Genomic DNA, 458,002 nt, shown 5'->3' on the forward strand with positions numbered 1-458,002 from the left:
CGACATCGACCGTCTTCGTGCCGGCCGGGATGGTGACGGCGCCGCGGCGGCCGATCGCCTTGATGCGATTGTCCTCGATCAGCACGACCGCGTCCTCGATCACGCCGCCATCGTCGCTCGACATGGTGACGACCTTGGCCCCGGTGAGCGCGAGCACGCCCTGCGGCTTGTCGGCACGGACCGGCATCGCCAGCGAGACTCCGGTCTTGGGCGGCGTGTAGGCGGTGCCGGGCGTCAGCCGCAGCACGGAGGCGGTGTCGACCGAATAAAGCGTCGGCCCGAGGCTCCAGGCGAGGGTGGCGCCGTTTCGCGCCCAGTGAACATATTGGCCGCCGTCGCCGCTCGCCCGGGTGATCGGCAGCTGGCCGCCCTTGGCGCCCACATCGATCGTCTTGGCGCCGGCGAAGAACGGCATCACGAACGCGCCGTAATTCTCGCGGAAGGCGAGATAGTCGCCGGTCGGCGAGACTTCGTAGCCGACGATCATCTCGCCCTGGGCGTGGGTGCGGGAATCCTTGCCGTTCCAGTCGACACTGATCAGCTTGACCTTGTTGTCGGCCGACGTCTCCATGAAGATGCGGTCGCTTGCCGCGCCGAAATGCGGGTTGGAACCGCTGGTCGTCAGCCGCACCGCCTCGCCGCCCGCCGCCGCGACCCGGAACACGCCGGGATTCTCGGACCATGAATCCGACGTCAGATAGCCGCCGCCGCCGCGCTCGAACACGATCGTCTGCCCGTCGGGCGAGAAGCGCGGCCGGCGGTAATGGCCGGGCACGTTGGTGACCGTCTTCAGCCCCGATCCGTCGGCGGCGACCGTGCGGATTTCACCGAGCCGCTGGTCGTTCCAGCTGACGAAGACGATCGAACGGCCGTCGCGCGACCAGCTCGGGAAGAGCTGGAAATCGCTGTCGTCGGCGGTGAGCTTGCGCGGTGCGCCGCTGCCCGCCGAGTCCTTCAGATAGAGGCGGCCGAGGCTTTCGAACACCACCTGGCGCCCGTCCGGCGACAGGCTGGCGAAGCGCGGCATCTTGGTCGTGAACGTGTCGCTGTAGACGTCCACCGTCGGGCGCGGGGGATCGACCACCTCGCGGCTGTCGGTGACCTGGAACGGGATTTCGGCAACACCGCTGCCGTCGGCGTTGATCCGGCGGATCTTGCCGCCCGCCCAGAAGACGATCGAGCGGCTGTCGGGAGTCCAGTCCATGTTCGGGTAGACGCCGGTCACCGCCCAGGTCTCCTGCATGTCCTGATCGAGCGCGTCATGGATCTTGCGTTCCTCACCCGAGCGCAGATCCTTCAGGTACAATTTCGATTTGGCGCGCTCGCGGCGGACGAAGGCGAGGTAGCGGCCGTCGGGCGACGGGGTCGGGCGCACCGAGCCGCCGGGGCCGGACGCAACCGTGCTGCGCTCGCCGGTCTTGAGATCGTACTTTTCGATGTCGAACAATTGCTCGTTCGAATTCTGGGCATATTGGAAAATCGGCCCCGACGTGGTGTCCCGGCTGAAATAGACGGCGTCGCCGGTGGGCGTGAAGGTCGGCTCGCCCAGCTCCTTTTGATGCTGCGGATTGGGGCGCTCGACCAAGGCGACGCCGCCGCCGCCGGCGACATGGTAGAGCCAGATCTCGCCGGTGCCGAGCGAGCGGCCGGTGGTGAAATGCTTCCGCGCGGCGATATATTTGCCGTCGGCGCTCCACGACGGATTGTTGAGGAGGGTGAAGGTCTCCTTGGTGAGCTGGCGCTTGTTCGAACCGTCGAGGTTCATCAGCCAGATATTGTCGCCGCCGCCGCGATCGGAGGTGAAGGCGATCTGGGTGCCGTCGGGCGAGAAACGGGGCTGCACTTCATAGGGCATGCCGGACGCGATGCGGGTGGCACGGCCGCCGGCGATCGGGATGGTATAGATGTCGCCGAGCAGATCGAAGGCGATGGTGCGGCCGTCCGGGCTGACGTCGAGGTTCATCCAGGTGCCTTCGGAGACGTCAATCGGAATCGACCTGGTCTTCACCGGCGGTGCCGCGACGTCCCACTTCTTGGGATCTGTCTTGGCCTCGCTCTTGCCCTGCGCCAGGGCAGTCGAAGACAGAAGGAGGAGGGCGGCCGCGGCAATGCCTTTTTGCATGGAGACTCCGACAAGCAAATGGAGCGTGCGCACGGGTCCGTGCGCAGCATGGCGATTGGGTGCCCGATCGCAGGCGGCGCTTCAATAGGGCGAGGCGCGCTGCCGGGCAGGCGATGCAATCGCGCAACACCCGCCGCGCTCAAGCCTGCAGGCCTGCCCAGTCGAGTCCGAAGCGGTGGAGATATTTTCGCAGCCGGTCCGCATCGTTCGACGAGGCGCGGCGGGCGCGCGAAGCGCTGAACAGCGTCCGCCCCGCCTCCGACAGCGAGCGGCTGCGCCGGCAGATGCGGACCACTTCAGCAAGTTGGACGCGGTCGAACGGATCGATCGACTCCAGCGTCTCGCCGTCCAGCAAGGCCTCAAGCGTATCGGGGACGCGGGCGCCGCCGCCCCAGAAACGCTTGAGCCGTGCTTTCTCCGCCTCGACCGTGGCGACGTCGATCCGGCCGGCGGGCGCGAAGGTCGCCATCCGGGTGACGGTGGCGGCGAGATCGCGGAAATTGCCGCTCCACAGCGCGTCCGGTGCGGTCGCAAAGCTCAGAAAGGCGCGGCGTGCCTCCTTGTTGAAGCTGACTCGAACGCCCTCCCGCTCCGCAAAGCGATCGAGCTCATAATCGAGGTTCGGCTCGATATCCTCGATCCGCTCGCGCAGCGCCGGCAGCTCGAACGTCCAGAGGTTTAGACGGGCGAACAGATCGTCGCGGAACATGCCGCCCGCCACCGCGTCGCCGAGCTCGGCATTGGTGCCGGCGATCAGCTGGAATTCCGATGAGGCCTCCTTGTCGGAGCCGACCGGAAGGAATCTCTTCTCCTCGATCGCGCGCAGGATCATCGCCTGCTCGTCGAGGCCGAGCTCGCCGATCTCATCGAGGAACAGGATGCCCTTGTCGGCGGCGCGGAGCAGCCCCGGCCGGTCGGCCGCGGCGCCGGTGAACGCGCCCTTCTTGTGCCCGAACAGGGCGGACATCGCGCTGTCGCCCTTTAGGGTCGCGCAATTGACCTCGACGAACGCCCCCGTCACCTGGTGTTTCAGTCGCTTGAGCTCGAACACGCGTCTGGCGAGCTGCGACTTGCCGGCTCCGGTCGGGCCCATCAGCAGGATCGGCGCGCGCGAACGCACCGCCACCTGCTCAATCTCGTCGATCATTCGGTTGAAGGCGGGGTTCCGCGTGTCGATACCCGATTTGAGGAACGAGCTGCCCTCGGCAGCCGCGACTGCGAAGCGGGTGGCGATGCTGTCGTAGCGCGAGAGATCGAGATCGATCACGCTCCACAGGCCCACGCCATCGGGTGCCTGCCCCCGCGACGGGTTGGTCTGCAGCAGACGCCCCGGCAGATATCGCGCCTCGGTGAGCAGGAAGAGGCAGATCTGCGCCACGTGCGTGCCGGTGGTGATGTGGATCAGATAGTCTTCCGCGTCCGGATCGAACGGGTAAGCGCGGGCGAAATCGAGCAGCTTCCCGTAGACTTCCTCGAAATCCCAAGGGTTGGTGAAATCGAGCTGCCGGAGCCGGACCTCAGTTTCCGGCGAGACGCTGCCAATGTCGGACTGCACATAGCGCGCCAGACCTTCGTGCACCCCGCCATGGATCAGCTCCAGCCGGTCTACCCTGAGATCCTCGTGCATGCACAGGCCGACCGTCGGCCGCCACTTGTGCCAGCGCGAAGGGCCCATCTTGCTGGCATCGAGCGTGGATCCAACAAATCCGATCACAACCGTCGGTCTCATCTTTATACAATGAGATAAATCTTGATCTCTGTCGATAGGGATATTCCAACCCGGGAATGGGTGTGGTGAGCGTGAAGTTGATACGCACATGAATTTTCCAGGCGAATTCAATTGCTTGTTATTTTTCCGGCTCAAGCCGGCCCGACTTGGCACGGCCGCTGCACAGTCGTGTTCGTCGGACGAAGCCTCACGCGGACTTCGACAGCAGGTGGGGCGGCTGGAATGGGCCAGTCGCCCCGACGTCAGGGTGTAGCTCAGCAGGTAGAGCACCGGCCTTGGATGCCGGCGGATGATCGGGTCGCCGCGCCTCCCAGGCGCGGCTGGAGATTGCCGGGGGCAATCCCCACCCGATCATGGTTCGATCCCAGTTGCCCTGACCAACATTGGAGGGAAGACGCCATGGCCAACAAGGGCCTTTTTGCTTCCGCCATCGCCCGGCTCCTGCCGGCGGCGGACAGTGTCAATCGGGAGCAGGCGCCGGCTTATGCTTATGGGCCGGAGCACAAGCTTGCTCAGCTCGCCGCGACCGGCACCCTCCAGGACAATTTCTATGCGGGTGCGGAGGCGCAGCTTGCCGACGTGCTGGCAACCGCCCAGGCCGTCGACCCGATGTTCGTCGCCAAGGCGGCCGTCTACGCCCGCAGCCGCGGCGCGATGAAGGACATGCCGGCCTTGCTGGCCGCGTGGCTGACCGTCGTCGAGCCGGATCTGGCGGTGACCGTCTTCGGACGGGTGATCGACAATGGCCGCATGCTGCGCAATTTCGTGCAGATCATGCGCTCGGGCGCGGTCGGGCGGACGTCGCTCGGCACGCGTCCGAAGCGGCTGGTCCAGCAGTGGCTGGAGCGGGCGTCGATGCGAACCTTGATGCAGGCGGCGACCGGCAACGATCCGTCGCTGGCAGACGTCGTCCGCATGGTCCACCCGAAGCCGGCGGATGAAGGCCGCAGGGCCTTCTACGCCTGGCTGATCGGCAAGCCGTATGACGTCGATCAGCTGCCGGCGGAGATCGCCGCGTTCGAAGCGTGGAAGCGCAGCCCGGACGGGCCATTGCCGGACGTGCCGTTCGAATGGCTGACCGCCTTCGAGCTTGGCGCCGAGCAATGGGCGGAGCTTGCCGGCCGGATCGGCTGGCAGGGGCTGCGCATGAACCTCAACACGCTCGCGCGCAAAGGCGCGTTCGCGGTCGAGGGATGTGCGGAGCAGGTTGCCGCCCGTCTGTCCGATGCCGAGGCGATCGCCAAGGCGCGGGTGCTGCCCTACCAGTTGATGGTGGCGCTCGGCACGGTCGGCGAGGGCGTACCCCTGGTCGTCCAGGCCGCGCTGGAGCAGGCGCTGGAAGCATCGCTGTCGACCCTGCCGGCGCTGCCCGGCCGTGTCGCAATCTGCCCGGACGTGTCCGGATCGATGAGCGCGCCGGTCACCGGCTACCGCAAGGGCGCTTCGTCCAAGGTGCGGTGCATCGACGTCGCGGCGCTGGTCGCGGCAGCGGTGCTGCGCCGGAACCGGGAGGCGGTGTTGCTGCCGTTCGAGAATAAGGTCGTGCCGATGACGCTCGATCCGTTTGCCCGGGTGGCGGTCAACGCCGCCGCTCTGGCAGCGATCGGCGGGGGCGGAACCAATGTCTCGGCGCCGCTGGCGCTGCTCAACCGCCAGCAGGCGGAGGCGGATCTGGTGGTGATCGTGTCGGACAATGAAAGCTGGGTCGATGCCGGGCGTCATGGTGCGACGGCGACGATGCGGGAGTGGGAGGTGCTGAAGAAAAGGTGCCCGGGCGCGAAGCTCGTCTGCATCGATCTCCAGCCCTACGGCACCACGCAGGCACAAAGCCGCACAGACATACTCAATGTCGGAGGCTTCTCCGACGCGGTGTTCGAGACGCTTGCCCGCTTCGCCTCCGGCGGAGCGGAGAGCGACTGGGTCGCCGAGGTCAACGAAACGGAGGTTTGAACAAGGCCGTGGCGAATGCCGGCGGGACTACATCCACCGCCAAAGGTCCGACGAGTAAAGCGCCCGGGCAACCGGGAGATGCGAGTTCGAGTCTCGCCGAATGGGTCGTAGCTTAAGGACCGTGTCTCGCCATTTCTCGTCGCCACGGCCGACGAACAACACGCGGCGAATGCCGGAAGGACTACATCGTCTGATAAACGCCAGGTCGCGGGTTCGAGTCCCGCCGGATTCCTCGGGATCCGTAGCTCAGGGGTAGAGCGGGAGCGTCCTTCCAAAACTTCGTCGCCGCGAACCGTGGGAGCCGCAGGAGGCGGCGGGAATGCGGACGAGGATTACACCTGCGACGTGCACGATCCTCGTCCACTCTCGTTCCGTCGCTCGAATCGGCGCCGGCGAATGCTGATGGGAATACATCTGGTTGTGGGCTTCGGCCTGCGGTTCAACTCCGCGCTTCTCATCGATCCTCGTCGCCGGTTCTCACGGATGGAAATCAAGGCCCGTCATACTGGCGAAGCCCGGTATCTCAGGTCGGAAAGTCACTGCGCTCGTCAAATGCGCTTGCGCGAACTCTCCACGAGATACCGGCCTTCGCCGGTATGACGGGGGAGGGTAACAAAGATAAGGTAAGGGAGGGCCACATGGCCGAGCAGAATTTCGAAGTGATGGCGGTCGAAGGCGGCGCGCCGGTCAAGATGTGGACCAAGGGCGTGTCGGTCGATCCGAAGGCGCGCGACCAGCTGTCGCGGGCAGCGCAGATGCCGTTCATCTTCAAGCATGTCGCCGCCATGCCCGACGTCCATGTCGGCATCGGTGCCACGGTCGGGTCGGTGATTCCGACCAGAGGCGCGGTGATTCCGGCGGCGGTCGGCGTCGACATCGGCTGCGGCATGATGGCGGCGCGCACGTCGCTCCATGCCGCGGATCTGCCGGACAGCCTCGATGGCATCCGCAGCGCGATCGAGCAGGCGGTGCCGCACGGCCGCGCCGTCGGCCGCGGCAAGCGCGACAAGGGCAGCTGGGGCGATCCGCCGCCGGAGATCGCCGCCGCCTGGGCGACGCTCGCCGAACGGTTCAAGCGGATCGTCGAAAAATATCCGAAGCTCGAGAAGACGAACAATCTCGTCCATCTCGGCACGCTCGGCACCGGCAACCACTTCATCGAGCTGTGCCTCGACGAGGCCGACCAGGTGTGGGTGATGCTCCATTCGGGGTCGCGCGGCGTCGGCAACGCCATCGGCAGCTTCTTCATCGAGCTGGCGAAGGAGGACATGCGGCGCTGGTTCGTCAATCTGCCGGACGAGAATCTCGCTTACTTCCCGGAAGGGACCGAGCATTTCGACGATTATGTCGAGGCGGTCGGCTGGGCGCAGGATTTCGCGGCCTTGAACCGGCGGATGATGATGACCAACGTCGTCCGCGCGATCCGTACGATCATCGCCAAGCCGTTCGAGGCGGAGCTCGAGGCGATCAACTGCCATCACAATTATGTGCGGCGGGAAAATCACTTCGGCGAGAACGTGCTGGTCACCCGCAAGGGGGCGGTGCGCGCGGCCGAGGGCGTGATGGGGATCATCCCCGGATCGATGGGCGCCAAGAGCTTCATCGTCCGCGGCCGCGGCAACAAGCAGGCGTTCGACAGCTGCAGCCACGGCGCCGGACGGCTGATGTCGCGGACCGAGGCGAAGAAGCGCTTCACCCTCGACGATCATATCCTCGCGACCGAAGGCGTCGAATGCCGGAAGGACGAGGGCGTGATCGACGAAACCCCGGCAGCCTACAAGCCGATCGAGGCGGTGATGGCGGCGCAGGCCGATCTCGTCGAGATCGTCCACACCTTGAAGCAGGTGGTGTGCGTGAAGGGTTGAGGCCCTTCACGCCATCGCTGTTCCACGCGACGGAGAGCTGGTCCGATGGTCTGGAAGAATGTCATCGAGCCGGAGCGGCCCGGCGTCCGCTACGCCTGCCCGTGCTGCAAGCAGCTGACGTTGGGCTCCCGTGGCCAATTCGAGATCTGCGACGTGTGCTTCTGGGAGGATGATGGTCAGGACGAACACGATGCCGAGATCGTCCGGGGTGGCCCGAACCACGACCTCAGCCTGCGGCGGGCACAGCTGAATTACCGCAGCCTGGGCGCCATCCAGGCGCGATTTCTCAAATCTGTTCGGCCGCCTCGGCCGGACGAAATTCCGGAGACGGGAAGATGATGATCATCGACGGCGCGGCAGGCGAGGGCGGCGGGCAGGTGCTGCGCACCGCGCTTTCGCTCGCGCTGGTGACCGGCAAGGCATTCCGGATCGAGAATATCCGCGCCAACCGGTCGCGCCCCGGCGTGATGCGGCAGCATGCGACCGCGGTCGAGGCTGCGTGCGCGATCGGCGGGGCGGAGTGCGAGGAGCTTGCGGTCGGTGCCTCGGCGCTGACCTTCGTGCCGGGCAAGGTGCAGGCGGGCGAGCATGTCTTCGCGGTCGGCACTGCCGGCAGTACCGGCCTGGTGCTGCAGACGATCCTGCCGCCGCTGATGCTTGCGGACGGTCCATCGCGTCTCGTGCTCGAGGGCGGAACGCACAATATCTACGCGCCGCCCTTCGACTTCCTCGAGCGGGTGTTCCTGCCGATCGTCAACCTTATGGGGCCGACCGTGTCGGCACGTCTCGTCCGCCACGGTTTCTATCCGGCCGGCGGCGGACGGATCGAGGTGGACATCGTTCCGGCGGCGGCGCTGACGCCGATCGATTTCGTCGAACGGGGCGAACGCGTCTCGGTCGAGGCGCGGGCGATCGTGGCCGCTCTGCCGGGTGACATCGCCGTGCGGGAGCTTGCAGCGGTGGAGAAGGTGCTTGGCTGGCCCGACGCGGCACGCCGCATCACGCAGCTCCCCGATCGCTGCGGCCCGGGTAATATCCTGATGCTCGAAGCGGTGTTCGAGCACGTCACCGAGCTGGTCAGCGGCTTCGGGAAGCTCGGCGTCCCGGCACAGGTGGTGGGCGAGAAGGCGGCCAAGCGTATGGCCGGCTATCTCGCGTCGTCAGCGGTAGCGGGCCCCTACCTCGCCGACCAGTTGCTGCTGCCCTTCGCGCTCGCCGGCGGCGGTTGCTTCACCACCGTGAAGCCGTCGCAGCACAGCCGGACCGCAGCCGAGGTGATCGCCCGCTTCCTCGACGTGCGGATCGCGTTCGAGGAACGCGAAGGGGGCGAGCATCTGGTGAAGGTGATCCCGGCTTAATCGCAGCCGGCCGCGTTCGCCTTCCGCTCGACGCCGAAGCGAAAGCTGGTGGTCGAGCGGAAGGTCTCGCCGGGGCGGAGCAGGGTCGACGGGAATTCCGGACGGTTGGGGCTGTCGGGGAAATGCTGGGTCTCGAGCGCGTAGCCGTCGCCCTGGCGGATGGTGCGCCCGCCCGCGCCGACCAGAGTGCCGTCGAAGCTGTTGGCGGTATAGACCTGGAGCGAGGGTTCGGTGGTGCTGAGCTCCAGCGTCCGCCCGCTTGCCGGATCGACCGCGCGGGCGGCGAGGCGGAGACCGCTGCCGTCGATCGCGAAACCGTGATCGAAGCCGCGGGCGAGCAGCATCAGGGGATGGGTCGAACCGATGCGGTCGCCGATTCGCGCGGGCGTGCGCAGATCGAACGGCGTGCCGTCGACGGGCAGCAGCGCGCCGGTGGGGATGCGCTTGGCATCGAGCTCCGCGATCCGCGCGGCGTGGATCTGCAGCCGCTGGTCGTCGGCGCTGCCGGAGCTGCCGCCGGCGAGATTGAAGTAAGCGTGGTGGGTGAGGTTGAGCACGGTCGGTCGGCTCGTCGTCGCGACATAATCGAGCCGCAGCGTGTCGTCGGCCGTGAGCGTGTAGGTGACGGCGACCTCGAGCTTGCCCGGGAAGCCGTTCTCGCCATCGGGGCTGGTGTAGCGCAGCGTCACCGCGCTGCATCCCGGCGTGTCGCAGGCCTCGACACGCCAGATCTTGGCGGCGAAGTTCGGCACGCCGCCATGAGAGACGATCGCGTCCGGATCCGGCGACAGGGGGAAACGCGTGCCGTCGATCGAGAAGCCGCCGTGCGAGATCCGGCCGGCATAGCGGCCGACGAGGCTGCCGAAATTGGGCTTGGCTTCGTAGGCGGCGAGATCGGGCAGAGCGAGCACGACATTGGTGCGGCGGCCGGCTCGATCGGGGACTGCAATCTCGTCGATGATCCCGCCCAATGTGAGGATGCCGACCCGCATGCCGCTTTTGTTGGTGAGCACGATCCGCTCGACGGCGACGCCGCCCCTGGTTGTCCCATAAGGCGCGCGGGCGATGCCCGGAGTCGCGGCGGCGGCGGTGGCGGCGGCAAGGAGGCTCATCATGGCCGCATCGTTGCGCGAGGACCGCCGCCGAGGCAAGCGCCGCGGTGACCCGCGGAACATCGCATCACGCTTATTCCGCAGGCTGCGGTGTGGGGAGCGCCGGCCGCTTGTGGGTGAGGAGACGTCCGACCTTCGGCGCGAGCCATTGTTCGAAGCTGTCGGCGAGGCTGAAGCCGGCCGGCACGATCACCAGGGTCAGGATGGTCGACAGGATCAGCCCGCCGATCACGACGATGCCCATCGGCGAGCGCCAGCTGCCGTCGCCGGAGATCGAGATCGCGGTCGGCAGCATCCCGGCGACCATCGCGACGGTGGTCATCACGATCGGCTGGGCGCGCTTGTGGCCGGCGTCGGCGATCGCCTCGTCCTTGGCGACGCCCTTGCCCATCTCCTCGATCGCGAAGTCGATCAGCAGGATCGAATTCTTGGCGACGATGCCGAGCAGCATCAGGATTCCGATCAGCACGGGCAGCGACAAAGCGTTGCCGGTGATGTGCAGCGCGATCGCACCGCCGAGCGGGGCGAGCAGCAGCGAACCGAGATTGACGAAGGGCGGGACGATCCTTTTGTAGAGCAGGACCAGCACTGCAAAGACCAGGAAGATGCCGGCGATCACTGCCATTCCGAAATTCTCGATCAGTTCGGCCTGCATCTTCGCCTCGCCCTGGTTGGCGAGCTTCACGCCAGGCGGCAGGCTGAGCATCGTCGGTGTCTGGTTGACCTTGCTCATCGCTTCGACGACGCCGGGCGCGAGATCGGCTCCGACGACGATCCGCCGTTCCTGGTTGAAGCGCTGGATCTGCGTCGGCCCGCGCCCGAAGCCGATATCGGCGACGACCTTGAGCGGCACCGAACCGCCGCTGGCGGTCGGCACCGGCAGATTCTCGATGGTCGCAAGGTTGCGGCGCGAATCCTCGGTGAGCGAGACTCGGATCGGGATCTGGCGGTCGGACAGCGAGAATTTCGCGCTGTTCTGATCGATCTCGCCCTGGGTCGCGATGCGGATGGTCTGGCTGAGCGCGGCGGTGGTGACTCCCATGTCGGCGGCGAGATCGAAGCGCGGCCTGATCATGATCTCGGGCCGGCGGAGATCGCCTTCGATTCGGGGCGCGCGAATCTCCGGCAGTTTGCGCATATCCTCGACGAGGGCGGACGCCGCGCGCTCGAGTTTCTCCGGATCGTCGCCGGCCAGCATCACCGAGACCGCGCGGTTGCCGAAGCCCTGCTGAGACCGGAAGTAGACTCGGGCATCGGCGATGTCGCGCAGCTTGGGGGCGACGTCGCGCTCGAATTCGATGCTGGTGCGCTCGCGCTCCTTGTTGAGCGTGATGTAGATATTGGCATTGTCGACCCCGACCGAGGCGAAGGCCGCCTGGACGTCCGGCTCGGCGCGGATGAGATCGGCAGCCTGGCCGGCGACCTGCTGGGTCTGGCGCAATGTCGAACCCGGCGCCATCTCGATCGCCACCGAGCTATAGTCGCTGTTGGCGTTGGGCTGGAAGGTGAACGGCAGGGTCGCGAAGGCGAAGATCGTCGCGATGAAGGACGCGAGGCCGAGCAGCATCGTCTTCCAGCGATGGCGGAGCGACCAACGCAGCAGGGCGACGTAGCGGTCCATCACCCAGCCTTCGCCGTGGCTGGCATGGCCTTTCGCCTGCAGGAAATAGGCGGCCATCAGCGGCGTGATCAATCGCGCTACCGCCAGCGAGATCAGCACGGCGACGACGATGGTCAGCCCGAAGCTCTTGAAATATTGGCCGATCAGGCTGCCCATCATGCCCACCGGCAGGAACACCGCAACGATCGCGAAGGTCGTCGCGACGACGGCGAGGCCGATCTCGTCCGCGGCCTCGATCGACGCCTGATAGGCCGATTTGCCCATCCGCATGTGGCGAACGATATTCTCGATCTCGACGATGGCATCGTCGACCAGCACACCGGCGACGAGGCTGAGCGCGAGCAGGGTCACTCCGTTCAGCGAAAAGCCCATCAGGTCCATCAGCCAGAAGGTCGGGATCGCCGACAGCGGGATGGCCAGCGCCGAGATCAGGGTCGCCCGCCAATCGCGCAGGAATACCAGCACCACCAGCACGGCCAGGACGGCGCCTTCGACCAGAGCCTCCATCGCGCTTTTGTACTGGCCCTTGGTGTAGTCCACGGTGGTGAACAGCTGGACGAACCGGATCCGGCCTTCGCTCTCGGCCTCGAGCGCGCGCAGCTCCGCCTCCGCGGCCTTGTAGACGGTGACGTCCGACGCGCCCTTGGCTTTCTCGATCGAAAAGCTCAGCACCTGCTTGCCGTTCATCAGCGCGACGTGGCGCTGCTCGGCGTAGAGATCGCGGACGGTGGCGAGATCGGCGAGCTTGACGTTGCGGCCGCTGCCTATCCAGATCTTCTTCTCGCCGAGATCGCGGGCGTTGCGCGCGTTGCCGAGCACGCGCACCGACTGTTCGGACCCGGCGATCTCCGCGCGGCCGCCGGCGGCATTGAGGTTGATCTGGCGGAGCTGCTGGTTAAGCTGCGAGGCGGTGATGCCATGGGATTGCAGCTTGGCGGGATCGACGATCACCCGGATTTCGCGGCTGACCCCGCCGCTGCGGCCGACATTGGCCATGCCGGGGATGGCGAGCAGGCGCCGCGAGACGTTGTTGTCGACGTACCAGCTCAGTTCCTCGAGGCTCATCGCCGTCGACTCCGCGGCGACATAGGCGATCGGCCCGCCTTCGACCTCGACCCGCTCGACCTGCGGCTCCAATATGCCCTCAGGGAGATCGCCGCGAATCTTGGCGACGGCATCGCGGACATCGTTGACCGCGCGATCGACCGGCGTGCCGATGTCGAACTGGACGAAGGTGCTGCTATAGCCTTCGCGGGCGGTGGAAGAGATCTCGTCGACGCCGTTGATGCTCCGCACCGCCGCTTCGACTCGCTGCGTCACCTGGGTTTCGAGTTCGGTCGGTGCCGCACCCGGCTGCGATATCGTGACCGACGCCGCCGGAAAGCTGATGTCCGGCATGTTGTTGACGTCCATGCGCAGAAAACTGACCACGCCGAGCAAGGTCAAGGTCGCGAACAGCACCAGCGGAAACACGGGATTGCGAATAGCCCAGCTCGAGATGTTCCGCATGTTCCCCTCCATCCGGCACAGGAAGGATTTCGCGTCGCCAGACTTGTCCCTGGTCGTGCCGCCCACCGATCGATGGCCAAAGACTACGCCTTCAGGCGCGGTCCGTCACGTCGACTCTTCGTCGGGATCGGATGTTTCTCGAAGCGGCATGGCCGGGTTTTTACCGTTCGTTTGCAGATTTGCGGCTACCCAGCTGTCTGAAAGAGGTCCTCATGCTCCAGATCGTCTACATCAGCACTGCCCAGCCCGGTTTTGCCCAAAGCGACCTGCGCGAGGTGCTCGAAGCCTCGCGCCGCAACAATGCGGCCGTCGACGTCACCGGATTGCTCGTCGCGGGCGGCCGCCGTTTCCTCCAGGTACTCGAAGGTCCCGAGGCGGCGGTCGAGGCCACGCTCGCCCGGATCAAGGCCGACCCCCGGCACCGCGCGCTGGTCAATTTGTCCAGCAAGCAGGTCGATGCCCGCCAGTTCGGCGACTGGTCGATGGGCTTCGAGCTCGGCGGCGTTCCCGGCGCCGGCGATCTGAACGCGGTGGTTGCGAATCTCGTCGCGAAGCTCAGCGACCGCAATCTTGCGGCGCAGTTTCTCGGCTTCGCCGAGATCCACGCCCGCGCTGCCTGACCTCCTTCGGGAGCGGCAATGCAACGCGCAGGCGTCGGCGGCGTTCTCTCGGCCCCTGTGGTTTGAGAGCATCTCTGCCGAATGTCGAAGATCGTAAACGGCTCCAGCCTGCAGCCGCTGTCCGGCAGCAAGCCTAAGCAGATCGTCCTCCTGCTCCACGGCTACGGGTCAAGCGGCGCGGACCTGATCGCGCTGGCGCCCCATTGGCGCCAGGCGCTGCCTGACGCCTTGTTCCTCGCCCCCAATGCGCCGCAGCGCAGCCACGGTGCCGGCTATCAATGGTGGCCGCTCGCCGCCTTCACGCCGCAGGCCCTGGCCGCCGGCGCCGCCTCGGCGGCCCCTGCGATCGATGCCTTCGTCGATCGCAAGCTCAAGCAGTATGACCTGACCGAGGCAGACGTCGCGATCGTCGGGTTCAGTCAGGGGACGATGATGGCGCTGCATGTCGGGCTCCGCCGCGCTCAGGCGGTGGCCGGGATCGTCGGCTATTCCGGCATGCTCACCGGCGCGCCGGAACTCGCCCATGCGAAAATCACCAGGCCGCCCGTGCTTCTGATCCACGGCGCGGCGGATCCGATCGTCCCGGTTGCGGCGCTGCACGCCGCGAAGGCGGAGTTGCAGAAGCTCGGGATCGAGGTCAGCGACCATGTCTCGCCCGGTGTCGGCCACAGCGTCGATCCCGAAGGCCTGCGCCGCGGCGGTGCGTTCGTCGTCGAAGCGTTGACCCCGCGGCGTTGAGCGGGCGCGCTTCCCTCGCGTCGAAGGCCCGCCCTCGCCGCCCTTGACGGGAACAGCCGACGCGCAGCGCCGTTCGGCGGAGCGAGTCACCACGATCAGGACCCGTTTCATGGCATCACAGCATTTCACCCCGCCGGGCCCGCTCGGCTTCGGCGGCGCCCCGCTCGGCAACATGTTCGACGAAGTCAGCGACGCGCAGGCCGAAGCCGCTCTGGTCGCCGCCTGGGAGACCGGCGTCCGCCACTTCGACACCGCGCCGCATTACGGAAACGGCGTTTCCGAGCACCGCTTCGGGAACGTGCTCCGCAACTATCCGCGCGAGGAGTTCACCCTGTCGACCAAGGTCGGCCGGATCCTCAAGGCCGATCCGAGCGTCCGCGACAATCCGCCGTTCGTGCGTGCGCTGCCGTTCCGGTCCGAATATGATTATTCCTACGACGCGACCATGCGCTCGATCGAGGACAGTCATCAGCGGCTCGGCCTCGCCCAGATCGACATCGCCTACATCCACGATCTCGCGGCGGACCATCATGGCGATGCCTGGGAGGATCTCTTCGAGATCGCGATGAACGGCGCCGCCAAGGCGCTGATCCGGCTCCGCGAAGAGGGCGTGATCAAGGGGTGGGGCTTTGGCGTCAACCTCACCGAGCCTTGCGAGCGGGCGCTCGAGGAGTCTGATCCCGATATCTTCCTGCTCGCAGGGCGCTATAGCCTGCTCAACCAGCCGGCGCTCGATCGTCTGTTTCCGATGTGCGCAGATCGCGGCGTGCATGTCGTCGTCGGCGGCCCCTACAATAGCGGGTTGCTCGCGGGTGGCCGGACCTTCGAATATCAGGAAGCGCCGCCGCAGCTCGTCGCGCGGCGGGACAGGCTGGCCGAGATCTGCGGCCGCCACGGCGTCGATCTTCGCTCCGCCGCACTTCATTTCTGCGCGGCCCATCCGGTGGTCGCAGCGATCATTCCCGGGGCCAAGCATGCGGACCGCGTTCGCGAAAATGCACGGCTTATGGCTGCGGAAATCCCCACCGCTCTGTGGGACGAGCTTCGCGCCGAAGGCTTGATCCCAGAGGGCGCGCCGACTCCGGGACGGCACGGGTGAGGCATCATCCGGCCATCGTGCGCGGCAAGGTCGCGGTTGTGACCGGCGCCGCAAGCGGGATCGGCCGTGCGGCCGCCGCAAAGCTGGGCCACGCCGGCATGGGCGTGGTACTGGCCGACGTCGACGAGGTCGGGCTTGCCGAGGCGGCCGAGGATCTCACGCGAGACGGGGTCGCCGTGCGCACGATCGGGGCGGACGTCAGCGATCCTGCCTCGCTCGCCTACCTGAGAGAGGCAGCCCACCAGCTCGGACCGGTCTCGCTGCTGATGAACAATGCGGGGCGGGAAGGGGGCGGCGGCATTCTCGCCGGCGCCGACATCTGGCAGCAGACGATCGCGACCAATTTGATGGGTCCGCTCTACGGCATCCAAGCCTTTCTTCCCGATCTGCTTGCCGCCGACTGGCCCTGCGCGATCGTCAACACCGGCTCCAAGCAGGGGATCACCCTGCCGCCCGGCGACACCGCCTACAATGTCAGCAAGGCGGCGTTGAAGGCACTGACCGAATCTTTGGCCCACCATCTGCGCGCCGCGGGCGATCGGATCACCGCCCATCTGCTGATTCCCGGTTTCACCTTCACCGGGCTGACTCGGGCACGCGGCGTAACCGAGAAGCCGCCCGGCGCCTGGACAGCGGAGCAGGTCGTCGACTTCATGCTGGCGGCGATGGCGAGAGGCGATTTCTACATCCTCTGCCCCGACAACGAGGTGACTCGCCCGTTGGACGAAAAGCGGATCGCCTGGAGCGCTGGCGACATCATCGAAAATCGCTCGGCTTTGTCACGCTGGGATCCGCGCTACGAGGACGCGTTCAGGGCGTTCATGGAAGGGAAGAGCGAATGAGGATCGGCTTCGTCGGCCTTGGCCAAATGGGCAGCGCGATGGCGCGCAACCTACTCGCCGCCGGGCACCAGCTGACGGTTTGGAATCGCTCGGCCGGCAAGGCGGACGGGCTGGGTGCGGAAGGCGCCCGCGCGGCGGCAAGTCCGGCCGAAGCGGCCGATGGCGCGGACATCGTGGTGACGATGCTCGCCGACGACAAGGCGGTCGAGGAGGTCGTGTTCGGCGATCAGGGCCTCCTGTCCGGGACCAGGCTCCATGTCTCGATGAGCACGATAAGCGTCGCGCTGGCCGAGCGGCTCACTGCCGCCCATGCCGAGGCCGGCGGAGTGCTCGTCTCGGCGCCCGTCTTCGGACGTCCGGCGGCAGCCGAGGCGGCGAAGCTGTTCATCGCGGCTGCGGGCCCGGCCGATGCACGCGCCGCCTGTACGCCGCTGTTCGATGCGGTGGGCCAGCGCGTGTTCGCGGTCGGCGACACGCCGTCCCAGGCGAATCTGGTCAAGCTCTCCGGCAATTTCATGATCATGTCGGCGATCGAGGCGATGGCCGAGGCGATGACCCTGGCCGAGAAAGGCGGAGTCGCCCGCGAGACGTTGCTCGAAGTGCTGACCGGCACCCTGTTCGGATCGCCCGTCTACCAGATCTATGGCGACATCCTCGTCAACGATCGGTTCCGCCCGGCCGGCTTCGCGGCGCCGCTCGGCCTCAAGGACATGCGGCTGGTCGGCGCGGCGGCGGAGGCGGCACGGGTGCCGATGCCGCTGCTCGGCGTGGTGCGCGATCACCTGCTTGCGGCGCTCGCCCAGGAGGGCGAGGAGATCGACTGGTCGGCGATTGCTCTGCCGATCCGACACGGGGCCGGGCTCGGCTGAGTCAGACGCGCCGGCGGGGGAAGGCGGCTCCGCCAGGCCGCGCGCCGAGCTTCGCCTCAAGGCCCTGAATGGCCCGTCCGATTTCGGCCGGGATTCGGCTTTCGACGCCCGAGGTCATGCCTGTCCAGATCACCGCTCCGTCCGCGGCCTGGGCCGACATCATCACCATCGGCGCACCGTTCCACAGGATGAGACGGGTCCGCAGGGTAATGGCATCGGAGTGATCCTCAGCGCCACGAAACACCTGGACCCCGCGCATTCTCTGTGCGCTGGCCGTGATCAGTTCGTCGCAGGCGCGGGCCAGCGACCGGTAGCGCGGTGCGCCGGTCGCGTCTTCGACCGCTTTGACGACCAGCGGCCTCGCCGCCGGGCCGGGGCGCAGAACGAACCAGGACGCCAGACCGGCGAAGATCAGCACCGCCGCCAATAGGGTGGCCAGAAGGCGCTTCCGCCGCTGCGGCCGTGGGCGGGACATCACAAGTGTTTCAGGCGCTACCGCCTCCGGGGCTGTAACCTCCGGCAGCAGGCGGTAACCGCGCTTCGCAACAGTCTCGATGAAGCGCGGCTCGCGGGCGTCGTCGCCGAGCGCCTTGCGAATGTCCCTGAGCACGACCGGCACGCTGTTCGCACTGATCACCCGTCCGCTCCAGACCTCGGCCAGGATCTCCTCATGGGAGACAACTTGGCCGCGGCGGCGGCAGAGCAGTTCCAGCGTGCGCGCCGCCCGGTGTTCCAGCCGCCGCCGCTCGTCGCCCCGCCACAGTTCGTTGGCCGCCGGCGAGAAGGTCCATCCGCCGATGGTGCAGTCTCCCTCGGACGTTTCCGCTACTGGCAAGATTCGTCTCCCTGATCCGGCTCGGGCAAGAGAACGCAGGGAGGCTCGCGTTGCAAGGGCAGACCGGCCAAGACCCGCACTTCAGGACATCTTCAGCTTTTCCTTATTCGACTTGCCCGCCGATCATTGGCCTTTCTTGCCGCTCAGCCTCGGGGCTCGCAACGCCCCCGGCATTTCACGCCAGGAGAGTGTCGATGCGTATTGAACAGCGGATCCGCGCAGCGGAGCAGCGTGACCTCGGAAAGTGGATCCTCGGCATCGCGACCATCGGTTTCGGTGCAGCGTGCTTCCTCCAGCGGGACTTCACCAGCTTCTGGCAGCCGGTGCCCCAAAGCCTGCCGCTGCGACAGCCACTCGCCTTCCTCTCAGCGGGACTGCTTGTTCTTTCCGGCGCCGGGCTGTTCTTTCGGCGGACGATGGGGCCCGCCGCTCTGATCCAAATCCTGCTGTTCCTTGGCTATGTCGCCGCGTGGCTTTCGCATATCGCCGACCGACCCGGCACGATCTGGCTCGGTGTGTGCGAGAACCTGGCGGTCGCGGTTGGTGCCGCGACGATCTGGATGCGGACGCCGCCGCGCTCGCCTGCGCCGCTCGGAGTCGCCGCCGTGCGGATAACTTACGGGATCTGCTCCGTGGTCTTCGGAGTGGCCCACTTCATCGCAATCGACGGGACCGCGAGCATGGTGCCGAACTGGCTGCCCGGCAGCGGCCGATTTTGGGCGGCGTTCACCGGACTTTGTCACCTTGCCGCCGGCGCCGCCCTGTTCGCCAACCGCCTCGCGCTTCCTGCGACGCGGCTTGCGGGGTTGATGTATCTGGGCTTCGCGACCCTGTGCTGGCTGCCGGGCGCGATCACCCATCCCGACCAATGGCTGCGCTGGGCGGGAATTGCGATCAGTCTGGCGATGATGGGCGCAGTCTGGCTGGTGGGGGACCTTCTCCGCCGGACGCGAGGCGGGTTTTCCACAAACACGGCGAGGTCGCGCGAAGCGATCCTTTATGGCGGTGCCTGAGCGCTTCCCGAAAACGGCGTGTGAAGAGTGACCGACGCGAAGTGCCGATCACTCCTCCGCGCGAACCAGTTTGATGTCCCTGTCGGCGGCCCAGAGATGCACGTCCTCGCGGCGGAGCGCGGTCGCCATCAGGTCGGGAAATTGATCGGGCGTGCAGGCGAAGACCGGGATGCCGAGCACGGCGACTCTGGCCGAGAGCTGCGGGTCGTAGGAAGGACGGCCGGTGTCGGTGAGCGCGAGCAGGACGATCACGTTGACTCCGGCGACCGTCAGCCGTGCAAGGCGATCGAGCAGGGAAGCCGCGTTGCCGCCTTCGTACATGTCGGAAATGAGGATGAGATGCGCCTTGCCGGGGCGCTCGATCCGCTCCTCGCAATAGCCGATCGCACGATCGATGTCGGTGCCGCCGCCGAGCTGTACGCCGAACAGCACTTCCACCGGGTCGGCGAGCTCCTCGGTGAGATCGAGGATGGCGGTGTCGAAGCAGACGAGCTTGGTCGCGACCACCGGCAGCGAGGCCATCACCGCCGCGAAGATCGAGGCGTAGACCACCGAGCTTGCCATCGACCCGGACTGGTCGACGCACAGGACCACCTCGTCGAGATCGACGATGCGGCGCTGCTGCCGCATGAAGCCGACCAGCGTTTCCGGAACGATGGTGCGCTGCGCAACCTGATAATGGCGCAGATTCCTGTGGATGGTGCGCGGCCAGTCGATGTCGCCGAAGCGTGGGCGGCGGGTACGGCGCGAGCGATCGAGCGCGCCGCGGATGGCGTCCGCCGTGCGGCGTTCCAGCCGTTCCATCAATTGCGCGACGACCTTGCAGATCACCGCGCGTGCCGTCTCCTTGGTCTTGTCGGGCATCGCACCGCGAAGGGCGACGAGATCGGCGACGAGGTTCACGTCGGCCTCGATGTTCGCCAGCAATTCCGGCTCGAGCAGCATCTGGCGCAGGCCCTTGCGCTCGAATGCATCCTTCTGGATCACCTGAACGATCGGCGCCGGGAAGAATTCGCGGATGTCGCCCAGCCATTTCGCCACCCGGGGCGCCGACGCGCCAAGGCCGCCGCGGCCCTTCTTCTCGCTCTCGCCGTCGCCGTAGAGCGCGGTCAAGGCCGCCGACATGCGCTGATCCGACGGCGAAAGGCCGGATTCGTCCTCGTCGACGCCAAGGGCGAGCGTCCAGCGCCGGGCGCGTTCCTCGTCGCTCATGATCGTGCCCCCTCCCTCAACAATGCGGTCACACGGGCGAAATGCGCCGGCCACGCCTCGTCGGCTCCCGGCAGGAGGCGATAGCCGCCGCCATCGCGTTCCCGCCGCGCGAGCAGGGCATCGATCAGGCGCCGCCGCTCCATCCGATCCAGGGCGGAGAAGACGCGCCGGAACAGGGGGAGATTGGTGACGAACGCCTCTTCGTCGAGGCCGAGCAGCCAGACATCGACTGCGCTCCGCAACCCGTCGTCGTGGATCAGGCGCTGACCGGCACCGGCAAGGAAGCCTTCGAAGAAGCCCGCCGCCTGCGCGATCGGCGTGCCCGGCGACAGCATCCGTCCGAGCAGGCGCACCGCCTCGTCCGCCGGCAGACGTTCCGCTTCGTAGAGCAAGCGCGCCGCGGCGCCGGCGACGAGCCGGGTCGCCTGATCGTCGTCCAGCAAGCGGGACAGCCCGCCATACCAGGTCTCGACCACGTCGCCTTCGAGCGCGGCAAGCTGAACCGCGCGCTCGGCGTCGAGGATCGCGGTCCGCATCGCCTCCGCCGCATCGGCGTCGAGGTTGCGGGCCGCGTAGGGCAGGGCGAAGGCCGCTTCGGTGACGATCCGCGGCATCAGCAGCGCCAGATGTTCGGCGGGGCCGGATCGCGCCTCGCCATAGCGCAGGATGTCGGCCATCGGCGGCAGTGCCGCCAGCAGCGCGCGGCAATCGCTGGTCAGCGCCGCCTTGTGCTCCAGCGCGGCTATGCCGATCGCGACCGCACGCGGCAGATCGGCGATCATCGCGGCGCGAACACGGGCGGCGAGGGCCCCGAGATCGGCGTCCGCCTCGATCTGCTCGACGATGCGCGCGGAGGCTGCGTCGGCGATGGTCGAGCCATAGACGAGGTGCTCGACCAGACGCACCGCAAATTCCGGTTGCCAGCAGAGCTTCCAATTCTCCCGGAAGGTGCCGCGGCTTCGGCCGGCATCGGCAAGCCGGCCCCAGGGTATGTCAAGAATTGTCAGGCGATGGAGCAGGGTCGAACGGGCAAGGCCGCTATCGCTGCGCAGGTCGACCGAAAGATCGCGTTCCAGCGCTTCGGGCTTGAGCCGGGTCGCCTTCTGCTGGCGCTGCAGATCCTCGAGCAACGGCGCCAGCGGGGTCGAAGGCGGGATCGACCCCACGCCGGAGCCGACCAGCAGCTCGGCCGCGATCTCCTCCCAAAGCACCGGATTGCCGAAGCACAGGCAGGCGATCGCCGCTTCGCGCAACTCCTCGAAGCCCGGGGCGGGGCGTCCGCGCAGGGCGGCGAGGCCGGTGCCGAGCCGCTGCGCCTCGATCACCGACGCGGTCGAGACGAAATGTCCCTTGTCACGGAGCAGTCCGGCGATCCGGGTCAACCAGATCGTGTCGCGGTCCGCCATGTCCCGGGTCTGCCAGAGATGGGCGCACCAGCCGGGCGCCGCGACCCCGGCGCCATAGCCGCTGGCCCGCGCCAGGCGCGGCGTCGTCCAGGGCGCCCAGGTGGCTTTCACCTTCGTCTTCGGCCGGCCCCTGAGCAGAGCCCGATCCTCAGTAAGGCTGGTCTTGCGTGCCAGCGCCGGCACGTGCCAGGCGCCGCAGACGATCGCCAGCGGTCCGTCGACCTCCTTGGCGGCGCGGGCGATTTCCAGCCGCATGGTCGCCTCGCGGGCCGCCTCGTCGGAGTCGATCGCACCGGCTTCCGCGCGCAGCGCACCCATGGCATCGGCAACGGCCGCGAAGACGGGGCCCGGATGGGGATTCTCCTCGATCACGTCGGACCACCATGACTCGCCGTCGGCATAGCCCGCCGCGGCGGCAAGGATGCCGATCGGATCGCGGCTGATCGGGTCCTCCTGTTGGGCCATGTCGTCAGTCGCCTCGTCGTCGCCCTGAACGGGCGGCGCGCAGCGGGCAAGCCGATCGGCTGCGGGAAGATCGATGAAGCGGAGCAGGGCGCCGTGGCGCACGGCCCAGAGCGCCGCCTGATATTCGGGGGAATATTCGGCAAACGGGAAGAAGGTGGCGTTGGCCGCGTCGTCCTCTGCATAAGCGAGCAGCGACACCGGCAGGACCATCTCCGGATCAGCGAGCATCGGCAGCAGATCGGACGCGTCGCTCGGCCCTTCGATCAACACCGCCGACGGCTGCAGAGAGTCCAGCGCCTCGATCAGTCGCCGCGCGGAGCCGGGACCGTGGTGGCGAATGCCGAAAAGCGAGACGGGCGCCGGCATCGGCTCAGATGCGATCGGTCAAAGCGGCATAATAGCCTTCGAAGCCCTGGCGCTTCTTCAGCACCGTCTCGAGATATTCGCCGAGAACCGCCCGGTCCTGCACCGGATCCTTGATCACGGCGCCGATCATGTTGCTGGCGAGGGCGTCGGGAGTCAGACGGCCATCGTTGAAGAACGTGGCTTCGCTGATCCCGCCGACCATCACGCCGATCGCCTCGGCGGTGGACAGGCCGCCGGTCGGAGTCTTGAGCGCGATCTTGCCGTCCTCGGTCGAGCCGGAGCGCAGCTCCCGGAAGATCGAGACGATCCTCGCGACTTCGTCGGCGACGTTCTTGGGTGCGGGAAGATCGAGATTGGCGGCCATCTCGCCGACCCGCTTGACGATGATTGCCACTTCCTCAGATGCGGTGTCCGGCAACGGGAGGACGACGACGTTGAAGCGCCGCTTGAGTGCCGAGGAGAGTTCGTTGACGCCCTTGTCACGATTGTTCGCAGTCGCGATGATGTTGAAGCCGCGCGCCGCATAAACGGAGGTGTTGAGCTCCGGAACCGGCATCATCTTTTCCGACAGCACCGTGATCAAGGTGTCCTGAACGTCACTTCCCATCCGGGTCAGCTCTTCGAAGCGGCACAGCTTGCCGCTTTCCATCGCACGCATCAGCGGAGTCGCGACCAGGGCTTCGCGGCTGGGACCATGGGCAAGCAATTGGGCGTAGTTCCAGCCATAGCGGATCTGGTTTTCGTCGGTGCCGGCGGTACACTGGATCACCAGAGTGGAATCGCCGGCAATGGCTGCGGCGAGATGCTCGGAAACCCAGGATTTAGCGGTCCCGGGTACACCGAGCAGCAGCAAAGCGCGATCGGTCGCGAGGGTCGCGACCGCGGTCTCGATCAGCCGGCGGTCACCGACATACTTGGGCGTGACGACGCTTCCGTCCGGCGCCGTCCCACCCATCAGATAGGTGACCACCGCACGCGGGGACAGTGCCCAGCCGGCCGGCTTGCGTTCGCCGTCGCCGCCCGCAAGCGCGGCGAGCTCCGCGCCATAGGTCTCCTCGGCGGGACGCCGCAGCTTCTCGGTCATGATGTCTCTCCTGTGTCGTCGAGCGCAGCATTCAGCCGCAGCATGTCGAGCCGGGGATCGGCGGCGAGCATGCCCGTTTGCCCGAGTCTTTCGATCGCACGCCGGGCACCTTCGCGCGATGCGACGAGGCCCAACGCCTGCAGCTCGGCGGCCGCAGCGGCGCTCTTGCCGGCCTCATCCGCGATGAGCAGAGTGAGTAGGGCCGCGCCGGCAGGCACGCGCATCGGGTCGGCAATCCGGCAGAGGCCGGCACCGATCGAAGCGGCATCCGCGAAGCTGACGCCGCGGGTGCGAAGCAAGGCTTCGGCGACCTCCCGGCGTTCGGGTTCGGTGAGGCGCGGCAGAAGCAAGGCAAGGTTGGCGGCACTTTCGGCGCCGCGGTTGCGCAGCGTCTCGACGGCGGTTTGCACCACCGCGTCGGGCGCCGACGCCGCGATCATGGCCGCAATGCCTTCGTCCGCCTGGTAATCCGCCCCCCAGCTCCACATCGCAGCGGCGCCGAGGGGATCGACCTCGAGAGCAGCGGCAAAGGCGGGATAGTCGATCCGGGTGAGCAGCTCCTGACGCCGCTGGCGCTGCGCCGGCGTCTTGAGCGTTCGCGGCACGATGATCCTGGTCCGACGGAGCAGGCCCCTGGTCTCGACCGTGAAGAAGCCGGCGAGCTCCGCGGCATCCTTGCCAAGCTCCCCGCGATGGCCGAGGCGGGCCAGCAAGGTTGCCGCGAGCGCCTTCACCTTGGGCGCGCGATCGCTCAGCAGCGTTTCGAGGAACGACCGGTCCTGATCGGAGAGACGAGCGCCGAGCGCCGTCGCGAGACGCAGGCGGGAGTCGGCCGGCTCTCCGCCGATACGCGCTTCGAGCAGGCGCCGCGCCGCCTCCGGATCGTCGCCGCGCAGGCGGACCAGCGCCGCCGCGCGACCCGCGGGGCCGAAGTCGTTCCAGCTCTCCTCGGAAAGCAACTCGCCCGGTAGGGCCGCCGTATCGCCCGTGGCCAGTGCGGCCCAGTCGCGCCAGGGGGCGTAGACATCGGGGATATCTTCGTCATTCGCTTCCGGCATCCAGTCGCCGGGATGCATCGTCCAGCCGCGCGCGGCGAGGAAATCGAGCAGGCTTCGCCGCTGTCCGCCGCCGCGCGTGGCGGCGACGAGCCGGCGTGCGAGCGGTCGCACCAGCTCCGGAACGGGCGGCAACGGCAAAGCCGGAAAATCCGGCAGCGGGCCGAGATCGTCGGTCGGCTGCGCCACGGTCATCGCGCCGAGCAACTGGCCCGCGAGGGCGAGCAAGGCCAGTTCGGCATCGGCGCCGCTGCTGCCGATCGCGGCCCGCCACTCTTCCGGCGCCGCCTGGGCCGCCATGCCGCCCGTCGTCCACCGGGTCAGAACCGGCCCGAGTGCCGATTGGAGATCGTCAAGCATCGGCACCGAGCCTCCCCCACGGCGTCGATGCGGCGAGGAAAGTCAGCCGGCTGTTCGACCACAAGGCGGCGGAGGCCGCGAGCGAGGTTCCGAGGAGCGCACGCGGCACGTCGGCGGCGACCGGCAGGCTGATCCCGTCCTCCGCCGCCTGCCACCAAAGTTTACCCGCCGGATCCGCGGCGAGCCGGCCCGGCGGCAGCAGAACCGGGATTTCGAGCGCCCACGGCGCATCGAGAAAGGGCGCGGCGAGCAAGGCGGAAAGATCCTCGCCGGGCTCCGGCCAGGAGTCGGTCTGCCCGGCCGCCGGCCGATCGCTGCGCGCGGCCAGGATCGCGCGCAGCGGCCGCCGCCCCGGATAGAAGACCAGCTCTCCGGAAAGGCGTTCGCCCGCCGAAAAGACGGACCCGCGCCGGCCGGCGGTCGCCGGATGGAAATCGAGCAGCATCGCGAAACGCGGCTCGCTTTCGCCGAGATTGAGCAGCCATGTCGTTTGCGAGACAAGCCCGTCTCGGCGTGTCTCGACGATCTCGGCAAGCACCTCCCAGGTGCCGGTCACCCGCAGGGAGGACGGGTCGGCGAGCAGGGTTTCGCGCGTTTCGGAGGCCGCAACGGCGCGACGGATTTCGGGATCCCGCGGCGCGGCGCGGAAGGCGCGCGCCAGCATCACCAGCTTGCCGAGCTCGACCACGGCGCCGCGGACACGATCGCCCGGCGGGAGGGAAAGCAAGCGGGCAGGGAGCTCGTCCAGTCGGCCGGCCAGGGTCGCGGCCTTGCCATCGACCATGCGCGCGGCGATCCGGCGGCAGCGCGCGGTGGCATCGTCGATGAAGGTGCCGAGCCCGAGGCGAAGCTGGTCGGTCACCCAGGTGTCGAGCGCGTCGAGCGCGTCCGTAATCGCGCGTTCCGTGTCTTCGGCCCGCTTCGCCGCGGCGGCTTCACGGCGGGCTGCGCCCTGCGGATCGTCGGCCTCGGGTTCGAGGGCGCGCGCCGCCGTCGCATCCTTGGGCGCGGCGGCATCGCCGACCGGCACGGTGCGCGCGGGACCGCCGCCCCGGCGGCGGCCGAGCCAGTCGCTCACCCAGTCCGGCGTGTCGGCGACCGCGAAGGGCAGGATCGCTTCGGCGTCGAGCCACAGCAAGGCAAGGACGTGCTTGCACGGAAATTTGCGCGACGGGCAGGTGCATTTGTTGCCGAGATCGCGGCGGTCGGCCATCACCCGATAGGGGTTGGCACCCGATCCGGCACATTGTCCCCAGATCAGGACGCCGTCCTCGCTCATCCCGACGCCGGACCATTTGGCAGCCTTGGCGAGGCCCGACGCGGCCTTGAGCGACGCCTGGTCGGTCGCCAGCTGCTCGATGGCCCTGAGATCGATGCCCACGCTGATTTGCCCCTGTCCCGCGCGGCAGCTTACGGGAATGGTGCCAAAGCTCAATGGGGCATCAGGCGTAGTGCGCGGAAGCGGGGGACGGTCATGCCGGCCGCTTTCCTGCGCGGCAGAGGCTCTGCTAGGCGACTGCGATGCGTGCACCTGTATTTCAGATCGATGCTTTCACGACCCGGAGGTTCGCCGGCAATCCCGCGGCGGTGATGCTGCTGGACGATTTCCCTCCGGATGCAATTCTGCAGGCGCTCGCGGCCGAGAATAACCTTCCCGAGACTGCGTTCCTGGTGCCGGACGGGCAAATCTATCGCCTGCGCTGGTTTACCCCGACGGTGGAGGTGCCGCTCTGCGGCCATGCCACTTTGGCGAGCGCCGCGGCGGTGATGGAGCGCCTCGAACCGCGACGCGACAGCGTGGTCTTCGAAACGGCGAGCGGGCCGTTGACCGTGGAACGCGAGGGCGCGCGCTACCGGATGGATTTTCCGGCGCGCGCCTGCACGGCGGTCGCGCCTCCGGTCGGACTTGCGGCCGCGATCGGGGCCGAGCCCATCGAAGTAGAGTGGGACGGCTTCAACTTCCTCGTGCGGCTGGGGACTTCCGACGAGGTGCGGACGCTAATCCCCGATCTCCCGTCCGTACGGCAGCTGGCCTGCGCCGGCGTGATCGTGACGGCCGCAGATGGCGGCGATTTCGATTTCGTCAGCCGCTACTTTGCCCCGGCGAAGGGCATCGACGAGGATCCGGTAACCGGCGGCGCCCATTGCGCGCTGGCGCCGTTCTGGGCCGAACGGCTCGGCAGGACCGATTTCCGCGCCTTCCAGGCTTCACGCCGCGGCGGCGAGATCGTCTGCCGCCTGCGCGGTGACCGGGTCGAACTCGAAGGTTCCTGCGTCTTCTACCTGGAGGGCGAGGCGATCTTCTGAACGGGGCTCTGGATCCGTATCGGTGATGCGAGCCGGGTTCAGAAGCAGGCAACCGGCCCGCCGGCGAGTCCCTTAGATTTGGCGCAGAGGAGGATCGGTTCCGTCTCGATCAGCCGCAGCGATCGCACCATCTTCTCCGTAGAGAGCTTGTAGTGCACGAAATGCGGCGCCTTGATGTGCGCCTCGTACGCCGCCCGGCTCGCATAGACTTCGAGCAGGTGGATGCGGGTGGGCTCGTCGGCGATCGCCACCGAGTGAAGCATGATCACCCCCGGCTCGAGCCGCACGGACGCTTCCTGTTCTTCAGCCAGCAGCGCCTTGTAGGCATCGAGCTGCGCGGGATCGATCTCCAGCTCGGCGATGCGGACCATCGGCTTCTCCGCGGCAGCTGCGGCATCGGCCCTGCCTACGCAGAGCGCGAGGATTGCGGCAGCGATCGCCAATGTGATTGCCTTGCCCATTGCCGTCTTCATCGATCCTCCTCCATCAGCGTAGGGTTCCACCTGAGCGACGAAGGCCGGCGCCAACTGTCGGATGCAGCCCCGTCGCGGACCTCACGACCCGGCATTGCGGCGGCCCTTGGCGTAATCCTCATCCGTGACCTTCTCCATCCAGGTCACTGCCTTGCCGTCCTTGGCTTCCTGGATGGCGATGTGGGTCATCGCGGTCCCGGGCGCGGCGCCGTGCCAATGTTTGACGTCCGGCGGACACCAGAGGACGTCGCCGGGGCGGAGCTCCTCGATCGGGCCGCCTTCCATTTGGGTCCAGCCAAGCCCCGCGGTGACGACCAGCCTCTGGCCGAGCGGATGGGTGTGCCACGCCGATCGCGCGCCGGGCTCGAAGGTCACGATCGCGGCCGTAGCCCGAGCCGGCGCAACCGCGTCGAAAAGCGGATCGATGCTGACCGCTCCGGTGAAATAGTCTGCCGGCCCCCTGGCGGAGGGGCGGCTGCCGTTGCGGCTGATCTCCATCGTGGTTCTCCCGTCGGATTCGCCGGTCGCGGCGGGCATGAGCATCGCGCCGACGATCAGAATCGTGGCCATCATCAGCATGTCTCCCTTGCGTCGTCGGATCGGTCGCGCCGACATCTGGCTTCGACCGACACGTAGACGCTACGGCGACGAAGGATCAGCCAGGAAAGAGTCGATGGAGCGGTGAGCGGAATTCACCACCGTCCGCGCGCCGACCTCATCGGGCCGGGAAAAGCAGATGAAAGGTCGTCTCTTCGCCCGGCTCCAGCGTCAGCGCGCCGCCATGGGCGAGCGCGATCTGGCGGGCGAGGCTGAGGCCGATCCCGGTGCCGTCGGGTTTGTCCGAATGGAAGGGGCGGAAGATGTCGCGCGCGGTCCCGGGCGGGATGCCGCGGCCATTGTCCCGCACCCGGATCGACAATCCCCCCTCGGTCTGCGTGATGGTCACCAGGATGCGGCCGGCTCCGGTGCCGGGCATCGCCTCGGCGGCGTTCTGGAGCAGGGCCCACAAGGCCTGGCTCACCTGGTCGCGGTCGATCGACCAGGTGAGATCGTCCGCCGCCTCGATCTCGAGCACAAGGTCGGGCCAGCGGCCGCTGAACAGGCGCGCGAGATCGGCGGCGAGCTCGCCGATCCGCACCGGCCGCGGCACCGGCTCCGGCAGACGGGCCAAAGCGCGGTAGGCGGTGGTGAAGCGTTGCAGCCCTTCGGCGCGGCGTGCCAATGTTCCGAGGATGTCCGCGAGCAACGCCGGATCGCCGTCCGGCATGACGGCGGCGGCCGCACCGCTCTCTGCAAGCGAGGCGATCGGCGCGAGACCGTTCAACAGTTCGTGGCCCAAGATCTGAATCATCTCGGCCGTCGCCCGCGCCTCTGCCGTGCGCTCCTCCTGCTCGATGTCGATCAATGCCGCCACGGTCCGGCCGGCGCCGGCACCTCTTGCGATCTCGACACGATCCACCCGCCAGCGGCGGCCCTCGTACCCAAGATAGTGCGCGCCCGGGTCGAGCAGGTCGGCAGGGGGCGGCACCACCCGATCGTCGGTTGCGAACAGCGTCCGCGCGGCACGGTTCAGGGCGTGGACGATGCCGCCCTCGATCGCGACTAGCGGCGTCGGCGCGGCGTCGAGCAGCGGTGCGGGCGCACCGTCATCGCCGCTGGCCGGCGGCGCCGAGGCGCGAGCGAATTCGGCGCGCGGTCGCACCAGACCCCACCAGATGAGCGTGGCGATCCAGGCCGTGATGAGGAGTGCGCCGGTCAGCAAACCCCAGAGGCCGCGTTGCCAGGCGGCCAGCGCGATCGCTCCACACAAGACCAGCGCAAACGGGGCGAGGATGGCGTGGCTGCTCTGCCTAAAGGCCATAACGCGCCATGCGGCGGTACAAGGCGCCGCGGCTCAGTCCGAGCGCGGTCGCGGCGCGGGTTACGTTGTGCCGATATTCGCGAAGTGCCGCCCCGATCACCGCACGTTCCGCGTCGTCGAGGTCGAAGCTCGCGTCTTGTGCGACCGCAGCGTCGGCAGCCGGCGTTGGAAGCGCAAGCGCCGCCGCGTCGATCCGCCCGTCCTCGCTGAGCAGCACCGCGCGCTCGATCCCAAGCGCAAGTCCGCGTACCTCGTCCGGCCAGATCGCGGTGCGGATCGCCGCCTCGGCAGCCCCGGTCAGGGTTGCGGGAGGCCGGCCAAAGCGTTGCGCGGCATCGTCGGCGAAATGCCTCGCCAGCAGCAGGGAATCGTCTCCGCGCGCGGCCAGTGGGGGCACCGGCACTTCGACGATCGCGATCCGCCGCCGCAGGGCAGGGGAGAGGGGTGCGACTGTGTCCGCCACCGCAAGGCATCGGAGGCCGGGCGGCAGGCGCTCGACTAGACGCGCCTGGGTCAATGTGTCGAGCTGGTCCGGGTAGCGCAGGAGCACGGTACCGGTTGCGCCGCGGAGCTGCCGCCAGGCGGCTTGGTCGCGCAGGTCGACGCGTAGCAAAGGCGTCCCGGCGTCGGCCGACGCCGCGTGAATCGCCATCGCAGCGAGGGTTCGGCCCGCTCCGGAGGGTCCGGTGACGATGATCCCTGCGGAGCTCGGCGCGACGCGCCGGATCAGCGCGCGGAGCGTCTGCATGGCAGCACTCTCGCCGAGCAGACGCGGCGCGCCGGTCGCCCGGTACGTCGGAGCCGGAGTGGCCGCGGAGCCGGTGCGCGCGATCGCCGCCTCGACCTTGCCGACGAGCTCGGCATTGCGCCACGGCTTCATCGCGAAGTCGCGTGCGCCCGCCTGCATCGCGGCGACGGCGATGCGGATGCCGCTATGGGCGGTGATGACGACCACGCACGCCGCCGGATCGTCGGCAAGGATGCGGGCGAGGCAGGCGAGGCCCTCCGCCCCATCCGATTTGCCGGGGCCGAAGTTCATGTCGAGCAGGATGGCGTCATAGTGTTCGCGTGCGAGACGGGAGAATGCCTCTTGCGGACTCGCCGCGATCTCGGTGCGATGGCCGGCGAGGCGCAAGGCGATCTCGATCGCCCTTGCGACGATCGGATCGTCGTCGACGAGCAGAATCGCCGAGCCGCTTGACCGGCCGTCCGGCCGTCCATCTTCGGACGCACTGTCCACCAATGGACGGTCCAAGTCCGGTGTTTCTCGGGAAAGTCTTTCATTCATAAGCGTTTAGGTTTTTCCCGGATCGTCGGCGACATTGTATCCATGATGACCGATCGATCCGTACACGCAACCGTCTCTTCCGAGCATGGTGACGTACACGCAAAATCCGCACCGTCGGGGGCTCCGATGATCCGTCTCGAACAAGTCGAGCGCCGCTATCTCTCCGAGGAAATTGAGACGATGGCGCTCCGCGACGTCGATCTCGAGGTGGACGCCGGAGAGTTCGTCGCGATCATGGGCCCGTCGGGCTGCGGCAAATCGACCTTGCTCAACATGCTCGGCACGGTCGATCGGCCGAGTGCGGGCCGCTATCTGTTCGAAGATCGCGATCTGGCGGCGCTCGACGAGAAGCAACTGGCCAGGTTCAGGGGCGACCGGCTTGGCTTCGTCTTCCAGAGCTTCAACCTGATCGACGAGCTCACCGTCGAAGAGAATGTCGCGCTCGGTCTCGCCTATCGCGGCGAAGCCGGCAACCGTCGGGTTCGCGTCGCCGCGGCGATGGACAAGGTCGGGATCGCGCACCGCGGCCGCCATTTCCCACATCAGCTTTCGGGCGGGCAGCAGCAGCGCGCCGCCATCGCCCGCGCGATCGTCGGCAACCCGGTTCTGATCCTCGTCGACGAACCCACCGGCAATCTCGACAGCGACAATGGCCGGCAGGTGATGAACATCCTCGCCGGCCTCAACGAGGAAGGGGCGACGATCGTGATGGTCACCCACTCGCCGAGCCATGCCGATCAGGCGAACCGCCGCATCGACATGCTCGATGGCCGGATCGTCGCCTCCGCCCGTCTGCTCTGAAGGACGGATCGATGAACCGCTACGCATGGCTCGCCCTCTATCGCTCGCTCACCCGACACAAGCTCTACGCTGCGCTCAACATCGGCGGACTGGCGGTCGGCATCGCCGTATTTCTCGTCCTCGCTCTCTACGTGCGATTCGAGACCAGTTTCGAGACCTGGCTGCCGAGGCATGACGAACTGTACCAGGTGCAGACCGATCTGCAGATGCCGGGAAGTCCGTTCAACGGCGCCTATCCCTTTACGATGTCGGGGCTCCTCGAGCAGATGCGGGAGGATTTTCCGGGCATTGCCGGTGCCCGCCTGCGCGGCGGCGAGAATGGCGGCAGCGTCGTTCGAGACGGCCTTGCGGCCAGCGAGGACGTCGCGCAGGTCGATCCTTCCTTCTTCGATTTGTTCGCTCTGCCGATGGTCCGGGGCGATGCGCGGCGTGCCTTTGCCGATCCCGCTGCGGCGCTGATCAGCCGCTCGGCCGCACGCAAATATTTCGGCGGCGCGGATCCGGTCGGCCAGACGATGACGATCGCGGTGGACGCGCCGGCGAGCTACCGCATCGCCGGCATCTTCGAGGATCTGCCCGAGAACACCGACCTTCGCTTCTCTGTCCTGATCCCGATGCCGACCACGCCGCCGCCAACGCAGTGGATGTGGCATCGCTGGGGCTCGGCGTCCCTCAAGACCTGGCTGCGCTTCGACACGCCTGCGGACGCACGCCGCTTCGAGCAGACTTTGCCCGCCTTCGTCGACCGCCGCGCGACCAAGGACGTGGGGCCGAACGCCTCGAAATTCCTCAACCTGTCGCTACTGCCGATTGCGCGCGCGCACCTCGAGCCGCTCGGCGCCGAAGCCGCCAGCCGCAAGCTTACGGTCGCGACGCTCGGCCTGGTCGGCCTGCTGACTCTGCTCATCGCGATCGTCAATTACGTCAATCTCGCCACTGCGCGCGCCGGCCTTCGCGGCCGCGAAGTCGCGATGCGCAAGGTGCTCGGGGCCGATCGCGGTGCGCTGATCCGCCAGTTCCTGGGAGAGGCGATCGTCACCGTGGCGCTCGCGGCGCTGCTCGGCCTGATCCTCGTCGAACTGAGCCTGCCGTGGGTGAATGCCGCCGGCGGCCTGTCCCTGTCTATCCCCTACGGCTGGGCCGTGCCGGTGCTGCTGGCCTTGACGCTGTTGATCGGGCTTGCCGCGGGGTTCTACCCGGCGCTGCTGCTGTCGCGCTTCCCGGCCGCCGCAGTGCTCGCCTCCGCGCGCGCGCCGGGCGGTGGGCGAGCGGGCGCGCGCCTGCGCGAAGTGCTCGTGGTTCTTCAATTCGGGCTGGTCATCGCCTTCATCGCGAGCACGATCGTGATCGCCGCCCAAATGCGCCATCTCCGCCAGGCCGATCTCGGGTTCCGGCGGGAGGGGCTGATTACCGTGCCCTCGCTCGCCGACATCACCCTGGGCTGGGGCCAGGCGCGGGAACTGATCGCCGCCTTCCGGACCTTGCCCGGCGTCGTCTCAGTCGGTGCCGCCGACGTGGCGCCGGGGGGCGCGGGCGGCGGCAATATCGACGTCGTCGAAATGCCGGGACAGTCGCCGAATGCGCCCATGCTGCGCATGTTCAGCGTCGGTCCGGACTTCTTCCGAACCTATGGGCCGCGCCTCCTCGCCGGGCGCCTGTTCGACGATGCGCATGGCGCCGACGATTCGAGCGACTGGCGCAAATGGGATCAGGGCCGCAACATCGTCATCAATCGAGGGGCCGTGACGACGCTCGGCTTCCGATCGCCCGCGGACGCGATCGGCAAGACGGTCGGCGGACCGCGCCCGCGCACGATCATCGGAGTCATCGACGAACTGCGCTTCTTCTCGCCGCGCACGCCGGAAGGTGCGGCTTATTATATCTATATTCGGGACCACCCGGCCCAGCCAATCGCGGCGATCCGCTTCACCGGCGATCCGCAGCCGATGCTCGAGGCGGTGCAGACGACATGGCGGCGGATCGCGCCGCAGGTGCCGTTCAAGGCGGACACGGCCGACCGGCAGCTTGCGGACTTTTACGAAGCCGACGAGCGCGCCTTGCATCTCCTCGCGGTCGGCGCGGGGCTCGCGGTGCTGGTCGGCTGCGTCGGTCTTTGGGGGCTGGCCTCGTTCAACACGGCGCGGCGGGTGAAGGAGATCGGCATTCGCAAGACGCTCGGTGCTTCTTCCGCGGACATCGTCAGGCTGCTCATCGGGCAGTTCCTCCGGCCGGTGCTGCTCGCCAACCTGCTCGCCTGGCCGCTTGCCTACTTCGCCGCGCGGACTTGGCTCGCCGGCTTCAACGACCGGATCCCGCTGTCGCCGCTCTTCTTCGGCGCCGCGAGCCTGATTGCGCTCTCCATCGCCGTGCTGACCGTGCTCGGCCAATCGCTTCGCGCGAGCCGCGCCGCCCCGGGCTGGGCCCTGCGCCATGAATGACGCGGAACGATGACAAGCCCGGTCGGCGACCAGGGGCAGTGTCGCCGGTCTATCGAGGTCAGCGCCCGTGCAAGCGGGCGAGTGCAATCCCGGCGAGGTTCTGGGTTCGCTTGATGTGACGCACGCGCGGGTATGCAGGCCCGGCGAGCGAACGGAAACGCTCGAGATGACCGCGGCCTGCCTCACGACACGGCAATGTTCCATTCGCCTTGGCGATCACGTTGGCAGCGTCGCCCAGCAGAACGAAGTCCGGCCTGCCCAGCGAGCGGGCGATCGTGAGGGCGTGGATCAGAGCGAGCCATTCCGCATCTTCGCTCGTGCCATGGCCGAGATCCCGCGCAAAGATCGTTTTTCCGCCGGCGACGACGGCGGTCTCCATGGCGCCCGGATTGGGGCGGCAGCCGCCGTCGAAGAAGATCTTCACGCTCCGCGGCACAGGCTTTCCGCCACCTTCTCGGCGACCTTGATCCCGTCCACCGAGGCGGAGAGGATGCCGCCGGCATAGCCTGCACCTTCGCCGGCGGGGAACAGCCCGGCGGTGTTGAGGCTCTGGAAGTCGTCGCCGCGGGTGAACCGCACCGGCGAGGACGTCCGAGTCTCGACGCCCGTCATGACAACGTCGGGATGATCGTAGCCCGGGATCTGGCGGCCGAAGACGGGCAGCGCCTCGCGCATTGCCTCGACCGCGAAATCGGGGAGGCATTGCGCCAGGTCGGTCGGCTGCACGCCCGGCCGATAGGACGGAACGACCGAGCCGAGGCTCGTCGACGGGCGCCCGGCCAGGAAATCGCCGAGCCGCTGGGCGGGCGCCTCGTAGCTGGAGCCGCCGGCGACGAAGGCCAGCGATTCCAAGCGGCGCTGGAGCGCGATCCCGGCGAGGGGATCGCCGGGATAATCGCGCTCCGGGTCGATGGCGACGACCAGGCCGGAATTGGCGTTGCGCTCGTTGCGCGAATATTGGCTCATGCCGTTGGTGGCGACGCGCCCTTCCTCCGACGTAGCAGCGACCACCGTTCCGCCGGGGCACATGCAGAAGCTGTAGACGGTGCGGCCGTTCCGGCAATGGTGCGAGATATGATATTCGGCGGCGCCGAGGATCGGATTGCCGGCGTCGGTGCCGAATCGAGCCCGGTCGATCCACGATTGCGGATGCTCGATCCTCACTCCGACCGCGAACGGCTTGGCCTCGACATGCACCCCCGCCGCCTGCAGCATCGCGAACGTGTCGCGCGCGCTGTGGCCGATCGCCATCACCACATGATCGGCTTCGAGATAGCTGCCGTCGTGGAGATGGAGGCCGCGCAGCCGGCGATTGCCCGCGCCATCGGTTTGGATGTCGAGCCCGTCGACGCGGGTGGAGAAACGATATTCGCCGCCCAGCCCCTCGATCGTCTCGCGCATGCTCTCGACCATCGTCACCAGCCGGAAGGTGCCGATATGCGGATGCGCCTCGGTGAGGATCTCGGGCGGCGCGCCCGCCTTGACGAACTCGGTCAGCACCTTGCGATCGAGATTGCGGCTGTCCTTGATCCGGCTGTAGAGCTTGCCGTCGGAGAAGGTGCCCGCGCCGCCTTCGCCGAACTGGACGTTGCTCTCCGGGTTCAGCACGCTGCGCCGCCAAAGCCCCCACGTGTCCTTGGTCCGTTCGCGCACCACCTTGCCGCGATCGACGATGATCGGGCGGAACCCCATCTGTGCGAGGATCAGGCCGGCGAACAATCCGCACGGGCCTGCGCCGATCACCACTGGACGCCGGGCGACGCCCCCTTCGGGCGCTTTCGCCACGAACTGGTAGCGTGTGTCGGGAGTCGGCTGGACGTTGCGGTCCTTCGCGAAGCGGGCAAGGATCGCCGGCTCGTTCCTGACGTTCACGTCGACCGAGTAAACGAGCTGAATGTCGGTCTTGTCACGGGCGTCGCTGGCGCGGCGGGCGACCACGTGGCGGACCAGCTCGCGCGGCGTGATCCGCAGCCGCCTGCAGATCGCGGCCGGCAGCGCCTCCTCCGGATGGTGGAGCGGCAGCCTCAATTCGGTGATGCGCAACATGCGCGCGCCTGTAGCCGGTGGCGGGCCCGAGCGCCAAGCGTGACCATGATTCGGCCGCTACCGGTGTCACAACGGGCTTTCACCGCTGCCGAATGTGGCTAAGCTGTGCCGGATCGTATGCGCGAGACGTGCGGAGGAGAGACAGGAATGCGGATCACGCGCCGTGACGTGACGGTGGCGCTGGGAGCGATGCTCTGCACCTGCGCAGCGGCGGGTCTGGGACAGGCGCAGCAGGCCGTGCTCGGCTCTGCCGTGTGGGACTGGAACGCGCTCTCCGTCAGCAAGACCGATGTGGGCGCGATCCGCGACGTCGTTCGCCGGCCGACCGCGACCCTGGACGAGCTGGAGATGCACATCACCACGCTCAATCCCGGCCTCAGCTCGCACCCGCCGCATAGCCATCCCAACGAGGAACTGGTGATCGTCCGTCAGGGCATTGTCGAAGTTCTCTCCGGGGGGAGCTGGAAGCGGCTCGGACCCGGATCGGTGATCTTCAATGCGTCGAATGCGCCGCACGCGCTGCGCAATGTCGGCGGAACGCCCGCAACCTACCACGTCATCAACTGGAAGAGTGCGGCAACGCCAAAGACCTAGGAGAGGCCGAACATGGACCCGATCGACCGCCGCGACATGCTGACCGGCGCAGGGCTGGCGGGGCTTGCGGGCCTCGCCGGCACCGCGAGCACGGCCTTCGCGCAATCGACCGCGCAGGGAAACGCGGTTTCGACATCGGAGGCGCCCACCGGGCCGGAGCCGGGGGCGAGGCACCGCATAAACTTCGGCGTGATCGGTCTCGACCACGCCCATATCTACGGCATGACCGACGCGATGATCCGGGGCGGCGGCACGCCGGTCGCTTTCTTTGCCGAGGATCCGGCGCAGATCGCGACCTTCCGGAAGCGCTACGGCAACGGGGTCAAGCTGGCGCGCAGCGAGGCGGAGGTACTGGAGGACAAGAGGATCCAGCTCATCCTCGGCGCTCCGATACCTGATCTGCGCGCGCCGCTCGGCATCCGGGCGATGCAGGCCGGCAAGGACTATCTCGGCGACAAGCCGGCGATCACCAGCCTGGCGCAGCTCGCCGACGTACGCCAGGCGGTGAAGGACACCGGCCGCAAGTTCGCGATCATGTATTCCGAGCGGCTCGAGGTGCGCGCCGCCGTCCATGCCGGGCACCTGGTCGAGCAGGGGCGGATCGGCAAGGTCGTGCAGACCGTCAACCTTGCGCCCCACCGGGTCAACGCACCGAGCCGGCCGGACTGGTTCTTCGACAAGGCGCGCTACGGCGGGATCCTCACCGACATCGGCAGCCACCAGGCCGAGCAGTTCCTATTCTACACCCGCTCGACCCGGGCCCAAGTCGTCGCGGCGCAGACCGGAAATCTTCACTGGCCGGCCAAGCCGAAGTTCGAGGATTTCGGCGACATGATGGTCACCGGCAATGGCGGCACCGGCTATGTGCGGGTCGACTGGTACACGCCCGACGGACTTCCGACCTGGGGCGACGGCCGCCTGTTCCTGCTCGGCACCGACGGCTATATCGAGCTGCGCAAATATATCGACGTCGCGGGCCGGCCCGGCGGCAACCACCTGATCGTCGCCGACAGGAAGGGGGTCGAATATATCGACTGCTCCCGCGTCCCGCTGCCGTTCGGTCCGCAATTCGTCACCGACATTGTCGAGCGCAGCAGCATCGCCCAGGATCAGGCGCAGGCCCTGCTCGCCGCCGAGCTGGTGCTCACCGCCCAGAAGAACGCCACCCGGCCGATCACGGCCTGAGCGGAGAGGGACATATGCAGCTTTCCAGACGCGGTCTCGTCAAGGCCGTCGCGACGCTCGGCGCGCCGATGATCGTACCCGCCAGCGTGTTCGGCCAGAATGCGCCCTCCAACCGGATCGTGGTCGGTGCGATCGGTGCCGGGCGGATCGGCCGCAGCCACGACATCAAGGAGGTGCTGAAGCACGACGACGCCCACATCGTCGCGGTGTGCGACGTCGACACCAAGCGGCTCGGCGCGGGCATGCAGCTGGTCGACGATCTTAAGGCCCAGAAGACCGGCAAGAGTTATTCGGGGACCAAAGGCTATTCCGATTATCGGGCGCTGCTCGCCGACAAGGACATCGATGCGGTCCTGATCTCGACGCCCGATCACCAGCATGCCCCGCTGGCGGTGCATGCTGTCAGGGCGGGCAAGCACGTCTATCTGCAGAAGCCGGCGTCACTGACCATCGCCGAGGGCCGGGCGATGGCCGACGCGGTGAAGGCGACCGGGCGCAAGCTCCAGATCGGCTCGCAGCAGCGCGGCCAGGATCCCTGGCCGCAATTCCACAAGGCGGCCGAACTGGTGCGCAACGGGCGGATCGGCAGGCTGAAACATGTCGAGGTCGGGCTTCCCGGCGATCCTTCGGGGCCCGAGGCGCCGCCGATGCCGATCCCGTCCAATCTCGATTACGATGCCTGGCTCGGGACCACGCCCGAAATCTATTATACTGAGATGCGCGTCCACCCGCAGGACAGCTTCGAGGCGCGGCCGGGCTGGCTGCGCTGCGAGCAGTTCGGCGCGGGCATGATCACCGGCTGGGGCTCGCACCATGTCGACATCGCCCACTGGGGCATGGACATGGAGCATAGCGGACCCGTCGAGGTGTGGGGCAAGGCCGAATTCCCGGCCAGCGGCCTGTGGGACGTGCATGGCCCGTTCGAGACCCACGCGCGCTACGCCAACGGCGTCACCATGACGATCTCCGGCGCGCTGCCCAACGGCATCAAGTTCATCGGCGATCGCGGCTGGATCTTCGTCACGAGGAGCGGCGCGGTGACGGCGAGCGATCCCGCCGGCCCGCAGATCGTGCCGCTGCAGGCGAGCGACCCGAAGATCCTCGGCAGCGTGATCGGCCCGAACGAAATCCATCTGCTGAAAGCGCCCGAGCAGCACCGCAACTGGCTGGATGCGATCAAGACCGGCGCTCCGCTCAGCGCACCGGCCGAGATCGGCCACCGCGCCTGCTCGACCTGCCTCCTCCACCATATTGCGATGAAGACCGGGCGGCGCCTGCGCTGGGACCCCAAAGCGGAGCGCTTCCTCGGCGACGACGCGGCGAATGCGATGCTGAGCCGACCGCAGCGGGCGAAATATGCAGTGTGAGGCTTCCGATTGCGTCAGCATGAGTGAGACGTGCATCGGGCGCGACGCGCCTCCGGTTCAGCGTGGCGTCAGGGGTCGGCTTTCACGGGATCGCTGATGAAAACTGCCATTCTTCTCCTCGCCTCCGGCCTGCTCGCCGGGTGCGCCACCACGCCGGATCCGCACGGCATCGAAGGTCCGGTGGCGCTTGGGCAGATCGCCTATGTCGGTGGACCGCGGGTACGGCCGGATCGCGTGATCGAGGACAGCCGCTGCCCGGTCGACACGCTCTGCGTGTGGGCGGGACGCGTCGTCCTGCGCGCCACGGTGATCGGCGGCAGCTGGTCGAAACAGATGGATCTGACGCTCGGCACGCCGGTGCAGGTCGCGGACGGCGCGTTGACACTCGTCGCGGTCACGCCCGGTCGCACTGCCGGCGCGCCCCCTGCGCCGAAGCAACTTCGCTTCACCTTCGAGTTCAGCGGCGGCCTGTGAACCGCCGCGAACGGCCGGTTTGCCGAGCCTGACTTCGGGAAACGTGCGGCGTCAGATCGCCAGGTCCGAAAGCCAGCGGACGTGTGTCTTCAGCCACGCCTTGATCAGATCCAATTCTTTCTCGACGACCGCGTCGACGGGATTGAAGTCGGTGCCGTCGAAATAGCGCGGCACCGTGCCTGGCCCGTCCGGGCTGCCATGGCCGGTGTCGATCGAATGGCGCCATTTCTCGGCATGGGCCTTCCATTCGGCCTGATCGACGATCGTCGGCGCGTCGACCCAGACGTTCCAGGTCAGGATATTGCCCGGCTGCAGCAGATTGCCCGACCCCAGATTGAAGATGTCCATGATCATCGCGTTGAATTCATCGACCATGGGATTGTGGCGAGGCTGGATCGGGCCGATCTGGACCGCCACGTTGGCGACCGCCCACGCCTCGTCCTCGTGGGTCGCGAAATGGGGGTTGGGGAAAGCGGAATTGACGCCCGACCGGATCGAAATGATCGGCTGATCCGGATCGCCGACCCGGTGCAACGTCACCTCAATGGCATTGGCCTTGTCGTCGGGGAATGGCAGCTTCTCGGCCTCCAGGATCAGCTTGAGCAGCTTGTAGACTCGCTTGTCCCGCGCCGCCGGCCCGAACCAGATCTTGCCGGTCACGGTCATGTCGGCGGCGACGAGATCATAGTCCAGGTTGGTCGCGGTCTCGTCGACCCAGCCGCGCTGGGTGGTGACGGTCACCTCGATGTTGAGATCGCCCAGGGTCTTCGAATAGCTGCCCTGCTGCGGGCAGATGATCGAATAGACCCGTCCGGTCCTGTCATAGCCGGCGCGCGAGATGTCGGGAGCGAACATCTGGTAGCAGCGCGACTCGGGGTCGCCGATCACGGTTTCCCAGCTGAACTCCGGCCACAACACGTCGAGTTGACGATCGAGCAATCGGATGTTCGCCATGTTGTCGAGCATCGGCAGCGACGAAAGATCGGGATCGGGATAGGCAAAGGCCGGCTTGGACGAGGAGAATCCCCCGACCCATCCAGGTGCCGGCGTCTTCGACGGCTCGATCGGGCAAGATGCCATGATGTCTCCGATGTCGCCGATCCCAAGGCCATGCCCCGATTGGCGTGGCTGCTGGAGGCGTGCCTGGAAGTATAAGGGTGCCGCTTTCTGCAAGTCGATTCGATCGGAGCAGGATTGATCCAGTTCGGTGCCAACACTTGCTCGTTTGAGCGCTGCAACGATTTTGGGTGGGCGTTGTCGCCGAAGCGAATACGTACTGCTCGCGACAAGGCTTGCGGGCGGCGGGATGGAGCAAAGCTTCGTCCCTGAGCGCCGGTCAACCGAAGGTCTCGACGAGTTCGGCGATCTCGAACTCGTAGTGCTCCCAACCGCGCTGCCGCGCCGCCTCCCTGGTCGCCGCCTGTTTGCTGCTCGCCTCCTTCAGCGACCTGGCGTGCCCCCAGAAGACCTCGGTTCGGCCGGCGCCGAGATGCGCGACGATCCGCCAATAGTGGGTGAAGGGCGCCGCCGTCGGGCCGATCGTCTTGACATAGCCGTCAGCCATGGTGGCGGTGAGATACCGTTTCTTCTTCGCCATGTGCAGCCTGTAGCTTTAGGCACGCAGCCGGGGTGAGATTCTTTTGAAGACCTCGGACGGGCATCATGTTCGGCCGTCTTCCGCCGTGCCACCCGGCGGTGGTGATCGGCCAATGCCGATCAGCGCCGGTTGTCCCGAAACAGCAAATTCTGGCGCGCCCGACAGGATTTGCCTCGCTGCGCTCGCTCGTCTCGGCTTCGCCTCGACTTCGAAAAGGTTCGATCCTGGGGCACCCCATCCATTAAAGGGCACCCCTGCGGGATGCCCTTTAATGGATGGCGCGCCCGACAGGATTCGAACCTGTGACCCCAAGCTTAGAAGGCTCGTGCTCTATCCAACTGAGCTACGGGCGCGCGACTGGGCCGCTCTAGCGACTTTCTGCCGAGGAGGAAACGGGCGCCTTTGGCCGCAGCGGGCCTGGCGGTGGCATCGTTTCGATAGGTGAGCGTGCGACTGGAGAAACAAATAGTGAACATCTCCTGTACTCATGCTATGTCTTGGCGCAGGCGAGAAGGAGAGTGGTGATGCGGTCATCGTTTCTGTTCGCGTTTGCGTTACTGGCGGGGGGGCGAGGCGGTGGCCCGCGAAGCGCCTTATCCCGGAGAAAGCACGCGTTTCACCTGGCGGCCGGTCGAGTTGGCGGCTGAGCGGAGTGTCTTCCTGGGCGACGTGCGGCGGTGCGGGGTGCCGCCACCTTCGTGATCATGGTGGTCTAACCGTTGCCGATGAGCGAAGGCGGACAGAGTCACGACGCCTTCGCCCAGGCGGCGCGGGCCGATTGCACCACCCGGCAGGTCTGGCTCGATCCGCCCGCTCGTGCGCTCGGCGGCATGCCGCTGCCGCCGCCGATCGTGCGCGCGCCGCCGCCGGAGCAGGCCGGCGATACCATCATCCCGCCGCCCGAAGCGGGGACGATCGCCTTCCGGCTGGTCCAGGCTGCGTGCGGAGAAGCCGCGCCGGGGGCGGGTCCGTGAAGGATCCCTATCGTTGGGCGCGAGAGTGCTATGGGCTGGGGACTCCGCCGCCGCGATGACGGAGGGGAGGCCGATATCCAGGGAAGGCTCAGGCACGAAACCATGGCAAAGGGGCCGGGGTGGCAACGATCTCGCGCGCCCCTTGTCGCGATGCCGCCCGCCGCGCTAGGTCCGCTCCATGACCGGGGGATCACCGCAAAGCGTCGACGGCGCCGCGCTCAGGAGCGCGCAATTCCGTTACTTCGATTTGGTGATGGCGGCGTTCGTCACCATCCTGCTGCTGTCGAACGTGCTCGGCGCCGGCAAGCGCGCCGAGGTCGATCTGCCGGGCATCGGCATCTGGCCGTTCGGCGCGGGCATCCTGTTCTTCCCCTTGTCCTACGTGCTCGGCGACGTGCTCACCGAAGTCTATGGCTACGCCCGGGCGCGCCGCTGCATCTGGGCGGGGTTCGTCGCAACCCTGTTCATGGCGGCGATGAGCTGGGTGGTGGTGGTGCTGCCGCCCGCCTCCGACTGGCCGGGGCAGGGGGCGTATGAAAGCGTCTTCGGCCAAGTGCCGCGCATCGTCTTCGCCTCGGTGATCGCCTTCTGGCTCGGCGAGTTCGCAAACAGCTACGTGCTCGCCCGGATGAAGATCCTCACCCGGGGCCGCCATCTCTGGAGCCGGACGATCGGTTCGACGATCGTCGGCCAGGGGATCGACAGCCTGGTCTTCTACCCGCTGGCATTCTACGGTGCACCCGGCTGGCCGGTCGAGGCGATGCTGTGGGTGATGCTCAGCCAGTTCCTGCTCAAGGTGTCGTGGGAAGTGCTGCTGACGCCGGTCACTTACGCCGTAGTGGGCTTCCTCAAGCGTCGCGAAGGCGTGGACGTCTACGACAGCGGCACGGATTTCACCCCATTCCGGACGATGCTCTGAGATGACCAGCTTTCAGCATTCCAAATTGTGGCTGGTGCAGATGACCGGCCTACCCAAGGACACGCTCCACGTCTATGTTGGAATGACCCTGTTCCTGGTTGCCGCCATCGTGTCCCGGCGCTCGCTCAAATCGATGCTGCCGATCGGGATCGTGGTCGCTGCGGCTCTGGCGGGCGAGATCTGGGACGTTCTCGACACCCATATGGCGGGGCGTCGGATCCGCTGGGCGCTCAATTTCCACGATCTCTGGAACACCTGCTTCTGGCCGGCGATCCTGTTCCTCCTCGCCCGCTTCACCCGGGTGCTGAAGAAATAGGCACTTTGCCGAAGAGTTCGTCGTCCTGGAGAGAGGAAGACCCTGCGCCGCGTGGTGATGATCCCGGCCTCGGGCGGACGGCGCCGCTCATCTTCGTCCAGATGATCCCTTGCGCACCGTCGTTGCGGGGTACCGAAGCTGACGAGCCTTCTTCTCGGATCTTATGTGTCCGGGCCCGCTCCCTTCGAAGCCGCCTGTGCTGTGATCGCAGACAGCCGGAGATCTTAGCGCCGCAAGTCGATTCCGGCTTACGGACTTGCATGAATCCTCTGGACGTATTCCCGCCTCTGTCGTTAGTCTTGGGTGTTCACCGCAGGAGTCGCCGGGATGCGTTATTTTGCCGTTGTGGGAGCTGCCTTCCTCTTTGCGCTATCGGCGCTTCCTGCCGATGCGGCCGAGCCGGCCGCCCAGGATCCGGATCAGGTGGCCTGCGTGCCGCTTCGCGACAAGCACAACCGGCCGACCGGAACGGAGGTCTGCAAGACGGCCAAGCAGTGGCAACGCCTTCTTGATCGCCACGCGGCGCTGCTTCGCGCTCCCGCTCAGCCGATCCGGCCATTCAATTGAATCGGGAATCAGGGTTCCGCTCGGAGCCGCGAGCCCACCGCTGAAGCATTTCCGCGCCGGCCGCACGTGGCTAACCTGAGCATCGCCCAAAAGAGGAACCGGGCCTTCGGTGACCATGCGGCACCATGGCCACCGATCCATGAGCGACGCGTCGGCGCTCAGCCGACCGCTTCGAGCAATCCTTCGAACAGCCGGCGGCCCTCCTGGTTGCCGTGCGCCGGTTCGACCGCGCGCTCCGGGTGAGGCATCATGCCGAGCACGTTGCCGCGATCGCTGACGATCCCGGCGATGTCGCGGGCCGAGCCGTTGCACTCGCCGGCATAGCGGAAGGCGATGCGGCCTTCGCCTTCGAGCCGATCGAGCGTCTCCTGATCGGCCTGAAAATTGCCGTCATGATGCGCGACGGGAATCACGATCTCCTCGCCGCTGCGATAGCCGGCGGTGAACGGCGAGCGTGCTTCGCCGACGGTCAGCGCGACGTCGCCGCAGACGAAGCGGATGCCCGCATTGCGCATCAGCGCGCCGGGCAGCATCCCCGCTTCGGTGAGGATCTGGAAGCCGTTGCACACGCCGAGCACCGGCACGCCGCGATCGGCGGCGTCCTTGACCGCCCGCATCACGGGCGAATTGGCCGCCATCGCGCCCGAGCGCAGATAGTCGCCGTAGGAAAAACCGCCCGGCACGGCGATGAGATCGACGCTGTCGGGCAAAGCGGTCTCGCGATGCCAGACCCTGGTCGGCGCCCGTCCGGTGACCGCTTCCAGCGCGGTCAACATGTCCCGGTCGCAATTGGAGCCGGGGAAGATGATGACCGCGCTGTTCATGCGACCTGATCCGCCGCGCTGTCGGCATGCGCCGCCCGCTCGATCCGGAAATTCTCGATCACGGTGTTGGCGAGCAGCTTGCGGCACATCGCCTCGACATCCTCGTCGGAGACGGTGTCGGCGAGATCGAGCTCGATCAGCTTGCCGGCGCGGACGTCGTTGACGCCGGAAAAGCCGAGGCCATCGAGGGCGTGGTGGATGGCCTTGCCCTGCGGATCGAGGACGCCGTTCTTCAAGGTCACGTAGACGCGGGTTTTCATCAGTCTCGCTCGCGGCTGGAGTTCGCGCGTCCTATGGAGCCGTGCGCCGGATCGCACAAGCGTCGCGTGCCGCGTGCGGGCGCGGGCGCCGCGCTTGTGGGAAGGCGGCGAGGTCCCTATCTTTGCGGCATGACCCAGGTTCCCGAGATCGCCCTTAGTCCGTCCGCTGCCGCCCGCGTGGCGGTGATCGCCCAGAGAACGGGGAAGCCCGCAATCTTGCGGCTGGCGGTCGAGGGCGGCGGCTGCGCCGGATTCTCCTATCGCTTCGGCCTTGCCGACGAAGTGGAGGCCGAGGATCTCGCCACCGAGCGCGACGGCGTCACCCTGGTGGTCGACGAGATGACGCATGATCTGGTGCGCGGCGGCGAGGTGGATTTCGTGGAGAGCCTCGGCGGCGCGGCTTTCCAGGTCCGCAATCCCAACGCCGCGTCGGGCTGCGGCTGCGGATCGAGCTTCAGCGTCTGAGCCGCTCGGGAACGGTCACCCGCCTCGGCTGGTGACGGGTTTCGCTGGTGACGGGCGCGCCGCATATGGTTAAGCCACGGGCGCATGAAGATCGTCAGCTACAATCTCAACGGCATCCGCGCGCGGTTGCCCCGGCTCGTCGAATATCTCGAGGAGCAGAAGCCCGATGCGCTCTGTCTGCAGGAGATCAAGTGCGCCGACGACGCCTTCCCGATCGAGGACGTCCGCGCCGCCGGCTATGACGGGCACTGGCACGGCCAGAAGGGCTTCAACGGCGTCGCCATCCTCACCCCTGTCGCTGCCGGTTCGCCGACCCTGCGGCGGGTCGGCCTGCCCGGCGACCCCGACGACATCCACAGCCGCTATATCGAGGCGGAGGTGAACGGGGTGATCGTCGCGTCCATCTACCTGCCCAACGGCAACCCTGTTCCCGGCGAGAAGTTCGACTACAAGCTCGCCTGGATGGAGCGCCTTCGTGCCCATGCGCGCGAACTGCTCGGCGAGGAGCGGCCGGTGGTGCTCGCCGGCGACTGGAACGTCATTCCCACCGACGAGGACGTCTTTTCGCCCAAGGCGATGGCGCGCGATGCGCTGATGCAGCCCGAAAGCCGGGCCGCCTTCCGCACGATCGTCAACCAGGGCTGGACCGACGCGATCCGCGCCCGTCATCCCGAAGGTCCGGTGTGGACCTTCTGGGATTATACCGCCGGTGCCTGGCAGCGCGACGCGGGCTTCCGCATCGATCACCTCCTGCTGTCGCCCCAGGCTGCCGATCGGCTGCTCGATGCCGGGGTCGACAAGGACTATCGCGGTCGCGAGAAGGCCAGCGACCATGCGCCGACCTGGGTCGAGATCGAGGACTGAGGAGCTCTCTCCTCTCCCGGTCTCCGCTGGGCGGTAGAGCCACCAAGCTTCGGTAATCCCTCTCCTTGCCGGCCCCCATCAAGTAGTCCGTTAATGGGGGCGCTAGCGAAGGGGCAGGTCACTGCTCGATAAATCCACAGGAAAGCGCTGAGCCGTCACGCTTTTTTCTTGGCTTGGAGCCTGCGTCTTTCTTATGCTCCGGAGATGGCGCGTCCCTGTTTCAAGCTCGAGAAAGTCCATCCGGATCCGGTCTGCGGCGTCGACGAGGCCGGTTGCGCGCCGCTCGCCGGGCCGGTGGTCGCTGCCGCGGTCGTGCTCGATCGCGAGCGTTTCCCGCGCGGCATCGACGATTCCAAGGCCTTGCCCGCCAAGACCCGCGAGGCGATCTGCGCCAAGCTTCACCAAGTGGCGCGCGTCGGCGTCGGTATTGCCACGGTCGAGGAGATCGACCGTCTCAACATCTATTGGGCGCGCATGCTGGCGATGAGCCGCGCGGTCGACGCGCTCGGCTTCGATCCTGCGATGGTCCTGGTGGACGGCAACCGCACGCCCAAATGGGAACGGCCGTCGGTCGCGATCGTCGCCGGCGACGCGAAATGCCGCTCGATCGCGGCGGCCTCGATCGTCGCCAAGGTCACCCGCGACGGCATGATGGCCGAATATGCCCGGCAGCATCCCGGTTATGGCTGGGAGACCAACCAGGGCTATCCGACGCCCGAGCACCGTCGTGCGCTGCACGCGCTCGGGCCGACGCCGCTGCATCGCCGCAGCTTCGCCCCGGTTCGCCAATATATCATGGATCTGTGAGCCTTTCTGGCCACACCACTTCATGTTGAGTCTGAAGAGCGGCGGCGGACCCTATTCCTAGCGCAGGACTCCTTTCGTTCCGGTGATGGTAAACGAGGGTTGAGCCACTCGGTCCAAATCCTTGATCTTGACCGCTGAGTCGGTCTGACTCACTGTGCGCTTCGTGAGTTTCAACGGGGGCGGATGGCAATGACCGTATTGACGCGTGTGGGTTCTGGCGTTCGGCGCGCGAAGAAAGCCGAGCCGGCGCACGATCTGCCGCTCGGCCAGATTCTCGTAGAGGATTGCATCGCCGCCATGTCGAAGCTGCCGACTGCCTCGGTCGACATGATCTTCGCCGATCCGCCCTACAATCTGCAGCTTGGCGGCGATCTGTTCCGGCCCGAGGGCAGCCGCGTCGATGCTGTCGACGACGATTGGGACAAGTTCGAGACGTTCGGCGCCTATGATGCGTTCACGCGCGCCTGGCTGAAGGAAGCCCGCCGGATCCTGAAGCCGAACGGCACCCTTTGGGTGATCGGCAGCTACCACAATATCTTCCGGGTCGGCTCCGCATTGCAGGATGCGGGCTACTGGATCCTCAACGACATCGTCTGGCGCAAGGCCAATCCGATGCCGAACTTCCGGGGCACCCGCTTCACCAATGCCCATGAGACGCTGATCTGGGCCTCGCACAGCGAGGACAGCCGCTACACGTTCAACTATCGCGCGATGAAGGCGCTGAACGACGAACTGCAAATGCGATCCGACTGGCTGCTGCCGATCTGCTCGGGCGGCGAGCGTGTGAAGGGCGAGGGCGGCCACAAGGCGCACCCGACCCAGAAGCCGGAAAGCCTGCTCTACCGGGTGCTGCTCGCCTGCACCAACAAGGGCGACGTCGTCCTCGATCCCTTCTTCGGCACCGGCACCACCGGTGCGGTGGCGCGGCGCCTCGGCCGGAACTGGATCGGGATCGAGCGTGAGAAGCGTTATGTGAAGGTCGCCCGCGAGCGGATCGATTCCACGCTTGAGCTCGACGAAAGCGCCATGCGGACCATGGCGTCAAAGCGATCGCAGCCCAAGGTGCCGTTCGGCGCGATCGTCGAAACCGGCATGCTGAAGCCCGGAACATTGCTCACCGATTCGAAGCGCCGCTGGGAGGCCAGCGTCTGCGCCGACGCATCGATCGAGCATAAAGGGGAGCAGGGCTCGATCCACCGCATCGGCGCGGCTGCCCAAGGGGCGTCGGCGTGCAACGGGTGGACCTTCTGGCATTATGAGGAAGCCGGCGTGCTCACGCCGATCGACGCCTTGCGCCAACGTTATCTGCTGATGATGGACTAAGCCTCGTCGAGCTTCGACGATTCGCGATCGGGGCGGGGAGCACAGGCTTTCCCGCCCGCTTCGTTTCAGGTGCCGCCGACTTTGCTCCATTTCGGACCGATTCCGCTCCGCAACGGACATACGCGTGTGAATTTCACCCCGCTGGAGCAAGGAAGCTGCTCGACACGCCTCCGAAATGGAGTAATATTGCGGCTGGCGACCGTCCCTTCACGCCTCATCGCTCGCACGCCTTTGACCACGGGAGGTCTGCGGGAGCCCCTTTGGGTGTTGAAGCGGCACGGATCACAGTCATGCCCACCATGACGATTCGTGCCTATGGAGACTCAGTTACCCTGCTGGCCTTCGTTCAAGAGGCGGTCGCCAACCTCCACTCGTGCGCCTTCTGCGTCCCGAGTCACGGTGCTAGTATAACGTCGCCGATCACAGGCTGGATAACATAGATCAGTTCGGTTGCATCGCAAGACGAAATCTCCGTCATGCGGCGCGGCCGGGCTCATTCCGCGACGTCGATCTGCCAGGCTGGACATGCGGGCGGAGACGCGGGAGGATCGGTGATGCCCTTGCGTCACTATCTCCGCCCCGTCGCCTTCGTCGATGCGCCCTTCGACCTCGACGAGCAGGTCGCCCGCCTCGCCGGCGGCATGCTTTGGTTCTCGGCCGTCGAGATTTCGTCATCGGAGCACGGGCGCTGCACCTTGGAACTGGTGCCCGTTCGCGCGATCGATGCGGCGCTCGATCGGCTCGGAGACGATGCCCGCCGCGCCTGGGCTAACATCCTGTCGCCGCGGCCGCCGCTGCACCTCGGCGCCCGGGTTATCCGCCTCGATCAGCCGCAAGTAATGGGCATCCTCAACGTCACACCCGACAGCTTCTCTGACGGCGGTCGCTTCGAGGCGCCGGACGCCGCCGTGGATACCGGCTTCGCGATGGCGGCGGCGGGAGCGGCCCTGATCGACGTCGGCGGCGAATCGACGAGACCCGGCGCGCAGCCCGTCTGGGAGCAGGACGAAGCAGCGCGGGTCGAACCGGTGGTGCGTCAGCTCGCCGCGTCCGGCACGGCCGTCTCGATCGACAGCCGCAAGGCGCTGGTGATGGAGACGGCACTCGCCGCGGGGGCAGGGCTCGTCAACGACGTTGCCGCGTTGACCTTCGATCCCCGTGCCGCCGACGTGGTCGCGCGTGCCGGATGCCCGATCGTGTTGATGCACCATCAGGGCACGCCCGAGACGATGCAGGAGGCGCCGCGCTACGACGGCCCGGTGGCGTTCGCCGTCTATGACTGGCTTGAGGCGCGGATCGACGCCGCCGTCGAGGCGGGGATCGCGCGCGAACGAATCCTCGTCGATCCCGGCATCGGCTTCGGAAAGACCATCCAGCACAACCTTGCCGTGATGAACCATCTCAGCCTTTATCACGGGCTCGGCTGTCCGATCGTGCTCGGCGCCAGCCGCAAGCGGATGATCGGTGCGCTCTCCGGCGAGGCGCCTGCCGACCAGCGCCTGCCCGGCTCGCTCGCGCTTGCGCTCAAGGCGGTTGAGCAAGGCGTTCAGATCGTCCGGGTCCACGACGTTCCCGAGACGGTGCAGGCCCTCCGAGTCTGGCGCGGCCTCCGCGACGCGGCGCTGACTCCGTCCTGAGCCTGGGCCTCGAGGGGGGCGAAAATCATCATCATCCACGCTGTTCGGGGACACTCGAAAGCGACGCCACCCCACTCCGTTCGGGCTGAGCCTGTCGACGCCCCCCTGCCTCACCAGGTTGAGAGACAAAAAGAGGAGTTCGACAGGCTCAGTCCGAACGGAGACAGATGGGACAGACAGGGAGGATTGGGAGAGGCCCTTGAACTTCGCTGAGGAGAGCCTCATCCCGAACGAACCGGGCGATGAGCGAGGTCACCCCAGGCTGACGTCGAGGAACATCATCATCCCGAGGCCGACCATCAGCCCGACATTGGCGAGCGGACGCAATTCCAGCCTGCTATGGGTCTGAGGGATGATTTCGGAGGCGACGACATAGATCATCGCCCCGGCCGCGAAGCCGAGGCCCCAGGGCAGCAGCGGCGCGGACAGGAAGACGAGCGTGACTCCGAACAGTCCGGCGATCGGTTCGACGAGGCCGGAGGCGAGCGCGGCGAGCACGCCTGCGCGCGCGGAATAGCCGATCGTGGTCAGCGCCGCTGCGACGGCCAAGCCTTCAGGGATGTTCTGCAGGCCGATGCCGAGCGCGGTCGCGGTTCCGGCGGCCATGTCGCCGCCGCCGAAGCTGACGCCGACGGCAAGCCCCTCCGGGAAATTGTGGAGGGTGATGGCGGCGACGAACAGCCACACCCGCCGGAAGGTCGCTTCGGCGATCCCGGTCGGTCCGACCCCGATCGTGTCGAGCGGCGGCACGAAGCGGTTGATCTGCGAAATGGTGAAGGCGCCGAGCAGAACGGCGGCGACCACGATCGCAGCGGCCTGCGCCTTTCCGGCGCCCTGCTGCTGCGCCTGCTCGATCCCGGGAATGATCAGCGAGAAGAAAGACGCCGCCAGCATCACGCCGGCGGCGAATCCCAGGAACACATTCTGCTGCTTCTCGGTGGGCTTGCCGATGCTGAGGATCGGCAGCGCTCCGAGAACGGTCGCAAGGCCGGCAATGAGACTTGCGAGGAATCCGGTGAAAATGATGCTTTGCGTCACGCCGTGCCGTTCACTTTCTATCCTGTGCTGCGAACGGCACGGCCTTGATCGGGTTCCAAGTCAAGCATTTCCGACCGGGAAGCCGCACATCGTTCACGCTTCTTCGGTTACGTCCTTGGTCCGGCCAGCGCCAGGGCCGGCGCCGAGATCGGTGCCGGTGGTCGGATTGCGGGTCGGATCCGAGATCGTGCGGACCGCTGTCGCTGTGAGATCCTTTTTCTCCCGACTGCTGAGACCGTGCACCGAGGCGGTGCCGTCGCCGCCGCCGAGCGGGATCGCGCTGACGATGTCGTCGACGCGGTCCCATTCCTCGCCGCTGTTCCAAGGCCCCTGCAGATCGCCTTCACCCTGCGACGTATTGACGTAGAGGCTTGAATAATCGGGGTGGCCCGGCAGCTTGCCCGAGGGGAAGTTGTTCTCGATCGAATAGAGCGCCTTCTCGAACGACTTCTGATGGGCCACTTCGCGGGTCATCAGGAAGGTGAGCGCGTCCTTGATGCCGGGATCGTCGGTGATGTTGATCAGCCGCTCGTAGACGATTTTGGCGCGGGCTTCGGCGGCGATGTTCGAGCGCAGATCGACGGTCGGCTCGCCGCGCGAATCGACATAGGCGCCGCTGAACGGAACGCCGGCGGAGTTGGTGAGCGAGGGGCCGCCGCCATAAACGATCTGCTGGGTCGGCGTGCTCGCCGACTTGGCGATGTCCATGTAGAGCTCGGCCTCGCTCATCGTACCCTCGGACATCTTGCCCTTGGCGCCCTTGTTGAGCATCGCGACGATCGACCCGATGATTTCCAGATGGCTGAGCTCCTCGGTGGCGATGTCGAGCAGCATGTCCTTGCGGCCGGGATCGTCCTCGGCGAGCCCTTGCGTGAAATAGCGCATGGCGGCGGCGAGCTCGCCGTCGGGGCCACCGAATTGTTCGAGCATGAACGTGCCGAGGACGGGGTTCGGCTCGGCGACACGAACCGTATATTGCAGCTTCTTGTTGTGGATGAACATGGGCGGGGCTCCCTTAGCCATGTGAGATCAACGGAACAGGCGGAGGGGTGCCCCCGTTCCGTCGTCCGCCAAAAAAGCCAGCCCGTTCATCCATTTGGACGGTTAATGTCGCAGCACGAAGCGGGGCGCCGGAGCGCCCCGCCTTTACGCGGCGATCAGGAGAGGCTGTCCTTGACCGCTTCGGCCGCCTTGTGGAGGAGGCCGCCGCCATTGTCGCTGGCGGCCATCTGCTGGGTCTGGGCGCCACCGCCCGGGCGCGGCGGCGCAAGATTCGGCTCGCCGCCCAATGGTTCCATCGGACGCGAGGTGAATTCGCCCTTGCCGTCCGGGCTTGGACCGGCGGACCAGCGTCCCTGCGGCGGCGGCGAACCGTCGCGATTGAAACCGAGCTGCTGGTAGCTGAATTCCTGGAGTTCCGCTTCCGGAGGGATGCTGTTGGGCACGGGGAGATTGGCCTGGAGGCCGCCGAGCTCGTCGACGACAGCCATGAACTGGTTCTGATGGAAGGTGTCGCGGGCGATCAGATAGGACAGCATCTCCTTCATCCCGGGATCGTCCGTCATGTTCCACAGCGAGAAAGCGAGCTTGCGGCCGGTCGCCTCGGCGGTGATGTTGGCGAACATGTCGGCGGCAAGGTTGCCGCTCGCATAGACGTGGCTGCAGTCGAACGGCACGCCATTGGCGTCGGTCGGAAGCGCCGCCAGGCTGGTGGAGAGAACATGGCGCATGTCCATTCCGTTCAGCACCGATCCGCCGGCAGCGTCGGCGGCGACATCCTCCTTGAGGCTGAGCGGCGCATTCTCGAGGTTCAGCGCGACCGCAGTGGCGAGCATCTCGATATGGGCGATTTCCTCGGTCGCGGTGTTGAGCAGCAGATCGCGATATTTGGAATCGCCGCGGGCGCCCCAGCCTTGGAAGAAATATTGCAGACAGACCCGGATCTCTCCTTCCACGCCGCCGATCGCCTGCTGGAGCGCCTTGGCAAAGATAGGACTGGGCTTTTCGACGCGGACGGGGAACTGAAGAAGTTTGTCAGTATAATACATGTTATGGTCTCCAGATCTCAGCGCTAATCCGTCTCGGCAACAATAACGCCGGCGGCGGTGTTGCTGATCACGCTTGCGAGGTGCCGGCTCAATTACCTGGCTGCTGGATGGTTCCTGGTTTTACCAAGTCATCGACCGGGCGACATCTAGGGAGGATATTGTGAGTGCGAAACCTTTTCGCTCGATCACGGTAATCGATCAGCTCGATTGGAAACTTCCCACGCCGCGGCCGTTCGGAAGGGACGCCAAGGGAGACTTCGCAGTGAACCACGTTGTCGACAATCCGGAGCAGAGCCGGTTCGAGCTGATCGTCGATGGAATCACCGCTTTTGCTGGCTATCGATTGGAGGGAGGCCGGATCGCCTTCACCCACACCGAGGTGCCACCGGAACTGGAAGGGCAGGGGGTCGGCAGTGCGCTTATCAAAGGGGCGCTCGACGAGGTGCGGACGCGACGGCTCAGGGTCGATCCGCTCTGCTCGTTCGTCCGCCACTATGTGGAGACGCATGCCGCGGTGCAGGATCTCGTCGCCTGAACTGGATCAGCGGCGGCTGACCACGATCATCGGCCCCAAAGCCGAGTAGGGATCCTCCCGGCCCGCGGCCGGATCCCACAAGCTCGACACACTGCCGTCGAGAAACAGGGCGTTGCGACAGCCGAGCGCATCCCGGAACAAGCGCGCGAAGCGGCCGAACGACACGCCTTCCTCGCTGATCGCGAAATAGCCCCGGCGGCCGTCGATCACGCCGACGCCGTTGCGGACGAGCCGGGAAGGTCCGTCCGCATCGAAGCGCGGGTGGAGCTTGCCGTCGATCACCAGCATCGGGCCGGATTGCGTCGCCCACAACGGCTTCCCGACCGTCTTCCTGAACCGGGCCGACGGCGTCACCGAAACCTGCCCGGCGGCGTCGACCGCGAACACGCCGTTGGGCAGCAGGTGGAAATTGCCCGGACCCGCGCGCAGGTTCAGCGGTTTTACGGTCCTGCCCGCGGCGACGAACAGGCCGACCGGCCCGCCATCCTCGTCATACATGCCGCCGTTGATCGCGAAGCGCACCTGCGCCGCGGCCGTCGGGCCGAGGTCCTCGCGGAGCGCGGCCAGGCTGCGCAGCGGGCTCCCGTCGGCGCCGCGCAAGGCGATGACGATCCGATCCTGCCGCGTATCGAACGGGCAGATCGTGAATGCCGTGCCTTCGAAGGTGCGGCTGTCGCAGGCCGGCGGCGCGGCGAGCGTTGCCGGATCAAAACCGTTATCCGCCTGGGTGTCGGCTACGGCGCCGCCGCGTGGAGTGTCGGTGCCGCAACTCGCCGTCAGCAGGGCCAGCGCGATTGCGCTAAAGCGAATAGCCGCCATCGCTCACTAGGCACGATCCGGTGACGAAGGCGGCCTTGTCGGAGAGCAGGAACGCGATCTGTTCGCCGATCTCCTCGGCACGAGCGAAGCGGCCCATCGGAGTCGCCGATCCGCCGAGCACCTGGAAGGCGGCGTCTTCCGATCCGGTCTTCTCGACCAGGGTCTGAAAGAAGGGGACTTCCGACCAGATCGCGGTCTCCACCCCGCCCGGTGCGATCGCGTTGACCCGGATCTTCGAGGGCGCGCCCTCCTTCGCAGCGACCTTGGCGAGATGGATCACCGCGGCCTTGGAGGCGGCATAAGCGGCGATCCCCGGCTCCGCCTTGAGTCCGGCGACCGAGGCGGTGAGCACAATCGATCCGCCATTGCCCTTCATCGCCCGCATCGCCGCCTGCAGGGTCAGGAACGCGCCGTCGAGATTGATCGAGAGCACGCGCCGCCACTCCTCGAATCTCAGGGTTTCGATCGGCTCGCCGGCGCCGACCCCGGCATTGACCACCGCATGGGTGATCCCGGTGAGGTCGGCATTGCCCCACATCGCCTGGTCGGTGACGTCGCCGATGATCACCTGCCGCTCGCAGGGCAGGGAGAAAGCGAAATCGCGCAGCCGGTCTTCCTGCTGGTCGACGAGGATCAGCTTGCGGGCGCCGCGGGCGGCGAGGATCGTTGCGGTCGCCGCGCCGATTCCGGAGGCGGCGCCGGTAATCAGCGCCACCGCATTTTCAAAGTCGGTCATTGCGCCTGTGTAACCCACCGGCGGCGGCGGTCAAAGCGTGTGCGGCCTCAGGCCGCCGCTTCGCTGATGCCGAGCTCGCCGAGCTTGCGATACAAGGTCGAGCGGCCGATGCCGAGCCGGCGTGCGACCTCGGTCATCCGCCCGCGATAATGGCCGATCGCAAGCCGGATCACGTCCGCCTCGATCTCGTCCAGCGAGCGCATGTTGCCGTCGTCGCCGTAGAGGGTGATTCCGGCACCGTTGTTGAGCGCGGCGCTTTGCGAAGCCCCGTTCAAGGCGCGGCCATGATAATCGTCGGAGCGGCGGCTCAGCGTCGATTCCTGGCGGATCTGCGGAAAATCGGCGGCGCTCAGTGCATTGCCCTCGCACAGAACGGCGGCCCGGAAGAGGGCGTTCTGGAGCTGGCGGACATTGCCCGGCCAGCCGTAGCGCATCAGCACCGCGAGCGCGTCGTCGGTGATCGACAGCCGGCGCATGCCGGGCTGCTCGGCGATCCGGGCGAGCAGGTGGCGAGCGAGCGGCGGAATGTCGCTCGCACGGGCGCGCAGCGGCGGGATGTCGACGTGCACGACGTTCAGCCGGTAATAGAGATCCTCGCGGAAGCGGCCGCGGGCGATCTCGTCGACCAGGCGGCGGTTGGTCGCGGCGATGATGCGGACGTCGACCATCTGGATCGAACGGCCGCCGATGCGCTGGATCTCGCCGGTCTCGAGCGCGCGCAGCAATTTCACCTGCGTGTCGAGCGGCAGCTCGCCGACCTCGTCGAGGAACAGGGTCGATCCGTCGGCATCCTCGAAACGGCCGATGTGGCGGTCGAATGCGCCGGTGAAGGCACCTTTTTCATGCCCGAACAGCACCGATTCGACGAGGTTGGCGGGGATGGCGCCGCAATTCACCGTGATCATCGGCTTGCGGCCGCGCGGGGACGCGGTGTGGATCGCCTGGGCGATCACTTCCTTGCCCGATCCGCTCTCGCCCTCGATCAGCACCGACACGCGGGCGCGGGCGGCCTTGGCGGCAATCGCCATGGCGGCGCGGAATTGCGGGGCCGATCCGACGATCTCGTCGAAGGCGAGCGGCTGCGAAATCTTTTCTGACAGCGGGCGGAGCTCGCCGTTGCGCTGACGGCGGTCGGTCGCGGCGTTCAATGCGGTCAGCAGCCGATCGGGCGCGATCGGCTTGACCAGGAAATCGTTGGCACCGGCGCGCATCGCTTCGACCGCGGTCGCGACCGACGTCTGTGCGGTCATCACCAGCAGCGGCAATTCGGGCTTGAGCGCGCGAATCTGTTCGATCAGCGCGGTGCCTTCATCGCCTGGCAGCCAATGGTCGAGCAGGATCGCATCGACCGGCGGACCTTCGGTCTCGGCGAGGATGGCGGCAGCGCCTTCGACATCACCGGCGCCGCGCACCGACCAGCCCGCGCGGGCGCCGATGGCGGTGACCAGTCGGCGCTGGGCCGGCTCGTCGTCGATAAGCAACAGGCAGCGCGTAGGCTCGGGCCGCATCCAAACTCCCCTTCTCGAAGTCAGACAGGCTCTACCCCAAGGTGGTAAAGGTCGGCTTAATTCGGGGCTTGGGAAGCCCGCACTCTCTTGTTAGAGAAGCGCCGACCCATCGTTGCAGAAAAAGAGGATCGAACATGGCTGCCGAGCTGGACCTGGAGAAGGAAACCCAAATCCACGAAAAGGGCTATGCCGGCTTCGTTTCCCTTTTCAAATGGGGCACGATCATTTCGGCGGTGATCGCCGCGCTCGTCGTTCTGATCATCGCGAACTGATCGATGAAGATCGCCGTCCTCAAGGAAACTGAAGACGGCGAACTGAGGGTCGCCGCCACCCCGGAGACCGCCAAGAAGTTCATTGCGCTCGGCGCGACCGTCGCGGTCGAAGCGGGTGCGGGACTCTCGGCGTCGATTGCGGACGAGGATTATGCGGCCGTCGGCGCCAGTGTCGGCCCGCGCGAGCAAATCGTCGCCGGCGCCGACATCCTGCTTGGCGTGCAGGGGCCGGATCCCGCCTCTGTCCAGGGCGCCGCATCCGGTGCGTTCGTCGCCGCCGCGCTCGATCCGTTCCGCCGCCGCGAGCGGGTCGATGCCTATGCCGCCGCCGGACTGGAGGCGCTGGCGATGGAGTTCATGCCGCGCATCACCCGCGCCCAATCGATGGACATCCTCTCCTCCCAGTCCAACCTGTCCGGCTACAAGGCCGTGCTGGACGCCGCGTCCGAATATGGCCGCGCTTTCCCGATGATGATGACGGCGGCGGGCACGATCTCCGCCGCGCGCGTGTTCATCATGGGTGTCGGCGTCGCCGGCCTGCAGGCGATCGCCACCGCGCGCCGGCTTGGCGCGATCGTTTCGGCGACCGACGTTCGCGCCGCGACCCGCGAGCAGATCGAAAGCCTCGGCGCCAAGGCCGTGTTCGTCGAGAACGTCCAGGGCATCGAAGGCGAGGGCAGTGGCGGCTACGCCACCGAGATGTCGGACGAATACAAAGCGGCGCAGGCGGAGCTGGTGTCGTCGCACATCGCCAGGCAGGACGTGGTGATCACCACTGCGCTGATCCCGGGCCGCCCGGCCCCGCGACTGATCAGCGATGCTCAGCTGGCGACGATGCGCCCCGGCAGCGTCGTCGTCGATCTCGCGGTCGAGCAGGGCGGCAATGTCGAAGGCGCGGTGGCCGGTGCGGTGGTCGAGCGCCACGGGGTGCGGATCGTCGGCCACCGCAACGTGCCGAGCCGCCTCGCCGCCGACGCATCGGCGCTCTACGCCCGCAATCTGTACAATTTCCTGTCCGCTTTCTGGGACAAGGATGCCGGCAAGATCGTGCTGCCCGACGACGACGAGATCGTGAAGGGCGTGCGGCTCACGCAAGGTGGCAAGGTGGTCAACGAACGGCTGCTGGGGTGAGAAGCGCGCCAATCCGGAGAGACGCACGACGCGGCTGACTCGAGATCCTCCCCTGGAAGGGGAGGGGGACCATGCGCAGCATGGTGGAGGGGGTTCGTCGCCTCGTCAGCGCCCGGCGGTTTATGCGGCGCGAAAGCTCCGGAAGGAAATGAGCCTCGCGGAGGTGCTGTTGTGGCAGGAGCTGCGGAAGCGTCCAGGCGGACTCAAGTTTCGGCGGCAACACGCGATCGCGCCGTACATCGTGGACTTCTACTGCAGCTCAGCGGCGCTGATCATTGAGGTCGATGGTGCTGCGCACAATGGCGCCGGAGCGGAGCGGGATGCCAAGCGCGACGAAATCCTGAGATCACGGGGGCTGACCCTGATTCGCATTCCGGCGTCGGAAGTGCTCGCCGATCCTGGCGGTGTCTCAATCTCGATCGTCAACGAGGCGAAGAACCCCCTCCACCACCCTTCGGGCGGTCCCCCTCCCCACAAGTGGGGAGGATTCTAGGAAGCCGCTGGCAGCCTAGGCCGCGACGCTTTCCTGGTCGTCGGCCGCGACCCAGGCTTCGAACGCGTCGACGTCCATCGGCCGTGCCAGCAGATAGCCCTGGGCTTCGTCGCAGCCGATCGCTTTCAGCAGGGTCATCGCCTGCGCGGTCTCGACCCCTTCCGCGACCACCCGGTAGCCAAGGCCGCGGGAGAGGGCGACCATCGAGGCGACGAGCGCGGCGGCGCGCTGATTGTCCTCGATGCCGCGGACGAAGCTCTGGTCGATCTTGACGGTGTCGGCGGGCAGCGACTGGAGGTAGGCGAGGCTGCTGTAGCCGGTGCCGAAATCGTCGATGGCGATGCCGATACCCGCTTCGGCGAGTATCGCGAGCTGGGCCATGCTGCGATCGGTGTCGGCGATCGCCGCGCTTTCGGTGAGCTCGAGCTCGAGCGACCCGGCGGCGACATGATGCCGCTTGAGGCTCGACTGGACGAGATCGGCGAAATCGGGCTCGTCGAGATTGGCGGCGAAGATGTTGACCGACAGCTTGAGCGCGAGCCCGGCGCGCTGCCATGTCGCAAGATGCGTGGCGGCGGTCTCGATCACCCAGCGCGTCAAGGTCGCGGCCAGGGCGCTATGCTCGACGATCGGGATGAACTCCGCCGGCGAGACATCGCCGAGGGTCGGATGGCGCCAGCGGAGCAGGGCCTCGCCGCCCACGCAGCGGCCGCTGGCGACGTCGATCCGCGGCTGCACGGCGAGGCGGAGCTGGCCCGGGCGGGTGAGCGCGGTCTCGAAATCGTGGAGCAGCCGATAGCGCCGCTGGTGGGCGTCGTCTTCGGCCGCCGAATAGACCGCGAACGGCAGCTTGCGCGCGCGGGCGTCGAGCGCCGCGCCGTAGGCGCCGCGGAGGATGTCGGCCGCCGCGCCTTCGCCGATCGCGAACGGCGCCGCGCCGATGCTGATCGACGCCGCGAGATGGCGCTCGTGCCGGCTGTTGCCGGCGGCGAGATGCCGATGGATGGCGGCGAGACAGGCGTGCGGATCGGCACCGGCCGGGGCGAGGAGCGCGAATTGGGTCGCGGAGACGTGGTAGACCCGCGTGCCTGCCGGCACGGCGCCGCGGATCAGCCGCGCGGCATGCTCGACCATCGTGTCGACGTAGGACGGGCCGAGCACGCGCAGGCCGCTGTTGAGCTGCTCGGCGCGGGCGAGATCGATCAGGACCATCAGCCGCTCGGCACCGGCATCGTCGCGGGCGAGATCGTCGAGATCCTCGCGAAGCTGGACCCGGTTGGGCAGGCCGCTCGCCGCATCGATACGGCCGAATGCATGCTGGAGCTCGATCTGGGACATCACCATCGCGGCGAGGTCCGACAGCGCCGCCATCTCGGCCTCGGTAACCTCGCGCGGTTCGGTACCGAGCACGCACAAGGCGCCGAGACCATGGCCATCGCTGGTGATCAGCGGCGCGCCTGCGTAGAAGCGCACGCCTTGGCCGGCGAGCACGCTGGTCGCGTAGCATTCGTCCTCGAGCAGATCGGGCAGGACCAGAGTCTGCCGCGTCAGCGCAACCTCGGCGCACGGCGCCGTCTCGCGCGGGATCGACCAATGGTCGATACCGACCCGCGACTTGAACCATTGGCGATCGTGGTCGGTCAGCGAGACTGCGGCGACCGGCAGGCCGAACACTTGCGCCGCCATGCGGGTGATCCGGTCGAAGCTTTCGCTGGGCGGCGTATCGAGCAGGTTGAGCTGGCGCAGCACGTCGAGCCGAGCCGCTTCAGCCGCCATGTCGATCTGCATTCCAGGATCCCCGTCTCTCATCATCGGTCATTATAGGGGCGAAATCCCGGGCCGACCCGCTTCGGCGCAAATCCTTGGCGCAAGGGGCAGACATCGCCGGGCCGGGCCATCGCTGGGGCAAAGCATCGCCGGTGCCCGGCACCCCGGCTGGTGCGCTGAGCTCCGAGGCATGGCCTGCATCATCGCTTTGGCTGCGGCACGAGTCTTTCCCAATGCCGCCTCTCGACATCCTCCCGATCACTCGCCAAGGTGCTGGCTCCTGAAGGAGGGGTCGCCTGCATGGACTTCATCACGATCCTGTCGATCTTCGTTCTGGCCTGCTTCGTCGGCTATTACGTCGTCTGGTCGGTCACGCCCGCCCTGCACACGCCGCTGATGGCGGTGACCAATGCGATTTCGTCGGTCATCATCGTCGGTGCGCTGATCGCCGCGGCCGCGGCGGGTGTTCCGGGTGCCAAGTGGCTCGGCCTCACCGGCGTGGTGCTCGCCAGCATCAACATCTTCGGCGGCTTTGCGGTCACTGCGCGGATGCTGGCGATGTACAAGAAGAAACCGTCCTCCGCTCAGAGGGAGCATCGCTGATGCATGGTGCCGCTCTCCCGTCGTGGGTCGCGCTCGCGTATCTGATCGCGGGGGTGTGCTTCATCCTGGCGCTGCGCGGGCTGTCGAGCCCGGTCAGCAGCCAGCGCGGAAATCGCTTCGGGATCGCCGGCATGGCGATCGCGCTGGTTACCACCCTCGTACATTATGCCCCGCGGCTGGCGATCGACGACGATTTCCTCGGCAGCGAAGCCCGCGACGTCGGCTCGACGTTCGACTGGCTGACGCTCGGCGAGATCGCGGCCGCGATCGCGATCGGCGCGGTGATCGGCCTGGTCACCGCCCGGCGGATCGCAATGACGGCGATGCCGCAGCTCGTCGCCGCCTTCCACAGCCTGGTCGGCCTCGCCGCGGTGCTCGTCGCTGCCGCCGCCTATCTCAATCCCGAGGCGTTCGGGATCGCCGCCGGCGGCGTCATCAACCCGGTCAGCCGGGTCGAGATGGGGCTCGGGGCCGCGATCGGCGCGATCACCTTCTCGGGTTCGGTGATCGCCTTCCTGAAACTGAACGGCAATATGTCCGGCAAGCCGATCCTGCTGCCGGGCCGCCACGTCATCAATCTCGGCGTGCTGGCGCTGATCGTCGGGCTCGTCGCCTATTTCACCCAGGATCAGAGCCCGTGGGTGTTCTGGAGCGCGGTCGCCCTGTCCTTCGCGATCGGCTTCCTGCTGATCGTGCCGATCGGCGGCGCCGACATGCCGGTGGTGGTGTCGATGCTCAATTCCTATTCGGGCTGGGCGGCGGCGGCGATGGGCTTCACTCTGCAGAACAGCGCGATGATCATCACCGGTGCGCTGGTCGGCTCGTCGGGCGCGATCCTGTCCTACATCATGTGCCGGGCGATGAACCGCAGCTTCATCTCGGTGATCGCCGGCGGCTTCGGCGGCGATGCGGCGGCGGCGGGCGGTGCCGGCGGCGCCATCGACCGGCCCTACAAGCGCGGCTCGGCCGAAGATGCCGCCTTCCTGATGAAGCAGGCCGAGCAGGTGATCATCGTCCCCGGCTACGGCATGGCGGTCGCCCAGGCGCAGCATGCGCTGCGGGAAATGGGCGATCTCCTCAAGAAGGAGGGGGTCAGCGTCAAATATGCGATCCACCCGGTCGCCGGCCGCATGCCGGGCCACATGAACGTGCTGCTCGCCGAAGCCAATGTGCCCTATGACGAGGTGTTCGAGCTGGAGGACATCAACTCCGAGTTCGCCCGCACCGACGTCGCCTTCGTGATCGGCGCCAACGACGTCACCAACCCGGCTGCCAAGACGGACAGATCGTCGCCGATCTACGGCATGCCGGTGCTCGACGTCGAAAAGGCCAAGACCGTGTTGTTCATCAAGCGCTCGATGGGGGGTGTCGGCTATGCCGGTGTCGACAACGAGCTCTTCTACCGCGACAACACGATGATGCTGCTCGCCGACGCCAAGAAGATGGTCGAGGATATCGTGAAGTCGCTCGGCTAGTGCGTAGGCCGGCGCGGAGCAGCCGGTGCCATGTCACGCTTGAAGCCCTCGGATGCCGCGAAGCGGGCGGCCGCCCACTCGTCGCCCCTCGGTCCCCGTCTTTACAATCCGCCCTAAGCTCGTCGATAGATTGGCGTCACGACAGAAGGGGGATCGGATGCTGACCGCGGGAACGATGATCGAGGGCGCTTTCGGGCTGGTTCGGGAGCGACCGCGCGCGGTGGCGCTCTGGGGCGTGCTGTACATGATCGCCACGATCATCATGGCCCTCGCGATGCGTCCGATGCTCGAGGCGCAGATGGCGGCGATGGCCGGCGACCCGCAAGCGGCGCTGGGCACGATGGGCTCGATGATGGGCAGGATGTTCATGCTGCAGTTCGGCTTCCTCTTGCTGTTCGTGATCCTGATGACGGCGGCGCAGCGTGCGGTCCTGCGTCCTGCAGAGCAGGCCTCTGCCTACATCCGTCTGGGCGGCGACGAAGCGCGGATCTTCGGCCTCACGCTCCTCTTCGCCATCGGCTTCTATCTCGCCCTGGTGCTTCTCGGGATCGTCGCGGCGCTGTTCGCCGCAGGCGCAGGCGCAGCGATGGGGCCCTGGGCGGCGGGCGCGGTCGGCGTGATCCTGTTCATCGCGGTGTTCGCGGTGGTGGTCTGGCTGCAGGTACGGCTCTCGCTCGCTTTCCCGCTGACGGTGCTGCGGCGCAAGTTCGTCATCGGGGAATCCTGGCGCCGCACCCGCGGGCATTTCTGGAGCCTGTTCGGCGGCTACGTCGTGATCTTCGTGATCGTGCTGGTGATGCTGATCATCGCCGGGCTGGTGACGAGCGGCTCCTATTTCGGTTCGCTGATCGCCAACGCCAACAATCCCGCCGGCATGCAGCAGGCGATGATGACCCAGATGGAACAGCAATATGGCAGCATCTCGGCCATGACGATCGTCGGCTGGGTGGTCAGCGCCGCCGCCGGCGCGATCATGATCGCGCTGTTCGGCGGCTCCGCCGCGAGCGCGGCCAAGGCCCTGGTCGCCGAGGAATCGGTCGCCGAGACCTTTGCCTGAGCGCATCGCTGTGCCCGCAATCCGCACCGGATCGGAGCGAACTCGGCGCCGCACCATCGGAGGGCGCAAGCGGCTATGCCTGCATCAGGCGCAGGAATGCCTCTTTCTCAAGGCCTTGGACCTCGCGCCTCGGGCTCGATCCGATTCGTCGGCATGCCGCGCGCACCCGCGCCCTCTCGGCAACACGTTGCCGCGAAACGACAATCCCTACTTCCTTCGTGCAGGCGAGAGGGTTAATCGCCGTGCGTCCTCCCCGCGTTCGCGCAGGGGCGGGACGACAGGGATGATCGGAATTCGGGTATGCGTAAGCTGGGGCTGATCGGCGGGATGAGCTGGGTCTCGACGGCCATGTATTATGAGCAGATCAACAAGGGCATCGCCAAGAGGCTTGGCGGCCTCGCCTCTGCGCCGTTGCTTCTCGAGAGCCTCGATTTCGCACCGGTCGCCGCGCTGCAGGCGGAAGGCGCGTGGGAGCAGCTGGCGGACCTGATGGTGGTGACGGCGAAGCGGCTCGAAGCGGCCGGGGCCGAGGGGCTGCTGTTGTGCAGCAACACGATGCACAAGCCCTATGAGCAGATCGCCGCCGCAGTGTCGGTGCCGATCCTCCATATCGGCGAGGTCACCGCCGAGAAGCTGCTCGCCGACGGCGTCAAGCGCGCCGGCCTGATCGGCACCCGCTTCACGATGAGCGAGAGCTTTTACCGCGATCGGCTGGAGGCCAGCGGCATCGCCGTCTCCACCCCCGATCCGGTCACCGCGCAGGAGATCGACCGGATCATCTACGAGGAACTCGCCAAGGGCCAGGTCTCCCGCCAATCCGAGCGGCGGCTCAAGACCTGCCTCACCGAAATGGGCAAGGCCCGCCAGCAGGCGGTGATCCTCGGCTGCACCGAACTCGTCCTGCTCGTCGACCCGGTCGCCAACGTGCTCCCTGTCTACGACACCACCGCGCTGCATGCGAAGGCGGCGGTCGAATGGATTCTGGCGGATGAGGTGGGGGCGTAAGCCAGCGCCGGCGTACGACTGGCACCCCGGTGCGGCCCCGGCCTCCGCCCTTCTGGGGGGAGGGTGTCAGCGTGCCGAGAGGTGCCGTAGGCGTGCGATGATCGCGCGGATCGACCCGGTCTCCGCCGCATCGGCATTTTGGTCGGCGCGCAGCACGAACCGTTCGGTCCCGCCATTGCGCTCCACCTCGATCGCATAGCTTGCGAGGTCCGCGCCGACGGACGGAGGCGGGCTGGCGGCGGCGGCCAGTCGGGTCAGCTCTCCTGCGGCATTTGCGATCGCGTCCGCATCTGAAGCAGGAAGGTCGTGGCCGTCGACATCGATCAGCGGGATGGTACCGGCGAACCCACCCTGCTGAACGATCCGGATTCGGAACCCTGTCTCGGCCACGTACCTCTCCTCGATGTATGCCGCGCCTATTCTGCCGCTTCGGCTTGCGTGCCGCCTGCCGTCGCCTTGCGCCCGCCCAGACCGTCGGCCAAGGCTTTGACCTCCCCCGCAAAGGCGCGATCGGCGGCGCTATATTCGCGAAGGCGCAGGGTTCCGCAACAGCCGGAACGGTCCTGCAGCCCGTTTGCTTTGACGCCCAGATGCGCGTGGCGGACCGATGCGATGGAGGCGCCCTTCTTGTTCCCGGCCGCCGCCTTGACGTCGATCACCTCGCGCCGCGCGAACTGATTGAGGATCGCGCGCCGATAACCCGGGCCCTGCCCCTCCTTGGGGCACAACGCGGCCATCCCGGAGACGACGTCGGCGAAGCTGGCATTGCGTTCGGGTGCAGAGCGGAACGCCTCCAGCACCAAGGAGAAGATCGTTTGGCTGACCCGCATGAGGGTTTGCGCCTCGGTGTCGCGACCGAGGCCCCGCTCCAGCTCGAACGCGTCGGCCAGGACATCGTAAATGCCGCCGGTGAACACCTGACTGAGATCGTGGACCTCACTGCTCACTTCGCTCATTCTCTTGTCATTGTCGGCATTCCTCAGGCCGTTGTCCCGACCAAGGGCGAGGCCGAACTCCTCGGCAAGGTCGGAGAGGAAGGTCTTGTTGTGCAGGTCGCCCTTCGTCTGGACGATCAGCGCCTCAACCTGATCCGATTGCGAAAGCGCGAGGAAAATCGCGATAAGGTCGCCGAACGCCTCATGGAGGGCTCCGCATTGCGGGTCGGCGTCCGCATCGAGCCAGTCCGGCTGAAGCGAGTCGAGGATCGCGTGACCCGCCTCGTGCGCGACGATATCAAAAGAGCGGCAGGTGAAGACGGTCGCCGGCGTCGGGCCCGGAGCCTCGAAGAAGAAGAACTTCAGGCACTGCTCGTCGCGGCTGTAGAAGGCGTTCATCGTCTCGCCAGCCCGCGGAAAGACCTCGATCGGGGTCGAGTCCCCGCCGCCGTTCCACTGCCACCTGATCGGCTTGCCGAGCGTCCGCTGACACATTGCAAGCGCCTCGTGGACGATCGAGAAGGTGTGGACCGTGTCGAAGCCTTCAGTGCCGGGCGCCTGGATGAAGTCGTTCATCGCGTTCGGCGCCACCGGCGAGACGCCGCGAACCTCGATTCGCGCGCTTCGCGGCCCTTCTTGGAAGGCGCCATTGAGCAGGATCTTGCGAATGCCGATCTCCTCGACCGTCGGATCCTGCTTGTAGATCAGCGCGCGCGATGCGAACCGCGGCGGCTCCGTTCCGGGGGGCGGCGCGGCCGGCGCGGCATCGTCCCGATCCGTCGAGCGCACGAGCTTGAGTGCGGGAAGCGTCGATTGCCGATTGGACTGCCGCTGGTCGAACGCGCGGTTGAATTGCCGGGTGGGTGTCGGCACGAGGCTGATGGGAAGAGGGTGGTTGTCGCGCATGATGGCTCTCCTCTGTCTGGCACGGCGCGCATCCAGTGACCGGCCGGCCGAGCGGGTGATGGCATGTTGCCTGGCCGGCGTCCGTGACGGCGGTCACGTCGCTCCGAATTCCGGGTTGTGCCGAGCGACGGTAACATAGGGGCTTGTGGTAGTGGACGCGCATTGCCGCTGCCCGAGCGACCCAGGGCTGCCGGAAGGATGGGCGAGCAGCGCGGGATCGTTTGTGGCGTCACCGGCGTGTTTGCCTGTCGGTTTACGCCCCGGGGCGGCGCGCAGCATCTTTCGCGCCGGACGGGGCGCCGTGCTCAGCCTCTCTTTTCTGCCGACCAGTGGGCGATGCCACCCCGGCGGCCTACGTTAGGCTCAGATCTCAGTGGCGGCGGCTTGATTCCTCGGCTTGAGATGCCGTCGCAGCACGCCTGTAATGGTCAGGGTGACGAGCGACCTCACGAGCTACCCTATCAGTTCGTAGGCGGCTCGGGCGAAGATCCATACGAGTCAGCGATCATGGTCGTCTTTCGGGATTCGATGCCTGATTGTGCATCGCCGCTCCGGAACGCGATCGATCAGCGGAAGGAACAGGTCGATTGCGTGGAGCTAGCTGCTCGGTGTCGATATCGCCTCGGCTTGGCGCGGCATAGATCGTGTTGGGGCTCGTTCACCGGCTCCGCGGAAGCGTTCAATGCCTGGGACACGCTTGACTTCCGAACAGGCGGAGCGATAGCTCGGAACCTCGAACAACGTCCCAGCTTGCCCCGCCTGTGTCCATGCTCCAATGCGCCGTCGCTGCGCATTATCAATCAGGCAGCACACGCCCTCCGGATTGCTGGGCAGCATGATTCTGATTTCGCCCGGGCTGGCAGGTTTGAGGCACCACGGTTGCAGCCATCCACAACAGCAGCAAGCCGCCTCCGAACAGCGCCAGCCAGGTCGGGGCCGTGCTCAATGCCTGAATGAAGCTTTTGATAGCGTCTAGAATGGCCGTCGGGCCAGGAGCGGCTCCTCTCGGCAATACTGCCGGTGCAGGTTGCCGCCAAGCGGATACGACGGCCGCTGCCGCGAGCAAGATGCCGAGCAGAATGGACAGGATCAATGTCCACTTTCCGGCGTTGAACAGGAAGTCCGAATAACCGTCGCAAAACTTACCGACCTTCGCGGTTGCAGTGGCGGCGCTTGCCGCCAGCATGACACTCAGGTTCATCTCTCGTCTCCTTCGAGAATGCTCGCCTTTCCTCCCGGCAATCCGCTACGTTCCGCCCTCCGCGAAGACGTGCGGCTGCCGGGACTCGGCGAGAGGCGATCGCGGCCTTTCCGCGTCAGACCACGACGGTGATCGTGTCGCCGAGCGGCACGCCATTCGCGCCGGCATCTTCGGCGGCACCCGTTAGGGCCGGTGCCCGCGCGCGTGAAGGCCGTCGTAGCGGCGCACGGGAGTCTTCGATCGTGAAAGGCCGCTGCGCGTCGTAGGCGGGGTTGAGGCGCCCAAAGACGTTATGTTGCGGAGTCTGCCGCCGGTTGACGTGCCGGATGATCTCCTGATGGAAGGCGGAATACTCGCCGCGGAACCGACCGAAATTCCAAGCCGTCAGCAGCCCGGCTGTGAACGCACCATTTTCCTCGCCGTCATATGCGAGCTCTCGGTCAAGGCAGCCGGCCAGGGTTCTCACCGTGCAGCCGAGCGGTGCCGCCCGCGCCAATCCGGCACGGGCAGACGCCTGAAGATCCTGATAGAATCCCTGATTGGCCAAATAGACCTGTCGCTCAATCCGGCCCGGCATGTTGCGGGTTCGACTTGCGGGAAGCAGGCCGCCGGCGGCTGCCCTCGGCGGCAGCGCCCGTGCCATCGACTCGGAATGGCAGGTGTCGGAGATGAACAGGACACGGACGCCATCCTGGAACTTGTGCCAGAGCAGCTCGAGCTCGTCGTCGATCAGCTCTCCATCGAAGAGGCACCAAGTCTCGTCGAGCCCGTCGGGTTCGGCATCTCCGCCTACCGCATTGGGGATCTGCCCCCCATGACTGGAGCAGGAGACGAGGAAGATGTCGCCGGCCACGAGCGCATCTGCGGCGGCCTCGATCTCGCCGATGACCGCGGCACGGGTCGCTTGATCACGGATCAGCGTTCTCACCTCGTAACCTTCTGCGCGAGCCAGTGCCGCCATGTCCTGGGCGTCATTCTCGCACGCGATCAACGCGCCGTTCCATCCCTGATAATGCGCGGGATCGACATAGTTGAGACCGATGTTCAGCGAGTATCCTTTGGCTGTCATGAGGCTTCTCCTTGGTGGAAGGTCGATCTTGCATCAGTGGGAGCCCGCTGACGCGTGATGTCCGTCACGCGTGAATCGAGATCTGGGCTGTCGGAGAGTGCATGCCGGACGGTCAGACTCTACATCCTTGGTCGCTCCGACGGTTATCACTTCAAGCGAAAACAACGCTTGGCGGTGTAACTATGCGGGGATGGCTCAAGGTGAGAGGGCCCCAATGCCCGTAACACTATCCGTCGATCCGACGGCGGCAATCGCTCATGGGAGCTGCAATCATCGTCTCAGAAGAGGACGCCAAAGGAGAGTTCTAGTCTGTCTTCGTGCTCAAGCGATTTTTCGTCTTCGCCTCGAGCGTAGTTCAGTCCAACATCCACCGCAAAGGTCGGGGAAGCGAAGATCCGATAGCCGGCAAATATATCAAGCCTCTTGATCGAAGGAGCGGTTCCGGCAAGGCGGAATTCTCTCCTGTATGCGACGCGAGCAGCCGGTCCATCATTGTCGTACGGGAACAATTCCCATTTTCCTTGCCCACCGGCCAAAAGAAATTCGCTATTCTTGCCGAACTCGGCCGAGCCATTGTCAAGCACATGGTTGGCCTGGGCCGTCAACGTGATCGAACAGCGGGTAGCGAATCGCCAGCCCGCTACGTGGTGGATCGAGCCTCGGCCGAGGGCGCAGACCCCTAAATCCGCTGAGGTGAAGGCAAGCAGCAGGTCAGCACGCGCCTTGAGCCTTTCCGAATGGCGGTTGAGGTCGGTAACCAAGGCGCCAGCGAGGGTCAGCTGATGGAATCCGGGAAGGAAGAAGCCGGCGCCCAATCCACCTTCCAGCACATCAAGGTCAGCATCACTTTGGTCCTGTCCTGTGGGCAGAACCGGCTCAGGCCGGGTGCGCGCGTGCTGACGCTTATAGCTCGCGTAAACAAACTTCGGCAGCGGCGAGCGCTCAGATCCCAGCATCAGGCCAAGGGTTGCGTCGACCGTCCAGGTGCTATCGGTTTTGGTGGTTCCGTTTTCGAGGCGGCTGCGGACACGCGTGTAACCGAATTTTGCTGAACCCGCCTTTTTGAACTCGGAAGCGGTGAGGTCCTCGACACTGTTTCGGAGCATCAGCCTGGGATGCAGTCGCGCCGACTCCGTTGAGTCTTTCCGTTCCTTTCCGACCTCGCAGCGAAGAACGGCATTACGGTCGTCCGTGAAGAGCCAGGGGCGTTTAGAGTCGGGAAATGGCGCACCGATGCGAGTGGATCGAGGATCTTTGCTCATTTCCAGTTCCAGCTGTTGTACGAAGAAGTTGATGTGCTTCTGTGCGGGCGTGGGAGCGGCCACAGATCGCTGATCATAGCTGTGGTAGGCGCGCATGATTTCATTTCGCATCAGCTCCCCGGCCGCGGCTCCCGTTTCCCCTTGCGTCACTTCAGTAACCCGCAGGCCGGCATCCGCGAGGATGAACTCGGCGAGAACAGCCCTGGGAATTTCCTGGGCCCCGGCGGTGGCGCCTGAACACGCTCGCTCCACCACGGGTTTTGTATTGATCCGCGCATGGGCGGGCATCGCATGGCTGAGCGCGATTGCTGCCGTGGCAATGCCAAATTGCGCTCTCATCGCCGGCCACCGGACGCTTCGACCGCCTTGTCGGCAAGCAGTTCCTGAAACCAGAGGAGTTCCTCTTCTCCCGATTGCGCGAGCTCCGCGTCACTCAAGCTCACGCTTTCCGGATCGATCGCTGAGTTGAAGCTTTCCTCGATCATGCTGGCCACGCGCATCCAAGAGGGTAATTCGAACAGCCAACCGTCCGGGGGGCCAGCCATCGGAGTTATGGTCGGCCAGTCGTCGCCTTCAGGAACCTCGGGATCCAGCGCCCGGATTACCGCTTCGATGGCGTCGCCAGCAGCGGTCATATAGTTGATCATGCCGACCTCCGTTGCAGAGCGACGACCCTAAGTGGCCGAGATCCGTCAGACGCGTGACGCCCATCACGCCCCGCCAAAAACCCGCCTTGCCATCCACACCCGTGCACCCCATCTCGCCCGGTGGAGCAGCGCCGCGCGCCGGCTCTTGAACCCTGAGAACAAATCTGGAACAAGACGGTCCATGCTGACTCATCTTTCGGTGCGCGGTGCGCGCGAGCACAATTTGAAGGGCGTGGACGTCGACATCCCACGCGAAAGCCTCACCGTGATCACCGGCCTGTCGGGCTCGGGCAAATCTTCGCTCGCCTTCGACACCATCTATGCCGAGGGGCAGCGCCGCTACGTCGAGAGCCTGAGCGCCTATGCGCGCCAGTTCCTCGAGATGATGCAGAAGCCGGACGTCGATCATATCGAGGGCCTGTCGCCGGCAATCTCGATCGAGCAGAAGACGACCTCGCGCAACCCGCGCTCGACGGTCGCGACCGTGACCGAGATCTACGATTATATGCGCCTGCTCTGGGCGCGCGTCGGGGTGCCCTACAGCCCCACGACCGGCCTGCCGATCTCCGCCCAGACGGTCAGCCAGATGGTCGACCGGGTGATGGCCTTGCCCGAGGGCACGCGCCTCTATCTGCTCGCGCCGGTCGTCCGTGGCCGCAAGGGCGAGTATCGCAAGGAGCTCGCGGAATGGCAGAAATCCGGCTTCAGCCGGGTGCGCATCGACGGCCAATTCTACGAGATCGAAGACGCGCCTGCGCTCGACAAGAAGTACAAGCACGACATCGAGGTGGTGGTCGACCGCCTGGTGGTGCGAGAAGGCATCGAGACCCGGCTGGCGGAATCGCTGGAGACGGCGCTGAAGCTCGCCGAGGGGCTTGTCTACATGGATCCGGCGGATCCGCCGAAGGCCGATTCAGAGTCGTCCGATGGGCCTGAGGCTGTTGCCGGCGATGTTCCTGCTGCGGCGAAGGGCAAGGGGAAGGCTTCGACAGGCTCAGCCCGAACGGATGCGGGGGACCGGGGTGTCTTGATGGACAATGCCCCTCCGGGGCGCATCGTCTTCTCCGAGAAATTCGCCTGCCCGGTGTCCGGCTTCACCATTGCCGAGATCGAGCCGCGTCTGTTCTCGTTCAACGCGCCGCAGGGGGCGTGCCCGGCCTGCGACGGGCTCGGCGAGAAATTGCTGTTCGATCCGGAGCTCGTCGTTCCCAACGAGAATTTGTCGATCAAGAGGGGCGCGGTGGTGCCCTGGGCAAAATCGAACCCACCGAGCCCTTATTACATGCAGGTGCTCGGCAGCCTTGCGCGCGAATTCGGCTTCAGCCTGGAAACGCCGTGGAACGAGCTGCCGGAAGCGGTCCACAAGACCATCCTGTTCGGCACCGAAGGCAAGCCCGTCACCCTGACCTTCGTCGACGGCCGCAAGAGCTACGACGTCAAGAAGCCGTTCGAGGGCGTGATCGGCAATCTCAATCGCCGCATGCTGCAGACCGAGAGCGCCTGGATGCGCGAGGAACTGTCCAAGTATCAGGCCTCGGCGCCGTGCGAGACCTGCAAGGGCGCGCGCCTCCGCCCCGAGGCGCTTTCGGTCAAGATCGCCGGCGAGGACATTTCGATGTCGACCCGCCGCGCCGTCCGCCACGCCCTCGATTTCTTTTCGACGCTCGAGGAGAAACTCAATCCGCAGCAGCGCGAGATCGCTCGGGCGATCCTGAAAGAGATCAACGAGCGGCTCGGCTTCCTCAACAATGTCGGCCTCGAATATCTCAACCTCGATCGTACCTCCGGCACCCTGTCGGGCGGCGAGAGCCAGCGCATCCGCCTCGCGTCGCAGATCGGCTCGGGGCTGTCGGGCGTGCTCTACGTGCTCGACGAGCCGTCGATCGGCCTCCACCAGCGCGACAATGATCGGCTCCTGGTGACCCTGAAGCGCCTGCGCGATCTCGGCAATACCGTGCTCGTCGTCGAGCATGACGAGGATGCGATCCGCACCGCCGATTACGTCATCGACATGGGCCCGGGCGCCGGCGTCCATGGCGGCACCGTCGTCGCCGCCGGCACGCTGGACGAAGTGCTCGCCAACGAGGACAGCCTCACCGCCGACTATCTCACCGGCCGCCGCGCGGTCGCGGTCCCGGCCAGGCGCCGCCGCGGCAACGGCAAGAAGCTGACGGTGAAGGGCGCACGGGCGAACAATCTCAAGGACGTCACCGCCGCGATCCCGCTCGGCACCTTCACCTGCATCACCGGCGTGTCGGGCTCGGGCAAATCGAGCTTCACCATCGACACCCTCTATGCCGGTGCGGCGCGGACGCTGAACGGCGCCCGGGTGGTCTGCGGCCCGTGCGAGAAGATCAGCGGCCTCGAATATCTCGACAAGGTGATCGACATCGACCAGTCGCCGATCGGCCGCACCCCGCGATCCAACCCGGCGACCTATACCGGCGCCTTCACCCAGATCCGCGACTGGTTCGCCGGCCTGCCGGAGGCGCAGGCGCGTGGGTATAAACCGGGGCGTTTCTCGTTCAACGTCAAGGGCGGTCGCTGCGAGGCGTGCACCGGCGATGGCCTGATCAAGATCGAGATGCACTTCCTGCCCGACGTCTACGTCACCTGCGATGTCTGCCACGGCCAGCGCTACAATCGCGAGACGCTGGAGGTGAAGTTCAAGGGCAAGTCGATCGCCGACGTGCTCGACATGAATGTCGAGGATGCGGTCGAATTCTTCAAGGCGGTGCCGCCGATCCGCGACAAGATGGCGATGCTCGCCGAAGTCGGCCTGGGCTACGTCAAGGTCGGCCAGCAGGCGACCACCTTGAGCGGCGGCGAGGCCCAGCGCGTCAAGCTCGCCAAGGAGCTGTCACGCCGCGCGACCGGGCAGACTTTGTACATCCTCGACGAGCCGACCACGGGGCTGCATTTCGAGGACGTGCGCAAATTGCTCGAGGTGCTGCATGCTTTGGTCGAGCAGGGCAATACGGTGGTGGTGATCGAGCACAATCTCGAGGTGATCAAGACCGCCGACTGGGTGCTCGATCTCGGCCCCGAGGGCGGCGACAAGGGCGGCGAAGTCGTCGCCGAGGGCACGCCCGAGCAGGTTGCCGAAGAGCCGCGGTCGTACACGGCGCATTATCTGAAGCCGCTGCTTCAGACCGGCGCCGCGGCGCAACCCGCCGCTGCGGCACCACCCGCGAAAAAGCCGCGCAAGAAGAAAGTCTCGGCGGCGGAAGCGGAGCGCGAAGCCGCCGAGTGAATATCCCCCTCTCCCCTTCAGGGGAGAGGGCCGGGGAGAGGGGGAGTCCGGCGCGCGTGCTGCCTGCCATTGTCGGGGCGCAAGACGTCGGGGTGTCTTCTTGGGGCTAGGCCGGGCGCGGAGGCCGCTTCTCCGCACGAGGCCACGACGAAGAAGGAATGCCGAACCCCCTTCCGTCTCCTGAATAGCGGGTCTCGACTTCGGATAGTCCGAAAGACGGTAGGGCTCCCGGATCTACGTCGCGTCTCGGAGATGCTGGTGCGGGCGTTTGCGTCGTGGGCGCATATCCGATAGCGTCAAGCAACCTGCTCGGACGGAGATACCCGCCGCGACGGCATGACGGCGTCGAGCCCCCGATGCACTTGAACCACGCACCAGTTTGCGACACGATTGACGCACCGCAGATGCTCAGGCCTGTCGCATGGAACGTTCGGATGCCCCCAGCGGTAGGATGACGCAGCTGAACCGGCAGCGGCATGGCCCGATAGCGGGCAGGAGGCAGAATGACCCACCTCGTGTCCAACCAGCCCTGGGGAGTGATCGATTTCGACACGCAGACGGGCCAGGTGGTGGTGCGCGAAGACTGGTTTTACCATTGGGCGTTGTGGCCCGGTACGCGGGCGCAGTGGACCTATGCCGAGAAGCGAGCCACGCACAATCGCATTGATCGTTCAATCTGGGCGGTATGGAGCCACCGCGTTCCGATCAGCGTGCGGCCCAAGGCGGGTAACCGCCCCCCGCCTTTCGGCGCCCAGGCGCGCGTGAGCTTCGACGTGCGGTGGGCGCTCCGCCGCGGCCACTGGAACGTTACTGTGTGGAAGATGCCGCCGGGCACCGATCCGACGGGGCTGCACCGCTCGTTCGTCAATGAAGCCCGTCACGTCATCGAACTCAATACCGCTGACCTCGCGCCGCGCGGTGCGGGGAACGATGCGGGCGCCTCGACCAACAATTTCGTCACGCCACCGCACGAATATGGGCATACGATGAGCAACCCGGACGAATATAATCTGGGCAGTCCATTCCTTCGCGATAGCGCGAGCCTGATCAACATCGGCCGTCAGGTGCGTGGGCGCCACCTGCACCTGGTGGTAGACGCCCTTGGGCGCCTGGCTCCGCAGTGGACGTTCAGCACGTGATCGCCGGCTTGATCGCGCTCGTCGTTCCGCTCGTTGCCGCTTTGTCGGCGCCGGCGCAGGCGCCGCTCGCTCCGGCGCCTGCAACGACGTGTTCGCTCGATGGGCGCGCCTGTGTCTCTCGAGACCCCGGCGGGCGCGCAGCGTCCGTCTGGCGCCGCGGCCCGCGCGGGGCACGCATGTCGGTGTGGCGCGCTTCGATCACCAGTCCGCGCCTGGCGGTGGCGGACGACGGGCGATCGCTGGTGGAGATCTATCCCGGTCTCAACTTGCTCAACCCCGGTGCGGGTCCGGATACGGTGGTATTCGTGTTTCACCGGCCCGGCACCCGGCCAGTGTCGGTCCGGCTCCGCGAGGTGATCGCCGACGTCGATCGACTGCCTGCGGCAAGCGGATCGCATCGCCAATGGGCGCGCGCTTATGGTTACGACGGGCGCGGCAGCTTCGTCCTCCTGACCGCCGAGGGCCGCAACGTGCGCTTCGATCCTGCAACCGGCCGCCGGCGGTAAGCGCCGGCCTCGCCCGGTACGCTTGCCTCACGACGGCACATCTGAGAGCGTCGGCCAACCTGGCGAGAGGGGGATCGGTGCGAATGGGCGGCTTGTTCGGGGAGGTCTCGTCGGCGGGGCTGGCGATCGCCGCATCGGTGGTGCTTGCGTTGCTTGTCGCCGCCGTCCTTGCCATTCGCCGGCAAGATCGAGCCAGCACCGCGGATCATGAGTCCCATCTCAGCGCCGCTCCACCAACGCGCATGCAGATCCCGATCCGCAACAGCAGCAGCGCGCCCCTGACCCTGTTCATCGAGCCCATTTGTGATCAGTACGAGATTCCTGTCGGCGGGGAGGCAATCGTCACGCTGAGGATGGACGCGGACCATATGCTCGACTGGCATGAGGAGAATTGGCTCTCGCTCTGGGACGGCGGAGTCATCTCCTGCCCGGCGCAGGTGAAGGTGGCCAAAGACCGGCCGTGGGTCGGGCGCGAATAGGATCATGGATCGGCAGGTCCGGAGCCCCGAACGGGATCGGCGCGACCATCGGCGCAAGCAGCAGCGCTAGCCGCAGCCGGACTTGGCCCGAAGTCGGAATGCTCGTCTGCCGCCCGCCTGTGTCGGCGAGGATCCCGGCGCCGGGTTCTCGCGCCGGATCTGGTGCGCCAGTCTGGCGCCGGCGATCAGCAGGCCGAGCAGCAGCCACAGATAACGCGCATCCTCGTAGGAGCCGGTGAGGCCCTGATAGGCGAAGGCATTCAGCCAGGCGAGGCCGAGGCCGAGCGGCACGACAGTTTCGGCACTGAGGCGTAGCGGGCCGGTCTCGCGGGCGACCCCGACCATCAGCAGCAGCAGCGCGCCGAGCCCGACCAGCCCGCATTGCGCGGCCATGTTGAGGTAGACATTGTGGGCATCGGTCTGCCGGTGATGTGCGCCACTCGGGCCGATGTAGAAGACGTCGGCCGCAGGGCTGCCATTGCCCAGCCCGAGCAGCGGATGGGCGAGGACATTCCGGGCGGCGTCGATCCAGGTCAGCATGCGGACCGAGGGCGCGAGCTGCATCGGGCTGGCGGGAACGTCGATCAGGAACGGCGCCGTCGGATGCAGGATCGGAGTCACCGACGCGGCGGCCAGGAACAGCAAGGCGGCGGTGACGCCCCCCGTGATCGCAAGCGCCGCGATTGGTCGAGACCGCTCCCCAAAGACGAGCCAGAGCCACAGCCCGATCGCAAGCAGGAAGCCGCCAAGACCGGGGGTGAGCGAGAAGATGGCGGTGACGGCGATCGCGGCGAGCAGCGCGACGAAATTGCGGCTGCCGATCCAGCCGAGGCGGTGCGAAACCAGCAGCACGGCCAAGGACACAGTCAGGTAATTGCACAGCAAGGCGGGATATTCGAAGGTCGCTTCGATCCGCGGATAGCTGCCGGGGCGCAAGGTGCCATATTCGTGCAGGGCGAAGCGAAGCAGCGGGCCGCCGATCCCTGCGACGAACAGAAGCACGGTAAGGGTGCCGACAACGGCGGTGATCGCGGTCGCGGCAAGCCACCATCGAAAGATGCGGCGAAGGTCGTCGGCGGTGTCGACCAGCTGGTAGGCAAGCACCGGCAGGCTGAGCAGATAGGCCTGCGACGCCAGCTTCACCAAGGCCCGGCCAGGCTGCGGCGACACCCAGGTGCAGACAGACATGGCGAGGAAATAGACGATCAGGATCGCGAACAGGCGGTGCCACCGCAACCTCGTCCGGCCGGTCAGCAGCGCCAACGCCAGTGAAGCGGCAGTCAGCAGGAAGAGGAGATCGGTCGCTTTCGCCTCCAGCCCGCCCACCTCGACCGACGGCTTCATCAGCGGCAGCGACAGGACGAGCAGCAGGAAGAAGAATTTCGCGGCGCCGATCATCGCAAAGGTAGAGCCGAGCCTCATTTCATTGTCCAGACCGGTGGAGCTCGCGTGGCTTGCCAGGAGTCCGAGCGTGCGGGGAATTGTGCTCGAAAGGAAAGTCCCTTTGGGGGTGTAATCGCCGGAGCAATGCGCCAGGCGGGATGGGCCACGCTCCGAGTGGGCGGCGCGCGAGGAGAATGCGGGCTCCGCCGCTTTGCGATCCGCGTACGTAGCTTACACGAATGGTGGCGGGGACAGGATTGCCATAGGCCCGTCGCATTGTGGTCGAGAGGCGCTGAGATGATTTGGCTTCTGTTGATGTCCGGCGTCGCCGCCCTGGCGATCGTGCGGGATGAACTGCGGGATCGCGCCCGCTTCTGAGCTTCTTCGTACGCGTGCCAATAGCGCGGCTACCCTCGCCCACTGGGAGTAAGGGAGCGTGCCGTAAGTGCACGTATCAATGAGCTTGATCGCCTGACCGGCAAACTCCGGGCGTCGCCTGCTGCCCCTACTTGCGGGCACGATAACATCTGCCTCCTAAGTTGCACTGGTGCGCTTGCCGTGGCCATGTGCGCCCATCATGGCGGCGGCCACTTCGCGTCTTTGCGGCTTTGCGTCATCGCCTTTCCTGCTTCGCTTTCGTCTCGCTGAGCGAAAGGAAGAATTGCCCACGCGAAGCCGCAAAGACGTGAAGGGTTTCGTGCTGAGCCCGACAATGCGCGGGCGCGACGTCTTCCGCGGTGGCTGCGGAGTCCGACCTGGAAGACGGCCTCCATGTGCGCCGGTGCGAAGCCTCTTCGAGATCCCGGCCGTCGCCGGGATGACGCGGGGGACGGGGGCGACGGGGCGGCGAGGCTGACGCGGCGGCGAGGGTGACGGGGCGGGGAATTATCAGGAAGCGGGGCATGAGGAGGCGGCTGGGATAAGGTGGGCGAGGTGACGAAGGACGGGGATGGTGAGGAGTGCGGGATAACGATGGAGCCGGGTCAACTCGGACCGGGATGACGCCGGAGCGAGGAGAAGCAGATTGTTGTCGGCCGCTGGAGGCGGTAGCACGCGATCAGGAAAGCAGAACCATAGGAGCAGGGATGTCGACCGGACGAGTTGCAGCAGTGGCGCTGATGGCATCCGCGCTGGCCTTGTCGGCGTGCGGCGAGGGCCAGGCGCCCGCTGCGCAGAATGATGCCGCCGTCGTCGCGCCGGCTGCCGCCGGCGTCACACGTCAGGAAGTCGTGCCGCCGGAGGCCCCGGTCGCGCCGATGCCGGCGCAGACGGTGATCCAGAGTCAGCCGGGGCCGGACGGATCGCAGGTCGATCTTCTGAAGGTCGCCGTGACCGGTGACATCCTGACGGTGACGATGCGCTGTTCCAGCGAGCAGCGGATCAACACCGAAAGCTTCGGTCTCGAGGGGATCAGCGTCATCGATGACGCAACCGCACAGCGTATCGGCGTTCTCAAGGACAACGAGGGCAAATGGCTGGCGTCGAATGCCAGCGGCAACAGCATCCAGGTCGGATGCGAGGCCAAGCCGGGGATCCTCTGGGCGAAATTCCCGGCGCCGCCGGCGACCAGCAAGACGGTGTCGATCAACCTGCCCGAAACTGCACCCTTCGACGGCGTGCCGGTGACGCGGTGACACGCTTCGGCGCGTTGCTGGGCCTCGCAGCGACGCTTGCCGCCTGCTCCGGTCAGCCCGACGCGCCGGGCAATGCGGTGGCCGGTGTCGGTGACGGCGCCGCAAACGCGATCGGCGGCAGCGATGCGGCGCCTGCGGCGCCGGCCAGCGGCGCGCCCGCTCCTGCGGCCGGGGGCCTCAGCGCAGAAGTCAGCGCCCTTACCGGCGACGTCAGCGATCTCAACGTGCGGGTGACGGACCTCGGCACGGTGGTCGATCTGCCTTCCGATGCGCTGTTCGAGTTCGACAAAGCGGAGCTGACGCCGGACGCGACGACCGCGCTGCGCAAGGCCGCCGAGCTCATCCGCCGCGGTGGCCTCGGGCCGGTCCAGGTCGTCGGACATACCGACAGCAAGGGCGACGATGCCTACAATCAGCGCCTGTCGGAAGCGCGGGCACGAAGCGTCGCCGCCTGGTTCGGCCAGGAAGTCGGCGTTCGACAGCGGTCCTTCCCCGTCACCGGCAAGGGGGAGACGGCGCCGATCGCCGCGAACGCCAGGCCGGACGGCAGCGACGATCCCGAAGGCCGCGCGCGCAATCGCCGGGTCGAAGTCGTGATACCGCGTGCCGCCCAGGGCTGAGGCGATGCCTCTGCGGACCGTTGCACGCTGCCAGAATATCAGGAGACACTTTGAGACAGACGAGATTCGCGACCGCCATTGTGCTGACGATGCTTGCCGCTTCCTATCCGGCTTACGGCCTGGTCCGTTCGGCGGACGATAGCGCGGCCAGGCTTTCGCGCACTGCGAGCGCAGTGGAGAATTCCTGGCTTGGGACCTACCGCGGCAAGTTCGAAGGCGCTGACGGAGAGATCGAGATCGCGCCGGCCGGATCGGACCGGCTCGCCATCCGGATCATCGTCGGTGCGCCCGAATGCTCCGGGTCGATCGATTTCGAGGCGCCGGTGCCGACCGCGGATCGCCTTGTGCTGACCAGCACGGACGAGATGACGGAAGGGCTGTGCACGATCACGCTCGCACGCCGGGGCCGGACGATCAGGAGCCTCGAGGAGGGGTGCGCGGCGTCTCACGGCAGGCTCTGCACGTTCACGGGCAAGGCGAAGCGGCGCGATTAGCGGCCGGATCTCCGGCTGTTGAACTGCCGAAGCGCACAGAGGGCCTGATCCGTCGTGCGCCGCGAGAGGTCACCTCGACACGCGCGCTGATCCGGATGCCCAGCCTTCTTCGCGGCTTTGCGGCTTTCCGTGATGTCCCTTTCTGCTTCTCTCTCACCATGCCGAGTGGAAGAAGGATAGGTCACGCAGGCCGCAAAGACGCGAAGGGTAGGGGAGGGCGGACCGACGCGCACGGCGGCATTCTCGGCGTGTGCCGGCGCTTCCGGAGCGCGAGAACCGCCTCCATCTGCGCTGGTGCGAAGCCTCTGGGGCTGACGCGTGAGGGCGCGCCGATGCGTGCGCGGGGAAGGCAGGTCACGCATGTCGGAGATATGCTGCGGATCACGCCCTGGTGAGCCGGCTGGGCGACGAGAGTCGCAGGTAGTCAGCGAGCGGACCTGGCGAAGGCGCTTTCCGCCTGGCTGCCCGCTCAGTCTGCGACCGGGCACTTCATCAGGAAAAAGCCCTTGGTCACCTTGGCTCTGCCGAGCGCCGTACCGAGCGGGCCGCTGAGGAACAGGGCGTCCCACATCAAGGTGTCGATCCAGATGTCCGGGCCTGCGAGTGCGGCACGGGAGACGACGAGATCGCCCTCGTGGAGGATCTTCGAGAAGATGTAGCGTCCTTGTCCCCCAGGCTCAATGTTCTTCGATTGCGCGGGCAGCAGCGCCTGCTTGGCGTTGCCGAAATCGATGCAAAAATAGTCGCCCTCGACCGGTGTCGCGCGATCCTTCTGCAGGAATTCGATCCGTTGCAGCCGTCCTCCGCCGAGATCGAAGTCGCGCAGGACAGCGGCTGCGGCGCCCGACACGAACCAGCAGCCCCCGGCCTTGAATAGATGGGGAGGGCGATAGGTGTGATCCTTGGCAGAAATGCCGCCGAACACCTGGCGCGGAACATCGTCGGGGTCGAGCGGCACGCCGTTGCGGATCCGGGCGCTGGCGGCGATCACGCGATCGACGTCGTCTGCGCTGACGTCGGTGCGCAACGGGCGCATGTTGCTCGGATGCGGCATGGCGTCGCTGTACCAGACGAATTCGTTCACTTCGGCTCCCCTTTGACGGTCCGCGGCGCGTGCACCCACGGACAGGGAATAAGCGAGACCAGTTAAGGCCGAGTGGATCGGCGCAGAGCGCCCTTTCGCCTGCCAGCGAGTTGTCCTGACCCGGGTGTGACGGCCGCGGTCGTCAGGACACGCGCGCTTGTGCTGCCAAGGGCTCCTTCGCAACTTTGCGGCTTTGCGTTAATATCCATTCTGTTTCTCGCATGCGCGGAGCTCAGGAAAAGGAAGGTTGGTTCACGCGAAGCCGCAAAGACGCAAAGGGGCCGTGCGACGGGCGGACCTTGGCGCGTGCGGGCGTGTGCAGGGTGAGGCGGATCTCGGTGCGGAAGAGGCGCCCCGGTCTGCCTTTGCGCCGGTGCTAACCTTCGTCGGGATCCCGGCCTTCGCCGGGATGACGAGGGGGCAGTGGGGACGTCTCAGGCCGCCGATGCGCGACCTTGCGGTCTTCAGACCGGCGGCGCCGCGTCGTCGACGCGGCGCGCGGGCTGTTTACTTGCGCGCCTTGCGGGCGGCGTAGCGGGCGTCGCGGGCGGCCTTGCGCTCGGCTTCGGTCTGGAACTTCGGCAAGGCGGCCTTGCGGGCTTCCTCGGCGGCTTCGGCGGCGGCGATCGCATCGGCCTTGGCCTGCTCGGCGGCTTCGCGCGCAGCCTGCTCGGCGGCCTGCTTGGCGGCGATCTTCTCGGCGGCCGCGGCTTCGCGGCGCTGGTGGGCTGCCTGGCGATCGGCGAGCACCTGGGGGTCGATCGGCGGCTTGTTGCGCAGCTTCTCGAGCGCCTTGTTTTTCGCCTCGATGGCGCGGGCGGCGCGATCCTGGAAAGTTTCGTTGAACGACATTCGTGTACTGATCCCGATGTGCAAAGAGGGTAACGGCGACGCGGGAATTCGGTTTCCGACGCGCGCACCTTGCCGGCTCCTTGCCCGAAAACGCCGTTTCGATCCATCGCTTTGTCGTTCCCTGTTCGGGGCAGCTGCATCGCATCGGGAAAATCGGCGGGTCGCAGTGGAAAAAGGCTGGCGGTGTATTACATCGATACGGCACAAGAGCGCGACGGCGCAGGATGGGGGAGACGCGGGAATTGCATTGTCCGGAATGTGCCGCCGAGGTGCCTGCCTATCGGGAATTCTGCCCGAAATGCGGAGCGCCCATCCATCGCAGCCGGCGCGAACGGCTGAGCGCGCAGCCAAGTGCGCGATCGGAGGAGGAGCTGAAGCGCAACCGGCGCAAGGTGCTGGTGATCGGCGCCGCGATCCTGCTGGCGATGGGCATTGCCGGCAAGGTGTCGTGGGTCGGCGGGTCGATCGAGCACGAACGCGAGGATCGGCCGCGCGGCCCGGCGGTGGTGCAGGCGCAGCAGCTTTTCGAGGCCTATCGGGACGATGCGCGTGCCGCCGACAAGCTCTACCGCCGCCGCGAGATGGTGGTCACCGGCCAGTTCGTGCGGATCGCGCCGGACGGCCGCGGCGATCCCGATCTGCGCCTCGCGACCTCCGATCCGCAGGCGCCGCTCGGCATCGATCTGATCCGGGCCTCGCACGAACAGGCCACGCAGCTGCGGCCGGGGCAGACGATCACGGTCAGCTGCGAGCGCGTCGACCGGACGGGTGACGAGCGCTGGCTGCGCAATTGCGCGATCCAGACGGTGAAAGAGGGGGAGTCAGCGGCACCGGTGCCGGCGTCAGTGCCCGCGCCGGCGACTCAGGCGGACAGGAATAGCGGCTGATCATTGTCGTGCGACGCGTCTGGAGTGACGCGCGGATACACACCAGTGACGGGGCGACTCTCCACCAGCACGGTCACGAGCCCGGCCAGCCCTGCAACAAAGAACAGGATCTGTGCTGCCCAGAAGAGCTGGATCGATCCCTTGTAAATGGTTGGTCCTTTGACCGGCGGGCGCTCGAGTGTGCCAGCCAGGCTGAACAGAGCGAAGATGCCGCAACCGATGCTGAACACCATTAGAGAGAGAGACTTGACAGAACAAGGCATCGATTGCCACCGAACAGAACGCCCGGGGTATCTGGATTGCCAAGGAGTGCGATAGCTCCACCGAGCGTAGCTGTGGCAAGCGTGAGAACCTGTTTCAAGGATTCTTCGGCAAAAATCGAATGCCTTCAATCGTTTTTGCCTTGCGTTACCCGAATGGCCCCTTCGGGTGCGGATCCGTGGCATTCCAACGTCCGCCAATGCTGAAGAAGGTCGCCTCCGCATGATCGGGTCAGCAGATGGGGGGAGGCAGGGACAGAAAAAGTCCCGGAGTATCGCCCCGACTTCTCGGACCGACACGAGAGCGCTCCGGGTGATAGTCTGCGAGAAGTTGCGGCAGCACCCGCTAAACTGCCATCTCTGCCTCGTATCTGAGCTGATCGCTTACTTCGGGTTCTCGCGGCAATCCACGCTGCCTGCGTTCCTCGGTGAAATCCCGCTCCATATTCCGGAGGAAATCGAACGCGGTATCTTCCAGGTCCATTTCGTGCTCACGCATGCGCGCTCGCAGCATGGAGGCAAAGAAGCCATCTTCAGGATCTGCGGGCATACTCTTCCCCTTCTGTCGCTTGGGTGCGACGCAGAGAATGTGGGCGCGATCTCGACCATCGACCGGGCAAGGAGCGGTGCCGAGCATCCGCGCCGTACCGCCGACAAAGCGCTGGCTTGCCGACAGCACTCCGTCGAAGGCGCGAGGCGTTTCCCCGCAACCCTGCGACATGATCGCGGCATCCGACATTATGGCGTCGGCATCCTAGACGGCGGCCCCTTCGAGTTGGCGATCACGCCTCGGCTGGCCGACAATGACATCACGGGGCCGGCACGAGAATACCTGCAAGCGCCCCGACCGCAGCGGTGGCCAACGGCAGGAGCAAGGATGCCATATCCAGATCCTTGATAAACACTGCAGCGATTGGAATGAAGACGGCCAGGCCGAGAGCGATCACGACGATACGATAGACCCAAGTGTCGGGCACGGCGCGCGCGTGATCGATGTCCTGCTTGAGCTTCTCTTTCTCAGCTAACGGGAGATTGCTGCCGTCGATTGCGGTGCGCACCGCCGCCAGATCGAGTCGTGACATGTTTCGTCTCCTTCCCTTCCAATTCACCGATCCCGGAGCGGGATCGTTGGGCATCGCCACGTGGAGCCGCTTCGAGCAGCGCATTGCTGAAGCTCTCGGCGCCAGTTCAGCGACTGCGAATCATAGGCATGGCGCCCCGGCGGCGCGCGTGACGGCCGTCACACGCCGCGCCGATGCCGGATGGGGGTGACCCTCGGGAGTTTCCTCAAGGCCGCCGGTGACAGGCCGTTCGCTTCGAAAGAAGGCGCGCCCTATAAGCATTTGATCGGTGAAAGGGGATGTCAGGGCGGTGGCGAAGGCGCGATCTTCTGGTGACGTGGCGTGTTTGCGCGATTACGATTCCGGCGGTGGTCCCTGGCCGGAGGTAAAGAATGCGCCGAGCGAAGTTTCTGGCCGTCTTCGTCGCTGCCCTGGGGCTGTCGAGCTGCCAGCCTCCGGAATATGAGCTCAGGCCCTTCTTCAAGACGGGCTTCCTGTACCTCGATCTTGAATTCGAGGGCATGTGGCCGTTCAAGTGGGACGATTCGGAGGCGGAGGCGCGTTATCTCGAGGTCGTGACCTCCGACACCGTCCTGTGGGCGATCGAGGCGAGCGATGCGCCCGGCTGCACGACGCCGACGGCGAACCCTGCGTACCGGGAGCGTACGAGCCTCCGCTTCCCCCTGAGGTTCGGGGAGGCGCCGCGTTGCTTCAATACGCTCGCGGCTCCGAGACCGTTGCCGAGAGATCGTGACATCCTCGTTCGCAGCACCGGATCCGTGACGGACGGATCAGGCGCGTTCAGGATCGAGAGCGGGACGTTGGTGCCCGCACGCGACGCACAAGCGCTCTGGACACACGCTCCGTCGCGAAGCGGCCTGTGGCAGGCTCCCGAAACGCAAGTGCCCGGCGACGCGAATGCGGTCGGCGACACGGAAGCAGGCGACGGGACGGACTCGAACCAGGCGCAGGGATTCTGACGCGGGGTCCCCAATCTTCGGCGCGGTGCTGGTGGGGATCAGGAGCCTGAACGGTCCCTTGGAGGTTTGCGCGTAAAGGCAGGCCTCGACGTCGGATTGAGCGTCGTCAATTTGCCGGTGGTTCGATCGTGCGCGCTGTAGCTGTTGAGATCGTTGCCGCCGCCATAGGCCGTGCCGTAGATGGGGTGCCGCCAGATGCCGCCGCCCATGGTGCTCACGCCACCCGCCTCATGCCCCGATGGCGCGCGCATCGCAGGTCATTTGCTGATTACGTTGAGGTTTAGGTTCCCTCCGGCATTGCGCCGTTCATTCGTCCTTTCAAGAGCCTTTCTCCAGCAGTCTTCGGCATGGCCGCCCCCGCAACGTAACCTTCGAGTATGCATCCGTCCCCTCGGCTTTGTCAGGACCAGGTAAGCCCGAATCGACTTGGACGATCGGCATGTCGGTCTGCTGCATCCGGAGCTGCATCAGCCGGGCGGGACGTCGCCCAGGCGCAGGCCCGCGATCTCCTGGCGACGTGGCGTCTCCGATCTAGGACGGCGGGGCAGCAGACTTCACGGCAGCGATGACACCGCTCTGAACCTGTCGGCCAACCCCTTGCGAAAGAACATAGCCGGCGAGGCCACCCAAAAGGGTGCCAAGCGCTTCTTCGTTCAGGCGATCCGCTAAGCCTAGGGCCAGGATGATCCCGAGCAGGATGAGGATCGTGACGAACTGCACGATCTGTCCGGAGGAGACCAGTTCAAGTTGTATCTCGTCCGAAAACATCTTCAATCCGCCGAGTACGATCGCACCAACGCCGAATATGATCAGCATCAGAACGGGAATGTTCTTGGCTACACGCGCCGCCGCGGTGCCCTCGCTCATCTCCGCTAGAACGTTCTGGCGGCGCTCCTGCAGGTCCTTCAGTTCACGTTCGAGCCCGGTTTTCCGACCTGCCAGATTTCCGAATTCATGGCTTAGCTGGTCGATCCCTCTGCCAATCCGATCCAGGTAATTGTCAATGCCAATCGAACATATCTCGTCCAAATCAGGTGGTCCCTCTTCCCAGACATAGCTCGATTCGGACTTCCTGCTATAGGTCGCAAGCCCGCTAAGGAGAGCGTTGAGTTCGGGCGGCAAGGTCGTCGCGCCCGATCTGTTGCCTCTGCAAAGAGAAGTCTTATTCACTGCGCCTCGGATCGATTGCAGCGTCGTTCTTGCCGTTCGCAGGTCGACTGCTCCGGCCAGATCGTTGAGTGACCTTAGTTCATTGTTCACGCGGAAGATTTCGCGTTCGATTCTGGAGAGCTCGCTTACAAATGCGTCTTGTCCAGCATTCGGTTTGATCGGATGCGACGATGACGTTTGAGGCACAGCGGCGACGTTGGTCTGAGCTGCGGCGGACGCACCCGCTGCGGACACCAGTAGGACGATCGAGACCCTCAGCAAGCGCGTCAATAACCAGTTCATGTCGTGCCCTTCCTCTGGCTTTCCCCCCATTCCGATGGGGTCTTGCGAGCGAGGAACCTTAGTGCACGTCGTTGGAGCGCTTCGTGATGGCGGTCACGGCTTGCAGTTTCCGGAAGTGGGAATCCGATGTGTCTGATCGTCGCCGAAGCGTGGGCGAGACTCAGCCCACGCTTGCCTGGGCGGCGAGCGCTCAGTCGCCCCGTGCCGGTTGCTTGCGCCGGAACGGGTAGAGCGCCTGCGCCCGGTAGCCCTGCGGCACCTCCTCGGGGACGCCATAGCCGCTCGGCCATTGGCCCGGCGGCAGCAAATGGGTGCCGAACAGGCGGTCGAGCCAGGGGAAGTGGATCGCGAAATTCTTGTCCACCGCTTCGGGCTCGATGGCGTGGTGCCAATGGTGGAATCGCGGCGTCACCAGGAAGCGCCCCAGCCAGTCGAAATTTCCGCTGACATTGGCGTGGACCAGCGACGAATAGACGTAGACGAAGCCGACATAGGCCTGAAGCACCGACGGGGCGAAGCCGATGGTGAGCAAGGGCAGCGAGGTGATGCCGCGCAGCGCGATGATTTCGATGAAGTGCATCCGCGCGCCGGCCAGCCAGTCCATCCGCTTCGCCGAATGATGGACGGCGTGGAAGCCCCACAGGAAGGGGACGCGATGGAAGGCGCGGTGGAACCAATATTGGGCGAGATCGGTGAGCAGCATCGCTTCGAGGAACTGCAGAGCCCAGGGCTGGGCGGCGACCATAGAGCGGAAATCGGCAAGGCCGCCGGTGCGTGCCATTACCAGGGTGGACGGGGCCATGGCGAGGAAGGTGATCAACTGCACCATCATCGAGCTGACCAGATAATAGAACAGGTCCTCGCGCCATTCCTGGCGAAACAGCCGCTGATCCGCGCGGTGCGGGAAGATCCGTTCCAGCGGCGCGAACATCAGGCCGGTGACGATCATGTTAATCGCGAAGAAATCGACTCCGAAGAAGATCCCCCAATCGTGCAGCGCGCGCGGCTGCACGTTGGCGCCGCCGAGCAGGGTCGCTGCGAGCGCGACCAGCAAGGCAGTGGCGCCGAGCACCTTGCGCGGGCGCAGCATCAGGCTGAGCAGGGCAAGGCCGTAGGCGGCGAGCAGGACGAGGTGAACGAAGCCGCGCAATCCCGGCCAGTCGCGCACCGCTTCGAGCTCGGGCGTGCCGAACAGTCCCGACCAGCGCAGCGACACGACCAGGCTGAGGCCGAGCAACGCGAGCAGCAGCGCGAAGAAGCCGGCGAACCAGCCGCTGCCGAACCGCCGCGCCGCCACAGGCGCCTCCAGATCCTGCCCTAATTTCCTTGCCCACGCGCGCATCGGCCGCTCCCCTGTTCGGAGACGTTCTGGCCTGGGTGGGGAGCGACATCAAGCGCCTGTGCAAGAGCCCGGCGCGAGCGTCTCGAACATGTCGGCATTCAAAGGCGTGCCGTGTTCCTATTTCCGAGAGCCGGCGAAAGGCGGCCCCCGGTGAAGGGCCGATGCCGTCGTTAACCTCGTCTTAGCCTTGCTGCGTCACGAGTGCGGAACGGCAGGGAGGCGCGCATGAAGGGCTTGGTTTTCACCACATTTTTCGGTTTTTGCGAGGCGCGTCATGGCGCCGACATGCTCGAGGATGTGATCGAGTCCGCGAACCTGCCGCATGGCGGCGCCTATACCAGCGTCGGCACCTATCCGTTCGAGGAGATGGTCGCGCTGATCACCGCGGCGGTGCAGGCGACCGGATCGACGATGCCGGCGATGCTCGAGGAATTCGGCGCCTATTGCTTCGCCAGCTGGGTCAAGAAGTTCCCGCATCTGTTCGACGGCAAGGATCTGTTCGACGTGCTCGCCGGAATCGACGGCTTTCACGAGACCGAGGTCCGCAAACTCTATCCCGATGCCGAATTGCCGTCCTTCGTGGTGGTGGCACGCGATGCCGATTGTCTTGTGCTTCATTATGCCAGCTGCAAGCCGCTCGCCGATCTCGCCGTCGGGGTGATCCGCGGCGCCGCCGATTATCTCGGTGCGTCGGTCGAGATCGGCTATCGCCAGGAGCGCGACGCCGTGCGCTTCGAAATCCGCCGCGCGCGTAACCTGCTCGCCGCCTGAGCCCGTGTCCGAGCCCTCCCTCGATCGCCTGCAGAAGCGGCTCGACCGCGAGCGCATGGCGCGCGAGCAGGCGGAAGCCTTGCTCGAGCAGAAAAGCCGGGAGCTGTTCGACGCCAACCAGCGGCTGACCGAGACGAACGCTGCGCTGGAGGCGCGGATCGCGGACGCGCTGGCGTTCCAGAACGATCTTCATACGCAGAAGGCGGCGCTCGAGCATACGATGCGCAATCTCGCCGAGGTGGTGGCGACGATCGAAACTATTTCCGGCCAGTCGCGCATGCTGGCGCTCAACGCGACGATCGAGGCCGCCCGCGCCGGCGAGGCGGGGCGTTGCTTCGCGGTGGTCGCCAACGAGGTCAAGGCGCTCGCCAACCAGACCCGCGAGGCGACATTGCGCGCCGGCAAGCTGCTGCGCGAGGACGGGGCGGCGGCGCTGGCCTTGTAACCCCCCGCCGGTTGGCGTCAGCTCGGCACGGCGAAATGGGCTGGACCGGCTTGCAAAACCGGCCGGGAAGCGCACAAGGCGGACGCGGCCGATTTGGCGTCGTCGGCGCGTGCTGCGAGGTGGCGCAGGTTCGAGGAGACCGCATGATCGAAGCTCCGCCCGCCGCCATCAGCCTTGCGCCGGACATTCCGCAGAATTTCAGCATCGAAGCTCCGAGGAGGGCGGCCGCGCACCAACGGATCGTTCCCGCCTGCCCAAGGGCTGCCGATAACGGCTCCGGCGAGATCGTGGTGTGCGGGCGCCGGGACGATCGGCGCTATCGCCTGGAGGCACCCTCCCGCGCTGCGGACGCACGGATGGAGGAGATCAACGACAGCCTCTCGATCAAGGTCGGCTCCGCCCGCATCGGCTCCTTCAAGGATTCCTCAGGGCAGAGACGTTTGGGTTTGAACGTGCGGTTTTGAAAATCGCGGCGCTCCTTGGTCTGGAGTGGCGTGATCCAGACGCGAAAACGTGCCGAACCGTCCGGGCACTCCGGGTGCCGGTCGTCGGTACCGGCACTCTGGAGGTCTGGATCTCGAACTGACGTCCGGTTGCGTGGTCGATCGGCGGAGGTACGGAAATCGTGGCGAAGGCCGCTCATGAAGCGCTGGCGTAGAGCCGCCAACTCGGATCCGCGAGCGAGACTGCAGCGAAAGCGGCTTCGTCGTTATCGGCGCGAGGTGATTGCGTATGACCAGCGAGGCAGGGCGCTCGCAAGCAGCGCGCCTCTGAGCGTCACCAGGTGAAACGCCTCGCCTACAGCCTGTTCATTCTGATTGCGGCCTTGCCGACGCTCGTCCCGATGGCCGCCGTTGGATTGGCGATCCAGGGGATCGTGCTGACGGCACGGGGCAGCGTCGTCGGCGCGATCTTCTGCTTGGCGGCCGCGGTCTATCTGGCCCTGGTCATGTTCGCGCCGACGAGCGCCGTGCCAGGCGCCAGGACGTACCGAGCGCTCTGCGACGCCGAGCGGGAGCGTGGGCGTGCGACGCAGCTGATGCGCGATTTGACGTCCGGCAAGCGCGGCGTACCCGGGGCGCTCGAGGCGAGGCGAACGCCAGGCGATCCGGGCGATCCGGCGGAGCGGGATCTAAGGGGCTGATCTCTCCTCGCGTTTTCCGCGTTCAGGGGGCTGGAGGGTTCGCAAGCGTCGCGTCCAGGAACGCCACCACCTTGGGCCAGCTGTCGGCCCGCGCCGCCGCATTGGCCTGCGCGGTGCCCCCGATCGTCGCCCAGTGGCGCATCGTCTTGTGCTCGGGGGGGAGCGGGGCGCCCATCACCGCATGGCCGGCCTCGGGATAGGTGAGCAGCTGAACGGCCGGGCGGCCCGCCTTGCGGGCACGCGCCTCGACGGCGCGCCCCATCGGGCAGGAGGGCCACAGCAGGTCGCGTTCGCCGCAGACCATCAGCAGGCGGCCGGCGAAGCGTTCGACCGGGATCTCGGTCTCGGGATGCTTGCCGAGCTCGGCGAGCGCGTTGACGAACACCGGGAGCAGATCCTTGCTGCCGTCGCCGGAGCCATAAGCGAGGCTCGGCACCGGCGTTCCGCCCTGGGACCAGGAACTGATCCCGCCGAACAGGATTGCCGGCCCCGAGAGGCCGTCCCAGACGACGTTGGACGGCATGCCGGCGACGACCGCACGAACACCGGGATAGCGGGTCGCGACCAGCAAGGCGGCTTCCGCGCCCTTGGAATAGCCGACGATGGCAAGCGCCGTTCCGTCGACCTCGGGCCGGGCTTTCAGCCAGTCGAGCCCGCGATAGAAATGCTCCAGCGGCACGCGTTCCAGCTTGGAATGCTTGCCGGGCACGTTGAAATAGCCGAGGTGGAGGACGTTGTAGCCGGCCTTTTGCAGCAGAAGCGCCTGCAGCTTCAGGTCCTTGCCGAGACCGCCTTCCGATCCGCCGAGCAACAGGATACCGGGCCTCCGTGCCTGGCCGGCCGTAAAGTAATTGGCGAACAACCCGCCTTCGTCGATCCGTCGCCCGGTCGTACCGGCGTCGACGATCTCGGCCGGCTTGGCCGGCTTCAGCAAATTCCACGCGAACAGCCCCCCGGCTGCGACGACCAGGAACAGCACTACGCCGATCGCGATCTTCCAGCGACGTTTCATGATCGATCGTCTCCCCCACGCAGAGAGAGGTGGCCCACCGCCATCGCAGCATGATCCGCGCCTCGCGACCATCCGCCCGAACGCGCGGGACGAACCGTCAGACTCCAACGCCGGTCGATGCTTCGAACGTCCCCTTCTCTGGCTCGATGATTGCCGGATTACTGTTCCTTGTCCAGCTTCGCAGCATCGGGACGTGACGTCCTATCATTCACTGCACTTGACGGCGCAAACCCTCGTCGCCGTCTTTGTTAGCCTCCGCATCGGCCTCGTCGGCATCAGTCAAACGCGAATGCCGCTTCGCTCAGCGCCGGCCGGCCAGCGTCAGCAGCGCATCGCCCGAGACACGCTGCACGGTCCATTCGTCCTGCGCGACCGCGCCCTTGGCGCGGTAGAAGTCGATGGCGGGCGTGTTCCAATCGAGCACCCACCATTCGAACCGGGCGCAGCCACGGTCGACGGCGAGGCCGGCGATCGCCTTGAGCAGGGCCGCGCCGGCGCCGCTGCCGCGCGCGTCCGGGGTGATGTAGAGGTCGTCGAGCCAGATCCCGCGCCGGCCGGTCCAGGTCGAGAAGGTGGTGTAGAAGATCGCGAAGCCGATCGCCGAGTCTTCGCCGCCCTGATCGCCGCTGCGCTCCGCGATCAGCGCCTCCGCCGCCGGGCGCGCGCCGAACAGGGCCTCGTGGAGCATCGCCTCGGTCGATTCGACCGAATCGGGTGCCTGCTCGAAGGCTGCGAGCTCGCGGACGAAGCGGTGGATGACGGGCACGTCTGCGGGCGCGGCGGGGCGGATGGAGAGAGTCATGGGAGCAGCCTTATCGAGACGCGCCGATCACCGCCATGCCTTGGCGGGGGTGGCGTGGGGCGACGGCCGGGCTTCGGGGACCTGCAGGCTCCGGATGTCCCTCATTCCGCGCCGGAATCCGCGATCACCAGGCAGATCGACTCCCGGGCAAGCGCGATCGCCTGCTCGCGGCTTCGCCTGGCCGGCGCGGGCGCGGGGGTGGAGAGGGGCGGCAGCAGCGGCGCGGCATAATCGACCTTCACTGCCCAGTTGACGTTCTGCGGCAGCGTCCCTTCGGCTTCGAGAAAGGCGTCGACCGCCGCCTGCGCAGCGATGATGCCGACGACCTGGCCGGCCTCGTTGACCAGCGGCCCGCCCGAATTGCCCGGCTGCACCGGCACCGAGATTTGCATATAGGCATTCTCGTCGCCAAGCCCGGAGAGCGCACTGACGGTGCCGTCGGTGAAACGCGGCTCGGTGATGCCGAGATAATTGGCGGCGCCGTATCCGATCGTGAACACGCGGTCCCCGGCGTGGAGCGCGCCGGCCGGCGCAAAGCCGAGATAGCGGGCGGGCCGCGCCTCGACCTTGAGCAAGGCGAGATCGTTGGCCGGGCTGACCCGGGCGATCGCCGCGTCGTGGACGATTCCGTTCGGCATCCGGCAGCCGATCCTGCGGGCGCCGTCGATCACATGATAGCTGGTGAGAACGTGCCCGGCGGGCCCGATGAAGAAGCCGGTCCCGACCGACAGTCCCGGATCCTTCGAAGCGGAGTCCGGCGCCGCAGGGGTGTGCCCCCGCGTCCCCCGGCCGGCCAGAAAGGCCTGGGCGTGCGGCATCGGCGCCTCGACCTTGACCTCGGTCCCGGCGGGCGTGCCGCAGGCGACCTGCAGGATCGACTCGCCGATCGAGCCTTTCTCCACCGGTGCCGGGGCCGAGGGCGCGATCTTCATCATCGGCATCACCGCGCCGGCAGCGTCGTAGGCGATCCGATCAAGCGTCGCGAAGGCCCGCGATCCGCAGCGGAAGGAATAATGGGTGGCCTGATGCTGCTGCCCGTTCGGCAGCGCCGCTTCGCCGATCGCAAGCGCCCAGATGTCCACCCGGTCGCCCTTGCCGCGGGCGATCGTCTCGCGGTCGACATAGGTGACGACCCGGCTCGGCGCGGCGCCGTTGAGGCCGATCCACCACCATTCGGCGGCGTCTGCGGGCACTGACGACGCAGCGAGCAGGAAGGCGATCGAGGCTCCGAGTTTCACCAGCGCACCCCCTGTGGCAGCGAAAACCTTGTTCCTCTTCATCCATGATCCGGGCGAGGATTACAAATCCGGAATGGCGGCGTCCGTCGCCGGGCATGGTCTACCGACGATGCAGCGAGTCCGTCCCGGCGGCTGTCGCCGGCTCAGCCCGGGTAGCGTTCGAACTTGGGCAGGCTGTCCAGTTGCTCGGTCCATCCGAGATGATCGGCATATTGGATGTGCGCGCCCGGCGCGTGCGCTGCGGAGTCGTCGAGCGTCGCGCTCTGAATGTCGGTGATGCCGGGCAGGAAGGCCTCGTTGAGATACAGCAGGCCCGTACCGCAATCCCCGCAGAAATGCCGCCGGCCGTGTTCGGAGGAGGGATGAACCTTTGGGGTGCCCGCGGTGATCCGGACCTGATCCGACTTGAACGCGATCCACGCCACCATCGGCGCACCAGCGGACCGGCGGCAATCCTCGCAATGGCAGATGGCATGATGCAGGATTTCACCCTCTGCCTCGTAGCGCACCGCCCCACAATGACATCCGCCGCTCGCCATCGCCAATCTCCCCATGTCGTTCGAATGCAATGTGTCGAGGCACGGACGCCATGTCCAGCCACCGCGAAGAGAGAGAGGGGTTACGCGACGGGAGCCGCTTCGCAGTCGCTAGCCATCGGCCAATTTGATCAGCAAGGTCGTCACCAGCTTCTGCGGGTCGGGCTCGATCGAAGGATTGTTGTCATGTACTTCGAGCCGGCAGGCGAACAGATCGCCGTGGTCGGTGGTTTCCACATCCCACCTGATCCCGGTCTCCTTTGCCCAGCCGACAAGCATCGCGGTGGCATCCATCAGCCCGTCATAGGGACCGGTGTAGGTCATACTGACAAAGCGTCCGCCCGGAAGTTCACCTTCGATCAGGCGCCCCGACACAGGAACAGGGGCGTCGGTCGTCATGCCGACTTCGATCTCGAGGCGCGGCATGTCTATGCGATTGAACTTCATGAATTCCTCGCCGTTCGGCTCGACCTCCGCAAGTGCAAAGGCCGCGAACAACTCGTCGAAAGCCGGATCGACATCCGCGTCGAACGGGATTGTCACGGGCATCCGCACCGCGACATAGCGGCGCGGTCGACGCTCAACGATCCTGGGCATCGTCAACACGGGCTTCTTCTCCAGAAAAGATGGCGCGCTCGCCCTGCCGCCGCCGACGTCGAACGGGCGCGCGCGTTGGACCAGGGGGCGCCCGTCCGCAGCGGCTGGGAATTGCCGGCCCCAGTGTCGCCTCCGAAACCTCAGGCGGCCACTCGAGGGTTTCGGCGCTGCTATTTGGCGTAGAGCGCAGCTTCCGCCGCCCGCCGCCGGGTCAATCCCGGGAGCACCTTGCCGGCGGCCTTGTTCCATTTCGCGAACTCGGCTGCCGCGCCCTTGGAGTCGCCTGCCTTGTGCAGCCTCAGCAACGTGCTGGTGGTGAAGTTCTTGATGCCGACATTGTAGGCGAAACTGACCATCGCATCGAATTGCGGTTGCCTGGTTCGTGATGAGCCGATCGCGTTCGTTACCGCTTCTGCAAATTCGCGGAGATGCTCGTTGAAGCGATCGTCGCATTGCTGCTGTGTCCAGATCGTGCCCGGCACGATGTCGGCGCCGGTCGAGCCCCAACCGATCGTCCAGGGATCGCCGCCGCTTCCCGGATCGGGATATGCGTGGAAGTGACCATCCGGCCCTTCCTTGGCGCAGCCTTCGAATTGCTGGATGAGCTTGGCGCACTTCGCGCTCGGAACCATGGTGACCCTCCCCCTCGAGGTTGCACGTCTTCGTGCCCCACATCGATCCTAAAGCAATATTCGCCACCGACAAGATGGCGAGGGTGGACGCGTTCGCTCGGTCGCGCTGCAAGGCCGGGATCAGGGAACCCGCGACCTACGGATCCTCATTGTCCCCGTAGGTAGCGCCTTACTGCGCCGCTGCGCGCAGGGCTTCGGCAATGGTGCGGCAATCCTGAGGCGCGTCGGCGGCTTCGGCCAAGGGACGGAAAAAGGCCGCGGCGCCCTTCGCATCATGATTTTCGACCAGCAGCCGGGTTAGAAGCATCACTTCGGCGCCCATGCAGAACAGCTCCTGGCTGGAGACCGGCCAGGTGCGGACGCTGACCCGGGCCGCGGCCAGGGCCCCTTCAAGATCGCCGGTCTGCTCAAGTGCTTCGGCGAGATCGCGGTGGAGATAGGCACGGCCGATGTCCTCAGGGGGGAGCCTGGTCGCCTTGCGATAGGCCTCGACCGCCCCCTGGAGGTCGCCGGCCACCTGCAGGCTTTCGCCGAGCTGATGCCACGCATCGGCATCGCGCGGATTCGTCTCTACCACGGCCTGGGCGTCGGCGACGCTCACCTCCGTCGGGTTGGCGATCTCGCCGGGGGCGAGCAGCGCCAACGCCGCTTGCTCCGCCGGGGAATAACCGGCGCCGTCGGGCGCGGCTGCATGACCCGGCGCGCCGAGCGCTATCGAACATGCTGCGGCCGCGGCCAGACGGATCAAGCTCCGGAACCGATGACGGGACAGCATCGGAGGCCGACAGGGGGCAGTTGCGTCTACCATGTCGAGAACGTCGGATCGGCCGAGATATGCGTACAAGGAAGGTCCTCCCGCAGCGGCATCTATCGAATTGCGCCGGCCGTGAACAGGTTAGGAGCGAGAGCGCCGCTGGCGGCCCCGGCGCGCCGCATCGCCGTTCGCACCCGATCCAATTTTCGTGCTATTCTCCGCCGATCAATTCGGGAGACGCCGCATGCTCCACGCAGATGCCGCTGCCACGTCCACAAACCCCAATGTCGCGGCGCTCGCGCGCGGCTATGCACTCTGGGCCGAATCGAAGGGAGGCAGCATCGACGAAGTTCTCGACCTCATGGACGAGGATATCGTGATGCAGTCGCTGGCGCCGCAGGAGGTGCCGCACCCGCTCGCCGGAATCCACAGCCGCAAGGAGGGCGCGCGTGCCTATTTCGATGCGCTGTCCGCGGAATGGGAAATGCTGGACTGGGTGAGCGAACGCTTCATCGTCGATTCGGACGGCGACGACATCGTGGTCATCGGCCGCTGCCATTGGCGCCACCGCGAGAGCGGCCGCGAGGTCGCCAGCCCGAAAGTCGATATCTGGCATTTCGACGGCGGCAAGGCGACGCGTTTCTTCGAAACGTTCGACACGCTCGGCTTCGCCGCCGCGGCCGGCCTGGCGACGGTTCACCCACCCGCCTGAACGACGCCCGCCCAGCGAGGCCTAACGCCGCTGCGGCGGGGGCGCCGCCGGGGCCGGGGGACCGAGCGGCGTCCGGACCATTTCCGGCGAGGCCCACCAGACGTTGCGCGTATCGCACCCGGCGCGTCTCGCCGCTTCCGCCTCGGGGCCGTTGCCGATCCCGGCCTCGCCTCCGCCGAACGCCGCCTCCTCGCCGAAGCGCAGCAGGCGGGCTCCAAAGCGGATCGTGCCGTCCGCCGCATCCCAGCGCGTGGTCGGCGACGGCAGGGCGAGCAGCCACCGCCGCCCCTCGGCGGCAAGATAGACGCAATTTCCGTCGCGCCGCAGGATGCCGCCGAGCAGCGCCTGCATATAGGGCTTTCCGAGCGGCGCGTCGTAGAGGATCAGGGGCGATAAGCTGCTTTCGGCATCGCGCTTGGCAGCGGACGGTGCGCTCTCCGCCTCGGTCGGCTGCGGACGTTCCGGCGCCCCTGCCGAGCAAGCGGCGAGGAGCAAGATAGGCCAGAGTGCGCTCTGCCGCGCGGCAATCCACCACTTCAGCATCACGCGCTCCTCCATTGCATCGGGCGACGAACGATGAAGCGCACCGTCAATGGGTGCAAGACCGGCTCTGCCTTGCGTCATCGATGCTTCTCTTCCCGACGGCACAGCGCTCGCACGAGGTTCCTTTGGGCGCTTCACCCGCGCGCTTCGCGCACCAGGCGCTTGCGGGTGCGGTCGTCGCGGGCATAGGCCCAGCGCACCGGATCGACGCCCGGCGGTGCCGGCGGGGTCGGCGGCTCCGAATGCGGCGGCTCGTGATCGGAGGGGCGCGCGCCGGTCAGCCAATCGGGCAGACGCTCGCTTGCGCTGAGCAGCAGGAAGGGCTGGTCGCCTGCGGCGGCGGCGACGAAGCGGCCGGAGGCGCGGCAGCGCGACGCCTTGCAGCGGGCGCGGCGATCGACCAAAGTCCATTCGCGGCCCTTGAGGAGTGCCAGCGAGGCGAGATCGACATCGTAGAGCCGCTTGCAGGCCGGGCAGGCGAAGCGGACCTGCGCCCGCGCCTCGATCATCACGCCCAGGCTGCGCACCCAATGCGGCCAGATCCGCGCCTCGCCGCCTTCGACCGCGGTCTCGCCGCGCGGCCATCTCTTTCGTGGACCTTCCATGCTCCACGGGTGGAACGAACGAGGAACATTGGCAAGCGATTCGACGGCCGGGTGCGTCCCAAAAGAGTCCTGGGCAGCGGGGTCAGCGGGTCGGCCAATGCCATTGCGGGGGATCGGCATCGGCGACTTCGGTCTGCCCGAACGCTTTCTCAAGGACGATCCCGGTGGTGCCGTCGCGTGCGCGCAGCGCCTCCACCAGCGGCGCGCTGTGCGAGACGACGACGATCTGGCAGGTCTCGGCGGCGCGGATCAGCAGACGGGCGAGGGGCGCCAGCAGGGACGGATGCAGGCTCGTCTCCGGTTCGTTGAGGATCATCAGCGCAGGAGGGCGCGGCGAGAGCAAGGCGGCGGCGAGCAGCAGATAGCGCAAGGTGCCGTCGGAAAGCTCGGACGGCTGCAGCGGGCGCAGCAGGCCGGTCTGGCGCACCGCGATCGTCGCATTGCCCTGATCGCCGGCGAAGGCGACCTCGGAGCCCGGAAAGGCGTCGTCGATCACTTCGCCGAACGCGTCCCAGTCGCCGACCGCCTGGATGGTGCCGATCGCGGCGGCGAGATCGGATCCGTCCCCCGCCAGCACCGGCGTGTAGGTCGCGACCTGCGGCCGCCGGGCGGGTGCGTCGCGGTCGGTGCGCAGATGATCGTAGAATCGCCAGCTGCGCATCTTCTCGCGCAGCAGCAGGAGCTCGAGCCCGTCGTCGGGATCGGCGCAATGGGTCATCATGCTGTCGAAGCCGGAGAGCTGATCCATGCTGGACCGCCACTCGCCGGTCGTCCCGCGGCGAAGCTGCACCCGAGGTCCGCGGCGTTCGGCGATCGCGTTGGAGCGGCTCAGCCGCTGCCCGGTCCAGACGCTTTCCACCTTGATCTCGGGATCGTGCGGGAAGGGCGTGCCGGGGACCGGCAGGCCGAGATCGATCGCATAGCCGTAATCCTCGCCGGCGAAGCCGAGGCGCAGGGTGACCGGGCCGGAACGGCGCGTGCCCTGGATCGGATGGACGCCATCGCGCATGTCGCGGCCGATCCGCTCCGGCCCCGCCCACAAGGTGGAGGACAGCCCGCCTTCCGCCGCAAGCGAGGCGATCAGCCGCCCCTGCGCGACCTCGGACAGCAGGCGCAGCGCGCGATAGAGGCTCGATTTCCCGCTGCCGTTACCGCCGGTGACGACCGTGAGCGGCCCGAGCGCGAGCACGACGTCGCGCAGCGATCGATAGCCGGCCACTGCAAGCGTGGTGATCATCCCGAATCCGTCCCCCGATGTGCGCGTTTCAGCATCGATGGCGGATGCACCCGGCGCAAGAGCCGCACTGCGGACGTTCAGGGGCCGCCGGAAGGCGTCTCTGCTTCCGCACGCATGGCGCCGCCGCCCCGCTTGCCGCCACGGCTGCGCCGGCCGGCGAGCGCAGCGTTTGCACGCGAAGCCGCGCCACTGGACAGCGGCGCTGTTCGACGAACCTGCCGCTCCAGCCGACGAAACGACTTGCGTGCTGCTACAAATGTGGCATGCTGCAGGTGTAGCAGGGATGTGCTCCCACAAAGCGAGTCGGAAATGATCGGAAGCCTGCCGCGCCGCGAGCGCGAGATATTCGAGATATTGGTCACTGCGGGTGAAGCGACCGCGGCCGACGTGCGCAAGGCGATGGCGGATCCGCCGAGCCATTCGGCGGTGCGGACGATGCTCACCCGATTGGAGGCGAAGGGCATGATCAGCCATCGCACGGTCGACCAGGCCTATGTCTACCGCAGCGTGCCGCAGGCCGCGAAGGTTCGCGAGACCGCCCTGCAGCAATTGGTGAAGACGTTTTTCGACGGATCGGCGGCAAGCGCCGCGACCGCCCTGCTGGGGCTGACGCGGACCTTGAAGCCGGACGAGGTGGACGCCCTGCAACGGGCGATCGACGAGGCAAAGGAGCGCTGAGTGATGAGCTATTCCTTCCTTCTTGAAATGGCGTGGAAGTCGGCCGCGATCAGCGGCGCGGTGCTGCTCCTCGCCTTGCTGCTGCGCTCGCGCTCGGCAGCCGATCGCGGCGCCCTGCTGCGGGTCGGCATCGTCATGCTGCTGCTGCTGCCGGCAGTGTCGCTGCTGATGCCGTCCCTGGTCGTCGAGACTGCGGCGACCGAAACGGCGCCGGTCGCCGCGTCCGAGGCGGCGCCGGTGCTCGCAAGCCCCGCGGCGGCCACCGCGCTGCCGGATGGCGCGAGCCTCGCCGCGCCCGGTGCCCTGACGGCGATGTCGGCCGAGGGGAGCGCGGCCGGCGACTGGAACGATCCTGGAATCCTGTTCCTGCTCCTCTATGTCGGCGGGCTGCTGATGGTCGGCGGCCGTCTCGCGATCGGCATCGGCACGCTGGCGCGCTGGACTCGCGAGGCGGCGGAGGTCGAATGCCTCGCATGGCGGACGGCGCTCGGCCGCGCCGCGGCCGATCGCGACATCCGCCTGCTCGTCTCGGACGATGTCAGATCGCCGCTGAGCTGGGGCGTGCGCCGGCCGGTCATCCTGCTCGATCCGGACACGCTCCGCCGCCATGACGATGCCGACGCGATCCTCGCCCACGAGGTCGCCCACATCGTTCGCGGCGATTGGCTGTCGCTGATCGGTTCGCGGATCGCGGTGGCCCTGTTCTGGTTCAATCCCTTGGTCTGGCGGCTCGACCGCGAGGTGGCCCAGCAGGCGGAGGAAGCCGCCGACAGCTATGCCGTCGCCCGGGTCGAGCCGACCCGCTACGCCCAGACCCTGCTCGATTGGGCGCGGGTCAGCGGTGGGCTGGTTCCGGCCAACGCCATGGCGGGGAGCGAGCATGGCCTCGCGCGCCGGGTCCGGGCTCTGCTCGACGGCCGGGCAGGCCGCCGATCCGGCTCCTTCTGGACCTTCGCAGCGATGGCTGCCTGTGCCGCCGTCGCAGCGCCGGTCGCCGCGCTCGAATTCGTTCCGCAAGCGCCCGAGCCGGTCGAAGCGGACGAGGCGCCCGATGCCGTCGAGGCTGCCGGCGCCCCGCAGGCGCCCGACGCACCGACGCTTGGCACGGTTCCGATCCCGCCGGCGCCGCCGCTCCGGTCCGCGCGGCCCGGCCATCCGGCGCCGCCGGCAGCGCCCGCACCAGCGACGCCGGCGGTCGCCGCCGGCGCGGCAACGCCGCCGACTTCGCCGAGCCCCCCTGCGCGGATCTCGTCGCTCCACGCGCTTGCTTTCGCCCCGCGGCATCCGGAGCCGATCATCGACGAGAAAGCGATCCAGGCCGAGGTCGACGCCGCGGTTGCCGACGCGATGCGCACCAGCGTGACCGTCAGGATCGACGCCGAACGGATCGCCGCCAATGCCGAGCGCATCGCCGCCGATGCGCAGCGGGCCGCCGAGACCGCCCTGGCCGGCAGCGCCCACGGCATGCTCGCAGGCGCCGACGGCATGGATCGCGGCGCCGAGAAGATGCGCGCCGAGGCCCGCAAGCTTCGCAACCGCGACTATCGTGAGCGTGAAATCGCCCGCCAGGCCGCGCGCGGCCACCATGTCACCCATGACGACCTGCTCGAAGCGGCGGACGGCATGGAAGAAGGCGCCGAAGGCATGCGCGAGGGTGCCCGCGAAATGCGGCAGGCCGCAAAGGAGATGCGCCGCCGCAGCTGACGCGATCGGACGGCCCGGTGCGTCGGTCCTCCCAGGACGAGACACCGGGCCCCACGTCCGGCGGCCATGCCCCCGGCGGCTGGACATCCATCCCCCTTTCGCTAGCCTCGGCCGGTGAAAGGGGGATTTTTTTCATGCCCATCCGCGTCCGTGCTCTCGTCCTCGCGTCCCTGTCGCTGTCCATGGCCGGCTCGGCCGCCGTCCCGTCCCGTGACGTGGCCACTCCCGCCTTTGACCTCGTGCTGCGTGGCGGCAGCGTCTACGACGGCAGCGGCGCTGCACCGTTCACCGGCGATGTCGCGGTCAAGGGGGACCGGATCGTCGCCGTCGCGCCGCGCATCGGGGGCAAGGGCCGGCAGGAGGTCGACGCCTCCGGGCTGGCGGTCGCGCCCGGCTTCATCAACATGCTGAGCTGGGCGACCGAAAGCCTGATCGAGGACGGCCGCAGCCAGAGCGACATTCGCCAGGGCGTCACCCTGGAAGTGTTCGGCGAAGGCAGCTCGATGGGCCCGCTCAACGCGGAGATGAAGCGCGACGAGCTGGCGGAGCAGGGCGACATCCGATTCCCGATCACCTGGACGACGCTCGGCGAATATCTCCAGATGCTGCAGAAGAAGGGCGTGTCGACCAACGTCGCGAGCTTCGTCGGCGCGACCACGGTCCGCATTCACGAGCTCGGCAAGAACGACGTCGATCCGACCCCCGCCCAACTCGATCGCATGCGTGCTCTGGTGCGGCAGGGGATGAACGAAGGCGCCCTCGGCGTCGGATCCTCGCTCATCTATGCGCCGGCCTATTTCGCCGAAACGCCGGAGCTGATCGCGCTCGCCGCGGAGGCGGGCAAATGCGGCGGCATGTACATCAGCCACATCCGCGACGAGGGCCCGAAGCTGCTCGAGTCGATCGACGAGCTGATCGAGATCTCGGAGAAATCCGGTGCGCCTGCCGAGCTGTATCACATGAAGCAATCCGGCCGCGAGAATTGGGGAAAGATCGATGCGGCGATCGCCCGGATCGAAGCGGCGCGCGCACGCGGGCTTCGGATCACCGCGGACATGTACACCTATCCGGCGAGCTCGACCGGCTTCGATGCGGCGATGCCCTTGTGGGTGCAGGAGGGCGGCATCGATGCCTGGGTCAGCCGTCTGAAGGATCCCGCCATCCGGGCGCGTCTGCTCGCCGAAATGGCGAAGGCGGAAGGCTCGGAGAACATGAAATTGCTGGTCAGGGAGCCGGACAAGATTCTGCTGCTGGCGTTCAAGAACCCCGCGCTGAAGCCGCTTACCGGCAAGTCGCTGGCCGAGGTCGCCCGCGCCCGCGGCACCTCGCCGGCGGAGACTGCGGCCGATCTCATCGTCGAGGATCATACCCGGATCCAGGTCGCCTATTTCGGGATGAACGAGGCCAATGTCGCGCGCCAGACCGGCCTGCCTTGGGTCAGCTTCGGATCCGACGCCTCGTCGCAGGCCCCGGAAGGCGCCTTCCTCAAATCCAGCACCCATCCGCGCGCTTACGGCACGTTTGCGCGGGTGCTCGGCAAATATGTCCAGGACGAGAAGACGCTGTCGCTGCAGGAAGCGGTTCGCCGGCTGAGCGCGTTCCCGGCCGCAAATCTCGGCCTTGCCGATCGAGGCGCGCTGAAGCCGGGCAATTTCGCCGACATCGTCCTGTTCGATCCCGCGACGATCCGCGACACCGCGACGTTCGAGAAACCGCAAAGCTATGCCGTCGGCATGCGCCACGTCTTCGTCAACGGCGTGCAAGTGCTCCGAGACGGCGAGCATACCGGGGCGACGCCCGGCCGCTTCGTGCGCGGGCGCGGGGCAGGGAAGTGCCCGGCCTGAAAGCACTCACGCCAAAGGGATCTCACGCCCTCCACACTGCAACGAAGCCGCGCAACACGGGTTGGGCGATCGAAGCCGCTTATCGTTCACCGACAGGTTCGTCATGAAATCAGCTCTTTGCCTCCTCCCTCTCCTCGCTGCCGGCTGCGCGGCGGCTAGTACCGGCGGGGGAGCGCCGGCCCGGTTCGATTCCGGGCCGATCGACACAGGGCGACTTTCCGAAATCACCCGAGTCCTTGCCTCGGACGAATTCGAAGGGCGTGGCCCCGGCACGCCGGGCGAGGCGAAGACGATCGCCTATCTGTCGGATCAGTTCCGGCGGCTTGGGCTCGAGCCGGCAGGCGACAACGGAACCTATGTTCAGCGCGTACCGCTGATCCGCACGCAATTGGCCAAGCCGGGCCGCGCGTCGATCGCCCGCGGCGGCGATCGCATCCCCCTGCGCTTCCCCGAGGATATCTATCTCAGCACCGTCCGCGAGGTCGATACCGCGCGGATCGCCGGCGCGCCGATCGTGTTCGTCGGCTACGGCGTCTCGGCGCCGGAGCGGCAGTGGGACGATTTCAAGGGCGTCGATCTCAAGGGCAAGGTCGCATTGTTCCTGGTCAGCGATCCGGATTTCGAGGCTGCGGCCGGCGATCCGGTCGCGGGACGCTTCGGCGGCCGGGCGATGACCTATTATGGGCGCTGGTCGTACAAGTTCGAGGAAGCGGCGCGGCGCGGCGCGATCGCCGCTCTGGTCGTCCACGAGACGGAGGGAGCGGGCTACGGGTGGAACACCGTGCAGGCGCCCGGCGGCGAGAATTACAACGTCGTGCTGAAGCCGGGCGCGCAGCCGCCTGTGCTGCTTCAGGGCTGGCTGCAGCGGCCGGTGACGGAGGATCTGTTCCGCCGCGCCGGCCTCCATTTCGAGGCGGTGAAGCGTCAGGCCCGGACCGCGGCCTTCCGGCCGATCGACCTCGGGTCGCGCTTCGATGCCGATTTCACGGTGCAGACCAAGCGGGTCGACAGCCACAATGTCCTTGCCACGATCAAGGGCACGACGCGGCCGGACGAGTCGATCTGGTTCGCCGGACATTGGGACGCCTTCGGGCTTGGCGCGCCCGATCCGCAGGGGCGGCGGGTGCGGCCGGGTGCGCTCGACGATGCGCTCGGCCTCGCCGGGGTTCTGGAGATCGCGCGCGCGTTCAAGGCGGGTCCGGCGCCGGAGCGGAGCCTCGTCTTCGCGGCCTGGACGGCGGAGGAACGCGGTCTGCTCGGCGCCGAATATCATGCCGCCAATCCCACCTTTCCGATGGCCAAGGCGGTCGCCAATCTGACGCTCGACACGCTCCAGCCCAATGGCCCGGCGCGCGATGTGGTGCTGATCGGCAAGGGCCAGAACGACCTGGAGGACATGCTCGCCCGCGCCGCCGGGCAGCAGGGCCGCATCGTCATCGGCGACGCGAAGCCCGAACGCGGCCTGTTCTACCGCGCCGACCATTTCGCGTTCGCACGCAAGGGGGTTCCGGTGCTGCTGCTGATGGCGCTCGGCGGCGGCGTCGATCTCGTCAACGGCGGCCGCGAGGCCGGCGATCGCTGGGTCAGCGATTTCACCGCCAATTGCTACCACCAGACCTGCGACGCCTGGAGCGCCGACTGGGATCTTCGCGGCGCCGCCCAGGATGTGTCGCTGCTCTACGCGATCGGCCGCGAACTCGCCTTCGGCACGGCATGGCCGGCCTGGAAGCCGGACTCGGAATTTGCCGGAATCCGCAAGGAGAGCGAGGCCCAACGGCGCTGACCGTTCCGCGATCGCAGGGCTGGATCTAACGCACGGCTCTTTCTGCCGGCGGGATGTCGCTCAGATAGCGGCCGGAATTGCGATATTCCTCACGCACCTGCGAGGCCGGAAGGATGTCGGCGGCGGTGGAGGTGTCGAGCGCCGGCCGCACGGCCGGTGCCGGCGCCGCGGCCGCCAGATCGGCGAGGGCATAAGGCAGCGCGGTGGGCTTCGCCGCCGTGGCCAGATCCGCCTTCGGGAAACTGGCGGGCAGACGGTGGGCGATGACGGAGGCGGGCGACGGCTCCCGGCCTGCGTAAAAGCGGCTGAACGAGACCGGCGCTCCCCAGGTGCCGGGCATGCGGTAGAAATTGTGGCTGCCGACGACGGCGATCTTGGCGAGCTTGTACGCCCAGAAGGGAAGCACCTGATGGGTGTGATAATGGGTGGCGTAGCCGACCGGGGCGTAGACCGATCCGGCGAGCGCCTCGGAGGCGATGCGGCTCGCCCGCAGCCACGACACGCCGGACGGGGGCAGGCCGAGCGACCCATCGCAGGTGAAAGTGAACTGGCAACCGCCGCCTGGCTTGAGCGGACCCTGGTAGACGACCCCGCAAACCGTGCCCGGATAGGCCGGGTGGCGGACCCGGTTCAGCACGACCTGCGCGACGGCGCGCTGGCCGTCCTCGCTCTCGGAGCGCGCCTCGTAGTAAACGGCTTCCGCGAGGCATTGCAGCGAGCGCTGCTGATCGGTGATCGTCGCAGCCCGAAACACGGTCGCGGCGGCACGTGGATTGGCGGCCCTGAAAAGCGGGATGGCCGCGTTGAGTGCAACCGCGTCGGTCGGTGAAACCGGCTTGATCCCCATCGCATCGACCTCGGCCGCAGGCGCGGCGAACGCCGCGTCAGCGGCCGGTGCCGGGTGCTCACCTGGATCGGCGACAGCGGTGTGCGGAGCAGGCGCGGGCGCGGCGTTGAGCGGAACGCAGGAAGCGCCAAACAGCAGCAGGGCGACCGCGGCGATCTCGCGGCCGCGCGCATAGGCCGCTTCCCGAAGCGCGCTGAAGATCAAGGTATCCGACACTGCCACTCGCTGGAGCCCGCCTGTTTGAGTGCCTGCCGAGCGTCGATACCCCGTTTGCCGGCGCCTGCATCCCCCCGATTTCCGGCTGTCCCACTATGGCACCAAGCCTGCGAAGCCGTTAATATTGCCACGGAAAGCGGACGCTTCGGATCGTTAGGCAGCGGTGGGACGTTCCACCTCCTCATCGAATTGCGAGGCGTCTGAATTCATGCGGAAAGTGTTGGTGTGCGTATCGGTCGCGGCCCTTCTGGTCGCCGGCTGCGGAAGCCAGAGCGGCGGTGCCCAGGGCGAGACGGTTCAGGTCGATCCGAACCAGGTGTCTCCGCAAGATCTCCAGGCGGCGGTGAAGGACGAGCGGGTCAAGCGCTTCTACGCCGCGCGAAACTGGGCCGCGGTGTGGAACGACCAGCGTTCGGCCGACCTGACCTCCGCCTTCGCCGAAGCCGAGCGGCACGGCATCAATGCCGACGGTTACGTCAAGAATGCCAAGGCCGGTGCCAACGCCGCGGAGCGGGAAGCGGCACTGACCCTGGCCGCGCTGGATTATGCGCAAGCGCTCGCCACCGGTTTCGTCGATCCCCGCAAGATCTTCGAAGTTTACGAATTGCCGATGAACAAGGTCGATCTGATCGCCGGTCTCAATCAGGCGGTGGACGGCGGCGGCGTTCGGACGTGGCTTGCCGGGCTCGCGCCGCAGGACCCCGAGTACAAGGCGCTGCAGGAAGCCTATATCGCATACCGCGATCGCGCGGCGCAGGAGCAGAAATCGGCGATAGAGGCAGGCGAACCGATCAAGCCGCGCAGCCGGGATCCGCGGGTGCCGCAGATCGCCGAAGCCCTGCGCACGAACGGCTATCTGGCGGCCGCGCAGCCGGCGCAGGGCGCCGGCGATGCGAGCGGCAACGCTCAGGGCAGTGTTGAGGCCAAGACCGACGCGAAAGCGGCGCCGGCGTCCGGGGTCTATACGGCCGAGCTCGTCGCTGCGGTGAAGAAGGTGCAGGCGGATTACGGGATCGAGCCGGACGGTGTGATCGGCAATTCGACGGTCGAGGCGCTGAACACCGGGGCGAAGGAACGCGCGCGGATCCTCGCGGTCAATCTGGAACGCCGTCGCTGGCTCGCGCGGACGGCGCCGGCGACCCGGATCGACGTCAACACGGCCGCCGCCGAGCTCACCTATTGGCGCGACGGCCAGGCCGCGAACCGCCGCAAGGTCGTCGTCGGCCAGCCCGATTGGGAAACCCCCGAGCTCGGCTCGCCGATCGCCCGCCTGGTCGCCAACCCCGATTGGACGATCCCGGAGTCGATCGCCAAGGAAGAGATCCTTCCCAAGGGCGCGGCCTATATGGCGAAGGAGAATATCGTCACCAAGAATGGCCGCCTGGTGCAGGAGCCGGGACCCAAGTCGGCGCTCGGCCTGGTCAAGTTCGACATGCTGAACGACCACGCCATCTACCTGCACGACACGCCGGCCAAGGCGCTGTTCGCCAGCACGCAACGGCATTCCAGCCACGGCTGCGCGCGCGTCGAGGATGCGATCGGCTTCGCCCGCTTGCTTGCGGACGACCAGGGCCAGCGCGAGGCGTTCGACAAGGCACTGGCGACGAAGAAGGAGACGCCGGTGCCGTTGCCGAACCAGATTCCGGTGCGGCTGCTCTATCACAGCGCCTATCTCGACGGTGGCAAAGTGGTGTTCCGAACCGATCCCTACGGCTGGGACGACAAGCTGGCGCAGGCGCTCGGATTCGAAGGCCAGATCCGTCCGCGCGTGAAGACCCACGTGACCGACGTCGGCCCGTAAGAGGGAAGTGGCCGCATCGCGTTAATGAGGAGGTCTGCGTGATGATCTCGGGGCCGAGACCCGGCCGCGGCTCGATCCTCCCGGAACCAGAGAGTTTCGGCTGCTCAGGTGAACCAAGCGGCGAGGCGCGCCTTGGCGTCTCGCCGCTATACCCTTATCATCCGACCCGGATTGGCTGTTTAGATGCACTTCCTGTCGCTCGTTCCGTTCGCTTTCCTTCTGCTCACCGGCTGCTCGGCCCTGTCGGCCTTCGACACTGCAGTCGCGAAGGACAGGGCGTCCGAACGCGTCGCAACCGATCAGCGCTTCGCCGACACCGACCGGGGACGGCTCGACGTCTACGCGCCACGTACCAACGGCGTCGGCGCGCCACTGCCTGTCATCATCTGGCTCTACGGCGGGTCGTGGAATTCGGGAGACAAGGACGGCTATCGCTTCGCCGGCCGCGCGCTCGCGGCGCAGGGGTTCGTCACGGTCGTGCCGGACTACCGCCTGGTTCCCGAAGTACATTTCCCGACATTCCTCGAAGACAATGCGGCGGCGGTGAGCTGGGTGCGGGCGAACATCGCGAATTTCGGCGGCGATCCGAACCGGATCGTGCTCGTCGGCCATTCCGCGGGCGCCTACAATGCCGCGATGCTTGCGCTCGATCCGCGCTGGCTGGGCGCCGATCGGGCGGCCATCAAGGGCTTTGCGGGTCTCGCCGGCCCCTATGATTTCCTGCCTCTGGACTCACCGGTGACCCGCGCGGCGTTCGGCAATTCGGCCGATCTTCCCGCCACCCAGCCGATCGCGTTCGTCGACGCCGGCGATCCGCCGGCCTTCCTGGCGACAGCGGGCAAAGACAGTCTGGTGCCTCCGCGCCATGCCGCACGCCTTGCCGAGCGGCTTCGCGCCGCCCGCGTGCCGGTGCAGGTGCGGGCTTATCCGAACGTCGGGCATATCGGCATCATGACCGCGCTTGCACGGCCGTTCCGCGGCAAAGCCCCGGTGCTCGCCGACGTCACCGCGTTCGCACACAGCGTAACGGCGCAATAGCCGGACTGCCGCGATTGCGGTTTCCCTCTTTCGGTCGACGCGAAATGCCGGTTCGTCGCCGTTCCGTTCCGTTCGCAGGAGGATTTCCCGCCTGTGCAGAAGCCAGCGCGCATCCGGTCCCGGCTTTGCCTAGGACGGTCCTGCGGCGGGAGAAAGGACCTGTCCTCATCCCGCAGGAGCCCCTCCCGTCGCAACCCGCCCCCGGTCAGGATGCCAGATCATGTACAAGTCGCTTACCTCCGCGGCAGCCCTCCTTGCGCTCGCCACCCCCGCATTCGCGGCACCAGCTTTCAGCCAGATCTATGCGGAGCCGAGGTCGATCGATGTTCAGGTCGGCGATCTCGATCTCGCCTCGGCATCCGGCAACGCCGCATTGCACCGACGCATCAGGAATGCGGCCAACGCGATCTGCGGTCGTGTTCCGGTGTTCCCGCTGCGCGAGAAACGGATGGCCGAGACATGCCACCAGGAAGTGCTCGCCAGCACGGCAGAAAAGGTCGCGCTGGCCAAAGCGCAGTCGTCCGGCGCAGTGACGCTCGCGCGGCGATCCGAATAGACCCGTACGAGGTCACGCCGCCAGCGACGTGCGCTTTCGATCCACCAGTTGTTGAATGGCGGCCTGCGGCACCGCTTCTGAGAAGAGGAAGCCCTGCAGTTCGTTGCAGCCGGCGAGCCGGAGCATCTGCCCCTGCTCCTCCGTCTCGACGCCCTCGGCGGTGACCGAGAGCGCCATTGCGTGGCCGAGCGTCACCACCGCGTGGATGATCGCGGCCGCTTCGTTGTCGTGGCCGAGCCGCTTCACGAAGCTGCGATCGATCTTGATCTTGTCGACCTCGAACTTGCGCAAGTAGCTGAGGCTCGAATAGCCGGTGCCGAAATCGTCAAGGGCAATCCGGAACCCGATCCGACGCAGGCGGGCCAGTGCGTCGCGAACGACCTCGTCCTCGTCGAGCAGGATTCCTTCGGTGATTTCGAGCTCGATCTGGCCGGGCTCGACGCCGGCTGCGCGGACGATCGCTTCCAGCGCCTCGGCGCAGCCGTGCGTACGGAACTGCAGCGGCGAAACGTTGACCGCGATCGACAGGTCCGGCCACAAGCGTGCCACGCCGCACGCCTGCTCGAGCACCCATTTGCCCAGTTGATCGATCAGCCCGGCTTCCTCGGCGATCGGAATGAAAGCCTCCGGGGTAAGCTCGCCGCGTACGGCATGGTGCCACCGGATCAGGGCTTCCAGGCCGGTCACAATGGTGCCGGAGCCGTCCATTTGCGGCTGGTAGCAGACCGAGAGTCCCTCGCCGGTATCGAGCGCGATCCGCAGATCCTGCTCGATCGCACGGCGAACGATGATGCTCTCGTCCATGCTGCCGGTGAAGAAGCGGTAGGCGTCGCGGCCTTCCTCCTTCGCCCGGTACATGGCGATATCGGCCTTGCGGAGCAGATCCGATCGATCTTCCGCGGAGTGCGGGTGGACTGCGATGCCGATGCTGACCCCGATATAGACCTGGGTGCCGAGAATTTCGAACGGCAGGCGCAGCGCGGCGAGGATGGAGTCCGCCGTTGTCGCAGTGGTCTCGTCCGAGTGGTGGCTGGCGATCAGGACCGCGAATTCGTCGCCGCCGAGCCGGGCGACGACATCACCCTCGCCGAGGCAGTTCTGGATCCGCGTCGCGACCGCCTGGATCAGCAGGTCACCGCCCAGATGTCCGAGCGTGTCGTTGACCTGCTTGAAGCGGTCGAGATCGAGCAGCATGACGGCGCAGGCGCTTTCGGCACGCTGATGGGCGAGGGCCTGGTCGACTTCATTGTGGAACATTGCACGATTGGGCAGACCGGTAAGGGCGTCGTGATAGGCGAGATGGTGAGCCTGGGCTTCCTTGGCCTTGAGCTCGACATGGGCCGCCTGCAACAATTCTAGGGAGCGCATGTCCTTGCGCATCAGGCGCGCGATCCCGAAGACGAGCAGCCCCAGCAGCGCCAGAACGGACGTGAAAGCCGCGATCGCAACCGGAGTGGTCGATCGGAGGACCTTGCTTCCCGGAAGTTCCGGCTGCCACGTGAAGTAGCCGAGCGGAACCCCGCGCGAGGACACGAGCGGCATGCTGAGATCTGATCCGGGCGCGGCTGCGGCCTTGGTGACCCGCGCTTTGGCAATCAGCCGGATCTGCGACAATTCCTGCATGAGGTCGGCATCCAGATAGCGGATGCTGACGAGCAACGGCTCGCGGCCCGGGGCATAGGGCACCGCGGGGGAATCCGGGATGATCCGCATCACGCTGACGGCCGCCGCCCGGCCGTCGAGACTTGCAAGATCGGTGGCGTGAAACGTGCTTGTCGACGTTCGAACGCTGCTGCCGGCGGGGAGGGCTTGCCCGGGCAGACGCTCATGCGGATTCGCCTTGCCGCCCGATCGGCCGCGGACCGCTTCGACGAACGGCGCGATGGCATCGGCGAGCCGGCGGTAGCGACCCGGATCGGCACCGACCCCGTCGATCATCGCATAGACCGGAGCATCGTCGGGGCCGAGGATGAAGTCGGCATCGTGATCGAAGACGTAATTGAGCCAGGTGCCGACATTCTGATCGATCCACCCGCGGTCGGGGCGGGGTTTGCGCAGTTCGAGAACGACGGGATCCCAGATCGCGACGCCGGTCTGGCTCTGTGCAAGCTCGTCGAGGGTCGCGCTGATCGCCAGCCGAACCTCACGCGCTTGCCGCGAGATCGATTCCTCGTCGCTGCGGAGCGCGGAGGTGCGAACGCCGAGATAGGCGAAGACTGCGATTGCAAGGGCAAGCGCCGCCACCGGCAGAATCACCTGCACGAAGAAGCGTGCGCCCAGTCCCGCGCGACGAAGTCCCATCGTCTCTCTCACGTCCCTGCCGCCCTCCGGATCGCGGCTCTGCCGATCAGCACGGCATGATCACCGTCCGATCTCTCATTATAGAGGCTTTCGAGACGGTTAAGGCGTCGCTCCTGGTGGCCGTTCACAGCGCTCCTCTTCGAGGAAGCGCCCGCCGCCGGTGGCCGCGCATATCGGCTCTTCGGGCGGACCTCCGCTGCGGTCTGGGCTTGCGCGCTGAGGCATCTTGCGCTTCCAATAGATCGAACGGATGTTGGCGAAAGGTCTCCGGCCGTGAACGTGCGGACCTCGAACAGAATCGAACGGGTCTCGCGGCCATCATATGCCGCTCTTCATGCCTTGCTCTGCCGACAGCAGCCGGTCATCATCACGGGATTGTTCCGCGGGCAGCCGATCGATACGGTCCGGGATGCCGGAGCCGCATCAGAACTGTTCGGCGACTTGCCACTGGAAATCCGGCCCGATTACAGCTTCAACGACTTCGAGGCGCACCGCGACCAAGGCCGGGTGCCGCGCGCCGAGATGACCTTCTCCGCCTATATGGCTTTCAAGCAGCAGCATCCCGGCACCCGGATGCTGTGCCTGGAACAGCCGACACCGCAGCGCATCCTGTCTCTCTGCGACATCGGCGACTATGCCAAGATCAATGAAGAAGACGGTGACGAGATCCGGTCGCGGCTGTTCGTCGGCAATGCCGGCAACCGATCAAACCTGCACTATGATTGCGATTATCACGGCGCATTGCTGTACCAGGTCTTCGGTCGCAAGCGGGTAATCCTGATTGCGCCGTGCCAGTCGCAGAAACTCCGGCCTGCGATGAACTTCAGCGAATATCTCCTGTGCAACTTCAGTCCGGAGGACAAGGCGGATTTCATCCGCTACACGCACGCGCAAGACGATGTGCTGGCGCCCGGCGAGGCCCTGCTGATCCCTGCCGCCTTCTGGCACCATATCGAATATCTCGATGATTCCATGTCGATCAACATCCGCCTCAAGCGAAACCGCTATCTGAGGCTGCTCGGCGGCGGCCTGTTCCATACGGATCATGTGGTTCAGGGCCTTGCGGCGAAATGTGCCGATCGCACTTTCGTCGAGGAACGCCTGCCGGGTGCATTCGATCACTTGCTGGCCGTCTACACCGACCGCTCGCTCGATCCGTTCGCGAAATATGCCGCGCTCGATCCGCTGTTCAGGAAACTCCATTCAACTGCGTGCCCCGAGGCTCCGGAGGCACCCTATTTCGCCTCCCTGGCCGGCGTCGGCGAAGCGGAGCTTTGGCGGAGCCGCCTGGAAAGCGGTTCACTCTACGGCATGTCGCCGATCATGCCCGATGCTGTGCCCGAAGAACGATCTCGGTTGGACAGCTGGTCGCCGGAAAGCCGATGACGAACGCCACCACGCGGGCAATATCCCCGGCGGGTACGGCCGCCGATGGATGGGGCGGGGCGCCGTCGATCCGCGCGGCGGCAACCTGTCCCGGAGCGATCGTGCAGACCTTCACGCCCTGGTTGCGGACGTCCTCGAACAACGCGCCGGCGAAGCCGAACAGGCCGAACTTGCTCGCACCATATATGCCGCCTTTGGCAAGATAATCCTTGCCCGCCACCGAGGCGACGTTGACGATCGTCGAGCAGGAATTGCGCTGCAGATGGGGCAAGGCATGCCGGCTGAGGTGGATCACAGCCCTCAGATTAAGATCGAGCACATGATCCCAGCGATCGAGATCCGCTTCCCCGACCGGCGTGAGATCGAAGGCGCCGGCATTGTTGATCAGCGTATCGATGCCGCCGAGCGCCGCCGCGATCCGCTCCACCAGATCGGCGAGGGTGCCGGTTCGCGTGAGGTCGCATGGGAAGGTGCGGGCGAACCCGCCCAGTGCCGAGACCTCTTCGGCAACCATGTCGAGCGGCTCCTTGCGACGGGCGACGAGTGCGAGGTGCGCTCCGGATGACGCGAGTTCCAGCGCAATCGCTCGGCCTATACCTCGGCTCGCTCCGGTGACGATAGCACGGATAGGCACGCTTATCATTGGTCCCGTTCGGCAAGTGCGGCCCGCGCAGGCGCGCCGATCGGCAGAGAGAGCGAAGAGCCGGTCGCGACAGGAGCCCTGCTCCTACTGCGCCGGACCGGCCCTTCGCACCGCGCTTGTTCAGGATTGGCTGCCGGAGGTGCCGCCATAGGAGCTCGCAATCGCCTCCTCGAGCTTTTGAACGTGCCCGTGCAGGGTTTCGCGGAAGCTCGGGTCGGACGCGGCGTCAGGGTTCTCCCGCGCCTGCTTGGCGAATTGCTTCAGGGATTCAAGAGCGTCCTGCTCGTCCTGATGGCAGCCGAAGCCGATCACGCGGCCGATCTCGTTCGTCTGGACGACGCGCTCGCTTGCGCTGGCGAGGCTGACCGGCGTGTCCAGCGGGACGAAAGGATTTTCTTGTGGCTTTCTCTCCGAACTCATCTTCTCTTCCTCGTTCAAGAGTGACGATGTGCAGAGACTTCGGTGCATCTGTCCATTTCGAGCACAATGATGATGAAACATGTTTCGCGCGACATGGATTATTTCCGAATCAGCTGCTCAATCAGATTAACGCAGTGGAACCTAGCTATCAATCGGGACGGCTTCGGTGATTGGTCTTGTGAAACAACGACTTTCATGAGATTGTCCGTTTCGGATGAAGATAATCGGCGCCGGATATCCGCGGACCGGGACGATGTCCCTCAAAAAGGCGATCGAGCAGATCGGTCTCGGCCCTTGCTACCACATGCGTGAAGTCCTTGCGGGTCATCATCAGCACGACCATGTCCAGCTGTGGTCACGCGCCGCGCACGGCGAGGCGGTGAACTGGCACGCTTTGTTCTCCGGCTACGGCGCGACCGTCGATCTTCCAGCGGCCCTCTTCTATCGTCAGCTGCTCGATGTCTATCCGGATGCCCGCATCCTGTTGAGCGTCCGGGACGAGCGAAGCTGGTACCGGAGCGTTGCCCGCACGATCTATGCGCTGCGCAGGGTGCGCAGCGCGGGAATGGAAGACTTTGCGCGCCTGCTCGACGATCTGTTCTGGCACGGCGTGATGAATGGGCGATTCGAAGACCAGGATCATGCGATCGGACGCTATCGGGAGCATGTCGAGGCGGTGAGAGCCTACGTGCCGGCCGACCGCCTGCTCGTCTTCGACGTCCGGGAGGGCTGGGCGCCCTTGTGCGCATTCGTCGGGGCGGACGTGCCTCGAACCCCCTTTCCGCACGCCAACGAAGGCGGCGAATTCGCCCAATATCTCGATCTCAAATGGTCCGTCGAAGACTGGACGACTACCGATGGCATGGACGAAAGCGAGTACCGGTGGCGGCTTCGCGCCAGGATGGCGGCGTTCGAGCAACGGCTGCTCGACGATCTCGCTGCCCGCCCGGTCCCCGGAGTCCCGGTCGTCGAAACGGCGCGTTCGCTACGGCCGCGGAGGCACTCGCCGCCCGGCCGTCACCGGAGGCCGCGGCGTACGACCTCGCGGACGTAGCGGCTGGGATCATCCATGGCCTTTTCGACCAAGGCGGCCCGGTCGCCTGGCGCCATCGCGATCAGCGTGTCCCAGGCCAAGGCACGCGTGCGGTGATCATGATGCTTCCCCGCGATGGTGGCGACGAGGTCTAGGCTGTTGTCGTCGCCGATATGTTTCAGCGCAGCAAAGATCGTCCGGCGCATCCGCATGTCCGCAAAACTGCCCTGGACCGTTCGTGCGGTGGCGTCGAATTCATATTGGGTCAGCCGGTCCTGGCGCTCTCGCGGCAGGATGAGGTTCAGCGAGACGGAGAGCGCATCCGGCGGCAATTGGGTGTGCACGTCCCGGCTCGCGAGATAGTACATCAGCTTACCCTCGGGCAGCATGGTTTCCTCGATGAAGCGCAAATCGACCGGCTCGCCCGGATAGCCGGCCACCCGACCATGATCATATTCGTAGATACGGGTTCGATAGCCCGGCCCATAATAGCCGCAGGTGAGGAAATCGAAATTGTGATCGTGGGTTTCGTAATAGGAGAATAAGGCGGGATTGTCCGCCTCCGCAGCCGGCAGCCACACGACGGCGCGAACCGCGTATCCGGCGCCGCGGTGAAGGATGAAGGTCGGCGGCTTGAAGTCATTGCCCGCTTGAAAACCCGCGATGGACTTCATCTCCGTGTTGAGAAAATCAACCAGGAAGGTCTTGTTGTTGGACAATGCCTTGAGGGCGTCCGCCGTCGCGAGGGCCTGTTCGCGGTCTCGCAGATTGGCGATGGAGTCGCAGATGTCGACATATTCCTCCAGCGGGATGCTTGTGGCGGCGTGGGAGGAGAGGGTGAGAACCATGTCAGGATCCCCCTGCGGCCGCTGCGATATTGGCCAAAGTCTTGCGTGCGGCCTCCCGGATTGCGGGATGCGGATCTTGCGCGAGATGGTCACGGAGCAAGGCGGTGCCCCGCACAGGGTCGATCTTCCATATGCTTTCCGCCGCTTCCCAGCGTACGAAGTGGGTCTGATCCGATCGGGCGAGCCGCTCCAGGACGTCCGCCGTCGAACCGTCCCCCGGAAGCGCACCCATGATCCGGGCGGCAATTCGAAGCCGCGAGCTTTGCAGATGGTTGTCGGTCAGCCCGATGGGTGCGCCGGTACGGCGGTCGAACACCCAGGTCGTCTCGCCCCGGGCGCGGGAGTGGACGACGAGCAGGGGCACCTCCCGATCCGCACCGGAAAGGTCCGCAATCTCCGTGTAGGCGCGGTAGTTGCCGATGCCGTAAGGGGATATCGCCACGGGCTCCGGCGCAGCCAGGCCGGCCGGGCGCCTGTGTAGCGCTTCGGGCGCGATGTCCGTCCGATACAGGTCGTGTGTGACGGAGCGATCACCGATGTTGATCGCGAGCATGTCGAATTCGCTTGCCGTCAACTCGGTGGTTCTTCCCCGGCCGGTCAACTTGAGCGTCAGGTTGAAATCGCCCTCGGATGCAAGATGTAGTTCATCGTGGTAGATTTGCTCGCCGTCGGCGGGTGCTGCCAGGATGTCGCGCAGAAATGTCCCGAACATTTCCGAGACGACAGTGGCATCAAGGTCGGCGAATAGCTCGGCATAGTCGCCGAACGTGAAGTCCGGCCGTGAGGCGATCGCCCGCGCCTGCAATGCGATACTGTTCAGCATCCCGGCGCAAGTATACGCCTCGGGATCTCGAAGCGTCAACTTGCGCCAGGATGATGCGCGTTAGCTGGGCACGCCAGTCGCGCGCCCGGCTGGACTTTCAGCCGTCGAACCAACCGCCTCCCCCGGCCGCGCCGATCGGCATCCCGGGCGGGACTTCCGGCGGTTTCGCCTGCCGCTGCAGCTCCGCGGTCAGCCGTTCGCGATCGATGAGCAAAGCGGCAGTTCCCCGCCGCCACGCGGCCTCCGCGCCGTCGCCGCGTGCCTTGCCGAGCGTAGCGGCGACCGCGCCAAGCTTGGCCGCGGCGACCGCGGCGACTTCCGGGTCGGCACGGTCGCTGAGCGCGACGCCGGCGATGCTCATCAACGAGCGATAGGCAATCCGCCGGCGAAGGGGATCGGACAGATCCTGCGTGGTTGTCTGGGCGATCCGATCAAGCAGCGTATCGAGGCCGAGCTGGGCAGGATCGGCAGCCTGCTGCAGCAGGAGGCGGGAGAGCCGGGTGCGCTCGAGCAAGGGCCCAAGCACCAGCGTCGCGCCGACATCCGCCGCGGCGAGCGGATCGAACACCGGCCCGCCGGCCGTGGGCATGATCTCGATCCCGAACTGGGGATCCTCGTTGCCGTCGTCCGCGGCGGACAGCAACGGCAACAGGCGCGCAGGCACCGCAAGGGCCTTCGGCTGCAATGCGGCGAGCAAGGCGGTCAGCGCGCGTTCCTGATCGGCCGCTGCGACGGGGCTTGCGGCACGTCCGGACCCGGCGACGCCATAATCATAGTCGACCCCGCCGACCAATTTGGCCGCGGCCTCGATCTGATAGCGGTGGAGCAGCCAGATCGGGACGAAGCTTCGCCGCAGACCAGCGAGGGGGGCGCCGGCGGGCAGGGCATTCGGCCCGAAATTGGCGATCGCCGCCTGCCGCACCGCGAGCATGCGATCGAGTTCGGCGACCGGATCGGCGCCGTCGTCCCACAGGCTGCCCCAAGGCTGGGCGGAGCCTGGCGCCCGGGCGTCCGAATCGCTGACGAAGCGGGCACCCGAGGCGATCATCGAGTCCGCTTTCTGCCGTGCGGCGACATCCGGATCGACGCCGGGCGGCGGTGCGCCATAGGCCCAGTCGATCGCGAAACGATCCCAGTCGCCGAGACCGACGCCGTAAGCGTCCGAAAGATCCGGGCGGCCGTCGGTCAGCCCGATGCGGGGCGCCGGGTAATCCATCACCGATGCGCGGCCCTGGGTGCTCGCGGCGAAATTGTGGACCAAGCCGAGCGCATGGCCGACTTCATGGGCGGCGAGTTGGCGGATGCGGGCGAGGGCGGCGCGCACCGCCGGGCTGTTCGGATCGGTCGAGGCGCCGAGCAGGGCATCGAAGATCAGCATGTCCTGGCGGACCCGCAGCGAGCCGAGCAGCACCGAGCCCTTGACGATCTCGCCGGTGCGCGGATCGGCGATGACCTGGCCGTAGGACCAGCCGCGGGTCTCGCGGTTCACCCAGTTCACGACATTGTAGCGGACGTCCATCGGATCGGCGCCCTCGGGCAGGATCTCGGCGCGGAAGCCGCCGACATAGCCGGCGCGGTCGAACGCCTCGCTCCACCAGCGCACGCCCTCCAGCAAGGCGGTCCGGATCGGCTCGGGCGCGCCATTGTCGACGTAGAAGACGATCGGCTTCTTCACCGGCGAGCGCGCGGCGCCCGGATCGACCTTCTCCAGCCGGAACCGGTTGACGAGATCGTAGACGACCCGATCGCCGAGCGGCACCGAGAAATCGACCGCCTGCGATCCGAAGCCGCCGACCCGCGGATCCAGGCGCCGAGGGACGTAGCCGGGGCCGGGCAAGCGCACGAACGAATGGTGGACGACGAAGCTTATCTGGCGCGGGTCGGGGGCGGTGACGCCGGACGCGGGCGTTGCCTCGTCCGATCGGAAGGTCTGCAAGGCGTCGACCTCGACATTGTCGGCAAAGGCCTTGATCGAGGCCGGATCGGCGATGCTCGCTTTCTCGACCTGACGATAGCCCTTCGCGCCGGAGGCCTGGAGCGATGGGGCGACTCCAGCGACGTCGGCGGCGAGATAGGGCGCGATGTCGAAGGTGAAGCTGCCATCGGCCCTGGTCTCGACGATGTCGGCCACCCAGGCGGTCGAGTTGGCGAAGCTGTCGCGGACCGCCGCGCGCTCGCGCTCCGTCCCGAGCGTCGCCCGGAAGCGTGGGTTTTCATACTGGATGACCGCCTTGTCGCCAATCCGGCGCACGACCATCAGGCGGGTCGGCCCGAAGCTCCCCCGATCGAGGCCGAGCCGTGACGATCCGACCCCGGTACGAAGCGTGGTTGCATGCAGCAGCCGCAGCGCGACTCCATCGGCGGCCGGGCGGGGGACAGCGACAAGGATCTTGCCGTCGGCGGCGGGCTTGAGCGCAAGAACCGCCGCGGCGGCCTGCGCGACAGTCTGGGCGGCCGGAGCTTGCGCGGAGGCGATGGAAGAGACGGAGGTCAGCGCGAGGCAGGCGGTCGCCATCGCCAAATGCTTCATCGAACCCGGTTTCCTCGTCTGCGCCATTCGCCTCTGCCTCCCTGAAGTCGACCGGGTTCGTGCCACGGGTTGCAGCGGCGGTCCACCGGCGGGTGTGAAGTTCACGCTGCCGCCTTATCTCGGCACGCAGAGGCTCGAGAATCGCGGTGGTGCGATTATAGAGTGGCCATGCCCAGTCGCGATCTCAGCCTGGCCGTGGTCGGCATGGCGTTCCCCAACAAGGATGGCGGCAATCGCCAGTTCGAAGTGGCGATGTGCACGCCGGGCGAACCGGTGAAGCTCGTCCCGGAGCCGACCAACAAGGCCGATCCGGCGGCAGTCGCGGTGTACAGCGCGCGCAACGTCCAGATCGGGTATCTCACCGCCGAACGATGCGTGTGGATCGGCGGCAAGCTGCGGCAAGGCCAGGAAATCCGCGCGGTTTTCCAGGAAGGCTCCAACAAAGGCGCGGTGATCCGGGTCAATCTGGACGGTAAGGATCCCGCGCTGCCCGCTCCGCGGTCGTCTTCGGCGCCGATCAACCGCGGGGATCCTGCAGCGGGCCTCGCAGATCCGGACAGCGGCTTCTGGCCGGACGAGGTCCCGCCCGACGATTGCTGAGGTGCAGCTTCGGGTTGGCCTCCTCTGGGGCGTCAGGCCGGCAGCCGAAAGACATCGGCAACGAGCGCCTTGTTGCCGAGACGGGCAGGCGACGGGCTGTCGCAGATTACCAGGATCTGGCGCGCGCCGTCGGCGTCGTCTTCCCAAAGCGCCAAGCCTTCGGGATGATCCTCCCCGCGCCCGAACGGAAGCTCGCAGATGCGCTCCGGACGGTGGAGGCGGACGCGGCTGGGATCATGGGGCGGATCGTTGACCCAATCGCGCCAGCGGTAGAGCGCGCACGGCCCGCTCAGCCCGGTGGTCGGGCCGGCGAGGATCAGCAGATCGTCCCCGCAGCGTTTGAGATCCCGGATGCCGAGTCCCTCCAACGCAAGGAGCCGCCGCACCGGCGGCGCGGTGAGGGCGAGCGATCCGGACTTCTTCGCCTGAACCGCAAACTCGATCAGCAATGCGTGGGTTGCGATCACCGGACCGCGCATGCCGAGCGCAACACGATCGCCGCACACCGCGATCCCCTCGACGTCGATGCCGCCTTCCTTGGCCGGAATGCGCGTGAAAGGCCGCAGCAGCGGATCGCGCCTGAAGGCTTTGGCCACCGCGTTGCCATGTTTCCCTTGTTTGAGAATTCCCGCGCGCCGCTTCCCGTCCTGGGCGACCGGCGTCCAGCGCCCGCCCTGCTCGATTAGCGGGATCCGCCCGAGCAAGGCGCGCGGGCGGGTATCCTTGAGGTCGGCGAGATCGTCGAGATCGATGCACCCGCCGGGCGCCTTCTCCGGCTTAGGCCGCGTACGCGCGTGGCTCCCCACCACCCACAGCCAATTGTCGTCGGCGGCGAGACCCTCGACATCCGCTTCCTCGTCCGGAAAGGAGACCGGGAGCAGCGCATCGATCGCGAAGCGGCGATGGTCGCTCCAGTCCGTGCCCGACTTTGTCAGCCCTTCGATCTGGGCCTGCTCGTCGGCCGCCACGAACAAGGTGTGCTCGATCCGGGTGCCGGCGGACAGATTCTCGATCACGTCATCGTCGATGTCGCCGAAGCGGAGGGTGACCCGGGCGGCGGGCTCGGCAGGTTCGGGCCATGCGCTCACGATCTTGTCTCCTCAAACGATGTTGCCGGCCTTCGACCGGCCGGGCAGCGCCATGTTCCACCATGGCTGGATGTCCGCGGCTCAGCCGCGGCCGGCGAGCTCGCGTGCGTTCTGAAGATAGAGCCGCCCGACCTTCTGCTCTTCGCCGTCGCCGAGCTGGGCATACCAGCGACCGGTCTCGTCGCGGCGGAAGCCGGTGACGAAGTCGCGGCGGACGATCGAGGAGCGGTGCAGGCGCACGAAGCGCTCGGGATCGAGCTCCTCCTCCAGCCGGGCGATGGTGTGATTGATCAGCCAGCTGCGGCTGCCGACGTGGAGACGCATATAGTCGCGCTCGGCGCTGATCCGATCGATGTCGGCGGCGGCGAGGCGGACCAGGCCGCGCGCCTCCGACACCCAGAATTCCTCGAGGTAGCGCGATTTCTCGGGTGCCGGCTCCGCAGGGCTGTCGTCGTCCAGGCGGGCGCGGACCCGCTCGACGGCCTTGCCGAGCCGTTCGCCGGACACCGGCTTCATCAGATAGTCGACCGCCTCGACCTCGAAGGCGGCGACGGCGAAGGTGTCGAAGGCGGTGACGAAGATCACCAGAGGCGGCTTGTCGAGCGTGCCGAGCGCCCGCGCAACCTCGATGCCGTCCATGGCGGGCATGGCGATGTCGAGCAGCACCGCATCGGGCTGCAGCGCCTCGATCAGCCGCAAGGCCGCCGCCCCTTCGGACGCGGTGCCGGCAAGCGCCACTCCGTCGATCCGGGCAAGGAGCAATTGCAGACGCTCGACCGCGAGCGGTTCGTCGTCGACGATGAGGAAGCGGATACTTTCGGACATGTTCACTCTAAAGGCATGGCGATGGTGACGCGATAGCCGCCGTTGGGCAAGCCTTCGTGGCTGCATTCGGCCTCGCGCCCGAAGCGGGCCGCCAGTCGGTCGCAGACGTTGGCGAGGCCGACTCCGGTGCCGTGCATTACGGCGGCGCTCGGATCGGGCCCGCGATCATTCTCGATCCGCACCACCAGCCGGCCGCCTTCCTCGACGGCTTCGATGGTCAGGGTGACCTGCTCGGTGGTGCGGGCGACGCCGTGCTTGATCGCGTTCTCGACAATCGGCTGGAGGATCAGCGGCGGCACCGGCACCTGCTCCAGCGCCTTGGGCACCCGGACCTCGACCCGGAGGCGGTGGGGGAATCGCACCTTCTCGATGTCGAGGTAGAGCAACTGGAACTTGATCTCCTCGGCCAGGCTGATGTTCTCGGTCGGATCGATCGACAGGCTCGCCCGGAAGAAGGTGGAGAGGCCGACGATCATGTTCTCGGCCTCGTCCTCGCGCCGCGACAGGACCAGCGAAGAGAGGGAATTGAGCGTGTTGAACAGGAAATGCGGGTTCACCTGATAGCGCAGCGCGCGCAGCTGCGCGGCATGGGCGTCGCGCTCGGCGCGCGAGGCCCGGCGCTCGGCATTACGCAACTGCACCGAGGAGCTGATCGCCAGATACAGGCTCGCCCAGGCGGCGAAGAAGAAATACCAGGTGACGAGGCCGTCGGCGATCAGGCGTGCGACGCGGGCGTCGGAGGGCGGCTGCATCGGCTTGGCCGGCGCGGTCGTGGTGGCGGACGACGATCTCGGCAGCGGCTGATACAGCATGAAAGCGAGGTTGAAGGTCGAGAAAATCGCCGCGGCGGGCACGCAGGCGATGGCGGCGGCGATCACCTTGATCCGGATGCTCTCGGCCGCGGCGCGGCGCAGGACCAGGTAGACGAGGAAGGTGAGGATCACGCCGATCAGGCAGCCCGCGGCGCGATATTGCAGCGCGTGGAAATTCTCCTCGAGCAGCGCCATGCGCAGCACGATGGTGGCAAGGTAGAAGAGCCAGAAGCCGCCGATCGTCGCCGCGGCGAGCGGGAGATCGGGCAGGCGGGCGCGGAGCGGTGTCACGCGGCCTCGATCCGGTCGGGCCGGCTCCGGGCGAGCGCGTTCCCGTCGAGCGCTTCCCTCGCGCAAACCACGACGCGCACCTCGGCACTGATCACCCCATGTTCCATGGTATTCACCGATGTCGCCCCGATCGGATCCGGGATACGCATTTGCGACATTCGGCAAGTGCCCCGAGCACAATTTGTGTGGAAAAGATCGTTACGAAGGCGTTTGGATCCCATGTTTCCGCGATTTCCTGGCGTCTTCTGTGGCGTCGATGTGACACTCCTGAGACGCTGCCGCCCCTTGGTCAACATTCTCGTTGCGGTGCGGCGAGAACTTTGGTCCATTTACGGTGGGGAACGGAGGCGTTGGTTAAGCGGCCTGTAAGAGTTTCGGCCGCATATTCTCCGTCGGGTAGAAGGAGCGGGAACATGGCGACGAATACGAAGCCGGCTCACGGGGCGTTGACCCTGGTCGAAATGAAGGAATTTGCGGGCTTTCCGGCAGCGACGCAGCGTTATATCCGCCGCGCGCTCGATGTCGGTCTCGGCCGGCGCGATGCGATCCGCCGCTGGTCGCGCGACGTTGGCGAGGCCGCCAGCATCCGCGCCCAGGAGCGCATGTACCGCCGGCTCGAACATATCCGAACCAATGTGCCGGACGACAGCGGACTCGATGAGATGGAGCCGCTAATGGGCCCCCTGATCACCGTCACCGCCTTCGATCTCGGCCAGGAGCGGCTTCCCGATTTTGCGTCGTACCGCTTCCTGTACGAGCGTCTGATCGGCGCCGCGGTGCGTCCGTGGCTGCCCGGTGCCTTCTGCGCTGCCGCAGCGCTGCCGCACCTCCACCCGGAGCGTCGCCGCACTCTGCTGCAGTCGATCAGCGAAGCCGCGGCGACCGCGCCGGGCTGGTCGAACCGCGAGCCCGCCTTCTTCCCGGAATGGGTCGACAAGATCGACGTGACCGTCGAGGGCTGAGCCTTCCAACATGCACGAACCAGGACGGCGGGGCTTCGGCTCCGCCGCTTTCGTTTGCGAACGGCCCGCCGGCTTCGCGGCGGAAATACGCTGGGCAGCAAAAAGCCCGCTCCGGCAGGCCGGGCGGGCTTTTTCAACGAGCGGGTCATTCCGCTCGAACGGCAATTACATCCCGATGATGACGACCGAGACGTAAACGAGGCCGAGGGTCACGCCCGAAAGCGCGCCCGTAAGACGCTGTACCATGTTGATTTCCCTTGTTTTGATGCAGTGCAGCATAACAGGATGAGCAGATAAGTCAACTGAATTGGTTGACATTAGCATTCCTACCTATGCGCGCGTCAAGTTTTCCGACCCTGGGGTGGCCTGGCCGTTCCGCGCGGCGCGTGACCGAAGCTCGCGGGGGCCGGCACCGTAAGCGCGCCGGATCAGGACGCGGAGCGTCGAGGGCTCGGCATAGCCGACTTGCCGCGCGACCTCCTCGACCGGAAGGCGGGTGGTCTCGATCAGCTCGATCGCCCGCTCCACCCTGACCCGCTGAAGGAACTGGATCGGCGAGAGCCCGGTGGTGCGCTGGACCCGACGGGCGAAGGTGCGTGGCGACACGCCGACCGCCGCGGCGATCTCGTTGACATTGGTGCCGCGCTCGAGCGCGGCGCGGGCCCAGGCGGCGGCACGGACAACCTTGTCGTCACCGGCAGCGAGCAGGCCGATGGCCATATAGGGCGTCTGCGATCGGCGCTCGTCGAGCACCATGATGCGGGCGCAGCGCTCCGCGATCTCACTGCCGGCGAAACGGGCGACGATCCCGACCATCAGATCCATCTGGGCCATGGCGGCGCCGGCGGTGGTGAAGGCACCGTCCGAGAGCACCAGTTCAGCCGTGTCCAGCCGAACGCGGGGGAACAGATCGCGGCAGACCGGTGGGAGCCACCAGGCGGTGGTGGCGCGGCGTCCGTCGAGCAGGCCGCTGCTGGCGAGCAGCAGGGTACCGGTGCACGAACTTGCGATGTGGGCGCCGGCCCCTGCGGCGCGGACGAGCGCGAGCCGCGCTTCCTCCGCGTCGGCTTCGTTCAGCCGCTGCGCGATCGATGGCGCCTTGGAGAGTCCCTGCGCCGGAACCAGAACCAGCTCGGGCGCGTGCGGCGACGGCGGGGCCTGATCGACGAACGCCGCGAAATGTGGCGCGCCTGAGCCGAACAGCCGGATCTCGAACGGGGCCGGGCGGGCGGCCTGGGTGCAGAGGCGGTTGGCGTAGGTGAGCACGTCGAGCGTGATCGTTACGCTCGACGGCATCGCTCCGGCCAGGGTGATGATCGTCGTGCGCATAGCTCTTCCTCCCTGCGCCAATCGCCCCCATTTCGCCGCGAGGCCGTCAATAGGGATCGCCATTCTTGTGCCGGAACAGCCAGCCCTGGTCCGTCCGCACCGCCTCCAGATCGTCGTCCGGGTAGATGCCGGAATCGCCGGGCAGGCGGTCGCCGACTTCGAGGTAGCAGGCCTCGGCGGCGGAGCGGTTGACGAGGTGGTGGGCGGTACCGCCGGCGGGAAAGCCGACGCACATCCCGGGATGCAGCAGCTGCTCGCCACCATCGTCGACGAGGACGATCTCGCCGGAGAGGACGTAGACGAACTCGTCCTGCACGCTGTGGCGGTGGTGGACCGAGGAGGCGCTGCCGGGCCCCAGCGTCACGAGATTGATGCCGATATTGGCGAGCCCGAACGCATCGCCCAGCCGGCGCTTGATCCGGCCCTTCACCCGCGCGGCGAAGGGCTCCGGATAATGGGACCCCTGTGTCGGTGGGATGTCGAGCGCGAACCGTGCCGCGCCGGTGCTCCCGTCCGCAGACGATGAACGGATTGGCATGAGCCGATCCTAAAGGTTCGGCGCGGCTCCACAAGCGGCGGATCGGACGTCGATCGAGGATATCTCGCCACCTGATGTTTTGGCGAGATATCCTCGTACTTCGGCGAGCGCCGCACTGGCCCGGCCCTCACCGCCGCGCCCATTGTTCGCAGGAACCACGATGGGAGAGACGGGATGGCGGAGCGCGGACCGGTGAAGATCGACCTTCATGCGAAACTGGACTCGTTCACCGAGCGATGGGCGCCCAAGATCGTGGCGCGCTACAACGACAATGAGGTCCGTCTCGTCCGCACCGAGGGCGAGTGGGTCTGGCACAAGCATGACGAGACCGACGAGCTGTTCCTGATCCTCGATGGCGAGTTCGACATGGATTTCCGCGACCGGACGATGACCGTGCGGACCGGCGAATTGCTGATCGTTCCGCGCGGCACCGAGCACCGCCCGGCCGCGCGCCGCGGCGAGGTCAAGCTGCTGCTCATCGATCCCGACGGCACGCCGAACACCGGCGACGTTGCCACGGCCACCCGGGCGGTCGAGCTGTGAGTCGCCTTGTCGCTGTGACACTGACCGCAATCTAAAGGGCGTCGAGCAGGTCCCGGGCGAAGATCGAGAGGGTGTCGTCGCGCGCGCCCATGATGATGATACGATCACCGGGCGCGGCAAGGGCGCGGAGGCGCTCGCCGCAGGCGGCGCGATCGGGAATGTGTTCGGCGAGCCTGCCGGCGGCGCGCACCGCGTCGACGATGTCGGCGCTGGTCACCGCGCGATCGACGGTGCCGCCGAAATAGACCGGATCGGGCATCACCAGCACATCGCCGTCGGCCAGATTTTCGGCGAAGCAGGCGACCAGCGCATCTTTCATCACCTTCAACGGCCCGTAGCCGTGCGGCTGGAACAGCACCAGCAGCCGGCCCGGAAAGGCGTGAAGGGTCTTGAGCGTCGCTGCGATCTTGTCGGGATTGTGCCCGAAATCGTCGATTACGCTGACCCCTTCGCGCGTGCCGACCACGTCGAACCGGCGCCTGAGGCCGCTGAAGCCGGCGAGCGCCTCCGCCGCGCGGGCGATCGGCACGCCCGCGGCGCGCACCGCGGCCAAGGCGGCGAGGGCGTTGGCCGCATTGTGCCGTCCGGGCACCTGGAGGCGCAGCGGGATCGTCTCGCCGCCCGCCCGGACGATGAGCGAGACCGCGAGCGGCGCTTCCTCGATGTCGGTGCCGAACAGATCGGCACCTTCGTCGATCAGGCTGAAGGTCACGCGCCGGCCAGCCTCGATCCGCTCGCCGAGCAAGCGCGTTTCCGGATCGTCGAGGTTGAGCACGGCCGTGCCCGCACGGGTGAGGAAGCCGAGGAACAGGGTGCGCAGCTCGTCCATCGTCTTGTGATCGAGGCTGACATTGTTGAGCACCGCGATCGCTGGCCGGTAGAGCGCGATCGATCCGTCGCTCTCGTCGACTTCGCTGACGAAGGCGCCGCCGCGGCCGGCAAGGGCGCTTGCGAACGGAGTGTCGGCGGTGACAAAATTCTTCATCACTGCGCCGTTCATCACGGTAGGCTCGAGGCCCGCTTGATGGAGGATCCAGGCGATCATCCCGGTGACCGTGGATTTGCCGCTGGTGCCGGCGACTCCGATCGACAGCGGCGCTTCGTTGAACAAAGCGGCGAGAAGCTGGGGACGGCTCACTTGCCGCGCGCCGATCCGCCGCGCCGCCTGGACGTCCGGCACCGTCTCCTCGACCGCCGCCGAGGTGACCAGGATCTGGTCCGCGCTGGTGATCCCGCTGCCGTCCTGGGGAAACAGGCCGATGCCCTGCCGCGCGAGGAAGGCGAACTTGTCGCCGAGCCGGCCCTGATCGAGCGATCGGTCGGAGCCCGCCACCTCGGCACCCTGCGCACGGACGATGCCGGCCAAAGGCAGCATGCCGCTGCCCCCGATGCCGCAGAAGAAATAGGATTTGGTATCGGCCATGCGCCCGCCCTATTGACCTTCGCCGGGCTTTTCAAACGGCTGTGACGTTTCGAGCGCGCCGGACGCGCATAGGGAGGGGGAATGCGGATCGGAGTGGTGGCGCCGAGCACGCCGATCAGGGCGGAGGTGGCGGAGCGGGTCGCGGCGATTGCGGCGGAGAGCTTTCCAGAGGCGGAGCTGGTCTTCCACCCGCAATGCTTCCTCGCCTACGGCCATTTCGCCGGTGACGACCGGGTGCGCGCCGCCGCCTTCGCAGACTATGCCTGCGATTCCGGCTTCGACGCGATCTGGTTCGCCCGCGGCGGTTACGGATCGTGCCGCATCGCCGAGGAGGTGATCGAGCAGCTTGCCGGCAATGCCGCCGCCCGCGACAAGACCTATCTCGGCTATAGCGACGCCGGCTTCGTGCTCGCCGGCCTGTACCGCGCCGGCTTTCCGCACATCGTCCACGGTCCAATGGCCAACGAGCTGCGCCGCGAGGGCGGCGAGGCGGCGGTGCGGCGGTCGCTCGCCTGGTTGGTGCGCCGCGATGCCGGGGCGCTCGAACCGGGGCTCGGATCCGATCCGGTCGCCGCGTTCAACATCACCGTGCTCAGCCAGCTGCTCGGCACCAGCCTGCAGCCCGATCTCGCCGGGCATGTGCTGCTGCTCGAGGACGTGTCCGAATATATGTACAGCATCGACCGATCGATGTTCCACATCACCAGCAATCCCGGCATTCGCCGGATCGCCGGGATCCGGCTCGGCCGGGTCAGCAACGTGCCGGTCAACGAACCCGATTTCGGCGCCGACGAGGAGCAGGTCGTGCGCTATTGGTGTGCCCGCGCCGGCATCGCCTATCAGGGCGCGGCCGACGTCGGCCACGATTCTGCCAACAAGGTCGTACCGTTCGGCCGGGCTGATCCAGGTTAGACTCGCGGCGAAGCGGCCTTTGGGAACGCCGTGACGCGCGCTCTCTCAGAATCGCTTGCACTCGCCGCGCGTTTGGGGCTTATCGATCCACGCACCACAGGGAGGGTATTATGGCAAAAGGGACTTCTGGCGGCGAAGCGAAGGGCGGACTTGCACGTCCGGTTCAGCCTTCCGAGGATCTGGCCCACATCACGGGCTCCGATCCGCTGCCGCGCAGCCAGGTTGTGAGCAAGATGTGGGACTACATCCGCTCCAACAATCTGCAGAACCCCGAGAACAAGCGCGAGATCCTCGCGGACGACAAGCTCCGCAAGATCTTCGGCAAGGACAAGGTGTCGATGTTCGAGATGAACAAGCACCTGTCCAACCACCTGAAGTAAGCGCGAGGCCGGCTCCGCCGGCCCGTTTCACAAGGGTCGCGGCCGCTCCCACCCTCTCGCAGGAGGGTGGGAGCGGCCGTTCTCGTTCAGGCCCCCCCCTCTCATTCGGCCCGCTTGTTCAAATGCGGTCATGGCGGAAGATTGCCGCGTGCGTGGCCCCGTCTCGAGTGGCGGGTCACCCGCCTCAGCGGCAGCCGCGCCAGCCCATCTTGCCGCGCGCGGCCTGATCGAGATGGAGATGATCCCGGTGGGACGCGTTGTAATCGGGCGAGAGCACGGTTGCGAACAGATCGCAGGCGCCGTCGCGCACGGCGTGCAGGAAACGGCCTTTCGCGCCGGTGTCGTTCCAGTCGCGGATCACCGTGATGCGGCGGCCGTCCGCGAGCCGGAAGCCGGCGACGTCGATCGCGTTGGCGGTGGAATGCTCGCTCCAATTGCCCTGCGCGCGGCCGTAGATGCGGCGGCAATTGTAGCTTCCGAAATGGTCGATCGCCGCGACCTGGCTGCCAAGATGCTCGAGTGCCGCCTCCTGCACGATATGCCATTCCCACAAGGCCAGGGCGGCGGCGACCGGACAACTGGTGCCGAGCCCGGCCGGACGATAGGAGATGTGGAGCGCTCCGGCGCGGTTCAGCCGGATGCCGTCGCGATAGCCGCATTGCCCGGCACCGTCGCGCGCGGCGAGGGCGGTATATTCGACGCCGGAGCGGCGCAGCAGCGCCCGGCAGCGATCCGGCTGCTCGCGAAGCGCGACGAGCTTGCGCCCGGTGAAGGCGCCGACCGGCTGCGCCAGGTCGAGCTCGGTCCAGGGCATGTCCTCGGGATGATTGCGCCCATAGCCGTAGAGCAGCATGGCGGCGAAGCCGACCAGGCCGACGGCGAGGAGGATTTTCAGCCACCGCAGGATGCGCATCCGGCCCTTACGCGGAACCCTGCCTTTGTTTCCGCGCCGGCCTCTGCGCCGCGTCAATGGCGCCTCGCCGTCTCGAGCGGCTCGGCGGTGATCGGGTAGCCCGCATCCTCGGGGATGCAGAGGAACCGGGCGCCGCCGCGCTCCTCGATCCACGGGGTGATCTTCTGCACCGGATGCCGCGCGGCATCGGCACGCGCCGCCGCGATCGAAGCGAAGCCGGCGAGGCGCTCGAGGGTGCGCCGGGTCGGGAAGATGGCGTGGGCGCGTCCGGCGGCGATGTCGGCGAGCACGTCGGCGGGGCGCGCCCAGAAAGCGTGCACGGTCTCGCCCTGATCGGCCTGCGGCACCATGCGGTCCGGCGCGTCGACGAGATAGAAGAGGGTGTCGAAGCGGCGCGCTTCCCGGAAGTTCGGACACCAGCGCGCGAACGGGATCAGGGCGTCGAGCGCAGCCGTGTAGCCGAGCCGCGCCAGCAGCGCCGCAAAGGGCTCGCCCGCATCGACCCCGGCGCGCAACGCGGCGGCGCCGGCGCGATCGGGGGAGGGCGTCAGCGCGGGCGCGAGCCCAGTTTCCTCGATCGTTTCGCGCACGGCCGCGATCCGCGCCGCGCCGTCGGAAAGCTCGGGCGCGATCGCCAGGGCGGCGACGTGATCGGCGGGATCGATGCGCCCGCCCGGAAAGACCAAAGCGCCGGCTGCGAATGCCATCGTCTTGGCCCGCTCGACGATCAGCACCTCCGGCGCACCGCCGTGGCTCTCCCGCATCAGGATCAGGGTGGCGGCGGGGATCGGTTCGGAAAGCTCGGCCATCCCGCGAGCCTTAGAGGGCGCGCCCGGCGTGGGAAAGCCGCCGCGCCAATCTCCCCTCCGCACGCTGGAGCGGAGGCGCGGAGCGGCAGTCTCCGCTCACGGGCGGCCGATCGTCTGCTCCAGAAAGGCCAGCACGCGCCTGCGATATTCCGGGCTGTCGATGGCTGAGACGGCGGCATGGTCGTAGCCCTCGGCGATCCACAAGGTCTTGGGCCCGGGCGCCGCTGCGTACAGCGCCCGTGTCTCGGCCGGCGGGGTGTGGCGGTCCGCGCCGCCGCCGACGATCAGCACGGGACCGCGAAAGCGGGGGAGGGCGGCGATCGGCGCGAGCCGGCCTGGCCAGGCGCCCAGCCGCGGCCGCGCCTGAAAGCTGAGCAGCGGCTCCAGCAGCGTGGCCGGAACCGTGCCGAGGATCCCTGCGATGCGGTTCCGGATTGCGCTTCGGATGTCGGGATAAACGGCCTGGAGGATCAGGGCGTCGGCGGTGACCGGTCCGTGGTCGCCGAGCAGCGCCGAGGCTCCGCCGAGCGAGACTCCGATCACCGCGATCCTGCCATGGCCCTTGCGACGGAGCCAGGCGAGTGAGGCGGCGGCGTCGCGCGATTCCTCCAGGCCGAAGCTCTTGCCTGCAGACGCGGATCGGCCGTGGCCGCGAAGATCGATGGCGAGTGCCGCATAGCCGCGCTCCGCGAACCAGGCGACGTTGCCGGCGAGGGCTGCCCGTGAGGCGCCGTTGCCATGGAGGAGAAGAATGGCCGGCGCATCGGCGCTGCGACCGGGCCAGTAGCTGCCGGCGAGCGCGAGCCCGTCGCTGCTCTCCAGCCTGACCGGGGTTGCCGGCGCAGGGGGAAGCGGGACGGCCGAGGGCGTCGCGCGCACCATCAATGCGCCGAGCAGCCACGACGCCGCGAGGCCGAGGATCAGCAGCAGAAGGAGCAGCCGGACCAAGGTCCCGCCGGCGAAAAGGCTTTGCACCCTCGCAGGCTCTCGCTGCCGGGCCACGCAGTCAAGGTCGCGTCAGGCGGGCAGGCCGAGCCGCTCCGCAACAGTCTTGGAATAATTGGGACCGACCTGGACGACCGCGCCGTCACGCAGCACGAGCGCGTTGATCGTCTTGCCCATGCGCTGGACCTCGACGACCTGGCTCGGCCGCGCGAAGGCCGAGCGATGGACGCGCAGGAGCTGGTTCGAATCCAGTTTCTCCTCCAGCGCGCGCATCGACATGCGGATGATGTGGCTGCGGGTGGCGGTGTGGAGCATCACATAATCCCGCTGGGCCTCGATCCAGTCGATCGATTCCACCGGCACGAACACCGCGCCCGACCGGGTCGACACCCAGATCCCGTCGTCATGTTCCGGCCGTGCCGCCGCATCCTGCGCAGCGATTCGGTCGGCGATGCCGCGCAGGATCTTGCGGCGCTTGGCGCGTTCCACCGCCTGCCACAGCCGATCGAATCGCACCGGCTTCAGCAGGTAATCGGCGGCCTCGACCTCGAACGCATCGGGCGCATATTGCTCGAACGCCGTGACGAAGATGATTTCGGGCCGAAGCTCCGGCGGCAGCGACGAGGCGACGCGCAGCCCGTTCTGCTCGGGCATCTGGATGTCGAGAATGGCAAGATCGGGCTTCAGCCGGCCGATCGCCTCGGCGGCCTCGGTGCCGTCCCGCGCGACTCCGACGATCTCGACGTCGGCCATGTCCTGGAAGAAGATCTGCAGACGATCGAGCGCCAGCGGCTCGTCGTCGACGAGGAGGGTGCGCAAGGTCATGCGACGAGCTCCAGCTTCGGCGTGGCGTTGATCGGCAGCCGGACGATGGCGAGAAAGCCTTCGTCATGGACCATCGTCTCGAGCCGGCCGCGCGCGCCGTAGAGCACTTCAAGGCGACGGCGCGTATTGGCGAGCCCGACGCCTGTGCCCAGAGACGTGGAGGGGCCTGTCCCGGTCTCGCCCGAAGGCCCATTTGCGGGCGTCTTCCGCGGCGGCCCGCCATTGTCGGTGACGCTGAGCAGCAGGTCGCTACCCTCCTGCCGGGCGGCGACGCGGATGATCACCGGTTTGCTGGTCGGCGCGACCGCGTGCTTCAGCGCATTTTCGACCAGCGGCTGCAGGATGAAATTGGGTATCGGCAAATCAAGCAAAGCGTCCGGACAGACGAATTCCACCGTCAGCCGGTCTCCGAAGCGGATCGATTCGATCTCCAGATAGGTCTGCAGCATGTCGAGCTCCTCGCCGATGCTGACGCTTCCGCGCCCGTCGGACATCAGGGCGGTGCGCAGGAAATCGCAGAGGCGCGACAGCATCTTCTCGCCGTCGCGGTTGCGGCCGGTGACGATCAGCGAGGAGATCGCGTTCAATGTGTTGAACAGGAAATGGGGATTGAGCTGCAGCCGCAAGGCGGTGAGCTGGGCCGTCTGTGCGAGCGAGCGCGCTTCGGCGAGCTGCAGGTCGCGCTCCCGCACCGCCTGGTTGGTCTGGAGGATGACGTAGATCGTGCCGAGCAGGCCGAACAGCCACGAGAAGCTGATGAAGTTCGACACGGTCATGTGGAGAACCTCCTCGGGAACGCGATGCCCCTTCATGAACAGCCGCACCACTTCTCCGCCCAGCCAGCTGTCGAACAAGGAGAAGACGAAGGCGGCGGCACACACCGCGGCGAAGACGCCCGCGATCCGCGCAAACTCGCGGCTCTCCTGGAGCCGCGCGGCGACCCGGTAGAGGAGAACGGACAAGCCGATCCCCATGACGATGTCGATCGCCACGTAGCCGGCGGCGAATGCCGGCATGTGCCCGGTCGCGATCAGGCTGGGCATGACGAACAGGATCGCCGTGAACAGCCACACGCCGAGCGTGAGCCTCGCGGCCTGTCCCCCCAGCGAATGTGCCCTCGTCATCCCCGCAAGCGCTCCCCTGTCGGTTCCCGATGTGCCCCCCGAGGTTCCATACCCCTTTTGGCGCGATCATGCGCGATCCTTCGTCGCAGGAATCGGCGGCTTTGCAGAGGAAGGGCATCCCGGGTGCGGTGGGGGAAAGGCACCCGGGATGCGGCCGGCGGACGAGCCGGATCGCTCGCCCGCCGACGTTCATGGGCTCGGGCGTGTCGGTGCCGCGAATCCGGTTCCGGCGTGGTCTTCGCTCGTTGCGGGGGGTGGAGCGGGCGTGGCGGCAGGCGTGGCGCCGCGGCGCGGCTCGGGGCGGGGGACGAGCTCGTCGACGATCAGCTTCCAGCCCTCGTTGCGCCGCTGCCAGAGCCGGACATAATGGCCGTTCAACGTCCGCCCGCCTTGCTCCCAATCCGCGTGGCCAAAGGAATAACCGAGATCCCCCGCGTCCGAGACTCCGCTTCCGAGCGGGCGGGTCCGGATCGATTGCGGGCCGTGCAGCAGCGCGGCGGAGAAGGCGGCGCGTCCGATGAAGGGCTGCGGCCCCTGACGCATCACCCGCGCATCGTCGGCAAGCACCGCGTCGAGCGCCGCGCGGGCGTCGCCCGCGAGCGCGCTGTTCAGCTTGGCTTCGACCGCGTCGAGCTCGGCCGCCGCGCCCGCGCCGCCGGCAGTGCCGGGCGCCAGCGATACGAACGGGGCGTCGCTGCCGATCGCGCTCGGCGCCGCGGTCGGCGTGCCGTGATCGAGCAGCCATCGCCAGCGTCCGTCCAGCTGGCGCTTCCAGATCGTGAAGAACCAGCCCTGGCCCGTGTTGCGGCCGTCGTCGCTGACGAACGGGCCGGTGGTGAAGCCGAGATCACCGGATTGCGCGATACCGGCATAGACCGGCCACCAGCGCAGGCTGCCGGGTGCGTCACCCAGTTTCTCGAAATGCGGCCTCGCCGGCGTCGGCTCCGGTACGAGCAGGATTCCGTCTTCCGCCGCGAACGTCTTGAAGGCCGCGCTGATCCCCTGGTCCTGCGCCATGGCCGCAAAGGCCCGTTCCGCCGCCACCACCGGCGCGGCGTCGCTCGCAAACGCGGCCGCCGGCGCGGACAGGGACATCAGGAACAGACAGGCTCGCAGCATCGCATACCTCGCAAGATCGTCCGTCACGGCAAGCCTGAAGGGAGGACCTCCCGTGACGGTGCTGCGGGGCTAGAAGGGAAAGGCAGCCGTAGCGCTTTTCGTGCGACCGGGTGGCGGCGTGCCGCGACCTGGAGCGACCGGCGCGACGAAGGCGACCATTGCGGCGACGAAGCCGGAGGCGCAGATTCCGTGAGCGTCGGTAGGGACGGTCCCGGCCGGGGCCGTTCGCGATCCCGGGTCACAGGGGCGCGCACCATTCAGCCGCTCGGTTCTCGTGTGGCCGGTGGGCGGCAGATTGGCGGGCGGATTGCGCCGGCCGGTCACCGGCTCACTTCGTGGTCGAGACGAGCGCGAAGGAGACGCCCTCCGGATCCGTGGCCATGACGATGAACGATCCGTCCGGCACCGGCATCGGCCCCATCGTCACCGTCCCGCCATGCTCGCCGATTCGCGCCGCCGCGGCGTCGATGCCGTCGACGACGAAGTAGAAATTCCACACCGGGCGGGGGATGTGCGGCTGCCGCGTCATGATGCCGCCGACCGCTTCGTCTCCGGACGTCCGGAACAGGCGGTAATTGCCCATCGGCCCCATGTTCAACACCGAATCCTCGGTCCAGCCGAATTGCTCGGCGTAGAAGGGGAATATTGCGTCGCCGTCCTCGGCATAAAGTTCGTGCCAACCGGTGTGCCCCGGGGTCATCCGTGGCTTTGGCGGCGGCACGTCGTCGCGCGGCAGCGGCGCGAGGATCATGAACTTGGCGCCTTGCGGATCGGCGACCGCGGCGAAGCGCCCGACCTCGGGAATATCGTCCGGCGCACGAAGCACGCGGCCGCCCCCGGCCTCGATGCTGGCGGCAGCCGAGTCGGCATTGCTCACCTCGACATAGCCGACCCATCCCGGCTCTCCGCCGGCTTCGCAGCCCTCGCCCGACAAGCCCATCAGCCCGGCAACGCCGATCCCATCGGTCTTGAGCAGGCTATAGCCGGAGTGGGGACCGCCCAAATCCTCAGTCTCCCAACCGACCACCGCGCCGTAAAAGGCTTTCGCCCCCGCGGCGTCGCGAGTCAGCAATTCGTACCAGAAGAAGCCGCTCGGGTTGCTCTGCATCGTCAATGCTCCTCTTCGGGCGCCTCGCGCGCCACCAGTGTGCCGAGCGAGGCAAGCCTGGATTTGCGCGTGGTGTCGCTGGATTCCAAGGATCTGCGCCGGAGCATCGCTCCGGCGCAGATCGGCTTCAGCGGTCGAGTATGGGTTCGAAGCCGCCCCAGAACATCCGCTTGCCGTCGAACGGCATCTCCCCGTCCGGCTTCGACGATTCGTCGGCCATGAGCTTGGCCCAGCCGTCGTCGCGCACCGCCTTGGAGGGCCATTCGATCCAGGAGAAGACGACATTCTCCCCGTCGACCGCCTTCACCGCCCGCCGATAATCGGTGACCTTGCCGTCGGGGACGTCGTCCCCCCAGCTTTCGACGACCCGCACCGCGCCATATTCCCGGAACTTTACCGCCATCCGCGCGGCGAGCGTCCGATAGGCTTCCTTGTTGTCGTTCGGCACCGGCAGGACGAAGCCGTCGACATAGGCGCCGCGCGCGCCGTCGCTTTCGTCCAGCAGGGATTCGAAACCGCCCATGATCATGCGCTTGCCGTCGAACGGCATGGAAGTTCCCATGTCCTTCATTCGCGGATCGCTCATCATCTTGGCATTGGCGGCGTCACGCGCCGCGCGGGAGGGATATTCGAACCACGAGAAGACCACCGTCTCCCCATCCTGCGCCTGCACCGCGCCTTTGAAGTCGGTGACCTTGCCGTCGGGCACGTCGTCGCCCCAGGTCTCCACCATCCGGGCCACGCCGAATTCGGCGAACAAAGGCTGCGCCTGCTCGGCATGGGCCTTGTAGCTGTCCTTGTTCGCGGCCGGCACGGCCAGCACGAAGCCTTCCACATAGGTCATTGTCCGTCTCCTTCTCGTTGTCGAATTGGCTGATTGCCGAACTGGTCGTCGTTCACCATGCTGGCGCGGCGATGTGGGCGCGCCCCGGGGGGGGGGGGGGGGGGTCCCGTTCGGCGCGTCCGGGACGGGCGACCCGCCGTTGCGGGCGGCTCGGTTGCCGTACCATCGCTTCCGCCCGCTGCGGCGCCAACTGACCCGCGGCACGCGTCAGGCGGGGCCGGACCCGCGTCCCGCGGTTCCGGCCGCCTGCCCTCAGGCGGGCTCGACTTCGGGAGCCGCCTCGGCGCTTTCCCCGCACATCGCCACTTTCGCGGCCTCGACGTCCATCCACATCACTTCCCAATGGTGGCCGTCCGGATCCTCGAAGCTGCGTCCGTACATGAAGCCATGGTCCTGGATTGCGCCGGGATCGGCCTTGCCGCCCGCGGCCGCCGCATTCTCGACGATCTCGTCCACTTCCGCGCGGCTTTCGCACGAGGTGCAGATCAGAATCTGGCTGCTGGCATGGGCATCGGCGATCGGTTTCGAGGTGAATTGCGCGTATTTTTCGTGGGTCAGAAGCATCGTGTGGATCGTTTCTGAAAACACCAGGCAATTGGCGGTCACGTCGTCGCTGAACTGATCGTTCTTGGTGGCGCCGAGCGCCTGGTAGAAGGCCGTGGAGCGCGCCAGATCGGAGACCGGCAGGTTCAGGAAAATCATCTTCGGCATCTCACTCTCCCTCAAATTCTCGCCGTCGGGCGAATCGCCTGTTTGATCTTGATGCCCTGATGAGTTATCGAAAGCAACCATGAAGTTAGAAAATGTAACTAGTGAGTCGCCGGGTCGCGGGCCGCGCCGCTACGACGATGCCTGCGGCGCTGCGCACGCGCTCGATTTGGTCGGGGAGCGCTGGGCCCTGTTGGTCATTCGCGAACTGATGTTCGGGCCCAAGCGCTTCGGCGATCTCAAGGCCGATCTCGCCGGGATCAGCGCCAACGTCCTCACCCAGCGGCTCGAAAGCCTGGAGGCGTCGGGCATCCTCGTCCGCCGCAAGCTGCCGCCACCGGCCTCGATCCAGGTCTACGAACTGACGCCTTGGGGCTATGAGGCCGAGCCCATTTTCCAGGCGCTCGGCCGCTGGGCGGCGCGCTCGCCGAGCCACGACCCACGGCTGCCGCTGAGCGCGGTCTCGCTGCTGCTGTCGTTCCGGACGATGGTGGATCCGGCGCGGATCGCCGGGCTGGCCCTGCGCGTGCGGCTGCAGCTCGGCCGCGAGGCCTATCTGGTGCGGATCGCCGACGGCATGCTCGATGTGGCGCGTAGCGATGCTGCCGAGGCGGACGCCGTGCTCACTGCAGCGCCGCCGGCGATCGCCGCCGCAGTCTATGCCGGCGTCCCGCTCGCAGCACTGGAGGCGGAAGGGGCACTCGCCATCGAAGGCGATCGCGCGGCCGCCGAACGCTTCGTCAGGCTGTTCGTGCTTCCTCCGAAAGCCGCCAAGGACGGCTGAGCGGCAGCCGCTGCGGGGCCCTTACCCGTGACGCGGTGCCGTCGCCGGCGACGTTCGGGACGTGCGATGCAAGGAGTCGCAGACAGTTGAGAGTGGATTCCGGTCGAAGTTCCGAAACCAGGATGGAGCAGGCGGCCTTGCAGACCTGGTCAAGGATTCATGATCCTGGTGTTCGAAGCTACGATCTGGGACAGCCTCTCCGTCGCCATCGCGGTCAGCATCAATTCGCCTCCGGAGGCGGCAGCGATCGGCCCGAAATCACGGAGCAGATGCTGGCGCACGACGCTTGGCAGGGTGGTCAGATCCTCGATGAACTCCGGTGTCTTCATCAACGACGCAGCATGCGCATCGTCGGCTTCCCGATCGCCGGAAAGGTCGCCAATCCGTTCGAGGATGATCGAATAGGCCGCCGGGGTGCGAAGGGCGTTGCCGGTCGCGAGGAGCAAGCCATCGAGAAGTACGATCTTCGGCAGCGAAACCGTGTTGAAGATCATGAAGGACGGCAGATGCTGAACGGTGTCGACGACGATGCCGCAAAGCTGGCCGTCGATCGGAAGCAGCGGCCCGACATAGCGCACGTCGGGGCAGCCGAGATCGAGTTGCAGCAATCCGCTTTCCCCGCGCCGGATCATTCCGTGCTGGTGGCAGAATCGTCCGCGCTCGAACAACGCGGCGTGGGTCGCCCGCCAGAAGCCTTCATAGGCTGCGCCGCGAAAGTCCGTCGCCGTGCGCGCACCTTGAAGCAATTGCGGTGACAGGTTCAGGCTCGTTTGCTCGGGCGAGACAAGATTGGCATCGTCCAGGCCGAACAGAGTTGCAAACTTTGCCGGCTCCCTTTCCCAATCGAGGATCGTGAGCTTCGGACATCTGAGCGCCAGCACATGGGTCAGGCGCTCCAGATTGTGTGCCGAGGGCTTGACGGCTCCCGATGCCCACCGGCCGACCAGCGATTTGTCCACGCCAAGCTCGGAGGCAAGGCGGCCTCGGCTCATCGAGAGCGCCTTCAACGCGAGGGTAAGTCGCTCGCCGAACGTCTTCACAATCCATCCTTCTTCGCCGGCGCGAACCTTCAACGACCATCGGCCGAAATGCAACCGTTGCATCTCAGCGACGAGGCCTCTCTGGTGCGGATCGCCGGCGGCGTACTCGGGGCGGCGCGCAGCCATGCTGGCAAGGCGGATGTCGTGCGCTGACCGCGGCACTGGCGACGGCGTCCCGCTGCAGGCGCCGGGGGCGGAGGGGACGCTCTCGATCGAAGGCGACCGCGCGCTCGCCGAAGGCTTCGTCCCCCAGTTTGTGCTCCCGCGGGAGGCGGGTACGAAAGGCTGAGCCAACGCCGCTGCGCGTGCGCGACAAGGCTTCGGCAGGGCGCCGGAACATGCCGTGCGGAAGCGGCATCGCCCTTGAGGGATGCGGTGCAGCAGTGATTTCGGCGTGTGCTTCCAGTCTCAAAGGTGTTGCAGGCAAACGCGAGCGCCCGCGCTGAAAAGCCGCGTTATATCTGGCGTTGCGACAATGCGATGATTTCGCCCAACTGGGGGCTGAGCGATGCAGTCAGCATCATTCCCCCGATCCCCTTCGCAGTGTCCGAGTCAACGCCACGCAAGAGATGCTCTCGCATGACGGGCGGCAACAGGGAGCTGTCTTCCATGGCCTCGGGCCGCCGCATCAACTCCGCCATATAAGCCTCGTCCCGCGCGCGGTCTCCCGACAGGTCGGCAATTCGCTCGCAAATGACCGGATATGCGGTCGGGATGCGGAGCGGGCTGTTCGCGGTGAGAACCAGGCCGTCCATGAACGAGATCTTCGGCACCGCCATCACGTTGAAGATCATGAAGGAAGGCAGGTGCCGGACATTCTCTCCTCCGATGCAGAATAGCTGGCCTGCCACCGGGAACATCGCTCCGCGGTAACGTATCCCGTCCGCACCCCCTTCGAAATCCAGGACGCCGCTGCTGGCGCGGCGAATGATTCCATATTGCTGGCAGAAACGCCCCTGCTCGAACAGCGAGGCGTGCGTGGTTCGCCAGAAGCCTTCGTAGGCGCCGACATTGGCGTCGATCGATGGCTGAACGATCTGCAGCAGGGAAGCGTGAAAGGGATCGTCGGCGCGCTCGACGACCTTTTGAGCAGAGGCCCCGAACAGCATTGCGAAATCGGAAATCTCGCGTTTCCAATCCAGCAGCGAGAAGCCGGGACGCTTGCTTGCGAGCAGATGGGTTATCCGTTCCCGGTTGGCCGCCGACGGGATTACCGCCCCCGAAGCCCATCGCCCGACCAGGGATTTATCGACGCCCAACTCGGCAGCGAAGCGCCCGCGGCTCATCGACAATGCGTCCAGGGCAAGCCGCAACTTTTCTGCGAAATCGTCGTGCATACCGTTGTTACTCGTTGAAAGGCGGCCGGCCAGGAGCGTCACTCTCAGACGCGGTGCCGGAGGCGCTTGCCGAACTGGAGGAGCGTGACGTCGGACCGGACATCATCGAGGAGACGGTGAACCCGGCGCGCCACCACCCCGAGCGGCTGAACGGAGATCGGGATCGGGTCTGAGCATGGGCCGGTTCTTCGGCGGAGCCCGCTGTTCACCCGCAGTTCCAGGGCAGGCTCGACTCCGCTCAATGAGAGAGCCTGTGAAGCACGACCAAGATCCACCTCAAACGTCTTCACAATCACCCCCCCCTGGTCGGCAGCAACCTTCGAGAAATGTGGGCCTGAATGCAACCCGTTGTACGTCAGGACAACGGCCGGCGACGCGAGATGCATCTGATGGAAACAGGCCTGGCCCTCTATCGAACCTGCAATTCCCACTCAGCCGCCGTTTCGATCTTCGGGATGGCGCAATTGCTTTGGCTGAAGCTTCGGACGAACGCGCAGGAGTAATTCATGATCAATTCGCGGACCTCGTCGGCAAACAACGCCGCCTGGCTCACCCACCCAATTGCGAATTCGGGCGCAGGGCGTTCATCGCGCGCCAGGTTGCTGAGCACCGCGGTGACGGGGACTGTCCTGGTGCTTGCGTTCGCCCCATCGCCCGCGCGCGCCAACAACGAGTGCGGCGTTGCAGACAGCGGAACGGTATTCTGCACTCCTGCAGGAAACCCCTATCCCAACGGCATCGAGTATCAGGCGAATGGCGACATGACGGTCGTTCTCCAGCCGAACGTGGTCGTGGATTCGGGCGCTTCTTCAGGTGTTCTCCTGTCCTCGCCGGTCGACGGGGTCTCCGGCACCGTCATCGCGACCGTCGGTTCCGAGATCACCAGCAATGAAACGGGCATCGCCCTGGGATTTGCGACGCCGGATGGCGGCAATGCCACGATCATCAATGCCGCGACCGTGACCGCCGGTGAAACCGGATTATCGGCTTCGGCCAATGTCGATGCCCGCATCGTCAACAGCGGCGATGTCACGATATTCGACAAACAGTTTGGCGCCTTCGCGGTCAGTAATGGGATCGAGGCCACAGGCTCTTCCGGCAATGTCACGGTCACGAACAGCGGGGACCTGAACGTCACTGGCTCCCGAGACGCGGCCAATGGGATAATAGCCTCGAACTCGTCCGCGCCAGGATTCGAAATCGTGAACTCCGGTGCGATCACGGTGACCGGCATCGACGCTGCCGCTCGTGGCATTTTCGTCGATGAAGGCGACGATGCCGGCTTCACGTCGATCAGCTCCACCGGGCCGATAACCGTGAGTTCCTCAACGAGCGCGACCGGGGTTGTAGGTTCCCTCGAGGGGAGTGCCGCCATGGACTTTACCGGCCGCATCGAAGCAACGGGCGAGAGCGCCGCCGGCATCAGTGTGCGGAGTGAACAGAGCGGCGACCTGAGGATCAACGCGACCGATATCGCCGTCACCGTCCTCGGCGGCGCCGGCAGCAGCGGAGCGGGTATTTCGGTATTGAATGGATCCGGCGCCACCGTGATCGGCAGCGGCACCATCAATACTGTCGGCATTCTTGCCGCCGGTATCCAGGTCACGACGAACGGCGAAGTCATCGTGCAGAGCGACTCGATCCAGACTTCGGGCTACGGCAGCAGCGGCATCGACATTGGATTGATCCCTTTCGGAAACGGCGGCGACGTGTCGATCGGCAGTCGCTCGATCGTCACGGCTGGCGATTTCGCACGGGGCATCTTTGCCCGCACCGACGGCATCCTCTCCATCACCAGCCAAGACGTGATCACCGGTGGTAGCAACGCAGCCGGGATCAGGACCCTTTCGTTCGGTACCAACGGCACCAGCATCGATGCGAACTTCGTCAGGACGACGGGCGAAGGCAGCGTCGGGATACTGGTCGAGGCTGCCCTTGCCGATGTCGCGGTCGCCAATGGCATCGTGTCGACGACAGGTGCGGACTCGCTCGGGATCCAGGTGACGACGGGCGGCAATGCGACGGTCAGCGTCGCCAACGGCGCTTCCACGCAGGGCGACCGGAGCGACGCGGTCAATGTCACTGCCGACGGCGACATCGCCATCGATGTCCATTTCGCCTCGACCCAGGGCCTGACCAGCGACGGCATCGACGCCAATTCCACAAGTGGCAACGTCGCGATCGTCAGCGGGAGCAACGGCGACGGCGGCGTGGTGACCACGGGTGTTTCTGCCAACGGCATCAGGGCGACCGCGGCAGCCGGCACAGTGACCATCGAGAATGCCGGCGACATCACGACGAGCTCTTCCGACAGCAGGGGCATCTTCGCACGGGGCGACGCGGGTGTGACGATCACCGGGCGCGGCGCAATCCTCACGGAGGGCGCCTCCAGTGACGGCATCGTCGCGGAGGCCGAAAATGGCGCGGTGTCGGTCCTCGCAGGAGACGTTGCCACCGTTAGCGAAAGCAGCTCGGGCATCCTCGCGATCGGCTCCGGCGATGCCGCCGTCGATGCGTTCTCGGCAGCGACGCAGGGGGATTTCTCGAGGGGTATCGTTGCGAGCTCGGACACGGGGACTGCTTCCGTGACAGTGGCAAATGTCGCGACCAGAGGTGATTTCGCGGCTGGAATTGGCGCGACAGGCGGCGTGAGCGCCACCGTCACGGCCGGCACCGTCACGACCGCGGGCCTGGAATCGACGGGCGCCGCTGCAGTTTCAGAATTTGGAACCGCCACAGCCGTAGTCGAGAGCGCCGCCACCGATGGCGAGTCGGCGGCCGCCGTCGTCGCCATCGGCGGCGCTGCCGCTACGGTTCAGGTCGCAGCCGCCTCCACCACCGGTGACTCGGCCAACGGTGCCACCGCGCGATCGACTGGTGGCCTCGCCACGGTACGCGCTGGGACGGTCACCACCAACGGTGCCGATGCGGTCGGCATCAGCAGCGTTGGCAACACGGCTCTTGTCGAAGCAGGCTTCGTGTCGACCACCGGCGCCAACAGCCACGCCATCTTCGGCGAAAGCGTCAACGATCAGACGATCGTCGCAGAGCGGGCTATGACGGCAGGCGCCAGTGCCGATGCAATTCTCGCCGACACGGCGGTGGGCGATGTCGACATCACGGTCAATCGGGCCATGACGGCCGGCACGAACGCGCGCGCGGTTGCGGTGACGACCGGCGGCAGCGCAGCAGTGGTCGTCGGATTGGAAGCGGTAACCCTGGACGAGGGTAGCGACGCGATCAATGTCGTTGCCGACGAGGGTATCTCGATCGAGAGCCAGTTCGTCTCGACCGCCGGAGAGGATAGTGACGGCATCTTCGCACGCTCCCCGGACGGCAACATCGCCATCGTCAGCGGCGCGGGTGCGGGCGCTGCCGGAGTCGTCACCAACGGAGCATTTTCGGACGGCATCGAAGCCATTGCGGACTCCGGAGCGGTTTTCATCGACAACCAGGGCGGAGTGACGACCTCCGGCTTCTCCGGCGACGCCATCTCCGCGCGCGGCAATGATGGCGTGACCATCGCCGGGCGCGGCGCGATCTCCACCCAGGGCGAGGCCGCTGCAGGCATTTTCGCCAATTCCGATTTTGGCCCGATCTCGATCCTGGCGGGAGACGTGACGACGCTTGGAGACGCCAGCCGCGGCATTACCGGGATCGGTTTCGGCGCGGTCGCCATCGACGCACTCTCGGTGTCGACGCAAGGTGAGTTTTCCATCGGGATCCTTGCCGATTCCGCGGAGAGCACCTCTTCCATCAAAGCCGTGAACGTCACCACGACCGGCGATGAGGCGATTGGCATCACCGCCAGAAGCAATGTCCAGGCGACGATCGTCGCAGGCGATGTGACGACCGCCGGGATCGAGTCGACGGGTGTAGAGGCGCGTTCGCAGGACGGGATTGCGACTGTCCTCGTCGACAGCGTTTCGACCAGTGGCGCTTCGGCAAGCGGCATCGTGGCAATCGGGGGCGCAGCGGCTTCGGTCGAGGCAGCTTCCATCACGACCAGCGGCAGCTCCGCATTTGGGATTAGCGCGTCCTCTCCCGACGGCCCGGCTTCCGTAAGGTCAGGTTCGGTGACGACATCCGGCGACGGTTCGGTCGGCATCAGCGCCAATGGCAACACCGCTCTTGTCGCTGCGGGCTTAGTCTCGACCACCGGTGCGAACAGCCACGGCATCTTCGGCGAAAGCGTTAACGATCAAACGATCGTCGCAGAGCGGGCGATGACGGCAGGCGTCAGTGCCGATGCGATTCTCGCCGACACGGCGGTGGGCGATGTCGACATCACGGTCAATCGGGCCATGACGGCCGGCACGAACGCGCGCGCGGTTGCGGTGACGACCGGCGGCAGTGCCAGCATCTCGGTTGGCGTAAGCGCCATCACAGTCGACGAGGGAAGCGACGCCATCAATGTCGTTGCCGACGAGGGTATTTCGATCGAGAGCCAGTTCGTCTCGACCGCCGGAGAGGATAGTGACGGCATCTTCGCACGCTCTACGGACGGCAACATCGCCATCGTCAGCGGCGCGGGTGGGGGCGCTGCAGGAGTCGTCACCAGCGGAGCATTTTCGGACGGCATCGAAGCCATTGCGGACTCCGGAACGGTTTTCATCGATAACCAGGGCGGCGTGACGACCACCGGCTTGTTCGCCGACGGCATCTCCGCGCGTGGAAATGACGGCGTCACCATCACCGGGCGCGGCGCGGTTGCCACCGAGGGCGCCGGTATTTTCGCCAATTCCGATTTCGGCCCAATCTCGATTCTTGCGGGAGACGTGACGACGGTCGGAGACGTCAGTCGCGGCATCACTGGGATCGGTGCGGGCGCGGTAGCGATCGACGCATTCTCGGTGGGGACCCAGGGGGAGTTTTCCGCCGGGATCCTGGCGGACTCGGCGGAGAGCACTGCGTCGGTCAGGGCAGTGAACGTTGCCACGACCGGCGATGAGGCGATCGGCATCATCGCCAGGAGCAATGTCCAGGCAACGATCGTCGCAGGCAATGTGACGACCGCCGGGATCGAGTCGACGGGTGTCGAGGCGCGTTCGCAGGACGGGACTGCGACTGTCCTCGTCGACAGCGTTTCGACCACCGGAGGCTTGGCAAGCGGCATCGTGGCGAGTGGGGGCGCAGCGGCTTCGGTCGAAGTGGGTTCCGTCACGACCGCCGGCAATTCCGCCTTCGGAATCAGCGCGTCCTCCCTTGACGGCCCAGCTTCGGTGAGGGCGGGTTCGCTGGCGACGGCCGGTGACGATGCCGTGGGGATCTACGCTGCCGGAATCAGCGCGCTGACCGAAGCCGGTACGGTGACCACCAGCGGCGCCAACAGCCACGGCATCCAGGGTGTGAGCCGGGATGGCCTGACCATTCTGGTCCAGAGCGTCGACGTGACAGGCGCGGACGCCAACGCAATCAATGCCTGGAGCCGCCAAGGACCGATCACCGTCACCAGCCGCAAGGCGAGTGCGGGCGCCGCGGCAATCGTCGCGGACAGCGATTTGGGCGCCGTGACCCTGAACCTGTCCGGGCTCACGACTTCGGCGACGGACGATGCGGTGCAGGTGACTGCCGGCACGACCACGGTGGTGAACCTCGCAGCCGACTCGCTCCTGCAGGCGGGCGACGACGGCATCGCCGTCACCTCCGGCACCGGCACGACGGTCAACAATGCAGGCGTGATCCTGATCAGCAACGGCTTCGCCGTGGATGCCGCCGGAGGGGCGGCGACGATCAACAATAGCGGGACCTTGGCCGGGCGCGTGCGCCTCACCGGCAATGGCGACATCTTCAACAACAGCGGCAATTTCAACGCCAACCGGACGAGCGAGTTCGGCGCCGGCAACGACGTGTTGAACAATAGCGGCCTTATGGCGGTGAGCGCCGATCAGAGCTTCGGCACGGGTACCGACACGTTCAACAATTCCGGCACCCTGCGTGTCCAGTTTCCGCTCGCCGGCATCGTCGCCTTCTCGGGGCTTGAGGCGACCAACAACAGCGGCTCGATCAACCTGGTCAACGCGCGCACCGGCGACACGCTGGATCTGGGCGGCACCTTCACCGGAAGCGGCAACAGCAACATCGTGGTGGACGTCAACCTTGCCCTGCCGAGCGCCGCCGATCGGATGGTCGTCGGCACTGCGCTGGGATCGACGGCCGTCGCGCTCAACAGGCTGGATGCGGGCAATATCCCGTTGGGCACCGGTGCCGTCGTCGTTCAGGCCGCAGCATCCTCGACGCCCACCGCCTTCTCGCTCACGGGTGGACCGATCGAGGCCGGTCTCGTCCGACTGGACATCGTCTACAATCCCGAGGCATTCAGCTATACGCTGACCGGCAGCCCCACCGACGTCGCTTACCGCACGCTGACCTTCGTCGAGGCCGCACGGAGCCTGTGGCACAAATCGGCGGAGGCCTGGTCTGGGCAGATGCGTGAGGCCCGCGATACCGCTTCCTCCGCGGCGGGGCAGGCGAGCGGGCGCTTCTGGATGCAGGGTTATGGAAGCGAGTTCGACCGCGATCTTGTCGGCAGCTTCACCGCTTTCAACGTCACCGACACGGTGGATCTGTCCTACGGCCAGGATTTCTTCGGCACCCAAATCGGGTTCGATGTCGGCGGTGGGATCGGCGCCGATGGCGGCTTCGCCCTGGGCATCACCGGCGGTTACCTGAACTCCCGGGTGAACTTCGAGGGTGCCGGCGACGATCTGAGCTTCAGCGCGTGGAACGCAGGTGCCTACGCCCGGTTCGTCGGCGGCCCGATCTTCGTCAACGCGCTCGGCAAATATGACAAGATCGACGGTGACGTGCGCAGCATAGCCGGGGGCTTCGAGGCCGATCTCGACGGACACGCCTACGGCGCCCAGGCCGAGCTCGGACTGCGCTTCGGCACCAGCGTCACCTTCGAGCCCTCGGTCAGTTTGTCATGGGTCAAGACCGAGCTCGACGGGTTCAGCGTCACCGGAACCAACGTCTCCTTCGACGAGGAGGACGGCCTCCGAGGCCGCGCCGGCGCGCGCGTCGGCGCGCCCGTCGCTATTCGCGGAGCGTCGGGCCTGTTCTATGCCGGTGCCCATTATGTCCACGAATTCCAGGGCAGAGACGGCGTGCGCCTGAGCAACGCCAACACTTCGGTGACCTTCCGGAACGGCCGGGCCGACGATTATGTCGAAGGTCTGGTCGGTCTCAACATCGCATCGGAGAGCGGTGTCAGCGGCTTCTTCGAAGCGAATACGGTCTTCAAGGATCGTCAGGGGATTGGCGCCCGTGCGGGTCTGCGGGTCAGGTTCTGAGGACAGCCCGCCGGCGGTGTCATCGCGCACCGCCGGCTTGGGCATTCCGCGACGGCTCTCCGATGATGTGATTCCAGCGGCAGTGCATCAGTGGACACGACATCGACCGCGTGAGGGATTTTGCGCGGTCCGTCTCCCTCGCGGTACGTTACCTGGTCCGCGGAGCGATGTGGTGCGGTGCGGAGAGCAGCGGGAGCCGGACTCAGCGGTTCGGCACGCTCAGAGTTTCTGATCCCGTCTGGACGCCAGAGCGAGTTTTTCGACGAGTTCGTCGGGAATCGGGCGGCTCGGCGAGAAGGTGACGCCGGTTTTGGTCGCCTTGAGCCCGGCCGCGGCAATGTCGTCGGCATGCGACGAGATGGCGCTGGGAGACAGATACAGGCCGCATTGCTTGCTGAACGCCGCATAGCCGGCGACGATCGTCTGCCCGATCCTGAATCCCGGCATGTCATAGGCGATGGCTTCTTCGGCATCGGGCAGCACGCGCGCGAGCTGCGCACGCAACCGCACCAGCCAAGGTCGAAGCTCCAGAGGCGCCTCGGCGATATAGGCGTCATGATCAGCGTACTTGGTCAAAACAGTTCCACTGGCGTGACGTTCGAGGGAAAGGCCGATCTACTCTGTTGGACCCGTTGGTCGGCCGGATCAAGCGGGCCAGGAGGAGGGTTCGAGCAGAGTTCGGTCCGATGAGCCATTGTCGACTATATCGATGCCGGCCCCCATCCAGGCACGCCTGTTCGGGTGGACGTCGTGCACGACCTTTGCATCCAGCAAACGGACGTGGCCCCGTGCACCGGACCCTTTCTCCGCATCTCGCCGCTGACGAGCGGGTTGGTCGAGTCCAGATATCACGACACGGTCCTGGCCGCTCCGCAATCGTCCCGAGTGGTGCCGCCGGAGGGGGTGATCGGCAGGTTCGAGGCTTTCCTCGATCAGCTTGGTTGGATCAGACGGATCTCCGCTTAGGACAAAAGCGCGTTGCTGCACCCGATTCGCGTCGAGAGGAAAGAGACTGGGCGCGGTGCGGAGAGGCGCGTCGGAGCCTCGCCGGCCACACGGAATCCGCATGGATCAACGGGAAAATGCAACCGTTGCACGCTAGTGGCGACGTTTGCGGCACCCCGCTGCAACTGCTCGCGACCATCTCCTTGGCGTATTCGAGTTCCATCAAGCCGGCAGCGACGCCGGACGAACCGGATACAGGATTGCTCAATGTCAAAGATCATGATCATCGCCGCAGCCGTCTCGGCTCTCGCCATCACCACGCCGGCCTTTGCGGAGGACCGAGGCAAACCCGCGGATGGTCAATCGGCCCGTTCTGGCGAACGCAGGGCCATCAGCGATGGCGCATCCGGTGGAGCTTCCAAGCCCGAGATCCGGAGTCGCGGGGCCGGAAAGCCGCGGCAGAGCCGCGAGCGGGCCGCGCGAACGAAATGCGCCAACAATTTGAAGCAGATCGGGCTCGGGAACCACTAGCGTCGAACGGGGCGGCAATCCACGGGTATAGAGAGCGGGCTTTCCGATTCACTCGGGCGCATACCGCTCCAAGCAGCGTCATCGGGATCCTCCTTCGCCCCGGAAGGGGAAACCGCCTCGCGAGAGGTGGGAACCGCATGGCCCCGAACAACGATCTGAAACACGCGGCCGCCTTACCCATCGCAGCCGCGTCCGCTGCCCTTTCGCGATGGGCCACCTCAGACCTGCGTTGTTCTGCTGGCCCATGCTCTAAGCGCCGGCCGGCGCAGCGAAGCGGGTCCAGGCGGCGTCGCGCTGTTCGGCCGGCGCTGGTTCCTGCTCCGGGCAGTTCAGGCGCAGGTGGCGATCGGCAAATGGCGCGTCGACGAAGGCGCAATGGTGCGGCGTCGGCGAGCCGGGATGTGCGTAGGGGCGGAAGTGGCGGCAGGTGACGCACATGCGCTGCACCGGAATGTCGCCATTTTCCTGCAGCGCCCGAATGATCTTGACCAGGGCGCGCAGGAAGGCAGCCTGTTCCGAGGGATCCAGAGTTTCCACCGCGGTGCCGAGGAAATCCGGCCAGTCCGCAGTGCGCAGCGCGATAGTTTCGCCTTGTTGGGTCAGTTTCAGCGTCAGCGATCGCCGGTCGGACCCCGGCGTCTTTTCGGCGAGCTGCTTGGCGACGAGGGCGCTGACCGTTTCGCTGGCGGTCGGCGCCGATACGCCAAGCAGGTGCGCGAGCGCCGCCAATTTCATGCCCTGTGGTGCCTCCCGGAGCAAGGCGAGGGCTTGCCCCTGCGTGGGCGTCACGCCCGCCAATCCCGCGCCTTTCCAGGCACGGCTGCGCAGCACCAGCCCTATTTTCGCCAGCCCCGCGGTTACCCGGCGAGACAGGGGCTCGCTGATCGAATCGAAGATCGCGGTCATTGTTCGGACTCCTAACTATTCACTTGCACGTAGCCCATGCGCTGAGTATTAGCACTCCTAACGATCCTGTCGACGCATGAGGCGGCTCGACGAGCAGGGAGATGACGATGATCCGACTTCAAAATCTTCGACGCATGGTGCTGACCGGCGTGATCATGAGCGTCGCTCTGGCGACCAGCGCGTCCGCCCATGACATCAAGGGCGCCAAGGGTAACGCCGATCGCCCCGACTTCGACATCGTGCACACCGAGATCGTTCGCACCGGCGACGACCTCGTGTTCAGCATGGCAGTGAGCGGCAAGGCGGGCGCAAGCCGGCCGGCTCCATCCGGCAAGCTCGCCGGCTCGAGCGTCTATTCCTACGTTTGGCCGACCAGCCTCAATTCGGGTGCGATCGGCTTCGAGCAGGACCAAGGAATCCTCGCGTTCGCGGTCACGTCCCACCCCGATTTCGACGATACGCCGCTCTACGACGAGAATGGCGACGGCGATAAGACCAACGATGGCGACCTTTGGCACAGTCACTGGGTCGTGCTGGTACCTGACGAAAGTTGCGGGAAGGGTGCGCTCAAGATCCGCGACATCGAGGAGGGCGCCAAGCCGAAGCTTCCCAGCACCTGGCCGGGCCTCCCCATCCTGATCGACAGCCCGGACTACAAGCCCGATCTCGCCGGCACGATCGTGACGGTGCGCGTGCCTGCGGCGGCGCTCGGCGACACCAAAGGGATCAAATTCGACGGAGTCACCGCAGGCCTCCGCATCAACGCCTCGGTCCACGCGCCGCTGGCCTGCGTCGCCAACGTCTTCGACGTCGCCAGCCGTGACCTCAGCCTGCCCGGACGGGTGATGAAGTAGGGGCCGTCTGTCGGTCAAACGGACTATCAACCTTCTGGACACGAGGCACACCATGAGCGGCTCCGACCCCTTCACATTGATCACACCCACTCCGGCGGCCGGTTTCGACCTGGCGGTCAGGCTCGCCCGCCTGGCCGTCAAGCTGGCCCAGCCCTCCGCCGAGATCCGCACGCGGCTGCGTGCGGCGTACGAGCAGGACAGCGAGCAACTGATTGCGGCCAGCCAGGTGACGGCCACCCACTTTCAGACGATCGCGGCTGCCAACGATTATTGGCGCGCTTCCGGAGCGGTGACGTGACCGGCGTCATCCCGGCCGCACCGCCGTGGGACGTGGCGCAATGGTTCAACACCGATCGGCCGCTGGACCTCGCCGCGCTGCGCGGCCGGGTGATCGTCCTCGGCGCGTTCCAGATGCTCTGCCCCGGCTGCGTCGAGCACAGCATCCCGCAGCTCAAGCGGGTCCATGCCCTTTTCCCGCCCGGCGACGTCGCGGTGATCGGGCTCCACTCCGTCTTCGAGCACCACGAGGCGATGGGTGCGATCGCACTTCGCGCCTTCCTGCACGAATATCGCGTAGAATTCCCGGTTGGCATCGATCGGCCAGGCGGCGGCGATCCGACGCCGCTGACCATGCGGGCTTACGGGATGCAGGGGACCCCGACGACGATCCTGATCGATCGGAAAGGGCGGCTGCACCGCCAGACGTTCGGCCACCTGCCCGACCTTCAGCTCGGCGCCGAGGTCATGGCGCTTGTGCGGGCGGGCCCGGGATTGCCGGACCAGAACGCGGGGGCGGGGGCGGTCTGTTCAACGACGGGTTGCGCCCTCATGTGACGGGGCGGAGAGCATCGAAGCTGCGGAGCCGTCATGCCGTCACGCGCAGGCCGGCGTTCGTCGCATGGGCAGCCGAGCGAAGAGGGAACAGCAGGTTGTTGGTGAACTATCCTGCACGCTCAAGACCTGTCGGGATGCCGGCCTCGACGTAGCGCGCCTCAACCAGCAGCAGGCGCAGCGACGCCTTGCTCCGCAACCGGCAATCCGCTCAAGGATTTGATCTCCTTCAGCGCGAACATCGTGTGCATCTCCTTGATGCCGGTCAGCCGTCGGATCACGTTCATCGAAAATTCGGCATAGGCATCGAGATTGGCGGCCACCACCTGCAACAGGAAATCGGCCTCGCCGGCGATGGAGTGACAGGCAATCACCTCGCAGAGCCCAAGCACCTCCTCCTCGAAACGGCGCGCCTCGCTTTCTGAGTGGCTGTCGATCCGCACGCGAACGAAGGCGAGGACGCCGAGGCCCAGCGTGCGGCGGTCGAGCACGGCCTGATAGCCTCGGATCACCCCTTCCTGCTCGAGGCGGCGGACTCTCCGCCATGCCGGGGAGGTCGACATCCCGACGCGCTCCGCAAGCTCCTGATTGGTAAGGCGGCCGTCCGCCTGAAGGGCGCGCAGGATGCGAATGTCTCCTGCGTCCAGCTTCACGTTGGGCATGTTCTACCTCGATCTGTCCGGTTTACGGGCAAACTCTACCGCTATGAGGCTGCTCCGTCGAGGACTTGGGCAGCACCTTCCAGCCCTGTTGGGCTACACCGGTGAAGCTTGTCCAGGTGCGAACCGCTGTGGTGGCGAAGAGGAAACGGGCTAGCCGAAAGGAAGGACATTTCCATGCTGACCGGCTTCTCCGCACCCGGCCCCGTCGACGAACTCGGCGACTTTGCGCCCGTCGCAGTCGGCCGCGCGGCGCGCTTCGACATCGCCTTCTCGATCGACGATCTGGAATTGGTTCGCTGTCCCGCGGACGCCTGCCATGACTGAGCTCGATGGCCGCCGTATCGCGATCGTGGTCGATCCGTCGCTTCCGCCCGGCCTCATCGCCAACACCGTGGCGGTGATCGGCATCGGCCTGGGAGCGGCGGCGCCATGGCTCGGCGGCGATCGCCTCGTCGATGCCGATGGCCGCGTGGTGATGAGCAGCGCCAGCCGGCCGGTGCCGGTGCTCCAGGCCGACGCGGCGGCGCTCGCCGGCTTGCTGACCAAGGCGTGTCCGGTACCGGACGGCGCCGTCCTCGTTCCTTTTCCGCACTATGCCCGCGCGATCCATGACTTTGCCGCGTTCCGGGACGGGTTCGCGACACACCGGCTGAGCGAGGCGCGGATCGACGGCATCGGGCTCGCCGGGCCCGGCAAGTGGGTCCGATCGCTTACGGGCTCCTGCGGGCTTCTGAGGTAATGGTTCGACCACGTGGCGGTGCAACGTCGGACCGCCCGGTGAAAGCCGACGTTAGCCGCCGGCCCGGACGGGCTGACGGGTGCAGCCGGTCGGTAAGCAGGCACCATTCCGGGGTAAGAAGCACTACCAGTCTGGACGTGGAGAGACGGTAAGTGGTTTCGGCCGCTCCGTTCTGACAGGGTCGTGCGCGGAGGTTCGCTATCGACCATGCGCCAGGTGGACGAGGGGATAAGGCCTGCCCTGGCCGTCGCGTGCCGAGCGGCCGATGCGGCGAAAGCCCATGCGCTCGTAGAAGATGATGGCTCGTCCGTTCTGCTCGTTCACATCCGTCGTCATGCCGGGATGGAGAGCAAGGCCATGCCGAACGAGCGCCGCACCGACGCCGGTCCCATGCACGGCAGGATCGACGAAGAGGGCATCCATGTGGCCGGTGTCCATCAGCATGAAGCCGATGGGGTGATCGCTGCCGTCCACGGCAAGCCATGACGAGGCCGACGGCAGGAAGCCTGACACCAATGCGTCGAGGGCGGCGCGATCTTCCGGCGTGAGGAAGTCGTGCGTGGAATCGACGGCGTTGCGCCAAATCTCAAGGATACGCTCCCCGTCGCTCGGCCGGGATTTTCTGATCGCGATCATGGGCGGCCACTATCACCTGCTCGCGGCTGCTCGCAATCGAGCGCGCTCCCCGCGATGGGTCAAGGTCTCCAGACTTCAAAGGGTCTGAGATCGCGAGGCGGTGAGCGGTCGGGACAGAGCCGCTGCCGTCGGAACGGATCGGAAGCAGAGAGAGCTTACGGGTCGAAGCGCTGCGCGAAAGCCGATATTCGACAACATCGCGGCCGAAGCACGACCAGGGTGCAAAGCAGCCTTTCCCGAACACTCCTCGCCGTATACGCAAGGTCAGACCATGAACCCTGACCAGCCCTGGATGTGGACTGCTTACGCGCGCGCGCTCGAAATCCTTGAGGGTCGGGCGAGCGGCCATGCTCTGGCGATTATCCGCAAGCTCGCGCGCAGAGGCTTCGCGCCGGCCTTGAACGTGCTCAGCGACTACGTGCCCAAGGCAGTAGCCATCCGCCTGCTCAGAAGCGCCGCACGTCGAGGCCACGCGGCGTCCGCGTACAATCTGGCGATCACCTATCTGAACGGCGGCGACATGGGCCGGTACAGAGCAGCCCTGGCGCGCGCTGCCAAACTCGATCCTGACGCTCGCGAGGAGTTGCGCAGCTTCAAGACCCGTTTCCCCCACGAGGTGATGCGAAGCCATCGCCGGCTGGAACCTGATCGAGATTGATCTCGCCGGTGGTCGGAGCACGTGACAGCGAGGGCTCGGCCCGCCGCAGCCAAACGGATTATCGGCTAGACTTGGCGTATGCCGCCGCCCCCGCAGACCGCCGCGCCGAAGCCGACTTTGGTGGTCGGGTCAGGCGATCGCAGCCCGGAACACATGGGAGTATGGAAAAACTGCGTTCAGCGGGCACTTTCCGCTCGTTTGTGAGGCTGAACCTGCGGAGCTACTGCCTCGGCGTCGAAGCACGAAGATCGAGCGCCGCGTAGGCTGACACCCAGTCGGGTGGCTCCTTCTCGAGGCTTCCATCCACTTTGATCCCACGCTCTCGGGCCCATCGGTAGGCCCACATGGGTCCGAACCGCGTCGCGACGGCCGGAGAGCGCTGATAGGCCGGATCCGACTGCGCCTCCGCAAGCGAGACGAACCGGTACTCCAGCTCTTCGAAGATTTCGAGAATGCGATCGTTCACGGCCGCGTTGAGGCTGTTCAGGTGCAGCACGATGATGTCCGGAGGACGATAGCCCGAAATTCTTTCGTTGAGCGCGCTGTAATATTGGATTTGCTGCCTCGTGTGATCGAGATAGGCTTGCTCGATCCGCCGGCGCATCGGCCGATCCTTCTCTGCACAGGCACGCTCGTAAGCCTTGTTGAAGAGAAAGTCCGAGGTGTCGATCGTCGAGGCGGCCATCCGGTAGCCATGGCCCGCCAGGAGCTGCTCGATGGCGACCCGCTTCTCCTCGGTATCGCCGACATGGTTGTAAGGGAAACGGAAGAAGCGAAGTGACCGGCCTTCGGCCTGTGCGAGCGCCTTGCTGGCCCGCTGACCTTGCACGACTTCCTGTTCGATCTCGCCGAGAGAAAGATTGTTGCTGTCGGCGTGGGAAAAGCTGTGGTTCGCCAACTCGAATTCACCCCGGTTCCAGTCTCGGAGGATGGTAAGTCCATGCTCTCCGAAATCGCGAAGCTTGATCTCGTTGACGAAGCCGGTCGCAGGGGCGTGCCTACTCAGCAACGATCGCTGGATTTGTCTGCTCGCATGCAGAGCTTTCTTGCCAGCGACGCGCGGTTCTTCGTTGCTTGAAGAGACGAAGGGCAGGTCGTCATAGGTCAGAGCAACGGACCGGACGGACGTCCGAGCGGACACGGAGGGTGGGGCAGGTGTCTGCTCAGGCGGTGACTGGGCCGATGCCGGTGTCGCCTGCAGCGCGGCGCACATGCCGGCGACCAACTTCCAGACATCCATATTCAACCCCTCCCCAGGTGCCTTGCATGCTGACCGCCGGGGAGCCCTTCGTGTAGCTCTCGATCACCAAAATGCGGTCACGTGTTGCTCGCGCGCGACCGCTGCCGAACCCTGCGAGCTGATCGGCGAGATCGTGCTCGCTTGTCGACGGCTCGAAAGTCGGTGGGGGGAGCGACAGGGCTGTCGCCCAGCCGTCATGGGGCTGCGCTTCGAACCCCGGAGAGGATCGCCCTGGTGGCGATGCACAAGTTGGCCGCGAACGCCGTTCCGGGTGCGATCTGGTATGTGGATGCGCCGTTCCGCCGCAATTCATCCCGCCTCAATGCTATTGTTCTAAGGCCGCTGGCGAAGCCGCCGAGTTCGTACCAGATTACCCAGTATCGCCCGGCTTGATAGGCGCGGAGAAAACGCCGGCTTGGAACACGGCCGTCGACCACGTCGATGCTGTTGAACGGACCGCCTGCGTCGGACATCGGTGTCGAGTCCTTGAAGAACCGATTCAGCTCGGTGGACACCTCGACCGGTACTTGCATGAGCGAATGGACGACAATGTCCTCGCTGAGCGGGCAAGGTGGAAATACAGGCGTGTCCGGCAGGTTGCGCTCTTTCCAAGTCTCGGGAGGCAATGGTTCAGCTTGAAGCAGCGCGCCAGTCATGATGATCGCGATCATTCTAACCTTCCTTGTGCTGCCCAGCCGATGTCCGTGGGGCTACCATGATCATGAGCAAGGCTGGAGCGACTTCATTCCGTTGGGATCCTGACAACAGGGGAAGGTGCATCCCAGTGGAACTGGAGGGAGGCGCTCGGAAACATCGGGAGGATCTTCGACCGCCGCCTTAACTGCGCCAGGAAGGGAGGCTCTACGAGAGGCCCGCAAGTTAACGCAATGAGAGGCTTCATGCGTCCATAACGGTCCACCAGGGAGGCAAGCGCATGCGATATCGGTTCACCGCTGCACTCGTCTCGTCGAGTCGCTGGGCCGCTGTCATAGCCGCCTTCGCCGGAACCGCTTCGGCTACAATGGCGCAGCCGGCCCCGCACTTGAGTGCCGGCTCCAAGCTCGACGTTACCGCCAGTGCCGAGCAACAACCTGGCGATGGCGTCGCCGGGCTGACCGCCCCCGGACGCTGTCTTTCGCGGAGCACTATGAACGGCGCTCGTATCGTTGCTTTGGGTGTCCATGACGGCGGCATTCCCACGCAGTTCGCGATGGCTGGCGAAGACTCGGTGGTGGGCCTGACGGGCGTGTTCGCCGATGTCACCGGTCCGCCCCTCATCCTGATCCTGTCGAGCCTGGACCCGACCATCTGGGATTTCGCGCATGTCCCCCGGCATCGGCTGCGCGCTGTCATCACCTATGGCGCCCCCCAAGCCCTTGCGCATCTTTCCCCCGACGTCGAGGTGCGCTTCGTCGAGCGCCCCCGTTCCGGGGCGGATGATCGTACGGCAGAAGGAGCATGCTTGCGGCGTCCCTGGCTCGACCTACGAGCCCGGCTACGCACGCGAGCTGCTCGCTGCCGGGGTCACCCGCGCGCTCGGGCGCGGCATCGAGGTCTTCAGGGGTGGCGGGAACCCCACTGGCCTCCACGCAGACGGCGGCACTCCGGGCCAAGTCAATCTGGACCGTATTGTCCCCACGATGCTCCGCTCCACCCGGCAGATCTCGCGCGACCCGCTACCGCCAGAGCACGAAGGCCTTCAGGTGCTGCTCCGCACCGGCGCAATTCGCATTGCCAGACCCGAGGAGCTGGACGCGTGGAGCGCGGCGGCAACGAGGGCGAGCCCCGTCGGCATTCTGCAGCGCACGCGCCTGGAATCAAGGTTCGCTTATGTGCTCTCGCGTCCTACGCCACTCCCGAGAGAGTCGATCGCCTTGTTCATCGTTCCGGCGGATGTGCCGATGCCGGTGGACCCCACGCGGCGAAGCACTTTCTTGCTCATGGCAGATGGGTCCTGCCGGGGCTCGGATATCCAATGCCCTGACGCTCCGATCATTCTCAAGGCTCTCGAGGCTGGTTGGCAGACGCCGTTGACGGTGCTGATTGCGACGGCTCTTGTGGCCCTTGCAGCCGGTGCGACGGCAAAGCGAGCACGGTCGCTCCGGCCTGTCGTTGCGAGGGCGGTGCTGGCGCTGGCGCTGGCGCCGGCAATCGGCATCTTGGTGTTGCCGGAAAACCCGGTCGACGAGCTTTATGCGCAGGCCGCGACCCTGACGTGGATCGTGCTGGTGGGCCTTGGTTGGGCCAGCGGGCGCCGCCCGGACGGCGAAAATGGTGTTCCGAGCTTCTCCCGAATCGCGCTGATCGTCATATCCGCGAGCATCGCTGGGGCCGGGTTGCTCCTCTTCACAAAACATCATCGAGACTGGGAGCGCGCGCGCGCGCGGCGAGAAGAACAGGCGCTTCGCCTCCGCCGCCAGGAAAACGAGGCGCTTCGGTGCATTGCCGCTATTGCCAGGCGTGAGCCGGAGGCCGATGCCCAAGCCGACGTATCGCGCAACGACCCCACACCGATCGGCCTCACATACACTCCCCATCATGGGGAGACGATCACATCCTATAACGAGGCGTGCAAAGAGCCGGTGGGCGGCTCGTACAAGGCAACCGGCAAGTGGTTCCAGGATACCCAACGCGGGTACACCTTCTTCGCTCGCGCACCGAGCGAACCGGCATGCGAACGTGCGGGCGAGAATTATGTGCGACGCTACAATCGGACAATGGCAGCGCTGGCGCGGGCTCCGGTGGACCGGTTCTGCCGGCGTGCAGGCGCGGGCGGCATCGAGGCAAGGCCAACGAAGACCCCTTGAGCAATCCGGCACGATAGCGAGGGCCCGGATAATCCGGAAGTACCACGCCCGAGTCCGTCATCAGACTGCCCTCAGGAACGAGACATCTGCGGCCTAAAGCGCATGAACCAACCGGCGGTGCATCGACCTGCGCAAACCCGTGGTAGGCCAGAAGAGGACGCGAAGCCGGCCAAGCGGCGAGTCCGTACCCTAGCTCGCAGGTTGTCGAACGGACCGGAGCGCCGCTTCGCCCGGTCTGGCGTGAGCCGTCGGCTGATGTCAGGCCGCACACTCGCCGGGCCTCCGAACCTCATCTCCGCGCCCGCGCAAAGAAGTGACCGCCGCGGTGGCGGCTGAGGTGTCTTTGGCAGTGGGCTCCGTTCCACAATTCCATCATCTATCGTTCCTCGCCCGACCAGGGTCCAACGTTCGCCCGGCGCAGGGATCCTCCCGCAGACGCAACGTCGATTGCAGATTATAACAGTGCTGTTATATTGGCTCCATGTTGCAATCCATGACCCTCGGAACCTCCCTCCGTCACCTTCTCGGACTGCTCGATGGTGACGTCCAGCGCGCCTACGAGGCTGCGGGCCTGGACTATCGCCCGCGGTTCACGCCCGTGGTCCGCGCACTCGTCGGCCTGGGGCCGCAATCCATCCGCGCGATTGCCGTTCATTCGGGGCTGACCCACTCAGCCGTCAGCCAGACGGTCGCGGCGATGGCGAAGGCGGGCCTCGTGACGTGCGCCGCCGGGCGGGACGAGCGCGAGCGCATCGTGACGGCCGCGCCCAGGCTGATCGGGATGGTGCCGGTTCTCGAGCGGATCTGGGCAGCGACGAACGCCGCAGCTGCGGATCTTGACGGCGAACTGGCATACCCATTGTCGGGCATCGTCGCCGAGGCCATCGCCGCATTGGAAGCGACGCCGTTCGGGGAACGGTTGGCGAAGAAGCAGACGGGTGACGCATGTTGAGGCTCGTACTGGCCGCGCTGACGATGATTGCGGTACCGGCCCTTCAAGCCGCTCCACGCCCGGAGGCAAGCGAACGCAGGGCCGTCCTGGACAGCGTCGCCGATCTCGTTCGCGCGCGCTACGTTCAAGCCGACCGGGCCGAGCGCATCGCGACCACCCTCCGCGCGGATGCCCAAAGCGACCGCTTCGCCGACGCCGCCACCCCGGAAGATTTCGCGGCCAGGGTCACCGCGCGGCTCCGCATGATCAGCGGCGATGGGCATTTCGCGCTGGAGCGGCGAGGCGCCGCCCCGGACGGCGGCGAAGACCGGGCCGAGATGGAGCGCTGGTATGGTGCGCACGTCAACCATGGCTTCGAGCGGGTGGAGCGGCTGAAAGGAGGCATCGGCTATCTCGACCTTCGCGTATTCGCCCCCGTCGAGATGGGCGGCGATCTCGCGGCAGCGGCGATGACGCTGCTCGCACAATCGCCTGCGTTGATCATCGACCTGCGCCGGAATGGCGGTGGCATGGACGACATGACGCGCCTGCTCGCCGCCTATCTGCTCGACGACGTCCGCGAGATGAGCGGCAAATATGATCGTCCTTCCGGCCGGACAACGCGATATTTCACGCCGGCCAGGGTCGAAGGACGACGCTTCGGCGGCTCCAAACCCGTCTATATCCTGGTCTCGCAGCGGACCTTCTCGGCGGCCGAGGCCTTTGCCTACGACCTGCAGGCGATGAAGCGCGTTATCGTGGTTGGCGAGCGCACCGGGGGAGGCGCGCACCCGTTCGAATATCGGTCGGCCGGTCACGGCTACATGCTCTCCTTGCCCGAGGGGCGTTCCGTGAACCCGATCACCGGCACCGATTGGGAAGGCACCGGGATCAAGCCCGACGTCGAAGTTCACCCTGACCAGGCTCTGGAGACGGCCCTGTCGCTCGCCCAGGCGCGGATGTGAGCTTTGCGCCCCGAGTTGGCTGCCGCTTCCGGCTAGGGTGGGCCCGGTCCACCGCCCGGCTATGGTGCACGTGCGCGCTCTTGGTTCGGCTGCCGCCTCGCATCGGTCGCGTTCGCCTTCTCGGCAGGGTTCGACTATCGTGTCCGCACCGGCAGGGCAGAAAGTGGATAGATGACGAAGGCAAACCGCAATGCGACGCCGCGGCTCGACGAGCATCCGGGCGAGGGGGCCGTGCGCGGAACCCAGCGGATGGAGATCTTCGCGGACGCCGTGTTCGCGATCGCCTTCACCCTGCCGCTTCTGGAAATCAAGCTTCCGGAAGCCGGCCCGGGATTCGGCGCCGCTTTGCTCGATCTCTGGCCCTCGTACCTCGCCTACATTCTCTCGGTGCTGGTGATCGGCATCTACTGGGCCCACCACCATTTTTCCGGGGCGATCTATCGGACGACGGGCCACCATTTCCTGCTCGCGACCTTGCTCTTCCTCTCGCTGATCGCCTTCATCGCCTTTCCGACGCGCGCGTTCGCCGAGCGGCTGAGCGATCCGCAGACCCGCGAAACCGGCGCGATTTTCTATGTCTGCGCACTCGCGGCGCTTTCGGCCACGTGGCTGCTCAAGTGGAAAACCGGGTGCAAGACGAACGACGTCGATGATCGCCTGGATGCGAATTATGTCCGTCGCCTGACTCGCAAATATGAAGTGACCACCGGCCTGCTGCTTCTCGCCGCGGCGATCGCATTCCTGCGGTGGGAAGCCGGGCTCGCGCTCGCCGCGGTGGTGACGCTCGCGAACCTGCGTGCGCCCGAGACCCCGCGCTATATCGAGGAGGCGCCGGCGATCGAGGGCGACACCTGACCGCCGGTTTCGCCGCTACTCCTTGGTCTCGATCGGCAAAGGCGATGGTTCCCGCAGCGCCTCGATCTCCCGGGCGGTGCGCTCTGCCGGATCGGTTGCGATGACTTCCAGGGTCGCGACGCGCTCCTGGAGCCTGGTCACGAGATTGCGCAAACGCTCATTCTCTTCGTCGATCGACTTGACGGTCTTGACCGGCCGGGCCTGGGTGTCGACGAAGAACTCGGCGTAGCCGCACTGGACGCAGCGGCGCGCGCTCAGTTCGGCAGGCTTGGCGCCGAAGCCCATCACGGACTTCCAGAAGCCCGGTTCGCCGTCCATCCACTTCACGCGGCCTCCGGTATCGGGAAGGTACAGGAAGCCTTCCGACATCTGGCCCCGGCATTTCACGCAATCGGCCATGTTCGTCCTTTCGGCAAGCGGTGCATTGCTTACCTAATACACCCACGTATGTCGTTCGCGCAAGCGGACGGACGGCGTGCAGAGGTGCTGCGGCGCGTCGGTGTTCTTCGGCGGGCGAATGCGGTCGCGATGCCGATCCGGCGCATGTCGAGAAAGTCAGTCGGCGTCGCGTTACCGGACCGTCGCACGCCCCTGCACCTGGCGTGCGAGCATGTCCAGGATCAGATCCCGCAGCTCGTGCTTGGCCTGCTCCGGACTGATTTCGTCACCCGCGGCGGCCTGCGACAGCGCCTCCGCCGCACCGAGAAAGGCATGCAGGCCCGCCACGCCGACGTCGCCGGACGGCGATGCCGGCGCCAGCGCGGCGCGGAATTTTTCCATGAACGGAGCAGCGCGGTCGCGCCGGATCGTCTGAAGCTCGGGTGTGCCGGAAAGCGCCGCGACCAGGTCTCCGATCTCGCGGCCCTCGGTCAGGACGCAGTCCACATAGGCTCTGGCAAGGACCTCCGCCCGCGCCTCGGCGGTCGGTGCGCTTGCCGCGATCGCGCGATCGATCTTCTCGTTCTGACGCTGGTCGAAGCCCAGATAGAGGGCCGCCAGCAGCCCGTTTCGATCCCCGAAATGGTCGTAGACGACCGGCTTGGTGACCCCGGCGCGTGCCGCCAGATAGCCCAGGGTAAGCGCACCCGTCCCCTCGGTACGAACGATCTCCCAGGCCACCGAGAGCAGCTGAACGGCGCGGTCCGACCGCGTGAGCCGCTGGCGCGGGTTCGGCGAGGCAGGCGGACCGGGGGGGGCGGTGTCTCTTGTCAACTCTATATACCAATGGTAGGTTACTGTTGGTAAGTCTAGGGCCGGAGGTTCGGCTCGGCAAGTCGTGGAGGCCAACGTGCACGCGCTCATCGTCGTCGCTCATCCCAATCCGCAATCGCTCACCCACCATGTCGCGGCGACGGTGCGATCCGGCATCGAGGAAAGCGGGCATTCCGCCGAGATCGCGGATCTGGCCGCAGAGGGGTTCGACCCGCGCTATTCCGCCGCCGATCAGGCCGCTTATGTGAAAGGGGACGCCATCCCCGACGATGTCGCAGCCGAGCAGGCGAGGATCGATCGCTCGGACTCGCTTGTGCTCGTCTACCCAATCTACTGGTGGTCGTTCCCCGGCCTGCTCAAAGGCTGGATCGACCGGGTGTTCGTCAATGGCTGGGCCTATCAGGAGACCGATGCCGGCATCGAGAAGAAGCTGGCTAGGCTGATGGTTCATCTCGTCGGCATCGGCGGAGCGGATCTCGGAACCTATGCGCGGCGCGGCTATCAATGGGCGATGCGCACCCAGATCGAGCACGGCATCTTCGACTATTGCGGCGCCAGCGTCGTGCGATCGGAGCTTTTTCTGCCTCCGGAGAGCGGAGACTGGTCGGAGCATCTTGCCACGGCGCGCACGATCGGGGCCGACATGTTCCGGGACGAACGCGTCGAAATAGCCGCGTAACGGTCTGAACGCGCGCCGGCGCAAGGCGCAACTGCAGCGCGCAAGCGACAGCTTGCCGGCGGCTCGGATCGCTGCGGAAAGGGAGCGGGACGCGGGAGGCCCGAGGGGCACGAACCCGCGCCAATCCCGTGGCCGATTGCAGGCGACCGCGATCCTGCCTGTCCACAAGCCGGCAACCTCGCCGCCTCGCCAAACCGTCTCTCGCGAGCATTTGCGCCTGCCTACGTAATCGTACGTATCGGCGCCCGCCGAGCCGCACCTAGGTATCTGTTTCGAACTGATTGTCGGAGCGCCTCCAGGGCCAATCGCGGAAGAGAGAACGCGGTGCCCACTGTGCGCTGCAGCAAACAACTTGGGCCAAATCGTCCGCTCCCGCGTCGGCCCGGCTATATTAGCAATCGATCATACCTGATCCAGCTAGACATCAGATCTAAACCAGGAAACCCCATGAAGAGCACACTTCTTTCGAGTGCGGCGGTGGCTGCACTTGTCTACGCGACGCCTGCGTTCGCGCAGAGCAATTCGGCCGACCAGCAGGAACTCGTCTCGCTGCTCCGGGCGCAGGCGGCGGAGATTGCCGCGCTGCGCGCGCGTCTCGACAAGATCGAGGGCGCCGGCACGGCACAGGCCGGCGGCGCCGCGCCTCAGCTGGTGCAGCCCACCCAGCCGGTCGCCACCGGCCAGCGCATGGCTCTCGCCAACGAGGAGAATGTGCAGGATTCCTTCGCGCCGCAGATCGTGCCGCCGGGACCTGCCGACCAGGATGTCGCCCAGGCGCGTGCCGCGATGAACGTTTCCAACGTCACCGCGGAATGGCGCGGCGGCCTGCCGACGTTCCGCTCCGCGGACGGCAAGTATATGTTCAAGATGCGCGGCCGCATCATCAACCACGTCAGTTCGACCTTCGGATCGGACTATGAGGGCCGCAACATCACCACCACCGGCGCGCGCGCGCTGCGTATCGGCATCGAAGGCGCGGTCGGTCCGCACTTCTTCTACCAGTTCGAAAACGACTTCGCCGACAACACGTCCGACGTCGGCACCATGTTCGTTGGCTGGCGCGACAGCACGGGCGGGATTTCGTACGATGTGCGTTTCGGCAACATGTTCAACGATCGCAGCTTCGAAGGCTCGAGCGGCTCGGACGCGCCGCCGTTCCTGGAGCGCAACGTCGTCGCGACTTCGATCATCCCGCAGCGCGGCTTCTACGGCATGGCGCTGATGCCCCGCATCTTCTGGAAGACCGGACACGCGTCGATCACGATCAGCGGCGACAGCGTCGACGCCAGCCAGGCGGTCGGCGACAGCCGTACCGTGCTCGGTCGCGCGCACTGGAACCCGCTCAAGACCGATCGCTCGATCGTGCATCTCGGTCTCTGGGGCTTCGACGAGAAGCTGGCCAAGGGTCCCGGCACGCTGACCCGCAACACCGTCATCGGCGGCCGCTTCAACGGCGCGCTGCGCGTTTCCACCGGCCCGGTGGTCGGCGGCACCGGCACGACCGGCTACGGCGTCGAAGCCGGCGGCTATGTGGGCCCGTTCTGGGTAATGGGCGAGGCCGGCCGGCGCGAGGCGCGGCTGAATGCCGGCCGTGCGGACTTCGAGACCAAGGCATGGAGCCTGTCGGGCGGCTGGTTCGTCACCGGCGATCTGCCCCCGTACAATCCGCGGCTCGGCACCTTCGCCCAGCCCCGCGTGCTGCGGCCGGTGTTCGATGGCGGCCCGGGTGCGATCGAGGTTCTCGCGCGATACGAGAATATCGACTTTTCGGGCCTGCCCACCGGTGGCGAGGGGTCCGCGGCGACCGCGGGCGTGAACTGGTACCTGGACAGCATCATGCGTCTCCAGTTCAACTTCATCCACTGGAACACGAACAATCTCGCCGGCGCCTATACGGGCAAGGACAGCGGCGAGACGATCAGCGCGGGCTTCGGCGTCACCTTCTAAGCCGCGTATCCGCACAAGTGGCTGTCGCTCGTCCAGGAGCGGCAGCCACGATCGCGTTCAAGACGATGCCGTGTCGTCCTCCTTGGGGGCGACACGGCATCATGCGGTATGCGGAAATCTGCTGCAGCTCGGCCGTTCCTCTGCGGTGCCGATCAGCCCACGCTCATGGGCCGAGAGCTCGGAGGTGGTGGCAGCAAAGGGATAGCTTGGAGCGCCGTCCGCGCGTCAGGATGCGCTTCAGCGCCGAGGGAGCGATGTCCCGTTACATGCCGCCGGCGGATTCTGGTCGCCGGAGGCGGGCGCGCCTTCAGCCGGCCTTGCGGTCGGTCTCGGCCGGGGCGGGGACGAACGGCGAGATGTGACGCAGCGCGAGGCGCATCAGCAGGATGGCGACCAGCGCGGTGAGCAGCGCCGGCCAGAACGGATTCTCGACGAGCAGGTCCATCGAGCCGGTACCACCGGCAGCGACGATCGACCCGAGAAGATATGCGCGTTCCATCCCGCTCTGATGCCGCATCAATGGTCACGGGCCGGTAACCCGAGCGGTCCGTAAGAACACGGAGGTCACGCTCTATCACTGCTCAAGCCGCTATTTCACGAACGACGAGCTGGCCAGGATTCGCGACGTTTAGGCTGCCCCGCATCCTGCCGGCCGATCCGCGCTCCGTCCTTTCAAGAATCCTTAAGAGAGCGCCACTAAGCCGTTGGAGGGGCTTGGGGCATATCAGGTTCGAGATGGGCAGATTCGCAGAGGATCCGACGGATACGGGACTCGCCTCCCGGCCGGGCTCCGTGCGCCCTGTCGCCCTTGCCGCCGCGATGCCGACAGGTCGCCGCCGGTCGGGCCCGGATCGTCCGCCTGGCCGAAGCCCGGGATCGCCTTCGCCCGGAGTCGCTGCGTGGCGCTGAAGCGGATCCGCCGGGATCAGGCCCGCCTGGGCATGTTCATCGAGTCGTTCGACGGCTCTTGGTTTCGGCATCCCTTCTGGAAAAGCCGCTTCGTCATCGCGAGCGCCGAACAGCTCGCGGCGGTGCTCGACAGCGACATTCCGGGGCTGGTGATCGACACGTCCAGAGGCTCCGACGTCGCGGGCGCGGCAACGCCTGCGCCGTCGCACGGCGCCGAGGTTGCCGGAATTGCGCCGGCTGGGGTCGGCGCCGCGCCGTCTCGCGCCGCGCCCCCGCCGATGCCGGTCGCTCCTCCGAACCCGTCGCGCGCCGAGGAGCGGGCACGGGCCGAAGCCGCGGCGGTGGTCAGCCGCTCGAAGAAGGTGGTCCGCGGAATCTTCGACGGTGCGCGGCTCGGCAAGGCGATCGAATCGGAGGCGGTGGTCGCCGTGGTCGAGGACATTTCTGCAACGATCGAGAAGAACCGCGCCGCCTTCCTCAAGGTCGTGCGGCTCAAATCCAAGGACGAATATACCTATCTTCACTCGGTCGCGGTCTGCGCGCTGATGGTCAGCTTCGCGCGGCAACTCGACCTCAACGACCGCGTGACTTCCGAACTCGGCACGGCCGGCCTGCTCCACGACATCGGCAAGACGGCCGTGCCCAGCGATGTCCTCAACAAGCCGGCCCGGCTCAGCGCCGAGGAGTATGCCCTCGTCCAGACCCACCCCGAACAAGGCTATCGCCTGCTCGTCGAGGCAACGGGCGTCCCGGAACTCGCGCTCGACGTCTGCCGGCATCATCACGAAAAGGTCGATGGCACCGGCTACCCGCACGGCCTAACCGGCGCCGAGATCAGCCTCGCCGCGCGGATGGGCGCGATTTGCGACGTCTACGACGCACTGACGTCGAACCGCGCCTACAAGCGCGCCTGGTCGCCGGTGCAGGCGATCACGGAGATGGCCGGGTGGCATGGGCAGTTCGATCCGGACCTGTTGTTCACGTTCATGCAGAGCATCGGAGTCTTTCCTGTGGGGATGGTCGTACGCCTACGATCCAACCGGCTCGGCGTCGTTCTCGATCCCGGGCGCCGCGCGTCGACCGCCCGCGTGCTCGCTTTCTATTCCATCGCCCGCAATTCGGCGATCGCGCCCGAGGCGATCATCCTCGCGGACGGTGCCTATGGCGATGCGGTCGTCGCCAAGGCCGATCCGGCGCACTGGGGCGCGGCTGCCAGCGAAGCGGCTGCCCTCTATGTGCCCAGCAACAGGGCCGCGGCCTGATCCCCTGGACGCTTGGTTTCCAAGCCGCATCCGAATACCCTCGGATTCTCACGAGCATTGCAGCCGGGCGCGGCACGCGGCAGAAGCGCGCGCGCAAGGTCCGGATCTTCGGCGCCGCCCCCCATCGCCCGCAGGCGCACGGGGCCGGCATTCGTCTCCCGGTCCGATCAGGAAACACGCATGCCAGTCTCGGTCCAGATCAAGTGCATCAACACCTTCCGGCGCGCCCATCCGTGCCGCAAGATCAGCGATATCGGCGGATTCACCGATCGGCAGTGGAAGATCAGCGTCCATGACGCGATCGACCATATCGAAAGCGGCGCCTGGGAATTTTTCGTGATGGTCGGCGCCGAGCGCCGGCGAGTGGTCGTCGCGTCGCTGGACGGACGCAAATATCTGAAGGCCGAAGGCGACGACGAGGCCCCCGAGACCTTGCTCGCGCTGCCCCAATGCCGCGACGCGGATTACTGGACGCTGGGCTGAGAGCGGCCTGACGGGTTCGCGTGCGGAGAGGCGCCGCCCCTCCGCACGCACCGTCCTCAGAAGCGAATGCCGAAGCCTGCAACTGCCTGGTGACGCCGCATGTGGATGCTGGCGGCAACGTCGTCGCTCGTTGCACTGGTGCCGGTCGGCACCGTGAAGCTGTCGCGGCCGTAATCGGTATAGGCATATTCGATCTTGCCGTAGAGATCGAAGCCGAACGGCACTTCGAGGCCGGCTCCGAGATGGAAGCCGCTGCGAGTCTTCTTGCGCGCATAAGGCTGGTAATCCTTGTCAGCCTTGGCCGCGTCGAAATCGGTGTAGCCGAGCCGGGTCGAACCCATCGACCAGCCGCCCTTCGCATAGAGCATCGCGCCCGGGCCGATGATCCAGCCGGTGCGCACGCCGGCCGAGACGGTGCGCTTGACCTTGCCGCAGCCCAAGTCGTCGGCGGAAATCTCCCGGCACACCTTCGCGCCGGTCTGCTCGACCCCGGCATAGGCGCCGACCAGCGCGCTTGCCCCGACCGGGTGATCGTAGCCGCCTTCGATGCCGTAGGAGAAGGCGCTGTCGAGCGGCTCCGCACTCACCCGCTGCGCCGGGCGGATGGGATCGGGAATGTCGGCCCGGGTCTGCAGATTGTCCCAGCCGAGCCGCCCCTCGAGGCGGGCCCCGGTGAAGCCCTCATCGGCCGCCATGGCCGGCGCGGCTGCGGAAAACGCCGCGCCAAGCGCGACGAACGACATCACTCTCATCGATACTCCTTGTTCGATCGGGGGCGCGCCGGCCGCTTGTGCCGAACGGCGGCGCGCGCAGTTCGGAGCGGCATCGCCGCTCACCACGATCAGACGCCGCGCGCGACCGTGACCCGCACCGTCTCCGATGGCGTTTGTGCGATTGTCGGGTGCGCGGACCAGGCCGAAGGAACGCCGGTCAGCGAGCGGCGCTGCGGGCCTGGATCATGATCCTGTAGCGCTTTCGACGCCGTTCGAGCCCGGGTCGCACGGCGCCGCAGCGCGACCGCGCTGGATGGCGTCGCTGAACGCGGCGGCGAGGATGCCCGCCGGCATGGCGATCAGGCCGATTCCGGCGATCGCGACGATCACCGCGATGAACTTGCCGAGGATCGTGATCGGAAAGACGTCGCCATAGCCGATCGTCGTCAAGGTCACTGCCGCCCACCACATGGCGCGGGGAATGCTGCCGAACTTGTCGGGCTGGGCGTGGCCTTCGGCCAGCCACATAGCCGTCGCGCCGAGGATGATCAGCGCGAAGGCGAGCAAAACGGTGAGCATCAGCTCGTCGCGGCGCTCGGAGACCGCCTCGGTGAGATGGCGAACCGCGGTCGAAAAGCGGCCGAGGCGGGCGAAGCGCAAGATCGCGATCACCCGCAGCAGCCGCAGCGACACGAACCCGCTGGCGACCATCGGTGCCAGGGTAGCGGCAACGACGGCGGCGTCGAGGAGCGCGCCCGGAGTCAGCGCATAGCGGAGGCGGCCCCCGGGACCCCGGAAGCGGGGCGAGTCGCCCGCGACCCACAAGCGTGCGGCATATTCGGCGAGGAAGATCGACCCGAACAGCATGTCGATCCCGTTGAGCAGCGTCTCGCGGCCGTCCGCGATCATCGGCTCGGTTCTGAGGATCGCCAGCAAAGTCGCCGCGATGATCAGAAGGACGAGGAACCGGTTGGTCGGCGACAGACCCTTGCGATTCCAGGCGGCCGGATCGAGCTGACGATGGAGCCGCCGGCGAAGGCGGGGCGCCTCCCTGGTCTCCGTGCTTCCGCGAACTTCGCTCATCGACGACTCCCCCATCGGTCAATTCTGATCGGGCCGGAGAACCCTGTCCAGAGCTTGCCGGGCAGGTGGAGAGCGCTTGTCACCTTTCTGTCGCCGCGCCGTCACCGCGGAAGCGCTGAACGATCACGGGCCCGACGCAGGGCGGCGCTAGCGTGACGTCAAGGCAGCGGAAACGGCGTCGCGAGGTTCGCCGGCCGCTGAGAGGATGTCCGGTTCGGATCGAGTGATCAGGGGGAAATTGGACAGTGACGACATTCGTGACGAGGGGCCTTGGCGGTCTCTTGATGGCTGGCTGTTGCCAGATGCCGGCGTTCGCCGCCGATCTGCCCGCACGCGAAGGCGCGGCAGGCGAGGCAGGCATCACCGCCGCCGCTGCTGCCGCAGCCACCGCAGACGACGATCAGCGCGAGGACGAGATCCTGGTCACCGGCAAGGCGGTGCGCAGCAGCCCGCTCGCAGCCAGCGTCGCCGAATATGGCAATGCCGTTCAGATCGTCGATTCCGACGCGATCGAGGCGAGCGGCGCGACCAATTTCGCCGAGGCAATCCAGTTTCTCGTCAAGGGCGCGAACATCGGCTACTCGCCGGACGAGGGCGAGTATACGATCCGTCTCGACGGCGGCGGCGATCGTGATACGCTGGTCGTGCTGGACGGCGTGCCGCTCTACGACCGCGGCCCGGCACTCGAGGAGATCTGGGGCGCGACCACCATCGATCCGCACATGATCGATCGCATCGAGGTGTTCCGCGGCGGCAACAGCTTGTTCTTCGGCAGCAATGGCGGCATCGGCGTGGTCAGCGTCGTCACCAAGAAGCCCGACGGCGGCAAGAGGTTCGAATTCGGCGCCAATGTCGGCTCGTTCGGCACCCGCGACATCTGGGGCAATGCTTCCTTCCCGCTCGACGCCGACGGGCGGCACAGCATCATGATCTACGGCACCGCGCAGCACACCGACAATCCGCGCATCTTCAACCCCGCGGACTTCGTCGACAATGTCGCGGCCGGTGGCGGAGTCCAGGAATTCCCGACCGATCGCGACAATGTCGGCCTCAAATATCTCTGGAAACCCGACGATCGCACCGAAATCCGGGTCAACGGCCAGTTTACCCAGATCCAGTTCCACGATCCGTTCCCGGACACCAACACCTTCTCGCCCAACAAGGTGGAATATCCGATCGTCGACGCGAGCTTCGTGCGGACCTGGTCCGAGCGGCTGATGACCGAGGTTTCGGCCTATTGGAGCAATCCGCAGCTCTCGAACACCGAGACCTTCCCCGAAGTGTGCATGATCCGAACGGGCTGCGTCAGCCCGGCGACCGGGCAAGCGATCGCGTGGGGCAAATATACCGGCCGCAACATCGCTTTCCCGAACCAGGGTTTCGGCCCGGACTCGAAGAAGAGCGGTTTCCGCGAACTCGGCGGCAATGCCCGCGCGACCTTTACGCTCCCCAACGTCCTCGAAGTGGTCGGCGGCGTGCAGATCGTCTCCTACAAGGACGATTCCGATCCGGTCTTTCCGGTCGGCGACGCGACGACGACGATCACCGGCCTCTATGCGGATTTCCGGCCGGTACTGCCGTTCAGCCCCTCGACCCGGCTGTCGCTGGCGATCCGGACCGACTTCGCCGACAGCTTCGGATCAAAGACGATCTGGAAGTTCGGCCTGCGCCAGCCGATCGGCGATTTCTACCTGCGCGCCAATGGCGGCACGTCGTACAGCACGCCGAAGAATAACGAGCTCTACGCCCAGAGCGCGACCACGATCGGCAATCCGGATCTCAAGACCGAGGAGACCGAGACCTACAATGTCGGCGTCGGCTACGGCGCCGGCTTCGGCGACGTGCGCGTCAATGCGGAGATCGGCGGCTTCCACACCGATATCACCAACCGCATCCAGACGACCTCGGGCCTCACCCCGAACACCTATTTCAACAACGATCGCATCACCCAGATACGCGGCCTCACCGCCGAGCTCGACATTGCGATCGGCAGCCAGTTCGCCGCCAACATCAGCTACACCAAGCAGCAGGCACGGCTCGACGGCACCAAGCTGCAGATCAACGAGACGCCGGAATATATCGTTCAGGGCAATGTCGCCTGGCACTCGCCCGACCGGCATTTCCACGTCAATTTCATGCCGCGCTATCAGGGGCCGGAATATTCGACCGGCGGCGTCGGCGGCGTGCTGCGCACCAATTTCGGCAACTATTTCGTCGCCAACGCCTCGATCGCCTACTGGGCGGGCGCCGAGCGCCAGCATCGTTTCCAGCTGCGCATCGCCAATCTGTTCGACGCCGATTATGCCGAGCGCTGGGCCTACGGCAACAGGCGCTTCAGCGAGGCCTTCGTGACCGGGCAGATCAAACTCAACGGCCCCGATTACTTCTACGGCTATCCGTTCGAGGGCAAGCCGCGCAGCTATTACTTCTCCTACACCACGCAGTTCTGAGCGGCGCGCCGAGGCGGCGCGTGCGCTTCGTCGGCTGACGATGAAGGGCCAAGACATGACCGACACGACCCGCAGAAACCTGCTTCGCGCCGCCGCCGCCGCCGGCACCGCGGCGGCGATCCCGCCAAGCATCGCCCGCGCGCTCGCCATTCCGGCGGCGCGCGGCACCGGCACCATCAAGGATGTCGCCCACATCGTCATCCTGATGCAGGAGAACAGGAGCTTCGATCATTATTTCGGAACCCTGCGCGGCGTCCGCGGCTTCGGCGACCGCCACCCGATCCCGATGGAGGGCGGACGCAGCGTTTGGCAGCAATCGGACGGCGCGCGCGAATTGCCGCCTTTCCACCTCGATACCGCGGCGACCGATGCGCTGAAGGTGCCGGGGACGCCGCACAGTTTCTCGGATTCGCAGGCGGCGTGGAACCAGGGCAAGTTCGGATCCTGGCCGAAATACAAGAATCCCTATTCGATGGGCTATTATCGGCGCGAGGACATCCCGTTCCAGTTCGCGCTCGCCGAAGCCTTCACCATCTGCGACGCCTATCATTGCTCCGTGACGACAGGCACCGATCCCAACCGGATCGTGTTCTGGTCCGGATCCAATTTCGATCCGGGGAAGCGGGCGCAGGGCATCAACTGCACCGACGCCGATTCCGAGCCGAACAACCTGCGCTGCTGGATCAAGGGCGCGCTGCCCGAGCCGGGCTATACGTATGCCGGATCCGCCCTCACCTGGAAGACGATCCCGGACGTGCTCGAGGAGGCCGGGATCAGCTGGCGGATCTACCAGGATCCCAACGACAATTGGACGGGCGCAATGCATGGCGGCCTCGCCTTTGAAAGCTTCCGCAACGCCAGGCCCGGCTCTCCGCTGTTCGAAAAGGGCATGGCCGATCTGACCCTGGACCGGCTGGCTGAGGACGTCCGTGAGGGCACCCTGCCGGCGGTGTCTTGGGTGCTGCCGCCCAAGGAATGGTCGGAGCATCCGGGCGCCTCGACGCCGCTGCAGGGCGCCGAGTTCACCGCGCGCGTGCTGGCCGCTTTGACCGCCAATCCAGAGGTGTGGAGCCGCACCGTCTTCTTCCAGACGTTCGACGAGAATGACGGCCAGTTCGATCACGTGCCGCCGCCGGCACCGCCCTCGTTCGATGGCGAGGGCCGCGCGATGGGCAAGGCGACGCTCGACCTCGCCGGCCATTATTTCCACGATCCGGAGGCCAAATACCGCGTCGCCGACGACGTGATCAGCGGCGCCGTGCGGCCTTGGGGCCTGGGTCCGCGGGTGCCGATGTACATCGTCTCGCCGTGGAGCAAGGGCGGCTGGGTCAATTCGGAAGTGTTCGATCACACGTCGGTCGGCCGCTTCATCGAGGCGCGCTTCGGCGTAACCATTCCGGCGATCAGCCCGTGGCACCGGGCGGTCTGCGGCGACCTCACCTCCGCGTTCGATTTCACCGCCGCGCCCGACGCGGCCTTCCCGCCCTTGCCCAAGGTCGAGGGCGCCTCCGGGATCGTCCTGGCGCATATGCAGCGGCCCAAGATCATGCCGCCGGAGCAGCCTACGCCCTTGTTCCAGGAACGCGGCCTTAGACGCTCCCGGGCGCTTCCCTATGTCCTCCACGTCGACGCCGCGCGCGCGCTCGGCGGCGCGGGGATCGAGCTTACCTTCGTCAACGAGGGCAAGGCCGGCGCGGTCTTCCAGGTCTATGACCGCAAGGATCTGGCACGCATCCCGCGGCGCTACACGGTCGAGCCCGGCAAGAGCCTTTCGGATCGCTGGGCCTTCGACGAGGACGGGAGCCACGATCTCTGGGTGCTCGGCCCGAACGGGTTCGTGCGCACCTTTGCCGGCGAAGGAAAGGATGCGAGGCTCGCGTTGGCGACGCTGCGCTACGATGTGCGCCGGAAGGCGCTGGTTCTCTCGACCCGTCCCGGCGCGCCCGAGGGACTGACCGTGCGCGCGCTTCATTATGGCGCCGCCGAACCGGCACCGCTGCGGCGCAGCCTGTCATGGCCGGTCGAGACCAGCCACGGCTGGTACGATCTCGCGGTCGAGGGACCCGGCGTCCGGCAGCGTTTCGCCGGACGAATGGAGACCGGCGCGCACGGCGTCAGCGATCCGGCGCTCGCCTGACCCGCTTGTCGCGTTCGCCGAGCCGCGATACATAACCGGCTATGGAAATGGAGGGCGCGATGGCGGCGGACGTGATTGCCCAAGGGGAGTTCCTGTATCTCGGCAGCCGGCTGAAGCGGCTGGCGGAGCAGCTTCAGGGCGACGTGGTTCGCGCCGCGAACGCGGCGGGGGTGCCCATCCAGCCCGGCCAATATCCGTTGCTCGCCACGCTTGAGGCGGGCGCCGCCTCGATCGGCGAGATCGCGCAGGCGATGCGCATGAGCCAGCCGGCGATCACGCGCAACGTCGATCGGCTGGTGCGATCCGGGCTCGTCGACGTGCTGCCCAGCCGCGCGGACCGGCGGCAGCGCGTGGTCTCGCTCAGCATCGCCGGACGCGAGGCCCTGGCGCGGGCGAAAACGAGCGTCTCGCCGCGGGTCGAGGAGGCGGTGCGGGCGCTTGCCGCCGATCTGTCCGGGCCGTTGCTGGAGCAGATCGCCACGCTGGAATCGCGGCTTGCGGAGCGTTCGCTTGGCGAGCGGATCCGCGCACAGGGCGCGGACCGGCTGGAGCGCGCCATGGATGCCGACATCCCGGCCATCGTCACCCTGATGAACGCCGCCTATCGCGGCACCGGAGCCGCGGCGTCATGGTGCAGCGAAGCCGATTTCATCGCGGGCGATCGCACCAATGCGGCCTGGCTGCGCGCCGAGATCGCCGCCAATTCGGACGCCGCCCTGATGGTGTGGCGGCGGGCCGATGGGGCCATCCAGGGGTCGGTGTGGCTCGAGCCCAAAGGGGAGGGGCTCTGGTATCTTGGATCGCTGGCGATCGATCCGGGTGTTCAGAATTCCGGGCTCGGTCGGCGCCTGCTCGCGCTCGCGGAGGCGCGGATCGCCGCACAGGGTGGCCGCGAGGTCATGATGAACGTCATCAACATCCGTGAGTCCCTGATCGCCTGGTACGAACGGCGCGGCTATCGCCCCTGCGGCGAGACCGCCTCCTTTCCCTATGGCGACGATCGCTTCGGTATTCCCAAGCGGGGCGACCTTTACTTCGTCACCTTGCGCAAGAGTCTCGCCGAACCTGCTTGCACCGGATAGCGGGCGACGTTTGAAGCGGCGGTCGGAACCCGGCCCGCGCCTTGTTCGTCTGCCGTCAGGCGATTCTGGGGCAATGCCGATCGGCGTTGCGCCCCCCCTGCGAACCAATTCGGGAGAGACGGATGATCGGAAAACTGACTCGCGCTTTGACCGGCCGCTATCTGGCCCGCAAGTGGGGCTACGCGCCGTCGGCGGGCATCGCGGCCGGACTCGCGGCACCATTGATCGTGAAATATGGCGGACGCCTGCTTCACGCCGGGGTGGCGGCTGCCTCGGATGCGCGGCAGCGTCGCCGTGGGCCGGTCTACGGCGCCACGAGGGCGAGCACGCACTCCGCCTGAGGGCTGCTCGATCGCCCCGCAATCACCGTGCGGGTCGTGCAGCAGCCGGCGCAGCGCCCTTCGAACCGTTCGAGCGCCTGCTGCCGCGCCAGCCTGATCGCCGCCGCGGCGACCTGACCGGTGCGTATGCCGAGATGGTCGGCGACGCATGCATCGCAGATCGGCAGGCGGCTGCGCCCGGCGACGAACGCCCCAATCGCCGCCGCATAGCTCATGTACGGCTTTCCCGGACCGCCGGAGCGGCCAGCGGACGGGCTTCGACCCACTTCGCGCCCTCGGTCTTCTGGAGCGGCAGGCCGCAATTCTCGCACAGGCTGCGCAGGCCCGCCTCGTTGCGTCGTATCGACAAAGGCGATGGCCTGTGCAGGCCAAGGATGCACCGCAAGCTCATGCAATGCTTATACTCTTTTGTAGCGCGTGACTGAAGCGCCATTCGCCGTCGGTCGGCGATTTTCGCCTCCCTTTCGGTGCAATTTCCTGATCCAAGGACGCGAGCATGATCCACGGATCGGACTGATACAGCCTCATCCGATCATGCTCTGAATCAGGTGCCGCAGAAGGTCGCCGTCACCCGCTCCGCCTCGGCGGGAGGCTCGGAATAACGGGCTAGGTCCGGCTGATCGTCATAGGGGCGCGACAGCACTGCGTTCAGCTCGTCGAACGGCCCGAAGTTGTCGTCGTCGACGGCGGCACGGATCATCGCCTCGATCCGATGGTTGCGCGGAATGAAGGCAGGGTTCACCGCCCGCATCGCCTCCCGCCGTGCGCCTGGACCCTGCGACTCGGCGGCGAGCCGGGCGCGCCACGTGACCAGCCAAATGTCGAAAGAGGACGGATCGTCGAACATCGCGCGGAGCCGGTCCTCGCCGTCGCCCGGAGCCTGCGCATCGGCGAGCCCGCGAAAGAAGTTGGTGAAATCCACCTTGGCGATGGCCAGCGCCTGCAGGATGTTGGTGGCCAGCGCCAGATCGCTCTCCTGTTCGGTCGCGAAGCCGAGCTTGCGTCGCAGCCCGCCGAGATAGGCGTCCTCGAAGGCCGGTGCGAACCCGGCGAGCGCCTCCTGAGCCTCGGCGATCGCCGCTTCCTCGTCATCGGCGAGCAGCGGCAGCAAGGTCTCCGCGAGCCTGGTAAGGTTCCACAACGCCATTTCGGGCTGCCGGCCATAGGCATAGCGTCCCATCCGGTCGATCGAGCTGAACACCTTCGCCGGATCATAGTCGTCGAGAAAGGCGCAGGGGCCATAATCGATCGTCTCGCCGGATACGGCCATGTTGTCGGTGTTCATCACGCCGTGGATGAAGCCGATCAACAGCCAGCGTGCGACGAGATCGGCCTGTGCCGCGACGATCCCATCGAGCAGGGCGCGATAACGCTGTGGGGCTGCGGCCGCGTCCGGATAGTGGCGTGCGATGACATGGTCGGCGAGCAGCCGCAGCCCCTCGGCATCGTCACGGGCGGCGAAGAACTGGAAGGTGCCGACGCGGATGTGGCTCGCCGCCACCCGCACGATCGCGGCACCGGGCAGCAGCGCGTCGCGGACCACCGTCTCGCCCGTCGCCACCGCGGCCAGCGCTCGGGTGGTGGGCACGCCGAGCGCCGCCATCGCTTCACTCACAACATATTCGCGCAGCACCGGCCCGAGCGCCGCCTTGCCGTCGCCGCCGCGCGAGAACGGCGTGCGCCCCGAGCCCTTGAGGTGGATGTCGCGGCGCTTGCCCTTGAGGTCGATCACCTCGCCGAGCAGGATGGCCCGGCCGTCGCCGAGCTGGGGCACGAAATGCGCGAATTGGTGACCGGCATAAGCGAGCGCGATCGGCTGCGATCCCTCGGCAAGGTGCAGCCCGCTGAGGATCCCGACGCCCTCGGCGCCGGCGAGCGCATCCGGATCGAGCCCGAGCTCGCGCGCGAGGTCGCGATTGAGCTTGATCAAACGCGGCGCGGACGCGGCGCTCGGCACCACGGATGCGTAGAAGCGCTCCGGCAGGCGGGCATAGCTGTTGTCGAATGGTATCGAGACGCTCATGAAACCTCGTCTGGCGCCGCTGCGCGTTTGCGTGAGCCGGGCGCATCGGCCGCCTGGCTTGTGTCCCATCGAGGTCGGGCCGAAGCCCCGCGAAATCAAGGCGCAAGCGCGGGATGCCGAATTATCGCCAGCGGCGCGGCGGAGGACCCACGCCGTCTCGGACGAAGTGCGGGAACGCGCGCTTCCGCTCGTATCGGGCGCGCTCAGCCGCGCTTCAGCCGCACCACCGCTTCATCGAGCGCCTGCAGGAAACGGGAGCGGTCGGCCTTGGCGAACGGCGCCGGGCCGCCGCCGGGGCCGTCCATGCCGGCGCGGAGATCGGCCATGATCGCGCGGGTGGCGATGGCGGATCCGATCGAGTTGGCGGTGAACGGCTTGCCGTTATGCGCCAGCACGATGGCGCCCTTCTTGAGCGCGCGGTCGGCGAGCAGGATATCGGCCGTGATCACGATCGCGGCGGAATCGGCGCGCTCGGCGATCCAGTCGTCGGCCGCATCGAAGCCGCCGTCGACGATCACGCGTTCGATGAGGGGATGGGCGGGAACCCGGAACGGACTGTTGCTGACGACCTTCACCGGCACCTCATGCCGCCAGGCGACCTTGTAGATCTCGTCCTTGACGGGGCAGGCGTCGGCATCGACCAGAATGAAAGGGTTCATGGGCACCCTTTGCCGCGGCGCGCCGGGGAGGGGAAGGGGGCGCGGGCGGGCGGCCTGGCCCAGCCCGTCACCGGGACCGACTTGCCCCAGCCCGTCGCCGCGACGGACTTGCTCCAGCCCGTCACCGCGGCCGACTTCCCCAGTCCGTCATCCCGGCGGAAGCCGGGATCTCATGGAGAGAGAGGCGCCAGCGCCAAGGGAGCGCTCCATTGGCTCTTCTGCCATCTGGTCCTGAGATTCCGGCTTCCGCCGGAATGACGAATAGGGCGCCCCCCGTAGGGAAGGGCCGGAATGACGGCGTTGGACAAACCCTCCAAGGAACCGAGCAGCACGCTCCCCCGCCTTCCGTCTTGCCTTCCCTTGCCCCTTACTTTATGCGCGCCCACATCCCGGCTCAGGAGTCGGGTGACGCGCGTCCGAAGGATGCACGCTGGCCGGCGAGTTTCGCCCGCCGGCGTTTTTCGTTTGGCGGCGTCATCACAGAGGAATTTTGGATGTTCGAGAGCCTCAGCGATCGCCTTACCGGTGTCTTCGATCGCCTCCGCGGCCGCGGTGCGCTGGTCGAGGCCGACGTGCGCGCGGCGATGCGCGAGGTTCGCATCGCCTTGCTCGAAGCCGACGTCGCGCTGCCGGTGGTTCGCGAGTTCGTCGACAAGGTTACCGAGCAGGCGGTCGGCCAGCAGGTCCTGAAATCGGTCACGCCGGGCCAGCAGGTCGTCAAGATCGTTCACGATGCTTTGGTCGACATGCTCGGCGCCGATGCGTCCGATCTCCACGTCGACGTCACCCCGCCCGCGGTGGTGATGATGGTCGGCCTCCAGGGCTCGGGCAAGACGACGACCACCGCCAAGATCGCGCGCCGGCTCACCGAGCGCGATCGCAAGAAGGTGTTGATGGCATCGCTCGACGTCGCCCGTCCGGCGGCGCAGGAGCAGCTCGCGGTGCTCGGCACCCAGGCCAACGTCGCAACCCTGCCGATCGTCCCGGGCCAGCAGCCGGTCGAGATCGCCCGCCGCGCGCTCCAGGCCGCGCGCCTGCAGGGCTATGACGTGCTTCTGCTCGACACCGCCGGCCGCCTTCACGTCGATCAGGCGCTGATGGACGAGATGAAGGCGGTCGCCGACGTTTCGACCCCGAACGAGATCCTGCTCGTCGTCGACGCGCTGACCGGCCAGGACGCGGTCAATGTCGCCCGCAATTTCTCCGAGCAGGTCGAACTCAGCGGCGTCGTTCTGACCCGGCTCGACGGCGACGCCCGCGGCGGCGCGGCCCTGTCGATGCGCGCGGTCACCGGCAAGCCGATCAAGTTCGCCGGCGTCGGCGAGGGCATCGATGCGCTCGAGGCCTTCCACCCGAGCCGCGTCGCCGGCCGTATCCTCGGCATGGGCGACGTCGTCAGCCTGGTCGAGCGCGCGCAGGAAACGATCAAGGTCGAAGAGGCCGAGGCGCTCGCCCGCAAGATGGCGAAGGGCCAGTTCGACATGAACGATCTGCGCTCGCAGCTGCAGCAGATGCAGCGCATGGGCGGCCTCACCGGCCTCGCCGGCATGCTCCCGGGCATGAAGAAGGTGCAGGGGGCGATGGCGCAGAGCGGCATGGACAACAAGATCCTGGTCCACATGGATGCGATGATCGGCTCGATGACCGCCAAGGAGCGGATCAAGCCGGAATTGCTCAATGCCAAGCGCAAGATCCGCGTCGCCAAGGGATCCGGCACCACCGTGCAGGACGTCAACAAGCTCCTGAAGATGCATCAGGAAATGGCCAACGCGATGAAGAAGATCCGCAAGATGGGCGGCCTCGGAAAATTGGGCGCGCTGTTCGGCGGTGGCGGGATGGGCGGTCTCGGCGGCGGCGGCATGGGTGGGCTGGGGGGCCTTGGCGGCCCCGGCGGCGCCGGCCCGGCCGGCGGATTGCCCGGGCTTCCCGGCGGCGGCGGATCGGGCGGTGCGCCGTTCGGGCTTCCGCCGGGCTTCGACAAGTTTTTGAAGAAATAACGAAATCACTCGAAAGGAATAGATTATGGCAGTTTCGATCCGGCTTTCCCGCGGTGGCGCCAAGAAGCGTCCTTATTACAAGATCGTCGTCGCCGACGCGCGCACCGGTCGCGACGGCAAGTTCATCGAGCGCATCGGCAGCTACAATCCGATGCTCCCCAAGGACAGCGAAGAGCGCGTGAAGCTCGACGCCGACCGCGCCCGCCATTGGCTGTCCGTCGGTGCCCAGCCGACCGACCGCGTCGCCCGCTTCCTCGACGCCGCGGGCGTCCGTGAGCGCGCCGCGCGCAGCAACCCGAACAAGGGCAAGCCGGGCGAGAAGGCCACCGAGCGCGCCGAAGAGCGCGCCGCTCGCGAAGCCGAACTCGCCGAAGCGGCGGCGGCCGCCGAGGCCGAAGCCAATGCGCCGGCACCCGAGCCGACCCCGGCCGAAGAGCCGACTCCAGCCGACGAGGCGTCCAACGAAGGCCAGTCGACCAGCGAGCCGGCCGAAGGCGCCGACGAAGCCGCCCCGGCTGACGGCGCCGACAAGGCGGAATGATCTGCACACCCTCTCCCCTGCAGGGGAGAGGGTCGGGGGAGGGGAGTCGGATCCCGTGCAGGTCTGCTTGCACGTGCGCTGCTTCCCCTCTGCCCCTCTCCCAGCCTCTCCCCTGATGGGGAGAGGAACAAGGGCAAGTGTTCGTGATCCCGAATGAAGATCCCCAGGTCACCCTCGCGGCGGTTGCCGGTGCCCATGGCATCGGAGGCGACGTGCGCCTCAAGCTGTTCGCGGAGGGCATCGAGACGCTGAAGCGCCTCGACACGGTGCGGGTCGGCGATCGCATGCTCAGCATCGTCTCGATCAAACCGGGACCCAACCCGATCGTCCGTTTCGCCGAGATCACCGATCGCAACGCCGCCGAGGCGCTGCGCAGCCAGCTCCTCACCATCGCCCGATCGGCGCTGCCGCCGCTCGACGACGGCGAATATTACCACGCCGACCTGATCGGCCTACCGTGCGAAAGCGAAAGCGGCGAAGCCCTCGGCACGATCGTCGCGGTCGAGAATTTCGGCGCCGGCGACATCCTCGAGATCGAACAACCGGGCGGCCGGCGGACGATGGTGCCGTTCCGTGACGGCGTCGCCGACCTCGAAGAGGGCCGGATCGTCGTCGACCCCGTCTTCCTCGCCTGACGGCATGAAGCTGTTGGCCTGACGCAGGCGCTTCCCGTCGCCGGCTTAGTGTGGGACTAGCCTCGTCCATGATCGACGCGCTGAGAACACGGATTGCGGAGCTTCGGGCGCGCACCGCGCCGCTCGAACCGGACGGTGCGGAGCGTAACGCCCTTGGGCAGCAGGCCCTTGCCCACGCTCTGGCCTTTCTCGACGGCATCCCCGATGCCCCGAGCAAGCAGCCGGCCGACCTGGTCTTCTCGCGGCGCCTCGATCCGGAGTTCCCCGAGCAGGGCAGGGACCCGGCGGATGTGCTGGCCTATCTGGGCGAGTGCGTCGAGCGGCCGGGCTTCGCCACTGCCTCGCCGCGTTTCATGGCCTACATCCCCGGGGGCGGGCTGTTCCACGCCGCGCTTGGGGATCTGCTTGCGGCAGTCTCCAACAAATATTCCGGATTCGCCTCCGCTGCCCCGGGTGCGGCGCGGCTCGAGAATGCGACCTCGGCGTGGCTGGCCGAGGTGATCGGCTATCCCGAAGGGTCGGCGGGGACGCTGACGTCGGGCGGTAGCCTCGCCACGCTCGCCGCGATCGTCGCCGCGCGCGACGCGCGGGACGCGGACGGCGGCGGCAGTGTCTATGCGACCCGCTTCGCCCATCATTGCGTCGACAAGGCGCTGCACATCGCCGGGCGAGGACGGGCGCCACGTCGCACGGTCGCCACAGACGACGGCCACCGGATGTCGGCCGACGCGCTCGATCGGGCGCTGTCCGGCGATCGCGCCGCCGGGATCCGGCCCTGGCTGGTCGTCGCCTCGGCCGGAACCGTAGACAGCGGCGCGGTCGATCCGCTGGCCGACATTGCCGATGTCTGCCGGCGACATGGCGCCTGGCTCCATGTCGACGGCGCCTATGGAGGCCTGTTCGCGCTCTGCGACGCGGGTCGCGAGAGACTGCGCGGCATCGATCTCGCCGACAGCGTCGTCGTCGATCCGCACAAGACCCTGTTCCTGCCCTACGGCACCGGCGCCGTGCTGGTGCGCGAGGGCCGCCATCTGCTCGACTCGTTCAGCGCCAGCGCCGATTATATCCGGCCGCTCGGCGACTTCGATGTCGGCCCATCGCCCGCCGATCTCTCGCCCGAGCTGACCCGGCACTTCCGGGCGCTGCGGCTGTGGCTCCCGCTGCAGATCGCCGGCGTGGAGGCGTTCCGCGCCGCCCAGGCCGAGAAGCTCGCGCTCGCCGCCTATTTCCACGCGCGCCTCGGCGAGCTGCCGGGCTTCGACGCCGGGCCGGCGCCCGACCTCTCGGTCGTGGCCTTCCGCTACCTGCCGGAGACCGGCGACGCCGACACGTTCAACGAGCGGCTGCTGCGCGACGTGCAGGAGGAGGGGCGGGTGATGCTGAGCGGCACCCGCATCGACGGCCGCTTCACCTTGCGCTGCGCGATCGTCAGCTTTCGCACCCATATCGAGCATATCGACGAGGTCGTGGATGCGCTCGTTCGCGCCGTCGCGCGACTGCAGGCCTCATGATGTGTGCTGCCCCGCAGGCGCTCAGGACGTTTTCAGCGTCTCGCGCTTGATCGGCCGCACCTTCGCCATGTCGTTGCGGATCGTGGTCGCGGCGACACCGCCTTCCCCCATCGCATGGCTGATCTGGTCGAGGCCGAGCACGACGTCGCCGGCCGCGTAGAGGCCCGTCACGCTGGTGCGCTGGTGGCTGTCGACGACGAGCACGCCATCGGTCAGTGCCGCGCCGAGCTGGAGGGCGAGCTCGACATGGGTGTCGGAGCCGAGTGCCGGGTAGACGCTGTCGAACGTATGATGGCCTTGTGCCGTGTCGACGACGATGCAATCGTCATGCGCGGCCACTGCCTGGCACGGCCCGTCGACGGCGGCGATGCCGTACTCGGTCAGACGCGCCTGGTCCTCCTCGGACAGGCAATGCGCCATGTCGGGCGCGATCAGGGTGACATCCTCGGTGAACCCGCGCAGGAACACGGCCTCGGCGACGCCATGCGTGCCGCTGCCGATCACGCCGATCTTCTTGTCGGTGACCTCATAGCCGTCGCAGATCGGGCAGTAGCGGATCAGCCCCCGCTGCAGCGCTTCGTCGTGCAGTTCCTCGTCCATCGGCGGCTTGCGGTTGGTCACTCCGGTGGCGAGCAATACCGTACGCGCGATCACCGATCCTTCGCCCCACTCGGCGCGGAAGCCGCCGTCGATCCGCTCGATGCGGGTCACACGGCCGCTGACGATCGAGGCGCCGTATTTCTGCGCCTGCTCCTTCATCCGCGCGACCAGCTCCTTGCCGGAAATGCCTTCCGGGTAGCCGGCATGGTTGTGGGTGCAGGGAATCCAGCTGGCGCGGCTGTTGCCGGCGTCCACGACCTTCAGCGACAGGTGAAAGCGGGTCAGATAGATGGCGGCGGTGAGGCCGGCGGGGCCGCCGCCGATCACCAGGCAATCGTAACAGGGTTCTTCGGTCATGGCGCGCTCAGCGCATCGCGGCGAGGGCGGTTCCGTTGCGATCCTGCCGATCGGCATAGGGGCGAGACTCTGTCGAGGTCTTCGGTTTAAGGATCGGATACTGGATGGCGTGAGAGGGCGGGACGAAGTGCGATTCACGAAGTTTGTCGTTGCGGGCCTGCTCGCGGTCTTCACCCTCCCGGCCAACGCCGCCGATCGCGCGAAGATCGCGGCGGCCGTGCCGGAGATCGACCGCATCTTCGAGAGGTTCCAGAAGGAGTCGCACGCGCCCGGGCTCGTCTACGGGATCGTGGCCGACGGGCAGCTCGTCCATGTCAAAGGCTTCGGAGTCCAGGATCTCGGCGCGAAGCGGCCGGTAACTGCGGACAGCCTGTTCCGCATCGCCTCGATGTCGAAGGCGTTCACCGCACTCGCCATCCTGAAGCTGCGTGACGAAGGCAAGCTCTCGCTCGACGCGCTCGCCGAGACCTATGTACCGGAGCTCAAGGCCTGGAAATACCCCACCGCGGATTCGCCGCGCATCCGGGTGCGCGACCTGCTCAGCCATGCCGGCGGCTTCGTCACCGACGATCCCTGGGGCGACCGCCAGCAGGTGATCAGCGAAGCCGAATTCACCGCGATGCTGAAGACGGGCGTGCCGTACACCCGCGCGCCGCAAACGGCCTTCGAATATTCGAACTTCGGCTATGCCCTGCTCGGACGGATCGTCACCAATGTCTCGGGCCTGCCGTACGATCAGTATATCGCGCGCACGATCCAGCGGCCGCTCGGCATGACCTCGACCAGTTATGACGTGCCGGCCTCGCCGATGGAGCGCCGCGCGATCGGTTACCGCTGGGAGAATGACGCCTGGGCCGAGGAGCCGACGATGCGCCATGGCGTGTTCGGCGCGATGGGCGGGGTCCAGACCAGCGCCAATGATTATGCCCGCTGGATGGGTTTCCTGCTCTCGGCCTGGCCGCCGCGCGACGACCGAGAGGCCGGGCCGGTCAAGCGCGCAACGTTGCGCGAGATGGCGCTCGGCTCCAACTTCGCGCGCCTCCGCCAGCGCTTCGGCAGCACGCCGGTCACCCAGGCGGCGGCCTACGGCATGGGTCTGATCGCGGCCGAGGATCCCGATCTCGGGAACACGCTGAGCCATGGCGGCGGTTATCCGGGCTACGGATCGCACATGCTGCTGCTGACCGATCAGGGCGTCGGCATCTTTGTCTTTTCCAACCGCACCTATAATGGCGGCTCGGGCGCGGCCTGGGACGCGGCGGTGGCGCTTCACCGCGCCGGCGCGATCCCGAAACGAACGCTCCCAGTCAGCGCGGCACTCACGGCTGGCTACCGCGCTGCGGGCGCAATGTTCGGCGCCGGCAGCGTCGAGCCGGCACGCGCCCAGCTCGCAATGAACTTCCTGATGGACCGTTCGGCGGACAATTGGGCGCGCGAGCTGAAGAGCGTCAAAGCCGAGGTCGGCGAATGCCGCACCGAGAGCCCGGTGACTCCGACGGGGGCGCTCGCCGGCACGTTCCGCTGGCAATGCGACAAGGGCGCCCTCGAAGGCCAGGTCCTGCTCGCGCCGACCAACCCGGCGACCATCCAGGCCTTCCGCTACACGATCCTGAGATAGCCTCCGACGTCCCCCTCCCTGGAAGGGAGGGGTTTGGGGGTGGGTGCGCGGCGCAACCGCGCCTCCTGCGCCTGCGCCCGAGGCGGCCTCGCCCGCATCGAGCGGGCCAAGCCGCGACCCACCCCAGCCCTCCTCTTCAGGGAAGGGAACAGACGGAGGTGAGAGACCCGACCGGCGATGCGGACACGCCACCCTCTCGCTAACCCGCCTGCCGCCCGCTAGGGGAGCGGCATGACTTGGGCCGCGACCATCCTCACTCTGTACCCCGAAATGTTCCCGGGGCCGCTCGGCCACAGCCTTGCCGGGCGGGCGCTGGGGGAAGGGATCTGGTCGATCGATCCCGTCCAGATCCGCGATTTCGCGACCGACAAGCATCGTTCGGTCGACGATACGCCGGCCGGCGGCGGTGCCGGCATGGTGATGCGCGCAGACGTGCTCGGGCGCGCGATCGACGACGTGCTCGCCCGCCGGCCGGATGCACCGCTGCTGGCGATGACGCCGCGCGGCGAACCGCTGACGCAGAATCTCGTCCGTGGCCTCGCCGAAGGACCGGGCGTGTCGATCCTCTGCGGCCGGTTCGAAGGGTTCGACGAGCGGCTGTTCGAGGCGCGGCCGATCCTCCCCGTATCGATCGGAGATTACGTACTTTCCGGCGGCGAAATGGGCGCTCTCACCCTTCTCGATGCTTGCATTCGGCTGCTTCCCGGCGTAATGGGCGCGCCACTGAGCGGTGAGGAGGAAAGCTTTGAAGGCGGCCTTCTCGAATATCCGCATTATACCCGACCTTTAGAATGGGAAGGGCGCAGGATCCCCGAAGTGCTGCGATCGGGGGATCATGCGAAGATCGCCGCTTGGCGTAAAGCCAGGGCGATCGAGGACACACGGCTAAGGCGGCCGGACCTGATCGAGCGTCACGGGGACGTTCGAAGGCGGTCGCCCTCTGGCGCGCAGCACGAAGAAGAGAGTTGAAGACATGAACCTCATTCAGCAGCTCGAGGCCGAGCAGATCGAGCAGCTCAGCGCTGCGCGCCCGATTCCGGAGTTCCGCCCGGGCGATACGCTCCGCGTCGGCGTCCGCGTCGTCGAAGGCGACCGCACCCGTATTCAGAATTACGAAGGCGTCTGCATCGCCCGCGCTAATCGCGGTCTTGGCAGCAGCTTCACCGTCCGCAAGATCAGCTTCGGCGAAGGCGTCGAGCGCGTGTTCCCGCTTTACTCGCCGAACATCGATTCGATCGACGTCGTCCGTCGCGGCGCCGTTCGTCGCGCCAAGCTTTACTATCTGCGTGGCCGCACCGGTAAGGCCGCCCGCATCGCCGAGCGCCGCGATCCGCGTCCGCTCGCCGCCGCCAAGGCCGCGGCAGCCGCCGCTGTCTCCGCGCCCGTGACGCCGCAGACGGAAAACGCCGAGGGCTGAGCTCTCGAGGCTACGGCCAGGAACAGACGAGGCGGGAAGGGCTGAGGCTCTTCCCGCCTTTTCTTTTGCCCTGGCCTCGACCGCATCATCCGGACTCGGCCCGTCGTCGATCCTCGAACCTGCTCCTCTCCCGCTTCCCCAGTTCCCTTTCCCGCTCTACGACAGCGCGCATGCGTAAAGTCCTTCTGCCGCTGGTTGCCGCCACCGCCCTGATGCCGATCCTTCCCTCCCACTCCGCCGCCGCCGAGCTCACCCTCGACCGATTGTTCCAGAGCCCCTCTCTCGCCGGGCCGACGCCGCGCAAGCCGACTCTGTCGCCCGACGGGCGGCTGGTTACCCTGCTGCGCAACCGCGCCGACGAGAAGGATCGCTTCGATCTGTGGGCGATCGACGCCGCCAGCGGCACCGCACGGATGCTCGTCGACTCCGCGAAGATCGGGTCCGGCGCCGAAGTCTCGGAGGAGGAGAAGATGCGCCGCGAGCGGCTGCGCATTGCCGGCACCAAGGGCATCACCGATTATGCCTGGGCACCCGACGGCCAGTCGATCCTCGTGCCGATCGACGGCGACCTCTACCTTGCCGGGCTCGACGGCAAGGTCCGCCGGATGACGGAAAGCGCGGCAACCGAGATCGACGCCAAGGTCTCGCCGAAAGGCCGCAGCCTGTCGTTCCTGCGCGACCAGAATCTCTACGTCGTCGATCTCGCCTCGGGCGCGGAAAAGCCGCTGACCGAAGATGGCGGCGGTACCCTGAGCTGGGGTGCGGCCGAGTTCGTGGCGCAGGAGGAGATGCACCGCTTCACCGGCTATTGGTGGTCGCCCGACGACCGTTATCTCGCCGTCGCCCGTGTCGACGAAAGCCCGGTCGCGATCGTCACCCGGGCCGCCATCGGCGCAGAAGGGACCAAGGTCGTCGAGCAGCGTTACCCGGCTGCCGGCACGAAGAATGCGATCGTCGACCTCTATCTGTTCAGGCCGGACGGCAGCGGCCGGGTCAAGGCCGACCTCGGCACCGATCCCGACGTCTACCTCACCCGGGTCGATTGGGCGAAAGACGGCAACAGCCTGTTCGTCCAGCGGATGAGCCGGGACCAGAAGCGGCTCGACGTCCTGCGCGTCGATGCCGCCACCGGCGCCTCGACGATCCTGTTCAGCGAGACCGCGCCGACCTGGGTCAATCTCCACTCCAATTTCCGACCGCTGTCCGACGGCAGCCTGATCTGGTCGTCGGAACGGTCGGGCTTCTCGCATCTCTACCGCTGGAAGGCGGGCGAATGGACCCAGCTGACCAAGGGGAACTGGGCGGTCGAGGAGGTTACCGCAATCGACGAGAAGGCGCACCGCATCTATTTCACCGGCACCGCCGAAACCCCTATCGAGCAGCAGCTATATTGGGTGCGCTACGATCGGGCGGCACAGCCGGTCCGCGTGACCGAAGCGGGCTGGTGGAACGCTGTCGCAATGGACGACAAGGCGACCCGCGCACTGGTCACCCGCTCCAATCCAGGCCAGCCAGGCCAGGTCTATCTCGCCGACACCGCCGGCAAGCGCCTGGCCTGGATCGAGCAGAATGCGCTTGGCGCCGACCATCCCTACGCACCCTATCTGCCGAGCCATGTCGCGCCCGTCTTCGGCACGATCGCGGGGCCGGACGGATCGGACCTCCATTACCGTATGCTTTCGCCGCCGCGCGAACCCGGCAAGCGCTACCCGGTGTTCGTCCATGTCTACGGTGGTCCGCACGGCCAGCTCGTCACCCGCGCCTGGTATCGCGACCTGCCGCTCGAGCAATATCTGGTCGATCAGGGCTGGATCGTCTTCACCCTCGACAATCGCGGCACCAACGGCCGCGGCACGACGTTCGAAAACGCCATCTATCACGCCATGGGTGGTGCCGAGGTCGAGGACCAACTCGCCGGCCTCGCCTGGCTGAAGCGCCAGGACTTCGTCGATCCCGGCAAGGTCTCGGTGATGGGCTGGTCCTATGGCGGGTACATGACGCTGAAGCTGCTCGAGCAGGCGCCGGGCGCGTTCGCCGCCGGCGTCGCGGTGGCTCCGGTCACGCGCTGGGAGCTGTACGACACCTTCTACACCGAGCGTTATCTCGGCAATCCGGCGACCGATCCGAAGCCCTACGAGACCTCGGGTGCGCTCGAGCAATCGAGCCGCATCGCCGATCCGTTGCTGATCGTCCACGGCATGGCCGACGACAATGTCGTGTTCGAGAACAGCACCGCTCTGATCGCCAAATTGCAGCGCGAGAAGAAGCCTTTCGAGCTGATGGTCTATCCCGGCGGCACCCACGCCATCGCCGGTGAAGGCCCGCAAACCCACGTCTGGCAGACGATCACCGGCTTCCTTGACCGAACGGTGAAGGAAAAGGCGGCGGAGTAACGCCCCCGAAACTCCCTTCCCGCACTTGCGGGAGGGGGCAGGGGGTGGGCGGCGCAGCCGCATCTTCTTACCGTGTCGGTGGCTCCATGCTCAGGAGGCGCGGCTGCGCCGCGCACCCACCCCAAACCCTCCCTTCCAGGGAGGGGCGGTGAAGGGACGCTAAAGTCTCAGCTTCCGGTGTGCCATGCTGCGGTCGGGCGCATATTGCGGGGCCGCGTGGCCGGGGCGTGCGTTGACCAACCAAGCCGCGCCTGGCGGAAGCCGATTATGAATGCCGACCGCGACCATATCGACGGGCTCGCGCACGCCGATCGTCACATCGAACACGAGCCCGTCGCAACTGCGCCCGTGGCAAGTGAACAGGTAAGATTCTTCCTTGGCCCCGGCACCGAAGCGCGTGGACCTTCCATCGACCATCATCGTGCGGAGCGCCGCGTTCGGCTCGGCGCGCAGGAACAGGCTCTGTGCACCACCGGAGCGAAGCCGCAGCGTCACGCGCCGGCCCTCGGGCGTGGCGCGCTCGGCGAGCTTCTCCACGGAGGGAGCGGGGATCGCGACGGGCGGCGCATCCGCGGTCGGCACCGCCACCGGCGACCACGCTCGTCTCTCAGGTCGCGTTCGGGCAGCGACCAAAGCGGGAAGGGGGCCACCGTCCTGAATGAGCGTCCACTGTCCCTTACGGCTGTCGGCATCCCACACATATTCGATCCGGAACTGCTGTTTGCGCTCCGGACCATAAGCCGGCGCGATCCCGATCGCGGCCCAGGCCGCTGCGGCCGCCGCGGCGCAGACCAGCAAAGCCGGCCTCCTGCAGACGTCGGTCAGCAGCGGCGTCAGCTCGATCAGCAGCGGCAGGAGGATGATCGCCGCCACCGGTGCGAACGCCCACGCCATTCGGAAGTCGAGCAGTACTTCCGCCAGATGCAGGATCGGTGTCCAGGTGAGGACGAGGAGCAGCCAGGCGAGCAATGCCCCGATCCGTTCGGCGTAGCGGAATCGCTGCAGCGCAATTCCAGCCGCGGCCAAGGCCGGTGGCGCGAGGAAGAAGATCGTGCCGCCCGGCGCCCGCAGTGCGATGAGGCCGCCGATCAGCAGAAAGATCAGCCAGAAGGCGACTCGCAGCGGCCGGGTGCCGGCGGGCTTCAGCCAGAGCAGGATCGCCGCCGATGCGGCGGCGGCGGAGACGTCGACGGCGCTCGCCATCAGATCGGGATGGGCGCGCCAGAAGACGCCACCCTTGATCGTGCCGACGACCATGGCACCGAGGAGGGTGACGACCATAGCGGCGACGAGCGACAGGCCGATCGCCGCGAGTGCGCGGCCGATGCCGGATCGCCGCCGCCAGGCGAGAAGGACGAAGGTAACGCCAAGCGCCGCAAGGGCGGCGAGACCGATCCACAGCGGCAGGCGCACCAACGTACGCCCGAGCAGATCGGCATAGAGGGTCGTGCCGGCTACCGTGCCGGCCGTTTGCTGCGCCAGCGACAGGCTCGCGGCGAGCGCCTGATCCCCCATATGCTGGACGCTGCGGCGGTCGAGGCCCGCAATCGTGTCGTCGGCGCTGTGATAGCGGCTCTCATTGCCGATGATCGCGAAGTTGAGCATCGTCCACGGCCGGGCCGCGAACACGGTCACGTCGGTTGCGTTCGGGATCAGCGCATAAGCATCGGCGGTCATCGAGCTCGCGACCGGGCGGACCGTGCCGCCGGCGAATGCGGCGATCGCGGCAGCGTTGGGGCGGCTGGTCTCGAACATGATCGCCGGGCCGGTGACACCGCGCGCCTCCATGTTGACCACCGCGCCGACCTCGGCAGCAAGCGGTTCGCGCTCGACGAAGGAACGCGCGCCGAGCAGCCCCGCTTCCTCGCCGTCGGTGAACAGCAAGGTGACCGGACGCGCCAGCCGCCGTCCTTTCAGCAAAGCGGCGATCTCCAGCGCTGCGGCGACGCCGATCCCGTCATCGCCCGCGCCCGGGCCGGCCGGGGTTGAGTCATAATGGGAGGCGATCAGCAGGTGGGTGCCGCGAACGCCGGGATTGATCGTCGCACGGACGTTGCGAACGCGGGCACAGGTCACCGCTCGGAACGGGCCAAGGCCGCCGCAGGCGATGCTGTCGGATACGACCGGCGCGAGACCGAGGCTGCGCAATTCCGCAAGCAGCCGTGCGCGGACCGCGTCATTGGCTTCGCTGTCGACCGGATGAGGGCGTTCGTCACCGAGGATCCGGCTGAGCCGTCCCAGCGCCCGTCCGGTGTCGAACTGACCGCCCGTGGGCGCCCTGACCGACGGCGGCGCGAGCAGGGCGCCCTTGAACGCGAGCGCGGTCATGGCCAGTGCCAGGATCAGTGCCGCAACCAGTCCGCGCTTCATCCTCGATCCCCTTTGGCAGCCATCTCATGATAACCACGTGACCTCGGCCGTCAAAACCGCGGGCGAACGGGGATGCTCCGGATCCCGAAAACGGGTGTGATAGCAGGATCCAGGCGCATAAGGAGCATTACGGGATCCCAACGAGGCGGGCGCTGCTGCACATCTCGATTGTAAAACGCGCGGAATTCCCTAACTGGGGCGCAGCAGTTTCAGGAGACATTTCGAGATGGGTTATCGGGTGGTGGTCGTCGGCGCGACCGGCAATGTCGGGCGCGAGATGCTCAATATCCTCCACGAGCGGCAATTTCCGCTGGACGACATCGCCGCGGTGGCATCGCCGCGCTCGACCGGCAACGTCATCGATTTCGGCGACAGTGGGCGCGAGCTCAAGGTCAAGAATATCGAGCATTTCGACTGGGCCGGCTGGGACATCGCTTTGTTCGCCGCGGGATCGTCGGTGTCCAAGGACTATGCGCCCAAGGCGGCTGCAGCCGGTTGCACGGTGATCGACAACAGCTCCTTCTACCGGATGGATCCCGACGTTCCGCTGATCGTGCCCGAGGTCAACCCGCAGGCAATCGACGGCTATACCAAGCGCAACATCATCGCCAACCCGAACTGCTCGACCGCACAGCTGGTGGTGGCGCTGAAGCCGCTCCATGACCGCGCGAAGATCAAGCGCGTCGTCGTGGCGACCTATCAGTCGGTCTCCGGGGCCGGCAAGAGCGGCATGGACGAACTGTTCGAGCAGAGCCGCAACATCTTCGTGGGCGACGCCAACGAGCCGGTCTTCTTCACCAAGCAGATCGCGTTCAACGTGATCCCGCATATCGACGTCTTCCTCGACGACGGATCGACCAAGGAAGAATGGAAGATGGTCGTCGAGACCAAGAAGATCCTTGACCCCAAGATCAAGCTGACCGCGACCTGCGTGCGCGTGCCGGTGTTCGTCGGCCATTCGGAAGCCGTGAACATCGAGTTCGAGGAAGAGCTTTCGGCCGAGGAAGCGCAGAACATCCTGCGCGAAGCGCCCGGCGTGATGCTCGTCGACAAGCGCGAGGACGGCGGATACGTGACCCCGGTCGAGGCGGTCGGCGAATATGCCACCTATATCAGCCGCGTGCGCGAGGATCCGACCGTCGACAACGGCCTCAGCCTGTGGTGCGTCTCCGACAATCTCCGCAAGGGCGCCGCGCTCAACGCCGTCCAGATCGCGGAGCTCCTCGGCCGCCGGCACCTGCAGAAAGCGGCGTAACGCGATCGCCTCGTGCGAAAGCTGGGATCTCGTAGACGGTATGTGACTGTGTACGTTCCGGGCACCGGCGACTTCTAGTCCTGAGATCCCAGCTTCCGCTGGGATGACGGTTGGGGGGGCGGCTCAGTACCCCGTATACCGCCCCGGCTTGTGGTAGGCGATCAGCACGCCGCTGATCGCAGCCGCGCTCAGCACCGAGAGCAGGAATTGGCGCGGGGCGAGCACCGGGATCGAGGCGGCGAGGATGAAGGCATCGCCGATCAGCGAGGTTCGCCCGGCGTTCCAGCCGCGCCGCCGCTGCAGAGTCAGCGCGACGATGCCGAGCCCGCCGACTCCCGCATGGTGGCGGGCGAGGGCGAGGATTCCCATGCCGATGATCGTGCCGCCGAACAAAGCGGCAAACGGGCCATTGAGGTCGGTCAGCCGGAACGCCGAGGGCGCCAGCAAGGCAAGGCCCGTGATCGCGAAATTGGCGAAGGCGGTGCGGAGCATGAACGCCGTGCCCATGCTGCGCTGCGCCAGCCACAGGAAGGGCAGGTTGAGAAAGGTGAACAGCAGGCCCGGCGACAGCGGTATCAGGTAGGAGAGGAGCAAGGCGACGCCGGCCATGCCGCCGGTGACCAGCCCGGCGCTCTTCAGCCAGACGAGGCCGAGCACCACGAACGAGCAACCGATCGCGAACGCATAAAGGTCCTCGACGAGGCTGTGCGGCTTGCCTGGCGTGAAATGCGGATCGGCGGGGGACATCGGGGCTCCGGGAGTGGACCGGCATCCTCTCGCCCGTCTGCCGCGGGATCGCGGCGCGGTAGCCGGGGTGGGCGCGGCCGGCAAGAGCCGCTTGTACCCTGTCGACGGCGAGGCCCGGTTCCGGTACCGGGCTCGAGAGGGGCGTTCCACCAGGAGGTTCTCGATGGCGGAGTTTATGGAGGGCGGCTGTGCCTGCGGGCGTGTCCGCTTCCGCGCGCGGGTGGACAATGACGAGGCCTATCTGTGCCATTGCAGGATGTGCCAACGTGCGACCGGCAGCGTGTCGATCGCGTTCAAAGGCATGAAGAAGGCGGACGTCGTGTGGACGAAAGGACCGGACTGGTACCAATCGTCGCCGATCGCGCAGCGGCCCTTCTGCCGCGACTGCGGAACCTCGCTCGGCTTCGCTTTTCCGGACAGCGACACGATGGACCTGACCGTCGCCGCCTTCGACGATCCGGCGCGATTCGTGCCGACGCGCCATTTCGGCGTCGAGAGCATGCACCGGGCGTGGCTGAACACGGACGGGCTGCCGGAGATGCGATCCGAGGACAACCCGGAGGTTGCCGAGCGTTGGGCGCGCGTGACGAACGACAGGCCGGCCTGAGGACAGCAGATTGAACGCGACACGACATGATTTCACCGCCCGCGACGGCGTTCGGCTCAATTATGCGGAACTGGGTGAGGCCGGAGCACGGCCGGTGATCCTGATCCACGGCCTGTTCTCGGATGCCGAGACCAATTGGCTGAAATTCGGACACGCCGCGAAGATTGCCGCCCGCGGGTACCGGGTGATCATGCCGGATCTGCGCGCACATGGGCTCAGCGATAAGCCGCGCGATCCCGCCGCTTATCCGGCAGACGTCCTCGCCGACGACGGCTTCGCGCTGATCGCGCACCTCGGCCTCTCGGACTACGATCTCGGCGGCTATTCGCTGGGCGCGCGCACGGCGGTGCGGATGGTGATCAAGGGCGCGGCGCCAAGGCGGCTGGTGGTCAGCGGCATGGGCCTGCGCGGGCTGCTCAACACCGGCGGGCGGGCGCACCATTTCCGCAAGATCCTGACCGGCCTCGGCACGTTCGAGCGCGGCTCGCCGGAATGGATGGCCGAAGCCTTCCTCAAGACCACCGGCGGCGACCCCCAGGCGCTGCTGCCCCTGCTCGGCTCCTTCGTCGATTCCACTGCGGCGGAGGTGGGGGCGATCGCGCTGCCGACGCTGGTGCTCGCCGGCGCCGAGGACCAGGATAACGGCCACGCTCAGGAACTCGCCGAAGCGCTGCCGAACGCGACCTTCGTAGAGATGCCCGGCAACCACATGAGCGCAGTCACCAAACCCGACCTCGGCCGCGCGATCGCGGATTTTCTCGGCGGGTAGGCTCCAGGCACCATTGCAGGAACAACCGCGCGGGCTCTTGACCTCTCCCCACCCACTCGCCTGATGGGGTGAGAGGGGAGCCTTGACGGGCCTCCGGGGCGGGGCGCAAGAACCGCGCATCGCATCGACCCCCATGAGGATCGCTTCGCATGAAAATTCAAGTCTCTACCCTTGCCGTCGCCGTCTGCCTGGCGGGCTGCGCCGCCGCTTCCGCCGACACTGTCGACACCGTGTCGACAGCCGCCGCCGCTCCCGCGCAGGAGAGCGCCGTCACCGAGCCGCAGTCCCTCGCAGCGCCCACTCTCGACGAAGCCCGCGCCTTCGTCGCCCGGGTCGAAAAGGAGCTCGCCGAATTCTCCGTGGTGAACGCCAGGGCGCAGTGGGTGAACGCCACCTACATCACCGATGATACCGATGCTCTCGCCGCCTATTTCGGCACGATCGGCACCGAGATGCAGGTGAAATATGCCAACGAAGCGGCGCGCTTCGCCGGCCTCCAGGGACTCGATTACGACATCGCCCGCAAGCTCAACACGCTGCGCAGCGCGCTCGTGCTGCCGGCGCCGACGACGCCGGGCGCGGCGGCCGAGCTCAACACCCTCTCGACCCGTTTGTCGTCGACCTACGGCAAGGGCCGCGGCACCTTGAACGGCAAGGAGATGACCGGCAACGATCTCGAGGAGCAGATGGGCACGGTTCGCAACCCCGCCCAGCTGCAGGAAATGTGGACGAGCTGGCACTCCAATGTCGGTCGTCCGATGCGCGCTGACTACAACCGCCTGACCGAGATCGCCAATCAGGGCGCCAAGGACCTCGGCTATTCGGATACGGGGGCGATGTGGCGCTCGCGTTACGACATGAAGCCCGACGAGTTCGCGGCGATGACCGATCGCCTGTGGAGCGAGGTCAAGCCGCTCTACGACCAGCTGCATTGCTACACCCGCACCAAATTGAACGAGAAATATGGCGACACGGTGCAGGCCAAAACGGGGCCGATCCGCGCCGATCTGCTCGGCAATATGTGGGCGCAGGAATGGGGCAATATCTACGACGTGGTCGCGCCCAAGGGCGCCGGCGACGTCGGCTACGACCTTACCGATCTGCTCGTGAAGGCGAAGTACACGCCCGAGAAGATCGTCAAGACCGGCGAGAGCTTCTTCACCTCGCTCGGGTTCGCGCCGCTGCCGGCGAGTTTCTGGACGCGGTCGATGATCACCGCGCCGCGGGACCGCGACGTCATCTGCCACGCTTCGGCGTGGGATCTCGACAATGTCGAGGATCTGCGCATCAAGATGTGCACCAAGGTCAATGGCGACGATTTCGTCACCGTCCACCACGAGCTCGGCCACAATTTCTACCAGCGCGCCTACAACAAGCAGCCCTTCCTCTATCTCGACAGCGCCAACGACGGCTTCCATGAGGCGATCGGCGACACCATCGCGCTGTCGGTGACTCCCGAATATCTCGTCCAGATCGGGCTGTTGCCCCGCAACAAGGTCCCGTCCGCCGACAAGGATACCGGGCTGCTGCTCCGCCAGGCGATGGACAAGGTCGCCTTCCTGCCGTTCGGGCTGATGGTCGACAAATATCGCTGGAAGGTGTTCAGCGGCGAGATCGCGCCGACCGCGCTCGAGCAAGGCTGGAACGATCTGCGCCTGCAATATCAGGGCGTGGTGCCGCCGGTGGCGCGCACCGAGGCGGACTTCGACCCCGGCGCCAAATATCACGTGCCGGCGAGCGTGCCCTACACGCGCTATTTCCTCGCCCGCATCCTCCAGTTCCAATTCTACCAGGCGGCATGCAAGCAGGCGGGCTGGACGGGGCCGCTCCACCGCTGCTCCTTCTACGGCAACAAGGAGGTCGGTCAGAAACTGAACGCGATGCTGGCGATGGGCGCCTCGCGGCCGTGGCCCCAAGCGCTCGAGGCGTTCACCGGGACGCGCGAGATGTCGGGCCGGCCGATGCTCGATTATTTCCGGCCGCTGATGGGCTGGCTCGAGCAGCAGAACACGGGCAAGCAATGCGGCTGGAGCGCGTAGGGTATCGGCTCAAAGTGGTACTTTGAGCCGGGCCAGCGGCAGATCAGAGGGGGCGTCGGCGTGGGGCGGCGCTCCTTCTTGCATGGAGTGGAGATTTCGGCAGGCCGGCTCGACCAGCCTCATTCCATGAAATGTGCGGGCGTCAGCGAGCGGTGCCGGCGCTCAGCTTTCGAGGTCCTCGACGCCGGCGTCGCGCTTGCGGCAGACTTCGGCGGCTTCGTTGGCGGTGATCGCGGTCTTCAGCACCTGGTTGACCGGCTTGCCGTCGCAGGCACGGCGGGCGAGCGCGCGGGCGCCCAGCACGGCGCCGGCAGTGGCGGCGGCGGCACCGACGCCGATCGCGGCGGCGGCGAAGGGGCGCTCGCGCATCTCCTCGGCGAGCCGCAGGGCGGCGGATTTACGCTCGTTCGACTTCGACTGGTCAGGCAATTCTACTCTCCCGCTGAACCTACCGTAACGCGCTCGGCGTGGCTGCGTTGCAGAAAAAGCACGCGAATCGGGCGGGAAGAAGGCGAATGCGGGTGTGGTGTGGCCGGCCTGCCGCGGCTTGCGCGGGCGTCGGCGATATCATGTCCGCGACCCGCGGGGACGATGAAAGCTGGGGCTCCGGTCCACGCGCCGGAGCGAACAGGTACAGCGGAGCCCCTTTGTCCGGATCGGGCGAGCCCGATCCGAGGATATCAGAGGCGCTCGATCATGTAGTCGGCCGAACTCACCGAAAAGGCGCCGGGCTCTTCGACGTTGAGGCTTTCGACGACACCGTCATTGACCACCATCGAGAAACGCTGGCCGCGCTGGCCGAGGCCGAACTTGGAGCCGTCCATGGTGAGGCCGAGCGCGCGAGCGAGATCGCCATTGCCGTCGGCGAGCATCGTCACCTTGCCTTCCGCGCCGGCGCTGTCCTTCCACGCCTGCAGCACGAAGGCGTCGTTGACCGCGGTGCAGGCGATCTCGTCGACGCCCTTGGCCTTGAGTTCGTCGGCCTTGTCGACGAAGCCGGGGAGGTGGCGGGCCGAGCAGGTCGGTGTGAACGCGCCCGGGACCGAGAACAGGGCGACTCGGCGGCCGGCGAAATAGTCGGTGCTGCTGACCGGCTGCGGGCCGTCGGCCGTCGCCTTGACGAGGTTGGTGTCCGGAATGCGATCGCCGACTTGAATGGTCATTCGTCTCTCCTTCGAGGCGCGAAGCGCGACAGGCTCGCGCTTCGGATGGGCTGCGCTGTAATCGAATGCGCGAGGCGTGGAAACCGGGGCTTTGGGGCGGGGAGGGCGGCGGTCCGGCGGGGCGTCACCGTCAGGGAGTTGATGTGTCCTCGCTCTTCGGCCCAATGCCGTCATCCCAGCGCAAGCTGGGATCTCGTGGAGGACGAGTGCTGGAGGATGTGGCGGACGCTTGCGACATCTTGTCCCGCGATCCCAGCCATCGGTGCCCTGCGCTGGATGGCGGCTTCTTACGGGAGTTACCGCCCTGCGCCGGGAGCATGACAAGAGGAGAAGGGTAGGCCCGCAATAGGCTTCCGGAGAGCGGAGGTTCGCGGCGGGTCGTACGACTCCGTTCGTCCGGCGGGGCGTGCGGCGTGTCGGGGCGCTGCCCGCAAGCGCTTGGCATCCCGGCATTTGCGTCGCTATGGCAAGCAGATGGATCAGGCGCCCTTTCTCACCGGACAGCTTCTCCTCGCCATGCCCGGAATCGGCGATCCGCGCTTCGAGAAAGCGGTGATCGCGATGTGCGTGCATGACGAGAATGGCGCGCTCGGCATCGGGCTCGGCCGGATCGTGCCGCGGATCACCTTCCATGGATTGCTCAAGCAGCTCGACATCGAACCTGGCGCGGCGCCCGACGTCGCCATCCACCTCGGCGGGCCGGTCGAGCCGCAGCGCGGTTTCCTCGTCCACTCGCTCGACTGGGGCGGCCAGGAAAGCATCCAGGTCGGCGACCGCTGGGCGCTCACTGCCACGCTCGACATCCTGAAGGCGATCGCGGAAGGGCGCGGCCCGAAGCGCTGGATCGCCGCGCTCGGCTACGCAGGATGGGGGGCGGGGCAGCTCGAGCAGGAGCTGTGCGGCAACGGCTGGTTCGCGACCGAAGGCAGCGACGATCTGCTCTACGATTGCGACGTCGACAATCGCTGGAGCGCAGGCTTCAAGAGCGCCGGCATCGATCCGAGGCTGCTCACGGTCGATTTCGGCACCGCCTGAGGCGGGGCCCGCCTGGCGCGGGGGGCGCGGCGCCGGTTCAGCCTGGGGCGGGAACCGGGAGGATCTGCGACCGCCGCGCGTTGGGGCTGCAGCATTTCGCCGGCGGCGTACGCGGGGTTCGGACGCGGCGCGCGGCGCTAGGCGGCGTCGGCCGTCACCAGGCGCAAGGCCGCGTAGCGGTTGGCCATGCCGAGATGGCGATGGCGTTCGGCGGAATCGCCCGCACGAGCGGCGAGCCAGCGCGCGCCGGTTTCGAGCTGGCCGTAATAGCCGGCCTCGGTCGTGCAGGGCGTCGTCGCCGGCGCTGCTGCATCCGCCCTAAGGCTGTAGCGGCCGGCGAGATCGTAGTGGACGAGGCGCGCGGCCGCACAGGACGCCTTGGCGGCATTGGCAAGCGAGGCCCGCCTCCGGCCGAGCCAATATGAATGTTCCATGCGATCACCTTTCCTTCGTGCGAGGGCCGGCCCCTCCGTCACACGATCCGTTAAGAGGATCAGGTGATTTCGTCCCAGTAGCACCAAATCAATTTGAATCCCAATGCAATAATCAATCCGCCGTCGGGGACCGCGCCAAATTGCCAGGCCAGAACCGGGGCGTAACCGTTAATTGCCCGACCGCTCGTAATAAGGAGTATGCGGCCCCATATAGCGAATATCACCTGCTCCATCGCAAGCATCGTGTGACTGAGAGACGCTCCTGTGCTCCCGCTTGCAACGACAAAGGTGACCAGCATGTCAGATATCCAGAAATCCGATCGCATGGGCGAAGGCAGCATCGTCGAGAACGCGATGTCCGGATCGGGTGCGCACCGCCTGGACGCCGGCATGGTGATTCAGATGCTGGTGCGCGTTCCCGCATCCGAGCGCTGGGTGAGCGAAGGTGGCCGCACCGCGCCGGCCGGCGAGGCGCGCCCGCCGCAGCTGAGCCGCGCCCGAAGCTTCAACAAGATCGCGACCGACACGCCCGACGGCTGCCGCACCCGCGCCACCGCCGATCTTGCCTCCGCCGTATTGATGGACACGGAGAATGGACGACGCCGGCTCGAGCACAGCGCCGCGACCTGGTATGCGCGCGCCGACCTCATCCAGCGCCTCGACGACAGCTTCGCCGCCCGCCAGGCCGCCGCGGCGGCGATGTGGGCGGCCGGTGAGTCGCCGATCGCCAAGGGGCGCCGGACGGCAGTGCAGGAGCCCGTTCTCGGCGGTGACGCGGCGCATGTTCGGCTTTAGACGCCGCGAAGGCGAGCCACGCGAAGGAGACATGGAATGAGCCTGCACGAATGGTTCGGCCGACATGTCGCCGACCTCAAGACGAGTCGCTGGGACCAGGGGGCGTTCGTTTCGACCTGCACCCTCTGCGGCCGCGAGATGATCAAGCCTCCGGGCCTCGAGTGGCAGATCCGCACCACCACCGGCTGATCCGCGCCGGCAGGGGAAGACGCACGCTCTTTCCTGTCCGCATGCGGAATGAACAAGGGGAGGGCTTCGACAGGCGCAGCCCCACCGGCTTTCGCCGGGACTACGCTTCGCCCGATCCGGGGGGGGCGCGGGTCGATGACCTCGCCGCGGGGTTGCACGGCTCAGGCGCGTTGCCGCGCTTCCTCGGCGAGATCGCAGATCGTCACCGCCCTGGCGACGCCGCCGATTCGCGCTTCGAGGAAGTGGCCGGGCTCGGCGGCCGAGAGTGCCGGCCGGCGCTGCGGCACCGCGTCGGCGACCATTTCGAGCTCATCGACGATGCAGCCGGTCACCGCATCGTCGACGTCCACGACCAGGATTACCGCTCCGAGCGCGGCGAAATCCATGTCGCGGGGCGCGCCGTCGCTGCCGAGATCGACCAGCGGCAGCGGCCGGCCATTGTGGCTGGCGAGGCCGAACAGCCCAGATCCCGGAACGTCGAGCCGGCTGGCCCCGGCCGGGAAGGCGATGATCTGGGTGACCGAGGTGAGCGGCACCGCCCGATGGCGATCGCCGAGCCGGAAGATCAGGAACGGGCGCGAAGCACCTTGGGCGGTTGTCGCAGCGCCGGACCCCGCAATGCCGGCCGCCGCAAGGCCGGGCACCGCAGCCTTGGCCGCCGCGATTGCGGATGGGGCCGTTCCCGCGCCGCGGGCGGCAACGCCCTTGATCCGGCTGAGCGCGCCGATCGTGCGCAGCGCCTCGCTGCGGGCGAGCGCGTCGGCGGCGAGCAGCAGGCTCTCGCGCCCGTCGGGATCGACGATCGCACCGGAGAAGAGGCTTAGCCGGGCGGCGGTGGCGGGCGGGAGCGGGCGGATGTCGGCGGCGGGGACCTGGAGGATGCGGTGCACCCGATCGATCTTGAGCCCGAGCAGATGATCGCCCTCGACCCGGAGGAGGACGATCGGCTCGGCGCCGGTCTCGCCGGCGCGGCCGCTGAGGCCGAGCAAGGCGAGATCGTCGACCACCGGCACTTCGCGGCCGAGATAGTCGACGACTCCGACCCAGGTCGACGAGGGCACCGGCCCGGGGCGCAGCGCGGCGTTGGGAACGGTGGCGACCACCCGGCCGGCATCGAGCGCGATCTCGGCGCCGGCCACCGACAGGAGCACGATCGGCCGCCGCGCGCCGCCGGCGGCGCCGCGATCCTGCGGCGCGGTCTCGCGGGCATGGGGGATGCCGGGCAGGGCGAAGATCGCGGCGGGATCGACCAGCCCGACCACCGCCTCGCCGTGGAGGAAATTGCGGGTGACGAGCTGCCCGGGCATGCCGGGGATCTCGCAGGCCTGGAGGCTGTCGCGGCGCAGGCGGGCGAGGCCCGACACCGAGTCCATCAGCAGGCCGAGCAGCGCATCGCCCTGGCGCAGCACGACGATCACGGCTTGCTCCGGACCCGCGGCGTCCGTTGCAGCGGGTGCCGTGAGGGCGTTCGCCGAAGTGGCCGTCGCCGAGTCCGTCGCCGCCGAAGCGGCCGCACCATCTCCCTGGGCGGCGGCGAAGCCGAGCAGCGGCTTCAAATCGACGATCGGGATCACCCGGCCGCGGATGACGATCGATCCGATCGCGCCGCCGGCGGTGAAGACCGGCTGCAGCATCGCCGGTCGCGGCACCACTTCGCGGACATGGTCGGCAGGCAGAGCAAGGTCGCGCCCGCACAGCCGCATCAGCCCGACGTCGAGCGTCTCCGCCGCCGCCGCACGCACCGGCGCCGCGGGCGGCTCGTCCGAGCCGGAACGGGGCCGCTGGGAGGCGACGCCGTCCGGGGCGGTTGACGCGGCGGCATCGGCGCCGCCGGGCAGGCGCGCGCGCGTGCCGGCCGAGTCCTCAGCGTCGTTCTCGCGAAGCGAGACCGGCCACGCATCGGCCGTGCCGCTCGCATCGTGCACCTGCTCCGCGACGCCCGCATCGCACGTCCCCGCCGCAGCCCCCGCATCGTCCACGCTCGCCGCGTGGCGCGCAACGACGGCTGCGGGCGCTGCAATTGTCAGCATGCCGGCATGGGCGTTCATGCGGCGACGGCGCGGGTCGAGGCGGCGAGTTCCTCGATCATGGTGACGACCTTGGCCGAGACCTCTTCCTGGACTCGGGCGGAGTCGGCGATCCCCGCGATCGCACGGGCGGTCTTGTCGACGCTGGCGACGATCCCCTCGAAGGCGGCGCGGGCGCCGCGCGAGCGCTCGGTGCCGTGCTCGACTCGGTCGGTCGATTCCTCGATCAGCCGCGAGATCTGGCCGGCGGCATCGGCGCTGCGCTCGGCGAGCTTGCGCACCTCCTCGGCGACCACCGAGAAGCCGACGCCATGCTCGCCGGCCCGCGCCGCCTCGATCGCGGCGTTGAAGGCGAGCAAATTGGTCTGGCTGGCGAGCTCGCCGATCACGCCGACGATGTTGGCGATCTGCTTGGACGAGCGGTTGATGAGGTCGATCGATTCGATCGCACCGGCGATCGCCTCGGTGCCGCGGCCGGCCGCGCGCTCGGTCTCGCCGGCGAGGTCGGTGGCGCCGCTCGCCCCTTCGGAGATGGAATTGATCGCGGTGCACAGGCGGGCGACCATGCCCTGCATCTGCTCGCTCTTGGTGGCGATCTGCTGCTCGAGCTGGACCTGGCGGGTGACGTTGTAGGCGTGCTTGATCACCCGCACCGGATTGCCGGCGAGATCGTAGACCGGGCTGTAGCTCGCCTGGATGTAGACGTCGCGGCCATATTTGCCGACGCGGTGGAAGCGGCCGGCATGGGTCTCGCCCTTGTTGAGGCGCAGCCAGAAATCGCCATATTCCTGGGTCTTGAGATAGTCGGCGTCGCAGAACATCGAGTGATGCTGGCCTTTGATCTCGCGCAAGGTGTAGCCCATCGTGCTCAGGAAATTCTCGTTGGCCGACAGGATCGTGCCTTCGAGATCGAATTCGATCGTCGCCTGGCTGCGATCGACGGCGGCGACCCGGCTTTCGAACTCGGCGTTGCGGATCTTGGCCTCGGTCACGTCCATCGCGAACTTGACGATCTTGACCGGCTTGCCGTCCAATCCGAGGATCGGATTGTAGGTCGCCTGGATCCAGATCTCGCGCCCACCCTTGGCGACGCGCTTATACTCGCCGCCGAAATATTCGCCGCGCGACAGGCGATGCCAGAAATCCTGATAGGAGGCGCTGGCGACGAGCTCGTCGTCGCAGAACATGCGGTGATGCTTGCCGCGGACCTCGTCGAGCGAATAGCCGAGCAGGCCGAGGAAGTTGTCGTTGGCATCGAGCAGCTGGCCGTCGAGATCGAACTCGACCACCGCCTGGGCGCGGCGGATGGCGCGGACCTTGCCCTCGTAATCCATGTTGCGCTTCTTCTGCTCGGTGACGTCGAGCGCATATTTGACGACCTTCCAGGGATTGCCGTCCAGGTCCATGATCGGACTGTAGCTGGCCTGGATCCAGACGCTCTCGCCGTCCTTGGAGACTCGGCGGAACTCGCCATTCTCATGCTCGCCGCGCGCCATCTTGTGCCAGAATTGGCGATACTCTTCCGAGGCGGCGTAATCCTTGTCGCAGAAGATGCGGTGATGCTTGCCGCGGATCTCGTCGATCGCATAGCCCATGCGCGCGCAGAAGCTGTCGTTGGCGGCGAGGATATTGCCTTCAAGATCGAATTCGATGACGGCGTGCGAGCGGTCGACGGCGTGGACCTTGCCCTCGGCCTCGGCGGCGGCGCGCTTGGCGTCGGTGACCTCGACCGCGAACTTGACGACGCTGACCGGCCGGCCCTGGAGATCGAGGATGGGATTGTAGGTGGCCTGGATCCAGATCTCCTTGCCGCCCTTGCCGAGCCGCTTGAACTCGCCCGAGACATAGTCGCCGGCGCCGAGCTTCTCCCAGAATTGCCGGTAGGCGGCGCCGCGGACCTGCTCGGGGGTGCAGAACAGGCGGTGATGCTGGCCGATCACCTCGTCCTCCGAGTAACCGGTGAGGGCGAGGAAGTTGGGATTGACCGCGATGACGTGGCCGGCGAGATCGAATTCGATCACCGCCGAGCCGCGGCCGATCGCATCGACCAGGCTCTTGTCGCGCAGGCTCTTCAATTTGACGTCGGTGACGTCCATCGCGAGCTCGACGACCTTGAGGACCTCGCCAGTCTCGGCGACGATCGGGAAATATTTGCTGCGCAGCCACAGCTCGCGGCCGTTCTTGGCGAGACGCCGGAACGTGTCCTCCTGCGGGCTTCCGGCCTGGAGATCGGCCCAGAACATTTCATAGTCGGCGGAGGCGGCATGCTCCTCGGGGCAGAACAGGCGGTGGTGGCGGCCGGTCAGCTCGTCGGGCGTGTAGCCCATCAGCGACAGGAACAGGCGGTTGGCGCGGACGATGCGGCCTTCCGGCGAATATTCGATCACCGCCTGGCTGCGATCGAGCGCGACCCCGAGCGCGCACAGATCGGCGCCGTCGTCCAGCGCCTCGGCCATCGCCGATGCGGCCGCGGAAGCGGCGCCTGCCGTGCGCGCTGCGGCGGCGCGTCCGCCGTTGCGGGGGGTGCGCTGCGCGTTGCCGTCATTCTGCTGCTGATGATCGCTCATGATCTTCGTCGTCCTGTCATGTCGCCCGTGCGGCGTGCGGCACCGAACGGCGCCGTTTCAGGATGTTATAGGAAGGTTTGCGGGTGCCGGTGCGGCGGGCGCTATGGTCTAAAGTACGGGGTCAGGCGGTTTTTTCGGTGCGGCGGCAGTCGACGTCGGTGGCCCAGGCTGGCGTGCCTGCGATGGCCGGGTTCGCATCTCCATCCGTCAGGGTACAGGTCCAGCCTGTGCGGGTGAACGGATGGGCGATCCGGCCGGGACGATCGACGCTGCACCGCCAGCGGCCGGTACCCGCGGACCGGCAGCGCCCGCCCTCCGCCGCCACCGCCCGCGCGATCTCCTGCGCGGTGGGCGCAGGCCGAGGACGCGGTTCCAGGCGGCGGAATGCTCGGCCCTCGCCGCAAGCGGATCCGGGTGGTTGCTGAACAGGCCGGCATGGCGGTTGGGAAGCGCGACGCCGCCGAGCAGGGCGAAGGCGAGCGCGGTGCGGGTCAGCATCGGCCAGGAGCGGAAGAAGGCGACGGCGCGCATGGCGCCCGATCTTGGCGTGGGACGGTTGCAGCTTCGTGACGGGGGCGCGCCGGCGGGGGCGTAAGCGGAGCGGTCGTGGCAAAGGCGGCGTGGATACTGGCCGGGCCGAGCGCGGTCACCAGTTCATACTGGTTGGGTAATGGCACCGGACCCGTTCTGGCTGAGCTCGTCGAAGTCCTCCCTTTCCCCTCTCGCACGTGGGACAAGCAAGGAGAGGGCTTCGACACGCCCTTCGATCCTTCGACAGGGCTCGGGACAGGCCAAGCTCAGGAGAGGCTTGGGCCGACCGGCCTTTGCCGAGGAGTAGATGCCGGCCGAGTCCGCGCACGGCCGCCGTCGCACGGTCCGTCGGCGCCCGCCTGGACGCGCCGTGCACCGCCCGCGCGCCGCCGATAACAGGCGAAATACAGGCGCGGTGCCGGCTTCGGCAGGTGTTGGGCGTGGAGCGTCTTGGCCCGGGAAGGCCCGAAAGCCGGGGCGTAGCAGGACGCGGACTCGGCGCGGCGATCGATAGAATACAGGTCAAATACAGGCTCGGGACCGGGTTCGACATGTGCCCGACGTGGTCGTCCCAGAGCTGGGCAGGCTTGGAAGCGGGACGGCCAGGACGCGGGCTCCGCCTCCGTGCGCAGAGCGATAAATACAGGTGAAATACAGGCTCGGCGCCGGGGTTCGACGAGGCTTCCGGCGCCACGCACGGCTACGGGCGGTCAGGACGCCGCGTGGCCGGTGTAGGGTGGCGCGGGCTCCTCAGGCTCCCGTCCTCCAGTAAATACTGGTGGAATACAGGTCGATCGGGCTGAGGGCTGCGCGTCAGCAAGGTGCGGCATGCCGGCCGATCCCCGCGAGAGGCGGCTTTTCATACCCTTTCACACTTTGCGCGCGCTGCCGGTTGCGCCGCCGCGAACCACAGGCATTGAGCGAAATACAGGCGAAATACAGGCGCGGCGCTGGTTTGAGGGGCTTCCGGCGCAGCACTCCCGGCGCGGGCAGGTCCCTGCAGGCAGTACCGAAGTGGGCCGCGGGGCAGGGGCTCGGCGTGCACATGTCCATTGATAAGGTTCGGATCATCGCCCGACCGGAAGGCGTCGTGATCGGGGAGAAAAGCGCCCCGGGTGCCTGTTGCGCGCTCCCGAGCCTGTATTTTGCCTGTATTAACAGGCTTGGGACCGTCGCCGGCGGCGCATTTCGAGGCGGATGCCGCCCGGCGCGCGTCCAGCGAGCTGCTCGTCTTTGGTTCACGGGTTCAAAGAGCGGGATGCGAACGCGGTAAGCGCAAACGGGTGCGCGACGCCGGAGTCGGGAAACGCAGGGTTCGAAAGCACTGGAACATAGCACGAACATTGGTGTGGATCAAGTGATGTGCGCTTCCGATGCTGAGCGTGGGAAGAGCTCCGGTCGCTGGGCGCTTGGGGATGTCTGAGGGGGCGAGGAGGCTTGCTCGTATCGTCCGGATCAGTCCTCATACGCTCGTCATTGCACGGCTTCAGCATTTCCACACCGTTCGGCAAGCTCAGGACAGGCTATGACACGGGAGACTTACGAAGCCGCGAAGATGGGGCGCGCAGGGTCGTGGCAGTCCGTCGACGTGCAGCGTGGCACTTCCATCCCATCGTGACGCGAAGGACGCGAAGGACGCGAAGGACGCGAAGAGCGCGAAGAAGGCAAGGAAGGCGTTGAAGGCGAAGGAGCTCCCACCAGTGTGGCGGTTGCGAGGCGACGAACGGCGATGCGCGATGGGTCGTGCCCCGGCTGAGACTTGCCGGACAGCGCATAGCCGCTCATGGTATTCGCCGAGGGGGAAAGTAATGGTGGATCGACGCGGGCTGACGATTGGGCTGGCCGTGCTCGCCCTGTCCGGCTGTGGCGAGAGCGAGAGAGGGGCCGCTTCGGGCAATCCGGCGCGTCGGGCGGACGCCCGCAAGGTCGCGGCGCCGCCGGCGCCTGAGATCCTCCGCCTCGATGCCGAGCCGGATCCCGTGCTGATCGCCGCTTTGCTCTACCGGCTGTTGCCGCCGCCACCTCACCAGGGGGTGGCCGGGGCGATGGCGGGTCGGGAAAGATCGCCTGCCTGTGTCCGCAAACGGCTCATGCCGTGGGCCGGCTCGGCCGACTCTCTGACGGCGAAGGAGCTCTGGAGGTTTTCCAATCCCGATGCAGCCAGGATCACCCGCATGATCCTTCATTCCCTGCCGAAACCGCAGGAGGAGAATGGACCGGCGGGCTGGACGCTGCCGAGCGTGTTGCCGAGCGGTGCGGTGCGCATCGGCGGGCGCTGCGGGGCGGATGACCCGATCATCACGCTCGACCGGCCGGTGCATAATGCGGACCATGCCTTCGTGTCCGGAGTGCAGTTCGACTGCTCGGACCGACCATTCGCGCAGATCTGGACCCGCAGTGGGCGCGAATGGACGCCGATCGCCTGGTGGTCTGGACCTTATCCCGTAAACGTGGTCTGCCTGCCGGACAGACGCTCCCGCAAAGGCTTCGTGCGGGTCTGGAGCCCGTTGCGCGACCCGCGATCGGCGGAGGGGAGTTCCAATCCCGGATCCTTCGGGCTTGCGCCCCCAGCACCGCCGCCGCCGCCGCCGTCGCCGCCGCGGCGGTGATCGCGCACCAGAGCTCTGGCGCGGGCGTTCAGGATGTATCAGTCCGAAGCTGTACGTTCGGCGGAAGCGCGCAATTTTTGCACGCACCTCAGGCGCGGCTTGGTCGGTGCCGTCGCGCCGCCGCGAACGCGGTCATGGCACCTTCCGCCAGGAGGGCGGCGAGGGAGAGACCGAGGCCGGCATGGGGAAGCACCAGGCCCGGGCTGTCGGGCCCGCCGAGGTGGAGGACCTGCTCGATACCGATGTAAACCACCAGTCCGAGAAGAAAGATCAGCAACCGCCCCGATCCGTCCGGCCGCCAGCAGCACGATCGTGGCGGCGAGCAGCCATGCCAGAAGGCGAGTATCAGCTCGAACGTGAGTGCCCAGTCTGGCAAAAGTTCGGCCTTTCTCTTTCATCCCGCTCTATTCTGCCTTCTTCCGCGCAGATCTCAGAGCAAGGGGGCAAACCGGCGCGACATTGTGCGGGTTCGTGCGTGCCGGAGCGATCGTTCATGGCGCACAGGGCGTCCATTGTCGGAGCCCCCTCGTTCCGGCTGACTGTCGAAGGGCAGGGAGGGGCTTCGACATGCTCAGCCCGAACGGATGGAGTGGAGCATCATTGGGATTGCCGTGCTCAGACGAGGCCCCCGCTCAGCCGGTCTCCGCAGGCGCGAGCGCGAGCTCCGCGCGGACGCGCTGGCCGCGGCGGAGGGTGGCGGGCGTGGGGCCGCGAAAGTGGAGCTCGATCTTGAACCGGCCCTCGGCGACCTGGGGATCGACGCGGGCGACGACCAAGGGCACCGCCGCGCCGGCGATGCGGGCGCGGGCGGCCTGGCCGGCGGCGACGCGGCCGAGATGCGCTTCGTCGACGAGCGCGTAGAGCTTGTAGCCGTCGTCGCCATCCACTTGCCCGAGCGTGTCGCCGGCGGCGACCGGCTGGCCGGGGCGCAGGCGGAAATTGGTCAGGCGTCCCGCGGCGGGAGCGCGCAGCACCAGGGTATCCAGGGTGGCGCGGACCGTGCCGAGATTGGCGTCGAGCTGGCGTTCGGCCTTGGCGAGGCGGTGCTGCTGGCTGGCGGCGGCTTCGTGCTCGGTGGCGGCGGCGGCGCGAAGCGCGGCGACCTTGTCGCGGTGAAAGGCGGCGCGGGCCTCAAGCGGCTTGATCCGCGCGGCGGTGACCACCCCGGCCTCGAACAAGCGGGTCTGGCGGCGCAATTCGTCCTCGGCCTCGTGCAAGGCGAGCTCGGCGGCGGCGATCTCCTGCGAGTCGGCGCGGCGGCCGCGCTGCAGGCCGAGATTCTGGGCGCTCAGGTCACCGAGCCGCGAGATGATCTCGGCCTCCTGGCTCGCGACGGCGAGCACGAATTGCGGATTGGCGATCTCGGCGAGCGGCGCGCCATGCGCGACCATCGATCCGTCGGCGGCGCGGATATGGGCGATCTGCCCGCCCTGGACGGCGGTGACCAGGGTGGCGGTGCGCGGCTCGACATGGGCGTCGAGCGGGAGGAGCGAGGTGGCATCGGCCGAGGCGGCGGCCGGCCTATTCAGCGGTGCGGCGGGATCGGATCCGGACGCGGCACCGGCGGTGTAGAGGCCGGCGCCCGCGAGCAGCAGCAAGGCGGCGCCGAGCGCGGCCGGGACGGCGCGCGGCCGCCAGGAGAGGGGAGGAGAGTCGCCCGTCTGCATGTCGGCTGCAGCTTACGGCATTTCGGCCGTCATGGGGAGCGGGCCGGGGCGGGCGCTGGAAACGGTTTCGGGGTCCACCGGCGCGAGGCGCAGGGGGCGTTCATCCGACGCTCGCTCGCCGCCGGAGTCCGTCTTGACCGGCGCCGTCCGGGCTGCGCCCGGGATGCCTACGCGGTCAGCAGCGGGTGCGATCGACCGCCGGCGGCGCATTGTCGCGGTCTTCCGGGCTGTAAAGCGGGTCTTCACGCTCGAACATCGCGACATAGCGGTTCTGCGGGTCCGCGCTCTCGTCCGGCCCGTCAGCCAGTGGCCGGTCTTCGCCATAGCCATGGACCTCGATACGCGCCGATCGGACGCCGTGCTCGACCAGGTAGCGCGCGACCGCGCGGCCCCGGGCGCAGGAGAGGCGGCGATTGCTTTCGGGCGTGCCGACGCGATCCGCGCCGGCCTCGATAACCACGGTGAGATTGTCCGGGTGATGGCGGATGACCGCGAGAAAATTGTCGAGAATCCCCGCATGCTGGCGCGTGATCCGGCTGCTGCCCGCGTCGAAGAAGATCGTGAACGGGCCCGTCATCGCCGTGGCCTGCGCGGCGGCGAACAGGGGTGCAGACGCCAAGGCGTGCAGTAAAATCGTTCCTCTCATCCCATCCTTCCCGCGATCGCGCCGTCATTGTTTCACGCCCTGTGCCGCAGGGAAAGGGCAGGGCTCGCGCTATCTCACGCGCTTCCTGCTGTTGAGACCGCCTTCCGAGTTCAGGCTGGCGTGAAGGGGCGGCAGCCGAGGCCCATTCCTTGTCGTTTGCGCCTTGCAGGCGAGCGCGAGGGTAAACAGGCGGTAGACCGGTTTTCCGAGCAAGGGTCAGGCTTTTTCCTGCTGGCGATGCCGAAGCCGCAATTGCACGTCCGGTTTGGACGCCGCGCCCGGCGCGATTTGCGTGGGCTTGGTGGGCGTGGCAGATCGCGGGGAGGGGGAAACCATGGATCGACGAACTCTGTTGGCGGGATTGGCGGCGATCGGCTTGAGCGGGCGCTCCAGCGCGGCGGCGATTGCGGGGGCGGTGGGATCGCGGCCGCCTGAGGGCGGCGGGGAGCCGGCTGGAAAGACGATGCCGCCTTTGCCGTACGAGGTCGTGACCGTCGCCGGTGCGCAGGCGGAGGCGGAGTGGCAGCGATTGCGCGGTGCCGGGCGCGGGTGGCCGGTGGTGGTCGGCGGCGACGAGGCGCTGGCGCAAATGGCAGAGATGCTCGGCGGGCGCCAAGCACAGGCGGCGGATGGAGGTGCGCCGTCGCCCGGCAGTCCGGCGGAGATCGTGAAGGCGGCCGCGGCGCTGCGCTTTCCCGAGGCGCTTCGCGCCTGGGCGGGAGCGCCTGGCGAGGACGAACTGCGGGCGGAAGACGGCGCCTGGCCGGAGGACTTGCCAAGCGGCGCCGCCATGCCGGGGCTGATCCTGGCGACCGACCTCACCAGCGGCGCGCCGCTCGAACGGGTTCACCTCCTGCTGATCCCGACCGCGAAGAGCTGGGAGGTACCCGCCTATCTGGCCTGGGGCGGGTGGAATGCGTGCCCGCCGCCTGCGGTGCATGTCGCGGCGCTGAAAGCCTGGCACGAACGCTACGGCGCCGAGCTCGTGGGCCTCAACGGTGACACGCTCAACCTCCGCGTCGCCCGGCGGCCGACGGAGCGCGCCGAGGCGCTGGCGCTGGCGCGGGACTTCTACCGCTACTGCCCGGACATCGTCGACCAGGGCACGGGCACGCTGGCGCCGCTCGCCGCCGGGCTGATGACGAGCGACTGGTGGTATTTCTGGTGGGACTGATGCCTTTGCGTTCGGCTGGCGCCAAACGCGGCAGGAGGCGGCAACTTAGGGATGGGAATGACGGACTTCTGCTGCGACCAGATGGCTTATGATCTGAACCAGATCTGCGACATGCACCCCGACCGGGGAGACTGCCCGGATGCGTTGATCGCACGGGTGAATGGTGGCTACGGCATCATGATCCACGACGGTGGGAGCAGTGTCACGACGATCGCCTTCTGCCCCTGGTGCGGGACGAAATTGCCCACGGCGGACATTTCTGATTAAGCGTCCAGGAAGCCGGTAAGCCTGCTGACTTCGAGTTGTTCAGGCCGGGTCGGCGGCCGGTTCCTGGTGGCAGCCGCGCGGGACGATCCAGCCGCCATTGTTGTTGCTTTGGCTGTCGACGTGGATCATGCGCGCCGACATCCAGGTCCAGTCGCGATCCGGGAGGTGGCGCAGGAGCACCTCGCGGTCGAGGGTGTTGGGAATGAGGCTTTGCTGAAAGCGGCACAGAGCAGTGGCCGTTGTTCCGTCTTCCCATTGGCAGGAAGCACGCCGCACCGGGGTCCAGCCGAGCTCCGCATCCCAATAGTTTCCAGGCGTCTTCTCGAACTCGATATGCTGCTGGACTTCGTGCTGCGCGCAGGCGAGCTCGATCTGGGCGGCCGTCGGGTAGGCGTCGGTCGGTGCGCGTTCGAGGCCGGGCGGGAGGTCACGCTCGTGACAGGCGGCCGTGGCGGCAGCGAGCAGGCAAAGGAGAAACAGGCGCGTCAGCTTCGATCTTTCTGCTCACATCGGTGAGGGTGATCTTTCACCGCGGGAGGTGACGAGGCAAGCTTGAGGTCGCATGCGACCCTAGAAGTCCCCGGTCGTACTCCATCGGGAGGATGAGGACAAATGCCTGCGCAGGTGGACGAGGCGTGTGGGGTGAGGGTACTACCTCAGACCACGCTCGGTACCATGATCTTCGATCAGCTGCGCTCGCGGGAGCGGTCACCAATCGCACCAGTTTTCATCCGGCGATCTCAATCCCTTTGACACCGCCCCTCGTTTTTACCAACAATGGGCTTCCACGGGCGGGATACCAGCTAGAGCAGTCACTAAGAGCGGCGGATCCAAGGGTTGCCGTCATGCGGCTTCTTCGTTGCATCCTTGCTTGAGAAAGCTGCAGGTTGCGAGGCTGGCAGTCCAAAGATCGAAGACACAAGCACCTAGGCTAGTAGAGGATAAAGAGTGGCCACGTCAGGCACCGATCTGGGTTTTGAAGCAGAGTTGTTCAAGGCAGCGGATAAGTTACGCGGCAATCTTGAACCTTCTGAGTACAAGCACGTTGCGCTTGGCCTGATCTTCCTAAAATACATTTCCGAGGCATTCCAGCTTCATCGCAGCAAGCTTCTGCAAGAGGAATATGCCGATCTCGAAGATCCCGAAGAATATCTCGCTGCAAATGTGTTTTGGGTGCCCCCGGAGGCTCGATGGGAGTATCTGCAGGCCAATGCCAAGCGCCCCCGGATCACCTTCTCGGATGTAAACACAGGCCGCGAACGCGAAGGGGATATCGGAAGCCTGATTGATAACGCGATGGACGCAATTGAGCGGGCTAATGCCGCCGTGCTCAAGGACGTACTGCCAAAAGATTATGGCCGCCCACAACTCGATAAGACAATGCTCGGCGAGCTTATCGACTTGTTTTCGAGGGTCGGAATGCACGCGCAAGGTCAAGATTCGCGAGACTTGCTTGGCCGGGCGTACGAGTACTTCATTAGTCAGTTTGCGGGTGCCGAAGGCCGGCGTGGTGGGGAGTTCTTTACCCCTCGATCCGTTGTTCAGACGATTGTGGAGATGCTTGGGCCACAGAATGGTCGTGTTTACGATCCTTGCTGCGGATCTGGCGGCATGTTCGTGCAGTCCGAACGCTTCATCGAGAACCATCAGGGCCGTCGAAGCGACATTGCTATTTACGGTCAGGAGCGCAACCATACCACGTGGAAGCTCTGCAAAATGAACCTCGCCGTGCGTGGTATTGATGCCGACATCAAATGGAACAACGAAGGGTCGTTTCTCAATGACGCGTTTCCAACGCTCAAGTTCGATTTCGCGATGGCGAACCCGCCGTTCAACATCTCCAATTGGTGGCAGCCACAACTAGAAGGGGACGTGCGCTGGCAGTTCGGTACGCCGCCTGCCGGCAACGCGAATTTTGCCTGGCTCCAGCATATTATCCACCACCTCGCTCCGCGCGGTACGGCGGGGGTCGTGCTGGCAAACGGGTCCATGTCCTCGCAGCAATCGGGCGAGGGAGAGATACGCAAGATGATGATCGAGCGCGACGTCGTCGATTGCATGGTCGCGCTGCCGGGGCAGCTTTTCTATTCAACGCAGATCCCAGCCTGCCTTTGGTTCCTCGCCCGCGATAAGGGCGCCAATGGCCATCGCAACCGAAAGGGTGAGTTCCTGTTTATCGACGCCCGTAACCTTGGCCATATGGTGGATCGCACCCGGCGTGAGTTTTCGCAGAGCGACATCGCCAGGATCACCGAAGCTTATCATCGATGGCGTGCCAAGCCGGAAGCGGAGCTCGGAGAACATCAGGACATTCCGGGCTTCTGTAGATCGGTGACACTGGAGGAAGTGCGAAAGCACGGCCATGTCCTCACGCCGGGTCGCTATGTCGGTGCGGAAGATACAAACGATGACGGAATTTCATTTGAACAGCGTTTCGGTGAGCTGCGCAATCAAATTCAGATGCAATTTGCTCAGAGCCGGGAGCTGGAAGAAGCCGTCATTGAAGCGTTGGCCGGGGTGAATTCTGGTGTCTGAATTCCCGACCACAACGCTCGGTGCGCTAGCATCCAAAGAACCCTACTCAATTGCGATTGGCCCATTCGGTTCAAAAATGAAGGCCGACACCTATGTTGATTCTGGAATTCCCGTGATCCGAGGAACCAACATTGGCCGAAGTCGAAACCTTAAGGGCGATTGGGTTTACATCACTGAGGATTTGGCGGCAACAATGCCTAACTGTCTGTTGCAGGAAGGTGATTTAGTTTTCCCACATCGGGGTTCAATAGGCGAGGTCGGGCTGATTGATGGCGCGCATGTGCCGATCTTTTTGTCAAGCAGTATGATGAAATTTCGACCTGACCCATGCAAGCTGTTGAGCAGGTATGCGTATTATTACTTCCGTTCTGAGCAGGGAAAGCAGGAGATACTCCGTTTCGCATCATCTGTAGGTACACCAGGCATTGGTCAGCCTTTGGCCTCAATGAGGCAGTTTTCGATTCCGCTTCCGGATCTTTGCGAGCAAGCTTCAATTGCGGATGTAATTTCCAGCTTGGACGACAAGATCGAGCTTAACCGGCGCATGAATGAAACTCTGGAGGGGATGGCGCAAGCGATCTTTCAAGAGTGGTTTGTCGATTTCGGGCCCACTCGCCGCAAGGCCGCCGGCGAAGCCAATCCACAAGCAGTCATGGGCGGCTTGACCCCGCACCCCGTACGCGCCGCCGAACTCGCCGGCATCTTCCCCAGTGCCTTCGGTGACGATGGCCTGCCGCTTGGGTGGAACGAAACGCCTATAGGCGACCTGGTAAACCTTGCTGGTGGATCGACGCCAAGCACGGTTGATGAAAGCCTCTGGTCTCCCGGGGTTCATCATTGGGCAACGCCCAAGGATCTGTCGGGGCTGGATGATTTTGCCTTGTTCAATACCGGCCGCAAAATCAGCGATGCTGGTCTTGCAAAGATCACGTCTGGGCTTCTCCCCGTCGGATCGGTGCTTCTCTCTTCCCGGGCGCCCATCGGGTACCTCGCGATCGCGCAGGTGGAGGTCGCAATTAACCAAGGCTTTATTGGCTTGGAGCCGACACAAAACATTGGCAGCGGCTTCTTGTATTGCTGGTGCAAGGCAAACATGCCGACAATCGTTGCAAACGCGAATGGTTCAACATTCCAGGAAATCAGCAAGAGAAACTTTCGTCCGATAACGTCACCGATGCCGGACAATAGAGTAGCTATTAGTGCATTCGGCAACGTCGTTGAGCCGCTGTTTGCAAGAATCGTGACTGCCGCAGCCGAAAGCCGGGCACTCGCAGAGACGCGCGACTATCTGCTGCCTCGCCTGATGTCTGGCGGACTTAGCGTTGCTCCCGTAAATTCCGAGCGCTTGTAAATGGAAAGCTACTTGAGACAGAGGTTCATTGATGAGCTAAACGAGGAGGGCGACATTGAGATTCGTACCAAGGTTTGGCGTCGATCAGAGATACTGGAGATGGCGGGAGACGACGTTTTTAACGGTCTGCTCGTGGACTGGGTGTCTGCCCAGCGCACGAATGCGCGCGACCAAGTTGAAGAATTTTTGAGTGATAATGGATGTTTAGACCGCTTCAAAGAGCTGATTCACCGTCACCGGCAAGGGGCCGTAGTGCCCTTTGTAGGAGCAGGCATGTCCTGCGCAAGCGGACACCGGCCTTGGGGTGATTTTCTCAAGTCGTTGTTAGCTGATGCTCGCAACCGGGTTGCGGACATCGAAGCGCTATTAGCAGGAGGACGCTATGAAGATGCTGCTCAAGCTGTCCACGACATACTTGGGGCTCAAGTTTTTTCGCAAGAGATTCGCTCTAAGTTGGGGGCGCACTGCGACAAGGTGGCTGGGCCTGTTCAGCTGCTGCCAATGCTCTTTAGTGATCACGTAGTAACAACAAACTTGGATTACGTATTGATAAACGTGTACAGGTTGGCGAACACACCTTTCACCAACTCCTTTGTCGGATCTGCGTTGCGTGATGCGCCCGGCCGAATTGGTAATGAGCCGCATAGCCTACTACGTCTACATGGCGAGGCGGAAGCAACTCACGGCCGTGTGTTGACGACTGCGGAATATAATGAAACCTATACGGAGAAGCGCACTTTAGCGGAATTAATTGGGACGATTGCGGCGGGCCGTAGCTTCCTTTTTCTTGGCTGCAGTCTAACTGAAGATCGGACAGTCCGAGCGCTCAAGGAACTGAACGGCAAGGCCGCTGTCGGGCATGCCCCGCACTATGCGTTCCTTCCGCAACCCGCTGATGCTGATCGGCTCGCCCGGCGGGGGTTTCTTGCTGAAGCTGGAATACATCCGATATACTACCCAAAAGGTGATCATGACCAGATGGTTGAAAGCCTCTTGATCGCGATGATCGAAGGAATTGAATGAGCATCACCGAAGACATCGTCGAATTGGCCGCGCTGGAGACGCTACAGGAGCTTGGTTGGTCCTATGTTCACGGCGCAATCCTTTCGCCTGAGGGTGCGGCGCCGGAACGCCGGTCATTTGGCGACGTTATTTTGGTCGGCCGATTGGAGGCAGCTATCGGGCGACTTAACCCTGGCGCCCCTGAAACCGCGCGTAACGAAGCCTTACGGCGCGTGCTCACTGGCGAGTTGCCTTCTCTTGTTGAGGAAAACCGTCGCATCCACAAGCTTCTGACTGAGGGTGTCGATGTCGAGTTTCGGAATGACAGAGGCCAGACCGCTGCCACGAAGATTTGGTTGATAGACCTTGACCGAGCAGACGCCAACGACTGGCTGGCGGTCAATCAGTTTGCTGTCGTCGAGAACCGCGCTAATCGCCGCCCCGACGTGGTGCTGTTCGTCAACGGCCTGCCGCTTGCTGTGCTAGAGCTTAAGAGCGGAGCATCGCAGAACGCAACGCTGAGTGATGCTTACAATCAATTGCAAACCTACCTTCACCAAATCCCCAGCCTGTTCAGCACCAACGCAGTTCTGGTTACGTCGGACGGCATTGAGGCAAGGATCGGCTCGATCACCGCTAGTGCGGAACGCTTCATGCCGTGGCGGACGGTGGATGGGCATGACTTCGCTCACCGCGGCATGCCCGAACTCGAAACTCTGCTGCGCGGCGTGTTCACGCGTGAGAACCTCCTGGCACTGATCCGCGACTTCATCGTGTTTGGTGACAAGGGCGGCGGGCCGTTCAAGATCATCGCTGGCTACCACCAGTTCCACGGCGCGCAGAAAGCGGTGCGGCAGGCAGTAGAGGCGACGCGTCCCGGCGGCGACCGGAAAATTGGCGTGATTTGGCATACCCAAGGTTCAGGAAAAAGCCTGTTGATGGCATTCTTTGCAGGCCTGGCTGTAAGATCGGAGGCTCTGGAGAACCCCACACTTGTAATCTTGACCGATCGCAATGACCTGGATGATCAGCTATTCAGTACGTTCGGGCTGTGCCGTGATCTGATCCGGCAGAACCCTGAACAGGCGGATAGCCGTTATGATCTCAAGCAGCTTCTTGACAAGGCAGCCGGAGGCGTTGTGTTCACGACAGTGCAGAAGTTCTCGCCAGAGCGCGGGGAAGAGAGTTTCCCCCTGCTGTCCGACCGGCGCAACATCATCGTTATTGCCGATGAAGCGCACCGCAGCCAATACGGCTTTGAATCCAAGCTCAATCGGGAAACGGGGCTGCGCCGCTATGGTTATGCTCACTACATTCGGCAAGCAATGCCGAACGCATCGTTTATCGGCTTTACCGGCACGCCGATAGAAGACACGGACATAAACACTCCGGCAATTTTCGGTGAGTATATCGACATCTACGACATCAGTCGCGCCGTAGAGGACGGAGCGACGGTGCCGATTTTTTACGAAAGTCGGTTGGCGCGTATTGAACTTAGTGAAGACGAAAAGCCGCTGATAGACGCTGAGATCGAAGCCCTTACTGAAGATGAATCGCTCACTGAAGCAGAGAAGATGAAGGCGAAGTGGTCCGCCGTTGAGGCGCTGGTCGGGTCTAACAAGCGGCTCGAGCAAGTTGCCGCGGATCTGGTGACTCATCTCGAAGCGCGTATCGAGGCGATGAACGGCAAGGCTATGGCCGTGTGCATGAGCCGTCGGATCTGCGTCGAGCTTTACGACCGGATCATCACGCTGCGGCCAGAATGGCATTCCACCGACGACCGTAAAGGCAGAGTGAAGATTGTGATGACCGGCGCCGCGTCGGATCCCTTATCATGGCAGCAGCATATTGGTGCGAAAAAGCGCCGCGATAACCTCGCCAATAGGGCGCGTGACCCGGACGATCCGCTGTGCCTCGTCATCGTTCGCGACATGTGGCTGACCGGCTTCGATGCGCCGTGCATGAACACTATGTACATCGACAAGCCGATGCGCGGGCACGGACTTATGCAGGCGATTGCCCGCGTGAACCGGGTTTTCAAGGGCAAGCCGGGGGGGCTGGTTGTCGATTATATCGGTGTTGCGCAGAACCTTCGCAGCGCGCTTGGTCAGTACACTGATAATGATCGAGACAAGACCGGTGTGGACGAATCCGCAGCGGTCGCGGCGATGGTCGAGCGATACGAGGCGATTTGTGATCTATTTCATGGCTTTGATTACCGGTTAGGCATTGACGGCAAGCCGCGCGAACGTTTGATTTGCCTCGGAGGCGCTATCGATTGGGTGCTGCGGTGGCAGGAGTCTCAGGCCGCCAAGCAGAAGGATGTTGAGGACAAGAAGCGCGCGCATCGCCGTTATCTCGATATGGTTCTTGAACTCTCGAAGGCATTCGCGCTCGCGTCCGCCAGCGACGAAGCCCGCAATATTCGCGATGAGGTGGGCTTCTTTCAGGCGATCCGCGCGGCGCTCGCCAAAACTACGGCGACTGGCAGGATTTGCGAGACGGATCGCGCCTTCGCCGTTCAACAGCTTGTTGATCGAGCAGTGGCGTCCTCCGAAATCATCGATATTCTGAAGGTCGCGGGCGTACAGTCTGCCGATATTTCGATCCTGTCTGACGAGTTCCTTATAGAAATCGGGAAGATGGAGAAAAAGAACCTCGCGCTGGAGGCTTTGAAGAAGCTCCTCAATGGCGAGATTGTTAGCCGATCCAAAACCAATCTCGTTGAAAGCCGCGCCTTCTCGGCTCGGCTTGAGGAGGCGGTTGCCCGTTATCATGTAGGCGCCATCTCCGCCGTCGAGATGATTCAGGAATTAATTGATCTGGCTAAGGCTTTGCAGGCCGCTCGCGCACGGGGCGAGGAGCAAGGGCTCAGCCTTGAGGAGGTCGCGTTCTATGACGCCCTCGCTGAGAATGAGAGCGCTGTTGAAGCGATGGGCGACGAAAAACTACGATTGATCGCCCATGAGCTGCTCGAGCAGTTGCGCGCCAACGTCACCGTCGATTGGCATCAGCGAGAGAGTGCGCGCGCTCGTATGCGAGTACTCGTCAAACGCATCCTTAAGCGTTACGGCTACCCACCCGATTTTGCGGATGAGGCGGTGCAAACGGTTCTGGCACAGGCGGAAATCCTACTGCGCGAAACCAGATCGGCTTACATCTGAGGGTTGCCAAAAAAGGCGGAAGGGGATCACACGGGCGCATCGCCGAGGCGTGTAGGATCACTCAGCTACGTCCCTCCCCGCCGTGTACGTGATACTCCGCTGCGTTCTCTCCGTTGGTGCGAAAGAACTCGATGCGGTGCAATGCTCCAATGATGACGGAGCGTTTGAAGCGGGTACCATAATCGGTCGGAGAGCCAATCTCAGACCATGCGGAACCGAACAAGTTCTTCAACGTAGATGTTTGCGGTCCGGCAGCGTCAATAACAGATTGAGCGCGTTCCAACTCAGGATCACTCAAATGTTGCCCGCGGTTGCTCATATTCGCGCTACCCTTTCCTTGGCGTGGTGGACCACCTACGTTCATATGGGCGTTCCTTATCGAAAAAAACGCAAAAGGTATAGCAGTGGATATCTATGAGCTACGCAGTGTGATGGAGCGCGCCAGAGCTTGAACATGAGGCGCAATCAACCGATGCGACATTGAGATACCGGAACTGGAAGACGTTGCGACTCGGGTTGATTGTGTTCTATATCTAAGCCTTCGGGGTGGCTAGGCGAGCCCTGGCATTGCCAAGCGTAATCGGTTCAAACCTGTCCGGATGCCGAAGGGCGACTGCCTCGAATGTCAGCTCGGGCCACCCCCTCTCCATGAGCATCCGGTACCCATCAGACGCTCGCTTCATGATCAAGTCGGATACCGTGGCGAGTTCTCCGTCCCGTGCGATCTTCTGCCGGGTCCGAGCCAGTCTGACGGTTTTGCCGCGCTCCTCCGTGAGGGCGCCTTCCAGCGCAAAGATGCTCTGCCAAACATCGTGCTCAAGCGTTCCGGGTACGGCGTCAGGGCTGACGGCATAGAGCTTGCGCAATGCTGCTTTTCGGACTTCGTCGTTGCCCAAAGTCCTGGCGTTCTCCGCAAGCTGGCGAAGCTCCTTCGCGTTGGTGCAGGTTGCAATGCGCTCGAGCGCGCGGCGGACAAGTTCAGCGCTGCTCATTCGGCTGCCTGGGCCGAGGAGTCCGTCTGGCGCCGTCGCCAAAGATCTGCCAGCGTCCATTCTCCATTGTCCTCGCGCAGGAGCCAGTCATTCAATCCGTTTCGGTGCGTTCGAGTGACTGCGCGAGACGCTGCGGAGAAGGAAGCGAAAGGCTCGTCGAAGCCGGCGACAAACAACGATCCATGCTCCACACGGGCGGTGAAAGCTTGGCCGCTATAGGTGAATTTCGCTTCCGTGCCTTCAGCGGGGAGCCATCCTCTCGGCTGGGAGCCAAGCGGTATCCCATCCGTCACGTCGCCGATCGCGTCGATAGCAAGCGGTGCGGCCCAGATCTTCCTTGCGATTTGAAAGAGAGCGGCGGCCCGTTCAACGATTCTCTCCTCGTCCCAGATATCATAGGCGTTCAGGTCTCGGTTCAGAGCGAGGCTCGAGTGAGCACGTACCGCAGGCATCTTCACCGAGAAGGGGCCGTTAGAGACCGAAGCGTTCAGAGGCCCAGTCAGCAGCGTGAGATTGCCCAGAGTGTCGATTGCAGCCTCTCGCTCCATCTGCCGGGCAAGGTGGTCGGGGTCGACCTCTTCGGGGTCAAGATGGGTGAAGCCGGGGACAGGCCAGTTCGCTCGCCATTTCTGTGGCATGATATGCTCGATCGATAGCGCAGACTTTATCTGTATGTCCTCGCTCAGCCTGGTCCGCTTTGCGGTTTCGAGAGCTTCGAAGATGTACCGCAAGCGAGGCTGACGCAGTCCCTTATACTGGGCGCGGCCGATCCAGGATTGGCGCCACTCTTCATCGCCCGGCCAGCGCTCCGTGTCAGCAATCCTGGAGGAGAGATGCTGGATCAAGGCGCCAATCTTGTCGTCCTCCACCGAGCGGAGGCGATCGATGATCCCAATGAAGAACCGATTGTAGCCCTTCGTGGTGAGCCCGCAAATATCTCGCCTTAGAATGTAGCTTTCGAGCGCGCCCAAGGCTTCGGGTAATCGCTCGCCCAACGCGGCTTCCGTGGCCAGATAAAGAACAAGGGGCATTGCAGTCGAGACGTCGAAGGCGTCCGCAAACCGGCCGAACTTGCCGATCGGGTCGGATTCCTCCTGCATGAACAGACGTTCTTCCACGCCCGCCGTAAGAGAGATCGACTCGAGTTCGGCCGCCACGCCTTGGAAGGGCTCCTTGTCCAGAATCCAGCGTCGATATGCCTCGAAGAGATTCTGGACGGACACGAGATCTCCAATCTTCATCGAGAGGTGATCGGTCAACATCCAATCGAGGCGACCCCGTGTCTGGCGGCCGCGAGAGGCGATCTGGGTCCAAAAGGCTCGATCGAGCGGGAGCCAGTGCTTCGCGTAGAGCTGATCCACAAGGAGCGAGCTGTCCACCTGCCCAAGGCCTTTGGCCCTTTGAAAGATGAAGTTTCTGAGCAGGTCGCCTGGTGTGAGATCCACCCCACGGCTGTTCAGCGTCTCGAAGATCGTTTGGGGGTCGTCTCCTCCTTCGAGCTCGATCGAGACTGCGGCAAGGCCCTCTTTCATCGCCTCGAAAAGCCTCTCCAGGCGTTCCTCGCTAAAGTTCCCCTCGGTAGTGACATGAGCCTCAACCCTGGCGCGAAAATAGGCGTGCGCGGCGGTGGATCGGCGGACCATGCCGTCTTCGTCCGTGGGCTTGGGAGCAATAGAGTCTAGCTCGACCTCTGGGTCAATCAGCTGCACAAGCGCACGTCGATCTGTGATCGACGGCCAAAGCTTGTAGCGTTCGGCCTCGGGCTTCTCCATCACGCCGTCGTTCAGCAGGTACTTTTGCAGTTCATCCGCATAGCGAGAGCCGTTCGCAGCGGCGACGTCTCGGAGGGCGCAGAGCAGAAGCTGGAATGTCGTCAGCCGCTGCTGGCCATCGATAATCTCGAACGCCTGGACCTGCTTGCCGAAAGTCTTGATCTGGCTGATGACGATCGCGCCCATGAAATGGGGGGAGATCGATGCGCGATCTGTGTTGAGCCGCTCGACAGCCCGTTCAATATCCTCCCAAAGGAGATCCAGCTGAGGCGTAACTTTCCAGGCATATTGGCGCTGATACAGGGGAATCAGGTAGCGCTTTTTGCCGTCGAACAGCTCCACGATGGAGCGCGTATATGGCTTCATGAATTCCCCCAAAGGCCGTGGCCAGCACCCGTCCGCCGCCATTTGGTTGAAGCGTAGCCCTGTTCGAACTCGCGTCAAGCGCGACCAGCAACGCTTTGAAGAAAAGGCGGGATTGCGCTGGGGGCGAGGGACCTCTAGTTTCGTCAGTGGCTGATGATCAGCGCCTGGGGGGGCGAAATGGGGATTGATCGAGACATTCTGGAAGCGGCGTTGGACGCGGCATGTGAGTCCACGAGCGACGCAGCAACCCACACCGAAACTCCGGCGGAGCGGGACCTGCTGAATGAGCAGTGGGCCCAATCCTATATCGGCCTAGCTCTCAACGATATGTTTCGTCAGCGGTATAGTAACGACAAAGCAGGTTACGTGTCCTTTGAGACCACTGTTTCCTGGCTCGACGGCTATCTACCTGCACCCACGAAACCTGGTCCGCGACCCGGGGGATTGACGGCTCGGCAAAGGTTCGATGCTGTCTTGTGGTCGAAAGGCGGTAAGGCGACCGGTCTTGTCGAATTGAAGGACCGACCGTTCATGGGGCGCTATGCCGAGAGTTCCGATCCTCAGAAGCTGTGTGGCGGTCTACGCCGATGGCCGACGTTGCGCTGGGCCATGTTCCTTTTCAGCATCCGCTGCCCGGCGAAGAGTAAATGCATCGATGATGACCTCGCCGCCAAGCGAGACGATATCTTGATGCGCATCCGCAAGGATGTCGGTGATTTCTGGCGCGTGTCGAGCAGCAAGATCGTTCCCGGCCGAGGGAGCCGCACGATGTGGGTGGGCGTGGTGTTTCGGCGACCGGGCGAGGCGGACTGAGAGCAGTCAGAGGCAGCCTGCCGTGGGAGATTGGAATGCGCGACGAACTATACCAGCGAGTGATAACGGTTGATGCTCGTTCTGCCTTTGACCATCTTGAGGCGGCGCTCGGACGCGCAGGATTGGACATCTGGTACAAGCTGAAAGGGAATGTCCGGTCGGTAGACTTCAAGCAGCGGCGGCAGCACTTCTTCTCGTTTATTCCAAACCAAGGTGACCTGCTGTTTTATGTTCGACGTCCTGCTCTGAAACCGAAGCCGCATCTTCACCAGCTTGCGCTCAAGCACCATCCCGAGCAGGTGAATGTCGATAAATGGGGGCGGCCCGCGGAGAACAGCCGCAAGGAGACGAAGATCCGGATCAGGACGAAGAAGGACGCCGAGACGTTGATGTCATGGCTCGGCCCGGAGGTTCGCTCGCTTCTCCAATAAACAAACGACCCGGATCAGCCTACTTGGCGTTGGCGATCACCGCGGCAGCCGATACCGGATGGTCAGCGAGGCGCCCTTTCCCTTCGCCGGCGCCGAGACGATCTCGTCGCCGGCGCGCTGGGCGTCGTACATCGCGTCGCAGCAGGACGGCATCTGGTGCTTGGTGGCGGGGTAGCCGCCGAGGGTGCGGTGGAGCTGGCCGGACTTGACGTCGACATGCCCTGCGCCACGCGCGGCGGCGCGGCGGAGCTGGGCGGCGAGTTCGGCCTGGAATTTCGACATCCCATCGAAATGGCATTTCGATGGGGACCCGGTGACAACCCATCGAATGGCATTTCGACGGGGACCCGGTGAGGAAGAAGAGCGGCAACGCGACCGACAGGAGCGGCGAGAACTTCCAATGAGATCCCAGCTTTCGCTGGAATGACGGAGAGGGGCGTTTGTCGTGCAGCGTCGCTCAGGCGTCGAGATGTCCCAGTTTGTCCGGGTTCCGCACCACGTAGATCCCGATCACCCGTCCTCCTTCGGCACGCTCAGGACAGGCGTATTTGATTTCCAGCGCCGTCGTCTGCAGCACGCCGTCGCCCTCCCGCGTGACCCTTCGACAATGCTCAGGACAGGCTGCCGGGGAGGCCGTTGACGAAGCCGGTGCGGACGAGGGTGGAGCCGTGTTTGGCGAACAGGTTGGCGAGCGCGGTGTGGAGCTCGATGACGCCGCTGGCGCCGAGGATCGGCTCGAGCGCGGCGGCGAGCCCTTCGACGGAGCTCAGAACAGGTCCGTCGCTTCGCTTCGGCCGCCGAGCGCTTCCATGTCGCCGCTCCGCGAGGCGTGGAAGAAGGCTTCGGCGAGGGCGAGGCCGCTCGCCTGCTCGACCTTGAAGCGCGGGCGGCCGGCGCGGACGTGGGTGCGCGCGCGGGCGGCGAGCTGGCGGCAGGCGGCGGGATCGCGCTGAATCGTCGTCGCGACCTCGTCGAAGGCGAGGCCGAAGACGTCGTGGAGCAGGAAGGCGGCGCGCTCGAGCGGGGAGAGGCGCTCGAGCGCGAGCATCAGGGGGAGGGTGACGTCGTGGTCGGCGTCCGGCTCCGCCGCGACCACCGGCTCGGGGAGCCAGGGGCCTATGTAGGTCTCGCGGCGGTGGCGGGCGGACTTCAGCTGATCGAGGCAGAGGCGGGTGACGGTGCGGCGGAGGAACGCCTCCGGCACCTCCACCGCGGCGCGATCGGCCCCCATCCAGCGCAGGAACGCTTCCTGTACCACATCCTCGGCATCGGCGACCGAGCCGAGCATGCGGTAGGCGAGCCGCGTGAGCTTCGGACGCAGCGGCGTGAACGTGGAAACCGCGTCCTCCGGAAGCTCGCAGGAGATGGGGGCCGGGGCGTCCATCAGACGAGGGCCGGCTGGGCCGCGGGGGCGGGGGATTGGGCGGCGGCGGCGACGGTGGCGGCCTTGCCGGTCTCGTACCAGAGGTGGAAGCCGACGGCGAGGCGGTTCCAGCCGTTGATGACGTTGATCATCAAGGTGAGCTTGACCTGTTCCTCGGGCGTGAACTCGGCTTCGAGCGCGGCGCGGGCGGCGGCGAGATCCGCGCCTTCGGAGAGGCGGGTCAGCGCGTCGGTCCAGCCCAGAGCGGCGCGCTCGCGGGGCGTGTAGACCGGAGCCTCGCGCCAGGCGGCGAGGAGGTGGAGGCGCTGCTCGGTCTCGCCGGCGGCGCGGGCATCCGAAGTGTGCATGTTGAGGCAATTGGCGCACTGGTTGATCTGCGAGGCGCGAATCTTGACCAGCTCGACGAGGCTCGGTTCGAGGCCGGCTTCGATGTGGGTGGAGGCAGCCATCCACGCCTTCATGGCGGCGGGGGCGACGGCGTAGGGGTTGAGCGTTGCAGTCATCTGACGGTCCTTTCCATTGGGTTCCGGTGACATGACGAGACGGCAAGGCGCGGTGTGACATGGGGCGCGATTTTTTTGAAAGGGTGACGCGGGGCGGGATGGGAATCAAGGTGGGCTTCGATCCGCTTCATCGAACGCCGAGCCGAGGATGCCCATGCGGGTCTGCCCCGGTGCCGTGGATGGTCACCGGATCCTGTGCGCTGCACCGGGACCGTATTCTGACGCCCTTCGGCGGAACTCAGGACAAGCTACGGCGCGAAAGGCGCGAAGGACGCGACGAGCCTGCGCGCTTCATTGGCCGCCGAGCGTTTCCGACCTGAGATCCCAGCCTGCGCTGGGATGACGGGTAAATGCTACGCGAACCCCGTCGCTGTCATAACAGACAGCAGGGTGTCGCACACAAAGGCGCCAAGCCGCGAAGGGGTGAGATTCCGATATTGCGGCTTGTGGCTCCGGGGCCACCCGAGATCGATCCTGGCCCGCTCCAAACGGAGGGAAGGATGGAGGGAGAAAGAGCGGGCATACGGGCGGGCGCTGGAGCGCCCGCCCGAGGCCGGCAGATCAGCGCGGCTGCTTGCGCATCAACGCGGTGAGGCGGTCCTTGACCGCGAGGCGGAGGCGCTTGAGGCGGAGGAGCTTCAGGCTGTCGGGCAGCCGGCGGCGCAATTCCTGGGCGATCGCGTCGTCGAGGCGGCGGTGGGTTTGCGTCAAGCGGTAGGTTGCAGAGGACATGATGGTCTCCATCGGTCCGCGCGTCGGCGGACCGGATCTGATCGTTGCGCGAGGCTCCGGCCGCCGAAAGGCGGACTCGGGATCGCTTCCATGTGCGGTGCCGTGCCGGGGGCGTCGCCCGTGGGGGGCGCCGGACGCCTGTGCGGATCCGGCGGTGCCCAGGCGCGGCGGGCGATCAGGCCGAAGGCGGGGCGCGGGCGCGGTAAGGGGAGGCGGCACGCTGCCGGGGCGCGGCGACGGGCGCCGGCGCAGCCTGGGCTGCGGGACGCGCCGAGAGCGGCGTGACGACGATGCGCGGCCGCGGCGGGGAGAGGAAGGCGGATCCGGCCTCGTCGGGGAGGCCGTCGTCGGCGGTGCAGAGCGTTGCGGCGGCGGCGCCCGGGCGGGCGGCGCCGGGACGGGCGGCGGTCTCGCGGGCGGTGGGCGTGCCGCCGGCGATCGCGCCGGCGCTGGCGAACAGGCCGAACAGCACCAGAAGCGCCGCGAGCGGCCCCTTCCGTACACTGTCCCGTGCCCCCTTCGGCACCGCCTCGTCTCCCTTTGTCTGCCTATCGAAGTGGGTCGTAACGGCGGCGGTTCAAGTGCGGCGGCGCGCGCTTTGCGACGAGTGGTGAGTGTGAGGGGAGAGGGACGATGGTTGCGCGGCGTCGGGCAGGGCTGTGCGGCGGCGGAGGCCGAGGGCCCCGCGGGCGGAGGCCGAGGGGCACCGCGGGCGGATGGGCCTCAGGCGCTGCCGCTCAGCCGGCGCCAGAGCCATTCCGCCGGGCCCTGGCGGAACCGTGCCAGCCAGAGCCGGCTGAGCAGGGCGAGGGCGACGAACAGCAGGACCGCGACGGCGGTGAGGCCGAAGAGATTGAGGCGCTCGAGCTGGCCGAGGCCGTAGCCGTAGAAGACCCAGCAGCCGAGGGCGCCCGAGGCGAGATAGTTGGTGAGGCTCATCCGGCCGGCGGGGGCGAGGAACGCCTGGAGAGGGGATGGGCGGCGCGGGGGGCTGGGGCGGCGGGCGAGCAGCAGCGCGAAGGCGGCGAGATAGCCGAAGGCGAGGATCGGCACGCCGACATAAGCGGCGGTGATCGCGGCATGGGCGGCGCCGGTCGCGCGGACTCCGAGGAAGGGGAGGCTGCTCGCGACGCTGAGCACCGACCCGATCGGGATGGCGATCGCGGCGAGGCGGCGGAGCAAGCGCCGGTGGGCGGCGGGATCGAGCAGGAGGCCGGTGCGCACCGACCAGGCGCCGAGCAGGAACAGGCCGAGCACGCTGAGATTGTAGAGCGTCATGTGCGGCGTGTTGACGCCGAATTCGCGCAGGCCGGTGCGGATATTCTGTGCGACCGCGTCGGCGTAGGACGGGCTGGTATAGGCGGCGAGCGCTGCGGCGGCCTCGGCACCGCGGCTGGTCTCGATCAGGTTCGGCAACGGGCCGCCGACGGCGAGTTCGAGCGCGGCGGCGATCAGCGGCGGCGCGAGGACGAGGGCGAGGCCCGTCTTGAGCAACCGGTCGATGGCCCAGTGCCGCACCATGATCAAAGCGAAGCCGAGGAGCGCGTAGGTGACGAGGATGTCGCCCCAGAACAGGAAGACCTGGTTGACCAGGCCGAAGCCGAGCAGGACGAGCATCCGGCGGGCGTAGAAGGCGGGGAAGCCGGTGCCGCAGGTTTGGCTCCGGAGCATCAGGATCGCGAAGCCGGCGCCGAACAGGAAGGCGAAGCAGGAGCGTGCCTTGCCCTGGAAGAGGATGAGATCGACGGCGGCGGCGGCGAGATCGGTCGGGCCCGCGGCGGCGAAGGTCGCGCGGCCGTTCACCGCCATCACCATCGATCCGATGTTCATCACGATCACCCCGAGCAAGGCGAGCGCGCGGAGGGCGTCGATATGGGCGAGGCGGCCGCCGGTGAGGATCGTCCGCGCGACATCGTCGGGCGGGCCGGCCGCGTGCGTGCCGGAGGTGGAAATGTCCTGATGTGCGTTCATGCGCCGAATCTCCTTGTCCGGCGCGGGCCTAGGGTGCGGGCGTTTGAACCAGCGTGGTAAGCGGGGCCGGCGGAGCGTGGAAATTGGGGGGGGCGCGGCGCGGGCAGCGCTTTGCGTGCGGGCCGTCAGGGCTGTGCGGTGAGGAGACGCTGTGGATCCGGTGCGTTTCCGACTTGAGATCCCAGCCATCGGGTCCCATCGAAATGGAATATCGATGGGGTCCCTCCGCTGGGATGACGGGGAAGGCGGGCAGACGCTCATTTGCTTGAAGAATCTGCTCCGTCCCTTGCGTGCGACCGGCTGGACGCCCCCGCGGAGGCCAAGCGGCCCCGTGCGCGTCGCGCCTGACTGGCCGCCCGCCCCTGAAGGGGAGCAATCGCGAACGCTGTTGCGGGTGAAGAGGTCTGCCCCGCCCCTCGCGCGCGATCGACTGGACGCCCCACGTCCAGCCTGAACGATCTCGCGCCCCCTGAAGGGGAGGGGAAATCAGCGCTTGCGGACGAATTCGGCGCGGAGGACGAGGCCCTTGATGCCGTCGTGGCGGCAGTCGATTTCCTGGGGATCGCCGGTGAGGCGGATGCTCTTGATCGCGGTGCCGCGCTTCAGGGTCTGACTGGTGCCCTTGACCTTTAAATCCTTGATCAGCGTCACGGAATCGCCGTCGGCGAGAAGGTTGCCGACGGCATCGCGGACCTCGACGTCCGATGAAGCGGGCGCGGTGTCGGCTCCGGCCGCGACCCATTCGCCGGTGGCTTCGTCATAGACATAGTCTTCGGTGCCGGCGGTCATCGTCCATCCTCTTGGCGCCGGCGGGTGCCGGCCTGCCGGGCTGTAGAACGTCCGGACGATCAGGGGAATATCGGCGGCGCCGCTGGAGCCCCGGGGGCTGGCGCAAGTGCCGGCGCCTGGAATAGACCGGGTCGGAACGGCGGAGGCCTATATGGAAGACGCACCGATTACCGGCGGCTGCCTGTGCGGCGCAGTGCGCTACAGCGCCAAGGGGCCGATCGTCGCGGCGCGGATGTGCTGGTGCCGGGTGTGCCAGTATCTCGCCAGCGGCAGCGCGACGACCAACATCCTCGTCCCGACCGAGGATCTGCGGGTCGACGGCGCGCTCGCCGAATATCGCAGCGTCGCCGACAGCGGCAACCGCATGGCGCGGCGCTTCTGCCCGACCTGCGGCACCCATATGTTCAGCGCCGCCGACGACCGGCCGCACCTCGTCGTCGTCCGGGTCGGGACGCTCGACGATCCGGAGCTGGGGGCACCCGAGGGGGTGATCTGGGCGGCGCGCGCGCCCTCCTGGGCATGCTGGGATCCGGCGCTGCCGCGCACCGAGGGGCAGCCGGGGCCGGCGAGGTCGTAACGCCGCGATCGCCCTCCGGGCGCACGCGGCGGGCCTGCGGGGTTGCCGCTGCGCCGCCGGCATCTTCGCTTCGGTTTACGCTCTAGATGTTGGGAGGTTCGCATGGTGGAGGTGGGATCGAGCCGAGGCGAACCGGGCCGGCGGACGTCGCCGGCAATGGCGGTGCTGGCGCGGGTGCTCGGCGGGATGATCCGCAAGGGCGAACTCACCATCGTCGATCACAAGAAGCGGGTTTACCGCTTCGGTACGGCGGCGGCGGGCTGGCCGTCGTGCACGATCCGCTTCGCCGACAAGCGGGTGCCGTTCGCGATCCTGCGCGATCCGGTCATGGGGGTCGGCGAGGCCTTCGTCGACGGGCGGCTGATCGTCGAGCAGGGTACGATGCTCGACCTGCTCACCCTGGTGCGCGGCAACACGCCGTGGGAGGCGGGCGGGACGTTCGGGCGCCGCCGGCCGCTCGGGGCTCGGCTCGACCGGATCAACTGGGCGCGGCGGGCGCGGCGCAACGTCGCCCACCATTATGATCTCTCCGATGGGTTGTACCAACTCTTCCTCGATGCCGAGCTCAGCTACAGCTGCGCCTATTTCCGCGACGTCGGCGCGAGCCTCGAACAGGCGCAGGCGGACAAGAATGCGCATATCGCGGCGAAGCTCGCGCTCGCGCCGGGCATGCGGGTGCTCGACATCGGCTGCGGCTGGGGCGGGCTGGCGCTGTACCTGCACGAAGCAGCGGGGGTCGACGTCACCGGCATCACCCTGTCCGAGCGGCAGCTGGAGATCGCCAGCGCCCACGCCGCCGAGGCCGGGGTCAGCGACCATGTCCGGTTCGCGCTGCTCGATTATCGGCGTGCGGAAGCGACGTTCGGCGGAGGCTTCGACCGGATCGTCTCGGTCGGCATGTTCGAGCATGTCGGGCCGCCGCAGTATCGGACCTTCTTCGAGACGTGCCGGCGGCTGCTTGCGCCCGACGGGGTGATGCTGCTGCACACGATCGGCCTGCTCGGCGGGCCGCAGGTCACCGATGCGTGGCTGCGCAAATATATCTTTCCGGGCGGCCACATCCCGGCCTTGTCCGAAATCGTCGCCGCGAGCGAGACGGCGCGGCTGATCGCGGCGGACGTCGAGACGCTGCGGCTTCATTACGCGCACACGCTCGACCATTGGCACGCGAGGGCGATGGCCCACCGCGCGGAGATCGAGGCGCTGTACGATGCCCGTTTCTTCCGGATGTGGATCTTCTATCTCGCCGGCGCGATCGCGATGTTCCGACACGGCGAGCTCTGCAACTACCAGATCCAGTACGCAAAGGACCGGCGGGCGCTGCCGATCACGCGCGACTATATGGCGGCGGCCGAGGAGGCCCTGCGGGCGCGGTGAGCGGACCGGGCGAGGATTGGCAAGCGGCGGCTGGGGATGATAATGTCGGGGCGATCAGGATCAGGAGAGTCGACATGCGCGTCGTGGTTCTTGCCGCCCTCGTTCTCGCCACCGGCAGCGCGGCGGCACCGCCCGCGGCCGCACCGGACACCGGGCGCGGATTGCGGATGCTGCCCAGCGGCAAGATCTCCAATTGTCCGGATCCGTTTCGGGTGACCCCGGCCGACGGGCTCGAGGCTCCGTCCTCGCGGCGCCTGGGCGAACTGCCGCCCGGAGATACAGTGCTGGCCGTGCATCGCATGACGCCCGACGGTTGCCTCGATCCGCTGATCGTCCGCTACGGCGGCGGCCGCGGGCCGGCGCGGGCGGCACCCGAGCCGGTGCGGCCGGAGCCGCGGCTGTACCGTTGAGGCGCGCAGGCTGACCTTGCGGCCAGCCTCCTTCCCCGCGTTTGCAGGGAAGGGCAAGAGGTGGGTAGCGGCCGTTCACGCCGTCGGCTGAGCGCTGTGACGCTCGGCTTCGCCGCCCTTCGATGCCGCCTGCGGCGTTGCTCAGGACGGGCATCGAGCGGCCTCAGCCGCACCCACCCGCAACCTCTCCCTGACAGGGAGGGGAGAAAGGGAGGATGCTGGCCGCGGCACCTGCTCTTGTCCCGCACGGGAGGATGTCAGGGAAGCTGGGCTTTCGGGAAGCCGCCCCAGGCCTCGTCGTAATCGCGTTGCAGGGCCGGGGTGTCGAGCGCGAAGCGGGTCGGGCGGAAGGGCCAGCAGCTTTCGACCATGAACGCCATCGTGCCTTCGATCCTGTGGGGCTTCAAATCCGCCTCGGAGGCGGCGCGCCAGCTGGCGACGTCGGGGCCGTGGCCGGCCATGAGATTGTGCAGCGACAGGGCGCCGGGCGCGAAGCCGTCGGCCTTGGCATCGTAGGCGCCGTGGATCAGGCCCATGCACTCGCTCATCACGTTGCGGTGGAACCAGGGCGGGCGGAACGTGTCCTCGGCGACCATCCAGCGCGGCGGGAAGATGACGAAATCGGCGTTGGCGCGGCCCGGAGTCTCGGACGGGCTGGTCAACACGGTGAAGATCGACGGATCGGGATGGTCGAAGCTCACCGTGCCGATCGTGTTGAAGCGCGCCAGATCATAGGTCCAGGGCGCGAGATTGCCGTGCCAGGCGACGACGTCCAGCGGGCTATGGTCGAGCGTCGTCGTCCACAGGCTGCCGCCGTGTTTCTGGATCAGCTCGACGGCGCCGTCGACATCCTCGAACGCCGCGACAGGGGTTTGGAAATCGCGCGGATTGGCGAGGCCGTTGGAGCCGATCGGGCCGAGCTCGGGCAGGCGGAACAGGGCGCCGTGATTTTCGGCGACATAGCCGCGTGCCCGGCCGTCGGGGAGCAAAGCGCGGAAGCGCACGCCGCGGGGGACGAGGGCGATCTCGCCCGGCGCGACGTCGAGCCGGCCCATTTCGGTGAGCAGGCTGAGCCGCCCCTGCTGGGGGATGAACAGCAATTCGCCGTCGGCATCGAAGAAATAGCGCTCCATGTCGCGGGCGGCGCGATAGACGTGGACGGCGACTCCGGCGAGCTCGGCAGGATCCTTGTTGGCGACCATGGTCACCATCGAGTCAATCAGATCCTCGGGCTCCTCGGCCCAGTCGAGCGGGTTCCAGCGCAGGCGATTGGGGGCGAGCGGTTCGCCGGCGGTGCCGGGCGCGAACAGCTTGGCGCCCTGGTAGCGGCGATAGGGCGGGTGCTCGGCGGACGGGCGCAGGCGGTAGAGCCAGGAGCGGCGATTCTCGTGGCGCGGCGCGGTGAAGGCGGTGCCGGAGAGCTGCTCGGCATAGAGCCCGAAGGCGGGCCTTTGCGGCGAGTTGCGCCCCTGCGGCAGCGCGCCGGGCACCGCCTCGGTCGCGAAATGGTTGCCGAAGCCGCTCATATACCCAGGGTGGTCGGTCATGCTTCCTCTCACGCGTGCCGCCGTCCTTTGACGTGCGTGGGGACGCTCATAGCGGGCCGATGCGGGCGGGCGAAGCCCTTGGTTGCTCCGAGGAGACGGGCGCGGAGCAGTTCGCGCATGCGGGCCTTCGCGTGCGATCGGGTGCTCGGGAGAGGCGCCCGTCGCGAGCGTGGACCGCCCGACACGTCATCCTCGCGGAAGCGAGGATCTCGTCGAGGATGGGCGCGGCGGTTCTCGTCGGGCAGCGCCCAGCCGGTGTGAGAGATTGACGACGGCGCGTTTCCGTCGGGAGATCCCAGCCATCGGGTCCCATCGAAATGGCATTTCGATGGGGGCCCTTTCGCTGGGATGACGGGATTGGCTGGGATGACGGGGAGGGGGCGGGCGTTCGCCAACGCTGGCGGCCTCTCGCCTTATTTCATCAGCACCAGTTCTTCGGCCATGGTCGGGTGGAGGGCGACGACTTCGTCGAACTGGCTCTTCTTGAGCTTGGCCTTGACCGCGATCGCGGCGGCCTGGAGGATTTCGGGGGCGTCGGGGCCGATCATGTGGATTCCGATGACCTCGTCGGTCTGGGCGTCGACGATCATCTTGTAGAGCGCGCGCTCGTTGCGGCCGGCAAGGACGTTCTTCATCGGGCGGAAATCCGCGGTGTAGGTCTTGATCGAGCCGACCTTGTTGCGCGCCTGGCCTTCGGTGAGACCGACTCCGGCCATCGGCGGATGGCTGAACACGGCCGAGGGGATATTCTCGTAGTCGACCCGGGTGGGCTTGTTGCCGAACAAGGTGTCGGCGAAGGCCTGGCCCTCGCGGATCGCCACCGGAGTCAGCTGGACCCGATTGGTGACGTCGCCGACCGCATAGATGCTGTCGACGCTCGAGCGGTTGTCGGCGTCGACGACGATCGCGCCCTGATCGTCGAGGGTGACGCCGACGCTGTCGAGGCCGAGGCCGTCGGTGTTGGGGCGGCGGCCGACCGCGAACATGAGCAGATCGGCCTCGACCGGCTCGCAATTGGTCATCTGGATGCGCAGGCTGCCGTCTTCCTTCTTCTCGACCTGCTCGAAAGCGGCGTGAAAGCGGAATTCGATGCCCTTCATCATCGAGATGGTGAGCAGGCGGTCGCGGATCGTCTCGTCATAGCCGCGCAGGATGACGTCGCTGCGGTTGACCAGGGTGACGTGGGCGCCGAACTGGTGGAAGATGCCGGCGAATTCGTTGGCGATATAGCCTGCGCCGGCGATCACCACCCGCTTGGGCAGGGCTTCGAGGTGAAAGGCCTCGTTGGACGTGATGCCGTGCTCGGCGCCGGGGAAGTCCGGCACCACGGGCGTGGCGCCGACCGCAATCAGGATCGTCTTTGCGGTGACGATGCGGCCGTCGGCGAGAGTCACCTGATTGGGGCCGGAGACGGTGGCGCGCTGGCGGATGACCTCGACGCTGTGGCGTTCGAGCGTTTCCGTGTAGAGGCCCTGGATGCGCTCGACCTCGGCAAGGACGTTGTCGCGCAGGGTCGGCCAGTGGAAATCGCATTTGGGAACGTTCCAGCCGAAACGGCGGGCGTCGGCGAGATCCTCGGCGAAATGGGCGCCGTAGACGAGCAGTTTCTTGGGCACGCAGCCGCGGATCACGCAGGTGCCGCCGACCTTGTGTTCCTCGGCCACCGCGACCCTCGCGCCATAAGCGGCGGAGACCCGCGCGGCACGGACGCCGCCGGAACCGGCACCGATGACGAAGAGGTCGTAATCGTAATTCATGTCACAGGCTCCGGCCGCGGGCGGCGTTGTTCACATGGGGGGAAGGCGAAGGCTTACTCGCCGAAGGCGCGGGCCATCAGCGCCTTGGTCGACGGATCGAAACCGAGATCCTCGCCATTGTCGATCGCCTTGGCCATCGACTTGCCGAGCTCGACACCGAACTGATCGAACGGGTTGATGCCGAGCAAAACCGCATTCACGAAGGTGCGCTGCTCGTAGAAAGCGAGCAGGGCGCCGATCGTGAACGGATCGACCCGGTCGAGCAGGATCGTCGTCGACGGGCGGTCGCCGGCATAATTGCGGTGCGGATCCTCGCTGCTTTTGCCGGCCATCAGAGCCGCGCCTTGCGCGAAGCAGTTGATCAGCAGCTGGCGGTGATGCTCTTCGTCGAGCGCATGGCCCGGCTCGACCGCGGCGACGAACTCGACCGGCACGAGATGGGTGCCCTGGTGCAGCAGCTGGAAGACGGCGTGCTGGGCATCGGTGCCGACTCCGCCCCAGGTGATCAGCGAGGTCTCGCGGCCGACCGGCGCGCCGTCGAGCGTCACCGACTTGCCGTTCGATTCCATCTCCAGCTGCTGGAGGTAGGACGGGAGCAGGCGGAGGCGTTCGTCATAGGCGAAGACGGCGCGGGTCTGGGACTTGCGGACGTTGGCGTAATAGCGATCGTGGAAGGCGGCGATCACCGGCGCGTTGCGGTGGAGCGGCGCCAGGCGGAAGTGGCGGTCCATCGCCGCGGCGCCTTCGAGCAATTGCTCGAACGCCTCCCAGCCGAGCGCCAGCGCGGCCGGGAAGCCGATCGACGACCACAAGGAATAGCGGCCGCCGACCGTCTCGGAGAAGGGCAGGATGCGTGTCTCGTCGACTCCGAACTCGACCGCCTTGTCGGGGGCGGCGGTGAGCGCGACGACCCGGCCATAGGGATCGGAGACCCCGGCTTGCTCCATCCAGGCGAGCGCCGAGCGTGTGTTGAGCAAGGTCTCCATGGTGGTGAAGGTCTTCGAGGCGACGGCGATGATCGTCGCATGCGGATCGAAATCGGCGATTGCTTCCTCAAGCGCTGCGCCGTCGACGTTGGAGACGATCTTCGCTTCATAGCGGCCGGCATCGCGGCCAAGCGCGTCGATCAGGAAATCGGGGCCGAGTGCCGAGCCGCCGATGCCGATGTGGAGGATGTGGCGGACCGGACCGAACGCCTCGGCCTCGATCGCGTCGATCAGCGCGCGCATCCGGGCGTGGAACGCACTGGAGCGGGCGACGCTCTCCGGCGCGCCCTGGCCGCGCTCGGCGCTGTGCTCGGCAGCGCGGCCCTCGGTCGGGTTGACCTCGGCCCCGGCGAACAGGGCGTCGCGGGCGCCGGCGAGATCCTGCGCCTCGGCAAGGCGCTCGAAAGCGGCGATCGCCTGTGCCGAGAGGTGGGTCTTGGAGAAATCAAAGCGAATGCCGGCTTCCTCGAGGGTCAGCCGCTGCAGGCGATCGTCCTCGGCGGCGAACAGCGCCTTCAGCGTCTTCGCTTCCACCTGCTCCACGGACGTCCACGCCTCGGTCATACGCTAATCTCCCTGTTTACGGTCGCGGCCTATCTAGGAGCGCCGCCGGGCGATGGATAGTGGGACGGAGGCGGGCGCACGCCGCAATCACGTCCTTGACCCGCCGGGTCGCCCACGCGAAAGCGCCGCAATGGCGACCAAGTCCAAGACAGCGAACGGGAAAAAGGGCGGCGTGGGCGAGACCACCCGTTTTCTGATCCTGCTGTTCGTTTTTGCCGTGCTGCTCAGAACCCTGGTGGTCACGCCGTTCGTGATCCCCTCCGGCTCGATGCTGCCGCGGCTGATGATCGGCGAATATCTGTTCGTCTCGAAATGGCCCTACGGCTTCTCGCGCTACTCGCTGCCGTTCATGGCGCCCGGGGTCGAAGGCCGTCTGCTCGGCGGCGAGCCGGAGCGCGGCGACGTCGTCGTCTTCCGCTATCCCGGAAGCGAGGACGATTGGGTGAAGAGGCTGATCGGCCTGCCCGGCGACACCATCCAGATGCGCGGCGGCCAGCTGATCCTCAACGGCAAGCCGGTACCCAAGGTGCGGATCGCCGACTATCTGATGGAGCGGACGCCCAACAGCCCGTGCCGCTACGTCGTCCGCCAGGCGGCGCTGCCGACGGTGACCGAAAATGGCAGGACCTATTGCCGCTATGCGCGCTTCCGCGAGACCCTGCCGGGCGGACGTTCCTACGAGGTGCTCGACCAGTGGCGCGGGGAGGGAGACGATACTGCGGTCTACACCGTCCCGGCCGGCCATTATTTCATGATGGGCGACAATCGCGACGACAGCGCCGACAGCCGCTATCCGCAATCGCGCGAAGGCGTCGGCTTCCTGCCGCGCGATTATCTGATCGGGCGGGCGCTGATCGTGTTCTTCTCGACCGACGGCAGCGCTTCGTGGGCGAAGCCGTGGACCTGGTTCACCGCCGCGCGCTGGAACCGGATCGGAGGCACGTTCTGATGGAGAGCGCCGCCGCCTGGGTCGAGCGCACGCTCGGCCACCCCCCCAGGGACGCCGCCCTGTTCGAGCGGGCGCTGACCCATTCGAGCTGGGGCGAGGAGCATTACGAACGGCTGGAATTTCTCGGCGACCGGGTGCTCGGCCTCGCCATGGCGAGCTGGCTGTTCGAGCTGTTCCCGAACGAGCCCGAAGGCAAATTGTCGCGGCGCCTGAACGCGCTGGTCGATCGCGACACCTGCGCGGAAGTGGCGCGCGAGCTCGGCGTCGCTAGCCAGCTGCGGCTCGGCAAGCAGGCGCGCGAGGACGGCGCGTCCGAGAGCGAGAACGTGCTCGGCGACATCACCGAGAGCCTGATCGGCGCACTTTATCTGGAGGCCGGGTACGAAGCGGCCGCCGCCTTCGTTCGCCGCGCCTGGGACGACAAGGTCAGCACCCGCGACAAGGCGCCCAAGCATCCCAAATCGGCGCTGCAGGAATGGGCGGCGGCGAACAACCGAAAGCCGCCCGTCTACCAGCTCGCCGACCGCCGCGGGCCGCATCATGCGCCGCTGTTCGTCGTCGAGGTCGAGATCAAGGGCGTCGGAACCGCGAGCGCCGAAGGAACGTCGAAGCAGGAGGCGGAAAAAGCCGCTGCCGCGAAATTGATGGAGCAATTGAAGTGACCCAGAAATGCGGTGCCATCGCCATCGTCGGCGCGCCCAATGCGGGCAAATCGACCCTGGTCAATGCACTCGTCGGCCAGAAGGTGGCGATCGTCAGCCCCAAGGCACAAACGACGCGGGTGCGGATGATGGGCATCGCGATCCATGGCGAGAGCCAGATCCTGCTGCTCGACACGCCGGGTATCTTCGAGCCGAAGCGGCGCCTCGACCGGGCGATGGTTGCGGCGGCCTGGGTCGGCGCGCAGGATGCCGATCTGATCGCACTGGTGATCGATGCCGAGCGCGGCGTGTCGCGGCGGCTGGAGGAGATGCTCGAGCGGCTGAAGGATCGGCGTGAGCCCAAGATCCTGGTGCTGAACAAGGTCGATGTCACCAAGAAGGAAGAACTGCTGGCGCTCGCGGCGCAGCTCAACGAGCGGCTCACTTTCGAGGAAATCTATTTCGTCTCGGCGACGACCGGCGACGGGGTGCCCGAGCTCAAGGCGGCGCTGGCGGCCCGGATGCCGGACGGTCCGTGGCACTTCCCCGAGGACCAGGTCTCGGACGCCACCGACCGGATGCTCGCCGCGGAAGTCACCCGCGAGCAGCTCTACCTCCAGCTCCACGCCGAATTGCCGTACGAGAGCGCGATCGAGACCGAGAAGTTCGAGGAGCGCAAGGACGGATCGGCGGCGATCCACCAACAGATCCTGGTCGCGCGCGACAGCCAGAAGGCGATCGTGCTCGGCAAGGGCGGCACCCGCATCCGCGCGATCGGCGAGGCCGCCCGCAAGGAATTGTCGGAGCTGCTCGGCCGCAAGGTCCACCTCTTCCTCCACGTCAAGGTCAACCCGAAGTGGGAAGAGGATCGCGGGCTTTATCGCGAGATCGGGCTCGACTGGGTGGAGTGAATCTGGTCCTGTGCCTGCGCGCCGCCGATCGGCGCAGGAGCAGCCATGGCCTTCTCGTCTCTCATTCTGTCCTTCCTGCTCGCGCAGGCCGGCAGTGATGCCTCCGCGATCCGGGTGCTCGGCGCGGACTTTTTCGCGTCGGACTCGGAGCATCCCGGTTCCGCGCCCGTGTCGACCCGCCAGATCGCGCACCGGCCGGGATCGAGTTGCTACGAGTGGGTCGTTCGGGTCATGCCGGTCGCGAGGTCGGTCACCGTCCGGGAAGTCTTCAGGCTTCCCTCGGCCGCGCCGCAATGGGGCGTCGATCCAGCGCGAACGCAGGTTTCGGATGATGGACGCGAGTCGGTCACGGAAATTGCCGAGGATCTTTCCGACGGCATGATCAGCAACGGCTGGTGCGTCGCCGAGGGGGATCCGGTTGGCCGCTACCGCATCAGTGTCTTTGATGGCGACCGACTGATTCAGCGCTTCGACTTCGAGGTTCAGCTGGAGACGTATTGAAGCGGAAGGAACTCGTCGAGCCAGTCAGGCCCTCACCGGCCCACTGCTACGCGGCGGCACACCGGCAGGCCCTCACCTTCTCACCGCTGTCGCGCCTCGAGCAAGCGAAGGCCGTCGCGCACGACCTCGCTCGCCGATCCGTAATGGCCAGCCTCCACCTGCTCGGCGATGAAGCGGAGGACGTGATCGCTGGGGTTCACCGACGTACTTTTGGGCATGTCCGCCTCGCGAGTACCAATATTTGATATTTTTGGCCGCGTGTGCACGGATCTCAAAAGGGGAGGTACCTCGTCGAAGCGACGTGCGCAGGCTACCGGCAATTCGCCGTCGGTGACGACGACCTTAGGCTCACCCTCCCGCCGCTGCGCGGCCGCCCATCCACAAGCGGGTGAGGGGTTGTTGCGACCGGGCCTTTCCTCTCCGGGCTTGGAAAGGCGTGGTGGTGATGCAAGACCCAAATCCCTCTCCCGTTTCGGGGAGAGGGAGGGGCCCACCGCGTAGCGGTGGGAGGGAGAGGGCTGGCCCCGGCGTACGCTCCGGAGGGCGCACGCCGGGTTCGCACGATCAGGCCGCCGCGGGTTCGGCGATCCCGATCGGTTCGACGCTGTCGGGGTTCTGCGGCACGTCGAAGCGGTCGGCATTCATCACCTTGGTCCAGGCGGAGACGAAGTCGTGGACGAACTTCTCCTCATTGCCGCTCTCCGCGTAGATCTCGGCGGTGGCGCGCAGCTGGCTGTTGGAGCCGAAGATGAGGTCGGTACGCGTGGCGCGCCATTTCTCGTGACGGCCGCCGCGATCATAGCCGATGAACTCCTCGTCGGCGCTTTCATCGATCACCTGCCAGAAGGTATCGTCGTCGAGCAGCTTGACGAAGAAGTCGTTGGTCAGCTGACCCTTGCGATCGGTGAACACGCCTTCCGGTGCGTCCTTGTGGTTGGCGCCGAGGACGCGCAGGCCGCCGAGCAGCACCGTCATCTCCGGAACCGACAGGCCGAGCAGGGAGGCGCGGTCGAGGAGCAATTCCTCGGTGCGCACCGAATGCTTGGTCTTGAGGTAGTTGCGGAAGCCGTCCGCCACGGGCTCCATCACGGCGAAGCTGTCGGCGTCAGTCCACTCCTGGGTCGCATCGCCGCGGCCGCCGGTGAACGGCACCTCGACGTCGAAACCGGCGTCGCGTGCGGCTTTCTCGACAGCGGCAGTGCCGGCGAGAACGATCGCGTCCGCGACCGAAAGCGATCCGCGCAGCTCCTCAATCCTGGCGAGGATCTGCGAAAGCTCCTCCGGCTCGTTGACGGCCCAATCCTTCTGCGGCGCCAGCCGGATGCGGGCACCGTTGGCGCCGCCGCGGTGGTCGGAGCGGCGATAGGTGGAGGCCGAGGCCCAGGCGGTCTTGACCAACTGGCCGACGCTGAACCCGGCGTCGAGGATCTTCGCCTTGAACGCAGCGACGTCGGCATCGGACGGCGCAGTGCCGGCCGGCACCGGATCCTGCCAGATCAGATCCTCGGCCGGTACTTCCGGCCCGAGATAGCGGACCTTTGGCCCCATGTCGCGGTGGGTGAGCTTGAACCAGGCTCGGGCGAAGGCGTCCTTGAACGCCTCATGGTCGTTGCGGAACTTCTCCGAGATCACGCGGAATTCCGGATCGACCTTGAGCGCCATGTCGGCCGTGGTCATCATCGTCGGCACGCGCTTGGACGGATCGTGCGCCGCCGGCGCCATGTCCTCGGGCTTCTGGTTGATCGGCTGCCATTGCTTGGCGCCGGCCGGGCTCCGGACCAGCTCATATTCGTAATCGAGCAGCAGCCGGAAATAATTCTCCGACCATTCGGTGGGCGTGTTGACCCAGGCGCCCTCGATGCCGCTGGTAATCGTATGCTCGCCGAAGCCGCTCTCGTGGGCGCTCGCCCAGCCGAGGCCCTGCAAGGCGATGTCGGCCGCTTCCGGCGCGGAGTCGACGAGGCTCGGATCGCCGGCGCCGTGCGCCTTGCCGAACGTGTGGCCGCCGGCGGTCAGCGCCACCGTCTCCTCATGGTTCATCGCCATGCGCTCGAACGTCACCTTGATGTCGCGCGCAGAGCCGAGCGGATCGGGATCGCCGCCGGGGCCTTCCGGATTGACGTAGATCAGGCCCATCTGGATCGCGGCGAGGGGATGCTCGAGCTCCAGTTCCTCCTCCGGCCGAATGCGGGTCTTGTTGTCCGGGTGGCCGACGAATTGCTCTTCGGAGCCCCAATAGATGTCACGCTCAGGCTCGAACACGTCCTTGCGGCCGCCGCCGAAGCCGAACACCGGGCCGCCCATCGATTCGATGGCGACGTTGCCGGTGAGGATGAACAGGTCGGCCCAGCTGATATTCTTGCCGTATTTGCGCTTGATCGGCCACAGCAGGCGCCGGGCCTTGTCGAGATTGCCGTTGTCCGGCCAGCTGTTGAGCGGCGCGAAGCGCTGCTGGCCGCTATTGGCGCCGCCGCGCCCATCGGCAGTGCGGTACGTGCCGGCGGCATGCCAGGCCATGCGGATGAACAAGGGGCCGTAATGGCCGTAATCGGCCGGCCACCACGATTTGCTGTCGGTCATCAGCGCATGGAGATCCGCCTTGAGCGCATCGTAGTCGAGCTTCTGGAACGCCTCGGCATAATCGAAATCGGCGCCCATCGGATCGGGCGAGAGCCCACCCTGGTGCAGGATGTCGAGCGGCAGCGATTCCGGCCACCAATCCTTACTCGTGCGGCCGAGCAGCGAGCGGACCGTCGTCGGCTTTTCGACCGGGCATCCCATGTTTCCGGTTTTTGCGTCCATGTTCCTGCACCTCTCCTTGTGGGTTGCCGAACGCTACACCGCACGGAAGGTCGTCCGAAATCGTTATTCTTGATCAGAGACTGCAACTGGCTCGATCACGGGGCAGGCTGGCGCACCGCGCATCTTGGCATCACGGCGAGCTTCCTTCGGCGTAAGGTGATCGGCATTGGGTTCGGGAGAACGCCTCGATGCCCCCTCGCTTCAAGTGGTTCGGGGATCATGTCCCTCGTCATCGGTCTAACCGGCGATGGCGACGGCCGAGTGGTCCTCCTGCGCCAAAACCGGGACACCGGAGGCCTTGCGCTCCGAATAGCGGTTCACCAGCCGGCCCGCATGGGGACGCATCAGGACGGTGATGCGGACGAGTTCCTCCATCACGTCGACGATCCGATCATAATATGCGGACGGCCGCATGCGGCCATGTTCGTCGAATTCCTTGTACGCCATGGCGATCGAGGACTGGTTGGGGATGGTGAACATCCGCATCCAGCGGCCGAGCAGGCGGAGGGTATTGACCGCGTTGAACGACTGCGAGCCGCCTGACACCTGCATCACGGCAAGGGTGCGCCCCTGGGTGGGACGCATGCCCTTGAGCTCGAGCGGGAGATGATCGATCTGCGCCTTCATGATGCCGGTGATCTGGCCGTGGCGCTCCGGGCTGCACCAGACCTGACCCTCCGACCATATCGACAATTCGCGAAGCTCCCGTACGGCGGGATGGTCGTCGCCCGGCACCTGATCGGGCAATGGGAGATCGGACGGATCGAAGATCCGGGTCTCGGCCCCGAACATCTGCAGCAGCCTTGCCGCCTCCTCGACGGCGAAGCGGGAGAAGGAGCGCTGGCGGAGGGAGCCGTACAGCAGGAGGATGCGGGGTGGCGGCTGCTCGTCTCCGAGGTCCGACGCCGGTCGCGCGATCACGTAGGCCGGATCGATCGCGGGCAGGATGGCGGGATCGGGAAGAACACGGACGCGGCTCATGCGAAATCCTTGATGAGGTAGGTGGCGCTCGACGGGCAGAGCGATGTGAACTGAGCGGTGGCTGCAATCGCCGGAGGGGCTTCGGCGCGTGGCGCATCACGATAGCCGAGCCGGCGGAAGAACGGGGCCGCATCGGTCGTCAGCAGATGGAGCCGCATCGTGCCGTCGCTGCGCGCGACCCGCTCCACCTCGGCGACAAGACGCGCCCCGTGACCGCTCGCCCGCCTGCCGTGCACGACGACGAGGGATCGCAGCAGAGCATCCTCTCCGGCCTGTTCGAGACCCACATAGCCGATCGGCCCCAGTCCGTCGGCCAGTCTGAAGAAGGCGCGGCCCGGCGCCTCCAGGTCGTCGGTGGGAAGCCCGGCCCGTTCGAGTGCGCGCCGCAGCGGATCGTCTTCCCCGGCAGGTATCCGTTCAAAATCGCTCATGCGGCGTCTCCGGCTTCGTACCAATCACAGGTGCGCCTTACGATGGACACGATCGAGCGCAGAGCCGGCGCTGCAAACACGATGTCGATACCGTCCACGCCGGATCCTCCTTGTCGTTCAGCAGCAGGGCAGGAGTTCGGAGACGAGCGCCTCACACAGTTCGGTGCCTCCGCCGCAGCAATCCTTCACCAGGAAGAGGGTCAAAGTGCGCAGCCGCCCGAGATCGGCTCGGTAGACGATCGAGCGGCTGTGACGCTCCGACATCACCAGACCGGCGCGGGCGAGCGTCGCAAGGTGGGCCGACATCGTGTTCTGCGGGACGTCCATCAGCCGTGCAATCTCGCCGGCCGGGAGCCCGTGCGGCTCATGCTTCACGAGCAGTCGATAGGTTTCCAGCCGCGTCTTCTGCGAAAGACCAGCGAGACAGGTCAGGGCGGAATCGATATCCATACATCCGGATATAACGATATATCCGCGCTTGCAAAGCCTTCTTCTGCCGGCGCCGGGACCATTCGCCAGAAGGGTCCGTGGAGCGCGCGCCGCCTGACCTTCCGCCTGCTCCGCTAGGCGGCGTCGAGCATCTCGTCGACCCAGGCGGGTACCAGCAGGCCGGCGGGGCCGGTTCTCGCCTCGTGGAAGTAGACGCTGCCGAGGCTTGGCTCGAGATTCATCTCGAGGGTCTGGGCGCTGTAATAGCGGGCGGTCTGGACGAAGCCCGCGGCGGGGTAGACCGCGCCCGAAGTGCCGATCGACACGAACAGATCGGCCTCGCGCAGGGCGGCGTCGATCCGCTCCATCTGGTAGGGCATCTCGCCGAACCAGACGATGTCCGGCCGTAGGCCGCCGGAGGCGCCGCAGACCGGGCAGGGAGGATCCCCGGACAGATCCTCGTGCCACGGGATCCGGTTGTCGCAGGCGAGGCACCAGGCGGAGGTGAGCTGGCCATGCATGTGGAGTACGCCGGTCGCGCCGCCGCGCTCGTGGAGATCGTCGACATTCTGGGTGACGAGCAGCAGTTTGCCCGGCCATTCCGCTTCGAGCCTGGCAAGGGCGCGGTGCGCCGGGTTGGGCTCGACCTCCTTCAGCCGGGCCCGGCGCGCGTCGTAGAAGCTCTGGACGAGCGCGGGATCGCGCGCGAACGCCTCCGGCGTGGCGACGTCTTCGACAGGATGCCCCTCCCAGAGGCCGTCGGGGCCGCGGAAGGTGGCGAGGCCGCTCTCGGCGGAGATGCCGGCGCCGGTGAGGATGACGATGTTGTGGATTTCGCGCTGGTGCATCGCGGGAGCTTAGTCGAGGGACGGAAGCCGGCGGAAGCGGGAAACGGCCTTTTGCAAGGCGGAAGGGAGGCGCTTCGCGCACCCACCCATGGCCGAGGAGGTTTGGAGGCGCGCGATTGACGAGCGGTCGAACCGCTGTCAGCTTTTGCAGGACAGCATGAGGCGAGCGCGTGCCCGATACTGCCGAACCCGCATTGATCCACATCCTCGACGACGACGAGTCGCTGCGGGCGGCGCTCGACAGCCTGTTCCGCTCGGTAGGCCTGCGCGCCCGCGGCTATGCGTCGGTGGCCGAGTTTCTGAAGGCGCCGCCGCCGGATGGACCAGGCTGTCTCTTGCTCGACGTGCGCCTTCCGGGGACGAGCGGGCTCGATTTCCAAGCGCGGCTTGCGGAGCATGCGATCACCCTGCCAGTGATCCTGATGACCGGTCATGGCGACATCCAGATGTCGGTGCGGGCGATGAAGGCCGGCGCTGTCGACTTCCTCGCCAAACCGTTTCGCGACCAGGACATGCTCGATGCCGTCGCGGAGGCGCTCGCCCGCGATCGGACGCAGCGCGATGGGGCGGCGCGTGCGGCTGGGTTGCGCGGCCGCTACGACGCTTTGACCCCGCGCGAGCGCGAAGTCATGACGCACGTCACCGCCGGCAAGATGAACAAGCAGATTGCCGGGACGCTGGGGCTCAGCGAAATCACCGTGAAGATCCACCGCGGCTCGGCGATGCGCAAGATGGGTGCGCGCACCCTTGCTGATCTCGTGCGGATGGCAGAGGCGCTGGGGCTACAGCCGGAGCAGCCGCCGGCGCGCTGAGGGTCGCCGGGGTGTCGCCCTCCGCTCGTTCCCGCCATACCCAAGTATAGTATCGGCCCTGGCGATTTTCTGTAACAGCGCGAACAGCTTGTGCCGCCGTGGCGAGGCCGGGAGGATGCGCCGTGACGGCCGAAAGGATCATCTCCGTCGTCGAGGACGACGAGTCCCTGCGGGTCGCACTGGTCGGATTGCTGCGGGCCTCCGGCTATGCCGGCCGCGGCTTCGCATCGTCCGAGGACTATCTCGGCGTGCGGGATGGCACCTGCGAGTGCGTCGTGACCGATATCCATCTGCCGGGCGCAAGCGGCATCGAGATGATCGGCTTGCTGCGCGCGCTTGGTGACGACACGCCGGTGATCGTGATCACTGCGCGGCCCGAGCCGGCACTGGAGCGGGAAGCGATCGGGCGGGGTGCCCTGTGCATTCTGAGGAAGCCGGTCGAAGCAAAGATTTTGCTCGATTGTGTGGTGCGCGCACTGGGGGCATGATGCCGGCCGTCTCGTGCTGCATCAGGGGATTGGGATGGCCAGACTGGATCGGGCGGGCGCGTCCGAGATCCTCGACCTCGTCCACGACGCGATCATCGTTCGCGATGCCGCCGGGCACATCGTTCAGTGGAATCTCGCCGCCGAGCAGCATTATGGCTGGTCGCGCAGCGAGGCGCATGGACAAAGGCTTTGCGAGCTCCTCGGCTGCACCGCCGCGGCACCTGTCTCCGACATCGAGAATCTGCTGCTGTCGGCGGGGCTATGGGAAGGGGAACTGACCCGGCGGGACCGGAACGGGCGCGAGATGGCCGTCGAGGCGCGCTGGTCGCTGCGCCGTGACCGCACGGGGGTGCCGCTCCACATCGTCGAGACCAGCCGCGACATCAGCCACAGGCGCCGCACCGAAGCGGAGGCCCGGCTGACCGAATATCGTTACCGCAACCTCTTCCAGGCGATGGCGGTCGCATTCTGGGAGATCGACTTCAGCGGCGTCGGCAACATGCTTCGTGCCCTTTTCGCCGACGGGGTCACCGACGTTCGCGCGCACATGCTGGCCGATCGCCAATTCACGCGCACTGCGATGACCCGGTCGCGGGTGCGCGACGTCAACGACAAGACGCTTTCGCTGTTCGGCGCCGCGACGCGCGAGGAGATCGTCGGCGGCACGGTGGCGCGTTTCTGGCCGGCGGAGAGCGAGCCGGTGTTCATAGAAGCGGTGGTCGCCTCGGCGGAGAAGCGGCCGCATTATATCACCGAGACCAAGCTGCTGACCGTGACGGGTGCGGAAATCGACGTTCTGTTCACCGTCTCCTGGTCTCCCGAAAGCCGCAAGGAAGGGGTGATCCTGCTGGGGGTGATCGATATCGGCGACCGAAAGCGGGCGGAGGAGGCGATGCACGGCTTGCAGGCCGATCTCGCCCGTGCCGCCCGGATCTCCATACTTGGCGAATTCACCGCTTCGATCGCGCACGAGGTCAATCAGCCGCTCGCCGCCATCGCTACGAACGGCGAGGCGGGCCTGCGCTGGCTCGATCGTCCCGAGCCGGACATCGAGGAGGTTCGTTCGCTGTCCGCGAGGATCGTCGCCGATGCGCGCAGAGCCGCCGAGATCATCGGCCGGGTGCGTGCGATGGCCGAACAGCGGCCGCCCCAACGGACGTTGCTGGACGTGAACGCCCTCATCGAGGAGACGCTTCTTTTCCTTCGCCATGATCTGAAGAGCCACGCGATCGCGGTCTCGGCCGTGCTCGCCACGGACCTCCCGCCGATTGCCGGGGATCGAACCCAGATCCAACAGATCCTGGTCAATCTTGCGGTCAATGCGATCCAGGCAATGGCGGACCTGCCGGTCGAGCGGCGACGCCTGTCGGTTCACAGCGTCAAAGCCGCGGGCCGGAGCGTGGCCGTGACGATCGAGGATGAGGGGAACGGCTTCGCAGCAGGCGCCGAGGCGCGGCTGTTCGACAGTTTCTTCACCACCAAGCCCTCGGGGATGGGAATGGGCCTGAGGATCTGCCGATCGATCGCCGAGGCGCATGGTGGCACGATCGAAGCTCGGGCACGGAGCGGCGGCGCCGGCGCTGCGTTTACGCTGACCCTGCCGGGGGCAAGCTGGGACGAGGCGGTTGCAGCGCCTGGGGAAGTCGATGATCATACCAAGGTATGAGGGGCCCAGCCACAGGTAGAATTTCGGCCTGCCGCCCAATGACGCATCTTCGAACGGACGGAAAGGCAGGCGCATAGGGGCGCCGCGGCCGTCTCCTGAGGGAGGTGCGAAGATGTCGACCACCATCATGCTGATCCATGGCGCCTGGCTCAATTCACGCTGCTGGGAGCTTTGGCGCCGCCGCTACGAAGCGCTCGGCTACACCGTCGGGACTCCGGATTGGCCGTATGACGACCGTTCGCCTGCGGAGTTGCGGACCAGCCCGAGGACCGAATTGGCAAGCCTCGGCCAGCGCGAGATCATCGATCACTATGCGCGGCAGGTCCAGGCGCTGGCCGAGCCGCCGATCCTGATCGGCCACTCGTTCGGGGGGGTGATCGTCCAGCATCTGCTCGATCGCGGTCTCGGCCTGTGCGGCGTCGCGATCGATCCGGCGCCGACCCCGGGCGTTCCCCTCGGCCTCCATGCGATCGTCTCGGCGCTGCCGGTGTTTCTCGATCTCGGCAGCTGGAAACGGACGAAAACGATGACTCGAAGATTCTTCCGTACCCGCTTCGCCCAGACCGCCCCCAAGGACCAAGCCGACGCGCTCTACGATCGCTACGTCGTGCCGACCCCCGGCAAGGTCTATTGGGACGGCATTCTCAAGCCGATCAAGATACGCTGGGACAATCCGGTGCGCGCGCCCTTGCTGCTCGTCGCCGGCAGCAAGGATCTGATCGCCGACGCCAGCATGACCGCGGCGATCTTCCGCAAGCAGCGTCGGGCGCCCTCGGCAACCGAGCTCAAGACCTACCCCGAACGATCGCATTGGACCTGCATGGACAATGGCTGGGAAGAGGTGGCCGACTTCACACTAGACTGGGCGGTTCGCCATGCGCGGCCCGCGTCGCAATCCCCGGCCGCATCGCTTGCGGCCTGAACCCCTGTCCTCACCACATCCAAGGAGACGACGATGCCGACGATCACGACTCGCGACAATGCCGAGATATTCTACAAGGATTGGGGCCACGGACAGCCGATCCTGTTCTCGCACGGCTGGCCGCTCAGCGCCGACGCGTGGGACAATCAGATGTTGTTCTTCGGCGAGCGGGGCTACCGGGTGATTGCCCACGACCGCCGTAGCCATGGCCGCTCAAGTCAGACCTGGGACGGCAACGACATGGATCATTATGCCGACGATCTCGCGGAGCTGATCGAGGCGCTCGACCTGCGCGACGTCGTGCTGGTCGGCCATTCGACCGGCGGCGGCGAGATCGTGCACTATATCGGCCGCCACGGCACCGACCGGGTCGCCAGGGTCGTGCTGGTCGGCGCGGTGCCGCCGCTGATGCTTCAGACCTCCGGAAATCCCGGCGGGCTGCCGCGGGCGGTGTTCGACGGCATTCGCGAGGGCACACGCGACGACCGATCCAAATTCTTTCTCGACCTTACCGGCCCCTTCTACGGCTATAATCGTGAAGGCGCGGAAATCTCGGAAGGGGTGCGCCAATCCTTTTGGCTTCAGGGCATGCTCGGCGGCATCAAGGGCCTGTACGATTGCATCCACGAATTCTCGGAAGTGGACTATACCGAGGATCTGAAGCGGATCGACGTGCCGACCCTGTTCCTGCACGGCGACGACGATCAGATCGTACCGATCGGCGCGGCCGCGCGTGCGGCGGTGAAACTGGTGCCGGGCGCACGGCTCAAGGAATATGCCGGCGGCGGACACGGGTTTCCGCAGACCCATTCGGGTATCTTCAACGCGGACCTGCTTGGGTTTATCGAGGAGGGCGCAGCGCACAGTCGGCCGTTCATCCTGGCGACGCCGGTCAGCGCCTGAGGATTGCGTATGTCATTGGCAAGCAGGCAGACTTTGATCGACACGCGCGGTGCGCAGATGTTTCCGACGCTCACTCCCGACGAAATGGAGCGGCTGCGGCGATTCGGCACCCTCGAGCATTTCGCGGCGGGAACCGCGATGGTGCAGGTCGGCGAAACCGGCCATGGCCTGTACGTGCTGCTTTCGGGTGCGGTCGAGATCAGCCAGAACGATCGGGGGGTGCGAACCCCGATCGTCACCCATCTGGCCGGCGGCTTCATGGGCGAGCTCGCCCAGCTTTCGGGACGCGCCTCGCTGGTCGACGCTTATGCGCTGCGCGATAGCCAGGTGATCGCGATCCCGCCGGAGCGGCTGCGCGACGTGCTGGTTGCGGAAGCGACGCTCGGCGAGCGGATCATGCGCGCGCTGATCCTGCGCCGGATGGGGCTGATCGAGGTCGGTGCGGGCGGTCCGGTGATCGTCGGCCGCGCCGGAAGCGGCGACGTGTTGCGGTTGTCCAATTTCCTCGGGCGTAACGGCCACCCGCATACGACGCTCGACCCGGCCGTCGACAGCTGTGCCGCGACCCTGATCGAGCGTTTTCAGGTGACCGAGGAACAATTGCCGATCGTGCTCTGCCCCGACGGCAAGCTGCTGCGCAACCCGACCGAGGCGGCGCTCGGCCGCTGCATCGGCCTGGTCCGTCCAATCGATCCGGACACCGTGTTCGACGTGGTCGTCGTCGGCGCCGGACCGGCGGGACTCGCCACCGCCGTCTATGCGGGGTCGGAGGGGCTTTCGACGGTCGTGCTCGATTGCCGCGCGTTCGGCGGGCAGGCGGGCGCATCGGCGCGTATCGAAAATTATCTCGGCTTCCCGACGGGGATTTCCGGAATGGCGCTGATGGGGCGCGCGTTCAACCAGGCGCAGAAATTCGGGGTCGAGATGGCGATCCCGGACGAGTGCGTTTCGCTCGGCGAGGACGGCACCAGCCTGGCCGTGCGGCTTGCCGAAGGCGAAATGGTGCGCGCGCGGACGATCGTGATTGCGACGGGCGCGCGCTACCGCCGGCTGCCGGTGCGCGACGTCGAGGCCTATGAGGGATCGTCGATCCATTATTGGGCCTCGCCGCAGGAAGCGCGATTGTGCGGCGGCGAATCGATCGCCTTGGTCGGCGGCGGCAATTCGGCCGGCCAGGCGGTCGCCTATCTCGCGGAACATGCCGCCAAGGTAACCCTGGTGGCGCGGCGACCGCTGGCCGAAACGATGTCTTCCTACCTGATCGACCGCATTGCCGGGCTCGCCAATGTCGAGGTGGTCACCGGCGCCGAGATCAGCGCATTGGAAGGGGAGGGCGGCATGCTGCACGCCGTCCAGATCCGCGATCGGCGGACCGGCGCGGAAAGCCGGCGCGAGGCACGGCAATTGTTCCTGTTCATCGGCGCCGATCCGAACACCGACTGGCTGGCGTCGGCGGGGCTCGACATGGACGAGCGCGGATTCGTTCGAACCGGATCCTCCTGCACCGACGTGCGCCTGCCGCTGGAGACGTGCCGGCGCGGTGTGTTCGCGGTGGGCGATGTGCGCGCCGGCTCGGTCAAGCGGGTGGCCGCGGCAGTCGGCGACGGGGCGCTCGCGGTGTCCTCGATCCACGCCTATCTGGCGCAACTGGACCGGCCGCGGGTGATCGTCGAGCAGGTGGTTCAGCGGGCTTGATTCTGGAGAGGGCGCCGAATCCTCCAACATCCTCCCCGCGCGCGGGGAGGATCTAGAATGTGTCCGTCAGGCGGCGCAGGAACGGAAGAGGAGACCGGGATGGAAGGGCGTGTGACGGGCACCGCGGCGGCCGAGGATGGGAACGAGATCGGCGTGGTCGAGAATCGGCACCTGAACCGGTTCGAACTCAAGCTCGCGGACGATGCGATCGCCGCGGCCTATTACCGGATCGACGGCAATCGCCTGGTTCTGATCCATACCGAGGTTCCGTCCGAATATAGCGGGCAGGGTATTGCGACGCGGCTCGCCACGGAGGTCTTCGAGCAGATACGGGCCAGTGGGCGAAAGGCCGTCCTGCGCTGTCCGTTCATGGTCCATTTCTACTCCAAGCATCCGGAATATTCGGACATCGTCGACGGCTAAGCGGACAAGCCGGGCGGGGTGTTCCCGGCCGTTTGAACGATGGTGGCGACCGGTGCAGCCGGCCGCCACGCACGATCAAGCTTCGGCGACGACGATCGACAAGGTCCGGCGTGCCGCTGCTGCGGGCTGCTGTTGCATCTTGGGCTCGGGCTTCGTGCCGGCGCCGCCCCACAAATCGGCGCGGTAGCGGGCGAAGCAGCGCGCGCCAGCGGTGAGCCGAATGAGGGCGCCTTCGGCCATTGCCGTCGCGCGCGCAGGATCCTCGGCCACCAGCGGGCGCAGCGCTTCGCGGTTCCATTCCTCGCTATGCTTGATGTCGAGCGTCGCGTGGAGATCGAAATAGCGACGGACCTTCGGGGGCTGATCCAGCCGACGCAGGCCGGCGGCGGTGGCCGCCGATCGATAGGGCGCGGTCAGCTCGATCGCGCCCAGGGCACCGATCGAATGCCAGGCATAGCGGCGGTTCGTCGCCATCGCAGTCATTGCGTTGGCAAGCGCGAGGCTTTCAGCAGCGGTGCGCTCGATCGTGGGGGTGAGTCCGAGCGCCCCAACCAGATAATGGAGCATAGGGCCATGCATGCCCTTGGGATTGCCCCGGCCCATCTCGTCCCAATAATTGCGGGCGAGTTCGAGCTTGGCCTGCTCGGGAATCTTGACCTGGGTGTAGGCGACGAGATCGTCGAACCCGGCCTCGCCGGCGGCTTCCTGTTCGAGGAACCATTTGATCTCCTCGAGGCTCGCCTGCTCCGCGATCCAGGGGAAGAGCGGATCGCCCTGCCCGGGACCGTTTTCCTGCAGGCCCTCGAACCAGGCGATAAAGCCTTCGACATCGGTCGGCACCTTGGCGGCCTCGTCCGCGATCTCGGCCCGCAGGGCTTCGAGAAAGGCGATTTCCGTCCGGCGCATGCCATATTCGCGCTCGAGATCCTCGCGCCATTCTGACGTCGGAAATTGCGGCGAAAGACGATCGTGGTTCCAGTGCGCGAGCCGTCGCTGCTGTTCCACGGTGAAAGGGAGGGGGCGACGTTCCGTCGCCGGCGACCATTGAAAGAGAGTGGCCATATATCCTTGGGATCGGTGTGAAGTCTTAACCATCAAAGCGTTCGGAGCAGGGCAAAGGTTCCGGAAGCGGAACACCATACAAAGGCGGTGGCGCCGGTCTTTTGCGGTGCGACTTCGGCGCTGAGGTTGCACGCGCGCGTCTGCTCGCTCATGAGATCGCCATGGTCAGCATCACACTTTTCGGCGCATCGGGACGAATGGGACGCGCGATCGGGGAGGTCGCGGCACAGCGCGACGACGTCTCGATCGTGACGGACGGCGGCGACGTGTTCGTCGACTTCTCGGTGCCGAGTGCGCTGGAGGCCCATCTCGACGCCGCCGTCTCCGCCGGAAAGCCGATCCTGATCGGCACGACCGGCCTCGCGCCTGCCCAGCAGGCGGCGGTCGACGCGGCCGCGGAGCGGATCGCGGTCATCCAGGCGGCGAACACCTCGCTAGGCGTCAACCTGCTCTCGCACCTGGTGCGCGAGGCGGCGACGCGGCTCGGCGCGGAGTGGGACATCGAGATCGTCGAGATGCACCACCGGATGAAGGTCGACGCACCCTCGGGCACCGCATTGCTGCTTGGCCGCGCGGCGGCGGAAGGGCGCGGGGTCGATCTCGACGCCGTCTCCGATCGCGGGCGCGACGGCATCACCGGCGCGCGGACCGCCGGCCATATCGGCTTCGCGGCGTTGCGCGGCGGCAGCGTCGCCGGCGATCACCAGGTGATCTTCGCCGCCGACGGCGAGCGGATCGAGCTCGGCCATCGCGCCGAAAGCCGGATCGTCTTCGCGCGCGGGGCGATTGCGGCGGCGGCGTGGCTCGCCGGCAAGCCGGCCGGCCGCTACACGATGGCCGACGTGCTGGGGCTCTGAGCGTGGCGTCGAAAGTGCCGCCACACGGGCGCGGCAAGCCGGCGATCAAAGCGACGGCCAAGCCGCGACGGCCTGCGAAGCCGGCGGCTCCGGCGCTGACTTCGAAGCTCTCGCCCGAGGAGGTCAGTGAATTCTACCGCCGGCTGGCCGACCGGACTCCGAACCCGGAGACCGAGCTTGATTATGTCAACGATTACACCCTGCTGGTCGCGGTGGTGCTGTCGGCGCAGGCGACCGATGCCGGGGTCAATCTCGCCACCCGCAAGTTGTTCGCGACCGTGAACACGCCCGAGGCGATGGTGGCGCTCGGCGAGGAAGGGCTGAAAGCGCATATCAAGACGATCGGCCTGTTCAATACGAAGGCGAAGAACGTGATCGCGCTGTCGCAGGCGCTGATCGCCGATCATGGCAGCCAGGTTCCGGCCGATCGCGACGCGCTCCAGACACTGCCCGGGGTCGGCCGCAAGACGGCGAACGTGGTGATGAACTGCGCGTTCGGCGCCGAGACCTTCGCCGTCGACACCCATGTCTTCCGCGTGTCCAACCGCACCGGCCTCGCGCCCGGCAAGGATGTCGACGCGGTCGAGGCGATCCTCGACGCCGCAACGCCGCAGCCGTGGCGGCGCGATGCCCATCATTACCTGATCCTCCACGGCCGCTACGTCTGCAAGGCCAAGAAGCCCGAATGCTGGCGCTGCGTCGTCGCCGACATCTGCCGCTACGAACCCAAGACCCCGCCGCCCGGCGGCGATGCCGAGGCCAAGGTGATCGCCGCGAAGCGGGGCCGCAGCTGAAACGGAGAGCCGGCGAGCAAGCCGCAAAACCTCTGGCGGTGCCGCAAAGCCTTTGCTAAGCGCCTCCCCACCAGGCACCCGTAGCTCAGCTGGATAGAGCGCTGCCCTCCGAAGGCAGAGGCCAGAGGTTCGAATCCTCTCGGGTGCGCCATTTTCCCGAACATCGTCGGTTTTCCGTTATTGTGCCTGCGTCCTTGGACCAGCGACGGCGCCCACCTTGCGGTCAAGCGCTTCCGCCACGCCGCGCGACGGCGATCGCCTCGATCTCGATCATCGCCGCGGGATCGTAGAGCGCCTTGATCTCGGCGATGGTGTCGGCCGGGTAGGGTGGGGTGAAATAGGTCCGGCGCAAGGCGACCACATCGTCGAAATGGGACATGTCGGTCACGAAGATGGTGACCTTGACCACGTCCTCGAGGCTCGATCCGCCCGCTTCGAGCGCACGCCGCAAATTGGCGAAGGCCTGGTCGCCCTGGGCGCGGAAGCCGCCATCGACGATCTTGCCGCGGTCGTCGGCGCCGGCCTGGCCGGAAATGAAGACCAGGTCGCCGACCCGGATCCCCTGAGAGAGAAGAAACGGCTCGTAATTGTCCGGGCTGGTGACGATGCGTTGCAACATCCTTGGACTCCTTGCTCTCGACCTTGCCGGCCGGGCATCATCGGGCGCCCGCTCGGCCTGCTGGGGCTGGAGATGGGCCGCGTGCCGATCGTCGACAAATTCCAAATGTTCAGGCATCGGATGAGCTATATTCACCTGGAGCAAAGGCGGTGCGGCGACTTCCTCCCTTGAGCGCGCTGCGGGCGTTCGAAAGCGCGGCGCGGCTCGGCAGCTTCAAGAAGGCTGCCACCGAACTTGGCGTGACTCCGACCGCCATCAGCCACCAGATCCGATCGCTCGAGGAGCATAGCGGCTTGCGGCTGTTCGAGCGCAGGCCGCGCCGGGTGGTCCTCACCGAGGATGGTGCGCAACTGCTTCCGGTGCTCGAGCGCGGCTTCGACTCGTTCGAAGCGATCTTCGCGCAACTGACGGGGAACGAGCGCCGGGCGCGGGTCTCGATCTCGGCGACGACCGCCTTCACGGCCAAGTGGCTGGTGCCGCGCGTCGCCGGCTTTCAGCGCGACCACCCGGCGATCGACTTGCAGCTTCATGCGTCCGAGCGGCCGCTCGACCTTGCCGCGGAAGGCATCGATCTCGCGGTCCGCTACGGAGACGGTTCCTTCGCCGGGCTGGAAACGGAGGCGATGTTCGACGATCACTTCGTGCCTGTGGCAAGCCCCGATCTTCGCATCACCGGGCCCGAAAGCCTGCGGACCGTGCCGCTGATCCATTTCGCCTGGGCCCGGGCGCATCCGGCCGACCCGATCTGGGAGCGATGGTTCGCGGCGGCGGGTATTGCCTCGACGCCGCCACTCTCGCAGCTTCGTTTCAGCGACGAGAGCCACGCCATCCAGGCCGCGGTCGCTGGACAGGGCCTCGCGTTGCTGAGCCGGCACCTGGTCCGCGAGGATCTGATCGCCGGGCGCCTGGTCCAGCCGTTCGGTCCCGACATGCCCGGGCGTACCTACCATCTCGTGCGCGACAAGCGGCGCCCGCCGTCGGCCGCAATCGCAGCCGTAATCGAATGGCTGCGCGGCGAAGCCCAGCGCAGCCGCGCCGACTTCGAGGCCGATGCAGAGAAGGCGCGGAGGATCCCGAACGTCGGGGACATGGCGGAAGCGGACTGGTCAGCTTCCCGCCATTGAGTCTTTAGGATCGTGTCTCCAGCGGCTTGCGGCGGCCGGTAGAGGCTTTACCGTTGGATATTGGAGGGCGTGCAATGGTGGCAATGCCGGTGTTTCGGGAGCCAAGCCTGCAGGAGGCGTTTGCGGAGCGCGGCTATGTCGTCGCGCGGTTGCTGGAGCCGATTGAGGCGGCGGAGCTTGCCGCCGAAGTCGCGGCGCTTGCCGATGCGCGTGGCGCCGCGGCCAACACGCGAGGGCCGACCGGCACCTACCATGTCAGCCTGCACGATGCCGATGCCGACTATCGCGCCGCCGCCTGCGCGTTGGTGCGGGAGGCGCTTGCCGAGCGCGTGCTGGCGCTGACCCGCGACTATCGCTTTTTGAACGGCGGTTTCCTGATCAAGCCGGCGGGGGCCGGGTCGATCGAGGTGCATCGCGACTGGACGATGACCCGCAATCCGCGCCATGTCGCGATCAATTGCTGGTGCCCGCTGATCGACGTCGACGAGGAGAATGGCGGCCTTGCCGTGCTGGAGGGCAGCCACCGGCTGGTCGACAATGTCGAAGGGCCGCGGATACCGCCTTTCTTCGAGGCCTATCGCGAAACCCTGCGTGCGCCGTCGCGGATCCTGGCGTTGCGTGCCGGGGAGGCGGTGATCCTTGATTATCGGTTGCTCCACTGGTCGACTGCGAACCGCACCGGCGCGCGGAGGCTGGCGATTGCCGGCGGCTTCGTTCCCGCGGCGGCGAGAACCGTCCTTTATCTTCCCGATCCCGGGAGCGGCGGGAAGCGCTTCAACATCATCGAACCGTCCGCTGCGGACTGGATGGACGCGCTGAATGAAGCCATCGACCCGTCGGGCTGCCGAATCCCGGTCGTCGGATCGGTGAAGAACCGCAATCGGCAGGTCGGCCAGGCAGCGTTCGAAGCCATGCTGGCCGGGCGAGCGCCGGCGCGACGGCCGGTGCTCGCGAGGCTGATGCAACGCACCCGCGCGCTGCTCCGGCGGGACTGAGCGGGGCGGCGGCGGCGGCGTGCAAGCCGGTTGCACCCTCCGGGACACGGCTTTACCGGACAGATGATGTCGGCACGATCCGCGGGCCTGAGATATTCGATGACGAACGCGCTGCGGGATCACGATGCGGTCCGCTGCCGAGGCGAGGCATCGCTTCGCAGCTTCTTCCTTTCGATCGCTTCGGGAGAGTCCCAGAATGGCTGAGAACGGCCGAGTTGTTCATCTGGTCGACGATGACGAGGCGATCCGCCGGTCGGCGAGCTTCATGCTGCGGACCTCCGGATTTACTGTGAAGACCTATCCGTCCGGACTGCCGCTGATCGAGCTCGGCCGCGAGATCCCGGCCGGGGTGATCCTGATGGACGTTCGCATGCCCGAGACGGACGGCCTCGCGGTCCAGCAGGCGCTGCGCGCGCAGGGCGTGTTCCTGCCGGTCATCGTCATGACCGGCCACGGCGACATCGGCATCGCGGTCGAGGCGATGAAGGGCGGCGCAATCGACTTCATCGAGAAGCCGTTCGAGAAAGCCAGCCTGGTCGCCGCGCTGGAGGAGGGCTTCGCCCGGATCGAGCAGAGCGGCCGCCGCCATGCCCGCGCCGAGGAGGCCAAGGCGCGGCTGAAGGGGCTTACGGCACGCGAACTGGAAGTGCTGGAGGGTCTCGTCCGCGGCCATCCCAACAAGACGATCGCCTACGATCTCGGCATCAGCCCGCGCACCGTCGAGATCCACCGGACCAACGTGATGCAGAAACTGGACGTCCCCAGCCTGTCCGACGCCCTCCGCATCGCCTTCGCGGCGGGGCTCGGCGACGATGCCGAGGAGGGCGCACCGGCGGCGTGACGCCCCGTCCTCTCCGCCGCCGGACCATTGCCCAGACGTCCGATCGCCTCCCTCCGCGGCCCGGCCGAATAGGGACATTCCGTCGTCTCGAGCGCACGCGGGGCTGGCCGATCCGTTGCCGCCGGATGTCCTGTGCGGCGCAAGTTGCTGCCCTTCGAATCCCGCGGCCTGCTATCGTGGCGCGGGACCATTCTCCGACTCGGTGAGGAGAGCCGACCTTATGCCCGCGCGATCGCTGCCGCGTTCGATGTCTATCGCCAGCCCGAGGGGAGGCGGTTCAGCAGTGCGATCTAGGCTCGCTCTTGCGGCGCTGGCGCCGTTGATGCTGTTCGGCGGTGCGCCGCCGGCGCTGAGCCGCACGCTGACCCTGGCGATCGGGGTGTGCGGCAGCAGCGACGTTCGGGCGCTGCACGTCCCGATCCGCGACGACGATCCGCCTTCCGGGCCGCCCGACTGTCACGCCGCCGCTGCGGTGATCGCGGGCAAGAAGAAGCGGGCGTGAGCGTCAGCAGCGATCGGCGAGGATCGCCTTCATGTTCGCGACCGTCGCTGCGCTGGTGACCTGACGGGGTCCGGACTGGAAGCGGAAGCGCTGCTCGGCGGCGCCGGCATCGTCGAGCGGAACACGGCACGAGGCGTGGACTTCGCGGACGCCGGTTTCAAGGATGGCCGGCAACGAGGCCGCATCGACGCCGCTCCCGGCCATGATGACGATGCGATCGTCGGCAGCGCGGACCAACTGCGCGAGCGCCGGCAAGGCGTCCGCAACCCGCGGCTCGCCGGCAGAGGTCAGGATCCGGTCGAAGCCGAGGGCGATTGCGGTCTCCATCGCCGCGCGCTGATCGGGGCAGAGATCGAAGGCGCGGTGGAGGGTGAGCGCAAGCGGTGCGCCGCGCTTTTCGCCTTCGGCGCGGGCATGGGCGACCCACTGGCCGAGCAGATCGGCATCGAGACTGCCATCGTCGCGGCTGGCGCCGATCACGAGACCGGCAAGCCCGGCCTGCGCGGCGGCCTTGATGTCCTCGGCGACCAGAGCGGCTTCGGCGTCATCGTAGCGGAAATTGCCGTCCCGCGGCCGCGCGAGCAGGTGGACCGGGATCGGAAGCGCCGCCGCACTTGCGATCAGCGACAGCGGCGGGGTCAGCCCGCCGAGCGCCAGCGCGGCGCACAATTCCAGGCGGTCGGCGCCGCCTTCCACGGCCGCAGCAAGGCCGCCGACATCTTCCACCACCACTTCCAGCAAAGCCATTTGGTTGCGCCCCTTTCAGTTTACGGGGCCGTAAATGACCGGCGCCGACAATCGGCACAACCTTGTAACCGTTTTCAATTGACAACTTGTTTTATTAATGGGAACGTTCCCATGCGTCACCGGCTCGGCAACACCGGCCGGAAGCGCCAACGACAGTCGGGAGAGGGGCTGAAGCCCTGCGACACAAAGGGGCTGATGGCAATGCTTCGTGCGTCTTGCTTCAGCGGCGATTCCAGGCGCCGCGCACATATTTCGGCCGTGACCGCAGCGTTGGTCGGCGCAACACTTCCCTGCTCGATGCTGATGGCGCAAAGCGGCCCGGCTGCGCCGGTGGACCTCGCCGACCCGCTGGTCGGGACAGCGCCGCTCGACCGGCCGGAATTGGTCGGCAACGCGCCGCCGCCGGGCGAACCGGTCTATTCGGGGCAGACCTCTCCGGGCGCGCGGCTGCCGCACAGTTCGACCGAGGCGGCACCGGTCAACGTCAATCTCGAGCTGAGCTACCCGTTCGGCGTCCCGGCGCCTTATCATTATCCAAACCCGACGATGATCGGCTTCACCGGCGGCGGCGGCGCCACCTATGGCGGGCGGGCGAGACCGATGATCATGCCCGTCGTCGGCGACTGGACCGTGCCGCCCGCTTACACCCAGGCCTGGTACGACAAGACCGGCGAAAAGGCCGAGCCGGGCTATTATTCGGTCTATCTCAACACGATGCGCACCAAGGTGGAGGCCACTGCAACGCAGTGGACGAGCCTGTTTCGATACACTTTCCCGCAGAGCGGGCGCTCGAACGTGCTGATCAATCTGCCGCGCGACGGCGGAAGTGTGGAGATCACCGGCGATCGCAGCGTGCGCGGCATTGCCGGCGACGGGAAGGCCAACGGCTCAGCCGACGGACCCTATTTCGTTGCCGTCTTCTCGAAACCGTTCACCGGCTTCGGCACGTTCCGGAAATCGCCCGGCGACCGCGAGGTGTGGGGGATCGGCGACAAGGACGTCGTCCCCGACGGGCGCAGCGTCACCGGACGTTATGCCGGCGGCTATCTCACCTTCGGCACGTCCGAAGGGGAGGCGGTGCTGATGAAGATCGCGCATGGCGACAGCTATGACGAGGCCGAGGCGCGGCTCGCCGCCGAGAATCCGGGCTGGGATTTCGAGCGCGTGCGCGGCGCGGCAAAGGCGGCCTGGGCCGATCTGCTCGGGCGGATCGAGGTCAGCGGCGGCACGGCGAAGCAGCGCGCGCTCTTCTACTCGACCCTGTTCCATTCCTTCTCCAGCCCGCGGCTGATCGCACGCAAGGGCGAGCCGTTCAGTGACTCCACCGGCAAGATCCGCACGGCAGATTACGACCGCTATTCGCCGGTGCCGTTCTGGGATACCGGCCGCAACCAGCTCGTGCTGCTGGAGCTGCTCGAGCCCAAGCTCGTCCAGGACGTGATGCGATCCGAGCTCGACATGGCGCGCGAACGCGGGTTCATGAACACGTCGTTCCACGCCGACAATGCGGTGTTCCTGTATCTCGGTGCATGGGCGCGCGGCATTCCGTTCGACTATGCGGCGGCCTACGAATATCTGCGCAAGAACGCGACCGATCCGAAGGGGCCGCGCGACTATCTTTCCGAATATCAGAAGAATGGCTGGATCTCGGACGAGATTCCGAGCGGCAATCCGAGCCCGCCCCACGCCGGCGGCAAGGCGGGCGCGGCGAAGACCCTGGAATATGCCTGGGACGATTTCGCCTTGGCGCAGTTCGCGCGGCGACTCGGCAAGACCGAGGATGCCCGCATGTTCCTCGCCCGCGCCGGCAATTACGCCAACGTGTTCGATCGCTCGACCGGGTTCGTGCGCGGGCGCGGCGCCGACGGCGCCTGGATCGAACCGTTCGATCCGCGCGAGCCTTATTACAACCACATGATGAAGGAGGCCTCGGGCTGGTCGACCCTGTGGCTGGTGCCGCACGACGTCCAGGGCCTCCAGACCCTGCTCGGCGGACGCGACGCGTTCAACGCCAAGCTCGATGCATTCTTCGCCACGCCTTACGCGCCCAAGGGTATCTGCCGCGACTGCACCGGCGTCATCGGCCAGTACGTGCAGGGCAACCAGCCCGATCAGCACGCGCCCTATCTCTACGCCTGGAGCGGCCAGCCGTGGAAGACGCAGGCGCTGGTGCGCAGGATCCTCGACCAGCTCTACGGCAGCGACCAAGCGGGCTACGGCTATCCCGGCATGGACGACCAGGGATCGACATCCTCCTGGTACGTGATGAGTGCGATGGGCTTCTATCCGGTCGATCCATCGAGCCAGGTCTACGTGATCGGCAGCCCGATCTTCGACTCGGTGCGCATGAAGATCGACAATGGCCGAACGCTGGAGATCGTCGCGGAGAACAACTCGGCGACGAACATGTACGTCCAATCGGCGACGCTGAACGGCAAAAGATGGAACAAGCCATGGTTCAGCCACGACGACATCAAGCGCGGCGCGAGGCTGGTGCTGACCATGGGGCCGAAACCAAACACCGCCTGGGGCAGCACGCCTGGCGCAGCGCCGCCCTCGATGTCCAAGGCGGCACCATGATGCAGAGGACAGGAGAAAGCATGCGCAAGATGGCCGGTTTGTTGCTGGGTGCCGCCGCCCTGCTGACGACGAGCGGCGTCGCGGATGCGCAGCAGGCGCAAGCGCGGGGGGCACCGGTTTACACCGGGCTGGTGACCACCAAATGGGGCCACAAGGTCACGCCCGAAAATGCCTGGCGATCCTATCCGCGGCCGCAGCTGAAGCGCGGAGCGTGGCAGAATCTCAACGGCCAATGGGATTATGCGATCACCGGCGCGGGGGTGGCGCGGCCGGAGCGCATGGACGGCAAGATCCTGGTGCCGTTCCCGGTCGAATCCCGGCTCTCGGGAGTCGCCCGCCGAATCGAGCCGGACGACCGCCTGTGGTATCGGCGCAGCTTCACCGTGCCGGCCGACTGGACCGGTCAGCGGGTGATGCTGAACTTCGGCGGCGTCGACCATGAGGCCCGGGTTTGGGTGAACGGCGCGATCGTCGGCGCGCACCAGGGCGGGTTCGACACGTTCGGGTTCGACATCACCGACCAGTTGCGCACCGGCGAGAACGAGCTTCTGGTCCAGGTCGTGGATCCCAATTCGGCCGGCAGCCAGCCGCGCGGCAAGCAGATCCTCGAGCCGTCCGGCATCTGGTACACGGCGGTGAGCGGGATCTGGCAGACGGTGTGGCTCGAGCCGGTGCCGAAGCTCCACATCGCCGACGTTCGGGCGACGCCGGACATCGATCGCGGTGTCGTCGACGTGCAGGTCGCGCTCAGCGTCTGGGCCGACGATACGGATGCGGTGCGCCTGACGGTGCGGTCGTCCGGGACGCCGATCGCATCGACCATCCTCCGCGGCAACCGGGAAACGTCGATCGCAATTCCGAAGCCGCATCTCTGGTCGCCCGAGGACCCGTTCCTGTACGACGTCACCGCCGAGCTGGTGACGGTTCGCGATCCTTATGCGGGCGCGAAGGAGCGCAACCGGACCGCCTACGATGCGCGGTTCACGCCGGGCGAGCGCGACACCTACGCCGCCGCGCAGGTGGTCGGAGCGCCCAAAGACCGGGTCGAAACCTATTTCGCGATGCGCAAGATCTCGGTCGGGCCCGGCACGGTCGCGGGGCAGCCGGCGCTGCTGCTCAACAACAAGCCCTATTTCCAGAACGGCACCCTCGATCAGGGCTGGTGGCCGGACGGTCTGTGGACGCCGCCATCGGAGGAGGCGATGAGGAGCGACCTCGTCTTCCTGAAGAAGGCGGGGTTCAACATGGTTCGCAAGCACATCAAGGTCGAACCGGCGCGTTATTATCACGACGCCGATCGGCTCGGCATGCTGATCTGGCAGGACATGCCGTCGGGCGGCGGCGAGGATCAGTTCGTCACCGGCAGCAGCAAGAGCCAGGCGGTGATGTCGTCCGACATGATGGCGCAGCATCAGAACGAGTTGACCCACATGATCGGGGACCTGCGCGCTTTTCCGTCGATCGTAATGTGGGTCGTCAACAACGAAGGGTGGGGGCAATATGATTCCGCCACCCTGGCCCGCTACGTAAAAGGCATGGATCCGGGGCGCCTGGTCAACGCCGATAGCGGCTGGCTCGACGTCGCGCCGGACGTGTCCGACGTGTTCGACATCCACACCTACGAGGACGTGCCGAACACGCCGCAGCGCCAGAGCCGACGGGCGATCGTGCTCGGCGAATATGGCGGCATAGGCCTGCCGGTCGCCAATCATCTGTGGCGGCCCGGCAAGGACGTTTGGGGCTATCAGGCCGCCAAGGACGAGGGCGACTACCTGAGCCGTTACCGGCGCAAGATGGAAGGGGTGATCCGCCAGGCGAAAGAGCATGGCCTCAGCGCCGCGGTCTACACCCAGACGAGCGATGTCGAGGACGAGATCAACGGCCTGCTGACCTTCGATCGCGCGGCGGCGAAAGCACCTGCCGAGCAACTGCGAAAAATTGCGGCACCTTTGTGGGAACTGGAGAGCCGCCCGTGAGGGATACTCGCCCGAGTCGCGGCAACCTCATTTGCATACCATTGGAAGCGCTTCCGAGAGCACAGCGATGGTACCAATATTTAATTTGACAACTTTCTTTTATTAATCAGATTTAGAGGCCGCTGGGGGATGCCGGAGAGCGAAACACGCCGCGGCAGGCGCAGCGATCGACATGCAAGGTCCCGAGAAGGCCTGCAACAAGGGAGGACTTTCAAACGTGAACACTCGTATTCCGGATCTTGGCGCGTCGCGCCGTCACTTCGTTCGGAACCTGCTGCTTTCCGCGACCATCCTCACCGGCTGCGGCGGCACCGCCTACGCCCAGGACGCCAATGCCGCTCAGGCCGCCGCCCCAGGCGCGGACCAGACGGGCGCCACAGCCCTTGCCGCCGATCCTGCCGCTGCTGATCCTGCCGCCGCGCCTGAGGGCGAAGGCATCGTCGTGACCGGCTACCGCCGGTCGATCGAACAGAGTCTCACCCAGAAGCGCGAGGCCAACGCCTTCGTCGACGTGATCACCGCCGAGGATATCGGCAAGTTCCCGGACAAGAACGTCGCCGACGCACTGCAGCGCGTCCCCGGCGTGACGATCAGCCGCGACGGCGGCGAGGGCAGCCGGGTCAGCATTCGCGGCCTGCAGTCGGGACTGACGCTGACATTGCTCAACGGCAACTTCCTGGCAGGCGCCGACAGCGGCGATCCCCAGCGCTCGTTCAACTATGTGCTGCTGCCCTCCAACTTCATCGCCAGCACGGAGGTCTACAAGTCGCCGGAGGCGCGGCTTGAGGAGGGCGGCGTCGGCGGTACGATCGTTCTCAACACCCGCCGGCCGTTCGACGTCAAATCGGGTACCGGATTCCTGTCGGTCGAAGGCACCTATTCCGACACGACCGAGAAGTTCGAGCCGCAGGTCGCCGGTCAATATTCGTGGAAGAACGAAGATGAGACGCTTGGCGTCCTCGTCGGCGGCGTCTGGCAGAAGCGGTCCAACCGCGAACTGCGCGGATCGACCGAGACATGGCGCTGGTGGAGCGACCGCAACGCCAATGGCGTGATCACCCCCGCCGTCGACGTCAACGGCAACCCGTTCGAGAATGACGACGCCATCTCCTACTGGCCAGGCCAGGGCGTCACCGCGCAGGACGGAACCCGCTACTCTGGCTATTGGGCACCCCAATCGGTCAATGCTCAGGTGTTCGATCAGAAGCGTGAGCGTTATGGCATCCAGGCCACGGTGCAGGCACGTCCGATGGACAATCTGACCGTGACCGCCAATTATTTCCGGTTCGGCTACAAGAGCGACTTCACCAGCAACGTGCTCAAGATCCCCGAATGGGGCTACGGCAACTTCTTCACCGGCGCGACGTTCGACGAGAGCGGCACGATCTTTCAATCGGCCAATTTCCAGGTGCCGCAAGCGGGCTGCAGCTTGAGCCGGCCGCCCTGCACGATGGAGACGCCGCAGCTCGCCGGCACCTATAGCCGTGAGAAGCAGACGTCGCAGACGTTCGACACCGAAGTGCGCTACAATACCGACCGCTTCGATGCCGTCCTGAAGATGGGCAAGACCAAGGCGACGGGCGGTCCCTCGATGCGGTTCAGCGTTGCCGCCAAGCCGCGCCTGACCGTCGCCGGTGCCGAGCGGAACGGCAATTTCCTCAGCGGGTGGGACTTCAGCGACGGCAAGCTCAACATGGAGTTCTCGCCCGAGCTGCAGGAGAATATCCGGAACGGAATTGCGCAGATCGACACCGGCTCGACCGGATCGAGCTTCGTCAACAGCGAGCTGGCCCAGCGTTACGCCCAACTCGATCTCACCTATCGCTTCGACGGCTTCCTCAACTCGGTCCAAGTCGGCGGCAAGTGGCGCGACCTCAGTATCCACCGCGAGACCGGGCGCAATGACTGGTACGCCGATCCCGCGACCCTGCGCCGCTACCAGGATACGCCGCAAGGTGCGGTGGCACGGCCGGAGTTCTTTTACGACAAGCCGCTCGGGAACATCGCCGGCGGCTTCAACGCCAGCTCGTTCCCAGGCGTCAATTTCGAAAACTATCTCGATTACCTCAACACGACCTACGGGCCGTCGGTGCGTGTCGAGGAGAAGGACTTCATCTACGATCTCGGCGAACGTGTCTTTGCCGGCTACGCCCAGCTCAACTTCGAGAGCGGAGGCTTCCGCGGAAACGTCGGCCTGCGTGTCGCCAATACCCGGCAATCCGGCAATACGTCGGACCGCCTGCAATATCTCAACGATTATTGCACGAACGGGCCCGGCGGACCGTTCGATCCGAACCGGCCGCTCGGTGCCGATGGCAACTGCCTGGTGCTGCCGCTCAGCGTGCGTGAGACGATCGTCAACACCCGCGCCGACCAGTCCAAAACCTATACGGACTGGCTGCCGAGCTTCAACGCCTCGTACGAAATCACACCGGACCTGATCATCCGCGGCGCGGTCGCCAAGGTGATTGCGCGGCCGTCGTTCGCGGACCTGGGGTCACAGCGGTCGCTGACCTATCGCTCGCCAGAATATGCGTTCGATCGCAATCAGTTCGGCGAGTTCGAAGGCTGGTCCGGAAGCGGCGGCAATGCCGAGCTCAATCCATTCTCCGCCTGGCAGTACGACATCGGGCTGGAATGGTATTTCCAGCGCGGCTCGGTGATCGGTGCGACCCTGTTCCGCAAGGACGTGTCCGATTTCGTCGTGCCGCTCGTGCTCGACGTCACCCGCGAAGTGGCCGGGGAGCAGGTGCTCATCCAGCCATATTCGACGGTTGCCAACGGTTCGAATGCGCGGTCGCAGGGCATCGAGCTTTATGCTCAGCACACGCTCTCCTTCGGTCTGGGTGCGCAGGTGAACTTCACCTATAACGACACGTCGGTGGCGGACGTTTCGCTCGACGGCCAGAAGGTGGGCTCGTCGGCGCTGGTGGGGAGCGCGAAGACGCAAATCAACGCCTCCGTCTTCTACGAGAACGACAATCTGCTTCTCCGCGCGTCGTACAACCGCCGCGGCGAGGTGGTGGGCGGTCTTGCCTCCGGATTGAACGAATATACCGCCCCTTACGAGCAGATCGACCTCAACGCTTCTTATGCCTTGACCGACCAGCTGATGCTGACCGCGTCGGTGATCAACCTCACCAAATCGGAAGAGAGCCGCCATCTCGGCAACGACACCGATGCCCGGTTCACCTACCGGAATTACTTCGGCCGGCGCGCTTATGTCGGCCTCTCCTACAACTTCTAAGGCCTGAAGCCTGGCTCTCCCCCCTGAGGGTGGTTCCCGTGCGGAACCACCCCCCTTTTTTCAGTTCAGGGAATGAGGCAGGCGGGTTGGGTAGACGATCCAGAGGAAGGATGGCTGATGCTTCGACGGTCCGCGCGCGCGGCTCTCACCCTGGCCGCCCTGCTGGGCAGCGGCGGCGGCGCGATCGCCGCCAATCCGATCGTGCCGGGTTGGTATGCCGATCCCGAGATCCGCGCGTTCGGCGATCGCTACTGGATCTATCCGACCTATTCGGACGATGACGGCACGCCGGACGTCACCAGGCATTTCACGCCAAGCCAGATCGAGGCGCGAAAGACCAAGACCGTTCGCCCGTCCTACGGCAAGCAGACCTTCTTCAACGCATTTTCGTCACCCGATCTCGTCCACTGGACCAAGCATCCGCATGTCTTCGACGTCGAATATGCGGCCTGGGCAGCCTATGCGATCTGGGCGCCTTCGGTGATCGCGGCGAACGGGCGCTACTACATGTTCTTCAGCGCCAACGACATTCAGAGCGACAAGGAACTCGGCGGCATCGGGCTCGCGGTCAGCGACACGCCGAACGGTCCGTTCAAGGATGCACTCGGCAAGCCGCTGATCGGTGCGTTCCACAATGAAGCGCAGCCGATCGACCCTTTCGCCTTCCGCGACAAGGATGGGCAGGTCTATCTCTATTATGGCGGCTGGAAGCATTGCAACGTCGTGCGCCTGAGCTCCGACCTCAAGTCCATCGTGCCGTTCCCGGACGGCACGATGTACAAGGAGATCACGCCGCCCAATTACGTCGAAGGCTCGTTCGTGATCGAGCGTGGCGGCACATACTATCTGATGTGGTCGGAAGGCGGCTGGACCGGCCCCGATTACAGTGTCGCCTATGCGATGGGGCCGAGCCCGACCGGGCCGTTCAAGCCGATGGGCAAGATCCTGGCGCAGGACTTCCGCATCGCCCGCGGCGCCGGCCACCATTCGGTGGTCAACGTGCCGGGCACCGACGAATATTATATCGCCTATCATCGCCGTCCACTCGATACGGAGCGCGGCGAGCACCGGCAGCTCGCAATCGATCGCATGCACTTCAATGCGGACGGGACCATCCGTCCGATCGTGATGACCAACGAAGGCGTCGCGCCGCGGCCGATCGGCGCCGCAGCACGCGCGCCCGCCAAGTGAAGCAGGGGAGAGGGACTTTGAGGAACGGCAGGGTTTTGCGGAGCGCTTCGACGGCGCTGATCGCCTTGTGCATCGCCATGCCGGGCGCCGGCCTTGCCCAAGGCGGCGGTGCGTCCAAGCGCGAGGCGCTGGTCGATCTCGTCAACCCGCTCATGGGGACCGACAGCAATTACGCTCTGTCTTACGGCAACACCTATCCGGCCGTGGCCGTGCCCTGGGGCATGAACTTCTGGACTCCGGTGACCGGCAAGATGGGCAATGGCTGGGGCTATACCTACGACGACACCAAGATCAGCGGCATCAAGCAGACCCATCAGGCCAGCCCGTGGATGAACGATTATGCCGCCTTCGAGCTGATGGCGGTGACCGGGCCGCTGCGCATTCGCCAGGACGAGCGCGCATCCTGGTACAGCCACAAGGCGGAGGAGAGCCGGCCCTACAAGTACAAGGTCTATCTCGCCGATCATGACGTGACCGCCGAGGTGGTGCCGACCAACCGCGCCGCGCAGTTCCGCTTCACCTTCCCCGAGAGCGACGACGCCCATATCGTGCTCGACGCCTATAACGAGGGATCGATGGTCAATATCGATCCGGCGCGTCGGCGGATCACCGGCTACGTGCGCAACAACAGCGGCGGCGTGCCGGAGAATTTCCACAATTACTTCGTGCTCGAGTTCGACCACGATTTCACCGTCACCCGCACCTGGGACCAGAATTGGCAGCTTCGCGACGCGCTGAAATCCGAGGGCGGCCACGTCGGGGCCGCGGTCAGCTTCAAGACGAAGAAGGGCGAGCAGATCGGCGTCAAGGTCGCTTCGTCGTTCATCAGCCTCGAGCAGGCGGAACGCAATCTGACGCAGGAGATCGGCGGCGACGACTTCGCGCGGACCGAGACCAAGGCGAAGCAGGCGTGGGAGACCGAGTTCCAGCGGATCCAGGTCGCCGATCCCAACGAGGACAATCGTCGCACCTTCTATTCGGCCTTGTACCGCATGCTGCTGTTCCCGCGCATGTTCCACGAGACGGATGCGAAGGGGCAGATGGTCCACTACAGCCCCTATGACGGCAAGGTGCATCCGGGGCCGATGTTCACCGACAACGGCTTCTGGGACACGTGGCGGTCCGTGTTCCCGTTCTTCGCGCTCGTCTATCCCGAGCTCGACGGCCAGATCATGCAGGGGCTGGCCAATACCTACAAGGAATCGGGCTGGCTGCCGGAGTGGGCGAGCCCGGGCCATCGCAACGTGATGATCGGATCCAATTCGGCGAACATCATCGCCGATGCCTATCTGAACGGCGTTCGCGGCTTCGACGTCGAGACGCTCTACGAAGCTATGGTCAAGAACGCGACCACGTCGGAAGGGCGGCCGCGCGACGAGCGGGGCAGGGTGGTCAGCGCCGTCGGCCGCGAAGGCGTCGAATACTACAACAAGCTGGGCTACGTGCCCTACGATGTCGGCATCAACGAAAATGCCGCGCGGACGCTTGAATATGCGACTGCCGATTTCTCGTTGTCACGCCTCGCCGCGGCGCTCGGGAAGACCGAGGATGCGCGCAAATATGCGCAGCAGGCGCAGAATTACCGCAAGCTGTACGACACCCAGTCCGGCTGGATGCGCGGCCGCAACCAGGACGGATCCTGGGCGACGCCGTTCAACCCGCTGAAATGGGGCGACGCCTTCACCGAAGGCAATTCGCTCCATTACAGCTGGTCGGTGATGCAGGACGTGCAGGGCCTCGCCGACCTGATGGGCGGCGACAAGGCGTTCGTCGACCGCCTGGATTCGATCTTCACGACGCCGCCATTGTTCGACGAAAGCTATTACGGCCAGGTGATCCACGAGATCCGCGAGATGCAGATCGTCGACATGGGCCAATATGCCCACGGCAATCAGCCGATCCAGCACATGATCTATCTCTACGATTGGGCCGGCGCGCCGTGGAAGACGCAATATCACGTCCGCAACGTGATGAAGAAGCTCTACGCACCGACTCCGGATGGCTATCCGGGCGACGAGGATAACGGCCAGACATCGGCCTGGTATGTCTTCTCCGCGTTGGGCTTCTATCCGGTCACCCCTGCGGTCGGCCAATATGCGATCGGCAGCCCGCTGTTCCGCACTGTCCGGCTGACGATGCCGACGGGCAAAGTGCTGACGATCGAGGCGGAGAATAACGGGCCGGACAATGTCTACATCCAGTCCGTGACCCTGAACGGCCGTGCCCACAACAAGGCATGGCTGTCCCGCGAGGAATTGCAGCAGGGCGGCAGATTGCGCTTTGTCATGGGGCCGAAGCCGAATACGCGCTGGGCGAGCGACAAGGCCGCAGCGCCATTCTCAATGAGTGCGCCGGCGGCGCGGTGAGCCGCCGGCCGCAGCAACATCATAGTTCGAACCAAGGACATATTTCTCATGGATCTTAGCCGCCGCGACCTCGTCACCGGGGTCGGCACCGTCGCCCTGGCGTCGCTGCTTCCCGCTGCCGCCACGGCCGCCGCAGGCTCCTCCGCACCACGCCGCACCAGCCTGCGGCCCGTCGCCGCAAAGCGCGGCTTCACCAGCAAGGCGGTAGAAGCGGAGATCGCGCGGGTGAAGGCGAAGATCGCCGATCCCGAGATCGCCTGGCTGTTCGAGAATTGCTACCCGAACACGCTCGATACGACCGTCCAGCTCGGCGAAACCGACGGCAAACCCGACACGTTCGTGATCACCGGCGACATCGACGCCATGTGGCTTCGCGACAGCTCGGCGCAATTGCAGACCTATGTCCACCTGACGCCGAAGGATGCCGGCCTGCGCCGGGTCTTCCAAGGCGCGCTGCAGCGGCAGGCGCGCTGCATCCTGATCGATCCCTATGCCAACGCGTTCATGAAGGATCCGACGGCGAAATCGAATCTGGGCGCGCGCACCGACCTCACCGAAATGAAGCCCGGGGTCGCCGAGCGGAAGTGGGAGATCGATTCCCTGTGCTATCCGATGCGGCTTGCCCACGCTTACTGGACGGCGACCCGCGACAAGGCACCGTTCGATTCGCTCTGGGCAGAGGGCATGGCAAAGGCGGTGGCGACCCTGCGCGAGCAGCAGCGGATCGAAGGACCCGGCCCCTATCGTTTCCAGCGCCGCGATACGTCTTCGACCGAGACGCTGATGCTCGGCGGCTACGGAGCACCGACCCGCAAGGTCGGCCTGATCCATTCCGGTTTCCGCCCGTCGGACGATGCCTGCGTCTTCCCCTTCCTGATCCCCTCCAACCTGTTCGCGGTATCGGCGCTGCGCATGCTCGCCGTGGTGCTTCGTGAGGCGCGCGGCGACAGCACGGCCGCGGCAGCCTGCGAGGCGTTCGCCGCCGAGGTGCGCACGGCGCTCGACGAACACGGCAAGATGACGGACGGCAAGGGCGGCGAGGTCTGGGCGTTCGAAGTCGACGGCTTCGGGAACGCGCTGTTCATGGACGATGCCAATGTGCCGAGCCTGTCGGCCTTGCCGCTGCTCGGCTCGGCGGAGCGCAACGATCCGCTCTACCGCCGCACCGCCGCGCTCGCCTGGAGCGAGCGCAATCCCTATTTCTTCAAGGGCAGCGCCGCGGAGGGGATTGGCGGCCCGCATGCCGGCATGGACCTGATCTGGCCGATGTCGATCATCACCCGTGCCCTGCTCAGCGACGACGACGCGGTGATTCGCCAATGCCTGCATTGGCTGAAGACCACCCATGGCGGCACCGGCTTCATGCACGAGAGCTTCCACAAGGACGATCCGACCAAGTTCACCCGATCCTGGTTCGCCTGGGCGAACGGCCTGTTCGGCGACCTCATCCTCGATCTCGAGCGCCGCAAGCCGACCCTGCTCGCCGCGACCTACTGATGCGCGGAGACATGCACGTCATGCGTAGCACGCGCCGCCAACTCCTGTCCGGCACCGGCCTGGCGATCTTCGGCGCGGCGATGCCCAAGACGGCCTGGGCGCAGGCGCCGGCCGCTGCCAAGCCCAATCTGTTCGTCGGCACCGGCGGCCACGGCCACACCTTTCCGGGGCCGTCCTTGCCGTTCGGCATGGTCCAGCTCGGCCCCGACACCGACAATGCGCGCTGGGATGCCTGCTCGGGCTACCACCGTACCGACGGATCGATCCTGGGCTTCTCGCACACCCACCTTTCCGGCACCGGGATCGGCGACATGCTCGACGTGCTGGTGGTGCCGACGCGCGGCGCACTGGAACTCGATCCCGGCGCGCTCGACAATCCCGACAAGGGCTATCGCCAGCGCTTCTCCGACGAGCATGCCGAGCCCGGTTACTACCGCGTCCGGCTCGAATCCGGAGTGCTCGCAGAACTTACCGTCACGGAGCGCACCGGCCTCCATCGCTACCGCTTCCCGAAGGGGCCGGGGCATATCCTGATCGACTTCTCGCACATGATTCTCGACGTGTGGGACAAGGGCACGATCATCGACCAGGCGTCGCTGGCGATCGATGAAGCCGGCATGCTGACCGGCAGCCGACGCACGCATCGCTGGGCCAAGGGCCGCGAGAATCATTTCGCGATGCAGCTGTCGCGGCGGCCGGACCGGGTGCGCTTCTTCGGCGACGGCAATGCACCGGCGCCGGCAGGGGCGAAAGGCGTCGCCGGCAACAAGCTCAAGGTCGCCTTGTTCTTCGACGATGCCGGCGGCGATCCGATCCTGATCAAGACCGGCATCTCGGCGATCGATGTGGCCGGCGCCAAGGCTGCCCTTGCCGCCGAGGCGCCCGGCTGGGACTTCGACGGGGCCTGCACATCGGCACGGCGCACGTGGACGAACCTGCTCGATTGCGTCCGGGTCAAGGGCGGAACCGAGGCGCAGCAGAGCATCCTGGCGAGCGCGCTCTACCACGCCTTCCTCGCGCCGACGCTGTTCACCGACCGCGACGGCCGCTATGTCGGGCTCGACCGCCAGGTGCACAAAGCTCCCGCCGATGCGCCGGCGTTCAGCACCTACTCGCTTTGGGATACGTACCGCGCGCTCCACCCGCTGCTGACCCTGGTGCAGCCGGAGCGGGCGGGGATGTTCACCCGCGATCTCATCCGCCAGACCCAGCAGAGCCCCTACGGACCGCCGGTGTGGCCGCTGCAGGGCGTCGAAACGGGTACGATGACCGGCTGGCATTCGGTGGTGGTGCTTGCCGAGGCCAAGGCGAAGGGGATCGAGGCGGATTATGCGGCGGCGTGGCCCAATATCCGCAGGCGCGCCTTCGACCGCGATTTCAAGGACAGCGACAGCTCGCTCGGCCGCGCTTTCTACTACGATCTCGGCTACATTCCGGCCGACAAGGTGTGGGAATCGGTCAGCCGAACCCAGGAATATGCCTATGACGATTGGGCGATGGCGGTGCTCGCGGACGCGGCCGGCGCCCATGATGACGCCGCGGCGCTGCGCAAGCGCAGCCTCAATTACCGCAACGTGATCGATGCCAAGATCGGCTTTGCGCGGCCGAAATTCTCGGACGGAAAATGGTGGGCACCCTATGATCCGATCCAGATCGGCCACATGCCCAAGCCCTGGTGGCGCGATTATACGGAGGCCAATGGCTGGCAGGCGACCTTCCTCAACCAGCACGATGTCTACGGCCTGATCAAACATCTCGGCGGCGACGCGAAGTTCGAGAAGAAGCTCGACAGCTTCTTCAACGGCCCGTCGACGCTCCCGGCCAATGCGCCGCCCGACATTACCGGCCTGGTCGGCCAATATGCCCATGGCAACGAGCCCGATCAGCACGCGCCCTATCTCTACGCCTTTTGCGGCGCGCCGTGGAAGACACAGGCGATGGTCCGGCGCCTGCTGACCGAGATGTACAAGGACGATCCGGACGGCGTGATCGGCAACGACGATTGCGGCCAGATGAGCGCCTGGTTCGTGCTCAGCGCGCTTGGCTTCTATCCCGTCGATCCGGTCAGCGCAGTCTATGTGTTCGGATCGCCGCTGTTCGACGAGGCCGAAGTCGCGCTCGGCGGAGGCCGCACCTTGCGGGTCCGCGCCGAGGGCAACGGGCCGGACAGGCCCTATGTCCAGTCGGTTCGCTGGAACGGGCGCCCGTGGACGCGCAACTGGATCGCGCATGACGAGCTGGCGAAAGGCGGCGAGCTGGTCTTCGCGATGGGCGACCGTCCGTCGCGGTTCGGCACCGCCAAGGCCGATCGGCCGCCCTCATTCGGGGGCCGCCCCTAAGGGAGCTGCGAGGACGGAACCGATGATCGCGAGTTGCCGTGGATGATCGACACCGATTCCTCGGCGCCTTCGCGGCTTTCGGGAACCAATCTCGAGCGTACCGCCGATCACAACCAGCGCGTGACCCTCCACGCCATCCGCGTTGCCGGCCCATGCACGCGCGCCGAACTGGCTGAGATCACCGGCCTGACCGGGCCGACCGTGGCCAACATCACTCGCCGGTTGCAGGCCGACGGGCTGATCGCCGTTGCCGGCAAGCGCATCGGTTTGCGCGGGCAGCCGGCGATCCAGTTCAAGATCCGCGAGGATGCATGCTACGCGATCGGGCTGAGCGTCGACGCCGACGAAGGCTGCATCGTCCTGATCGATTTCGCCGGTGCGATCCTAGCGCTGCGGAGGGAGCCGCTGCCCGGCCTGACGGTGGATCATGTCCGGGCTTTCTACCACCAATCGATCGGCGGACTGCTGCGATCGGGCGGTGTCGGCCGCGAGAAGATTCTTGGTCTCGGCTTGGCGTTGCCGGATCCGGGCGCCGGGACCCTCCCGGATTGGGACGGGGTCGATATGGCTGCCATGTTCGCCGCGCCGTTTCCCGTGCCGGTGTTCAGCGATGATGCCGCTGCGGCCGCTGCGATGGGCGAAGGGCTACTCGGCCTTGGACAGACGTACGGGAGTTTCTTCTACCTACTCATCGGACCACGACTGCGCGGCGGGTTGGTCATCGACGGCAGCTTCGTTCGCCGCGACGGCGGGCAGGGGCTCGAAATCGCCCCCACGGGCTCCGGAGCCGGACTGGCGGCGGTCCGGGAGGGTGGCGCTCCAGTGTCGTTCGCTCGACTTTCGGAGGAACTCGAACAGCACGGCTTGTTCCTCAAAGATCTGAAGCACGGCGGTTCGTACAGCGCTGAGGTGGAAGAATGCCTTCGCGGCTGGACCGAGCAAGCCGCGAGCCGTCTCGCCACAGTGCTGGAGCCGATCAACTGCCTGCTGAACCCCGCCGCAGTGCTGCTCGGCGGCAAAGCCCCGGAATTCGTGTTCGATCGACTTGCCGCGAAAGCCAGTGACCTGCTCAAGCAAAAGGCAGCGCAGATACCGGCAATCGCGCCGATCGTACGGGCCGCGTTCGCGCACGAGGCAATCGCCCTTGGAGCGGCAATTCTGCCGATGCATCATTACCTGCTGCCCAAGTCGGGCACGCTCTGGAAGACGCCGACCGATCGGGAGCCCGCCCGGCATCCAAAAGGTCAGTGACCGCTTCACCTGCTTGCGTACCAGCGTTCCTGCTCGGATGTACCCTTGCCCGGGATTGCACGGCAGCCTGCGAAGCTAAGGCGGCGCCGTCCGGCCGCCTTCGACACAGGCGAGAAACAATAGCAAAACCGAACCGGCATGCGCTCGTGAGTCTATGAAGACAGTGGCCGAACAAAACCTTTCGCTTGCAAGCCGCGGCAAATCTTCTCGGCTGCACAGAGTTCGTGGTTAAATAATCCCAACAGTCACCTCCGCTTCATTACGCAGACGACGGCTCACTCCCGAGAGAGAGGGCGAGCAGTAGTGCCGAGCCGCCGAGAAATCGAGCGGGTCGTCTGCTCGGTACGTGCGGGTTCTTCCTATGAATACCGGGACATAGTTTTTGTCCGGGAGCGTAATTGATCATGAAACGGGGTACCCTCTTCCTTACCGCGGCGCCGCTGGCGCTTGCGATGCCTGCTTATGCCGCGCACGCGGAGAACGCCTCCGCCGCATCCGGCGGCGAGACTGTGGCCGCATCCGCCGAGGCGGCGCAGGAGGACACCACAGGTGCGGCCTCCGGCAAGGCGAAAGAGGAGGTCTTCTCGACCGGCGTCGCCAAGGGGCGCGACATTCTCGACAGCGCGATTTCGACCAGCTCGTTGAAGGCGACCGAGATCCGCAAGCTGGGCGCGCGCTCGCTTGCCGAGATCCTTCGCACCCTGCCCGGCATCCGCGTCGAAGCGTCTTCGGGCGAAGGCAATTCCAACTACACCATCCGCGGTCTGCCGCTCGCCTCGGGCGGATCCAAATATCTGCAGATCGAGGAAGACGGCTTGCCGGTCCTGGAATTCGGCGACATCTTCAATGCCGGATCGGACGTCTTCATTCGCGCCGACCTGAACCTCGCGGCGATCGAGGCGATCCGCGGCGGCTCGGCCTCGACCTTCGCCTCCAACTCGCCCGGCGGCGTGATCAACCTGATCTCGAAGACCGGCGATTCCGAGGGTGGCACCGTCCAGGCGACCACCGGGCTCGACTACGGCGAGAAGCGCATCGATTTCGAATATGGCACCAGGCTGAGCGAGACGTTGCGCTTCCACGTTGGCGGTTTCTATCGGAGCGGGGAAGGCCCGCGCGACATCGGCTATAACGGCTATCGCGGCGGCCAGGTGAAGTTCAACGTCACCCGCCAGTTCGACAACGGCTTCGTCCGTCTCTACGGCAAGCTGCTCGATGATCGCTCGCCGCAATATGTGCCGGCACCGGTGATGATCACCGGCACCGACGCGGATCCCGAATTCAAGAAGATCACCAATTTCGATCCCAAGAAGGATTCGCTGCTTTCCAGCAACATCGGGACCTTCCTTTCGCTCGACCGCGACAATCAGCCGGTTGCCGAGAACTTTCACGACGGGATGCACGCAAAGTCGAAGTCGATCGGCCTCGAGGCGCAGTTCGAAATCGGTGGATGGTCAGTGACCGAGCGCGCGCGCTACTCGGCGAACTCCGGCGATCTCTTCCGCCTGGTTCCGGGCAGCATCGCGCCTGCCGCCACGATCGCGGCGGCCACCGGCGGTGCCGGCGCCACGTTGCGCTATGCCAATGGTCCCAATGCCGGGCAGGCGATCACCGACTTGGCAGGGCTCAACGGCAATGGCCTGCTGGCGAGCGTCTATCTCGCCAAGGTGAAGCTTCACTCCCTCAACAACTTCACCAACGATCTGCGTGCCAATCGCGTCTGGAAGGTCGGTGCGGGCGATCTGACGGTCACCGCAGGCCTCTACAAGGCGATGCAGACGGTCGACATGGACTGGTTGTACTCGACTGCGATCCAGGACGTGGTCGGCGGCGGCAAAGCGGCACTGGTCGACGTCACCAATGCTGCAGGCACCAGGGTCACCCAGAACGGCTATTCGGCTTTCTCGATCCAGGGGCTGAGCCTGCTTCACCGGGCTTTCAACGTCGATTACGACATCACTGCGCCTTACGGCTCGGTCAACTATCGTTTCGGCAAGATCGCGATCGGCGGCAGCCTTCGTTACGACATCGGCAGCGTCAACGGCCAGGTGTTCGGCGCCGATCTTGGCGGTGGCCGGCCGGGGATCACCTCCGTCGACTTCAATCGCGACGGCGTCATCTCGGTGGCAGAGTCGCGCACCGCGATCCTTCCGCTGACCCAGCCGTCGCCGGTCAACTACGACTATGGATACCTCAGCTATTCGGCCGGCATCAATTTCCGCATCGCCGAGCCGCTGGCAATCTTCGCACGCTACAGCCGCGGCGCGCGCGCCAATGCCGACAAGATCCTGTTCACCTCGGCGATCGACTATAACAGCGGCGACCTGCCGGATTCGTCCAACGCCTATGACACGGTCAAGCAGCTCGAGGGTGGCGTGAAGTTCCGTCAGAATGGGCTCGCGCTCAATCTCACCGGCTTCCACGCCAAATCCGAGGACGACAACATCCAGTCCGGCTCGGGGCTCGGCACGTCGCGCCTGTACCGCGCCTACGGCGCGGAATTCGAAGGTAGCTTCCGCCGTGGTCCTTTCAGCCTGAACGCCGGCGCGACCTACACCAAGGCGAAGATCATGAAGGACTTCCTCAACGCTGCGATCACCGGCCTCGAGCCACGCCATCAGCCGGAGTGGACCTTCCAGCTGATGCCGCAGGTGAGCACCCGCTACGCCACGTTCGGCGCCAGCGCGATCACGGTCACCAGCAGCTATGCGCAGGACACCGACCAGCTGCGGATGCCCGGGTTCACCGTGGTGAATGCCTTCGTTCAGTTCCACCCGACGGAGCGCGTGCAGCTGAGCGTAAACGCGAACAATCTGTTCAACTCGCTGGGCTATTACGAAATCTCGCAGGCCACCGTGCCGGCGAACGGGATCGGCTGGGGCCGCGCCAACAATGGCCGGACCATCTCGACCTCGCTGAGCCTCTCCTTCTAAGGCCCAGGAAAGCAATGGATCGACACGGAGGCTCCCGGAGGAGCGCTCCGTGTCGATCCGTCGTCGTTCGCCAATCCCGTCTACGCGATGCGAAACAGACGTTCCGCATTGCGGTGGAAAATGGTGGCGCGCTGATCGCTGCTCAGGCTCGCCTTCTCGAGGAAGGCCACGGCATCGCGTGAGCTTTCATATGGATAATCGATCGCCCACATCACGTTGTCGATCCCGGCTGCCCCGATTACCAGATCGAGGACATCGGGAGATTCGAAGCCGCTGGTGGTCACAGCGAAGTTTCGGCGGAAATATTGGGACGGCGCCAGCGCGAGCGGCTTCATCCGACCGTCCTTCGCCCGGCGTGCTGCCATGTGATCGAGCCGCCACATCCAGAATGGCAGCGCTTCACCCATATGACCAAGGACGATCCGCAGACGCGGATAACGATCGAAGACTCCACCGAGGATCATCCGCACCGCGTGAGTCCCGGCCTCGATCCCGAACCCCCAGATCGATCCGCCCATGCTGTAGTCGCGAAACGGCGCGGCCATGCCGTTGGAAGGCGCGCGCGGGTGGAGGTAGATCGGCCGATCGAGCGCTTGCGCCGCTTCGAGGATCGGCGCGAAGCGCGGATCGTCCAGATAGAGATTGGCGGTGTGCGAATTGACGATGAAGCCCTTCATGCCGAGCGTGGTGACCGCGCGCTCCATTTCCATGACCGCAGGGCCCGGATCCTGGGGCGCGAAGCAGGCCAGGCCGGCGAACCGTGTCGGATGGCGTGCGATCGCCGCGGCCAGATGGTCGTTGGTGGCGATGGCGAGCCTGCTCGCCAGGGCCGGTTCGAACATCTGGACACCCGGGATCGTCACCGAGAGCAGCTGAACGTCGACACCGGCCGCGTCCATTTCGGCGACCCGCTCGGTATCGAGATCGAGCAGCTGACGACGAAATCGATCCTGGTTCGAGCCCGGCCGTGGATTGTCGAAGATCGAGAGAATGCCGGTGGACACATCGAGGCTGGAGCCTGGATCCGCGCGCGCGATGTCCAGCCAAGCCTTGACGAGTTCGGGCGTGGCGAACGCCTCTTCGGTCGCGATCCGGCGAACCCGCGCCGGGCGCGCCTGACCTTTGGCCTTCGCTGCGACCCCCGCAAGCGCAAGCCCCGCCGTTGTTCCGGTCAGAAACCTTCGTCGACTCGTCGTCATGGCCTGCCTCCGCATGTGCTGTCTACATGGCGGCCCCTAACCCGCATAGGCGGGGCGAAGGTTCGCGGGCGGAGAGGGGCATGCGGCCGAGAAGGACCCGCTCATGTGTCAGTATCGATGCTGTCCTCGCTTCCGGTCCGTTTCGGAGCGAGTGGCGGCAGCGACTTCTTCATTCGGTGGGCGTGCCTGGGCTAAGACGGGTGGCACAGCCGGCAGTCGGAGGTGAGATGAACGGATCCTGGTGGTGGGCGCGCCTGAGCGTCGCGATGTCGCTTGCCTGGTCGGGCGTGGCGCAGGGGCAGGGATCGCCTGCGGATCTCTATGGCCCGTTGTTCCGGGCGGTGCAGACCGAGCGGGTGTTCGAGGACGGCAAGACCTTCGTCGACGCGGTTCCCCGCCGCAGCGCGGCCGAGATCGTCGCCGATTATGCGCGGGAGCGTCCCGCAGGCGCGCCGGCGCTGCGCGACTTCGTGCTCCGGAACTTCACCGTGCCCGGGGTCAACGATCACCAGCCGCAAGATCTGCGCCGGCACATGCAGCAATTGTGGCCGATGCTGGTCCGCCAGCCGAATGCCGCTCAGCCCGGAGGATCGGCGCTGCCGATGCCGGCACCTTATGTCGTGCCAGGCGGGCGCTTCCGCGAAATGTATTATTGGGACAGCTACTTCACCATGCTGGGGCTGGCGGCGGACAAGCAGGCGCCGCTGATCGAGTCGATGCTCGACGATTTCGTTGCGGTGATCGAACACCACGGGCGCATCCCAAACGGCATGCGGACCTATTATCTGAGCCGCTCGCAGCCGCCATTCTTTGCGCTGATGCTGGATCTTTCCACGAACCGGAATACGCAGGTCGCGGTGCGCAGGCTCGCGGCGCTGCGCCGGGAACATGCTTTCTGGATGGATGGAGCCGGGTGCCTGGACAGGAGCGGCGCCTGCAAGCGGGTCGTGCGCATGCCGGACGGCAGCCTGCTCAACCGCTATTGGGACGATCGCGACACACCGCGCGACGAATCCTTCCGCGAGGATGTCGCAACCGCCGCCGCAGCGCCGAACCGGGCGGCCGCCACCGTCTACCGGCATTTGCGGGCGGGGGCGGAAAGCGGCTGGGATTATTCTTCGCGCTGGCTCGCCGACCCGGCCTCGCTCGCAAGTGTGCGAACGACTGATATCGTCCCGGTCGATCTCAATGCCCTGATGCTGGCGATGGAGGAGCGTATCGCACGGCGATGCCGGGAGGCTGCGGATGCGGCCTGCGCCGCCGAGTTCATCAGGCTGGCGGCACGCCGCAAGCAGGCCATCGATCGCTATCTGTGGATCGCTAAGGAGGGCCGCTATGGCGACTGGGAGCGGAGCGCCCAGCGGCCGACGACGATCGTCTCGGCGGCGACGCTCTACCCGCTGTTCGTCGGCGCCGCTTCGCCGGCGCAGGCACGCGCGGTTGCGGCGATGGTGCGGCAGGTGCTGGTGGCCCCCGGAGGCCTGCGGACGACGCCCCACCGGACCGGCCAGCAATGGGATTCGCCCAACGGCTGGGCACCGTTGCAATGGGTTGCGATCGACGGGCTCGCCCGCTCCGGCGAAGACGCACTCGCGCGCGACATCGCCCGCCGCTGGATGGAGACGGTGGCCCGCACCTATGGCGAGACCGGCAAGATGCTTGAAAAATATGACGTCGAGGCGCGCCGCCCCGGCGGCGGCGGGGAATATCCGTTGCAGGACGGCTTCGGCTGGACCAACGGCGTCGCCTCCGCCTTGCTGGAGCGCTATCCGGATTTGCTGAGCGGCGCCGAGGGAGGGGGCGCGAGGGGAACGCCGCGCGCGCCCAACTAGGCGCTCAAGCAGGTCTGGAACGGGTGCCGGCCATCATTTCTCCCCTTCGCGATTTCGCGAAAGGGGCCAGGGGGTGGTTCTTTCTCCCGGCGATTGATGTGCAAGAAGAAGAAGGGACCACCCCCGGCCCTTCCACGAAGTCGTGGAGGGGCGTTTCCACAACGAACGCTTCTAGAATTCGTAGGCGAGGCTGAAGCGGAAGGAGCGGCCGAGGATCGGGCGGGCGAGGATCGGGCCGCTGCCCTGGGCGCCGATGATCCGCGGATTGCCCTCGGTGAGCCCGATCTCGTTGGTGAGATTGTTGCCGGTGACCTGCAGCCGCAGCCGCCGGTTGAGATCGACCGAGATGCCGGCGTCGAGCTGGTAGAAATGCGGCAGCAATTGCTGGTTCTGCGGATCGGAGAAGCGGTCCCCGAGATATTCCAGGGTCGCGAACAGCGACGGGGTGATCCCGCCGAGATCCATCTCGTAGGCGGGCGTCACCCGCCAGCGCCAGCGCGGCTGCCGCTGGACGCGGTTGCCGCTATTGTCGATGGTGCCGCCGGCGGTGAAGAAATCCTGGTAGGTCGCGTCGAGCCAGGTTCCCGACGCGCTGAGCGTGAAGCCGGGGAAGGGCCGTAGCGTGCCTTCGAGCTCGACTCCGTTCGCCTTCGCGCCCCCGACCGATTCCACCAGTGTGTTGCCGATGATCTGGTTGCTGGCGAGACCTTCGAACTCGTTGTGGAACAAGGTGGCGTACAGACTGAGCCAGGGCATCGAGAGCTTGAGCCCGGCTTCGTAGGTGTCGACCGTCGCGATGATGCGCAGATTGTCGCGCAGATTGTCGAATTGCGGGAAGCTGCGGCCCTTGCTGTAGCGGGCGAAGACTCCGATCCGGTCGGTGAAATCGAAATTGGCGCCGGCCGTGAACGACCAGCGGGATTCGCTGAAATCGACGGTGCGGAAGGTGCCGTTCAGCACCGATGTGCCATTGTTGAAGAGCGTCGACGGATTGGCATCGGTGTCGGCATTGGTGGTGAGGTTCTCGATCCGCCCGTCGACGACGTGGCGCTGCCAGCGCGCGCCGGCATCGACCCGCAGCTGCGGCGTGATCTGGAATTCGTCGACCGCATAGAAAGCGTAGTCGGTGCCTGTGTAATATGCGTTGACCGCGAAGGTCGCTCCGGAGGTGAAGCCGTCGCGTGTCGCCAGACGGCCGTCACCGAGCACAAGGTTCAAGCGACGTGCATTCTCCTCGGCGGTGAGCAGCACCTGATTGCCCAGCGCCCAGGAATCGCGCGTGTCGTAATCGGCATAATAGAAGCCGGCGGTCAGCGTGTTGCCGCCGGTCTTGAACTCGAGCGAGAGATCGTTGACGAACGACTGGATTTCCTTGCGGACCTCCCAGATTCCGGCGCGCATCACCTGTTGGCCGGCGGCGAGGCTGCCGCCGCCATTCGCGAAGGTGAGGCTGCCGACCGTCGCGCCCGGACCGCCGAGGGTGACCGCGAGCGCCGCCGCACTGGTCGGAGGCTCGGTCGGCACCAGCCCGATCGTGTCGGCGCTGCCGCCGAGCCAGCTCATCCGCTCGCGCAGCCGGAGATTGTCGACGAGCTCGTAATCGAAGGTGACGCCGACATTGCCGACGTTCGCGCCGCGGCCCTCGGCGAGATCGACACTGCGCCCGGCATTGTTGACGGTGATCCGCGTGTCGGGCCCGGCGAGCGCTCCGGTGCCGGCATCGAAGCCCGGATATTCGTCGATCTCCTCACCATTCTGGACGATCGGGATCGGCAGCAGCCATTGGCCGTGATCGTTGAGATAGCGCGCATAGATCAGCACCGATCCGCGATCGCCGAAATCGTGGCGGAGATTGGCGGTGATCTGTCCGCCTTCCTCGGCGCGGAAACGAGGATCGCGGATGCCGTTGCCGCGGGCGTAGAAGCCGCCGATCATGAAATAGGTGTCGCGATTAATCGGCCCCGAGATCCAGGCGTCGCCGCGCAGTTCGTCATAATCGGTGTAGGAGATCTTGGCGAGGCCGTGGAGCGTCTCGCCGCCTTCGCGCTGGACGACGTTGACGGTGAGCCCCGGCTGGCCGCTGGAGAACAGCGCGCCGGTGCCGCCGCGCACCGCCTCGACCCGCTGCACGGTCTCGTCCAGCCGCACCACCTGCGAATTCTCGAGGAAGGAGAGGGTGGGCGGCGGGAAGATCGGCACCCCGTTGAGCTGGAAGGTGACGAATTGCGCGTCGCCGCCTGACGGATAGCCGCGTACGAAGATATTGGCGCCGTTCTGGCCACCCGAGCTTTCGGCGCTGACACCGGGGACGGTGCGCAGCAGGTCTGCGGTGCTGTTGGGCGCGGCCTGTTCGATCGCCTCGTTGCTGAGCGTGGTGACCGCGAAGGCGGCGTCCTGGCGCCGGGTGCCGGCGCCAGCGGTGCCGACGATGACGATCTCGTCGTCATTGCCATAGGTGTCGGCGATTCCCGGGCTTTCGGGCGCGCTGCGCTGAGCCTGGTCCTCGGCGGCGAGGCTCTCGCTGGTTTCCTGTGCCTGGGCGGCGGCGGCTCCGCCGAACAGCAGCACGGCTGCCGGAGCGATCCCGGACAGCAGAACGGATGTGAAAGGGCGAATGGTACGCATGCGTCTCCCCTATCGTTTCTCGTCGATCCACCGGTCGCTGCCGGTGCGGATCGCTGCGGTGCCTGGCCGATCCGACCTTGAGGCCCGCGCGGCCATTCTATCACCGGCGGCGGCGAGGGAAGGGGGGATTGGCGCCATTATGGCGGAAAGCGGCGTTGATGCGGGCCGCAGGAGCCGACCCGGTCACCTGCCGCCCCCGCCGACAGGTCCGGCAGGCGAGTTCAGGCATAGGCGATCATGCGTCCCGCAGTGCCGACGCCCAGCCAGATCAGCAACGACAGCGATGCGGCCAAGCGCACCGCAAGCGTCGGATCGGCAGCGGGATCGCGCCCGCGCCGCAGCAGGCGGAACAGCAGGACGTTGGCAAGCCCGGCGCCGATCAGCAGCAACTTGAGCTGGAAGGTGTCGGACACTGCCAAGGCACGGCCGTCGGCGGCGAACAGAATGAGGCCGCTGCCGGCGAGGATGACGAGTCCGGCGGCCGCAACCGGGATCAAAGCCCGGGCGAGCGGGCCGAGCGGGATCGCCCGCCACAGTCCGGCGATCCGAAGATCAACGACGCCGATGCTCCCGATCAGCATGACGAGCCCGAGCAGGTGGACGACGTTGGCGAACGGGTAAGCGGACGGCGAGGATCGCGCCCACCCACCGACGCCCCAATCGTTCAGCGCATCGGCGATGGCGAGCAGCGCGCCGTCCACCGTTCAGCGCAGCTCGATCGTCCGGTCGCCGACCTGGACTCGTTCCAAGCGCATTTCGGGGGCCCCATCCCGGCGGGCATAGCCGGTGATCGTCACCTTCTTGTTGTTGGCGATCATCGCGTTGGTCAGCCCGCGCGATTCCATTCGGCTAACCGGGGCAAGAATGACATCCCACGTCTTGCCCTTCCACTTCATCCGTGCCGTTCCATGGGGATTGCCCCACGAGATCGCCGTCAGCGGGCCGGTGAGGGTGATCGGCTTGGTCTCGTCGTAGGAACTCCAGCCATGATGCGCGGCGGCGGCGGCCGGACAGGCGGCAAGCAGGATTGCGACGGCGTAAGTGGAAAGCTTCATCTCGGCCTCCGGTGTCGAAGCACAGGGCGAGAGGTCGCCCCGCGTATCATTCTGCTTAGCCGATCGCGAGAGCGAAGTCTCTTGCCGGATCGCTGCGAGGCACGCCTAGGGCCGAAGAGGTTCACGAACAGCATAGAGGCAAATGATGTGAGGGGAATACGGTGATCCACGGTTAACCACTCTATCGCGTTGACACTGCACCGAAATCCTTGCACGTTCCAAGTTCAACACCAGGGGGTTACCAATGAACGTCAAGCATTTCGGCGCGCTTGCGCTGGCCTTCGCGCTCGTCTCCACGCCGACGCTGGCCAAGGACAAGCCCAAGAGCTTCGTCATCGTCAACGAGGAAGTCGGCGTTCCCGTTTTCCCGCACGACATCACCGATCGTCCTTACGAGGTGGTCGGGGAAGTCAAAGCCGGCGTTCGCAAGGCGACGATCTTCAGCAAGGAAGCCTCGCAGAAGAAGATCTACAAGGAATTGTGGGAGCGCGCCGAGAAGAAGGGCGCCGATGCGGTGATCAACGCATCCTATGGAGATTCGCACGTGTCGCTGACCAGCTGGGGCAAAACCAACGCCACCGGCACTGCGATCCGTTTCAAGCCGGCGGCCGCACCGGCCAATTGAGCCGCAGCCGCCTGCCGCGGCATCGCGCAGCGGGCGGCTCGCTTGGCCGGGGGGGCTCCATGATCCGATCCATCGTCTCCGCGCTTGCCGCGGTGAGCGTCGCCGCCGGCCCGACGGCTGCGGTCGCCCAGAACCAGCATCCTGCCACCGCCCCGGACTCGGCGACGGCCGCTGCGGCCCCTGCTTCGGCAGCTGACGCCGTGGCACCGCAATTACTCGTCGCAACGCCGAGGGCGCCGACCGATCGTCCCGGCGCCTTGCTGGTGCCGCGCGAGACCATGGTCCGGCTGATGGTGCTGAACGAGGTCAACACCCACAAGGCGAAAGCCGGCGAGCGCTTCGCTCTGCGCGTCGACGAGGCGGTGGCGCTGAACGGCGTCACCATCATCCCGGTCGGCGCCAAGGCCTTTGGCGAAGTCACCGAAATCCGCGAGAATGGCGCCGTCGGGAAGGCCGGCCAGATCGGCGCACGCTTGCTCTATGCCGAGGTCGGCGGGCAGCGGATCGCGCTGACCGGCGAGGATGGCAGCAAGGGCATCAAGGGCGGCGACCGTGTCGCGCTGGCGATGCTCGGCTTCGGCGTACTGGGGCTGTTCGCCCGCGGTAGCCAGGGCAAGCTCAAGGCCGGCCACATCTTCAACGGCTATCTCGCCGACGATCTGCTCTACGATCCTGCGGCTGCCGCCTTCATCGAGCCGGAGCGCGCGGCGCCCGTCGTAACCGTCGCCGCGTCGCCGGCACAGCCATGATCGCGGCGGCGCTGATCGCTTTCGCGGCGATCCTTGCGGGCGAGTCGCCGCAGGCTGCTGCGCCGCAAGGGCATTCCCCGGCCCCTCCGGTGACCGCCGTGCCGTCGCCGGGTGGAGGGCGCCCGGTGCTCCGCGCCGGCACCGAGGTTCGGATGAGGACGCTCGAAGCGCTGAGTTCGAAGCATGCGCGCCAGGGTCAGCGGTTCGCGCTGGAGGTCGTCGACCATGTCGTCGTGGAGGGGGGCGTGGTCATCCCGCGCGGCGCCCCGGCCACCGGCGAGGTGGCACGGGTGGTCGGCCGCGGCATCATGGGCAAAGCGGGGAAGCTCGAGGTGCGCATCCTGTTCGTCGAAGCCGGCGGCGCGCGGATCAGGCTGGGCGGCCGTGCCGTCGACAAGGGCAAGGCGAGCACCGGGCCGGTGGTGGCGGGGACGGTGCTGCTCGGTCCGCTCGCCAGCTTCGTCCAGGGGACCAGCGCGCAGATCCCGGCGGGAACCGCCGTCTTGGGCTTCGTCTATGCGGATGTTTCGCTGATGCCGCAAAGCTGACGCGCGGCCTGGCGCGCATCGCTGCGCAGGGCTCAGGCGCCAAACGCACGGCGGACGAGGGTGCGGGACCGTGCCCATAGACCGGCAGGCGCAGCTTTTGGGGGCGCGCCGACCGCCTCGTCGACGAGGCGCTCGAGCTCGGGCCAGCCGATCGGCCGGTTGCTGTGGTCGATCGATCCCAGGCTCGGCGGATGCACGCCCGGATGGAAGGCGAGGACGTCGCTCAGATCGAGAATTTCGAAGCGCTTCGGAGGGACGCTGTCTTTCGGCATGTAGATGACGTGGGGCGCATCCGCGGGGACGGCGATGAAGTGGATGGCCGGTCGCAGCCGGTCGCTGCGGTTCGGCAGGGACCAGTGGATCATTCCGGTCTGGAACAGGAGCGCTTCGCCGGCGCGCACGCGCACCGGCACGGATCGGCTCTTGATCCTGTCCGGATAGGATTCGAAATATGGCGAGACTCCGGGGCCGATGATCTGGTCCCGAACCTTGTGGCTTCCGGGCAGCAGGCAGAGGGCGCCGTTGGCTTCGTCGACGTCCGCCAGCGCACACCAGAGGGTGAAGGTCACCGCGTCCGGATCGGTGGTCGCCCGGTAATCGCAATGGACGCCCATTTCGCCGCCGCCCGGCGGCTTGATGAATGCGCCTCCGGCGGACACGCGATAGCCGGAGACGATGCGATCGAGCACCGGGGTGAAGGTGGCGCGCACCAGCGCGGCAACCGCCTCCTGGTAGGCGCCGTCGGCGTTGTAATAGGTGATGTGGCCCTGGCGGAGATCGTCGTCGGATCGCCCGGACTTTGCATGATCCCGCATCAACCCGTCGAGCGCGCCGCGCACGGCGCTCACTTCATCGGCAGTGAGCAGCGGCGCGACCGCGTAGCCGAGCCTGCGGAAATCCGATGCGGTCTCGGCAGTGGCGAATTGCGGCTCGAGCATAAAGGGGCGCCTCATGACCCACGACAGGTTCGTGTAAAGGCGGCGTCCCCGCGATGCAATCTGCGCCGGGGCGATCGGCCCGACGCTGCACCGCCTTGATCACACCGGCAAGGCGGCAGGCGCCAGCGCGCGTTTCACCTCGCCGAGGAACAGCTCCGTCGAGAAGGGCTTTTCGAGCACCGTCGCGGCACCGAGCGCGGTCGCCTCGGCGTGGATCTCGCCCGCACGCTCGCCGGTCATCATCAGGGCCGGCCAGTCGATCCCCCGGCGACGAAGCTCCCCAAGCGCGGCGAGGCCGTTGGTGCCGGGCAGGTTGAGGTCGATGACCAGGCACCCGGGCGCGAGCGAGCCCAGCGCCGCGAGCAGATCGTCGGCGGTTTCGAACAGCCGCGGCCCGAAGCCGGTGAGCTCGAGCATGATGAAGATCGACCGGGCGACGGACGAATCGTCCTCGACGACGTAAACGGCGGGCAGATCACTCAAGCAGGCATACTCACGCGGCAAGACCCCGCCCGAGGCGAGGTGCGACCGGCCGGCGTGAGCACGAATGCCTGCGACGGGTCAGGAGAAATCCATGTAAGATGGTAAGCCTGGCTTTGCAGTAGTCTAAATGCTGTATTTGCGGTCTCTTGTGAGCTGCGTGCGACGGGTGGCGAAGGCCTGCGCCGGAGCCATACGGGCGCACGCGAAAAATGCGGCTGTTCTTCTGATCCTGCATCGATGACGTGTCTAGATCTGGATGAAGCCGCGGCGGGCCGCCATCACCACGGCGTGGGTGCGGTCGGCGACGTCGAGCTTGGTGAAGATCGTCTTCAGATGCGCTTTGATCGTGTCGGTCGAGAGCGCCATCTGCCAGGCGATCTGCTTGTTGGCCTGCCCCTCGGCCACCAGGCTGAGGATGCGGATCTCACGTTCGTTGAGCCGATCCTCGGTGGCGTGGAGGGCGATATCCTGCGCGACTTCGGGCGCGATCGCGCGGCGGCCGCCGTGGACGGCGCGGATGGTGTCGAGCAGGTCCTTGCGGATGCAGCTCTTGAGCAGATAGCCGGCGGCGCCGGCGCGCAGCGCGCGGAGCGCCAGCGTGTCGCCGGGATAAGTGGTGAGCACGACGATCTGGGCGGCCGGCGCCTCGGCGCGGATTTGCTCGATCGCCTCGATGCCGCCGAGCCCGCGCATCTGCACGTCCATCAAGGTGATATCGGGCCGGACGCTCCGGAACATGTCGATCGCCTCGGCACCGTCTGCGGCCTGCCCGACGACCACCATGTCGTCCTGGCGCGCGAGCACGGCGACGATGCCTTCGCGCATCATCGGGTGGTCGTCGACCACCAGCACCCGGATCGGGGCCGCGGTCGGCAGTCTGCAGGCGTCAGTCACAGGCGGCTCCATAAGCCAATTCGCGCCGACGGCATCCTCTCCGGACCGATCATAAGCACTCCCGCACGGCCGATTCAACGATTTCGTTGCACGCCTGGAACCGGTTTCGGGACAGAGCTGCCGAGGCACAGGCCTTCTGCATAAGCGATCGTCATCCGAACGCCTCACCCGAACGGGTATTGTCAGCACGGCCGTGCGGGATAAGCGCGGCCGGGCTGGCGGGTTATTCCGCAGCCGATCCCAACCACGCACAGGAGACCGAGACATGCCATTCATCACCGCCCAGGACGGGGCCGAGATCTTCTACAAGGATTGGGGATCCAAGGACGCGCAGCCGATCGTCTTCCATCATGGCTGGCCGCTCAGCGCCGACGATTGGGACGCGCAATTGCTGTTCTTCCACGGCCAGGGCTTCCGAGTGATCGCCCATGACCGCCGCGGCCATGGCCGCTCCACCGAGACGGACGCCGGCAACGAGATGGACACCTATGCCGCCGACGTCGCCGCGCTGACCACCGCGCTCGACCTGCGCAATGCCGTTCATATCGGCCATTCCACCGGCGGCGGCGAAGTCGCGCGCTACGTCGCGCAGCACGGTCAGGGCCGAGTCGCCAAGGCGGTGCTGATCAGCGCGGTGCCGCCGATCATGGTCAAGACCGAGGCCAATCCCGAGGGGCTGCCGCTGGAGGTTTTCGACGGGTTCCGCGCCGCGCTCGCCGCCAACCGCGCGCAATTCTATCGCGAGGTACCGAGCGGCCCGTTCTACGGCTTCAACCGTCCGGGTGCGAAGACCCTCGACGGGGTCGTCGACAATTGGTGGCGGCAGGGCATGATGGGCGGCCTCAAGGCCCATTACGACTGCATCAAGGCGTTCTCGGAGACCGATTTCACCGACGACCTCAAGGCGATCGACGTGCCCGTCCTGATCCTGCACGGCGAGGACGACCAGATCGTGCCGATCGCGGATTCGGCGCACAAGGCGATCAAGCTGCTCCCGAACGGCACGCTCAAGACCTATCCGGGGCTTTCGCACGGCATGTTCGCGATCAACGCCGAGATCATCAACGCAGATCTGCTCGCCTTCATCCGCATCTGATCCCGCATGGCGGCACCGATCATGCTGATCCACGGAGCCTGGCTGACGCCAAGTTCCTGGGATCGGTTCCGCCAGTTCTACGAACGTCAGGGCCTGGCGGTCTCGGCGCCGCCATGGCCCGGCATGGACCGGCCGATCGACATCCTGCGCCAGCGCCCCGCACGGGCGCTGGCGCGCCTTGGCGTCAAGCAACTGGTCGATCATTATTCTGCGCTCGTCGCCGCCTCGCCCGCACCGCCGGTCCTGATCGGTCATTCCTTCGGCGGATTGATCGTCCAGCTGCTGCTCGAGCGCGGGCTTGGCGCGGCCGGGGTGGCGATCGCCCCGGTCCCGCCCTTCGGCGTAGCGCCGCACCCGCGCGCGGCCTGGACATCGCTGCCGGTCTTCATCGCCTGGAACGGCTGGAACCGAGTGATGACGATGAGCCTCCGCGGCTTCTCGACCGGATTTGCCCAGACCTTGCCGCCGGCCGAGCGTCTCTATGCCCACGACAAATTCATCGTGCCGACGCCCGGCCGCATCTTCTTCCAGGCGCTGCTCGGCATCGGCAATCGGCTGCGCTGGGACAATCCGGCGCGGCCACCATTGCTGCTGATCGCCGGCGGGCGCGACCGGACGGTGCCGGCCGCGATGGTGGAGAGCAATTATCGCCGGCAGCTGGGCGCGCCCTCGACCACATCCTATTGCAAATTCGCCGGGCGATCGCACTTCCTGTGCAACGAAGCGGGTTGGGAGCAGGTCGCCGAAGCGGCGCTCGCCTGGGCGCTGGAACATGCGCGAGGCATGCCGTAGCTCTTCCAGGATATCGAACAAATCGTGCGATCTTATTCCACTCCACGGAACATGAGCGGCGGCTAAATTGCATTCCAGACGGCGACGCAGCGGTGCGCCGCGCTTCAGACAGGAGAATGCACATGCTCACCACCTCCCCCGCTTCGACCCTCGGCACCTCATCCAGCAGCATCGGCACCGGCGCCGGCACGGCCGCGCTCGCAAATTCGGTCCTGCCATTGGTCGGCCGGATCGGCCTCGCCGCCATCTTCGTGCTGAGCGGCGTCTCCAAGCTCACCGCGCCGCAGGCGACGATCGGCTATATCGCCTCGGTCGGCCTGCCGTTCCCGACGGTTGCGCTTGCCGCCGCGATCCTCGTCGAACTGGCGGGCGGTGCGCTGCTGATCGCCGGCTACCGAACGCGGCTAGTCGCCGCGCTCCTCGCCGCCTTCTCGGTGGTGACGGCCCTGACCTTCCATGCGGATCTCGGCGACCAGAACCAGTTCATCCACTTCCTCAAGAACATCGCCATGGCCGGCGGGCTGCTCCAGATCGTCGCGTTCGGAGCCGGTCGCTTCAGCTTCGACAATCGCCGCTGAACCTTTGCCCGCCGGAATACCGCAAGCCGGGGCCGCATCATGCGGCCCCGGCCTTTTCGCATGACCGGCTACAACTCGGCCGTCCCGACGGGCGGCGTATCTTCCGCGCCGCTTTCGACGAAGCGGTCGAGCAGCCACGACAGAGCGGGGCCGGGGGGCGCGTCGCGGCGATGGATCGCACAGAAGCGGTAGATGCCGCCGGGATCGTCGGGCATGACCAAGCGGACGAGGCTGCCCTCGACGAGATCCGCTTCGATCATCGGCAGCGGCATGTTGCCCCAGCCGATCCCCTCCCGAAGCAGCGCGTGCTTGGCGCCGAGATCGGCGAGCCGCCAGGTGCGCGGGCTCTGCACCGCGAAATCGCGGCCGGCGCTGATCGGCGAGCGATCGGTCAGCACCAGCTGGATATGATCGCGCGCGGCCCCGGGCGGCAGCGGATGGATTCGCGCCAGCGGGTGATCGGGCGCCGCGACCGGCACCATCTGTACCGATCCGGCGACGATCCGCTCGATCCCGTCGACGTCGGTGGCCAGCGGGCCGCTGAGCCCCAGCCCGGCACGGCCGTCGAGCACCAGAGCGGTGACCGCGCCCAGCGCCTCGACATGGAGGCGCAATGCGACGGTCGGGAAGGCGGTCCGGAAGGCGCGCAGCACGGCGCCGAGCCGCGCCGCCGGCAGCATCACGTCGACGGCGAGGCTCACCTCCGCCTCGAGCCCGTCGAGCAGGCCCTTGACCTTGGCGCGCAGGCTGTCGACACCGCCAGAGATGGTCCGCGCCTCGGCAAGCACGGCGCGCCCGGCGGTGGTCAGCTGCGGCTTCCTTGTGCCTTCGCGGTCGAACAGGGTGACGCCGAGCTGCGCCTCGAGATTGGCGATGCCGTAGCTCACCACCGACACGGCCCGGTTGAGCTTGCGTCCGGCACCGCCGAAGCTGCCGGTCTCGACGACGGCGAGGAACAGACGCAATTGATCGAACGTGGGTGTGCCGGGATTTGCCATTCAACTTTCTCGAACGATGAGGGCAACTTTATCCCACTGAACAGGAGAGCAGGCAAGATCCATATCCCGGTCATCGAAGTGAAGTTGCGGGCGCCGCGGCAGACCCGTCGGACGGGTTTCCGCCCCGTCGGGCAACAGGCGAGCGGCGTTTTCCCACCTCAAGATGCGAGACGAAGGAGACCAACGATGATCGAACTGCGCCCATTCAGCAGCCTTGGCGGCGACAATCATGGCTGGCTCGATGCCAAGCACCATTTCTCGTTCGCAAATTATCATGATCCCAAGCGCGTCCACTGGGGCAATTTGCGGGTCTGGAACGACGACACGATCGCGCCGAACACCGGCTTCCCGCCGCACCCGCACCGCGACATGGAGATCATCACCTATGTCCGCAAAGGCGCGATCACGCACAAGGACAGCCTCGGCAATGTCGGGCGCACCGAAGCGGGCGACGTTCAGGTGATGAGTGCCGGCACCGGCGTGACCCATTCGGAGTATAATCTCGAGGCGGAGGAGACCCAGATCTTCCAGATCTGGATCATCCCGACCCGCAACGGCGAGCAGCCGGCCTGGGGCGCCAAGCCGTTCCCGAAGAACGATCGCGCCGGGCAGTTCGTCACGCTCGCCAGCGGCTATTCGGACGACAAGGACGCGCTGCCGATCCGGACGGATGCCAAGGTGGTCGGCGCCACCTTGAAGGCCGGCGAGACGGCGCAATACCGGATCGGCGCCGACCGGCGCGCCTATCTGGTGCCGGCGACCGGGGCGATCGAGATCGACGGCGTGCGGGTCAACGCCCGCGACGGCGCCGCGATCGAGAAACTGGACGTGATCGCAATCACTGCGATCGAGGACAGCGAAATCGTTCTGGTCGACGCGGCCTGACGGATCGGAAGCCGCCGGGACATCGTCCCGGCGGCTTCTCGTCAGAGGCGAAACATCGCCTCCAGCGCGATCATGCGGATGTTGCGGTGGGGCCCGGTGCGACGGAGGAAGTCTCCGGCGGCGAACATCGAGCCGGAGGCTGAGAAAGAGAGGAGGGGGTGCGGCGTCCAGGTCAGCACCGCCTCTGTTTGGGTGCCGATGTGACGGGCCTTCGTGCCGGCGCCCGCACGCAGCAGCGCACCGCCCATGTCGTAAATGCCGTCGCCGCGGCTCTGCCGCCAGTAGCGCACCCCGGCGAGCGACGCGCCGAAACCGCGGCCCAAATCGAGCTCCAGCGCCGGGTGAAGGTTGACGATATTGTACGGGCCGATCGGCGAGAGCTCACCGAAATATTTTCCTTTCGGGAACATCGGATTGAAGCTCTGCAGCGTCGGATCGGCGGGATCACGGTCGCCGCTGACGATGTTGGCGCGCACGCGCAGAAGCGGCCGAAGCGGACGCGACGGCGCGGCAAACGCGGTTTCGGTGGCGATCGACCAGGCCCGGATGGGGGCATCGCCGAAGCGCCCGCGCTGGCGCATCGCCTCCCAATTCCACGACCATGGCCCCGCGGTGCCGAACAGGCGCAGCCCGAGCGTGCTGCGCCGTTCGCGGCCCTCGCCCTGTTCGGAAGCCCCGGCCTCGCGGCGATAGGCGAACCGGTAGAGGTCGATCGACAGCGCCCCCGCGACCGGCAGGGTCGCGTAGACTCCGGAGAGGCGGCGATTGCCGTCGCTGCGGTCGTCAAAGTCACCCGGGCCGGCCTTTACCGGGCGGAGACGCAGCAGATCGAGCCTGGCGCCGCGGTGGGCGATGCCGCCGCGCCAGCCGTCGAACGGCAGCGGAACGTTCGGGCCGTAGCGCGCGCCGACCAGGCGCTCCGATCCGAGCGCCATCAGTGCGCGGCCGCCGCGCAGCATCAGGCTGGTCTCGCCCGCCAGCGGCAGCCGAAGCTCGGCGAAGCCCTGGAGCAGGTCCACGCCGGTGCGATCGAGCGGTCCCGCGGCCGGCGCGACGCCGCGCGCGCCCGCGGCGATGCCCTGGACGAAGCCGCGAAGCGGGCCGGCATGGAGATCGGCATGGGGCATGACTCGCAGCCACAGATAGCCGTCGTCCGGCGCCTCGGCCGCGCCCCAGCCATTGTCGTCAAAGCCTTCGTAGCGCAGGCGCGCTTCAAGTCCGGTGCTCAGCCAGGCGGCGCCTGAGCCGTCGAGCGGCCGATATTTGGCGCGCTGCCAGCGCGGCACGGCGTCCGCGCCGGCGAGCACCGACCAATCCTCCTCGTAACGGGTGGTATGGAATGCCGGGGCCCCGGGGCTCGCCGCCGCCGCCGGCGCGGCGAGCAGGGCGAGCGCCAGCAGAGCCGCGCCAGTCATGCCGGAGCGATCCAGTGCCGTACCAGCGGCGGCTCCGGGCCGAGGTGGAAGGCGCCGGCCAGATCCTGCTCGGCGCGATCGGCATTGGTGACGCGGGCATGCTGGCGGAGATGCTCGAGCCAGCTTTCGACAATGAAATATTCGATGATCGTGCCCGGCGCGCTCGCATCCTCGTACAGGCCCCAGGCGAGCGCGCCGTCGCGCCGACGGATCCGTTGCAGTGGCGCCATCGCACGCGCGAACGCGGCCGCGCGGGCGGGCTCCACCCGATATTCGATCGTCACCATCACCGGCCCGCGATCGCTCTCGATCTCGCCGCCGGTCTCGGGAGACGGCCAGTGGAGCGATGGAGCGAGATCGGCCGTCGCCGCCGGGATCGCGAAGCGGCGGGCGAGGATCGAAGCCGCCCCGAGCGCCGCCGCCGCGCAGAGCAGGGCAGTCGGAATGCCCGCCTGCGACGCCACCCACCCCCAAAAAGCGGCGCCGGCGGTCATCGAGCCCTGGAAGACGAGCAGATACAAAGCCAGCGCCCGGGCCTTGACCCAAGGCGCCGTCGCCAGCTGCGCGGCGGCGTTGAGCGACGACATCATCGCAATCCAGCCGATGCCGGCGCCCAGCAAGGCCGCTGCCGCCGCTGCGAAGCTGTGCGCGGCGGCGAGCAAGGCCGTCATCGCGGCGAACATCAGGGTGGCCGCGACGGTCACCACATTGGCGGACAGACGGCGGCGGATCCGCGGCAGCGCGATCGCTCCGGCGACCGCACCGAGACCGACGAAGGCGAGCAGGCCGCCATAGCCGCCCGCGCCGAGGCCGAGATCGCGCCGGGCGATCAGCGGCAGCAGCGACCAGGGCGCGCTGGCGAACAGGAAGAAGCCCAGGCTGCGCACCAGCACCGCCTGCAGATCGGGCGCGCGCAGCGCATAGCGAAGACCGCTGCGCAGCGCGCCGATGAAATGCTCGGCCGGCAGGGCGGGCGGGTTCTTCTGGCGCCGCCAGCGCAGCAGCACGGCGACGATGCCGAGCACCGACACGGCGTTCAAGGCGAACACGGCGGCGGGGCCGGACAGCGCGACGATGAGGCCGCCGAGCGCCGGACCGATCGCCCGCGCGATGTTGACGCCAAGGCTGTTGAGGGCGACCGCCTGCGGAATCGAGGCGGGCGGCACCAGCTCCGGCACCGTCGCCTGGAAGGCAGGTGCGCTCAGCGCGCTTCCGCAGGACAAGGCGAAGGTCAAGGCGAGGAGCAGGCCCGGCCCGGTCACGCCGGTCAGCGTCAGGCCGGCAAGCAGGGCGGCCACGGCGAGGCTCCACAGCTGCGCGGCGACGAGGAGGCGGCGGCGGTCGACGATGTCGGCGAGGGCGCCGCCGGGGAGGGCGAAGAGGAAGATCGGCAGAGTGGTAGCCGACTGGACCAGCGCTACCATCAACGGGCTCGGCGACAAGGACGTCATCAGCCAGGACGCGCCGATATCGTGCATCCAGGTGCCGATGTTGGACACGATGGTCGCCAGCCACAGCGCGCGGAACAGCGGACTTGCGAGCGGCGACGCAGGCGGCGGCGACACGTCGCTCACCGCCTGCGCCCAGCCGGGGTCATTCCGGCGGCGAGCATCAATCCGCCGATAAGACCGGCATGTTCGAGGAAGGTGTTGCGTTCGTGAAAACGGGCGACCGGCTCGGCCATCGACCAGAAGGGGTGGGCAATGATCGTCGCAAGCGCGGTGAACACGCCGAGCGCGCCGGCACCGACCCAGGTCCAGCGGTCGGCAACGACGAGGGCGGAGCCGAAGATCTGGACGAGAATGGTCGCGGTGACCACCAGCCAGGCCGGATCGAGCGCGAAATGGGCCGCTTCGGCGAAGGCGGCGTCGACATCGAGCAATTTGGCGATCCCGCTTGCCCAGAAGGGCAGGGTCAGGATCAGCCGTGCGGCGATCGCGAAACTACGCTCCCGCAGCAGGCGGGCGATCGGTGCGGGTGTCACGTCAGACCGCCCAGCAGCCGCAGCCCATCGCGCCCCAGAAGGCCTTGAGATCGGCGACGGGGGCCGCGGCGGCGAGGGCGGCGGCATGATCGTGGCCGTGAACGGCGCAGGAGGCGGCGCAGCCGCAAGCACCGGCGAGTTGCTTGCGATCGGCGCGATGATAGCCGCCGAAGGTCGCAACCGGCGACCAATCCGGCATGACCTTCGGGAGCGGAGGCGCGAGATCCCGATAGTCGTCCGATCCGTGGACAACACGGCCGCCGAGCAGCGTCAGCACCGAATGCAGATGCGGTATCTCGCTCTCGGCCACCGAGAAATAGTCGCCGGAGAGCAGGATCAGGTCGGCAAGCTGGCCCGCCTTGATCTGGCCCTTCTTGCCGACCTCGTTGGAGAACCAGCTGTTCGCTTCGGTCCACCGCCGCAGAGCGGTGGTGCGATCGAGCCGGTTGGCGGGCGGATAGAGGATCTGCCCGCCGACGGTGCGGCCGGTGACCAGCCAAGCGAGCGACACCCAGGGATTGTAGCTCGCCACCCGGGTCGCGTCGGTGCCGGCTCCGACCTTGAGCCCGGCGCGAAGCATGGCAGCGATCGGCGGAGTCCGCTCCGCGGCGCGGGCGCCGTAGCGCTCGATGAAATACTCGCCCTGGAACGCCATGCGGTGCTGGATCGCGATGCCGCCGCCAAGCGCGGCGATGCGATCGATGTTGCGCGCGCTGATCGTCTCGGCGTGGTCGAAGAACCAGTTGAGCCCGGACAGCGGAATGTCGCGATCGACCTTCTCGAACACGTCGAGCGCGCGGCCGATCGTTTCGTCATAGGTGGCATGGAGGCGCCACGGCCATCGGCGCTCGGCGAGCAGCCGCACCACCGGTTCGAGATCCGCTTCCATGTTGGGCGGCATCTCGGGGCGTTCGACCCGGAAATCCTCGAAGTCTGCGGCCGAATAGACCAGCATCTCGCCGGCACCATTGTGGCGGTAGGTGTCGTCCCCGTCGCCGGGCTTCACCTGGGTCGACCAGGTGGCGAAATCCTTGAGCTCTTCCTTGGGCTTCTGGGTGAAGAGATTGTAGGCGATGCGCAGGGTCAGTTCGCCGTCGCGATGCAGGCCCTCGATGATCTCGTAATCGTCCGGATAATTCTGGAAGCCGCCGCCGGCGTCGATCACCGAGGTGACTCCGAGCGCGTTCAGCTCGCGCATGAAATGACGGGTCGAGTTGCGCTGGTAGTCGGCGGGAAGCTTCGGCCCCTTCGCCAAAGTGGCGTAGAGGATGGTCGCATTGGGACGGGCGAGCAGCAATCCGGTCGGGTTGCCGGCGCCATCGCGGAGGATTTCGCCGCCTGGCGGGTTGGGCGTGTCCTTGGTGTAGCCGACCTGGCGCAAGGCCGCGGCGTTGAGCAGGGCACGATCGTAGAGATGGAGGATGAAGACCGGCGTGTCCGGCGCGACGGCGTTGAGCTCGTCGAGGGTCGGAAGGCGCTTCTCGGCGAACTGATGCTCGGTAAAGCCGCCGACGATCCGAACCCATTGCGGCGCCGGCGTGCGGGCGACCTGGGCCTTCAGCATCGCCATCGCGTCGGCAAGGGTCGGCACGCCGTCCCAGCGCAGCTCCATATTGTAGTTGAGGCCGCCGCGAATGACGTGGATGTGGCTGTCGATCAGCCCCGGCACCAGCCGCCGCCCGCCAGCATCGATGACCGTCGCGCCCGGACCGGCTGCTGCCCGGATCTCGGCTTCCGATCCGACCGCCAGGAACTTGCCGTCGCGAATGGCGAGCGCCTGCGCCTCCGGCTGTTCGCGGTCGAGGGTGGTGATGCTGGCGTTGACGATGATGGTGTCGTTCAAGGGCGTTCTCCCCGCACGGGCTGCGATGGGATTGGTGAGCAAGGCGGCTCCGGCCGCCGATGCGAGCGCCTCGCGGCGGCTGAGGCGGCTCATGCGCGGACGTCGCGCTCGGGCACAGCCTGGGGTCCCAGGACGTGGCGGGCGCAATCGGTGCGGACGTAGGCTATGACCGGCTTTCGCTGCACCAGCCGCTTCGCGATGGGCCCGATCTGCTCGCCGAGCAGGATGCCGAGCAGGCCGATAAGCGCGATCGCCGGCGGCGCGGGCGAGCGAACTCCCAGAAGCGAATAGAGGATGCCGGCCAGCATTCCCGCGCCGAGCGACAGCAGATAGGGTTTCATCACGCACGCCTCAGGGGAAGAGGAGAGGCGGGCCGGCGTTGGAGGGACGCAGCGCCGGCCCAGAGAGGCATCAGGCGGCGAGCGCGTGCCCGCCTTCCTGTGCACCGAACATCGTCTTGGCGTAGACGATGCCGAGCCCGTAGGCGCCGCCATATTTCCGCGCGACTCCGGTGGTCATGTCGTAGGTCTCGGTGCGCGCCCAATCACGCTGAAGCTCGAGCAGATATTGGAGCGCGGTCATCGGCCGTGCGCCGGCCTGGATCATCCGCGCCATCGCCCGTTCGTGTGCTTCGGCCGAGACGTCGCCGCAGGCATCCGCAAGGACATAGACTTCGAAACCCTGCTCGATCGCCGACAGAGCGGGGCCGACGATGCAGACTCCGGTCCAGAGCCCGGCGAGCACTAGCCGCGGCTTGCCGATCGCGTTGACGCGCGCGATGACGTTGACGTCCTCCCACGTGTTCATCGACGTGCGGTCGGTAGTTTCGACATCCGGGAGCGCCTCCTTGATCTCGTCGAAGACCGGCCCGGAAAAGCTTTTCTCGGCAACCGTGGTGACGATCGTCGAGACACCGAAGCCGGCTGCGGCATGCGCGACCAACGCGGTGTTGGTGCGCAAGGTGGCGGTGTCGATCGATTTGGTGGCGAACGCCATCTGCGATTGGTGATCGATCAGGATGAGCGTGTGATCGCCCGGGGTCAGCAGGGACTTTGCTGGCGCGGCAGTTGCGGTGACGGGCATGACTTTTCCTCCTCTGGCGCGCGCGGCGGCGGCACCGCGCCTTCGCGGCGCTCGACCTGGTTAGGCCAGGAGCCGCGCGGCCGCGTCATCCATCCGGGTATCCGCCGGACCCTTTCGGGTAAGCGCGCGCCTGCCGGGCCCCGCCGGTCTCAGGCCGGCGTCTTTTCGGCTCCGGACCGGGCGGAGCGTCTGCGCCGGCCGGAATAGGCGATGGTGCCCGGGACGACGAGCGCGACCTCGGTGCCGCCGGCTTGCCCCGACTGGATGTAGAGCTCGGCGTCGAGCTTGCGGGCGCGCTCGTGCATGCCGGTCAGGCCGAAATGCCCCTCGCGCTTGCCGGCGCGCAGGATGTCCGGCGGGATGCCGATGCCGTCGTCGCGGAAGCGAACCGCGAAGCTCGATCGGCGGAATGCGATTTCGATTTCGATCCGGCTTGCCAAAGCGTGACGCCAGATGTTGAACAGCGCCTCGTTGGCGATCCGCGCGACTTCGTCTCCGACCAATGAGTTGAGCGGCCGGACTTCGCCATGGGTGACGATGTGGACCCGGGTGCTGGTCGGGAAGACCTGACGCCGGACGATGTCGAGGATCATCGATTCGAGATCGTCGCCGCTCTCCGTCATGCGCAGGTCGCGGACGCGGTCACGCCCCTCGGCGAGCACCGCGTCGGCGCGGTCGAGCGCTTCCTCGAGCGCGCGGCGGGTGGGCTGTTCGGGCGAAACGTCGTCGGCGACCAGCTGGAAGCGCAGGATCAAGGCCTGGACACCCTGCAGGAGGGTGTCGTGGAGCTCGCGGGCGATGCGCTCGCGCTCGGCGAGCCGCTCGGCCATGCGGGTCCGCATCCGTCGGGCCAGTGCGCGCAGGCGCAGGCGGTAGAGCAGGGACAGCACGGCGAGGACTCCGATCCCGCAGAGGATCGCGAACAGCCGCGATTGCACGAAGGTCGGCGGGATCGTGAATTCCAGCGTCGCGCCCTCGCGATTCCAGATCCCGTCATTGTTTGCTGCGATCACCCGGAAGCGATAGGTCCCCGGTGCGAGATTGGTGTAGAAGGCCTGGCGGCGCGTACCCGGATCGACCCAATCGGTGTCGACTCCCTCCAGCAGATAGCGAAAGCGAACCCGGCTCGGCACCGACAGGCTGAGCCCGGTATAGTCGATCGCGAGGCTGCGCGTCCCGGCGGCAAGCGCCACCGACGCCGGATCCGGGTAGCGGCGTCCGTCGGCGGTCAAGGCGCGAATGGTCACCGGCGGCGCGATCCTGTTGTGGGTGAGCCGGGTCGGATCGACACGGACGACGCCTTGGCGGGTCAGGAACCACAAGCGGCCGTCGCCGCCCATCACCATCTGCAAGCCGTCGCCGCCCTGGGTGCGGCTGGCGAGGCCATCCTGCGCGTCGAACAGATCGTGGCGAAGAGGCATGTCCGGATCGGCGAAGGCGCGCTGGAGATCGCCCGTGCGGACGCGGATGATGCCCTTGTTGTTGATCATCCAGGTCTCGCCGGCCGGGGTGCGTGCGACCCCGCGGATGCCGCGAAGCCAGGGATGGCGCGCAATCGGGAGGCGCTGGAAGCGCTGCCCGTCCCACCGGGCGAGGCCGGTCCCGCCGCCGATCACAGGTGCATCGGCCATGCCGCGCACCATGGTGAGGCCGGCGACTCCGATCGCCCCGTTGTTCCAAAAGCGGGCCACGGCGCGATCGATGACGAGGACGGCACGCCGCTCGAGCACTACCAGGGTGCGTCCGTTCGCGTCGATGGCGATGTCCTGCGGACGTCCTGCCGCGGCAGGAAGCGGGACGATGCGCCAGCCGTTGCCGTCGCGCCGCCACAGGCCGCGATCGAATCGGGCGAGCCAGAGCCGTCCGTCCTTGTCCTCGCCGCAGCCGTTGACCGGATCCTGATCCGGCAGGGCGAGCGTCGCCGCAACGCGGCCGCCGATCAGGCGAAGCATCTTGCCGCGCACCGCCAGCCAAAGTCCGCTGGTGCGGCCGCGGCAGAGCGCGCGCGGCTCGTCGAGGCCGTTCAGCACCGGGCGGGGTTCCTCGCCCGGGCGGGCGCGATACAGCTGGTCGCCGCTGGCGATATAGACGGCGCCGGATTCGTCGGTGTTGATGAGATAGCCGAAGGCGGACGTTTTCGGCGGCAACGGGGCGGCGGCGACGTTGGCCTTGCGAAATTGATCGAGCCCCATCTCGGTCGCCGCCCAGAGATTGCCCTCCCGATCCTGGAGCATGGCGAGTGCCTGGTTGGACGTGAGGCCGTTGCCGGCATGATAACGGACCATGGTCTCGGCACCGCCGCGTCCCGGACGCGGAATGCGGAAGATGCCGCCGGTGTAGGTGGATCCCCAGAGCTGCCCGTCGCGATCGAACAGGATCATCGTGCGCCGCACCGGCGCCACCGCCGGGTAGAAGATCGGCGAGCGCGCAACCCTCGCGCCGCCGGCATAATCGGGCAGCATCCAGGTGCCGGACGGGTCGGAGATCCAGATGTCGCCGCGTGCGTCCTGCGCCATGCTGGCACCGTCGGCGATCCTCAGCCCACTCTCCTCGAAGCGTTTCGATCCGCGGCGGAGGAAGAGGAGATGGGTCTTGGTCGCAAGCCAGATCGTGCCGTCCCGGCTGGGAAGGAGGCTGGAGACGGGTTCGTCGGGAACGCCCCAAGCCGCGCCGATTCGTTCCCACGCGCCGCGCCGATAGCGTTTGAGCGCATTGCGGGCGCGGCCGCCTACCGCCCAGATCGTTCCGTCCATGTCTTCGCGGAACTCGGTGACCTCCCCGGGCGCGTCCGGCATGCCGGCCCGCACCATGCGTCCCGCGCGATACACTTCGGCGCCGGCCCCCCCGGCATAGCCGACCCAGAGGTCGCCGTTGCGCGCGGCGAAGACTCCACTGACCGGAATCGCGCCGGGCGGGTGGCCGGGGGCCGGCGGCACATGCTCGAAGCTCACGCCGTCGAAGCGGAACAGGCCTTCATAGGTGCCGAGCCAAAGATAGCCGTCCGGCGTCTGTGCCATCGCCTGGATCATGCCCGGCACGCCGTCCTTGCTCGTCCAGCTGCTGTGCGTGAACGGATCGGGTGCGGGTGCGGGTGCGGGTGCGGGGCCAGGGGCGGCGTCCACCGAGACCTGCAGCCAGCAGATCAGGAGGAAGCCGACGATGACGCGCGCAAGCCGCAATGAATTCCCCTGGCCGCGCTGAACCGGCAGGCGGCATCCTTCCAGCTCTCCAGTCTAGCACCGGCCCGACGCTGCCGGGAGGGACCCGATCGGGTAGAAGGCCGGAACTTGCCCGAGACCGGATCGAAGCAGGCTGCGGTGGGTTCATGGTGCGCGATCCTTGCCAGCCGCGTCTCTCGCCGTCCGCTTGTCCTTTTCGCAAAACTCGGTTTCGGACGATGCGTGCCGCGCAACGCCGCTCTCGACGAGTCTCTGCTAACCTTGCGCGGTCAGCGCGCTGTCATGGCCGCGGCCGAGCCCTTGTTCCGGCTGACGGTCGACGACACTGGGCCCGGCATCTCCACCGAGCTGCTGCCGCGCCTGTTCGAGGGCGGAATTACGACCAACAAGGTGGGAATGGGCGTTGGCCTGTGCATCTCGCGCACGATCATCGAGAATCACGGCGGCCGCCTGTGGGGGGAGATCCGCGCGATCGGTGCCCGGCTCGGGTTCGAGTTTCCGCTCCGCGGTGCCACGCAGCGGGTGAGAGCGACCGCCGCAGTGTCTCGTTGCTGCCGCGCTTATCGCGAGGCGAGCGGTGCGGCCGGGCTCCAGCGCCCGGATTCGGAGCGTTCGAGCGGAGTCGCGCATCCTTCGCACAAGGCGCGCAGCCCGGTTCCCTTGCGGGTTACCGAGGTGAGATAGGGCTGGTGGAGCCCAAGAGTGCATCGCCACGTCATGCTTCGATCATAATCCTCGCGCGCGGCGCGAAGAAGCAAAACCGGGCTGGCGCCATACGAATTGCGGGCGGTGTGGCCTCGCCGCCGCAACCTAAAGCAGTTTCCGGCGCGACACCGGCGCGCACGCGTCACCCTCCACAGGATTCGCGAACGATCAACTCGGTCGGCAGGCGCTTGGACAAAGGCTGGGCGCTGGGATCGAGCACCTGGGCGACGAGCAGGCGGCCGGCTTCCTGCGTGTCCTGGCGGATGGTGCTGAGCGTCGGCGTGCTGAGGCGGCTGAACAGCATGTCGTCGAACCCGATCACCGAAACGTCGCCGGGGATCGAACGGCCCGCGCGGCGAAGCGCACGGATCGCCCCGAGCGCGATCAGATCGCTCGCGGCGACGACACCGTCGATCTGCTCGCCGCGCTGGAGCAGGCCGCTGACGGCGGCGTCCGCGGATTCGAGCTCGAATTCGACCGGCAGGATCAGCGCCGGATCTTCCTCGATGCCGCCTTCCCTGAGGCCATCGAGATAGCCGCGCCGGCGCTGCTGCGCCTCGGGATCGCTGCCGCCGAGAAAGATGATCCGCTTGCGCCCAAGCCGCACCAGATGAAGAGTCGCCCGGCGGCCGCCAAGCCGGTTGTCCGAGCCGATCGAGCAATAACGCTGGCCGGGCATTTGCGCGCCCCAGACGACGAAGCGCGCCTTGGTGTCGACAAGCCTGTTGAAGCCTTCGTGCAGCATGCTCTGGCCAAGGAAGATCACGCCGTCGGCGCGGCTCGTCGTCGTCGTCAGCACCAGATCCTCGTAGCTGACCGGTGCGGTGTGGCTGACGGTGAGATCGCAATCCCGCGCACGGGCCGCCTCGCCGATGCCGGCGAGCAGTTCGAGGAAGAAGGGGTGGGAGAGCGGCAATGGCGCCGCGCGCATGTGGGGCGTGACGATGACGATCGAGCCTTCGGCGCCGATCGGCGCATGCGGCATGCTCGGCTTGAACGGGTAATTGTGCTCGCGGGCGAGGGCCCAGATGCGCTGCTTGGTCGGGGTGCTGATCAGGGCATGATCGTTGAGCGCGCGCGACACCGTCGACGGCGACACGCCGGCAAGCTTCGCGAGATCCTGGAGCGTGGTGCTGTTGCTGCTATTGGTGCCCATGAACCCCAAATCGGAAAAGAAGCGCCGGTTCGGATCAATTGCGCATCGAGAGGCAGCCATTGCAAGGGTCGGGGGAGAAAAGGGCGGCGGCGGCAGGGAAAGCGACGCTGCTGACCCGCATCCAGATCCTCAACATGTGCTGCGGCCTGTTCGGCGTGCAGGTCGTCTGGGGGCTGCAGAACGTCAACACCAGCCGGATCCTGCAAACGCTCGGCGCAAAGGTGGACGAGCTTCCGATCCTGTGGATTGCGGCACCGATCACCGGCCTGCTGGTGCAGCCGGTGATCGGATATCTGAGCGATCACAGCTGGGGACGGCTCGGGCGGCGACGGCCCTATATCGTCGCCGGAGCGGTGCTGACCGCGGCAGCGTTGATCGCGATGCCGAATGCGGAAAGCCTGTTCGCTGCCACCTTCATCCTGTGGCTGCTGACGGCATCGATCAATGTGGCGATGGAACCGTTCCGCGCGCTGGTCGCCGATACCCTGCCGCAGGAGCAGCGGACATCCGGGTTCGCGGCGCAAGTCTTCTTCATCGGCCTCGGCGCCGTGTTCGCGGCGGCGCTTCCATGGGTGCTGTCCCACTGGTTCGGTGTCAGTGGGCAGGCGGAGGCCGGCCGGCTGCCGCCGTCGGTGCACATGTCGTTCGCGATCGGTGCGGCCGCCCTCCTGGCTGCGGTCGGATGGAGCGTCCTCACGACCTCCGAGCGGCCGCCGGAATGCCTGGAAGCGGATCCGCTGTTCGACACGGAGCACCCGGTTCCGACCTCCACGGGCGCCGCGATCCTGGCCCGGAGCGGCGGACTGTGGCTGGCGGGCGGGTGCGTCCTCGGCTTCGCGGCCGTTCGGCAGGAATGGGGGCGTGAACTGCAGCTCGTTGCCGGCATCGCGATCGCCTTCGGCGTGTTGCAGGTGGCGGCCGTGCTTCTGCGCCGGGCCGGGCACAGCTCGATCGGAATGATCGAGATCGTCGAGGACATATTGCACATGCCGGTGGTGTTGCGGCGTCTCGCACTGGTCCAGTTCTTCACCTGGTTTGGCATGTTCGCCCTGTGGGTCTATGCGATCCCGGCCGTCGCGGCGCACCATTACGGCACCAGCGACCCCGCATCCCCGGCCTTTGGCGAGAGCGCCGACTGGGTCGGCATTCTGTTCGCCGAATATAACGCCGTGTCGGCTCTGGTCGCACTGGCTCTGCCGTCGCTGGTGGCGCGGATCGGCCGGCGTGCCGCGCATAGCCTCGCCTTGCTGCTCGGCGCCTCGGGCTTCGTCGGTTTCGTGTTGATCGATGCCCCGGGCCTGCTCTGGCTGCCGGCGATCGGGATCGGCTGCGCCTGGGCGTCGATCCTGTCGCTGCCTTACGCAATGCTCGCCGACGCCGTCCCGCCACGGAAAATGGGCGTCTATATGGGCGTCCACAACATCTTCCTGGTCTTGCCGCAGCTCGTCGCCGCGGCCCTGCTCGGCTTCCTGGTGCGCGCCGTCTTCAGCGGCGAAGCGATCCTTGCGCTTGCACTCGCGGCCGGTTCCCTGGCAACCGCGGCGGCGCTGACCTTCACCATCCCGCCACAGGGAGAATTGCCGACGCGGTGAATTCAACTCCACATTATGCAATCTTGCATAGTCGCCGGTAGAGACAAATTTCCTGAAAAGGTAGCGCTAACATGCAAAATTGCCTTGTGGGCTGTGCAAAATTGCGCAATCTTCCTGCAAGTCGCCACGACGCCTCGTGACGCGCGGAGTCGCCGCGCATCCCGGCCGGACGAGGCGGCGGCAGATCGAACCGTCGAAACAGGCGGGAAGCAGGAGGGAATCGTGAAGGCATCTCAGCGAAATTGCGCCGGAATCATGCTCCGCGGGGGCGTGTCGCTTCTCGCCCTGGCCGCGATGGCGAGCAGCGTCGGAGCCGAGGCGCAGACCGGCGACGCCGCGCGCGGAACCGCAGCCGCCGACGCCGCGGCCGTCGCGTCGGCAGCGGGAGGGACGGCGAATGCGGCGGAGACGCAGCAATCATCGACCGGCAGCACGAGCGACCTTGCTGCGACAAGCGACGACAGCAATGACGAAATCGTCGTCGTCGGCGTTCGCAACGCGCTCGGCACGTCGCAGAGCATCAAGAAGAATTCGGATACGTTCGTCGACTCGATCACTGCGACGGACATCGGCGCCTTCCCAGACAAATCGGCGGCGGAAGCGCTGGCGCGGGTGCCCGGCATCACCGTCAACCGGCTGCAGTCGGCCGACGACTCAACCCATCCTTCCGGCGAGCCGACGGGAGTCCTGATCCGCGGGCTTACCCAGGTCCGCACCGAGTTCAACGGGCGGGAGAGCTTCTCGGCGGATTCCGCGCGCGGGCTGCAGTTCAACGACGTCTCACCCGAATTGCTCGCCGGCGTCGACGCCTACAAGAACCAGACGGCGGAGATGATCGAGGGCGGGATCGCGGGAACCGTCAATCTGCGCACGCGGCTGCCGTTCGATCAGAAGGGGCTGCTCGTCACCGGCAATTTCCGTTACAATTACGGTGATGCCTCGGGCCGCTGGACGCCCGAATATTCGGCCCTGATCAGCAACGTTTTCGAAACCGACATCGGCCGCTTCGGCCTGCTCGCCAGCTACGCCCACAGCCATGTCGTGACTCGCACCGAGAGTGTGATCATGGACAAGATCGACACCTATTGCACGTCGGGCTTCGGCACCGCCGCAGCGGGCAACGTCAACGCGGACGGCAGCGTCAATTGCACGGCGAACCCATTTGGCGGGACCGGGTTCGCGCTGGCGCCGGACGGAATCCGCTATTCGGAGGTGGATTATGATCGCAAGCGCCGCGGCATCGCGCTTGCCGGCCAATATGAGAACAATGGCGGCACCGTTCTGGCGACCGTCCAGTATATCGATTCGAAGTACCGCAACGGATGGTTCGAGCGTGCAAGCCACGTCATTCTTGAAGGCGGCTATTTCGGAACGCCGGCCTTCAACCCGCGCACCTCGAGCATCCTCGGTTCGGCACCCGGTACCGGTCCGCTGGTCTTCGGTGCCGACGGTATGCTGCAATCCGGCACGCTGACCCAGCCGCACGGCAGCTTCAGCGGAACTTATGAAAGCCTGCAGGCGGCAATCAACGCGGGGTCCGCCATTCCCGGGGTGCCGTTCGTCAATTATTGCGGCGCCGGTGCCAATTGCGCGACCCTGCGCGACGGCCTCTATCTCCAGAACGAGGCACGCAACTTCGCGCATCGCGAAGGCACCCGCGATCTTTCCGGCAACATCAAGTGGGACGTCAGCGACCGGCTTAAGGTCAATTTCGATGCTCAGTATATCAAGGCATCGACCTACAATAACGACATCCTCGTCGCCGCTGGATCGATGGCCAATTACCAGTATCTGCATGACGGAGATGGGCCGCCGCAGGTAACCCTGCTGCCCGGATCGAACGTGAACTATGCGCCAGGCGGTCTCGCCAATCCGCACAATTACTGGATCCCGTTCATCCAGGGCCATGTCGAGGACAATGATGCCAACGCACTCGCGTTGCGCGGCGACGTCGAATATGATTTCGGGGACGACGGCGGCTGGCTGGACTCGCTGAAAGTCGGCCTCCGCCACGCCGATCGCAAGCAGAAGGTCCGCTATTCGACCTTCAACTGGACCCCGGTCGCCGCCAGCTGGAATTGCAACGGCCCCGGCTTCAACGCGGACAACACCACCGGCGGACCCTATCCGACCAACACCGGGAATTGCGCCGGCAATGCGGGTCACCCGGATTTCGCCGGCTACGGCGCGGGCATCTGGGAATCCTACCAGATGGACGGCTTCTACAATGGCGAAGTCTATCCCAACGGCGAACTCGTCTATCTCAATCGCGACACGCTCAAGGATTTCGACGGGCTGATCAATTCGCTGAGCGGCGCAACCACCCGCTCGCCGCTGCTGCCGGGCTATACCGCGATCTGCGACCGTGCCGAGGCGACCGTGGACGATTGCTTCACGCCGGGCGAGGTGCTGAGGGTTCGCGAGCGTACCAACGCGCTGTACGCGATGCTGCGCTTCGGCGGCGAGGACAAGACGATCTTCGGCGGCGTCAGCGTGGTCGGCAATGTGGGCTTGCGCGTGATCAGGACGCACGAGGATAGCGACGGCAGCCTCGCCTTTCCGGCGAGCAACATCTTCGCCAATCTTCCTGCCTGCGGTACGCCGCTCTCCGGCAACGCCATCGTCAATCCGAGCTGTTATCTAACGCCGGCCATCCGCGCATTCGCGAATGGCGGAGTGACTCCGGACAGTTTCAAATCCTCGTACACGAACTGGCTGCCGAGCTTCAACGTGCGCTTCGGACTCGACGACAAGAACTTCATCCGCTTCGCATATTCGAAAGCCCTGTCGCGACCCGACTTCGGCTATTTGCGCAATTCGGTGGCGATCAACGCGCCCGTCATCAACACCGGGCCGGATTCTCCCTACATCGTCTACAATTCACCGACCGCGGCGCATGTGGCGGCGAACGTCACCGGCTACAACTTCGTGTTCCAGGCGGATTCCGGCAACGCTGCGCTGCGCCCGATCAAGGCCGATCAGTTCGATATCTCCTTCGAACGCTATATGGGGCAGAGCAGCTCGCTGACGCTGACCGGCTTCTACAAGAAGCTCAACAACAGCATCAGCTTCGGCCAGTTCGACCGCATTTTCACCAACAACGGATCGACCCAGACAGTCCGCATCCTGGGACCGAGCAATGCCGATGGCGGCGGCGAATTGCTCGGCTTCGAGGCGGCGTACCAGTCCTTCTTCGATTTCCTGCCGGGGATCCTCAGCGGCCTGGGGACGCAGCTCAACTACACCTATGTGCATCAATCCGGGATCAACAATTCCAACCTGCTGAACGCGTCGTCGAGCGGCAATGTCGGCGCGGTCGGCGCCGGGCAGCCGGCGCTCGGCGGCACCGGATCGGTGATCGACTCCCACCGCCTCGCCGGCATTTCGACCCACACGTTCAACGCGGTCGCCTTGTACGAGAAGGGGCCGGTCGGCTTCCGCCTCGCCTACAATTGGCGCTCGCGCTACCTGACCCAGAATCTCGATTGCTGCATCGGACTGCCGGTGTTCCAGAAGGCGGCCGGCTATCTCGACGGATCGATCCGCTTTTCGGTCAACAAGTTCCTCGAACTCTCCGTCGACGCCAGCAATCTGCTCAACACCAAGAGCGTCTACCAGCAGCAGATATTCGGCGATTCTCCGGCAACGCCCGGAGCCACCCCCGTCTATCGCGACTCCGCCTGGAGCCGGGTCGACCGCCGCTTCCAGTTCGGCGTTCGAGCGAAGTTCTAAAGTCTCCCCTGGCGCCGCCGCGACGCGATCGCGGCGGCGCGCTTTTTCGGGGGCGTGAACCGGAAGCAGACGGACCCCGAGCAAGGCCGGCAGAGGAGCGTGGGTGGATCCACGCGGAGCACTTCAAGGCCAGATCTGCCTGCCTGAACAGCCGCTGTCGCAGGCACCGTATCGATACTCTTCGCCCGCATCCACTTCCCCTCACCAGCAGCGAGTTAGCGCCATGTTCTTTCGCCTATGCCTTGCCTCGGCCCTCTTCTCCGTCTCCGCAATCGCGCAGGCGGCGGCGCGCGAATGCGCACAGTCCCCGAACAGGATCCTGGAAGTGTGCGTGACGGTGGACGGCGGGGCGGCGCGCTATTCGGTCAGTAGGCTTGGCAAGCCGGTGCTGGCACCGTCCGCGCTCGGCCTGACCTTCAAGGGGGAAGGGGCGGCGCGCTACACCGGCCTGTCGAACGTGCGGCGCGGGCGCAGCGACACGCAATGGGAGCAGCCTTGGGGCGAGCAGCGGCTGATCCGCGACGATCATGTCGAGCTGGCGGTGACGCTGGCCGGCGACACGCCGCTCAATCGCACGGTGGGCGTGATCTTCCGTCTGTTCGACGACGGCATCGGCTTCCGCTACGTCTATGGCGACGTGCCCGCCGGGCAGGCGGTCGAGGTCGCGTCCGAGCGGACCGAGTTCCGCACCAAGGGCGCCTATCAGGCCTGGTGGTATGAGGCCCTTGGCCAGGAGCGCGACGAATATCTCTACACGCAAACGGACGCGCGGCGTATCACCACCGCCGAGACGCCGCTGACGATGAAGGGCGAAAACGGCCTCTATCTGTCGTTCCACGAGGCGGCGCTGATCGACTATCCGAGCATGCTGCTCGCCGGCGACGGTGCGGGGACGCTGACCGCGCGGCTCATGCCGTGGCCGGACGGAGTCGCCGCCCGCCGACGCGGGCCGTTCGAGACCCCGTGGCGGACGATCCTGATCGGCACCAGCGCCGGTGCGCTTGCCGACAGCCGGATCGAACTCAACCTCAACGCGCCCAACAAGCTTGGCGACGTATCGTGGGTGAAGCCGGGCAAATATGTCGGGATCTGGTGGGAGATGCACCTCAACCGATCGACCTGGGGGAGCGGCGCCAAGCACGGCGCGACCACCGCAAACGCCAAGGCCTATATCGATTTCGCGGCCCGCAACGGATTCGACGGAGTGCTCGTCGAAGGCTGGAACAAGGGCTGGGACGGCGACTGGATCGCCAATGGCGACAAATTCGATTTCACCAACCCTTATCCCGATTTCGATCTGAAGGCGGTCACCGATTATGGCCGGCAGAAGGGCGTCAGGCTGATCGGCCATCACGAGACCGGCGGCGCCGTCGTCAATTACGAGAACCAGCTGGACGAAGCCATGAAGCTCTACGAGCGGGTCGGCGTCGCCGCGGTGAAGACGGGCTACGTCAAGCATAGCGGCACGATCACCGATCGCGAGGGGGGGCGGCAATGGTTCGCCGGCCAATATATGGTCCGCCACAATCTCAAGGTCGCCGAGACTGCGGCCCGCTACCACATCGCGATCGACGCGCACGAGCCGGTGAAGGATACCGGGCTTCGCCGCACCTGGCCGAACATGGTCAGCCGCGAGGGCGCGCGCGGGCAGGAGTTCAACGCCTGGGGGCGTCCGACCAACCCGCCCGAGCATCTCACCATCCTGCCGTTCACGCGCATGCTTGCCGGCCCGATGGATTATACGCCGGGCATCTTCGACCTGACCTTCGGCCAGACCGAGCTCACCCATCGCGTCCAATCGACCCTGGCGACGCAGCTTGCCGAATATGTCGTGCTCTACAGCCCGATCCAGATGGCCGCCGATCTTCCCGAGAATTACGACGCGCGTCCCGACGCATTCCAGTTCATCCGCGATGTGCCGACCGACTGGGAGATTTCGCGGACTTTGCAGGCGGAGATCGGCGATTTCGTCGTGGTCGCGCGCCAGCCGCGCGGCGGCACCGACTGGTTTCTCGGCGCGATCACCGACGAGAGTGCGCGGACGCTGACCCAGAGCCTCGACTTTTTAACGCCGGGCAAGCGTTATGAAGCGCAGATCTATGCCGACGCGCCGGGCGCGGACTATCGCACCAATCCGCATGCGCTGCGCATCGAGCGCAAGATCGTGACCAGCCGGGACCGGCTGGTTCTCGATCTTGCGCCCGGCGGAGGCGCGGCCATTCGGTTCAAGGATGTTGAGTGATCCAGGGCGCCGACGGTCCGGCGACGCCGCCGCAGTTCCGCTGGTGCAAGACTGAGTGCCGCTGGTGCAATGGCGACCCAATTGGGTGCCGAGGCGATTGCTTTATCCTGCGTGATGCAGCTCGAGGAGTCGGGCGCAGCAGGAGAATGATGATGAAGTCCGTGTTCTTTGCCGCAGGAATGGCCGCCTTATTCGCAGTCGTCGCACCCGCGGAAGCGCAGGCGCGCTATTGCTGCAAGACCAACCCCGCCATCTGCCAGGCGATATGCGGAAGCAGGTGCTGCGGCGACACCAAGGCGCTGTCGGCGGGGTGCCAGGGCGGAGACCTGTCGAAGATCCCGACGGCGAACCTGCAGGCGGAGCTGAAGTCGGCGGGCCGCAACCCCGAGATGAGCAAGCTGCTGCGCGCCGAGCTTTCCCGCCGCTCCGCCGTGCGGTCGGGAACACCCAAATAATGCAGGATGGCGCGGCCTGCCGGGCGGTTCAGCCGCCGCCGGCCCGCGCCATGCATTCGACCTCGACCAGTGCGCCCATCGCCAGCCCGTCGGCGCCGAAGGCGCTGCGGGCGGGTAGGGCACCGGGCTTGAAGTAGGTGACGTAGACCGCGTTGAACGCGGCCCATTCCGCCATATTTTCGATCATCACCGTGCACTTGAAAACGTCGTCCCAGCCCGCGCCGCCGGCCGCGAGCACGCTGGCGATATTGTCCATCACCTGCCGCGCCTGCGCTTCGATCCCGTCGGGCAAGGTGCCGTCGGGCCGGAGCCCGATCTGCCCGGAAAGATAGAGAGTGTCGCCGACCCGAACCGCGCTCGAGAAGGGCAAAGGCGTGCCGCGTGCCGCCGGTGCCGGGTAATGCTTCATCGGCGTCTTCGCGGCCACCGGCGCGCCTTGCAGGAAGGTCGCTGCGACCAGGATCGCGGCTGATATCGTTTTCATCTTCGTCTCCCTGAAAGCGTGCAGTCAGCGCGTCCACGCCCTGCAGCGAGCAACACGCATCCCCTTCGTGCGGTTCACGGAAGAACCTCGAGCACAGGCTTCGCCTCGGCGAGTTCTTTCGCCGCTTGTTCCGCAAGGAAGCTGCCGATCACGCGGCGATCCGCCGCCGAGAGCGTGAGCGCAACGGACGTGAGGTTCTCCTTTTCGCGTCGTGCAAGTCGGGACTCTTCGGCCGCATAAGCCGCGACAAGCTCATCCAGATTCGCCCGGGAAGGGTTTGGGCTCGCAAGCTGCTCGCCGATTGCGCGCTCGATCTTTGCTCGTGGATGGCGGTCGTCGGGGCGAGCGTCCCTGTTTTCCCGCTCGACCAGGCGCTTGATGCCCTCCTCCGACACGCCGATCATGCGCATCCACGCCGAGGCCAATTCCGTCGCGCCGGCGAAGGGTCTGGATGGCTTCAGCGCTTCGTCCGCGCCGGAAACGATGAAGGCACCGAGCGTGCGCCGATCCTGGGGCGAAAGGCGGAAGGCGGCGGCGATAAGTCCGTCCTTCTTCGCGCGTGCGCGCTGACCGTGCTCGGCGGCGAGTTCGGCGGTAAGCCGGACAAGCGATCTCGGGTCAGGCTCGGCGAGGGCAATCTGCTCGCCGAACGCCTGCTCGATCCGATAGAGTTTCTGCCAGTCCCGAAAATCGCTGCTTGCCAGCGCGTGTTCGGCCCAGATCCGCGTTCCGTCGGGCGACAGACCGATAAGCTGCGATGTGCTCTGAACCCGCTCGAGATCCTCGGGCGATGGCGACGCGGCTAAGGCGGGATTGGCAACAAGAGCAAGGACGAGCGCCGCTGGGGCAAGCAACCGGAACATCATGGCCGCAGGATAAGCGTTGCGGCGGCGCGAACAAGCCCCGCGAAATGCCGATGCGGGTTTCCCGGGCGGCCACCGACGATCCCGCTCGGGAGCTTCTTCCTCGGACCCTGATAGCTGCGCGGCGTCGGCAGCGGCGGAGAGGCCTGAGCGCTTCGCCCCTCCGCCGCGATGCTTCGGCTTATTCCTCGGCCGCTTCGGCCTCTTCCTTGGTCTTGTGGCTCACGCCCTGCTCCTCGGCGGGCGGCGAGTAGACGGTGAACAGCTTGAGCGGCTCTTCGCCCTTGTTGATGATATTGTGCTTCGATCCCTTCGGGATGACGATGATCCGGTTCGGCACCACCTTGGTGCGGCTGCCTTCCACCACCGCCTGTCCTTCGCCCGAAACGAAGAAGGTGGTCTGATCCGCATCGTGCGTCTCTTCGCCGATATCGTCGCCGGGCTCGATGCTCATCATGACGATCTGGCAATTCTCGTCATAATAGACTTCCTTCTGGAAGTTCTTGTTCTTGGTGGTGAGATCGATGATGTCTTTGTTGAATACGGCCATTGCCGGTGCTCCAGTCTGAAGAAACGCCTGAGCGTTTCAGCGTGATTTAGAAAGTGCGGCCGAGCTGGTCGAACAAGCCGGTCGTGTGCCCCAACGTCGGGTGTCGACGATGGGTCCACTTCACCGCTGAAATCACGTGACCGCCGTGCGCAGAAGCCTCGCGCGGGGGATGCTCAGCTGAACACCTCTCCGAGATCCTGCGGGGTCGTGGGCCGCTTTCGCGAAAGGCCGAGAAGCAGCCATGGCAGAATGAACCAGCCGAAGGGGAATGCGAAGCCGGCGAGAGCCCACCAGCCCGAGCGGCCGGCGCGACGGAACAGCTTCCAGAACGGGATGACGAAGATCATCGTCATGATCACAATCGGCAGATACTGAGACAGGGTCGCGCTCACGCCGCCGCCTCCTCGTCCGGTTCGGCTTCGGCCGCTGCGGCTGGGGACGCCGCCAACCCGCCCATCGTGACATAATCGAGCTTGCCGGTGCCGAGCACGGGCAGGGCATCGATGATCCGGATGTCGCGGGGGAGCATGAGCTCGGTGACGCCATTGGCGCGCCCCCAGCTCTGCAGCGCCTTGGCGTCGGCATCCTTGCGGGTGGTGAACAGCACGAGCTGCTCGCCCTTGCGCGGATCGGGGCGGGTGACCACCGCATGGTCGGCATCGGGCCAGAGCGCGGCGGCATAGCCTTCGACCGCGGGCAGCGAGACCATCTCGCCGCCGATCTTGGCGAAGCGCTTGGCACGGCCGCGGATGGTGACGAAGCCCGCGTCGTCGATGGTGACGATATCGCCGCTGTCGTGCCAGCCGCCCTCGGGCGGCTGGAGCAGGCCCGGCGCTTCCGACTTGAGATAGCCGGCCATGACGTTGGGACCGCGAATGTAGAGGCGGCCGCCGACGTCGATGCCGGGCACGTCCTCGAGCCGTGCCTCGATGCCGGGCAGCAGCCGGCCGACGCTGCCGGCACGGAAATGCATCGGCGTATTGACCGCGATCACCGGCCCGGCTTCGGTCGCGCCATAGCCTTCGAGGATGCGCAGGCCGAACTTGGACGCGTAGTTTGCGCGGGTCTCGTCGCGGACCCGCTCGGCACCGGCGAAGATGTAGCGCAGGGAGTAGAAATCGTAGCCGTGCGCCATCCGCGCATAGCCCGACAGGAAGGTGTCGGTGCCGAACAGGATGGTGGCGTTGGCGTCGTAGGCGAGCGCCGGCACGATCCGGTAATGGAGTGGGCTCGGATAGAGCAGGGTCTTCACGCCGTTGAGCAGCGGCAGCAATGTCCCGCCGGTGAGCCCGAAACTGTGGAAGACGGGCAGCGCGTTGAGCACGACGTCGGACGCGTTGAAATCGATGCGGGCGGCGAGCTGGCGGCAGTTGGACAGCAGATTGATGTGGCTGAGGACGACGCCCTTGGGGACGCCCTCCGAGCCGCTGGTGAACAGGATCACGCCGGGTGCGTCGGGCGCGACCCGCACCGGTCGCGGCGAGAATGTGGCGGCGAGGAGCGCGCGGAGCTTGGCGAAAGCGCCGATGGTTGCACCGAGATCCTCGAGATAGACGATCGTCTTGCCCTCTGCGGCAAGGCCCGCGACCGTGTCGCCGAGCTTGGCCTGTTCGACGAAGGCGCGGGCGGTGACGATCGTGCGGATTTCAGCGGCGGTGCAGGCGGCCTTCAGGTTGGTGAGCCCCGCGGTGTAGTTGAGCATCGCCGGCACCCTGCCGAAGGCGTGGAGGCCGAAGAAGGTGACGACCACCGCCGAGACGTTGGGCAGCAGGACGCCGACCGCCTCTTTCTCGGCGGAGCCAGCGGCGAGGGCGCGGCCGAGCGCCAGGCTGCCGGTGACGAGGCGGCCGTAGCTGAGCGGCTGGCGCTTCACGTCCTCGACGATCTTCGCCTTCGCGCCGTGGATCTTCCGCGCTTCGAGCAAAGCATCATAGAGGCTTTGTTCGCGGTTCGAGGTCGAGAAGATCATCTCGCTCATCTCGTCGTAGAGCCGCCGCCCGGCGATCGCACGGCGCTCGCGGGCGCTCATCGCGCCCTCGATCGCGAACCGGCGCGGCGGCAGGATGGTGAGCCGGACCTTGGGGAAGGTGCGCAGGCGGACCTTGCCGCGCAGACGCGAGAAAGGCGAGAATTGGGCGCCGTCGATGCGCACCGGCACGATCGCCGCATCGGCCTTGTCGGCGACCATGCCGGGCCCGTCGAACACCTTCATCAGCGCGCCGGTGACGGTGATCCGGCCTTCCGGGAAGATCACCAGGGTACGGCCTTCGCGGACCGCGCGGACCATCGCCTTGGCCGACATCGGGTTGGTCGGATCGACTGGGAAGGCATCGAACAGGCCGAGGAACGGACGCACCCACCAGGCCTTGGCGATCGCGGTGTGGACCGCGAAGGTCGGCTTGCCCGGCAGGAATGCGGCGAGCAGCAGGCCGTCGAGGAAGGAGACGTGGTTGACCACCACGACCGCGGGGGCGCCGGGCCTCGGCATATTCTCCGCGCCCGAAATCTCGACGCGATAGAGGAGCTTGAGCAGGCCGCGGACGACGGACTTGATCACCGTTTCCGGCAGCAGCCAGCAGGAGATCAGGGCGACCACCAGGGTGGCGAAGCCGAGCGTCCCGACGATGCCGGGGACGGTGACTCCGGCCGCAAGCAATCCGGCGAGCGCGGCGACCATCAGGACGGTGATGATCGCGTTGATGATGTTGTTGGCGGCGATCGTCCGCGAACGCTCCTCGGCCGGGCTGTGGACCTGGAGAATGGCGTAGAGCGGAACGATGAACATGCCGCCGGCGAAGGCGATGCCGGCGAGATCGACGAGGATCCGCCAGCTGCCGTCGGATGCGAGGAATTGCGCGATGCTCGCCCCGGTGACGCCGGGCTGGTAAGCGCGGGTCGACAGCCAGAGATCGATCATGAAGCCGGCCAGTGCGAGCGCCGAGACCGGCACGTAGCGGGCCGAAACTTCGCCGCCGAGCAGCTTGTTGACCGCGACCGAGCCGAGCGCGACCGAGACCGAGAAGATGAGCAGGAACAGGGTCGCCACCTCCTGCTGCGCCTGGAGGACGTTGCCGACCAGAGGTGCGAATTCCGACAGGAGTACGGCACCCACGGCGAAGAACCAGCTTATCCCGAGGATAGACAGCCACACGCCGCGGCCGTGGCGCGCACCCTTGAGGATCGCCCAGGTGCTGCGGAAGATGTTCGGATCGACCCTGAGGCCGGTTGCCGTCGCCGGCGCGCTCGGCACGGCGAGGCTGAACAGGAAGCCGATGACGGCAAGGCCGGTGGCGATCAGCCCCGCTTCCCACGGCGGCACGATCCCGCCGAGCAATTGCCCGCCAAGGATGGCGAGGAAGGTGCCGGCTTCGATGAGGCCGGTGCCGCCCATCACTTCATTGGGACCAAGGTGCTGGGGAAGGATCGAATATTTGACCGGTCCGAACAGGGTGGAATGGACGCCCATCAGGAACAGGCTGCCGAGCAGCAGCGGCACTGCCTGGAACCAGAAGCCGGCAAGCGCGACCGCCATGATGCCGATCTCGGCCGCCTTCACGATCCGGACGAGCTTCGCCTTGTCGGTCGAGTCGGCAAGCTGCCCAGCAAGCGCCGAGAACAGAAAATAAGGGAGGATGAACAGGCCGGTGGCGATCGTCGCCAGCATCTCCGCCTTATCCGGCGCCGCCGCGTACAGGCCGAAATTGGCGAGGAAGAGCAAAGCGAACTTTAACAGATTGTCGTTAAACGCCCCCAGGAACTGGACGGCGAAAAGCGGGCCGAAGCGGCGCTTGCCGAGCAGGGACAGATCGGGTGCGGCCATGTGTAACTCCCTCGTGATCCCCAGTGTCTCGCACAGAATTTATCACCGTTCAATTAAAATAATGGACGCTGTTCATTTTATTGCCTAGGCGCACCTCATGGGCAGACGATCCGACCATAGCCGTACCGAGCTTTTCGAACTGATCCTCGCCGAGGGGCACCGCCAGATGGCGGAGGTCGGCTTCTCCCGCTTTTCCGCCCGCGAGGTTGCGAAGAAGATCGGCTATTCGATCGGCACGCTGTACAATGTGTTTGGCAGTCTCGACCGATTGCTTGCGGCGATCAATACGCGAACCTTCGGGCTGTGGGCGCGGCACCTGGAGGCGCGGTTGGAGGGGGAACAAGGCGACCGCATCGCCGCTCTGGTCGACGGCTATTTCAGCTTCGCGCGCGACAATCCGCACCTGTGGATGGCGATCTACGATCACCGCCTGCCGCCCGGCATGGTGCTCACCGACGACGAGCATGACCGGCGCAGCGTGCTGACCGAGATCGTCGCCCGCGAGGTCGCCGCCGCCTTGCCGGAGCCGGCACGCGCCGAAGCGCCGCGCCTCGCCCGGTCGCTGGTCGCGACCGTGCACGGCCATTGCACGTTCGCGCTGAACGGCGCGTTCGAATTGATGGGCGAAGCGGCCCCCCAGGATCTCGCGCTGGCGCGTGTCCGGGAGAGCCTCGCCGCCGCGGATCAGGCCGTCGTCGCGACGGCCTTGAAAAAGGTATAGGCAAAGACGCCGTCGGGCTCGGCGGCGCGGTGCAGCGCGCGCACTCCCGCGGCGAACGTCTCGCCATCGATCAGCCCGGCCTCGATCGCGGCCGGGCCGATGCCTTCAACCATTGCCGCGAAGGTGCGCCGGGTGAAGGCCTCCGCCTGTTCGGGCATGCTGCCGTCGATATAGACGAGCAGGGGCGCGACCCGAATCGCGGTGTATCGGGTTTCGCGGAGGAGGGGATAGAGACGCCGGCCGATGTTGGCGTCGCCGCCGCTGCTGCGCTGAAGCGCGACCAGGGTGGCAACGGCGGCCTGCGCGGCGTCGCTGTCCGGGTGGAGAGCGGTCGAGCCGTGATCGCCCTCGACGATGGTGATCGTGCCGCCGGGCCGGAGCAGGGCCTGCAGGCGGCGAAGCGCCTCGGCCGGATCAGCGAGATGCTCCAGCACGAAGCAGACGAAGACATGATCGAACGAGGCCGGCGCAAACGGCAGATCCATGATGTCGGCTGCGAGGAGCTGCACGTTGGTGAGCCCCGCTGCGCGGACCCGCGCTTCCGCGTCGGCAAGCGAGGCGGCCGAGCGATCGACCGAGACAATCTGCGCGCCGGGGCTGTTGCGCGCCAGCGAGACCGTCTGTGCGCCGGTGCCGCAGCCGGCCTCGAGCACCCGGCTTCCGGCGGGGTAACGGGTGCCGGCGTGGATCAAGGGCTGCAGCGCCGAGGCCTGGTCGGCGAGGCGCTCAGCCTCTTTGCTATCGTAGCCGTGAACGTAGAGGTGGGTATCGGTCATTGCGGGTTCCTTATCGCCGGGAACCCGGGTTAGCGGCTTCGGTCGACTCCGATCTTGAACGATATTGCACGCGGCTCAGCCGACCGCCCGAGCGTAGGCGCCCGGGGACAGGCCGAATTTGCGGACGAAGATGCGGGTCATGTGGCTCTGATCGGCAAAGCCGGCCGCCGCGGCGGCGTCGGCGAGCACTGCGCCGGTGCGGATCAGGCGCCGGGCGAGCTCGATCCGGCGCTGCACGAGATAGGCGTGCGGGGTGAGGCCGCTTGCCTGACGGAAGGCGCGAAGAAGCTGGAAGCGGCTGAGGCCGGCGATCTCGGCGAGCTCGGCGAGACTGATCGAGCCGGTCGGATCATCGTCGATCTTCTGACGGGCACGGGCGATCTCGGGCGCTGCGGAAACGGATACGGGCGGGTGGCCGCCGATCGCCGCGACGAGACGGAGCAGCAGCTCATCGCGGAGGACCCGTTCGGACGAGGGCGTTGCTTCGGCGGCGAAGAGCCGGTCGAGCAGGGACGTGACCCTGACATCGCCGATCACCGGGCGGCTGAGCTCGAACCCGGCCGGCGAAACGCCGAAGATGTCCGCCGCGGCCGTGCCGACCAGCTCCGGATCGAAATAGAGAATGTGCCACGAGCGGCCGGACTCGCCGATCGGCGCGCCGTCATGAACTTCGCCGGGGTTGACGGTGATCGCATCGCCCGGACCGGCTTCGACCCGGCCGCGGCCGCTGTATGAGCTCTGCGCCCCGCGCTCAATCACGCCGATCCCGAACTGATCGTGGCTGTGCCGCGCGAATTGGAGCCGTGAGTTGGCAACCACCGCCTGGGTGCCGGTTGTCGCGCAGGGCAGCATCCTGAAACCGCCGCTCGCCAATTCCCGATCCTTTGCCCCAGCTTGCCCGACACAAGCATACGGGATTGCGCGATCTTGGCCAATTCGAATGGAGATGATCGGCGCCCCGTCTGAAACTTCGTTCGCAAGGATCGGTGAACGGGCGCTTTCCCGCTTGCCATCGGTGCCGATCAGGGAAATTGTGCAGCGCACAGGATGGGGCTGTAGGCTTATGCGGAAAGGTGGCGCGGCGGATGGGGGGAGCGGGCCGACTCTGCTCCGCTTTTCCACCGACGATCTGCCCGAGTGGGACCGCGCCGCCTATTGGCGCGACGTGATGGGCAAGACCCTGACCGGCTGCAGTCCGTCGTCGCTCGAGGGGGGCGACATGTCGGTCGATTTCACCCTGGTCGGCGGCCGCGACGTCCGGCTCGGCATCACCCGGCTGGATTCGATCCGCAACAATCGCGACGAGGATTGCCTGCGCGATCGCGACGAGGATCTGATCTTCTTCTCGATGCTGAGCGGCGAAGGGCAGGTCGACCATTATGATCATCGCGTCCGGCTCGCACGGGGCGACGGCGTGCTCGCCAAGTTCGACCGCACGCTCGACACCAGCTGGCCACGCGCCGACGTGATGCTGATCCGGCTCGGCCGTGATGCGATCCGCGGTGTCGAGCCCGAGCGTGCGGCGGGCCTGCTCCAGCCGCGGTCGCGCACCGTGATGCGGCTGCTGCAGAGCTATGCCCGGACGGCGTGGCGCGAGGCGACCCGCACCGGCGCGCTCGAGCCGATCGCCGAGCGCCATATCGCCGAGCTCGTCGCCGCCTTGTGCGTCGGCAACAGCGACGATCAGCTGGAGGCGGCGCGGCCCGCGCTCGGCCCGGCGCGGGTCAGCGCGATGCGGGAGCTGATTGCGCGCAACCATGCCAATCCGTGCCTGACGATGCGCGAGATCGCGGCGGCGGTGGGGCTGTCCGAACGCGCCGGCCATCTCGCCTTCGCGGCGGCGGGGATCGGCTTCACGGAAGAGCTTCACGGCGTTCGGCTCGATCGCGCACAGGAGCGCTTGCTGGCGGGGCGCGAGCGCGTGATCGACGTGGCCTATGGCGTCGGCTTCTCCGATCTTTCCCATTTCCACCGCCTGTTCAAACGGCGGTTCGGCTGCACGCCGGGCGAGTGGCGGAGCGGCGAAGCGCGGCATTGACGGCGGGCGGGCATTTGAAACCGAGATTCGATCAAGAACCCCGTTCGGGCTGAGCCTGTCGAAGTCCTTCCTTGTTCTCTCCTCGTCCGAGGGAAGATGGGAAGGCGCTTCGACAAGCTCAGCCCGAAGGGGTGGAGGAGTAAAGCAGCCCAATCGCTGGCCCTGATCGCTCCCGTGCCGGAGACCGCCTGCCTTACTCCCCGACGGTCGAGAAGCGGAACTGGATGGAGTTGCGGTAGGTCTGGCCTGGGTTCAGGCGCACCGATCCGAAGGCGGGCTGGTTGGGCGCGTCGGGGAACATCTGCGGCTCGAGCACGATCGCATCGCCCTGGCGGTAGAGGCGGCCGGATTTGCCGACGATGGTGCCGTCGAGGAAATTGCCCGAATAGAATTGGATGCCGGGCTGGTTCGAATAGACGTGCATGACCCGGCCGGAATTCGGCTCCTCGACGCGGGCGAGCAGGCGCGGTTCGCGGGAAAGGTCGCGGGCGACCACCCAATTGTGATCATAGCCCTTGCCGAACAGGATCTGCTCCTCGTTGGTGCGGACCCGTTCGCCGATCGGCTTGGGCCGGCGGAAGTCGAAGATCGTGCCTGCCACCGGGCGGAACTCGCCGGTCGGGATCAGGGTGGCGTTGACCGGCGTGAAATGGTCGGCGGGGATGGTGAGCAAATGGCCCATTGCGCCTTCCGGCGCACCTTCGCCGGCAAGGTTCCAGTAAGCGTGGTTGGAGAGGTTGACCACGGTCGGGCGATCGGTGGTCGCGCGATAGTCGACTCCGAGCATGTTGTTCTCGTCGAGCGTGTAGGTGGCGGTGACGGTGAGCGTGCCGGGATAGCCCTGGTCCATGTGCGGGCTGACATAGCGCAGGGTGACGCTGGCGGCGGCGCCGTCCTTGACCTCGACGACCTTCCAATTGACCTTGTCGAAGCCCTTGGTGCCGCCATGGAGCGCGTTGGGCCCGTCGTTGAGCGGCGTCTGGTAGCTCTTGCCGTCGAGCGTGAACTTGCCGCCCGCGATGCGGTTGGCGACCCGGCCGACGGTGGCGCCGAAGAATTCGCCTTTGGCGAGATAGCCTTCCATCGTCGGATAGCCGAGCGTCACGTCGGCCAGTTCCTCGTGCCGATCCGGCACCAGCAGCGACTGCAGCGCCGCGCCGTAGGTGATGATCCGCGCCTGCATGCCGGACCCGTTGGTCAGCATGATCCCTTCGACCGTCTCGCCGTCCGGCATCTTGCCGAACGGGGCGCGGGAGACGTCCGCAGCCATGGCCGGCGCTACGAGCATCACACTTCCCACCGCGATCATCGTCAACGTCAAAGCCTTCATCAAATCCCTCCTGTTCGTGGCTGATGCCATTTTGTATGAGTATATACACGAGCCGCGTGCGTGATCCAGCGGCTGCGGGGCCGAACGTCGCACCGCGCGAGCTTGCGCACGAGAGGATGCCGAAAATCCTTGTGGTGGATCACGGAATTTGTCACTTGTCTGAGTAATGAAGAGGGTATTCGCGTCCGGCATCCTGCCCCATAGGGGACGTCTCTTCCTGCACGGCCGAACGGAGCGCATCGCGCGCCGGCTCGTTGCCGCGTCCAGCCACTTCTCTGATCACGGTGAACGATAGAACATGGCCAACACCTCCACGCCCGATCCGAAAAAGCTCCGCTCCCGCGCCTGGTTCGACGATCCGTCGAACGCCGACATGACCGCGCTCTATCTCGAGCGCTACATGAATTTCGGCCTGGCGCTCGAAGAGCTGCAATCGGGCAAGCCGATTATCGGTATCGCCCAGACCGGCAGCGATCTTAGCCCATGCAATCGCCACCACCTGATCCTCGCCGAACGCATCCGCGCCGGCATCATCGAAGCAGGCGGCATTCCCTTCGAATTCCCGGTTCATCCAATCCAGGAGACCGGCAAGCGCCCGACCGCGGGCCTCGACCGCAACCTCGCCTATCTCGGCCTGGTGGAAGTGCTGTTCGGCTATCCGCTCGACGGCGTCGTCCTTACCACCGGCTGCGACAAGACCACGCCCGCGTGCCTGATGGCGGCGGCGACGGTGAACATCCCCGCAATCTCCCTCTCGGTCGGGCCGATGCTCAACGGCTGGCACAAGGGCGAGCGGACCGGATCGGGCACGATCGTGTGGAAGGCGCGCGAACTGCTCGCGTCCGGCGACATCGATTATCAGGGCTTCATCAAGCTGGTCGCCTCGTCGGCGCCGTCGACCGGCTTCTGCAACACGATGGGTACCGCCTCGACGATGAACTCGCTGGCCGAGGCGCTCGGCATGTCGCTGCCCGGCTCCGCCGCGATCCCGGCGCCGTATCGTGATCGTCAGGAATCCGCCTATCGTACAGGCCTCCAGATCGTCGAGATGGTCGCCAGCGATCGCAAGCCGTCGGACGTGCTCACCCGCGAATCTTTCCTGAACGCGATCCGGGTCAATGCGGCGATCGGCGGATCGACCAACGCACCGATCCATCTCGCCGCGCTCGCTCGCCATATCGGAGTCGAACTGTCGGTCGACGATTGGCAGGAACATGGCCGCGACATTCCCCTGCTCGTCAATCTGCAGCCGGCGGGCGAATATCTCGGCGAGGATTTCTACCGCGCCGGCGGCGTGCCGGCGGTGGTCGGCGAGCTCATCCGCCAGGGCCTGATCGCCGAGGATGCGATGACCGTGAACGGCCGCACGATCGGCGACAATTGCCGCGGCGTCGAAATCGAGGACGAGAAGGTGATCCGGCCCTATTCCCGGCCGCTCAAGGAGAATGCCGGATTCTCGGTCCTGCGCGGCAATCTGTTCGACAGCGCGATCATGAAATTGAGCGTGATCTCGGACGAGTTCCGGGCGAAGTGGCTGAGCAATCCGGACGATCCCGATGCGTTCGAAGGTCCGGTGGTCGTGTTCGACGGGCCCGAAGACTATCACGCCCGGATCGACGATCCGGCAGCGGGCATCACCGAGGACACGATCCTGATCATGCGCGGGGCCGGCCCGATCGGCTATCCGGGCGCCGCCGAAGTCGTCAACATGCGTCCGCCGGCGGACCTGCTCAAGAAGGGCATCCACGCGCTGCCGTGCATGGGCGACGGCCGCCAATCGGGCACGTCGGGATCGCCGTCGATCCTCAACGCCTCGCCGGAAGCAGCAGCGATGGGCGGGCTTGCCGTGCTGCGCACCGGAGACCGGGTGCGCATCGACCTGCGGAAGGGCGAGGCGAATGTTCTGATTTCCGACGAGGAACTAGCCGAGCGCCGGACGGCGCTCGAGGCGCAGGGCGGCTATCCTTACCCCGAGAACCAGACTCCGTGGCAGGAAATGTCGCGCGCGACGGTCGGGCAATTGTCCACGGGCGCGGTGATCGAGCCGGCGGTGAAGTATCAGCGGATCGGACAGGTGTTCGGAGTCCCGCGGCACAATCACTGAGGCCTGACGGGCGCGGCAGTTCAAAAGACTCGCTGCGCTCGCTCCTCTCTCGATCCTGAGGCCAAAGGGGAGAGGGGCTAAGTGGCGGTTGGCGGAGGCGCGGCGCGCAAGGTCCGCAATTCGTAGACCGGTGCGTCGCTCCCCCTGGTTTCGATTCGGACCACGATCTTCGCCTTGCCGCGGATGAGCGCTTCGGGGATCGGATAGTCCACCGAGACGAATGCCTTTGACGGAGCCATCTTGCGCCGCTCCTCCGCGATGATCGTGCCGTCGACCGCGATCGTGAAATTCTTGTCGACCTCTTCGCCCCAATAGACCGCGCGCAGCAGCAGCGGGCCGCTCTTCACGTCCATTGCGACTTCGAGATAATTGCCAGTCCCCCACCAGACCTGACGTCCGCTGCGTCCCTCGAAGGAGATCAGGTCGCTCTGGTTGGAGCGGAAGGCGTGGTCGCGTTCCGGCTGCATCTCGCCGAGATGGACGAGGTCGATCGTGCGCGCCTCGAGCGCACGCCGCTCCGCCTGCGCCGCGACGAAGCCAGCTTCCTGCTCGCGCCACTGCGCCTCGCCGAAGCGGGGGAAATAGACGGCCGTGCGGCGATCATATTGGGTGAAGAAGGGCCGCAGCGTTGCCGGCCGGGGGACCGCAGCGGCGGCACGGAAGACGTGCGCGGACGGGTCGACCGGCTCGATCCGCGCGAGCGCGTTCGACGCGACGAGCGCTGGCGGCATCTGCTCGAACGGCGCCTCGGCCGGGCCGAGGTCGGCCGCGAGGACGACGGGGCCGTGCAGGAAGGCGACGAGATCCGGATTGTCGGGCGTGGCCTCGGTCCTGAGCGTCATCGGCAGGCGCAACTCGATGCGATCGCCGGCGCGCCAGCGGCGCTTCAGCATTGCGTAGCCATTCTCCCGCGGCGGCGTCACCGGCTTGCCGTTGAGGCTGACAGCAGGCTCCGCGCACCAACCCGGGATCCGCAACGCGATCACCGTCTCGGCGCGGGGCGCCTTGGCGAGGGTCAATGCGATGCGATCGGAGAAGGGATAGGAGGTGTCGAGATCGACACTCATCCCCCGCGCCTCCCAGATGCCGGTCGAGGGGATGAACAGGTTGACGAGCAATGTGTCGTCCGACGTCCAGTAGATCGACTCGCCATGTTTGGCGTGGCTTTCCATCCCGGAGCCGACGCAGCACCAGAAGGAATCGTCGAGGGTCGACCAGGTCCGCCGGCCACCCGAGGTCAGCGGCATGAAGTAGGCGAACATGCCGGTCTTCGGGTGCTGGTGCGCAAGGATGTGGTTGAGGTGCGTGCGCTCGTACTCATCGAACAAGCCCGCGTCCGGCTGCCAGGAAAAGAGATGCCGGGTGAGCTTCAGCATGTTGTAGCTGTTGCACGCCTCGCAGGTGCGATCGGTGATGAAGGGCGAGAGGGTGTCCGGCTTGCCGAAATGCTCCCGTTCGGAATTGCCGCCGATCACATAGCTATGGTGGCCGACCACGGTCCGGTGGAAGAAGCGCGCCGCCGCGGCCTGGCGCGGATCGCCGGTCAATTCGTGCAGCCGGGCGAGGCCGATCAGCTTGGGGATCTGGGTGTTGGCGTGAAGGCCCGGAAGGATGTTGCGGCCCTCCGAGAGGGGATCGAGGATCTTGCGGTCGCGGATTCGCTCGGCAAGCGCGAGGTAGCGGCGGTTGCCGGTCAGCGCATAGGTCTCGGCGTATGCGTCGTTGAGGCCGCCATATTCGGCGGCGAGCAATTTCTGCAGCTGGTCGTCGGAAAGCCCTTCGAGGATCGTGCCGAGATAGTCGGCGAGGCCGATCATCACCGGCATCGCCTCCGGCACGTTGCCGAAGCGGTGGGCATCGATCAGCCCGGCATGGACCTTGTGCCAGGTGTAGAGCGGCACCCAGCCGCCGTTGATGTCGAAGCCGGACGTGCGGATGTCGCCCTTGCGGATCTCCTCGAAGACGATCTTGCCGTCGACGACCTTGCCGTCGCGCTCGACGGTCGTACCGCCGGCATAGCCGTCCCCATGCGCCGCCTGGCATCGCGCCAGCTCTGCGACGATCGCGACGACGCGCCCTCGCACTGCGGGATCGCCGGTCTGGGCGTGGAGCAGCGAGCAGGCGGAGAGATAATGGCCGAGCGAGTGGCCGGCGATGCCTCGCGCTTCCCAGCCGCCGTAGAGCGCGCCCTGGACCGCAAGGCCGGCGCTCTTGTGGAAATTGTGGAGCAGGCGGCCGGGTTCGAGCGCCAGCAGAAAGCGGCGATTGGCCGCGACCGCGTCGGCATAAGGCGAAGGCTTCAGCCGCACGGCCGACAGCGGCAGCGGGCGCACCTTGATCACCCCCGCGTCCGGCGCGGCCGCGGCGAGGGCGGGACCGGCGAGCGCGAGGGCACTTGCCGAGGCGAGAAAGGTGCGCCGCGACAGCATCAGCCGAGCGCCGCCGCAGACGGGGGCATGGCAGCGTAGTGCACTCGATCCATCATCCCCTCCGGATCATTCGGAGAAGCTTTCGACCGACCGCCGCCGGCCGAGCATGAAGGCATCGGCGACCAGCCGGAGCGGCGCGAGATCGACATCGCTGCGCCCGCCGCGGACCAGATCCGCGAAGTGGGCGTAGAGATTGGGATACTCGACCTCGATCTCGCCGCCGTCGATCACCGTCTCGCCATCGACCGCGAGCGCGGCGCCGCCCTTGGAGAGCAGGACCGGGCCTTCTTTGGTTGCGACGTGGATGTCCCAGCTTTGCGGACCGGTCTCTCGCCAGTCGAAATCGGCCGAGATCGGCGTGCGCGCGGCGTCGGACAGGCGCAGCTGTGCCGCGATCGGCGCGGCGCGGTTTTCCGGAAAGGAGAGTTCGGCGGCTTCGAGGAAGAGGGCGCGCGGCAGGATCCGGGTTGCAGCCGACAATGCGTTGATGCCGGGATCGAACACGCCCATGCCCGCGGGCTCCCAGATCCAGTCCTGGCCGGGATGCCAGCGCCGGACATCCTCCCGCCAGACGATGCTGACGCTCTCGATCGTCCGCCCCGCGAGAAGAGAACGGGCCGGTTCGATCGCCGGCGCGGCGCGGGTGTGCCAGCTGGCGAACAGACTGACGCCCTTGGCCGCGGCCGCATCAGCGAGGTCGAGCACTTCGCTGACGCTCGCGCCCGGCGGCTTTTCGAGCATGACGTGAAGCCCGGCCGCGATTGCAGCCCGGGCGATGGCGTGGCGGCCTTGCGGCGGCGTGCACAAGGACACGGCGTCGAGGGCGATGCCGGAGCCGAGCAGTTCGTCCAGCGTTGCGAAGCTCGGGATTTCGTCCGCGGCCGCATTGCGCGAGGCGATCGCGACCAGATCGTAATCCGCGCTGCGGCCGAGGGCAGGGAGGTGCTGGTCGCGGGCGATCTTGCCGAGACCGACGATCGCAATCCTGATCGGGGCCACGTTCAGAGCGCCGAGACCCTGGCGGCGCGCGCTTCGGCTGCGGCGAGCCGGTTGCGCACCTTGAGCCGGAACGGCGCCGCTTCGATCTCGAACACGTCGCCCTCCCTGGTCGTCACCCCGTCCGAGAAGGACAGGGTGGCGGTGCCGAAGAAATGCACGTGGACGTCGCCCGGGCGGCGGAAGAGATCATATTTGAAATGGTGATGCTCGAGATTGGCGATGCTGTGCGACATGTTCGCCTCGCCCGAGAGGAACGGCTTCTCCCACAGGGTCTCGCCGTCACGCAGGATGCGGCTGGTGCCCCTGACGTCGTCGGGCAGCGCGCCGACCAGCAATTCGGCGCCGATCGCCGCCGGGCGCAGCTTGGAATGGGCGAGCCAGAGATAATTGCCGCGCTCGACGACATGGTCGGAGAATTCGTTGGCGAGAACGAAACCCAGGCGGCGCGGATTGCCGTCGCGATCGATCACATAGATGCCGGCGATCTCGGGCTCCTCGCTGCCGTCCTCGGCGAAGCCGGGCGAGCGCAGGTCGGCGCCGGGGCCGACGAGGCAGGAGCCGTCGCCCTTGTAGAACCATTCGGGCTGGACGCCGGTTGCGCCCCCAACCGGCTTGCCGCCGTCGACGCCCATCTGGAACATGCGCATCGAATCGGTGACGGTGCCGCCGGCCGCCGCCTTGTGCATCTTGTCGCGACCTTCGGCGGAACCGAGATGGGTCAGCCCGGTGCCGGTCAGATGGACGTGCGCCGCATCGTCATGGCCGATGGCGGGCAGCAGCCGGCCCTCGGCCTCGGCGGCGGCGACATCGATCGACTCGCCGGTGACGCGGGCGGCCACGGTCTTCTCGAGTGATTCTCCCTGGTCGATCGCGGCGAGAGCAAGCGCATAGGTGCTCGACGCATGCACCCGCCGCGCGCTGCCATCGTCGTCCAGCGCCGCCACCATGTTGGTGCCGTCCGCTGCGCGCAGCTGAACCAGTCTCAAACCCATCGTCGATCCTCTCACAGGCGGCGCTGCCGCATCTTACCTTGATTACTCAGACATATCTGCTGAGTGCCGGCCGATCAATCACCTCTGTCGTGTCCTCTCGGCAACGGTTCGTCGATTTGTAGGAGTTATCACGATTGGCGCTTGCGTCCCGGATTTGATCGGCATTATGTCTGAGTAATGGCCCCGCAAGAGGGCACCAAGAGAGGGGATAAGTATGTCTTTCAAGGCACAGCTTTTCTGGTCCGCGTCGATTCTGATCATAGGGACCGCCGCCGCGCCGGCTCTGGCGCACAATCAACAGCAAGGTGATGTTCCGGTCGCGCCTTCGGGTTCAGTCACCGCCGCGCAGGACGACACGGTCGCCGCGCCGGACGATATAGTCGCCGGGGAGGAAGAGATCATCGTCACCGGCGTGCGCGCCAGCATCATCGAGGGCCTCCAGAACAAGCGCGACGCAATCCAGATCATCGAGTCGGTGGTGGCCGAGGATATCGGCAAGCTGCCCGACAACAATGTCGTCGACGCCCTGCAGCGCGTGCCCGGCATCCAGGTTACCGGCCGCACCGGCGGCGAGGCCAACGCGATCTCGATCCGCGGCCTGCCCGACATCACCACCACCTGGAACGGACGGGCGATCTTCACCGCGTCCGGCCGCCAGTTCGCGCTGCAGGATATCCCGGCCAACCTCGTCAGCCGGATCGACGTCTACAAGACACGGGCTGCAGAGCAGATCGAGACCGGGATCGCCGGCCAGATCGACGTCTTCACCCGCCGTCCGTTCGACTTCAAAGATTCCGCATTCTCCGTCGCGGCGCGCGGGATCTGGCACGAGCAGGCCGACACATTCAATCCGAACGTCAGCGCGCTGCTCAGCAAGCGCTGGGAAACCGGGATCGGCGACATCGGCGCGCTGGTCAACGTCAGCTACGCGCGCACCAAGTATCGCGACCAGAGCATCACCGCCGGCGCGCTCGTCCCCTTCGCAACCGCCGACGCTCCGCCGCGCGGTGTCGGGGCCGCGAACACGTGCGATCCACCCAATCCGGGCAATTGGACACCGCTGGAGCGCATCTTCAACAGCGACTGCCGTGCGCCGGGACAATTGTTGTGGGAGGCAGGGCTCGATCGCGGTCTGCCGACGGCACCCGGTTCGACCCTGACGATCAACGGCGCGCAATATCCGTATCTGCTTTCCCGTGACGCGGTCTTCGCAAGCGATTTCCGCGGCGAGCGCGAGCGCCCGGCCGTCAACGTCGCATTGCAATGGGCGCCGAACGACACGTCGGAATATACGTTCGAGTTCTTCTGGGACGGCTTCCGGAACACGACCTTCAACAATCTGCATTTCACCTTTGCCGATTGGTGGGGCAATCTCGGCGCCAACCCCGCATCGACCTTCGAGCTGTACGAAGGCACCAACATCATCAAGTCGCGGACGGTCGGAGCGCCGTTCGGGTTCAACAGCGGCGACTTCACCAAGCAGAGCACCGACAGCTACGTCTACGCGCTCGCCGGCAAGTGGGATCTCTCGGACCAGTTCAAACTGAACGCCGATATCTCCTACCAGACAAGCCGCTTCAAATCGCAGTTTCTCGCGATGCGGACGACACGCGTGCCGGACTCGGTGACCGTCGACTTCAATTCGGGCGGCGGGCTTCCGGCCTGGGAGTTCAACGACAATGCGCAGCTGCTCGACCCCGCAAACTGGACGGTCGGCGAATTCTACGACACCGCCAACCGCAACAAGGGCGATGCCTTCACCGTCACGACCGACGCCGATTACGAATTCGGCTCCGGCCTATTCAAGCGCCTGAGTTTCGGCGTCCGCTATGATGATCGCGGCGCCAGCGAAGCCTCGCGCGACCAGAATACGGGGGCGCTCAATCAAAGCTTCGCAACCCTCGATCCAGGCCTCTATTGGACCAACAAGGGATTTTTCGACGGTCGCTCGAACGTGCCGGATTCCTGGCTGGTCGCCAACGGCTATTATCTGCTCGACCATGCCGACGAAATCCGGCAGCTGTACAAGAGCAGCGTCGCACCCACTCTGCGTGTCGGCGACGCAATGACCCTGCTCGAGAACTTCAACATCAACGAACGCACGCTTGCGGCCTATGCGCAGACCGATCTCGAGCATGAGCTGTTCGGCCGGCCGCTCCAAGTCCAAGCCGGTGTCCGCTACGTTTATGTCGACACGGAGATGGATTTCACCGATCGCCAGTCCGGCGTGTCGAGCTCGGCCTCGCAGTCGCTGAGCGAAGTGATGCCGAGCGTCACCCTGCGCTACGACATCACCGACGCTCTTCGCTTCCGCTTCAATTTCGGCGAGACGCTGCGCCGGCCGAACTTCAGCGATCTCAATCCCTATTTCGCATTGACCGGCGATCTCACCAATGTCGGCTACGGCACGGGTGTCGGCGGCAACCCCAGCCTCGGCGCGACCAAGGCGCGCAACTTCGACATCGCGCTCGAATGGTATTTCACCCGAGACAGCGCGATTTACGCCACCCTGTTCCGGCGCGAGATAGACGGTCTCGTGGTGCCGCTCCGTCGTCAGATCACGATCCCCAATTCCAACCAGAACACGACGCAATTCGTCGTCACCCAACCGGTCAACGCATCCGACGGCGTGCTCAAGGGTGTCGAACTCGGCTTCGTTTTCTTCCCCGAGCTCCCGGGCCTTCTCAAGGGTCTCGGTGCGCAGGGCAGCTTCACCTGGCTGAAGTCGAAGCAGAACATCCCGCAGACCAACAGTTCAGGCGAGATCATCGGCGAGGAGGAATCCGATTTCTTCGGAGTCTCCGATTTCTCCTACAACATCACCGGGGCCTATGAGCGCGGGCCGGTCGGCCTTCGCCTGTCCTGGGTGTGGCGGAAGAACTTCCTCAACAATAACGAGGCGCGCCTGTTCGCCAATCCGATCGGCATCTGGCGGCAGCCGGAAAAGAGCCTTGATTTCCAGTTCACCTACAGCCTGAACGATCGCCTGGCAGTGACGCTGGATGCGACCAACCTGACCGACGAATTGAGCCAATCCTATTACCGCTTCGCCGATGCGGGCGGGCCGGACACCCACAATTTCGGATCGACCATCCTCAGCCGGACCGTCGCGCTCGGCGTGCGCTATTCCTTTCCGTAAGGCGGGCGGGATGCGCAGACGTTCAAGGGGGAGGGGCGGCTTCGGCCGCCTCTTTACCGTCGTGGCGATCACCCAAGCGGCGGGCTGCGCGCTCTCGCCGCAACTGCGTCACACCGCGGCGGTGCAAGGAGATGTGGTGCCGGTCCATGATCCGGCGATCATCCGGGCCGGCAATCTCTACCATCTGTTCGCGACCGGCCACCTGTCGCAGAAAACCGGAATGCTGCCGTGGCGAACCTCGGAGGATCTCGTCCACTGGCGCTTTCGGGGTGCGGCGTTCCCCGAGCTTCCTGGCTGGACGGGCGAGACGGTGCCGGGCGCGCGCGGCCTGTGGGCGCCGGATATCATTCGGGTCGGCGGAGAATATCGGCTTTATTACTCCGTCTCGACGTTCGGGAAGAATCAATCGGCGATCGGACTGGCGACCGCCGCCAGGCTCGATCCGGAGATGCCCTCGGCGTGGACCGACAAGGGACCGGTGATCGCGTCGACCGGCGCGGACGATTTCAATGCCATCGATCCCAACGCCTTCGTCGATCGGGACGGGCGCCAATGGCTCGTCTTCGGCAGCTTCTGGAGCGGCCTCAAACTGGTCGAGCTCGATCCCGCGACGGGATTGCGAAAGTTCGGCGCCGCGCCGGTGTCCCTCGCCCGGCGGCCTGTGCCGGGCGCGATCGAAGCGCCGTTTCTGATTCGCCGCGGCGGCTTCTATTATTTGTTCGCCTCATTCGATTTCTGCTGCCGCAAGCTCGACAGCAGCTACTACACCGTCGTCGGCCGCGCGCGGACCGTGCAGGGGCCCTATGCCGATCGCAGCGGCCGGACGATGCTCGATGGCGGCGGCTCGGTGGTGCTGCACGCCGATCTCGAGCCCGAAGGCCGATGGCGCGGGCCCGGGCATGTCGCGATCCTGCGGGGCAGGCCGGACAGGATCGTCTTCCATGCCTATGATGCACATAATGAGGGCGCGTCGACCTTGCAGGTGCGGGCACTGGACTGGACCCGAGACGGGTGGCCGGTGGTGCGTGACTATTCGAAAGATATTCCCCTAATCCCCTGATCCGTTCGGGCTGAGCCTGTCGAAGCGCCTCACTTTATCCCTTCCGCAACAAGGAAGGGGAGGGCTTCGACGAGCTCAGCCCGAACGGTGATTTGGCAATCCGTAACGATAACTTACGCCGCGCGGGAGCGTTTGCCCGGTTTGCCTTTCGGGGCCATGGTCGTGTCGAGCAGGGCCATGTCGACGAGGTCGGCCATCGCTTGCCGGGCGGCGCTCGGATCGGCATCGGCGATCGCTTCGTAGACACGGCGGTGATCGGGGATCGGATCGCGCTGCAGCGGCTGGCGGCGCTGCTTGAAGATCGTCGTCCAGGCGACGGCGGCCGCGACGCTGCTGGTCAGGCTGACAAGGAATGGATTGGCGGTCGCCTCGAGCAGGGCGGTATGAAAATCCTGGTCTGCGACGCGGCCGATTTCGGACGCGAGCGTATGCTCCGCCATCGTCTCCAACGCTTCGCGCATGCGCTCGACCTGATCGGCGCTGCGCCTTTTGGCGGCAAGCTCCGCGGCGGCCGGTTCGACGATCTTGCGCAACTCGAACAAGCTTTCGAGCAGATCCTCGTCCGGCTCGTACTTGAAGATCCACGACAGAACGTCGGGATCGAGCAGATGCCATTTCTCGCGCGGGCTGATCCGGGTTCCGATCTTCGGCCGTACTTCGACGAGACCCTTGGCGGCGAGGATCCGGACCGCCTCGCGATAGGCGGTCCGCGAAACGTTCAGGCGATCGCTCGCCTCGATCTCGCCGTCGAGAAGGTCACCCGGCTTGTAGCGGCCCGAGACGATCAGGATGCCGAGATCGCGCGCGACCATGCCGTGGAGGCGCAGCGACTTGCGCCGTGCCCGCGCGTCAGGCCCCTCCGATCTCCCGCTCACTGCCATAGCCCCTTTGTAACCTCGCTCGCCGCCATTACAATATTCGGTGCCGCCCAGTCCCCAGACCGCGTTGACGGCCTCTCTTCCTCGATATACTCAGACAAATAGAGCCGCGCCAGAGCGGCGGAGGAGAGAGACCGACCTTATGGCGATGGCCCCGACCAGCACCCCCACCGGCACCACGAAGCCGGGCAACGGCGAAACCTACCGCGCGGCATTGATCCTGCTCGCCAGCCTGTTCTTCATGTGGGGTTTCATCACCGTAATCAACAACACGCTGCTGCCGCATCTGCGCAGCGTGTTCGACCTCAACTACACGCAGACGACCCTGATCGAATCGGTGTGGTTCATCGCCTATTTCGTCGCGGCCATACCCTCCGCAAAGCTGATCGAGCGGGTCGGCTACAAGAGGTCGCTGGTCATCGGGCTGTCGATCATGGCCGTCGGCGCACTCGGCATGACGCTGGCGGCGAGCATTCCGTCCTACGGCGTCACGTTGGCGATGCTGTTCGTGATCGCTGCCGGCATCACCCTGCTTCAGGTCGCCGCCAATCCCTATGTCGCGGTCGTCGGCTCGCCGGAAACCGCCTCGTCCCGTCTCAACCTGGTCCAGGCAATGAATTCGGCGGGGACGATGCTCGCACCCTCGTTCGGCGCCTATCTGATTCTCGGGCGCTCGGTCGGCGGCACATCCGCCGAGGGCGCCGTGCTGACGGATGCCGAGCGGCTCGCCGACGCGCAGTCCGTGATCCTGCCCTATGTGCTGGTTGCCGCAGTGCTGGTCGTGCTCGCCGTGGTGATCGCCCGCTTCAAGCTGCCCGACATGGGCGCCGCCGGCCGCAGGGTCGCCGCCGAGGAGCGCAAGCACCATTCGCTGTGGCGCCACCGCAATCTCGTCTTCGGCGTACCGGCGATCTTCATCTACCTGATCGCAGAAATCGGCGTCGCCAATCTGTTCGTGAACTTCGTATCCCAGCGCGACATCGCCAACATCACGCATGAGCAGGCCGGTCACTACCTCACCTTCCTGTGGGGCGGCATGATGGTCGGGCGGTTCCTCGGTTCCGCGATCATGCAGAAGGTCGCCGCGGAAAAGGTTCTGGCGGCCTTCTCGATCGGCGCCTTCGTGGTGATGCTGATCGCGACCTTCACGCAGGGCCACACTGCCATGTGGGCGCTGATCAGCGTCGGCCTGTTCCACTCGATCATGTTCCCGACCATCTTCACGCTCGGTATCCGCGGCCTCGGCCCGCTCACCGAGGAAGGATCGGGGCTGCTGATCATGGCGATCGCCGGCGGCGCCCTGGTGATCGTGCAGGGCTGGCTAGCCGACCGCTACGGCCTGCAGATGTCGTTCCTGCTGACCGCCGTCTGCGAGCTCTACGTGCTGTTCTACGCCTTGTGGGGAGCGAAGCCGACCAACGCGATCGAGGATGTTCGTCCCCAGGAAACCTGACCGTTGGCGGTCAGAAGAGCTTACCGCGGGGCGGACCAACCGACGACACGACAGGAGAGGAAGACCATGGTCCCGAGCCTACTCAACCGGCGCAGCTTCGTCGCCGGTGCCGCCGCCGCCATGTTCGCCGCACACGCAACGGCGCGTGCGGGCCAGCCGGCGGGGTCCGCCGCCGGTGTCGTCGCGCCGCGCAACCCGCTCGTTCCCCAACGCGCCGATGCGCGGATCTTCAAGCACAACGACGGCCTCTATTACATGACGGCATCGGTCCCCGAATATGACCGGCTCGCCATCCGGCGCGCGCCGACGCTTGCCGGACTTGCCGCGGCTGAGGAGACGGTGGTGTGGCGCCGGCCCGCCTCCGGCAAGCTCGGCGGCTACATATGGGCGCCCGAACTCCACGACATCGATGGACGCTGGTACATCTATTTCGCCGCCGGCAATTCCGATGATCCCTTTCACATCCGCACGTACGTGCTTCGCAACGGCGGGCGCGATGCCCTGGCCGGTCCCTGGGAGCTGATGGGGCAGTTCGAAACGCCGTGGGACACGTTCACGCTGGATTCGACGCTCTACGTCCATCGCGGCCGCCGCTATGCCTGCTGGGCGCAGAAGGAGCCGGGGATCGACACCAACAGCAATTTGTACCTGGCGCCGCTTGCGACCCCTACCACCCTCGCGGCACCGCCGACCCGGCTGACGGTGCCGACGCTTCCCTGGGAGATACAGGGATTCAAGGTTGCGGAAGGGCCAGCCCTGATCGAGCACAGGGGCAAGTTGTTCCTGACCTATTCGGCGAGCGCCACCGATGCTCGCTATTGCCTTGGCCTGCTCACCGCCGATGCCGAAGCGGACATCATGCGCGCCGATTCCTGGACCAAGTCGCCGGAGCCGGTGTTCGTCACCTCTGATGTCACCAAGGTCTATGGCCCCGGCCACAACAGCTTCACGGTCGACGAGCAGGGCAGGGACCTGCTCGTCTATCACGGCCGCGATTACGAATCGATCGAGGGCGATCCGCTGTTCGATCCGAACCGCCACACCCGCGTCCAGCGCCTTTACTTCCGACCCGACGGCACGCCTGATTTCGGCATCCCGGTGGGCAATGGGGAAGTGCCCGACCGGTTCGCACCGGCCGATGCGCGAACCCGCTTCGTACGGCACCACGGAGCGCGGCTAATCGTCGGCGATGGGCCGCTGCCGAGCTCGCAATTCCGCCAGAAACCGGGTCTCGCAGGCACCGGCACCGTGTCCCTGGAAGCGGTCGATGCGCCCGGCCGCTTCGTCCAGGCGCAGCCCGGCGGAGCGATCGTGCTTGCCGCCAATGACGGCAGCCCCGCTTTTGCTCGGCAGGTCAGCTTCGAGCGCCGCCCGGGCCTCTCCGATCCGAGCGGCGTCTCCTTCGCTCTTCCCGGTAGCGGAGGGCGACATCTCCGTCACGCCGCCGGCGGAGCGTTGCGCGCCGGGCCGGTGACGAACCAAGCCGACCGCGCGAGCGCGACCTTCCTGGTTAGCTGAGCAAACCTCCGGCAACGTCTCAAACAGAGCGGACAAAGTCGGGCAACATCATGATGCCGCAGCGGGGCCGTCGCACTCTTCCCGCGCGCAATCCTCTGACACTCCGGAGCCGGTCGTCAATCGACCGGCCCTTCATAAGCACGGTTCCGCAACGAAATTTTCACCATCGCTCTCTACCAAAGGCGCAGTGCGAACAGGGGGGAGGGCGCGATGCAGGGTGGGACCGCGCGCGCGACGAGCAAATTTGTCGAGTTCCTCTGGATCGCACCGTTGGCGGCTGCGGTCCTGGGATGTGCCTTGGCGGTCGACATGATCGGTGCGGGCGATCGCGTGTCGACATTCGGCGTGCTTCGCCAGGGCATTGGCTATTGGATGCAGCCCCTCGTTATGCTGATCGAGATCGTCACGCTCGTGGCGCTTGTCGTCGCCTTGGCGGCACGCTCGGCGAGCCCGCTTCGGCACGCCGGATCGTTGCTTCGCGGCCAGTTCGGCGGCTCGGCCCAGATCGTCGCCGCTCGCCTCGCGCCTCTCTTGCTGATCCCCATCCTGTTCGCCGCAGTCGGTGTCTTCAAGACGCTGCTTGGCCAAAGCATCCGCTTCCGGTGGGATGATCGCTTTGGGGATATGGACCGCTATCTACTGTTCGGACTCCAGGCGTGGGAGTTCACCCATGCGATCTTTGGACCGGCCGCGACGATCTTCCTCGACCGGATCTACACATTCTGGGTGTTCCTCCTGCCCTTGGCGGTGCTCGGTTTCGCATTGTTTGCCCCGCGGATCGATCGGGCGCGCTTCTTCGTGGCCTTTGGCGTCACGTGGATCCTGCTCGGCATCGTCGGCGCCTTTCTCGTGCCGCCGCCGGCCCCTGCTTTGCTGCCGACATCGGTACGGTCGACGCCTCCCGATTCAGCGGTTTGATGGAACGGCTGCACGCCGTACGCGATGCAAACGGCGCCGAGCTTGGCGCGGTCGCCTGGCAGCGCCTGCTGTGGCAGGCCCTTGTTCAACGGGATGTCGGCATAGGCCTGGGCATCTCGGCAATGCCTTCACTCCACAATGCGATGTGCGCGCTTTACGTGTTTGCGTTCGCCCGACGCAGCCGGCCGCTGGCCATTGCCGCCGGGATCTTCGCGCTCCTCGTTTTCGTCGGCTCCATCCACCTCGGCTGGCATTATGCGGTGGACGGAATCGTCGCCTATCCGGCGGTGGCTGCGATCTGGTGGGCGGCGGGCTGGTATCTGCGCCGGACGGGCTACGTGGCGGCCGTTCTCGCGGAGGAGCTGGCGCCGTCATCGATGCGGGGCGCGCCCGTGCCGCCGAACATTCCGACGATGGCCGTCGCGGCCTTCGGAACGTTGCCATCGCCGCTCGACGGGCCGCGCCCGCTCCCGTGGCGAATCCGGACGCTCGAACCCGAGGATTTGGGGCAGGGCGCCAGCGTCTAAAGGGCGTCGGCTGAAACGAGGGCGCATGTTCCGCCCGGGCCGTCCGAGCCGGAAGATCCGTTCGTTTCCGAGCCTGCGAGTGGGCGAGATCATGCCTGCGGCGATCAGGGAATTTACGATGCGGTTACGGAAGTTACCCCCGCTTTAACCAATCCTCAACCTCGGCCGCCTTATGCGAACATCGATATTCAGGAGTGTGTGATGGCGCGAGTGGGGCAGGCGGTCGACGTTGCGATCATCGGTGCGGGACCGGCCGGACTCACCGCAGCCTATTTGCTGACCAAGAAGGGCGTTTCGGTAACCGTCCTCGAAAAGGACCCTGTCTATGTCGGCGGCATCAGCCGCACCGTCGAGCATCAGGGCTTTCGCTTCGATATCGGGGGCCACCGCTTCTTCTCGAAATCCCAGGAGGTGGTCGACCTCTGGAACGAGATCCTGCCCGACGATTTCATCGTCCGCCCGCGGATGAGCCGCATCTATTACGAGGGCAAATTCTACTCCTACCCGTTGCGCGCGTTCGAAGCGCTGTGGAATCTCGGCATCTGGCGCTCGACCTTGTGCATGGTCTCGTTCGCCAAGTCGAAGCTGCTGCCCAACAGATCGGTGCAGTCGTTCGAGGACTGGACGGTTAACCAGTTCGGCCGCAAGCTGTTCTCGATCTTCTTCAAGACCTATACCGAGAAGGTGTGGGGCATGGCCTGCAGCGACATCTCGGCCGACTGGGCGTCGCAACGGATCAAGGGCCTGAGCCTTGGCGGCGCGGTTCTCGACGGGCTGAAGCGCTCGCTCGGGCTCAATCGCAGGCCGAACGACGGCATGGAGACCAAGACCCTGCTCGAAAGCTTCCGCTATCCGCGCAAGGGGCCGGGGATGATGTGGGAAGCGGCGCGCGACTTCATCGTCGCCGGTGGCAACCAGGTGCTGATGGGCCATCAATTGCAGCAGCTTTCGCAGGACAATGCAAACGGCCGCTGGCGCGTCGCCGCGACGAGCGCCGAGGGCGAGACGGTGATCATCAACGCCGCCCACGTCATCTCGTCGGCCCCGATGCGGGAGCTTGCCACCCGCATCCACCCGCTGCCCGAAAGCCTGCCGGCCGCAGCCGATCTCAAATATCGCGACTTCCTCACCGTCGCGCTGATGATCCGGTCCGAGGATCTTTTCCCCGACAACTGGATCTACATCCACGATTCCAAGGTGAAGGTCGGTCGCATCCAGAATTTCCGCAGCTGGTCGCCGGAAATGGTGCCCGATCCGGAACTCGCCTGCGTCGGCTTGGAATATTTCTGCTTCGAAGGCGATGGCCTGTGGAGCATGGACGATGCCGATCTGATCGCGCTCGCACGCGCGGAAATGGGCGTGCTCGGCCTCTGCGATCCGGCCGCAATCGAGGGCGGGCAGGTGGTGCGCCAGGAGAAGGCCTATCCGGTCTATGACGACGTCTACAAGGACAATGTCGAGGCAATGCGCGGCGAGCTCGAGCGGCTCTATCCCACCCTTCATCTGGTCGGCCGCAACGGGATGCACCGCTACAACAATCAGGATCACGCGATGATGACGGCGATGCTCACCGTCCGCAACATCGAAGCCGGCGCTCGGGTCTACGACGTTTGGGCAGTGAACGAGGATGCCGAATATCACGAGGCCGGACGCGAAGGCGATGCCGCGGGCCGGCAGGCTGCCCTGGCATCCGAACGGCCGGTCCCGCGCCGCCTGAAGGCGGCCTGAGCCAGGCGCATGTTCGGCGCCGTCTACCTCCGCTATGTCGGTGCGAGCCTCGCCGCGCTCGGCGTCGATCTGAGCCTGTTCATGGCCGGTCTCGCCGTTGGGATCGCGCCGGTGACCGCCTCCATCGCCGGCTACAGTGCGGGCATAGCCGTCCATTGGCTCGTATCGAGCCGGCTGGTGTTCGGCAAACGGGTCGCCCTCCCCGGCGGAGGCCGCACACGTCAGCAGATGCTGTTCGTCGTTTCCGCTCTCGCGGGGCTCGGCGCGACCGTCGCCATCGTCCGATCAGGCCAGGCTCTCGGCGTAACCCCGTTCGCGTCCAAGCTGATCGCGATCCTGGCCGGCTTTCACGTCACCTACCTGCTTCGCAAGAAGATCGTGTTCGCATGAACGCTCCCGCCACTCCGCCGGCCGAGGCCGGCTTCCGCCGCCGCCATCTGCTGCTTGCCTGGCTCGGAGTCTGCATGATCGCCGCGTGGCTGCGGCGGGGCCAGATTGCCGGCTTCACCCTGCTCGATCCCGACGATCATCTCCGGCTCGTCCAGGTCCGCGACTGGCTGGCCGGGCAGGGATGGTTCGATCTTACCCAATACAGGATCCAGCCCGCGGCGGGTCTGACGATGCACTGGTCGCGGCTCGTCGACCTGCCGATCGCCGCCGGGATCCGGGTGCTGCAGCCGCTGCTCGGCACGGACGCGGCCGAGAGAACGACGGTGATCCTGTGGCCATTGGTGCTGCTTGGTTTGACGATGCTGATCGTCGCGAAATTCACGTCTCGCCTGGCCGAAGGGAACACGCCCCTGGTCGCGGCGCTGCTGATTGCCGGTGCGCCGGTGACCCTCGTCCAGTTCCTGCCGCTGCGGATCGATCATCACGGCTGGCAGATCCTGCTTGCCGGGCTCGCCCTTCTCGGCCTGCTCAGCGCCGAACCGCGGCGATCGGGCATCGTGGCCGGCGCGGCGATGGCCGCGTGGCTGCACGTGTCGATCGAGGGCCTTCCCCTTGCCGTGCTGGCGGGCGGACTGCTCGGGCTGCGCTATATCATCGATGCGGCGGAAGCGCGCAGGCTGATCGCCTATCTCGGCACGCTGGTGGCTTTGACTCTGACGTTGCTCGCCGCGACGCGGCTGCCGCAATATTGGCTCACCTCTTATTGCGACGCGATGTCGCCGGCCTATTTCGTGCCGATGGCCCTCGTCGCGGCCTTGCTGTGGGCGGGATCGCGAACGCCCTGGATGGCGAGCGCGGGCGCCCGGCTCGGCCTCGTCGGGGCCAGTGCGATCCTTGGTGCCGCCGGACTGCTGCTGATCGATCCGGTTTGCGCCGCCAATCCCTTTTCGACCCTCGATCCGCTGGTCGCGCGGTGGTGGTATCTGCTGATCCCCGAAGGATTGCCGATCTGGCGTCAGCCGCTCGAAAGCGCGGTGCTGCTGCTGTGGCTGCCGCTCATCGCGATCCCCGGTACCTGGATCGGCTACCGCACTGCCGCCGACGACAGGGCACGCCGCGACTGGACGACGTTGGCATTCATGTTCGCCTCCGCTTTGGCGATTGCGTTCCTGGTGTTCAGGGCTGGCGCGGTCGCGCAACTGTTCGCGCTTCCGGGCGCCGCCACGCTGGCACTCGCCGCGATCCGCCGCGCGCAGGCGCTGAAATGGGTGCTGCTTCGCGTGCCGTTCAGCGCCGCCGTCGGCATGTTGCCGCTGCCGGTTCTGCCGGCGCTGGCGCTGAACCGGGTCAGCCCCACCGCGGCCATTCCTTCGGGCGGCCCGGTGGGGGACGAGTGCGACGGCCCGATCGCGATCGCTGCGCTGCGGGCCTTGCCGCCCTCGCGTCTGCTCGCACCGCTGAATGTCGGCCCGGCGCTGCTCAACTATACACGCCATTCGACGCTCGCCGCGGGCTATCATCGCAGCAATCTTGCCATGCGCGACGCGATGCTGGCCTTCATGAGCCCGCCCGAACGCTCGGCGCAGATCCTTCGCGCACACGCTGTGCACTATGTCCTGATCTGCGCGACCGGGGCCGAGACCGGCAATTACGCGACGGACCGGCCAGGCGGGTTGATGGCGCGCCTCAGGGACGACAAAGCGCCCGAATGGCTCGAGCGAGTCCCTGTTGCGGGCGCATCCAATATGCGGATCTGGAAGGTCAACTGGACTAAGGCGCCGGGTGGGGAAAAGGCGCACGGCGGAGCTGGAACTCGCTGAACTCGGCGTGATCCGTAGCGTGGGGATGCGGCAGCAGCGAATGAGAGTTGCGCCGGGGCCGCGGATCGCGTGGCCGTCTCAACCTCGTTCGGCGCGGCAGGGAGTTCGATCCCTTTGCTCGGGCAGATCGCCGCTGAGCGCCAAGTGAGCGTCCGCGGCCCGGATCAGGAGATCCGGATAGCGCCAGGCGACATCGTCGAAGGCAATCAGATCGCCAAGCTTGATGATGTAGACGATCAGGGCGGCGTCCCCCAGATGTCGATCCGGATCGCAACATGGTCCAAAGGACAGCTGCAAGCGTGCCCACGAAGGCCCATATCGAAGGAATGACATCGCCGATCGTCTGGCATGATGGAGCCTGCCCGCTGTGCCGCCGTGAGGTGGCGCTGATGCCAAGGCTCGATCGCCGGGGCGCGATCAGGTTCGTCGATCTTCAGACCGCAGCGGCCGAGGAATGTCCGCGTAACCGCGCCGAGATGCTCGCCCGGTTGCACGCGTTCGAGGGCGGAATGCTCCTCTCGGGCGCTGCGGCTTTCGGGGCGATGTGGCGCGCCATTCCGCTGTTGCGCCCGCTCGGGCTCGCGGCCCGCAATCCTTGGGTCCTCGCCTCGCTGGAACGCGCTTATGGCTTGTTCCTCCGGGTCCGACCGCGGCTTCAGAAACGCGCAGGCACGAAGGCGGCCTCGTGAGGCCGCATCCGGATCCGCACGGGCCCGATCAGGAAAGCGTCTGGTCCTATCCACGGCCACCGATCGCCCTGCCGACCAAGGCGCGCATCATGGTAGAGCATGGCGGAACGACCATCGCCGACACGGAGCGCGCGGTTCGCACGCTCGAGACCAGCCACCCGCCAAGCTATTACATCCCTCTCGCCGATGTCGATCACACGCTGCTGCGCGCGGCAGGCGAGGGCGGTTCCTTCTGCGAGTGGAAGGGAATTGCCGTTTATTGGGACATCGTGGTCGGCGGCAGCGTGCTTGCGCGGGTGGGTTGGAGCTATCCCGATCCAAGCCCTGGTTTCGCGATTCTGCGCGATCATGTCGCCTTCTACGCCAGCGCCTTCGATCGTTGCACCGTCGACGGCGAGGCGGTTCTGCCGCAGCCCGGCGGCTTCTACGGCGGCTGGATCACGTCTGGGGTCACGGGGCCGTTCAAAGGCGTGCCGGGGAGCCGGGGATGGTGACGACGTGAGCGACGATTATGGTCGGCGGCCGCGCGCGGTGCCGCGCGGGCGCCTCGCCCGCTTCGGCCAGTTCGGCCGGCTTGCCGCCGGTGTCGCCGGGGGCATGATGGCGGAGAGCGTCCGCCGCCTTGCCGACGGCGAGCGCCCGCGGCTTCGCGACATCATGCTGACGCCCGGCAACATCGCCACCATCGTGGAGCGTCTGTCCCACTTGCGCGGTGCGGCGATGAAACTCGGGCAGATGATTTCGTTGGATGCCGGCGATCTGCTCCCTGCCGAACTCACCGAGCTGATGGGGCGCCTGCGCGAGCACGCGCATCACATGCCTCCGGCGCAGCTGGAGCGGGTGCTGACCGCGGAATGGGGCGCTGATTGGCGAAAGCGTCTCCGATCGTTCGACGCGGAGCCAATGGCGGCCGCGTCGATCGGCCAGGTCCATCAGGCCGTGGCGTTGGACGGGCGGCGACTGGCGATCAAGGTCCAATATCCCGGCGTCGCCGAGAGCATCGACGCCGATGTCGACAACGTCGCGACACTGCTGCGTGTGTCGAGTCTTCTGCCCGGGGATCTGGACATCGGCGCGCTGCTCGCTGAGGCGAAGCGGCAGCTTGCAGAAGAAACGGACTATGTTCGGGAGGCCGGCCACCTCGCTTCGTTCGAACGCTTGCTGGCGGCGGACGCGGCGGTCGTCGTCCCGCAGTTGGTTCCCGAGCTCAGCACCGGACGCGTGCTGGCGATGACCTATGTCGAGGGCGACCCGATCGAGACTTTGGCGGATGCGCCGCAGGCCCGGCGGGATACGGCGATGACGCGCCTGATTTCGCTGGTTTTGCGTGAGATGTTCGACTTCGGGATCATGCAAACCGACCCCAATTTCGCCAATTACCGGTATCAGCGCGACACCGGACGGTTAGTGCTGCTCGATTTCGGGGCGGTGCGCAGGGTCGCTCCGGCGACCGCGGAGGCCTATCGCGCGGTCATCCGCGCGGGCCTCAGCGGCGACCGCGACGGCGTGCGTGACGCTGCGCTGGCTGCGGGTTTCATCGGCCCAGCGGTCGTGGCCCGTCATCGGAAGAGAGTCGACGGGATGATCGACGTGATCACCGGCGAGTTCGTCCGCCCAGGGCCGTTCGATTTCGGGAATCGTCGGTTCGTCGCAAGCCTTCGCGATCAGGGCCTGGAGCTCGCGGCCGATCGCGCGAACTGGCACATTCCGCCTGCCGACATCCTGTTCGTGCAGCGCAAGATCAGCGGTACCGCCCTGCTGGCCGCGCGCCTTCGTGCACGGGTCGACATGAGGGAGCTGATCGCTCCCTATCTTCGGCGCGTCGGCAGCGACGAAAGGGCCGTCACGCTTCCGTAAGGCGCCAGTCCCGGCAATGAGCGAGCGGGACGGGGTTCACGAGCACGAACCAGGGCGCTGGAGGCGAATACATCCTGGGCAAGCCAGCCTTAATGCGACGCTTACCATTTCGGGGTTACGGTGGCGGCCTCCCGAAACGCGAGTCCTGGATATGAAGAGCTGCCTCGTCGTCGACGATTCAAAAGTGATCCGGAAGGTTGCTCGACACATCCTCGAGGGCCTCGATTTCACTGTTCGGGAAGCCGGCGATGGCCGGGAGGCGCTCGCCTGCTGCGAAGAGACTATGCCGGATCTCGTGCTCCTGGATTGGAACATGCCGATCATGGGCGGAATCGAGTTCTTGCGAACGCTCAGGCAGCGCAGCTTCGCTACCCAGCCCAAGGTGGTTTTCTGCACTACCGAAACCGATGCGGCACACATCCGGGCGGCGATCGACGCCGGCGCGAACGAATATCTGATGAAACCGTTCGATCGCGAAACGCTCGAGATCAAGCTGGAAATTGCCGGCGTCATGTGACGAGAGCGTGGCCCTTCCAGTGCCAAGACTGGTTGTGGACGTTCATCATATCGGCGCATTGCTGTTGGCTGGAGCAAGCAAGGATCAGGCTCGAAGATCCGGAATGTCGTTGCGACACGTGGCAACGGGCGCCGATTGATCCGCCTCGTTCACAGTGATGACTTGCCGGTCTTCCATGGAGCGGCAGCGCACAGCTCTCATTATCCGGGAGCAGTTTGCACTTCAGGCACGGCAATCACGTAAGTAAATTGGCCGGGTGCGTCGGAAGCACCGTGCGGCATGCCCGCGTTGCAACGATCGGGTGCCTGCAGGAGCAAGCGCCGGGCGTCCCCGTCGAAGCTCACCGTCGCCACAGCGCTATTCGTCAATTCTCGCGAAGCGCGCTGTCGCGGATCTGGATCAGCGGACCCAGGATGTAGTCGAGGATCGTCTGCCGGCCGGATCGGATATTGACCTCGGCGGTCATGCCAGGCGTCACCGGCTTGTTCCAGCGGCCGGTATCGGCGCTGAGGCGGACGCGATAGAAGACCTCGCCTTTCTGATCCTGCACGATGTCGGGCGACACATCGAGCACCTTCCCTTCGAGGCCGCCGTAGATGCTGGAATCGTAAGCCGAGATCTTGATCTGGGCCGGCAGCCCGGGCCAGATCTGGCCGCGATCGCGGGGGGCGACCCGCGCCTCGACCATGACGGTCTTGTCGACCGGAACGATCTCCGCGATCGGCTCGCCGCCCTTGATCACGCCGCCGACGGTCTGGATGTAGAGTTTGTTGACGATCCCGTCCATCGGCGCGCGGACCTCTTCGCGGGTGGCCTTGTCCTGAGCAGCGCCATATTGTTCGTCCGCCTTCGAGAGTTCGAGGCGCAGCTGTGCGGCTCGCTCCTTTGTTTCCTCCATCTCGCGCGTCCAGATCTCGTTGCGGCGGGCGGCGGATTCGCCGAGCGCGGCGTTCGTCTGGGGTATCTCGTTCTGAACGTCGGCGATGCGCGTACGCAGCGCCAGCAGGGCGGCGCGCTTGTCGAGGACGTCGCGCTCCGAGATCGCGTCCTCCGCAAGTGCCCGCTCGAGCTTGTCGAGTTGTATCATCATCAACTTTTCCTCGCTGCGCAGATTGCCGAGACGCGCCTGCAGCGAGCCTATTTCCGCACGCTTGGCACGGGCCTGCTCGTCGATGATGCCGGTCTGCTGCCCGCGCTGCGCCCGCCGCGAGTAGAACAGGCTGACCTCGCTCTGGGCGATCTCGGGGGCCTGGACGGCGAGCTCCTCGGGCACTGCGAAATCGCGTGCTCCCGAAACTTCCGCATCCATGCGCGCAAGCGTGATCTTCTTGGCGACGACATCGGTTTGGGAATTCTGCAGCTCGGCGCCGGTATAGGCATTCTCGATGCGCAGCAGCACCTGCCCCTTGCGGACGCGCATGCCCTCCCTGACGAGGATTTCCTGGGCGATGCCGCCCTCGAGATGCTGGACGATCTGATTCTGCACCGACGGGAGCACCCGTCCAGTCCCGCGGGCAACCTTGTCGATCGAGAAGAAGGAAGCCCAGGCTACGAACGTCACCGTCAGGACGACCAGCGCCCGAAGCACCCAGGCCTGCCGGTCGGTGCGGCCGCGCGCGCTCCACGGGGCGACATTCCCGATCGGGATGCCGGGGCGCGCGATGCGGCCTGCCAGTGCGGCCTGCGCTTCCGAGCCGTGCACGTTCTCGAACAGGCTTGCGCCGCCAAGGGCGAGAATGATTCGGTCTCGAAGACGGCTGAGCAACATTTACGCGTCCCTGTCACAAATTTGCGAGCCGCGTTTACCAGTCATTATCCTTAATAATGTTTAACGCGCCTTCGAAGATTTTGCGGAGTGAGCGTAGTGGTGCAAAACGCTGGACCTGAAACGGCGCGCAAGGACAGCCTCGTCGATCAGATTTGGAGGCGGCTGCGCCGCAGGTCTGCCGCGACCGCGGAACGGGCGGCCCGGCGCATCGCCGACGGGGAGACCCCGTTCGCGCCGCTGCCGATCGTTCACGGACTGGAGCGCCTCAGTGCATTGTGCGGCAAACCCGCCGGACGTTCCCATCTTACGGCAGGCCTGCCTGTCCATGACGGCGACCTCGATCCACGCTTTGCAGCCTTCGCAATGGCGCGGGTCGGGCTCGACGCCCGCTGGCAAACGATCTCGCTCGCGACGGTCGCCACCCATGATCTGCCGGCATTGGTGCCGCTCTACGACGGAGGAGTGATCCTTCTCCTGTGCGTGCAGGCAAGAAGCGGGACTGCGACCATCGTCGACGCCTCGGGGGAGCACGATGTCGCGATCGCGGATCTGCACGATTCGATGCGCGGCGAGATGCTCGTGTGCGGCCACCTCGATCCGGAGAACGGCCTCGATGAGGAAGCCGAGCGCTCCTTGCTCCAGCGCAATCCTCGGCTCTGGCTGGTCGGCACCTTTCTTTCGGAAAAGAAGCGGCTGTGGCAGCTTCTTCTCGCGGCCTTGTTTCTCAACCTCTGTGCCCTTGCGATCCCGCTCTACATGCGCGCGATCTACGACCGGGTGGTCCCGAACCTCGCGATCGAGTCGCTCTGGGCTCTTTCGGTAGGCATGGTTCTGGTGCTCGTCTTCGAATATTTCTTCCGCAGCATCCGCGGCGCCTTCGTCGATGCCGTGGCCCTCAAGGTAGGACAGGTGGTGCAGCACCGCGCCATGCATGCGATCCTGCACGCGAGAATGGCGAACGGCGGCAAAAGCGCCGGCGCGTTCATGGTCGGCTTGCGCGACACCGAGCAACTGGCCGCCCTGGCGCCCCTGGCGCTGGTAACCTTCCTCGTCGACATACCCTGCTTCTTCGGCTTCCTCGCTTTGATCGTCATGCTCGGGGGAACCGCGGTGGCAGGGCCGCTGATCGGCGGCGCCGGCCTGGTGATCGTCGGGCTGATCGCCAATTACGCGCTGAAGCTCGCCAGCAACCGCACCTCGAAACTCATGCAGGCGCGCAACAATCTGGTTGTCGAAGTCGCCGACGGCTGGTCGACGATCAAGGCGAACCAGGCCGAAGGCCTCTTCCTGCGCCAGTGGGACATCGTTGCCGACCATATTGGTGTCGGCACCAAGGGTGTGCGCCACTGGAACGAGATCCTCGGCGGCATGTCCGCGTTGCTGGTGCAGGCCGTCACCGTCCTCGTCGTCGTGATCGGGGTGTTCCAGATCAAGGACGGGATCATGACCACCGGCGCGCTCGTTGCGGTGACCATGTTGACCGGCCGGGCCATGGTTCCGGTTTCCTCTGCCGTCGGCATGGTCGGCAAGCTCTACCAGGCGCTTGCACAATTCCAGGGCCTCGCGCAAATTCTCGCGACGCCGCCCGAGCGAGCCTTGTCCGATCCTTCCATCCGCCCGCATCGGGTGCGTGGGGACATCCGCCTCCAGGCGCTGTCGCATCGTTTCGAGGGCGCCAGCGAGGACAGCCTTACCGACATCGGCTTCAAGGTCAGCCCCGGCGAGAAGATCGCCCTGATCGGCAAGTCTGGATCGGGCAAGTCCACGTTGCTGCAGCTGATTGGCGGACTGATCGAGCCCATGTCGGGCGGCCTGACCGTCGATGGCCACGCCATCGGGCAATATGCGCCGTCCTTCCTCCGGCAACACATCGTCTATGGGGCGCAGGACGCAGCCCTGTTCGACCGCTCGATCTGGGAAAATATCCTGCTCGGCATGCCTGAGCCGGACGACCGCATCGTTGAGCAGGCGGTTCGTGCATCCGCTCTCGACAACTTCGTCAGCCGCACCGTCGAGGGCTATGGGCGGAAGATCGGCCCCCGTGGGCAACGACTGTCCGGCGGACAACGTCAGTGTCTGCTGCTCGCGCGCGCCTTGGTGCGCAATCCCTCGGTGTTGCTGCTCGACGAGCCGACTGCCGCCATGGACATCGCCTGCGAGACCATGGTGATCAACGGATTGCGCGAGGCGACCGCGGACAAGACGGTGATCGTCGCTACGCACCGCATGGCGTTGCTCGAGCTGGTCGATCGCGTGATCTGGCTCGAGGACGGCAAGGTCAAGGCCGACAAGCCGCGCGACGAAATCGTCGGGCTGATGCGGAGCGGCCCGGGCGCCGCCACTGCGCAAGCTGCCTAACGTAGCCTTAACCAATGCTTAGGGCTGGCTGCGTTATGGCGCCGAAGTCGGCGCGTGCGCGGGGCGAGGGGAATTCGAGTGGCAGGTGCATCCGCCGAAGGAGAAGTCAATCACTGGCCGGCGTTCGTCGACGTGCTGACGACCGTCATCATGGTGGTGACCTTCCTGCTCGTGATCATGAGCGCGGCCGTGATGACGCTGTCGCAGCGCGTCATGCAGAATTTCAAGGACCAGCTGATCGCGCAGGAGCAGCACAAGAAGGACCGCGCCCGCAGTGGATCGGACGCAGCGGTGAAAGCCGGGGATCCCGCCGGCAAATCGCCTTCGCCGGAGGCGGACCCCGGGACTTCGGTCGCGGAGCTGGGCGACGTGCTGAGGACCGAAACCCCGGTCGCAGGCGAGCCGCTCACCATCCGCACGCGCGATACCGAGGACATGCTCAAGTTGAAGGTCAAGGCGCTCGAGCAGCCCGACAGCCGCAAGGGCGTGGAGGTAAAGACCGGGGACGTGCTCCTGCGCATCGACTTCGAGCCGAGCGCAGTGAAATATGACGCCGGCAACGCCGCCAAGGTGCTCGCCTTCCTCAAGAGCAAGTCGCGGCCCGGTCTCACCTACGAGATCTGGTCGTTCGCGCCGCAGGCGGCCTCCGTCACCGACGCGCAGCGGCTGTCTTATTATCGGGCGGCGATGACCCGCAACATCCTCATAGAGGCAGGCATCCCGCCAAGCCAGATCCAGGCCCAGGTCCGCGTCACCGACGCAGCCTCCAAGGACGGTCACAACGTCCGCGTCGTGCTGAAGCCCTGAAGGACGATAGTCGATGACGATGGAAAAAAAGATCAAGTCCGAGCTCTCCAAGATGGGCGGCATCATGGCCGTGCTCGTCCTGCTCGGCATCTACGCGCACGAATTCGTGATTGCAGGGCTCCAGGCGAAGCTGGTGCTCAATCTGTCGATCTTCATCCTGGCGGGAGTCGCCGCCTGGGTGGCGTTCCGCCATGTGTTCTCGCTCAAGAACGAGACGATCGCGCTCAAGGCGCTTCAGGTCGACTACGGCAACCGCCGGCGGCGACCGGTCAATCCGTATCGTCACCCGGCGGTGGTGTTCAACGAGCCCGAACTGCTCGGCCACGGCTATCGGATGATCACCGAGGAGCTCAGCAAGCAGGGCGAGGTCAAGATTTCGAACTCGACGGTGCAGATGCTGCTCCATGACGTCGATGCGCGGATCAACGACCGCAAGTCGACGATCATGTATTTCTCCGGCCTGATGGTGTTCCTTGGCCTGCTCGGCGCGTTCATGGGGTTGATGAAGACGGTCCATTCCGTGTCGGATCTGATCGGCGCGATGGACCTTTCCGCGACGGCCGGCGTCGACGGCATGGCCAAGATGATCGACGGGATGAAGGCGCCGCTCAATGGCATGTCGGTAGGCTTCTCGTCGTCCTTGTTCGGCCTGCTGACCTCGATGGTGCTCGGCGCGCTGGAGCGCTGCATGACGAGCGCGATGAAAGCTTTGCGCAACGAGTTCGAGCACTGGCTGTCGAACGTCGCCGATCTCGAGTCGAACAATGCCGGCCGCCAGGCCGGGGAAGTCCATGTCACGGTGGACGGCGACTTCGCCGAAATGCGCGCCTTGCTCGCGGCGAGCAACGAACAGCTCGAGCGACTGTGCAGCGCCGCCATCCATGCCGCCGACGACGAAGCGAGGACCCGGGCGGCGCTCGCCGGCGTGGCAGGATCGGTCGTGAGCCTCACCGAAACGGTGGAGAGGCTGCACGATCCCAAGCCGCTGCTCCAGCCGATCGCCGATGTGGTGACCGAACTCGCCGCCAACCAGACCGCGATCCTGATGCAATTCAAGGCGCTGAACGAGCAGGCCAAGGAAGACCGGGGTCACGTCACCGCTCTGCTGACCGGAATGACCGCGGCCGTCGAGCGGATGAACACGCTCGATGGCAGTCGTCTTCATGACCAGTTCGAGCGGCTGGCCACATTGATGGCCGAGGATCGCCTCGATCGCCGTCACTCGCTGCGCCCGGCCGTGCGCGGCCGCGGATTCTGGGCGTCGCTCGTCAAGGCGCTCTCGGGATGGAAGGCCATCGTCAGGACCAAGAGCTCAAGGGCCGCCAAGCCCGCGGGCGATAACGCCGATGGCTCCGCCGCGGATTCGCTTGCCGCCGGTGCCGAAGCCGCGATCGGCTCGGACGCCGGGCTGAACGCTCCCCGGCGGGCAATCGACATGCTCCGGCGCCGCCTCAATGCCGAGACGAGCGATGACGAGAGCGAGATGCGGCCGAAGGCCGCACCGCCGGCTCGCCGGACGACTGGACGAGGGGAATGAAGATGAAGCTTGGACTGCCCGCTCTGTTCCAGCGCCGCAGCCGGAGGATCGACCGGTCCTTCATCCGCTTTTCGTGCGCGCTCGACAGCGAGATGACCCTGCTCGACCGGGTCATGAGCTTCGAAGGACGGATCATCGACATCTCGCGGGGCGGCGCGCTGTTCCGTCCAAAGCTTGCCTATATCATGCGGCGTTCCGCTGTGCCGGTCTGTATTCACTGGGGCAGCGAGGAACTGTTCGGGCAGATCGTCGCGACGTCGCCCGCCGGGTTCAGCATTCGGTTCGACGAGCCGATCGAGGAGGATCTGTTCGACGAACTGACCGCGGATCTTCGGGTGACGCCCCGCGCGGCCGCCTGACCGGTACGGCATGCGTGCGGCCCCCCGGCGGCTGCACGCGACCTCCCTGATATCAGCCTAAACGCGTTGTTAACCCTGATTCTTTACGCGCTTCCCTGAGATCCGGGGGTTGCGAATATGACAGGGCAGGTGACGAGAACGCGGGTTGCGCTGGTTGCAGCATCGGCTTTGCTGATGGCGCAGGCACAAGGCGCACAGGCGGCACAAGGGCAGGACCTGCCCGTTGCTCCCGTGCAGGAAAGCTCCGACACTGCCGTTCCGATGCCGCAGCCGGGGTCCGACGGCGACGATCGTTCGGAGCTTCCGCTCGAGACGGAATCCCTGCGCGACGCGATCGTCGAGTCGCTCAAGAGCAATCCCGACATTCAGATCGCACTCGCCAAGCAGGACGACGCCAAGTTCGGGGTCGACGAAGCGCGCGCCGGCTACATGCCGCATGTCGACATGCAGGTGTCCTACGGTCCCGAGATCGTGCGCCAGGACAAAGTGACCGGCGACTGGAACAAAAGGTTCGAAGGCAGTGTCACGGTTACCCAGAATGTCTGGGATTTCGGCGCGACGAGCAACGACATCAAACGGGCCAAGGCAAGCTACCGGGCGATGAACTGGGCGACCCGCGAGCAGATCGAGGCGATTACGTTCGACATCACCAATGCCTATCTTGGGATGCTCCAGCAGCAGAAGCTCATCGAGCTGACCAATGACGAGCTCGCCGCGACCCGCAAGATCCTGCGGATGATCACCGTCCAGAAGGAGCTCGGCCTCACCACTCAAGCCGATGTCGATCGCGCCAAGGCAAGGGTCGAGAACATCCAGTCGACCCTGCTCGACCGGCAGAGCGCGCTCCAGCAGGCGCGCGACACCTACAAGCGTCTGACCGACCGCGTCCCGGGCCGGGCCGCCGATCTCCCGCAGACCGGACCGGCGCTGCCGCCGAACGTCGATGCGGCCATCGACATGATCGATCGGCACAGCCCGCGGATGGCGCAGGCGGTCGAGGACCGGCGCTCACTCGACCGGCAATATGCGAGCCAGAAGGGAACCTTCTTTCCCCGCGTCGGCGTCCAGTTCCAGGGCAATCACCGCTACGACGTCCTCGGCCGCACCGGTCTGGTCCAGGACGCCCGCGGCATGGTGACCCTGTCCTACAATTTCCTGAACGGCGGCGCGGACGTCGCGATCCGCAACCGTATCGGCGCGCGTCTTCGCCAGGCGGATTTCGAGCTCGATCGCCGGCGCCGCGAAGTCGAGCAGGACCTGCGTGCCGATTTCGAATCGCTCGGGGCCGCCCGCCAGAAGATCGCTACCATCGGGTCCGAGATCGCGTCCGGCGAGCGGGTCGCCGACCTTTACCGCCAGCAGTTCAAGGAGGGGCGGCGCTCCGTCTTCGATCTCCTCGACAGTCAGCAGGTGCTGTTCAACGCCCGCGCCAACGCGGTCTCGAACGACATCGCCATGAAGCTCGCCGAATATCGAGTCCTGCAGAAGCTCGGGGGGCTGTTCGACCTGGTCAGCGATGGCCAGAAACTGCCGCCGATCGCAACCCCGGCACCGCGCCCGCGGCCGCAGGCGGACTGATCGCCCAAACCCGCGCAAGCGCGAGGGTAAATGCGATTTTCAGCAAATTTCAACGGTCTGGCCCGTACACCGGCTGCCGAACGTCAAGGGAATGATGGCAATGGCGCAGGCAGCGAAGTCGGAAGCCGCGACAAGCGGCGCGAAGGCGACCGCCGACGGCGATGCGCCGCCTCCCTTTCAAGACGCGATGATCGAGCCGGTTGCCGACGCGGATACCGGCCGGGCGCCGCTCGGCGCTGCCAAGGTCGTCAACCTGAGCGCCGACGACAAGGCCATGCTCGGCATTCCGTTCGCGCCGTTCAAGGCCGAGATCGTCGACGTCGACGTGATCCTGATCTTCGAGGACGGCACCAAGATCATCATCCCCGGCATGGCGCTGGCAGCCTTTTCCGGCCGCAAGGCTATGCTGATCTTCACCGACAAGGAAGTCACCGGGCAGGAGGCGGTGGCGACGGTCGGGGAGATACGCGAGCAGACGGCGTCGCTCGCCCTCTCATCGATCGAGACGGAGCAGCCCGCTGCCCCCCGGGCGGGTCCGGAACCGGAGGCGGAGGGGGGCGCCGTTCAGCCGGATCAGTCCGCACGCAGCCAGGCCGATGCCGCCGCCAAGGAGGAGTCGAGCCACAAATATGACGAGGAACATCGCGCGCTGACCGAAAAGATCAGCAACACGCGGTCCTCCTCGCCCTCGCCCCCGAGCCAGCCATCGGCACGCGCCCTGGAGCCGGCGCCCGAGGATGCGATCGGCCCGGCCGGCATCGGCAAGCTCGTGCCGACCCTCAATTTCAAGCTGTTCAATTCCGAAGGCGTCACCACGACTTCGGTGAACGGCCAGGCGGTCATCAAGGGCGACACAGGCGGACCCGGGTCGTCCAAGGATGCCGGCTACACTGCGCAGAGCGCCAGGGAGACGATCACCGGATCGTCGGCCGATGACGTCATCTTCGCCGACAATCCCGCACATGCGCCCGCCGGCGCGACCATGCGCGTCCTCCACGTCGAAGCGATGGTGCCGAGCGCAAACCTGCAATTGCTGCAGGTCCTCGTTCCCTCGCTTCCCGAAGGCTACAGCATCGCCAACGCCACCCGGACCGAGAAGGGTTGGCTGGTCACGGTCGACACCGGGAGTATCGAGAAGCTCACCACGCTGACCGATGCGGCGGGCGTCGCGGTCCCCGTGCCGGCGAGCCAGTCGGCCTTCGGATTCGACCTGCAGCTGATCTACAGCCTCCCGGCAAGCGGCCAGGCGGCTGACAGCAGCGGGTTCCAGGACGAATTCTTCCTGCCGGTGCAGCTCGGCCTGTCGACCGACGGCAAGACCAGCACCAACGCAGTCGAGGTCTCGACCCATTTCGGGATCCGTATCGTCAACGCCGCCGGCGACATGGTGGTCACCGACCCTGTCACCGGCGATCCGATCCACGTGCTGTTCTCCAACCCGCCGGGCAACATCATCTCGGCCGGAGGCGGCAATGACCGGATCCATGCCGGCGCTGGCGATGATCAGATCGACGGCGGGGCGGGCGCGGATGTGGTCGACTACAGCCTGTCCAATGCGGCGGTCCAGGCAGACCTCGGCGCCCGCAAGGGCGACGGAGGCTATGCGCGAGGCGACGCCTATGAAGGTGTCGAAGGCCTGGTGGGTTCCGATTTCAACGATGTGCTGAGGGGCGACGGCGGCGACAACAGCCTCGACGGGGGCAAGGGCGCCGACCGGCTGGAAGGCGGTGCGGGCTTCGACACCGTCGACTATGGCGCCGCCTTCGACGGCGATGATGCGGACGCCGCCGCCGGGGTCGAGATATTCCTCGACGGCACGGCTTCTCGCGGCGGAACCGCGGAGGGCGATACGCTCGTCGGCATCGATCATGTGCTCGGCACCTCCGGCGACGACCGGCTTCACGGCGCCGGCGGGTCGGAGATGCTCGAAGGCCGCAGCGGCGCCGACACGTTCACCGGCAGTGGCGGCGCCGACACGCTCGACGGCGGCGACGGCATCGACCTGGTCGACTATTCGGACGCGGCGGCCGGAGTCACCGCTTTTCTCGACGGCAGAGCCGGCCAAAGCGGGGACGCCGACGGCGACGTGTTGCGGAATATCGAGAATCTGGTCGGATCGGCCCATGACGACCGGCTGACCGGAAACGCCGGTGACAATGTCATCACCGGCGGCAAGGGCGCGGACACGATCGACGGCGCCGGCGGCACCGACAGCGTGGATTTCGGCGGCAGCGAGGAGGGGGTCACCGTCTATCTCGACGGCCGGGCGGGCGCGGGGGGCGACGCCGCGGGGGACACCTATGCCAATGTCGAGATCGTCATCGGCTCGAAGCAGGACGACCGCTTCGTCGGCGACATCGGCGGCGAGACCCTGATCGGCGGGGCGGGGGACGACAGTCTGGAAGGCGCCGCCGGCGCCGACATGCTGGACGGCGGCGACGGGTTCGACATTGCAAGCTACGAAGGCGCGTCGCGCGGCGTGCGCGTCGCGCTCGACGGCTCGGTGCTGGACGGCGGCGATCCGGCGGGTGACAGGTTCGTCAGCATCGAAGGGCTCCGAGGCTCCGGGTTCGACGATACTCTGATTGGAACGGCGGGTGACGACCTGCTTCTCGGAGGCGGCGGCGACGACAGCCTGTTGGGGCTCGGCGGTGCCGATCGACTGGACGGCGGCGACGGGTTCGACACGGTCGATTATGGATTGTCTCGCTTCGCGGTGAACGTCGACCTCGGCGGCGGACTGTCCGAGGGCGGCGACGCCGACGGGGACCGGCTGACCGGAATCGAGCATGTGATCGGCTCCGCCCTCGATGATCGCCTGTCCGGCAGCGCGGCGGACGACCGGCTCGAAGGCCGAAGCGGCGACGACGTGCTTCGGGGCGGTGCCGGCGCGGACATCCTCCAGGGCGGCGAGGGCGCCGACACCGCCGATTACGGCGGCTCGGCGAGCGGGGTCAGCGTCTCCCTTGACGGCAGGAGCGGCGTCGGCGGCGATGCGGAAGGCGACAGGCTGTCGGGGATCGAACGGCTGGTCGGCTCCGCGAATGCCGACCGGCTCGACGGCGATGCCGGTGACAATGTTCTGGCCGGCGGTGCCGGCGACGACGTGCTTTCGGGCGGACTCGGCGCTGATCAGCTGCAAGGCGGCGACGGGTTCGACACGGCCGACTATTCGGCAGCATCAGGGGCCGTGACCGTCCGGTTGGACGGCAACGGCTCGACCGGCGATGTCGCCGAAGGCGACCGGCTGACCGGGGTCGAGCGTGCCGTGGGCGGGGCCTATGCCGACACTCTGATCGGCGACAGCGGCGACAACGTCCTCGACGGCGGCGCCGGCGACGACCTGTTGATCGGTGGCCGCGGTGCGGACGAGCTGGTCGGCGGCACCGGCAACGACACTGCCGATTATTCGGACTCGGCGGCGGGCATCTCGATCGACCTTCCTGCCGGGATCGGCCGCGGCGGAGCGGCCGAAGGAGACAGGCTGAACGGCGTGGAGAACGTCGCCGGCTCCGTCCACGACGACCGGGTGCAGGGCGACGCCGGCGCAAACCAGCTTTCGGGCAATCTCGGCGACGACATCCTCGAGGGCGGCGCCGGAGCCGACCGATTGGATGGCGGCGGCGGCAACGACATCGCCGATTATGCGAGGTCGAATTCGGCTGTCGAGGTTGCTCTCGACGGGAGTGCCGGGGTTGGCGGCGATGCCGACGGAGACCGGCTCCTGGATGTGGAAGGCCTTCGCGGCTCCGCATACGGGGACAGGCTTGCCGGTAACGACGGCGCCAACAGCCTGCTCGGAGGCGGCGGCGACGACCTGCTTCGCGGCGGCATGGGTGCCGATCGGCTGCTCGGCGGCGACGGCGTGGACACTGCGGATTATGCAAATTCGGCGTCCGCCGTCATGGTGTCCAACGATGGTTCGCTGGGGCTCGGCGGCGATGCCCAGGGTGACACGCTGGACGGTATCGAGCGGATCGTCGGATCCGCTTTCGACGACAGCCTTGCGGGCGGTGCCGGCGACGACTTGCTCGTCGGCAACAGCGGCGACGATCGGCTGCAGGGCGGCGGCGGAGCCGACATGCTCGAGGGCGGAAGTGGCCTCGACATCGTGGATTACAGCCGTTCGCACGAAGCCGTTATTGCTGGCCTCGACGGGCGTGAAAACCGCGGCGGAGATGCCGAGGGCGATCGTTTCAGCGGCGTCGAAGGCCTGTCCGGTTCGGCCTATTCCGACACCTTTTACGGCTCCGGCAGCGAAGAGCGGCTGAGCGGGCAAGGCGGCAACGACATCCTGGTCGGATCGGCAGGCGGCGACCTCCTCGACGGCGGCGCCGGTTTCGACACCGTCGACTATGGCGGATCGGATTCGGGCGTCTCCGTCAATCTCACCACCGGCAGTGCTTCCGGTGGGCAGGCCGACGGCGATACCCTGAGCGGCATCGAAAGCGTCGCCGGTTCGGCTTTCGACGACTTCCTCACCGGTTCCGAGGATGGCGACACGTTGCGCGGGGGCAGCGGCGACGACCTGCTCTCGGGCCGTGCGGGCGCCGACACGATCGACGGCGGCGCTGGCCTCGATACGGCCGATTATTCGGCCAGCACCAGCGGTATCTCGCTGACCCTGGACGGAAGCATCGGCAGCGGCGGTGATGCGGCGGGGGACCATGTCGAGGGCGTCGAGCATATCGTCGGCTCCGAATATTCCGACACGATCACCGGTGTCGGCGCGGACGAGATGTTCGAGGGCGGAGCGGGCGACGATCGCCTTGCCGGCAGCGGCGGCCGCGACACTCTGGTCGGCGGGATCGGCGACGATCGCCTCGATGGCGGGGACGCCGACGACCGGCTCGAAGGCAATGAGGGCGACGACCTTTTGCGCGGCGGCGCGGGACGCGATCGGCTCGAGGGTGGCGCCGGGTTCGACACCGTCGATTATTCGGCGTCGTCCGCAGGCGTCTCGGTCGATCTCGGCACAGGTCTCGGTTTGGGCGGCGATTCCGAAGGTGACGTGCTCGGCAGCATCGAGGCAGTCGTCGGCTCGTCCTTCGCGGACAGGATGCTCGGCGGCGCATGGGCCGATACGTTCGACGGCGGTGCCGGTGACGATCATCTGTCGGGCGGAACGAACGGCGACACGTTGCGCGGCGGCGTCGGCGACGACCAGCTCGACGGCGGTGGGGGCGCCGACTTGCTCGACGGCGGCGACGGCCACGACGTGGTGGATTATAGCGGCTCGAGCGCCGGCGTTTCGATTTCCCTCGACGGATCGGCGGGACTTGGCGGCCAGGCAACCGGCGACAGCCTGGTCGGGATCGAGGAAGCGATCGGCAGCGGCGGCGCCGACATCATCATCGGCACCGGCGTGGACGAGATATTGCGCGGCGGCGGCGGCGACGACCGGCTGCAGGGCGGCGGCGGCGCCGACCTGCTCGACGGCGGCGCCGGCAGCGACACTGCCGATTACGGCACTTCCTCGGGCGCGGTAACGGTCGATCTCGAGAGCGGCACTGGACATGGCGGCCATTCCGAAGGTGACCGGCTGACATCGATCGAGCGGCTGGTCGGTTCGTCCGGCAGCGACGTCCTTCGGGGTGCTGCCGCCGAGGACAGGATCGAAGGCGGCGGCGGTGACGACCTGCTCGTGGGCCGCGGCGGCGACGACAGTCTCGAGGGCGGTGTGGGCAACGATGTGCTCGAAGGCGGCGCCGGTGCGGACGTGCTCGAGGGCGGCGCCGGAACCGACACCGTGGATTATTCCTCGTCCGGGGTCGCTGTCCGGGTCGGCCTCGATGGCGCGACCGGCGCCGGCGGAGATGCCCAGGGCGACGTGCTCGGCGGCATTGAACGGCTGGTCGGTTCGAGCTTCGATGACATGCTCACCGGCGGGATCCAGGCGGACCTGCTGGTCGGCGGCGCCGGCCACGACACGATTTCCGGCGGCAGCGGCGACGATCGCCTCGAGGGTGGCGACGGCGACGACCTGCTCGAGGGCGGCGCCGGGGGTGACGTCCTCGACGGCGGATCCGGTCGCGACACGGTCGACTATTCGGCGTCTGCCCAGGCCGTGACGATCAATCTGGACGGAACGGTGAGCGCCGGCGGCGACGCACGCGGCGACCAGCTTGTCGGCATCGAAAATCTGGTCGGCTCGTCCAACGACGACCGTCTCAGCGGCGCCGCCGCGGACGAGACGATCAGCGGCGGCGGCGGCGACGACATCGTCCGCGGCGGCGGCGGCAGCGACACCCTGCGCGGCGACGGCGGCAATGACCTGCTGGTCGGAGGTACGGGCGCCGACATCCTCGACGGCGGCGCCGGAATCGACACGGCGAGCTATGCCGAGGCGGCGGCCGGTGTGCGCGTGTCGCTCGATGGCTCGAACGGCCAAGGCGGCGAAGCGGCGGGCGACGTCCTCGCCGGCATCGAGAATTTGATCGGCTCCGGGTTCGACGACGAACTCGGCGGTGGGTCCGCGAGCGAGACGATCGACGCCGGTGCCGGCGACGACATCATCCTCGGCAGCGGAAGCGCGGACCTGCTGACGGGCGGAGCCGGGTTCGACACGGTTGATTATCGCGCGTCCAGTGGTGGAATTTCGGTACGGCTCGATGGCTCGACCGGCGCCGGCGGCGACGCGGCGGGCGATCAATATGCCGGGATCGAGGCGATCGTCGGCTCGAACCTCGACGATCTGCTCGGCGGCGGCAGTGCAGCGGATCGCCTCGACGGTGCGGACGGCAACGACATCATTGCCGGCGGCGGCGGCAACGATGCGCTTTACGGCGGCGGCGGCGACGATGTCATCGATGGCGGCGGCGGTGCCGACCTAGTGGACGGCGGCGCGGGGACCGACACCGTCGATTATTCCTCGTCCAGCTCCGGAGTGAACGTCTCGGTCGACGGCAGCACCTCCACGGGCGGCGCCGCCGAAGGCGACAGGCTGCAGAGCGTCGAGACCCTCGTCGGCTCCGGCTTCGACGACATCCTCCGCGGTACCGCCGCGGCCGATCGGCTGACCGGCGGGGCCGGCGACGACATTCTCGAGGGCCGCGGCGGCGCCGACGCGCTTCGCGGCGGCGACGGTCTCGACACCGCCGATTATTCGGGGGCCGCCGGCGGGATCGCGGTGTCGCTTGCCACCGGGAGCGGCACGCTCGGCGATGCGGCGGGCGACATGCTCGACAGTATCGAGCGGGTCGTCGGATCCGTGCATGACGATGTCGTCGACGGCTCGTCCGCGTCCGATCGGATCGAAGGCGGCGCCGGCAACGACATCCTCCGGAGCGGCGCTGGAGACGACCGGGTTTCCGGCGGTGCAGGCGACGACCTGATCGACGGCGGCGCCGGCGCCGATGCGGTCGATGGCGGCAGCGGCATCGATACCGCGGATTATTCCGCCTCCGCGATCGGGGTGCAGGTGCGGCTGGACGGATTTGCAAGCACCGGCGGTCTTGCCGAGGGCGATGTCCTCACCGGTGTCGAGGTCGCGCACGGCTCGGCTTTCGCCGATATCCTCAGCGGTTCGGCCGCCGACGAGCAGCTTCGCGGCGGTGGCGGCGACGACCTCCTCCGCGGCGGCGCCGGCGCGGACAGGCTCGAGGGCGGCGGCGGGATCGACACGGCCGATTATTCACAGGCGGGTACCGGCGTGGCCCTGAGCCTCACGAACGGAGGAAGTTCCGGCGAGGCGGCGGGAGACAGTTTCTCCGGGATCGAGATTGTCCAGGGCTCCGATTTCGGCGACCGGCTGGAGGGATCGGCCGCCGGCGATACGCTGCGCGGCGACGCCGGCGACGACGTGCTCGACGGCGCCGCGGGCGCGGACGCGATCGAGGGTGGCACAGGCGACGACGTGCTGCGCGGCGGCGCAGGCGCGGACATGGTCGACGGCGGGGCCGGCAGCGATACCGCCGATTACTCCACCTCCGGCGCTGCGGTCGCGATCAACCTGGACGGTTCTCTTTCGGCCGGCGGCGACGCTCAGGGCGATACCCTGGTGTCGATCGAGAACGTCACCGGGTCGGCATTCGCCGATGCGATCACCGGCACCAGCCAGAACGAGGCGCTCGACGGTGGCGACGGCGACGACCTGCTGCGCGGTCTCGGCGGTTCGGACCGGCTACGCGGGGGCGCCGGCAGCGACACGATGTTCGGGGGCAGCGGCGCGGACGTGATCGACGGCGGAGCGGGCTTCGACGTCGCGAGCTACGCGGAATCGACGGCCGGGGTGGTGGTGCGGCTGGACGGCGGTCCAAGCAGCGGCGGCGACGCCGCGGGCGACACGCTGAACGGGATCGAGGGCCTTGTCGGCTCCGCCTTCGCCGACACGCTCACCGGCGGCACCGCCGACGACGTGCTCGATGGCGGCGCCGGGGATGACCTGGTGGTCGGAGGCGCCGGGAACGACATGCTCCGGGGCGGGACCGGAGACGATCTCCTGGTCGGCGGCAGCGGCGCCGACACGATCGATGGCGGCAGCGGTTCGAACGTGGCGAGCTACGAAGGGGCAACCGGCGGCGTCGCGGTCGATCTTTCGGGCGCGGCCGGCACTGCCGGCGAGGCGGCGGGCGACAGGCTCGCAAATATCCAGACGCTCGTCGGCTCCGCTTTTGCGGACACGCTCGGCGGCGGCGCCGCCGGCGAAACCCTGCGTGGCGGAGCAGGCGACGATCTTCTGTTGGGAAGCGCCGGAGCCGACCTCCTGGACGGCGGCGCGGGCGTGGATCGCGTGAGCTATGCCAGCTCCGGCAGCGGCGTCACCGCCTATCTCGACGGGCGCTCCGGCGTCGGCGGTGACGCGGCAGGCGACACCCTGGTCGACGTCGAGGCGCTTGCCGGATCGTCGCACGACGACGTCCTGGTCGGCGGCGGTGCCGACGACACGATCGCGGGTGCGGGCGGCAGCGACCGGATCGAGGGCGGCGGCGGTGCCGACAGCCTGGACGGTGGTGCCGGCGACGACGTCGTCCTCGGCGGCGACGGCGCCGACCGCATCGACGGCGGTGCGGGCGGCGATACCGCCTCCTATGCGGACTCCGCGAGCGCAGTGAGCGTTGCTCTCGAGGGCTCCGCCGGCAGCGGGGGCACCGCGGCGGGAGACCGGATCGTCAACGTCGAGACCTTGCTCGGCTCCAGCCATGACGACCTCCTCGGTGGCAGCGCGGCGGGCGAGACGCTGTCCGGCGCGGACGGCGACGACCGCCTGCGCGGCAGCCTCGGTGCGGACCGGCTGATCGGTGGTCAGGGCAGCGATGTCGCCGATTATTCGGGGTCGGCGGCTGGCATAACCATCGGTCTCGACGGCGCCGCCGGGATCGGCGGCGACGCCGACGGAGACCGTCTCTCCAGCATCGAGCAGATCACCGGTTCCGGGCTCGCCGACCGCTTGTCGGGCGGGATCGACAGCGAGACGCTCGATGGCGGCGCCGCAGACGACGTGCTCGTCGGAAGCCTCGGCAACGACCGGTTCGTCGGCGGCAGCGGCTTCGACACAGCCGACTATTCCTCGTCCTCGGCGGGGGTGACGGTCGCGACCGACGGAAGCTTTGGCTCGAGCGGCGACGCCGCGGGCGACAGCCTCTTCGGGATCGAGCGTGTCGTCGGCTCGGCCCAGGATGACCGGTTGACCGGTTCAGGCGCCGACGAGACCCTCGAAGGCGGCGACGGCAGCGATTTCCTCTCGGGCCAGGGCGGACGCGATATCCTGCGCGGCGGCAGCGGCGGCGACACGCTGGTCGGCGGCGCCGGCGCGGACTTGCTGGATGGCGGCCTCGGCTTCGATACGGTGAGCTACGCCGGCGTGTCCGGTGCGGTGAGCGTCAACCTTGCGGCCAATAGCGGCGTGGGCAGCGACGCGCAGGGCGATACCTTCGCGAGCATCGAGCAGGTCGTCGGCTCCGACTTCGACGACAGCCTTGTCGGTGGCAGCGGCGACGAGACGCTGGCCGGCGGTGCCGGCGGTGACACGCTTGCCGGGGGCACCGGCAACGACCGGCTGGAAGGCGGCAGCGGCGATGATGTCCTGGACGGCGGCAGCGGCGGCGACGAACTGGTCGGCGGGGCTGGGTTCGACACTGCGGATTATTCGGCGAGCGCGGCTGCCATCGACATCACCCTTGATGGCTCGACCGGTTCCGGCGGGGACGCCGCCGGGGACAGCCTGCTCGGCGTCGAGCGAGTGATCGGCTCGTCTTTGGCAGACACGATCACCGGGGCCTCGGCAGCCGAAGTGATCGAGGGCGGTGCCGGCAACGACCTGCTGATCGGCAATGGCGGCGGCGACACGCTTCGCGGCGGCATCGGCAGCGACGTCCTGCGCGGCGGCGCCGGAGCCGATACCCTGGAGGGGGGCAGCGGTACCGATACTGCGGACTATTCGGGATCGATCCTCGGCGTCACGGTGACTTTGGACGGCTCCACCGGCATCGGCGGCGACGCGGAAGGCGACAGTTTCGCCGGCATCGAGCGCGTCGTCGGTTCGAGCGATTCCGATGCGCTTACCGGTGGGGCTGGCGACGATGTCCTGCTCGGCCAGGCCGGCGACGATGCGATCACCGGCGGTGCCGGCATGGACTCGGTGGCCGGCGGCGCCGGTGACGACCTGCTCGTCGGCGGTGCCGGAGCTGACCAGATCAATGGCGGCACCGGCACCGACACGGTGAGCTTCCTGACCTCCGCGGCCGGGGTCAGCGCATCGCTCGCGGGTGCGACAGGAATTGGCGGCGATGCGGACGGCGACGTCATCAGCAACGCAGAAATCCTGCAGGGCTCCAACCTGGCCGACGCTCTCTACGGGCGCGCAGGGGCCGAGACCCTTCTCGGGGAGGGCGGCAACGACCGCCTGTTCGGCAGTGCCGGTGCGGACCTCCTCGATGGCGGCGCTGGCTTCGACACGGCCGATTATTCCGGAGCGGCGGCCGGGATCGCGATCCGCATGGACGGAGTCGCCGGTTCGGCCGGTGACGCGCTCGGCGACGTCCTCGTCGACATCGAGGGTGTGGCAGGGTCGAGATTTGGCGACACGGTCCTCGGCAGCGGGAATGACGACAGGATCGACGGCGGAGACGGCGACGACATCCTCGACGGCGCGGCCGGCGACGACAGCCTTTCCGGCGGCAGCGGCGACGATCTGTTAGACGGCGGCATCGGCGCCGACGCGCTCGACGGCGGCAGCGGGGTCGACACCGCCGATTATGGTGCCTCCAGCACCGGGGTGATTGCCGCGCTCGACGGCAGCATCGGCTTCGGCGGGCGTGCAACCGGCGACACGCTGGTGAACATCGAGGTGCTGCGCGGTTCCGCCTTCGGGGACGTGCTGCGCGGCAGCGCCGGCAAGGATGTCCTCCAGGGCGCCGCCGGCGACGACGTGCTTGCCGGTGGTGCCGGTGCAGACATGCTCGAAGGCGGCGACGGATTCGACACCGTGGATTATTCGACGTCGACCAACGCCATCGTGCTCGACCTCAACGCAAGGACGGGGAGTGGCGGCGACGCCGCCGGAGACACGCTCACCGGTATCGAACGCGTGGTGGGATCGGGCCTTGGCGACGCCATCACCGGTTCGGCGGGCGCCGATATGATCGAAGGCAATGACGGCGACGACCGTATCGACGGCGGCGCCGGCGGCGACACGCTGCGCGGCGACGGCGGTAACGACATTCTCGTCGGAAGCGGCGGCAGCGACGTGCTCGACGGCGGCACCGGGACGGACACCGCCGATTATACCGCTTCGGGACAGGGGGTGACCGTCTACAACAATGGCGTCGACGCGGGTGCCGGGGGTACCGCGACGGGTGACGTGCTCGTCGGCGTCGAGCGTGTGCTCGGATCTGCTTATGGCGACACCTTGGTCGGCGGTGCCGATACGGACATGCTGGTCGGCAACGGCGGGAACGACGTGATCGAGGCCCGCGAGGGGGCGGACGTCATCGACGGCGGTGCGGGCTTCGACACGGCCTCCTACGAGCATGCAACGGGCGCCGTCACCGTGAGCCTCGCCGCAAATTCCGGAACCGTAGGAGAAGCCGCGGGCGACACCCTGAGCGGTATCGAACGCTTGCTGGGATCGGACTATGACGACACGCTGATCGGAGGCACCGGCGCCGAGACGCTCGAGGGCGGGGCGGGGAACGACCTGCTCGTCGCAAGCACCGGCGCCGACGCGTTGGGCGGCGGCGCAGGCACCGACACCGTCTCCTATGCGGCCGCCGCCTCCGGCATCATGATTGCCCTGGACGGCTCCGCCGGCAGCGGCGGCGTTGCGGCCGGCGATCGCCTCACCGGAGTCGAGGCCGTGATCGGCTCCGACTTCAACGACACGATCGCCGGGACCTTTTCCGACGACATGCTCGCCGGCGGCCTCGGCAATGACGTCCTAGCGGGCGGCTCCGGCACCGACAATCTCCTGGGGGGAGGCGGCGACGACAGCCTCGAAGGCGGCAGCGGTGCGGACGCCCTGGATGGCGGCGACGGAATCGACACCGCAAGCTATGCCGGCTCCGGCGCCGGCGTGACCATCGACCTCTCGCTCGGCACTGCCGGTGGCGGTGACGCTGCGGGAGACAGCTACACGGGCATCGAGCGGTTCGTCGGGTCGCGTGTCTCGGACACCATGATCGGCGGCCTTGCCGACGATCATCTCGACGGCTTCGACGGCAATGACCTCCTGCGCGGGGGCGATGGCGACGACGTCCTGCTCGGCGGCGTCGGCGACGACATGCTGGTCGGCGAAGCCGGGGCGGACTTCCTGTCTGGCGGCGCTGGCATCGACACCGCCGACTATTCCGGCTCGGGCTCCGCTGTGACGATCCGAACGGGCGGCACCTCGTCGGGCGGCGACGCCGACGGAGACACGATCAGCGGCGTCGAGAGGATCATCGGCTCGGCGTTCGCCGACCGCTTCGAGGGAAATGCTGCCGACGAGGACTTCAGCGGCGGCGCCGGAGACGACATGTTCGTCGCGTCCGGCGGCGCGGACATCTACCGCGGAGACGGCGGCATCGACATCGCCGACTATTCCGCCTCGACATCGAGCGGCATGCAGATCTACATGGACGGCAGCTTCGGCACCGGAGGCGATGCCGCCGGCGACCGGCTGTTCGACGTGGAAGTGGTGGTCGGGTCGGCTCAGAACGACACGATCACTGCCGGAGCCCTCGTCTCGAGCATAACGGCGGGCGGCGGCAACGATAATCTCTACGGCGGAGTCGCCGCCGATCTCCTCGACGGGGGCGAAGGCGACGACGTGATCGCCAGCGGCCTGGGGGCGGACCAGCTGGTCGGTGGGCTCGGCGTCGATACCGCGGATTATCGCCAGTCGAGCGCCGGCGTGACCATATCGAACGACGGCACCGCCGGTGCCGGCGGATGGGCCCAGGGAGACGTTCTCGCGGGCATCGAGCGGATCGAAGGTTCGCTCAATTATGCCGACACGCTCCGCGGCGGCCTGACCGGGGCGACGATCCTTGTCGGCTGGGGCGGCAACGACATGTTCGTCAGCTACGGCCACGCGGACACAATCGATGGCGGCACCGGTGCCGACACGATCGACTATTCCGGATCGCTCTCGGGCGTCACCGTACGCCTCGATGGCACGGCTTCGTCGGGGGGTGACGCTGCCGGCGACCGGATCCTCAATGTCGAAATCGTTTCGGGCTCGGGCCAGGACGATCTCATCTTCGGCACGGGGGTCAACGAAAGCTTCTTCGGCGGTGCCGGCAACGACATTCTTGTCGGCGGGGGCGGCGCCGACACGCTCGACGGCGGTGCCGGCTTCGACACCGCCGACTATGGCAGCGCGGGCGGCGTGGTCGTGCGCATGGACGGAACTGCCGGCGGTGCCGGCGACGCCGCCGGCGACGTCCTCGTCGGGGTTGAGCGGGTCGTCGGCTCCTCGCTTGCCGACACGATCTACGGTTCGGCAAGCGCCGATACCATCGTCGGCGGAGACGGCGACGACACGATCGCGCCGGGCCTCGGCGCCGATACGCTCGATGGCGGCAACGGCACCGACATGGTGGACTATGGCAGCTCTGCCTCGGCGATCACGGTCAACAGCGCAAACGGGGCGCTGTCCACGGGACAGGCGCAGGGCGACAGCTTCGTCAGCATCGAGCGTTTCAATCTCACCGGCCTGGGAGACACGTTCGTCGGATCGGCAGCGGCCGAAACCGTTTATGGGAATGACGGCAACGATAGTCTGGACGGCGGCGGGGCGGACGACGTCCTTCAGGGCGGCCTTGGCAATGACATCCTCGTCGGTGGCGCCGGCCAGGACGTGCTCGACGGCGGCTCGGGCATCGACACGGTCGATTATTCGGGCTCGGGGGCGGGCATCTCGATCAACCTGGCCACGGGTGTCGGCAATTCCGGCGGCGATGCGCAAGGGGACGTCTTCACGGTCAATACGATCGAGAATGCCGTCGGCTCGGCTCAGAACGACTCGATCGTCGGCACCGGCGGCGCCAACACCCTGTCGGGCGGAAGCGGGAACGACACGATCATCGGCGGTGGCAGCGGCGATATCCTCGACGGCGGTCTCGGCACCGACACGCTGAGCTACGCCAGCACTGGCAGCGCGGTGGCCGTGTCCTTGCTTGCCGGGACGGGCACTCTCGGCGACGCGGCCGGCGACAGCTTCACCAATTTCGAGAATCTCACCGGCGGCTCCGGCAACGACAGCCTCACCGGCAACAACAATCTCAATGTCATCGAAGGCGGCTTCGGCGTCGACACGATCTTCGGTCTCGGCGGCGACGACCAGATCAACGGCGGTGACGGCAACGACACGATCGATGGCGGCGCCGGGGCGGACGCGATGGACGGCGGGCTCGGGATCAACACGTTGAGCTACGGCAGTTCGGCGGCGGCAGTCTCCGCGTCCCTGCTCGCCGGCTCCGGCACGCTCGGCGACGCTGCCGGCGACACCTACGCGAACTTCGTCAATCTCACCGGCGGGCAGGGCAATGATGCACTGGTCGGCGATAGTGCCAACAACAGCATCCGCGGCGGCAACGGCATCGACACGATCGACGGCGGCGACGGCAACGATCTGCTCTATGGCGACGGCGGAGACGATATCCTGCGCGGCGGCACCGGGTCCGATTATTTCCAGGGCGACGCGGGCATCGACACGGTCGATTATTCGGCTTCGGGCGGCGGCGTCAGCGTCGACATCAGCAGCGGCATCGGCTCGGGAACCGGCGGCGACGCCCAGGGCGATACCTATCAGATTGCCTCGATCGAGAATCTGACGGGTTCCGGCTTCGGCGACACCCTGATCGGCGGCAGCGCGGGCAACGTCCTCAGCGGCGGCAACGGCAATGACAATCTGTCGGGCCTCGCCGGCAGCGACGTCCTGCTCGGCGGGAGCGGCAATGACGTGATCTCAGGCGGTTCCGGTGCGGATTCGATCGACGGCGGCGCCGGCGACAACACCCTCATCTTCGGCACCAATTTCGGCAATGGTGCGAGCGTTGCGGCAAGCGCGGGCGTGACCATCTATCTCGACGGAATCACCGCAGGGACGGGCGGCGACGCCGCGGGAGACACCTACAAGAACATACAAAACGTCTACCTGACCAACCTTGGCGACACCGTGTTCGGCACCAGTGCCAACGAATGGTTCCGGGGGCTCGGCGGCGCGGACTCGATCAATGGCGGCGGCGGCATCGACACCGCAAGCTATTGGGGATCCGGTGCCGGCGTGGCGATCAGCCTGGACGGCACGACGGGAAGCGGCGGCGAAGCCGCAGGCGACGTCGTCACCAATGTCGAAACCCTTGTCGGCTCCCAATATGACGACATGCTCGGCGGAAGCAGCGCTGGCAACAGCCTGTACGGGATGGAAGGCTCCGACGTGCTCAAGGGCGATGCCGGTGCCGACCTGCTGGACGGCGGCTCGGGGTCCGACACCGCCAATTACGCTCTTTCCGGGCTGGCCGTGACCGTCAACCTCGCAACCGGGCTGGGATCGGGCGGGGACGCCGCAGGGGACAGCTATGTCAGCATCGAGAATGTCGTCGGCTCGGGCGGCAACGACATGCTCTACGGCGACGCCGGCGACAATGTGCTGACCGGAGGGCTCGGCGACGATTACATGCGCGGCGGGGCGGGTGCCGACCAGCTCAACGGCGGCAGCGGCCTCGACACGGCCGATTATGCAGACTCGACGGCCGCGGTCACCTTGTATCTGGACGGGACCACCTCGCTCGGCGGCTTCGCCCAAGGCGACGTCCTGCTGTCGATCGATGTCGCACTGGGATCGTCCTTTGCCGACACGATCGTCGGCTCGAATGCGTCCGAGACGCTGAACGGCAATGACGGCGACGATGTCATCGCCGGCAATGTCGGCGATGACGTGCTGAACGGCGGCGCCGGCAACGACACGCTGAGCGGCGGCCAGGGAGCGGACCTCGTCGATGGAGGTGCCGACAGCGACAGCTTCAGCTACGTCAGTTCCAGCGCCGGGATCGTCGCCTATCTCGACGGCACTGCCGGTGTCGGCGGCGACGCGGCCGGCGACCGCCTCGTCAACATCGAACTGCTGACCGGCTCGGGCTTCGACGACATACTCTACGGCACGGGCAACGCACAGCGGCTCAATGGCGGGATCGGCAATGACGTACTGATCGGTGGGGCCGGTGCCGACATTCTGGATGGCGGCGCTGGGATCGACAGCGTGTCCTACCTGACCTCCGGCACCGGCATCTCGGCCAGCTTCGCGAGCGGCTCGCTGGTCGTCACCGGCGCGGACGCCACGGGCGACACGTTCATCTCGATCGAGGGTGTCGTCGGCACGAGCTATGCGGACACGCTGGCAGGCGGTGCCGCCGCCGAGCGGCTCGACGGCGGCGCAGGCGACGACATCGTCCAGGGCAGCAGCGGCGCCGACATGCTGACCGGCGGCAGCGGCAACGACACCATAAGCTATGCCGGATCCGCAACGGCGATTACGGTCGGGCTCGACGGCAGCGCCGGTGTCGGCGGCGACGCAGCGGGCGACATATTGTTAGGCTTCGAAACCCTGATCGGCAGCGCCAGTGCCGATACGCTGACCGGCTCCGCGGGTGACGACACCATCCGCGGCGGTACCGGCTCGGATCTCCTCCAGGGTGGCGCGGGAAGCGACAGCCTCTACGGCGAAGCCGACGACGATGTGCTGGTGGGCGGCCTGGGGGCGGACGCGCTCGACGGCGGTGCCGGCAACGACACTGCGAGCTATGCCGCCTCGGCGTCCGGCGTGACTGCAATTCTCGGCGGCGGCGCCGGTTCCGGGGGCGATGCCCAGGGCGACAGCCTGCTCGCCATCGAAAATCTGATCGGCTCGGCTTCGAACGACACCCTCGTCGGCGACGGCAATGCCAATCGGCTGGACGGCGGCAACGGCAACGATACTTTGGCGGGCGGCGCGGGCGCCGACATTCTCGTCGGCGGCGCCGGCTTGGACAGCGCGAGCTACGGCACCGCGTCGGCCAGCGTGACCGTGAACCTGCTCAACACGGCCCTCAACCTCGGGGAAGCGGCAGGGGACAGCTTCAGCAGCATCGAAGGGCTGATCGGCTCCGACCATGACGACGCGCTCACCGGGAACAACAACGCCAACAGCTTCGACGGCGGCCTCGGCGACGACACGCTAACCGGCGGTGGCGGCGCGGATGCCCTGAACGGGGGCAGCGGCATCGACACTGCCGATTATTCCTCGGCCGGCTCCGGGATCACCGTCTACATGGATGGGCGAACCGGCAGTGGCGGCGATGCGGCGGGCGACACTCTAGCCTCCATCGAGACGGTGGTCGGCTCTGCATTCCACGACATGCTTGTCGGTGACGCCGGCGGAAACCGCCTCGAGGGCGGTGCCGGCGACGACGTGGTCGAGGGCGGCCAGGGAGCCGACACGCTGATCGGCGGCACCGGGAGCGACACCGCGAGCTATGCCTCGGCGAGCGTCGGCGTTGCGGCAAACCTCGGCAACAGCCTCGGCAACAGCGGCAGCGCTGCGGGAGATAGTTACAGCAGCATAGAGAATCTGATCGGCTCCGGATTGGCGGACACTCTGGTCGGCGATAACGGCGGCAACGTGCTCGATGGCGGCGCAGGCAACGATCGACTGGCCGGGGGCGCGGGCGGAGACACCCTGATCGGCGGCTCGGGGAGCGATGTCGCCGACTATTCGGGCGCAAGTGCAGGTGTGACCCTCACTCTGGGTGCCGGCGGCTCCGGCTCTGCAGGGGATGCTGCCGGGGACAGCTTGTCGGGGATCGAGCAAGTGGTCGGCTCCAGCTATGGCGACGAATTCTCGCTGGACCTCAACAATGGATGGAGGGTCGACGCGGCCGGCGGGAACGACATTGTGCGTCTCGCCGCCGACAGCGGTACGATCACGGAGTCGAACCTGGCAGCTGTGCTGAGTCATGTCGAGACCATCGATCTCACCGCATCCGGAGCCATCGGCAATCTGACGGTCGGCGCGGACTTCGTCCAGTCGATTGTAGGCAATGGTGCCGCGTCGCATCTCACCCTCGATCTGGACGCTAACGACGCGTTGTCGCTGGCAAGCGGATCCTTTTACAACCAAGCCGGCAACGAATACACCTTCTACGCGGATTCCTCGATGACGACCGAGGTCGGAAAACTCACCATCGCCTGAGTGTGCGAAATTTACGGCGCCGTGGAAACGATCGGTTGCGCTTGGGAGGAGGTGATTGCCTCCCCTAGAGCATGATCGGATCAGGCGGAACCAGCTTGATCCGGGAATCATGCTCGCGTCATTGGTTTAGAGCCGGATTCACACCTTAGATTGGAGCTAAGTCGAGCCCTGGTGTTGCCGGTGCGCCTTGCAACTCGCTAGCGACACGGTTTGGGCGGCAGTCATTCGTGAATAGCGTATTAGCTATGCGCTTTGACCAAATCTAATCTACCGACCGGCCATGACATCTCTGAATTTTTCGAAATGGGGGGGATTCATGCCATCATTCACGTCCACGACGGCCTATGCCGTTGACGAGAACAGTCTGGTTACCGCGCTCATCACCGCCACAGACGCGGAAGGCGATCCGATCACCTACAGCTTCGCGGACTTCAGCGAAGTCGTGAACGTCTCTATCGCCGCTTATTACGACGCGTCAAAATTCTACATCGACCCGCGCACCGGAATCATCACCTTCAACAAGGCGCCCAATTTCGAAGCGCCCGACGATTACGGCCGCGACGGCGTCTACGACCTGATGATCAAGATCACCGACGGTTACGAGACCTCGCTCCAGCTGATCACCATCACCGTCGGGAACGTGAACGAAGGCCTATACATCGCCTCGAACGGCGGCGGTGCCAGCGCCTTCTCGGTCGCGGAAGGCCAGACGGTCGCGACCACGGTGGTTGCGCGCGATTTCACCGGCTCTTCGGTCACCTACAGCATTACCGGCGGCTATGACGCGTCGAGGTTCACGATCGACGCCGCCACCGGTGTGCTCAGCTTCGTGGCTGCACCCGACCGCGAGGCGCCGGCCGATTTCGGCCGCAACGGAGTCTATGACGTTGTCGTGTCGGCGACCGACGGCGCGGTCACGGACAGTCAGACACTTGCGATCACCATCGCCGACGTGAACGAAGCGCCGGCGATCTGGAGCAACAACGGCGCGGAGTCCGCTTCTGTGACCGTCGCCGAAAATCAAAGCTGGTCGTTCGTGACCATCTACGCGACCGATCCCGAGAGGAATGTACTCACCTATTCGATCGTCGGCGGCGCGGACTCGGCTTTGTTCACGATCAACGCCAGCACCGGCGGACTCGCCTTCATTGCGGGATCGAATTTCGAGGCGCCGGCCGATACGGACGGCGACAATGTCTATCATGTCGTGGTGGCGGCGAGCGACGGCTCACTGATCGACACGCAGGCGCTTGCCGTCACTGTCGCCAATGTCGACGAGCGGCCGGTGTTTACGACTTACAACACGGTCCCCGCCCCGATCATCACAGTCGCCGAGAACAGCCTTGCGGTTGCGACCTTGAACGCAGTCGATCCGGAGAGCGGTGCAGTGACGTATTCGCTGGCCGGCACGGATGCGGCGAAGTTCACGATCGACGCCGCGAGCGGCGCCCTGAGCTTCGTGGCCGCGCCTGACTATGAAGTGCCGACCGATAGTGGTGCAAACCGTGTCTACAATATCGAGGTCCGCGCCAGCGACGGTGCTCTGGTGACGAGCCAGTCGCTTCGCATCGAGGTGAGCGACGAGAACGAGGGGGTGCCGACGTTCACCTCGGATGGCGGCGGCGATCATGCCGCGATCTCGATCGCGGAGAATAGCGGCAACGTCACGACCCTTGCGGCCGAGGATTCGGACTCTGGCGGGTTGGTATACGGTATCGACGGCGGTGCCGACGCGCATTTGTTCGAATATGACTCGGCCACGCGGGCCTTGCGCTTTCGAGAGCTGCCCGACTTCGAGCAGCCGGCCGACGCTGACGGCAACGGGGTCTATGAAATTCGGGTCGGAGTGACCGACGGCTTCCTGTTCGACTATCAGACGCTGTCTATCACAGTCGAGGATGTCGACGACGGCGTTGCGTTCGAGACCGAGGAGCGCGCCTTCGACGTTGCGGAGAACAACGTCGCGATCGGTTATGTCCAGGTCGGCCCGGCCAGCCCGCGAGAGGCCCGCTACGAGATTGCCGGGGGCGCCGATGCCGGACTGTTCGCGATCGATCGCACCTCGGGTGCGCTGAGCTTCATTTCGAAGGCGGACTTCGAGAACCCGGCCGATGCCGACGGCGACAACGTCTATGACGTTGTAGTGCTGGCCGCCGACGGCAGGTCGAGCGACACACAAGCCATCAGCGTAACCGTGGCAAACGCGTTCGAACCCGTCGCCTTCGAAGCCGCGCAGGTGACCTATTATCTGCCTGAGAACGGCCTCATCGACGTGAGTTCGACCGCCTCGGGCGGAGACGGACCGATCACCTATTCGCTTGGCGGCAAGGATGCCGTCCTGTTCGATATCAACTCTGCCACGGGGTCAATCCACCTGCGCGGAGCGCAGGGCTCTACGACGCTCGATTTCGAAGCGCCCTCGGATCATGATTTCGACAATATCTATCGCCTCACCCTGGTCGCTTCCGCGGACAATTCGACAGCGTTCCAGGAGCTGTCCCTGACCATCACAAACGTCAACGAAGGCCTTGCGATCTTCTCGGACGGGGGCGGCGAAGTGGCCCAACTCAGCGTCGCCGAGAACAGCCGCGTCGTCACGACCGTGCAGGCGAAGGACCAAGACGGCGAACCTGCCCGCTACTATATCGCAGGCGGCGCCGACGCCTCGCGCTTCACCATCGACGTCAACTCCGGTGTCCTGCAGTTCGTCACGGCTCCCGATTTCGAGACGCCGCGCGATGCGAATGGCGACAATGTCTATGACGTAACGGTGGTCGCCACTGACGGCGCATTCGAGGATATCCAGGCTCTGTCGATCCAAGTGAAGGACGTGGCGGAAGGTGGCGCGGTGCTTTACGGCACGAGCGCCAGCGAGACCTTCTCGCCGTCGGCCTCGCGTCGGACCACGGAAGGCGCCGATTCGGTTTACGCCCGCGAAGGGCATGACACCATCTATGGCGTTGGCGGCGACGACCTCCTTTACGGCGAGGGTGGCGACGATGTGCTGATCGGCGGCGCCGGCGTGGACCGGCTCAGTGGGGGACTGGGCGCCGATCTCTTCGTGTTCCAGTCGGTCGGCGACTCTCGCCTCGGGGCGGCCGACCTGATCACCGATTTCGTGCGTTCCCAGGGGGACCGGATCCACCTCGGCAGCATCGACGCCAACACCAAGCTGTCCGGCGACCAGGCATTCAAATTCATCGGCAGTCAGTCGTTCACCTCCACCCCCGGCCAGCTTCGTGTGGAGACATCCGGGGGCAACACGACCATTTACGGCGACGTGGACGGCAACGGGCTCGCCGACCTTCAGATCGTGGCTCAGGGCCAGATCCCGCTGATGTCGAGCGACTTCATACTTTGAGGTCTGCGCCGGCGCGGAGAGGAATGCTGTCTGGGCCTGCACCTTCATGCGCCCGCCAGCATGCGCGCATCGGCAAAGAGCCGCGCAAGCTCAAAGGCGAACACAAACAAGAGGAACTCGCCCGCTGCTGCAGTCGCGCCACGTTCATCGCCGAAGCGGAGGTTCAGGACCTGTTTCAAGCCTGCGCTGGCGAGCAGGCGTGACGACAGCAGGCCGATGGCGGCGCCCGCCACGAGGTCGCTTGCATAATGGTAGCCCCCGTAAAGCCGCGGAAGAGCCACCGCGAACAGGCTCCACCCGAACGCAAAGCAGGCGCTGCCGCGTCCCCGCCCGGCGAGAAATGCAGCAAGCGCGAAGGCCGCAGCGGCGGTGTCGCTGGGAAAGCTGAGGCGGTCCGCCTGCACGGCCAACGGCAGGGATGGAAAGTCATAAAGGCCGCTGAGCGCCGGCCTGAGGCGGTCTCCCCCGACACGCTGCGCCAGCGCGCAGGTGGCAAGCGCCAGAGTCGCGGCGAGAAGGGCTATGCCGGTGTCGGGGCGCAGGTGTCTGTCCCGAGCGCCCGAGAGCAGCAGCGCGACGAGCGGCAGGAGCTTGAGCAGGTCCGTCTGCAAGGCCTCCAGCATGAGCCAGTCGAGGCCGGGTGCGTGTCCCGCGACCGAGCTCATCGCCAGGCTGATCCTGTGGTCCAAGACGAGAAGGTGCATGCCGCATCTCCGGGTTGCCGCGAGCGAGTGTCGCGAAAGTTCGCTTCGGAACGGCCAGTCCTTCGCGGACGACGATGCGGGGGAACATCCGGGCGAAGATCGCGGCCCGGCGATCTCCGCATGTGCCCATCGCCAGGTCCTGCCCGATCAGCATCGCTCCGGTCGTGACCCTGCACACCCAAGCATGCTCTTCATTCCGTCCGTCGGTCATGATTTCGCCGGTTTGCGTTACGGGATGATGGCGCTGCGCGGCGGTCCGGCTTCAATCGTAAGACAGGCGCCCACAGTGCTCGCGTTTCGTATGCCGGCGGCCGATCCCGCGCGGGCGACGCAGCCCGACAGAATGGCACATGCCGTCTCGACGCACCTCATGAATTGCGGCCTCCGTGGGGGGCGGGGTCTTCCCCAGCGGAGGCCGCAGCCACCACAGCCCGGCACATCGGGAACGCGGGTGGCAACTTCATAGTGCCGCCGAGATACTCGCCCTCGTCGGCACGAGCATTGTAGTCAAAAAGATGCTTCAATGTAAGGCAATGTCAAAAGGTAAGTGTTACAAGTGAAACCCTGATCGATAAATCCATAACAAGTTTGCCACGAAGGAATTCTACACGAGCGGGATTGGAGATCTCTAGGTGAACCAACCCGTTTCATACTTTCTCATGCGCGCACTTTCTCGGCCAGGGATCAGGTGTGCCATGGCAACCTTCGCGTGCGCGACGCTGATCGGTCAGGCGGAGGCAGGCGCGCCGGCGCAGCAATTGAGGATAGATGTCAGCGACCTCGATCTTCGGTCCGGGAAGGGCAAGGTGACCCGCGATTATCGTGTCGGCGCATCAGCGGCCGCTGCGTGCGACATCGGGGAGAGCCAGCGAAGCTCCGATTTTCAGTCCTGCATCGATCTTGCCGTGCAGGGAGCGCGCCGCACGTGCCGCGGGGAGGAGAGGCCTTGTCTTGTTCCGATAGATCCCCGGGCACGCGCCATTCCGCTGCGGCTGAACCTGGGTCCCCGCAGCACCAACTGATCGGCGGCAGACAATGATCACGCAACAAGAATGAGGGTTGAGCAAATGGATTGCGGCAAGAACGATTATGCGGGGACGTTCCTTGCGAGCGATGGGCTTGTCGATGACGACGATGTCATCGGCGATGTGCCAGCGCCGATGCCGATGCTCGGCATCTATCTGCAGATGATGACCGTCGGGTCGATGGCGGCCGCAGGCAGAATTGGGCTGTTCGACGCCCTGGCCGACGGCCCCATGAGCGTTGCCAGTCTGACGGACACGCTGCGCGCAAGCAGGACGGGTGTCGAGCGATTGACGGACTTCCTGGTGGCGGCAGGGCAGCTGAGGCGGGACGGCGAGATGATCGCCAACGCACCGGAGACGACGCGCCGTTTCACCAGGCGCGGGCCGATCGACTGGGGCACGGGGCTGATCTGGACGGCCGAGGCCTGGAAGATCATGAGCGATCTTCCGGACGCAATCTTATGTGGTGGTCCGGAGCGATCGCTGTGGGACCGCATGGCGGAAGAGCCTTCCCTCGGAAGGGAATTTTCGCGCTACATGCGTGCCGCGGCGGAGCTCGTGGTTCCCGATCTGCTGAGCGCGCTGGATCTGCCTGACCGGCCCTTGCGCCTTCTGGACCTCGGCGGCTCCCACGGCGTGCATTCGATCGAATTGTGTCGACGTCACCCCAGGATGAACGGGGTGATCGTCGATCTGGAAAGTGCCCTGACCGAGACGCGCGCCCGGATCGCGGAAAACCGGATGGAGGATCGGATCGGCGTGCATGGCGCCGACCTTCGCTCCTGCGATTGGGGAGAGGGCTATGATGTCGCGCTCTACCTGTCGGTTGCCCACAATATGCACGGCGACGAGAATCGCAGGATCTTCCGGCATCTCGGCGACGTCGTTCGGCCGGGCGGGATCCTGGTCGTCCATGATTACCCCAAGGAAACAACGCCGCCGCTGTTCGAATCCGCCTTCCGGCTGACATTGCTGACGGAGACTGGAACCCGAACCTATTCCTATGCGGAACTGACCGGGATGCTGGCGGATGCGGGTTTCGCGACCGAGGCCCGGATCGTCCTGTCTCCGGCGGAAAAAGGCACGTTGATCATTGCGCGACGCTCCGCGTCGAATATCGCCGGCCTGGGCCGCATGGTTGGCGAGGGCTTCCCAAGGCGTTGAGCGGACCGGGCGGCGAGGTCGGTGCGCAGCAGCGCGGCGCACTGCCGCCGCGTTGCCGCATCCCTTTTGGCGCCCTGTCTTCGATGAGCAATCGGGTGGCGGGATAAGCCGTGTCTGGACAGCCAGGTCTCGAAGTTACCCGGAAACATGCTGGTCAGAGCGGCGGAAACGACATGATCCGGTATTCGGATACGGTGACGAACCCGAGCCGGCGGTACAGATGTTGACCGGCCGGTGTCGCCTGCAGTGTAGCGATCCGGGCTCCAAGTTGGCCGCCAAGTCGGACGGCCGCGGCCGTCACTGCGGCGCCCAGCCCGCGCCGCCGCCAAGCTGCATCGGTGGCGACGAGATAGATGCCGGCTACTCCGTCGCGCATCAGGAGTTCGCTGACGGCGACGATCTCACCGTCCATGCGTGCGGCAAACCGAACAAGGCTGCCCGGCGGGTCGGTCCGCGCTTGCTCCGCCCGGATCATCGCAGGGATCTGATCGTCGGCAATGCCCATCGGCGCAACGTAGGTTCGGACCCATGCCGTCAGATCTGCATCCGGCGGCAATCGCTCGATGGTCAGCTCCTGCGGATGAGGCAGCGGCGCGATCATGTCGGTCCTGATCGCCATCACCGGCGAGACTCCGACCCGGAATCCACCCTGATCGATGAGGACGTCCAAAGTGCCGGATACGCTGTCCGGGCCGACCCACCACAGCCAGGGTAAATCGGCGAAGCACCGGCGCGCCTCGCCGATCCTGGCGCCGAGATCGCCCGGTCCCATCCACATCACGCCGTTCAGTTGTGGGTGGCGCAACCCCGTGCTGTAGAGCGTCATGCCCGCATCGATCCGGCACTTCGATCCATAACCAAGCCAGTAATGGCGACAGTTTCGGAAGATCGCAGATCGCTCACCCGCGGTCAGCTGCAGCGCGTCGCTCCCGCGGGACTGTGTGGGTTCCGGGGCCGCTTGGGCCGGGATGATCGGCCCTGCACTGTCTTCGGACATTGAAAATCCTTGTCGGCCTATATTGAAGTCGAGTCCGGGTCAGTCGCGTTTCCGGTTCGGCCCGCCATCCGGATGCATAATTTGTCTTGCGAGAGTGAAGCTCTCTGCGGTCGGATATTGAAGGCATCCCACTATGGCGAAACCCCGCAGGAACTCACGCAGCACGCGCTGCGCCAGGTTTGGAAACGTGCATGTCGGCAGGATCGCTCGTGCTCCACCGTTTCCCCAGGCGTCAGTGCGCGCCGGCTCGGTAATCGGGGTCGGCGATCTGAGTAGAGGGGAGGGGGTGACCCCCGCTCGCGGACGTCTCGACCCGGGCCGGAGCTGACGGGGAACGAGGTCGGGGCGATCATCGACCACAAAGGCTCCTTCGGATCGTCGCCCCCGGTCCGGCATTTGCCGGCGTCCGGTGTTTCGAAAGGGCGATACCGCTTCTCGAGCATCCTGATAGGCGATGCGCGCTACCTGGCTATTTCAGGGGCTCCCTGTTCGGTTTCAGAGGAAAGAAGGGCGGCACGCAGTGCCGCCCGTCCGCCATGCCTGGTGATCTCGAATCCGGTCAGGGACGCTTTGTCCCTGCGCTGCGCGCCGCCTGATCGATAACGTCTGCCACCGCCTTCGGCTTCGTCAGGAAGACGACATGGCTTGCGTCCACCTCGTGCGCCGACGCGCCGATCCGCTTGGCGGTCGAGCGGAGAAGCTTCGGATCGATCGCCGAGTCCCTGGTCGCGATCACCGCCCAGCTCGGCTTCGACCGCCATGCGGCCTGAGTGACCTTCTCGCCGAATGCCGTCATGGCGATCGGCACCTGAGAGTCCCTGAGAAATGCGGCATCGGCGTCACTGGTGTCACCAGCGAAGCCGCTCTTGAACTTCTCGAGATTGACGAAGCCATAGCCATCCGCCTGGGGCTCGATGACGAATCCTGCCGGCGCAGGGATTTCGGCGAACTGGTCTCCGGTGGATTCTCCGACGTCAGGCGCGAGCGCCGCGACATAGACGAGCCCGACCACCTTGGGATCCAGCCCGGCCTCGGTAATGACCGTGCCACCGTAGGAATGGCCGACCAGGATCGTTGGCCCGTCCTGGCGCGCGAGGACTCGCTTGGTGGCTGCGACGTCGTCGGCAAGCGAGGTAAGCGGATTCTGAACGATGCTGACCCGGTAACCACGCCTGGTCAGATCGTCATAAACGCCGCGCCAGCCTGAACCGTCGGCGAAGGCTCCGTGTACCAGCACCACGTTGCGCGCCGTCCCGGCCGCGGCAGGGGCGCCGGTCTGGGCAGGCGCTGCGGAGGCGAAGCCGAGCGTTGCGAAGGCGGCGGCGGTGATTGTTAGGAGGTGTCGGATCATCGATGGCATCCTTTCGTTCGAGCAAGGTCTCAGTCGATCAGCGAAAGCCGCGCGACGATGTTGTTGCGGGTGAGGTGAGAATAAGGGCAGACTATATCTGCCTCTTCGATCAAGTGATGAGCGAGTCCGGTTTCGATTGTAGGCAAATATATCTGGAGCTCGATTTCGAGCCCGAAGCCATCGCCCGCGTCGCGCATGCCGATGCCGACCTTGGCGGTGACGCTGCTTTGCCCGGCCAAGGTGAGCTTCCGTCGGCCCGCGACGAACCTGATCGCGCTGAGAAAGCAGGCTGCATAGCCCGCCGCGAAGAGTTGCTCCGGGTTGGTACCGTCCCCGTCGCCGCCGCCAAGTTCCTTCGGAGTCGACAGCGCGAGCGCAAGCGTGCCGTCGGCCGTAGAGACCTTGCCGCTGCGCCCGCCGGTGGCAATTGCCTGCGTCTGGTAGAGAAGGTTCATTCGATTACCATATTGCAATAACATTTGTCGCAATATGCGAAATTCGTCAAGTGGTTCGTTGACTGAATGGCGGTCATCCTGTCCCGCGAGGTCCAAGGCCGTGCATGGTGAAGCGGCATTCGGGGTGCTCCGAATTTGGTCGGACAGCAGCTTGCCGAGGTGCGGATCGGTGAATCGAAGTCGCTGCCGCCAGAAGCAGCGGACGCCGCTTCTGGCGGAGCGAACCCAGCGGCACCGGAAATCAACATGCGCCTCCTCATGCCTCTATCGGCGAAGCAGAAGGTGACGCGTTGCGCGTTGGAGAGCTATCCGGGCCTGCGGATGACCGGGCTCATACCAAGGTATTATCAGCTTGTTACCGGAAGCGCTTGCGCGCAGCCGGCAACCCGCGGATTCGGGTGGAAAGTTCGCGTTCCGTTACTGGAGCTGCAGCGGTAAGGACTGCGCCGCTACAGCCGCGAACATGATCATGAAAGCGCGACGGCGTTCCTCACATGCGCGATCAGCCGGTCCGGATCGAACGGCTTGCGAAGAAAGGCGAAGCAGCCTTCCGCCGCCGCCCGGCGCTCCAGCCGTTCGTCGCTGAGCGCCGTGATCACGATCACTGGCACCGGCTGGGCCAGGATCTCGCCAAGCCGCTTCAGAAGGCCGAGCCCGTCGAGCGGACCCATTTCGATGTCGGTGATGACGAGGTCGCTCGAGAGGGCCTCCTCGGCGCTCAGGAAAAGCTCGCTGCTGCCGAACGCTTGAGATTGGCAGCCGAGGGAGTCGAGCAGGTCGGTGAGCGCTGCCCGCATTGCCGCATCGTCGTCGATGACGCTGACGATCGGCCTGGAACGGGACGTGTTCGTTGGTGTCGATGCCATGTCAGGTGCCCAGCGCTTCGCCAAGGCGGGTCAGCTCCACGATGGAGCGGGCCCCGAGCTTGCGCATCGCTGCGGCCCTGTGGATCTTCACGGTGACCTCGCTGATCGCCAGGTCGTGGGCGATCTGCTTGTTCAGCTTTTCCTGTATGACGAGGTCGATGACCTGGCGTTCGCGAGGCGAGAGCGTGGCGAAACGCCGTTGCGCGTCGATGCGGCGCTGGATTGCCGGTGCACGCCGCCGCCCTTCCTCGATTGCGAGCGCGACGGCATCGAGCAGGTCCTGATCCCGGAACGGCTTCTCGATGAAGTCGACCGCCCCCGCCTTCATGCCCCGCACGCTCATCGGCACGTCGCCGTGGCCTGTTACGAGAACCACCGGCAGGTTGCGGCCCTCACGCGCCAGCTGTTCCTGAAGATCCAGCCCGTTCACACCCGGAAGGCGGACGTCGAGGACCAGGCACGAGGGCCCTTCCACCTGTTCTCCAAGCAGCAAGTCGGCCGCGCTTCCGTAGCTCGCGACATCATAGCCAACCGACTGGAGCAGATCCTCCAAGGCTGCCCGCATGCCCGGATCGTCGTCGACGATCTGGACCAGCGGCCTGGGGAACGGCGATGCCGCGCGCGCCTCAATCATGGTCGCGGCCGTCTGCGGGGAGAAGGAGTTCGAACATCGATCCGCCATGGGGTCCTGCGCTGGCCTGCAGGGTGCCGCCATGGGCTGCCGCGATCTTGCGCGAGATCGACAGGCCAAGACCCATGCCTTCCTTCTTGGTCGTGAAGAGCGGCTTGAAGAGCAGTTCCGGGTCGGCCGCGTCGAACCCAGTCCCGGTGTCCGCAACCTGAAGCGACAGCATCGGGCCGCGGCGTGCCGTCGCGACGGTGAGGACGCGCCTTGTGTCGCTGCCCTGCATCGCCTCGATCGCGTTGCGCACGAGGTTCATCAGGACCTGCTGGAACTGAACACGATTGCCGATGGCGCGCGGCCCGCCGGCGGTGAAGAGGGTCTCCAGCAGGATGTTCTCCCGGGCCAGCTCAGACATGATCAGCGTGCAGACATCGCGTGTTGCTTCGTTCCAGTCGAACGCGCTCGGTTCGGCCGAAACGTCGTGGATGAGGCTCTTGAGGCCGCTGACGATGGCCGCCGCCCGCTGTCCTTCCTCGACGACACGATCGAGTGACGCCAGCGCCCGATCCGTGCGCTCTTGTCCGGCAGTCATCCAGCGGCGGCACGCCGAGGCACTCGTCGCGATCGCCGCAAGAGGCTGATTGACCTCGTGGATGATCGAGCCGGCAAGCTCTCCCATCGAGGCGAGACGCAGGGCGGCAGCGAGCTCCGCTTCCATGGCGCGCTGCGCCTGTTCGGCCGCGCGCCGTTCCGTGACGTCGGTCAGCACGCCGAAATAAACGAGTTCGCCCTTGAACTCGAGGTCGGGCTCGCCGTCGCAGCGTATATGCTTTTCGCCGGTGTCGAGCACGATACGATATTCAAAACGCAGATCCCGTTGGTCGGTGATCGCAGCGAAGAATTGCTGCTCGATCCGGGAGCGATCGTCGGGATGAAGCTTCCCGAGCCACTGCTCGACGGTACAGCCACGCGTACCGGGCGGGAACCGGAACATCTTGAACACCTCTTCGGTGCCGGTGATCGCACCGGTCACCGTGTTGTACCGGAAATTGCCGCACTTGCCGACTTGCTGATGCTGGATCATCGCGGCCAACGTCTCGCGAAGGCCTTCCTCGGCGTTCAGACAGGCAAGCCTCGTCCTCGCCAACTCGGCGCGCAGTTCGACCACCAGGGGGTCGTGCCTGCTCTCGCCCGAAGCCCAGCCGTCCTGGTCCGATTGCGGTTGCTCGTTCCCCATGGACGACCCCGGTCCCGTCAATTTTCGACAATAGATGTCATGGGAGCTTAGCATCCAACGTCAGTTCGCCCAATCCGAATGGCCAAGGTCACTCTCATGCCGGCGGCGCGCAAGTCATCCTCGGGTATAGGGATGCCCAGGGCGGACGAGTGCCGCCATCGCAGCGCGGCGATGGAGGAGATGCATGGCTATCGGCACGTGCTGCCCGCCTCGAGTTGCCGTCGCGCCGGAGCTCCTGGCGAGCAGACCGTATTCCTCCGGCGCTGCGCGGCGACGTTCAGGCTCGCCCCAGGTCCGATTTGCTCCCTCCCCGGCGCGCAGGTCCCGAAATCTCGTTCGCAGCCGTGGCAGCGTTGCCATCCTTCTTTTCGGTCGTTCGCCGATTCGACTCGCGCAGCTTGCGGTCCAGCGCGCGCAAGCGAACCTCGTCGGAGGCAAGCGCGGCCAGAGCCGATATGGTCTGCGATTCATGGTCGGTCAGCGTGCGCGGCTTGTGATCGATGACGCACAACGAGCCGACCACGAAGCCGTCTTCGTCGAGCACCGGCGCCCCCGCATAGAAGCGGAAGCGAGGCTCCCCCTTCACGGCCGGGTTCTCGGCAAAGCGCGGATCCGCAGCCAGATCGTCGACCGAGAAGACGCCCTTCTGCATCACCGTATGATTGCAGAAGGCCCAGCTGCGCGGAGTCTCGGGGAGATCGAGACCGAACCGCGACTTGAACCATTGTCGCGTCGGTGTGAGCAAGGTCATCAGCGCCACCGGTGCCTTCAGCCCATGGGCCGCCAGCCAGGTGAGGCGATCGAACGCCTCTTCCGGCGCGGTGTCGACCAGCCCGGAGCGTTCCAGTGCCACCAGCCGCCTGCCTTCGTTCAGCGCGATCGGAAACGTCTCGTTCGAAAGAGTGAGCTCGTCCTTGTCGCTCAGCGTAGCCCGGACCGCAGAAACCGCACTTTCGGGATCGTCTGCGCCTGTAACTCTTGGCGGAAGATCCCGCGGAACAAGGGATTGCTCTCCCACGGCCAGGATCTGGCTCCCGCCGGCTACGGAGCTCGATGACAGGCTTCGCAGCAGCGGCAGCCGTTCGGCACCCGAGCCCGCAAGGTCGACGATGATCGTGTGCGGCTTGACGGACCCGACCGCAACGAGCGCCTCGAGCACATCCTCGAACATCTCCACCGTGCACTCCGGTGCCGCCGCGAACAGACGATCGTAGACCGCGAGCCGCTCGGCGGTGCCGAGCACGATGACGGTGGCAGACGGGTGAGGGGCGGCAGGCCGGGAGCGGTCGTCGATGAGTGACAGCACGTCCGCGCGATAGACCCTGCGGTGACCGCCCGGCGTCTTCCAGGACGTGATCGATCCGCCTTCGATGAGCAGCTGCGCCGTTCTGACCGAAACGCCCAGCAGCTTGGCAGTGTCCGCCGTCGTGAGGATGTCCTTGTCCGTCTTGCCCATGTGCGTTCCACCTCAGGATCGACCCTCAACGTTCGGGTCGGCATGCAGGCATACGATATAGGGCGTCTTCGGTTCGACCAGAATATGATAAAATCGGTAGCCAAATAGCATTGGCTCGTTCGATTCCGACGGCGCATCATCCCCGCGGGGAGCATCCGTGCTCTTCTTTCACCGAGGCTCGACCCGCTTGAAGGGCGAACGCAACCAGCAGGGCCCCCGTCGTCGCTTTCGGTCCAGCATGGACGGCGGAGATTCACCATCTTCGACCAAGAGCGGCGCCTCCGGTCGGGTATCGTGTTCCGGCAACCAGATCGAAAAGCATGCGCCGCCGCCCACCAGAGTCTCGGCCTCGATACATCCGCCATGATCCTGGACGATCTCGCTTGCAGTCGAAAGACCGAGGCCGGTGCCCGCCGCCTTGGTGGTGAAGAAGGGTTCGAACAGGCGGTCCCTGACGGAATCCGGTATCCCGGGGCCCGTGTCGCGAACCCGCACGACGACATAGCGTCCTGCGGCAAGGCCGATCGATGCGGAGGAGCCTTGTCCCAGCGCGGCCACGTCGATTGCAATCGTGACCGTACGTCCGCAGCTTGCTTCGCGCGCATTGTTGCAGATGTTGAGGAAGACCTGCTGCAGCTCACTGCTTGCTCCAAGGACCGGATAAGGGTGCGGGCCGGACTGCTTCAGCTCGAAGCTCCCCTCCGAGCGGGTTGCGCCGGACAGCAAACGCACCGTTTCCTTCAGCACGTCGAGCACGTCCATCGGCTGCTTTGCCGCACGCCCCTGCTTGCCGAAGTTCAGGATGTCGTCGACGAGATCGCTGGCGCGCCCCGCTGCCGCGAAAATTTCGTTGAAGCAGGCTCGGGCCGGCGATCCGGATCGCGTTCGCGCCTGCCCGAGCTCGGCAAAGCCGCGGATCGCGCCAATGATGTTGTTGAAATTGTGGGCGACGCCGCTCGCCATCGTGCCGATCGCTTCCATGCGGCCGACACGCGCGAGGCTCTTCTCCAGCCTCTCGCGCTCGAGCTGCATCAGCTCCCGCCGCGCGCCATGTGCGATCGCTATGATCGCGGAGGTGATCCCGGCCAGATTGTCGCGTCGTTCGACGAACCCGAGGCTTTTCGGCTCGAACCCGATCACCACTTCGCAGGGCTCCGAGACGCGGAGCAGGGCCAGGTTATCCACGCCGGCGGCACGCATTGCCTGCCGAAGCTGCGGATGGCGTGAGCTCTCCGCACGCGAGGCGATCACATGGTTTTTGAACCATGCGGAGTCGATGTCCGCTGCCCTGACGAGCTTGAGCAGCCAATCGGGATCATGGTTCGCTTCGGGCGAGGAGAAATGAAAGCTGTCCGGAGCTTCGGGAATGATCAGCTGGAGCCGTCTGGCGTCGACATGAAGTGCGAGCCTGTCGGTGGCGTCCTGGACCCGGGCGGCGAAGTTCGCCGGCTCCGTATCGATCAACGGCGTTGCGATGGCTGCACTGAGCCGCTCGTTCGCAGCTTGCGCACGGAGATCGCGGCCGGTGACATGCTGAACCATCAGCAGGCTCGAGACACTGACGACGAACATCACGAGCAGAATAGCAAGCGCAAGCTGGAGCGTGCGCACCCGGGCCATGCGCTCCTCCGCTTCCGTCTGCACGGCACGTTGAAGTGCGATGATCCTGCTTTCGGTGCGCAGATTGCGGAGCGCCTGCAGCAGACCGTCGATCCGCGGCAGGACTGAAACGAGTAGGCGGGCATGCGACAGCAATTGGGAGGCCGGCGTGCCCTCCTGTGCCGGCCTCATGCTGCGCAGCGCCCGTTCGGCCTCTCGGACGGTCTGCGGGCTCGTGTCGAGTGTGAGCTTGAGGACCCGAGCCGACAGGGGGTCGCCGGCCATCTCTGCCGCCGTCCCGGCCACGGCAAAACGGGTCAGCGAGTTTTGAAGCAATGCGTTGCTGCTCTTGAACTCCTCTACCAATAATTCCTGGCGGTCGCCGATGCGCATCAGTGTCGTGACCAGCCGTCGAGAGGATCCAGTCTCAAACCCGTCCGCGAGTGCGACGAGGTTCTTGCGGGCGCTGACGAGATCGCGGTTTACCGGATCATAATTGCGAAGGATCCCGGCACGGAGGCTGAGCAGATCGACCTGCAGCGCGCGTTCGGCGAGCGCGTATCCGATCATTGCGGAGCTGGACTTGGTCATCCACCGGCGACTCTCGTTCATCGCCCGGATCGTGAGGCTGGCGAGGGCGGTGCTGAGCAGAAACAGGAATATCGTACCGATCCGCAGGCATGGCAGCCACTTCATTCTCGAACGCCCGCCTGTCGCAGCTGCCGACCCTGATAGGCTCCGGTCAGGGACTGAAGAAAGGCAGCGATGTCCCGCACGTCCTGATCCGCGAGCGTGAGATCGAGCTGGGAGCGCGCCATCACGCGGATCGCGCCGGGCAGCGAGGCGACATGACCGTCATGGAAATAGGGTGCCGTGACGGCGACGTTTCTGAGGCTGGGCACCCTCAGATGCTCCGGTCCCTTGCCGCCGAGCGGATGGAAGATGCCGCGGCGCTGGAACAGATTTGCGCCAAGGTTCACCCCCTGGTGGCAGCTCGCGCAGCCGACCTGCTTAAACCGTTCGTAGCCACGGACCTGCTGGAGGGTAAGCGCCTTCCTGTCGCCTTGCAGCCAGCGATCAAACGGTGCCGGCGTCACCAGCGTGCCCATGAAGCTGGCGAGTGCGTCGGCGACTGCTGCGCGGCTCGGCCCGGTGCCGTAGATCATTCGGAATCGGGCGAGCATTCTCGGATCGGCAGCAAGGCGCTCGGCCGACAGGTCGCGGCCGCGCATCACATGCTCGCTCCCCAGCGTGCCGCTCACGAAGTCGTGGAGGGTGCGCGTCTTGCCTTCCCAACCGAGCCGGTAATTGTGGACGCTGTTGAACACGGTCGGCGTGTTGAACGGCAGCTCGTGCCCGGAGTCTCCGCGGTCGAACCGCCGCGACGTCGCCCCGTTGCTCTCGATATCATGGCAGGAGGCGCAGCTCAGCGCCACCGAACGGGAGATCCGGCGATCCTGGAACAGGTCACGGCCGAGATCGATCTTGCCGCTTTCAATCGGGAGCGGAGGCGACAATGCCTCCGCCGGGCCACGCGCCGAGCTATCGTCGCGCGACTTCGCCGCCGGCGCGAGCATGCAGCATGCCATCACCAGGGACAGCGCGAGATTCCTCACACGAGCTCTACCTCACAGTCGAACCTGTACCCGACGCCCCGCTCGGTACGAATGAGGCGCGGCGCATTGGGAAGGTCCTCGAGCTTGCGCCGGAGACGCAGGATCTGAACGTCGATGCTGCGGTCGAGGACGTCCTCGTGAACGCGGGTCGCCTGAAGCAGATGCTCGCGGGTGAGGGGCCGGCGCGGCGCTTGGAGGAATGCGCTCAGCAGGGCGAATTCTCCCTTGGTGAGGCTGACGACCTTGCCGCCCGGAGAGGTCAGCTCACGCTGGCGCTGGTCGAACGTCCAGCCTGCGAAGCGAAAGGTGCATTCGCGCTGCTTCGCCGGGTTCATGCGGTCCATGCTGCGGCGGCGAAGCGTCGCTCGGATGCGCGCGAGCAGTTCGCGCAGACCGAACGGCTTGGTCAGATAGTCGTCCGCGCCGAGCTCGAGCCCGAGCACCCGGTCGAGTTCCTCACGGCGGCTGCCGGTAATCAGGATGACCGGTATGACGCTCCGGGCGCGAAGCTCACGGAGAATGTCGAGCCCGTCATCTTCGCCCAGATGCAGGTCGAGAACGACGAGGTCGGGCTCGCGGACGGTGATCGAACGCATCAGTCCCTCACGTCCCGACACGGCCGTGGCACGAAGGTTGTGCTCGACGAGATAGGCGACGATCATGCGCTGCATCGCCGGATCGTCGTCGACGACCATCACGCGTGCCGCTTTCGCCTGCGACGTGAATTCACTATTGTCTATGAAGGTCACCCGAAACCCCTGGTCTGTTACCTCCCCGTGAGGTTGGGTGCCTCTAAAGTTGTTTAAAGGATATAAGAATAGAATTTGTCACAACCGTAACAATTCTCCTTCCGGCATCGACCGGCGGACTGGCGGTCGCGATGAGATGCTTTCTCCTGATCATTATTATGAGAAAGCGGTGGCGCAACCGGAGCGACTCCGGTCCTTCGTAGATTAGAAATCGCCGTCGTGGGACTTGGCGGCAGCAGATCGCGAACCCGCCTATGTCTCAGATGATCGGGAGCTCTGATCGGACACGCATGAAGGCGGCAACGTGAACGCCGACGATCGTGCCCACCGGGATGAATGGCGTTTCGCGCTGCTGCGGACCGGAAGGCACTGGACGATCGAGTTGGTCCGGTGCCGCCTGCGCAAGTCATGGCCATGTTGCGTTACAGTCGGAACAGCTCGCCGAACATCGTTGACGCGCGGGCAATGCACGATCATCCCTGATGCGGAGTCGCAAATTGATCGGACATCATGAACTTCAGGCGAATGGAAGGCGCAGGAACTGGATGCTTGTTCGAGCATGACCATTCACAATCGGGAGATTGGCAGTGATCGTATCGGATCACTCGCACTTGTCACAGAATACCTGCAGATCCCGGGCCCGAGTTTCCGCATCGGTCTTGGCAGTCAGGTGGTGAGGCCTTGCTCAGGCGTCAGTCTCGTGTCGCGCGAGCCGCCTCGTGCGCGCGTCGCTGGATCCATTCGGTGAGGAATGGCCGGATCGCTGCCGGGCGCACCAGCGCGGTGCCGACGGTGCAGGAGGAGGCGAGGCGCGACGGATTCTGGTTGCGACTGGCCGTCTCCCTCTCGCCTTTTGCTTAGAGAAGGGCCGGCGATGACCTTGCTTACGTACTTTGCGGCGATGGGCCGGATCTTGCGACGCGGGAGCGGCCGCGTCTATCGTTTCGAGGGCGCGACGGCGCCTGCAGCCGGCTTGCGCGTGACGGACTGGGGATCGCCGGATTCGCCGTTCCGCGGACCCGAAGAGGCCCGCCTTGCCGAAGAGAGAAGCCGACAGGCCTTCAATCTCTGGTGCGGCTGGGTCCTCATCGCGTTCTAGTCTGCGGACCGCCTTTTGCGCTTGGGCTGCTTCAGAACAGGCTCTCGACGATCGTGTCGAACCTGTAGCCGTAGCCCCGTTCCGTCTTGATCAAAGCACCGCCGGCGGGATGCGCCGAAAGCTTTCGTCTCAGCCGGAGGACCTGAACATCGATGCTCCGATCGAAGATGTCCTCATGGGTGCGCGTCGCGCGCATGAGATGCAGTCTGGAGAGCGCTCGGCCGGGAGCATCGAGAAAGGCGGTGAGAAGAGCATATTCCTTCTTGGTCAGCACGACTTCCGCGCCTGAAGGATCAGTCAATGTTCGCAAGGTGTGCCGCAATTCCCAGCCCTGGAACCTGTATCCGCCGCGCGGCGAAGGTCCGGTGAGCCGACGCCCGAATTCCTGGCGCCGGAGGATTGCGCGTATCCGGGCGAGGAGTTCCCTCGGGCTGAACGGCTCGGGGAGGAGATCGTCTGCGCCGAGTTCGAAGGCAAGGACGCGGTCGATCTCGTCTCGCGCCGTCTGCGTGATCAGGATGACGGGAACATTGGAGCGTGCCCGGACCTGGCGGAGAATGTCGAATCCGCCTGCAGCTACGTGCCTGGCGTCGAGAATGACGAGGCTGAACTGATCGGACTGGAGATGGCGCGGGGCGTCGCGCGCCGTCGTCGCCACCGTGGCGCAGCGCTGCTCCGCCAGTGGGTCGAGGATCTGGGCCCGCGCGCAGGGATCGTCATCGATGACGAGAAGGCGACCAAGCGGGGCCGGAGGGACCGGCGCCATCGCCGGAGGGGCAAGCCCCGGCGACATGTCGGAGAAGTGATACATGACGTCTACTCTTTCAACCTGAGGGTTCGGCGCGAGCCGCGCTCGCGCCGAACCTGCGATGTCCTGTGGCCGGGCAGACCGCCCGCCCGTCGATCAGAAACCGTGCGCCTTGCGCAGAATCTCTCCAGCCCGTTCCCCGATGATCGCGCACGGCGCCTGGGTATTCCCGGTGGTGACCCGCGGCATGATCGACCCGTCGGCGATGCGCAGGCCGTCGATGCCGTAGACGTTCAGCCTGTGGTCGACGACCGACATGGGATCGCGGCCCATCTTTGCGGTGCAGGTCTGATGCCAATAGGTCACGGCCGAGTTGCGGATATAGTCCTCCAGCGCGTCACGGGTGAGGCTGCCCGGCATGACCTCTCTTGTGACATAAGGCCGGAAGGATTGCGCATTGCCAAGGTCACGGCACAGCTCGACGCAGCGGGCCGCGGCCTCGACGTCGATCGGGTCCGACAGCATGTTTGCGTCGATGGTGATCGGCGCCATCGGATCCGCGCTTTGCAGGAGCAGGCGACCGCGGCTCGCCGGTCTGGCGAGGCCCGCGAACATGGTCCAGCCATGCTCTGGAACACCAAGCGCTGCGGTCCGCTCGCTGGGAACCGGAAACTCCACCTGACAGAAGAGCAGGTCCGGAGCTTCGAGATCGGGACGGCTTTTCCAGTAGAGCGTTGCCTCGCTGCCGCTGTTGCGCGGTGCGATCGGCTCCGCATATTCCCAGATGCAACCGAAGGAGACGTGATCCTGAAGGTTGCGGCCGACGCCGGGCAGGTGCTGGACAAGCGGTATGCCGAAGCGGGCGAGTTCCTCGCGATCGCCGATCCCGGAATGCATAAGGACCTTGGGCGTGTGCATGGCGCCGAGCGACAGCACGACCTCGCTTCGGGCGCCGATCGTCGAAATCTGTCCGCCTCGGGCGATCTCGACCCCTGTGGCGCGCTTCCCGTCCAAGGTTACGCGCCGCACCGTCGCGCCGGTCAATACGGTCAGATTGGGGCGATCGAGCACCGGATGCACGTAGGCACGGTACAATGAGTGGCGCCGCCCGTCCCGAACGAGCATGTCGCTGATCGCTGCACCGCCGGATCCCTCCATCATCGCGCCGTTCGGCGAATCGAAGGTGGGGATGTCGAGCTCTGCCGCGGCCGCGAGCATTGCGTGCGCGATCGGGCTCGGATCGCTCGCCGGCTGGACCCAGACGGGACCCGTCGTGCCGCGATAATCCGGGTCGGGTGCACCCTGCCAGTACTCGATCCGCCGGTAGATCGAGAGCACGTTCTCGTATCCCCATTCGGCATCTCCGGCCTCTTCGGCGAAGTGGTCCCAGTCGCTGCGATGTCCGCGCGCCCAGACCATGACGTTGATGCTCGAGCCGCCGCCGAGCGCCTTGCCCATCGACATCGACAGCGAACGATTATTCAGGTGCGGGTTCGGCTCCGCCTGAAAGCCCCAGTCCCGCTCGCTACCGAGGTTCGTCGGCCATTGCGCGGGATCGAGCACCGCCGCGACGTCGTCGCTTCCGCCGGCCTCGAGCAGCAGCACATCCACGTCGGGGTTCTCCGCCAGCCGCCTTGCGAGAACCGAACCTGACGCGCCCGCGCCGCAGACGATGAAATCATAATTCGGTTTCAGGTTGGCGGTCAGCCGCTCCTGGTTCTCGCGCCCGCGTCGGGCAAGGTCCAGCTCTTCTTGATGGTGCGCAATCATCCTTGGATCTCCTTCGAAAGCGGATCCTCCGCTGTTCGCAGCCACGCAATCCGGGCGGGCGTCCGTCCGTGTCTCACCTGGAACCATGCGCCCTGAGAGCGCGCGGCACGTGCCTGCACCGCTTGGGTCCGGCTCGGTCTCCGGCACGTGAGCGGCCGGAGGAGAACCAGACCCAAGAAACAGGCGTATCCCGTTTCCGCGGCGCTGGTGAAATATCAAATCTATCAATTCTATCAAGTCTAATAATTAGAGCATGTCGCTTTTTCTCCGGATCGCCGTGGTCGTGGCGCGCGGGCACGATGGCAGGCGTGCGCCCCCCGCCGTTGGTAGGCCAATCGTGAGCGTCTCCCCGGCGACGCGTTCGGGTCCGGATGGATGAGGCGGTTGGAACAGTTCCGCCGGCGATCACATGTTCCGTCCCCGGGACGTTGGCGGGCCTGCTCGGCCAATGTTCGGCAACCCGCCGCGGCTGGTGAGATCCGCCGACACGAACATTACCTCAGGCGTGGCGGCGGGCCGGGATCGGGCGACGGTCAGGACGCCTGCGCCGAGTTCGCGAAGCAGGCGAACCGTCGCGGCACCCGGTCCCGCGCGTCCCTGAGGTGACGAGCGCACGTTTGCCGGCCGGGTCGAGGCAGGGGTTCAAAGGCCGACCTCCAGCCGCGTGATGTGGTTGCCGGTCAGCCGAAACTGGAAGGTGAGAATGGCAGGACTGGACGGGAACCGACCGATCAGCCTCGCGCGGACTCGAAGGACCCCGTCCTGCTCCACCGATTCCAGCGGTTCCGTCACATGCTCGTATTTCGCCTTGGTCTCGCGCCACCAGCCCTCGATGGCTTGGTGCCCGGCGAACGTTCGCTTCTCGTCCTCGACGATGCCGTCTGGGGCGAACGGCCGGGCAAGAGCCTCCGGGTCGCTTGCCCGGTCGGCCTCGAAGTAGCGTTGAACAGGGTCTGGCAGTGTCATTTCGCGTGTTCCTTCTGCTTCTTGCCTGGTGGTTGCCCGGAAGTAGGCCTGGACAGCTGTGCCGATAAGCGGGATGAAATAGGACGAGGCGTTTCGAAAGGCAGGATAATGCGGGGACCTGGACTTGGTGATCTGGACGCAGTCATTGCCGTGTCCAGGCGCGGATCCTTTCGGGCCGCTGCCCTCGATCTGGGCATGTCCACCACGGCATTGAGCAATGCAGTCGCTAAGCTGGAGGCGGGCCTTGGTGCGCGGCTGTTCAATAGGACGACGCGGAGCGTGGCATTGACGGATGCCGGCCGATCCTTCGTCGGGCAGGTGGGGCCGGCGCTCCAGGAGATACACGGTGCAATGGATATGGTGCGATCGCACCAGGAGACACCTTCGGGCACGCTGCGCATCAATGCCTTCGCCACGGCAGCGCGGGAGATCCTGCCGCCGCTCATCCTCGAGTTCCTGCGGCGTTACCCGGCCGTGCATGTCGATCTGGTCACCGAAGGAAAGCTCGTCGATATCGTCGCCGCCGGTTTCGACCTCGGGGTTCGTGCCGCCAATCTCGTGCCGACCGACATGATCGCGGTGCCGGTCGGGCGTGCGCAACGCTACGCCGTCGTCGGCTCGCCGGCATATTTCCAAACGCGAAAGCGGCCGATCAATCCGCTCGATCTGCTCGAACACAGCTGCATCCGCATTCGTTTGCCGAACGGCGCCCTGTTCAGATGGGTCTTCGAGAAGAACGGGGAGACGGTCCAGCTTGATGTCGACGGCCGGATTACCCTCGATGAGGCAAGCCTCTCCCGCGCGGTGATCCTCGACGGAATGGGGCTCGGCTTCTTCATGGAGCCGGACGTGCTCGCCGACATCGAAGCGGGGCATATGGTGCGTGTCCTGGAAGACTGGACGCCGCCGCTCCCGGGGCTGTGCCTCTATTATCCCGGGCGGCGCAATGCCTCGGCTGCGCTCAAGGCGTTCGTCGGCCTCGCCCGGGAGCTTCGGGCCAAGGCAGAGGCTTCGGACGCACGAGGGAACATGGCCGCTCGCACCGGCCGGTCGCGATCCGGCGGTACGGCGTGACAGGCGCAGTTTCGGGACCAGCGATCCGGCGGTGGCGGCCAACTCGCCCCACTGGTCAAAGCTCGCTTTCCGCCGGGCCTTGTCGCCCATCCTGTGCTGCAAGCATCCTGACGGGAGTGGCGATCGGGCTCCTACCGTCGGGATGACGGGCGGCTGCAGCCGCCCGCCCGCCCACCGGACACAAGGCAAGCGGGCCTGAGCGCAAACACGTCGCTGCGGCGTGTTATCGAGAATATACGTCGCGGCTCGGCTCGGATTGCGGGCTATCGTGTTCCTTTTGCACGGACACCCTCTGCAAGAGCTGGGCATGTGCGTTCTGCTTCGCGTCCGCCATGCACTTGTCGACCGATCGTCTGATTATCCGGTCAAATCCGCACACCCATCGCGCAGCACGGCCGATGCGCCGTTCGAGCCTGCGTTGTCCGGTGGCGGAGCCGAGGTCGAGATCATCGATGCGGACGATCGTGGTTCGGGGCTCTTCGAGGGGATCGGCGGCGGAAGCCGATCCTGGCTGGACCAGGATCGCTGCGCCGGCGGCCATCACGCCCAAATTCCACAACAACAAGCGGGTGAAAGTTCCTGAATTCATTTCCTATACTCACATCTGTTCATCGATGTGAGTCGAAGTAATCGCCGCCTGTTTCAGCATCGCTGCAGATCGGCCGGATGTTATGGCAATTGTAGTGGCTTGATGGCAAGACTATATTGGCAACTATTATCACGCCTTGCAACCGGCATTCGGAGATGCGCCCGATGTCAGGCTTTTCTAAGCCTTTTCGTGATGGCGAAGGCGGCAAATCCGATGATCAGGCCCCAGAAGGCCGATCCGAGCCCCAGCAGGGTCATGCCCGATCCGGTCGCAAGGAAGGTCAGGATGGCCGGCTCGCGATCGTCCTCTCCGGACAGCATGGCGCCGGCCGCGCCGGTCAGTGCGGGAACGAGGGCTAGGCCGGTCAGCGCGGCGATGACGCTGTGCGGCAAGGCGAGGAACAGACGGACCAGTCCCGGCGACCAGAGTGCCAGGCCAAGATAGAAGCCGGCGTAGAGCATCCCAACGACCCAGCGCCTCTCCCGGTCCGGGTGGGCCTCGGCATTGGTGCAGATTGCCGCAGTGATGGCGGCGAGGTTTACGGAATGGGCGCCGAACGGTGCCCCGACGAGGGTGGCGAGGCCGGTGCCGACGAGAAGCGGTGCAGGGCGCGGCGAATAGCCCGCGCTGCGCAGAACCAGGAGCCCGGGAAGATTCTGCGACGCGAGCGTGACGAGGAACAGGGGGAGGCCCACGCTGACGAGCGTTCGCGGATCTAATGCCGGAGCAACGGGCGCCAGCATGCCGAATGTCTCGCCTTCAGGCAGGGGCGACAGAGCATTCCTGAGAAGAGTGAGCGCAATTCCGCCGACCAGGACCAGCAAGAGCGCGTGGAGCGGAACGTACCGACGGGCGACCACGAAGACGGCCAGGAGGATGAGGATCAGGAGCGGGTCGTCCGCCGTCAGCCGAAACAGCTCGAGACAGAAGGGCAGCAGGACGCCGGCGAGCATCGCCGACGCGATCGAGCCCGGGATGCGTTCCGCGAGCCGGGTCAACGGCGGGACTGCGCCGAGGACCATCATCAACAGGCCGGAAGCGAGAAAGGCGGCGACGGCGAAGGGCCAGGACAGGCCCGGCGCGGCCGCGAGCAACGCGGCGCCCGGTGTCGACCATGCGAGGATCACGGGCATGCGAAGCCGGAATGAAAGAGTTGCGCCAGCGATCGCGATCCCGAGGCACAAGGCGGTAATCGCCGAGCCGATCTGCTCGACGGAGGCGCCCATATTCCCCATCGCCTGCACGACCAGCGCAATCGTGCCGCCGAACCCGACGAGGGCAGCGACCAGAGCCGACGACCATGCGGCGGCCGGTGGGAATTTCTCAGGCAACACTCTTCTCCCGTCGGAGCGACGCCGCGCAGGGTGGCGGCACTGCTGCCGACGGCTCGGTTGGCACCCGCAGATATCGCGCGCCGCATGGTTCGAAAAGCAGGAGCGGTGCCTATGAACTCGCCTCGCCGCGCTGAAACGGGTCTCGCCGCCGTCGTGGTAGGGGAGGGCAGAACCCGTGGGTCAGAGTCCGGCGCCTCCGCCTCGACCGTCCCGGAAGGTCGCAACAAGCGCCCGGGAAGCGTGCAGGCTGACTCGAAAAGGCGCGGGAGTCTCCCGGGAACACCGCGCCGGCAGCTGCCCGGAGGCCGCCCATCGCTCTGCTTTTGCGGGCTCAGGCGACCGGGATTGCCCGGCCAGCATGCCGGCACAGTCTCGCCCGAAACCTTTCTCGGGATTCACATGCGCTCCGGGATCGTGACGACAAGTTCCTGGTAGCCGTGGATGAAGCAGGACGCTGTCCTTTTCGGCGGCGCCGTCACGTCGATCCGCCGGAAACGCTTGAGAATTTCTTCCCAGAGGATCCGTACCTGCAGTTCCGCCGCGCGGGCGCCGATGCACCGGTGGATCCCGGCACCCAAAGCCAGTTGGCGGCGCGCATTCTGCCGATCGATCATGAACGCGTCGCCGTCCGCAAACATCGCCTCGTCCCGATTGGCGGACAGGTACCAGAGAACGACCTTGTCGCCCTTGCGGATCCGATGTCCCTTGAAGTCGACGTCGCGGGTGGCCGTGCGGCGCATGTGAGCGAGCGGCGTCTGCCAGCGGAATATTTCGGGGGCGAGGTTGCGTACGAGCTCGGACTCCGCGCGAAGCTTCTCCAGCTCTTCGGGAAAGCGATCGAACGCAACGACGCTGCCGCTGATGCTGTTGCGTGTCGTGTCGTTGCCGCCGACGAGAAGAAGCAGGATGTTCCCGTGGAACTCCGCCTTTGCCATGGTTCGGGTCTCCGGCCGACTTGCGAGCAGCGATACGAGGTCGCCTCCGGCGGGATTTCTGATCCGCTCCTCCCAGATCGCGTCGAACATGGCGAAGCATTCCTGCAGTGCGGCGAGCTTCGTCTCGATCGTCGGGAAGAGCGGATGCCCGGGGAGTGCGACCGCAGCCTCGGACCAGCGAATGAGGTCGCGTGCCCGCGCCTGGGGAACGCCGAGCAGCAGCGCGAGCGTGCGGGCGGTGAGCCCGATCGAAACGCGATCGACCCAGTCGAAGGGCGCACCGACCGGCAGATCGTCGAGGATCTCGGCGCACCACAGCCGCACCTGATCGCCGAGCGAGTTCATCCGTTCGAGGGAAAAGGCCGGTGCGACCGCCTTCCGCTGCTCGCCGTGCCGCGGCGGATCCATGGAGATGAAGGCAGGGAAGAATTGCGGCTCGTCGGGATGGGAGGCGATGGTGATGCCGCCGTTGAAATGATCTGAAGAAAAGGTCTCGTGGTCGAGTTCGATCGCCTCGACATCCTTGTGGCGCGTTATCGACCAATAGGCGCCGTACAGTCCGTCGGCGCAATGATGGACCGGCGCCTCGCATCGAAGCCGCTGCAGGCCATGCTCGGCCACACCCAGTTCGAAATAGTCCGGGCGCGCGACGTCCAGCTCTCCGATCGGCAGGCTGTCGATCTGTTCCTTGAGAGATTGCGCGTGTTCGGGAACGGTCCAGGCGACGGTCATCAGCACTTCTCCTAAAGGGCTCCATCTATGAAGTGCGCGCTACCGACACGTTGCGAGGCGCCGGTGCAGTGTTGCATTCGCAACAATCCGTCTCTGCGGACACGAAGACCTATGCGGAACTGAAATATCCAACGGCATCGATTTGCGCATACGCGCGCAAACTCACTAGCGAGACCTGGCTTCTGAAGAGAATAGATTGATAGAATGACGCACTTGATTACGATTGAAGCACCAATATGCTTTTGCGTCTCGATCCCCCGCCTTAATGTTCAGCGGCAATCGGCAACGGCCTTGTTGGCGATCCCGGCAGACGCCTGGCGCCTCTGCTGTCGAAGCTCGACCAAGGAGACAATCGTGAAACGCTCACCTCTTCGAAGGCACGTCGAAACCTCGCATGGGGTGATCTCGGTTCAGGACAATCAGCGGCCCGGCACGCCGCTCGTCATGGTGCATGGCAATTCCTCATGCGGCGCGGTGTTCGGCCGGCAATGGCAAGGGTCCCTGGCCGACAATCTGCGCTTGATCAGCCTCGATCTGCCCGGGCACGGCAGCTCCGCGAACGCCCTGGATCCGAAACGGACCTACACGCTGCCCGGTCTGGCGAGCGCGGTGACGGAGGTGCTTGGAAGCCTCGGCATCGACGAGGCGGTCCTCATGGGCTGGTCGCTCGGCGGCCATGTCGCGATCGAGATGATCGGTCTGTTTCCCGGGCTCCAGGGGCTGATCATCACCGGCACCCCACCGATCCGCCGCAACGGCTTCGCCGAGGGCTTCCTGGCCAATCCGGCCAAGCTGCCGGCAGCGAAGCGCGATCTCTCGGCCGATGACATCGAAGCCTTCGCGCGCGCGATGTTCGGAGAGCCGGTCGAGCCATTCCTGCGGGCAGCGATCGTGCGGTCCGACGGGAAGTTCCGGGAACGGCTGTTCGCGGCGGCCAAGGCCGGCGCAGGTATCGACCAGCGGGAAGCCGTCGAGAGAATGACGGTGCCGATCGCGGTGATCAACGGGAGCCGCGATCCCCTGGTCAACCTTGCCTATGTCGACAGCGTTCCGTTCGGAAGATTGTGGGGCGGAAAATGCCATCGTCTGGCCGGTGAAGGGCACGCGCCATTCTGGCATTCGGCGCCCGCCTATGACGCGCTCGTCGCCGACTTCATGGCGGATCTGTCTGGCAGGCTTTCCAGGGTCGCCTGAAGCCGCCCTGTAAGGTCGTCACACCCGGCCTGTGTCGCTGCCGCTTTCGGACCGGCTGCGCCGCTGCGGCAACCTTTTCAAGGATTTCACTGGATGATGAACATTCAGGCGCGGTCACGCCGTGCCCTTGGTGCTTCGACGCCCGCCTGGCGGCGCCGATGCCTCGCGCTCGTTGCCGGCTCTGCGGCCTTGACCCTGTTGCCGGCGACCGAAGCGCCGGCACTCCCGGGTGGCGGGGTCCCGAAATGGCAGACGCTCCCGGCGCCGCGGGCCTTGCCGCCCTTTGCAACGCAGGAGTATCTGAGCCGCGACGGCGCGCGCATCTGGTTCGGCAGCATCGGCAGCGGTAAGCCAGTCGTCCTTCTCCATGGCGGCTTGTCGAGTAGCCGCGCGTGGGGCGAGCAGGTGCCGGGGCTGGTGGCGAGCGGCTACCGCGTCATTCTGGTCGACAGCAGAGGCCATGGCCGCAGCACCCTCGGAGAGCGATCGCTAAGCTATGAGCTCCTGGCGAGCGACGTGCTTGCGATCATCGACTCATTACGGCTGCCAAGTCCCGCGATCGTGGGATGGAGCGACGGCGCAGTGACCGCCCTGACGCTTGCCATGCGCCATGGCGAGCGGCTCGGCCGGGTCTACGCCTTCGGCGCCAACATGGACCAGCGTGGAGTCCGACGCGGGGCAGGCGATGCGCCGATCCTGGCAGCGGTCGCACCGCGCCTCATGGCCGATTATCGGGCGCTTTCCCCTTCGCCGGAGGCGTTCGACCGCCTGAGTTCTGCCGTTCGCGCGATGCAGGCGGCCCAGCCTGACACGCCGCTGGCAGAACTCGCCGCGATCGGGGGACCTGCAGTGCTGATCGCAGGGGCAGACCATGACGAATTCATCACCCCCGGCCACCCCGGTTATCTTGCGAAGGCGATTCCCGGAGCCGCGCTCGAGATCTTCGCGGACGCGAGCCACTTTGCGCCGTGGCTATGCCCGCAGACCTTCACCCGCTCAGTGCTGGCGTTCCTCGATGGACGGCCCTCCTTTCGCACACGGGGCAAAAACAATCCAACTCTCCGGCGAAAGGTTGGCGGGACGATCGCTCCGCGGCAACGGCCCTGTCGTGACTAGGTATGCGAACGCGCCCCAGGCGCAATTCCCTTGCCGAACACGCTCGCAGAGCGTCGAGCGTCGGCAGCGGCGCGGACCCGAAAGTTGAATATGCGCCGGAACGCCCTTGCCGGTCTGTTGCTCCTCGTGGCTGCCGCGGCTCTGCTGCTCGGCGGAGCGCTCGCTTTGTGGCGTGTCCAAGGACCGTCTGCGATCGGGACTCGCTCCCGGGCCAGTCCGTAGCCAGCGCCCTATGCCGATCTGCCTGGCTCCTTCTCCTCGCGGGGAGACGTGCGCTCCCTGCTTGCCGGTGCGCGTGCCGGATCCGGCGCGCTGGTGCGGGTCGAAGCAGATCGTGTGGCTCGACCAGCTGTCGCAAACCGGAGGGCCTTGGGCCCCGGCCTGGTCTGTGCGGCCTGCGGCGAAGCACCAAGCCGAACCGCCAATAGGAGAAGACGCAAGTGGAAGATCAGGAGGCTTCGCGTGCTCGACGGATTTGAACGGTTGCAAGGGATTCAGGAGGTCGCCGACAGCCTTGGCATCACGCCGCGGACGCTGCGCCTGTACGAGGATCGAGGCTTGATCGCGCCCCAACGCATCGGAGCACAGAGAGTCTACTCGCACCGTGAGACCAATCGCATGCGGCGCATCATGAGGGGCAAGCGGCTCGGCTTCTCGCTTCGCCAGATCCGCGAGCTTCTCGCGCTCTATGATGCCGATCCGCGCCACGTCGCGCAGATGCGCGGACTTGCCGAGCGCTGCCGGGAGCGCATCGAGGACTTGCAGGCGCAGAAAGTCGCGCTGGAACTTACCTTGGATGAACTGGTGAGGATCGAGCGTGAAGCTTTGGCGGGGAACGTCGGCGTAGACGATCAAAAGCGCTGAGAAAGGCGCAACCCCGAAATCGGAAACGGGAGCGCCGCAGCCACATGATGACGCTGGCAGGCCACTGCGGCCGTTACCGACGACTTTTGGCGTGCTCGGCAAAATGCCTCGGCGTCAGTGCATATCAGTTGGGAGCTGATGAAGAACTAGGAGCCGAAGCGGCCGGCGTAATGGCTCGACACCGGCTTGCTCAGCGCCGGTGTCGACCCGAGGCTGCTGCGTCAGCCCGCACTGGATTTCGCGCGGGCTGCAAGTATCGAGATGGCGATGAGGCCGCCGATGATGCCGACATGCTCCATTGCGGTATGAAAGGCGATGGTTCGGGCGGGCTCTTCGGTAATCGACCAGAAATGGTGTACCAGGATCACCGTCAGCGCGGTGAATACCCCCAACGCGCCGGCGCCGAGCCAGACAAGCCTGTCGACGATGATCAGGAAGGATCCTCCGAGCTGAACGAGGATCGTCGCCACCGCGAACCAGAGTGCCGGCTCGAGCCCGAAATGCGCCATCTCGGCACGCGCTCCTGCGAAATCGATCAGCTTGATGAGCGCGCTTCCCCAAAAGGGAAAGGTGATCGCAAGCCTTGCGACAGGCGCGGCCGCGGGCAGTCGCAGGAGGCGTTCGATCGACTGAGACATGAGGTTACTCCCAATAATGATAATCTGCGAGCGATGCGGCTGCTGCCGTTGGCGAAAGGATCGAGGACGTGCCGTCAGGTATGACGAGCGCGCCCGCGACCCACTTCTTGCCGCCGGAATGGGCAGGCGCCTTCGGCCGCAAAGCCGAAAGCCCGATTGCCGGGCACCCTCTCGAGGAGCGGGTGTCCGGCGCTGATACGTGGCTGCCGCGGCAGGCCCGCGCGAGCGCGCCTGCCGTTCGTGTCGTTTTCGAAGTCAGCTCTGCCTGGTGAGCATGTTGTTGAGGGTCCGGTCGCCCGCCTGCCAGCGGCGGAGCGCATCGTGGGCGGCGGCACGCTGGTGCACTTTGATGCTCTCCAGCTGCTCGGGTTCGACCGCGAACTCGAGCGTCTGGCCGTCCGGATCCTCGACATAGAGCGAGTGGGCATAGCCGTGGTCGAAGGCGGAGCACTCGATGCCGGCTTCGCTGAGCCTGCTGCGAAGCTGGTCCTGCAGATCTCGATCCACCTTGAGCGCGAGGTGGACGAACAATCCCTGACGGTGCGCGGCATATTGCCGCTGGAGCGCGGGGTCGGCGAAGTTGAAGAATGAGAGGGCGCTGCCGTCGTCAAGCTCGTACAGCGCAAGGCTGAAATCGTGCGCGACACCGCCGATGATCTCGTGCTCGATCCAGAAACCGCTCAGCGCGATGCCGAGGATGTCCTCGTAGAAGTGCCGAGTCCGCTCCTGGTCGGAAGAGACGTAGGCGGCGTGATGAAAGCGGGGAAGGCGGCTTCGGCTATCGATGCTCGATCCCGCGCTATCCAGAATGATCGTGCTCATGATTTACTCCATTCGGCGGCAATATCGCCCGCCGGTCGCATAGTGTGCGTGGCAATCTACGAAGACGTTTCGATCCTGATGTGAAGTGCTACCACCGTAGCGCGCGTGCTTGTCCGCGCCGGAACGCGTTCGTCCCTGTGATATGAGATCCAGGCGGCTTCGGTCTGAAGCCGGTCAAAGCTGCCGGCCGTAGATGACGTAGACTTTATTGACATTGCTCTCGATCGTCGTTGCGATCGAAAGCATTCCGCGGTTGTCTTCCAGGATCCAGCCGATCTCGCCGCGTGTCGCTCCATAATGGTCGACCGCAGCCCGGCGTATGCGCTCGATCATCATGAAGGCGAGCTGGTTGGCCAGTCTCGACGTCTGGAGATCCTTGATCACCCCCATAAGCGGAACGCGCATGGTCCGCACCTTCGGCTTGCGGAGCCAGGAGAGGATCTTGATCCAGCCAAAGGGGAAGAGGGATCCATTTAGGTCCTTCGTTGCCTCGTTGAGGTCGGGAAGCGTGATCATGAACGCGACGGGCTTGCCGTCCAGTTCCGCAATCCGAATGAGATCGTCGAAGACGATCGGCTTCAGCTTCACGCCGACATCGCGAATCTCCGGCTCGGTCAAAGGCACGAAGCCCCAATTGTCGCGCCAGGCATCATTGAGAATTGCGAGGATGATTGCAGCCTCTTCGTCGAACTTCGTCTTGTCGGTGTGCCTGATGCGAATGCGAGGATTGGCCTCGCCGGACCGGATGATCCGCTGGACGATCTTCGGAAAGTCTTTGGTGATGTCGAGCTCGTAGGTGCGGAGCTGCTTGACCGGAGCATAAGCGGCGCGCTCGATCCACGCGCGATATTCCGGCCGGGCGTGCCCCATCATGATCGTCGGCGGGTGATCGAACCCATGCACGAGCAGACCCGGCTCCTCCCAGATCGACATGCTGATAGGCCCGAGCGCCCTCGTCATGCCCTGATCACGCAACCAGCGCTCTGCACGCGCCAGCAGGCTGACGAAGACGTCTTCCCGCTCGGCCTCCATCAAACCCCATTGGCCCACGCCCGGGCCGAAGCCCTGCTCGCGCGGCATGGTGAGGGCCAATGTGTCGATATGGGCCGAGATGCGGCCGACCACCCGATCGCCTTCTCGGGCGAGGAACAGCTGCGCCTTGGCGTGACTGAACCACCCATTCTTCTCGGGCGTGATCAGGCCGAGTGCTTCGCCCTTGAGGGGCGGCACCCAGTGCGGGTCGCTTCGGTAAAGCCGAAACGGCAGGTCGACGAATGCCTTGCGGTCGCCTTTGGTGGTAACCGGATTGATCGTGACGGTAGGCAAGCTTTCCCTTTCGCGTTGGATTGCCGGCAATGCTTCTCGCAGTCGAGCGGCACATTCTTGTGTGGCGGAGCGGATCGATTGCCTGATTTGGATGATACTGACGGCCAAGGCGATCAAAACCCGACTTCATTCGTAATCTTATCCCGGCGATAGCTCAGCGTTATCGTGACTCCTATTACGCCTGTAGCGATATAATCATAACAAGAGGCGCCGTTAGCCGTTAGTATAGGAAACGTTAGATGTGAGGAGTGTCGGATGCGATCGAACTTTGTTCTTGTGACGCTGGGCGCGACTACAGCGGGATGAGGAGCGACATCGCGCTTGTGGCATGCTCGGGTCGGACTTCGCCGAGCATAGGGGATGGTGCAGCGTTTAACCGGCGTAACGCGGTTCAGCCCAGTGACTGGTCATGCTGATGTCAGGTTCGCAAAGGCCGCAAAGCGGTGACCTCACCCGGCGTGAGTGGCGGATGGTCGTGCTCGCCGCATTGGGTGGCGGGCTCGAATATTACGACTTCATCGTCTACGGCATCTTTGCGCAAGCGATTGCCGCCGCCTTCTTCCCGGCCGCAGACCAGGTTGCATTGACGCTCGCTTTGGCGGTCTTCGCGGTCGGCTATCTGGCGCGTCCGGTCGGAGGGATGGTGTCGAGTCATTTCGGCGACCGATACGGCCGCAAGACTGTGTTCGTGATCACCGTTGCCACCATGTCCATCTGCACGCTCGGCATCGGGCTGATACCGACCTATGCGACCTGGGGCGTCGCTGCCACGTTCCTGCTCGTGTTGCTGCGCTTCGTGCAGGGCCTGTGCATCGGCGGCGAACTGCCCGGCGCGATCACGTTCGTGGTCGAGACAGCGGAGCGCAGGCCAGGCTTCGCCTGCGGGATCGTCTTCGCCCTCGTGAACGGAGGCGTGCTGCTCGCCGCCTTCGTCAATCTGGCGCTCGGCGTCTGCCTTTCTCCTGCGGCGATGCTCGGCTATGGCTGGCGGGTCGCGTTCGTGATCGGCGGCCTGCTCGGCCTCGTCAGCTTCTGGCTTCGTCGCAATCTGGGAGAAACGCCGGAATTCCTTCGGGTTCGTCACGATGCCGCTCGCCACCCGGTGCGAGAGGTGATGCGATCGCATCCGGGGGCGATCCTGCTCGGCTGCGCAGTGGCGGCGCTCACTGCCGCCTTCAATGGCCTGCTGTTCGCGCACATGCCCGCCTATCTCGTCCAGGTTCTCGATTACGATGGGCAGGCGGTGGCGGTCGCGATGAATGTCGCGCTTCTGGCTATGTCGCTGTCGCTGCTGACGGCATCATGGTGGGCGGACCGCATCCAGGCGCGATACCTGCTGCTCGCCTCTTCGGTGCTGATGCTGGTCGGAGCGCCGATCGCCTATCATGCGCTCGCGAGCGGCGGTACACACCTCATCCCGGTGCTGTCCTTGCTCGCGATCGCCGTGGCCGGTGCCAACGGCAGCTTCGCCTTTCTGATCGCCGGACTGTTCCCGGCTCGGCTGCGGTTCAGCGGGGTTGCTCTGTGCCTCAACATCAGCTTCACCCTGCTGAGCGGTCTTGGCCCGCTCGCCGCAAACGCGATGATCCAGGCAAGCGGGCGGCCGGCAGCGCCGGGGCTGATCATCGGCGTCGTTGCGCTGATCGGAGTCACTGCCAGCATCGTCCTCGGCCGCCGCGCCGCCCAAGAGAACCGGTCTCCGGGCAGCTGAGCCCGCTTGCTGCCGTGGAAGATCCGCGCTGCCTTTGAACGCTTTCCCGCCATGAAGGGCCGAAGCGGACTTTCCGGCATGGTGCAGCGTCAGCTTCCAGGCTTCGGTCGCCTGGTGGTCGCGGCGCGCCCATGAGCTCCGATCTGAGTCAAAGGCTTCGAAGCGGAACTGGCCTGACTGGCTTTCGGAGACCAGCGCGATACCCACCTGACGCACCGTCGGCGGTACCGTTGCCCACGGCTCGGGCAGGTGCCTCGTGTTCGACAGGGGAAGAGTTGGTGGAGCTGAGGGGAATCGAACCCCTGACCTCTGCAGTGCGATTGCAGCGCTCTCCCATCTGAGCTACAGCCCCACGCCTTTTTCGCGCAGTTCCCCACCGAGGGTGGGGCTGGGAAGGCGCTCCACTTAGCGAGGCTTTCGGCGTTGTGCAACGTGGCAATTGCCGTGCGTGTGGCGGAGTCGTTTCGCCGAAAGTTGCCCACAGCCCGGCTCTTCGGATCGGAACGGGTCCGCATTGTCCTTCGTTTGGCCTTCATTCCCGTAAGCGTGGCTTTCCGCGCTTTGGGTGCGGCCAGACACAGGAGAGTGAGATGGGCTATCGAGGCGACGACCGCTACGGCGGTGATCGTGGGCGCGACCGTGGCGACAACCGGGGCGAAAGCGCCGGCAACTGGCGCGGCGAGCGCGATGAACGGCATTACGGCACCCGCGACTGGGGCCGCGAAGGCGGCAGCTGGAATGAGGGCCGCCGCGAGAGCTCCGGCGGTGCCGGCGGCTATGGCGCTTCGAGCGGCCGCGAGCACGCCGACCGCAACTGGGACCGTGGCGGCAATCGCGACTATCTTGGCGGCGACGATGATCGCGGCTTCTTCGATCGCGCCGGAGACGAGGTCCGTTCGTGGTTCGGCGACGAGGAAGCGCAGCGCCGGCGCGAAGCCGACGAGCGCCGCTGGGAGCAGGAACGCGGCATGACCGGCGGACGTGACAATGATTATGGCCGCAACGACTACGGGCGAAGCGATCCCGCCCGCGAGCAGAGCCACGGCGGCCCCGGCACGCTCGGGGGAGGCGGCTTCGGCGGTGGCTGGGGCAACCAGGCCGGCGAGAGCTGGAACCAGGAACGGCCCGGCCGGCCGGGCTGGTTCAGCGATTCGGTGGGCGGCGAGCGCGGCCATCGTCAGGGAGGCTCCGGCGGCCGTGGCCGGTTCGGTGCCGGCGACGAAGGCGATCGCTATGCCCGCGGCGGCGGCGAGCGTTATGCGCGCAGTGGTGGCGGCGCCAGCGCCGGCGGTGAGCGTTACGAGCGCGGCGGCGGCCAAAGCGGACCTTCGGGCGCCGGCTATGCGAGCGGTGCCGGCGGTGATCGCCCTGGCATCGGTGGCGGCGGCTTCGACGCGCCCGGCGAATATGGCCGGCGCTTCGATCGGGTCGATGCTGGCAGCACCGGCACCCACGGCGCCCACCCGATGTCGGCGCCGGTCGGCGGCGGTTTCGGATCGACGATGAGCACCGGTCGCGAGGCGGAGATCCTGCGTCAGGCGGGCGCCTATGGCGGCCGCGAGCAGGGCCGTGGCGGCCATGGGCGTGACAACCCGCCCTCCATCCACGACCCGCATTATTCGGAATGGCGCCGTCGTCAGATCGAGGATCTCGACCGCGATTATGACGAATATCGCCGCGAGCATCAGTCGAAGTTCGAGCAGGAATTCGGCGGCTGGCGCTCGAAGCGCCAGGGCCAGCGCCAGCTGCTCAACCGGGTCGACGAGCATATGGAGGTCGTCGGATCTGACGGCAGCCATGTCGGCAAGGTCGACAAGGTCGCGGGCGATCGCATCATCCTCGCGAAGAACGACCCGAGCGCCGGCGGCATGCACCATTCGATACCCTGCGGATGGGTGGAGAATGTCGACCAGAAGGTGACGCTCAACCGCACTGCCGAGCAGGCCAAGCTCGAATGGCGCAACGAGGAGCGCAACCGCGCTTTGTTCGAGCGTCCGGATTCGGGCAGCGACGGCCCGCACGTGCTCAATCGCAGCTTCGCCGGCACCTATGAGGACGATGATCGCGATACCCGTCGCGGAGTCCTGAGCGGGCGCGGCGAGAGCGATCGCAGCGAGACCGTCGGCAGCAGCAACCCAACGGGCACAACCGGTTCGACGGGCACCCCCGGTTCCACCAGTACGACCGGTGTGACCGGCACTACGAGCCGCACCGACACGCCTGATCGCAAGGGCTGATCCTGTCGCGGCCGACCGGCCGCGCCGCGGCTGAGGACGGCTCGGCTGCCACGTGCAGCCGGGCCGTTTCCGCGACAGGACGCCCCGAAGCCGCAAGTCCGGCTTGTCCGGCCCCGGCAGCGCGTTCATGACTGCGGCACGATCGAAAGGGAGAGACGATGAGCAGCACGACCCGCGCCTGGCACCTGGCATCACGGCCCAAGGGCATGCCGACCGACGCCAATTTCGAGCTCAAGGAGGTGGCGCTCGCCGACCTCGCCGAGGGCTGGATCCGGGTCGACAATCAGTGGCTGTCGGTTGATCCCTATATGCGTGGGCGGATGAACGACGTGCGCAGCTACGTGCCGCCGTTCGAAGTCGGTGCCCCGCTGGAAGGCGGCGCGGTCGGAACCGTGGTCGAATCTCGCTCGCCCCACTTCAAGGAGGGCGACACCGTCTTCCACATGTTCGGCTGGCGCGAGTCGGTCACCGGCCCTGCCGAGAAGTTCAACAAAGTGCCGCCCCTGCCCGTCGAGGCGCACCAATGGCTCGGCAACCTCGGCCTCACCGGCGGCACGGCCTATTTCGGGTTGCTCCATGTTGCGGAGGCGAAGGAAGGCGACACGGTGTTCGTCTCGGCGGCCGCGGGCGGCGTCGGCTCGGCCGTCGTCCAGATCGCCAAGGCCAAGGGCATGACCGTGATCGGATCGGCCGGAGGCGCCGACAAATGCGCCTGGGTGCGCGAGCTCGGCGCCGACGTCGCCATCGATTACAAGGCCGAGCCGGTGGCCCACGCCCTGCTGCGCGCTGCGCCCAAGGGGGTGGACGTCTATTTCGACAATGTCGGCGGCGATCACCTCGACGCCGCCTTCGCTGCGGCCCGCAACAATGCGCGCTTCGCGATCTGCGGAATGATCGATTCCTACAATGGCGGCGAGCCGTACGCCTTCCGCTACATCATGCGGGTGATCGCCGCGCGGATAGCGGTCAAGGGCTTCATCTACACCGACTATCTGCCGCTGATGGGCGAATTCTACCGCGACATGGGCGGCTGGATCTCGGGAGGGCAGGTCAAGAGCCGCGAGACGATCCGCGAGGGCCTCGAGGCCACGCCGCAAGCGTTCCTCGATCTCTTCAGCGGCGGCAACATGGGCAAGATGCTGGTCCGGCTCTGACGACGGGTTCGGCACGCTTGCGCCGGAACGTCTCTATAATGAGCGGGAATACCAACGAAGAGACCTGACGTGCGACCTCTGACTGCTGCCTCCTTCCGCGCACCGATGCCGGCGGCGCCCAGCCGTATCATCATCGTCGACGACGATCCGTTGGTCGTCGACGTCGTCTGCGATTGCTTGGGCGCGCGTGGCCACATCGTCGGCGGCATGGCCGCCGGCGACAAGGCCTGCGGAATTATCGAGTTCAAGCAGCCGGACCTCGTCATCCTCGACTGCATGTTGCCCGGCAAATCGGGCATCGACGTGCTGCGCGAGATCCGGACGTCGCGGAGCGCCTGCACGATCCCGGTGCTGATGCTGACCAGCCGGCAGGGCGAAGCCGACGAACTGATCGCGGCCCGTGCCGGCGCGGACGATTACCTCCGCAAGCCGTTCGATCCGGATCAGCTCGTCGCCCGGGTGGAAGTGCTGCTGGAGGCCAACCGGGTCTGACGGGCTCGCGATGCGACTGTCGCCCAGACGTTGCTCGGGCTGAGCCTGTCGACGCCCTTCCTTTCCCTGGGTCCGGGCTCCTCAAGAGAAGGAGGGGGTCTCGACAGGCTCAGCCCGAACGCTTCAGGGAGGCTCAGCACCAACCGGTGCGAGGGAAGGCTCAGCCCGGACGCGGCACGGGTACGGTGCTCTTGTTCCCGCCCGGAGAGACTGCCCGCAGCAACGTCGCCGCCATCGCATTCAGCGGAGTCGCAATGCCGTGGCGCGTACCGAGGCGGACGATCACGCCGTTGCGCGCGTCTATCTCCATCGGCCGGCCGGCGAGCCTGTCCGCGAGTAGGGAATTGACCGAGTCCGCCGGGCCGGCGCGATAGCCGGCAACGACGTCGTCGGCGAGCCCGTCGGGAAGATCGGCCCCTTCGGCGCGACCGACCGCGATGCATTCGCGGATCAGGCCGCGCATCAGCTCGGCGACATCGTCGTTGCGGCTGATGCCCCCCGGCTGGAGGGTGAGGGCATTTACCGCGCCCGCGCAGTTGACCGCGAGCTTGCGCCAGGCGGCCGTGCGGAGATCGGGCGTGGTCGCGACTGCGATCGGCGTGTGCGCGAACAGGCTGACGAAGGCGCGTCCGGCCTGATCGTCGGCGACGAAAATCGAACCGGTTCTCCGCTGATGGATCCGCCCTGGGGCATTTCGCTCCGCCGGGATGTCGACGATTGCCGGTACGACACGATCATCCTCGACCAGTCCTTGCACGCGCGCGCGATGTTCGACGCCGTTCTGAAGAATCGCCACGCAAGTCGACGGAGCCATCAGCATCGGAAGCCATGACGCCGCCGCTTCGCTGTCATAAGCCTTGGTGGCGATCAGCACCCAATCGACAGACCGAGCCTCTGCCGGGCTGCTCCAGACGGTCACCCGAGGCGAGAGCGGTCCGGACGGGGTCTCTACGTGCAGCGACTGGATCGGCGTTCGAACGCATAACGCAACGTCGAGCGCCTCGTTCTGCGCCAGCCAGGCCGCGGCCGTCCCGCCGATGGCGCCCGCGCCGATCACCGCAATCCGTGTCATGTCACCTCCACCGTGGGGGCCCGTCTACGAGGCCGAGCCGTGTCCGCCAAGTGCGGCTTCAGCGCCGCTGCGGCCCTGTCCCTGCGGGAAGAACGGCATCGATCGCGCCCGATTGGAGGAAGCTGTCGCCGCCGAGCGCGCGGTAGAGTGTCACCCGGTTGGATGCGGCGGTGAGGCGGGTGGTCACCAACGTGAGGTCCGAGTTGTAGAGATCGCGCTGCGCCTCGAGGCTGGTGAGGAAGGGATCGATGCCGCCGCGATAGCGCGCCTCCGTCAGCCGGTAGGTGTCGGCGGCGGCGTCGCGCTGGGCAAGCCGCGCACGCAGCTGCTCGGTCATCGTTCCGTTTCGGGCGAGCGCATCGGCGACTTCGCGGAATGCGATCTGGATCGTGCGCTCGTAGGTTGCGACCGCGGACGCGCGCTGCGCCTCGGTAAGGCGGACCCCGGCACGCCCGGCACCCGCGCGGAAGATGGGGTAACTGACGTCGGCGCCGCCGGTCCAGTTGAAGCCACCGCCCGAGATCAGGCCGGTGAGCGCGTCGCTGGCGAAGCCGAGAAGCCCGGTGAGCGAGATGCGCGGGAACAATGCAGCCCGCGCCGCGCCGATTTCCGCATTGGCGGCGCGCAGCTGGAACTCCGCTTCGACGACGTCGGGCCGGCGCAGCAGAATCGTCGACTCGAGGCCCGCAGGCAGCTGCGCGACGGTCGCTGCCGCCTCATCGATCGAGGCCGGCAGCAGCGCCGCATCGATCGGTGTACCGACGAGCAATTGCAGCAGGTTCACGTCCTGGGCGAGGGCGGTGCGCTGCTCGGCGATGTTGGCGCGCGCAGCCTCCAGGATCTGTTCGGCCTGGCGAAGGTCGGTGCGCGGCGCAATCCCGCCTTCGAGACGGGCGCGGGTCAGGCGGACGGTGCTTTCGGCGCTGACCGCGGTTTCCTGCGCGATCTTGAGCAGGCTCGCGTCGGCGCCGTAGGTCAGCCAGGCGTCGGCGATGTCGCCGACCAGCGCCAGCCGTGTCGTCCGCGCGGCGGCTTCGGTGGCGAAAAAGCGGTTCTGCTCTGCGCGGGTGAGCGCGGCGACTCGGCCGAACAGATCCAGCTCGAACGCGGTGATGCCGAGATCGGCGGTGAAGCTGGTGTTGGCGCCGCCGCTGCCGCCGCCGCCGGATCCGGTCTGATCGACGCCGCGATCGGTGACGGTCGCCCCGGTGCTGACGCCGACTTCGGGAAAGCGTTCGGCGCGCTGGATGCGGTATTGGGCGCGCGCCGCCGCGATGTTGGCTGCGGCAATGCGCAGATCGCGATTGTTGAGCAGCGCCTGCTCGACCAGCGACTGTAGGCGCGGATCGCGGAAGACGTCGCGATAGGTGAGGGCGGGCAGTGCCGCCTCGCTTTGCTGCAGATAGGCGTCGCCGACGGGCCAGGAGGGCGGCACGGGCGAGGCCGGCTGGACGTATTTCGGCTCCATCGAGCAGCCGGCGAGCAGCGCCAGAAGGAGGAGGGGCGTCCGCCTCATGCCTTGGCCTCCGGCTGCGGAGCGGCCGTGGGGGGCTTGCGGCGCAGCTTGGCAAAGGCGTCGCGCGTGGTTCGCCGGACGAGCACGAAGAACAAGGGAATGTAGAAGAGCGCGAGCAGGGTCGCCGTCAGCATGCCGCCGATCACCGAGGTGCCGATGGCGATGCGGCTGTTGGCGCCCGCACCGGTGGAGATGGCGAGCGGCAGCACGCCGAAGATGAAGGCGAGGCTGGTCATCAGGATCGGACGAAGGCGGATTCGGGCGGCCTCGATCGCAGCCTCGATCACGCGCTTGCCTTCCTTCTCGGCACGTTCGGCGAATTCGATCATCAGGATTGCGTTCTTCGCCGCGAGGCCCATCGTCGTCAGCAGCCCGATCTGCAGATAGACGTCGTTCTGCAGCCCGCGCAAAGTGACGGCGAAGATCGCACCGACCAGCCCCAGCGGGATCACGAGCAGCACCGCGACCGGGATCGACCAGCTTTCATAGAGCGCCGCCAGGCACAGGAAGACGACGATCAGCGAGATCGCGTAGAGGAAGGGGGCCTGGCCGGCCGAAAGCCGCTCCTGGTAGGAAAGGCCCGACCAGGCGACGCTGGTGCCCGGGATCTGCGCCGCGAGCTCCTCCATGCGCCGCATCGCGTCGCCCGAGCTCTGTCCTTCCGCCGGTTGGCCCTGGATCTCGAACGAGGGAATGCCCTGGAAGCGGGAGAGGGTGGTCGGAGCGGTCGCCCAGCTGGTTTGCGCGAAGGAGGAGAACGGCGCCATCTGCCCATTCTGGCCGCGGACGAACCATTCGTTGATATTTTCCGGGCTGGCGCGGAAAGGGGCATCGCCCTGAACATAGACGCGCTTCACCCGGCCGCGATCGATGAAATCGTTGACGTAGCGTCCGCCCCAGGCCGTCGAAAGGGTGGAGTTGACGTCGCCCTGGCTCAGCCCGAGCGTCGCCAGCTTTGCCTGGTCGAGATCGACCTTCAGCGTCGCCACGTCGGGCAGTTCGCTCAGGCGGACCGAGGTCAGAGCCGGGTCGGAATTGGCGAGCTGCAGCAATTTCTCGCGCGCCGCGGCGAAATCCTGCGGAGACATGCCGCTGGCATTCTGCAGCTGCATGCTGAAGCCGGAGGATTGGCCGAGGCCGCGGATCGCCGGCGGCACCAGCGCGAAGACCTGGGCGTCGCGGAAGCCGCGGAATGCACCCGAGGCACGCGCAATGATCGCGTCCGCGCCATTCTCCTTGCCCTTGCGCTCCGACCAGTCGGTGAAGTTGATGAAGCCCTGGCCGGTATTCTGGCCGCTTGCGCCGCCGCCGCCGCCGCCACCGGTGACGGTGAACAGGGTGCGGACGTTGTTCGCTTCCTTCTCGCGGAAATAGCGTTCGACGGCGAGCTGGACTTCCTGGGTGCGGCTCTGGGTTGCCCCGGCAGGAAGTCGATACTGGACCGAGGCGGCACCCTGATCTTCGGTCGGCAGGAACCCCGTTGGCAGCTTCAGGAACATCAGCACCAGCAAGGCGCAGACGCCGGCGTAGATCAGCAGGAAGATCCACTTTCGGTTGACCACGGTGGTGACCGAGCGTCCGTAGCGGTCGACGCCGCGCTCGAAGGTGCGGTTGAATCGATCGCCGCTCCCGCGGACGAAGTTCACCAAACCGGGGACATGCCGACTGAACCATCCCGGTGGCCGTTCCGCGTGCGCATGGCGGGCTTTGAGCAGGGTGGCGGTGAGCGCCGGGCTGAGGATGAGGGCGACGAACACCGACAGCACCATCGCCGAGACGATCGTCACCGAGAATTGGCGGTAGATGACTCCGGTCGATCCACCGAAGAAGGCCATCGGCAGGAACACGGCGGAGAGGACAAGCGCGATCGCGACCAGCGCCACCTGGATCTGCTCCATCGACTGGATCGTCGCCTCGCGCGGAGTCATGCCGGGATTCTCGTCGAGCAGGCGCTCGACATTCTCGACGACGACGATGGCGTCGTCGACCAGCAGGCCGATCGCGAGCACGAGCCCGAACAGGGTCAGCGTGTTGATCGAGAAACCGAGCGCGTAGAAAACGGCGAACGTGCCGAGCAGCACCACCGGCACTGCGATGGTCGGGATGAGGGTCGCCCGCCAGCTCTGCAGGAAGACGAACATCACGATCACGACCAGGATGATCGCCTCGATGAGCGTTTTCACCACCTCTTCGATCGACAGGCGGATGAAGGCGGTGGTGTCGTTGGCAAACGCATATTCGAAGCCGGCCGGAAAGCCGCGGGAAATCTCCTCCACCTTGGCCTTGACGAGGTCGGACGTTTCGAGCGCGTCGGCGCCGGGCGCGAGCGAGATGGCGATGCCGGCGCCGGGATGGCCGTTGACCCGGCTGACCGCATTGTAGCTCTCGGCGCCAAGCTCGACCCGGGCGACGTCGACGAGGCGCACGGCCGCGCCGCTGGTCTCGGTCTTGAGGATGATGTTGCGGAATTGCTCTGGCGTCTGCAGTCGCGACTGGGCGGTTACCGTCGCGTTCAGCATCTGCTCGCGCGGCTGCGGCTGGCCGCCGATCTCGCCGGCGGCAATCTCGGTATTCTGCGCCTGGATGGCCGCGATGACATCGCTCGGCATCAGCGCGAAGCTGGCGAGACGGTCGGGATTGAGCCAGATGCGCATCGCATAAGGCGCACCGAACACATTGGTCTCGCCGACGCCTGGGATGCGGGCGATCTGATCCTGCATGTTGGACGCCATCCAGTCGGAGACGTCCTGGTTGGTGCGCCGATCAGTGGCATCGTAGACGCCGATGATCATCAGGAAATCGGGATTGGACTTGGTGACTCGGAGACCCTGCTGCTGCACCTGCTGCGGCAGGCGGGAAAGAGCCTGCTGGACCTGGTTCTGCACCTGGACCTGAGCGATGTCCGGATCGGTGCCTTTCTCGAACACTGCGGAGATCGAGACCGAGCCGCGCGACGTCGACGAGGAGCTGAAATAGATGAGCCCGTCGATGCCGGTGAGCTGCTGCTCGATGATCTGGGTGACGCTGTTCTGGACCGTCTCGGCCGAGGCGCCCGGATAGCTGGCGCGGACGTTGACCTGGGGGGGCGCGACATCGGGATATTGCGCGATCGGCAGAGCGAAGATCGATCCGAGCCCGAGCAGCATGACGATGATCGCGATCACCCAGGCGAAGATCGGGCGATCGATGAAGATGCGTGACATGCCGGCCTAGCCGCCCTTCGCCTGGCCGCCCGCAGCCGTGCCGCCGGTGCTCTTTTTGGGGGGCTCGATCCGCTGCGGCGTGGTCGCCGGCACCGGCCTGACGGCAATGTCGGGGCGGAGATTGGCGGTGCCCTGGACGATCACCTTGTCGCCAGCCGCAAGACCCTGTGTCACCACCCAATATCCACCTTCGGTGCGCTCGGCGACGACGGTGCGGGCGACGGCGCGATTGCCCGGCCCGACGACGTAGACGGTGGCGTTGCCGCGCGGATCGCGGGAGAGGCCCGCCTGCGGAACGAGGAAGGCCTGAGTATCTATCGCCTGCGCGAACGACGCGCGAACGAACATGCCGGGCAGCAGGATTCCCTCGGCATTGGGGAAGCGTGCGCGCAGGGTGACGGTGCCGGTGCTTTCGTTGACAGTCACTTCGGAAAATTCGACGACCCCGGTCTGGCCGTAATCGCTGCCGTCTTCCAGCGTCAGTCGGACGACGGCGCGGGTGGGCGCGGCGCCGCCCTTGGCGAGTGCGCGGCGGAGCGTCAGCAATTCGGCGCTCGATTGCTGGATGTCCACATAGACCGGATCTGTGCGCTGGATGACTGCGAGCGGCTCGGCCTGGTTGGTCGTCACCAGGGCTCCTTCGGTGAAGAGAGACCGGCCGATCCGCCCGGTGATCGGCGCTGGCACGCGGGTGAAGCGCAGATTGATCTGGGCGGTGCGCAACTGAGCATTGTTCTGCGCGATTGCCGCCTGCGCCTGCCGCGCCTGGGCGGCGGCATCGGTATATTCCTGTTCGGACACCGCCTGCATCTGGGCGAGTGGGCGAAAGCGCGCCGCGCGGGTCTGGGCGGCCTGCGCATTGGCGCGCGCGCTCTGCAGATTGGCCTGCGCCTCCGCGACCTGTGCCTCGTAGATGCTCGGGTCGATCTGGTAGAGGGTCTGCCCCTGGCGGACGATCGATCCTTCGGTGAACAGCCGCTTGCGGATCAGCCCGGCGACCTGCGGCCGCACTTCCGACGACTGGAAAGCGGTCACACGGCCGGAGAGCTGAGTGACGACCGGAACGTTGCTCGGCTGGATGACGACGAAGCCGACCTGCGGTGGACCGCTCGGGCCACGGCCGCCTTTCTTGTCCTGAGCCTCACCGCCGCCGCACGAAGCAAGCAGCAATGCTATCGCGGCGGCGGCGCTCGCGCGGCGCCCGCCCATTCGAGGATCAAAGAAGTTCAAATATCCACCGCTGCTGCCGGTGTGCGGGTGCGCCGGCCTGGCGTTCCAAACTCGTCTGCCGAAGAGTGGTTGCATCCGTTCCGTCGGTCTTGAGGAATATCAACAGCGTGGGCGCTATCGATGAGGACGCTCTTCACCAGCGTCTCTCTGAACCCCCGGTTTACAGGCACGTTCTGTGCCGCGAAACATGGACCAAAGGCGGGGCACCTTCAAAGCTCGGCAGAGGAGCCGAGCGCCTCCGGAGCGCGCCGGGGAACGGCGCATACGGACGCCAAGCGTCGACATGGTCCCGCATTGATCGGGCGGCGAACCTGGAAGCGCCGCAAGTATCGAGGTTGCAGCCGGGTGCAGCGCAGCATGAAGTGGCGATGGTCACGCGAGCTGTGGCCATTGTGAAGGATTACGCGAAGGCGTATGATCACCATTCCAATGCAAGACAATGCCGGAGACGTCTCATGGCCATTGCTCGACCTGCGTATGTGGATGTTTCAGAACCGAAGTTCGAAGTCCGCTCTATCACTGGGAAAGACATACGAGAATCGCTTTCCCAGGGTTGGGCCGACTTTCTCGAGAAGCGCGGCGACCTCATCTTCATCGGCATCTTCTATCCCCTCATCGGCATCGTGACCGCCGCCGTCGCGCTCGGCGGGTCGCTGCTGCCGCTGTTCTTCCCGCTTGCTGCCGGTGTCAGTTTGCTGGGGCCGGTCGCCGCGACCGGCTTCTACGAGCTTGCGCGGCGCCGTGAGGACGGGCTTGAATGCGAATGGTCGCATTTCCTCGAGGTTCGCAAACGGCCGGCCTGGGACCGGATCCTCGCGATTTCGACGATGCTGATCGCGATCTTCGCCTTGTGGGTCGCCGCCGCCGGCGGCCTGTACACGGCCTTGATCGGTGAGGTGCCGGCAAGTCTGGAAGGGTTCCTGCGGGCGATCTTCACCACAAGCGAGGGATGGACCCTGATCGTCGTCGGCAATCTGCTCGGCTTCGCCTTCGCGGTGACCGTGTTCACCTTGAGCGTCGTGTCGCTGCCGATGCTGGTCGATCTCGACGTCAGCGCACGAACCGCGATCGAGACCTCGGTGCGAGCGGTGATGCTCAACAAGTGGATGATGGTGCGCTGGGGCCTGATCGTCGCCACCCTGCTGGTGATCGGATCGATCCCCTTCTTCATCGGGCTCGCCGTCGTCCTGCCGGTGCTCGGCTATGCGACCTGGCACCTCTATCGGCACATGGTCGTTCATTGAGCGCGCCGCGGCGCGTCTACGGCGCCCGCGCTGAAGAGCTTCTGCAGAGCTCTCCCGAACGGCGCGAGGGTAACGGACGTCGGCCGTTCTATGTCGCGGAAGCTCCGGCAGGGCGCGTGACCGATGCGAAACCGGCCAAGGTCCGTCAGGGTGCCGCGCGTTGTCCGGTGATCGGGGCGCTTATGGCAGCCGTCGGCACTGGCTTCGCGACAGCTGGGGCGGGAGCCGGAGCCGGGAAGGGCAGAGGCTTGGCTCCGATGGTGGCGAGGTAGGCGAGCAGATTGGCGCGGTCGCGTGGGTTGCGCAGGCCGGCGAAGCTCATCTTGGTGCCGGGCACGGCCCGCGCCGGGCCGGCGAGGAAATGATCGAGCGCCTCGTAGGTCCACTGGCCGCCGGTGGCGGTCAGGGCCGGCGAGTAAGCGAATCCGGGCTGGCGCGCGACCGGGCGGCCGACGATCGCCCAGAGAGTGGGCCCAACCCGGTTCGGCCCGCCCGCCTCCAGGCTGTGGCAGGCGGCACAGGCTTGCGCGGCGCGCTGACCGCGCGCCGCATCGGCCGAGGCGAGCAGGGTCCCAAGATCGGCCGGCGCGGCGATCGCGGCGGCGGCGGCGCTTGCCGGCAGCGCCGGCGGTACCGCTTTGTCGATGTTGCGGATGTACCCGATCATCGTCGCCCGTTCGCCTGGCTGCTCTGCCCCGGTCGGCCACTCGCGTTGGGCGGCGGCGAGATCGACCGGGGCGACCCCCTCAATGGGATAGCCCCGGGTTTCCGGATAGTCCGGAGTCATGACGATCCCGGAAAACCAGTAAGCGAAGCCGGCGACGAAGCAGGACGTGCCGATCGCGGTGGCGAGCCTGGTTGTCTCCCAGCTCGGCATCTCAACCCGCTCCGCCGAGAAAGATGATGCGAGTCCAGAAGGTGTAATCCGCTTCGATCCACATCAGGAAGACCAATGTTCCAAGCGCGAGCGGGGGCACCAGGATCGCGTAGACCAGCGCCATCCTTTCCCATGCCATGTGCATGAAGATGGCGAGGATCAGCCCGGCCTTGAGCAGCATGAAGGTGATGATCAGCACCCAGCGCGCCACCCCTTGCACCTGAAAGAAGTCGACCAGGTAGGAGAGGGTGCTGAGCACGAACAGATAGGCCCAGACCTTCAGATAGACTCCGATCGGATGGGTCTGACCGTGATCGGCCGGCGGTGCGGCGCGGATGTCGGCTTCGGAAGCTGGATGGACGGCGTGGTTCATCTTTCCTCACCACAGGTAGAAAAATGCGAAGATGAAGACCCAGACGAGGTCGACGAAGTGCCAGTAGAGGCCGGCGATCTCGACCGCGCTGTAATCGCCGCTCCGTTCATAATGGCCGCGCCACACCTTCAAGGCGACGACCAGCAGGATGATCACCCCGCCGGAAACGTGGAGGCCATGGAAGCCGGTGATCATGAAAAAGCAGGCGCCGAACTGCGCCGCGCCCCAGGGATTGCCCCAGGGCCGCACGCCCTCGTGGATCAGCTTCGACCATTCGAAGGCCTGCATGCCGACGAAGGTGGCGCCGAGCAGGGCCGTCGCGAGCATCAGGCCGGCGGTCACCTTGCGGTTGCGGCGGTAGCCGAAATTAACCGCCATCGCCATCGTGCCGCTCGAGCTGATCAGGACGAAGGTCATGATCGCGATCAGGATCAGCGGGATCGGCTGTCCGCCGAACGACAAAGCGAAGACTTCGCTGGGATTGGGCCAGGGCTGAGTCACCGAGGCGCGCATCGTCATGTACGAGACCAGGAAGGAGGAGAAGATGAAGGTGTCGGAGAGCAGGAAGATCCAGATCATCGCCTTGCCCCAATGGACGTGGCGGAAGGTCTCCTGATCGGCGGACCAATCGGTGGCGAATCCGCGCAGGGCGGCCGGGACTCCGCCCGGTTCGGCCTCCGCTGCCACCTGTCCCTGCTCCATGCCTCAGCTCCTCAGGTCGATACGAACAATCCCATCATCACCAGCCACACCAGCAGCATATAATCCCAGTAGCGCGCGCACAGCTGCACGGCGCGGACGATGCCGGCGCCGCCGGCGAGAACGCGTTTTCCGGTCAGCGCCCAGGCGGCGAGGCCGCCAAGGATGTGCAGGCCGTGGAGCCCGGAAATCAGATAGAAGAAGGCAGTCGCGGGGTTGGCCGCCCAGACCGGAGCTGCGGACGCGGGGGCGGCGGCGCGCACAGCGCAGGCTGCGTCGCCGAGTGCGAGTGCATGGGTGCAATCGTCGAGGATCCGCCACAAAGCGATCTGCCCGGCGAGAAAGGCGATTCCGAGGAGGCCGCCGACGAGCAGCAGCGCGCGCGACGCAAGGCTGGGCCCGGCCCGGGTTGCGGTCAGCGCGGCGTGAAAGACGATGCTGCTGGCGACCAGCATCGCCGTGTTGATCCACAGCAACGGCGGCTCGCCGACTGCGTGCCAGTGGCTGGCGCCGTGGCTGCCGCTGCCCGCCTCGGCACCGCCATGCGCGCCCATCCGCATCAGATAGGCCGCGGTGAGGAGGACGAAGAGCATCGTCACCACAAACAGGAACAGGCCGAGGCCGATCCCCTTGTCCCACGGGCCGGGGCGTTCGTCTGGCCGCGCCCGCGCTTCCGCACCGAGCCCGGGCGAAAGCCACGGTTTGTCGGTGAGCGCCGCGAACAGGCTCATGACGGGTGCGGCTCGGCGGTGCCGCCGGGCGCCTCGTTCTGCGGGATGAAATCGCGCGCCGCGCCGGGCACGCTGTAATCATAGGCCCACCGATAGACGGTGGGGAGCGTGGCCCCCCAATTGCCATGGCCGGGGGGAGTCTCCGCGGTCTGCCATTCGAGCGAGGCCGCGCCCCAGGGATTGGGATCGGCCTTCGCGCCGCGGAACAGGCTGACGATCATGTTGTAGAAGAACAGAGCCTGCGCGGCGAACACGATCCCGGCAGCGATCGTGATCCCCATGTTCGCGTAGTGGACGGACTGGGGGATGAAGACGGTCTCGCCGAGTGCGTAATAACGCCGCGGCACGCCGAGCATGCCGATATAGTGCATCGGCAGAAAAATCGCATAGGCGCCGATGAAGGTGATCCAGAAATGGAGCCGGGCCAGCCGCTCGTCCCACATCCGTCCGGTGATCTTGGGATACCAGTGATAGATGGCGCCGAAGATGACGAGCACCGGCGACACGCCCATCACCATATGAAAATGGCCGATGACGAAGAAGGTGTCGGACAGCGGCACGTCGACGCTGACGTTGCCGAGGAACAGGCCGGAAAGGCCGCCATGGATGAAGGTGAACAGGAAAGCGATGGCGAACAGCATCGGCACGTGGAAGTGGATGTTGCCGCGCCACAAGGTGAGCAGCCAATTGTAGACCTTGATCGCGGTCGGAATGGCGATGATCAGGGTGGAGGTGGCAAAGAAGAAACCGAAATAGGGGTTCATGCCCGAAACGTACATGTGGTGGGCCCAGACGAAGAAGCTGAGCGCGCCGATGATGATGATCGCCCAGACCATCATCCGATAGCCGAACAGGTTCTTGCGGGCGTGAACCGATATCAGATCGGAGACGATGCCGAACGCGGGCAGGGCAACAATATAGACTTCCGGGTGGCCGAAGAACCAGAAGAGATGCTGGAACAGGATCGGCGAGCCGCCGGCATGGCCCAGAGTCTTGCCCATCGAGACGATCGTCGGAACGAAGAAGCTGGTGCCCGCGATCGAATCGAACACCGTCATGATCGCCGCGACGAACAGCGCCGGGAAGGCGAGCAGACCCATGATGCTGGCGACGAATATGCCCCAGACACTGCACGGCATCCGCATCAGGGTCATGCCCTTGGTCCGCGCCTGCAGCACCGTCGTCACGTAGTTGAGGCCGCCCATGGTGAAGGCAACGACGAAGATCGCAAGCGAGGCCATCATCATCAGGATTCCCCAGCTCGCACCGGGCGTCCCTTCCAGGATCGTCTGCGGCGGGTAGAGGGTCCAACCACCGCCGGTCGGTCCGCCGGGCACGAACAGGCCGGCGAACAGCACGATCACCGAAAGCAAATAGAACCAGTAGCTCAGCATGTTGACGAAGGGGAACACCATGTCCCGAGCGCCGATCATCAGCGGGATCAGGTAATTGCCGAAGCCGCCGAGCAACAAGGCGGTGAGCAGGTACACGACCATGATCATGCCGTGCATGGTCACGAACTGCAGGTAATTGTCGGGCTGGATGAACTGAAACTGGCCTGGCAAGGCGAGCTGCAGCCGCATGATGAACGACAGCACCAGCGCGAAGATGCCGACACCGATCGCGGTTACCGCATATTGGATCGCAATGATCTTGTGATCCTGGCTCCAGACATATTTGCCGACCCAGCTCTTGGGATGATGGAGCGGCCGGAGGTCGTCTGCGATCGTTGCCATCAGCGGGCCATCCTTGCTGAAGCCAGTGTTTCCGTCGAAGGCGTATCGCGGCTGGCGAGCTGCACGCGCGCCTGCTCCGCAGAGGCGAGGATCTGCCCGTAGGTCATCTGCTCGGCGAGCCACGCGTCGTAAGCGGGCTGCTGGTCGACCACGACGGTGCCGCGCATCTGGTAATGGCCGACGCCGCACAATTCCGCGCACAAGATCTCGTAAGTTCCGCCGACCGTAGGGGTCATCCAGAAATAGGTGACGATGCCGGGGACGAGATCCATTTTCGCCCGGAATTGCGGCACGTAGAAATCGTGCAGCACGTCCTTGGATCGCAGCACCACCTTCACCGGACGATTGATCGGCAGGTGCAACTCGTTGGTCTCGACCAGCACGTCGTCGCGGGCATAGGGATCGCGTGGGTTGAGGCCGAACGGATTGTCGTCGCTGACATGACCGATCGATGCCGATCCGAGTACCCCGTCGGCGCCCGGATAGCGGAACGCCCATTGCCATTGCTGACCGGTCGCCTCGATCACCGCCGCGTCCTTGGGCACCGTGACATATTGGTTCCAGGCGATCAGACCGGGGGCCAGCATCCCGGCGATCCCGATCCCCGTCCAGAAGGTCAGCCGCTTCTCGAGCTTGGTGTTTTCAGGCTCGTAATGGGCCTTGAGGCCCGGGCGATGCCGATATTTCATCAGCATATAGGCCAAGAAGAGGTTGAGGATGATGAAGGCAGCCGCGCAGATCAGCAAGGTGACGTCGAGCGCCGTGTCGATCGATCCCCAGTTGGAGGCCAGCGGCGTCTGCCACCATGGACTGAGGACATGGAACAGCACCGATCCAACGACCAGCAAGGCGATGGCTATGGCGACGTACATGTTCTCGGCGTCCTCGCGGGCACACGGGTCGACGAGCCTGACGGGGTTCAGCCGACACGCGGGAACCAACGCAACATTGATCTAGATTATAGGGGAAATTACCCGGAGGGAAGAGTGCGTTTGAAAATGCAGAATCGGGCGGGGAATCAATACAGTCCAGCTCGACTCTTCAACATCAACTCAACGCTTCTAACCGTTTCCCGATCTGAACGAGATCTTCGACGAAGCGCGCATATTCCTCTTCCTTGTTGTCGCGGACTCGCAAGAGGAAGCTCGGATGGACGGTCACCCAGGTCTCTCCGCCGTCGCGTGCCTGCTGGGCCTGGCCGCGCATCGAAGAGATCGTCACCACCCGCCCGAACAGGGATCGCGCGGCGGTGGCGCCGAGCGCCACGGTGATTTGCGGGCGCAGCAGGCTGCGTTCCTGATCGAGCCACCAGCGGCACGCATCGATCTCCCCGCCGTCTGGCTTGGCATGGATGCGCCTCTTGCCGCGCCGCTCGAACTTGAAATGCTTGACCGCATTGGTGACATAGGCCGCCGAGCGGTCGATCCCGGCCTCGCCGAGCGCACGATCGAACAGCTGGCCTGCCGGGCCGATGAACGGCCGCCCGGCAAGATCCTCCTGGTCGCCCGGCTGCTCGCCGACGAACATCAAGGGCGCATCGAGCGGGCCCTCGCCGAACACCGTCTGGGTGCCGTCGCGGTAGAGGGGGCAGCGCGTGCAGGCCATCGCCTCGGCCCGGACGCCCTCCCAGGCCACGCCGGCATTGCCGCCGATATCGTCCCTCGATCGATCCACCATCCGTGCCTCGCGCGCCTGCGCTCCTGCGATGAGCTCTCCGACCAACGCCGTTTCCGGCATGTTTTTCCAATATTTGCGCGGCATCTCCTTGACCATTGCACCGATCTTGAGGCGGGCGGGGTTGAAGATCGACGCATAATAGGTCTTCCACGTCTCCTCGATTGGATCGCCGTTCGGGGCATCTGCGCGGCTGGCGCCTGGGCTCTCGGTAAGCCGTGCGCCGTCCCAGTGAACCGACAGTTCGGGCGTGAGGATCGACCAGCGCATCGACGCGAAGCGGCGGGCGAAGAAGGGCGCGCCGGCGCGGACGATATGGTGTTCCGGCTCGAACCAGGCGACGAAGCGGCTGCCGTCGGCGTCTTCGGCTTCCCGGAAGCGGACGAAGGCGTGCATCTTGTGGATGTCGCGGCGCACGCCTTTGGCCATGATCTCGAGCCGTCGGACGAGCGGATCGGCAGCATCGTCGAGCACGCGCGGCTGATCGCGCACCCGCAGCAGCAACGCATAGAGCAACGAGAAGCGCTCGGGATCGCTGTGACAGATGACCGTTTCGGCCAGCGCGACGAAGCCGCGCGGCACCGAGAAAGCGGGGGCGCCCTGGGCGGCGGCAGATCCTGGCGCGACAGGTCCGGCCGCAGCGGCGAAGAGATCACCGGCGCTTTCGCCGACGCGCCACGCGACGTCCTGCGGGGCGACGCGGGCACCGGCAAGGCTGCGCGCCGCATCGCGCCAGCCGTCGAAATCATCCTCTTCGGCAAGAGTCACGAGCCGCATCGCATACCCCGTCCGGAACATCCCCTATTCGTGCCGCACCCCACCATGGCTACCGGTCCTCGCAAGCGTGACGAAGCGGGGAACGACGATGGAGGAAAGATGTGCCGCGTGTACTACGCTGGCACGGGGATTTCGCGGCCGCCTCACCGAAGAAGCGCTCTGCGGCCTTGCCGGAATGGGACGGCGCAAGCGCATCGACGCATCGTGCTTCGTGGTTGCGGCGATCAGCCCGAAGCCGATCTTCCGGGTTGCCATCCAGGTGACGTCGACTTCCGGCATGATGCTGTCGTCGACCTCGACCTCCTCGCCGGGAAAGCCGGGCAGGACGCTGCCCGACGTCTCGGTAGGGCTCACCATGATCCCGCGTAGGCGCACTAGGACGTCGCCCGCCTCGGCCGCCTGCGCCGATTGTGCACATGCCGCCGCTGCGGCGCGCGCGATAGCTACTCGTTCCACTGTCCGTGCCCTCCTTGGAATGTCTGGCTGGCACAGGGCTAGGCGGGGCTGTCGGCGAGCCCATTGAGCTCGCGCAAAATGCCGGCTGAGCAGTCAGGCACCGAACAGCTCGAGCTGCTGGGTTTGCGGCTTTACCCACTTCGTCAGATCGGCACGGTCGGTGAGCAAGGTCGGGCGCCAATCCTCGGTGACGATGAACGGCCGGATCTTGGCGAGCGAAACACTCAGCCGGGCGACATCGTCGAGCCGCAGGCGGCGCCAGCGCCGGCTGGTGACAATGCGGTTGACCGCCTTCACGCCCAGACCGGGAATGCGGAGCAGGGTCTCGCGTGGCGCACGGTTGATGTCGACCGGGAAATTGTCGCGATACTTAAGCGCCCAGGCGAGCTTGGGATCGATGTCGAGCGGCAGCATGCCGTCATCGCCGGCGGCGTTGACCACGTCGACCGGCGTGAAGCCATAGAAGCGCATCAGCCAGTCAGACTGGTAGAGGCGGTGCTCACGCATCAGCGGCGGGCGGTTGAGCGGCAGCACGGCGCTGGCGTCCGGAATCGGCGAGAAAGCCGAATAATAGACCCGGCGCAGCCCGAACCGATCGTACAGACTGCTCGCCTTGAGCATGATGTCGCGATCGTTGGCACTGTCGGCGCCGACGATCATCTGGGTCGATTGGCCCGCCGGCGCGAACGATGGCGCGGACTTGTAGCGCTTCTTGGCATCTTGCCGGTCGTCGATCGCGAGCTTGACGTCCTTCATCGCGCCTTCGATGCGCGTGCCGTCCTTTTCGGGCGCAAGCCGCTGCAAGCCGCGCTCGGTTGGCAGCTCGACGTTGATCGACACGCGATCGGCATGGACCCCGGCAAGCCGAACCAGTTCCGGGTCGGCGTCCGGAATCGTCTTCAGGTGGATATAGCCGCGGAAATCGTGATCCTCACGCAAGGAGCGCGCGACCTCGACGATCTGCTCCATCGTGTAGTTGGACGAGCGGATGATGCCGGAGGAGAGGAACACGCCCTCGATATAATTACGCCGATAGAAGGAGAGGGTGAGCTGCACCACCTCCTCGGCCGTAAAGCGCGCGCGACGGACGTTCGAGCTCTTGCGGTTGATGCAATAATGGCAATCGAAGATACAGCTGTTGGTCAGCAGGATCTTGAGCAGAGAAATGCAGCGCCCGTCGGGAGCGTAAGCGTGGCAGATGCCCATGCCCTCGGTGGAGCCGATCCCCTTGCCGTCGCGGCTGTCGCGCTTCGACGTGCCGGACGAGGCGCAGGACGCATCGTATTTCGCCGCGTCGGCGAGGATGGCGAGCTTCTCGCGGGTGTCGAGGCGGGACATCTGTTCCAGATATGTTCTGGAGGTGCGCCTGTCTACTGGCCTAAAGGCCTAAGCTGCGGTGCATGCACGAAAAAAGGGCGGCCCCATGAGGCCGCCCTTCGATCGTTAGAGGAGAAGCCCGCTTAGAAGCGGACGCCGAGGCCGACGAGCATCTGGTGACCGTCCACGTCCAGCTCGTAGTTCGAGTAGCGATACTCGACCTGGCCGTAGAAGCGCGGCGAGAAAGCGAGCTCGACACCCGCGCCGACGCGGGCGCCGTCGAGGTGAACGTTGTCACCCGGCGTGTCGACGCCGAGATTGGTGTAGCCGGCGAGCGCGTAGACCAGAGCCTTGTCGCCGGCCTTGACGCCGAAGCGGCCGGTAACCGCGAGGTCGCGCGACAGCGCGTCCTCGTCGCTGCCCTGCCACTCGACGGTTGCGCCGGCGACAGTCTTGCCGAGATCGAAGTCGTAGCCGGCGTTGACGCCGTAAGTGAAGGTGCTGGTTCCAGCGAAATCGTCGTCGACGAAACCGGCGGTCGCACCGATGCGGGCGCCCGAAAACTCGGCTGCGTAAGACGGCGTCGCGAGGGCAAGCGCCGCAACGGACGCGAGAACGAACTTCTTCATGTATCTGACTTTCGTAGGATTGTTCTTGATTAACTAATACCGGCCGAGGACCAGCCGGGGTGACGGCGCATCTAAGGGTTCCTCCGGAGGCTTCAAGGCAAACGGACCTCGATCGTTCCGCTTTCGACCATTGATGTTGCAGATATGCAACAATCGTGTGTGATTGAGGCAACAATACGGCGTAAGCCGCTCCGGAAGTGGGCAGGAACCAGCGAAAAGACAGAGTGTTGCCTCAATCGGAGACGATGATGACCGACTTTTCCGAAGCCCGGGAGGCGATGGTCGCGCGGCAGATTTCGGATCGCGGCATAGGCGATCCGCGCATCCTCGACGCCTTTCGGACGGTGCCCCGCGAAGAGTTCGTGCCCGATGAGGCCCGTGCCCACGCCTATGAGGACGGGCCGCAGCCGATCGAGGCCGAGCAGACCATCTCCCAACCTTATATCGTTGCGCTGATGATCGAGGCTGCCGAGCTTTCGGCAAGCGATCGGGTGCTCGAAGTCGGTTGCGGTTCCGGCTATGCGGCGGCTGTCGTGGCGCAACTGGTCGACGAGGTGATTGCAATCGAGCGTCACCATGATCTGGCGACCCTCGCCGGCGCGCGCATGGAACGGCTCGGCTACGACAATGTCTCGATCTACGAGGGCGACGGCAGCAAGGGCTTCGCCGCGGAGGGCCCGTTCGACGCGATCATCGTTTCGGCGGCGGGGAGCCATATCCCCGATCCGCTGCTGGCCCAACTCGCCATTGGCGGTCGGCTGGTCATGCCCGTCGGCGAGCCCAATAGCGTCCAGCAATTGCTCAAGATCACGCGCACCAGCGAGGAGGATTATGAGCAGGAGGAAGTCGGCGCCGTCCGCTTCGTGCCGCTGGTCGGCGCCCATGGGTGGACGGAGCATGGCGATCGCGCCGATGCGCGCAGCCCTGCCGAACTCATCCGCGACTTTGCCGAGCCGCTGCCGGCGCTCGACGATCCAGCGTTCGGTGCCCTGTTCGATCGCTTCGGCGACGCCCGCGTGGTGCTGCTCGGCGAAGCCAGCCACGGCACCCGCGAATATTATCGTGCCCGCGCCGCCATCACCCGGCGCCTGATCGAGCGGCACGGCTTCAACATCATCGCGGTCGAGGCAGACTGGCCCGATGCCGCGAGCGTCGATCGCTATGTCCGGCTCCGCCCGCACCGGGAGGGAGAGGAGGCGGCGTTCCAGCGTTTTCCGATCTGGATGTGGCGCAATGTCGAGGTCGACGATTTCATCCGCTGGCTCCGCCGCCGCAACCAGGACCGGCCGCCCGCTGCCCGGACCGGGTTCCACGGGCTCGACCTCTACAATCTTGCCGGGTCGATGCGCGCGGTGATCGATTTCCTCGACGATGCAGATCCCGAGGCCGCTGCCTTGGCGCGGGAGCGTTACGGCTGTCTGCAGCCGTGGAGCCGGGATCCGGCGATCTACGGCCGCATCGCGCTCAGCGAGGGCTTTGCCCGTTGCGAGACCGGCGTCGTCGAAATGCTGCGCGATCTGCTCGCGCGGCGGGTGGATTGCATGGGCGAGGAATGCGAGGAGTGGCTCGACGCCGCCGCCAATGCCCGCCTCGTCAAGAGTGCCGAGCGCTACTACCGGGTGATGTACGAGGGCGCGGCGGAGAGCTGGAATCTGCGCGACACCCATATGTTCGAGACGCTGTGCCAGCTGCTCGACGCCAAGGGACCGGACGCGAAGGCGGTGGTCTGGGCGCATAACAGCCATATCGGCAATGCCGCGCATACCGAGATGGGCCAGGAGCGCGGCGAATTGAACATCGGCCAGCTCACCAAGGAGAAGTTCGGCGACCAGGCGCGCCTGATCGGCTTCGGCACCCATGCAGGCACGGTCGCGGCTGCACATGATTGGGACGAGCCGATGGAGGTCAAGGAGGTGCGGCCGTCGCTTGCCGGCAGCTACGAGCGGCTGTGTCATGACAGCGGCGTCGAACGCTTCCTGCTCGACCTGCGCGAAGGGGCCGACGGCCGCCTGATCGAGGCCCTGCTGGAGCCGCGGCTCGAACGATTCATCGGCGTGATCTACCGCCCGCAGACGGAGCGCTGGAGCCATTATTCGGAGTGCGTGCTGCCGCGGCAATTCGACGCGTGGCTGTGGTTCGACGAGACGAAGGCGGTGACTCCGCTGCCGGGCGCGGAGCTGCCCGGAGAGGACGAGACCTACCCGTTCGGGTTGTGATCGGCGGGACGCACGAGCTCCAGTGCATAGGCGCGGATGTCCTTCGGCCAATCCGCCGTGCGGGCGGCAAGGGCGTCCCCATCTCCGGCGAACAGCGCGCGTGACGCCTCCTCGAACCCCGGCAGATTGCCGGCAAGCGCCGACATGAAGCGGTAGGCGCGCTCGCTCTCGAAGTGGGGTTGCGCCTGGTCGGCGTTGCGCGCCCCGTCGACCAGTCGGCGCAAGGCGTGCGAGGCGCCGCCGCGCTGCCTGCCGAGCCACTCCCAATGGCGTGGCAGCAGGGTCACTTCGCGGGCGACGACGCCGAGCTTCGGCCGCCCCCGCCCGCGTGCCGGCGGGGCGAGGCGGGCGACGATCTCCTCCGCCGATCCGCGCAGATCGAGATCGATGACGCGCCCGGTCTCGTCCGAGAACACCAGGATCCCGGCGGCGGCACCGGCATTGCGCACCGCAAGGGCGACGTCCGCCAGTCGGCCGCGCGCGAGGATGCGCTCTCCCACAAATGCGGTGCTCGGCTGATCGGCGTCCATATTCGTCTCCCTCGCCCACTGTTTATACCCGGGCGCTATTGACGTCAATATCATCCGGGTAATATATAGCGTCTCAGTTTACAGCGGAGCGGATCGATGAAACCGGACGAGAAGAAGGCGGTGATGGCCGCGTACAAGGAGCGCAAGCCGATCGCCGGCCTGTACGCCCTGTGCTGCACGCCGACCGGCCAACGCTGGGTCGGCCGCGCGCCCGACGTCGCGACGATCGAAAACCGCATCCGCTTCGCCCTGCGGCTCGGCACCACACCCCACCGTGATCTGCAGGCGGCGATCCGCGCGCATGGCGAGGATGCGTTCACGTTCGAGATCGTCGAGCGGCTGGACGAGAAGGACATGGAACTCGGCCGCGATCGCATTTTGAAAAGCCGGCAGGCACATTGGTGCGAGACCCTGGGGGCGAAGGGGATTTGAGAGTTCGCGCGGAAGCGTACGACCTACCTCCTCGCCCAGTTCCACTCGCCGGTTGCCCCCAGCCGTCATCCCGGCGGAGGCCGGGATCTCGGGTCGAGAAGTCGGAGGCGTCAATGGAGCGCTTCAAAGGTGCCGTGCCCTTTGCGCGCCGAGATCCCGGCCTTCGCCGGGGTGACGAATTGGGGAGGCGAGGCCTCGGCGCGCGCGTGGCTCCGTTCCGGGTCCGCGGAGCGTTGTGTTCATGCGCGCACGCCGGTGATCCGAGCGCGCCAGCCGCCGCGCGTCACCCCCGCGCGCGCTCCCGGATCCGGGTGATGGTCGTCGCCGCCGTGATATATTCGACCTCGGTCTTGAGATGGAGCAGGCGCACGCCTTTCTGGCCCATCGCGCGCTCCAGCGCCGGACCGAAACTCTCCGTCGTTTCCACCGTCTCCGCCCAGGCGCCGTAGGCGCGGCCCAGGGCGGCGAAATCCGGGTTGACCAATTCGGTGCCCGACAGGCGCTGCGGATATTCGCGTTCCTGATGCATGCGAATTGTGCCGTAGCTTCCATTGTCGATGACCAGCACGAGCATCGAGGCACCATAGCGGATCGCGGTCGCGAGTTCCTGGCCGTTCATCAGGAAATCGCCGTCCCCGGCCGCGCAGACCACCTGACGATCAGGGAAGCGGATCGCAGCGGCGACCGCGGCGGGCAGGCCGTAGCCCATCGATCCGTTGGTCGGCGCAAGCTGGCAGGGTAGGGCGGCATAATGCCAGAAGCGGTGGAACCAGCCCGAGAAGTTGCCGGCGCCGTTGCAGACGATCGTGTCGGCCGGAAGCGTCTCGCGAAGCCGGGTCACGGCCTGGCCGAGATCGAGCGCGGCTTCGGTCGGCGTTGCCGTCGACCACTCCAGCCATTCCCGGTGCGCCTCGGCGCCAGCGTCGAAATGGATGACCTCGTCCTCCCAGCTGGCGACGAGCTCGGCGAATTCGCGCATGTCGGCGCAGATCGGCAGGCAGGTCTTGTAGACCCGGTTGAGCTCGTTGGCGTCCGGGTGGACATGGACGAGGGTCTGGCCGGGATGATCGGGGGTGAGCAAGGTATAGCCGTCGGTGGTCGCCTCGCCGAGCCGCGGGCCGACGACGATCAGCAGGTCGGCCGTCTTGACCCGCTCGACCAGCCTGGGATTGGGGCCGTAGCCGAGATTGCCGGCATAGACCGGAGAGCTGTTCGCGAGCGCATCCTGGCGCCGGAAGGCGCAGGCGACGGGGAGGCCGATCCGCTCGGCGAATTCAGCGAAATACTCGGCGGCGCCGGCATCCCAGCCGGCGCCGCCGACGATCGCCACCGGCGCGCAGGAATCCTTCAGCAGGTCCATCAACGTCGCCACCGCCATCGGATCGGCGCTCTGGACCGGCGGTGCGATTTTCGGACGGTCGACGGCTTCAACGGCGTCGCGCAGCATGTCCTCAGGAAGCGCGAGCACGACCGGACCCGGGCGGCCCGACATCGCGGTCGCATAAGCGCGTGCGACATATTCGGGAATGCGCGCGGCATCGTCGATCCGCGCTGCCCATTTGGCGAGCGGCCGGAACATCGCCGCGAAGTCCACCTCCTGGAAGCCCTCGCGATCGCGGTCGCTGCGGGCGACGTCGCCGATGAACAGGATCATCGGAGTCGAATCCTGGAACGCGACATGGACTCCGACCGACGCATTGGTCGCGCCGGGGCCGCGCGTGACGAAGGCTATGCCGGGCCGCCCCGTCAGCTTGCCGTCGGCCTCGGCCATATAGGCAACTCCGCCTTCCTGACGGCAGACGATGAGATCGATCTCCGGCGTGTCATGGAGGGCATCGAGCACAGCGAGGAAGCTTTCGCCCGGCACGGTGAAGATCCTGTCGCAGCCCTGCGCGACGAGATTGTCGACCAGAACGCGGCCGCCGCTGCGAATGTTGCTCATCGGATCGTCTCCCCTTCGCCCGCTGGGCGCTCCTGCGCCGTCGCGCCTACGAGAAGGTTGGGAACTCGGCAAGCCAAGGGGCTGTTGACAGGCGTGTAAACCGGCTTGACCTTACGTTCACGTAAAGTAGGGATTGCTGCAGATTTCCAAGGAGAGATGATATGACCAAGAGCGAAATGGCGGCCGCCCTCAACGACAAGCAGGCGTTCCTGCCCGGCAAGCGCGTGAAGCTCGATTTCGGCGCGGAAGGCGTGGTGCTGCTCGACGGCATCGCGAGCCAGGTGACCGAGGAAGACGGCGATGCCGACACCACGATCAAGGTCGACTGGTCGGATTGGAAAGCGATGAGCGAAGGTCGCCTCGATGGCATGACCGCTTTCATGCAGGGCAAGCTCAAGGTCGAGGGCGACATGTCGAATGCCATGCAGCTCCAGGGCGTGCTGTCGAAGCTGCGCGGGTAAGGGCAACAGTGCCCTCACCCTCCCAGCCCTGACGGACTGGGCCCCTCCCTCTCCCCGAAACGGGAGAGGGGATCAGCGCCGTTCCGACTCCTCTCCCAGTTGGGGAGAGGGAGGGTGAGGGCACGTTGAAGTTGAAACCTCATTCAGGTTTTCTTGACCCGGGGGCGGTTCAGCTTCTATCGCCGGCCCACAATCTGGGAGCGGGTGCATGAGAAAGATCTACCCCAATGCCGGCGCGGCCCTCGACGGGCTGCTGTTCGACGGCATGATCATCTGCGCGGGCGGCTTTGGCCTGTGCGGCATTCCCGAGCGGCTGATCGACGCGATCCGCGAGTCGGGAGTCAAGGATCTGACCGTCGTCTCCAACAATGCCGGGATCGACAATGAAGGGCTCGGCAAGCTGCTGAGGACCCGCCAGATCCGCAAGATGATCTCGTCCTATGTGGGCGAGAACAAGGAGTTCGAGCGGCAATATCTCGCCGGCGAGCTCGAGGTCGAATTCTGCCCCCAGGGCACGCTCGCCGAACGCTGCCGCGCCGGCGGTGCCGGCATCCCGGGCTTCTACACCAAGACGGGAGTCGGAACGCTCGTCGCCGAGGGCAAGGAGCATAAGGAGTTCGACGGCGAGACCTACATCCTCGAGTGCGGGATCCGCGCCGATCTGTCGATCGTCAAGGGCTGGAAGGCCGACGAGGCAGGCAATCTCGTCTTCCGCAAGACCGCTCGCAACTTCAACCAGCCGATGGCGACCGCCGGCAAGATCTGCGTCGCCGAAGTCGAGGAGATCGTGCCGGTCGGCAGCCTCGATCCTGATTCCATCCATCTGCCGAGCATCTATGTGAAGCGGCTGATCGACGGCGCACCGTACGACAAGAAGATCGAGTTCCGGATGACTCGTTCGCGGGAAGCGGCATGAGCGACGATGCCATCCCGACCGGGGCGGACGCCGGCGCGATCTCGACGATCGACAAGGAGGAGCTCCTCGCCCGCTCGGTCGAAGTGGTCCGAATGTGGGTTGAGAACGGCGGTGGCGGAACCTTCATCATCAAGCCCGATCGGCTGGAAAGCCCGGAGATGTTCGGGATGATGCTGGCCGATTGCGCGCGCCACGCTGCCGTGGCCTACGCGCATGAACTCGGCATCACCCAGAGCGCTGCGATGGACGCGATCTGGGAAGGGCTCGACGAAGAACGCGACGATCCCTCCGGCGAGCCGGAGACGATCGAGACGAGTAGGAGGACGCACTGATGGCCTGGGATCGCAACCAGATGGCGGCACGCGCCGCGCGCGAGCTGCGCGATGGTTATTACGTCAATCTCGGCATCGGCATCCCGACGTTGGTGGCCAACAACATCCCGGACGGGATGGAAGTGACCCTGCAATCGGAGAACGGGATGCTCGGCATCGGCCCGTTTCCCTATGAGGACGAGATCGATCCGGATCTGATCAACGCCGGCAAGCAGACGATCTCGGAGCTTGCCTCGTCCAGCTATTTCTCCTCGTCCGACAGCTTCGCGATGATCCGCGGAGGCCATATCGATCTGACGGTGCTCGGCGCGATGGAAGTGTCGGAACAGGGCGACATCGCCAACTGGATGATCCCGGGCAAGATGATCAAGGGCATGGGCGGCGCGATGGACCTCGTCGCCGGCGTCAAGAAGATCATCGTGGTGATGGAGCACAATTCCAAGAGCGGCGACCCGAAGTTCATTCCCGCGTGCACCTTGCCGCTGACCGGCAAGAATGTGGTCGACATGATCGTCACCGATCTTGCCGTGTTTCAGCGCCCCGATCATCAGAGCCCGTTCAAGCTGATCGAGCTGGCTCCAGGGGTCACTGCGGAAGAAGTGGCGGCCAAGACCACGGCGAAGTACGAAGCGTAGGGACGTCCCGGCCGAACAGAGGGAGGGGCGCAAAGGGGGTATGATGAAGACGATGTTTGCGAGGGCCGCTTCGGCCGTCGCCTGCGCCATGATCGCGCTGGCCGCTCCCGGTTCAGCGCAGCCGGCGATCCCGCACATGCAGATGTGGCGGCTGGATTGCGGAACGATCGACGTCGCCGATCTCGACGCGTTTTCTGACACGTACCTGTATGTCGGCCAGAAAAAGCGACTGACCGACAGCTGCTATCTGGTTCGCCACGGCGAGAATTATCTGCTGTGGGACACCGGCCTTCCGGGCGAACTTGCCGGCAAGCCGCCACTGACGTCCGACGGCTACACGACGTCCCTCGGGAGCCGTCTTGTCGATCAGCTCCGCGGCATCGGGGTCACGCCGGATAAGGTGAATTTCGTCGGAATCAGCCACAATCATTTCGATCACATCGGCCAAGCCGCTGATTTTCCCAAGGCCACTCTGCTGATCGGTGCCGAGGATCTTGAGGCGACAAAGAAGAGTGACGCTGCGGCGCGGTTCGCACCGTGGCTGAAGGGCGGCGCCAAGGTTCAGGAGACCAAGGGCGACCTCGACGTGTTCGGCGACGGCAGCGTGATCGTCCTCGACATGCCCGGTCACACGGACGGCCACCAGTCGCTGCTGGTGCGGCTACCCCGCACCGGACCGGTTCTGCTCACCGGCGATCTCTTCCACTTCACCGAAAACATGCAGAAGCATGGCGTGCCCGGCTTCAATGCCGATCGCTCGGCCACCCTCGCTTCCTTCGACCGCTTCGAGACCATCGCCAAGACTTTGAAGGCGCGGGTGATCATCCAGCACGAACTTCGCGACGTCGCCAAGCTGCCGGCCTTCCCGACACCGGCCGAATGACAGAACGGGCGCTGCCCGGATCGGAGGTTGCAATGAAAGCATTACTGTCCGTCACGCCTGGTGGCCCCGAGACCCTGCAATTGACCGAGCTGCCGGCCCCGCAGGCGGGCGCCGGTCAGCTGCTCGTGCGGGTGAAGGCCTGTGCGATCAACTATCCGGACGTCCTCATCATCGAGGACAAATATCAATTCAAGCCGAACCGGCCGTTCGCGCCGGGCGGGGAGGTCGCCGGGATCGTCGAATCGATCGGGGAGGGCGTTTCCGGCTGGTCGGAAGGCGATCGGCTGATTGCGATGCTCGGCCATGGCGGCCTTGCCGAGCAGGTCGTCGTCTCCGCAGCGACCGCGTTGCGGCTGCCGCCCGAGCGCAGCTTCGAGGAAGGCTCCGCGCTGATCTTGACCTATGCGACCTCGATCCACGCCTTGCTCGACCGCGGGCATCTGAAGGCCGGCCAGACCTTGCTCGTGCTCGGCGCGGCGGGCGGCGTCGGGCTTGCCGCGGTGGAACTTGGAGTCGCGTTCGGCGCCCGGGTGATCGGTGCCGTCTCGTCCGAGGAGAAAGCCGCTGCGGTGCGTACTGCCGGCGCTGCCGACGTGATCGTCTATCCCCGCGGGCCATTCGACAAAGACGGATCGAAGGCGCTTTCGCAGCAAATCAAGGACGCCGTCGGTGCGGCCGGCGCCGACGTGATCTACGATCCTGTCGGCGGCGACTATGCCGAGCCGGCGCTGCGGGCGATCGCGTGGGAAGGGCGTTACCTCGTCGTCGGCTTCCCGGCCGGGATCCCCAAGCTGCCGCTCAACCTGACCCTGCTCAAGAGCTGCGACGTCTGCGGCGTATTCTGGGGCGCCTTCGCGGCGCGCGACCCGCAGGCCAATGCCGCCCATATCGAAACCCTGTTCCGCTTGTGGGACGAGGGCCGGATCGCGCCGAAGGTCAGCCGGACGTGGCCGCTCGCCGAAGCGGGCGACGCCATTGCCCATATGGCCGCGCGTCAGGCGGTGGGCAAGCTGGTCGTCACCATCGACTGAGGAGGCCGACGCCGCCTCGCCCGCCTTCAGGGTACCCGCCTCTTCGCTTCGATTGCACCCGAGGCATTCGACGCCTATCTGAGGCGCAAAGGAAAGCAGGGAGCAGCATGACTACCTTCGACGATCGCGAGCGGGCCTTCGAAAACCGCTATGCCCGTGACCAGGAAATGCAGTTCAAGATCACTGCGCGGCGCAACAAGCTGCTCGGTCATTGGGCTGCGGGGCTGATGGGCCTGACCCAGGTCGAGGCCGACGCATATGCCAGCGACGTGGTTCGCGCCGATTTCGAGGAAGCGGGGGACGAGGACGTCATCCGCAAGGTTCTCGGCGATCTCACCTCGGCCGGGGTCGACTGCGACGAAGCACGGATTAGAACCGCGCTCGAGCACAAGACCGTCGAAGCGCGCCGTCAACTGATCGAATCGCAGGGCTGAGATCATGCCGATGGCCGCTGAGGAGATCGAGACGCTGATCCGGTCCGCTATCCCGGATGCGCACGTCGAGATCACCGATCTTGCCGGAGACGGAGACCATTATTCCGCGCGGGTGGTCGCCGAAAGCTTCAGGGGGATGCCGCGCGTCAGGCAGCATCAGCGGGTTTATGACGCGCTGGGCGGCCGCATGGGCGGCGTGCTCCATGCCCTCCAGCTTACCACCGCACTTCCCGAATGATCCCCCGGAGATTCCACCATGTCTGACGTAGCCACCCGCATCGACGATATCGTCCGCAACAAGGACGTCGTCCTTTTCATGAAGGGCTCGGCCCTTTTCCCGCAATGCGGCTTCTCGAGCCGCGCGATCGCCATCCTCGATCATCTCGGCGTCGCCTATGACACGGTCGACGTGCTCCAGGACGCGGAGATCCGCAACGGCATCAAGGAATATTCCGATTGGCCGACCATCCCCCAGCTGTACGTGAAGGGCGAGTTCGTCGGCGGCTCCGACATCATGATGGAGATGTTCGAAGCCGGCGAGCTTCAGCAGCTTGTCCAGGACAAGCAGGTCGCCCGCGCCGAAGGCGCTTGAGGCACACTCCGGGCCTGCGAAGGGGCGCGCTCCGTCCGCAGGCCTGCAACACCAGCGCACAGTGAAAAAGGGCGGTCAGCGCGACCGGAAATGCGCTGACCGCCCTTTCTTTCGACTTCGAACAGTGTGGACTGCTTTGGAAGCTGTGTGGACGGCAATAGGGATACACGGGCCGTGCCAGATCGTCCAGATGTCGGTTTCCCGCGGCACGCGATGGTGAAGCCGGGTTAACCGCTCTTGCGCATTGTAAAGCCTGCCGACAGCAGGGCAGCGCATCGTCAGACATTCATCGAGCGTTCACCCTCGGAATGATTACATCTGTAGTCATAAGGGGAGAACGTCCATGGAGCGCATTGCCGAGGGCGAGCTTGCGGTGATGGAGGTGCTCTGGGAGGAGTCGCCGCTCACCGCTGCCGAGGTCGCCGAGCGTGTCCCGGCCGAGCGGGGCTGGAGCCTCGCGACGGTCAAGACCATGCTGTCCCGTCTTCTGGCCAAAGGCGTTCTCGATCATCAGGAGGCTGGGCGCCGCTATCTCTACCGCCCCGCCATCCGTCGTGAGGATTATGTCGCCGAGGAATCGGGACGGCTGATCGATCGCATGTTCGGCGGGCGGGTCACACCGCTGGTCGCGCACCTTGCGGAGCACGATCGCCTGACCCCCGCGGACATCGAGGAGATCGAGAAGATCCTGAGGGAGCTCAAGTCATGACCGGCTGGCTCGTTGAAACCTTTGTCACGATCACGTTGCTGATGCTGCTGGTGCTTGCCCTGCGCGGGCCGGTGGCACGGACGTTCGGTGCCGGCTGGGCCTATGCGCTCTGGCTCGTGCCCGCGGTCCGCCTCGTTCTTCCGGCGCTGCCGCAGTTGACTCCCGACATCGTTCTTCCGGCCGCCACAGCGATTCCGACAATGTTCGGGGCTGCGACGTTCGGGAGTGCCGCGCCGCCGCCGGTCGAGGCCGGGCTTGGGCAGTGGGTGCCTTTCATGCTTGCCATGTGGGCCGGCGGCGCGGTCATCTTCCTCACGTTCCAGTGGCTCGCCTACCGGGATTTTGCCCATCGGCTGGGCACGACCGCGCGTCCGGCACGGCCGCCGAGCTACGGCGGGATCATGACCCTGGTCAGCCAGGCGGTCGACGGACCGCTGGCGATGGGCCTGATCGAGCGCAAGATCGTCGTACCGGCCGACTTTCTTCGCCGCTACAGCGAGAGCGAGCGCCGGCTGGCGCTGGAGCATGAACTCACCCACCACCGCCGCGGCGACATCTGGTGGAACATGCTCGCCACGCTCGTGCTTGCGCTGAACTGGTTCAATCCGATCGCCTGGGCGGCGTACAGGGCCTTCCGCACCGATCAGGAACTGTCCTGCGACGCCGTCGTCGCGGCACGGGCAAGCGCCCAGGACCGCTGGGATTATGCTCGCGCTCTGGTCAAGTCGGCGAGCCGTCCCGGCGTGATCGCTGCCTGCTCGCTCAACAGCACCAATGCGCTCACGCGCCGGCTTCGGATGATCGGCGGCCATCGGGCGAGCCCCGGACGGACGCTCGGCGGTGTGCTCGCCCTGTCCTTGTTCACCACCGCCGGTTTCGCGGTCGGCAAGCCCGATGTCATCGTGGAGGCGCCTGTGGTGGCTGCGACCGCGCCCGCGCCGCGAGTGCCGCACGGCGCCCCGCCGGCCGCAGTCCCGGCCTCGCGTCCGTCAGTGCTCAGCCTGGCGGCTCTGGTTCCCTCGCAGCGGGCTGTCCAGATCGCGCCACGGACGCTCGCAGCGCGCGCCGCTCGGCCTGCGGCGGTCACCCGTCCGGCTGCTGCTGCAGCGGCTGCCGGTCCAGCCACGGGGGCTGCTGCGCCAGCCCCTGCTGCGGCGCCGGCGCCGATTGCGCATGCGGAACTGGCTGTGGCGCTTGCGGCGTTCGAACAGGCTGCACGGGGCGCTCCGTCCGGTATGATCCGCCTGCCGCAGGCGGCGCTGCTCCCGGCACCTGCGGCCCCGCGAAAGCTCCGAAGCAGGCACGTCCATCGGATCGAACGCCGCACCGTAGACCAGCATGATGCAGACGAGACACGGGTGATGGTGGTGACGGTAACCGCTAACGAGCATGAGCCTGCGCTGGACGCGGAAGCGGCGCTGCGCGGCCTGCACGAAGTCGCCACCGCCGTAGGTGGCGGCGGCACCGTGCAGAGCGACATGCTGGCGCAGATCGCCGAGGCGAAGCTGGTGCTGCGCGGGCTGCGCTTGCGTGCTCCCGACATGTGGCAGAACGCCGCCGACGGAGACTGCATCCATTGATCGTGTTCCGCAGGATCATGCTCTCGCTCGGTGCCGGCGTGGGTGCCGCGGCCTTGACCTTCGTCAACCTGCCGACGCGGGCAGACCCGGGCGTTCATCCCAGCCGGGCAACGCCGGTCCGCCTGTTCTACACTGACATACCGAAATCGGGCGATGCAGACCAGGACGCGAAACTTGGAAAGAGCAAGGCGATCCTGAAGGGTGCGTCCGCCGCGCTCCATCGGGGGCGCTAGAGCACAGGCGGCCTGCTCCGCCGCGTCTCGGGCCCGATCGCTTCGGGACGCTGCCCTTGGTTTTCGGCCTTTCCGGTGCCACATGGCGTGCATGGAGAATAGGCCCACCGGCAGGATCGAGCGCGTCGGCCCGCTTGTGCGAAGGGTGCTTGCGCCCAATCCGTCGCCATTCACCTTTACCGGAACCCAGACCTACATCGTCGGGGACGGCGAGGTGGCGGTAATCGATCCCGGCCCCGCGATCGAAGCGCACGTGGCGGCGATCCTCGCGGCCCTCGGGTCTGAACGGATCGCGGCGATCGTCTGCACCCACACCCACCGCGATCACAGTCCGGCGACACGCCCGCTGAAGGCCGCGACGGGAGCGCCGATCGTCGGCTGCGCGTCGTTGGACATCGCCGACGAGGGGCCGCGTGCCGACGATTCGTTCGACGCCGAGTATCGCCCGAATCGCGTGCTGGCCGACGGAGAGACGGTTGCCGGGCCGGGCTGGACCCTCGAGGCGGTGGCAACGCCCGGCCATACGTCCAACCATCTCTGTTTTGCCCTTGCCGAGGACAGGGCCCTGTTCAGCGGCGACCACGTGATGGGCTGGTCGACGACCGTGGTGGCGCCGCCCGATGGCGACATGACCGATTATATGGCGAGCCTCGATCGGCTTCGCGGGCGTGACGACCGGATCTATTATCCCGCCCATGGCCCGACGATCGAGGATCCCCAGGGGCATCTTGCGCGGCTGATCGACCATCGCCGTGGCCGCGAGCGCCAGATCCTCGGTGAGCTCGATCGTGGCGAAGGGCGGATTCCGGCGATGGTCGAGCGCCTGTACAGTGACGTCGATCCACGGCTCCATCCCGCCGCGCAGCGCTCGGTGCTGGCCCATCTCATCGATCTCCAGGCGCGCGGCCAGGTGCGTCGGCTGGGGGAGGCGTGGAGCCTCGCATGAAGCGTTATTCCTTGTTCCTCCCGGTTTTGCTGGTCGGCCTGATCATCGGCGGACTTCTTGTGGCCTCGCTACGGGTCGGCGACTGGTTTCGCGGGCCGGATCCGGAGACCATTGCTGCTGCGAGCCTGCAGTCCGTCCGCGAGCAGGCCCGGCTGACTCCCTTCTCGGCGCGCTTCGTCGCGGTGGTGACCTCGACGCAGCGCCGCTTCGGCCTGTCCGCGCAAAAGACCCTGATCATGCCGGGGACGGTCCGCTACGAACTCGATCTGGCCAAGCTGCGCCAGCAGGACATGGACTGGAACGACACCACCAAGACACTATCCATCGCCTTGCCTCCGCTGGAGATTTCGGCGCCGCAGATCGATTTGACGGAGGTCCGGGAATATGGCGACGGTGGTCTTCTCGGCACGCTGACCGATGCCGAGCAGGTGCTCGATGCGAGCAACCGGCAGGCTGGGCAGAGCGAGTTGAAACGCCAGGCGATGCAGGCCATGCCGATGCGGCTCGCGCGCGACGCAGCCACCCGCGCCGTCGAGCGAAGCTTTGCGATGCCGCTCAAGGCCGCCGGCATCGACGATGCCACGGTCGTCGTGCGATTTCGTGGCGATCCGGCCGACGATCCGTCGCAGCTCGATCGCTCGCGCCGGATCGAGGACGTGCTAAGGGAGCGGCAGGGCGCGAAATAGCGCCATCCAGGTTCAAGCCCCGGTCGAGGATCGGGGCCGAGGTGAGGGTTTAGACATGAATGCACCGAATGTGAGCCTGAAGGGGCTCGATCTGCTCGCCGAAATCGATCGCCTGCGCAAGGAGCGCAATGCCGTTATCCTCGCCCATTATTATCAGGATCCGGCGATCCAGGACCTGGCCGATTTCGTCGGCGACAGCCTCGATCTCTCGCGCAAGGCCGCCGCGACCGACGCCGACGTGATCGCCTTCTGCGGAGTCCGCTTCATGGCCGAGACCGCCAAGATCCTCTCGCCCCAGAAGACCGTCATCCTGCCCGACATGGCCGCCGGCTGCAGCCTGGAGGACAGCTGCCCGCCCGACCAGTTCAAAGCGTTCCGCGAGGCGCATCCGGACCATATTGCGCTGACCTACATCAACTGCTCGACGGAGGTTAAGGCGCTGTCCGACATCATCGTCACCAGTTCCTCGGCCGAGACCATCCTCGCGCAGATCCCGCTGGATCAGAAGATCATCTTCGGTCCGGACAAGAATCTGGGCGGCTATCTGAAGCGCAAGACCGGACGAGACATGCTGCTCTGGCCCGGCGTCTGCATTGTCCATGAGGCCTTTTCGGAGACCGAGCTGCTCAAGCTTCGCGCCCAGCATCCGGGGGCGCCTATCCTCGCCCACCCGGAATGCCCGCCGCACATCCTCGATTATGCCGATCATGTCGGCTCGACCAAGGCGATCCTCGATTATGCTCTGTCGTCGGACAGCGAGGTGATGATCGTCGCGACCGAGCCGCACATCATCCACCAGATGGAAAAAGCGGCGCCGGGCAAGACCTTCATCGGGGCACCGGGCGCCGACGGGAACTGCAATTGCAACATGTGCCCGTACATGGCGCTCAACACGCTCGAGAAGCTGTATCTCGCGCTGCGCGATCTGACGCCGCGCGTGGAGATGGACGAGGCGCTCCGCGTCGCCGCCAAGAAGTCATTGGACCGGATGCTGGAGATGGCGGGGCGGACCGTGGGGCAGGGCGATGTTGGCCGCCCGATCTTCGCCGGCTCTTGACCTCGTTGCATCTCCGCTCGGAAAGAGAGTCACGCTTTTCCTGTCGGGAGACACGTTCTTGCATCGCTTCCTGCTTTCGGCGGCCGCGCTGATTCTCACCGCGGCCGCAGCGCCTGCGTCGCGGCCGGCCGGTACGGTGCCGGCGTCCGCCTCCGCCGATGATCCCTATTTGTGGCTCGAGGAGGTCGAGGGGCCACGGGCGCTGGCGCAGGTCAGAGACTGGAACCGCGCAACCGAGGATCTGCTCACCCAGGATCCGAAATTCGCGGACTATCAGAGCCGCGCCCGCGCCATTCTCGACGATGAGCAGCAGATCGCGACTCCGGACCAGGTAATGGGCGACCTTGTGCTCAATCTCTGGCGCGACGCGAAGAATCCGCGCGGACTGTGGCGTGCCTCTCCGCTCGCCGCCTATCGGGCGGGGAAGCCCGCATGGCGGACGGTGATCGACGTCGATGCGCTGGGCAAGGCGGAGGGCAAGAGCTGGGTGTGGCACGGCGCTGATTGCCTTGCACCCGATTACCGCCGCTGCCTGGTTTCGCTGAGCCCGGGCGGCACCGATGCCGATGTCGTCCGTGAGTTCGATCTCGAACGCGGCCGCTTCGTCGACGACGGTTTCGTCCTGCCGGAGGCGAAGAGCAATGTCGCCTGGGTCGATGCCGACACCTTGCTCGTCGTTACCGATTACGGACCGAACTCGCTGACTGCTTCGGGCTATGGCCGAATTGCAAAGCTGTGGAAGCGCGGAACGCCGCTCGCGGCGGCGCGCACCGTGTTCGAGGGCGAGACGGCCGACGTGTCGGTGTCGCCCGTCGCAGTGCAGGACGGGACCCGCCGCTGGACCTTCGTCACCCGCGGCAAGACGTTCTGGACCAGCGAGCAGAGCCTGCTCACCGCCACCGGGCAGCTGGTTCGGCTTCCATTGCCGGAAGATGCGGAATTCCAGACGGTGCTCGGCGGACGGCTGATCGCCAAGTTGCAGAGCCCGCTCGACTCGGCCGGCAAGCGGTTCGCCGAAGGATCCCTGATTGCCTACGATCTCGATGCGATCGATGCCGGTCGGAGCACGACGCCCGAGCTGGTGATGGCGCCGAGCGCGCGTCAGGCGATCGAAGAGGTGGTGAGCTCCGACACCATCCTTTGGGTGAAAGCGCTCGATGACGTGTCGGGCAAGCTCTTTGCCGTCCGCCGCGGCGCTGACGAGCGCTGGACCACGTCCGCCGCCGCCTTGCCGGCGAACAGCAGCATCCGTCTTCAGTCTACGGCCGGAAAATCGGACATGGCCTTCGCGATCGCGGAGGGCATGCTGACTCCGCCGACGCTGTACGCAGTCGGCTCGTCCGGCGCGCCGACACGCGTGCAGAGCCTGCCGGCGAAGTTCGACAGCGCCCGGTTCAGCGTCGAGCAGCGTTTCGCAACCTCGAAGGACGGCACCCGCATCCCCTATTTCCTGGTGCGCAGGAAAGGCGCCGCCGGGGCAATGCCGGCGCTCATCCATGCTTATGGCGGGTTTCGCGCCGCGCAGACTCCCGGCTACCTCACCGGCCAGCCCTATCGCGCCGGCCCACTCGGCATGTTTTGGGTGGAGGAGGGGAATGCTTATGTCCTCGCCAACATCCGGGGCGGCGGGGAATATGGTCCTGAATGGCACCGCTCGGTGCTGCGCGAGAACCGGCAGAAGAGTTTCGACGATCTCCATGCGGTTGCCGAGGATCTGATCCGCACCGGCGTAAGCACCAAGGGGAGGATCGGCATTTCGGGCCGCTCGAATGGCGGGGTGCTGGTCGGGGCGGCGCTCACACAGCGGCCGGATCTCTATTCGGCGGTGATCTCGGGCTCGCCACTCCACGACATGAAGCGTTACTCGCACATGCTCGCGGGTGCCTCATGGGTCGGCGAATATGGGGATCCCGACGTGCCCGCGGATTGGGCTTTCCTGTCGCGCTACTCGCCCTACCAGAATGTGAAGCCGGGGGTGAAATATCCCGCGGTGTTCTTCTACAGCTCGACCAAGGATGACCGGGTCCATCCCGGCCATGCCCGCAAGATGGCCGCACGGCTCGGCGAATATGGCAACCGATTCTACTTCCACGAATATCTCGAGGGAGGGCATTCGGTCGGCGCCGATCATGCCGAGGACGCCAAGCGCGCGGCGCTGCTGATGACCTATCTCAAGCGCGAACTCGGAGGGCCGAAGTGAGCTTCTCGTTGCCCGGCTTCGATCTCGATGCCTTCGTTGCCTCCACCCTGGCCGAGGATCTCGGCCCCGGAGGGGATATCACCTCCGAGGCCGTGATCCCCGCCGAGGCACGCTTTCGTGGGGTGATGGACAGCCGCGACGCGATCGTCGTCGCCGGGCTGCCGATCGCCGAAGCCTTCTTTCGTGCACTCGATCCCGCTGTCGAGGTCGAGCGGCTGGTCGAGGAGGGTGCCGAGGTTGCTGCGGGTACCGATCTCCTCCGCATCATCGGCAGCGGCCGTGCGATGCTCACCGCCGAGCGCTCCGCGCTGAACACTCTTCAGCATTTGTCCGGCGTCGCGACGTTGACTCGGGCCTATGTCGACGCGATCGCCGGAACCGGATCGACCCTGCTCGACACGCGCAAGACGATCCCAGGCCTGCGCAGGCTTGAAAAATATGCGACGCGCGTCGGCGGTGCCGAAAACCACCGCATGGGTCTCTGGGATGCGGCAATGATCAAGGACAATCACGTCGCGGTCGCCGGCGGGGTCGCCGAGGCTGCGCGCCGAGCGGTGGCTGCGGGCATCGCTCGGATCATCGTCGAGGTCGACGGGATCGACCAGATCGAGCCGGCGCTGGCCGCCGGGGCGACCCACTTGCTGCTCGACAATATGGATCCGGTGGCTCTGCGCCAAGCGGTCGAAATCGTTGCCGGCCGCGTCCCCACCGAAGCGAGCGGCGGCGTCACTCTGGAGACGATCCGCGCCAAGGCGGAGACCGGCGTGACCTACATCTCCGTCGGGCGGATCACCCAGTCGGCCCCGGCCGTGGATATCGGGCTCGACTTCGAGGCACTCTGAGCCCGCGAATCAAGGGCGTCCTGTGATCTCGCCTTCGATCACCCGCGTTTCGGGGTGGTGCTTGTCGAGCCAGCGCTTGACGATCTTGAGGTTGCGCGTGTTCGAGCGGAAGGCGAGATCGAAGAGATCACCGACCAGCGGTACCGCGCCGACCAGGGCATCGAAGCCGAGATTGCCGCCCATGCGGAGGAGATGCCATTTCGGCATTCCCAGATTGCGCGCCTCCCACAGTATCCATGCTCCCATCGCGGTCGTGATGATGTCGCCGAGCACCGGCACCAGGCCGACCATGGCATCAAGCCCGACGCGGTAATTCGTTCCCGGCACGACGAAGGCGCGTTCGAGCAGCACCTCCATCGCTTCGACCCGTTTGCGCACAGACGCGGCATCGCGGCCGACCGGGAGCTGGGCGGCGAGACTCTCGAACTGATCCTGGCGCATGGTCACTCCTTCGTCAGGGCTGCTCACGGATGAGATCGAGCGCATGGTGGCGGGCGAAGACGTTCGCGCGAAAGCCGGTCAGTCTCGGCGACACCAGCGACCAGCGGACCGGCGACGCCAGTGGAATGAACGGTGCGGCGTCGGCAAGGATCCGATCGGCATTGGCGAGGAAGCCGCGCCGCGCCTGCGCAGTCAGCGCGATACGGGCCATCGACATAGACAGATCGGCACCCGCGTCGCAAATCCGGCTCGCCGTGCATTCGAAGTGCCGCAGATACCAGCTGGCGAGGCCGATCGGCGCGACCTCGTCGATCAACCGCAGATCGGCATCCTTGGCATTGGGCGCGACCCGCTCGGCCGCAACGCCGATCGTTGCCCAGTCGCGCCGCACATACGCGAAGAGCAGGCGATAGCCCGGCGCGTCGGGTAGGGCGACGCGGATGCGGAGCCGTGATGGCAACGCCGCCGCTGCAATCGTTCGGACGGCGAGGGCGCGCCGCTCGCTGAGCGGAAGCGCAGTCCAGGCGGGCGCCGCCGGCGCCAGCCCCTCGACGCCGGCCGGCAGCAAAGTTTCGCGCGGGCTGAGCGCCGGGATGGCAAGGCCGGCGACGAGGGCGTTTCGGTCGATCGCCATGCTCAGCGCCTGCCGTAGCTCCGCGCTTGCCAGCGGCCCGTCGTTCGAGGCGATGCTGAACCCGAACAGCCCGGCGGCGGGATCGAAGGCGAGGGCGTTGTTTGGCAGGCCCCCCTGGCGTGCGACCGGCAGGTCGCCGAGTGTCCCGCCGAGGACGCCGTCGACGTCGCCTTCGCCGAACCGCGCTACCGCCAGTCCCGCACGGGCCGCGGACAAGATGATCGGCGTCCGCGGCATCTCGGGTGCGCCGTCCTCCTCATCCTCCTCGGGGCGCGGCAGGGTGAGCAGCATCGCACCGTCGGGACGCGGCGCGATCCGGTACGGCCCCGATCCCTCGCCGTTGCGGAGCACCGCCATTTCGGGCTGAGCGAGCAATTGCAGGAAGTTGGGGCGCGGCGACTTGAGGCTGATCTCGATGACCTCGTCGGTCATCGCTTCGATCTCGTCGATGGCGCCGAGCAGCGGCTTGAGCGGATTGCGGCTTGGCGAAGCGCCCGCGGCGCGCAGTCGCGCGGCGACCTGCTCTGCGGTGATCCGGCTGCCATTGGTCCAGTTCAGCCGCGCCAGACGGAAGGTGTAGCGCAGCCCGTCGTTGGAGACGATCCAACGCTCGGCGAGCGCCGGCTCGATCTCCCCGGCGGCGTCGAAGCGGACGAGCCCTTGCGCGCTGCTCTGAACCAGGAAGGCGGACGGAGCGTCCAGCGGGTCGGCATTGGGGTTGAGCAGGCGCGGCGCGCCGCCGATGCCGACCACCGTGACCGGGCCAGTCTCCTCCGCACGGCAGCCGGCGAGCGCCAGGACTGTCGCCATGGCCGCTCCGAAAGCTCTCCACTCTACCCTCATCGCCGGATGCGATAGCGCAGCCGCGCCGCAATTATTAGGGGCCAGCGCGGAAAAATGCGGTGCGGCGCTGCGCGACTGGCGCGCAGCCGATCATGACTAACATTTCGTCAACGATAACCGCTTATACCACTTCCGTAACGACGGAGTCGGACTCGATCGGAGCCGCGGACCGCCGCGTGGGGGGGACCTATGAGCACCAAGACCAGACGCGCGCCGCGCATCTCGGCGGCAGGGGACAATGTCATCGTCAGCGAGGAGGAACTGCGTCAGCGGCGTCCGATCTCGGTATATCGGGCCGCTAAAATGGCGACGGCACGCCGCGAGACTCTCTGCGTGGTGAAGAGCATCTCCTCGCGCACCGTGGTCGTCGAGACCCACGCGCAGGTCGTCGCGGGGGAACGCGTGCGCATCGAACTCGGCAATTCGCTGGTTTCCTCTACGGTGAACGGCGTGGACGGACTCGCAGTGGCGCTCGCGTTCGACGATCCGATCGACGTCCAATCCTGGCTCGGCGCAGACGGCGCGCCGCACCGGCGGACGGCGCCGCGCATCGCGATCGATGCCCGTGCGCGCCTGCAGATCGGCAACCAATTGCTGTTCGTGAAGGCACGCGACATCTCTCAGGAGGGGATCGGCATCGAGACCCAGGATATCGTGATGGAGGGCGATGCTCTGGTTGTCGGCCTGCGCGGCTGGCACGGGCCGATTCCCGGCACGATCACCCGGATCGACGGCGATCTCGCGGGCATCCAGTTCCTCCAGCCGCTGAGCTTCAGAGCCCTTTCGGAATGGCTCGGCACCTCCGGCTGCGCCCGCGCGCCTGCAACCGCGAACCCGGGCTATGAAAGGGTCCACCCCTGAGCCTCTCCGGCGCGGTCAAGCGCGTCAGATTCCGACGGCGGCTGCCGGTCCCGGTCTCGCGCCGGGACACCGGCGACATGCCGAGCCCCTAAGCCTTTTCCCGGTATCGACTCAGCGCCCGCACGAGCGCATCCTCCCTGTATCCGGCACGCTATTTCTCCCCTTGAAGCGCCTGCCGGTCAGGGCCGGGGCATGCGCCCACGCGTGCTTCGGCCCGAATAGCGTCTTGCGCAGCAACGTCGCGCCACTCCCCGGCACCGACCGATCCTGTGCACCCGATCACGCAAGCATGCAGTTTCGGGCTCCCCCCTGGTCTTAAGCAGGTAGGAACGGCTGGGTTCCGTGCCGGTTACCGGCACATGGAGGACGATGCCGTGAACCAGGACAAGCAAGACCCGCAGCCTCAGGACGAAGCGACGAACGTCGGCGTGACCCCGGAGCAGGAGGCGGACGCCATGGAGCGCGCCCAGAAGGAGGCCGCCGAGGAGAGGAGCGAAGACCGTGGCTATCAATGAACCGGGCGGGAACAGCGCCGACCCGACCCGAGGCAGCGGCCCCGACAAGGTTACCGAATCCGTCTCACCCGACCTGAACGCCGCCCCGGGGGCGCTCGACAATGAGGCGGGGCAGTCCGGCACGCCCGACCCCGCCCGGGGCGGGTGTCTCAAATTTGGGTGGGGCTGCCTGCCGGTGCTGCTCGGCGTGATGATGATCCCGGCGGGATTGTATTTCTAGGGGGGCATTGGGCGGGGTGAGGGCTCATCGGCCAGCCTGTTGTAGCTTTGGTGCGGACGACGGGACCGGAACCCGCACCCGCACGCCCGCAGGAAGAAGATCCTAGGTGCTCGGCGAAAGTCGCAGGTCCCTTTGAGGAAATCTTTACAAAACGGAGACCTTCGTGAGTCAATCGAACTTCAACGGAAAACGTCTTGTACCTGAGCTTTCCCGCGGCTCATAAGAACGAGCATCCAGGGGACGACGAGAAGACCGACGAGAGGAAGGAACCCCAACAGAGCCCACCAGCCCGATCGACCCGCGCGCCGAAAAAGAATGTAGAACGGCGCAAACACGATGGATGATAGGATCAGAGACGGAGCTAATTGTGCGATCTGTAGGATCATCGGTTTAGCGGCCTTTCCCCGAGTTCTTGCAGTGATGATCTCGCTCGACCTGCTGCCGCTTGGCAACCGTCTCGCTGCTCAGCATCGTGCACGGTAGATCCGAAGCACAGGCGAGACGCAGAGGCACCTGCCCGCGAGCCGCAGGCAGGACGGTGGTAGCGCTGATCCGCCACGGTCACGCCATTGAACCCGACATCGTTGACGCGATCCCAATTTTTGAGCAGGCTTGCGCCAATGATACGAATGAAAGTGTCCATGTCGGCCGAGACGGCGAGCGCAGGGCGCAACGGCGTGATTGTATCAGCTCACGACGCAGCGGCTTTGCTTTTTGGTGCGGACGGCGGGACTCGAACCCGCACGCCCCGAAGGGCAGAAGATTTTAAGTCTCCGGCGTCTACCGGTTCCGCCACGCCCGCACGCGCCCTCCTGTGCCGCGATGCGGCACTGACAGGCAAGCTGTTTCGGTAGGAAGGCGGTGGTGACGCACCCCGCCGATGCGCTGACTATTCGGCGGCCTGGACCGCGCCGAGGTTAAGGCGCTCGCGCATTTCCTTGCCCGGCTTGAAATAGGGCACGCGCTTGGCGTCGACGTCGACCGTGTCGCCGGTGCGCGGATTGCGTCCCTTGCGCGCATCGCGCTCGCGCGTCGAGAAGGCGCCGAAGCCGCGCAGCTCGACACGTCCGCCATGCTGCAATTGATCGATCACGGCATCGAAGAACGCGGAGACCACGCGTTCGATTTCCTTGCCCGTCAGATCGGGATGGTCGTCGCAGAGTTTCTGGACCAGCTCGGAACGGATCACGGGCTTCCCCCAAATAAGTTTTACACGCGGTTGTCGTCGGGCGGCGTCGGGACCCCAGCCGGAACCGCTGATCGAAGTTAAACAGGAATTCTTTCGCAAACGCAATATCCGGAACCGCGTAAGCTCTCGAAAAGTCGCGCTTTCGCGTCCCTTTGGCGCGTCGCTGTCCGGATCCGGAGCAAATTGATGCAAAAAGGGCAGGCGGTCCGGAAACCGCCTGCCCCTTCAGTGTTTTAGGGACCTGCCTGCTGCAGCAACGTCCGCAGCGGCCGAAATCCCGCTTGTCCTGCTTCGGCGTTGCCGCCGAAAAGGGGCCTTAGCGGTCGCCCTTCAGCTTCAGCGCTTCGCCGAGGATGTCGCCGAGCGATGCACCCGAGTCGGACGAGCCGTACTGGGCAACCGCCTGCTTCTCCTCGTGGAGTTGAAGCGCCTTGATCGAGAAGTTCGGCTTCTTCGAACGGTCGAAACCGATCACCAGGGCGTCGAACTTCTGGCCCACCTGGAAACGCTCCGGACGCTGCTCGTCGCGGTCGCGGCCGAGATCGGTGCGCTTGATGAAGCCGGTCGCACCGTCGTCGCCGACCTGGACCTCGAGGCCGCCGTCGCGGACTTCGAGAACGGTGACGGTGACGGTCTCGTTCTTGTTGACGCCGCCCGAAGCGCCGCCCTTGGCAACGCCGCCGCGCTCCAGCTGTTTCATGCCGAGGCTGATGCGCTCCTTCTCGACGTCGACGTCGAGAACCACGGCGCGGACGGTCTCGCCCTTGCGGTGAAGGTTGAGCGCTTCCTCGCCGGTGACGCCCCAGGCGATGTCGGACATGTGGACCATGCCGTCGACGTCGCCATCGAGTCCGATGAACAGACCGAATTCAGTCGCGTTCTTGACCTCACCCTCGACTTCGGTGCCGACCGGGTTCTGCTCGAAGAAGGCCGACCACGGATTGGCCTGGGCCTGCTTGAGGCCGAGGCTGATGCGACGCTTGTCCTCGTCGACCTCGAGCACCGCGACGTCCACTTCCTGCGAGGTGGAGACGATCTTGCCCGGATGGACGTTCTTCTTGGTCCAGCTCATTTCCGAAACGTGGACGAGTCCCTCGATGCCGGCTTCCAGCTCGACGAACGCACCATATTCGGTGATGTTGGTCACGCGGCCGCGGAACACGCCGCCGACCGGATACTTGGCGCCGGCGCCTTCCCACGGATCCGCCTCAAGCTGTTTCATGCCCAGGCTGATGCGCTGGGTGTCGCGGTTGATGCGGATGATCTGGACGCGGACGGTGTCACCGATGTTGATGACTTCCGACGGATGATTGACGCGCTTGTAGCTGATGTCGGTGACATGGAGCAGACCGTCGATGCCGCCAAGATCGACGAACGCACCGTAATCGGTGATGTTCTTGACTACGCCTTCGACCACCTGGCCCTCGGCGAGGGACTGGATGAGGCCCGAACGCTGCTCGGCGCGGGTCTCTTCCAGGATGGCGCGGCGCGACACGACGATGTTGCCGCGGCGGCGATCCATCTTGAGGATCTGGAAGGGCTGCGGGATGTCCATCAGCGGGGTGACGTCGCGAACCGGACGAATGTCGACCTGGCTGCCCGGCAGGAAGGCGACGGCGCCGCCGAGATCGACGGTGAAGCCGCCCTTGACGCGGCCGAAGATGACGCCTTCGACGCGATTGCCGGCGGTGAATTCGGTTTCGAGCTTGTCCCAGGCGGCTTCGCGGCGGGCGCGATCGCGGCTGAGCATAGCTTCGCCCTGGTGGTTCTCGACCCGGTCGACGTAGACTTCGACCTTGTCGCCGACGTTGAGCTCGGCCTTCTGGCCGGGCGCGGCGAACTCGCGCAGGGGAACGCGGCCTTCCGACTTGAGGCCAACGTCGATCACCGCATGATCATTCTCGATCGCGGTGACGGTGCCGGTGACGACGCGGCCTTCGAAGCCTTCGTTCTCGCCGCCGAGCGTTTCGTTGAGGAGGGCCGCGAAATCGTCGCGGCTGGGCATTGCCGTAGTGGCCATGTTTTCAGTCTTCCTTCGTGTTTGTTTTGCCGGCCGCCGGTTGTCTCCGACGGTCTTTTGACCCGACTGCCGCGACGACCCCATGTCGGTGCGGCTGTCCTGGCGGGCGGCAAGGCGCTTGCGAAGCGGCGGGTGGATAAGCAAAAACAGCGCGATCAGGGCGGGCCTCTCGCCGCACCCCACGCGCTTATCCAAAACCGAGACTCCGCAGGCGCTTAGGCCCGCTGGACGGGGCGCATATAGAGGAGTGCCGGCAATGGGGCAAGGGACCTTCGCGTCGGGGCCGCAAGCCATTCTTCTTGGACGGAAAATGCGTCTCCTGCCGGCTGCTAAACTTGACGTGGCAGCATCGCTCGTCGACAATCGCCGACAGGAGAGAGAGGGTCTTTGCCCAGCCTGGAATTGAACGATGTGGGCAAGGCCTATGGCGCCGTGCCGGTGCTCGACGGCGTCTCGCTGGCGATGGAGGGGCGCGAGTTCGTTGCCTTCCTGGGACCATCAGGTAGCGGCAAGTCAACTTTGCTGCGGATCATTGCCGGTCTCGAAACTGCGGATCGCGGCGAGGTATGGCTCGAGGGCAGGCGTATCGACATGTTGCCGCCCGGCGAGCGGGGCGTAGCGATGGTGTTCCAGCATTACGCGCTCTATCCGCACATGACCGTCTTTGAGAATATGGCTTTCGGGCTGAGGAATGCCGGCGTGCTGCGCGAGGAGATCGCCGCCCGCGTGGGCGAGGCTGCCCGGGTTCTCGAGATCGAAAGCCAGCTGGAGAAGAAGCCTGGCCAGCTTTCGGGCGGGCAGCGGCAGCGCGTCGCAATCGGCCGCGCCATCGTCAAGCAGCCGCGCCTGTTCTTGCTCGACGAGCCACTGTCGAATCTCGACGCCGCCTTGCGGATGCGGACCCGGGTCGAGCTTGCGCAATTGCGCCAGCGGGTCGACGCGGCAGTGATCATGGTCACCCACGATCAGGCCGAGGCGATGACGCTGGCCGACCGGATCGTCGTCATGGCCGATCGCCGGATCCAGCAGGTCGGCACGCCGATGGACATCTACGCCCGGCCGGCGAACAGCTTCGTCGCACGCTTCGTCGGATCGCCGGCGATGACATTGGCCCCCGTCACGTTGCTGGACGGGGAGGGCGCCCATGCGCGGGTGCGGCTCGCCGACGGCGCGGAGATCCAAACCAGGGTGCCACGCGGCAGCCTCGATCCCGGCGCGGCGCACGACATCGGCCTGCGCCCGGAGCATGTGCACGTTGTCGCCACCGATGCCGCGACCCTGACCGCCAAGGCGGACCTCGTCGAGCGCCTCGGCGAC

405 protein-coding genes, 5 tRNA genes and 1 pseudogene (2 of these 411 cut by a window edge) are annotated in these 458,002 nt (G+C 66.3%); 209 read left to right on the forward strand and 202 right to left on the reverse strand.

The window, feature by feature from the left end; all coding sequences use genetic code 11:
• Both C7I55_RS08670 and rtcR read right to left on the reverse strand, forming a co-directional pair.
• Positions 1–2,122, reverse strand: the 5' portion of a protein-coding gene (locus tag C7I55_RS08670; RefSeq protein WP_106512555.1) for an amidohydrolase family protein. The gene continues 1,121 nt to the left of window position 1, outside the view; only the first 2,122 of its 3,243 coding nucleotides appear in the window; the start codon lies at positions 2,120–2,122; its stop codon lies beyond the left edge, outside the window.
• Positions 2,123–2,261: 139 nt separating this feature from the next.
• Positions 2,262–3,836, reverse strand: coding sequence for an RNA repair transcriptional activator RtcR (gene rtcR, locus C7I55_RS08675; protein WP_269845201.1), 1,575 nt, complete (start codon positions 3,834–3,836; stop codon positions 2,262–2,264).
• Between the two features lie 258 nt (positions 3,837–4,094).
• Here rtcR and C7I55_RS28085 point away from each other — a divergent pair.
• From C7I55_RS28085 to rtcA, 5 genes are all read left to right on the forward strand, one after another.
• Positions 4,095–4,231 (forward strand) — tRNA-Pro (locus C7I55_RS28085).
• 19 nt (positions 4,232–4,250) lie between these two features.
• Positions 4,251–5,801 carry an RNA-binding protein gene (locus C7I55_RS08685; protein WP_106512557.1) on the forward strand — a complete coding sequence of 517 codons (1,551 nt, stop codon included), beginning with the start codon at positions 4,251–4,253 and terminating at the stop codon, positions 5,799–5,801.
• A 638-nt stretch (positions 5,802–6,439) separates the two neighbouring features.
• Complete coding sequence (locus C7I55_RS08690) at positions 6,440–7,666, forward strand: RtcB family protein (RefSeq protein WP_106512558.1); 1,227 nt, start codon at positions 6,440–6,442, stop codon at positions 7,664–7,666.
• A 45-nt stretch (positions 7,667–7,711) separates the two neighbouring features.
• Positions 7,712–8,005, forward strand: coding sequence for a CPCC family cysteine-rich protein (locus C7I55_RS08695; RefSeq protein ID WP_106512559.1), 294 nt, complete (start codon positions 7,712–7,714; stop codon positions 8,003–8,005).
• Complete coding sequence (gene rtcA / locus C7I55_RS08700) at positions 8,002–9,024, forward strand: RNA 3'-terminal phosphate cyclase (RefSeq protein WP_106512560.1); 1,023 nt, start codon at positions 8,002–8,004, stop codon at positions 9,022–9,024. Before C7I55_RS08695 ends, rtcA begins: the two co-directional genes overlap by 4 nt.
• Here the strand turns inward: rtcA and C7I55_RS08705 are convergent.
• Both C7I55_RS08705 and C7I55_RS08710 read right to left on the reverse strand, forming a co-directional pair.
• Positions 9,021–10,139, reverse strand: coding sequence for an aldose epimerase family protein (locus C7I55_RS08705; protein ID WP_106512561.1), 1,119 nt, complete (start codon positions 10,137–10,139; stop codon positions 9,021–9,023). The genes rtcA and C7I55_RS08705 overlap by 4 nt on opposite strands.
• Before the next feature lie 70 nt (positions 10,140–10,209).
• Positions 10,210–13,266, reverse strand: coding sequence for an efflux RND transporter permease subunit (locus C7I55_RS08710; RefSeq protein ID WP_106512562.1), 3,057 nt, complete (start codon positions 13,264–13,266; stop codon positions 10,210–10,212).
• Between the two features lie 212 nt (positions 13,267–13,478).
• Here C7I55_RS08710 and C7I55_RS08715 point away from each other — a divergent pair, with 212 nt between their 5' ends.
• The 5 genes from C7I55_RS08715 (at position 13,479) to C7I55_RS08735 (ending at position 17,434) form a co-directional block, all read left to right on the forward strand.
• Complete coding sequence (locus C7I55_RS08715) at positions 13,479–13,886, forward strand: BLUF domain-containing protein (protein WP_106512563.1); 408 nt, start codon at positions 13,479–13,481, stop codon at positions 13,884–13,886.
• An 81-nt stretch (positions 13,887–13,967) separates the two neighbouring features.
• The gene (locus tag C7I55_RS08720; protein WP_106512564.1) at positions 13,968–14,624 is read left to right on the forward strand and encodes an alpha/beta hydrolase; all 657 of its coding nucleotides are present in this window, start codon (positions 13,968–13,970) and stop codon (positions 14,622–14,624) included.
• 109 nt (positions 14,625–14,733) lie between these two features.
• Positions 14,734–15,723, forward strand: a complete 990-nt coding sequence (locus tag C7I55_RS08725; RefSeq protein WP_106512565.1) for an aldo/keto reductase — start codon at positions 14,734–14,736, stop codon at positions 15,721–15,723.
• A complete protein-coding gene (locus tag C7I55_RS08730; RefSeq protein ID WP_106512566.1) occupies positions 15,720–16,565 on the forward strand; it encodes an SDR family NAD(P)-dependent oxidoreductase in 846 nt (281 codons plus the stop codon). The genes C7I55_RS08725 and C7I55_RS08730 overlap by 4 nt, the downstream gene beginning before the upstream one ends.
• Positions 16,562–17,434, forward strand: coding sequence for an NAD(P)-dependent oxidoreductase (locus tag C7I55_RS08735; RefSeq protein WP_106512567.1), 873 nt, complete (start codon positions 16,562–16,564; stop codon positions 17,432–17,434). The genes C7I55_RS08730 and C7I55_RS08735 overlap by 4 nt, the downstream gene beginning before the upstream one ends.
• Before the next feature lies 1 nt (position 17,435).
• Here C7I55_RS08735 and C7I55_RS08740 read toward each other — a convergent pair whose 3' ends face one another.
• The gene (locus tag C7I55_RS08740) at positions 17,436–18,269 is read right to left on the reverse strand and encodes a winged helix-turn-helix domain-containing protein (protein ID WP_158266347.1); all 834 of its coding nucleotides are present in this window, start codon (positions 18,267–18,269) and stop codon (positions 17,436–17,438) included.
• Between the two features lie 194 nt (positions 18,270–18,463).
• On the opposite strand from C7I55_RS08740, the gene C7I55_RS08745 reads away from it, so the two are divergent.
• Positions 18,464–19,282, forward strand: a complete 819-nt coding sequence (locus C7I55_RS08745) for a DoxX family protein (protein ID WP_106512569.1) — start codon at positions 18,464–18,466, stop codon at positions 19,280–19,282.
• Between the two features lie 48 nt (positions 19,283–19,330).
• Here the strand turns inward: C7I55_RS08745 and C7I55_RS08750 are convergent, their stop codons facing one another.
• From C7I55_RS08750 to C7I55_RS08770, 5 genes are read right to left on the reverse strand one after another with little or no spacing between them, the layout of a single operon-like run.
• On the reverse strand, positions 19,331–20,494 hold the full coding sequence (locus C7I55_RS08750) for a VWA domain-containing protein (RefSeq protein ID WP_106512570.1): 1,164 nt from the start codon (positions 20,492–20,494) through the stop codon (positions 19,331–19,333).
• Complete coding sequence (locus C7I55_RS08755; RefSeq protein WP_106512571.1) at positions 20,491–22,731, reverse strand: DUF5682 family protein; 2,241 nt, start codon at positions 22,729–22,731, stop codon at positions 20,491–20,493. The genes C7I55_RS08750 and C7I55_RS08755 overlap by 4 nt, the downstream gene beginning before the upstream one ends.
• A 4-nt stretch (positions 22,732–22,735) precedes the next feature.
• Entirely contained in the window at positions 22,736–23,815 is a 1,080-nt protein-coding gene (locus C7I55_RS08760) for an ATP-binding protein (RefSeq protein ID WP_106512572.1), read from the reverse strand.
• Positions 23,812–25,230, reverse strand: a complete 1,419-nt coding sequence (locus C7I55_RS08765) for a DUF5691 domain-containing protein (protein WP_106513142.1) — start codon at positions 25,228–25,230, stop codon at positions 23,812–23,814. The genes C7I55_RS08760 and C7I55_RS08765 overlap by 4 nt, the downstream gene beginning before the upstream one ends.
• Positions 25,223–26,611: an SWIM zinc finger family protein gene (locus C7I55_RS08770; RefSeq protein WP_106512573.1), complete on the reverse strand. Its 1,389-nt coding sequence runs from the start codon at positions 26,609–26,611 to the stop codon at positions 25,223–25,225. Before C7I55_RS08770 ends, C7I55_RS08765 begins: the two co-directional genes overlap by 8 nt.
• A gap of 140 nt (positions 26,612–26,751) precedes the next feature.
• On the opposite strand from C7I55_RS08770, the gene C7I55_RS08775 reads away from it, so the two are divergent.
• Positions 26,752–27,537, forward strand: coding sequence for a PhzF family phenazine biosynthesis protein (locus C7I55_RS08775; protein ID WP_106512574.1), 786 nt, complete (start codon positions 26,752–26,754; stop codon positions 27,535–27,537).
• Positions 27,538–27,575: 38 nt separating this feature from the next.
• On the opposite strand, the gene C7I55_RS08780 is transcribed toward C7I55_RS08775, so the two are convergent.
• The 4 genes from C7I55_RS08780 to C7I55_RS08795 all read right to left on the reverse strand — a co-directional run bounded on the left by C7I55_RS08780 (position 27,576) and on the right by C7I55_RS08795 (position 31,111).
• Positions 27,576–28,010: a putative quinol monooxygenase gene (locus tag C7I55_RS08780; protein WP_233222122.1), complete on the reverse strand. Its 435-nt coding sequence runs from the start codon at positions 28,008–28,010 to the stop codon at positions 27,576–27,578.
• Between the two features lie 81 nt (positions 28,011–28,091).
• Positions 28,092–28,583, reverse strand: coding sequence for a (R)-mandelonitrile lyase (locus tag C7I55_RS08785; RefSeq protein ID WP_332888413.1), 492 nt, complete (start codon positions 28,581–28,583; stop codon positions 28,092–28,094).
• Between the two features lie 142 nt (positions 28,584–28,725).
• On the reverse strand, positions 28,726–29,871 hold the full coding sequence (locus C7I55_RS08790) for a sensor histidine kinase (protein WP_106512575.1): 1,146 nt from the start codon (positions 29,869–29,871) through the stop codon (positions 28,726–28,728).
• The gene (locus C7I55_RS08795; protein ID WP_233222172.1) at positions 29,861–31,111 is read right to left on the reverse strand and encodes a sigma-54-dependent transcriptional regulator; all 1,251 of its coding nucleotides are present in this window, start codon (positions 31,109–31,111) and stop codon (positions 29,861–29,863) included. The genes C7I55_RS08790 and C7I55_RS08795 overlap by 11 nt, the downstream gene beginning before the upstream one ends.
• Before the next feature lie 174 nt (positions 31,112–31,285).
• On the opposite strand from C7I55_RS08795, the gene C7I55_RS08800 reads away from it, so the two are divergent.
• Positions 31,286–31,960 (forward strand): ABC transporter ATP-binding protein, encoded by a 675-nt coding sequence (locus C7I55_RS08800; RefSeq protein ID WP_106512577.1) that lies wholly within the window; start codon positions 31,286–31,288, stop codon positions 31,958–31,960.
• A gap of 11 nt (positions 31,961–31,971) precedes the next feature.
• Positions 31,972–34,398 (forward strand): ABC transporter permease, encoded by a 2,427-nt coding sequence (locus tag C7I55_RS08805; RefSeq protein WP_106512578.1) that lies wholly within the window; start codon positions 31,972–31,974, stop codon positions 34,396–34,398.
• A gap of 58 nt (positions 34,399–34,456) precedes the next feature.
• Here C7I55_RS08805 and C7I55_RS08810 read toward each other — a convergent pair whose 3' ends face one another.
• Positions 34,457–34,822, reverse strand: coding sequence for a ribonuclease HI (locus C7I55_RS08810; protein WP_233222123.1), 366 nt, complete (start codon positions 34,820–34,822; stop codon positions 34,457–34,459).
• Positions 34,819–36,444: an NAD(P)/FAD-dependent oxidoreductase gene (locus C7I55_RS08815; RefSeq protein WP_106512580.1), complete on the reverse strand. Its 1,626-nt coding sequence runs from the start codon at positions 36,442–36,444 to the stop codon at positions 34,819–34,821. Before C7I55_RS08815 ends, C7I55_RS08810 begins: the two co-directional genes overlap by 4 nt.
• A gap of 147 nt (positions 36,445–36,591) precedes the next feature.
• Between C7I55_RS08815 and C7I55_RS08820 the strand changes: the two genes are divergently transcribed.
• From C7I55_RS08820 to C7I55_RS08835, 4 genes are all read left to right on the forward strand, one after another.
• On the forward strand, positions 36,592–37,038 hold the full coding sequence (locus tag C7I55_RS08820; protein ID WP_106512581.1) for a cupin domain-containing protein: 447 nt from the start codon (positions 36,592–36,594) through the stop codon (positions 37,036–37,038).
• 12 nt (positions 37,039–37,050) lie between these two features.
• Positions 37,051–38,223 (forward strand): Gfo/Idh/MocA family protein, encoded by a 1,173-nt coding sequence (locus C7I55_RS08825; protein ID WP_106512582.1) that lies wholly within the window; start codon positions 37,051–37,053, stop codon positions 38,221–38,223.
• Between the two features lie 14 nt (positions 38,224–38,237).
• Complete coding sequence (locus C7I55_RS08830; RefSeq protein WP_106512583.1) at positions 38,238–39,590, forward strand: Gfo/Idh/MocA family protein; 1,353 nt, start codon at positions 38,238–38,240, stop codon at positions 39,588–39,590.
• A gap of 96 nt (positions 39,591–39,686) precedes the next feature.
• Positions 39,687–40,064: a hypothetical protein gene (locus C7I55_RS08835; protein WP_199192771.1), complete on the forward strand. Its 378-nt coding sequence runs from the start codon at positions 39,687–39,689 to the stop codon at positions 40,062–40,064.
• Positions 40,065–40,115: 51 nt separating this feature from the next.
• Here C7I55_RS08835 and C7I55_RS08840 read toward each other — a convergent pair whose 3' ends face one another.
• From C7I55_RS08840 to C7I55_RS08850, 3 genes are all read right to left on the reverse strand, one after another.
• Entirely contained in the window at positions 40,116–41,144 is a 1,029-nt protein-coding gene (locus tag C7I55_RS08840) for a hypothetical protein (RefSeq protein ID WP_106512584.1), read from the reverse strand.
• Positions 41,145–41,400: 256 nt separating this feature from the next.
• On the reverse strand, positions 41,401–41,661 hold the full coding sequence (locus C7I55_RS08845) for a hypothetical protein (protein ID WP_106512585.1): 261 nt from the start codon (positions 41,659–41,661) through the stop codon (positions 41,401–41,403).
• A gap of 276 nt (positions 41,662–41,937) precedes the next feature.
• A tRNA-Arg gene (locus tag C7I55_RS08850) sits at positions 41,938–42,014 on the reverse strand.
• Between the two features lie 372 nt (positions 42,015–42,386).
• On the opposite strand from C7I55_RS08850, the gene C7I55_RS08855 reads away from it, so the two are divergent.
• From C7I55_RS08855 to C7I55_RS08870, 4 genes are all read left to right on the forward strand, one after another.
• Complete coding sequence (locus C7I55_RS08855) at positions 42,387–42,635, forward strand: hypothetical protein (protein ID WP_106512586.1); 249 nt, start codon at positions 42,387–42,389, stop codon at positions 42,633–42,635.
• A 178-nt stretch (positions 42,636–42,813) separates the two neighbouring features.
• Entirely contained in the window at positions 42,814–43,554 is a 741-nt protein-coding gene (locus C7I55_RS08860; RefSeq protein WP_106512587.1) for a queuosine precursor transporter, read from the forward strand.
• 1 nt (position 43,555) lies between these two features.
• Positions 43,556–43,870 carry a hypothetical protein gene (locus tag C7I55_RS08865; RefSeq protein ID WP_106512588.1) on the forward strand — a complete coding sequence of 105 codons (315 nt, stop codon included), beginning with the start codon at positions 43,556–43,558 and terminating at the stop codon, positions 43,868–43,870.
• Positions 43,871–44,197: 327 nt separating this feature from the next.
• The gene (locus C7I55_RS08870) at positions 44,198–44,437 is read left to right on the forward strand and encodes a hypothetical protein (protein ID WP_106512589.1); all 240 of its coding nucleotides are present in this window, start codon (positions 44,198–44,200) and stop codon (positions 44,435–44,437) included.
• 158 nt (positions 44,438–44,595) lie between these two features.
• Here C7I55_RS08870 and purQ read toward each other — a convergent pair whose 3' ends face one another.
• Both purQ and purS read right to left on the reverse strand, forming a co-directional pair.
• On the reverse strand, positions 44,596–45,261 hold the full coding sequence (gene purQ / locus C7I55_RS08875; RefSeq protein WP_106512590.1) for a phosphoribosylformylglycinamidine synthase subunit PurQ: 666 nt from the start codon (positions 45,259–45,261) through the stop codon (positions 44,596–44,598).
• The gene (gene purS, locus C7I55_RS08880) at positions 45,258–45,521 is read right to left on the reverse strand and encodes a phosphoribosylformylglycinamidine synthase subunit PurS (RefSeq protein ID WP_106512591.1); all 264 of its coding nucleotides are present in this window, start codon (positions 45,519–45,521) and stop codon (positions 45,258–45,260) included. The genes purQ and purS overlap by 4 nt, the downstream gene beginning before the upstream one ends.
• 129 nt (positions 45,522–45,650) lie before the next feature.
• Here purS and C7I55_RS08885 point away from each other — a divergent pair, with 129 nt between their 5' ends.
• From C7I55_RS08885 to folP, 5 genes are all read left to right on the forward strand, one after another.
• A complete protein-coding gene (locus C7I55_RS08885) occupies positions 45,651–45,986 on the forward strand; it encodes a HesB/IscA family protein (RefSeq protein WP_106513149.1) in 336 nt (111 codons plus the stop codon).
• 84 nt (positions 45,987–46,070) lie between these two features.
• Positions 46,071–46,850, forward strand: a complete 780-nt coding sequence (gene xth / locus C7I55_RS08890) for an exodeoxyribonuclease III (RefSeq protein WP_106512592.1) — start codon at positions 46,071–46,073, stop codon at positions 46,848–46,850.
• Between the two features lie 204 nt (positions 46,851–47,054).
• Positions 47,055–47,657, forward strand: coding sequence for a ribonuclease HII (locus C7I55_RS08895; RefSeq protein WP_106512593.1), 603 nt, complete (start codon positions 47,055–47,057; stop codon positions 47,655–47,657).
• A gap of 189 nt (positions 47,658–47,846) precedes the next feature.
• Positions 47,847–48,980, forward strand: a complete 1,134-nt coding sequence (locus C7I55_RS08900) for a site-specific DNA-methyltransferase (RefSeq protein WP_106512594.1) — start codon at positions 47,847–47,849, stop codon at positions 48,978–48,980.
• Positions 48,981–49,534: 554 nt separating this feature from the next.
• Positions 49,535–50,617, forward strand: a complete 1,083-nt coding sequence (gene folP / locus C7I55_RS08905) for a dihydropteroate synthase (protein WP_106512595.1) — start codon at positions 49,535–49,537, stop codon at positions 50,615–50,617.
• Between the two features lie 252 nt (positions 50,618–50,869).
• Here folP and C7I55_RS08910 read toward each other — a convergent pair whose 3' ends face one another.
• The 3 genes from C7I55_RS08910 to C7I55_RS08920 all read right to left on the reverse strand — a co-directional run bounded on the left by C7I55_RS08910 (position 50,870) and on the right by C7I55_RS08920 (position 53,703).
• Complete coding sequence (locus C7I55_RS08910) at positions 50,870–51,655, reverse strand: ZIP family metal transporter (RefSeq protein WP_106512596.1); 786 nt, start codon at positions 51,653–51,655, stop codon at positions 50,870–50,872.
• A 93-nt stretch (positions 51,656–51,748) separates the two neighbouring features.
• Positions 51,749–52,657 (reverse strand): manganese catalase family protein, encoded by a 909-nt coding sequence (locus C7I55_RS08915; RefSeq protein ID WP_106512597.1) that lies wholly within the window; start codon positions 52,655–52,657, stop codon positions 51,749–51,751.
• A 155-nt stretch (positions 52,658–52,812) separates the two neighbouring features.
• Positions 52,813–53,703, reverse strand: a complete 891-nt coding sequence (locus tag C7I55_RS08920; protein WP_106512598.1) for a manganese catalase family protein — start codon at positions 53,701–53,703, stop codon at positions 52,813–52,815.
• 160 nt (positions 53,704–53,863) lie between these two features.
• Here C7I55_RS08920 and C7I55_RS08925 point away from each other — a divergent pair, with 160 nt between their 5' ends.
• The gene (locus tag C7I55_RS08925; RefSeq protein WP_233222124.1) at positions 53,864–54,238 is read left to right on the forward strand and encodes a GNAT family N-acetyltransferase; all 375 of its coding nucleotides are present in this window, start codon (positions 53,864–53,866) and stop codon (positions 54,236–54,238) included.
• Between the two features lie 6 nt (positions 54,239–54,244).
• Here C7I55_RS08925 and C7I55_RS08930 read toward each other — a convergent pair whose 3' ends face one another.
• From C7I55_RS08930 to C7I55_RS08940, 3 genes are read right to left on the reverse strand one after another with little or no spacing between them, the layout of a single operon-like run.
• Positions 54,245–55,057, reverse strand: a complete 813-nt coding sequence (locus C7I55_RS08930) for a phosphodiester glycosidase family protein (RefSeq protein ID WP_106512599.1) — start codon at positions 55,055–55,057, stop codon at positions 54,245–54,247.
• Positions 55,038–55,793: an SDR family NAD(P)-dependent oxidoreductase gene (locus tag C7I55_RS08935; protein WP_106512600.1), complete on the reverse strand. Its 756-nt coding sequence runs from the start codon at positions 55,791–55,793 to the stop codon at positions 55,038–55,040. Before C7I55_RS08935 ends, C7I55_RS08930 begins: the two co-directional genes overlap by 20 nt.
• 47 nt (positions 55,794–55,840) lie before the next feature.
• Entirely contained in the window at positions 55,841–57,301 is a 1,461-nt protein-coding gene (locus C7I55_RS08940) for a sigma-54-dependent transcriptional regulator (protein WP_106512601.1), read from the reverse strand.
• Between the two features lie 134 nt (positions 57,302–57,435).
• Between C7I55_RS08940 and C7I55_RS08945 the strand changes: the two genes are divergently transcribed.
• Genes C7I55_RS08945 through C7I55_RS08955 form a run of 3 tightly spaced genes read left to right on the forward strand, consistent with a single transcriptional unit; the run spans position 57,436 to position 59,197 of the window.
• Positions 57,436–57,573, forward strand: coding sequence for an aa3-type cytochrome c oxidase subunit IV (locus C7I55_RS08945; RefSeq protein ID WP_106512602.1), 138 nt, complete (start codon positions 57,436–57,438; stop codon positions 57,571–57,573).
• A gap of 3 nt (positions 57,574–57,576) precedes the next feature.
• A complete protein-coding gene (locus tag C7I55_RS08950) occupies positions 57,577–58,704 on the forward strand; it encodes an NAD(P) transhydrogenase subunit alpha (protein WP_106512603.1) in 1,128 nt (375 codons plus the stop codon).
• Between the two features lie 52 nt (positions 58,705–58,756).
• Positions 58,757–59,197 carry an endonuclease domain-containing protein gene (locus tag C7I55_RS08955; protein WP_269845208.1) on the forward strand — a complete coding sequence of 147 codons (441 nt, stop codon included), beginning with the start codon at positions 58,757–58,759 and terminating at the stop codon, positions 59,195–59,197.
• Positions 59,198–59,212: 15 nt separating this feature from the next.
• Here C7I55_RS08955 and C7I55_RS08960 read toward each other — a convergent pair whose 3' ends face one another.
• A complete protein-coding gene (locus C7I55_RS08960) occupies positions 59,213–60,985 on the reverse strand; it encodes a putative bifunctional diguanylate cyclase/phosphodiesterase (protein WP_106512604.1) in 1,773 nt (590 codons plus the stop codon).
• Between the two features lie 279 nt (positions 60,986–61,264).
• Here C7I55_RS08960 and C7I55_RS08965 point away from each other — a divergent pair, with 279 nt between their 5' ends.
• The 4 genes from C7I55_RS08965 to C7I55_RS08980 all read left to right on the forward strand — a co-directional run bounded on the left by C7I55_RS08965 (position 61,265) and on the right by C7I55_RS08980 (position 65,104).
• Positions 61,265–61,567, forward strand: a complete 303-nt coding sequence (locus C7I55_RS08965) for an NAD(P) transhydrogenase subunit alpha (RefSeq protein ID WP_106512605.1) — start codon at positions 61,265–61,267, stop codon at positions 61,565–61,567.
• Positions 61,567–63,042 (forward strand): NAD(P)(+) transhydrogenase (Re/Si-specific) subunit beta, encoded by a 1,476-nt coding sequence (locus C7I55_RS08970; protein WP_106512606.1) that lies wholly within the window; start codon positions 61,567–61,569, stop codon positions 63,040–63,042. The genes C7I55_RS08965 and C7I55_RS08970 overlap by 1 nt, the downstream gene beginning before the upstream one ends.
• Positions 63,043–63,199: 157 nt before the next feature.
• On the forward strand, positions 63,200–64,099 hold the full coding sequence (locus C7I55_RS08975; RefSeq protein ID WP_106512607.1) for a glycerophosphoryl diester phosphodiesterase membrane domain-containing protein: 900 nt from the start codon (positions 63,200–63,202) through the stop codon (positions 64,097–64,099).
• Positions 64,100–64,399: 300 nt separating this feature from the next.
• Positions 64,400–65,104 (forward strand): aspartate/glutamate racemase family protein, encoded by a 705-nt coding sequence (locus tag C7I55_RS08980; protein ID WP_106512608.1) that lies wholly within the window; start codon positions 64,400–64,402, stop codon positions 65,102–65,104.
• A 66-nt stretch (positions 65,105–65,170) separates the two neighbouring features.
• Here C7I55_RS08980 and C7I55_RS08985 read toward each other — a convergent pair whose 3' ends face one another.
• The 6 genes from C7I55_RS08985 to C7I55_RS09010 form a co-directional block, all read right to left on the reverse strand.
• Complete coding sequence (locus tag C7I55_RS08985) at positions 65,171–65,494, reverse strand: protealysin inhibitor emfourin (RefSeq protein WP_106512609.1); 324 nt, start codon at positions 65,492–65,494, stop codon at positions 65,171–65,173.
• A gap of 26 nt (positions 65,495–65,520) precedes the next feature.
• Complete coding sequence (locus C7I55_RS08990; RefSeq protein ID WP_106512610.1) at positions 65,521–66,945, reverse strand: gluzincin family metallopeptidase; 1,425 nt, start codon at positions 66,943–66,945, stop codon at positions 65,521–65,523.
• A gap of 796 nt (positions 66,946–67,741) precedes the next feature.
• Positions 67,742–68,146, reverse strand: coding sequence for a hypothetical protein (locus tag C7I55_RS08995; protein WP_106512611.1), 405 nt, complete (start codon positions 68,144–68,146; stop codon positions 67,742–67,744).
• A 115-nt stretch (positions 68,147–68,261) separates the two neighbouring features.
• On the reverse strand, positions 68,262–69,215 hold the full coding sequence (locus C7I55_RS09000) for a caspase family protein (protein ID WP_106512612.1): 954 nt from the start codon (positions 69,213–69,215) through the stop codon (positions 68,262–68,264).
• A 278-nt stretch (positions 69,216–69,493) separates the two neighbouring features.
• Positions 69,494–70,816 (reverse strand): hypothetical protein, encoded by a 1,323-nt coding sequence (locus C7I55_RS09005; protein WP_106512613.1) that lies wholly within the window; start codon positions 70,814–70,816, stop codon positions 69,494–69,496.
• Entirely contained in the window at positions 70,813–71,124 is a 312-nt protein-coding gene (locus tag C7I55_RS09010) for a hypothetical protein (RefSeq protein WP_106512614.1), read from the reverse strand. Before C7I55_RS09010 ends, C7I55_RS09005 begins: the two co-directional genes overlap by 4 nt.
• Positions 71,125–71,305: 181 nt before the next feature.
• On the opposite strand from C7I55_RS09010, the gene uvrA reads away from it, so the two are divergent.
• From uvrA to C7I55_RS09030, 4 genes are all read left to right on the forward strand, one after another.
• Positions 71,306–74,377, forward strand: a complete 3,072-nt coding sequence (gene uvrA, locus C7I55_RS09015; protein ID WP_106512615.1) for an excinuclease ABC subunit UvrA — start codon at positions 71,306–71,308, stop codon at positions 74,375–74,377.
• A 503-nt stretch (positions 74,378–74,880) separates the two neighbouring features.
• The gene (locus C7I55_RS09020; RefSeq protein WP_106512616.1) at positions 74,881–75,516 is read left to right on the forward strand and encodes a hypothetical protein; all 636 of its coding nucleotides are present in this window, start codon (positions 74,881–74,883) and stop codon (positions 75,514–75,516) included.
• Positions 75,498–76,022 (forward strand): hypothetical protein, encoded by a 525-nt coding sequence (locus C7I55_RS09025; protein WP_106512617.1) that lies wholly within the window; start codon positions 75,498–75,500, stop codon positions 76,020–76,022. Before C7I55_RS09020 ends, C7I55_RS09025 begins: the two co-directional genes overlap by 19 nt.
• Positions 76,023–76,105: 83 nt before the next feature.
• Complete coding sequence (locus C7I55_RS09030) at positions 76,106–76,501, forward strand: hypothetical protein (protein ID WP_106512618.1); 396 nt, start codon at positions 76,106–76,108, stop codon at positions 76,499–76,501.
• A gap of 66 nt (positions 76,502–76,567) precedes the next feature.
• Here the strand turns inward: C7I55_RS09030 and C7I55_RS09035 are convergent, their stop codons facing one another.
• Positions 76,568–77,923, reverse strand: coding sequence for an O-antigen ligase family protein (locus C7I55_RS09035; RefSeq protein WP_109043766.1), 1,356 nt, complete (start codon positions 77,921–77,923; stop codon positions 76,568–76,570).
• Positions 77,924–78,969: 1,046 nt separating this feature from the next.
• On the opposite strand from C7I55_RS09035, the gene C7I55_RS28750 reads away from it, so the two are divergent.
• The 3 genes from C7I55_RS28750 to C7I55_RS09045 are packed head-to-tail and all read left to right on the forward strand — an operon-like array spanning position 78,970 to position 80,632.
• Positions 78,970–79,518 carry a hypothetical protein gene (locus tag C7I55_RS28750; RefSeq protein ID WP_233222126.1) on the forward strand — a complete coding sequence of 183 codons (549 nt, stop codon included), beginning with the start codon at positions 78,970–78,972 and terminating at the stop codon, positions 79,516–79,518.
• On the forward strand, positions 79,515–80,138 hold the full coding sequence (locus tag C7I55_RS29190) for an OmpA family protein (RefSeq protein WP_269845202.1): 624 nt from the start codon (positions 79,515–79,517) through the stop codon (positions 80,136–80,138). The genes C7I55_RS28750 and C7I55_RS29190 overlap by 4 nt, the downstream gene beginning before the upstream one ends.
• 50 nt (positions 80,139–80,188) lie before the next feature.
• A complete protein-coding gene (locus C7I55_RS09045) occupies positions 80,189–80,632 on the forward strand; it encodes a hypothetical protein (protein WP_106512621.1) in 444 nt (147 codons plus the stop codon).
• A gap of 469 nt (positions 80,633–81,101) precedes the next feature.
• On the opposite strand, the gene C7I55_RS09050 is transcribed toward C7I55_RS09045, so the two are convergent.
• Both C7I55_RS09050 and C7I55_RS09055 read right to left on the reverse strand, forming a co-directional pair.
• The gene (locus C7I55_RS09050) at positions 81,102–81,716 is read right to left on the reverse strand and encodes a hypothetical protein (protein WP_106512622.1); all 615 of its coding nucleotides are present in this window, start codon (positions 81,714–81,716) and stop codon (positions 81,102–81,104) included.
• A 507-nt stretch (positions 81,717–82,223) separates the two neighbouring features.
• Positions 82,224–82,568, reverse strand: coding sequence for a DUF6481 family protein (locus C7I55_RS09055; RefSeq protein ID WP_106512623.1), 345 nt, complete (start codon positions 82,566–82,568; stop codon positions 82,224–82,226).
• 224 nt (positions 82,569–82,792) lie between these two features.
• On the opposite strand from C7I55_RS09055, the gene C7I55_RS09060 reads away from it, so the two are divergent.
• Positions 82,793–83,455, forward strand: a complete 663-nt coding sequence (locus tag C7I55_RS09060) for an OB-fold protein (RefSeq protein ID WP_106512624.1) — start codon at positions 82,793–82,795, stop codon at positions 83,453–83,455.
• On the opposite strand, the gene C7I55_RS09065 is transcribed toward C7I55_RS09060, so the two are convergent.
• From C7I55_RS09065 to C7I55_RS09075, 3 genes are all read right to left on the reverse strand, one after another.
• The gene (locus tag C7I55_RS09065) at positions 83,431–83,688 is read right to left on the reverse strand and encodes a hypothetical protein (RefSeq protein ID WP_106512625.1); all 258 of its coding nucleotides are present in this window, start codon (positions 83,686–83,688) and stop codon (positions 83,431–83,433) included. The two genes, C7I55_RS09060 and C7I55_RS09065, sit on opposite strands and share 25 nt — an antisense overlap.
• Before the next feature lie 373 nt (positions 83,689–84,061).
• Complete coding sequence (locus C7I55_RS09070; RefSeq protein WP_106512626.1) at positions 84,062–84,454, reverse strand: hypothetical protein; 393 nt, start codon at positions 84,452–84,454, stop codon at positions 84,062–84,064.
• Positions 84,455–84,524: 70 nt separating this feature from the next.
• A complete protein-coding gene (locus tag C7I55_RS09075; protein WP_106512627.1) occupies positions 84,525–84,797 on the reverse strand; it encodes a hypothetical protein in 273 nt (90 codons plus the stop codon).
• A 371-nt stretch (positions 84,798–85,168) separates the two neighbouring features.
• Here C7I55_RS09075 and C7I55_RS09085 point away from each other — a divergent pair, with 371 nt between their 5' ends.
• Positions 85,169–85,756 carry a hypothetical protein gene (locus C7I55_RS09085; protein WP_106512629.1) on the forward strand — a complete coding sequence of 196 codons (588 nt, stop codon included), beginning with the start codon at positions 85,169–85,171 and terminating at the stop codon, positions 85,754–85,756.
• A gap of 38 nt (positions 85,757–85,794) precedes the next feature.
• Here the strand turns inward: C7I55_RS09085 and C7I55_RS27735 are convergent, their stop codons facing one another.
• From C7I55_RS27735 to C7I55_RS29450, 3 genes are all read right to left on the reverse strand, one after another.
• Positions 85,795–85,974, reverse strand: a complete 180-nt coding sequence (locus tag C7I55_RS27735; RefSeq protein ID WP_146150976.1) for a hypothetical protein — start codon at positions 85,972–85,974, stop codon at positions 85,795–85,797.
• A 313-nt stretch (positions 85,975–86,287) separates the two neighbouring features.
• Positions 86,288–87,208 carry a hypothetical protein gene (locus tag C7I55_RS27740; protein ID WP_146150977.1) on the reverse strand — a complete coding sequence of 307 codons (921 nt, stop codon included), beginning with the start codon at positions 87,206–87,208 and terminating at the stop codon, positions 86,288–86,290.
• 190 nt (positions 87,209–87,398) lie between these two features.
• Entirely contained in the window at positions 87,399–87,953 is a 555-nt protein-coding gene (locus C7I55_RS29450) for a sterol desaturase family protein (protein WP_408640602.1), read from the reverse strand.
• Between the two features lie 822 nt (positions 87,954–88,775).
• Between C7I55_RS29450 and C7I55_RS09100 the strand changes: the two genes are divergently transcribed.
• From C7I55_RS09100 to C7I55_RS09115, 4 genes are all read left to right on the forward strand, one after another.
• Positions 88,776–89,321 carry a heme NO-binding domain-containing protein gene (locus C7I55_RS09100; protein WP_106512632.1) on the forward strand — a complete coding sequence of 182 codons (546 nt, stop codon included), beginning with the start codon at positions 88,776–88,778 and terminating at the stop codon, positions 89,319–89,321.
• 4 nt (positions 89,322–89,325) lie between these two features.
• Complete coding sequence (locus C7I55_RS29195; RefSeq protein WP_332888414.1) at positions 89,326–89,766, forward strand: methyl-accepting chemotaxis protein; 441 nt, start codon at positions 89,326–89,328, stop codon at positions 89,764–89,766.
• A gap of 143 nt (positions 89,767–89,909) precedes the next feature.
• Complete coding sequence (locus tag C7I55_RS09110) at positions 89,910–90,230, forward strand: hypothetical protein (protein ID WP_106512633.1); 321 nt, start codon at positions 89,910–89,912, stop codon at positions 90,228–90,230.
• 320 nt (positions 90,231–90,550) lie between these two features.
• On the forward strand, positions 90,551–90,910 hold the full coding sequence (locus tag C7I55_RS09115; RefSeq protein ID WP_106512634.1) for a hypothetical protein: 360 nt from the start codon (positions 90,551–90,553) through the stop codon (positions 90,908–90,910).
• A gap of 22 nt (positions 90,911–90,932) precedes the next feature.
• Here the strand turns inward: C7I55_RS09115 and C7I55_RS09120 are convergent, their stop codons facing one another.
• From C7I55_RS09120 to C7I55_RS09150, 7 genes are all read right to left on the reverse strand, one after another.
• The gene (locus C7I55_RS09120) at positions 90,933–91,922 is read right to left on the reverse strand and encodes an acyl-CoA thioester hydrolase/BAAT C-terminal domain-containing protein (protein WP_158266348.1); all 990 of its coding nucleotides are present in this window, start codon (positions 91,920–91,922) and stop codon (positions 90,933–90,935) included.
• Positions 91,923–92,223: 301 nt separating this feature from the next.
• Positions 92,224–92,724, reverse strand: a complete 501-nt coding sequence (locus C7I55_RS09125; RefSeq protein WP_106512636.1) for a GNAT family N-acetyltransferase — start codon at positions 92,722–92,724, stop codon at positions 92,224–92,226.
• Between the two features lie 101 nt (positions 92,725–92,825).
• Entirely contained in the window at positions 92,826–93,962 is a 1,137-nt protein-coding gene (locus C7I55_RS09130; protein WP_158266349.1) for a S1C family serine protease, read from the reverse strand.
• Positions 93,963–94,105: 143 nt separating this feature from the next.
• Positions 94,106–94,501 (reverse strand): GFA family protein, encoded by a 396-nt coding sequence (locus tag C7I55_RS09135; RefSeq protein WP_106512638.1) that lies wholly within the window; start codon positions 94,499–94,501, stop codon positions 94,106–94,108.
• Between the two features lie 108 nt (positions 94,502–94,609).
• On the reverse strand, positions 94,610–95,344 hold the full coding sequence (locus tag C7I55_RS09140) for a GyrI-like domain-containing protein (RefSeq protein ID WP_106512639.1): 735 nt from the start codon (positions 95,342–95,344) through the stop codon (positions 94,610–94,612).
• On the reverse strand, positions 95,266–95,727 hold the full coding sequence (locus C7I55_RS09145) for a lysozyme (protein ID WP_106512640.1): 462 nt from the start codon (positions 95,725–95,727) through the stop codon (positions 95,266–95,268). Before C7I55_RS09145 ends, C7I55_RS09140 begins: the two co-directional genes overlap by 79 nt.
• Positions 95,728–95,896: 169 nt before the next feature.
• Entirely contained in the window at positions 95,897–96,475 is a 579-nt protein-coding gene (locus C7I55_RS09150; protein ID WP_158266351.1) for a tetratricopeptide repeat protein, read from the reverse strand.
• A gap of 250 nt (positions 96,476–96,725) precedes the next feature.
• Here C7I55_RS09150 and C7I55_RS09155 point away from each other — a divergent pair, with 250 nt between their 5' ends.
• Positions 96,726–97,193 carry a nuclear transport factor 2 family protein gene (locus C7I55_RS09155; protein WP_106512642.1) on the forward strand — a complete coding sequence of 156 codons (468 nt, stop codon included), beginning with the start codon at positions 96,726–96,728 and terminating at the stop codon, positions 97,191–97,193.
• 21 nt (positions 97,194–97,214) lie between these two features.
• On the opposite strand, the gene C7I55_RS09160 is transcribed toward C7I55_RS09155, so the two are convergent.
• The 3 genes from C7I55_RS09160 to C7I55_RS09170 form a co-directional block, all read right to left on the reverse strand.
• The gene (locus C7I55_RS09160; RefSeq protein ID WP_106512643.1) at positions 97,215–97,736 is read right to left on the reverse strand and encodes a hypothetical protein; all 522 of its coding nucleotides are present in this window, start codon (positions 97,734–97,736) and stop codon (positions 97,215–97,217) included.
• 134 nt (positions 97,737–97,870) lie between these two features.
• Complete coding sequence (locus C7I55_RS09165; protein WP_106512644.1) at positions 97,871–98,341, reverse strand: hypothetical protein; 471 nt, start codon at positions 98,339–98,341, stop codon at positions 97,871–97,873.
• Between the two features lie 82 nt (positions 98,342–98,423).
• Positions 98,424–99,578, reverse strand: coding sequence for an AAA family ATPase (locus C7I55_RS09170; RefSeq protein WP_106512645.1), 1,155 nt, complete (start codon positions 99,576–99,578; stop codon positions 98,424–98,426).
• 309 nt (positions 99,579–99,887) lie between these two features.
• Here C7I55_RS09170 and C7I55_RS09175 point away from each other — a divergent pair, with 309 nt between their 5' ends.
• The 4 genes from C7I55_RS09175 (at position 99,888) to C7I55_RS09190 (ending at position 105,587) form a co-directional block, all read left to right on the forward strand.
• Positions 99,888–100,256 carry a BlaI/MecI/CopY family transcriptional regulator gene (locus C7I55_RS09175; RefSeq protein WP_106512646.1) on the forward strand — a complete coding sequence of 123 codons (369 nt, stop codon included), beginning with the start codon at positions 99,888–99,890 and terminating at the stop codon, positions 100,254–100,256.
• A gap of 3 nt (positions 100,257–100,259) precedes the next feature.
• Positions 100,260–101,960: a M56 family metallopeptidase gene (locus C7I55_RS09180; RefSeq protein WP_106512647.1), complete on the forward strand. Its 1,701-nt coding sequence runs from the start codon at positions 100,260–100,262 to the stop codon at positions 101,958–101,960.
• A 134-nt stretch (positions 101,961–102,094) separates the two neighbouring features.
• Positions 102,095–103,804, forward strand: coding sequence for an N-acyl-D-amino-acid deacylase family protein (locus C7I55_RS09185; RefSeq protein WP_233222127.1), 1,710 nt, complete (start codon positions 102,095–102,097; stop codon positions 103,802–103,804).
• Positions 103,805–103,907: 103 nt separating this feature from the next.
• A complete protein-coding gene (locus C7I55_RS09190) occupies positions 103,908–105,587 on the forward strand; it encodes a M28 family metallopeptidase (RefSeq protein WP_106513156.1) in 1,680 nt (559 codons plus the stop codon).
• Positions 105,588–105,612: 25 nt separating this feature from the next.
• Here the strand turns inward: C7I55_RS09190 and C7I55_RS09195 are convergent, their stop codons facing one another.
• Complete coding sequence (locus C7I55_RS09195; RefSeq protein WP_233222128.1) at positions 105,613–106,650, reverse strand: cell wall hydrolase; 1,038 nt, start codon at positions 106,648–106,650, stop codon at positions 105,613–105,615.
• Positions 106,651–106,858: 208 nt separating this feature from the next.
• Between C7I55_RS09195 and C7I55_RS09200 the strand changes: the two genes are divergently transcribed.
• From C7I55_RS09200 to C7I55_RS09210, 3 genes are all read left to right on the forward strand, one after another.
• The gene (locus tag C7I55_RS09200; RefSeq protein WP_106512648.1) at positions 106,859–108,451 is read left to right on the forward strand and encodes a L,D-transpeptidase family protein; all 1,593 of its coding nucleotides are present in this window, start codon (positions 106,859–106,861) and stop codon (positions 108,449–108,451) included.
• A gap of 183 nt (positions 108,452–108,634) precedes the next feature.
• Positions 108,635–109,489: an alpha/beta hydrolase gene (locus C7I55_RS09205; RefSeq protein ID WP_106512649.1), complete on the forward strand. Its 855-nt coding sequence runs from the start codon at positions 108,635–108,637 to the stop codon at positions 109,487–109,489.
• A gap of 220 nt (positions 109,490–109,709) precedes the next feature.
• Complete coding sequence (locus C7I55_RS09210; protein WP_106512650.1) at positions 109,710–110,045, forward strand: UrcA family protein; 336 nt, start codon at positions 109,710–109,712, stop codon at positions 110,043–110,045.
• 12 nt (positions 110,046–110,057) lie between these two features.
• Here the strand turns inward: C7I55_RS09210 and C7I55_RS09215 are convergent, their stop codons facing one another.
• The gene (locus tag C7I55_RS09215) at positions 110,058–112,346 is read right to left on the reverse strand and encodes a putative bifunctional diguanylate cyclase/phosphodiesterase (RefSeq protein WP_106512651.1); all 2,289 of its coding nucleotides are present in this window, start codon (positions 112,344–112,346) and stop codon (positions 110,058–110,060) included.
• Positions 112,347–112,619: 273 nt separating this feature from the next.
• Between C7I55_RS09215 and C7I55_RS09220 the strand changes: the two genes are divergently transcribed.
• Complete coding sequence (locus tag C7I55_RS09220; protein WP_158266352.1) at positions 112,620–113,732, forward strand: cupin-like domain-containing protein; 1,113 nt, start codon at positions 112,620–112,622, stop codon at positions 113,730–113,732.
• Here C7I55_RS09220 and C7I55_RS09225 read toward each other — a convergent pair.
• Together C7I55_RS09225 and C7I55_RS09230 are read right to left on the reverse strand one after the other, a co-directional pair.
• The gene (locus tag C7I55_RS09225; protein ID WP_106512653.1) at positions 113,668–114,375 is read right to left on the reverse strand and encodes an SDR family oxidoreductase; all 708 of its coding nucleotides are present in this window, start codon (positions 114,373–114,375) and stop codon (positions 113,668–113,670) included. The genes C7I55_RS09220 and C7I55_RS09225 overlap by 65 nt on opposite strands.
• A gap of 120 nt (positions 114,376–114,495) precedes the next feature.
• On the reverse strand, positions 114,496–114,813 hold the full coding sequence (locus C7I55_RS09230) for a hypothetical protein (RefSeq protein WP_146150979.1): 318 nt from the start codon (positions 114,811–114,813) through the stop codon (positions 114,496–114,498).
• 196 nt (positions 114,814–115,009) lie between these two features.
• Here C7I55_RS09230 and C7I55_RS09235 point away from each other — a divergent pair, with 196 nt between their 5' ends.
• Positions 115,010–115,849: a sulfotransferase family protein gene (locus C7I55_RS09235; RefSeq protein WP_158266354.1), complete on the forward strand. Its 840-nt coding sequence runs from the start codon at positions 115,010–115,012 to the stop codon at positions 115,847–115,849.
• Here C7I55_RS09235 and C7I55_RS09240 read toward each other — a convergent pair.
• The 3 genes from C7I55_RS09240 to C7I55_RS09250 form a co-directional block, all read right to left on the reverse strand.
• Complete coding sequence (locus tag C7I55_RS09240) at positions 115,813–116,676, reverse strand: HEAT repeat domain-containing protein (protein WP_106512655.1); 864 nt, start codon at positions 116,674–116,676, stop codon at positions 115,813–115,815. The two genes, C7I55_RS09235 and C7I55_RS09240, sit on opposite strands and share 37 nt — an antisense overlap.
• Before the next feature lies 1 nt (position 116,677).
• Positions 116,678–117,499, reverse strand: coding sequence for a HEAT repeat domain-containing protein (locus C7I55_RS09245; protein ID WP_106512656.1), 822 nt, complete (start codon positions 117,497–117,499; stop codon positions 116,678–116,680).
• Between the two features lie 97 nt (positions 117,500–117,596).
• Positions 117,597–120,029 (reverse strand): zinc-dependent metalloprotease, encoded by a 2,433-nt coding sequence (locus C7I55_RS09250; RefSeq protein ID WP_233222129.1) that lies wholly within the window; start codon positions 120,027–120,029, stop codon positions 117,597–117,599.
• 168 nt (positions 120,030–120,197) lie between these two features.
• On the opposite strand from C7I55_RS09250, the gene C7I55_RS09255 reads away from it, so the two are divergent.
• Entirely contained in the window at positions 120,198–120,629 is a 432-nt protein-coding gene (locus C7I55_RS09255; RefSeq protein ID WP_106512657.1) for an HIRAN domain-containing protein, read from the forward strand.
• 32 nt (positions 120,630–120,661) lie between these two features.
• Here C7I55_RS09255 and C7I55_RS09260 read toward each other — a convergent pair whose 3' ends face one another.
• From C7I55_RS09260 to C7I55_RS28090, 4 genes are all read right to left on the reverse strand, one after another.
• Entirely contained in the window at positions 120,662–121,717 is a 1,056-nt protein-coding gene (locus C7I55_RS09260; protein WP_158266355.1) for a DUF3616 domain-containing protein, read from the reverse strand.
• A gap of 81 nt (positions 121,718–121,798) precedes the next feature.
• Positions 121,799–122,542 (reverse strand): LytR/AlgR family response regulator transcription factor, encoded by a 744-nt coding sequence (locus C7I55_RS09265; protein WP_106512659.1) that lies wholly within the window; start codon positions 122,540–122,542, stop codon positions 121,799–121,801.
• 2 nt (positions 122,543–122,544) lie between these two features.
• Positions 122,545–123,645, reverse strand: a complete 1,101-nt coding sequence (locus tag C7I55_RS09270; RefSeq protein ID WP_106512660.1) for a sensor histidine kinase — start codon at positions 123,643–123,645, stop codon at positions 122,545–122,547.
• The gene (locus tag C7I55_RS28090) at positions 123,642–123,794 is read right to left on the reverse strand and encodes a hypothetical protein (RefSeq protein ID WP_158266356.1); all 153 of its coding nucleotides are present in this window, start codon (positions 123,792–123,794) and stop codon (positions 123,642–123,644) included. Before C7I55_RS28090 ends, C7I55_RS09270 begins: the two co-directional genes overlap by 4 nt.
• Before the next feature lie 264 nt (positions 123,795–124,058).
• On the opposite strand from C7I55_RS28090, the gene C7I55_RS09275 reads away from it, so the two are divergent.
• Complete coding sequence (locus C7I55_RS09275; protein ID WP_106512661.1) at positions 124,059–124,607, forward strand: hypothetical protein; 549 nt, start codon at positions 124,059–124,061, stop codon at positions 124,605–124,607.
• Between the two features lie 330 nt (positions 124,608–124,937).
• Here C7I55_RS09275 and C7I55_RS09280 read toward each other — a convergent pair whose 3' ends face one another.
• Complete coding sequence (locus C7I55_RS09280; RefSeq protein ID WP_106512662.1) at positions 124,938–125,936, reverse strand: GlxA family transcriptional regulator; 999 nt, start codon at positions 125,934–125,936, stop codon at positions 124,938–124,940.
• Between the two features lie 46 nt (positions 125,937–125,982).
• A complete protein-coding gene (locus C7I55_RS09285; RefSeq protein WP_106512663.1) occupies positions 125,983–126,474 on the reverse strand; it encodes a cupin domain-containing protein in 492 nt (163 codons plus the stop codon).
• A 174-nt stretch (positions 126,475–126,648) separates the two neighbouring features.
• On the opposite strand from C7I55_RS09285, the gene C7I55_RS09290 reads away from it, so the two are divergent.
• Positions 126,649–127,017: a cupin domain-containing protein gene (locus C7I55_RS09290; RefSeq protein ID WP_106512664.1), complete on the forward strand. Its 369-nt coding sequence runs from the start codon at positions 126,649–126,651 to the stop codon at positions 127,015–127,017.
• Between the two features lie 31 nt (positions 127,018–127,048).
• On the opposite strand, the gene C7I55_RS09295 is transcribed toward C7I55_RS09290, so the two are convergent.
• The gene (locus C7I55_RS09295; RefSeq protein WP_106512665.1) at positions 127,049–128,440 is read right to left on the reverse strand and encodes a glutamate ligase domain-containing protein; all 1,392 of its coding nucleotides are present in this window, start codon (positions 128,438–128,440) and stop codon (positions 127,049–127,051) included.
• Positions 128,441–128,521: 81 nt separating this feature from the next.
• On the opposite strand from C7I55_RS09295, the gene C7I55_RS09300 reads away from it, so the two are divergent.
• Positions 128,522–129,352 (forward strand): LD-carboxypeptidase, encoded by an 831-nt coding sequence (locus C7I55_RS09300; protein ID WP_106512666.1) that lies wholly within the window; start codon positions 128,522–128,524, stop codon positions 129,350–129,352.
• Between the two features lie 110 nt (positions 129,353–129,462).
• On the forward strand, positions 129,463–129,732 hold the full coding sequence (locus C7I55_RS09305) for an SWIB/MDM2 domain-containing protein (RefSeq protein WP_106512667.1): 270 nt from the start codon (positions 129,463–129,465) through the stop codon (positions 129,730–129,732).
• A 184-nt stretch (positions 129,733–129,916) separates the two neighbouring features.
• Here C7I55_RS09305 and C7I55_RS09310 read toward each other — a convergent pair whose 3' ends face one another.
• From C7I55_RS09310 to C7I55_RS09350, 9 genes are all read right to left on the reverse strand, one after another.
• Entirely contained in the window at positions 129,917–130,645 is a 729-nt protein-coding gene (locus C7I55_RS09310) for an extensin-like domain-containing protein (RefSeq protein ID WP_106512668.1), read from the reverse strand.
• 53 nt (positions 130,646–130,698) lie between these two features.
• Positions 130,699–131,454, reverse strand: a complete 756-nt coding sequence (locus C7I55_RS09315; RefSeq protein ID WP_106512669.1) for an NUDIX hydrolase — start codon at positions 131,452–131,454, stop codon at positions 130,699–130,701.
• Positions 131,455–131,550: 96 nt separating this feature from the next.
• Positions 131,551–132,429, reverse strand: coding sequence for an alpha/beta hydrolase (locus C7I55_RS09320; RefSeq protein WP_106512670.1), 879 nt, complete (start codon positions 132,427–132,429; stop codon positions 131,551–131,553).
• Positions 132,430–132,471: 42 nt separating this feature from the next.
• A complete protein-coding gene (locus C7I55_RS09325; protein ID WP_233222130.1) occupies positions 132,472–133,224 on the reverse strand; it encodes a LytR/AlgR family response regulator transcription factor in 753 nt (250 codons plus the stop codon).
• Positions 133,221–134,348, reverse strand: coding sequence for a sensor histidine kinase (locus C7I55_RS09330; protein ID WP_106512671.1), 1,128 nt, complete (start codon positions 134,346–134,348; stop codon positions 133,221–133,223). The genes C7I55_RS09325 and C7I55_RS09330 overlap by 4 nt, the downstream gene beginning before the upstream one ends.
• Before the next feature lie 189 nt (positions 134,349–134,537).
• Positions 134,538–135,467, reverse strand: coding sequence for a nuclear transport factor 2 family protein (locus C7I55_RS09335; RefSeq protein WP_146150980.1), 930 nt, complete (start codon positions 135,465–135,467; stop codon positions 134,538–134,540).
• 328 nt (positions 135,468–135,795) lie between these two features.
• Complete coding sequence (locus C7I55_RS09340; protein WP_106512673.1) at positions 135,796–136,575, reverse strand: VOC family protein; 780 nt, start codon at positions 136,573–136,575, stop codon at positions 135,796–135,798.
• 127 nt (positions 136,576–136,702) lie between these two features.
• Positions 136,703–137,419 (reverse strand): DUF1428 domain-containing protein, encoded by a 717-nt coding sequence (locus C7I55_RS29555; RefSeq protein ID WP_106512674.1) that lies wholly within the window; start codon positions 137,417–137,419, stop codon positions 136,703–136,705.
• A 252-nt stretch (positions 137,420–137,671) separates the two neighbouring features.
• On the reverse strand, positions 137,672–138,130 hold the full coding sequence (locus C7I55_RS09350) for a VOC family protein (protein WP_106512675.1): 459 nt from the start codon (positions 138,128–138,130) through the stop codon (positions 137,672–137,674).
• 79 nt (positions 138,131–138,209) lie between these two features.
• Between C7I55_RS09350 and C7I55_RS09355 the strand changes: the two genes are divergently transcribed.
• Positions 138,210–138,911: a winged helix-turn-helix transcriptional regulator gene (locus C7I55_RS09355; protein WP_106512676.1), complete on the forward strand. Its 702-nt coding sequence runs from the start codon at positions 138,210–138,212 to the stop codon at positions 138,909–138,911.
• 149 nt (positions 138,912–139,060) lie between these two features.
• On the opposite strand, the gene C7I55_RS09360 is transcribed toward C7I55_RS09355, so the two are convergent.
• The gene (locus tag C7I55_RS09360; protein WP_146150981.1) at positions 139,061–139,951 is read right to left on the reverse strand and encodes a helix-turn-helix domain-containing protein; all 891 of its coding nucleotides are present in this window, start codon (positions 139,949–139,951) and stop codon (positions 139,061–139,063) included.
• A gap of 139 nt (positions 139,952–140,090) precedes the next feature.
• Between C7I55_RS09360 and C7I55_RS28775 the strand changes: the two genes are divergently transcribed.
• On the forward strand, positions 140,091–140,240 hold the full coding sequence (locus C7I55_RS28775) for a hypothetical protein (RefSeq protein WP_233222131.1): 150 nt from the start codon (positions 140,091–140,093) through the stop codon (positions 140,238–140,240).
• Between the two features lie 166 nt (positions 140,241–140,406).
• Here the strand turns inward: C7I55_RS28775 and C7I55_RS09365 are convergent, their stop codons facing one another.
• The 3 genes from C7I55_RS09365 to C7I55_RS27750 form a co-directional block, all read right to left on the reverse strand.
• A complete protein-coding gene (locus C7I55_RS09365; RefSeq protein ID WP_146150982.1) occupies positions 140,407–141,330 on the reverse strand; it encodes a helix-turn-helix domain-containing protein in 924 nt (307 codons plus the stop codon).
• Between the two features lie 367 nt (positions 141,331–141,697).
• On the reverse strand, positions 141,698–141,997 hold the full coding sequence (locus C7I55_RS27745; protein ID WP_146150983.1) for a hypothetical protein: 300 nt from the start codon (positions 141,995–141,997) through the stop codon (positions 141,698–141,700).
• Between the two features lie 36 nt (positions 141,998–142,033).
• A complete protein-coding gene (locus C7I55_RS27750; protein ID WP_158266357.1) occupies positions 142,034–142,663 on the reverse strand; it encodes a hypothetical protein in 630 nt (209 codons plus the stop codon).
• Here C7I55_RS27750 and C7I55_RS09370 point away from each other — a divergent pair.
• Positions 142,662–148,580 (forward strand): hypothetical protein, encoded by a 5,919-nt coding sequence (locus tag C7I55_RS09370; protein ID WP_146150985.1) that lies wholly within the window; start codon positions 142,662–142,664, stop codon positions 148,578–148,580. The two genes, C7I55_RS27750 and C7I55_RS09370, sit on opposite strands and share 2 nt — an antisense overlap.
• 219 nt (positions 148,581–148,799) lie before the next feature.
• Here C7I55_RS09370 and C7I55_RS09375 read toward each other — a convergent pair whose 3' ends face one another.
• The gene (locus C7I55_RS09375; RefSeq protein WP_106512680.1) at positions 148,800–149,156 is read right to left on the reverse strand and encodes an iron chaperone; all 357 of its coding nucleotides are present in this window, start codon (positions 149,154–149,156) and stop codon (positions 148,800–148,802) included.
• Positions 149,157–150,305: 1,149 nt separating this feature from the next.
• The gene (locus C7I55_RS09390) at positions 150,306–150,962 is read right to left on the reverse strand and encodes a MarR family winged helix-turn-helix transcriptional regulator (RefSeq protein ID WP_106512683.1); all 657 of its coding nucleotides are present in this window, start codon (positions 150,960–150,962) and stop codon (positions 150,306–150,308) included.
• Between the two features lie 107 nt (positions 150,963–151,069).
• Between C7I55_RS09390 and C7I55_RS09395 the strand changes: the two genes are divergently transcribed.
• Genes C7I55_RS09395 through C7I55_RS09405 form a run of 3 tightly spaced genes read left to right on the forward strand, consistent with a single transcriptional unit; the run spans position 151,070 to position 152,650 of the window.
• Positions 151,070–151,816, forward strand: coding sequence for a hypothetical protein (locus tag C7I55_RS09395; RefSeq protein WP_233222132.1), 747 nt, complete (start codon positions 151,070–151,072; stop codon positions 151,814–151,816).
• Between the two features lie 52 nt (positions 151,817–151,868).
• The gene (locus C7I55_RS09400; protein WP_106512684.1) at positions 151,869–152,114 is read left to right on the forward strand and encodes a hexameric tyrosine-coordinated heme protein; all 246 of its coding nucleotides are present in this window, start codon (positions 151,869–151,871) and stop codon (positions 152,112–152,114) included.
• The gene (locus C7I55_RS09405) at positions 152,111–152,650 is read left to right on the forward strand and encodes a redoxin family protein (RefSeq protein WP_199192773.1); all 540 of its coding nucleotides are present in this window, start codon (positions 152,111–152,113) and stop codon (positions 152,648–152,650) included. The genes C7I55_RS09400 and C7I55_RS09405 overlap by 4 nt, the downstream gene beginning before the upstream one ends.
• Before the next feature lie 158 nt (positions 152,651–152,808).
• On the opposite strand, the gene C7I55_RS09410 is transcribed toward C7I55_RS09405, so the two are convergent.
• Positions 152,809–153,309, reverse strand: a complete 501-nt coding sequence (locus C7I55_RS09410; protein WP_199192774.1) for an Lrp/AsnC family transcriptional regulator — start codon at positions 153,307–153,309, stop codon at positions 152,809–152,811.
• Positions 153,310–153,483: 174 nt separating this feature from the next.
• Here C7I55_RS09410 and C7I55_RS28095 point away from each other — a divergent pair, with 174 nt between their 5' ends.
• Together C7I55_RS28095 and C7I55_RS09415 are read left to right on the forward strand one after the other, a co-directional pair.
• On the forward strand, positions 153,484–153,633 hold the full coding sequence (locus tag C7I55_RS28095; RefSeq protein ID WP_158266358.1) for a hypothetical protein: 150 nt from the start codon (positions 153,484–153,486) through the stop codon (positions 153,631–153,633).
• Positions 153,626–154,048, forward strand: coding sequence for a DUF2000 domain-containing protein (locus C7I55_RS09415; protein WP_106512685.1), 423 nt, complete (start codon positions 153,626–153,628; stop codon positions 154,046–154,048). The genes C7I55_RS28095 and C7I55_RS09415 overlap by 8 nt, the downstream gene beginning before the upstream one ends.
• A gap of 198 nt (positions 154,049–154,246) precedes the next feature.
• On the opposite strand, the gene C7I55_RS09420 is transcribed toward C7I55_RS09415, so the two are convergent.
• The gene (locus C7I55_RS09420; RefSeq protein ID WP_106512686.1) at positions 154,247–154,684 is read right to left on the reverse strand and encodes an acetyltransferase; all 438 of its coding nucleotides are present in this window, start codon (positions 154,682–154,684) and stop codon (positions 154,247–154,249) included.
• Between the two features lie 271 nt (positions 154,685–154,955).
• Here C7I55_RS09420 and C7I55_RS09425 point away from each other — a divergent pair, with 271 nt between their 5' ends.
• Positions 154,956–155,342: an SEL1-like repeat protein gene (locus C7I55_RS09425; RefSeq protein WP_158266359.1), complete on the forward strand. Its 387-nt coding sequence runs from the start codon at positions 154,956–154,958 to the stop codon at positions 155,340–155,342.
• Positions 155,343–155,562: 220 nt separating this feature from the next.
• Here C7I55_RS09425 and C7I55_RS09430 read toward each other — a convergent pair whose 3' ends face one another.
• Complete coding sequence (locus C7I55_RS09430; RefSeq protein WP_106512688.1) at positions 155,563–156,582, reverse strand: polysaccharide deacetylase family protein; 1,020 nt, start codon at positions 156,580–156,582, stop codon at positions 155,563–155,565.
• A 194-nt stretch (positions 156,583–156,776) separates the two neighbouring features.
• On the reverse strand, positions 156,777–157,253 hold the full coding sequence (locus tag C7I55_RS09435; RefSeq protein ID WP_106512689.1) for a hypothetical protein: 477 nt from the start codon (positions 157,251–157,253) through the stop codon (positions 156,777–156,779).
• Between the two features lie 765 nt (positions 157,254–158,018).
• On the opposite strand from C7I55_RS09435, the gene C7I55_RS09445 reads away from it, so the two are divergent.
• From C7I55_RS09445 to C7I55_RS09460, 4 genes are all read left to right on the forward strand, one after another.
• The gene (locus tag C7I55_RS09445) at positions 158,019–159,389 is read left to right on the forward strand and encodes a hypothetical protein (RefSeq protein WP_106512691.1); all 1,371 of its coding nucleotides are present in this window, start codon (positions 158,019–158,021) and stop codon (positions 159,387–159,389) included.
• 493 nt (positions 159,390–159,882) lie between these two features.
• Positions 159,883–160,341: a MarR family transcriptional regulator gene (locus C7I55_RS09450; RefSeq protein ID WP_199192775.1), complete on the forward strand. Its 459-nt coding sequence runs from the start codon at positions 159,883–159,885 to the stop codon at positions 160,339–160,341.
• Positions 160,335–161,285, forward strand: a complete 951-nt coding sequence (locus C7I55_RS09455; protein ID WP_106512693.1) for a S41 family peptidase — start codon at positions 160,335–160,337, stop codon at positions 161,283–161,285. Before C7I55_RS09450 ends, C7I55_RS09455 begins: the two co-directional genes overlap by 7 nt.
• A 171-nt stretch (positions 161,286–161,456) precedes the next feature.
• The gene (locus tag C7I55_RS09460; RefSeq protein WP_106512694.1) at positions 161,457–162,140 is read left to right on the forward strand and encodes a TMEM175 family protein; all 684 of its coding nucleotides are present in this window, start codon (positions 161,457–161,459) and stop codon (positions 162,138–162,140) included.
• 15 nt (positions 162,141–162,155) lie between these two features.
• Here the strand turns inward: C7I55_RS09460 and C7I55_RS09465 are convergent, their stop codons facing one another.
• Together C7I55_RS09465 and C7I55_RS09470 are read right to left on the reverse strand one after the other, a co-directional pair.
• Positions 162,156–162,539: a hypothetical protein gene (locus C7I55_RS09465; protein WP_106512695.1), complete on the reverse strand. Its 384-nt coding sequence runs from the start codon at positions 162,537–162,539 to the stop codon at positions 162,156–162,158.
• 171 nt (positions 162,540–162,710) lie between these two features.
• The gene (locus tag C7I55_RS09470; RefSeq protein WP_199192776.1) at positions 162,711–163,352 is read right to left on the reverse strand and encodes a TetR/AcrR family transcriptional regulator; all 642 of its coding nucleotides are present in this window, start codon (positions 163,350–163,352) and stop codon (positions 162,711–162,713) included.
• Positions 163,353–163,428: 76 nt separating this feature from the next.
• On the opposite strand from C7I55_RS09470, the gene C7I55_RS09475 reads away from it, so the two are divergent.
• Positions 163,429–164,031: an NAD(P)H-dependent oxidoreductase gene (locus C7I55_RS09475; RefSeq protein WP_106512697.1), complete on the forward strand. Its 603-nt coding sequence runs from the start codon at positions 163,429–163,431 to the stop codon at positions 164,029–164,031.
• 447 nt (positions 164,032–164,478) lie between these two features.
• On the forward strand, positions 164,479–165,978 hold the full coding sequence (locus C7I55_RS09480) for a porin (RefSeq protein WP_106512698.1): 1,500 nt from the start codon (positions 164,479–164,481) through the stop codon (positions 165,976–165,978).
• 307 nt (positions 165,979–166,285) lie between these two features.
• On the opposite strand, the gene C7I55_RS09485 is transcribed toward C7I55_RS09480, so the two are convergent.
• Positions 166,286–166,477, reverse strand: a complete 192-nt coding sequence (locus tag C7I55_RS09485; RefSeq protein WP_106512699.1) for a hypothetical protein — start codon at positions 166,475–166,477, stop codon at positions 166,286–166,288.
• A 400-nt stretch (positions 166,478–166,877) separates the two neighbouring features.
• Here C7I55_RS09485 and C7I55_RS09490 point away from each other — a divergent pair, with 400 nt between their 5' ends.
• The gene (locus tag C7I55_RS09490) at positions 166,878–168,149 is read left to right on the forward strand and encodes an HD-GYP domain-containing protein (RefSeq protein WP_199192777.1); all 1,272 of its coding nucleotides are present in this window, start codon (positions 166,878–166,880) and stop codon (positions 168,147–168,149) included.
• A 180-nt stretch (positions 168,150–168,329) separates the two neighbouring features.
• Positions 168,330–168,632, forward strand: a complete 303-nt coding sequence (locus C7I55_RS09495) for a DUF3892 domain-containing protein (RefSeq protein ID WP_106512700.1) — start codon at positions 168,330–168,332, stop codon at positions 168,630–168,632.
• A gap of 56 nt (positions 168,633–168,688) precedes the next feature.
• On the opposite strand, the gene C7I55_RS09500 is transcribed toward C7I55_RS09495, so the two are convergent.
• Entirely contained in the window at positions 168,689–169,384 is a 696-nt protein-coding gene (locus C7I55_RS09500) for an outer membrane protein (protein WP_106512701.1), read from the reverse strand.
• A 204-nt stretch (positions 169,385–169,588) separates the two neighbouring features.
• On the reverse strand, positions 169,589–170,428 hold the full coding sequence (locus C7I55_RS09505) for an ion transporter (protein WP_106512702.1): 840 nt from the start codon (positions 170,426–170,428) through the stop codon (positions 169,589–169,591).
• 284 nt (positions 170,429–170,712) lie between these two features.
• Here C7I55_RS09505 and C7I55_RS09510 point away from each other — a divergent pair, with 284 nt between their 5' ends.
• The 4 genes from C7I55_RS09510 to C7I55_RS09525 all read left to right on the forward strand — a co-directional run bounded on the left by C7I55_RS09510 (position 170,713) and on the right by C7I55_RS09525 (position 176,438).
• Positions 170,713–172,878 (forward strand): TonB-dependent receptor plug domain-containing protein, encoded by a 2,166-nt coding sequence (locus tag C7I55_RS09510; RefSeq protein WP_106512703.1) that lies wholly within the window; start codon positions 170,713–170,715, stop codon positions 172,876–172,878.
• Positions 172,879–172,933: 55 nt separating this feature from the next.
• A complete protein-coding gene (locus tag C7I55_RS09515) occupies positions 172,934–175,015 on the forward strand; it encodes a phosphocholine-specific phospholipase C (RefSeq protein ID WP_106512704.1) in 2,082 nt (693 codons plus the stop codon).
• A 59-nt stretch (positions 175,016–175,074) separates the two neighbouring features.
• Positions 175,075–176,097, forward strand: coding sequence for a bifunctional helix-turn-helix transcriptional regulator/GNAT family N-acetyltransferase (locus C7I55_RS09520; protein WP_106513169.1), 1,023 nt, complete (start codon positions 175,075–175,077; stop codon positions 176,095–176,097).
• 122 nt (positions 176,098–176,219) lie between these two features.
• Positions 176,220–176,438 (forward strand): hypothetical protein, encoded by a 219-nt coding sequence (locus C7I55_RS09525; RefSeq protein WP_106512705.1) that lies wholly within the window; start codon positions 176,220–176,222, stop codon positions 176,436–176,438.
• On the opposite strand, the gene C7I55_RS09530 is transcribed toward C7I55_RS09525, so the two are convergent.
• From C7I55_RS09530 to C7I55_RS09545, 4 genes are all read right to left on the reverse strand, one after another.
• Positions 176,402–176,653, reverse strand: coding sequence for a hypothetical protein (locus tag C7I55_RS09530; RefSeq protein ID WP_106512706.1), 252 nt, complete (start codon positions 176,651–176,653; stop codon positions 176,402–176,404). The two genes, C7I55_RS09525 and C7I55_RS09530, sit on opposite strands and share 37 nt — an antisense overlap.
• Positions 176,650–176,829, reverse strand: a complete 180-nt coding sequence (locus tag C7I55_RS28100) for a hypothetical protein (RefSeq protein ID WP_106512707.1) — start codon at positions 176,827–176,829, stop codon at positions 176,650–176,652. Before C7I55_RS28100 ends, C7I55_RS09530 begins: the two co-directional genes overlap by 4 nt.
• Before the next feature lie 153 nt (positions 176,830–176,982).
• Positions 176,983–178,461 carry a protein adenylyltransferase SelO gene (locus C7I55_RS09540; RefSeq protein ID WP_106512708.1) on the reverse strand — a complete coding sequence of 493 codons (1,479 nt, stop codon included), beginning with the start codon at positions 178,459–178,461 and terminating at the stop codon, positions 176,983–176,985.
• Positions 178,462–178,664: 203 nt separating this feature from the next.
• Positions 178,665–179,120 carry a YaiI/YqxD family protein gene (locus tag C7I55_RS09545; protein WP_106512709.1) on the reverse strand — a complete coding sequence of 152 codons (456 nt, stop codon included), beginning with the start codon at positions 179,118–179,120 and terminating at the stop codon, positions 178,665–178,667.
• Positions 179,121–179,614: 494 nt separating this feature from the next.
• Here C7I55_RS09545 and ffh point away from each other — a divergent pair, with 494 nt between their 5' ends.
• From ffh to C7I55_RS09565, 4 genes are all read left to right on the forward strand, one after another.
• Positions 179,615–181,117 (forward strand): signal recognition particle protein, encoded by a 1,503-nt coding sequence (gene ffh, locus C7I55_RS09550; protein ID WP_106512710.1) that lies wholly within the window; start codon positions 179,615–179,617, stop codon positions 181,115–181,117.
• A 25-nt stretch (positions 181,118–181,142) separates the two neighbouring features.
• On the forward strand, positions 181,143–181,658 hold the full coding sequence (gene rpsP / locus C7I55_RS09555) for a 30S ribosomal protein S16 (RefSeq protein ID WP_106512711.1): 516 nt from the start codon (positions 181,143–181,145) through the stop codon (positions 181,656–181,658).
• Positions 181,659–181,801: 143 nt separating this feature from the next.
• Entirely contained in the window at positions 181,802–182,293 is a 492-nt protein-coding gene (rimM, locus tag C7I55_RS09560) for a ribosome maturation factor RimM (protein WP_233222133.1), read from the forward strand.
• Positions 182,294–182,361: 68 nt separating this feature from the next.
• Positions 182,362–183,804, forward strand: coding sequence for a pyridoxal phosphate-dependent decarboxylase family protein (locus tag C7I55_RS09565; RefSeq protein WP_106512712.1), 1,443 nt, complete (start codon positions 182,362–182,364; stop codon positions 183,802–183,804).
• A 21-nt stretch (positions 183,805–183,825) separates the two neighbouring features.
• Here C7I55_RS09565 and C7I55_RS09570 read toward each other — a convergent pair whose 3' ends face one another.
• Complete coding sequence (locus C7I55_RS09570; protein ID WP_106512713.1) at positions 183,826–184,761, reverse strand: NAD(P)/FAD-dependent oxidoreductase; 936 nt, start codon at positions 184,759–184,761, stop codon at positions 183,826–183,828.
• A gap of 127 nt (positions 184,762–184,888) precedes the next feature.
• Between C7I55_RS09570 and C7I55_RS09575 the strand changes: the two genes are divergently transcribed.
• The 4 genes from C7I55_RS09575 to C7I55_RS09590 all read left to right on the forward strand — a co-directional run bounded on the left by C7I55_RS09575 (position 184,889) and on the right by C7I55_RS09590 (position 190,189).
• The gene (locus C7I55_RS09575) at positions 184,889–186,379 is read left to right on the forward strand and encodes a serine hydrolase domain-containing protein (RefSeq protein WP_233222134.1); all 1,491 of its coding nucleotides are present in this window, start codon (positions 184,889–184,891) and stop codon (positions 186,377–186,379) included.
• Positions 186,380–186,610: 231 nt separating this feature from the next.
• The gene (trmD, locus tag C7I55_RS09580) at positions 186,611–187,348 is read left to right on the forward strand and encodes a tRNA (guanosine(37)-N1)-methyltransferase TrmD (RefSeq protein ID WP_106512715.1); all 738 of its coding nucleotides are present in this window, start codon (positions 186,611–186,613) and stop codon (positions 187,346–187,348) included.
• Between the two features lie 4 nt (positions 187,349–187,352).
• Positions 187,353–187,796 carry a 50S ribosomal protein L19 gene (rplS, locus tag C7I55_RS09585; RefSeq protein ID WP_106512716.1) on the forward strand — a complete coding sequence of 148 codons (444 nt, stop codon included), beginning with the start codon at positions 187,353–187,355 and terminating at the stop codon, positions 187,794–187,796.
• Between the two features lie 170 nt (positions 187,797–187,966).
• Positions 187,967–190,189, forward strand: coding sequence for a S9 family peptidase (locus C7I55_RS09590; RefSeq protein ID WP_106512717.1), 2,223 nt, complete (start codon positions 187,967–187,969; stop codon positions 190,187–190,189).
• A 159-nt stretch (positions 190,190–190,348) separates the two neighbouring features.
• Here C7I55_RS09590 and C7I55_RS09595 read toward each other — a convergent pair whose 3' ends face one another.
• Positions 190,349–192,559, reverse strand: coding sequence for a M20/M25/M40 family metallo-hydrolase (locus tag C7I55_RS09595; protein ID WP_106512718.1), 2,211 nt, complete (start codon positions 192,557–192,559; stop codon positions 190,349–190,351).
• A 226-nt stretch (positions 192,560–192,785) separates the two neighbouring features.
• On the opposite strand from C7I55_RS09595, the gene C7I55_RS09600 reads away from it, so the two are divergent.
• Positions 192,786–193,814 (forward strand): aspartate-semialdehyde dehydrogenase, encoded by a 1,029-nt coding sequence (locus tag C7I55_RS09600; protein ID WP_106512719.1) that lies wholly within the window; start codon positions 192,786–192,788, stop codon positions 193,812–193,814.
• 123 nt (positions 193,815–193,937) lie between these two features.
• Here C7I55_RS09600 and C7I55_RS09605 read toward each other — a convergent pair whose 3' ends face one another.
• Entirely contained in the window at positions 193,938–194,561 is a 624-nt protein-coding gene (locus C7I55_RS09605) for a YitT family protein (RefSeq protein WP_106512720.1), read from the reverse strand.
• A 163-nt stretch (positions 194,562–194,724) separates the two neighbouring features.
• Between C7I55_RS09605 and C7I55_RS09610 the strand changes: the two genes are divergently transcribed.
• From C7I55_RS09610 to C7I55_RS09620, 3 genes are all read left to right on the forward strand, one after another.
• A complete protein-coding gene (locus C7I55_RS09610) occupies positions 194,725–195,168 on the forward strand; it encodes a GFA family protein (RefSeq protein ID WP_106512721.1) in 444 nt (147 codons plus the stop codon).
• Positions 195,169–195,178: 10 nt separating this feature from the next.
• A complete protein-coding gene (locus tag C7I55_RS09615; protein ID WP_106512722.1) occupies positions 195,179–195,937 on the forward strand; it encodes an alpha/beta fold hydrolase in 759 nt (252 codons plus the stop codon).
• Positions 195,938–196,086: 149 nt separating this feature from the next.
• A complete protein-coding gene (locus tag C7I55_RS09620; protein WP_106512723.1) occupies positions 196,087–197,976 on the forward strand; it encodes a M2 family metallopeptidase in 1,890 nt (629 codons plus the stop codon).
• A 162-nt stretch (positions 197,977–198,138) separates the two neighbouring features.
• Here the strand turns inward: C7I55_RS09620 and C7I55_RS09625 are convergent, their stop codons facing one another.
• Together C7I55_RS09625 and C7I55_RS09630 are read right to left on the reverse strand one after the other, a co-directional pair.
• Positions 198,139–198,405 carry a hypothetical protein gene (locus tag C7I55_RS09625; protein WP_106512724.1) on the reverse strand — a complete coding sequence of 89 codons (267 nt, stop codon included), beginning with the start codon at positions 198,403–198,405 and terminating at the stop codon, positions 198,139–198,141.
• A 251-nt stretch (positions 198,406–198,656) separates the two neighbouring features.
• The gene (locus tag C7I55_RS09630; protein ID WP_106512725.1) at positions 198,657–199,139 is read right to left on the reverse strand and encodes a peroxiredoxin; all 483 of its coding nucleotides are present in this window, start codon (positions 199,137–199,139) and stop codon (positions 198,657–198,659) included.
• A gap of 474 nt (positions 199,140–199,613) precedes the next feature.
• On the opposite strand from C7I55_RS09630, the gene C7I55_RS09635 reads away from it, so the two are divergent.
• On the forward strand, positions 199,614–200,174 hold the full coding sequence (locus C7I55_RS09635; protein WP_106512726.1) for a YqgE/AlgH family protein: 561 nt from the start codon (positions 199,614–199,616) through the stop codon (positions 200,172–200,174).
• 137 nt (positions 200,175–200,311) lie between these two features.
• On the opposite strand, the gene C7I55_RS09640 is transcribed toward C7I55_RS09635, so the two are convergent.
• Both C7I55_RS09640 and C7I55_RS09645 read right to left on the reverse strand, forming a co-directional pair.
• Positions 200,312–200,608: a hypothetical protein gene (locus tag C7I55_RS09640; RefSeq protein WP_106512727.1), complete on the reverse strand. Its 297-nt coding sequence runs from the start codon at positions 200,606–200,608 to the stop codon at positions 200,312–200,314.
• Positions 200,609–200,667: 59 nt separating this feature from the next.
• Entirely contained in the window at positions 200,668–200,907 is a 240-nt protein-coding gene (locus C7I55_RS09645) for a hypothetical protein (RefSeq protein ID WP_106512728.1), read from the reverse strand.
• On the opposite strand from C7I55_RS09645, the gene C7I55_RS09650 reads away from it, so the two are divergent.
• Complete coding sequence (locus C7I55_RS09650; RefSeq protein WP_146150986.1) at positions 200,906–201,403, forward strand: hypothetical protein; 498 nt, start codon at positions 200,906–200,908, stop codon at positions 201,401–201,403. The two genes, C7I55_RS09645 and C7I55_RS09650, sit on opposite strands and share 2 nt — an antisense overlap.
• Before the next feature lie 36 nt (positions 201,404–201,439).
• Positions 201,440–201,592, forward strand: a complete 153-nt coding sequence (locus C7I55_RS28105) for a hypothetical protein (RefSeq protein WP_158266361.1) — start codon at positions 201,440–201,442, stop codon at positions 201,590–201,592.
• 161 nt (positions 201,593–201,753) lie between these two features.
• On the opposite strand, the gene C7I55_RS09655 is transcribed toward C7I55_RS28105, so the two are convergent.
• From C7I55_RS09655 to C7I55_RS09665, 3 genes are all read right to left on the reverse strand, one after another.
• Positions 201,754–203,640: a chemotaxis protein CheW gene (locus C7I55_RS09655; protein ID WP_106512730.1), complete on the reverse strand. Its 1,887-nt coding sequence runs from the start codon at positions 203,638–203,640 to the stop codon at positions 201,754–201,756.
• Positions 203,637–206,186 carry a methyl-accepting chemotaxis protein gene (locus tag C7I55_RS09660; RefSeq protein ID WP_106512731.1) on the reverse strand — a complete coding sequence of 850 codons (2,550 nt, stop codon included), beginning with the start codon at positions 206,184–206,186 and terminating at the stop codon, positions 203,637–203,639. Before C7I55_RS09660 ends, C7I55_RS09655 begins: the two co-directional genes overlap by 4 nt.
• Before the next feature lie 207 nt (positions 206,187–206,393).
• Positions 206,394–206,717, reverse strand: a complete 324-nt coding sequence (locus tag C7I55_RS09665; protein ID WP_106512732.1) for a hypothetical protein — start codon at positions 206,715–206,717, stop codon at positions 206,394–206,396.
• Positions 206,718–208,525: 1,808 nt separating this feature from the next.
• Between C7I55_RS09665 and C7I55_RS09670 the strand changes: the two genes are divergently transcribed.
• A complete protein-coding gene (locus tag C7I55_RS09670; RefSeq protein WP_106512733.1) occupies positions 208,526–209,326 on the forward strand; it encodes a hypothetical protein in 801 nt (266 codons plus the stop codon).
• 88 nt (positions 209,327–209,414) lie between these two features.
• Here C7I55_RS09670 and C7I55_RS28110 read toward each other — a convergent pair whose 3' ends face one another.
• The 3 genes from C7I55_RS28110 to C7I55_RS09685 form a co-directional block, all read right to left on the reverse strand.
• The gene (locus C7I55_RS28110; protein ID WP_158266362.1) at positions 209,415–209,603 is read right to left on the reverse strand and encodes a hypothetical protein; all 189 of its coding nucleotides are present in this window, start codon (positions 209,601–209,603) and stop codon (positions 209,415–209,417) included.
• A 355-nt stretch (positions 209,604–209,958) separates the two neighbouring features.
• Positions 209,959–210,993 (reverse strand): efflux RND transporter periplasmic adaptor subunit, encoded by a 1,035-nt coding sequence (locus tag C7I55_RS09680; RefSeq protein ID WP_106512735.1) that lies wholly within the window; start codon positions 210,991–210,993, stop codon positions 209,959–209,961.
• Positions 210,994–211,168: 175 nt separating this feature from the next.
• Positions 211,169–211,639: an OmpA family protein gene (locus C7I55_RS09685; protein WP_106512736.1), complete on the reverse strand. Its 471-nt coding sequence runs from the start codon at positions 211,637–211,639 to the stop codon at positions 211,169–211,171.
• A gap of 334 nt (positions 211,640–211,973) precedes the next feature.
• Between C7I55_RS09685 and C7I55_RS09690 the strand changes: the two genes are divergently transcribed.
• Positions 211,974–212,813 carry a DUF4253 domain-containing protein gene (locus C7I55_RS09690; RefSeq protein WP_106512737.1) on the forward strand — a complete coding sequence of 280 codons (840 nt, stop codon included), beginning with the start codon at positions 211,974–211,976 and terminating at the stop codon, positions 212,811–212,813.
• Positions 212,814–212,870: 57 nt separating this feature from the next.
• Positions 212,871–213,080 carry a DUF6980 family protein gene (locus C7I55_RS09695; RefSeq protein ID WP_106513172.1) on the forward strand — a complete coding sequence of 70 codons (210 nt, stop codon included), beginning with the start codon at positions 212,871–212,873 and terminating at the stop codon, positions 213,078–213,080.
• Positions 213,081–213,119: 39 nt separating this feature from the next.
• Here the strand turns inward: C7I55_RS09695 and C7I55_RS09700 are convergent, their stop codons facing one another.
• Entirely contained in the window at positions 213,120–213,356 is a 237-nt protein-coding gene (locus C7I55_RS09700) for a hypothetical protein (RefSeq protein ID WP_106512738.1), read from the reverse strand.
• Positions 213,357–214,028: 672 nt separating this feature from the next.
• Between C7I55_RS09700 and C7I55_RS09710 the strand changes: the two genes are divergently transcribed.
• From C7I55_RS09710 to C7I55_RS09725, 4 genes are read left to right on the forward strand one after another with little or no spacing between them, the layout of a single operon-like run.
• Positions 214,029–215,615, forward strand: a complete 1,587-nt coding sequence (locus C7I55_RS09710) for a class I SAM-dependent DNA methyltransferase (RefSeq protein ID WP_106512740.1) — start codon at positions 214,029–214,031, stop codon at positions 215,613–215,615.
• Positions 215,608–216,966 carry a restriction endonuclease subunit S gene (locus C7I55_RS09715; protein WP_199192778.1) on the forward strand — a complete coding sequence of 453 codons (1,359 nt, stop codon included), beginning with the start codon at positions 215,608–215,610 and terminating at the stop codon, positions 216,964–216,966. Before C7I55_RS09710 ends, C7I55_RS09715 begins: the two co-directional genes overlap by 8 nt.
• A 12-nt stretch (positions 216,967–216,978) precedes the next feature.
• The gene (locus tag C7I55_RS09720; RefSeq protein ID WP_158266364.1) at positions 216,979–217,989 is read left to right on the forward strand and encodes an SIR2 family NAD-dependent protein deacylase; all 1,011 of its coding nucleotides are present in this window, start codon (positions 216,979–216,981) and stop codon (positions 217,987–217,989) included.
• Positions 217,986–221,132 (forward strand): type I restriction endonuclease subunit R, encoded by a 3,147-nt coding sequence (locus C7I55_RS09725; protein WP_106512743.1) that lies wholly within the window; start codon positions 217,986–217,988, stop codon positions 221,130–221,132. Before C7I55_RS09720 ends, C7I55_RS09725 begins: the two co-directional genes overlap by 4 nt.
• 533 nt (positions 221,133–221,665) lie before the next feature.
• On the opposite strand, the gene C7I55_RS09730 is transcribed toward C7I55_RS09725, so the two are convergent.
• Positions 221,666–222,124, reverse strand: coding sequence for a hypothetical protein (locus C7I55_RS09730; protein WP_106512744.1), 459 nt, complete (start codon positions 222,122–222,124; stop codon positions 221,666–221,668).
• Positions 222,121–224,262, reverse strand: coding sequence for a DUF262 domain-containing protein (locus C7I55_RS09735; RefSeq protein WP_106512745.1), 2,142 nt, complete (start codon positions 224,260–224,262; stop codon positions 222,121–222,123). The genes C7I55_RS09730 and C7I55_RS09735 overlap by 4 nt, the downstream gene beginning before the upstream one ends.
• Positions 224,263–224,415: 153 nt before the next feature.
• Here C7I55_RS09735 and C7I55_RS09740 point away from each other — a divergent pair, with 153 nt between their 5' ends.
• On the forward strand, positions 224,416–225,075 hold the full coding sequence (locus C7I55_RS09740) for a hypothetical protein (protein WP_106512746.1): 660 nt from the start codon (positions 224,416–224,418) through the stop codon (positions 225,073–225,075).
• A gap of 35 nt (positions 225,076–225,110) precedes the next feature.
• Entirely contained in the window at positions 225,111–225,506 is a 396-nt protein-coding gene (locus C7I55_RS09745) for a hypothetical protein (RefSeq protein WP_106512747.1), read from the forward strand.
• 36 nt (positions 225,507–225,542) lie between these two features.
• On the opposite strand, the gene C7I55_RS09750 is transcribed toward C7I55_RS09745, so the two are convergent.
• The 7 genes and pseudogenes from C7I55_RS09750 to C7I55_RS09780 all read right to left on the reverse strand — a co-directional run bounded on the left by C7I55_RS09750 (position 225,543) and on the right by C7I55_RS09780 (position 230,885).
• A complete protein-coding gene (locus C7I55_RS09750; protein ID WP_106512748.1) occupies positions 225,543–225,788 on the reverse strand; it encodes an HNH endonuclease in 246 nt (81 codons plus the stop codon).
• A gap of 175 nt (positions 225,789–225,963) precedes the next feature.
• Positions 225,964–226,890: pseudogene (locus C7I55_RS09755) on the reverse strand (sigma-70 family RNA polymerase sigma factor).
• Positions 226,890–227,393, reverse strand: a complete 504-nt coding sequence (locus C7I55_RS09760; RefSeq protein WP_106512749.1) for a carboxymuconolactone decarboxylase family protein — start codon at positions 227,391–227,393, stop codon at positions 226,890–226,892. The pseudogene C7I55_RS09755 and the gene C7I55_RS09760 overlap by 1 nt, the downstream one beginning before the upstream one ends.
• Positions 227,394–227,954: 561 nt before the next feature.
• A complete protein-coding gene (locus C7I55_RS09765; RefSeq protein ID WP_158266365.1) occupies positions 227,955–228,125 on the reverse strand; it encodes a DUF465 domain-containing protein in 171 nt (56 codons plus the stop codon).
• Between the two features lie 175 nt (positions 228,126–228,300).
• Positions 228,301–228,651 carry a hypothetical protein gene (locus C7I55_RS09770; RefSeq protein ID WP_106512751.1) on the reverse strand — a complete coding sequence of 117 codons (351 nt, stop codon included), beginning with the start codon at positions 228,649–228,651 and terminating at the stop codon, positions 228,301–228,303.
• A 197-nt stretch (positions 228,652–228,848) separates the two neighbouring features.
• Complete coding sequence (locus C7I55_RS09775) at positions 228,849–230,096, reverse strand: DUF418 domain-containing protein (RefSeq protein ID WP_106512752.1); 1,248 nt, start codon at positions 230,094–230,096, stop codon at positions 228,849–228,851.
• A 486-nt stretch (positions 230,097–230,582) separates the two neighbouring features.
• Entirely contained in the window at positions 230,583–230,885 is a 303-nt protein-coding gene (locus C7I55_RS09780) for a zinc ribbon domain-containing protein YjdM (RefSeq protein ID WP_106512753.1), read from the reverse strand.
• 151 nt (positions 230,886–231,036) lie between these two features.
• Here C7I55_RS09780 and C7I55_RS09785 point away from each other — a divergent pair, with 151 nt between their 5' ends.
• From C7I55_RS09785 to C7I55_RS09795, 3 genes are all read left to right on the forward strand, one after another.
• Entirely contained in the window at positions 231,037–231,462 is a 426-nt protein-coding gene (locus C7I55_RS09785; protein ID WP_106512754.1) for a GFA family protein, read from the forward strand.
• A gap of 156 nt (positions 231,463–231,618) precedes the next feature.
• A complete protein-coding gene (locus tag C7I55_RS09790; RefSeq protein WP_106513174.1) occupies positions 231,619–232,839 on the forward strand; it encodes an SAM-dependent methyltransferase in 1,221 nt (406 codons plus the stop codon).
• A gap of 74 nt (positions 232,840–232,913) precedes the next feature.
• Positions 232,914–233,249 (forward strand): hypothetical protein, encoded by a 336-nt coding sequence (locus C7I55_RS09795; RefSeq protein ID WP_106512755.1) that lies wholly within the window; start codon positions 232,914–232,916, stop codon positions 233,247–233,249.
• 257 nt (positions 233,250–233,506) lie between these two features.
• Here the strand turns inward: C7I55_RS09795 and hmgA are convergent, their stop codons facing one another.
• From hmgA to pgi, 3 genes are all read right to left on the reverse strand, one after another.
• Positions 233,507–234,796: a homogentisate 1,2-dioxygenase gene (gene hmgA, locus C7I55_RS09800; protein ID WP_106512756.1), complete on the reverse strand. Its 1,290-nt coding sequence runs from the start codon at positions 234,794–234,796 to the stop codon at positions 233,507–233,509.
• 413 nt (positions 234,797–235,209) lie between these two features.
• Positions 235,210–236,553 (reverse strand): glutathione-disulfide reductase, encoded by a 1,344-nt coding sequence (gene gorA / locus C7I55_RS09805; protein WP_106512757.1) that lies wholly within the window; start codon positions 236,551–236,553, stop codon positions 235,210–235,212.
• Positions 236,554–236,606: 53 nt separating this feature from the next.
• Entirely contained in the window at positions 236,607–238,103 is a 1,497-nt protein-coding gene (gene pgi / locus C7I55_RS09810; RefSeq protein WP_106512758.1) for a glucose-6-phosphate isomerase, read from the reverse strand.
• A 130-nt stretch (positions 238,104–238,233) separates the two neighbouring features.
• On the opposite strand from pgi, the gene lepB reads away from it, so the two are divergent.
• The 4 genes from lepB to C7I55_RS09830 are packed head-to-tail and all read left to right on the forward strand — an operon-like array spanning position 238,234 to position 241,105.
• Entirely contained in the window at positions 238,234–239,052 is an 819-nt protein-coding gene (lepB, locus tag C7I55_RS09815) for a signal peptidase I (protein WP_106512759.1), read from the forward strand.
• A complete protein-coding gene (gene rnc / locus C7I55_RS28785; protein ID WP_106512760.1) occupies positions 239,052–239,714 on the forward strand; it encodes a ribonuclease III in 663 nt (220 codons plus the stop codon). The genes lepB and rnc overlap by 1 nt, the downstream gene beginning before the upstream one ends.
• Positions 239,711–240,604: a GTPase Era gene (era, locus tag C7I55_RS09825; protein WP_233222136.1), complete on the forward strand. Its 894-nt coding sequence runs from the start codon at positions 239,711–239,713 to the stop codon at positions 240,602–240,604. The genes rnc and era overlap by 4 nt, the downstream gene beginning before the upstream one ends.
• 45 nt (positions 240,605–240,649) lie before the next feature.
• Positions 240,650–241,105 (forward strand): hypothetical protein, encoded by a 456-nt coding sequence (locus tag C7I55_RS09830; RefSeq protein ID WP_106512762.1) that lies wholly within the window; start codon positions 240,650–240,652, stop codon positions 241,103–241,105.
• 80 nt (positions 241,106–241,185) lie between these two features.
• Here C7I55_RS09830 and C7I55_RS09835 read toward each other — a convergent pair whose 3' ends face one another.
• The 6 genes from C7I55_RS09835 to C7I55_RS09860 all read right to left on the reverse strand — a co-directional run bounded on the left by C7I55_RS09835 (position 241,186) and on the right by C7I55_RS09860 (position 246,596).
• Entirely contained in the window at positions 241,186–241,323 is a 138-nt protein-coding gene (locus tag C7I55_RS09835) for a type II toxin-antitoxin system ParD family antitoxin (RefSeq protein WP_106512763.1), read from the reverse strand.
• 346 nt (positions 241,324–241,669) lie between these two features.
• Entirely contained in the window at positions 241,670–243,907 is a 2,238-nt protein-coding gene (gene katG, locus C7I55_RS09840; protein ID WP_106512764.1) for a catalase/peroxidase HPI, read from the reverse strand.
• Positions 243,908–244,144: 237 nt separating this feature from the next.
• Positions 244,145–244,888 carry an arsenical resistance protein ArsH gene (gene arsH, locus C7I55_RS09845; protein ID WP_106512765.1) on the reverse strand — a complete coding sequence of 248 codons (744 nt, stop codon included), beginning with the start codon at positions 244,886–244,888 and terminating at the stop codon, positions 244,145–244,147.
• The gene (gene arsN2, locus C7I55_RS09850) at positions 244,885–245,319 is read right to left on the reverse strand and encodes an arsenic resistance N-acetyltransferase ArsN2 (protein WP_106512766.1); all 435 of its coding nucleotides are present in this window, start codon (positions 245,317–245,319) and stop codon (positions 244,885–244,887) included. The genes arsH and arsN2 overlap by 4 nt, the downstream gene beginning before the upstream one ends.
• 117 nt (positions 245,320–245,436) lie before the next feature.
• A complete protein-coding gene (locus tag C7I55_RS09855; RefSeq protein WP_106512767.1) occupies positions 245,437–245,769 on the reverse strand; it encodes an ArsR/SmtB family transcription factor in 333 nt (110 codons plus the stop codon).
• 113 nt (positions 245,770–245,882) lie between these two features.
• On the reverse strand, positions 245,883–246,596 hold the full coding sequence (locus tag C7I55_RS09860; protein WP_106512768.1) for an NAD-dependent deacylase: 714 nt from the start codon (positions 246,594–246,596) through the stop codon (positions 245,883–245,885).
• Positions 246,597–246,766: 170 nt separating this feature from the next.
• Here C7I55_RS09860 and C7I55_RS09865 point away from each other — a divergent pair, with 170 nt between their 5' ends.
• From C7I55_RS09865 to C7I55_RS09895, 7 genes are all read left to right on the forward strand, one after another.
• Positions 246,767–247,408, forward strand: coding sequence for a response regulator transcription factor (locus C7I55_RS09865; RefSeq protein ID WP_106512769.1), 642 nt, complete (start codon positions 246,767–246,769; stop codon positions 247,406–247,408).
• A gap of 122 nt (positions 247,409–247,530) precedes the next feature.
• Positions 247,531–247,896, forward strand: a complete 366-nt coding sequence (locus tag C7I55_RS09870) for a response regulator transcription factor (RefSeq protein WP_158266366.1) — start codon at positions 247,531–247,533, stop codon at positions 247,894–247,896.
• 34 nt (positions 247,897–247,930) lie between these two features.
• The gene (locus tag C7I55_RS09875; protein WP_106512771.1) at positions 247,931–249,562 is read left to right on the forward strand and encodes a sensor histidine kinase; all 1,632 of its coding nucleotides are present in this window, start codon (positions 247,931–247,933) and stop codon (positions 249,560–249,562) included.
• A 112-nt stretch (positions 249,563–249,674) separates the two neighbouring features.
• Entirely contained in the window at positions 249,675–250,484 is an 810-nt protein-coding gene (locus C7I55_RS09880) for an alpha/beta hydrolase (RefSeq protein WP_106512772.1), read from the forward strand.
• Between the two features lie 33 nt (positions 250,485–250,517).
• Positions 250,518–251,387, forward strand: a complete 870-nt coding sequence (locus C7I55_RS09885; RefSeq protein ID WP_106512773.1) for an alpha/beta fold hydrolase — start codon at positions 250,518–250,520, stop codon at positions 251,385–251,387.
• 33 nt (positions 251,388–251,420) lie between these two features.
• Entirely contained in the window at positions 251,421–253,082 is a 1,662-nt protein-coding gene (locus C7I55_RS09890) for an FAD-dependent oxidoreductase (RefSeq protein WP_332888415.1), read from the forward strand.
• Between the two features lie 99 nt (positions 253,083–253,181).
• Positions 253,182–253,505 (forward strand): GNAT family N-acetyltransferase, encoded by a 324-nt coding sequence (locus tag C7I55_RS09895; RefSeq protein WP_106512775.1) that lies wholly within the window; start codon positions 253,182–253,184, stop codon positions 253,503–253,505.
• 75 nt (positions 253,506–253,580) lie between these two features.
• On the opposite strand, the gene C7I55_RS09900 is transcribed toward C7I55_RS09895, so the two are convergent.
• The gene (locus tag C7I55_RS09900; RefSeq protein ID WP_106512776.1) at positions 253,581–254,567 is read right to left on the reverse strand and encodes an iron-containing redox enzyme family protein; all 987 of its coding nucleotides are present in this window, start codon (positions 254,565–254,567) and stop codon (positions 253,581–253,583) included.
• 161 nt (positions 254,568–254,728) lie between these two features.
• Between C7I55_RS09900 and dapB the strand changes: the two genes are divergently transcribed.
• From dapB to C7I55_RS09915, 3 genes are all read left to right on the forward strand, one after another.
• Positions 254,729–255,424, forward strand: a complete 696-nt coding sequence (gene dapB / locus C7I55_RS09905; RefSeq protein ID WP_106513175.1) for a 4-hydroxy-tetrahydrodipicolinate reductase — start codon at positions 254,729–254,731, stop codon at positions 255,422–255,424.
• Between the two features lie 95 nt (positions 255,425–255,519).
• Entirely contained in the window at positions 255,520–256,218 is a 699-nt protein-coding gene (gene nth, locus C7I55_RS09910; RefSeq protein ID WP_199192800.1) for an endonuclease III, read from the forward strand.
• A gap of 74 nt (positions 256,219–256,292) precedes the next feature.
• A tRNA-Arg gene (locus C7I55_RS09915) sits at positions 256,293–256,369 on the forward strand.
• 72 nt (positions 256,370–256,441) lie between these two features.
• Here C7I55_RS09915 and C7I55_RS09920 read toward each other — a convergent pair.
• On the reverse strand, positions 256,442–256,837 hold the full coding sequence (locus C7I55_RS09920; RefSeq protein ID WP_106512777.1) for a RidA family protein: 396 nt from the start codon (positions 256,835–256,837) through the stop codon (positions 256,442–256,444).
• A 149-nt stretch (positions 256,838–256,986) separates the two neighbouring features.
• Between C7I55_RS09920 and C7I55_RS09925 the strand changes: the two genes are divergently transcribed.
• From C7I55_RS09925 to C7I55_RS09940, 4 genes are all read left to right on the forward strand, one after another.
• Positions 256,987–257,961 (forward strand): LysR substrate-binding domain-containing protein, encoded by a 975-nt coding sequence (locus tag C7I55_RS09925; RefSeq protein ID WP_106512778.1) that lies wholly within the window; start codon positions 256,987–256,989, stop codon positions 257,959–257,961.
• A gap of 74 nt (positions 257,962–258,035) precedes the next feature.
• Complete coding sequence (locus tag C7I55_RS09930) at positions 258,036–258,956, forward strand: phytanoyl-CoA dioxygenase family protein (RefSeq protein ID WP_106512779.1); 921 nt, start codon at positions 258,036–258,038, stop codon at positions 258,954–258,956.
• Positions 258,957–259,152: 196 nt separating this feature from the next.
• Positions 259,153–259,797: a response regulator transcription factor gene (locus tag C7I55_RS09935; RefSeq protein ID WP_106512780.1), complete on the forward strand. Its 645-nt coding sequence runs from the start codon at positions 259,153–259,155 to the stop codon at positions 259,795–259,797.
• A gap of 283 nt (positions 259,798–260,080) precedes the next feature.
• On the forward strand, positions 260,081–260,299 hold the full coding sequence (locus C7I55_RS09940) for a hypothetical protein (RefSeq protein WP_146150987.1): 219 nt from the start codon (positions 260,081–260,083) through the stop codon (positions 260,297–260,299).
• Positions 260,300–260,302: 3 nt separating this feature from the next.
• On the opposite strand, the gene C7I55_RS09945 is transcribed toward C7I55_RS09940, so the two are convergent.
• Positions 260,303–261,046, reverse strand: a complete 744-nt coding sequence (locus C7I55_RS09945) for a copper homeostasis protein CutC (RefSeq protein WP_106512782.1) — start codon at positions 261,044–261,046, stop codon at positions 260,303–260,305.
• A gap of 111 nt (positions 261,047–261,157) precedes the next feature.
• On the opposite strand from C7I55_RS09945, the gene C7I55_RS09950 reads away from it, so the two are divergent.
• The 9 genes from C7I55_RS09950 (at position 261,158) to C7I55_RS09990 (ending at position 280,426) form a co-directional block, all read left to right on the forward strand.
• Positions 261,158–263,626 (forward strand): GH92 family glycosyl hydrolase, encoded by a 2,469-nt coding sequence (locus tag C7I55_RS09950; RefSeq protein ID WP_233222137.1) that lies wholly within the window; start codon positions 261,158–261,160, stop codon positions 263,624–263,626.
• 20 nt (positions 263,627–263,646) lie between these two features.
• The gene (locus tag C7I55_RS09955) at positions 263,647–265,602 is read left to right on the forward strand and encodes a glycoside hydrolase family 2 protein (protein WP_233222138.1); all 1,956 of its coding nucleotides are present in this window, start codon (positions 263,647–263,649) and stop codon (positions 265,600–265,602) included.
• 217 nt (positions 265,603–265,819) lie between these two features.
• The gene (locus C7I55_RS09960) at positions 265,820–268,849 is read left to right on the forward strand and encodes a TonB-dependent receptor (protein WP_233222139.1); all 3,030 of its coding nucleotides are present in this window, start codon (positions 265,820–265,822) and stop codon (positions 268,847–268,849) included.
• Between the two features lie 117 nt (positions 268,850–268,966).
• Positions 268,967–270,040, forward strand: coding sequence for a glycoside hydrolase family 43 protein (locus tag C7I55_RS09965; protein ID WP_106512784.1), 1,074 nt, complete (start codon positions 268,967–268,969; stop codon positions 270,038–270,040).
• 71 nt (positions 270,041–270,111) lie between these two features.
• Complete coding sequence (locus C7I55_RS09970; RefSeq protein WP_408640603.1) at positions 270,112–272,406, forward strand: GH92 family glycosyl hydrolase; 2,295 nt, start codon at positions 270,112–270,114, stop codon at positions 272,404–272,406.
• 48 nt (positions 272,407–272,454) lie between these two features.
• Positions 272,455–273,903: a glycoside hydrolase family 125 protein gene (locus C7I55_RS09975; RefSeq protein WP_106512785.1), complete on the forward strand. Its 1,449-nt coding sequence runs from the start codon at positions 272,455–272,457 to the stop codon at positions 273,901–273,903.
• A gap of 20 nt (positions 273,904–273,923) precedes the next feature.
• A complete protein-coding gene (locus C7I55_RS09980) occupies positions 273,924–276,242 on the forward strand; it encodes a GH92 family glycosyl hydrolase (protein ID WP_106513183.1) in 2,319 nt (772 codons plus the stop codon).
• A 42-nt stretch (positions 276,243–276,284) separates the two neighbouring features.
• Positions 276,285–277,493: an ROK family transcriptional regulator gene (locus tag C7I55_RS09985; protein ID WP_106512786.1), complete on the forward strand. Its 1,209-nt coding sequence runs from the start codon at positions 276,285–276,287 to the stop codon at positions 277,491–277,493.
• A 404-nt stretch (positions 277,494–277,897) separates the two neighbouring features.
• The gene (locus C7I55_RS09990) at positions 277,898–280,426 is read left to right on the forward strand and encodes a TonB-dependent receptor domain-containing protein (protein ID WP_106512787.1); all 2,529 of its coding nucleotides are present in this window, start codon (positions 277,898–277,900) and stop codon (positions 280,424–280,426) included.
• An 80-nt stretch (positions 280,427–280,506) separates the two neighbouring features.
• Here the strand turns inward: C7I55_RS09990 and C7I55_RS09995 are convergent, their stop codons facing one another.
• Positions 280,507–281,625, reverse strand: a complete 1,119-nt coding sequence (locus C7I55_RS09995; RefSeq protein ID WP_106512788.1) for an amidohydrolase family protein — start codon at positions 281,623–281,625, stop codon at positions 280,507–280,509.
• Between the two features lie 227 nt (positions 281,626–281,852).
• Between C7I55_RS09995 and treF the strand changes: the two genes are divergently transcribed.
• Positions 281,853–283,457, forward strand: a complete 1,605-nt coding sequence (treF, locus tag C7I55_RS10000; protein ID WP_332888416.1) for an alpha,alpha-trehalase TreF — start codon at positions 281,853–281,855, stop codon at positions 283,455–283,457.
• A gap of 171 nt (positions 283,458–283,628) precedes the next feature.
• Here the strand turns inward: treF and C7I55_RS10005 are convergent, their stop codons facing one another.
• From C7I55_RS10005 to C7I55_RS10015, 3 genes are all read right to left on the reverse strand, one after another.
• Entirely contained in the window at positions 283,629–286,082 is a 2,454-nt protein-coding gene (locus C7I55_RS10005; protein WP_106512789.1) for a TonB-dependent receptor, read from the reverse strand.
• 221 nt (positions 286,083–286,303) lie between these two features.
• Positions 286,304–286,783 (reverse strand): DUF6644 family protein, encoded by a 480-nt coding sequence (locus C7I55_RS10010; protein ID WP_199192779.1) that lies wholly within the window; start codon positions 286,781–286,783, stop codon positions 286,304–286,306.
• Between the two features lie 3 nt (positions 286,784–286,786).
• Positions 286,787–287,137: a DUF6152 family protein gene (locus C7I55_RS10015; RefSeq protein ID WP_106512790.1), complete on the reverse strand. Its 351-nt coding sequence runs from the start codon at positions 287,135–287,137 to the stop codon at positions 286,787–286,789.
• Positions 287,138–287,381: 244 nt separating this feature from the next.
• On the opposite strand from C7I55_RS10015, the gene C7I55_RS10020 reads away from it, so the two are divergent.
• From C7I55_RS10020 to C7I55_RS10030, 3 genes are read left to right on the forward strand one after another with little or no spacing between them, the layout of a single operon-like run.
• Complete coding sequence (locus tag C7I55_RS10020; protein ID WP_106512791.1) at positions 287,382–287,762, forward strand: heavy metal-binding domain-containing protein; 381 nt, start codon at positions 287,382–287,384, stop codon at positions 287,760–287,762.
• Positions 287,763–287,821: 59 nt separating this feature from the next.
• On the forward strand, positions 287,822–288,511 hold the full coding sequence (locus tag C7I55_RS10025; protein WP_106512792.1) for a hypothetical protein: 690 nt from the start codon (positions 287,822–287,824) through the stop codon (positions 288,509–288,511).
• Positions 288,508–289,059: a hypothetical protein gene (locus tag C7I55_RS10030; RefSeq protein WP_106512793.1), complete on the forward strand. Its 552-nt coding sequence runs from the start codon at positions 288,508–288,510 to the stop codon at positions 289,057–289,059. Before C7I55_RS10025 ends, C7I55_RS10030 begins: the two co-directional genes overlap by 4 nt.
• Positions 289,060–289,091: 32 nt before the next feature.
• Here the strand turns inward: C7I55_RS10030 and C7I55_RS10035 are convergent, their stop codons facing one another.
• From C7I55_RS10035 to C7I55_RS10045, 3 genes are all read right to left on the reverse strand, one after another.
• Positions 289,092–289,997 carry a phytanoyl-CoA dioxygenase family protein gene (locus C7I55_RS10035; RefSeq protein WP_158266367.1) on the reverse strand — a complete coding sequence of 302 codons (906 nt, stop codon included), beginning with the start codon at positions 289,995–289,997 and terminating at the stop codon, positions 289,092–289,094.
• Between the two features lie 99 nt (positions 289,998–290,096).
• Positions 290,097–290,480, reverse strand: coding sequence for a response regulator transcription factor (locus C7I55_RS10040; RefSeq protein ID WP_158266368.1), 384 nt, complete (start codon positions 290,478–290,480; stop codon positions 290,097–290,099).
• A gap of 246 nt (positions 290,481–290,726) precedes the next feature.
• The gene (locus C7I55_RS10045) at positions 290,727–291,374 is read right to left on the reverse strand and encodes a response regulator (RefSeq protein ID WP_233222140.1); all 648 of its coding nucleotides are present in this window, start codon (positions 291,372–291,374) and stop codon (positions 290,727–290,729) included.
• A gap of 265 nt (positions 291,375–291,639) precedes the next feature.
• Here C7I55_RS10045 and C7I55_RS10050 point away from each other — a divergent pair, with 265 nt between their 5' ends.
• From C7I55_RS10050 to C7I55_RS10060, 3 genes are all read left to right on the forward strand, one after another.
• A complete protein-coding gene (locus C7I55_RS10050; protein WP_106512797.1) occupies positions 291,640–292,470 on the forward strand; it encodes an alpha/beta fold hydrolase in 831 nt (276 codons plus the stop codon).
• A 6-nt stretch (positions 292,471–292,476) separates the two neighbouring features.
• Positions 292,477–293,262, forward strand: coding sequence for an alpha/beta hydrolase (locus tag C7I55_RS10055; RefSeq protein ID WP_106512798.1), 786 nt, complete (start codon positions 292,477–292,479; stop codon positions 293,260–293,262).
• Between the two features lie 122 nt (positions 293,263–293,384).
• On the forward strand, positions 293,385–293,840 hold the full coding sequence (locus C7I55_RS10060) for a DoxX family protein (protein WP_106512799.1): 456 nt from the start codon (positions 293,385–293,387) through the stop codon (positions 293,838–293,840).
• A gap of 68 nt (positions 293,841–293,908) precedes the next feature.
• On the opposite strand, the gene C7I55_RS10065 is transcribed toward C7I55_RS10060, so the two are convergent.
• Positions 293,909–294,838: a LysR family transcriptional regulator gene (locus tag C7I55_RS10065; RefSeq protein ID WP_106512800.1), complete on the reverse strand. Its 930-nt coding sequence runs from the start codon at positions 294,836–294,838 to the stop codon at positions 293,909–293,911.
• 186 nt (positions 294,839–295,024) lie between these two features.
• On the opposite strand from C7I55_RS10065, the gene C7I55_RS10070 reads away from it, so the two are divergent.
• Positions 295,025–295,723, forward strand: coding sequence for a pirin family protein (locus C7I55_RS10070; protein ID WP_106512801.1), 699 nt, complete (start codon positions 295,025–295,027; stop codon positions 295,721–295,723).
• A gap of 41 nt (positions 295,724–295,764) precedes the next feature.
• On the opposite strand, the gene C7I55_RS10075 is transcribed toward C7I55_RS10070, so the two are convergent.
• The 7 genes from C7I55_RS10075 to C7I55_RS10105 form a co-directional block, all read right to left on the reverse strand.
• On the reverse strand, positions 295,765–297,138 hold the full coding sequence (locus tag C7I55_RS10075) for an alginate export family protein (RefSeq protein WP_106512802.1): 1,374 nt from the start codon (positions 297,136–297,138) through the stop codon (positions 295,765–295,767).
• Positions 297,135–298,712, reverse strand: a complete 1,578-nt coding sequence (locus C7I55_RS10080) for an MFS transporter (protein WP_233222141.1) — start codon at positions 298,710–298,712, stop codon at positions 297,135–297,137. Before C7I55_RS10080 ends, C7I55_RS10075 begins: the two co-directional genes overlap by 4 nt.
• Positions 298,709–299,122: a DoxX family protein gene (locus tag C7I55_RS10085; RefSeq protein ID WP_233222142.1), complete on the reverse strand. Its 414-nt coding sequence runs from the start codon at positions 299,120–299,122 to the stop codon at positions 298,709–298,711. The genes C7I55_RS10080 and C7I55_RS10085 overlap by 4 nt, the downstream gene beginning before the upstream one ends.
• A gap of 1 nt (position 299,123) precedes the next feature.
• Entirely contained in the window at positions 299,124–301,058 is a 1,935-nt protein-coding gene (locus C7I55_RS10090; RefSeq protein ID WP_106512804.1) for an amidohydrolase, read from the reverse strand.
• Positions 301,055–301,306 (reverse strand): DUF1427 family protein, encoded by a 252-nt coding sequence (locus C7I55_RS10095; RefSeq protein ID WP_106512805.1) that lies wholly within the window; start codon positions 301,304–301,306, stop codon positions 301,055–301,057. Before C7I55_RS10095 ends, C7I55_RS10090 begins: the two co-directional genes overlap by 4 nt.
• Positions 301,307–301,376: 70 nt before the next feature.
• Positions 301,377–302,048: a hydrolase gene (locus C7I55_RS10100; RefSeq protein WP_106512806.1), complete on the reverse strand. Its 672-nt coding sequence runs from the start codon at positions 302,046–302,048 to the stop codon at positions 301,377–301,379.
• 149 nt (positions 302,049–302,197) lie between these two features.
• The gene (locus C7I55_RS10105) at positions 302,198–305,227 is read right to left on the reverse strand and encodes a ligand-binding sensor domain-containing protein (protein WP_106512807.1); all 3,030 of its coding nucleotides are present in this window, start codon (positions 305,225–305,227) and stop codon (positions 302,198–302,200) included.
• Between the two features lie 282 nt (positions 305,228–305,509).
• Between C7I55_RS10105 and C7I55_RS29200 the strand changes: the two genes are divergently transcribed.
• Positions 305,510–305,911 (forward strand): ATP-binding protein, encoded by a 402-nt coding sequence (locus tag C7I55_RS29200; protein ID WP_146150988.1) that lies wholly within the window; start codon positions 305,510–305,512, stop codon positions 305,909–305,911.
• Between the two features lie 163 nt (positions 305,912–306,074).
• Here the strand turns inward: C7I55_RS29200 and C7I55_RS10120 are convergent, their stop codons facing one another.
• Positions 306,075–307,088, reverse strand: a complete 1,014-nt coding sequence (locus tag C7I55_RS10120) for a LacI family DNA-binding transcriptional regulator (RefSeq protein ID WP_106512809.1) — start codon at positions 307,086–307,088, stop codon at positions 306,075–306,077.
• A 59-nt stretch (positions 307,089–307,147) separates the two neighbouring features.
• Here C7I55_RS10120 and C7I55_RS10125 point away from each other — a divergent pair, with 59 nt between their 5' ends.
• From C7I55_RS10125 to C7I55_RS10140, 4 genes are all read left to right on the forward strand, one after another.
• On the forward strand, positions 307,148–308,680 hold the full coding sequence (locus C7I55_RS10125; RefSeq protein WP_233222143.1) for an MFS transporter: 1,533 nt from the start codon (positions 307,148–307,150) through the stop codon (positions 308,678–308,680).
• A gap of 222 nt (positions 308,681–308,902) precedes the next feature.
• Positions 308,903–312,412 carry a TonB-dependent receptor gene (locus C7I55_RS10130; RefSeq protein ID WP_233222144.1) on the forward strand — a complete coding sequence of 1,170 codons (3,510 nt, stop codon included), beginning with the start codon at positions 308,903–308,905 and terminating at the stop codon, positions 312,410–312,412.
• A 223-nt stretch (positions 312,413–312,635) separates the two neighbouring features.
• Positions 312,636–314,654 carry a glycoside hydrolase family 97 protein gene (locus C7I55_RS10135; protein ID WP_106512810.1) on the forward strand — a complete coding sequence of 673 codons (2,019 nt, stop codon included), beginning with the start codon at positions 312,636–312,638 and terminating at the stop codon, positions 314,652–314,654.
• Positions 314,655–314,806: 152 nt separating this feature from the next.
• On the forward strand, positions 314,807–315,109 hold the full coding sequence (locus C7I55_RS10140; RefSeq protein WP_146150989.1) for a hypothetical protein: 303 nt from the start codon (positions 314,807–314,809) through the stop codon (positions 315,107–315,109).
• Between the two features lie 28 nt (positions 315,110–315,137).
• Here the strand turns inward: C7I55_RS10140 and C7I55_RS10145 are convergent, their stop codons facing one another.
• From C7I55_RS10145 to C7I55_RS10165, 5 genes are all read right to left on the reverse strand, one after another.
• Positions 315,138–315,593 (reverse strand): RidA family protein, encoded by a 456-nt coding sequence (locus C7I55_RS10145; protein WP_106512812.1) that lies wholly within the window; start codon positions 315,591–315,593, stop codon positions 315,138–315,140.
• 74 nt (positions 315,594–315,667) lie between these two features.
• Entirely contained in the window at positions 315,668–316,456 is a 789-nt protein-coding gene (locus C7I55_RS10150; protein ID WP_233222145.1) for a hypothetical protein, read from the reverse strand.
• Positions 316,457–316,637: 181 nt separating this feature from the next.
• Positions 316,638–317,006 carry a cupin domain-containing protein gene (locus C7I55_RS10155; protein WP_106512814.1) on the reverse strand — a complete coding sequence of 123 codons (369 nt, stop codon included), beginning with the start codon at positions 317,004–317,006 and terminating at the stop codon, positions 316,638–316,640.
• A gap of 173 nt (positions 317,007–317,179) precedes the next feature.
• The gene (locus tag C7I55_RS10160; RefSeq protein WP_106512815.1) at positions 317,180–317,398 is read right to left on the reverse strand and encodes a hypothetical protein; all 219 of its coding nucleotides are present in this window, start codon (positions 317,396–317,398) and stop codon (positions 317,180–317,182) included.
• Positions 317,395–320,826 (reverse strand): acyl-[ACP]--phospholipid O-acyltransferase, encoded by a 3,432-nt coding sequence (locus tag C7I55_RS10165; protein ID WP_233222146.1) that lies wholly within the window; start codon positions 320,824–320,826, stop codon positions 317,395–317,397. Before C7I55_RS10165 ends, C7I55_RS10160 begins: the two co-directional genes overlap by 4 nt.
• Before the next feature lie 97 nt (positions 320,827–320,923).
• Between C7I55_RS10165 and C7I55_RS10170 the strand changes: the two genes are divergently transcribed.
• Complete coding sequence (locus tag C7I55_RS10170; RefSeq protein ID WP_106512816.1) at positions 320,924–321,547, forward strand: TetR/AcrR family transcriptional regulator; 624 nt, start codon at positions 320,924–320,926, stop codon at positions 321,545–321,547.
• On the opposite strand, the gene C7I55_RS10175 is transcribed toward C7I55_RS10170, so the two are convergent.
• Both C7I55_RS10175 and C7I55_RS10180 read right to left on the reverse strand, forming a co-directional pair.
• Positions 321,511–322,323 (reverse strand): class I SAM-dependent methyltransferase, encoded by an 813-nt coding sequence (locus C7I55_RS10175; RefSeq protein ID WP_106512817.1) that lies wholly within the window; start codon positions 322,321–322,323, stop codon positions 321,511–321,513. The two genes, C7I55_RS10170 and C7I55_RS10175, sit on opposite strands and share 37 nt — an antisense overlap.
• Before the next feature lie 75 nt (positions 322,324–322,398).
• Entirely contained in the window at positions 322,399–323,196 is a 798-nt protein-coding gene (locus C7I55_RS10180; RefSeq protein ID WP_106512818.1) for an AraC family transcriptional regulator, read from the reverse strand.
• 190 nt (positions 323,197–323,386) lie between these two features.
• On the opposite strand from C7I55_RS10180, the gene C7I55_RS10185 reads away from it, so the two are divergent.
• Positions 323,387–324,361 (forward strand): helix-turn-helix transcriptional regulator, encoded by a 975-nt coding sequence (locus C7I55_RS10185; RefSeq protein WP_158266369.1) that lies wholly within the window; start codon positions 323,387–323,389, stop codon positions 324,359–324,361.
• A gap of 193 nt (positions 324,362–324,554) precedes the next feature.
• On the opposite strand, the gene C7I55_RS10190 is transcribed toward C7I55_RS10185, so the two are convergent.
• Complete coding sequence (locus tag C7I55_RS10190) at positions 324,555–325,691, reverse strand: aldose epimerase family protein (protein WP_233222147.1); 1,137 nt, start codon at positions 325,689–325,691, stop codon at positions 324,555–324,557.
• A 298-nt stretch (positions 325,692–325,989) separates the two neighbouring features.
• On the opposite strand from C7I55_RS10190, the gene C7I55_RS10195 reads away from it, so the two are divergent.
• The gene (locus tag C7I55_RS10195) at positions 325,990–327,795 is read left to right on the forward strand and encodes an IlvD/Edd family dehydratase (RefSeq protein ID WP_106512820.1); all 1,806 of its coding nucleotides are present in this window, start codon (positions 325,990–325,992) and stop codon (positions 327,793–327,795) included.
• A 77-nt stretch (positions 327,796–327,872) separates the two neighbouring features.
• Here the strand turns inward: C7I55_RS10195 and C7I55_RS10200 are convergent, their stop codons facing one another.
• The 3 genes from C7I55_RS10200 to araD1 form a co-directional block, all read right to left on the reverse strand.
• Entirely contained in the window at positions 327,873–330,224 is a 2,352-nt protein-coding gene (locus C7I55_RS10200) for a glycoside hydrolase family 127 protein (RefSeq protein ID WP_106512821.1), read from the reverse strand.
• Positions 330,225–330,290: 66 nt separating this feature from the next.
• Positions 330,291–331,223 carry a Gfo/Idh/MocA family protein gene (locus tag C7I55_RS10205; RefSeq protein ID WP_106512822.1) on the reverse strand — a complete coding sequence of 311 codons (933 nt, stop codon included), beginning with the start codon at positions 331,221–331,223 and terminating at the stop codon, positions 330,291–330,293.
• 2 nt (positions 331,224–331,225) lie between these two features.
• Complete coding sequence (gene araD1 / locus C7I55_RS10210) at positions 331,226–332,215, reverse strand: AraD1 family protein (RefSeq protein WP_106512823.1); 990 nt, start codon at positions 332,213–332,215, stop codon at positions 331,226–331,228.
• 214 nt (positions 332,216–332,429) lie between these two features.
• Between araD1 and C7I55_RS10215 the strand changes: the two genes are divergently transcribed.
• Together C7I55_RS10215 and C7I55_RS10220 are read left to right on the forward strand one after the other, a co-directional pair.
• Positions 332,430–335,354, forward strand: coding sequence for a TonB-dependent receptor (locus C7I55_RS10215; RefSeq protein ID WP_106512824.1), 2,925 nt, complete (start codon positions 332,430–332,432; stop codon positions 335,352–335,354).
• Between the two features lie 10 nt (positions 335,355–335,364).
• Complete coding sequence (locus tag C7I55_RS10220; RefSeq protein ID WP_106512825.1) at positions 335,365–336,414, forward strand: arabinan endo-1,5-alpha-L-arabinosidase; 1,050 nt, start codon at positions 335,365–335,367, stop codon at positions 336,412–336,414.
• Between the two features lie 113 nt (positions 336,415–336,527).
• Here the strand turns inward: C7I55_RS10220 and C7I55_RS10225 are convergent, their stop codons facing one another.
• Complete coding sequence (locus tag C7I55_RS10225; protein WP_106512826.1) at positions 336,528–337,295, reverse strand: FadR/GntR family transcriptional regulator; 768 nt, start codon at positions 337,293–337,295, stop codon at positions 336,528–336,530.
• Between the two features lie 139 nt (positions 337,296–337,434).
• Between C7I55_RS10225 and C7I55_RS10230 the strand changes: the two genes are divergently transcribed.
• The 12 genes from C7I55_RS10230 (at position 337,435) to C7I55_RS10290 (ending at position 348,709) form a co-directional block, all read left to right on the forward strand.
• A complete protein-coding gene (locus C7I55_RS10230; RefSeq protein ID WP_106512827.1) occupies positions 337,435–338,745 on the forward strand; it encodes a sugar MFS transporter in 1,311 nt (436 codons plus the stop codon).
• A 66-nt stretch (positions 338,746–338,811) separates the two neighbouring features.
• Entirely contained in the window at positions 338,812–340,263 is a 1,452-nt protein-coding gene (locus tag C7I55_RS10235; RefSeq protein WP_106512828.1) for a family 43 glycosylhydrolase, read from the forward strand.
• Positions 340,264–340,473: 210 nt separating this feature from the next.
• Complete coding sequence (locus C7I55_RS27655; protein WP_109043767.1) at positions 340,474–341,181, forward strand: phosphatase PAP2 family protein; 708 nt, start codon at positions 340,474–340,476, stop codon at positions 341,179–341,181.
• Positions 341,079–341,708 carry a phosphatase PAP2 family protein gene (locus tag C7I55_RS10250; protein ID WP_109043768.1) on the forward strand — a complete coding sequence of 210 codons (630 nt, stop codon included), beginning with the start codon at positions 341,079–341,081 and terminating at the stop codon, positions 341,706–341,708. The genes C7I55_RS27655 and C7I55_RS10250 overlap by 103 nt, the downstream gene beginning before the upstream one ends.
• A gap of 201 nt (positions 341,709–341,909) precedes the next feature.
• Positions 341,910–343,436 (forward strand): NAD(P)/FAD-dependent oxidoreductase, encoded by a 1,527-nt coding sequence (locus C7I55_RS10255; protein WP_106512832.1) that lies wholly within the window; start codon positions 341,910–341,912, stop codon positions 343,434–343,436.
• A 9-nt stretch (positions 343,437–343,445) separates the two neighbouring features.
• Positions 343,446–343,826 carry a GtrA family protein gene (locus C7I55_RS10260; protein ID WP_106512833.1) on the forward strand — a complete coding sequence of 127 codons (381 nt, stop codon included), beginning with the start codon at positions 343,446–343,448 and terminating at the stop codon, positions 343,824–343,826.
• Positions 343,823–345,646 (forward strand): hypothetical protein, encoded by a 1,824-nt coding sequence (locus C7I55_RS10265; RefSeq protein ID WP_106512834.1) that lies wholly within the window; start codon positions 343,823–343,825, stop codon positions 345,644–345,646. Before C7I55_RS10260 ends, C7I55_RS10265 begins: the two co-directional genes overlap by 4 nt.
• 69 nt (positions 345,647–345,715) lie before the next feature.
• Complete coding sequence (locus C7I55_RS28480) at positions 345,716–345,976, forward strand: hypothetical protein (protein ID WP_146150990.1); 261 nt, start codon at positions 345,716–345,718, stop codon at positions 345,974–345,976.
• Complete coding sequence (locus C7I55_RS10275; protein ID WP_106513197.1) at positions 345,973–346,335, forward strand: thiol-disulfide oxidoreductase DCC family protein; 363 nt, start codon at positions 345,973–345,975, stop codon at positions 346,333–346,335. The genes C7I55_RS28480 and C7I55_RS10275 overlap by 4 nt, the downstream gene beginning before the upstream one ends.
• Positions 346,332–346,829, forward strand: a complete 498-nt coding sequence (locus C7I55_RS10280; protein ID WP_106512836.1) for a DUF427 domain-containing protein — start codon at positions 346,332–346,334, stop codon at positions 346,827–346,829. The genes C7I55_RS10275 and C7I55_RS10280 overlap by 4 nt, the downstream gene beginning before the upstream one ends.
• A gap of 4 nt (positions 346,830–346,833) precedes the next feature.
• On the forward strand, positions 346,834–348,192 hold the full coding sequence (locus C7I55_RS10285) for an ABC1 kinase family protein (protein ID WP_106512837.1): 1,359 nt from the start codon (positions 346,834–346,836) through the stop codon (positions 348,190–348,192).
• 151 nt (positions 348,193–348,343) lie between these two features.
• A complete protein-coding gene (locus C7I55_RS10290) occupies positions 348,344–348,709 on the forward strand; it encodes a response regulator (RefSeq protein ID WP_106512838.1) in 366 nt (121 codons plus the stop codon).
• A 364-nt stretch (positions 348,710–349,073) separates the two neighbouring features.
• Here C7I55_RS10290 and C7I55_RS10295 read toward each other — a convergent pair whose 3' ends face one another.
• Complete coding sequence (locus tag C7I55_RS10295) at positions 349,074–350,477, reverse strand: HlyD family type I secretion periplasmic adaptor subunit (RefSeq protein WP_106512839.1); 1,404 nt, start codon at positions 350,475–350,477, stop codon at positions 349,074–349,076.
• 99 nt (positions 350,478–350,576) lie between these two features.
• On the opposite strand from C7I55_RS10295, the gene C7I55_RS10300 reads away from it, so the two are divergent.
• The 7 genes from C7I55_RS10300 to C7I55_RS10330 all read left to right on the forward strand — a co-directional run bounded on the left by C7I55_RS10300 (position 350,577) and on the right by C7I55_RS10330 (position 379,126).
• Positions 350,577–352,835, forward strand: a complete 2,259-nt coding sequence (locus C7I55_RS10300) for an ATP-binding cassette domain-containing protein (protein ID WP_158266370.1) — start codon at positions 350,577–350,579, stop codon at positions 352,833–352,835.
• A 78-nt stretch (positions 352,836–352,913) separates the two neighbouring features.
• The gene (locus C7I55_RS10305) at positions 352,914–353,642 is read left to right on the forward strand and encodes an OmpA family protein (RefSeq protein WP_106512841.1); all 729 of its coding nucleotides are present in this window, start codon (positions 352,914–352,916) and stop codon (positions 353,640–353,642) included.
• Positions 353,643–353,655: 13 nt separating this feature from the next.
• Positions 353,656–355,179, forward strand: a complete 1,524-nt coding sequence (locus tag C7I55_RS10310) for a Rossmann-fold NAD(P)-binding domain-containing protein (RefSeq protein ID WP_106512842.1) — start codon at positions 353,656–353,658, stop codon at positions 355,177–355,179.
• A 2-nt stretch (positions 355,180–355,181) separates the two neighbouring features.
• The gene (locus C7I55_RS10315) at positions 355,182–355,538 is read left to right on the forward strand and encodes a PilZ domain-containing protein (RefSeq protein ID WP_106512843.1); all 357 of its coding nucleotides are present in this window, start codon (positions 355,182–355,184) and stop codon (positions 355,536–355,538) included.
• Positions 355,539–355,667: 129 nt separating this feature from the next.
• On the forward strand, positions 355,668–357,116 hold the full coding sequence (locus tag C7I55_RS10320) for a TolC family protein (protein WP_158266371.1): 1,449 nt from the start codon (positions 355,668–355,670) through the stop codon (positions 357,114–357,116).
• 100 nt (positions 357,117–357,216) lie between these two features.
• The gene (locus tag C7I55_RS10325) at positions 357,217–375,765 is read left to right on the forward strand and encodes a hypothetical protein (protein ID WP_106512845.1); all 18,549 of its coding nucleotides are present in this window, start codon (positions 357,217–357,219) and stop codon (positions 375,763–375,765) included.
• Between the two features lie 316 nt (positions 375,766–376,081).
• On the forward strand, positions 376,082–379,126 hold the full coding sequence (locus tag C7I55_RS10330; RefSeq protein ID WP_106512846.1) for a M10 family metallopeptidase C-terminal domain-containing protein: 3,045 nt from the start codon (positions 376,082–376,084) through the stop codon (positions 379,124–379,126).
• A gap of 44 nt (positions 379,127–379,170) precedes the next feature.
• Here the strand turns inward: C7I55_RS10330 and C7I55_RS10335 are convergent, their stop codons facing one another.
• On the reverse strand, positions 379,171–379,830 hold the full coding sequence (locus tag C7I55_RS10335; protein ID WP_106512847.1) for a phosphatase PAP2 family protein: 660 nt from the start codon (positions 379,828–379,830) through the stop codon (positions 379,171–379,173).
• 695 nt (positions 379,831–380,525) lie between these two features.
• Here C7I55_RS10335 and C7I55_RS29455 point away from each other — a divergent pair.
• Positions 380,526–380,852, forward strand: a complete 327-nt coding sequence (locus tag C7I55_RS29455; RefSeq protein WP_158266372.1) for a UrcA family protein — start codon at positions 380,526–380,528, stop codon at positions 380,850–380,852.
• Positions 380,853–380,882: 30 nt separating this feature from the next.
• Positions 380,883–382,019 (forward strand): class I SAM-dependent methyltransferase, encoded by a 1,137-nt coding sequence (locus C7I55_RS10345; RefSeq protein WP_106512849.1) that lies wholly within the window; start codon positions 380,883–380,885, stop codon positions 382,017–382,019.
• 154 nt (positions 382,020–382,173) lie between these two features.
• Here C7I55_RS10345 and C7I55_RS10350 read toward each other — a convergent pair whose 3' ends face one another.
• From C7I55_RS10350 to C7I55_RS10425, 13 genes are all read right to left on the reverse strand, one after another.
• Positions 382,174–382,845, reverse strand: coding sequence for a GNAT family N-acetyltransferase (locus C7I55_RS10350; protein ID WP_106513199.1), 672 nt, complete (start codon positions 382,843–382,845; stop codon positions 382,174–382,176).
• Positions 382,846–383,575: 730 nt separating this feature from the next.
• The gene (locus C7I55_RS10355) at positions 383,576–384,367 is read right to left on the reverse strand and encodes an alpha/beta fold hydrolase (RefSeq protein ID WP_106512850.1); all 792 of its coding nucleotides are present in this window, start codon (positions 384,365–384,367) and stop codon (positions 383,576–383,578) included.
• 29 nt (positions 384,368–384,396) lie between these two features.
• The gene (locus tag C7I55_RS10360; RefSeq protein WP_106512851.1) at positions 384,397–384,822 is read right to left on the reverse strand and encodes an organic hydroperoxide resistance protein; all 426 of its coding nucleotides are present in this window, start codon (positions 384,820–384,822) and stop codon (positions 384,397–384,399) included.
• Positions 384,823–385,289: 467 nt separating this feature from the next.
• Positions 385,290–385,688: a response regulator transcription factor gene (locus C7I55_RS10370; RefSeq protein ID WP_106512853.1), complete on the reverse strand. Its 399-nt coding sequence runs from the start codon at positions 385,686–385,688 to the stop codon at positions 385,290–385,292.
• Position 385,689: 1 nt separating this feature from the next.
• Positions 385,690–386,322, reverse strand: coding sequence for a response regulator transcription factor (locus C7I55_RS10375; RefSeq protein ID WP_106512854.1), 633 nt, complete (start codon positions 386,320–386,322; stop codon positions 385,690–385,692).
• On the reverse strand, positions 386,315–387,550 hold the full coding sequence (locus tag C7I55_RS10380) for a sensor histidine kinase (RefSeq protein WP_158266373.1): 1,236 nt from the start codon (positions 387,548–387,550) through the stop codon (positions 386,315–386,317). Before C7I55_RS10380 ends, C7I55_RS10375 begins: the two co-directional genes overlap by 8 nt.
• A 277-nt stretch (positions 387,551–387,827) precedes the next feature.
• Positions 387,828–389,006: a GAF domain-containing protein gene (locus C7I55_RS10385; protein ID WP_106512856.1), complete on the reverse strand. Its 1,179-nt coding sequence runs from the start codon at positions 389,004–389,006 to the stop codon at positions 387,828–387,830.
• A gap of 168 nt (positions 389,007–389,174) precedes the next feature.
• Positions 389,175–391,301: a DAHL domain-containing protein gene (locus tag C7I55_RS10390; protein WP_106512857.1), complete on the reverse strand. Its 2,127-nt coding sequence runs from the start codon at positions 391,299–391,301 to the stop codon at positions 389,175–389,177.
• Positions 391,298–392,221 carry a cytochrome-c peroxidase gene (locus C7I55_RS10395; RefSeq protein WP_199192781.1) on the reverse strand — a complete coding sequence of 308 codons (924 nt, stop codon included), beginning with the start codon at positions 392,219–392,221 and terminating at the stop codon, positions 391,298–391,300. Before C7I55_RS10395 ends, C7I55_RS10390 begins: the two co-directional genes overlap by 4 nt.
• Positions 392,218–392,970 carry a response regulator gene (locus C7I55_RS10400; RefSeq protein ID WP_106512859.1) on the reverse strand — a complete coding sequence of 251 codons (753 nt, stop codon included), beginning with the start codon at positions 392,968–392,970 and terminating at the stop codon, positions 392,218–392,220. Before C7I55_RS10400 ends, C7I55_RS10395 begins: the two co-directional genes overlap by 4 nt.
• Before the next feature lie 1,130 nt (positions 392,971–394,100).
• Entirely contained in the window at positions 394,101–394,880 is a 780-nt protein-coding gene (locus C7I55_RS10410; RefSeq protein WP_199192782.1) for a response regulator transcription factor, read from the reverse strand.
• 93 nt (positions 394,881–394,973) lie between these two features.
• Positions 394,974–396,587, reverse strand: coding sequence for a GMC family oxidoreductase (locus C7I55_RS10415; protein WP_106512861.1), 1,614 nt, complete (start codon positions 396,585–396,587; stop codon positions 394,974–394,976).
• A 642-nt stretch (positions 396,588–397,229) separates the two neighbouring features.
• Positions 397,230–397,553: a nuclear transport factor 2 family protein gene (locus C7I55_RS10425; RefSeq protein WP_106512862.1), complete on the reverse strand. Its 324-nt coding sequence runs from the start codon at positions 397,551–397,553 to the stop codon at positions 397,230–397,232.
• 108 nt (positions 397,554–397,661) lie between these two features.
• Between C7I55_RS10425 and C7I55_RS10430 the strand changes: the two genes are divergently transcribed.
• Positions 397,662–398,627, forward strand: coding sequence for a LysR family transcriptional regulator (locus C7I55_RS10430; protein ID WP_106512863.1), 966 nt, complete (start codon positions 397,662–397,664; stop codon positions 398,625–398,627).
• A gap of 223 nt (positions 398,628–398,850) precedes the next feature.
• On the opposite strand, the gene C7I55_RS29460 is transcribed toward C7I55_RS10430, so the two are convergent.
• The 3 genes from C7I55_RS29460 to C7I55_RS10445 form a co-directional block, all read right to left on the reverse strand.
• Positions 398,851–399,216 carry a UrcA family protein gene (locus C7I55_RS29460; protein WP_106512864.1) on the reverse strand — a complete coding sequence of 122 codons (366 nt, stop codon included), beginning with the start codon at positions 399,214–399,216 and terminating at the stop codon, positions 398,851–398,853.
• A 167-nt stretch (positions 399,217–399,383) separates the two neighbouring features.
• Entirely contained in the window at positions 399,384–400,547 is a 1,164-nt protein-coding gene (locus C7I55_RS10440; protein ID WP_106512865.1) for a benzoate/H(+) symporter BenE family transporter, read from the reverse strand.
• A gap of 398 nt (positions 400,548–400,945) precedes the next feature.
• The gene (locus C7I55_RS10445; RefSeq protein WP_106512866.1) at positions 400,946–402,217 is read right to left on the reverse strand and encodes a cytochrome P450; all 1,272 of its coding nucleotides are present in this window, start codon (positions 402,215–402,217) and stop codon (positions 400,946–400,948) included.
• Positions 402,218–402,571: 354 nt separating this feature from the next.
• On the opposite strand from C7I55_RS10445, the gene C7I55_RS10450 reads away from it, so the two are divergent.
• The 3 genes from C7I55_RS10450 (at position 402,572) to C7I55_RS10460 (ending at position 405,391) form a co-directional block, all read left to right on the forward strand.
• Positions 402,572–403,411, forward strand: coding sequence for an alpha/beta fold hydrolase (locus tag C7I55_RS10450; RefSeq protein ID WP_199192784.1), 840 nt, complete (start codon positions 402,572–402,574; stop codon positions 403,409–403,411).
• 93 nt (positions 403,412–403,504) lie between these two features.
• Positions 403,505–404,527, forward strand: coding sequence for an alpha/beta fold hydrolase (locus C7I55_RS10455; RefSeq protein ID WP_106512868.1), 1,023 nt, complete (start codon positions 403,505–403,507; stop codon positions 404,525–404,527).
• 462 nt (positions 404,528–404,989) lie between these two features.
• Positions 404,990–405,391, forward strand: a complete 402-nt coding sequence (locus C7I55_RS10460) for a MerR family transcriptional regulator (RefSeq protein WP_106512869.1) — start codon at positions 404,990–404,992, stop codon at positions 405,389–405,391.
• A 221-nt stretch (positions 405,392–405,612) separates the two neighbouring features.
• Here the strand turns inward: C7I55_RS10460 and C7I55_RS10465 are convergent, their stop codons facing one another.
• The 3 genes from C7I55_RS10465 to C7I55_RS10480 all read right to left on the reverse strand — a co-directional run bounded on the left by C7I55_RS10465 (position 405,613) and on the right by C7I55_RS10480 (position 408,177).
• The gene (locus C7I55_RS10465) at positions 405,613–406,029 is read right to left on the reverse strand and encodes a DoxX family protein (RefSeq protein ID WP_106512870.1); all 417 of its coding nucleotides are present in this window, start codon (positions 406,027–406,029) and stop codon (positions 405,613–405,615) included.
• 255 nt (positions 406,030–406,284) lie between these two features.
• The gene (locus C7I55_RS10475) at positions 406,285–406,851 is read right to left on the reverse strand and encodes a VOC family protein (RefSeq protein ID WP_106512872.1); all 567 of its coding nucleotides are present in this window, start codon (positions 406,849–406,851) and stop codon (positions 406,285–406,287) included.
• A 174-nt stretch (positions 406,852–407,025) separates the two neighbouring features.
• On the reverse strand, positions 407,026–408,177 hold the full coding sequence (locus C7I55_RS10480) for an N-acetyltransferase (protein WP_106512873.1): 1,152 nt from the start codon (positions 408,175–408,177) through the stop codon (positions 407,026–407,028).
• Positions 408,178–408,586: 409 nt separating this feature from the next.
• Here C7I55_RS10480 and C7I55_RS10485 point away from each other — a divergent pair, with 409 nt between their 5' ends.
• Positions 408,587–409,888 (forward strand): MFS transporter, encoded by a 1,302-nt coding sequence (locus C7I55_RS10485; protein WP_199192785.1) that lies wholly within the window; start codon positions 408,587–408,589, stop codon positions 409,886–409,888.
• A 276-nt stretch (positions 409,889–410,164) separates the two neighbouring features.
• Here C7I55_RS10485 and C7I55_RS10490 read toward each other — a convergent pair.
• A tRNA-Ala gene (locus C7I55_RS10490) sits at positions 410,165–410,240 on the reverse strand.
• Positions 410,241–410,478: 238 nt separating this feature from the next.
• On the opposite strand from C7I55_RS10490, the gene C7I55_RS28800 reads away from it, so the two are divergent.
• The 3 genes from C7I55_RS28800 to C7I55_RS10510 all read left to right on the forward strand — a co-directional run bounded on the left by C7I55_RS28800 (position 410,479) and on the right by C7I55_RS10510 (position 413,771).
• Positions 410,479–412,125, forward strand: coding sequence for a DUF2171 domain-containing protein (locus C7I55_RS28800; RefSeq protein ID WP_233222150.1), 1,647 nt, complete (start codon positions 410,479–410,481; stop codon positions 412,123–412,125).
• A gap of 158 nt (positions 412,126–412,283) precedes the next feature.
• Positions 412,284–413,279 carry an NADP-dependent oxidoreductase gene (locus C7I55_RS10505; RefSeq protein ID WP_106512874.1) on the forward strand — a complete coding sequence of 332 codons (996 nt, stop codon included), beginning with the start codon at positions 412,284–412,286 and terminating at the stop codon, positions 413,277–413,279.
• Positions 413,280–413,348: 69 nt separating this feature from the next.
• The gene (locus tag C7I55_RS10510) at positions 413,349–413,771 is read left to right on the forward strand and encodes a response regulator transcription factor (protein ID WP_233222151.1); all 423 of its coding nucleotides are present in this window, start codon (positions 413,349–413,351) and stop codon (positions 413,769–413,771) included.
• Between the two features lie 160 nt (positions 413,772–413,931).
• Here the strand turns inward: C7I55_RS10510 and C7I55_RS10515 are convergent, their stop codons facing one another.
• The 4 genes from C7I55_RS10515 to C7I55_RS10530 are packed head-to-tail and all read right to left on the reverse strand — an operon-like array spanning position 413,932 to position 420,771.
• A complete protein-coding gene (locus C7I55_RS10515; RefSeq protein WP_106512875.1) occupies positions 413,932–414,843 on the reverse strand; it encodes a 2-dehydropantoate 2-reductase in 912 nt (303 codons plus the stop codon).
• Positions 414,844–414,901: 58 nt separating this feature from the next.
• Positions 414,902–416,359 (reverse strand): efflux transporter outer membrane subunit, encoded by a 1,458-nt coding sequence (locus tag C7I55_RS10520; protein ID WP_106512876.1) that lies wholly within the window; start codon positions 416,357–416,359, stop codon positions 414,902–414,904.
• Positions 416,356–419,562: an efflux RND transporter permease subunit gene (locus tag C7I55_RS10525; protein ID WP_106512877.1), complete on the reverse strand. Its 3,207-nt coding sequence runs from the start codon at positions 419,560–419,562 to the stop codon at positions 416,356–416,358. The genes C7I55_RS10520 and C7I55_RS10525 overlap by 4 nt, the downstream gene beginning before the upstream one ends.
• 6 nt (positions 419,563–419,568) lie before the next feature.
• The gene (locus C7I55_RS10530) at positions 419,569–420,771 is read right to left on the reverse strand and encodes an efflux RND transporter periplasmic adaptor subunit (RefSeq protein ID WP_106512878.1); all 1,203 of its coding nucleotides are present in this window, start codon (positions 420,769–420,771) and stop codon (positions 419,569–419,571) included.
• A 476-nt stretch (positions 420,772–421,247) separates the two neighbouring features.
• On the opposite strand from C7I55_RS10530, the gene C7I55_RS10535 reads away from it, so the two are divergent.
• Positions 421,248–422,036 carry a DUF2189 domain-containing protein gene (locus tag C7I55_RS10535; RefSeq protein WP_106512879.1) on the forward strand — a complete coding sequence of 263 codons (789 nt, stop codon included), beginning with the start codon at positions 421,248–421,250 and terminating at the stop codon, positions 422,034–422,036.
• 145 nt (positions 422,037–422,181) lie between these two features.
• Here the strand turns inward: C7I55_RS10535 and C7I55_RS10540 are convergent, their stop codons facing one another.
• The 10 genes from C7I55_RS10540 to C7I55_RS10585 all read right to left on the reverse strand — a co-directional run bounded on the left by C7I55_RS10540 (position 422,182) and on the right by C7I55_RS10585 (position 431,305).
• Positions 422,182–422,913: a c-type cytochrome gene (locus tag C7I55_RS10540; RefSeq protein ID WP_199192786.1), complete on the reverse strand. Its 732-nt coding sequence runs from the start codon at positions 422,911–422,913 to the stop codon at positions 422,182–422,184.
• A gap of 1 nt (position 422,914) precedes the next feature.
• Entirely contained in the window at positions 422,915–423,286 is a 372-nt protein-coding gene (locus C7I55_RS10545; protein ID WP_106512880.1) for a cytochrome C oxidase subunit IV family protein, read from the reverse strand.
• Positions 423,287–423,292: 6 nt separating this feature from the next.
• Positions 423,293–423,988, reverse strand: coding sequence for a heme-copper oxidase subunit III family protein (locus tag C7I55_RS10550; RefSeq protein ID WP_106512881.1), 696 nt, complete (start codon positions 423,986–423,988; stop codon positions 423,293–423,295).
• Between the two features lie 11 nt (positions 423,989–423,999).
• Positions 424,000–424,716, reverse strand: a complete 717-nt coding sequence (locus C7I55_RS10555; RefSeq protein ID WP_106512882.1) for a cytochrome c oxidase subunit 3 — start codon at positions 424,714–424,716, stop codon at positions 424,000–424,002.
• Positions 424,713–426,452 (reverse strand): cytochrome c oxidase subunit I, encoded by a 1,740-nt coding sequence (locus C7I55_RS10560; protein ID WP_233222152.1) that lies wholly within the window; start codon positions 426,450–426,452, stop codon positions 424,713–424,715. The genes C7I55_RS10555 and C7I55_RS10560 overlap by 4 nt, the downstream gene beginning before the upstream one ends.
• Positions 426,452–427,324 carry a cytochrome c oxidase subunit II gene (locus C7I55_RS10565; protein WP_106512883.1) on the reverse strand — a complete coding sequence of 291 codons (873 nt, stop codon included), beginning with the start codon at positions 427,322–427,324 and terminating at the stop codon, positions 426,452–426,454. The genes C7I55_RS10560 and C7I55_RS10565 overlap by 1 nt, the downstream gene beginning before the upstream one ends.
• Positions 427,325–427,499: 175 nt before the next feature.
• The gene (locus tag C7I55_RS10570) at positions 427,500–428,903 is read right to left on the reverse strand and encodes a UdgX family uracil-DNA binding protein (RefSeq protein ID WP_106513206.1); all 1,404 of its coding nucleotides are present in this window, start codon (positions 428,901–428,903) and stop codon (positions 427,500–427,502) included.
• A 24-nt stretch (positions 428,904–428,927) separates the two neighbouring features.
• The gene (locus C7I55_RS29465) at positions 428,928–429,359 is read right to left on the reverse strand and encodes an OmpW family outer membrane protein (protein WP_408640596.1); all 432 of its coding nucleotides are present in this window, start codon (positions 429,357–429,359) and stop codon (positions 428,928–428,930) included.
• Between the two features lie 93 nt (positions 429,360–429,452).
• Positions 429,453–430,697, reverse strand: a complete 1,245-nt coding sequence (locus tag C7I55_RS10580) for a putative DNA modification/repair radical SAM protein (protein ID WP_106512885.1) — start codon at positions 430,695–430,697, stop codon at positions 429,453–429,455.
• Positions 430,698–430,819: 122 nt separating this feature from the next.
• On the reverse strand, positions 430,820–431,305 hold the full coding sequence (locus C7I55_RS10585; protein WP_106512886.1) for an outer membrane protein: 486 nt from the start codon (positions 431,303–431,305) through the stop codon (positions 430,820–430,822).
• Between the two features lie 248 nt (positions 431,306–431,553).
• Between C7I55_RS10585 and C7I55_RS10590 the strand changes: the two genes are divergently transcribed.
• Positions 431,554–433,521 (forward strand): protein-L-isoaspartate(D-aspartate) O-methyltransferase, encoded by a 1,968-nt coding sequence (locus C7I55_RS10590; protein WP_106513207.1) that lies wholly within the window; start codon positions 431,554–431,556, stop codon positions 433,519–433,521.
• Here the strand turns inward: C7I55_RS10590 and C7I55_RS10595 are convergent.
• Positions 433,503–434,051 carry a DUF2239 family protein gene (locus tag C7I55_RS10595; RefSeq protein WP_106512887.1) on the reverse strand — a complete coding sequence of 183 codons (549 nt, stop codon included), beginning with the start codon at positions 434,049–434,051 and terminating at the stop codon, positions 433,503–433,505. The genes C7I55_RS10590 and C7I55_RS10595 overlap by 19 nt on opposite strands.
• Positions 434,052–434,147: 96 nt before the next feature.
• Between C7I55_RS10595 and C7I55_RS10600 the strand changes: the two genes are divergently transcribed.
• Positions 434,148–434,483: a GIY-YIG nuclease family protein gene (locus C7I55_RS10600; RefSeq protein ID WP_106512888.1), complete on the forward strand. Its 336-nt coding sequence runs from the start codon at positions 434,148–434,150 to the stop codon at positions 434,481–434,483.
• 283 nt (positions 434,484–434,766) lie between these two features.
• Here the strand turns inward: C7I55_RS10600 and C7I55_RS10605 are convergent, their stop codons facing one another.
• The gene (locus tag C7I55_RS10605; RefSeq protein ID WP_106512889.1) at positions 434,767–436,425 is read right to left on the reverse strand and encodes a thiamine pyrophosphate-binding protein; all 1,659 of its coding nucleotides are present in this window, start codon (positions 436,423–436,425) and stop codon (positions 434,767–434,769) included.
• Between the two features lie 161 nt (positions 436,426–436,586).
• On the opposite strand from C7I55_RS10605, the gene C7I55_RS10610 reads away from it, so the two are divergent.
• From C7I55_RS10610 to nadC, 17 genes are all read left to right on the forward strand, one after another.
• Positions 436,587–436,886 carry an SCP2 sterol-binding domain-containing protein gene (locus C7I55_RS10610; RefSeq protein ID WP_106512890.1) on the forward strand — a complete coding sequence of 100 codons (300 nt, stop codon included), beginning with the start codon at positions 436,587–436,589 and terminating at the stop codon, positions 436,884–436,886.
• Positions 436,887–437,094: 208 nt separating this feature from the next.
• Positions 437,095–437,802: a CoA transferase subunit A gene (locus C7I55_RS10615; RefSeq protein WP_106512891.1), complete on the forward strand. Its 708-nt coding sequence runs from the start codon at positions 437,095–437,097 to the stop codon at positions 437,800–437,802.
• Positions 437,799–438,134 carry a DUF5076 domain-containing protein gene (locus tag C7I55_RS10620; RefSeq protein ID WP_106512892.1) on the forward strand — a complete coding sequence of 112 codons (336 nt, stop codon included), beginning with the start codon at positions 437,799–437,801 and terminating at the stop codon, positions 438,132–438,134. Before C7I55_RS10615 ends, C7I55_RS10620 begins: the two co-directional genes overlap by 4 nt.
• On the forward strand, positions 438,134–438,769 hold the full coding sequence (locus tag C7I55_RS10625) for a 3-oxoacid CoA-transferase subunit B (RefSeq protein ID WP_106512893.1): 636 nt from the start codon (positions 438,134–438,136) through the stop codon (positions 438,767–438,769). The genes C7I55_RS10620 and C7I55_RS10625 overlap by 1 nt, the downstream gene beginning before the upstream one ends.
• Before the next feature lie 40 nt (positions 438,770–438,809).
• Positions 438,810–439,652, forward strand: coding sequence for an N-acyl homoserine lactonase family protein (locus C7I55_RS10630; protein ID WP_456297918.1), 843 nt, complete (start codon positions 438,810–438,812; stop codon positions 439,650–439,652).
• A gap of 32 nt (positions 439,653–439,684) precedes the next feature.
• Complete coding sequence (locus C7I55_RS10635; RefSeq protein ID WP_106512894.1) at positions 439,685–440,683, forward strand: NADPH:quinone oxidoreductase family protein; 999 nt, start codon at positions 439,685–439,687, stop codon at positions 440,681–440,683.
• 107 nt (positions 440,684–440,790) lie between these two features.
• Positions 440,791–441,117 (forward strand): DUF1476 domain-containing protein, encoded by a 327-nt coding sequence (locus tag C7I55_RS10640; RefSeq protein WP_106512895.1) that lies wholly within the window; start codon positions 440,791–440,793, stop codon positions 441,115–441,117.
• A 4-nt stretch (positions 441,118–441,121) separates the two neighbouring features.
• The gene (locus C7I55_RS10645; protein ID WP_106512896.1) at positions 441,122–441,355 is read left to right on the forward strand and encodes a BolA family protein; all 234 of its coding nucleotides are present in this window, start codon (positions 441,122–441,124) and stop codon (positions 441,353–441,355) included.
• Between the two features lie 18 nt (positions 441,356–441,373).
• Positions 441,374–441,709, forward strand: coding sequence for a Grx4 family monothiol glutaredoxin (grxD, locus tag C7I55_RS10650; RefSeq protein ID WP_106512897.1), 336 nt, complete (start codon positions 441,374–441,376; stop codon positions 441,707–441,709).
• A gap of 343 nt (positions 441,710–442,052) precedes the next feature.
• On the forward strand, positions 442,053–442,418 hold the full coding sequence (locus C7I55_RS10655) for a BlaI/MecI/CopY family transcriptional regulator (RefSeq protein ID WP_106512898.1): 366 nt from the start codon (positions 442,053–442,055) through the stop codon (positions 442,416–442,418).
• Positions 442,415–443,998 carry a M56 family metallopeptidase gene (locus C7I55_RS10660; RefSeq protein ID WP_106512899.1) on the forward strand — a complete coding sequence of 528 codons (1,584 nt, stop codon included), beginning with the start codon at positions 442,415–442,417 and terminating at the stop codon, positions 443,996–443,998. Before C7I55_RS10655 ends, C7I55_RS10660 begins: the two co-directional genes overlap by 4 nt.
• Positions 443,995–444,231 carry a hypothetical protein gene (locus tag C7I55_RS10665; protein ID WP_106512900.1) on the forward strand — a complete coding sequence of 79 codons (237 nt, stop codon included), beginning with the start codon at positions 443,995–443,997 and terminating at the stop codon, positions 444,229–444,231. The genes C7I55_RS10660 and C7I55_RS10665 overlap by 4 nt, the downstream gene beginning before the upstream one ends.
• Positions 444,232–444,313: 82 nt before the next feature.
• The gene (locus C7I55_RS10670) at positions 444,314–445,177 is read left to right on the forward strand and encodes an MBL fold metallo-hydrolase (protein WP_106512901.1); all 864 of its coding nucleotides are present in this window, start codon (positions 444,314–444,316) and stop codon (positions 445,175–445,177) included.
• Positions 445,174–445,863: a DUF4230 domain-containing protein gene (locus C7I55_RS10675; protein WP_106512902.1), complete on the forward strand. Its 690-nt coding sequence runs from the start codon at positions 445,174–445,176 to the stop codon at positions 445,861–445,863. Before C7I55_RS10670 ends, C7I55_RS10675 begins: the two co-directional genes overlap by 4 nt.
• A 55-nt stretch (positions 445,864–445,918) precedes the next feature.
• On the forward strand, positions 445,919–446,920 hold the full coding sequence (nadA, locus tag C7I55_RS10680; protein ID WP_106512903.1) for a quinolinate synthase NadA: 1,002 nt from the start codon (positions 445,919–445,921) through the stop codon (positions 446,918–446,920).
• Between the two features lie 58 nt (positions 446,921–446,978).
• Entirely contained in the window at positions 446,979–449,120 is a 2,142-nt protein-coding gene (locus tag C7I55_RS10685; protein ID WP_233222153.1) for a prolyl oligopeptidase family serine peptidase, read from the forward strand.
• The gene (gene nadC / locus C7I55_RS10690) at positions 449,117–449,962 is read left to right on the forward strand and encodes a carboxylating nicotinate-nucleotide diphosphorylase (RefSeq protein ID WP_106512905.1); all 846 of its coding nucleotides are present in this window, start codon (positions 449,117–449,119) and stop codon (positions 449,960–449,962) included. The genes C7I55_RS10685 and nadC overlap by 4 nt, the downstream gene beginning before the upstream one ends.
• Before the next feature lie 9 nt (positions 449,963–449,971).
• Here the strand turns inward: nadC and C7I55_RS10695 are convergent, their stop codons facing one another.
• Positions 449,972–450,403, reverse strand: a complete 432-nt coding sequence (locus C7I55_RS10695; RefSeq protein ID WP_106512906.1) for a DUF4112 domain-containing protein — start codon at positions 450,401–450,403, stop codon at positions 449,972–449,974.
• A 13-nt stretch (positions 450,404–450,416) separates the two neighbouring features.
• Positions 450,417–451,847, reverse strand: coding sequence for an ABC transporter substrate-binding protein (locus C7I55_RS10700; protein WP_158266375.1), 1,431 nt, complete (start codon positions 451,845–451,847; stop codon positions 450,417–450,419).
• 222 nt (positions 451,848–452,069) lie between these two features.
• Here C7I55_RS10700 and C7I55_RS10705 point away from each other — a divergent pair, with 222 nt between their 5' ends.
• From C7I55_RS10705 to C7I55_RS10710, 3 genes are all read left to right on the forward strand, one after another.
• Entirely contained in the window at positions 452,070–452,741 is a 672-nt protein-coding gene (locus C7I55_RS10705; protein WP_106512908.1) for a PilZ domain-containing protein, read from the forward strand.
• A 374-nt stretch (positions 452,742–453,115) separates the two neighbouring features.
• Positions 453,116–453,256, forward strand: a complete 141-nt coding sequence (locus C7I55_RS28115) for a hypothetical protein (protein ID WP_158266376.1) — start codon at positions 453,116–453,118, stop codon at positions 453,254–453,256.
• The gene (locus C7I55_RS10710) at positions 453,243–453,476 is read left to right on the forward strand and encodes a hypothetical protein (protein ID WP_106512909.1); all 234 of its coding nucleotides are present in this window, start codon (positions 453,243–453,245) and stop codon (positions 453,474–453,476) included. The genes C7I55_RS28115 and C7I55_RS10710 overlap by 14 nt, the downstream gene beginning before the upstream one ends.
• Before the next feature lie 179 nt (positions 453,477–453,655).
• Here the strand turns inward: C7I55_RS10710 and C7I55_RS29470 are convergent, their stop codons facing one another.
• The 4 genes from C7I55_RS29470 to rpsA all read right to left on the reverse strand — a co-directional run bounded on the left by C7I55_RS29470 (position 453,656) and on the right by rpsA (position 456,979).
• Positions 453,656–453,862 carry a DUF5684 domain-containing protein gene (locus C7I55_RS29470; protein WP_106512910.1) on the reverse strand — a complete coding sequence of 69 codons (207 nt, stop codon included), beginning with the start codon at positions 453,860–453,862 and terminating at the stop codon, positions 453,656–453,658.
• 329 nt (positions 453,863–454,191) lie between these two features.
• Positions 454,192–454,278: transfer RNA gene (locus tag C7I55_RS10720), tRNA-Leu, on the reverse strand.
• Positions 454,279–454,365: 87 nt separating this feature from the next.
• Complete coding sequence (locus C7I55_RS10725) at positions 454,366–454,665, reverse strand: integration host factor subunit beta (RefSeq protein ID WP_106512911.1); 300 nt, start codon at positions 454,663–454,665, stop codon at positions 454,366–454,368.
• A 316-nt stretch (positions 454,666–454,981) separates the two neighbouring features.
• Complete coding sequence (gene rpsA, locus C7I55_RS10730; protein ID WP_332888419.1) at positions 454,982–456,979, reverse strand: 30S ribosomal protein S1; 1,998 nt, start codon at positions 456,977–456,979, stop codon at positions 454,982–454,984.
• 93 nt (positions 456,980–457,072) lie between these two features.
• Between rpsA and C7I55_RS10735 the strand changes: the two genes are divergently transcribed.
• Positions 457,073–458,002: the 5' portion of an ABC transporter ATP-binding protein gene (locus C7I55_RS10735; RefSeq protein WP_106512912.1), read on the forward strand. Its footprint extends 168 nt past the window's final position; only the first 930 of its 1,098 coding nucleotides appear in the window; its start codon is at positions 457,073–457,075; its stop codon lies beyond the right edge, outside the window.

It is taken from the genome of Allosphingosinicella deserti (assembly GCF_003012735.1).
Lineage (GTDB): Bacteria > Pseudomonadota > Alphaproteobacteria > Sphingomonadales > Sphingomonadaceae > Allosphingosinicella > Allosphingosinicella deserti.

What these genes read in the sequence shown, in the direction of transcription:
- C7I55_RS08685 (WP_106512557.1), top strand. Translation starts at nt 4,251, where the DNA reads ATGGCCAACAAGGGCCTTTTTGCTTCCGCCATCGCCCGGCTCCTGCCG.
- C7I55_RS08690 (WP_106512558.1), top strand. Translation starts at nt 6,440, where the DNA reads ATGGCCGAGCAGAATTTCGAAGTGATGGCGGTCGAAGGCGGCGCGCCG.
- C7I55_RS08695 (WP_106512559.1), top strand. Translation starts at nt 7,712, where the DNA reads ATGGTCTGGAAGAATGTCATCGAGCCGGAGCGGCCCGGCGTCCGCTAC.
- rtcA (WP_106512560.1), top strand. Translation starts at nt 8,002, where the DNA reads ATGATGATCATCGACGGCGCGGCAGGCGAGGGCGGCGGGCAGGTGCTG.
- C7I55_RS08705 (WP_106512561.1), bottom strand. Translation starts at nt 10,139, where the DNA reads ATGATGAGCCTCCTTGCCGCCGCCACCGCCGCCGCCGCGACTCCGGGC.
- C7I55_RS08710 (WP_106512562.1), bottom strand. Translation starts at nt 13,266, where the DNA reads ATGCGGAACATCTCGAGCTGGGCTATTCGCAATCCCGTGTTTCCGCTG.
- C7I55_RS08715 (WP_106512563.1), top strand. Translation starts at nt 13,479, where the DNA reads ATGCTCCAGATCGTCTACATCAGCACTGCCCAGCCCGGTTTTGCCCAA.
- C7I55_RS08720 (WP_106512564.1), top strand. Translation starts at nt 13,968, where the DNA reads ATGTCGAAGATCGTAAACGGCTCCAGCCTGCAGCCGCTGTCCGGCAGC.
- C7I55_RS08725 (WP_106512565.1), top strand. Translation starts at nt 14,734, where the DNA reads ATGGCATCACAGCATTTCACCCCGCCGGGCCCGCTCGGCTTCGGCGGC.
- C7I55_RS08735 (WP_106512567.1), top strand. Translation starts at nt 16,562, where the DNA reads ATGAGGATCGGCTTCGTCGGCCTTGGCCAAATGGGCAGCGCGATGGCG.
- C7I55_RS08745 (WP_106512569.1), top strand. Translation starts at nt 18,464, where the DNA reads ATGCGTATTGAACAGCGGATCCGCGCAGCGGAGCAGCGTGACCTCGGA.
- C7I55_RS08750 (WP_106512570.1), bottom strand. Translation starts at nt 20,494, where the DNA reads ATGAGCGACGAGGAACGCGCCCGGCGCTGGACGCTCGCCCTTGGCGTC.
- C7I55_RS08755 (WP_106512571.1), bottom strand. Translation starts at nt 22,731, where the DNA reads ATGCCGGCGCCCGTCTCGCTTTTCGGCATTCGCCACCACGGTCCCGGC.
- C7I55_RS08760 (WP_106512572.1), bottom strand. Translation starts at nt 23,815, where the DNA reads ATGACCGAGAAGCTGCGGCGTCCCGCCGAGGAGACCTATGGCGCGGAG.
- C7I55_RS08765 (WP_106513142.1), bottom strand. Translation starts at nt 25,230, where the DNA reads ATGCTTGACGATCTCCAATCGGCACTCGGGCCGGTTCTGACCCGGTGG.
- C7I55_RS08775 (WP_106512574.1), top strand. Translation starts at nt 26,752, where the DNA reads ATGCGTGCACCTGTATTTCAGATCGATGCTTTCACGACCCGGAGGTTC.
- C7I55_RS08780 (WP_233222122.1), bottom strand. Translation starts at nt 28,010, where the DNA reads ATGAAGACGGCAATGGGCAAGGCAATCACATTGGCGATCGCTGCCGCA.
- C7I55_RS08785 (WP_332888413.1), bottom strand. Translation starts at nt 28,583, where the DNA reads ATGATGGCCACGATTCTGATCGTCGGCGCGATGCTCATGCCCGCCGCG.
- C7I55_RS08790 (WP_106512575.1), bottom strand. Translation starts at nt 29,871, where the DNA reads ATGGCCTTTAGGCAGAGCAGCCACGCCATCCTCGCCCCGTTTGCGCTG.
- C7I55_RS08800 (WP_106512577.1), top strand. Translation starts at nt 31,286, where the DNA reads ATGATCCGTCTCGAACAAGTCGAGCGCCGCTATCTCTCCGAGGAAATT.
- C7I55_RS08805 (WP_106512578.1), top strand. Translation starts at nt 31,972, where the DNA reads ATGAACCGCTACGCATGGCTCGCCCTCTATCGCTCGCTCACCCGACAC.
- C7I55_RS08815 (WP_106512580.1), bottom strand. Translation starts at nt 36,444, where the DNA reads ATGTTGCGCATCACCGAATTGAGGCTGCCGCTCCACCATCCGGAGGAG.
- C7I55_RS08820 (WP_106512581.1), top strand. Translation starts at nt 36,592, where the DNA reads ATGCGGATCACGCGCCGTGACGTGACGGTGGCGCTGGGAGCGATGCTC.
- C7I55_RS08825 (WP_106512582.1), top strand. Translation starts at nt 37,051, where the DNA reads ATGGACCCGATCGACCGCCGCGACATGCTGACCGGCGCAGGGCTGGCG.
- C7I55_RS08830 (WP_106512583.1), top strand. Translation starts at nt 38,238, where the DNA reads ATGCAGCTTTCCAGACGCGGTCTCGTCAAGGCCGTCGCGACGCTCGGC.
- C7I55_RS08835 (WP_199192771.1), top strand. Translation starts at nt 39,687, where the DNA reads ATGAAAACTGCCATTCTTCTCCTCGCCTCCGGCCTGCTCGCCGGGTGC.
- C7I55_RS08840 (WP_106512584.1), bottom strand. Translation starts at nt 41,144, where the DNA reads ATGGCATCTTGCCCGATCGAGCCGTCGAAGACGCCGGCACCTGGATGG.
- C7I55_RS08845 (WP_106512585.1), bottom strand. Translation starts at nt 41,661, where the DNA reads ATGGCGAAGAAGAAACGGTATCTCACCGCCACCATGGCTGACGGCTAT.
- C7I55_RS08855 (WP_106512586.1), top strand. Translation starts at nt 42,387, where the DNA reads ATGAGCGAAGGCGGACAGAGTCACGACGCCTTCGCCCAGGCGGCGCGG.
- C7I55_RS08860 (WP_106512587.1), top strand. Translation starts at nt 42,814, where the DNA reads ATGACCGGGGGATCACCGCAAAGCGTCGACGGCGCCGCGCTCAGGAGC.
- C7I55_RS08865 (WP_106512588.1), top strand. Translation starts at nt 43,556, where the DNA reads ATGACCAGCTTTCAGCATTCCAAATTGTGGCTGGTGCAGATGACCGGC.
- C7I55_RS08870 (WP_106512589.1), top strand. Translation starts at nt 44,198, where the DNA reads ATGCGTTATTTTGCCGTTGTGGGAGCTGCCTTCCTCTTTGCGCTATCG.
- purQ (WP_106512590.1), bottom strand. Translation starts at nt 45,261, where the DNA reads ATGAACAGCGCGGTCATCATCTTCCCCGGCTCCAATTGCGACCGGGAC.
- purS (WP_106512591.1), bottom strand. Translation starts at nt 45,521, where the DNA reads ATGAAAACCCGCGTCTACGTGACCTTGAAGAACGGCGTCCTCGATCCG.
- C7I55_RS08885 (WP_106513149.1), top strand. Translation starts at nt 45,651, where the DNA reads ATGACCCAGGTTCCCGAGATCGCCCTTAGTCCGTCCGCTGCCGCCCGC.
- xth (WP_106512592.1), top strand. Translation starts at nt 46,071, where the DNA reads ATGAAGATCGTCAGCTACAATCTCAACGGCATCCGCGCGCGGTTGCCC.
- C7I55_RS08895 (WP_106512593.1), top strand. Translation starts at nt 47,055, where the DNA reads ATGGCGCGTCCCTGTTTCAAGCTCGAGAAAGTCCATCCGGATCCGGTC.
- C7I55_RS08900 (WP_106512594.1), top strand. Translation starts at nt 47,847, where the DNA reads ATGACCGTATTGACGCGTGTGGGTTCTGGCGTTCGGCGCGCGAAGAAA.
- folP (WP_106512595.1), top strand. Translation starts at nt 49,535, where the DNA reads ATGCCCTTGCGTCACTATCTCCGCCCCGTCGCCTTCGTCGATGCGCCC.
- C7I55_RS08915 (WP_106512597.1), bottom strand. Translation starts at nt 52,657, where the DNA reads ATGTTCATCCACAACAAGAAGCTGCAATATACGGTTCGTGTCGCCGAG.
- C7I55_RS08920 (WP_106512598.1), bottom strand. Translation starts at nt 53,703, where the DNA reads ATGTATTATACTGACAAACTTCTTCAGTTCCCCGTCCGCGTCGAAAAG.
- C7I55_RS08930 (WP_106512599.1), bottom strand. Translation starts at nt 55,057, where the DNA reads ATGGCGGCTATTCGCTTTAGCGCAATCGCGCTGGCCCTGCTGACGGCG.
- C7I55_RS08935 (WP_106512600.1), bottom strand. Translation starts at nt 55,793, where the DNA reads ATGACCGACTTTGAAAATGCGGTGGCGCTGATTACCGGCGCCGCCTCC.
- C7I55_RS08940 (WP_106512601.1), bottom strand. Translation starts at nt 57,301, where the DNA reads ATGCGGCCCGAGCCTACGCGCTGCCTGTTGCTTATCGACGACGAGCCG.
- C7I55_RS08945 (WP_106512602.1), top strand. Translation starts at nt 57,436, where the DNA reads ATGGCTGCCGAGCTGGACCTGGAGAAGGAAACCCAAATCCACGAAAAG.
- C7I55_RS08950 (WP_106512603.1), top strand. Translation starts at nt 57,577, where the DNA reads ATGAAGATCGCCGTCCTCAAGGAAACTGAAGACGGCGAACTGAGGGTC.
- C7I55_RS08960 (WP_106512604.1), bottom strand. Translation starts at nt 60,985, where the DNA reads ATGCAGATCGACATGGCGGCTGAAGCGGCTCGGCTCGACGTGCTGCGC.
- C7I55_RS08965 (WP_106512605.1), top strand. Translation starts at nt 61,265, where the DNA reads ATGGACTTCATCACGATCCTGTCGATCTTCGTTCTGGCCTGCTTCGTC.
- C7I55_RS08970 (WP_106512606.1), top strand. Translation starts at nt 61,567, where the DNA reads ATGCATGGTGCCGCTCTCCCGTCGTGGGTCGCGCTCGCGTATCTGATC.
- C7I55_RS08975 (WP_106512607.1), top strand. Translation starts at nt 63,200, where the DNA reads ATGCTGACCGCGGGAACGATGATCGAGGGCGCTTTCGGGCTGGTTCGG.
- C7I55_RS08980 (WP_106512608.1), top strand. Translation starts at nt 64,400, where the DNA reads ATGCGTAAGCTGGGGCTGATCGGCGGGATGAGCTGGGTCTCGACGGCC.
- C7I55_RS08990 (WP_106512610.1), bottom strand. Translation starts at nt 66,945, where the DNA reads ATGCGCGACAACCACCCTCTTCCCATCAGCCTCGTGCCGACACCCACC.
- C7I55_RS08995 (WP_106512611.1), bottom strand. Translation starts at nt 68,146, where the DNA reads ATGAACCTGAGTGTCATGCTGGCGGCAAGCGCCGCCACTGCAACCGCG.
- C7I55_RS09000 (WP_106512612.1), bottom strand. Translation starts at nt 69,215, where the DNA reads ATGACAGCCAAAGGATACTCGCTGAACATCGGTCTCAACTATGTCGAT.
- C7I55_RS09005 (WP_106512613.1), bottom strand. Translation starts at nt 70,816, where the DNA reads ATGAGAGCGCAATTTGGCATTGCCACGGCAGCAATCGCGCTCAGCCAT.
- C7I55_RS09010 (WP_106512614.1), bottom strand. Translation starts at nt 71,124, where the DNA reads ATGATCAACTATATGACCGCTGCTGGCGACGCCATCGAAGCGGTAATC.
- uvrA (WP_106512615.1), top strand. Translation starts at nt 71,306, where the DNA reads ATGCTGACTCATCTTTCGGTGCGCGGTGCGCGCGAGCACAATTTGAAG.
- C7I55_RS09020 (WP_106512616.1), top strand. Translation starts at nt 74,881, where the DNA reads ATGACCCACCTCGTGTCCAACCAGCCCTGGGGAGTGATCGATTTCGAC.
- C7I55_RS09030 (WP_106512618.1), top strand. Translation starts at nt 76,106, where the DNA reads ATGGGCGGCTTGTTCGGGGAGGTCTCGTCGGCGGGGCTGGCGATCGCC.
- C7I55_RS09035 (WP_109043766.1), bottom strand. Translation starts at nt 77,923, where the DNA reads ATGAGGCTCGGCTCTACCTTTGCGATGATCGGCGCCGCGAAATTCTTC.
- C7I55_RS28750 (WP_233222126.1), top strand. Translation starts at nt 78,970, where the DNA reads ATGTCGACCGGACGAGTTGCAGCAGTGGCGCTGATGGCATCCGCGCTG.
- C7I55_RS09055 (WP_106512623.1), bottom strand. Translation starts at nt 82,568, where the DNA reads ATGTCGTTCAACGAAACTTTCCAGGATCGCGCCGCCCGCGCCATCGAG.
- C7I55_RS09060 (WP_106512624.1), top strand. Translation starts at nt 82,793, where the DNA reads ATGGGGGAGACGCGGGAATTGCATTGTCCGGAATGTGCCGCCGAGGTG.
- C7I55_RS09065 (WP_106512625.1), bottom strand. Translation starts at nt 83,688, where the DNA reads ATGGTGTTCAGCATCGGTTGCGGCATCTTCGCTCTGTTCAGCCTGGCT.
- C7I55_RS09070 (WP_106512626.1), bottom strand. Translation starts at nt 84,454, where the DNA reads ATGTCGGATGCCGCGATCATGTCGCAGGGTTGCGGGGAAACGCCTCGC.
- C7I55_RS09075 (WP_106512627.1), bottom strand. Translation starts at nt 84,797, where the DNA reads ATGTCACGACTCGATCTGGCGGCGGTGCGCACCGCAATCGACGGCAGC.
- C7I55_RS09085 (WP_106512629.1), top strand. Translation starts at nt 85,169, where the DNA reads ATGCGCCGAGCGAAGTTTCTGGCCGTCTTCGTCGCTGCCCTGGGGCTG.
- C7I55_RS27740 (WP_146150977.1), bottom strand. Translation starts at nt 87,208, where the DNA reads ATGAACTGGTTATTGACGCGCTTGCTGAGGGTCTCGATCGTCCTACTG.
- C7I55_RS29450 (WP_408640602.1), bottom strand. Translation starts at nt 87,953, where the DNA reads ATGGTCGCCGCCCAGCCCTGGGCTCTGCAGTTCCTCGAAGCGATGCTG.
- C7I55_RS09100 (WP_106512632.1), top strand. Translation starts at nt 88,776, where the DNA reads ATGAAGGGCTTGGTTTTCACCACATTTTTCGGTTTTTGCGAGGCGCGT.
- C7I55_RS09110 (WP_106512633.1), top strand. Translation starts at nt 89,910, where the DNA reads ATGATCGAAGCTCCGCCCGCCGCCATCAGCCTTGCGCCGGACATTCCG.
- C7I55_RS09120 (WP_158266348.1), bottom strand. Translation starts at nt 91,922, where the DNA reads ATGAAACGTCGCTGGAAGATCGCGATCGGCGTAGTGCTGTTCCTGGTC.
- C7I55_RS09125 (WP_106512636.1), bottom strand. Translation starts at nt 92,724, where the DNA reads ATGACTCTCTCCATCCGCCCCGCCGCGCCCGCAGACGTGCCCGTCATC.
- C7I55_RS09135 (WP_106512638.1), bottom strand. Translation starts at nt 94,501, where the DNA reads ATGGCGAGCGGCGGATGTCATTGTGGGGCGGTGCGCTACGAGGCAGAG.
- C7I55_RS09140 (WP_106512639.1), bottom strand. Translation starts at nt 95,344, where the DNA reads ATGGAACAAGGCCGCCGGCAAGGTGCTCCCGGGATTGACCCGGCGGCG.
- C7I55_RS09145 (WP_106512640.1), bottom strand. Translation starts at nt 95,727, where the DNA reads ATGGTTCCGAGCGCGAAGTGCGCCAAGCTCATCCAGCAATTCGAAGGC.
- C7I55_RS09155 (WP_106512642.1), top strand. Translation starts at nt 96,726, where the DNA reads ATGCTCCACGCAGATGCCGCTGCCACGTCCACAAACCCCAATGTCGCG.
- C7I55_RS09160 (WP_106512643.1), bottom strand. Translation starts at nt 97,736, where the DNA reads ATGCTGAAGTGGTGGATTGCCGCGCGGCAGAGCGCACTCTGGCCTATC.
- C7I55_RS09165 (WP_106512644.1), bottom strand. Translation starts at nt 98,341, where the DNA reads ATGGAAGGTCCACGAAAGAGATGGCCGCGCGGCGAGACCGCGGTCGAA.
- C7I55_RS09170 (WP_106512645.1), bottom strand. Translation starts at nt 99,578, where the DNA reads ATGATCACCACGCTTGCAGTGGCCGGCTATCGATCGCTGCGCGACGTC.
- C7I55_RS09175 (WP_106512646.1), top strand. Translation starts at nt 99,888, where the DNA reads ATGATCGGAAGCCTGCCGCGCCGCGAGCGCGAGATATTCGAGATATTG.
- C7I55_RS09180 (WP_106512647.1), top strand. Translation starts at nt 100,260, where the DNA reads ATGAGCTATTCCTTCCTTCTTGAAATGGCGTGGAAGTCGGCCGCGATC.
- C7I55_RS09185 (WP_233222127.1), top strand. Translation starts at nt 102,095, where the DNA reads ATGCCCATCCGCGTCCGTGCTCTCGTCCTCGCGTCCCTGTCGCTGTCC.
- C7I55_RS09190 (WP_106513156.1), top strand. Translation starts at nt 103,908, where the DNA reads ATGAAATCAGCTCTTTGCCTCCTCCCTCTCCTCGCTGCCGGCTGCGCG.
- C7I55_RS09200 (WP_106512648.1), top strand. Translation starts at nt 106,859, where the DNA reads ATGCGGAAAGTGTTGGTGTGCGTATCGGTCGCGGCCCTTCTGGTCGCC.
- C7I55_RS09205 (WP_106512649.1), top strand. Translation starts at nt 108,635, where the DNA reads ATGCACTTCCTGTCGCTCGTTCCGTTCGCTTTCCTTCTGCTCACCGGC.
- C7I55_RS09210 (WP_106512650.1), top strand. Translation starts at nt 109,710, where the DNA reads ATGTACAAGTCGCTTACCTCCGCGGCAGCCCTCCTTGCGCTCGCCACC.
- C7I55_RS09215 (WP_106512651.1), bottom strand. Translation starts at nt 112,346, where the DNA reads ATGGGACTTCGTCGCGCGGGACTGGGCGCACGCTTCTTCGTGCAGGTG.
- C7I55_RS09225 (WP_106512653.1), bottom strand. Translation starts at nt 114,375, where the DNA reads ATGATAAGCGTGCCTATCCGTGCTATCGTCACCGGAGCGAGCCGAGGT.
- C7I55_RS09235 (WP_158266354.1), top strand. Translation starts at nt 115,010, where the DNA reads ATGAAGATAATCGGCGCCGGATATCCGCGGACCGGGACGATGTCCCTC.
- C7I55_RS09240 (WP_106512655.1), bottom strand. Translation starts at nt 116,676, where the DNA reads ATGGTTCTCACCCTCTCCTCCCACGCCGCCACAAGCATCCCGCTGGAG.
- C7I55_RS09245 (WP_106512656.1), bottom strand. Translation starts at nt 117,499, where the DNA reads ATGCTGAACAGTATCGCATTGCAGGCGCGGGCGATCGCCTCACGGCCG.
- C7I55_RS09250 (WP_233222129.1), bottom strand. Translation starts at nt 120,029, where the DNA reads ATGAAGCATTTGGCGATGGCGACCGCCTGCCTCGCGCTGACCTCCGTC.
- C7I55_RS09255 (WP_106512657.1), top strand. Translation starts at nt 120,198, where the DNA reads ATGCCCAGTCGCGATCTCAGCCTGGCCGTGGTCGGCATGGCGTTCCCC.
- C7I55_RS09265 (WP_106512659.1), bottom strand. Translation starts at nt 122,542, where the DNA reads ATGTCCGAAAGTATCCGCTTCCTCATCGTCGACGACGAACCGCTCGCG.
- C7I55_RS28090 (WP_158266356.1), bottom strand. Translation starts at nt 123,794, where the DNA reads ATGCGTATCCCGGATCCGATCGGGGCGACATCGGTGAATACCATGGAA.
- C7I55_RS09275 (WP_106512661.1), top strand. Translation starts at nt 124,059, where the DNA reads ATGGCGACGAATACGAAGCCGGCTCACGGGGCGTTGACCCTGGTCGAA.
- C7I55_RS09280 (WP_106512662.1), bottom strand. Translation starts at nt 125,936, where the DNA reads ATGCGCACGACGATCATCACCCTGGCCGGAGCGATGCCGTCGAGCGTA.
- C7I55_RS09285 (WP_106512663.1), bottom strand. Translation starts at nt 126,474, where the DNA reads ATGCCAATCCGTTCATCGTCTGCGGACGGGAGCACCGGCGCGGCACGG.
- C7I55_RS09290 (WP_106512664.1), top strand. Translation starts at nt 126,649, where the DNA reads ATGGCGGAGCGCGGACCGGTGAAGATCGACCTTCATGCGAAACTGGAC.
- C7I55_RS09295 (WP_106512665.1), bottom strand. Translation starts at nt 128,440, where the DNA reads ATGGCCGATACCAAATCCTATTTCTTCTGCGGCATCGGGGGCAGCGGC.
- C7I55_RS09300 (WP_106512666.1), top strand. Translation starts at nt 128,522, where the DNA reads ATGCGGATCGGAGTGGTGGCGCCGAGCACGCCGATCAGGGCGGAGGTG.
- C7I55_RS09305 (WP_106512667.1), top strand. Translation starts at nt 129,463, where the DNA reads ATGGCAAAAGGGACTTCTGGCGGCGAAGCGAAGGGCGGACTTGCACGT.
- C7I55_RS09310 (WP_106512668.1), bottom strand. Translation starts at nt 130,645, where the DNA reads ATGCGCATCCTGCGGTGGCTGAAAATCCTCCTCGCCGTCGGCCTGGTC.
- C7I55_RS09315 (WP_106512669.1), bottom strand. Translation starts at nt 131,454, where the DNA reads ATGGCCGAGCTTTCCGAACCGATCCCCGCCGCCACCCTGATCCTGATG.
- C7I55_RS09325 (WP_233222130.1), bottom strand. Translation starts at nt 133,224, where the DNA reads ATGACCTTGCGCACCCTCCTCGTCGACGACGAGCCGCTGGCGCTCGAT.
- C7I55_RS09330 (WP_106512671.1), bottom strand. Translation starts at nt 134,348, where the DNA reads ATGACGAGGGCACATTCGCTGGGGGGACAGGCCGCGAGGCTCACGCTC.
- C7I55_RS09335 (WP_146150980.1), bottom strand. Translation starts at nt 135,467, where the DNA reads ATGCTGCGAGCCTGTCTGTTCCTGATGTCCCTGTCCGCGCCGGCGGCC.
- C7I55_RS09340 (WP_106512673.1), bottom strand. Translation starts at nt 136,575, where the DNA reads ATGCAGAGCAACCCGAGCGGCTTCTTCTGGTACGAATTGCTGACTCGC.
- C7I55_RS29555 (WP_106512674.1), bottom strand. Translation starts at nt 137,419, where the DNA reads ATGACCTATGTGGAAGGCTTCGTGCTGGCCGTGCCGGCCGCGAACAAG.
- C7I55_RS09350 (WP_106512675.1), bottom strand. Translation starts at nt 138,130, where the DNA reads ATGCCGAAGATGATTTTCCTGAACCTGCCGGTCTCCGATCTGGCGCGC.
- C7I55_RS09355 (WP_106512676.1), top strand. Translation starts at nt 138,210, where the DNA reads ATGAAGTTAGAAAATGTAACTAGTGAGTCGCCGGGTCGCGGGCCGCGC.
- C7I55_RS28775 (WP_233222131.1), top strand. Translation starts at nt 140,091, where the DNA reads ATGTCGTGCGCTGACCGCGGCACTGGCGACGGCGTCCCGCTGCAGGCG.
- C7I55_RS09370 (WP_146150985.1), top strand. Translation starts at nt 142,662, where the DNA reads ATGGACTTTACCGGCCGCATCGAAGCAACGGGCGAGAGCGCCGCCGGC.
- C7I55_RS27750 (WP_158266357.1), bottom strand. Translation starts at nt 142,663, where the DNA reads ATGGCGGCACTCCCCTCGAGGGAACCTACAACCCCGGTCGCGCTCGTT.
- C7I55_RS09390 (WP_106512683.1), bottom strand. Translation starts at nt 150,962, where the DNA reads ATGACCGCGATCTTCGATTCGATCAGCGAGCCCCTGTCTCGCCGGGTA.
- C7I55_RS09395 (WP_233222132.1), top strand. Translation starts at nt 151,070, where the DNA reads ATGATCCGACTTCAAAATCTTCGACGCATGGTGCTGACCGGCGTGATC.
- C7I55_RS09400 (WP_106512684.1), top strand. Translation starts at nt 151,869, where the DNA reads ATGAGCGGCTCCGACCCCTTCACATTGATCACACCCACTCCGGCGGCC.
- C7I55_RS09410 (WP_199192774.1), bottom strand. Translation starts at nt 153,309, where the DNA reads ATGCCCAACGTGAAGCTGGACGCAGGAGACATTCGCATCCTGCGCGCC.
- C7I55_RS28095 (WP_158266358.1), top strand. Translation starts at nt 153,484, where the DNA reads ATGCTGACCGGCTTCTCCGCACCCGGCCCCGTCGACGAACTCGGCGAC.
- C7I55_RS09415 (WP_106512685.1), top strand. Translation starts at nt 153,626, where the DNA reads ATGACTGAGCTCGATGGCCGCCGTATCGCGATCGTGGTCGATCCGTCG.
- C7I55_RS09420 (WP_106512686.1), bottom strand. Translation starts at nt 154,684, where the DNA reads ATGATCGCGATCAGAAAATCCCGGCCGAGCGACGGGGAGCGTATCCTT.
- C7I55_RS09425 (WP_158266359.1), top strand. Translation starts at nt 154,956, where the DNA reads ATGAACCCTGACCAGCCCTGGATGTGGACTGCTTACGCGCGCGCGCTC.
- C7I55_RS09430 (WP_106512688.1), bottom strand. Translation starts at nt 156,582, where the DNA reads ATGGATGTCTGGAAGTTGGTCGCCGGCATGTGCGCCGCGCTGCAGGCG.
- C7I55_RS09435 (WP_106512689.1), bottom strand. Translation starts at nt 157,253, where the DNA reads ATGATCGCGATCATCATGACTGGCGCGCTGCTTCAAGCTGAACCATTG.
- C7I55_RS09445 (WP_106512691.1), top strand. Translation starts at nt 158,019, where the DNA reads ATGATCGTACGGCAGAAGGAGCATGCTTGCGGCGTCCCTGGCTCGACC.
- C7I55_RS09450 (WP_199192775.1), top strand. Translation starts at nt 159,883, where the DNA reads ATGACCCTCGGAACCTCCCTCCGTCACCTTCTCGGACTGCTCGATGGT.
- C7I55_RS09455 (WP_106512693.1), top strand. Translation starts at nt 160,335, where the DNA reads ATGTTGAGGCTCGTACTGGCCGCGCTGACGATGATTGCGGTACCGGCC.
- C7I55_RS09460 (WP_106512694.1), top strand. Translation starts at nt 161,457, where the DNA reads ATGACGAAGGCAAACCGCAATGCGACGCCGCGGCTCGACGAGCATCCG.
- C7I55_RS09465 (WP_106512695.1), bottom strand. Translation starts at nt 162,539, where the DNA reads ATGGCCGATTGCGTGAAATGCCGGGGCCAGATGTCGGAAGGCTTCCTG.
- C7I55_RS09480 (WP_106512698.1), top strand. Translation starts at nt 164,479, where the DNA reads ATGAAGAGCACACTTCTTTCGAGTGCGGCGGTGGCTGCACTTGTCTAC.
- C7I55_RS09485 (WP_106512699.1), bottom strand. Translation starts at nt 166,477, where the DNA reads ATGGAACGCGCATATCTTCTCGGGTCGATCGTCGCTGCCGGTGGTACC.
- C7I55_RS09495 (WP_106512700.1), top strand. Translation starts at nt 168,330, where the DNA reads ATGCCAGTCTCGGTCCAGATCAAGTGCATCAACACCTTCCGGCGCGCC.
- C7I55_RS09500 (WP_106512701.1), bottom strand. Translation starts at nt 169,384, where the DNA reads ATGAGAGTGATGTCGTTCGTCGCGCTTGGCGCGGCGTTTTCCGCAGCC.
- C7I55_RS09505 (WP_106512702.1), bottom strand. Translation starts at nt 170,428, where the DNA reads ATGAGCGAAGTTCGCGGAAGCACGGAGACCAGGGAGGCGCCCCGCCTT.
- C7I55_RS09510 (WP_106512703.1), top strand. Translation starts at nt 170,713, where the DNA reads ATGGCTGGCTGTTGCCAGATGCCGGCGTTCGCCGCCGATCTGCCCGCA.
- C7I55_RS09515 (WP_106512704.1), top strand. Translation starts at nt 172,934, where the DNA reads ATGACCGACACGACCCGCAGAAACCTGCTTCGCGCCGCCGCCGCCGCC.
- C7I55_RS09520 (WP_106513169.1), top strand. Translation starts at nt 175,075, where the DNA reads ATGGCGGCGGACGTGATTGCCCAAGGGGAGTTCCTGTATCTCGGCAGC.
- C7I55_RS09525 (WP_106512705.1), top strand. Translation starts at nt 176,220, where the DNA reads ATGATCGGAAAACTGACTCGCGCTTTGACCGGCCGCTATCTGGCCCGC.
- C7I55_RS09530 (WP_106512706.1), bottom strand. Translation starts at nt 176,653, where the DNA reads ATGAGCTATGCGGCGGCGATTGGGGCGTTCGTCGCCGGGCGCAGCCGC.
- C7I55_RS28100 (WP_106512707.1), bottom strand. Translation starts at nt 176,829, where the DNA reads ATGAGCTTGCGGTGCATCCTTGGCCTGCACAGGCCATCGCCTTTGTCG.
- C7I55_RS09540 (WP_106512708.1), bottom strand. Translation starts at nt 178,461, where the DNA reads ATGAGCGTCTCGATACCATTCGACAACAGCTATGCCCGCCTGCCGGAG.
- C7I55_RS09545 (WP_106512709.1), bottom strand. Translation starts at nt 179,120, where the DNA reads ATGAACCCTTTCATTCTGGTCGATGCCGACGCCTGCCCCGTCAAGGAC.
- ffh (WP_106512710.1), top strand. Translation starts at nt 179,615, where the DNA reads ATGTTCGAGAGCCTCAGCGATCGCCTTACCGGTGTCTTCGATCGCCTC.
- rpsP (WP_106512711.1), top strand. Translation starts at nt 181,143, where the DNA reads ATGGCAGTTTCGATCCGGCTTTCCCGCGGTGGCGCCAAGAAGCGTCCT.
- C7I55_RS09565 (WP_106512712.1), top strand. Translation starts at nt 182,362, where the DNA reads ATGATCGACGCGCTGAGAACACGGATTGCGGAGCTTCGGGCGCGCACC.
- C7I55_RS09570 (WP_106512713.1), bottom strand. Translation starts at nt 184,761, where the DNA reads ATGACCGAAGAACCCTGTTACGATTGCCTGGTGATCGGCGGCGGCCCC.
- trmD (WP_106512715.1), top strand. Translation starts at nt 186,611, where the DNA reads ATGACTTGGGCCGCGACCATCCTCACTCTGTACCCCGAAATGTTCCCG.
- rplS (WP_106512716.1), top strand. Translation starts at nt 187,353, where the DNA reads ATGAACCTCATTCAGCAGCTCGAGGCCGAGCAGATCGAGCAGCTCAGC.
- C7I55_RS09590 (WP_106512717.1), top strand. Translation starts at nt 187,967, where the DNA reads ATGCGTAAAGTCCTTCTGCCGCTGGTTGCCGCCACCGCCCTGATGCCG.
- C7I55_RS09595 (WP_106512718.1), bottom strand. Translation starts at nt 192,559, where the DNA reads ATGAAGCGCGGACTGGTTGCGGCACTGATCCTGGCACTGGCCATGACC.
- C7I55_RS09600 (WP_106512719.1), top strand. Translation starts at nt 192,786, where the DNA reads ATGGGTTATCGGGTGGTGGTCGTCGGCGCGACCGGCAATGTCGGGCGC.
- C7I55_RS09605 (WP_106512720.1), bottom strand. Translation starts at nt 194,561, where the DNA reads ATGTCCCCCGCCGATCCGCATTTCACGCCAGGCAAGCCGCACAGCCTC.
- C7I55_RS09610 (WP_106512721.1), top strand. Translation starts at nt 194,725, where the DNA reads ATGGCGGAGTTTATGGAGGGCGGCTGTGCCTGCGGGCGTGTCCGCTTC.
- C7I55_RS09620 (WP_106512723.1), top strand. Translation starts at nt 196,087, where the DNA reads ATGAAAATTCAAGTCTCTACCCTTGCCGTCGCCGTCTGCCTGGCGGGC.
- C7I55_RS09630 (WP_106512725.1), bottom strand. Translation starts at nt 199,139, where the DNA reads ATGACCATTCAAGTCGGCGATCGCATTCCGGACACCAACCTCGTCAAG.
- C7I55_RS09635 (WP_106512726.1), top strand. Translation starts at nt 199,614, where the DNA reads ATGGATCAGGCGCCCTTTCTCACCGGACAGCTTCTCCTCGCCATGCCC.
- C7I55_RS09640 (WP_106512727.1), bottom strand. Translation starts at nt 200,608, where the DNA reads ATGGAACATTCATATTGGCTCGGCCGGAGGCGGGCCTCGCTTGCCAAT.
- C7I55_RS09650 (WP_146150986.1), top strand. Translation starts at nt 200,906, where the DNA reads ATGTCAGATATCCAGAAATCCGATCGCATGGGCGAAGGCAGCATCGTC.
- C7I55_RS09645 (WP_106512728.1), bottom strand. Translation starts at nt 200,907, where the DNA reads ATGCTGGTCACCTTTGTCGTTGCAAGCGGGAGCACAGGAGCGTCTCTC.
- C7I55_RS28105 (WP_158266361.1), top strand. Translation starts at nt 201,440, where the DNA reads ATGAGCCTGCACGAATGGTTCGGCCGACATGTCGCCGACCTCAAGACG.
- C7I55_RS09655 (WP_106512730.1), bottom strand. Translation starts at nt 203,640, where the DNA reads ATGAACGCCCATGCCGGCATGCTGACAATTGCAGCGCCCGCAGCCGTC.
- C7I55_RS09660 (WP_106512731.1), bottom strand. Translation starts at nt 206,186, where the DNA reads ATGAGCGATCATCAGCAGCAGAATGACGGCAACGCGCAGCGCACCCCC.
- C7I55_RS09665 (WP_106512732.1), bottom strand. Translation starts at nt 206,717, where the DNA reads ATGCGCGCCGTCGCCTTCTTCCGCTCCTGGCCGATGCTGACCCGCACC.
- C7I55_RS09670 (WP_106512733.1), top strand. Translation starts at nt 208,526, where the DNA reads ATGGTGGATCGACGCGGGCTGACGATTGGGCTGGCCGTGCTCGCCCTG.
- C7I55_RS09680 (WP_106512735.1), bottom strand. Translation starts at nt 210,993, where the DNA reads ATGCAGACGGGCGACTCTCCTCCCCTCTCCTGGCGGCCGCGCGCCGTC.
- C7I55_RS09685 (WP_106512736.1), bottom strand. Translation starts at nt 211,639, where the DNA reads ATGAGAGGAACGATTTTACTGCACGCCTTGGCGTCTGCACCCCTGTTC.
- C7I55_RS09690 (WP_106512737.1), top strand. Translation starts at nt 211,974, where the DNA reads ATGGATCGACGAACTCTGTTGGCGGGATTGGCGGCGATCGGCTTGAGC.
- C7I55_RS09695 (WP_106513172.1), top strand. Translation starts at nt 212,871, where the DNA reads ATGACGGACTTCTGCTGCGACCAGATGGCTTATGATCTGAACCAGATC.
- C7I55_RS09725 (WP_106512743.1), top strand. Translation starts at nt 217,986, where the DNA reads ATGAGCATCACCGAAGACATCGTCGAATTGGCCGCGCTGGAGACGCTA.
- C7I55_RS09730 (WP_106512744.1), bottom strand. Translation starts at nt 222,124, where the DNA reads ATGAGCAGCGCTGAACTTGTCCGCCGCGCGCTCGAGCGCATTGCAACC.
- C7I55_RS09735 (WP_106512745.1), bottom strand. Translation starts at nt 224,262, where the DNA reads ATGAAGCCATATACGCGCTCCATCGTGGAGCTGTTCGACGGCAAAAAG.
- C7I55_RS09740 (WP_106512746.1), top strand. Translation starts at nt 224,416, where the DNA reads ATGATCAGCGCCTGGGGGGGCGAAATGGGGATTGATCGAGACATTCTG.
- C7I55_RS09745 (WP_106512747.1), top strand. Translation starts at nt 225,111, where the DNA reads ATGCGCGACGAACTATACCAGCGAGTGATAACGGTTGATGCTCGTTCT.
- C7I55_RS09750 (WP_106512748.1), bottom strand. Translation starts at nt 225,788, where the DNA reads ATGTCGAAATTCCAGGCCGAACTCGCCGCCCAGCTCCGCCGCGCCGCC.
- C7I55_RS09760 (WP_106512749.1), bottom strand. Translation starts at nt 227,393, where the DNA reads ATGACTGCAACGCTCAACCCCTACGCCGTCGCCCCCGCCGCCATGAAG.
- C7I55_RS09765 (WP_158266365.1), bottom strand. Translation starts at nt 228,125, where the DNA reads ATGTCCTCTGCAACCTACCGCTTGACGCAAACCCACCGCCGCCTCGAC.
- C7I55_RS09775 (WP_106512752.1), bottom strand. Translation starts at nt 230,096, where the DNA reads ATGAACGCACATCAGGACATTTCCACCTCCGGCACGCACGCGGCCGGC.
- C7I55_RS09780 (WP_106512753.1), bottom strand. Translation starts at nt 230,885, where the DNA reads ATGACCGCCGGCACCGAAGACTATGTCTATGACGAAGCCACCGGCGAA.
- C7I55_RS09785 (WP_106512754.1), top strand. Translation starts at nt 231,037, where the DNA reads ATGGAAGACGCACCGATTACCGGCGGCTGCCTGTGCGGCGCAGTGCGC.
- C7I55_RS09790 (WP_106513174.1), top strand. Translation starts at nt 231,619, where the DNA reads ATGGCGGTGCTGGCGCGGGTGCTCGGCGGGATGATCCGCAAGGGCGAA.
- C7I55_RS09795 (WP_106512755.1), top strand. Translation starts at nt 232,914, where the DNA reads ATGCGCGTCGTGGTTCTTGCCGCCCTCGTTCTCGCCACCGGCAGCGCG.
- hmgA (WP_106512756.1), bottom strand. Translation starts at nt 234,796, where the DNA reads ATGACCGACCACCCTGGGTATATGAGCGGCTTCGGCAACCATTTCGCG.
- gorA (WP_106512757.1), bottom strand. Translation starts at nt 236,553, where the DNA reads ATGAATTACGATTACGACCTCTTCGTCATCGGTGCCGGTTCCGGCGGC.
- pgi (WP_106512758.1), bottom strand. Translation starts at nt 238,103, where the DNA reads ATGACCGAGGCGTGGACGTCCGTGGAGCAGGTGGAAGCGAAGACGCTG.
- lepB (WP_106512759.1), top strand. Translation starts at nt 238,234, where the DNA reads ATGGCGACCAAGTCCAAGACAGCGAACGGGAAAAAGGGCGGCGTGGGC.
- rnc (WP_106512760.1), top strand. Translation starts at nt 239,052, where the DNA reads ATGGAGAGCGCCGCCGCCTGGGTCGAGCGCACGCTCGGCCACCCCCCC.
- C7I55_RS09830 (WP_106512762.1), top strand. Translation starts at nt 240,650, where the DNA reads ATGGCCTTCTCGTCTCTCATTCTGTCCTTCCTGCTCGCGCAGGCCGGC.
- C7I55_RS09835 (WP_106512763.1), bottom strand. Translation starts at nt 241,323, where the DNA reads ATGCCCAAAAGTACGTCGGTGAACCCCAGCGATCACGTCCTCCGCTTC.
- katG (WP_106512764.1), bottom strand. Translation starts at nt 243,907, where the DNA reads ATGGACGCAAAAACCGGAAACATGGGATGCCCGGTCGAAAAGCCGACG.
- arsH (WP_106512765.1), bottom strand. Translation starts at nt 244,888, where the DNA reads ATGAGCCGCGTCCGTGTTCTTCCCGATCCCGCCATCCTGCCCGCGATC.
- arsN2 (WP_106512766.1), bottom strand. Translation starts at nt 245,319, where the DNA reads ATGAGCGATTTTGAACGGATACCTGCCGGGGAAGACGATCCGCTGCGG.
- C7I55_RS09855 (WP_106512767.1), bottom strand. Translation starts at nt 245,769, where the DNA reads ATGGATATCGATTCCGCCCTGACCTGTCTCGCTGGTCTTTCGCAGAAG.
- C7I55_RS09860 (WP_106512768.1), bottom strand. Translation starts at nt 246,596, where the DNA reads ATGCACCAGCGCGAAATCCACAACATCGTCATCCTCACCGGCGCCGGC.
- C7I55_RS09875 (WP_106512771.1), top strand. Translation starts at nt 247,931, where the DNA reads ATGGCCAGACTGGATCGGGCGGGCGCGTCCGAGATCCTCGACCTCGTC.
- C7I55_RS09880 (WP_106512772.1), top strand. Translation starts at nt 249,675, where the DNA reads ATGTCGACCACCATCATGCTGATCCATGGCGCCTGGCTCAATTCACGC.
- C7I55_RS09885 (WP_106512773.1), top strand. Translation starts at nt 250,518, where the DNA reads ATGCCGACGATCACGACTCGCGACAATGCCGAGATATTCTACAAGGAT.
- C7I55_RS09895 (WP_106512775.1), top strand. Translation starts at nt 253,182, where the DNA reads ATGGAAGGGCGTGTGACGGGCACCGCGGCGGCCGAGGATGGGAACGAG.
- C7I55_RS09900 (WP_106512776.1), bottom strand. Translation starts at nt 254,567, where the DNA reads ATGGCCACTCTCTTTCAATGGTCGCCGGCGACGGAACGTCGCCCCCTC.
- dapB (WP_106513175.1), top strand. Translation starts at nt 254,729, where the DNA reads ATGGTCAGCATCACACTTTTCGGCGCATCGGGACGAATGGGACGCGCG.
- C7I55_RS09920 (WP_106512777.1), bottom strand. Translation starts at nt 256,837, where the DNA reads ATGTTGCAACGCATCGTCACCAGCCCGGACAATTACGAGCCGTTTCTT.
- C7I55_RS09930 (WP_106512779.1), top strand. Translation starts at nt 258,036, where the DNA reads ATGGTGGCAATGCCGGTGTTTCGGGAGCCAAGCCTGCAGGAGGCGTTT.
- C7I55_RS09935 (WP_106512780.1), top strand. Translation starts at nt 259,153, where the DNA reads ATGGCTGAGAACGGCCGAGTTGTTCATCTGGTCGACGATGACGAGGCG.
- C7I55_RS09945 (WP_106512782.1), bottom strand. Translation starts at nt 261,046, where the DNA reads ATGGCTTTGCTGGAAGTGGTGGTGGAAGATGTCGGCGGCCTTGCTGCG.
- C7I55_RS09950 (WP_233222137.1), top strand. Translation starts at nt 261,158, where the DNA reads ATGCGTCACCGGCTCGGCAACACCGGCCGGAAGCGCCAACGACAGTCG.
- C7I55_RS09955 (WP_233222138.1), top strand. Translation starts at nt 263,647, where the DNA reads ATGCGCAAGATGGCCGGTTTGTTGCTGGGTGCCGCCGCCCTGCTGACG.
- C7I55_RS09965 (WP_106512784.1), top strand. Translation starts at nt 268,967, where the DNA reads ATGCTTCGACGGTCCGCGCGCGCGGCTCTCACCCTGGCCGCCCTGCTG.
- C7I55_RS09975 (WP_106512785.1), top strand. Translation starts at nt 272,455, where the DNA reads ATGGATCTTAGCCGCCGCGACCTCGTCACCGGGGTCGGCACCGTCGCC.
- C7I55_RS09980 (WP_106513183.1), top strand. Translation starts at nt 273,924, where the DNA reads ATGCGTAGCACGCGCCGCCAACTCCTGTCCGGCACCGGCCTGGCGATC.
- C7I55_RS09985 (WP_106512786.1), top strand. Translation starts at nt 276,285, where the DNA reads ATGATCGACACCGATTCCTCGGCGCCTTCGCGGCTTTCGGGAACCAAT.
- C7I55_RS09990 (WP_106512787.1), top strand. Translation starts at nt 277,898, where the DNA reads ATGAAACGGGGTACCCTCTTCCTTACCGCGGCGCCGCTGGCGCTTGCG.
- C7I55_RS09995 (WP_106512788.1), bottom strand. Translation starts at nt 281,625, where the DNA reads ATGACGACGAGTCGACGAAGGTTTCTGACCGGAACAACGGCGGGGCTT.
- treF (WP_332888416.1), top strand. Translation starts at nt 281,853, where the DNA reads ATGAACGGATCCTGGTGGTGGGCGCGCCTGAGCGTCGCGATGTCGCTT.
- C7I55_RS10005 (WP_106512789.1), bottom strand. Translation starts at nt 286,082, where the DNA reads ATGCGTACCATTCGCCCTTTCACATCCGTTCTGCTGTCCGGGATCGCT.
- C7I55_RS10015 (WP_106512790.1), bottom strand. Translation starts at nt 287,137, where the DNA reads ATGAAGCTTTCCACTTACGCCGTCGCAATCCTGCTTGCCGCCTGTCCG.
- C7I55_RS10020 (WP_106512791.1), top strand. Translation starts at nt 287,382, where the DNA reads ATGAACGTCAAGCATTTCGGCGCGCTTGCGCTGGCCTTCGCGCTCGTC.
- C7I55_RS10025 (WP_106512792.1), top strand. Translation starts at nt 287,822, where the DNA reads ATGATCCGATCCATCGTCTCCGCGCTTGCCGCGGTGAGCGTCGCCGCC.
- C7I55_RS10030 (WP_106512793.1), top strand. Translation starts at nt 288,508, where the DNA reads ATGATCGCGGCGGCGCTGATCGCTTTCGCGGCGATCCTTGCGGGCGAG.
- C7I55_RS10035 (WP_158266367.1), bottom strand. Translation starts at nt 289,997, where the DNA reads ATGCTCGAGCCGCAATTCGCCACTGCCGAGACCGCATCGGATTTCCGC.
- C7I55_RS10050 (WP_106512797.1), top strand. Translation starts at nt 291,640, where the DNA reads ATGCCATTCATCACCGCCCAGGACGGGGCCGAGATCTTCTACAAGGAT.
- C7I55_RS10055 (WP_106512798.1), top strand. Translation starts at nt 292,477, where the DNA reads ATGGCGGCACCGATCATGCTGATCCACGGAGCCTGGCTGACGCCAAGT.
- C7I55_RS10060 (WP_106512799.1), top strand. Translation starts at nt 293,385, where the DNA reads ATGCTCACCACCTCCCCCGCTTCGACCCTCGGCACCTCATCCAGCAGC.
- C7I55_RS10065 (WP_106512800.1), bottom strand. Translation starts at nt 294,838, where the DNA reads ATGGCAAATCCCGGCACACCCACGTTCGATCAATTGCGTCTGTTCCTC.
- C7I55_RS10070 (WP_106512801.1), top strand. Translation starts at nt 295,025, where the DNA reads ATGATCGAACTGCGCCCATTCAGCAGCCTTGGCGGCGACAATCATGGC.
- C7I55_RS10075 (WP_106512802.1), bottom strand. Translation starts at nt 297,138, where the DNA reads ATGACTGGCGCGGCTCTGCTGGCGCTCGCCCTGCTCGCCGCGCCGGCG.
- C7I55_RS10090 (WP_106512804.1), bottom strand. Translation starts at nt 301,058, where the DNA reads ATGAGCCGCCTCAGCCGCCGCGAGGCGCTCGCATCGGCGGCCGGAGCC.
- C7I55_RS10095 (WP_106512805.1), bottom strand. Translation starts at nt 301,306, where the DNA reads ATGAAACCCTATCTGCTGTCGCTCGGCGCGGGAATGCTGGCCGGCATC.
- C7I55_RS10100 (WP_106512806.1), bottom strand. Translation starts at nt 302,048, where the DNA reads ATGCCCGTCACCGCAACTGCCGCGCCAGCAAAGTCCCTGCTGACCCCG.
- C7I55_RS29200 (WP_146150988.1), top strand. Translation starts at nt 305,510, where the DNA reads ATGGCCGCGGCCGAGCCCTTGTTCCGGCTGACGGTCGACGACACTGGG.
- C7I55_RS10120 (WP_106512809.1), bottom strand. Translation starts at nt 307,088, where the DNA reads ATGGGCACCAATAGCAGCAACAGCACCACGCTCCAGGATCTCGCGAAG.
- C7I55_RS10135 (WP_106512810.1), top strand. Translation starts at nt 312,636, where the DNA reads ATGTTCTTTCGCCTATGCCTTGCCTCGGCCCTCTTCTCCGTCTCCGCA.
- C7I55_RS10140 (WP_146150989.1), top strand. Translation starts at nt 314,807, where the DNA reads ATGAAGTCCGTGTTCTTTGCCGCAGGAATGGCCGCCTTATTCGCAGTC.
- C7I55_RS10145 (WP_106512812.1), bottom strand. Translation starts at nt 315,593, where the DNA reads ATGAAAACGATATCAGCCGCGATCCTGGTCGCAGCGACCTTCCTGCAA.
- C7I55_RS10150 (WP_233222145.1), bottom strand. Translation starts at nt 316,456, where the DNA reads ATGTTCCGGTTGCTTGCCCCAGCGGCGCTCGTCCTTGCTCTTGTTGCC.
- C7I55_RS10155 (WP_106512814.1), bottom strand. Translation starts at nt 317,006, where the DNA reads ATGGCCGTATTCAACAAAGACATCATCGATCTCACCACCAAGAACAAG.
- C7I55_RS10165 (WP_233222146.1), bottom strand. Translation starts at nt 320,826, where the DNA reads ATGGCCGCACCCGATCTGTCCCTGCTCGGCAAGCGCCGCTTCGGCCCG.
- C7I55_RS10170 (WP_106512816.1), top strand. Translation starts at nt 320,924, where the DNA reads ATGGGCAGACGATCCGACCATAGCCGTACCGAGCTTTTCGAACTGATC.
- C7I55_RS10175 (WP_106512817.1), bottom strand. Translation starts at nt 322,323, where the DNA reads ATGACCGATACCCACCTCTACGTTCACGGCTACGATAGCAAAGAGGCT.
- C7I55_RS10185 (WP_158266369.1), top strand. Translation starts at nt 323,387, where the DNA reads ATGCGGAAAGGTGGCGCGGCGGATGGGGGGAGCGGGCCGACTCTGCTC.
- C7I55_RS10190 (WP_233222147.1), bottom strand. Translation starts at nt 325,691, where the DNA reads ATGAAGGCTTTGACGTTGACGATGATCGCGGTGGGAAGTGTGATGCTC.
- C7I55_RS10195 (WP_106512820.1), top strand. Translation starts at nt 325,990, where the DNA reads ATGGCCAACACCTCCACGCCCGATCCGAAAAAGCTCCGCTCCCGCGCC.
- C7I55_RS10200 (WP_106512821.1), bottom strand. Translation starts at nt 330,224, where the DNA reads ATGCTGTCGCGGCGCACCTTTCTCGCCTCGGCAAGTGCCCTCGCGCTC.
- araD1 (WP_106512823.1), bottom strand. Translation starts at nt 332,215, where the DNA reads ATGGGTTTGAGACTGGTTCAGCTGCGCGCAGCGGACGGCACCAACATG.
- C7I55_RS10215 (WP_106512824.1), top strand. Translation starts at nt 332,430, where the DNA reads ATGTCTTTCAAGGCACAGCTTTTCTGGTCCGCGTCGATTCTGATCATA.
- C7I55_RS10220 (WP_106512825.1), top strand. Translation starts at nt 335,365, where the DNA reads ATGCGCAGACGTTCAAGGGGGAGGGGCGGCTTCGGCCGCCTCTTTACC.
- C7I55_RS10225 (WP_106512826.1), bottom strand. Translation starts at nt 337,295, where the DNA reads ATGGCAGTGAGCGGGAGATCGGAGGGGCCTGACGCGCGGGCACGGCGC.
- C7I55_RS10230 (WP_106512827.1), top strand. Translation starts at nt 337,435, where the DNA reads ATGGCGATGGCCCCGACCAGCACCCCCACCGGCACCACGAAGCCGGGC.
- C7I55_RS10235 (WP_106512828.1), top strand. Translation starts at nt 338,812, where the DNA reads ATGGTCCCGAGCCTACTCAACCGGCGCAGCTTCGTCGCCGGTGCCGCC.
- C7I55_RS27655 (WP_109043767.1), top strand. Translation starts at nt 340,474, where the DNA reads ATGCAGGGTGGGACCGCGCGCGCGACGAGCAAATTTGTCGAGTTCCTC.
- C7I55_RS10255 (WP_106512832.1), top strand. Translation starts at nt 341,910, where the DNA reads ATGGCGCGAGTGGGGCAGGCGGTCGACGTTGCGATCATCGGTGCGGGA.
- C7I55_RS10260 (WP_106512833.1), top strand. Translation starts at nt 343,446, where the DNA reads ATGTTCGGCGCCGTCTACCTCCGCTATGTCGGTGCGAGCCTCGCCGCG.
- C7I55_RS10265 (WP_106512834.1), top strand. Translation starts at nt 343,823, where the DNA reads ATGAACGCTCCCGCCACTCCGCCGGCCGAGGCCGGCTTCCGCCGCCGC.
- C7I55_RS10275 (WP_106513197.1), top strand. Translation starts at nt 345,973, where the DNA reads ATGACATCGCCGATCGTCTGGCATGATGGAGCCTGCCCGCTGTGCCGC.
- C7I55_RS10290 (WP_106512838.1), top strand. Translation starts at nt 348,344, where the DNA reads ATGAAGAGCTGCCTCGTCGTCGACGATTCAAAAGTGATCCGGAAGGTT.
- C7I55_RS10295 (WP_106512839.1), bottom strand. Translation starts at nt 350,477, where the DNA reads ATGTTGCTCAGCCGTCTTCGAGACCGAATCATTCTCGCCCTTGGCGGC.
- C7I55_RS10310 (WP_106512842.1), top strand. Translation starts at nt 353,656, where the DNA reads ATGACGATGGAAAAAAAGATCAAGTCCGAGCTCTCCAAGATGGGCGGC.
- C7I55_RS10315 (WP_106512843.1), top strand. Translation starts at nt 355,182, where the DNA reads ATGAAGCTTGGACTGCCCGCTCTGTTCCAGCGCCGCAGCCGGAGGATC.
- C7I55_RS10325 (WP_106512845.1), top strand. Translation starts at nt 357,217, where the DNA reads ATGGCGCAGGCAGCGAAGTCGGAAGCCGCGACAAGCGGCGCGAAGGCG.
- C7I55_RS10330 (WP_106512846.1), top strand. Translation starts at nt 376,082, where the DNA reads ATGCCATCATTCACGTCCACGACGGCCTATGCCGTTGACGAGAACAGT.
- C7I55_RS10335 (WP_106512847.1), bottom strand. Translation starts at nt 379,830, where the DNA reads ATGCACCTTCTCGTCTTGGACCACAGGATCAGCCTGGCGATGAGCTCG.
- C7I55_RS29455 (WP_158266372.1), top strand. Translation starts at nt 380,526, where the DNA reads ATGGCAACCTTCGCGTGCGCGACGCTGATCGGTCAGGCGGAGGCAGGC.
- C7I55_RS10345 (WP_106512849.1), top strand. Translation starts at nt 380,883, where the DNA reads ATGAGGGTTGAGCAAATGGATTGCGGCAAGAACGATTATGCGGGGACG.
- C7I55_RS10350 (WP_106513199.1), bottom strand. Translation starts at nt 382,845, where the DNA reads ATGACGCTCTACAGCACGGGGTTGCGCCACCCACAACTGAACGGCGTG.
- C7I55_RS10355 (WP_106512850.1), bottom strand. Translation starts at nt 384,367, where the DNA reads ATGATCCGACACCTCCTAACAATCACCGCCGCCGCCTTCGCAACGCTC.
- C7I55_RS10360 (WP_106512851.1), bottom strand. Translation starts at nt 384,822, where the DNA reads ATGAACCTTCTCTACCAGACGCAGGCAATTGCCACCGGCGGGCGCAGC.
- C7I55_RS10370 (WP_106512853.1), bottom strand. Translation starts at nt 385,688, where the DNA reads ATGGCATCGACACCAACGAACACGTCCCGTTCCAGGCCGATCGTCAGC.
- C7I55_RS10375 (WP_106512854.1), bottom strand. Translation starts at nt 386,322, where the DNA reads ATGATTGAGGCGCGCGCGGCATCGCCGTTCCCCAGGCCGCTGGTCCAG.
- C7I55_RS10380 (WP_158266373.1), bottom strand. Translation starts at nt 387,550, where the DNA reads ATGGGGAACGAGCAACCGCAATCGGACCAGGACGGCTGGGCTTCGGGC.
- C7I55_RS10385 (WP_106512856.1), bottom strand. Translation starts at nt 389,006, where the DNA reads ATGGGCAAGACGGACAAGGACATCCTCACGACGGCGGACACTGCCAAG.
- C7I55_RS10390 (WP_106512857.1), bottom strand. Translation starts at nt 391,301, where the DNA reads ATGAAGTGGCTGCCATGCCTGCGGATCGGTACGATATTCCTGTTTCTG.
- C7I55_RS10410 (WP_199192782.1), bottom strand. Translation starts at nt 394,880, where the DNA reads ATGTATCACTTCTCCGACATGTCGCCGGGGCTTGCCCCTCCGGCGATG.
- C7I55_RS10415 (WP_106512861.1), bottom strand. Translation starts at nt 396,587, where the DNA reads ATGATTGCGCACCATCAAGAAGAGCTGGACCTTGCCCGACGCGGGCGC.
- C7I55_RS10425 (WP_106512862.1), bottom strand. Translation starts at nt 397,553, where the DNA reads ATGACACTGCCAGACCCTGTTCAACGCTACTTCGAGGCCGACCGGGCA.
- C7I55_RS10430 (WP_106512863.1), top strand. Translation starts at nt 397,662, where the DNA reads ATGCGGGGACCTGGACTTGGTGATCTGGACGCAGTCATTGCCGTGTCC.
- C7I55_RS29460 (WP_106512864.1), bottom strand. Translation starts at nt 399,216, where the DNA reads ATGAATTCAGGAACTTTCACCCGCTTGTTGTTGTGGAATTTGGGCGTG.
- C7I55_RS10445 (WP_106512866.1), bottom strand. Translation starts at nt 402,217, where the DNA reads ATGACCGTCGCCTGGACCGTTCCCGAACACGCGCAATCTCTCAAGGAA.
- C7I55_RS10455 (WP_106512868.1), top strand. Translation starts at nt 403,505, where the DNA reads ATGATGAACATTCAGGCGCGGTCACGCCGTGCCCTTGGTGCTTCGACG.
- C7I55_RS10465 (WP_106512870.1), bottom strand. Translation starts at nt 406,029, where the DNA reads ATGTCTCAGTCGATCGAACGCCTCCTGCGACTGCCCGCGGCCGCGCCT.
- C7I55_RS10475 (WP_106512872.1), bottom strand. Translation starts at nt 406,851, where the DNA reads ATGAGCACGATCATTCTGGATAGCGCGGGATCGAGCATCGATAGCCGA.
- C7I55_RS10485 (WP_199192785.1), top strand. Translation starts at nt 408,587, where the DNA reads ATGCTGATGTCAGGTTCGCAAAGGCCGCAAAGCGGTGACCTCACCCGG.
- C7I55_RS28800 (WP_233222150.1), top strand. Translation starts at nt 410,479, where the DNA reads ATGGGCTATCGAGGCGACGACCGCTACGGCGGTGATCGTGGGCGCGAC.
- C7I55_RS10505 (WP_106512874.1), top strand. Translation starts at nt 412,284, where the DNA reads ATGAGCAGCACGACCCGCGCCTGGCACCTGGCATCACGGCCCAAGGGC.
- C7I55_RS10515 (WP_106512875.1), bottom strand. Translation starts at nt 414,843, where the DNA reads ATGACACGGATTGCGGTGATCGGCGCGGGCGCCATCGGCGGGACGGCC.
- C7I55_RS10520 (WP_106512876.1), bottom strand. Translation starts at nt 416,359, where the DNA reads ATGAGGCGGACGCCCCTCCTCCTTCTGGCGCTGCTCGCCGGCTGCTCG.
- C7I55_RS10525 (WP_106512877.1), bottom strand. Translation starts at nt 419,562, where the DNA reads ATGTCACGCATCTTCATCGATCGCCCGATCTTCGCCTGGGTGATCGCG.
- C7I55_RS10530 (WP_106512878.1), bottom strand. Translation starts at nt 420,771, where the DNA reads ATGGGCGGGCGCCGCGCGAGCGCCGCCGCCGCGATAGCATTGCTGCTT.
- C7I55_RS10535 (WP_106512879.1), top strand. Translation starts at nt 421,248, where the DNA reads ATGGCCATTGCTCGACCTGCGTATGTGGATGTTTCAGAACCGAAGTTC.
- C7I55_RS10540 (WP_199192786.1), bottom strand. Translation starts at nt 422,913, where the DNA reads ATGCCGAGCTGGGAGACAACCAGGCTCGCCACCGCGATCGGCACGTCC.
- C7I55_RS10545 (WP_106512880.1), bottom strand. Translation starts at nt 423,286, where the DNA reads ATGAACCACGCCGTCCATCCAGCTTCCGAAGCCGACATCCGCGCCGCA.
- C7I55_RS10550 (WP_106512881.1), bottom strand. Translation starts at nt 423,988, where the DNA reads ATGGAGCAGGGACAGGTGGCAGCGGAGGCCGAACCGGGCGGAGTCCCG.
- C7I55_RS10555 (WP_106512882.1), bottom strand. Translation starts at nt 424,716, where the DNA reads ATGAGCCTGTTCGCGGCGCTCACCGACAAACCGTGGCTTTCGCCCGGG.
- C7I55_RS10560 (WP_233222152.1), bottom strand. Translation starts at nt 426,452, where the DNA reads ATGGCAACGATCGCAGACGACCTCCGGCCGCTCCATCATCCCAAGAGC.
- C7I55_RS10565 (WP_106512883.1), bottom strand. Translation starts at nt 427,324, where the DNA reads ATGTACGTCGCCATAGCCATCGCCTTGCTGGTCGTTGGATCGGTGCTG.
- C7I55_RS10570 (WP_106513206.1), bottom strand. Translation starts at nt 428,903, where the DNA reads ATGCGGCTCGTGACTCTTGCCGAAGAGGATGATTTCGACGGCTGGCGC.
- C7I55_RS10580 (WP_106512885.1), bottom strand. Translation starts at nt 430,697, where the DNA reads ATGTCCCGCCTCGACACCCGCGAGAAGCTCGCCATCCTCGCCGACGCG.
- C7I55_RS10585 (WP_106512886.1), bottom strand. Translation starts at nt 431,305, where the DNA reads ATGAAGAAGTTCGTTCTCGCGTCCGTTGCGGCGCTTGCCCTCGCGACG.
- C7I55_RS10590 (WP_106513207.1), top strand. Translation starts at nt 431,554, where the DNA reads ATGACCGACTTTTCCGAAGCCCGGGAGGCGATGGTCGCGCGGCAGATT.
- C7I55_RS10595 (WP_106512887.1), bottom strand. Translation starts at nt 434,051, where the DNA reads ATGGACGCCGATCAGCCGAGCACCGCATTTGTGGGAGAGCGCATCCTC.
- C7I55_RS10600 (WP_106512888.1), top strand. Translation starts at nt 434,148, where the DNA reads ATGAAACCGGACGAGAAGAAGGCGGTGATGGCCGCGTACAAGGAGCGC.
- C7I55_RS10605 (WP_106512889.1), bottom strand. Translation starts at nt 436,425, where the DNA reads ATGAGCAACATTCGCAGCGGCGGCCGCGTTCTGGTCGACAATCTCGTC.
- C7I55_RS10610 (WP_106512890.1), top strand. Translation starts at nt 436,587, where the DNA reads ATGACCAAGAGCGAAATGGCGGCCGCCCTCAACGACAAGCAGGCGTTC.
- C7I55_RS10615 (WP_106512891.1), top strand. Translation starts at nt 437,095, where the DNA reads ATGAGAAAGATCTACCCCAATGCCGGCGCGGCCCTCGACGGGCTGCTG.
- C7I55_RS10620 (WP_106512892.1), top strand. Translation starts at nt 437,799, where the DNA reads ATGAGCGACGATGCCATCCCGACCGGGGCGGACGCCGGCGCGATCTCG.
- C7I55_RS10625 (WP_106512893.1), top strand. Translation starts at nt 438,134, where the DNA reads ATGGCCTGGGATCGCAACCAGATGGCGGCACGCGCCGCGCGCGAGCTG.
- C7I55_RS10630 (WP_456297918.1), top strand. Translation starts at nt 438,810, where the DNA reads ATGATGAAGACGATGTTTGCGAGGGCCGCTTCGGCCGTCGCCTGCGCC.
- C7I55_RS10635 (WP_106512894.1), top strand. Translation starts at nt 439,685, where the DNA reads ATGAAAGCATTACTGTCCGTCACGCCTGGTGGCCCCGAGACCCTGCAA.
- C7I55_RS10640 (WP_106512895.1), top strand. Translation starts at nt 440,791, where the DNA reads ATGACTACCTTCGACGATCGCGAGCGGGCCTTCGAAAACCGCTATGCC.
- C7I55_RS10645 (WP_106512896.1), top strand. Translation starts at nt 441,122, where the DNA reads ATGCCGATGGCCGCTGAGGAGATCGAGACGCTGATCCGGTCCGCTATC.
- grxD (WP_106512897.1), top strand. Translation starts at nt 441,374, where the DNA reads ATGTCTGACGTAGCCACCCGCATCGACGATATCGTCCGCAACAAGGAC.
- C7I55_RS10655 (WP_106512898.1), top strand. Translation starts at nt 442,053, where the DNA reads ATGGAGCGCATTGCCGAGGGCGAGCTTGCGGTGATGGAGGTGCTCTGG.
- C7I55_RS10660 (WP_106512899.1), top strand. Translation starts at nt 442,415, where the DNA reads ATGACCGGCTGGCTCGTTGAAACCTTTGTCACGATCACGTTGCTGATG.
- C7I55_RS10670 (WP_106512901.1), top strand. Translation starts at nt 444,314, where the DNA reads ATGGCGTGCATGGAGAATAGGCCCACCGGCAGGATCGAGCGCGTCGGC.
- C7I55_RS10675 (WP_106512902.1), top strand. Translation starts at nt 445,174, where the DNA reads ATGAAGCGTTATTCCTTGTTCCTCCCGGTTTTGCTGGTCGGCCTGATC.
- nadA (WP_106512903.1), top strand. Translation starts at nt 445,919, where the DNA reads ATGAATGCACCGAATGTGAGCCTGAAGGGGCTCGATCTGCTCGCCGAA.
- C7I55_RS10695 (WP_106512906.1), bottom strand. Translation starts at nt 450,403, where the DNA reads ATGCGCCAGGATCAGTTCGAGAGTCTCGCCGCCCAGCTCCCGGTCGGC.
- C7I55_RS10700 (WP_158266375.1), bottom strand. Translation starts at nt 451,847, where the DNA reads ATGGCGACAGTCCTGGCGCTCGCCGGCTGCCGTGCGGAGGAGACTGGC.
- C7I55_RS10705 (WP_106512908.1), top strand. Translation starts at nt 452,070, where the DNA reads ATGAGCACCAAGACCAGACGCGCGCCGCGCATCTCGGCGGCAGGGGAC.
- C7I55_RS29470 (WP_106512910.1), bottom strand. Translation starts at nt 453,862, where the DNA reads ATGATCCTACAGATCGCACAATTAGCTCCGTCTCTGATCCTATCATCC.
- rpsA (WP_332888419.1), bottom strand. Translation starts at nt 456,979, where the DNA reads ATGGCTTGCGGCCCCGACGCGAAGGTCCCTTGCCCCATTGCCGGCACT.